Origin of the sequence: Subsaxibacter sp. CAU 1640 (assembly GCF_023156585.1) — a bacterium.
GTDB lineage: Bacteria > Bacteroidota > Bacteroidia > Flavobacteriales > Flavobacteriaceae > JBPOFM01.
This window is the reverse complement of record NZ_JALNMI010000001.1, coordinates 634,388-1,055,622: the sequence shown is the minus strand read 5'-3', so window position 1 is coordinate 1,055,622 and position 421,235 is coordinate 634,388. Positions and strand designations below refer to the sequence as shown.

Here is a 421,235-nt window from a genome sequence, read left to right as displayed (position 1 = left end):
CACTCCGGTCTGGCCAGAAAGAAAACCTGACGTCGCATCCGAAAGCGTGAACTCTCCAATGCCCCCACCAAGGTCGCACGAACGCAAAGGCCCCGAAACACCATACGTGGGCAAAGGGTTGACTTCAAGATTGAAGGAAGTAATACCATAACAATCAGAAGTTATATTTTCAAATATTCTTACATAAATAATTTGTGGGTTTGAAGTATTGGTGTAATTGGCCAGGTTTGTGATTGGGTTATTCCCAGCTTCCGCATCAACCATAGACTCATAATACTCAACAGTATAATCTGTTGAAGGTTGACTTCCCAAGATTACCGACGATTGTTGAGTTAAATCAAACTGGCCAAATCCATCGTTACTGCTATCATCACAAATAAATAAATCATTCGGCTGATTTGCAATAGCTCGGTCATTTACAATTAAATTAAAAACTGGATTTGTAGAAACAGTAATACAATTGGCATTCCCACTGCTTTCCAATCTAACGAAGATGGGTTGAGGGTTAACTGTATTTAAAAATGGACTAGAAATTGGATTGGATCCACTATCTGCGTCAGTAAACGATGTATAGTATGATACACTAAAGTTAGAGGCAGGCTGTCCCCCAAGGATAGCTGCGGTTTGCAAATCCAGATCAAATTCTTCAAAACCGTCGTTGGAAACATCATCACAAGCAGTCATATCAGCAACAGGATTGATAATCGGTTCGGCTATTACATTCAGAGTGAAAGAGGCTGTATCATAACAACCAGAATTTAAATATTCCATTCTGGCGTAAATAGTTTGCCCATCAATTCCTGAATATAAATCGGGAGCTGCTATACTACTAATATCTCCATCCGCATCTGTTTGGGACTCATGGTATGTAATGACATAGTTTGAGGGGTCTGTAATTGAACCCAACATTAGAGGTTCATTTTCAGTTAAATCAAAGTTGTATGGCGGAGAACCTGGATTACACAGATATAAGTCTTGAACGGAATCAATAGTTATGTTTGGATAAAATTCAACTATTATCGAATCGCTAGTTTCACAACCTGCGGCAAAAAACACATCAACACTGTAAGTTCCAGATTCTGTCACATCAAGGGTTGAGCCTGTTTCACCTGCAATGACATTACCATCTTGATACCAAGCATGCGTTCCATTTGGAGCTTGAGTATCTAAAGTAATTGTGCTGCCGTCACATTGAGCTGTACCTCCTGAAATTGTAATATCATCTCCCAATTCACCTCCCAAAACAAAACTCCCAGCTTCCAGAAATATTGCAGAATCCCATATGGAGTCACCTTGATCAGCAACCACCAATTTAATTTCATAAGTAACACCTAAAGTTACGTTGGCAACAGCGGTCAATACTTCTGTCCTGCCTCCGTAATTAGTATCACCAATGTTATAACCATCAAAATATGTTGGATTAGCTGTGCAAACCCCAGAATTGTTGATGTTTGTAACACTTACTGGCGTACCGTTTGGCAAAACTGCTAGGTTGGTATACGTGGTTGTCCCTACTTCACGGAGTAAAAAAGCAAAACTGTCAGCAAAACTGCACTCTGTGCTCCCATCATATTCCTCTGAAGCCATCAAATATCTGAAGCTAATCGTGTTTGTTGTGGGTACAAAGTTAAACTTGATAAAGGTAGCATCATTAGTGTTTGTTTGACTTAAGGCTGCCTCAAGATCTGCATCTCCAGGATCATTATTGTCATTGCTAACTAAAATAGGATTGATTGAATTTCCAGCTTCATAAGCCCTTCCAGTAGTTAAAATAACGCCTTCCTCAAAAGGGAAGTTCATAGCACCCCCCTTATTGAAGTATCCATAACTTTTTGTTTGCAAATCACCTGGATTGCCGTTGACTTGATAAGAAAAATTATCAACAGCCGAACAACCTCCCGACACTAGCACATTTTCAATGAGTTGCTCGGGAGTGTATGATGATTCTGTATAAGCTGAATTATTGATACTGACTATAGCTTGTAAAACTAAGACTGAAATGGTTGCCGTTCCTGAACATCCTTGAGGATTAGTATCAGTCACGGTGAATGTGACACTATAGGTTCCGGGATTATTAAATGTATGTGACACTGACTGTCCTGAAACTGTTGGGCTACCATCTGCAAAATTCCAATTATAAGTTGCTCCTGTTCCATCTCCAGAAAAAGTTGCACTACCATTAAAGTCCACTGAAGATCCTGGAAAAATAGTTATTACTCCAGAGCCGTTAGCAACTGGATTAGTACTATCAATTGTAGGTGTAATTGTTTGACATGGTTCAGCGCATAAAATATTAGCCGCAAAACCCGAACCTGTACCAGAATCGTCACTGACAAATTGCAAAGTGATGCATCCACTCGTATTTGAAGGTGAAGCAGAAACCGTTCCTGGACTATTTGCAGGGCTTCCAGAATAAGTACCAATAATGGGAGATGATGTATCCGGACCATCATAAATGGTTAGGATATCACGATTCAACTGTGTATTAAAAGCAGTGAAGTCAAGAATTATAAAATCTCCAGGATTAATGGCACATAGCGTAGTAACACTATTTTCATTACTACTATAGTTTCCTGCCGAACCTCCAGAATCATATAATCTATCTGGACTGCATCTATTGAATGTACCATTCTGCATAAAAATATCTTGCGAAAAGACATTCAATGATGAGATGAGCAAAAGGGCAAGTAGATAAAAATTCTTCATTTAAAGGCAATAATGGAAATCTTAATTAAATCTTATATCTAATAGAAAAAAATGACAATTATTCTCAATCTTTTGTTTTATTCAAAAAGAATTAAATGATTAATTTATAAAAACCAAAATTCAATTTTTAAGGGATTTTTCAATAAGCGGGAAATTTAAGAAATTTTAACTAATTCCCTCGACCATTTATGGATAAAAATTAGAGTTTAACACATTCATAAAGCTATTTTGAATCCACTTTATCTATTAATCTGTGCTGCTTAAATAAATTATAATTAGCTTTCTTCAGTATTATAATTTGTAAATTTGCAGAAATTTAATTTTCAAATGAAAATCTCAATAAAAGAAACAAACAACCCAACAATCATAAAGTTTGAAGCCGACACTTTTTTGACCAATCACAAGAGTTATGAATTCAACAATATTGATGAAGCAAGTGCTTCTCCTTTGGCACAACAACTGTTTTACCTTCCATTTGTCAAGAAAGTTTATATTTCAGGTAACTTCATTGCCATAGAACGCTATAATATTGTGGAGTGGAAAGATGTCCAAAATGAGGTTTGTGACCAAATTGAAGATTACCTAAATTCTGACGGAGTTGTTATAACCGATAAAACAGCTAGCAAAAAAGTGCCCGTCACTGTATATGCCGAAAGCACTCCAAATCCTTCCGCCATGAAATTTGTGGCCAACAAAAAGCTTGTTGCATCAACTTTTGATTTTACATCCATAGACGAAGCGAAACACTCACCGTTGGCAACAAAATTGTTTCATCTACCTTTTGTGAAAGCGGTTTTTATGGATGAGAATTATATTTCCATTACAAAATATGATGTTGCAGAATGGAGTGACATCACAATGGAACTGCGGGAATTTATCAGAAATTATATTGAAGAAGGTAAGGAGATTGTAGCTGCAAATGCACCCGAAGTGTTCCATAAAACAACTGAACAACTAGATAAAAACTATGATTCACTTAATGACACCTCAAAAGAGATTGTAAATATTTTAGAAGAATATGTGAAACCGGCAGTTGCAAGTGATGGCGGAAATATTCAATTTGAATCGTACAATCCAAATACAAAAACGGTTAAAGTGATTTTACAAGGCGCTTGTAGCGGCTGCCCGTCATCTACATTCACTTTAAAAAGCGGTATTGAAAACATGTTAAGAGAAATGATGAAAGGCAGAGTTGAACTGGTTGAAGCCATTAATGGTTAAAAATTTGTATATTTAAGAGTAAAACATTTTTTAATTAAAAATTCTTAAATATGTCTGTATTAAAAGTTATTGAAATCATGTCCAACTCTAATGAAAGTTGGGAAGATGCAACGAGAAAAGCTGTCAAACATGCTGGTAAAAGTGTGAAAAACATTCGTTCGGTGTATGTTAGAGAGCAAAGTGCAGTTGTCAAAGACAACGATGTCATTGAGTTTAGAGTCAATCTAAAAATTACCTTTGAAGTCAATTAAACTGACTTAATATCTCAAAAGCACTCTAAAAAGAGTGTTTTTTTTGAATCAATCTTAAACATTAGATGAACAAAAAACGTAGCAATAAGCTTATCGAAGAGACAAGTCCATACTTGTTACAGCATGCAGAAAATCCGATTGATTGGCATGCATGGAACGAAAACACTCTAAAACTTGCAAACACATCAGGCAAACTTATTGTTATAAGCATCGGATATTCGGCATGTCATTGGTGCCACGTCATGGAACATGAGAGTTTTGAAGATGATGATGTTGCCGCATTAATGAACCAAAATTACATAAACATTAAGGTAGATAGAGAGGAAAGACCGGATATTGACCAAGTGTATATGAATGCCATTCAATTGATAACAGGTTCAGGTGGTTGGCCGTTAAATATCGTGGCACTTCCTGACGGAAGACCTGTTTGGGGAGGCACCTATTTTAAAAAGGAGATATGGATGAATGCCTTGAATCAAATTTCAAATCTATACAAAACCAAACCCGAAAAGCTTTTCGATTATGCTGACAAGCTGGAGCAGGGCCTTAAAAATATTGATCTAATTACCTTAAATCCTAATACAGATGATTTTTCTACTGAATTTATTCAACAGACCATAGACAATTGGTCGCATCAATTTGATTACCGATTCGGTGGCATGTCAAGAGCTCCAAAATTCATGATGCCAAACAACTATCAATTTTTGTTGAGATATGCATATCAAATGAATGATTTGCCTCTACAAGAATACGTCAATACCACGCTCACTAAAATGGCATTTGGAGGAATTTTTGATCATATTGGAGGAGGGTTTTCACGCTATTCGGTAGACGAAAAATGGCATGTGCCTCATTTTGAAAAAATGCTTTATGATAATGCTCAAATGGTAAGTTTGTACGCCGAGGCTTTTCTAATAACCAAAAACAATCTGTATAAAGATGTTGTCATAGAAACCTTGAATTTTGTGGATAGAGAACTAAAAGGTCCACACGGCAATTTTTATTCGTCATTAGATGCAGACAGTTTAAATCATGAAGGCACTTTAGAAGAAGGTGCTTATTATGTTTGGAATCAAAACGAATTAAAATCTCTCCTGAAAGAGGATTTTGGACTATTCGCTGATTATTATAATGTGAATGCCTATGGTTTTTGGGAAGAAGGCAATTATGTGTTGATTCGCAGTGAAGATGATGATTCTTTTCTTAAAAAACACGAATTGACTTCTGAATCATTATTCAAAAGAAAAGAAAACTGGAAAGATATCTTACTAAAGGCTCGTCAAAAAAGGAAGCCTCCTCGTCTAGATGATAAAACATTGACCTCATGGAATGCTATGATGATTAAGGGATATTTAGATGCTTACAGGGTTTTAAAAGAAGAACCCTATTTACATACGGCAACCACTTGTGGAGAATTTCTACTGAAAAATCAAATAAGGGAAGATGGTGGCCTTAATCACAATTTTAAGAATGGCACAAGCAATATTAATGGTTTTCTTGAAGATTACGCCACGTGCATTGACGCATTCATCTCGTTATACAACCACACTCTAGATTTAAAATGGCTTTTTATATCAAGAGATTTGACCAATTATTGTTTTGATTTTTTCTTTGACGACCAAAGCAAATTATTCTTTTTCACGTCCGAAAAGGATACAGCTTTGGTGAGTAGAAGCGTTGAATACAGGGACAATGTTATACCAGCAAGCAATTCCACCATGGCAAAGAACCTTTTCACATTATCACATTATTTTGACAACGAGCATTATGCCAAGACTGCCGAAACCATGTTGAACAATATAAAACCTGAAATCCAAAATTATGGTTCTGGGTTTTCCAATTGGCTGTACTTAATGATGAACTATACTGAACCTTTCTTTGAGGTTGCCATAATTGGTAATGAATCTCTTGAAAAAATTAAGGAGCTGAATCTCAATTATACTCCCAACAAAATTGTTGCAGCAAGTTTTAAGGAAGAATCTTTACCTTTATTCAAAAACAGAGCTGTGGAAGGTAAAACCCTGATATACGTTTGTGTCAACAAAACCTGCAATATGCCTGTCGATACTGTTGAAAAAGCGATAAACCAACTTAAAAAATACCCATGAAAACACTTCAAATTATTCTAATGCTTCTGGTCGCAGTTGAGCACTTATATTTTTTAGTTTTAGAAATGTTTCTATGGACTACACCTAAAGGCATTAAAACATTCGGCTTAAAATCCAAAGAGTTCGCCGATGAGACGAAAACTTTAGCAGCAAATCAAGGATTATATAATGGATTTTTAGCCGCTGGACTTATTTATTCTATCATATATAAAGATATAAGAACAAGCATTTTCTTTTTATCATGTGTCATTATAGCAGGTATCTATGGGGCATATTCCACTAAAAAAATGAAGTTGTTTTACTTTCAATCGGTTCCTGCAATAATTACATTAATCTTAACATTATAAATTTTAGAAAGTGATTTTTTTTTAGTTTATTCCAAACCAAAAATAACTATATATGAAAAAAACACTTTTAGGAATATTACTGACAATATTTCTTTGCAACACTAATTGGGCTCAAGGTGAAATGGGCGGAAGACAAATTGTTAACGATGGGTTTATTCTTACAACTCCTACTCAAGTAAATGCGAGAGTAGAAGGTTCTCCTTACATTACAGAGGATTACGTCCCAGCAAGAATTTCAGTTTTTGAGAACAAAATTTTTGCGGTCAAATATGACGCCTTATTAGACGAGATTTTGGTAAAAAAAGAGCAAGGAACCGAGTCTGAAGCCTATGCATTACCTAAAAATGGAAGGCAAGACATTTCTATTACTCTTCTATCTGATAATAAAACCTATCAGATTTTTGACTATGTCAACGATACAAGTGAACAATCTACAGGTTTTTTTATACTTCTAAACTCTCCCATAGCATCAATAAAACTGCTTAAAAAAGAAACAGTGCGTTTTTACGAGGAGCGAGTTGCGACTTCTGGATATGATAAAAGTCGCCCTGCAGAATATAGAAGATTAAACGATTCATTTTATATTAAAATAAACGACCAACCAGCTATCGAATTCTCTAATAACAAAAAAGATTTTGCTAAATTGTTTCCAAAGAACGAGAAGGAAATCCTAGATTTTATAAAATCTGAAAAAATAAAACTGAAAGAAGAATCTGATTTAGTTAAACTAGGTCAATATCTCAATCAAATTAAATAACCACGATTAACTAATGATAAATTAATAACGAAATGGACATTCAAAAATGGGTTGATGCTGGATATGATTTATTGATAATTTATGCACCTAAAGTTTTGGCTGCAATTCTTATATGGATTATAGGTTCTTGGGTGATTAAGATGATAACCAAAGGTGTTCGGAAAGCTTTAGATAAAGGAGATTATGACATAAGTCTCAAGAAATTCCTTCTCAATCTCATCGGATGGCTACTAAAAATTGTGTTAATTATCGTAGTTCTAGGAACTGTAGGAGTTGAAACCACCTCCTTTGCTGCAATAATAGCAGCGGCTGGTTTGGCCATTGGTTTAGCACTTCAAGGGTCTTTGGCTAATTTTGCCGGTGGAGTCTTAATAATGATTTTTAAACCAATTAAAGTAGGTGATTTTATAGAAGCACAAGGTGAAGCTGGAACTGTAAAAGAAATTGAGATTTTCACCACAAAACTTACTTCTCCTGACAACAAAGAAATAATCATTCCCAATGGAAAATTATCAAATGATAATATTGTAAATTATTCTGCTTTGGAAATGCGTCGTGTGGATTTGGTTATTGGTGTGGGTTACGAATCTGATCTTAAAGTCACCAAAGATATTTTGATGGCTCAACTCACCAATCATCCTCTTGTTTTAAAAGAACCGGCACCATTGGTAAGATTGGTTGAATTAGCCGACAGTTCTGTGAATTTTAATGTAAGACCTTGGGTTAAAACAACTGACTATTGGGCTGTTTACTATGATATTCTTGAAAGTACCAAAGAAGCACTAGACGAGGCAGGAATAAGCATACCATTTCCACAACGTGATATTCATATTATTAAAGAAGATTAGGATCTTAAACCGATAAACTCCTTCAGATAATAAGGTTCAAAATAAGCGACATCCTCGATGTCGTTTTTTTTGTACTTATCGTAAGCTAACATTCCCATTTCAGAAGCAGAAGGCAATTTATCCCCAATAAATTCAGAATTATAATGAGTGATCATTGTTTTTAATTTGTCGACTCCATTTCCTATGAAGTGAACTTTATGTTTTTCAAGATATTGCTTAAAAGAATCTTCATTCAATATTTGAGCTTCCGTATCACGAATTTTGAAATATTTTGAATCGTAAATAGCCGAATAAACCTCCATACGTCTTGCATCCAACATTGGCACAATAATATCATCACCTTTACATAAGACCTTATGAGCCAAAGAGTGAAGTGTATCTACTGAAATCAATGGAATATTTAAGGCGTAGCACAAACCTTTGGCTGCAGAAACGCCAATTCTTAATCCTGTGTAAGAGCCTGGACCTTTACTTACCGCAATTGCATCTAGTTGTGATGCCTTCAATGAGACTGACTTCAATACCTCATCAATATACACATGAAGTGATTCTGCATGAGAATAATTAAGATTATTATCCTCTTTTAAAACCAAAGTTTCCCCATCTTTCGATAGAGAAACAGAACAATTGGTTGTAGCCGTTTCTATGTTAAGTATGTATGCCAAGTCAAACTACTTGTTTTCCGTGGAACTTTCTTGTTTTTTTACCTCAATTTTATCACCTGGTTTGAGCGTTTTGGAAACCACATTGTAAGGACCAGTAATTATTTGATCGCCTTCTTTCAATCCAGAAATAATCTCAATTTTTGAATCGTCCTGTATACCAGTTTTTACCACTCTTAATTTGGCTTCACCATTATTTGCAACAAATACACATTCAAACTTCTGCTCCTCATTCACTTTTGGTTTGTCAGACGTATCGGTAGATTTGGTGTAAGAAGTTTTAGCAGAAGTTGTATCAGTTTTAATTACAATTGCACTGATGGGCACTGCCACTGCATTCGCTCTTTTATTGGTAAGTATGTCCACGGTAGCAGTCATTCCAGGTCTAAAAGGTGAATAGTTCTCTGGTCTATCTTTCATCAAATCTGCATAGGATTCTTCAAGAATTCTAACTTTTACTTTAAAATTGGTAACTTGATCAGCAGTTAAGGTTTCGCCTGCAGAATTAGCAATTTCAGTAACCACGCCTTTAAATTCTTTTTTGAGATAGGCATCGACTTCCACAATAGTTGAATCGCCAATTCGCACTTTTACAATATCATTTTCGTTGACATCGATCTCAACTTCCATATTGTTTAGGTTGGCTACACGCAAAATCTCGGTTCCTGCCATTTGTTGCGTACCAACTACACGCTCTCCCAATTCGACATCTAGTTTAGAAATGGTGCCACTCATTGGAGCGTAAATTGTGGTTCTGTTGAGATTATCCATTGCTTCATTAACAGAAGCACCAGCACTTTGAACATTGTAATAAGCCGATTGTTTATTGGCTTGCGCTATTTCATAAGATGAAACTGCTTTGTCCCAATCAGCTTTGGAAATAATTCCTTTTTCAAACAGTTGTTTGTTTCTGTCGTAATTTAATTTCGCTTCTCTTAAAGATGCTTCAGCCTGTTCCAATCCAGCTTTTACGTTTTGATAACTTGCCTGTGATCGATTTACGGCAGATTGAATCAAGTCTGGATTCACTCTTACCAATAGGTCTCCTTTTTTAACTTGCTGACCTTCCTTAAAAGGCAATTCAATGATTTCGCCTGAAACTTCACTGGAAATTTTAACCTCGACTTCTGGTTGAATTTTTCCTGTTGCCGACACTTTCTCGACAATGGTTGCCAACTCGACCTTTTCAACTTCAACTTCCTTGAAATCTCCTTTTTTACCGAACCATCCCATACTTGAGCCTGCCAATAACAATACAATTGTTAATACAACGACAATCAATAGGATTTTTACTGTTTTACTCATGATGGTTTATTTAGTTTTAAACGTCTTTGTTTAAGGATATATCTATTTTAAAATTACTAAAATTTGAGTTGATCTACTGGAATTCCAAAATATAATTCCAATACTTTCAGTTTAAAAATATAATCATATTTGGTGCGATTCAATTCTATTTTCGCGTTATCATATCTCACTTTTGATTGGCTAAAATCGAATGCATTAGTTAACCCAACGTCATAACGTTCTTTGGCATAATCATACGCCAATTCTTGTGATTCCAAAGCTGATTGAGCCGCTTCATAAGTTTTCATAGCACCTTTAGCATCTACATATGCCTGATAAACTGTTGATTCCAAATCCAATTTTGCTTGTTCCAATTGATATTCAGAATCCAATAAATTGATTTCGCTTCTCTTAACGCTTGCTTTTGTAGAAAATCCGTTAAGGACAGGAATGTTCAATTGCAATCCATATCCAATACCATCATTTTGGTATAATTGATCAAAAAATGGGTCAGCTCCTACTTGTGTGGTAATTGTATTAGGAAATTCTCCCACAACCGCTTGTCCAGTTTCTTGCACTACACCTATTTGTTGAATACTTGTAGGATTATTTGGATCGACAGATTGTGTGAAAGATGTGGCATCAGTGTACCTAGTATCATATCCAAAAAAAGCCGATAAGGTCGGATAATTTGCACCTTTCGCAATCTGTAGATCTTTTTTGGCTAGTTCTACATTTTGTTCAGCAATTTTTATTTCAGATCTATTTTCTTTTGCTTTCTCAATAATTTCAAAAACACCCTTGTCTGAAACACCTTCATCTACGATATCGTAACCTTCATCTTCAATGTCAAAATTCTGGTAATCTTTAATGAGTAATAATTGCGCTAAACTAATAAGAGATACCTGAATTGTATTTTCTGCAGCAACGATTGATTGCTTTTCACTGGCATCCGTTGCTTTGATTTCTAACAGATCGCCTTGAGGCAAAACACCAGCATCTACTAAATCTTGCGTTCTCTGTAACTGTTCTTGCGTGACTAGATTTTGAGATTTCAAAACCTCCAGATTGGCTTTGTTTAAAATGACCTGAAGATAGTTATTGGCCACAAAAAGAGATATGTCATCTTTCATTTTCGTTAAGCGATACTGCGATGCCAAGTTTGATATTTTAGCACGTTGCACTTGTCTGAAATTTCTTAAACCATCAAACAAAGTATAACCAACATTAATTCGACCTGTTACCGATAAAAATGTAGTAGTTTGTGCGTTGTTGGTGACTGGGTTGAAACTCAAACCAGTGTTTTCTGAAACACCACCACTTAGGTTTAGAGAGGGTACGAAATTACCAACCGCAGTCATCTTCTCGATTTCGGTAAGTTCCACATCCAATTCACTTTGCTTAATAGAGATGTTGTTCTCCATGGCGTGTTGCACACACTCTTTAAGCGTCCATTTTTTCATTTGGGCTTGAGAAGCAACTCCAATTAAAACAAAAACTATAATGATTGATTTTTTCATAATTAAATTATATGTCTATTCAGAAATAAAAGTGTTACAGTTAATCTCGGGAATTTTTAGTTTTCTGCAAATTCTGGTGTTCCCTGAACCTGATTCCAAACTTTAATTTTATCAGATTTTGATACACCTTTTTTAATTTCAACAAAAATTCCATCACTTATACCCAACTCTACATCTCGTCTTTCAAATTGTTGATCACCTGTTTCTACTTCTACGTATGGTTTTTTTGTTTTTTCATCATACTGTACAAGCGCTTCTTTAATTGCCAAAACTTTTTCGGCTTTATCAAGAATAATTGAAGCATTTGCGCTCAATCCTGCTCTAATAAAAGTGGAGTCGATGGATTTTAAACTTCCTTTTATCGGAAATTGAATGGCTCCATTTTCAGCAACACCTTTTGGTGCAATATAATCCAAAACTGCATCAAATTTGGTATCTTCAATCGCTCCAATAGTAATTTCTAAAGGTAGCCCTTCCTTGATTTTACCTATTTCACTTTCATCTACTTTACCTTCAAAGATCATTTTTTTGACATCAGCTAACGAAGCAATAGAAGTTCCTTCATTAAAATTATTTGCTTCAATGACTTGATTTCCCTCTTTTACAGGAACGTCCAAAACCATACCTGAAACTGTGGCACGAATCTGTGTTTGGGCAATGTTACCCATGCCGCTCGTAGTTCCTGTTTTTATGATATCATAGTTTTGACGTGCCGAATTGACATTGATTTGTGCCTGTTCTACACTCTGTTTTGTTTGCAAATAGGTATTTTTAATGCCTTCAAATTCATTAGCAGAAATCACACCTTTTTCGAAAAGTGCCTTCTGGCGATCATATGTAGCTTGTTGAGTTTCAAGATTAATTTTAGCCGTTTGTAAGGCCGTTTGGTTGGTTGCAATATTATTTTTCGCACTGGTCAATGAAGACACATTCGGGATAACTCTAATTTTTGCAATAAGATCACCAGAATTGACGTATTCACCAGCTTCAATATAAATTTCTTCAATAACTCCAGAAATATTTGGCTTAATTAATACTTCCTCTTTAGGAACAATGCTACCTGTTGCTACAGTTTTTACTACAATGGTCTGCTCTGTTGGCGTTTCGGTTGTGTACTTTATTGGATCTTCAGAATTCTTTTTCCAAAGATACACGAGAGCAGTCACGAAGACTGCAACGATGACAACAAGTAAAATAACGGTTTTGGTTCTTTTCATTTTATATAGGTTTATTCTATTCTTAATGCATCGACCGGTTTCATTTTTGTGGCACTATTGGCGGGAATCATGCCTGCCAAAACGCCAGAAACTATCAAAATGATTAACGCGGTAAATACCACTTGCATACTTACACTTGGGTTTGCAAAATTTTCTACAGGACCGCTTTGATCTAACAAATAATTCAATAGCCAAATAATTCCAGCGGCAAACGAAATACCAACCATTCCAGATAGAATGGTCAAAATCAAGCTTTCCTGAAGGATTTGTGATTTTATAGTCCATGGTGAAGCTCCAAGGGCACGTCTTACTCCTATTTCTTTGGTGCGTTCCTTTACCACAATCAACATAATGTTACTGATGCCGATGATTCCAGACATCAAGACCAACGCCCCTACAAAATAACCTACAACAGTTAATATTGAAAACAAACCGTTGACCCTTGCGAATTGTTCAGACAAGTCAAAATGTCCAATGGCTCTATCATCCTTGGGATGGATTTTATGTCGTGCTTTCATCAAGTCAAAAACCTGTTGCTTTACGGTAGTAATTGGCACATCGTCATTTGCGGTAATTGCCATCCACCCTACACTTTCGCCTCTATTAAATGCCTGGCCAAATGTTGTAAACGGAATATAAATGGTATTCGCTTCTTGCTCATTGTTACCTTGACTATTGCTGTTTTTAAACGTGCCAACCACCATAAAATTGACGCCATTGATTTTCACATAAGATCCTAAAACCTCTTCACCATTATCATAAAGACTTTTTATTACATCTGTTCCAATAACGCAAATTTTGCGTTTAGTTTCTATATCAGAATAGCTCAAAAAGCGTCCTTGTAAAATGTCCAAGGGTTGTTGGTTGATGTATTCTGGATAGTCGCCATAAATTTCGAAAGCTCCTGTTTTCGTGCCTCTCATAACATTGTTATTCCCTTGAAAACCACCCAGCTGGTTACGAGGTGATACATATTTTAAGTGCGGAACCGCTTCTTTGATTGCAGCAACGTCATCTATTTTATAATTGAAATAACGTCCTTTAGGCAAACCTTTATAAGGCATGGATGTTCCTTGAGTCCACATGAACATAGAATTTGTGGCAAAGTCACCAAAATCGGACATGACTCCGTTTTTCAAACCATTGGTTAAAGCCAATAGCAAAACAAGAATTGTAATGCCCCAAAAAACGCCAAACGCTGTTAAAAACGTGCGAAATTTATTTGCATTCAATGCCTCCAATATTTCGTTCCAGCGGTCTCTATTGAACATATTACTCGTCTCTTAATGCGATGATGGGTTTAATTTTGGCGGCTCTATAAGCAGGAATAAAACCAGCCAATGCGCCTGCAAACACCAACAAAAACACTGTAGTAAGTGCTATATTGAAATTCACTTGAGGATATTTTATGAAATCGCTTTCGATTTGAGGGCCAACTAGTTCTAGCAATCCTAAACCAAAAATAAGCCCAAACAACCCTGCAAACATCGTAACGAAGACTGCTTCTTGAAGAATCATTCCAACTATAGACATGGGCAAAGCTCCTAAGGCTTTTCTAATACCTATTTCTTTGGTTCGTTCCTTTACAATGATCAGCATGATGTTGCCAACACCAACAATTCCGGCGATGATGGTACCAATGCCCACAAACCAAAAGACAGCTTTAATTTTATCAATTAAAGAATAAATCTTTTTAGCTTCTTCAAGGGTGTTCGTCACTCGAACTGCTCCAGTGTCATCAGGTGCTACGGTATGCCTTTGTTTTACATCACTTTCAATGCTTTTAGCGAGACTATTTGACAATGCGACTGCATCATCGAAGTTATCGGACATTTTGACGGTCCACCACATGCTTCTTAAATTGTCTTGACCATTAAAGGCCAGCTGGCATGTGTTTACTGGCATATACAATCTGGTCTCATCTCTCTCACCTCCAGGATCGGTGAAAACACCTATGACCGTAATATTGATTCCGAAGATGGAAATCTGCTTGCCTATAGGATCTTCTTCTTTGAACAAATCCATCTTCATTCGATTTCCAATGACGCCCACTTTCCGAATTTCTTGAATATCTGCATTGTTTATGAAGCGTCCATTGATGATTTCAGCATTCTCTATAGTTTGATAGTCTGGATAAACACCTTGAATTCTGTAATTCCCAGATTGATTTTTATAAGTTACTTGCGCTCCCCAAAGATGATAAGAAGGGGATTTTTTTTCGGTATAATCAGCATATTGATTAGAAATATCGGTGAAGTCATCATTTTTTAATTGAATAAATCTGCCAGGGTTTAAACCTTTATATTCTTTTGTGGTAACTCCAGTCCAGACACTGATATAATTGGTTGCATCTCTTTGGAATTGAGATGTCACTCCATTTTCAATGCCAGTTCCAAAACCTAAAAGTATCACCAAGATAAAGATTCCGGAAGCCACGGAAAGTCCAGTTAAAAACGTTCGAAGTTTGTTTTTACGTAAAGTTTCAAATATTTCTTGCCAGCGCTCAATGTCAAACATATTTTGAAGCTCTAACCTGTTCTACTTTATTGTCGTCGATGATAACTCCATCCTTTAGGTTGACGATTCGCTTGGTCATTTGGGCAATGTCATGCTCATGTGTTACCACTAAAATTGTTTTTCCTTCGTCATTGATGCCTTGAATCAATTCCATGACTTCATAGGATGTAGATGTATCTAAAGCACCTGTTGGTTCATCCGCCAAAAGTACTTTAGGATCGCTAGCCAATGCTCTTGCAATTGCCACACGTTGTTTTTGACCACCAGACATTTCACTTGGCAAATGATGCGACCAAGGAGATAAGCCTACCTTGTTCAAATAATGTTCCGCTCTTTCCAAGCGTTCTTTACGCTTCATCCCTTGATAATACAAAGGCAATGCAACATTATCTAATGCTGATTTATAATTTATCAGATTAAATGACTGAAATATAAACCCAAGAAATTTGTTTCTGTAGTTTGCGGCTATTTTCTCGTTGAGATTCTTAATAGGAAAATTGTCTAAAGTATAACTTCCAGAATCGGCTTCATCCAGCATACCAAGAATATTCAAAAGCGTCGATTTCCCAGAACCAGATGAACCCATAATTGAAACAAGTTCTCCTTCTTTCACCTCAAAATCAATTCCTTTTAACACATGAAGCGAGTTATTGCCCATGTGATAAGACTTGTGTAAATCTTTAATTTGTATCATGAATTGATGGTTAGAGCTACAATATTACATAAATCAAAATCGGAATTATATTAACGAACTGTTAACTCTTGTAGCTAAAATGTTATAATATAGACTGCTGAAACGAGGAATTGTTACAGCAAATGAAAGGAAACTATACCTTTTTTGTCCTGAAGTATTTCCAATAGATCAAAAAACCTAAACCTCCTACCAAAATATAAGGAAAGGACATCAAATAAATTATTCCATTATTTACACCTTCTGCTGTAGATTTGCCTTCCTCACTTTCCAACACCGCTCGACACATTGCGCACTGTGCTTTGGCTTCAATAAACATCATTAGCCAGAATAGGAATATTAATATTTTAGATTTGTATTTAAGCATAATAAGGTGAAATCATCAAATACACCACAACACCTGTAATGGCAACATATAACCACAATGGGAAGGTAATTCGTGCTATTTTTTTGTGACGTTCAAAGTTGTTTGTAATTGCTCTCACATAAGTAATCAACACAAATGGAATGATGACAATGGACAATAAAATATGAGTAATCAGTACAAAGTAATATACATATCTGATAATTCCTTCACCTCCATAAGGAGTAGAGTCGCTTGTCATATGGTATGCGACATACATTACCAAAAAAACCACTGAACATCCTATTGCTGTTGTCATTAAGTTTTCATGAAGAACTATTTTCTTGTTTTTTATAGCCCAAAATGCAACTATCAGAATAACAGCTGTTAATCCATTAATGGTTGCGTAAATAGGTGGTAAAAAAGTAAGTGGTTCTACATCAAATCCCATCTTCCTCAAATTGACACCAAATAATGCTGCAACAGCCAAAGGAATTGCCACAGACAATATGACGATCCATTTATTATATTTACGTTCAGTTTGTAAATCTGATTTATTCATTATTCTTTCAATAGTTTAGCAATGTCTTCTTTCAAAATGGAAATCTCTTGAGATTGACCGTCTTCGTCCATTTGCTCTCTTTCCGAGATAATTCCGTTATAATAAATCATAGGATTTCCAGACACGTCCTTTCTTGATCGGATGAATCCGTTTTTATCAATCAGTGCAAAATTGCCAGAATGTTCAAAACCACCTTCTACCTCACCATCTTCAGCCGTATAAAGATTGAATCCTTCGTTTGCCAATTTATAAATTTGCTCTTGGTCTCCTGTCATCAAGTGCCAATTGGGATTTGTCATTCCATATTGTTCGGCATAAGCTTTCAAAACTTCAGGAGTATCATGTGCTGGATTGATTGTAAACGATGCTACACCAAAATTTTGTATTCCTTTGAATGAATCTTGTATTTGCACCAAATTGGAACTCATTCTCGGGCAAATGGTCGGGCAAGTTGTAAAAAAGAACTCTACAATATAAACCTTACCTTCATAGTCCTTGTTCGTAATTGTCTGACCATTTTGGTTTGTAAAACTAAACGTAGGTACCTTTTTTGCTTCACCGTTGATTTGGATGAATGCTAAATCTTTATTTGGTTCAGATGTGGTATCATCATTGATATTCAATCTATCATTTTCAACAACAGATTGATTAGACATTCGATCTACGATTTTGGGCACAAAAATAATTCCGAATACCAAGATGATAAACGCTATGCCTATGTAAGAATAATTAGTTTTCTTGTTCTCCATGTGTACTTTTTAAATCTTCGGCTCGCCTTGCAGTGGAGTCAAATTTCCCTTTTCGTTTTTGCCTATATTCAGTGAACAAAATTCGCATGTCTTCACTCATTTTGTTTTTGATTTCTGCAACTTCGATACAATTGTATGAAATCAACGGATAAACTGGTTTATTCTTTGCCAACTCATTATCAGAACGGTCATCTAAACGACCACGCTGATTTAATTCTTTGTCAACAATGAAGATTTGTTGTGTAGCCAATGACTCATCAAGTTTCGTGGTACTTTGAAGACTGTTATACAATGATATTATATCATCTTCTTCTGCAAAAAGAAAATGCCAATAATCCAATTCATCATAAGAAATGATTTCCTTTTTCAATAATTCTGTTTGTTCTTCTGAACCAAACGGAGCCACCATTACAACTTGAAATTTTTTGAAACCTTTAAATTTATCGTATATCAGTTCTTTTATATTCGAAGCGGAAATTACCTGTTCCATTGGTTCTTTACCCAGAAAACCAAGTACTGTAATATGCTCCTCTAAAAGTATTTTTTCACCTGTAGAAGACTGGAAATTATTAAGATCAATGATATTGCTTTTAACAATATCCAAAGCATTATAATGATGTTGGGCCGGGTATAAAAATAATAGAAAAATGACCGGAAGGAAGAACAGAATTCCTAGAATAATATTGTGTTTGCCCTTCCTTTTTTCCATAGTGCAAAAATAAAAAAGACGGTTTAAATAACCGCCTTTTAAAATGTTTTTAACTTACAATGATTTTAGAAATCGCGCTTCACAAAACCATTTTTGTAAACGGATTCTATATATCCTCCTTCTTGCAAAAGAATAAAGACAAGATAACAGATCAAAAACACCGCTGTCCAAACCACAACACGTCTCAAGGCTGGAGTTTCATCCCTCATGTGCATGAAATCCCATGTGATATAGTAGGCTTTAACTATTGTAAGAATAATGAAAATCCAGTTTAGAAGTTTCATCCCAATGAAGTGTGTTTTCAACGCTTCTGGCTTATAAATACCAAGTGCTACCTCGACAGCTGTAATGATACTCAACAAAATTAATACACCCCAAATTTTCTGTGTATTACTTTTAAATTTTACAGTTCCTCTTAATATTGATAGTTTATGTGCGTGTGCCATTTTAATACTTTAATTTTCTAATTAAACCAAATAGAAGAAGGTAAATACAAATACCCAAACCAAATCTACAAAGTGCCAGTATAACCCTACTTTCTCCACCATTTCGTAACTGCCTCTTCTTTCATACGTTCCTAAAATTACATTGAAGAAGATAATGATATTGATAACAACTCCCGAGAATACGTGAAATCCGTGGAATCCTGTAATGAAAAAGAAGAAGTCAGCAAATAGTGGTGAACCGTATTCATTGGAATGCAAGTTTGCTCCTTCCACCACTTTCTTTCCATTGGTTTTTAATTGTTTCAAAGCTTCTTCTCGAGGCAAAATGGTCTTATGTCCATGTTCGTCAAGCAATTGTGTGCGAATTGATAAATTAGGATTTGCTTCAAAACCGGCAATAACTTCATCCATAGTGTAGGTAGGTAAGCTGCCTTCACTTACAAACCACAATCCATTTTTACGTTCTTGCTGCACTCTTTCATGAGTTCCTGCAGTCACAAAATCAGCCAACTTTACTCGATGGCCTTCTGCATCTACAAATTGCAAAATGTTTCCTCCTTTAGTCTGTACAGCTCCATGATCTCCTTTAATAAAAGTCGCCCACTCCCAGGCTTGTGAGCCCACAAAAATTGCACCTCCAATAATCGTCAAGAACATATAAAGAGTGACTTTCGCCTTATTCATATGATGACCTGCATCTACAGCCAATACCATCGTTACAGAGGACATAATAAGGATAAATGTCATAAATGCTACATAAATCATCGGATGTTCTTGCCCATGTAAGAACGGAACGTGTGTAAACACCTCATCGGCAATAGGCCAAGATTCTATAAATTTGAATCTTGAAAATCCGTAGGCTGCTAAAAAGCCAGAAAATGTCAATGCGTCGGAAACGATAAAGAACCACATCATCATTTTACCATAGCTTGCCTTAAGAGGTTGGTTCCCTCCGCCCCAAACTTTTTCTCTCGCATCAGTATTTACAACTGTAGTATCCATATTTAGCGATTAGTGTTAAGAAAGTATTAAAAGTTGCACAAAAATAATCAATTTATTTATCTCACGAAATATAAAAACAAAAAGAGATAAATCCACAGCACATCAATAAAATGCCAAAATGTTGCTGCAAGTTCAAAACCAAGCATATTGGTTGCGTTATACTTCTGTTTAAAATGATTATAAATTACTACCAAAAGACAGATCATACCAGCAATGACGTGTAAAATATGTACCATCGCTATCAAATATATGTACGACATTGTCACATTACTTGTTGGCCCTGTAAAATTATAGCCCAAATCGATGATTTCCTGAAAACCCAAAAATTGATTGTAAATAAATGCTATTCCCAAAATCAAAGTCGCCATCAACCAAATAGTTGTCATTTGCCTGTTATTTGATTTTAAGGCTCTTTTAGCCAAAACAAACGTTATACTACTAATGACAATAAATACTGTACTAATGATAAATGCGTTTGGCAATTGAAAGTCTTTCAACCAATCTTCACGACTGCTGCTTACAATAAACGCACTAGTCCATCCCATAAAAGACATTATCAAAGAGACAATGCCAAACCAGAGCATCATTTTTTTTGCCCTGCTATTTTTCTCTTCTATCGTTCCTTCCGTTAAATCCATAATCTGATAAATTTATCTGCAACATAAACTATTTGCAATAAAGTAATGTACAACACGCTTGCCAACATCAACTGTTTAGCAGCTTTTGCAGTTCTGGTTTTGAACAATCGAATAGCATAATACAACATCACGATTCCAAGCGACAAAACGATAAGAGCACCAACAACTGAAAGCTTTAAATCTCCAGTAAATCCAAAGATTGGTATCAATGAAACTAAAGTTGTCCAAATAGTATAAAGAATGATTTGCACTGCTGTTCCTTTATCACGCTTACCTGTAGGAAGCATAAAAAAACCGCCTTTTTGGTAATCTTCGAACAGAAACCAACCAATGGCCCAAAAATGAGGAAACTGCCAAAAAAACTGAATAGCGAATAACGTGCCTGGCTCGATGCCAAAATCATTTCGTGCGGCAACCCAACCCAGCATAAAAGGAATGGCACCTGGAATGGCACCAGCAAAAACAGCCAAAGGCGTTTTGGTCTTTAAAGGCGTATAAACACAAGTGTATAAAAAAATGGAAATCGCTCCATACATTGCCGTTCTCGGGTTGATGACGTACAGTGTGGCAATTCCTAGTAACGTAAAAGCCACAGCGATGGCGAAGGCAGCATTGACAGACATTCTTCCAGATGGAATAGGTCTGTTTTTGGTTCTATCCATCAACGCATCCAAATCTTTTTCAATAATTTGATTGTATGCATTTGAAGCTCCTACCATAAAATAACCTCCAAAACACAAAAGAAGAAGCGCTCCAAAATCAACGGTCTCTGCTCCCAAAAGATAGCCAGCGATTGCGGAGAATACAACACTCAACGAGAGTCCCATTTTCGTAATCTCCTTAAAATCAGAAACTATAGATGATGTTTTGATAGTAGAATCTGTTGTGCTCAAAAGGCTTTGATTTTACGCTTTACAATGCGAGTGCAAAGATACTTTGAAAATTGCTTTTGAACAATGCTAAAGATGATTAATTATCTATGTACCAATTGAACAAATCGGTTCTCACTCCAAGCGTAAACCAAACCGTATTGCTTTTGAAAGCTGTAGGTGTTTCGGCTTCTGGGTTGAAGTTCCTAAAGCTAACATTTGTAAAAAGTTTTAAGTGACTAACAGGGTTAACAACATAACCTCCTTGAAGCTCTGCATAAAATGTTTTGGTTTTATTACCTTGACCAATTTTAACACCAGTATCAAACGGTCGATTGTTGTAATTTTCATAGATGTCACCACCATAACTGAAAGAATCTTCAGCCGTATTGAAATCAAGACCGCGTGTACCAAAAATGAATTTGGCATCGGCAAACCAACGTCTATAATCATATCTACCTATTAAAATGAGCTCCCTGAAATTTGCACCCCAAAGATGTGCCATCGGCTGATTATTGTGACCATAATTAAGAACAACCGTGTTGTGAGAATACGTATATGGTCGTACTTGATTGTATTCAACCTGAAGCATCAAATTATCAATTTTGAAGGCATCGAAATATTTAACTCCTAGTTGATAACCATATTTATTTTTCCAGCTTTTATTTCCTCCTTTTATGGCATCCAGAGAAAATTCATCCAAAATAAACTGCCCATAAAGATTGATTTTATTGTTCCATTTATATTTGGCTGACGCACCCAAAATAGCGTTTCCTGCATCCTGACCAGTTTCAAACTCAATAGCTCTGTAGAAAATGATAGGATTCAAATAATTCAAATCAAAACCTCTATCGTTGTTGTTAGTCCACATTACAGATTCAAACAATCCTATATTCAAACGTTTGGATACATTCCAACTCAAGTAATGATTAGCGATATATTTGGTTTTGAATGCGCCATCTTCCGTTACTTCTGCTCTTACATCCCTTAAAGAGGTCCAAGTGTTGGTATATTTTATCTTCCAGAATTTGGTGTTGAGCTTAATGAAAGGATACGGGCTGGCAACATCACTTTGCAGTAAGGAACGATAACCATCACCTATGAAGTTCTTGCCGTGGCCAAATTGAATATTCACAAATTTTGCAGGTGCGTAGGACAAGTATCCTTCAGCTACAGGATAATCGAAACCATTGCTTTTAAATGCTTTGGCAACACCTCTACCTGGTACAATTGCGGGATCGCTCTCTGTTCTTAAACTGTAAGCATAGGCATTATAATATTGAGCAAAACGACCTTGACTTTCATAAACGGAAGTCGAGAAATTGAATTTTTTACCAAGACCTCCTTGAACATAAATTCCACGAGTGTTGTTATAGGTAGAACTGAAATCGGCTTCGGTATCCTTTCCTACCTGCAAATCGAAAATGGGGTCGATGGTAAACCAGAAATCCTTGCCTTGCACTTGCACCAAATGTTCATTCCAAAGTTTTCTAGACCACCACTCATCGGTTCCTTTGATTAAGGCCTTTTTTTCGGCTTCAAAATCATAGTAGGGAGCTACCTCATCATATACAAAAGGTTTTGCAGCCGTATGACTGTTGGTTCCCAAACCATTCATATTGCCATCGAATCGCGCATAGTAATGATGCGTAAACGGAATATTTAATTGACTTGAATATTCAAAGCCTTCGTATTTAACTATACTTTTATTGATGCTATCATATTCAGCGGAAACAGTTTCATTCAAGTCAAACTCCTGTTTTTGCAGTTTTTCTGCTTGCATCTCCGCTTCATTCTTGATAATTTCAGGATTGACCAAGGGAATTTTAATACCTATGGAATACTGAACATACGTTGGCTTTCCGTTATATATGGCTGGTTCAACCTTCGGGAGTTCACCAAAAACTTTTCTGGTTTCTTCTTTCAATTCATCATAGACTGCATCAACATAAATGACGGCAATTTTGCCTTCCTTATCAACTTCAAAAAGTACTTTGACATCGCCTTTATAATTATCATCGGAGACGATTTGAGGCACTTCAAAATTCTCAAAAATGAATTGATTTAGTTTATTGTTGAAGCAGGCCTTTAGATTTTCAAAATCTTCAGATTCACATTCAGGAAAAACTGGTGGTTTTTCATAAACTGATATGTTTTGGGAAAACACATTTATTTGAAGACACAAAAAAAAGAATAGGAAGAATTTCTTCATATGACGTTGCAACCTTTTTAGCTGGCGAAAGATACTATTTTTTTCACAACAGAGACTAAAAAAACCGTTATCATAGCCTGATAACGGTTTAGTAGTTTTACTGTATTTAAAAGTTTAATGTACCTGAAATACAATTGGTAAATTGTAGATAACAGAAACTGGTGTGTTACGTTGCATTCCTGGGGTCATCACAGGAATTTTATTCACCACGCGCTCTGCCTCTTTTTCCAATTGAGAGTATGGCGATCTTGTTTTGATATCGGTCACGTTTCCTTTATCGTCAATCTTGAATTGCACATAAATTCTTTGAACTCCAGACAATCCTAATTCAGTGGCCAAATCTGTGTTGAACTTTTTTTGAATAAGTTGGGCCAACTTTTCGGACATACACGCCATACGTTCTGCATTATTTTTAGCCGATTCACATCCAGGGAAAACTGGCACTCGCTCTACATCTTTCATATTGAATGGCGTTGCAGGTAATGGTTCTTCAGTTTTTGATGGAGTAGGATCATTAACTACAGGAACAGGGTCGGGAACAAATGTGTCTGGCACCTCAATTTTTTTTATAGGATCTTTGATTACAAAATCATTATCCTTTATAATTGGTGTCTTTGTAATTAATACAGCCAATGGTTTTTGTTGTTGAACTTCTTGAGGCACAGGTTCTGATTTTACCTCAATATTCGGAAGATAAAACTCTACCTCATCATCAACCAGCTTCTCGGTACCATAATTGAAAATCGTCTTCTTAAACTTCATTTCAAAAAGCCCATAAGTTGCCAGCAAACATAATATCAATCCTATTTGAAAATAGAGTGATGAATTGCTCTTTACATTTGCATCATGTTTTTTGTCAGATTCCCTAACTTTATCCTCAATTGATGCATTGTTCTTTGTTTTGTTTAGATCTTTCATAATAATTGACATTTTAAGCGTTAATGCAATGAAAGAATCTCAATATTCGTACCAAAAACAAAAAATCCCATCTAAAATTTCAGATGGGATATATTTTATAATAAACTATATGAGTTAGTCTTGTACTTGGAATAAGATAGGTAAGGAATAAGGCACCGTTACAGCTTTACCTCTTTGTTTACCAGGTTGCATTTTAGGTAGCAAACCAATAACACGCTTGGCCTCTTTCTCCAATCCTGGATGTGGCGCTCTTGCCATTACATTGATAATGTCTCCGCTTTTGTCAATCTTAAACATCACACTGATACGCTGCTTTCCAGAAAGACCAAGTTCACTAGCCAAATCAACATTGAATTTTTTGTTCACAAAATCACTGATTTTATCAGACATACACTGTCTTTTTGCATCATTTGATTTTTCCTTTTCACATCCTGGAAAAACAGGTACATTCTCAATTACAGAAAATGGAACCTCAATATCTTCTTCAACTTCTACAACCTTTACTTGTTCTACCTTCACAATTTTTTCCTCTTGACTAGTTTCAGTAGACTTGATAACCGTTTCCTCAACTTCTTTCTCATCTTCAACAACCTCAATCACTTCAGGAATTGCTGGTGGTGGAGGTGGTGGAGGTGGAGGCGTTAACAATTGTTCAGTAATTGGAATTTCCTCTTCCATCTCATCTTCCATTTGTACTTTTCCTAAATCAAGATCTGCCTTATCATAGGTTTTGTAATTGATTGCAAGATTGGTAAGCAACAACATCAATGCCAGACCAACAGCAAAATAGATTGAGCTATTTCGGCTGACGTCAGCTTTTGGATTTTTTTTCGGTTCCATTTCTCGTGTGGTTTTAAGGAATGCTAAAATAACCAATAATTAGTTAAAAAAGCAAATGATTAATTTATTTTAACTTTATCTGCCTGTAAGAAATTACAAGCAATATCGCAAATACAACACCGAGGCTATTGGCAAAGACATCCGCAATATCTTCGGTTCTATATGTTGTAAATGTTCCCTGTAATACCTCAACAATTATGCCATATATAAAGGCAATCATCGCTGATAACAAAATTTTCAATCTTATGGAAGTCTTTTCAAAATAATGATACCAGACGAGCACAAATAATGTGTAAGCACCAAAGTGATAAATCTTATCGTCAAACGAAGAACCAAGCTTGGGAATCTTCTGTAAACTTTTAAGACTTAAGTATGTTATGAAAAATGTATAGCAAACTGCAATTAAAAGTGCTACCCTTTTATGCACCTACTAATTCTTTATAGGCTTCTGAAGAAAGCAACTTATCTGCTTGAGATAAATCTGAACATTTAAGTTTAATCATCCAACCATCACCATAAGGATCAGAATTTACTTTTTCGGGTTCGTCTTCCAAAGATGAATTGAACTCTATGATTTCACCAGAAAGCGGTAAAAATAAATCCGAAACAGTCTTAACCGCTTCTACCGTACCGAATACTTCTTCTGCCTCCATAGTCTCGTCTACTGTTTCCACTTCAACATAGACGATATCGCCCAATTCGCTTTGAGCAAAATCTGTAATACCGATGGTCGCAATGTCTCCTTCAATAAGAACCCACTCGTGGTCTTTAGTGTATTTTAAGTTGGATGGTATATTCATTTTCTTTTTTGTTTTTTGATGATGGAACAAATGTACTTTTTAAATACTTTTAATTCAAAATTAATTTCCAAAATTATATCTCAAAGTAATGCCAGATCTGATTGTAGTTTGCGGGAATGCAGTTGAAATAGCATACTCTGAAAACGTATAATCAAAGTAGAAAATACCTGTTAGGTTTTTACTGAAAGCATAATCTGCTTTATACTTGATTCCCCAAATAGTTTGACCAGAAGTAATCTGATTATTATCTAAATCTAAATATCTGATAATGGTTTTATTATCCCTCAATGAAACATCTGCAGACATATTTAAATCGCTTTTGATGATTTGTCCAGGTCCTGCCAGTTTTGATCGGATTCTCACATCTTTAAATCTGTAACCCAGACCAATAATATATTCCTTTCCTTGAATTTCTGTCAAAAGGTTATTATCAAAACTTAAAGAAAGTATTCTATCCTTTTTCACTTCCGCAAGAATCTTTACAGAATTTTTCATTTCAAAATCCAATCTTACCAAAGGACTAAATTGTTCTTCTAGATTGATATTACTGTAAAGATTTTGGCTTTTGAAATTTCCAGCTTGGTCAAGAGCTCGATCATCTTGGCTCTCATAATTTAAAGTTGGATCTGCTGCAAAGTAATCCAGATTAGTTTGAAACTGATTGATGGTATAGCTAGATCTGTACCCATGTGTTACTGAAAAACGCTTGAAGTTTTTCTTGAACCATGCCATTTTCATAAATCCGGTGTATTTCAATTGCCAATTAGGAATTGGAATATCTCTAAACGCACCCAATCCAATTTTATCGGGTTTAGAACCTTCGTAGGCCGACAAAAATGACGGTAACAAAACTCTTTGACTTGTCTTGCCAAATCCGAGAGGATAGCCTTCAGCATCTCTTTGATAATTGCTATTACCATAAAATTCTCTTGCCAATCTATTGGCAACTATCAATCTGTTATCTCTAAAATCTTCGAAAGCAGCTGATTGTGTTTCATCGCTTTTACTAAAGGCTGTTTTAATTAAGGCTGTTGTAATGTTGAAATTACCGAAAGTATTTGTTAATTGATGGTCGAATCCATCACTAATGCCATCATTATTCGCATCTAATCCAGTAAAGTTCTCCGTTAAATTTCTAGAGTATGTTCTACCTGCATTTAAATCGATTTTTAAATCTTTGATTGGCTCCAAATTGGCTGAAATTTCAAGAATTCTTGTTGTGTTCTCTAAATACTGTTCGTTAAAATCGGGATAGACCGTCAACCAACCGTTCCTCGCCACTAAATCCCTGATATCACTTTGACTACCAAAAGTATAACCAAACGTTGGTTTTAATGTTCCAATAAACCCTGGTGTGCGCAGATATCCAGGTAAGAATGTTCCGTTATTTTCAGTGTAGTTGATCTGAATACGTTTTACCATTGTAAGGATATCTACAGCTGTATTGAATGCTTTTGTACCCACCGAAGTAGAGGACTTTCTGGCCTGTGAATTAGCACCCGTTCCATTTTCCGCTCCATTTCGAGAGTTACCAGCTAACCTTCCCGAATTACCACTATCATCCGTCTTACTATCAGACTTACCACCTTTTTTGCCTTCATCTTTGCCACCATCTAATTTTTCATCTTGACCAGCGGTAGGGACAGCAGTTCTTCTTGTAGGAGCTGCTGAACGTGTATTTCTTGCCACTTTTTTGGTTAAACCAATATATTTATATAGAGTCTCCATGTTTAATGAAGAATTGATATTATGAGTATTAGAGTTTTGAATGGAATTACCTAAATTGTAAACATTGGTTTCATTAGTTTCAGGGTCAACTATAGACAAGTTATTATTTAAATCGGAACCTTTTTGCCATTGAAAATCTCCTGTATAGGTATAAGTAGCTCTTAAAAAGTTAAACGTCGGAATTTTGTAAATAGGAATTTCATAATTCAACTGTAATTGCTGATTCTGAATATTAGGATCTCCAAAGTCAAAGAATCCATCCCAAACGTCCAGAGTTGGATCTTGTCTTCCATTAAGCTGATCATTGATAAAATAATTTCTAACGATATTACTGTTCGAGGCAGTAAAACTCAAACTCAAAGCATTTGTTAAGTTATAATTGATTGCATATTGGAAATCAAATCTATAGTTTCTTCTGTAAAGTTCTTCTAAACCGATGTTATCACCGGCAAGATCTACTTCACGAAATTTCTGTTTATTGAACTGTCTCAAAATGTCAGTATTTACAGAGAAACTTGTCGGAATCGGATTGAAATTGAAGTCTTTAAGTATCTTCAAATATCTACTTCTAAAGATAGAATCATTTTTCTTGAAAGGTTCTATAGACATCGGTTTGAAACTGTAATTATAGTTAACCCCAGCTCGAACCTTTTGATCCAGTGAGTTTTCGATTTCAAAATCCCTGTGCTGTACTTTATTATAAGAATAGTTAAATGTTAAGTTCTCAACATCATAAAAACGTGGCGTAGCCTCACCTGTCCTTGTTTTTCTCACACCGATAAAGTTGATACTTTGGCGTTTTGTATAATTCTCATTTACTTTTAAGATGGAGTCTCTATTATTGGTGTTGTCCAATTGTGTCTCCAACTTGATATCTCTATAAAACTCATCATATTCTGGGGTAATGACTTCTTCGCCTTGACCATAATTAAATGGAATTTGAAGTCCCCATTTTTTAGGCAACAACTGACCAAGATTTACATTGGTCACTACATCATACTGTTTTACATCTTCACGACTGCGCTCATTAGGCTTTTGGTCGATGGAACCAAACCCTATAGTACTTCTTCTTCCCGTAGCACTAACGTTTGCAAAATCAGCAAAGTTGGTATCCATACTCATCACAGCTGCCCAACCACCTTCGTTTTCCAGGTCAGCCAATCGCAATTCATTAAACCAAACTTCTCCACAAACATTATTGCCACTGTTATTTCTAACACCAACCATTAGAACTCTAATGTCTCCGAAGTTTGGATTTCCTTTAATGGCGACACGTGTTTGCCCAATCATAAAAGGATCAGAAGCGCCAACTTCTACTGCACTTCCAGTCGTTACGTCATAAACGTGCGGATCTATGTCTGCGAGTGTTCCATTATTGATCCCAATGGATTTAATCTGTTGTAGAATACTCAGTTCTATATCTATCTCATTTTCTTCTGGCCAAACAACCGATGGCGACAAACTTCCAGATGAAACCGAAAGAGGAACTGCAATTTCATAGAAGTTTTGGGTAAAATCGTTACCCATACGAATGAATCCAACCATTTCGCCGTCTTGCAAAACACCATTATCCAAAGGTTCTGCGTGCATAAACATTCGCAACTTGTTGTATTGACGCATATCTACACTGATATTCTTAAATACACCTCGTGAATCGGTAGGCTCTAAATCGCACACCTCAACTACCAAAGATTGCTCATTCTGTCTTACAATATTATTGTTATTGTTCAATTGCTCCAATTCCACACCTGGAGGCAACACGTAATTACCATCATTTTCTTGAAGGCCAATGACACCAACACTAAATTCAGCGTTTGCACTGTTATTTGTTGGATCGTTATCTAAATCGAGTGTGTAACGTCTCCAATCGCTTCTCACCAAATCCAATGTTGCAAAACGAAGAACGGTGGGTTGCGTAAATTCTTTTAAATACATTCTTGCAAAACGGATAGAACGAATGTCTGAAATTCCACCGATAGCTCTTGTTGGTTCCGAAATTGGAATTCTAAACTGATACCACGTCACTTCTTCCGTTTGACCATTCGGCAGCACAACATTTCTTGTTTTGATATCATTGATCAAAGGGTTGTTTTCATTCAAAGTAGCTTGCCTGATATCAATTTCATACTCGTAATAACTATCAATAGTATTCATTGTGTTATCTCTATTGATATCCTCCACATCAGGTTGTGTTGTTGAACCTCTATTGGTTTCGGTAAATACATCAGGGGAATTACCTTCTAAACCATTATATTTTTTGTAACGCTGAAAAATATTCCCGTCGGTATTCAAAAAATAAGTATAGTTGTCATTTGAAGGGTCAGGACCAAAATTTGCTCCATTTGGTATTTGGTTAGCTTCTTCAGCGTCGTCATAACCATCGTAACCAACATCTTGATTGGTACGTTGGTCTCCAGAAGTTGAAAACGCATAAATTAATGATTGATTTCGAGGCACCACACTTCCCCAAGAAGTAGTTGGCAATAATGGAAGAATGTTACCATCTTCTGGCAAGCCATTTTCATATAATTTCTTCCCGTCTTTTAATACATCTTCAGAAATGTTACCCAAATTGAAAACCAGCTTTCCTCCTATAGTTTCATTGGCTGTTGAACCGGGCAGAAACGGATCCTGAACCCAAAAATCGATATATTCAACGTTTGCTTGTTCAAAATCGGTAGATGTGATTTGTCTTGAAATACCCGCCCAACTATTTTCAGGATCAGTAATTGTTCCGCTTGCAGTTGCTGGATCATAATTATAAGGTCCACGCTCGTTAGGATAGTAAGATAAATCGAGTGTGTTAATCACAGTGCTTTGTCCTTGCACAACATCTATTTCAGGAAAGATCTCATCAATGAATACACGTCTTGTGTACAGATTTGAAATATCATCATCAGTAATGCCTCCTGGTCGTTGGTTACTATAAAAAATTGGATCCACAGTATACCAGTTCAACATTGCTCTGTTATAACCGTTTTGAATGCCATTATCATCTTCAGTAGCGCCTCCAATATTGAGCTCTCGCGGTCTACTTGAAAGAAACCAAGCTTGTGGAGACAATAAATCTATAGCACCTTGAGTTCCTTCGAAATCATCAACGTAAGCGGTAGCTTCGCCTTCAAAATCAGTCCCTTTTGGAGCACCGGGTGCCAAGTAGGCAAACTCACCTCTAACCGATAAATTGGATGGAACATCTGTATCAATGTTCGGAAGTTTATTGACCAATCGTGTTAAAAATGGCACTTCTGTTGAATAATTTCCATTGATGCCAAAAATGGTATTGTTGATGGATTCAGAATTATAATTTGCCTTCTGGGTAATTGGTCGTTCATTCAAATTCAAGATAGTTGCACCTAACACAAAATTTTCATTGAATTGATGCTCCACATTGACACCTGTAAAACGACGTGTTTGTTGTCCGAAAACAGCATTATTTTCAACAGATACATTAATAGGTGTATTGGATGCTTTTAAGGCTTCATCCAAAATTTGTACACGACCTAATTGATAGTTTACCGTATAATCGATACCTTCCACGAGGACTCGACCTCCAGCCGTTACAACCACCGAACCTCTTGGAACGTTGAAAGCACCAATGGGAATTCCGTCTCCTCCTGAAGATTTGTAGCGACCTTTAATTTGAAATTTATTCTTTTCACTTTGCTCCAATGCTGCCGTTTTGGTGGTCTTATACAGCGCATCATAAACGTACTTTTGTTGATTCGGATTGAAGATTCCAGCCTCATAATCACTTTCGTTATTTCCCGGAATACCGTCATCATCTAATACATCAAAAAGATATCGTCCGAAAGGCTCAACTTTTGTGAAAATAATTTTCCCATTTTGAACAAGTACTGTTTGTCCTGGTACAAAATCGAAGAAACCATCACCATTGAGTTGAGGGTCATTATTGTAATTCAACCTATCTAAATGAAATAATCGAATTAATGGCGTATCAACTATTTCGCCATCATCAGTGTTATCAAAAGGTGTGTTATTATTGAACGGTGGAAAAGGGCTTCCATCAACAGGCTTGATATAATTTAAAGGAGAAGCCTCCGTGTAAAAGATGTTAAGTTTGAAGTCTTCTTGACTTAATTGAAAAGCACCAGTATCATAAATGTTTTTCATCATCAAATCCCAAACAGGCTGATTGACATTTGTGATAGGGCTTTTAAGCATTTTTACGATAAGATTTTGTGAAGAGCCATCTGCATTCACAAAAGCATCATCTATCCCGTCGGCATTAGAATCTGTTCCTCCTGTTTGATCAACATCGGTTGCATCATTTATGCCATCACCATCTGTATCGGTACCATTATCTGGCACACCGTCGCCATCGATGTCAACGTCAGCAATATTAGGAATACCATCACCATCTGTATCTGGATTATCAGCCGTTGAATTGACACCGCCATTGGCAAATTCACCAACTTGATATACTTGACCACCAACTGTATATTGAAAAGCCACACCTAATACCTCGTCGTTTTGAAGTCTTTGATTTAATGAGATATAACCGAGTTGTGTATGAAGAACGTAATCAGAACCTTGAATCAATTTTTTTGCATTTTCAAGTTTCCCGAAATCAAATCCCTCATTAGCTTGAGGAATAATTCCTTGTTCTACCGTAGTGATATCTCTTACTGCTTGTGTCAATTGAGAGTTTGCACCACCTATGATGGTCGGGTCAAATCCATTATTTCCATTTTTAGGCAAATTCGTTGCTCCAGGTAAAATGAAGTTGCCTGGAGGGTTTGCCAATCCAATAACATTACGCTCACCCAAATCTTGAAATGCGGCGATGTTGCGTATATTTTGTGTTTGATTGGTTCTGTTGGTTACCCAAACTTCTATCCGAGTAATCTGAACGTTGGTTTGCAAATAAGGATATTGCAACATCGCTCGGTCATAGGTTTCCCTAAAATATTGCGCCAAGAAGAAGTGTCTGTTTTCATCATAATCCCTTCCGAAAAACTCAAATTCTTCAAGCGTACCACCTCCTTGAGCTACAACTGAACGTGATTGGGATTTTTGTTCTGAAAACACAGCGGTCACTCTAGTTTTTCCGAATTGCAATTCCGTTTTGACACCAAATAAACTTTGTGCACCAGTAATCAATGAGCTGTTCAAAGGCATACTGACGTTACCAACTTCAATTTTTCTTACAATATCATCTTCCGTTGGGGTATATTCTAATTTAATTAGGTTTTGGAAGTCAAATGTTGATTCGGTATCATAATTGGCGGTGACTTGCAAACGCGTTCCTACCTTACCAAGTAAGCTCATACTGATGCGTTGGTCAAAATCAAACGTAAAATTGCTTTGATTACGAGGCGAGAACGCTGGGTTTTCCTGCTTGGTGTACAATACGCCCAAATCCATTTCCACAGAACCTTGAGGTATTACCTCAATTGTGTTTCCTCCAAAAATGGTTTCAAAAAATCCAGAATTCACATAAAATTCTGGCAATAAGTTCTTTTGCTGTTCTTCAGTTCCCTCCTTTTTACCTTCTGCAGCGTCAACTTTCTGTTTGTAATAGTTACGTTGCTGCTCCAAAAGCACCAAACGCTGATACTCTGCAGGCGTGAGGATTATCGGATAATTAATATTGAAATTTCCAACAGTTTCAGTGTAAATATACCTGTCAGAAATAGGATCATACTTATATTTTGATACTATACTCGCTGGATTAGGCATTGTCATATTGCCTAGAGAATAACCAGTTCTTGTTGAGTCTTGGTCGGTAGGTTCTTGAGAAAAAGCCACACTACAAACAAACATAAATGCTGTGAGTAGTAAGTAGAATGTAGATTTTGGATAAGTATAGTTAGTTGTACTCAAATCGTTATAAGTTTTTTAAAGCTTCTTTAATAATGGTCTCTACACTGGCTTCGGGCTGTTGTGTCACTATTCTATCTACGACTCTCTCGGCTTGCTTTCTTGCAAATCCAAGAACTTCTAATGCAGATAACGCTTCATCTTTACTTGTATTGCTTTTTGTGTTTGAAAGTTCGTCAATGTCAAACACTTTTAAGATTTTGTCTTTCAGGTCTAAAATAACTCGAGCTGCTGTTTTGGCTCCTATTCCTTTAACAGATTGAATTAATCCAACATCTCCATGAGCTATGCCTTCTCTTACTTGCTCGGGCGTCAATGAAGACAACATGGTTCTTGCTGTGCTTGCTCCCACACCATTGACTGAAATCAACATTTTAAAGAGCTCACGCTCTGCAAGCGACGAAAACCCATACAACGTATGTGAATCCTCCTTGACGATAAGGTGCGAATAAAGTTTTAGATTTTCTTGATTGGGTATTTGAGAGTAGGTATGCAATGAGATATTCAATAAATATCCCACACCATTGCAGTCAATTACAACATCAGTCGGATTTTTTTCAACAAGCTTCCCTTGAATATGAGTAATCATGTAATGGCTTTCGTTAAAGTCTCAAATGTAATAAAATTATTTGCATTACAAAGTTGATTCTCTTTCTAAAGAGGCTTTTAATTCTTGTTCTTTTTTCTCTTTTTGTTGTGCATCAATAACGGCTATTGCAGTCATGTTAACAATCTCATCGACACTTGCTTCCAACTGCAGAATATGAACTGGCTTTCTCATACCCATCATAATTGGGCCGATAGATTCAGATTTGTTCAATTCCTTAAGTAATTTATAAGTGATGTTTGCAGCCTCAAGATTAGGGAAAATTAAAGTATTTACCTTTTTACCAACCAATTTTGAGAACGGAAAGACTTCTTTGAGCATATCGCCATTAAGAGCAAAGTCTGTTTGCAGTTCACCATCGATAATCAAATCTGGATGTGACTCGTGCAACATCGCCACGGCCTGTCTGACTTTGCTGGCACGAGGATTTGGCGAGGAACCAAAATTGGCATAAGAAATCATGGCAATGACAGGTTCCATTCCAAACATACGGACAGTTCTAGCGGTCATCAAGGCTATTTTTGCCAATTCTTCAGCAGTCGGATCAATGTTTATGGATGTGTCACTCAAAAACATTGGTCCACGTTGGGTCATCATCAAATTTGTGGCTGCAGCACGAGAGGCGTTTTTTGCCAATCCTATTAATTCTAACATCGGTTTGAAGACGCTCGGATAGCTACGGGAATATCCTGAAATAAGAGCATCAGCATCTCCTTCATTAACCATCATAGCAGCAAAATAATTGCGCTCTCTCAATACTTTTTCAGCTGAATATAAGGTGACACCTTTACGTTTACGTTGTGACCAATAAACTTCTGCATACCTGTTTCGGCGTTCTTCTTCTTCGTCTGATTTTGGATCTATGATTTCAACATCGGCATCGAATTCAATTTCAGCCATCAATTGCTGAATGGTTTCTTTTCTACCAAGTAAAATTGGAGTTGCGATACCTTCATCATAAGCAATTTGAGCTGCCTTTACAACATCAAGTTGATCTGCTTCGGCATAAATCACTCTTTTCGGATCCATCTTCGCACGATTGGTCAGCAATCTCACTATTTTGTTGTCAGAGCCCAAACGTTCCATCAAAGTTTCCTCATACTTTTCCCAATCAAGAATTGGTTCTTTTGCAACACCACTTTCCATAGCAGCTTTTGCCACAGCAGGTGGTACTTCTGCAATCAACCTTGGGTCGAAAGGTTTTGGTATGATATAATCTTTTCCAAACGTCAAACGGGTTTCACCATAGGCAATGTTCACCTGTTCTGGTACTGGTTCTTTAGCCAATTTCGCAAGTGCTTTTACGGCTGCCATTTTCATGGCTTCGTTTATTTTTGTAGCTCTCACATCAAGAGCACCTCTGAATATAAATGGAAAACCAAGGACATTATTCACTTGGTTAGGATGGTCGCTGCGACCAGTTGCCATGATAATATCATCTCTTGTATCGATAGCCAATTGATACTCAATCTCTGGATTTGGATTTGCCATTGCAAACACGATTGGATTAGCAGCCATTGACTTCAACATTTCTGGCGAAACGATATCAGCCGTTGACAAACCAATAAATACATCAGCGTCAATCATAGCCTCATCCAGAGAATCTATTTTGCGATGGGTAGCAAATTCTCCCTTTTCAACCGAAAGATTTTCTCTATCCTGACGAATCACACCTTTACTATCCAGCATAACCATATGTTCTCTCTTGGCACCAAATGATTGGTATAAACGAGAACAAGAAATTGCTGCCGCACCAGCACCACTGATAACGATACGAACTTCTTCTATCTTTTTATCAGCAAGTTCCAAAGCATTCAACAAAGCTGCAGCTGAAATAATGGCTGTTCCATGTTGATCGTCGTGCATTACGGGAATATCAAGTTCTTCTTTTAATCTTCTTTCTATTTCAAACGCTTCTGGAGCTTTAATGTCTTCCAGATTAATTCCTCCAAACGTAGGAGCAATATTCTTTACGGTTTGAATGAATTCCTCAACGTTTTCGGTATCAACTTCTATATCGAACACATCAATGTCAGCAAAGATTTTGAACAACAATCCTTTCCCTTCCATTACAGGTTTTGATGCTTCTGGGCCAATATTCCCCAAACCTAAAACCGCCGTTCCGTTTGAAATTACGGCCACTAGATTTCCCTTTGTAGTGTATTTGTAAACGTTGTTCTTGTCTTTTTCAATTTCGAGACAAGGTTCTGCAACGCCTGGTGAATACGCCAAGGATAAATCTCTTTGTGTTGCGTATTTTTTGGTTGGAACAACTTTTATTTTTCCTGGCGTTGGTTTAGCATGATAGACCAATGCTTCTCTCCGTCTGCTTTGTTTGCTCATTATTGTTGATTGTAGTGAATAACAAATATAAGAAATAGTGAAGCTACAAAGATTCTGCAAACATTGAATTAATCCAATTTTTTAAGACAAAATATTATCGTTGAATTATAGAGCGGAACATCTTTTAAGCTAAAAATTAAATTGAATATATAAATGCCATCATTTAGATTTTAATACATTTGAGTCTTAATCTGGCTCATTTTTAATTTATGACGAAAGGGACTGTACTTTTTCTTATTATCTATTTCAGCCTCTATATCCAGGGTTTTTCTCAAGAAAAACAGACTCAAACTGATTCTACTAACATCTACGAAAAGATTGAAGACTATTCAAAAAGAAGCAAAACCACAAAATTTCTGCATCGATTATTATTCAAATCCACAAAAAAAAGACCCAAAAGGCAGCAAACACAGTCCAAGCAACAAAATTTATCTCGGTTTGAGGGAAAAATCATTAGGAACATTCATATCAACACACACGACCCTTTTGGGTTTTCCTTCACTGATTCAACAGAAACGGCCAACAGTTGGCTTGAAAAGACCGGAAATAATATTCATGTAAAATCCAAAAAGTTCACTATCAGAAACTTTTTGTTGTTCAAGCAAGATATGCCCTTGGATATCGTTGCCGTTGAAGAATCGGAACGTTTGTTACGTGCTCAAAACTTTATACGAAGTGTTGAGTTTGACGTAAAAAATGTTGGAATGACCAGAGATTCTGTAGATGTCTATATTGATGTTTTAGACTCTTGGAGCATCATACCTAAAGTCGATTTATCTACGACGGAATCAAATTTGCGTCTAAGAGAGCGGAATTTTATTGGCTTTGGACATCAGTTTGATACTGGCATCAATACACGTTTGGATGACGGAAAAAACGGTTATAATTTGAGATACACCATTCCAAACTTTAAAAATACGTTTATCAGAACTACCTTTGGATATCGCATAGACCTCAATAATTTTTATGGAAAATTCTTCAGTATTAGCAGACCTTTTTATTCTCCTTTGACAAAATGGGCTGGAGGAATTTATCTAGATGAACAATTTCGAAGAGAGCCACTTCCCAATGATGAACTCATTAGCAATGATCAAAATTTCAAATATCTCTCACAAGATGTTTGGTTAGGAAGATCGTTTAAATTTTTCAGTGGAAATTCAGAAAAAGAACGCACCACCAACTTTGTCAGCGCCATCAGATTATTACATTTAGATTATAAGGAAACACCAAGCGTTGAGTTTGATAGTATCAGTTATTTTTCGAATGAGACCTTTGTTTTGGGCAGTTTTGGTATTTCTTCAAGACAATTTATTCAAGATGCGTTTATTTTTAGGGATGGCATTACTGAAGATGTCCCGATTGGGACAGTTTATGCAGTAACACCAGGTATACAGCGCAAAAACAAAACGAATCGTTTTTACGTAGGCGCAAGAATTTCTCACGGCAACTACTTTAAATGGGGCTATTTAAGTACCAATATGGAATTTGGAACATTTTTGGACAAAGGCCGAATGCGACAAACTGCCTACTCGTTTCAAGCTAATTATTTTACTAATTTGATTGATTTGGGAGACCGCTGGAAGTTACGCCAATTTGTAAAGCCTCAATTTTTGATTGGAACCAATCGTCTTAATTCCGTAGGAGACCGATTGGTTTTAGGCGAAAATAATCGCTTTCAAGGAGTTTATGGTAATGAAGTACAAAGAGAAAACAGTGCAGGCATCCCAGGATTCGACAGTGACATTATGGGAACGAAAAAATATGTTCTGTCGCTACAGACACAATTTTATTCACCTTGGGAAGTTTTGGGTTTCCGTTTGAATCCATTTGTCAATGTTTCTGCTGGATTACTTGGAATGGAAGGCCGTAACATTACTACAAGTAGATTATATTCTGCCTTTGGTCTTGGTTTCATCGTTCGAAACGATTATTTGGTGTTTAGTTCATTTCAATTGTCATTCTCCTATTATCCATCAATTCCTGGTCAAGGTGACCATATTTTTGACACCAATTCATTTGAGACCGAAGATTTTGGGTTTCAAAGTTTTGAACTCGGAAGACCTTCTCCTATTTGGTATAACTAATCTTTAATGAAATTGATGTTTCGCTTTAATCCTTCAAATTTTGTGCGTTTTACAGCCGATTTTTGAAATAATTCCTTGAAAACATCTTCAGTGATTTCTTCCCAATCCTTTTTGGTCATCGACAGCAAATCAGGATGCGGATTGAACAACGGTTCATTATGAGGTTTGGAAAAACGATTCCAAGGACAAACATCTTGACATACGTCACAACCGAACATCCAGTCATCAAATTTGCCTTTGAATTCCGATGGAATATTCTCTTTAAGTTCGATTGTAAAATAGGAAATGCATTTACTACCATCTACCACATATGGCTCGACTATGGCTTGTGTAGGACAAGCGTCGATACATTTGGTACAAGTTCCGCAATGGTCAGTGGTCGGTAAATCATATTCGAGTTCTAAATCGATGATGAGTTCAGCAATGAAATAAAAAGAACCTACTTGTTGCGTCAACAGATTACTATGTTTACCTATCCAACCCAAACCAGATTTGGCTGCCCAAGCCTTGTCCAACACTGGAGCAGAATCCACAAACGCTCGTCCGTGCACTTCGCCTATTTCTTCTTGTATAAAATGCAACAACTGTTTCAACTTATCCTTGATAACAAAATGGTAATCGGTTCCGTAGGCATATTTTGATAGCTTGTAGCTGTTGACCGTTTGCTCTTGGCTCGGATAGTAATTCAACAATAGTGAAATGACACTTTTTGAATCTTCAACCAATTTTGTTGGGTCAAGGCGCTTATCAAAGTGATTTTCCATATAGTGCATCTCACCTTGCATATTCTTATTAAGCCAATTTTCCAAACGTGGTGCTTCTTCCTCTAAAAATTGCGCCTTACTGATACCACAAGAAATAAATCCCAAACGTTTTGCTTCAGATTTAATCAATTGACTATATTTTGATTTGTTTTCAATCATTAATGTCTTTCCTCAAATCTCAAAAATGCATTTTTTGGCTTCAATGTTATCAAAGGGTTGAGTTCGATGGATTCAAATTTTGGAGCAATTTTATAATTCCGAATCAACTCTGTGATGGCTAGAATCATTTCAAACATCGCAAAATTATTGCCAATGCATTTGCGAGGACCAGCCCCAAAAGGATAGTATTGAGAGGAAAATTTGCGTCCGCCTTCTTCAAATCTTTCAGGTTTAAAACTATCCGCATCTTCCCATAATTTTGGATGACGATGGATTTCATAAATCGAAAAGAGCAAATTGGAACCCTTCTTAAAATTCATTCCATTAAAACTGTCATCTTCTACATTTACTCGGTCGATAAAATAAGCTGGTGGATAGAGACGCATCGCCTCTTCAATTACCTGTTGGCATACTTTCGAAGACATTACAAATGCCATTAAATCATCTGTTGCTTCATTGGATTTTAGCTCATCATAAATCTTCTCTTGCCATTCTGGATGCAAGGCCAATAATTGTGCTGTAAATGTCAAGGCATTTGACGTTGTTTCGTGACCAGCTGTAAACAAAATCAATATTTCGTCAATCAATTGTTCTTCGTCCATACTACTGCCATCTTCATACTTGGCATCCAAAAGCATATCCAATAAATCATCAAAGCGATGGTTTGATTCACGTCTTTCATTGACCATCTTTTTTAGAATTTGTCGCGCTTCTTGAGTCAATTCGATATGAGCTTGCAACGTGCCTCCAATTTTAAACCACCAACCCAAATAGGGCTGACGAAGTTCTCTGACCAACATTTTTTGGGCCGCTTCAGTAATAAATTGGAGTCGTTTGATATCTTCATTATTGGCAGCACTGCTGAACAATGATTTCACAACCGTTTGAAATGCCAAATCATTGAACACTGGGAACACGTCCATTGTATTGGCAACTTGTATTTGCTGATATTCCTTTTGAATTGCGGAAAGAATGCTTCCTAATAAATTTGCAAGATGCTTCTTATGGAAGGCTGGCTGAATCAGTTGACGTTGTTTCTTCCAAAGTTCACCTTCAGAAGTCAATAAACCTTTACCAACATATTTAGTTAAATCTTCTGTTTGAATTTTAGATTTGACGTAATTTTTTTGATTTTTTTGAAGAACATATTCGGCCAACCCTGCATCTCGTGAAAAAATAACGTGTTTGTTGAAACCTATGTTCAGAATAAATACATCGCCTTTTTCAGTAAAGTTTTTATGATGAAATGGCAACGGATTTTTAAGAATATTGAGAGCATTTTTCAAAAATCGAAGGGTCGAAACTTTCGGTATGTTGTCGGTTTCACTCAAAATTTGATTCGATATGCATTAAAAAAGTCCTCCCTGTATTCCTCCTTTGATTTTGCCCAGATGTTTGTATGCCAGTTCTGTCACTTCACGACCACGAGGTGTCCTCATTATAAAACCTTGTTGAATCAGAAAAGGCTCGTAAACCTCTTCTAGGGTTTCAGCACTTTCACTGACAGCCGTTGCAAGCGTCGTAATACCTACAGGACCACCCTTAAATTTATCAATAATGGTAGTCAATATTTTATTATCCATCTCATCCAATCCGTGAGCATCGACATTGAGCGCTTTTAAGGCAAACTTCGCAATGGCAATATCAATTTTTCCGTTTCCTTTGATTTGCGCAAAGTCGCGAACACGACGCAGCAATGCATTTGCAATTCGAGGCGTTCCTCGGCTACGACCTGCAATTTCGACGGCAGCTTCCATAGAAATTGGAACGTTTAAAATCGAAGCACTTCTCTGTACGATAGTTGTTAGCAATTCAGTACTATAATATTGTAACCTGCTTTGTATACCGAAACGAGCACGCATTGGCGATGTCAATAAACCAGAGCGCGTGGTGGCACCAATCAGTGTAAATGGATTAAGATTGATTTGAACTGTACGCGCATTAGGTCCGGATTCAATCATAATATCAATCTTATAATCTTCCATTGCTGAATACAAATATTCTTCAACAATTGGGCTCAACCGATGGATTTCATCAATAAACAAGACATCGCGTTCATCAAGATTGGTCAAAAGACCAGCCAAGTCTCCAGGTTTATCTAAAACAGGACCTGAAGTAACTTTGATACCAACATTTAATTCGCTCGCCAGAATATGTGCCAACGTAGTTTTCCCCAAACCTGGTGGTCCGTGAAACAAGGTATGGTCCAAAGCTTCACTCCGAAGATTGGCAGCTTTAACAAACACTTGAAGATTTTCCAAAACCTGATCCTGACCAGTAAAATCATCAAATGATAATGGTCTTAACTTCTTTTCAACGTCTAATTCTTCTGGTGAATAATGCTCGTTAGATGGATTCAGGTTGTCATTCATAGTAAAACAAAGATAAACAAAAAGCCTCTCTAAATTAGAAAGGCTTTATCTATATGTTTTTTTTAATTATTAGTGTTGAAGCTCTTCTTCACCTTCCAATAATGGTACATTCTGCATCACAAAATCATCATCATGACCTGGCTTACTGTAATCATAAGACCAACGATAAACATGAGGGATCTCTCCTGGCCAATTACCATGGATATGCTCTACTGGAGTAGTCCACTCTAGAGTAGTAGATCTCCATGGATTTTGAGGAGCTCTCTTTCCATAGAAAATGCTCACAAAGAAATTATATAAGTATACCAATTGAAATACACCTCCTACAAGTGCAAACACAGTAATGATGACATTCACATTTGCCAAATCATCAAATAATGGGAAGTTAGAGTTGGTATAATAACGTCTTGGAAGACCAGCCATACCTATAAAGTGCATTGGGAAGAATACACCATAAGCACATATTGCCGTTACCCAGAAATGTAAATATCCAAGGTTTTTGTTCATCATACGTCCAAACATCTTTGGATACCAATGGTAAATACCTGCAAACATTCCATAAAGTGCAGATATACCCATCACCAAGTGAAAGTGAGCAACTACGAAATAAGTATCGTGAACGTTGATATCTAACGCACTGTCGCCAAGAATGATTCCTGTTAAACCACCTGTGATAAATGTTGATACAAAACCTATTGAAAATAACATCGCAGGATTCATCTGTAAGTTACCCTTCCATAAGGTTGTAATCCAGTTGAAGGCTTTAACCGCCGACGGAATCGCAATCAGTAAGGTTGTAAAGGTAAATACTGATCCAAGGAATGGATTCATTCCGGAAATAAACATGTGGTGACCCCAAACAATTGTAGACAAAAATGCAATTGCTAAAATTGAAGCAATCATCGCTCTATATCCAAATATTGGTTTTCTTGAGTTGGTGGCCATAATTTCCGATACCAATCCCATCGCTGGAAGGATTACAATGTAAACCTCTGGATGCCCCAAGAACCAAAACAAGTGTTCAAATAATACTGGTGAACCTCCTTGATAGTGTAATACTTCACCTTGTATGAAAATATCCGAAAGGAAAAATGATGTTCCAAAACTTCTGTCCATTATCAACAATAATGCCGCTGATAGTAATACAGGGAATGAAATAACACCAATGATTGCAGTGATAAAGAACGCCCAGATAGTCAAAGGCAAACGAGTCATTGACATTCCTTTGGTGCGAAGGTTAATAACTGTTACAATATAATTCAAAGACCCTAATAACGACTGTGCGATAAATATCGCCATTGACACAAGCCACAGCGTCATACCAAGTCCAGAGCCTGCTTGAGCCATAGGAAGTGCGCTCAACGGAGGATAAATAGTCCATCCCGCAGCCGCTGGTCCAGCCTCAAGAAACAATGAGATTATCATGATCACACAAGAAGCAAAGAATATCCAAAAAGAAAGCATGTTGAGGAAGCCAGATGCCATATCTCGTGCTCCAATTTGCAATGGAATCAAAAGGTTACTAAACGTACCACTCAATCCTGCAGTCAATACAAAGAATACCATGATGGTACCATGAATTGTTACCAATGCCAAATAAATATCAGCGTCCATAACACCTTCCGGAGCCCATTTGCCCAATAAAGCCTCAAACAATACATTTGGCTCTTCAGGCCAAGCAATCTGCATACGGAACATCATTGACATCATTACGCCAATAACACCCATAATTGTACCAGTGATCAAATATTGTTTAGCAATCATTTTATGATCTTGGCTAAATATATACTTGGTTACAAAGGTTTCTTTGTGATGATGTCCGTGATCGTCGTCGTGTGCGTGAGTATCTACTGCGTGTGTTGACATAATCTATCTATACTTTATTAAGACTTTTATTCTGTTACTGTTGTGTTGGTTCTACCTCCACTACTTCTACCGTTGCCTCTTCAGTGCTATCCTTAGGTTCTGGTGTCATTGATGCTTTGAAAGTTTGTTGTTCTTTTAACCAAGCGTCATATTCTTCTTGGGTTTCTACAACAATTTTCATTTGCATATTGTAGTGAGATTTTCCACATATTTTATTACACAAAAGCAAATAATCAAATGTGTAAGGATCTAAAGCTGGTTTACCTTCTTTAGCCAATTCTTTACTTTTTTCTCTTCTGATTTCATTGATATGCTGCACCTTATCAATCATATCAGGATTTTCTCTCATTTCTTTAGTAGTAATGGTTGGTGTAAATGCAAACTGGGTGATCATACCAGGAACACAGTTCATTTGTGCTCTAAAATGTGGCATGTAAGCAGAGTGCAAAACGTCTTGCGAACGCATTTTGAATAAAATTGGGCGTCCAACAGGAAGGTGCAATTCTTTGGTCACAACATCGTCTTGTGCATTAGGATCTGATTCATCAATACCAAGGATATTTGCTTTATCGATATCAATCAATCTCACATTTGCCATACCAAGTACATTGTCTTCACCTGCGTAACGAGCAGTCCAGTTGAACTGTTGTGCATAAAGTTCCACAACCATAGGATCATCATCCTCATTAACGTTCATTATACTCGTCCAAGTGAACAAACCATAAATAATCAATCCTGCCAAAACAATAACCGGTATGATAGTCCAAATAGCTTCAAGGGTATTGTTATCGGCATAGAATAGTGCTTTTTTACCTTTTTCACCTCTGTATTTGTAAGCGAAATAATGTAAAATAAATTGAGTCACTGTTTGCACAAAGAAAATTATGACCATAGAAATGATCATCAAATTGTCTATTCCGGGTCCATGTTCTGAAGCAGCATTTGACATCAATGGCAAATCTCCCCATTTCACAAAGCAAATAATAGTGATGATATAGATAAAAGCCAAGAAGCCCATCATCAAATACCCATTGATTTTATTGTCATAGTCTGTCGCTACACCTGAAGTATCAGATATGGAACTGGTTTGAGCCAAATCAAATATCTTAATCATTTGCCAAATCGCAACCGCTACAAAAAGTACTATTATAATCGTTAAAAAAGCAGTCATTGTCGTTTCTCTTCTTTAAATATTGTTATTAATAATGGAAATGTTCACTTTCGTGAATGAATGGATTTCTTTTCGCAACTAACGGAGCTTTTGTCAAGGCAGTGAATACTACTAGCAAGAATAATCCACCAAATAATAAAATTGAACCAATTTCCGGGATGCCTATAAACCATCTATCCCCAACGGTTGCAGGCATGATCATGTTGAAAATATCAATATAATGTCCAAACAAAATCACAATACCAGCCATAATGACAAACCAATTAATTCGTTTGTAATCGCTATTCATTAACATTAATAATGGAAAAATGAAATTCATAACTAACATTCCGAAAAATGGCAATTTGTAATCATTGATACGTGTGACGAAATATGTTACCTCTTCTGGAATATTTGAATACCAAATCAACATAAATTGAGAGAACCATAAATACGTCCAAAAAATACTGAATCCAAACATGAATTTGGCCAAATCATGTATATGACTGTCGTTAACCTGCGGTAAAACACCTTTACCTTTCAAATACATAGTTGTCATAGCAATCACAGTTACAGCACTTACTACCATACTTGCAAACACATACCAGCCAAACAAGGTACTGAACCAGTGTGGATCTACACTCATGATCCAATCCCAAGCCATCATTGATTCTGTATAGATGTAGAATACTAAAAATCCTGCAGAAATACGAAATGCTTTTTTGAAGTTTCTGTTATCCCCTTCTTCGGCATTGTCTTGTGCAATGGAAAATTTACGAGCAAAATGACGATATAGACACCATCCACCAATAAAGATGATGGCTCTAATTGTAAATCCTGTGATATTTAACCAACCAGACTTTCCTTGAATTAATTTATCATCTTTTACAACATCTTCGTTCATCCAAATGAAAATTTCATTGTGATGACCTATAAAATGAGAACCCAATGCGATAGCCACTACAATAATGGCACCTGGTAATAAATATGCCGTGATTCCTTCCATTATTCTAAATAATAATGGTGACCATCCTGCTTGTGCTGCAATTTGAATTGCATAAAATGCTAATGCACCTAAAGCAATCATCATGAAGAAAAATGCTGCAACATATAGTGCAGACCAAGGCCTTTTTGCCATTTGCTCCTGCACATGCGCCGCATGCTCATCGTGGCCAGCTTCGCTGTGTTCTAGATTGCTATGTTCTTCACCTGAAGCATTATGAGCATCATCATCCGCGTGTTCTTCTGATGTAGAACTCATTGCGTCCGTATGCATAGCACTCTCTTCGGTACCTTCAGTATGTGCGCTTTCTGAATGGTTAGTTTCTTCAGCTTCATGAGTGGTTTCATTATGATCCATTGAAGTAACATCATGAGATTCTGAAGCTACTCCATGACCTCCACCATGTGCTGAATGTTCTTCAGCAAGCATCGTCTTAACTTCATCAAGTGTTTTGTGAGATGTCATAAATCCAACCGCCACACCTAAAGCTCCCAATACAATAAGGATAATCGAAAATATCTTTAATCTATTTGAAATTGTATACATATCTAAATTGAATCTTTAACAGTCTGACTTCCACCTAATTCTGATTTTAACTTCATGACATAGTTCACAACTTGCCATCTTTCTTCTTCGTTCAATTGGTTTGCATAAGAACCCATAGCATTTCTACCGTAATAAATCACATGATAAATGCTACCAGGTGTCAAAGTTCTTCCAGCATCATTATAAGCAGGAACACCCAATATTTTTTCTCTTTTGACCAAATTGCCTTGACCGTCTCCTTTGTTACCATGACAAATACCACAATAGATTCCGTATAATTGACCAGCTCTAACTTCATCAATTTGTGTCGAATCCAAGGGGCTTGTTAGAGTAGCTTTGGCCAATTCATATCCTTCATTAGTGTTGTCTATTTCATATAAATCATGACCTCTTGCAATGGAACCTTCAGCAGGTAATTTAGCTTCCATATTATTAGGAAGAAAATCAACCTCACTGTAAGCTTCATAACCAACAGGCTCATACATGTTCGGCATAAATTGATAATTTGGTCTTGAGTCCTTTTTACATGATGCAAAAGAGATCAATACAACCATCAACAATGTTATTTTAAATAAGCTCTTCATATCTATATTAATGTGCTTTATCAATTAATGTGATTTCAACTGCACCTGTATTTCTCAATATATCAAACTGTTCGTCTACATTGTGTGCTGCAGCAATTTCCATCAAGAAGTGATCGTCAGTAGTTCTGACGTCAGGGTTTTCAGCTTTTTTGAAAGGCCACATTTTACTTCTTAAATAAAAAGTAATCACCATCAAGTGCGCAGCAAAAAATACCGTAAGCTCAAACATGATTGGTACAAACGCAGGCATATTTTCGATGTAACTAAAACTAGGTTTACCACCTATGTTTTGTGGCCAATCTTTAATCATAATGAAATTCATCATAACAATAGCCACAGTCAGACCAACACATCCATATAAGAAGGAGGCGATTGCAATACGTGTAGGTGCCAATCCCATTGCTTTATCTAAACCGTGAACAGGGAAAGGTGTATATATTTCTTCTATATGATAACGCTCTGCCTTCACTTTTTTGACTGCAGCCATTAAAACGTCATCATCTGTATAAATAGCGTGAATAACTTTTGAAGAATCTTCCATACTATTATTTGTTGTTTATTAATAATTTAGCCTGTCCAGCCCAATCATCACGCTCTGCCCTTCCAGGGAAAGATGCCGTGATTTCGTCCAACAAGTCATATTCTCTTTTAGTCATTTTACTTACTTGTAAGTAAGAGTAAATTCCGATACCGTTCAAGACTTCTTCCATTTTAGGTCCAACACCATTGATTTTTTTCAAATCATCTTTGGTTTGTGTTGCAGGATCAAAAGTTCCTAATCCTCCCAATAATTTGTTGATTGCTTCAGGATCATGCGGTTTGGCAGTTGAATCTTCCTTGACTCTTGGAGTTCCAGAATGCGGAACGACTTTATGAGTACGCTCGTCTGAACCAGTTCCAACCAAACTATCGCCTCGCTCTCTAATTTTTTTGTAACGCTCACCTGATGACTTCAGAATAGTTTTCACCTCCGCTTGTGCTATCACAGGGAATGTACGTGAGTACAACAAGAATAATACAAAGAAGAATCCAATGGTTCCTATGAAGATTCCAATATCCACAAATGTTGGCGAGAACATTGTCCAAGAAGATGGTAGATAGTCTCTGTGCAATGAGGTCACGATAATTACAAAACGCTCAAACCACATCCCCACGTTTACGACAATTGAGATAAAGAATGAGAACATGATACTTGTACGCAATTTTTTGAACCACATAAACTGTGGAGAGAATACGTTACAAGACATCATCATCCAATAAGCCCAAGCGTAAGGGCCTGTAGCTCTATTCAAGAAAGCATACTGCTCATACTCCACTCCAGAATACCAAGCGATGAATAGCTCTGTGATGTAAGCTACACCAACAATTGAACCAGTAATCATGATGACGATGTTCATCAATTCGATATGTTGTACAGTAATGTAATCTTCTAGATTGCATACTTTACGCATGATAATTAATAGAGTGTTCACCATAGCGAATCCAGAGAAAATCGCTCCAGCAACGAAGTATGGAGGGAAAATAGTGGTATGCCAACCAGGTATTACCGAAGTGGCAAAGTCAAATGATACAATCGTGTGAACCGAAAGTACAAGTGGTGTAGCCAAACCTGCAAGAACTAATGATACTTCTTCAAAACGTTGCCAATCTTTTGCCCTTCCAGACCATCCAAAACTCAATAGAGAGTATATTTTCTTTTGAAAAGGTTTAACCGCTCTGTCTCGAATCATAGCGAAATCTGGCAACAAACCTGTCCACCAGAATACCAATGATACTGAAAGATATGTTGAAATCGCGAACACGTCCCAAAGTAATGGTGAGTTGAAATTCACCCAAAGAGAACCAAATTGATTAGGAATAGGCAGTACCCAATATCCTAACCAAGGACGACCCATGTGAATGATTGGGAACAATCCAGCTTGAACAACTGAAAAGATAGTCATCGCTTCCGCAGAACGGTTAATTGCCATTCTCCATTTTTGACGGAATAGTAAAAGTACCGCTGAAATCAAGGTTCCCGCATGACCGATACCTACCCACCAAACGAAGTTGGTAATATCCCAAGCCCAACCAACAGTTTTGTTTAGACCCCAAACTCCAATTCCTGTAGAAATGGTATAAATGATACATCCAATTCCCCAAAGGAAGGCAACTAGTGATATAGAAAATACTATCCACCATGCTTTATTGGCTTTTCCTTCTACAGGTCTTGCAACATCCACACTGACATCGTGGTATGATTTTTCACCTGTAACTAAAGGTCTTCTAATAGGTGCTTCGTAATGAGACGCCATAATTCGTTTATAGTTTCTAAATTAATTTAAGCTTCAGTTGTATTTCTCACTTTCACATGATACTGGACGTTTGGTTTTGTACCAACACTTTCCAACAAGTGATACATACGATTATCTTCTTTAAGTTTTGCAACTTTACTTTCTTTATCATTGATATCACCGAAAACCATGGCACCACTTCCACAAGCTGCAGAACATGCGGTTTGAAACTCACCATCTTTGATTTCGCGTCCATCACGCTTTGCATCCAATATCGTCTTTTGAGTTTTTTGGATACACATAGAACATTTCTCCATCACACCACGAGAACGAACTACTACATCAGGATTCAATACCATACGGCCTAAATCATCATTCATGAAGTAATCAAACTCATCATTTTTGTTGTACAAGAACCAGTTGAAACGACGTACTTTGTAAGGACAGTTGTTGGCGCAATAACGGGTACCAACACATCGGTTATAAGCCATATGGTTTTGACCTTGACGACCGTGAGAAGTTGCAGCCACAGGACAAACAGTTTCACAGGGCGCATGATTACAGTGCTGACACATCACAGGTTGAAACGCTACTTGTGGATTATCCATTGCGGCAGATTCCATTTCATTGAATCCTCCAAGTGATCCATTATCACCGAATAGCCCAGAGAAATTATCTTTTTTCTCGTTATCCTGCTCAAAAGTATCTTCAGAAGAATAATATCTGTCAATACGTAACCAATGCATATCTCTACTACGTCTTACCTCTTCTTTACCCACTACAGGAACATTGTTTTCGGAATGACAAGCAATGACACAAGCACCACAACCTGTACAAGCATTTAAATCAATTGAAAGATTAAAATGATGACCGATGGAACGATCGAATTCATCCCATAAATCAACATCTGGTGAGGTTACTGGTGTTTCGATATGATTCAAAGACACCATAGGAACTGCATTCCAATAACTTCTATCTTTTGTGTTGAAAATTTCAAGAGTAGTTTCTCTTATAATATCACCACGACCCATTAAGGTATTGTGTAATTGCACGCAGGCAAATTCATGTTCTCCTGAAACCACTTTCAAAGCCGCTCCAGTTTGCGTTGCATTAAAATCTTTATAAAATTTGTAGCCGCTTTTTCCGGTTTGCATTTCTTCCTTCAAACCTTTTTTACGACCATATCCAAATGACAACCCAATAGATCCAACAGCCTGTCCTGGTTGAATAATTACTGGTAGTGTTTCTTTGACACCGTTGATTGTCAATTCTACTATACTACTGTTTAAGCCACCATCGGCAACATGCCAATTTTTGATACCTAATTTTTCAGCATCCGCTTTGGAAACAGTTAGATAGTTGTCCCAAGACACACGCGTAATTGGATCGGGAAACTCTTGCAACCATGGATTGTTAGCCTGTTGACCATCACCCATTCCTACTTTTGAATACAGTGTTAGTTCCAATCCTTCAGAACTTGTAGAAGCCAATGCTCTTGCAGCACTTCCAACCGAAACCGAAGTTGCTGAAACATTTTCTGAAGCATTTTCTGTAGATTCAGCATTTGTTGAAGACATTTCCTCTCCTAACAATGAAGCTACAGACAGACCTCCTGCTTTAAACACACCATCATGAAGTGCTTGGTTGAATGAACTTCCTCCTAAAACACTTGCGTTCCAAGTTTCCTTAATAAAATCATGATAGGTATTATCGCCATTTCCTGTCCATTTCAACAATGCATCTTGAAACTGTCTTGTATCAAATAAAGGACGAATGGTAGGTTGTGTTAAGGCGAAATGACCTTTTTTAAGCTCAACATCTCCCCAAGATTCTAAATAGTGAGGTGTCGCAGCTATATATTGTACTGCAGAACTTGTTTCATCCTCTTTCATGGAGAATGCGATGGATAATTCTAGCGATGAGTTTTTCAAACCTTCAGCAAAATCTGAAGCGTTTGGCAATGTATATAAAGGGTTAACTCCAAACATGATAATAGCACCAACTTTTCCAGCTTTCATATCTGAAACGAGGGCAGCAACTGCTTTATCATTACCCTGTCTTGTAGTGATTGGTGTTTTAGGATCAAATGCCTTGCTACCCAAAGCGGCATTAATTTCCAACGCAATGGCTTGTGCATTTACATCATTCAGACCCGTCACTAAAACGCCATTACTCCCCGCCTTCTTAAGTTCAGAAGCTGCTTTTTGAACGGCTTCATCTAGCTGTGCAGGCAATTCTGCGGAAACACCTTGACCTGTAATATAACTATATAATTTTGCTAAAGCTTTCTTTTGTTGACTAGGTGTTGCAGGAATTCGTTTATCGGCGTTTGCTCCTGACAAAGACATGTTTGCCTCAATCTGGATGTGGCGAGACATTTTCCCATTTTTTGGAATACGCCCTTGCGCATAGCCTGAATCGAAACCACCACCTTGCCAATCTCCCAAAAAGTCAGCGCCGACAGAGACAATTGTAGCGGCTTTGGAGAAATCGTAATTCGCCAAAGCACGCTCACCATATTTTGCCTGATAAGCATCCAAAGCAGCGGATTCAGAAATCGCATCATAGATCACATGACGTACGTTTCCGTATTTTTCTTTAAATGAGGCAATCAATTTTGCGGTGGATGGACTAGCAAAAGTTTGAGTTAACAAAACAATCTCTTTTCCAGCAACTTTAAGATCAGTTAATTTTTGATTGGTTTCTGCGTCGAAAGTACTCCAAGAAATTCTCTTTCCGTCTTTCATTGGGCCTTTAACCCTTAAACTATCATACAGTCCCAATACAGACGCATGCACTCGAGCATTAGCGCCAGAAGAGACCATATCATTATTTTCAATCTTGATAGGGCGTCCTTCGCGTGTTTTAACAAGAACACTTGCAAAATCAAAACCATCTGCAATAGTTGTTGCATAATAATTTGCCACACCAGGAATGATGCTTTCAGGTTGAACTACATAAGGAATAGATTTTATAACAGGTCCTTCACAAGCAGCAAGAGAGGCGGCAGCTGTACTAAAACCAACATATTTTAAGAAATCACGACGTGTAGTGGAAGACCCCTCCAAAGCAGATTTATTGCCCAAAAACTCATCGGTTGGAATTTCTGAAACAAACTCTTTGTGTTTAAGCGTCTCAACAATAGAGCTGTTTTCGTTTAGCTCTTCAACACTTTTCCAGTATTTCTTGTTTGATGACATATTTTTAATAGTTATTAGTTGTTAGTTATCGACTGAAAGTTTTCATCAAAGCCTTTAACTGTATCTTCAATTTATTAATAATGACATTTACCACATTCCAAACCACCCATTTGAGCAACAGTTAGCTTGTCTACACCATACTTTTTAGATAATTGTTCGTGTATTTTTGTGTAGTACTCATTGTCTTCAACCTTAACATTGGTTTCTCTGTGGCAGTTGATACACCAACCCATTGTCAATGGTGAGAATTGATACATTATTTCCATTTCTTCAACCGGACCATGACAGGTTTGACACTCAATGCCACCTACACTCACGTGTTGTGAATGATTGAAATAAGCAAAATCCGGAAGATTGTGAACTCTTATCCATTTAACAGGCTGTACGTCTCCTGAATATTTTTGCTCTGCAGGATTCCAGCCTACTGCTGTATATAATTTTTGAATTTCGGCATTATAGTCAACCCCATAGTCTTTTCCTTCAGCCAATGTTTCTGGAGCTACTTCTGAAATTGATTTATGACAGTTCATACACACATTTAAGGATGGAATACCAGAGTGTTTGCTAACTCTAGCTGAAGAGTGACAATACTTACAATCGATACCGTTATCGCCAGCATGGATTCTATGTGAATAATGGATTGGTTGAACAGGCTCATAACCCTGATCGACACCCACTTGCATTAAATAACCATATACAAAATATGCACTGGCTAACAATAAAATGATCACAGAAACTAAAACCAAGAATTGATTCTGAACAAATGCTCTCCAAACGGATATACCTTTTTCTTCCTCCGGAACAACCAGTCCTTTGGCATCTGCAAAACGTTTTAAAGTGCGTCTTACTAAAATCAATGCAGCAGCTAAAAGGCCAAACAATAATGCTAAAGCACCAAGAATTAATTTGTTTGAAGTTGCGTCTTCTCCAGAAGTCGATCCTCCTTCAGTTGGTCCATCTGGAGTAGGCGGAGCAGGAGGAGGTTCAGCTGTATAAGCCAAAATATCGGCAATATCTTGATCCGTCAACGTTGGAAAAGGAGTCATAATTGAATTATTATTCTCCTTAAAAATTTTATTAGCGTAAGCGTCTCCTGATTTGATAACTGCCGAACTGTTATGAATCCAGTTGGTAATCCAAGCTCTATCCAAGCCTTGTTCGTCTGCCAAGCGCTGCTCAATATTACGAAGCGCTGGACCAGTCATAGGACCGTCTAATTTGTGACATGCGGCACAGTTGGCATTAAACAACGATTTTCCTTTTGCGGGATCGCCTTCTTGGGCTTTAAGTGAAGTTGAAAACGTGAGTAATATTATAAATCCTAAACGAACTACCGTCGAGGTTAATTTACGGAGTATCACCTGTTGCATATTGTTAGTTGAATTATCTTTCAAACTTTGGTACGATTTTTTCATTAATTTGAAAAAAAAATACAGTTATAAAATCTCTCGCAAAAGTAATACTTAAAGTCCATTTGCGAAATGTTAGCGAACTGTTAATTGTTAATTTATAAAGATTCTAAATAATAATTTCAGTCAAAAATAAGTTTAATAAATTTACTTTTGTAATAAATCATTTTGATTATGAAAAAATCTGTTTTTAAACCACTTTTTATTTGCTTGATTTTCACATCCTTTTCTTTTGTAACCCAAGCACAGACAGGATTAGTGTCTATAGATGCCAATAAGGATATTGATAAATTGCTGGAATATAAAAAAGACATTAAGACAATTGACTTGTATAAAATTCGCGTCTATTCTGGTGATAGAAGCGGTGCCGAAAACACAAAAAGCAAAGCGAGCTCTCTTTATTCTGATTGGCCAATTTTGATGGAATATGAAACGCCAAACTACAAAATTTACGTTGGAAATTTCTTGAGCAGACTAGAGGCAGATAGAGCGCTATTAACAGTGAAAAAAAACTATCCAAGTGCATTGATTCTTTTCTTCAAAAAAGAGAAAAATAAGCTTTAATTTACTTAATATCAATCTATAAAAAAAGCGACCATATATGTGGTCGCTTTTTATTTAATGCATCTCTAAAAAAATTATTTCAGCTTCTTCTTAACCTCTACCTCATGGAATGCTTCGATAACGTCATTCTCTTGAATGTCGTTATAATTTTTGATTTGCATACCACAGTCAAATCCTTTGGCAACTTCTTTAACATCGTCCTTGAATCGTTTTAATGAAGCCAATTCCCCTGTAAAGATAACCACACCATCTCGAATCAATCGGATTTGAGAATTCCTGAAAATCTTACCGCTAGTTACCATACATCCAGCAATCGTTCCAACTTTAGAAACCTTGAATATTTCACGGATTTCAGCAGTTCCAGTAATTTCTTCTTTCAATTCTGGAGACAACATTCCCTCCATTGCATCCTTCAAATCATTAATGGCATCGTATATGATGGAGTACATACGGATATCGATTTCTTCCTTATCAGCAATAGCTCTTGCATTACCCATTGGTCTAACATTAAACCCAATGATAATTGCATCTGACGCCGTTGCTAACAAGACATCACTTTCAGTAATAGCTCCAACACCTTTATGTATAATATTGACTTGAATTTCTTCAGTTGATAATTTCTGGAATGAATCTGTCAAAGCCTCAACAGAACCATCAACATCACCTTTAAGAATGATATTCAACTCTTGGAAATCACCTAACGCAATACGTCTTCCGATTTCATCAAGGGTAATATGTCGCTGTGTTCTAACCGATTGCTCACGTTGCAATTGTGTACGTTTTGCAGCAATTTGCTTTGCTTCACGTTCATCTTCAAAAACACTGAATTTATCTCCCGCTTGCGGCGCACCATCCAAACCTAATATAGAAACAGGTGTTGATGGACCAGCCTCTTTTACGTTATTTCCTCGTTCATCATGCATTGCACGAACCTTACCACTATTTTTTCCGGCAAGAACATAATCTCCTACTCTCAACGTACCTGCTTGAACCAGAATTGTAGATACATATCCACGACCTTTATCAAGGAATGCTTCTACCACAGTACCATTTGCAGGTTTATTAGGATTTGCTTTCAATTCTAAAATTTCGGCTTCAAGCAACACTTTTTCCAATAATTCTTTAACCCCTTGGCCTGTTTTGGCGGAAATGTCATGAGATTGAATCTGCCCGCCCCAATCTTCAACCAATAGATTCATATTAGCAAGACCTTCTTTTACCTTTTCAGGATTGGCTCCTGGTTTATCAATTTTATTGATAGCGAATACAATTGGAACGTTCGCCGCCTGCGCATGGGCAATTGCCTCTTTTGTTTGTGGCATGATTGCGTCATCGGCTGCAATTACAATAATCGCCAAATCCGTTACTTGAGCTCCACGGGCACGCATCGCTGTAAATGCTTCGTGACCAGGTGTATCCAAAAAGGCAATTTTCTGTCCACTATCTAGCGTTACGCCATAGGCACCGATGTGCTGGGTGATACCCCCTGATTCTCCTGCGATAACATTCTCTTGACGAATGTAATCTAGCAATGAAGTTTTACCATGGTCAACATGACCCATGACCGTTACAATTGGAGCACGAGGTTTTAAATCTTCTGGTCTATCTTCAACCTCTTCAATATTTTCTTCTAAATCAGATGTGACAAATTCTACTTCATAGCCAAATTCGTCGGCAACAACCGAAAGCGTTTCGGCATCCAAGCGTTGGTTCATGGTCACCATCATACCAAGCGACATACAAGCCGAAATAATTTGAGTTACAGGAACATCCATCATGGTGGCAACCTCGCTTGCAGTCACAAACTCGGTTACTTTTAGCACTTTACTTTCTGCTTCTTGCTGTTCTAAATCTTTTTCAGATTGTTGGCGATGTTGGTCTCTCTTATCTCTTCGGTATTTTGCACCTTTACCTTTGGACGATTTCCCTTGAAGTTTTTCTAAAGTTTCTCTGATTTGTTTTTGAACTTCAGCTTCGCTTGGTTCTTCTTTAATTGTGCTGCTACGCCCTCCGGGTTTTCCTTTGAAACCACCTTTACCTTGGTTTCTGTCACCAAAGTTAGGTTTTGTATCTCCAGGACCTCCTTTGCTAATGCGACGTCTTTTCTTTTTGCTTGAACTGTCTTTATTATCAGAAGGCTTATCCTCTTTTTTCTTTTTAGGTTTATTAAATTGAGATAAATCTATTTTTTCACCAGCAATTTTAGGTCCGGAAAGTTTTTGATATTGGGTTTTAAGAGTTTCATCTTCGTCTGCATCAGGAGACTTTTTTTCAACCGCTTTTTCAGCTTTAGGAACTTCAACGTTAGATTCCTTACTTTCAATTTCTGAAGACTCTTTTTTCGTGTCAGGTTGCGTTTCTGCTTTTACTTCTTTAGGTTCTTCGGCCTTTGGCTCCTCTTTTTTTGCTTCAGGTTTTGCAGGATTCAAGTCGATTTTTCCAACCTGTTTTGGTCCTGACAGCTCTGCCTTTGCTTTTACAACTTGTTTGCTGGCTTCTTCCTTTCGATGTTTTTCTTCTAATTCACGCTCACGTAGTTCCCGTAGTTCTTCTTTTTCTTTGTGCTTTGCTTCACTAACTTCTTGAGATTCAGCCTTTTTATCTGCATCTGTTTGAAATTCGTTAGAAAGAATACCGTGAACTTCTTCTGATATTTTCGTATTCGGACTTTTTTCAACACTGATGCCTTTCGATTCTAAAAAATCAACTGCACGATCAATGGAAATGTTGAGTTCTCGTAATACTTTATTTAATCTAATTGTATCAGCCATAAATTGCTTCTAAATATACTTTAAAATATGTGTTACTCTTCAAATTCTTCTCTAAGAATTCTCAGTACGTCTATAATTGTTTCTTCTTCGAGATCGGTTCGTTTCACCAAGTCTTCAACATCGAGCTCTAAAATACTTTTCGCTGTGTCTAAACCTGCTTTGTTGAATTCATCAATTACCCAGTCTTCAATTTCATCAGAGAATTCAGTAAGCTCTACGTCTTCTTCAGCTCCTTCTCTAAATACGTCAATCTCATAACCTGTCAATTGACCTGCCAAACGAATGTTATGCCCTCCTCTTCCGATGGCTTTGGAAACCTCTTCTGGTTTCAACAAAACTTCAGCACGTTTTGCCTCTTCATTTAGCTTTACAGATGTCACTCTTGCTGGGCTCAAAGCTCTTGTGATGAATAATTGTAAATTGTTTGTGTAGTTTATAACATCAATGTTTTCATTACCCAACTCTCTTACAATTCCATGAATTCTGGAACCCTTCATCCCAACACAAGCCCCTACAGGATCGATTCTATCATCATAAGAATCAACAGCAACTTTTGCCTTTTCTCCTGGGATTCTCACCACATTCTTGATTGTAATCAATCCATCAAAAACTTCAGGAATTTCTTGTTCAAAAAGTTTCTCCAAGAACACTGGAGCAGTTCTAGACATAATAATTGTAGGCTTGTTTCCTTTAAGCTCTACACTTTCTATAATTCCTCTTACGTTTTCTCCTTTTCTAAAGAAGTCGGACGGAATTTGTTTTTCTTTCGGCAAAATGATTTCGTTTCCTTCATCATCCAACAAAATGATTGCTCTGTGACGAATATGGTGTACTTCGGCCGTATAAATTTCGCCAATTAGATCTTTAAACTGTTTGTAGATGTTGGTATTATCGTGCTCATGGATTTTTGAAATCAAGTTTTGACGCAATGCCAAAATAGAACGTCTTCCCAAATCGATTAATTTGACCGCTTCTGCTACGTCCTCTCCAACTTCAAAATCGGGCTCAATTTTTCTCGCTTCAGATAGTGCAATTTCTTGATTTGGCTCTTCAACTTCGCCATCGGCAACAACTATTCTGTTTCTCCAAATCTCCAAATCTCCTTTATCTGGGTTAATGATAATGTCAAAATTGTCATCATCCCCATATTTCTTTTTTAGAGCATTTCTCAAAACGTCCTCTAAAATCGCCATTAACGTTACACGATCGATTAATTTATCATCTTTAAATTCTGAAAAAGATTCAATCAACGCAATATTTTCCATACTCGCTATAAATTAAAATTTTATAATCACTTTTGCCTCCAAAATATCATCATAAGATATTTTTGCTTGTTTATTAACAGTTACTTTTCCTTTGCCGATAGCTTTAGGCTCTCGTGCTTTCCATTCCAAGGTGATGTAGTCTTCATCCGCCCCTGTAAGATTCGCCTCTATTTTTCCTTGTTCTTTAGATTTAACCTGAAGCAGTCTTCCAACATTCTTTTTGTACTGACGCTTGTTGGTCATTGGTGAAGTCGCTCCAGCCGAAGTTACTTCCAGCGAAAAGTCCTCCTCTTCACGATCCAAATTATGCTCTATGGCTCTACTTATGAAAATGCAATCTTCGACACTCACACCATTATCCCCATCAATAACAACATTAATTCTATTATCTGGAGTAATTTTTAAATCAATTAGAAAAAGGTCATTTCTTTCTTCTAACCCATTATCTATAAGCGTTTGAACCGTTGATTCCTTAAGCATTTTTTTGTTATAAAAAGAGGGGACTCCTTGTCCCCTCGTAATTTTCTTTTGCCATACTGCGGTGCAAATATACAACTTTTAAATTGATTTACACAACAGTCGTCAAGTCGAATTTTATTGTTAAATTTAGAACATACAAAAGCAACCTCAACATTATGAAAAAAATTTTAGTTCCAACCGACTTCTCAAAAGAAGCAGAAAATGCACTCAAAGTGGCTGCACAACTAGCCAAACGTCATAATTCAGAAATATATCTATTGCATATGCTTGAAATTCCATTTCAGGAGGTTGATGCTATGAATGCACATAGCGGAGCATTACCAGAAGCCATGTTTTTTATGAAACTGGCACATCAACGGTTTGAAAATGTCATGGCTAGTGACTATTTGGACGGAATTACAGTACATGAAACGGTTAAAGCTGACAGCAACTTCGGAAACGTCATTGAAACTTGTAAGGAACATAATGTTGATATGATTGTAATGGGTTCTCACGGAGCCAGTGGTTTTAAAGAGATGTTTGTAGGCTCGAATGCAGAAAAAGTAGTCCGTACATCCGACATACCCGTTTTGGTGATTAAAAATGAACATGCAAATTTTAATGTAGATAACTTTGTTTTTGCATCTGATTTTAAAAATGACAATAAAGAAACGTACAAACAAGCTGTTGATTTAGCTAAAGCATTTGACGCAAAAGTTCATTTATTAATGGTAAACACACCTAACAATTTTAGCAATACTGCTGATGCAAAAAAACGCATTCAAGATTTCATTAAAGACTATCCTTTTGCAAATTACACCATGAATATTTATAATGACGAAAGTGTAGAAAAGGGTATTTTAAATTTTTCTCGAGAAATTGATGCCGACCTCATTGGTATCAGTACGCATGGACGCCAAGGAATTGCGCACTTCTTCAATGGTAGTATCAGTGAGGATTTGGTGAATCATGCGAAACGACCAGTCATCACTTTTAAAATTTGATGAATCACTGTTGAAACAAAAAAGTCTTCCCAAAAAAGGAAGACTTTTTTTGTTGGCCTACTAGGGCTCGAACCTAGACTCTTCTGGACCAAAACCAGACGTGTTGCCAGTTACACCATAGGCCAATCTCTAAATGAGGATGCAAATTTAGTACAAAGTTTCATTTGCACAAACATTTTTTAAATAAAATATGAGCATTCCCTTAACGTTTACTTAAAAAACTGATTCCCTTATTTTTTATTACTAAATTCGCCACATCTTTCAAACATCATATTTTATGACAGATTTCAACTTTAAAAAGTGGAATACCATCACAGGATGGATTGTGTTTGCTATCTCTGCCACTGTTTATGGACTAACCATTGAACCGACTGTAAGTTTTTGGGATGCTGGAGAATATATTCTAACTTCTTCAAAATTACAGGTAGGGCACCCACCAGGAGCACCTTTGTTTCAGATGTTTGGAGCATTCTTTTCCATGTTTGCTTTAGAACCCTCACAAATTGGTGCCATGCTGAATATGATGAGTGCAGTTGCAAGCGCTTTTACCATAGCTTTCATGTTCTGGACCATTACACTTTTACTCAAAAAATTGTTAAAATCTGATGAAGGATTAAATACCAACAAAAAGTTGGCCATTTTAGGAAGTGGTTTCGTGGGAAGTTTGGCATTTACCTTTACTGATTCTTTTTGGTTCAATGCTGTAGAAACAGAAGTATATGCCATGGCAACTTTAATCATGGCTGTATTATTTTACTTGTCGCTGCGCTGGGAGCAAGATATGGACAAACCTCGCGGTAATCGTTGGTTGGTTTTAATTGCTTTCGTAATTGGACTATCCTTTGGTGTTCACTTTATGGGGCTTTTAACCATACCTGCCATCGGATTGATTTATTATTTTAAAAATTACAAAACCATCACTTGGCAGAACTTTATCATTGCCAATGTGGTTTCAGCAGCAATCTTGTTGTTCATTTTCAAGCTTTTACTGCCAAACGCCTTAAAGGTTTTTAGTATTTCTGAAATTTTCTTTGTGAATACCTTTGGGCTTCCGTTTAATTCTGGTACCATCATTGCTGGTTTGTTTGTCATTGCATTATTCTATTACGGATTAAAATACACAAGAGACAAAGGACACGTAAATATCAATACTTTGATACTTTGTCTTCTATTTATATTTGTTGGTTTTTCTTCTTGGATTATGCTGCCTATCCGAGCAAATGCCAATGTAGTTATCAATGAAAACAACCCATCTGACGCTAGAGAGCTCTTGGCGTATTACAATTTGGAACAGTATCCAGAAACCCATTTGTTTTATGGACCTTTATTTACTGAAATTTATACAGGTTTAGATGAAAATGAGCCTTATGTAGATGACAAACCTAATTATGAAAAAGATGAAAAGTCAGGTAAATATGTCATTGTCAACGACTACAAAGGTGCCAAGCAAAACTATAATTCAGAGCATGCCCAAATTCTTCCGCGCATGTGGAGTTCAGAAAACGCCGATAATTATATGATGTTCACTGGACTTTTGGACTTCTCTATCAAACCTGAATATCAAATGCAGAATGAATTGCGAGCCATCGTTGGAGAATTCAGGAAAAATGTATCTGAAGGAAAAATAGATTATGAAGACTACAATACGTTTCTGAAACAATTTGGGCAATATTTAGATATTGAAAAACCATCTTTAGTACAAAACATTGGCTATATGTTTGAGTATCAATTCGGATATATGTATTGGCGCTATTTTATGTGGAATTTCACTGGAAGACAAGATGATATCCAGGGAAAGTACGACAATCATGGGAACTGGATAAGCGGCATCGACTTTATTGATGAATGGCATTTAGGAATGTCTCAAGACAATTTACCGAGTGATGTTAAAAACAATAAAGGCAGAAATACTTATTACTTTCTCCCTTTAATTTTAGGGTTGATAGGGTTATTTTTTCTGTTTCATAAAGACAAAAAACGTTTTTGGGTGATGTTGGTTTTTTTCTTAATGACAGGTTTGGCTATTCAGTTTTATACTAATGTAAGACCCTTTGAACCAAGAGAGCGCGACTATTCGGTAGTTGGTTCTTTCTATGTATTTGCCATTTGGATTGGTTTTGGGGTTTATGCTATTTTCGACCTATTACGAAACAGCATCAAATCCAAGTTTTTGGCACCCGTAATTACTATCGTTTGTATGGTATTAGTTCCAGGAATACTGGCTGCCAACAATTGGGATGATCACGACAGGTCTAATAAAGAAACGGCGCATTCCATGGCTGTGGCATATTTGGAGTCATGTGATCCGAACGCTATTTTGTTCACTATTGGGGATAATGACAGTTTCCCTTTATGGTATGCACAAGAGATTGAAGGCATTCGAAGGGATGTAAGAGTGGTGAACACTAGTTTGTTCCAAACCGATTGGTATATCGATCAGATGAAGCGCAAAGCTTATGATAGTGACCCGATTCCTTCGCAAATGACACACGAACAATATAGATACGGAACGCGCGATTACATTCCATATAAAGGAATTTCCCAAGACACGTTGAACATTAAGGATTTTATGGATTTCATATTGAGCGATAATCCTAGAACCAAGCTAAAATTCGTTATGCAGCAAGAAGGTGATGACCCAAGCGTCTATCCTAATCAAATGGTGAATGGCAATTACTTCCCTACCAGGTTTGTAAAAATCCCTGTCAATAAAGAAGAAGTGCTTAAAAATGGTATTGTCAAAGAAAAAGATGCCGATAAAATTGTAGACAACATCGTAATTGAAATCAAAGGAAGCGCTTTGTACAAAAACAGGCTTCTGATGCTTGACATTGTTGCCAACAACGACTGGAAACGACCAATTTATTTTACAGGTGGAAGTTTTGGTGATGACGATTACATCTGGATGAAAAATTATCTGCAATTAGACGGTCTTTGTTACAAATTGGTCCCTATCAAAACACCTGTCGATAGAGCGAATCCATTCGATATGGGACGCGTAGACAGTGATTTGATGTATGAAAAAGTTATGGCTTGGGATTGGGGAAATAGTGGCACTGATATTTATTATGATGTTGAAACCAGAAAGAATGGTATTACTTATAGAGGTAATTTGGCACGATTGATTGAACAATTGATCAATGAGGACAAATTGGACAAAGCTGAAAAGGTTGCTGATCTTGCCATGGAAAAAATGCCTGTTGATGATTATGGATACTATACATTGCTTGAACCTTATATAAGTGCTTATTATGAAATTGGAAACACAGAAAAAGGAAGAAAGCTATACAAGGATGTCACCAAAAAATATCAAGAAAACCTTACTTATTATAGTGGATTGTCGATAGAAAGTCAAACCGAATTGTTAGACGAAATTGTTACGGACATTGAGCGTTATCGCAGTTTGGTAGATATACTTGTAGTTTACCAGGACAAGGATTTTGCGATGAAAGAAACAGAGAAATTCAACAATTACCTAAAGCTGTTTAGTCATTTTATGGGAGAAGAACCTAGGGAAGATATGCAACAGCAAGATAGAGACATCCCTTTAGATACTATTGACAGCATCTTGAGATTAGATTGAGTAATTTGAATTTAATTCCTGCAAAAACGCCTTTTTTGCTGAAGAAGTTGTACCCAAACTGCATTTGGGACATTCCTTCTAAAGAAAAGGTATTATATCTTACTTTTGATGATGGCCCAACGCCTGATATCACAGATTGGACTTTGGATGTGCTTAAGCAATACAATGCGAAGGCTACTTTCTTCTGCATCGGAAACAATATCGAAAAACACCAAGAAATTTTTAATAGAATTGACAAAGAAGGCCATTCCATAGGAAACCACACGTTTAATCATCCGAAAGGATGGAAACTCAAGACAGAGGCTTACCTAAAAGAAGTTGAGCGCACACAACAGCTGATTGATTCAAAAACTACAAATCAAAAATCTCACATCAATAATCTCTTTCGTCCACCTTATGGTCAAATAACATTTAAGCAAGCTCGAGCACTTCGCAAGTTAGATTATCAAATAATTATGTGGGATGTTTTGGCGTTTGATTGGAAAGATACCATCTCTGACGAAAAGTGCTTACAAAATGTGGTTGCAAACGCAAAAAACGGTAGCATCATTGTGTTTCATGACAGTGTCAAAGCGTCAAAGCGATTACAATATGCATTACCAAAAGTACTCGACTATTTTACTGAAAGAGAATATGAATTTAAACGTATTCCTGAATAATGCCAATAAGAGTATTGGCATCTTGTTCACCACTATGACGCCATTTCATTTCGCCACTTTTATAAATGATGAGTGTCGGCAAATTTTTTACGCGAAGTGCTTCAGCCAACTCTTTATTTTTATCAACGTCGATTTTTATCACTTTAGCTTTATCACCAAGTGCTGCAGCTACATCTCTTAATACTGGATGCATTGCTGTAGACTGTTCATTCCATTCTGTAAAAAAATCCAACAAAACTGGAATATCAACATCTATTAATTCGCCAAATTTTGACATACATTTTAATGTTTAAATCAAATGTGCTATTACAAACCTACATATTTTTTTTCATATTCAACTATATGATACGCAAATAGCTTCCCTTTGCTCAATGATAGCTTTAGGAATTCAAGGAATCAGGACCCTTTTTCAGTTCAATGACAGTAACTTCCGGCCAGATACCCACACGTCCAGGATAGCCCAAATAACCAAACCCTCTATTCACATTGATGTATTGTCCAAGTTCCTTATAGATTCCTGCCCAATGCTTGTATCGCCATTTTATCGGACTCCATTTTACCCATCCTGGTATTTCAATACCGAACTGCATACCATGTGTATGCCCACTTAAGGTTAAATGGTAATGATAGTCATCTTTCGTAACGACCTCATCCCAGTGGCTTGGGTCATGGCTTAAAAGAATTTTAAAATCATTGGCATCAATCTTTTCGGAGGCTTTTTTAAGGTCGCCTGCTTTTTTGAAACCGCCTTTACCCCAATTTTCCACACCTACTATAGCAATTCGTTGTCCATTTCGTTCTATAAAACGGCTGTCATTCAATAATAAATCGTAGCCCATTTCTTTTTGGAGAAATTTTAAATCTTCCAGATTTTGAGTTTTTTCTTCTTCAGTTTTCCAATCAATGTAATCGCCATAATCATGATTTCCTAATACTGAATACACCCCATCCTTGGCCTTTAACTCACTGAACAAATCTTTCCACGGCAACATTTCAGACGTTTTATTATTGACCAAATCTCCTGTGAAAAAAATAACATCGCTTTGCTGCTCCTTGATAAGGTTGACACCATACTCTATTTTTTCACGATTGTCAAAACTTCCTGAATGGATATCACTGATTTGGGTAATGCGATAACCATCAAAAGCTTCGGGTAAATCTTCGAAGTGTAATATGTACTTTAAAACTCGGTAATTGTATTTACCGCGATACATTCCATATAACATAGAAGCGAATGGAATGGCAGCAATACCCAGTGCAATGCTACTTATAAATTTTCTACGCGAAGGTGCATGGTATTCTTTTGTCGATCCAAAGAGTTTCTCGTTGATTCCAATTATAAAACGAACTATATCTTCTCCAAATAAAAATATCACCAATACCAGATTGAAAAGAATAAACGATAATAGAAATCCAAAGGCATAACTCTTGGCAGGTGAAAGCACACGTCCTTCTGACGTCATTGTAAATTGAATCACAAAGTTTCCAACTATCAACAGTGCAATTCCTATAAATAAGTAATGTAACCAAGGTAATTTCGACACCGTTTTAATGGCCTGAAATCCGTAAAAATTAAGTAAAATATAGATGATGATAAAGACAATCCAACGCATTCTTTAAGCAGTTTTATTCAAAGATAACTGAAATAGGCTGTTATTAAAATCTTAAGATTAAATTTAACCATCCCTTAAGATTTACTATATTTCGGAAGCTTTTGAATTGCGTTACCGATGAAACCATTTTTCGCCATATGTTTTTCCTTTTTTTTAGTTTTAGGATGCGACAACAAGCCTAAAACTGAACCAGCCAAAAAGGATTCATCCTTGATTTCTTACGTCAATCCTTTTATAGGAACAGGCGGTCACGGACACACCTATCCAGGCGCTACGATGCCTTTTGGAATGATGCAATTAAGTCCTGACACAAGACTTGATGGTTGGGATGGTTGTTCGGGCTATCATTATAGCGACAATCACATTTATGGATTTTCACACACGCACTTGAGCGGCACAGGTGTGAGCGATTATGGAGATATTTTATTGATGCCAACCAACAGTGTTGTTTTTGATAATGGAAGTGATGGTAAACGAGGTTACCGTTCCAAGTTTTCTCACGACAATGAAGTTGCAGAACCTGGCTTTTACAAAGTAAAATTGGATGATACTGGTATTGAGGTTGAATTGACTGTTTCCACAAGAAGTGGCATTCATAAATATCAATATCCAAGAGCTCAAAACCAAATGCTTATTTTGGATTTGTTGCATCGTGATGAATTATTGAGCGGCAGCATCAAGCGTATTTCTGACACAGAATTGTCTGGACATCGCCATTCCAAAGCTTGGGCCAAACAGCAAAAACTATATTACTACATCAAATTTTCCCATCCAATTTCTGTTGACTTGGGTGCTTCTCGTAGTCAATACAAAAACAAAAAAGCAGCCTTTCAATTTGATAATCCGAAGAATGAGCCAGTTTATGTGAAAATTGGTATCAGTCCTGTGGACGAAGAAGGTGCCAAAAAGAATCTTGAAACAGAAATTGGTGACAAAACTTTTGACGACATCAAAAAAGAAGCTCAAAATACTTGGGAAAAGCAATTGGAAAAAATTGTAGTAGAAAGTGATAACAGAGATTACAAAACCAATTTTTATACAGCATTGTATCATACGATGATTGCACCTAACATTTATCAAGATGTCGATGGTCGTTATCGAGGTATGGATTTAAAGGTCCACGAGACCAAAAAGTTTGATTATTACACAGTATTTTCACTTTGGGATACCTATCGTGCCGCACATCCACTTTATACGATTATCGAACAGGATAGAACCAACGATTTCATCAATACCTTTATTTCAAAATACTATGAAGGAGGCATTATGCCCATTTGGGATTTATCCGGAAATTATACAGGTTGTATGATTGGTTACCACGCTGTTCCCGTCATTGCGGATGCTTACTTAAAGGATATACGTGGTTATGATGCTGAAAAAGCGTTTGAGGCGATGAAATTCTCCGCTACTCGAAATTGGCTCGGATTGGAATCTTATAAAAAATACGGTTTTATTCCAGTGGAAGAAGAAAGTGAGTCTGTTTCAAAAACTTTGGAATATGCTTATGACGATTGGACGATTGCTCAAATGGCAAAAGAAATGGGCAAAGATGAGGAGGAGGAGATTTTTTATAAACGCGCTCAGAACTACAAGAACGTGTACGACCCAGAAAGTAAATTTATGCGTGGTCGCTTTAGAAACACGTGGTTTTCGCCATTTGACCCTTACGAAGTCAATTTCAATTATACTGAAGCCAATGCGTGGCAATACAGCTTTTATGTGCCGCAAGACATCACAGGTTTTATGGCATTGCTTGGCGGAAAAGACTCTTTGGAAGTGCAACTGGATACACTTTTCACCGCAAAAACCAAAACCTCCGGTCGCGACCAAGCTGACATTACAGGATTGATTGGACAATACGCTCACGGAAATGAACCGAGCCACCATATGGCTTATCTCTATAATTTTGTCAATAAACCTTATAAAACTCAAGAAAAAGTTCATCAGATTTTAACGCAGTTGTACAAAAATGCGCCTGATGGCATTTCAGGAAACGAAGACTGTGGACAAATGAGCGCTTGGTATGTGTTCAGCGCTATGGGCTTTTATCCTGTAACACCTGGTTCCAATCAATATATCATCGGTACGCCATTGTTCCCGAAAACAACCATCAATCTTGAGAATGGCGAAAAATTCCATATCAAGGCTTACGATTTGAGTGCTGATAATAAATATATATCAAAGGCTAAACTCAATGGTAGAACTCTTGATGAAACCTACATTTCACACGAAGACATTATGGAAGGTGGTACGCTCGAGTTTTGGATGACGAATGAACCTACGGAATGGGGAACTGCAGAAGGAGATGAACCAGTAACACACATCGATGACTATAAAATTGTACCTGTTCCCTTCATCGCTTCAGGGGATGTGGCATTTCAAAATGAAACAGAAGTAGCGTTGCAGTGTGTGGACCAAGAGGCAAACATCTATTACGCCATCGATGATACAGAGTTCGTGCTTTATGAAAAACCATTCAAATTAACCAAAGCCTCATCTCTCAAAATTTACGCTGAAAAGGACGATGAAAAAAGCGCAACACTGACCACAGATTTTTACGTGGTTGACCCAAATAGGTCCATTAGTTTAAAAACATCATACGCCAATCAATACAATGGAGGTGGCAAAAATGCGCTTATTGATGGCATCAAAGGAACTAAAGATTTCCGGACTGGGTCTTGGCAAGGTTATCAGAACACTGATTTAAATGCTACCGTTGATTTAGGAGAAGTAAAACTCATTTACAATATGAAAATCAACTTTTTAAGAGACCAAAAATCTTGGATTTTCCTTCCAAAAGTAGCAGAAATTTATACTTCAAAAGATGGTGAAAGATTTACAAAACAAATGGATTGGAATTTTGAAAAGCCACAGAATACAGATGAAGTAAAAATTGAAACTATTTCCCTTTCAAAACTAGGTGAAGCGCGTTATATAAAAATAATTGCCAAAACTCAAGGTGTGCTACCCAAATGGCATCTCGGATATCCTGACGGACGAAGCTGGATTTTTGTAGATGAAATAAGTGTCGATAGTCAGGAGTCGCAGTCGCAGTCGCAGTCGCAGTCGCAGTCGCAGTCGCAGTCGCAGTCGCAGTCGCAGTAAAAAACCAAATAATTTCAAAAAAGTCATAATATAACCCCTAACATTTTACTAAAAAAATGACCCAACAAACATCCTATCGTTCTTCATTCATTCTATTGACCATATTGTTTTTCCTTTGGGGATTCATCACTGTTTTGGTCGATTCTTTAATCCCAAGACTTCGTGAATTATTTACACTTTCCTATTTTCAAGCAGGTTTGGTACAGTTTGCATTTTTCGGTGCGTATTTTGTGCTTTCGATTCCTGCGAGTTATATTCTGTCAAAAATCGGTTATAAAAAAGGAATCATTTTAGGTTTGCTCACAATGGCTTTGGGTTGTTTGCTATTTTATCCAGCGGCATCCTACCGTGTGTTTGGAATTTTTATGTTGGCGTATTTTATTTTGGCAGGAGGTATGACCATCTTACAAGTGGCCGCAAATCCATTTGTGGCTGTTTTGGGTCCAGAAGAAAGCGCCTCAAGTCGATTAAATCTATCACAAGCCTTCAACTCATTAGGAACTGCCATTGCACCAGCTATTGGAGCGCTTTTCATCTTAAGTGATAAAATCAAAACTAAAGATGAAATAGATATGCTTGTTGGTCCAGCGAAAGAATCGTACCTCATCAGTGAAGCGTCTGCAGTACAAACGCCATTTATAGGGCTGGCTATTTTTACAGCTGTCATTGCAGGTATTTTCTTCTTCGCCAAGCTTCCTAAACTCATCAATGAAAAACGGGTAGGCAGCTACCTGGACGCTTTAAAACATAAAAATCTTTCTTTGGGTGTTTTGGGCATTTTCTTTTATGTGGGTGCCGAAGTCGCCATTGGCAGCTATTTGGTGAATTATTTCTTGGAAATGAATTTGTCGGAAGTGGTTAGGGAAAATGGCTTTATGAAATCTATTGCTGAAACCATTTTGAGTTCGGACCTTTCCGATAAAGATGATAAAGCTGTAGTAGGGGTTTTTGTCACCTTTTATTGGTCTGGTGCGATGATAGGACGTTTCATTGGGTCCTATTTGACCAGAATCATAAAACCAGGACTTGTACTTGGAGTGTTTGCCAGCATTGCTATTCTGCTGATTATTGTGTCAATGAACACAACTGGATTGGTGTCAATGTGGAGTATACTTGCTGTTGGACTGTTCAATTCCATTATGTTTCCAACCATTTTTACTTTGGCATTGGATGGACTTGGTCAACTCAAACCAAAAGCATCTGGATTACTATGTACAGCCATTGTAGGAGGCGCATTAATTCCGCCCATATTTGGATTGCTTACAGATAATGTCGGCTTTAAATTGGCCTTGATTTTTGTGATTTTCTGCTATGGTTATATTCTTTGGTTTGGATTTAGAAACAACAAAAAGCAAGTGGCCATCTGATGATAAAAAATCAAATTTTCATAGTTTTTTTCATATTCTGTTTCAACTTTGGGTTTTCACAGCAAAAGCCGGATAATGTAGAAATTGATTACACTCAATATGTAAATCCGATGATAGGAACGAGCAAAATGGGTCATACGTTTCCAGGCGCCACAGCACCTTTTGGGATGGTACAGTTGAGTCCACAGACCAATTTTGAAACAATGCACAATCCAGATGGTAGTTACAATACCAAAACCTATGAGTATTGTGCAGGTTATCAATATAAAGATTCTACGATTATCGGATTTGCTCACACCAATTTTAGCGGAACAGGTCACTCCGATTTAGGTGACTTTTTGGTGATGCCAACTGTTGGTGAGTTGGTACTCGACCCTTTGAGTACTTCTGACGGGAAAAAAGGCTTTTATTCCCTGTTTTCACATGATAAGGAAGCCGCTTCGCCAGGGTATTACAAGGTAGATTTGGATTCCTACGGAATTAAAGCCGAATTAACCGCTAGTGAGCGCGTCGGATTTCATCAATACACCTTCCCTAAATCTAACAACGCTCATATCATCTTGGATATGGTCTATAATGTGTATCACCACGACAATAAAAATGTCTGGACTTTTATTCGGGTGGAAAACGATTCGACCATTACGGGCTATCGTCACACAAAAGGATGGGCGCGCGACAGAAAAGTGTTTTTTGCCGCCAAGTTTTCTAAACCCTTTAAAAGTTATGGTCACAAAAAATATGATGATATCAAATACGATGGATTCTACCGACGATTTAAACAAGACGAAAATTTTCCAGAAATGGCGGGGCAGGATTTGCGTGCCTATTTCAATTTTGATACGCAAGGAGGTGAACAAATTAAGTTGAAATTTGCCTTGTCTTCGGTAAGTTCGGCTGGTGCGATGAAGAATTTAGAAGCCGAAATTCCTCATTGGGATTTTAATCAAACTAAAGAAGAAACAAAAGCCAAATGGAACCAAGAGCTTTCAAAACTTGAAGTTGAAACGCTTACAGACGCAGATAAGGTTACCTTTTATACCGCATTGTATCATACGAATCTCTCACCTATTATTTATGAAGATGTGGATGGTCAGTACCGTGGTTTGGACCAGAATATTCATACCTCGGAAGAATTTACAAACTATACCATTTTTTCTCTTTGGGATACGTATCGTGCCTTGCATCCTCTTTTCAACATCACTCAACCTGAACGTAACAATGACATGATTCGAAGTATGTTGGCACATCACGACCAAAGCGTGCATCATATGCTACCTATTTGGAGTCATTATGCTAATGAAAACTGGTGTATGATTGGATATCACGCCACTTCAGTCATAGCAGACGCGATGGCAAAACACGTAGGAAATTTTGATATGGACAGAGCGCTTCAAGCATCTATAAACACAGCCAATGTGCGATATTTTGATGGTTTGGGAGACTATATCGATTACCATTATGTGCCTGATGACAAAAGCCATTCTTCCGTTTCAAAAACTTTGGAATATGCTTACAATGATTGGTGCATCGCCCAAATGGCCAAGCAAATTGGGAACACTCAAGTAGAACAAGAATTTATGGAACGTGCCAACTATTATGAAAATGTCTATGACTCTAGCATTGGTTATATGCGTCCAAAACTGTCCGATGGAACCTTCCGAAAAGATTTTGACCCGATGGATACACATGGCCAAGGCTTTATCGAAGGCAACGCATGGAATTACGGTTTGTATGTACCTCAAGACATTGATAAAATGGTTAAAATGATGGGTGGAAAAGAACGTTTTAACCAGCATCTAGATTCGCTTTTCACTATGGAAATTGAAGATAAGTACATTGAAAAGCATGAGGATATTACCAGAGATGGCATTATAGGAAATTATGTTCACGGGAATGAGCCTGGACATCACATTCCTTACCTGTACAACTGGACAGGGCACCCTGAAAAAACGCAGTCTCGTGTCAGAATGATTATGCGCTCTATGTATGGACCAACTGTAGAAGGATTGTGTGGCAATGATGACGCAGGACAAATGAGTGCTTGGTATATTTTTAGTAGTCTTGGATTTTATCCAGTTACACCTGGTTCGCCTAATTATGCTTTAGGAAGTCCGTTAGTTGAGGAAGCAAAAATTCATTTGGATAATGGGAAAGTCCTTACTGTAAAAACCAAAAATCAAAGTGCGAAAAACGTCTATGTCAAACGAGTCTCATTAAATGGCATTTCAATCAAAAACAATCAAATTTCACATAGTGATATTTTGAATGGTGGTGTACTTTTATTTGAAATGTCCAGAAAACCATGAAGAAAACCATTTACATATTTATTTTTCTAGTCGTATTGCTTTCATGCAAAAAAGAGATTGAACATCAATCACATAAAGAATCAAATGCTAACAAAATCAGTTTAGTTGATTATGTAAACCCACTGATGGGAACAGATTCCAAGTACAGCCTATCAAACGGAAATACCTATCCTGCCATTGCCACACCTTGGGGTATGAATTTTTGGACACCCATGACTTCCAAAATGGGCGATGGATGGACCTATAAATACAACGAAAACAAAATAAGAGGCATCAAGCAAACCCATCAACCAAGCCCTTGGATTAACGATTATGCAGCTTTTTCCCTAATGGCCGTGACGGGTGATTTAAAATACAATGAAGAAGACCGCCAATCTTGGTTTTCTCACAAAGCCGAAGTTGCTAAACCCTATTACTACAGTATCTACCTCGCAGATTATGACACCAAGGTTGAAGTTGCTCCCACAGAACGTGCGGCCCAATTCAAATTCACCTTTCCGGAGGCTGATTCTTCCTATATTCTATTGGATGCCTTTTATAAGGGTTCAATGGTTAAAATCATTCCCGAAGAGCGTAAGATTATTGGCTATTGCAGAAACAATCGCGGTGGTGTTCCCGATAATTTTCATAACTATTTTGTAGCCGAATTTGATAAAGATTTTGACATGACCCACACGTGGAAAGATGATTGGAAACTTCAAAAAAACACTATTGAAAGTGAAGGTGAGCATGTAGGAGCCATTATTGGGTTTAAAACCAACAAAGGCGAAGCCGTTCATGTAAAAATAGCATCGTCATTCATCAGTCCAGAACAGGCGCAATTGAATTTGGACAGAGAAATTGGAAATGATTCTTTTGAAACTACCAAGGAAAAAGCCAAACAAGCGTGGGAAACCGAACTGCAAAAAATTCAGGTGGAAGATGACAATATAGATAACATTAAAACCTTTTATTCGTGTTTGTATCGGGTGCTGTTATTCCCAAGAAAATTCTATGAATTTGACACAGAAAACAAAGTGGTTCACTACAGTCCTTACAACGGAAAGGTTGAAGCAGGTTATATGTTTACCGATAATGGGTTTTGGGATACTTTTAGAGCAGTCTATCCGTTTTTTAATATGATGTATCCCGAACTCAACAGCCAGATTATGGAAGGTTTGACAAACACTTATAAAGAATCAGGTTGGTTACCCGAATGGGCAAGTCCTGGACATCGTGATTGTATGATTGGCTCCAACTCTGCTCCCATTATTGCAGACGCTTATTTAAAAGGAAATATGGCCGAAAAGGATATCACAGTTTTATTTGAAGCCATTTTAAAAAACACCACTGTTGAAGAAGGAAGACCAGCCAGTTCGGTAGGACGAGAAGGCTTGAATTACTACAACAGCCTTGGATATGTTCCGTATGATGTGAATGTTAACGAAAATGTAGCCCGAACCCTGGAATATGCCTATGCCGATTTTACGATTGCTGAAATGGCGAGAAAATTAGGCAAAGATTCTATTGCAGATAAATTTTATAAGCAATCTCTCAATTATAAAAATGTCTTTGACCCTTCGACCAATTTGATGCGTGGTAAAAACGAAGATGGTTCTTTTCAATCACCATTCAATCCTTTAAAGTGGGGCGATGCCTTTACCGAAGGCAATAGTTTGCACTACACGTGGTCCGTTTTTCATGATGTTCAAGGCTTAATTGATTTAATGGGAGGAAAAGAAAACTTCGTTAAACAATTGGATACCGTTTTTGAAATGCCACCACTTTTTGATGATTCCTATTATGGTGGTACCATTCACGAAATTCGGGAGATGCAAATCGTCAATATGGGAAATTATGCCCATGGAAACCAACCGATTCAGCATATGATTTATTTATATAATTATGCCAATGCGTCTTACAAAGCTCAAGAAAAGATAAGGGATGTCTTGACCAAATTATATGCTGCTACTCCTGATGGTTACTGTGGCGATGAAGATAACGGACAGACTTCGGCGTGGTATGTATTCAGTGCTCTTGGATTTTATCCGGTTGCACCTGCCACTGACCAATACGTCATCGGAAGTCCATTGTTTGACAAGGCTACTTTGCATTTAGAGAATGGAAAAACTTTCACAATAGAAGCTAAAAACAACTCAAAAACAAACCCATACATTCAAAGCACCACTTTGAACGGCAGTGTAAACAATAACAGCTTTATCACGTATGAAACCATTCAGAATGGTGGCACATTCACTTTTGAAATGGGTCATGAACCAAACAAAGATTGGGCCGTCAAAAAAGAAAATGTGCCATACTCTTTAAGCTTGAATATAAAAGTTGAAAAATAAAAGCCACGAATCCACGAATGTTATTTAAAAATATTAGTGAATTTGTGGCAAACAAAAAGATATGAAATGAAACGTAGAAACTTTATTAAAAATGCGTCGTTAACTGGAGTTGGATTGGCAGTCGGTAATTCTCTTTTAAGTTGTGACGACAAGTACAAAAAGACATCGGAAAAAACTGTGTCTGTAGATGCTCCAAAAGGTTCGTTTCCATTAGTCATAGCTACATGGAATGTAAAAAATGCCACTGCAAAAGCTTGGGAAGTGATACAAAATGGCGGAAGTGCTTTAGATGCGGTGGAACAAGGCTGCATGGTTGAAGAAGCTGATGAGACAGGACAATCTGTAGGTAAAGGTGGTTTGCCAGATAGAGATGGTCACGTAACGTTAGATGCTTGTATTATGGATAAATATGGCAATTGTGGCTCGGTGGTGTTTTTGGAAAATGTGGTGCATGCCGTTTCGGTAGCGCGAAAAGTGATGGAGGAAACACCACATGTGATGTTGGCAGGAAAAGGCGCTGAACAATTTGCCTACGAAAAAGGTTTTCCAAAAGAGAATTTGTTGACCGAAGCTTCCAAAAAAGCTTGGGAAGAATGGAAAAAAACGTCCGAGTATAAACCAATCATAAATATTGAAAACCACGACACCATTGGGATGTTAGCCATCGATAAAAACGGTGATATTTCTGGTGCTTGTACTACCAGCGGATTGGCTTATAAAATGCATGGCCGTGTAGGAGATAGCCCAATCATCGGTTCGGGATTGTTTGTAGATAATGAAATTGGTGCTTGTGTCGCCACAGGTTTAGGCGAAGAAGTCGTGAAAACCGTTGGCAGCTTTTTGGTAGTAGAATTGATGCGCCAGGGTAAATCGCCTCAAGAAGCTTGCGAAGAAGCTATTAGCCGAATTGTGAACAAGCCGAACAGCAACTACAAAGATTTTCAAGTGGGTTATATAGCCGTGAATAAAAAAGGGGAAACCGGAACTTATTCCATTCACCAAGGATTTAGCATGACCAAATTCCAAGAAAACAGCAACGAGAATTTACAATCAACTCATTTTTTGACTGAATAATCGAAAAATCCTATGGTAATTCCTCAAAAAACTTAACTTTCAGTTAAAACTGTTATTTTTATTTTTACCTGAAAACAGCCTTACATGTCTGCCATTAGAGTTTTGATTGTTGAAGATGACCCGATTATTGCCGAAGACATTCGCGATATGCTCACGAATGTGGACTATCAGGTGCTGAATGTATGTTATGACAAGGAAGAGGCTTTAGAACAAATAGATGCCTTAAAACCCGATTTGATTCTATTGGACATCAACCTAGACGGAAGCCATGAAGGTTTTGAAATCGCTGAACACATCAACAAAACCCAAAAAATTCCATTTTTATATCTTACTTCCTATTCAGGCAAAGACATTGTGAATCAAGCCAAACAAACGCTTCCCATGGGTTATATCGTTAAACCCTTTAACGAGCGGGAATTGTTTTCGAGCATTGAAATTGCCTTACACAACTTTTCAAAATTTGTACTACCTATTGAACTGAATAGGGATACACTCAACAATTTGATCGTAAATCCATTAACACAGAAAGAATTTGACGTATTAAAAGGTTTGTATGAAGGCAAGACCAATCAGCAGTTGTCCGAAGAACAGTTTGTGAGTGTGAACACCATCAAAACTCACATCAAGAATATTTACGAAAAGTTAGATACACACACACGTTCTGAAACCATGTCGTTGCTCAACGAACTTTTGCATTAAGCTTTTTTAGGAATATCCAGGTTAACTTGCGTACCGTTGTTATTGGCAATCTCTACTTTGGCCTTGAGTTTTTGTGTTAACGAACGTATCAAACGTTGACCAAATGTTTCCTCTTTTCCTTTTTGGATAATATTGTCTTCAATACCTTTTCCATTATCTTTTACCACCAATTTATAAACTGAATCATTCTCGGTCATTTCAATGGTGATCTCAGGCTTTTTATTGGCATCCTTCGGAAAAGCATGTTTTAAGGAATTGGTCAGCAATTCGTTTACTATCAAACCTATTGGAATAACAGATTCCACATCCATGACAATGCCTTTTGCTTGAACATTCACTTCAACTTCTTTTTCGGATTTATGATAAGAATTCAAAACGCTTTCTGCCAAGCCTTTAAAATAATCATGAATGTTCACTTTCGTTAAATCATCGCCTGCATAGAGGTTTTTATGCAAAATCGCCATGGATTCCACACGATTTCTTCCATTTTGAAGCACTTCCAAAGCCTTTTGGTCTTCCACATATTTTGATTGTAGATTGAGTAAGCTTGAAATCATCTGCAGATTGTTTTTGACACGATGATGCGTTTCATGAAGCAGTAATTCACGATCTTTCAGTGCTTTCGTAATGATTAGGTTTTTTGATTTGATTTTTTTATACAAAGTGAACAATGCAATCACAGCAATTAAGAACAAGATCAATCCGATAATCGTTCCTATTAAAATGGCTTTGGAGCGTGCCAATTGCGCTTCAGACACTTCTTTTTCTTTACTTAAGAGCGTGATTTCAGCATCTTTTTTCTGCTGGTTGTAGCGTGAATCCTTTTCGGCAATAATCTCGATGGATTCTTTGGAATAAATGGAATCACTCAACTTTTTAAAGTCCTTAAAATTGTCCAGGGATGCCTTGTAGTCACCATTTTTCTCATAAGCTTCCGAAAGTAACTGATAAGCTGCCTGTTGCTGATACAGCGATTGATGTTCGTCATACTTGAAGACATCTTTTAAGTGCGAAATGGCTTCTGAATAACGCTTCAATTTTATGAGGACTTCACCCATATTGAGTTTCGATTCACACAAATTATAAGTGCTACTTAAGTTCTCTCGGATTTTCAAGGCCTTCAAATGCTCTTCATAGGCTTCATTTAAACGCCCTTGTTCTTGGCGCAACACGCCCAAAAAATCATGGTGAAAGCCCATCTCACGCAAGGTTGGAAACACTTTGTTGAGTGCTTTTTGCTTCATCAGGTGCATTTCGGCCTTGTCAAAGTCTCCCAAATCGGTATACAGCATTCCCAAATTAGCATTTGCACTTGCCATACCTGCACTGTCATTTAACTTTTCATATTGTTCCAATGCCAAAAGATATTTGTCTTTACCTTTCTCTAGTTGGTCTAGATTCATGTAGAAACCAGCCAATGTCTTATTGATATCCGCTTTTTGTTTCGCTGTGCCCTTTTTGTCATAAATACTCGCCACTTCAATCAAATGACTTTGAGACGTCACATTATTCCCTAGAAACATATTAATAGTTCCTATAAAATGACCACTTTTGGCAATATTTAATGAGTCTTTCTTCTTTTTTGAAGCATCATAAATAGATTGATAATATTCCAGAGCAGTTTTGTAATCGCCTTGCCATCGATGACTGGCTGCAAAAATGTAGTTGTTGCGCCTCACATCATTGCTGTCGGCCGACTTGATGTAATTTTCTTGAAGGTCATTGGCGATGCGCTCAGCATAGTCTGGGTCACGTTGTACCAAATATTCCCCTAAAAGAAATAAAGCTTCCTTTTTTACTTTGACAGGTTTGCTACTATTAATAATTGTTTGCAAACTGTCTTGATAAGCATCGGGTTTTGCATCTTGTGCAAAGAGTATATAACCAAAAAAAAATGATAGAATGGATAATTTCAACGGTTTTGTCATTGACTTTCAGCTTCTAAAAACAAATGTACAAAACACATGTTTGTAAAAATCACCCAAAAGTATGAAATATAACAGCTTGTAAATATTGAATTTTACACCATAGCATTTAAACAATACTTTCAGATCTCCCACAATGCTCTAATTAGTAAAGAAAGTGTTGCTAATATTTCTAGAAAATTGATTAGTAGCAAATAAGTCAGTAATCAAACCCTATTGAGATTATGAAATATATTGCTTTATTGATTGCCTTTTTTATAGGTATCATCACATATGCACAAGTAGGTATAGGCACCTCTACTCCCGATAATTCGTCTGTTTTGGATATATCATCTTCAGATAAGGGTATCCTAATACCTAGACTTAGCGCCATAGAACGTTTGTCCATAACTTCACCGGCCGAAGGATTAATGGTTTATCAGACCGATGATGTGGAAGGTTTCTACTTTTATGATGGAACATCATGGGATAGAGTTCTCAAAGAAAGTAAAGATGCCATACCTGTAGGCGCTATTTTTACCTTTCCGATAGATACAGCTCCAAGTGGTTATCTCATCTGCGATGGTAGTGCGGTAAGCCGTACTACCTATGCTAACCTGTTTGCACTATTAGGGACTACTTATGGTATGGGTGATGGATCCACAACTTTTAATTTACCGGATTATAGAGGAAAATTTATGCGTGGCGTGGATAATGGTTCAGGAAATGATCCTGATGCCACAACAAGACAAGACCGAGGTGATGGGACCATAGGAGATGCTGTAGGGACACAACAAAATGGAGCCATGGCGATTCACAATCATGCAGTGAATGCGCCCCATGCCACCACAGATTCTGCAGGTAGCCATTCTCATTACACTAACACAACCAATTTATCTACACAAAATTCGGGCAATCATAGTCACCTTACCAGTCCATCCAATGCTTATACTTCCCCACCATCAGCACAACATAACCACGCTCTAAGGGGTGAATATAGAAATGTCTCAGGAGCATTTGGCTCTACCAGATTTGTTTTGGACAATGGTGGTCCTCAGACATTTATTACCCTTGCCAGTGGCAACCATACACATACCGTAAACATTCCAAGTGTGAGCACCAATAATTCAGGTAATCACAATCATTCCCTCACTATTCCGGGCTTGTCTACTGATAATACAGGTTCCCATAACCACACTTTAAATCTACCATCATTTAACTCAGATGACACTGGGACTTCCGAGAATAGACCAACGAATATCTCTGTGCTTTGGTGTATTAAATATTAAAAATGATATTCTAAAAGGCAATCATATCTGAAAAATCACCTAAAAGTATGAAATACAATTTATTATTAAACAAGAATTTTACACCATGCTATTAATCAACATTTTATGAACCAAGCAATTTTTTATATCGCTATCGGAGCCATTTTTGACACCTGTGGAGATTTATTGATGAAAAATTGGGTGCTTAATAACAGTAAATATTACTTCTTGTCGGGAATGATATTCTATGTCATTGGATTAAGCTTCCTCGCCTACAGTTTTACTATTAAGAATATTGTAGTTGCCTCCGTCTTGTTCCTGATATTCAATATCATAATGCTTTGTCTCGTCAATTCGATGTTTTTCAGTGAATCGCTCAACAGCAAGGAAACATTAGCCCTTTTTCTCGGGTTAATAGCAGTTATTTTGTTCGAATTCAAATAATCATAAACCCTATTATTATGAGAAATTTTTTACTTCTATTATGTCTTTTTACAGGACTGAATTTGTTTGCACAGGTGGGTGTTGGCACCACTAACCCACAATCAACATTAGACATTACTGCTTCCAGCATCACCTCTCCATCTAATAATGATGGTTTACTCATTCCAAGGTTAGATAGTTTTCCTTCAGTAGATCCTGGAGCCAGCCAAGATGGAATGATGGTGTTTCTAAATAATAATATCACAGGTTACAATCGTGGATTTTATTATTGGGATAATGGAATTAGCGATTGGGTTCAATTCAGTGGTAGTGAAGATCATGACTGGTATGAGGTTCCTGGCAACGCTCCAAATAGTATTAATGATAGAATATATAAACAAGGTCAAGTAGCCATAGGCTCTACTACATGGTCGAACTATGCGTCTGACAATTATAGATTATTTGTAAATACAGGTGCGACGGCGACGTCAGGAATTTGGGTAGAGGACGAACATGGTGAAGGAGCAATAGGTATGAGATCAACTGGAAATTTTTCTAGCCCCGGAGTCCTGGTTGGTTTATCATTAAGATCTGAAACTATAGGGACAAGAAATAAAATAAATATCTATAATACATTGGCTGGAAGTGGTCAGGGAATGACCGGACAAAGAAACTGGTTTATCAATAGCTCGAACTATTCCACTGAAACGGGTATCCGCAATGATTTGGACGGAAGTTCTTCAGGTGCTAAATATGGTATTTATAATGACATTACGGGTGTTGGATCTGGAAATAAATATGGTTCTTATAATTATGTGGCTCCAACCGCTGGAGGAACTCATTATGGGATTTATAGTGATGTACAAGCGTCTTCGGGATATGCAGGATATTTTCTTGGACGCTTGTCTTTAGGTAGCACTACAACCAATAGATACCTTATGCCAGCGAACGACGGAAGCTCCGGACAAGCTATGATTACAGATGGTTCTGGAAATGTCAGCTTTCAAACTATTATAGGAGATGGAACTGGTACCGACGACCAAAATCTCACCTTAACGGGAACCAACTTATCAATAGAAGATGGTAATAGCGTAAATTTGTCGTCGTTGCAAGATGGCACTGGAACCGACGATCAAAATTTATCTCTTACAGGTACGACACTTTCTATTGAGGATGGCAACAGTGTGAATTTGGCATCATTATCTACCTCTGATGCTGATTGGTTAGTTAATCCAACGAACGCCGTATCGACTAACAACAATGAGGATATCTATACACTTGGAAAAGTATCCATAGGAAACACCACCAATAATGGAGATTTGAACATCTATCATTCTACTACTAATGATGGCTCAAGGGACGATTTAATATATAATTACCTTGCCGGCTCTGCATCAGACGATAAAACAATGATGTATAATAATATAACAGCTACCGGAACTGGAAATCGAACTGGCATGTACAATTTAATGATTGGCAATGGAAGCGGTGTTTATAGTGGAATGCATAATTATTCTTATGCCAATGTGACCGGTGACATTTATGGCATGTTTAATTCATTTGCGGCAAATGGGAACGGTAATCATTATGGTTCATATTCAGGTCTTACTGGATCAGGAACTGGAAGCAAATATGGTACATATAATTACATTCCGTCATCAGCTGGTGGTACACATTACGGTATCTATTCTGACGTAACCAAAGCAAATAGTTACGCTGGTTATTTTTTGGGTCGAATTTCTATAGGTACAACAACCGGAAATAATTATATAATGCCTTCTACGCGCGGCACCAATGGCCAAATCATGCAAACTGATGGAACTGGAAACGTCACTTGGCAAAATGCCCCGGCAGGAGAAAACACTACAGCAAGCAACGGGCTTACTGAAGTGGGCAATGATGTTAGATTGGGAGGTACATTGAATCAAGTCACTACTATTGTTCAAGGCAATTATAATTTGAACCTCAATTCCGGAGGAAATGGTAGACTGAATGTTTCAAACACAGGAACTTCCGATAGAGCCGTGGAAATTTCAAAAATTGATAATAGTTCAAATCCGTCTTATGGACTATATGTTGATAATATAGGAAATGGCACTGACAGAAGCCATGGAATCTACACTGATATCACTGGATCAGGAACTGGACAGAAATATGGCATCTTCAATCAAATAGCGAGCACAGCAAGCGGAAGTCAATATGGAACTAGAAATTGGATTTCAGGAGCTACTCCTTCAAATCAGTTTGGAACTTTCAATAATCTCGATAATGGAGGCACAGCAGATGCCTATGGTGTTTATAATGGAATGAGAACAGTTTCTGCCAATAACATCTACGGCGTGTATAATGAGTTTGAAAGAGTCTATACATCTCCAAATCTCATTGCTGGCACAAGAAATAGATTTACTGGCGGCACGCCTGGAGCAGATGGTATGTCAGGAACATTTACAGATTTTAATCTTTCTGCAAATGGCACCTATTATGGTTCCAGAAATGAATTTGCTGCAGGTTCAACAGGTACTGGAAACAAATTTGGCACTTACAACCTAATTGCAGCAGGAGCTGGTGGTACTCACTACGGGACTTATAATAATGTAAACCCAGGTAATGGTTGGGCCGGATATTTTGTCGGAAAATCATATATAAGTAACAAATTAGGAATTGGAACTGGCGCTACCAATCCCGATGGATATTTGGACGTGAGAGCCAACAATAGTGGAACACAGCCTAATGTAAACCTTGTTGATATTGGCGCTACTGGTTCTAGAATCAATTTTACAAATACCAACACTACAAACGGCAATGTATGGACCTTGTACGGCAGCACAGACAATACTTCTAGTAATAGTGTTTTTAATGTTTTTCATACAGGAACTGGTAATATTATTCAAGCTAGAGGTGATGGTAGAGTTGGTATTATGCGAAATCCGAACACCAATGCATTTGAAGTTCAGGGACAGGCCTCAAAATCCACGGCCGGCTCATGGATTGCCAATAGTGACAGAAGGTTAAAAAAGGATATTAAGCCCATATCAGGAGCAGATGCCCTAGACAAAATCAATCAAATGAGTGGCGTCACTTACCTATGGAATGACAATAAAACAGGAACTGAACGCCCTAAAAATATTCAATATGGCTTTATAGCTCAAGAATTGATGGAAGTGTTCCCAGAAAAAGTGTCTATGGACAATATGGGATACTACCAGACAGCCTATGGAGACTATGACCCGATTTTTGTAGAAGCCATCAAAGAACTAAACAGCAAAATTGAAACCCTTGAAACTGAAAACCAAAAATTAAAAGAACAACTTAAAAACTATAGCAATTTGGGAGCTCGATTGACGCAACTGGAGCAATCCACCAATAGTCAAGATTCACAAAACAAAGATATCGCTCAAAATTGATGTCTCTCTGAATTCAATATTTCATAACATAACCCGCGAAAACTCTTGTTTGGTCTCACATCGGGTTGCTTGGCCAAACATTTTGAGAAGAAAGCCGCTATAGGGAGCGGCTTTCTCTTTTTTATTAGAACCATTTTAAGGTCATATTTACCAGTTTTTGCTTAAAATTAGTATAAGGTGGTGTCAATAAATCCGTAGCTCCGATTGTGTGCTGCTCCATCAACGAACGACGGTTAGAAAACGCTTCAAATCCAAAAAATCCATGTGATTTGCCAATACCACTATTGTTACTACCTCCAAAAGGTAAATTATGGTTTAAAAACTGTACCAGGTTATGGTTAATGCACCCAGTGCCAGCTCTTGTATTTTCTAAAATAGAATTAATATTTGTTTTGTTTTTGCTGTAGATATACAATGCCAGCGGTTTTTCCTTTGAATTGATATAGCTTAACGCTTCTTCAATGGTTTGATAGGTTTTTACAGGTAGAATGGGGCCAAAAATTTCTTCCTGCATCAGCTTTGAATCTTCGGGCATGTTCAGAACCAAGCTTGGCTCGATGAAATTTTGATCACTGTCATAATTTCCACCACTTAAAATGCAGCTTTGATTTTGTGAAGCTTCTTCGAGATAAGATACCAAACGCTTAAAATGTCTTTCATTAACTATCCTGCAATACGAAGTTGAACTCTGCGGATCATTTGAATAAAGCTCCGTGATGTTACGTTTAAAAATATCTACCAATTGACCCTCCAGCCCAGATTTCAACAATACATAATCTGGTGCGATACAGGTCTGTCCGGCATTGACAAATTTTCCGAAGATGATTTTTTTGACTGCCTTTTCTAGATTAGCTGATTCATCTATAATGACTGGCGACTTTCCTCCAAGTTCCAATGTCACAGATGCTAAATGTTTACTTGCAGCTTTCATTACAAGTTTCCCAATTTTTGGTGAACCTGTGAAAAAAATATGATTAAAAGGAAGTTTCAATAATTCTTGTGAAACTTCACCATCTCCTTCAATTAATGCAATCTCACCTTGGCTGAATATTTCTTTTATAATTTTTGACATAACCTTTGAGGCATTCGGTGTCATTTCAGAAGGTTTTATAATGACCGTATTCCCGGCAGCAATAGCAGACACTAATGGGCCAAAGGTCAAATTGAAAGGAAAGTTCCAAGGTGAAATAATCAAACACACACCTTTAGGTTCATATTTAATATAGGACGAAGCACCCAGCAACGCTAAAGGTGTATCCACTTTTTGAAGTTTCATCCAAGACTTTAGATTGGCTTTTGCAAATTTGATTTCCTTTATAACAGGATAAATTTCTGTCAAATCGGTTTCTAGAAAAGGTTTTTTGAAATCAGCGTGCATAGCATTTCGGATGTCATCTTTATAAGATACTTCCAAGGCATGTTTCAAAGCATTTAATTTTTCTATACGCTCTTTATATGTTGAACTTCCGATTTTATACTGATTTGCAGTTTGTCGATAAAATAGTTCATAGAACCTATTGTCTATATATTTTGTCATTAGCCGATAACGTATTTATTGGGCTCTAAAGCCAATTTGTGCATTTCATCGATGTTTTTCGTGTTGATTTTCACATTATCCATTTATCGATGTTTTTTATCTAATTTATTACTTCAAGGCAAAATTGTGCCTTTACTTTGTCATGTAATTGAAAGCAAAAATAGTTTTAATCATGAAAAAAGTTTTAATCCTTATCGCACTAATCACTTTACCAATGATAACTTTTGGTCAAAATGGTAACGATACCGCAAAACAAAATGATTCAACTATCATTGAGAACACAACTGTAAAAACAAAGACAGAGAACCAAACTGCTTTAAGTACAGCTGCCAAAGCTCAATTAAATGACTTAAGTTACAAAAAAAGTAATGATTTGATTAGTATCAAAGCTTACAGAAAAAGTCTTCAAATTAAAGTTAAAGAGATTAAAAATTGTTAATCACAGCAATTTTTTAAAAACCCTTCTATTCATATATTTCTAATTCGGGTAGCCCATTAAAGCAAGGCTACTCGAATTTTTTTTAATCATAATCTCTCTAGGAATATGAGTTAGGCAAACCATTTTCTAAACTTGGATTTTGGATTATAGAGATTAATACAATGTATCAGACTTTAAAATTAACCAACCCTTTATTGAGATAGATAGCACAAAATGAAAATCCCCCTAATAGAATGGCCTTTCGTCTATTTTTTTAGGTAAATAACTAATAATAAGCTACTTTCATCATGCTATTGATCAACAAGAAATGAAACTTCGTTTTCTATTTGGAATCCTATTTTTAGGCCTTCAACTAGGCGCCATTGTTTATGCTCGCTTTGTGCCAGAACGTTTTTTTTGTTGGGCTCCTTATGACAGTCATACAAAATTTGAAACTTTTGTAACGATTAATGGTGAAACCCTTTCACAAGAAGAGGCAGAAAATCGATATGGATATAAAATGAAAGGTTGGGAACAGCGCTCAATTAATAATATTTTTTCATTGATCAAGCAATATGAGTTAACATATGGCAAGAATGAAAATGCCGAAGTTATTGTTCTATACTCAACTAATGGAAAACAACAAAAAGGGTGGAGACTACAACGCTAAGTTCCAAAAACCAATGGTGGTTACGACCGTTGCAATTTGAAGGTACAGCCATGCTTCCAAATTTGCTGTTGATGTGCAAGCTTTTAGTTATATTATTGCTTGCCCACCATTTTTTCAATAAAATACAAGATCCTTTTATTCCGTTTATTCCGGCTATGGATTTGTTTCATTCAACTCCAAATTTTTTCAAACTGATATTGCAGACTTTCTTAATTCTATCTACAATTACACTGTTTTTCAATATCTATGTTAGAACATCAGCAATAATTATTGGGAGCATTGTAATTCTGCAAATTCTTTCCTCCAAACCAAGTTTTTATAATCATAATTTCATATGTGGTTGCGCCTTATTTTTATCTGGTTTAAGCAGTAAAAATCAACCTCCTTATTTACTTGTACTTCAATTGGCATTGGTCTATCTCGGAGCGTCTATTAACAAAATGTTTGACGTTGATTGGTGGTCTGGTGCTTTCATGCATACATGGTTAGGCCAAGCAAAAGAAAATCCATTTTATCTATACGTAGCAGACTCACTTCCAAAAATGTGGTTTGCAAAATTTTTGTCATGGACAGCCATCTCTACAGAATTTTTTATTGCTATAATGATTTTGACAAAGAAATATAGATCTTTTGCAATATGGTTTATCATTATTTTCCATACACTTTTGTTTACAATTACTTCTTTTCGATTTGGTCATTTCATAGAATCTTTGGCAATTATTTTATTGGCATTCTTGGTATGGCCAAAACAGATAATGGAGGTATACTATAACCCAAATCATTTAAAAGTTTTTAGACGGATAATCGCCATTATTGATTTAGACAAAAAAATAATATGGAAACAAGCTAATAATTTGAATTTTGATTCAATAACCCTAAAAATTGGTAAAAAAGAGGTCAAAAATGATCAAGCAATCAAAGACATCCTACTCTACACGCCTTTATTTTTTGTCATTATAATGATTGCCGATATGGCACTTTACGTCATACTTTATAATCATAGAATGTTGTTGTTTATAATAAATGTCATTGTTGTTTGGATTCTAATTTTTTACTTTCTTCCTATAGACTGGAGAAAAAAGTTTTATAAAATCAAAGCTTTAGGAAAAAAGAATCGCAAAGATCCAATTGCTGCTAGATAGGATAAAGAAGTTCGTTCTTTTATTATAAATTACATTTCAATTCGACCCATAAGTTTTGTAGTTTTATGGTCTTCAATATAAAATTACAATGTCACAACAAAAACGCCTTTTTTTAGTCGATGCTTATGCCATGATTTTCCGTGGCTACTATGCACTCATCAAAAATCCAAGAGTCAATTCCAAAGGTCAGGATACTTCAGCAATCTTTGGATTTATGAATTCACTTTTGGATGTGATTAAGCGTGAACGTCCAGACCATTTAGCAGTTTGTTTTGATAAAGGTGGTAGTGTAGACCGAGTAGAGATGTTCGAAGCATATAAAGCCAATCGTGACGAAACACCTGAAGGTATCACCACCGCAATTCCTTATATCTGCGACATCTTAAAGGCAATGCATATTCCCATTATGGAAAAAGAAGGTTTTGAAGCAGATGATGTGATAGGCACCCTTTCAAGACAAGCTGAAAAATCAGGCTACCAAGTGTTTATGGTAACACCGGATAAAGATTTTGGTCAGTTGGTGACCGAAAATATTTTTATGTATCGCCCTATGTTTGGTGGTGGCTATGAAACTTGGGGGATTCCGGAAGTGAAGAAGAAATTTGAGGTTGAGAATCCGATGCAAGTGATTGATTTTCTAGGAATGATGGGCGATTCATCAGACAATATTCCAGGTCTTCCAGGTGTCGGTGAAAAAACAGCCAAAAAATTCATCAAGGAATATGGAAGTATGGAAAATCTCCTGGCAAATACACACGAGCTCAAAGGGAAAATGAAAGAGCGGATTGAAGAAAACAAAGAACTGGGTATGCTTTCAAAAACGCTCGCAACTATTATGCTGGATGTGCCAGTAGAATTCTGTGAGAAGGATTTTGAAATGTCTGAACCCAATATTCCCGAAGTTATCAAGATTTTTGAGGAACTTGAGTTTAGACAGTTGATGAATAATTTCCTAAAAACCTTTTCTGCCGAAGCTTCAGAAGTTCAAAATACCACTTCAAATCAAACCATTCAGCCAGCAAAACCCAAAGCAGCCGCTGGTGCTGGGCAATTTTCGCTGTTTGATGCTGACACAAATGAAGGGGCTATCGATGTCAATCAAAACTCAAGAGTTACCGCAAAAACTAACTCGCATTTTTATCAGAGTGTCGCTTCTGGGATGGCCACAAAGCTTTTCATCCAAAATTTGATGAAGCAAAGCAGTGTTTGTTTTGATACCGAAACCACGAGCATCAATCCTATAGAAGCCGAATTGGTCGGAATTGCCTTTTCTTGGGAAGCCGGAAAAGGATTCTACCTGCCATTTCCTGAAAACAGAGATGAAGCACAGGCTTTGATTGAACAGTTGCGACCATTTTTTGAAAATGAAAGTATTCAGAAAATTGGTCAGAATTTGAAGTACGACATCAAAGTATTGAATAAATATAAGGTTGATGTCAAAGGAAAACTTTTTGATACGATGTTGGCTCATTATCTTATCAATCCTGATATGCGTCACAATATGGATGTATTGGCGGAAACCTATTTGAACTATACACCTATTTCCATTGAAGAATTGATTGGTAAAAAAGGGAAAAACCAACTATCGATGCGTGATGTACCGCTGGAGCAACAAACCGAATATGCCGTTGAAGATGCCGATGTAACGCTTCAATTGAAAGAACATTTTGAAACCGAACTTGGCGAAGCCAATATCCAAAAGCTGTTTGATGAAATAGAAGTTCCGTTGTTGCGCGTTTTGGCTGATATGGAATTGGAAGGTATCAATCTGGACGAAGAGTTCCTGAAATCGCTTTCAACAGAATTAGAAAACGACATCAAAAATTTAGAGGCAAATATCTATAAAGAAGCAGGTGAAGAATTCAATATTGCATCGCCAAAACAACTGGGAGATATTTTGTTTGATAAATTAAAATTGGTCGATAAACCAAAAAAAACCAAGACAGGTCAGTATGCTACGTCCGAGGATATTTTGAGCTATTTGGCAAAAGACCACGACATCATTCAGCATATTCTGGATTTCAGAGGTTTGTCAAAACTAAAAAGTACTTATGTAGATGCATTGCCAAATCAGGTTGAGCCATCGACTGGTAGAGTGCATACAGACTATATGCAAACTGTTGCTGCCACAGGTCGATTGAGTAGCAACAATCCTAATCTTCAGAATATTCCAATTCGTACTGAAAGAGGTCGTCAAGTGCGAAAAGCTTTTATCCCAAGAGATGACAACTACGTATTGCTCGCGGCCGATTATTCACAAATAGAATTGCGCATCATTGCGGCGTTGAGCGAGGAAGAAACGATGATAAACGCTTTTAAAAACGGCGAGGACATTCACGCTTCTACCGCTTCAAAAGTATTTAATGTTCCCATTGAGGAAGTGACTCGCGAACAAAGAAGCAATGCCAAGACGGTAAACTTTGGGATTATTTATGGGGTTTCGGCATTTGGTTTAAGTAACCAAACCGACTTGTCACGAGGCGAAGCCAAGGAATTGATTGACACCTATTATTCAACCTATCCAAAACTTCGAAACTTTATAAGTGAACAGGTTGATTTTGCTCGTGAAAACGGTTACGTACAGACTGTTTTAGGCAGAAGGCGCTATCTCAATGACATCAACTCTAGAAATGCAGTAGTACGCGGAGCAGCAGAACGGAATGCCGTAAATGCGCCTATCCAAGGAAGTGCTGCAGATATCATCAAATTGGCAATGATTAATATCCATAACAAATTGGAAGTAGGCAATTTCAAATCAAAAATGTTGCTACAGGTGCACGATGAGTTGGTGTTTGATGTCTTAAAATCAGAATTGGAAGACATCAAAAAACTCGTCAAAACCGAAATGGAAAACGCATTTAAATTATCTGTTCCATTAGATGTGGATTTGGGCGTTGGGAATGATTGGTTGGAGGCGCATTGACCTTCTTTATAAGCGTTTTTCAGCATTTTTAAGAATCTCCTTTATACGGATTTTCAAGCTTTCGGGTTCAATGATGGTTGCATAATCAGCAAACATCAGATACCATCTAGGAAAACCTTGTTCGACATTTGATGTCAAAAAGGTAATTTCAACCTGATTGCCATTCAATCTTTCTTCAATAAATCCATAATGTCTCTTTGTTGCACTAATATATCTTACAATTTCTTTGTCTACAGAGATTTTGATTTTGGTTTTTTGAAAGTTTTCTTCTTTACTTCGATAATCATCCAATGACCCATGTTCTAACGCAAAACTGTTCTGCGTTCTTTTAATCAAAAGCATTCTATCTGTCCTAAACTGTCTATAATCGTTTCTTTCATGGCAATAGGCAACGACATACCAAAATCCGTTTTCATGAAACAGTCCCACAGGTTCTATATGTCTTTCTGACGGGGTTTCACTTTCAAGACTTTGATATTTTAAAAATACTTGGGTTTTTTCAGCAATACTTTCGAATAGAATTTCTAAAGCATTAGGTAAATTTTCATTGAACAATTTTTGAGATGGATCTACTACTATCTGTGATTCCAGTGCAGAAATCCAATCTTTTTCACGACCTCTCAATACCGATTTTATTTTGAACATCGCAGACTCGTGATAACCGCCGAGTGATTTGTCCACAAACTTTTGCATCAATTTTTCTGCTGCGACAAAGCTCCCTGCCTCTTCTCTGGTAAACATCACAGGTGGCAATCGATATCCTTCCATAATAGAATAGCCAATGCCAGCCTCACTTACTATCGGCACACCACATGATTCTAAAGTCCTGACATCTCTATATATAGTTCTTAAGCTCACCTCAAACCTGTCAGCCAGTTCCTGTGCTTTCACAATTTTTTTGGATTGCAACTGTACCAAAATTGCTATGATGCGGTCAAATCTTTTTACAGTATCAACACTCATAATGTAATAACATAGTTTCCAAAGATAGGATTTCAACCGATAAAATAAATTTGAAAAAGCCATTGATTTCCTCGTAATGATTAACGAACATAGAGTATCAATGCAAATTAACCTACATACCATGACAACCATTTGTCAGTACGAAAAAAAAATCGCACTTCATTTTGACTACTGACAAACCCTTGTCACCTACCCATTTTAATTTTGGCTTATTAGAAATCAATTAAAATTTTAATTATGGAAACTACAGTAAGTAAAGAAATTTTTGAAGTCATTACTCCTTCAGAATTATTGCATCATTTTCAAGGACACCGAAACTTAACCCGGAGAGTTATCGAAACTTTTCCTGAAGATGCTTTGTTCAATCATCGCATTGGTGGTATGCGAACATTTGCAGAGATGCTTATGGAACTTTTGGGAATTGCTGCGCCAGGCATCAAGGAAATTGCCACAGGAAAAATAGAACCACTAATTGAACATGTAGAGCATAAAAACAAAAAAGCCAATCTGTTGCAACTATGGGATGAAGCAACGGATAGCATCAATCACTATTGGGCACAAATCAAACCTGAACAATTTAGGAAACAGATTAAAATATTTGGACAATATGAAGGGACAGTTTGGTCTTCCATATTTTATTTTATTGACAATGAAATTCATCATCGAGGTCAAGGTTATGTGTACTTACGCTCTTTGGGGATTGAACCGCCTGCATTTTATGAAAGATAATATAATGAAAGTTTTAGTTTTTAAAACATCTATTTCTAGTAAAAAGGAAGTAGAAAAAATTAGGCCATTATTGAATCGGTTAATGAAACAAAATGATTTTTGGAATTTCGACTTGGAGGATTGTGACAACATCCTTCGAGTCGAAACCCAATCAACAAATGCTAGAATCATTTGCAAAACATTGCGTTACAATGGGTTTATTTGTGAAGAACTATTTTAATAATGCGATACTATTTCCTCTAAAAAACCCTCAATATCTGTGTTAAATTCAAAAGAAACTCATTATCAGTAATTTTCTCTATAAAATTCACATCATACTATTTGGTAATCACATAGATTATCGTAAATTTGCAAACTCTTTTTGAGAGAGGAATGTTTAATTAGTAAAATTAATAAGTGTGGATACATTAAGCTACAAAACGATTTCAGCAAACAAAGCTACTGTAAATAAGGAGTGGGTTTTGGTTGATGCTGAAGGTCAAAGTCTAGGGCGTCTCGCTTCTAAAGTTGCAAAGCTTTTGAGAGGCAAGCACAAGCCTAACTTCACACCACACGTTGATTGCGGAGATAACGTAATTGTTATCAATTCTGAAAAAATCAACTTAACAGGAAACAAGTGGAACGATAAAACGTACATTCGTCACACAGGGTATCCAGGTGGTCAAAGAAGTTTATCTGCTACCGAAATGTTTGGAAAAGATCCAGCTAGGTTAGTAGAAAAATCAGTAAAAGGAATGCTCCCTAAAAACAAATTAGGCGCAGAGTTATTCCGTAACCTAAACGTTGTTGTAGGTGCAGAGCACAAGCATGAGGCTCAAAAACCTAAAACAATTAACTTAAACGAATTCAATTAATGGAAGTAATTCACAAAATCGGCCGTAGAAAGACGGCTGTTGCTCGCGCTTATGTTGCCAAAGGAAAAGGTAACATTACAATCAACAAAAAAGACATGGCGACTTATTTTCCTACTGCAACATTGCAGTATAAAGTAAATCAACCTTTGGTCATGACTAACAATGAAGGCAACTTTGATATTACAGTAAATGTATATGGAGGTGGTATTACTGGTCAAGCAGAGGCTATCCGTTTAGCAATATCTCGCGCTATGTGCGATGTGAGCGATGAAAACAGAGGCATCTTGAAACCAGAAGGATTGTTAACAAGAGACCCTAGAATGGTGGAACGTAAGAAATTTGGACAGAAGAAAGCTCGTAAGAAATTCCAGTTCTCTAAACGTTAATACCTTTACCAACTCGATTGGAAATATCTTCAAAGCATATTTCCAATCAAGTTTTTATTTAAAAACAAATTTTAACCCAGTTTTAGTTTAGCATCTAAATGAAGCCAAAGGCCCAAAAGCCCAGTGGAACATTGCTAATTCAAAAGAACGTAAACTATTAGAAAATGAAAGTAGAAGTAAAAGAATTACTTGACGCAGGTGTACACTTCGGACACTTGACAAGAAAATGGGATCCAAACATGGCTCCTTACATTTATATGGAGCGTAATGGTATCCATATCATCAATCTTTACAAAACAGCTGCAAAAATTGAAGAAACATCTCAAGCACTTCACAAAATTGCAGCATCAGGAAAGAAAATCCTTTTTGTAGCCACAAAAAAACAAGCTAAAGACATCGTTGCTGAAAAAGCTGGTGCTGTGAGCATGCCTTACATCACTGAAAGATGGCCTGGTGGAATGTTGACCAACTTTGTAACAATCAGAAAAGCCGTTAAAAAAATGGCCATGATTGACAAAATGAAGAAAGATGGAACATTCAACACATTGTCTAAAAAAGAACGTCTTCAAGTAGATCGTTTAAGAGCTAAATTGGAGAAAAACCTTGGTTCAATTGCAGATATGACGCGTTTGCCAGGTGCATTGTTCGTGGTTGACATCAAACGTGAGCACATCGCTATCAAAGAAGCACAAAAATTAAACATTCCAATCTTTGCGATGGTTGATACAAACTCTGACCCTCGTGAAGTAGATTACGTAATTCCTGCTAACGATGATGCTTCAAAATCAATTGATAAAGTATTGTCTCTTGTAACTGCAGCAGTTGCTAACGGATTATCAGAACGTAAGTCTGACAAAACAGAAGATGATTCTGACGAAGTAGAAGCAAAAGCAGCAAAAAAATCATCAGCAAAGAAAGCAGTAGCAGTTGCTGACGAAGAAGAATAAATAACAATAACACAACATATATAAGTCGTTTAATTCTTTTCTTCGCAGAAATAAATTGAACGACTTTTTTAAATTTTAAAAATAATATGGAATCTATGGTAAAAATAACAGCCGCAGAAGTAAATAAATTAAGACAAGCTACAGGTGCTGGCATGATGGACTGTAAAAAAGCGTTGGTCGAAGCTGAAGGAGATTTTGATAAAGCAATCGACGTATTGCGTAAAAAAGGTCAAAAAGTTGCAGAAAAAAGAGCTGACAGAGAATCATCTGAAGGTGCTGCAGTAGCAAAAATCAATGCAGATAGTACTGTTGGAATCGCTATCGTATTGGGTTGCGAAACTGATTTTGTTGGTAAAAACGATTCATTTGTAGCATTGGCAAACGATATTGCTGATTTGGCCTTGAACTGCAATTCTAAAGAAGAAGTTTTGGCTGCTGACTTTGGAGGTATGACAGTTGCTGATAAATTGGTAGAACAAACTGGTGTTATCGGTGAGAAAATCGACTTGAATGCTTTCGAAAGATTGGAAGCACCTTATGTTGGTTCTTACGTTCACATCAACAAAATTGCTGCTATCGTTGGTTTCTCTGCAAAAGTTGATAACGTTGAGGAGTTGGCTAAAGATGTTGCTATGCAAATTGCTTCTATGGGAGCTACAACATTGTCTTACAAAGATTTTGATCCAGAATTCATCGCATCAGAAACTGAAGCAAGAATCGCTGTGATTGAAAAAGATAACGAAGAGTTAGCTCGTTTGGGCAAAACCCTTAAAAATGTACCTCAATACATTTCTATGGCTCAATTGACTCCTGAAGTGATGGCTAAAGCTGAAGAAGATGCGAAAGCTGAATTGAAAGCTGAAGGTAAACCAGAACAAATTTGGGATAAAATTTTACCAGGAAAAATGCAACGTTTTGTTTCTGACAACACGACATTAGACCAAGAAAAATGTTTATTGGACCAAACCTTTATCAAAGACGAAAAAATCAATGTTGCAAAATACGTTTCATCATATGGTGACGTTGAAGTAACAGGATTCAAACGTGTTGCTCTAGGATAATCCATCGCATATAAATTACAAGAAGCCTTTCAATAATTTGAGAGGCTTTTTTTATAAACCAAATACAAAAAAAATTGTGTAGTTTTGCGTAACTTATTCAAAAAAGAGCTTTAAAGACAGATGAAATACAAAAGAATCCTCCTCAAACTTTCTGGTGAAGCCTTGATGGGATCACGTCAATATGGCATTGATCCTCAACGTTTGGCAGAATATGCCCAAGACATTAAAACCATTACAGAAAAAGGTGTAGAAGTCGCCATTGTGATAGGTGGCGGAAACATTTTTAGAGGAGTTGCTGGTGCCAGCAATGGTATGGACAGAGTTCAAGGTGACCATATGGGAATGCTAGCAACAGTAATAAACGGATTGGCTTTACAGAGCGCTCTTGAGGATGCTGGTGTGGCAACTCGTTTGCAATCTGCCGTGCATATCAATCAAGTGGCAGAGCCTTTCATCCGTAGAAGAGCGATGCGTCATCTGGAGAAAGGTCGAGTAGTTATATTTGGTGGAGGTACTGGAAATCCATATTTCACAACCGATTCAGCAGCTGTTTTGAGAGCCATCGAAATTGAAGCAGATGTCATTTTGAAAGGCACTCGCGTAGATGGAATCTACAATGCTGATCCGGAAAAAGATACCACTGCCATCAAATTTGACCATATCACTTTTGATGATGTTATTCGTAAAGGTTTGAAAGTGATGGATACCACAGCATTTACTTTGAGTCAGGAAAATGAATTGCCCATCATTGTTTTTGACATGAATAAAAAAGGAAACTTATTGAAAGTAGTTTCTGGAGAAAAAATAGGAACAAAAGTGAATTTATAGCATTTGGCTCATTTTTTGAAAGCCATTGTACATTAAAAAAGTTTACCAATGAATGACGAGATTCAATTTATATTAGATTCAACCAAAGAATCCATGGATGCAGCGATTAAGCATCTAGAAAAACAGTTTGTGAATATTAGAGCCGGAAAAGCTAGTCCTGCCATGTTGGGAAGCGTGATGGTAAACTATTATGGTTCACAAACACCGTTAAACCAGGTAGCAAACGTGAATACACCTGATGGTAGAACTATTACTGTTCAACCTTGGGAAAAAGGAATGCTTCAAGAAATTGAAAAAGGCATTCAGATTGCAAATTTGGGCTTTAACCCAATGAACAATGGAGACACCATCATTATCAACGTTCCGCCTTTGACTGAAGAGCGTCGTCGTGATCTTGCAAAACAAGCCAAAGCTGAAGCAGAAGATGCAAAAATAGGTATCAGAAGTGCGCGTAAAGATGCCAACAATGAAATCAAAAAACTGGATGACGCTTCGGAAGACGTTCAAAAAAATGCAGAAATTGATGTACAACAAATGACGGACAAGTACGTTAGTAAGGTGGACCAAATTTTGGAAGTCAAAGAAAAAGAAATCATGACAGTATAAAAAACAAGCGACGAATTTGTCGCTTTTTTTCTACATTTTATATCCCAGTTACTTTATGAGAAACTACTGTGTATTTCTACTTTTATTCATGTTTTGGTGGTCTGCACAGTCACAAATCCCAAGTAAATCCAACGACACTTTAACGGTTGTTGAGCAAGATTCCATTCGTCAAAGTAAATTTCTGAAACAGATTGGTCAAGGTTTTTTCCCTACAAAATACATTGACATCGACCTTCGTTATCTGATAAAATTCAATCAATACGAAGGAATCCGTACAGGACTTGGTGGTCAGACCAATGAAAAATTATCTGACAAATACCGTATGAACGGCTATCTTGTGTATGGTTTTAAGGATCATAATTTTAAGTATAGTATCGCTGGAGGTGTCAGGGTTTCAAAGGAAAATAGCACATGGATTAATGTGTCTTATACCGATGATTTACAAGAAACAGGTAGCTCTAATTTTTTGACTGACAAACGGTTTTTTTCATTTTTTGAACCTCGATTGTTGAATATTGATTTGTTTCATCATCACATCACAAAATCAATTTCGCTCGAGCACAAAATCACGCCATATTTGCTTTCAGAAACGCAATTATCGAGAAGCAATAATACCACAACCTATGACTATGCTTTTTTAGTGGACGGAAAAGAGTTTCGCGAATTTCGTTTGAGCAATGCAAAAATATCTTTACAGTGGAATCCCTTCAACACCTTTGAAAAAGTAAATGACGTCTCTGTTGAAACCGAAGGTTATCCAAATTTCACACTACAGCTTACAAAAAGTTTCAAGGATGTCTTGAATAGCGATTTCAATTTTTTCAAAACAGATTTCAGGACGATCTATAAAGAGAGTTTTATCGGTGAATCGTCAACCGAGTTCACTTTAACCGGAGGAATTGCCACAGGCAAAACGCCTTTGACACATTTATATCACGCCTATCCAAATAACATTACTAAAGAAACAATTCTACAGCGATTTTCTGTGGCTGGCATTAACAGCTTTGAGACGATGTATTTCAATGAGTTTTTCTCTGATCGATTTGCAACGCTTCAAATAAAACACTTCGTGAAACCTTTTAAATTCAGTAAAAAATATCAACCACAATTGGTGCTGATTTCCCGTATGGCTATCGGTACTATGCACGATATAGACAGACATCAAAATATCGAATTCGAAACTTTAAGAAAAGGCTACTCTGAAGCCGGTTTTGAAATCAATAAATTATTGTTCGGTTTCGGATTGAGTTTCGCCTATCGTTATGGCGCCTATCACATTCCTAATTTGGAAGACAATCTAGCACTGAAGTTCACTTTTAACATCTCGCTTTAGCGTCAAACATTAAATCTTATTTTAGAGGTCATTTCCTTCCCTTTTTTCTACCTTTGTCGCTGCATTTCGGGTTATGTCTAAATTATTTACAAAAAGTTTCTGGGAAGTTGTTGCAAGGCTCATATTGCGCAACCGAATTGGTATTTTAATCGGCATCATTTTGATGACGCTTTTTTTTGCTTATCAGTGGAAAAATATGCGTTTTACTTATACTGAAGCCAACTTATTGCCAGACGACAATGAAGTGAATATAACCTATAATGAATTTCTGAAAATTTTCGGTGAAGAAGGAAATCTCATTGTACTTGGCGTTAAGGATTCTACGCTTTTTACGGTTGAAAAACTGAATGCTTGGAACAAACTGGCGGAAGATTTCAAAAACTATCCAGAGGTTGAGACCGTTTTATCAATCAAAGACCTTCAAAAGCTTGTCAAAAATACCGAAAAGGAACAGTTTGAATTGGAGCCATTCATTAAGGACTCTATTCATTCAAAAATCGAAATAGATACTTTAGAAAAAGAACTGTTTGAACAATACCCTTTTTACGACAATTTTCTTTTCAATAAGAAAACCAAAACCATCAGAACTGCCATTTATCTGAAAAAAGATATCGTCAATACACCGCGGCGAAAAACGTTTGTTCTTGAAGATTTAGAGCCGAAAATTGCTCAATTTGAAGAAGCACAACAAATGGATGTTCGGGTTTCTGGAATGCCCTATATACGTACCTTGAATGCCCAAATAATTGTCGACGAAATAGGATGGTTTATTGGTGCGGCATTATTTGTCACTTCCTTCATCTTTTTTTTGTTCTTCAGATCGTTTAGAGCCACGTTTATTTCACTGGTGGTTGTGTGTTTCGGCGTGATGTGGACCTTTGGAATTCTTGGTCTTTTCAATTATGAAATCACTGTACTGACGGCTTTGATTCCGCCTTTGATTATTGTCATCGGTATTCCAAACTGTATTTTCCTCATCAACAAATATCAACACGAAGTAAAATCTCACGGAAACAAAGCAAAATCGTTGCAACGTGTGATTACCAAAATTGGAAATGCCACATTGATGACCAATCTCACTACGGCTTCTGGTTTCGCCACTTTTATGCTTACTCAAAGTACGCTTTTGAAAGAGTTTGGTATTGTTGCCTCCTTGAGCATTGTTGGAATTTTTATGCTCTGCATTCTCATCATTCCAATCATCTATAGCTTTCTACCTTTTCCAAAAGATCGTCATTTGGAACACCTCAACAGACGTTGGGTTGGCGGTTTTGTCAATTGGATTGAGCGTATGGTAAAAGAGCACAAAATAGCCATTTATATCACCTCGGTAACGGTTTTAGTGGTAAGCATTATTGGTATTTTTCAAATCAGGATTTCTGGTAGTTTGATTGAAGATATGCCTAAAAAGGCTGAATTTTTCCAGGACATACGATTTTTTGAGCAAGAGTTTAGTGGAATTATGCCATTGGAATTTATGATTGACACCAAACGCAAAAAAGGTGTGATGAAATTGAGCACTCTAAAACGTATGCAGGAGCTCGAAGAAGTTATCGAGGAAACCCATGAGCTATCGCGTCCGATTTCTGTGGTCAGCTTGGTTAAATATTCCAAACAGGCCTATTACAATGGCAACCCGAAATATTATCAGTTGCCGACCAGTCAAGAAAACAGTTTCATTTTGTCTTATGCCAAAAACTCATCTTCCGAAGCCAATTTGCTACAAAACTTTGTAGACAGTACAGGACAATATGCACGTATCACGACTTTTATGAAGGATATTGGCACGGATAAGATGGAGCGTATTGAAGAAAATATCCAAAACAAAATAAACAAGGTTTTTCCAGCGGAAAATTACAACGTCATTATGACTGGAAAAGCGTTGGTATTCCAAAAAGGGACCACATATCTCGTCAAAAATCTTGCAATTTCATTGTCTTTGGCAATTTTGCTTATTGCCTTATTTATGGCATATATGTTCCGTTCGTTGCGTATGATTTTGGTGTCTTTGATTCCGAATATCTTGCCGTTGGTCATCACAGCTGGACTGATGGGATACTTGGGCGTTCCCATCAAACCATCGACCATTTTGGTATTCAGTATTGCCTTCGGAATTTCTGTAGATGATACCATTCACTTTTTAGCAAAATACAGACAGGAATTACAAGCCAACAACTGGAAAATCAGAAAATCTGTGTACGCAGCCTTGAAAGAAACAGGCGTGAGTATGTTCTACACGTCAATTGTTCTTTTCTTTGGATTTTCAGTATTTATCATTTCAAGTTTTGGCGGAACGGTTGCGTTAGGTGCTTTGGTATCTGCCACACTCCTGTTTGCAATGCTTTCAAATTTGTTGCTTTTGCCTTCTCTCCTACTTTCTTTGGAACGAAACATTGCCAATAAAGAAGTCCTTAAGGAACCTTCCATCAATATTATTCCTGAAGAAGATGAAGACGAAGAAGAAAATTCCAAATCTTAAAATTTCAATCGGATAACTCTCATTTGAATTTGAATTTTGACGACTGAAACCCTTATCTTTGCACCTTTAAAAAATTCGAAATGACAGCAAAAACCATTGCAGCTTTATTAAAAACTGAAGCAAAATCTCAAGATATAGAAATCAAAGGATGGGTACGTACCTTTAGAGCGAATCGTTTTATCGCTCTAAATGATGGTTCAACCCTTCAAAATATTCAATGTGTTGTCGATTTTGAAACGATGGATGAATCGCTTTTAAAGCGAATCACTACAGGCGCTGCGTTGCACATTAAAGGTCAACTGATCGAAAGTCAAGGTAAAGGTCAGAGCGTGGAAGTCCAAGTAACGGACATCAAGGTTCTTGGTGATTCTGATCCTGAAACCTATCCTATTCAACCTAAAAAACATTCGTTTGAATTTTTACGTGAGAATGCTCATTTGCGTACGCGTACCAACACGTTCAGCGCTGTGATGCGTTTGCGTTCGACATTGTCTTTTGCCATTCATAAATATTTCAACGAAAATGGATTTTACTATATGCACACGCCTATCATTACAGGTAGCGATGCAGAAGGTGCTGGTGAAATGTTCCGCGTGAGCAATCTCGATGCCAAAAATCCGCCATTGAACGAGGATGGAAGCGTGAATTATAAAGAAGATTTCTTCGGAAAAGAAACCAATTTAACCGTATCTGGTCAATTGGAAGCTGAAACCTATGCGATGTCATTGGGTAAAGTTTACACGTTCGGACCTACTTTTAGGGCTGAAAACTCCAACACCTCGCGCCACTTGGCAGAATTCTGGATGATTGAACCAGAGGTTGCATTTATGGATTTGGCTGGCAATATGGATTTGGCTGAAGATTTTATGAAGTATGTTTTAAAATATACTTTGGACACTAATCGTGAAGATTTGGAATTCTTGGAGCAACGTTTGAAGGATGAAGAGAAAACAAAGCCACAAGCCGAACGTTCGGAAATGAGTCTTATCGAAAAAATAAATTTTGTGGTCGATAACAATTTCAAACGTGTCAGTTATACCGAAGCCATCGAGATTTTACGCGATTCAAAACCAAATAAAAAGAAACAATTCAAATATTTGATTGACCAATGGGGTGCCGATTTGCAAAGTGAACACGAACGCTTTTTGGTTGAAAAACACTTTAAATGTCCTGTTATTTTGTTTGATTATCCAGCAAATATCAAGGCGTTTTATATGCGTTTGAATGAAGATGGAAAAACCGTAAGAGCAATGGATATTCTCTTCCCTGGCATCGGAGAGATGGTAGGCGGTTCACAGCGTGAAGAGCGTTTGGACGTTTTGAAAGAAAAAATGAAAGCTTTGGATATCGATGAGAAAGAATTGTGGTGGTACCTCGATTTGCGAAAGTACGGCACTGCCGTTCACTCTGGTTTCGGACTTGGATTTGAGCGTTTGGTGATGTTCACCACTGGTATGGGCAACATTAGAGACGTGATTCCTTATCCAAGAACACCGCAGAATGCGGAATTTTAAACGATTTTTACTCTAAATATTTTCACAAAACAATCTACATATTCAACTTATATAGATTGTTTTTTTTATTTTTAAAGTCACTCAAGTTACCTTATGCTTAAACAATATTTACAGTTCAAATTATCACAAAAGTTGTCACCGCAACAAATTCAATTGATGAAATTGATTCAGTTGCCTACGCAAGCTTTTGAACAACGATTGAAGCAGGAAATGGAAGAAAATCCTGCGCTTGAAGGTGGCAAGGATGAACCCGAAAACTACGATGATACTTACGATGAATTTGATAATTCAGACGATGGTTATGATGATTCTGAAACCATAGGTGAAGACATCAATGTCGATGAATATTTGAGTGATGACGACATTCCTGATTATCGTACACAAACCAACAATTACAGCGCAGACGATGACGACAAGGACATTCCGTTTGCAGCTGGTACATCTTTCACTCAATATTTGACCAATCAGTTAAACACCTTCCGATTGACGGATGATGAACGCGATATTGCCGAGTTTTTGGTGGGAAGTGTGGACGAAAGCGGTTATATACGTCGCTCGCTGACCGATATTGCTGATGATTTGGCATTTACACAGAATGTTTATACGGACGAAAAAAGCATCGAAAAAGTGCTTCACATTGTTCATCAATTAGACCCAGCAGGTGTTGGCGCTCGCAATCTTCAAGAGTGTTTGAGCATTCAATTGCATCGCAAAGAGAAAAATCCAGATGTCGAATTGGCCATCGATATCATCGACAATGCCTTTGAGCAATTCACCAAAAAGCACTATAAAAAACTGCTGCAAAAGTTCGACATAACCGAAATGCAACTTAAGGATGCCATTGATGAAATTGAACATCTAAATCCAAAACCTGGAGGTTCTTACTCTGGAAACAATAAAATCGTGGAACATATTGTTCCTGATTTTGCAATTAAAATTGTAGATGGTGAATTGGAATTGACCTTGAACGGTAGAAATGCACCTGAACTTCACGTATCAAGGGAATATACAGATATGATGAAGGGTTACAAGGAAGCAAAAGATAAATCCAAATCACAAAAAGATGCTGTGTTGTTCATCAAGCAGAAACTCGATGCTGCGAAGTGGTTCATTGAAGCCATCAAGCAACGTCAACAAACACTTTTTGTGACGATGAGTGCCATAATGCATTATCAAAAGGAATATTTTTTGACTGGTGATGAGACCAAGCTTCGACCGATGATTTTAAAGGATATTGCTGACGAAATCGATATGGATGTTTCCACGGTTTCTCGTGTGGCCAATAGCAAATATGTCGATACGCCTTATGGTACAAAACTCATCAAGGATTTCTTTTCAGAATCGATGACCAACGACCAAGGCGAAGAAGTATCTACGCGCGAAATCAAGAAGATTTTGGAAATCACGATTGCTGACGAAAACAAACGCAAGCCACTGACCGATGACAAATTGGCTGCCATTCTATTGGAAAAAGGCTATCCTATCGCACGGAGAACCGTTGCCAAATATCGTGAGCAGTTAGATATTCCTGTGGCGAGATTAAGGAAAAAAATTTAGTTAATCACATAACTGAATCTCTACCTCTTTGTGTAAATTTTGAATTTGAGCAGATATTTCAATTATTTCAGCAAGATTGGGTAAAGATTCAAAATTTGGTTTTAATTCCTTCAATAATGCAATTGTCGAAATATATTTTCCATATTTCAAATCACTCGCATAGCTCAAAAATATAGCCTCATTTTTAGTCAACAATTCTCTCAAAGTTTCTTTAGAAATAAGTTTATTTTGTTTGTCAAATAAGCCATTATTGGTCATTGTTAAACACTCATACGAGATACTTTTAAGTTTGTCATTTAAAAGATCCTTTTGTAAACTATAAACAGCTGTCTCAATTGATGTTTGATGTTTCCATTCAACACTATTCTTATTTGGAACTCGCGGAAAATCACTAATATCCTCATTTAAGTGCTCTTGAGCTTCACTATCATCTTGCACAGGTATATATTCTAAAGGTAAATATGAAAAATAAGAAATAGGTGATTGATGCTTGATACCTTTGATATTTCTTCTATGTTTTGAATCTAGATTCGATCTATATATTATGTATCTAGAGCTATTTGTACTTGCAATTTCAGTTTTTATCGAATCAATTAGTGAATAATTGACTCTTTCGTCAGCGAAAATATGGACATATTTTTTTGCGTGCATCATCGACAAACCATAGTTCTTAATTGGACGATAAAGAACTTGCTTTACCTCATAAATTTTAATCGTATCCTTCTCATAAAGAATACTTCCATTTTTCGTCACATAGAAATCAAAATGAGGTTCTACCAAAGTGCCAATTTTCATATCAACTTTTGGCAGTTGGATGGAATCAATTTGCGAATAACTATGTATGCAGAAAAAATAAAAAGCAATTATGGTTGTATAAAATTTCATCGAAATATTTTAAGTTGATTGGAATAAACTTACTTTTATGATGTTGTAAATATACCAAAACATATAGTTTGAATCATATCCTCAAAAGCATCTCCTTTATCTTTCATCCTGTCATTATGCCTTTGCTGGGTGTGTTGTTTTATTTTTCAAAAACACCTCGCTTTATACCAGAACCGATAATGAAGGCAAAGGTGTTTTCAATCACAATTCTTACAATTATCCTTCCTATTTTGGTTTACTTTCTGCTCAAAACTATTAAAAATGTAAAGTCCGTTTATTTGGAAAGTACAAAAGAACGTATCGTACCATTAACCGTCAACATCGCCATCGTATCACTGATTCTCTATCGCGTATTGCCACCTACAGAAATCGAAGAGCTCTATTATTTCTTTCTGGGAATTCTATGTTCTACGATAGCTTGTCTGCTCTTGGCAATTTTGAAGTTTAAAGCAAGCATCCATATGATAGCTTCTGCCGGATTCTTTATGTTTGCCGTGGCGTTGAGCATCCATTTCAAAATCAACATTAATGGCACCATCGCTTTGATGTGCATCATTTTAGGAGCCATTGCAACTTCGAGATTACACCTAAAAGCACATTCAAATATCGAATTGATAATTGGTTTCTTTATCGGATTGATTCCGCAATTGTTTGTTTTGAATTATTGGCTTTGAAAAGACCGATGATTTCTGACTACAAAATATAAAATATCAATCCCACTTTGATGCTTGTCATGTTCAAAGCCTCACCGTTGATTGTTCCTGGTTTGTCAAATAAGGAATTCAAACCATAATAAATATGCGCATTCCAGGTAGAATAACCAGCGCTGAACGTTAGTCCATACCTAAAACGAACGACATCATCAATGTTGGAGTTTTTAATCTTACCAATGCTACCATCAAATTTTGATGAATTTAAAAGCACATATCCAAACTTCACGCCAGTATATATGCGCCAAAATTGATATTCTGTGGCAGTAGAAGTTCGCCATCTAATTTCCAAAGGTACTTCAACCAAGTAGGTAGTAAATTTATTTTTGTTGAAAGAAATACTGTCTTCGTCAATGATTGAATAGTTGAACTCACCATCTGGCTGCTCGGCAATCAGCATATTTTGGTTGTATGAGTTCGAAGAAAGCCCGACGCCAACACCGATTGCCCGATTGCGTCGTTCATTAATAGGCATATCTCTTATAAATCCAAAATGGAATCCAGCAGAAAAACCTCGTTGTGAAAGTCCGTTTGGTGCTTTATTGAGAAGATTATAGGTTAATGAAAAGTAAAATTGGTCCTCACGATAGTTGTTGTCCACAATGGTAATGGAATCGTTTTGGGTTTGTATCGTATCACGCTCCACTTGAGAAAACCCTTGAAGAAATCCACACAATACACATATAAAGACACAAAGTTGCTTCATATGACAAATATAAATGAATAATGGTTGAATATGTATTCTCAACTTACAATATGTATCCACCAACTAACATTATCCTTCCGACACATAACAATATTGCTCCACTAACTAACATTCTTGCTCCGCTAACTAACATTCTTGCTCCGCCAACTGACAATCTCCTCCCACCAATTGACAATATTACTCCGACAACTGACAATCGCGCTCCACCAAATAACATTCTGCCTCCGACAACCTACAATATGCTTCCGCCAACTCACAATCTCCTTCCTCCATAGTTAAATATCTCAAACCTCATCACTCACATCTCACATCTAACGTCCAAAAACAAAAAACCCTCTCCACGCAATGTGAAAAGGGTTTCTATAGATATTATTTGATTTCCTTGCCATCTTTATCAAAAAAATGGTATTCAAGATATGTGTAAGCATCTCTGGGCTGTATTTTCACCCATTTTTTGTGTTCCAAAAACCATTTGGAACGTACCGATGGAAAGCCTTTCGTCAAAAAGGCTGCTATAAAAGGATGTGTGTTTAAAGTCACCTTCTTATAGTCTTTCTTGAAAATCCTCTCAAGGTCTTGGTTGATGCGGTTCACCACTTTAATTGGTGCTTCAATCTCATCACCACTACCATTTGGGTTTTCTTCTTTGGTTTCAATGTTGCGCTCTGGCCTTACGCGTTGTCTGGTAATCTGTACCAGTCCAAACTTGCTCGGAGGCAATATTTTGTGTTTCGCTTTGTCATCGCTCATTTCATTGCGCAGATGATCGTAAAGCTTCTTGCGGTTCGCAGCGTTAGACATATCTATAAAATCCACTACAATGATGCCTCCCATATCGCGCAAGCGCAACTGTCGGGCAATCTCTGTGGCCGAAATTAGGTTAACCTCTAAAGCTGTGTCCTCTTGGTTTTTTTCTTTGTTGGATCGGTTTCCACTGTTCACATCAATAACGTGCAATGCTTCGGTGTGTTCTATCACAATGTACGCTCCTTTTGCCATAGAGACCGTACGTCCGAAAGACGTCTTTATCTGACGCTCAATGCCGTATTTTTCAAATACTGGCACACCATTGCTATGATGTTTTACAATAGATTCCTTTTTAGGTGCAATCTGGTGCACATAATCTTTTACTTGTCCATAAAGAGCTTCGTCATCCACGACGATGTTGGAAAATGAATCATTAAAAATGTCCCTCAAAATAGAGGAAGCCTTGTTCATTTCGCCCAATACCTTACTAGGATGATGTGCCTTATGGATCTTTTTACACATTGCTGTCCATCTATTCAGCAAATTCTGTAAATCACTGTCCAATTCTGCTACTTTCTTGCCTTCAGCAACTGTGCGTATAATGACGCCAAACCCTTTGGGGGTAATGCTTTTGACCAATCGCTTTAAACGATCTTTTTCTTCTTTAGATTCAATCTTTTGAGAGATAGAAATTCTGTCAGAAAAAGGCACCAAAACAATATACCTTCCTGCAATCGAAAGCTCCGAACTCAATCGAGGCCCTTTTGTACTAATAGGTTCTTTTACAATCTGTACCAAGATGGATTGATTGGCCTTCAGCGCATTGCTGATGCTGCCATTTTTATCAATATCCTTCTCAAACTGAAAGTTTTTCAGTAGGAAATCGGTAGGTTTCCCTGTGCTTACACGTTTAATGAATTTTAAAAGGGAAGGAATTTGAGGCCCTAAATCGTGATAATGCAAAAATGCATCTTTTTCGTAACCCACATTTACAAATGCGGCATTTAGTCCTGGAACCACTTTACGGATCTTGGCGATAAACACATCACCTACCGAAAAGTTGTTATCCTCTTCCTCTTTGTGCAATTCAATAAGTTTTCCATCTTTTAATAAGGCGAAATCAACAACATCGGAACTCGAACGAATAATCAATTCTTTATCCATAATGTTAATTTACTCCACTCCGACTACTCATCGGAATAGATGGTTAATACTTTTTTGACACAGGATTAATTTAATCCGGTAAATCCATGCCAATGCATAGGTAGATGCATTATTGGAATGAATTTTATATCAAAGAACGTTGTTGTGAAAAATTGAAAAAGTAGTTTTTCAACTACTTTTTCTAATCTATTTCTTTTTGTGACGATTAGCGCGTCTACGTTTTTTACGCTTATGCGTCGCTACCTTGTGTCTTTTTCTCTTTTTACCACTTGGCATAGATCAAGTTTTTAAAATTAATGTTTCTTTTAATGTTTATTGAACATCAACATTGGTTTTAACACCTTCTACAAATACTTTTGCAGGTTTAAATGCTGGAATGTTGTGTGCTGGTATTTTGATAGTGGTATTTTTAGAAATGTTTCTACCTGTTTTTTCAGCTCTTGTTTTGATGATGAAACTACCGAAACCTCTCAAGTAAACGTTATCTCCACCTTCTAGAGATGTTTTTACTTCCTCCATGAATGTTTCAACTGTTGCTTGAACATCTCCTTTTTCAATTCCTAATTTGTCAGAAATTTTCGCTACTATATCAGCTTTTGTCATTGTAAATTTTTTTTAGGGTTACTATTAATTATTAGGGATGCAAATATAGGAATTTTAATTTCAATATTTCAAACCTAATTAATTAAAATTTAACCTACTAAACTGCTATTTTTGTGTTTGAATATAGTTTAGAATGAATTTTAGTAAAATTTTAACTTATTGGTATTCAGAATTTAAGAGAGATTTCCCTTGGCGAAACACAAAAGAACCCTATTTCATTTGGCTATCGGAAATAATCATGCAACAAACCCAAACCAAACAAGGGTTACCATATTATGAAGCTTTTGTTACCAAATTTCCTACGGTTTTTGGCCTCGCAAAAGCCCAAGAAAGCGAGGTTTTAAAACTTTGGCAAGGATTAGGCTACTATTCCAGAGCTAGAAATCTACATTTTACAGCAAAATATGTTGTTGATGAACTGAACGGCGTTTTTCCAAATCAATACAAAGATCTTATTAAATTAAAGGGTATCGGAGATTACACTGCGAGTGCCATTGCATCTATATGTTATAATGAGCCCACTGCTGTGGTTGATGGCAATGTGTATCGTGTTCTCTCGCGTTACTTCGGAATATCCACTCCTATAAATTCATCGGAAGGGATAAAAGAATTCAAAGCTTTAGCAACTTCATTGATTGATAAAGACAATCCTGGAGATTACAATCAGGCCATTATGGAGTTTGGAGCCACACAATGTAAACCTCAAAATCCAGATTGCAATGTTTGCCCTTTAATCTCTAATTGTGTTGCATTCAACAAGAACCTTGTGAAGGAGCTTCCTGTGAAATTGAAAAAAACGAAAGTCTCAACAAAATACTTCAACTTTCTTGTTTTCATCTCTGCCGATGGAAAAACTCTCTTTGAGAAAAGAACTTCCAAAGGAATTTGGCAGAATCTATATCAATTTCCATTATTGGAAACCAAAAGTCCATTGACCATTGATACATTCAAAAATCACCCATATATAAAGGAATACTTAAAAGGAAGTTCTTTTAAATATAGTTTGTACAATGACATGGACGTCATTCACAAATTATCGCATCAACATCTTCATACCAAATTTTGGATTGTTGAGATTGAAAAACTCCCGAAAGCTGGAATTCCTTTCGACAATTTAACAGCGCATCCAACTTCCATTTTAATCAGCAATTTCATAGATGAGTTTGATTTTTCAGCATATTAACTCCTCTTTTTTTATTACCTTTAATAAGTCGTTGTAAAAAACTATTTTTGCAAATTAAATTGTCTTAAAGATTATGTCAGGAACGTTGAATAAAGTTATGCTCATTGGGCATTTGGGAGATGAAGTGAAAATGCACTATTTTGAAGGTGGTGATTGTGTAGGCAGATTTCCTCTAGCCACCAACGAGACTTATACTAGCAAAAAAACCAACGAACGTGTCACAAACACTGAATGGCACAACATTGTAGTGCGCAACAAAGGTGCTGAAATATGTGAAAAATATTTGAGTAAAGGCGATATGGTTTATATTGAAGGACGCATCAAAACCCGAAAATGGACGGATGAAAAAGGCATAGAACGTTTTTCAACCGAGATACAGTGTACCGACTTTACTTTTTTGACTACAAAAAAAGAGAAACAAGGAATGCCACAAGCTAATCACAATATAACCTCATCAACCCAAAACACCTCTGTTGAAGAAAAGGATGATGACCTTCCTTTTTGATTTTGTTTAATTAATTGCATGTCTATTGGACCCAGAGCCCACGAGTTTAGTCATTTTATTTTCTTCAGATAATATTTCCATAATTTTGGGAGTTGTTCTACTTTTTATCTTATTGTTTTGTTCTGCAATGATTTCTGGTGCCGAAGTGGCGCTTTTCTCTTTAACCCGAACTGATCTTGAAAAAGGGATTGAAGATGGTTCAAAAAAATTTGAAATCATTTCAAAGTTAATGGAGCGACCAAAAAAATTATTGGCCACCATTTTAGTCGCCAATAATTTTATCAATATCGCTATTGTCATTTTGTTCGCCTATTTGGGTGAATTTATTTTTTACAGTATTGATATTCCGGTAGCGAGATTTCTACTGGAAGTTGTATTGGTTACATTTCTGATTTTACTTTTTGGAGAAATTATCCCCAAAGTGTATGCCAACCGAAATCGAATTCAGTTTTCTACTTTTATGGCTTACCCTATAAAAGTTTTGGACATATTATTTTCCCCAATCAGCCTACCGATGAGGCATTTTACCATTGCAATTCATAACAGATTAGGAAAGCAAAAATCGAATATCAGTGTAGACCAGCTATCTCAAGCTTTAGAGCTTACCAAAGAAAGCGATACCACGCACGAAGAACAAAAAATTCTGCAAGGCATTGTATCTTTTGGTAATACTGATGTGAAACAGGTAATGAGACCACGAATCGATATTTTTGCATTGCAAGCCGCAGAAAAGTTCATTGAGATTATGCCTCAAATAGTTGAAAATGGTTATTCAAGAATTCCTGTTTATGAAGACACAATAGACTCTGTAATAGGCATTTTGTACGTCAAAGATTTGCTGCCATACATAGACCGTAAACAATTTGACTGGACAATCCTCTTGAGAGAACCATTTTTTGTTCCAGAAAACAAAAAACTGGACGATTTAATGGTAGAATTTAGAACCAAAAAAGTACATCTTGCAATCGTGGTTGATGAATATGGTGGTACGTCTGGAGTAGTATCATTAGAGGATGTAATTGAGGAAATTGTAGGCGATATAAGCGATGAGTTTGATGATGATGATTTGACTTACACAAAAATCGACGACAAGAATTATACTTTTGAAGGAAAAACCCCTTTAAAAGATTTTATGAAAATAGTTAATATTGAAGAGGAGTCGGATTTTGAAGATCATAAAGGAGAGGCTGAAACTCTAGCCGGATTTGTTTTGGAAATTTCGGGAATTTTTCCGAGACGTGGCAGTAAAATAAATTTTAAAAATTACGTTTTCACCATAGAAGCCCTTGATAAAAAACGTATCAAGCAACTAAAATTTACAATTTTGGAGTAAGACTTCGAGAATACTACTGCAAATGATTTTAAAACCAAAACATTTACTTTACGCCTTTTCAACCCTATTTTTAGCTTGTGGCAACGATCCTATACCAAAACCGAAAGGATTTTTGCGATTGGAATACCCAACACCTGACTATAAGAATGTGGATGTTTCCCTTCCGTTTACGTTCGATAAAAACTCTATGTCAGAACGAATAAAAAGCATCAAGGCGGACTCTGCAAACAATATTTATGGCGTTGACATTGACTACCCAAAACTGAAAGGAACCATTTATCTCACCTACAAAAACGTTTCGTCAAAGGAGCAATTAATGACTTATATTAAAGATGCCCAAAACCTTACCCAAAAACATGTTATAAAGGCTGATGAGATTGTAGAACAACCTTATATTAACAAAGAGCATAACGTTTACGGAATGTTTTATGAAGTAGGAGGTAATGCAGCCTCACAATCTCAATTTTATGTTACAGATAGCGTCAATCATTTTTTAAATGGCTCTTTATACTTTTATGCCAAACCAAACTATGATTCCATATATCCTGCAGCTGTTTATTTAAAAAATGATATTCAGCACATCATGGAAAGTTTGAGATGGAAAGACTTTAAATAAAAAAATCCCGCTACTATAGCGGGATTTTTATTTATAGGACATTATTTGTCTTAAAAACTATATCTTAAGCCTGCTTGCATTTGCCATCTTGAAGATTGAAGTCCTGAATCGTCAACGATATTTTGGGTTTCGGTAGACCTAGGATCAAACGTGAAAGTAGGAGTCGTGCCGTCAGCCGCAAATCCTTCAAAATTCATCAACTGTACTTGATTAAAGTTTGTAAATGTTCTTACACCCCATTCTTTGTTTAGCAAGTTTGTGAAATTGAAAATATCGAAGGTAAATTCTAACTTGTGTACTTTTTTACCAATATTTACGCCTATTTCTTGTGCAAACTTTAAGTCAATGACATGACTCCAATCTGAACGATCTGCATTTCTTTCTGCAAATTGCCCTCTTCTACTTCTCAAATATTCATCACCTTCAATAAAAGCATCCAATAACTGATATTGCTCTGCAGCAGTTAAACTACCAGAATCGACAAGGTTTGCTTCAGCTTCGTTAGCAGGAACGTAAATCAATGCGGAATCAGAACCTGTATCTGCCAATAATCCACTTCCTCTATAAACGTAACTGAATGGCGCACCTTCTGCTCCTTCATAAAACAAGCCCAAACGTGTTTTAATGTTATCAGTCCACTTAAATTCAAAAGTACTGTTTGCCAAAATTCTATGACCTGGTGAAAAATCTGAAGTTGACAAATCTGGTCGGTTAGAACCATTGACTGTTTCAAGATTTCTCCATTGAGAACTGTTTTGAGAACTTGTTGCATCTAGTAAAACATCCGACTCGCCATAGGAATAAGTTGCCGATGTTCGAACATCAAATCTATCTGTAATAAAATTTTTGGAAAGTGTACCGCTGATGTTATAAGAACTACCCTCACCAGTATTGTATCCTAAATATATATCACTATAAGTGCCATCTACTTTTGCAAAGCCATAATTAGGTCTCGCCCCACCACCTGTTGTTGTGAATTGTGTACCTACTAAATTTATATTCTCATATGCAATAGCTGAAATATTATCATTCCAAATAAAATCAGCAGATAGTACAAAACCGCCAGGCAATTTTTGATCTACTGCGATATTAGTCTTGAAAACTTGAGGAAGTTTAAAATCTTTAGCGAATAAATCTACTTGTCCACCAACTGTTCCACTACCTGGAGCTGGATCGGCTAATTGAGTATTAGGATTTGGGTTGAATTGAGGAGCATTTGCACCCGTGAGTTGAATAAATCCAGCTGATAATCCATTATTGTTATATGCTGCGCCTGGCCAAACCAACGGTACTCTTGAGGTGAATATTCCAAAACCACCTCTAATTTGAGTTTTATTTTTATTATTTACATCCCAATTGAAACCAACTCTTGGGGAAATGTGAATATTTGGGTCGATACCTTGACCAACTTTTGCTCCTCTTAAGTCTTTTCCAGCAGCTTCTAACAATGGAATACTTCTATTGTTGAAATCGTCATTCACTAGACCGTCTTCCCAATAAGGGATATCTATTCTCAAACCTGCGGTAACTTTAAAAGCATCAGAAATATTAACCTCATCCTGTACATAAAGTCCAAGTTGAAAAATATCAAACTCGGCTGCGCCTTCTGAATCATCTCCAGTGCCTCCTAAAAGTGAGTACCCATATCGGTATCTATTAGGAAGTTGATTGGTTAAAAACGCGTCAAGATTGCTAAATCTATAATCCCCAAAATTTTGTCTGAAGAATACATTTTTTGCTGAAGTAAACTCATTATGCGTTCCTAATGTTATTGTATGTCTTCCAGAGTATATTTCAAAATTATCTGTCAATGTCAGCACACTTTGCTCTAATAAATTTGCTGTTGAAAATGGCTCCGAACCAAAGAAAATAGATGTTCCTGCAGCATCTTGAATCTCTACAGATGGAAAAGGACTTCCTTGTGGATCTCTGTCGTCATTAACTGTAGTGTAACCTATTACTAGATTATTCGAAAATTTATCACCAATAGTCGAATTAAATTCTAATGCTGTTGAATTAGTGATTGACTCGAAATTAATAGCTCTATTTGAAAAATTAATAGCTCCTGTGTTAGAAGCAGCTGCATCAAGCTGAACAGCTTTCACATAACTGTGTTTCAATGACAATCTATTATTGGCATTGATATTCCAGTCTATTTTTGCAATAAACTTATCGCTTTCAAGAGATGATGTGTTATTTGAGTAACCACCTGCGTTATAGCCAAAAGAATTCAGTAAATAATCTGAAAGAGTTTGAAGATCTGTGGCAGTTACATCTCCTCTGTAAGTTGAAATATCAAAAGGCTGTGGAGTTTCATTTTCTTGTCTTTCGTAGTTTACGAAGTAGAATAATTTATCCTTAATGATTTTTCCTCCAACACGAACACCATATGTTTTAGATGAGAACTCTGCCAACTTTTTTCTTTCACCATCATCACCCACTAATTTTTGTGGTGTTTTACCAGCCAAATCTTGGTTTCTAACAAACGCATAAGCGGACCCCTCAAGCGTATTTGTTCCAGATTTGGTAATTGCGTTTATACTTCCTCCCGCAAAACCTGACTGTCTAACATCAAAAGGCGCTACGTTGATTTGGAAAGACTCGATAGCATCTAAAGAAATAGGGCTTACGCCGGTTTGTCCTCCATTAGTACCATTTCCTGCCAATCCGAATACATCATTATTAACAGCTCCGTCAATATAGATAGCGTTATACCTATTATTTTGACCGCTTATAGATACTACATCATCACCGCTAACTTTCGCTTGAGGCGTTAATCTGGCAAAATCTGCAATGTTTCTTGAAATTGAAGGCAAAGTATTTACTTGTCTTTGTGAAACTCTCGTTTCAGCTCCTGTTTTACCAGAATCAAATACGCTTCCTCCTTGAGTAGTAATAATCACTTCATCAAGCACATTTGAGTCTTCAGAGAGTGAAACACTTATCTTTTTAGAGTCTCCCAATTGCAAGAATACGTTTTCTTGAACATATTCCACAAAACCTACATATGAAATTGTAATCTTATAAGGACCTCCCGTTCTCATATTCGATATACGATAAAATCCATCAAAATCAGAAGCTGCACCATAAGTAGTCCCTGAAGGTACATGTACTGCAACCACATTGGCACCAAGTAGAGGCTCTCCATTATTATCTGTTACTTGCCCATTTATAGAAGACGTAGTGACGCCTTGAGCAAATGATGCCGATGCAATTAACATTACAACAGCAACAATCAAAAATTTGGTAATTCTTTTCATGTGAGTTTTTAATTTTTAGTATGAAATGTTTTGCAAAATTAAACCTTTATCAAGGTCTATTATTACCTAAATGTTAAAGAACTATTAAAGAAAAGAAATTACAAATAATAATCGATAAGTATTGATAATGAATTGATTAAAAATCAAAAAGTTATTAACTTTCTTTATTACAGGGATTTGTAATATTTTAGAATATTGTTTGTAGAGGCATCATGTTCAGTAGCAACGCCGTCAACATTTAACTCTTTCAATATGGTATTGGCTAATTGTTTGCCAAGCTCTACGCCATATTGGTCGTAACTGAAAATGTTCCAAATGACACCTTCAACAAAGATTTTGTGTTCGTAAAGTGCAATTAGTTTCCCTAAGCTTTCTGGTGTCAACTTTTTGATGAGAATGGTTGTCGTTGGCTTGTTTCCTTCAAATATTTTGTAGGGAGTCAACTGTTTTATTTCTTCCTCGGATAATTTTTGGTCTTGAAGCTCTGAAACAACTTGCTCTTTTGTTTTTCCATTCAAAAGCGCTTCTGTTTGTGCAATGAAATTAGACATCAATTTATCTTGATGATCCTTATCTCCATAAAGTGATTTTGCGAATCCGATAAAATCTGCAGGAATCAATTTTGTGCCTTGATGTATCAGCTGAAAAAATGCGTGCTGCGAATTCGTGCCTGGCTCGCCCCAAATGATAGTTCCTGTTTGATAATTGACTTTGTTTCCACTTCTATCAACGCTTTTACCATTACTTTCCATAATGGCCTGTTGTAAATAGGTCGCAAATTGATTCAAGTATTGAGAATAGGGTAAAATAGCCTGACTTTCTACATTGAAAAAGTTATTGTACCAAACACTCAATAGTGCTAAAATCACAGGAAGATTTTGATCAAACTCCTCATTCTTGAAGTGTTCATCCATTTTATTCGCGCCTGAAAGCAAGCTCTCAAAATTTTCATAACCTACCGAAAGACTGATCGAAAGCCCTACAGCGCTCCATAAAGAAAATCGTCCACCAACCCAATCCCACATTGGGAAAATGTTATGTTCTGCGATTCCAAAATCTTTCACTTTGGCAATATTTGTGGAAACAGCTACGAAATGTTTTGCAATGTCTTCTTGGCTACCGTAATTCAAAAACCAATTTTTGATTGTTGTGGCGTTTGAGAGTGTTTCCTGCGTGGTAAAAGTTTTAGAAACAATTACAAATAGGGTAGTTTCAGGATTGAGTTTTTTCAAGATCTCATTAACGTGATCGCCATCCACATTGCTCACGAAATGGGTAGTCAAATGATTTTTATAATATTGAAGTGAATCAACCACCATAGCAGGTCCCAAATCTGAACCTCCAATACCGATATTCACTATATCTGTGAATGGCTTGTCTGTAAAACCTTTGAATTTTTGCCCAACTACGTTTTCAGTAAATTGTTTGATTTGATCCTTTACACGTTTTACCTCTGGCATTACGTTCTCGCCTTCGACGAAAAAATCAACATAATTAGGATCTCTCAACGCAACGTGAGCTACTGCTCTACCTTCAGTTTGGTTAATGATGTCTCCAGAAAAGTATTTTGAAATAGCATTTTTAAGATCCACTTCTTTTGCCAACTGAAGCAAAAGATCAATAGTTTCATGCGTCCATCGGTTTTTAGAATAATCTACATAAAAATCATCCCATTGAATGGTCATCTTATCAGCTCGCTCTTTATCTTGAGCAAACCAATGAGACATATGTTCATTTTTGATGGTTTCTAAATGTGACTTTAAGGAATTCCAGGCTTTGGTAGTGGTTGGGTTAATTGATTTTAAGGCCATTAATCTACTTGACTTATTAGATTTTCTTCAGATGAAAATGGTTTTTTCTTTTTCTCTTTAAATTGAATGTTATCCAATTTCAACTTTAACGGTTGGATGTAAGTTTGATATTTTTCTTTCAAGGCGTCAGGAATACTTTCAGCTGTTGGCAATTTCTCCTTGAAAGGATCTACTTGTTCGCCATTTTTCCAGAAACGATAGCATACGTGAGGGCCACCTGTATTTCCTGTCATACCAACCCAACCAATGACATCTCCTTGTTTCACATATTGACCCTTTTTGACATTTTGGGCCTTCATATGAAGATATTGTGTACTGTAAGTATCATTGTGCTTTATTTTCACATACTTCCCATTTCCACCTCTTTGGGTAGATTCCAAAACAGTACCATTGGCCGTTGCCAAAATTGGTGTTCCAACAGGAGCGGCAAAATCGGTTCCTTTGTGAGGACGAAGTGCATAGCCATAGTATGCAATACGACGGTTGAGATTATATCTTGAAGAAATTCTGCTGAACTGAACTGGAGCTTTTAGAAAAGCGCGCTTCAAACTTTTTGATTTTTCATCAAAATAGGTTGGTGATTTTTGAAGGCTATCGGTTTTAAATCCGAAGGCATAAAAATCTTCTCCTTTATGTTGAAAATACGCAGCTTCAATACTTTCCAGACCTACGGAAATATTATCTTCAATATAACGCTCTTTATAAACAATTTTGAACTTATCACCAGGTTGTACTTTGAAAAAATTGATGGTCCAAGCATAGATATCAGACATATCATTGATCAATTGATAAGGCAATTCTTGAGCTTCCATTGTTTGAGACAATGAGTTGTGAATGACACCAGAAGCCTCTTTTGTGACAATAGTTACAGGTTTACTTTCCTTATAAGTCATAATGGAATCAGCAAACTTAATAACCACATAATCAATGCTGTTCGGTTGATAAATGAAACACTCTGGCTTTTGAAGTGAATCTTTAGAGCACAGAAGTGTATAAGGTTTTCCTATCTGAAGCTTTCGGATATCGTAAGAATCCTTTGCGCTTTCAGCAATGTTGTGAACCTGCGTATAATCGATATTATTACGTTGTAAAATGGCCCCAAAAGTATCTCCAGATTTAATCGTATCCCGTTTTACGAAATAATCGTTGAGATTAAATCCAAACTCGATGATTTCCTCTGGCTCTACAACAGCTTGAAAATCTTCAGGAATATCTTTTGGTTCATTTTTACAAGAAAAAAAGCTAATTGAAATTAAAAGTGCTATTAATAATTTTCTTTGCTTCATTGTCACTATTTAGTTAGGTTATTTAGTTATTAAATATTTGTTCCCCAATTCTCTAACTCTTCTTGAGTCCAGAGGTCAGGAAAAAATATTCGTCTTTGGTATTTAGGGTGCATATATTTTTTCCATTCACTTCCACCAGTTGCTTCAACGTGTTTGCTGCCACTTTCGATATAATGTTTTGCCGCGTTGTAATGTGCCATAACCCAAGTGATGTTCACTGTATAATCATAATGGCGCATTGCCTTCACCAAATCTTCATCTTTTTGGTCTTCTTTCGGCAATTCTTTAAAACGAGTCCAGAGATTTTTGGTATTGTAACTTTCCATAAATCGGAGAAACTCATCCTTATATCGATTTTCAAAGTTAATCAAAAGTGTGGATTTTTTACCAGTTTCATAATCTTTCCCTGCTGCTTGCCAATATAAATGTTCAAATGCGTGAGTGTAAGGCGTGCTCCTGTCTATTGTAGATCGAAATCTATAATCGATTAAATTGATCAATTCTGTAGATGCAAATTCAATCAATCGATATTGAGCACTTTGAAAGCCACTTGCAGGAGTCAATGTATTTCTAAATTTCATATACTGCTCCACTTCCATTCCTTCTCTCATAATATTGAAAGATGTGGTAAGCATATCAAAATAACGACTGACGCGCATAATTTTGTTCTCGAAAAAGACAACATCCAAATTTTCCTTTTCAGCAACTTGAGAAATTTCCCATAGAATCATCTTAAACAACAACTCATTGATTTGATGATAGGCAATAAACACCATTTCATCTGGAAGCGTAGTGCGTTGAATCTGCAAATTCAGCAAGGCATCCGTTTGAATATAGTCCCAATAAGTGATAGGCTTACTGTAGAGTAAGCCTTCCAAATGAGTATGAGTATCTTGATTAATGGATTTATACTTCTGCTGAAGTTCTTTCAGAACTGGGTCAAAATTGGGTTGGTCAGACATACTATTAGTCAAATTGTACTTGAAATGAGTGCTTCAATCCTTTGAAAGCTTCTAAATTAGCCTGTAAAGAACCTACTCTCAAATCTGCCTTTATCTTTAAAGGTATTTTATTATCATCAGCGCTTACCCAAAGGGTCAAACTTTCTTCCTCTTTAAACACACGACCTGCCATAACATAAGGTCTGAACATTAATGTTTTTACCTTGCCAAAATTGGTTTCGATGGTTTCTTTTCCAAGGTATTTAAGTCTAAAATTATAGTTCTCTTCATCAAAAAACATATTCAAAGAAACAACGTCACCTTCCTTAATAGTATCTGTGTTATAATTGTTTCTCAAATAATAAAATGCAGACACCATATCCTGTACATCTTTCTCAATGGAATGTGTACTTTGGGTTTTGTGTTTCTTATTGTTGACGTAAGCCTTCTTATTAGTATGATCGAATTCGGTTTCCACATCTTTAGTATGGCCACCTTCATCTATTTGACGGATCGACTTGTATGGTAATCCCGTTGTTTTGTCAAAATAGCTTTCATAACGATCTTTAACCTTAAAAAACCATTTAATAGCTCCAGTGGTCCAACCTTTACCTACCACGTGGTAAACAGGTTTTCCGTTATAAGTTGTTTCCTCTACACTTAAAGTGGCGTTTCCAGCCTTAAGCCAATTACTGTAGCTCATTTCAAACTTAAACCATTCTCCTGACTGAAAAGCTTGTTGCTTTTGGGAAAACGAAGCTTGAAAACATAATACAGCAACGAATATAAGTAGGGTCTTTTTCATAATTATTGTTCATTGTAAATGTAACTTGCGGCAATTACATTTTGTTTCTGCAAGATGATTTACAATTACTGTTCCAAAAATATAAAAAAACTTGAGACTACCTATAAAATGGGCGTTTCAACCTTGTTAAATAAATGTTTAATTTTCAGCTTGTTTCTTATAGAGTTCCTCGCTTTTCTTGCTCTCTTTCAATGGATTCGAACAACGCCTTGAAATTTCCTGCTCCAAAACCTCTTGCTCCCATTCTTTGAATAATCTCAAAAAATAACGTTGGCCTATCTTCAACTGGCTTGGTAAAAATCTGAAGTAAATATCCTTCTTCATCAGCATCAATCATAATCCCTAAACTTTTTAAAGTTTCGATATCTTCTCGCAATTGATGATTGTGGTCTTGCAAACGTTTAGGAACCGCTCGGTAATATTCCTCTGGTGGTGTCGATAAAAACTCAACACCTTTTGATTTTAATTTTGCAACTGTGGAAATGATATCATCAGTGGCCACTGCGATGTGCTGAACTCCAGAATCTTCGTAGAAATCTAGATATTCTTCGATTTGCGAGCGCTTTTTACCTTCTGCTGGTTCGTTAATTGGGAATTTGATTCGGCCGTTACCATTACTCATCACCTTACTCATCAAGGCTGAATATTCCGTATGGATTTGCTTATCGTCAAACGATAGGAAGTTTACAAAACCCATCACGTCCTCGTACCATTTTACCCAAGTATTCATTTGCCCCCAACCAACGTTTCCAACCATATGGTCTATAAATTTCAGTCCAACTGGCTCCGGATTGTAGTCACTTTTCCATTCTTTAAAACCAGGCATAAATGTTCCTTTGTAATTTTTCCTTTCGACAAACATATGAACCGTTTCGCCGTAAGTATAAATCCCAGCTCGCACGACTTCGCCAAATTCGTCTGTTTCAACTTTTGGTTCCATAAACGATTTAGCGCCTCGCTTTGTGGTTTCTTCCCAAGATTTTCTTGCATCATCTACCCAAAGTGCCACAACTTTGACACCATCACCGTGTTTTACGATGTGATTATTGATTGGCGACTTACTATTTAAAGGTGTGGTTAAAACTAAACGAATTTTATCTTGCACCACAACATAGCTTACCTCGTCTCTAGAACCGGTTTCCAAACCCTTGTATGCATAAGATTGAAAGCCAAATGCCGATTTATAAAAATGCGCTGCTTGTTTTGCGTTGCCTACATAAAACTCAACATAATCTGTTCCTAAAAGAGGAAGGAAATCTTGAGCGCCTTCGAAAATTTTTTCTAATCCGTATTCTACTGATTTTACGTCTTTACTCATTGTATTTGTTTTTTTAGCCCTGATTATAGCGACATCCTTTTTTCCAAAAAAAAGATATAGCGGAAAGCAGGATTAGCTTCTTATTATTAATGATCTAACCAAGATTTAAAATAATCTTCGTCAGCTATTTTTAATGCTTCTTCTGTGACTTGCAACGGCTTAAAAGTGTCTACCATTACCGCTAACTCATCTGTTTTTATTTTACCAATGCTTCGCTCTACAGATCCTGGATGTGGACCGTGAGGAATACCTGCTGGATGCAGTGAAATATGCCCAGCATCTACATCATTTCTGCTCATAAAATCGCCATCTACGTAATACAGCACCTCATCACTGTCGATATTGCTATGGTTGTAAGGCGCTGGAATGCTCTGTGGGTGATAATCATACAATCGCGGTACAAAACTGCACACCACAAAGGCATCTGTTTCAAAAGTTTGGTGCACTGGAGGTGGTTGGTGGATACGGCCTGTGATTGGTTCAAAATCGTGAATTGAAAAGGCATAAGGATAGTTATAGCCATCGTAACCCACAACGTCGAAAGGATGTGAGGCGTACACCATCTCAAAAATTTCGTCTCTCTTTTTGACTTTTATCAAAAAATCACCTTTTTCGTCATAAGTTTCAAGCTCTTGTGGCTGGCGTAAATCGCGCTCGCAATAGGGTGAATGCTCCAAAAGTTGTCCAAACCAATTGCGGTAGCGTTTTGGCATGTAAATTGGTCTTCTGGATTCTACTATAAAAAGTCGATTGTCTTGCGTGTCGAAATCGATTTTATAGATAATTCCTCTTGGCACCAAAAGATAGTCACCATATTTAAAATCGAGATTTCCCAGATGTGTACGCAATTTTCCTGTTCCTTTATGGATGAAAATCAACTCGTCAGCATCTGTATTTTTATAAAAATAATCTTCTGTCGATTGTTTAGGAGCTGCCAATATAATGCTGCAATCGCTATTGGTCAAGATGGTTTTCCGACTATCCAAATAATCGTTTTCCGGTTTTACTTGAAATCCTCTAAAACGATAAGATTGCATATTGTTTGCCTTCGCAACTTTTGGCGCAACGCTGTATTGCTTTCTAATCTCCTTGACCTGTGTTGGTCGTTGTTCGTGATAGGAGTTTGTGGACATACCATCAAACCCAATAGTTCCAAACAACTGCTCCGAATACAGACTTCCATCTGGCTTTCGGAATTGCGTATGTCTTTTTGAAGGAATGTTCCCTAATTTATGATAAAATGGCATAGTATAAGATTAAAGTTCAAGGTTAAAAGTTCAAAATCTGATGATCCTCTTAACATTTAAAATTTACATAAAGATACGATAATGCACACTTATTCTGGATTTCTTTTGATAAGAAATTGAAGATGGGAAAGTAAATCTGACCAGAATTCTTTTGTCATTTGACAAATATCGTGAAATATTTGAAACTTGAAAAATTATGCTAACAGAGAAGCGTTAGAACCAAAATCCAAGGTTGAAAAACCAATAACTTCTCTTGACTTCTGGTGAATATGTGTATTTTACTTCCATCGGTCCTAAAAAGGTTTCAATAGCATAACCTGCAGCATAACCACTGTAGTCAACTTTTTTGACCCATTCACCTGTATCGAATAAGTTGTCCTCAACATTGGCATAATTGGCAGCTAATGTGATGTGGTTTTTTTTAAAAATTTCATAATCCATCGATATTGTTCCTTTCACAAAACTATTTCCTATCAAAGACAAATAATCATACCCGTAAAAAGAAACAAAATTATTAATGAAATTGTTGCCATAACCTCCTAGAGCAAAGTTTAATGATGTTGGCGAGTTTTCTCCTATCCTAAATCCTCCTTGAGTCAAAACGTTAAAAGACACTTTATTTATTGGCATAATTGCATAGCCAATATCAGCCTTGGCAATAGAAAATGGTGAAAAATTTTTGTTAAAACGTGATGCATAAACATACCAATGAAAATCACCATTGAAGTAGAAGCCATCCTTCGGGAAATATCTATTGCTATAAGTATCCAGTTTTAAGGTTCCGAACCCGCTGATATAATCTGTATTTTCAAATATGATGGCTCCGTTATTTTGCTCCGTATTAAGTGTTTCAGATTTAAGCTTTAATCTTTTATGCTCTGCTCCTATACCAAGAGCAAAGTCCTTTCTAAAAAGTGTCTGCAAATAGAATTGATTAGTCTGGTCTTGAATCTCTATTTCCAATTTATTCAAACCTTGTATCGGTTCTTGACCCGAATCTACATATAGTTGTGAAGACACATTTTTCGAAAATTGATTGAATCTAGATTTTAAACCAATACTCCAGTAAAAGCCCTTATCAATAAAATATTCGAAATTATATCGCACATTGTCTCCAAGAATGACATCCATTGAAATGACATCATTGTCTATCAAAAAACGTTTTTTGGTAAGATTGACCAATGCTGCACTTTTATACAAATCGTCGTAATGTATTCCCAATTTCAAGAAGGTTGTTGTTTCATTTTCAATAACAGTTCCTTTTAAATCATACCCATCTCCTTCTTTTGACTTTCGAAATTCATATTGAAAGGTGTCAAAATTATTTGTTGCCACCAAATTGTTCACTCCTCTGTTAAAATCTATATAACTTACAGTGCTGTTTGGTTTGAATTTCAATTTTCCAAAAATATAAGAACGCGTATAACGATTGTTTCCTCTAAATTGAATATCATTAATTACAATACTATCCCTTACAATATCTTCAAGATTGACGCCGTGTTTTTTTGTCCTTTTTGGAAGTACACTCAAATCATGAAATTTTTTAAGCGCTGCTGTTTGACCTGATTCAATAATCTTATTCCCCTCACTAAAAGAAATCACTGAAAAATTGCTAATATCTGGTTTGATATAAATATCCGTATCTTTTGCTTTCTTCTTCATATCATTAATCGTTCTATAATTATTGATTTGAAGCAAAATGTCTGGAGCTGTTGTCAACTCCGTTCTGTCTGCTAGACCATCCTGAACATCAACGCCTATGATGATATCCATTCCTTGCGCTCTTAACTCTGCAATGGGATAATTATTTGTAACGCCTCCGTCAATCAATATTTTATCATTTATAATCACAGGCTGAAAGAGTGATGGTAGTGCACCACTTGCAGCTACAGCCTGTGCCAAGTTGCCTTTGTCGAGAATTACAGATTCACCTGTTTCAATATTGGTTGCCATGCAGAAAAATGGAATGGGTAATTTCTTGAAATCATCAACTTCAGAAACGTGCAGTGTTAATTTAGACAATAAGTTATACACATTCTGACCCCTTGACAGTGCCGATGGCAAGTTGATTTTGAATTTTTCAAAAGGAAGTGTCACTCCATATTTTTCTGAATTTTCCCTTTCATAAAATGTCTTGGCGGCTCTCGGAATATTGTCATTGATAACATCATCAAAATCCAAGCTTTTAAAAATAGAATCGAGCTGTTTACCTGTGTAACCTGAAGCGTATAACGAACCAATTATTGCTCCCATACTCGTGCCTGCTACATAATCAACTTTTATATCCAAGCTGTCCAGGACCTTCATTACCCCAATGTGCGCAAAACCTTTGGCGCCACCTCCGCTCAAAACCAAACCAATTTTTGGTCGCTTTTGCGGGGTTTGCTCTTGAGCAGTTATTGAAAAACTGACAAGTGTTAATAGGGTTATTATGAAAATGACTCTTTTCAAAAATCGATAGTGTTATCTTTTATAAAATTCAATTATTTTTTTTGATCTTGATTCACCAATTACAGGTTTCAACTCCTCCAAAGAGGCATTGCTGATACGCTTTACAGTTTTGAAATGCTTCATCAACTCAACGATGGTTTGCTCACCAATACCCGAAATTGCTTCCAATTCAGTTTTAAAAGCGCCTTTACTTCGTCGATTTCTATGATGCTCAATCCCAAAACGATGCGCTTCATTGCGCAACTGCTGAATAACTTTTAGAGTTTCGCTTTTCTTGTCTAAATATAGGGGAATTGGATCATCTGGATAAAATAATTCTTCCAAACGTTTCGCTATTCCGATGATTGCAATTTTTCCTCTCAAACCCAACTGTTCCAAACTTTTCAAAGCAGATGATAATTGCCCTTTTCCTCCGTCGATGATAATCAATTGCGGCAAAGATTGTTCTTCGGCCAAAAGCCGCTTGTATCTTCTATAAACCACTTCTTCCATCGAGGCAAAATCATCAGGACCCTCAACTGTTTTGATGTTGAAATGACGATAGTCCTTTTTGCTTGGTTTACCGTTTTTAAATACCACACAAGCTGCAACTGGGTTTGTTCCTTGTATGTTGGAGTTATCAAAACACTCAATGTGGCGAGGTTCGACCTTTAGTCTCAAATCAGATTTCATTTGTGCCATAATTCTCTCGACGTGCCTATCTGGATCTGTAATTTTCACCTGTTTGAACCGTTCCATGCGATAATATTTGGCATTTCGCTCTGAAAGCTCCAAAATTCGCTTTTTGTCTCCCAGTTTTGGGATGGTCACTTTGATGTTTTCACCTAAATCCACCTCAAAAGGCACATAAATTTCCTTTGAATTGGAATGAAATCGTTGTCTTATTTCTGTTATTGCCAGTTGAAGTAACTCTTCATCCGATTCATCCAGTTTTTTCTTGATTTCCAATGTATGCGAACGGATGATAGAACCATAAGATAACTGTAAAAAATTCACGTAGCCATATCCTTCATCTGAAACAATTGAAAAGACATCGACATTGCTGATTTTGGGGTTGACAACTGTCGATTTAGATTGATAATTTTCAAGAATATCAATTTTTTCCTTGATGCGTTGGGCTTGCTCGAACTCCATTTTTTCAGCAAACATTTTCATCTGTTTTTTGAATTGATTTAAGGAATCTTTAAAATTTCCTTTTAAAATTTCGCGAATGGACGAAATATTTTCATGATAATCATCTTCAGCCTGCAAACCTTCGCAAGGTCCTTTGCAATTTCCCAGATGGTATTCCAAACAAACTTTGTACTTGCCAGCTTCAATCTTATCTTGAGACAAATCATAGTTGCAAGTTCGGAGATGATATAATCCTTTTATCAAATCCAATAGGGTATGAACCGTTTTCATGCTGGTGTATGGCCCAAAGTACTCGGAGCCATCCTTAAAAACTCGTCTGGTTGAAAATACTCTCGGGAAACGTTCGTTTTTGACACAAATCCATGGATAAGATTTGTCATCTTTAAGCATCACATTATAGCGAGGCTGATATTTTTTGATGAGATTGTTCTCAAGAAGCAAAGCGTCGGTTTCTGTTTCAACCACAATATGCTTTATGGCCGCAATTTTTTTTACTAGTGCTTTTGTCTTTCCCCAATTATGTTGTTTGCTAAAATAAGAGCTGACACGCTTTTTCAAGTCCTTTGCCTTTCCTACATAAAGCAATTTGTTATTGGCATCATAATATTGGTACACTCCAGGCTGGTTGGGCAATGTTTGTAACTGAATTTCTAAAGTAGGCTGACTCATTTACCAAAGATAGCACTTATACAAAAACATTTCAATGAAATTATAGCTCAAATAACAAACGTTTATAGAGTTGGTTTAGCTAAAAACACTTTCTTGTTACCATTTGTTTTTTCATTACCTTGCACCTTCAACATTTAACTTTTGGAATGCCAAAAAAAGTGATTGGTCGAATCGATAAAGCGGATTTTCCAACGCTTGATTTATTTGATATTGACATAAAAATAGACACTGGTGCTTACACATCATCCATTCATTGCCACAAAGTGATCGTGATAGATGATGAATTGGTCTGCTTATTTTATGATGAAGGTCATCCATATTACAATGGCAAAGAAATACGATTCAAACAATTTTCAACCGCCAAAGTAAAGAGTAGTAATGGTTTGGTTCAAAAAAGATATAAGGTTAAAACATCCATTGTTCTGTTTGAAAAGAAATATAATATCTCTTTAACCTTAAGCACTCGTGATGATATGAGATACCCTATCTTGATTGGCAGAAAATTCTTGTCCAAAAAATTCGTAGTTGACGTAACACAAAAAAATATATCCTACAATAAAAAGAATAAATGAATATAGTCATATTATCCAGAAACCCTCATTTATATTCCACACAACGCTTGGTGGAAGCAGCTCGCCAACGCAAACACACCTGCGAAGTCATTGACCCTTTGAAATGCGAAATCATTATTGAGAAAAAAAATCCAGCCGTTTTGTATCGTGGAAAATCACTTGAAAACGTTGATGCAATTATTCCGAGAATAGGTGCATCTGTTACTTTTTATGGAACAGCTGTGGTAAGACAATTTGAAATGATGAAAGTGTTTTCGGTAGTGGAATCTCAAGCTTTGGTAAGGTCTAGAGACAAACTAAGAAGTCTTCAGGTCTTATCTCGTGCAGGATTGGGAATGCCAAAAACAGTTTTCTCAAATTATACAAAAGACGTAAAGGAAGTTATTGAGTATGTGGGCGGTGCACCGTTAGTCATCAAATTATTGGAAGGAACACAAGGACTTGGTGTAGTATTGGCTGAAACCAACAACGCTGCCGAATCGGTCCTGGAAGCTTTCAACGGTCTGCAAGCTAGAGTAATTGTTCAAGAGTTTATAAAAGAAGCTAAAGGCGCAGATATCAGAGCATTTATTGTAGATGGCAATGTGGTGGGTGCTATGAAACGGCAAGGAAAAGAAGGTGAATTCCGTTCTAATTTACATCGTGGTGGAACAGCACAAATCATTCAATTAACGGATGATGAGGAAAACGCTGCACTTAAAGCTGCCAAAGCTTTGGGATTGGGGGTTTGTGGAGTTGATATGTTGCAATCTGACAGAGGTCCATTGATTTTAGAGGTAAATTCCTCTCCGGGTTTGGAAGGTATTGAAGCCGCTACCAAAAAAGATATTGCCAAAAGTATCATTCGGTTTATCGAAAGAAATGTTTAAAGGTTTTTATGACGACCGAGTATAAGGACATCATCACCATTTTGGGACAGGAAATTCCTCTTGGAACATCCAAAGAAATAAACTTCAATATTGCAAAACTCCATACCGCAACAAAAATTGAAGTTCCTGTCATAGTTGAGCGTTCCAAAAAACCTGGCCCAACAATTTTGTTTTCTGCTGGTATTCACGGTGATGAAATCAATGGCGTCGATATTGTAAGACAGCTTATTGTTAAAAAAATCAATAAGCCAAAAAGAGGAACCATTATATGTATGCCTATCATCAACATCTTCGGTTTTTTAAATAGCTCCAGAGACTTTCCAGACGGTCGAGATTTGAATCGTATGTTCCCTGGCTATCCGAATGGCTCGCTCGCAAGTCGAGTGGCTTTCCGATTGATCAATGAAATTATTCCAGACGTTGATTTTGTGGTCGATTTTCATACAGGAGGTGCCAGTAGGTTTAACGCTGCACAAATAAGGATTATACGTAACGAACCAGAGTTGGAAGAGATGGCCAAAGTTTTCGGTGCGCCATTTGTATTATATTCAAATCACATCTCAAAATCCTTCAGAAGTGCCTGCTATCAGTTGGGAAAACCCATTCTTTTGTTTGAAGGCGGAAAATCATTTTACGTAGATAACAATATATCAAAAGTTGGGGTTGAAGGTGCCAAGCGAATCCTGGCCCATTTTGATATGTTGAACTCCAAAGTTAAGGCCAATTCGCCAAAAATGCTTACGATTTTTGTTGAGGAAAGTCAATGGTTGAGAGCTAAAAAATCAGGAATGTTCAAAGCTCTTATGCCTATTCATTCTCACGTTAAAGTGGATGATGTTTTGGGACAGATCACAGACCCATACGGAAAAGTTTATCACGAAGTTAAATCGACTGTGGATGGTTATATCATTAATGTGAATGAAGCTTCATTGGTATATCAAGGTGATGCCTTGTTCCATCTTACGACTCGCATAAAAAGTTGATGTTAGCAATGAACAAATCCGATTTAAGGCTTTTATACAGAAAGAAACGAGCTGATTTGTCAATAGAAGACATTGAAACTAAAAGTCTTGATATCTCTAACCAGTTGTTGAAATTGGATATTTGGGACCACTCTTTCTATCACATTTTTTTGACCATTTCGGAACAAAAAGAAATCAACACAGATTACATTTTGAATATTTTATCTGGAAAAGATAAGAATATCATCATTTCAAAAAGTAATTTCAAAACTGGAAAGATGACGCACTTTTTATTAACGGACAATACAGTCATCAAAAAAAATGATTACAATATTCCAGAACCGGTTGATGGCATTGAAATTCCTTCAGAGAAAATTGAAGTGGTCTTTGTTCCTTTGTTGGCTTTCGACAAAGTTGGTCATAGAATAGGATATGGTAAAGGTTTTTATGATTTGTTTTTGAGTGAATGTAAACCGGAAACCATCAAAATTGGACTCTCATTTTTTGAAGCCGAAGAAAAAATTGAAGGTGTTTTTGACAGTGATATAGCTTTGGATTACTGCGTAACTCCTGCTAAAATTTATAGATTCTAATAGCTTAAAAAGTAATCATCAGTATAGATAATTTTACTGACTACAATGAACAAATTTTAGTACAAGAATAGTCTAGATATAAATAAGGTTTTTAAATATGAAAACTTACTGAATTCATCACCGAAATTAAATTGATTACCGAAATCTAAAATTCGGTATAATCTTTCGAATTTTACAGTATTTTTTTATTCGTATTTAGGCAAATAATCCAAATCCCATTTTGGATTGACTGCGTAATCGTACCACAACCAAAAAAACAGATAATTCTTTTTAAAATTGCGGTATAATTTATCTGCTTGACTTTTATGATGTTGATTTTTGTAATATTGAAAGCTGCTTTCTACATCTTTAAAATCTACATTTTTTAAAAGTAACTCACAATCTTTAAAAGTATGATTTTCATTACTATAACAATGGTTTAATGTACCAAAGAAATAATTCCCGATACGGCCATTGTAACACACAATGTTCGAAACAATAAGTATTAATAGAATTAAAACAGTTCTTACTGCTATCATTTTAGGTTTTGAAAAATTCTTAATGAGCCTATATCCGAGCAGATATATAAACAGCCCAATAAAAATGAATGTCATTAATATAATTATATAATACATAATCAATTACAATTAGAAGTTGAACTACTATTATTTAAAATATATGTTCCCTTGATTTTGAATGAGGAAAGGCCTTTCTGTTGAATACAATCAACATTCCAATACCTGTACTGATGGCCATATCTGCCACATTGAAAACGGGTTCAAAAAAGGTAAAATAATCACCTCCAACAAAAGGAATCCAATCTGGCAAGAACCCGCTCCACATAGGAAAATGGAGCATATCCACTACCTTGCCGTGGAACAGCGTGTCGTATCCACCATCATCTGGTAAAAAAGTAGCAACTTGTCCAAGACTATCATTAAAAATCACACCATAAAACACCGAATCGATAATGTTTCCCAAGGCTCCTGCAAAAATCAATGAAATGGCTACAATCAGAATAGTTGTACTCTTCTTTTTTATTGAGTTCACCAGCCAATAACTGATGAAACACACGGCGACAATCCTGAAAAGCGTTAAAATCAACTTGGCTGTCCTTTCGGAAATAAAAGTGATGAAATCACTCATCTTTGTTCCCCAAGCCATTCCTTCGTTTTCAACAAATACGATTTGGAACCAATTGAAAACAACAACCTTATCATTCAATGCAAAATGAGTCTTGATATAAAATTTACTTATTTGGTCAATAAATAAAATGATGACAATAAGTAAAGTTGCTTTTTTTAGGGACATTAATGGTGTTTAGATTTTGACAAAAATAAGATTTAAAACACAAAAAACTTCTCGACTGCGCTCGAAGAGACATAAAAATAAAACGTCCTGCAAATGCAAGACGTTTATAGTGTGAGATTTTTGCTTTCGCAGGCAGTTTATTGCTGCATATTTTTAGCCTCAATACTTAATGTAGCGTGAGGTACCAACTTCAGACGCTCTTTACTGATTAATTTACCTGTAACTCGGCAGATACCGTAAGTTTTGTTTTCGATGCGAATCAAGGCATTTTTCAAATCACGAATGAATTTTTCCTGACGAATCGCCAATTGCGAATTCGCTTCCTTACTCATCGTTTCACTGCCTTCTTCAAACGCCTTGAAAGTAGGCGACGTATCGTCTGTTCCGTTATTGAGGTCATTCATATAGGCACTTTTTATCAAGTCCAAATCGTGGATGGCTTTGACTATTTTTTCTTGGATTAGGGCTTTAAACTCTGCCAAGTCTTTATCAGAATATCTGTTATTGGTCTCTACATTCATAATCTTAAATTTTTTGAATAAACAATTTGGTATTTACATCATCAAAGGCAACTTCTATACCATTTTCCAGTTGTTCAAATATTTCCAACTCGTCGGTTAAGGTTTCTGTCTTAATATAGTCTAAATTCTTGTTTATAGCGTTAATAATTTGTTCGTCTTTTTGGAAGTGAACCGCAATCCTATCGGTAAGCTCATATCCCGAATCTTTTCTTAAATTTTGGATTCGGTTTACCAACTCTCTCGCAATCCCTTCGCGCTTTAAGTCGTCTGTTAAGGTCACATCCAAGGCTACTGTCAATCCATCTGAACTTGCTACCAGCCAGCCTTCAATGTCCTGTGAGGTAATCTCTACATCAGACCTGTCCAATGTAATACTTTTTCCATTAACTTCAACGTCTAAATGACCGTTTTGCTCGAAATTGTTGATATCTTGAGCCGTCATTTGGCCAATTACTTGCGCAATGCCTTTCATATCCTGACCAAAACGCGGTCCGAGCACTTTAAAGTTTGGCTTTATTTGTTTCACTAAAATACCTGAAGCATCTTCCAAGACTTCGATTTCCTTGACGTTTACCTCGTGTTTGATTAAGTCTGCTACCGCTAAAATCTCTTGTTTTTGTGATTCACTATCAATTGGAATCATAATTTTTTGCAATGGCTGACGCACTTTCAAACGCTCTTTGGCTCTTAACGATAATACCAAAGATGATATTGTTTGTGCAGCTTCCATCTTACGTTCCAAACTTTTATCTACAAACGATGCATCAAATTTTGGAAATTCTGCCAAATGCACACTTTCAAAATTCTCCTTTTTCGTTACAGAATTCAAGTCGGTGTATAATTTATCCATATAGAATGGTGCAATCGGAGCGCCCAATTTTGCGATGGTCACCATACACGTGTACAACGTTTGATACGCTGAAATTTTATCTTGCTGATAATCGCCTTTCCAAAAACGTCTTCTGCTCAAACGCACATACCAATTACTCAAATGGTCTTGTGTAAAATCTGAAATGGCTCTTGCAGCACGCGTAGGTTCATAATCAGCATAATACTCATCCACTTTTTGAATCAAAGTATGCAATTCCGAAAGAATCCATCGGTCTATTTCTGGTCGTTTTTCCAATGGAATATCTGCTTCGGAATAATCAAACCCATCCAAATTGGTATATAAAACGAAAAACGCATAGGTATTGTAAAGCGTGCCGAAAAATTTACGTTTGACTTCTTCAATACCTTCAATATCAAATTTTAAATTGTCCCAAGGATTGGCATTTGCAATCATATACCAACGCGTGGCATCTGCACCATAAGTAGACAAGGTTGTGAACGGGTCAACGGCATTGCCCAAACGTTTGGACATTTTTTGACCATTTTTATCCAACACCAAACCATTTGAAACCACATTTTTATAAGCCACAGAATCGAAAACCATCGTTCCAATAGCGTGAAGTGTGTAAAACCAACCACGTGTTTGGTCGACGCCTTCAGCAATGAAATCTGCCGGATAGGATTTATGCTCGTCTATCAATTTTTTATTTTCAAATGGATAATGCCATTGTGCATACGGCATTGAACCAGAATCGAACCAAACATCAATCAAGTCACTCTCGCGCTTCATAGGTTTTCCTGACGGAGAAACCAATACAATTTCGTCGACTATATTCTTATGCAAATCGATTTTTGCATAATTTTCTTCTGAATTGTTTCCAACTTCAAATTCCTCAAAAATATCTTTTGCCAAAACTCCTGCTTTCACAGCTTTTGACATTTCATTTTTCAATTCTTCAACCGAACCAATACATATTTCTTCTTTGCCATCTTCAGTTCTCCAGATTGGCAATGGAATTCCCCAATATCTCGAACGCGACAAATTCCAATCATTGGCATTTTGCAACCAATTTCCAAAACGTCCTGTACCAGTGGCCTTCGGTTTCCAATTGATGGTTTCATTGAGTTCGTACATACGATTTTTAACATCGGTCACTTTGATGAACCAAGAATCCAAAGGATAGTACAGAATCGGTTTGTCAGTTCTCCAGCAATTAGGATAACTGTGTTTATATTTTTCGACCTTAAAGGCTTTATTGTCTATTTTCAATTGAATTGCCAAATCAACATCTACAGACACTTCAGGTGCTTCGCCATCAGTGTAATATTCAATCTTTACATATTTGCCAGCGTGTTCTCCCATTTCTGGACGAAACTTGCCTTGCAAATCGACAAGTGGCACAAGATTGCCATTTTCATCTTTCACCAATAGTGGTGGTACTTCAGGCACTGCTTGTTTTGCTACCAAGGCATCATCTGCACCAAAAGTTGGTGCCGTATGAACGATTCCTGTACCATCTTCTGTGGTGACAAAATCACCAGAAATAACTCTGAAGGCATTTTCGGGATGTTCGTAAGGCAAAGCGTAAGGCAACAATTGTTCGTAAGTGATGCCAACTAAATCTTCGCCTTTGAATTCCTTGACTACGTAAAATGGAATTTTCTTTCCGCCAGATTCATACTCCAACAATTCAGGTTTGCTATCAACTTGATAGAATTTTCCAGCAAATTGACTGTTGACCAAACTTTTCGCGAGAATAACATTGATTGGCTCAAACGTATATTGGTTGTAAGTTTCTACTAAAACGTAGTCGATTTTTGGACCAACTGTCAACGCCGTATTGCTCGGAAGCGTCCAAGGCGTGGTTGTCCAAGCAAGAAAATAAATGGTCCCTTCGTTTTGTAAAAATTCTGGCAGCGATTCTTCTTTTGCCTTGAATTGCGCGACAACCGTTGTATCAGTCACATCTTGATACGTACCAGGCTGGTTCAGCTCGTGCGAACTTAAACCGGTTCCGGCTTTAGGTGAATATGGTTGGATGGTGTAGCCTTTGTAGAGCAAGTTTTTATCATAAATCTGCTTCAACAACCACCAAACACTCTCCATATATTTTGGTTCGTAGGTGATGTATGGATGGTCCATATCTACCCAATAACCCATTTTTTCGGTCAGGTCGTTCCAAACATCTGTATAACGCATTACGGCTTTGCGGCAAGCGTCGTTGTACTCTTCAACCGATATTTTTTTGCCGATATCTTCTTTGGTAATACCAAGTTCTTTCTCAACGCCCAATTCAATCGGTAAGCCGTGGGTGTCCCAACCAGCTTTTCGTTTTACTTGAAAGCCCTTTTGAGTTTTATATCTACAAAAGATATCTTTGATGGCACGCGCCATCACGTGATGGATTCCAGGAAGTCCGTTTGCGGAAGGTGGTCCTTCAAAAAACACATACGGCTGCTTGCCTTCTCGTGTTTCAACGGATTTATTAAATATGTTATTTGCCTCCCAAAAATCACCGATTTCTTCAGCAACTTTAGGCAAGTCAAGACCTTTATATTCAGGGAATTTGCTACTCATTTTCTCCTTTATTCTTTTCGAAGTGCGAAATTAAGGATTTTTGAGGAAATGCAGCGTGAAAAGCAAGGAAAATACTGGACTTTACATTCAGTTCACATTGCGAAATTTATAAGTGGATTTTCTGTCTATAATTCAGCACAAAAATCATTGTAATATTGAACCATTTCCAGAACATCTCCTATTTTGAATTTCATTTCATCTATTTTGTTAATGATTCCAGGGCAATTCTTAAAATACTCTTTAGCGATTTTTTTAAAATTAATCGCCTTTCCCAAACTAATAGCCTCTTGCTCATTATCCTTTATCACAAATAATTGATATGAAACTTCACGATGAGATGGAACAAATGCACTCAATCCGTCAATCGATGTACTATTTGAGTTTGAATTATCAACCCAGTTAGAATCAACTTTTGCGTAGACAGAAATTTCTCCGTGTTCTACCAGTTCCACTAACTTTGGGTTACTATAATTCTTCAGCTTAACATAGTGAAAAACTATATCCATAAGTTCGGAATGCATTGTAACGCCTTTCAAATCATTTTCATTCCACGAATCCGGCTTTCCATCCTCTGTTAACTTAAATTTGATTGTGGATGAGCCTAACATATCAATAATTTTGGCATATCCTTGAATTGAAGTACTATCTATAAAATGAATTGTTGCTAAAGTATACCCATCTTTAACTCTAAACAAATCTTTCCTGTCAGGATTACAAAATCCAACTTGAATAAAATAGGCAAATATGATACTTATTGTAATTGTTTTCATTTTACTTTTAATGACTCTTTTTGAACTCCTTCTGAAAACGTTCAGCCTTATTCTGATAGAACTTTAAGCCTTCTGTTTTACCGTCTTTTAAACTTCCATTATAAAGTTTTGTAGAACCATCAATGGCTCTGTTGAATTTTACAAAAACAAACTTGCCATCTTTAAAATAATAAGTCTCATCAATGGTTTCCGAAGTTTTTTCAACATTATTTATCTTGAAGAGTTCATTGGTATTTTCGTCAAAATAAACGGTGTATTTGAATGTTCCAATATCCTTAAAGCCTTCGGCGTCTGTCAATGCACCTTCGGTAACTTCAGTCTTTAAGGTCATCTTATCCACTTTTTGCACATAGTCATTGGTGGCTTTGATAAGTTCTTCTTTACTGACGGCTGATTTTTTAGAACCGCAGGAATAAAAGGCTACTATTATTGAAAAAACTAAAAGAGATTTTATTTTCATTTGAATTTATTTTAAACGATGAATCCAACCAAATCTTCAATTTTTGAAATCAATTGGACCTTAATATTCGACTTTTTTAGGGCGATTTTGTTGTATTTCGAAACGAAAATGGTTGAAAACCCAAGTTTTTCGGCTTCAAGAATTCTCTGTTCCACACGTTGTACAGGTCGAATTTCGCCCGAAAGACCAACTTCTGCTGCAAAACAGAAATCCTTTGGAATCGCCACATCTTCATTGGATGATAAAATAGACGCCACAACGGCCAAATCAATCGATGGGTCATCGACCGTAATGCCTCCTGTAATGTTTAAAAATACATCTTTGGCTCCCAATCTAAAACCAGCGCGCTTTTCTAAAACAGCCAAGAGCATATTCAAGCGTTTGGCATTAAAGCCTGTGGCACTGCGCTGTGGTGTACCATAAACGGCAGTACTTACCAAGGCTTGGACTTCAATAAGCAAAGGCCGTACACCTTCCAACGTTGCAGCAATGGCGTTGCCACTTAACTCTTCGTCCTTTTTTGAAATCAAAATTTCTGACGGGTTGTTGACTTCCCTTAAACCAGAACCTTGCATTTCGTAAATACCCAATTCATTGGTAGAACCGAAGCGGTTTTTATGAGCCCTCAAGATACGGAAGACGTGGTTACGGTCGCCTTCAAACTGTAAAACCGTATCGACCATATGCTCCAAGATTTTTGGCCCGGCAATATTACCATCCTTTGTGATATGACCAATCAAAATTACTGGCGTGGCAGTTTCCTTTGCAAATTTTATCAGTTCGGTCGTACATTCCTTTATTTGAGAAATGCTTCCTGAAGACGATTCAATATAATCGCTGTGAAGTGTTTGAATGGAATCCACAATAACAATATCTGGTTCCAATGCTTCAATCTGTTTGAAGATATTTTGGGTTTTTGTTTCTGTCAGAATATAACAGTTATCGCTGTTCGGTTGAATACGTTCGGCACGCATTTTTATTTGTTTTTGACTTTCTTCGCCAGAAACATATAGCGTTTTGTAAGGCAGTGTCAAAGCAATTTGAAGCAATAAAGTACTTTTGCCGATGCCTGGTTCGCCTCCCAAGAGTATCATAGAACCAGGAACGATGCCTCCTCCAAGCACACGATTAAATTCTTCATCCAAAGAATTCAATCGAATATCTTGAGACGAATCAATTTCATTGATTTTTAATGGTTTTGAAACCTGCTTTACGGTGGAAGTTGGACTTTTCCAATCACTTTTTTCGGGTGTTTGAACGACTTCCTCAACAATAGTGTTCCACTGTTTACAAGAAGTACACTGACCTTGCCATTTAGAATATTGAGTGCCACAATTTTGGCAGAAAAATGCTGTTTTTACTTTAGCCACAGTTAAAACTTTAGGCTAAAATAAATATATTTCTACACTTGAAGATAAAGTTGATTTATTTCTTTAAGAAACTTTAATCCTCAACTTTTTCTTCAGTTTCTTCGGCAACAAATTTTAATTTTTCTACTTGAGCCATAATAAACTCTTTATTGAATTTTGGCGTTTCTTCCAAGGTCAAAGCCTCTTCGTAAAGCTTTGTCGCTTTTTTGGTCTTTCCTATTCTCTCTGCGTGCAACGCCAAATAATAGGTCCCAAGAGAAGATTTTGGCATGTTTTTATTGGCCAATTTTCCGAGTTTTTCAAGAGATTCCAAATCTTCTCGTTCTTCTGCTATCTTTACTACTTTTTCAAACTCTTCTTCAGGAATTGGTTTGTGGATCCCAAAGAGATCCTCGATGCGATTATACCTTTTTTCAATATAATGATCCAAAGTGCCTTCGTATGTCAAAACCTTTTCAGTAAGTTCCTTCTCATCCAAGGGTTTGTAAATGTCAAATATTTGGTCCATTGCTTTTGAAATGGCACCTGTAACCATTGTGTAGTGAGAATCTCCTTCAAGTTTGTCAAAGTAGTAGGTCAAAGCTTTATTTTCTGTACTCTTGAGCATCACATCTGTAGCTTCAACCGTTTTTCTGATATGAGGAATATCGTCATCACTTGTTGCCAAGTAGTAGAATACGTCATCTTTTACCCACTTTACTCTGTTGGCTATATTGTCATTCATATTGCCTTTAAAATCCGGGCTCAAATTGATGTAAGCTTGAAACACAGGTTTATCGCTGAACATGAACGAGTTGATAAAATTTCCCATAATATCATGTCCAATCGCAACTCTAAACTTACTAGTGTTATATTTAGAGTCTATGTACGGAATCAATTCTTCTCCAACAAATTGATAAAATCTTGCACCAGATTCAATCGGTAAACCGGTCACCTCATCAAAATAACTATCATAAAAACGTTCATACCCTTGAACGACACCAACTACAATTGATTCTGGCATTCCATCAAAATAGGTTTGATAACTTACTTGACCCACAACAGGCTCGAAAAGGTAATCTCCATCAAACACAACTATGACTGGATGTTTAATTCCTGATGAAGGATCGTAGTTTTTAGGAAGTTTGATTTTTAATTCTCTTGTGGTATTGAGCGTTCGCGATTCAAATTTCTCATATTTGATCTGAGCAAAAACGGAAGCAGACAGCATAAAGCAGGCGATAAAAGTTAGGGCTTTTTTCATCGTTCAATAGATTTGGGTTTGGGATGGTAAAGATACCCAAATTATTTAAATTTTAGCCAAAGCGCCCAAATATTCGATGAAATGCACAAAAATTATCATTGCTGATCCTTTATCGCATAAATTTTATCCAGTAAAACTTCTTTATCGATAAATTCTGAAGGCTCTAGAAGCAATCCTGAATTGTAATATTGAAGTGCCTTTTTAAGATTATTATCTTTTTCATAATACATGCCCAAATAGTATGCGCTTATCATGGAATCTGGATATTCTTTTTTAGCTAATCTTGACAATTCCTTTAATGATTCAATATCATCCTTTTTGTTTGAAGCTGCTGCTATAGCCTTAAAATCATTTTCAACAACTTTTTTCTCAAAACCGTAGAAAAACTCAATATCCTTATACTTCTTTTCTAGATATTGATAAGGTGAACCTTCATATGTGAGAACCTTTTCATTGTACTCCTTCAGGTTAATTGGTTTGTAAAGATCGAAGATTTGATTTAAAGCTTTTGGAATTCCTAGACCTACCATAGAATAATGATCTGCATCATTAAAATTGTCAAATCGATAGTGCAATTTCGGATTTTCTATAGTTTTTAATAAAGCATCTGTTTCTAGAATACTTTTGTTCAAACTCGATACATCGTTATCAGCTGTTGATAAGTAATAGAATGTATCTACATCCAAAACAGATAGTTTTTGTTGTAGCCTTGTTTTCATTTCTGGTGCTAGATCTGGGCTAAACGACACAAATGCCCTGTACATAGGCTTGTCCTTAAATAGATAATAATTAAGGAAATTGGCACTCATATCGTGACCCATGACAATCCTAAAGTTTGAAACCTTATATTTACCTTCTATATATGGTACAAGTTCCATACCGAGGAACTCAAAGAAATCGGCTCCATCTTGAGATGGAAAAAATTGTTCATCGTCATAATGAAAATCCTTATGTCTCGTGGAACTTTGGTTGATTCCTACCACTATACATTTGGGCATTTCACCCCAATAAGACTGATAATCTACATTTCCAATAACTGGTTCAAATAAATAATCGCCATCTAATACAATGATTAAAGGATATGTTGTTTTCTCTTCTGGATCATAGTTTCTAGGTAACTGAATCTTAATATCTCTCGATTCACCTAGTTTTGAAGACTGAAATGGTTCATATATAACTTGAGAAGAAACCTTGAAAGATAACACCAAGATTATCAGTAGAGTAAAATTTTTGATCATAATCAGCTAATTAAATGACGATGCAATTTAAATAATTATTTGATTCTATTATAAATAGGAAGGAATAGAAACGATAAACTACCTAAAATTAGAATCATGAGGGTTTGAGAAGACCACATTATCCAACCAAAAGCTATACTTGGATTTTCTGGAATATCGAACATTTCAAAGGCAGCTGCAATAGCCAAAGGGTATACAAACACACCTCCATTTGTTGCAGCGATGGTAAAACTTCCAGCAATAAAAGCAATTAAAACAGCACCTATGGAAATGCCGTTTAAGTCTTCAACTGCAAAAGTTGTTAAATAGAACATTAGCAAATACATTGTCCAAATAAACAAGGTATGGAAAATGTAGGCCCATTTATGTCTCATTCTTAAAATACTCGAAACACCTTCCATTAATCCTCTTATAAACACCCTGACTTTTAATGCAATTTTCGATTGACTTCTTTTTAAGAAAACAATTAGAAGTGTCAAGAAAACAAGTCCTGCAATTCCAGCCATCAAAATCTTCACGGGCTGAAAAGATTTTTCCAGGACTGAATAAATAAAGTCAAATTGAAGCACAAGAGTGATACCGACAATCAGCATCAGAATTAAAAAATCAGCAACTCTTTCACCAACGATGGTTCCAAATCCTTTTTCAAACGGAACGTCTTCATAATTGGTCAATACTGCCGCTCTTAACACCTCTCCCGACCTAGGAATACCCAGATTTGCCAGATACGTTATGAAAATCGCCATAACACTATTAGGAAATCTTACACTGTAATTCATCGGCTCCAACTGATATTGCCATCTGTAAGCTCTAGAAAGATGACTCAAAAATCCACAAAAAACCCCAATTCCGATCCACCAATAGTTTGCGGTTTTAAAATAAGGAATGACGTCATTTAAAGGAATGCTGGAAAATGTATACCAACCGAAAAAAACTGCCAATAAAAGCGGGATGGCAATTCTTAAAAGCTTTTTGGACACGATGTTCAAAATCTTATTTCAAAAGATTGGTAGCTTCATCAGGGAAAACCAAAGATGGCTTGAAGGTTTTTGCCTCTTCAATATCCATAAAGGCATAAGTAATCAATATCAGAGTATCCCCAACAGCAACCTTTCGTGCAGCGGCTCCATTTAAAGTGATTTCTCCACTATTTCTAGGTCCAGGTATTACATAGGTTTCCAAGCGTTCACCATTATCGTTATTGACAATTTGAACCTTTTCGCCTTGTATAATGTTGGCTGCCTCCATCAAATCTTCATCGATAGTAATACTACCTATATAATTGAGGTCTGCACCAGTACATTTAACTCTGTGGATTTTCGATTTTACTACTTGAATTTGCATGTGGCAAAGATACTTAATTTAACGCAATATTATCGATGAGCCTGATATCATCAGCATATACAGCTATAAATGCTCTATATGATTTGCTTTTTGATTTGCGATGGATTGTTTTTAGTGATTCTTCATCAGCGATTATAAAATATTCCAATTCCAACAAATCGTGTTCAGCAAATTGACTTTCAACCCAATCGGTCACTTCATTAGCACTTTTTGTGCCAAACTTTTCTTTGGCAGTTTTTAAGACTTTATAGATGAATGGAGAAGCCTTTCTGTGCTCTGGATTGAGACGTTCGTTGCGAGAACTCATGGCCAAGCCATCTTTTTCCCTGTAAATTTCACAACCCACAATAGATACTGGTATATTGTAGTTTTCCACCAATTTTTGAATGATTCTATATTGTTGAAAATCCTTTTTCCCGAAATAAGCTTTTGTAGGCTGAATAATTTCAAACAATCGCTTTACAATCGTACCAACACCGTCAAAATGTCCAGGCCGGAACTTTCCTTCCATTTCAAACTCAAGTCCGTCAAAATCAAAATGGGCAGATTCGATATTCTCCCCATAAATGTCATCAACCGTCGGTGCATAAACAATGATTTTGTCACTTACTGTTTTAAGAAGTTCCAAATCACGATCCATGGTTCTGGGATATTTCTCCAAATCTTGTTGATTGTTGAATTGTGTAGGGTTTACAAAAATACTCATTATGGCAACATCATTTTGCTTTAAGGCCTCTTCAATCAAGGAAAGATGCCCTTTATGCAAAGCACCCATAGTTGGCACAAAACCAATTGATTTTCCCTTCTTCTTAATATCTTCAATGATAGGAGAAATATTTTCTTGTAAGTTGTAAACCTTCACTATATAACAAAACATTAACAGCGTGAAAACATTAACAGCGTGCAAACTTAATATTTTACCAACAATCTGCATAAATTTTTGTAATTTTGCGTGTTTTTTAATTTTAGTTTTTTTTCGGCTAGATTTGTGTGGTCTACAAAATACTCTTGGATTTTTTCAAGAATGTAGGTTTTGATAGACGATTAAAAAACAACAAAATATAGTTATATGAAAGATAAGAGGATATTGTACGTGTCTTCCGAGGTTGTGCCTTATTTACCAGAAACAGAAATCTCATCCATGTCGTTTGAAGCGCCAAGGATGGTAAATAAACAAGGAGGGCAAATACGAATATTCATGCCTAGATATGGAAACATTAATGAACGTAGACACCAATTGCACGAAGTTATTCGTCTTTCTGGCATTAATTTAGTCATTAATGATTTAGATATGCCTCTTATTATTAAAGTGGCATCGATTCCAAAAGAAAGAATACAAGTTTATTTTATTGACAACGAGGATTACTTCAAACGTAAAGCCACACTCACCGACGAAGAAGGAAAATTGTACCCAGACAACGATGAGCGCGCTATATTTTTTGCAAAAGGCGTTATTGAGACTGTCAAGAAGTTAAATTGGTCACCAGATATTATTCATGTTAACGGCTGGCTGGCTTCACTACTCCCCCTTTACTTAAAGGAATATTATAAAAATGAACCTTTATTTAATGATAGTAAGATTGTCACATCCGTATACAATCAAAGCTTCGATGGAACGTTAGACAATAATATGATTAACAAAGTAAAATTTGACAACATAGACGAAAGTCTGGTGAAAGCCCTGGAATCTCCAACTTATTCTAACCTCATGAAAGTAGCCATTGATCATTCTGATGCACTCATTAAAGGGTCATCAGAGATTCCGAAGGAACTTGAAGATTATCTTAAAAATTCAAAAAAACCAGTTCTTGACTACTTTTCCATGGACGAATTTGCCGATCCTTACACCGAATTCTACAATACACAAGTATTAAACTAGAGAAAACATACAATGAATAAAATAAAATTTGCCCTGAAAAATCTTGCTATTGTTGCATTGATTATAAGTTCATTTATTGCTTGCGATAAAGATTTTGCATCCGTTGGGTCAGATGTTATCGGACAAGGAAATTATCTTACCAACAGTACTAAAGAATACCCGGTTATAGCCTATACAAACCCTCTAGAACCTGTTCAGACCAATAATTTACCTCTCAACTATCTGGGAGCGTTCAATGACCTAACCTATGGTTTAACAACAGCAAGCTTTGTTAGTCAACTAGGTACTACCACTTATGACCCTGATTTTGGAGATGGTGTGATTTTAGATTCAGTTATTCTTACTGTTCCTTATTTTAGTAGGGCCGTTGATGTTGATGATGAAGGTGGTAAAATTTATGAATTAGACTCCATATTTGGAAACGGATTTGTTGATTTGGAAATCTATGAAAACAATTATTTTTTAAATTCAATCAATCCAAATGAAGAATTTGACACACCACTGAATTATTTTTCTAATTCAACAACTAGTATTGGAAATATTAACCCAACACTTCTTATGGGAACCGAAATTTTGCCTGCAGTGCCTCAATCATTAAATAGCTTTAGACCTAGCAACAGAGAAATTGTTTTAAAAGATGAAGACGGCGAAATCTCCAGTCGCACTGCACCAGCACTTAGAGTAAAGTTAGACAATGCTTATTGGTTGAATAAAATCATAGAAAAGGAAGGAGATATAGAGTTAAGTAATGCCAATAATTTTAATAATTATTTCAGAGGTATCTTTTTTAAGGTTACTCCCTTAGCCAATAGTGGTAGTTTAGCCCTGTTGAACTTCAATACTTCCAGTGCCAATATCACACTACATTATACCAAAAATCCAACTACCACCGGTGCTGACAGGGCCAAAGCTACTTTTGTTTTAACTTTCACAGGTAATAGAATAAATCTCATTGAAAACCAATTTGACTTTGCAATTCCTCCTGGTAATCCTATGGATGGCGATGAAAAATTATATGTTAAAGGGGCCGAAGGTTCAACAGCAGTAATTGACCTATTTAAAGCTGGAGACCATGAAAATGGATTTTCACCGGAATTTTATTCGTTCAAAAATGATTTTGTTGAAACAGATGTAGACGGGAAATTTGTTAGATCGAAACGACTTATTAATGAAGCAAATTTGGTATTTTATGTTAACCATGATCAACCTTTAGGAACTGAACCTGATCGCATCTATCTTTATGATTTAAAAAATGGAACTCCATTATCAGATTATTTTTTCGATTTCACAAACAATACATCTCCAGTAAACTCCAAAATTAATCACCTCGGTGTCCTGGAAAGGGAAGGAAATAATGCTTCAGGGGAAGGTATTAAGTATAAAATCAAAATAACTGAACACATCAATAATCTTTTGTTAAGAGACTCTACCAATGTTAAGTTGGGATTGTCTGTTTCAGGAAATGTGAATCTTGAAAACTCATCTCCTCAATATAAAGTTTTAACTTCAAATGATGATCCGGTGAATAAGATACCTGTAAGCTCAATTATATCCCCAAGAGGAACTATACTTTATGGTAACAACACGAGCAACGAGCAGAAAAAACTATATTTGGAAATATTTTATACCGAACCAAACAACTAAAAAACTATGTGTGGAATTGTAGGTTATATTGGCCACAGGGAAGCCTATCCTATTATACTTAAAGGGTTAAAGCGATTAGAGTATAGAGGTTACGATAGCGCAGGCATTGCCTTGTATGATGGATGTGATATCAAATTGTCAAAGACTAAAGGAAAAGTTGTTGATCTCGAGGATAAATTGTTAAAAGAAATCCCAACAGTTGGCAGCTTGGGAATAGGACATACAAGATGGGCAACGCATGGTGTACCAAATGACGTCAATTCGCACCCACACTATTCAAATTCAGGAAATCTGGTCATTATACACAATGGAATCATAGAGAATTATGAAAGCTTAAAGACAGAATTAAAAAATAGGGGATATAGTTTCAAATCTGATACTGATACCGAAGTTTTAATTAACCTAATTGAAGATGTTATGAAAAATGATAATCTGAAATTAGGAAAAGCTGTTCAAATCGCTTTAAATCAGGTTGTAGGAGCGTACGCCATTGCGGTATTTGATAAAAACAAGCCTAATGAAATAGTCGTTGCAAAGTTAGGAAGTCCTTTAGCTATAGGTATTGGGGATGACGAATTCTTTATTGCAAGTGATGCGTCTCCATTTATAGAATATACCAAAAACGCCATCTATCTTGAGGATGAGGAAATGGCCATTGTTAGAAGGGGAAAGGATTTAAAAATAAGAAAAATAAAAGACGACTCTTTGGTTGACCCTTACATTCAAGAATTACAAATAAATCTCGAACAAATTGAAAAAGGCGGATATGATCACTTTATGCTCAAAGAGATTTACGAGCAGCCAAGTGCTATAAAAGATACCTATCGAGGGAGAATGTTGGTCAATGAAGCCATTATAAAACTCGCCGGTGTCGAAGATAATATGAAAAAGTTTCTCAACGCAGACCGAATTATCATCGTTGCCTGTGGAACTTCATGGCATGCAGGTTTAGTTGCTGAATATATTTTCGAAGATCTGGCACGTATCCCAGTTGAGGTCGAATACGCATCGGAATTTAGGTACAGAAACCCGGTCATAAATGAAAAAGATTTAGTTATCGCCATATCTCAATCAGGAGAGACTGCCGACACCCTTGCCGCAATCAAATTAGCAAAATCCAAAGGTGCTTTTGTATTCGGAGTTTGTAACGTTGTGGGGTCTTCCATAGCAAGAGAGACAAATGCTGGCGCTTACACTCACGCAGGTCCTGAAATTGGCGTTGCATCCACCAAAGCTTTTACAACACAAATCACAATTTTAACACTGATAGCACTTCGATTGGCAAGAGCTAAAGGTACCATTTCGAGTTCAGACTTCCGTCTATATCTAATGGAACTTGAGATGATTCCAGAAAAAGTCATAAAAGCCCTAGAATCCGAAGAACACATCAAAAAAATAGCTGAAATTTATAAAACAACTCGAAATTTCCTCTATTTGGGAAGAGGTTATAATTTTCCAGTTGCTTTAGAAGGCGCATTGAAACTTAAGGAAATTTCATATATTCACGCAGAAGGTTATCCCGCTGCAGAGATGAAGCATGGTCCAATTGCTCTCATTGATGAAAATATGCCAATAGCTGTAATTGCCACCAAAAAAGGCCATTACGAAAAAGTAGTGAGCAACATTCAAGAAATAAAATCAAGAAAAGGAAAAATCATTGGTATTGTTACAGAGGGCGATGTTAGCGTTAGAGAATTGGCAGATCATGTTATTGAAGTTCCTGAAACCCTAGAGGCATTATCCCCACTTCTCACTACAATTCCGTTACAATTGCTGTCATACCATATTGCGGTAATGCTTGGAAAAAACGTAGATCAGCCTAGAAATTTAGCAAAATCTGTGACTGTAGAATAATAGAAATTCTATTTTACCTAATAGCAAAACCCTTTTACAAGGGTTTTTTTATGACCCAAATTCAGAATATGACAATTTCAGATATACAATTTTACCAATATTTACTATGCACGCATACTTTTTTGCAAAATTTTCAATTTAGTATCAGATAATTATTTATATTGGTCTACTAAATTTAACTAATCCCTAAAATGAAAACACTTTTAAAGATTATGATGCTGTTTTTGAGCACTATAACGTTTGCGCAAACAACAGTTACAGGTACGGTAAAAGACAATAGTGGCCAGCCTCTACCTGGTGCCAATATTATTATTGATGGCACAACCACAGGTACCATCTCGGATTTTGATGGAAATTTTGCCTTAACCTATAATCAACCGCCTCCATTTACCATAACAGTCAGCAGTGTTGGTTTTGAATCTGTCACAAAGGAGGTCACTACTAATCCTCAAACGTTGGATTTTGTACTCGTAGAAGGAACTTCATTAGATGAGGTAGTTATTTCTGCCTCTAGAACACCAGAGCGGGTTTTCGAATCTCCGGTTACAATCGAACGTTTTGGTCTTAAAGAAATAAAAAATACAGCCTCGGCCGATTTCTATGATGGGCTCGAAAATTTAAAGGGTGTTGACATAAACACCAATAGTTTGACTTTTAAATCTGTTAATACTAGAGGGTTTGCCACTTTCGCTAACAATCGCTTTATGCAATTGGTTGATGGAATGGACAATTCTTCCCCTGCCCTGAATTTCCCTATAGGGAATTTAGTTGGTATGAATGAAACAGATGTTTTGAGTGTTGAGTTACTACCTGGTGCCGCATCGGCATTATATGGTGCAAATGCTTTCAACGGTATTTTATTCATGAGAAGTAAAAGTCCTTTCGATTTTCAAGGTATTAGTGGATATCACAAACAAGGAATTACTTCGCAAGATGCTGCGGGAGACAATACCTACCGTGACACAGGGATAAGAATGGCTTATAAATTCAGTGATAAATTTGCTGCAAAAGTAAATTTTGGATGGCTAAAAGGAACTGACTGGATGGCTACTAACTACGATGGTAAGCCAGGGACTGGCGCTACAAGAGCTAGTGTGGGCTATGATGGTTATAATATTTATGGAGATGAAGTTGCCACAAATATCAGGGCTGCTTCGGGAGGTTTAGGAATAATACCTGACGTTGTGGTGAGCAGAACCGGTTATGAGGAAAGAGATTTAACAGATTACAACGCTGAAAGCATCAAAGCTGACTGGGGACTTTACTACCGTCCTTGGGCCAATGATTTTGAAATTCAATATGTTGGGAAAATAGGTAAAGGGAATACAATTTACCAAGGAACTAACCGATATTACATAGACAATTTCACTCAACTTCAAAACAAAATAGAAATCAAGAATAACAACTTCTTTTTGAGAGGTTATTTAGTATCTGATAAAGCTGGTGATTCTTACGATATGGTATTTACAGGTATCAACATTAACCGTTCTTGGAAATCTGATACCGATTGGTTTGGAGATTATATTCAGAGTTATGCAGCTAGAACTTTAGCCGGAGCCACAGATGCCGAAGCTCATCAGTATGCCAGGGATGTAGCTGAAGAAGTTATTGATCCTAACGGAGATGATGGAGTTGAACGCTTGATTCCAGGCACACCTGCTTTTCAACAAGCATTTGACAGAATTACAGCAGATCCGGATTTTGCAACAGGTTCTAAATTTCAAGATGCTTCCAAGTATTATCACGCAGATGGTAACTACAACTTTAGCCACTTATGGGATGCTGTGGACATTCAAGTTGGTGGTTCTTATAGAAAATACGTTTTAAATTCCTTCGGAACAATTTATACTGATTTTGATGGAACCATCCCTTATTCTGAATATGGGGCTTATACACAACTGCAAAAAGATTTGCCACTTGGCAATGATATGCGTTTAAAATTGACTGGTTCAGCACGCTATGATAAATCCGAATTTTTTGACGGATTTGTTTCCCCAAGAGTTTCAGCAGGTTTAACCGTTAATGAGAACCACAACATAAGAGCATCAGTACAAACTGGTTTTAGAAATCCTACTACTCAAGATTTGTTTATCGGTCTAGATGCTGGACGCGCCATTTTAGTTGGAGGTTCACCTGACAACTTGGATAGATATGTAAGATCTTATAACGTAAGTGCGGCAGGACAAGCGCTTGGTCAACCAGCTTCTGTCTCACAGTCCGGTGGAGCTGCATACAATAATTCTTATTTAGCTTCCTCAGTATCCGAATTTGCTGCTTCAGAAAATCCCGCAGATTTAAGAATAGGAAATTCTGCTTTGGTGAAACCTGAAAAAATTAGCACAGCAGAAATTGGTTATCGTGGAAAAGTTAAAAAAGTTGTTATTGATATGAGTGTTTATTACAACAAATACCAAGACTTTATTTCTGGAGAAGTTGTAATTGCTCCTTTATATGGTACAGTAGGAGACAATTCATTATCAGTTGCCGCAATCGCAAATGGTGACTATAAAGTTTATCAAACCTATACAAATTCTAAAGCGGATGTGAATTCTTATGGTGGATCTATCGGACTTTCAACCAAGGTTCTTGGAAACTTTGATCTAGGTGGAAGCTATACATACACCAAGCAAGATTTTGACCAAAATGATTTCCCTGATTTCCGTACCAATTTTAACACCCCTAACCACAAGGCAAAAATCACTTTCGGTAATACAGATTTGTTTAAGAATTTTGGTTTCAATGCAGCTTGGAGATGGAGTGATAACTATTATTGGCAAGCCACATTCGGAGACGGTGAGATCCCTGCTTACCAAGTTTTGGATGCACAACTTAACTTTAGAGTTCCATCGCTAAAATCGTCAATTAAAGTTGGTGCAACCAATTTGTTAGGCGATGAGTATTTCACAGCGATTGGTACTGGTGACATAGGTTCAATGTACTATGTTTCTTTGACGATAAACAATCTTTAATAATATAAAATCATTATAACAATGAAAACTTTAAAATATATATTTCTATCAGCAGTTCTGATTGGATTTACATCTTGTAATGAAGATGAGTTTGACTACACCCCAGATCCAGAACCGCTACCAGAATTAACTGCAGGCTCTGTAGATTTTTCAAAATATATTGCTGTTGGAGCATCCTTTACCGCGGGATATACTGATGGCGCTGTATTCATGGCCAGCCAAACTAACTCCTTCCCCAATATCTTAAACCAACAATTTTCATATGTTGGAGGTGGAAGTTTTACACAGCCTCTAACTAATGACAATATTGGAGGTCTTCTTTTCGCTGGTAATGTGATAGCCAACCCTAGATTATATTTTAATGGTACAGGTCCTGTGGTTTTACCGGCGACTCCTTCCACTGAAGTAACCAATGTTATTTCAGGTCCTTTTAACAATATGGGTGTACCAGGTGCAAAGAGCTTTCATATCGTAGCGCCTGGATATGGTAATTTAGCAGGTGTTCCCATAGGTGCTGCCAATCCTTATTTTGCAAGGATGGCTTCATCATCTAGCACTACTATTTTAGCTGATGCTGTTGCACAAAACCCAACATTTTTCACTTTGTCAGAAATAGGCGGAAACGACGTCTTATCATTTGCTACCTCTGGAGGAACTGGAGTTGATCAAACAGGTAACTTTGACCCATCTACTTATGGTGGAAATGATATTACAGATCCAAATGTATTTGCTCAAGCTTTCACTGCACAAGTAAATGCCTTGACATCAAATGGAGCAAAAGGCGCTGTCGCAAACGTTCCTTACATAACTAGCTTACCTCATTTTACAACGGTACCATACAATCCGTTAGACCCTTCTAATCCAAGTTTTGGCCCGTTAATCCCAACTTTAAACGGAGTTTATGGTCAACTTAATCAAGTTTATGCCTATCTAGAATCAGTTGGTGCAATTGATAATGCTGCAGAACGTTCGGTAGTTTTTTCAAGCTCATCTGCGAGCGCAGTTGTTATAAGTGATGAGACGTTACCCAACATATCTGCTCAAATTGCTGGTGTTTTAAATGCCAGTCCAACATTTCCAGCTTTTGTACAGTCATTTGGTTTACCTGCAGCCGCAGCACCACTTGTAGCTAACTTATTAGGAAACTTTTACGGTCAATCTAGACAAGCTACTGCAGATGATTTATTTGTGCTTCCAAGTAGTTCTATAATTGGACAAGTTAATCAAACAACATATGCATATTTAGTGTCCCAAGGTTTACCGGCAAGTATCGCGGGACAATTTTCGGCAAATGGTGTTACGTATCCTTTAGAAGACAAGTGGGTGCTGATTCCAAGCGAACAAATGGCAATAAAAACAGCCACGGATGCTTATAATAATACTATTTCAAGCGTTGCTTCTTCAAATGGTTTAGCCTTAGTTGATTTTAAAGGCATTTTAGAACAAGCTTCAACAACCGGAATTTCCGATGGAGACTTTGTGCTAAATACAAATTTGGTTACAGGTGGTCTGGTAAGTTTAGATGGTATACATTTAACAGCCAGGGGCTACGCTGTCATGGCTAATGAATTTTTAAAAGCCATTGATGCCACATACGGATCCAACTTTGTAGCTGCTGGTTATAAAGCAAATCCAGGAGATTATCCTACAAATTATCCTCCAACATTACAATAGATTTCATCTTTATAATTAATACGAAACACCTTCGTCAAGAAGGTGTTTTTTTATGACAAAAAACCTAATAAATAGACTTTTATTTTAAATTAAAAGATATATCTTTGCAGCGCGAAAAAAGGATGTTTTTTCGTGATAAATTTAATTCAACATTAAACACATAAGTAATGTCAAAAGTTACAGGTAAAGTTGCACAAATCGTTGGTCCTGTTATCGACGTAGCGTTTGAAGCTGGTTCAGAGCTTCCGAAAATCTATGATTCATTAGAAATTAGAAAAGCAGATGGTTCTGTTTTGGTATTGGAAGTTCAATCACACATTGGTGAAGATACTGTTCGTACTATTGCGATGGATTCATCTGACGGTTTGAGTAGAGGAACTGAAGTGGTTGCAACTGGAGCGCCTATACAAATGCCTATTGGCGAAGATGTATATGGTCGTTTGTTTAATGTGATTGGTGATGCGATTGATGGATTAGGTGACTTGCCTAAAACAGGCGGCAACGGTTTGCCTATCCACAGACAGGCACCTAAATTTGAAGATTTATCAACTTCAACTGAAGTATTGTTTACGGGTATCAAAGTAATTGATTTGATCGAGCCTTATGCAAAAGGTGGTAAAATTGGTTTATTCGGTGGTGCCGGTGTTGGTAAAACAGTATTGATTCAGGAGTTGATTAACAATATTGCAAAAGGTCACGGTGGTCTATCAGTATTTGCTGGTGTAGGAGAAAGAACTCGTGAAGGAAACGACCTTTTAAGAGAGATGTTAGAGTCTGGAATTATCAAATATGGTGGTGACTTTATGCACTCTATGGAAGAAGGTGGATGGGATTTGTCTAAAGTTGACAAAACAGTCATGAAAGATTCTAAAGCAACCTTCGTGTTCGGACAGATGAATGAGCCACCAGGAGCTCGTGCTCGTGTGGCATTGTCAGGATTGACCATTGCTGAATATTTCCGTGATGGTGCTGGTGACGGACAAGGTAAAGACGTACTTTTCTTCGTAGATAACATCTTCCGTTTTACACAAGCTGGTTCTGAAGTATCAGCATTGTTAGGTCGTATGCCTTCTGCGGTAGGTTACCAACCGACTTTGGCAACAGAGATGGGTGCGATGCAAGAGCGTATTACTTCAACCAAAAAAGGATCTATCACCTCTGTGCAAGCTGTTTACGTTCCTGCGGATGACTTGACTGACCCTGCTCCTGCTACGACATTTGCCCACTTGGATGCAACAACGGTATTGTCTCGTAAAATTGCAGAGCTTGGTATTTACCCAGCCGTGGATCCATTGGATTCTACATCTCGAATCTTGACAAAAGAAATTTTGGGTGCTGACCATTATAACTGTGCTCAACGCGTAAAGGAGTTATTGCAACGTTATAAAGAGTTGCAGGACATCATCGCCATTCTTGGTATGGAGGAACTTTCTGAAGATGATAAATTGGCTGTAGGACGTGCACGTCGTGTGCAACGTTTCTTGTCTCAACCATTCCACGTGGCCGAACAATTTACTGGTATCCCAGGTGTATTGGTAGATATCAAAGAAACCATCAAAGGATTTAACATGATCATGGATGGTGAATTGGATCACTTGCCAGAAGCTGCTTTCAACTTGAAAGGAACCATTGAAGAAGCCATGGAAGCTGGTGAGAAAATGTTGGCAGAAGCGTAATTCAGTCAGCAGTGTTCAGTAGCAGTCAAAAGTGACTGTAAACTGTAAACTGCGACTGTAAACTTTAAAGATATGTATTTAGAAATTGTATCACCAGAGGCTACCTTGTTCAGTTCAGAAGTTGATTCTGTAGTTGTGCCTGGCGTAATGGGAGAATTTGAAATGTTGAATAACCATGCTCCTATTATTTCGCTTCTAAAGGAAGGTATTGTTAAAATAAAGACCCATTCAATCAGTCATTTGGTTTTTGATGAATTGCACGCCGATGTTATTCCTCATAAGGATGACAAAAAAGTGTTGACCGTAAAAATCAACTCTGGAACCTTAGAAATGAAGGACAATAAGGTTATCATTTTAGCCGATTGAAAATTGATTCCAGCAAATAAAATAAACGCCATGTCTAAGAGCATGGCGTTTTTATTTTTATAACTTGGAACCTAACCATTCTCTCCTCTTTCTCTTCATATTTTCATCAAACTGTTTGGAATGATTCTCTAGCGGAACAATGTCATAAGATGTCTCTGTCTTTATCATAAGCTGTGTTTCCTTACGAATTCCAAATCTCTCATAAACGACTGGAATTTTTTCTCCAATACTATAATTCTTCAAAATTGAAGCTATATCTGTATTGTCATCTATAAAATTAAGACCGACTCTTATGAGCTTATCTCCGTTTTGCAAACCAGCTTCATAAGCGGAAGAACCAATCTTTGGATTTCTCATAATTTTTTGAAATCTGACAGTTGCTCCAAATGCGATGTCTTCATTTGTTTTTAAAACAACTCCCATTTGATTGAACAAACGCTCAAAATCAGGCATTCCACTCTTATAAATGTAGCTAGTGAAAAAATCGTCAGCAAACTTCTTACCAGCATAGACTTTCAGGGTTTGATGCAAATCGTCAACTGAATAAAACTTTTGAACCTTTCCAAAATCAGTCCACATCAATTTCATAAAATCATCAAGATTTAAATCTTTTTCTCTTAATGACAAATCCAAAGCCAAACCAAGCATTTCCCCATAACTGTAGTAGGAAATAAAGATATTCTCAAAGTTAGTTTCATCAATTGATTTTGCAGCATCATTGAAAGGTGCCAATTGACTCATTCCAATCGGATTGAAATAAGCTCTGCCTGGTGATGTCCAAACGTAATTGAAGCCTCTGATCATATCCTTGAAATAATAATCTTGAGTCCATATCCCTGTTCTGCATTGTGAAAGTGCATCATAATAATTGGTAAATCCTTCGGCAAACCAAAGTGCATCGCTCATATTTGTCTTTTGAAAATCGAACGGCTCCAAATCATCCGGACGGATACGCTCTACATTCCAACAATGGAAAAATTCATGGGCAACCGTTCCAATATTTTGTTCATTGCCTCCAAAAGACAAACTACGCGTACTTGGAATCATGGTAGAATTTCGATGCTCCATCCCGTCACCCGTTGCATTGGGCATATAGCAAGCCAAAAACGTATATTCTCCATAATCGTACCGTGGTAATTCCCCGAAAACTTGTTCTTGCTCCAAAACAAGTTTTTTGACATTTTCAAAATACGTATCAAACTGCTCTTCTGAAGCGGCATGGTCATGTAAAATAACATTGATGGTTTGACCTTTGACCTTAAAAAAGTGCTTTTTAAAATTTGCAATTTCAACTGGGCTATCCATAAAATACTGCAAATTGTCAGCGTGATAGCGATTATCATTCTGAAGTTTTAGTTGTGTGGCAATTTTCCAATCAGAATTTTCAGGTAATATAAAATTTACTTCAATTTGTTGATCGGCCAGCTCTGGAACATATATAAAGGTAGCTGGAATGTTAAGGTGTGCGTGTGTTTCATCTACTTGCGCATAGGTACCATCACCATGATTGGCGAACAAAGTATAGCTAATAGTTACTGTTCCGTTGTGCCCTTCAATCATCCATGAATATGGATCTTTACGACTAATATTCAATTCTTTACCTTTATCATCAGTTGCTTTTACATTGTAAACATTCTTGACAAATTCATGCAACGCATAACGCCCTGGTGACGAACGCGCCATGGTGATTTCTACTGTATCTCTTTTTAGGTTTGAAAATGTGGCTGAAATAGTTGCTTCATGGTGCACGGCCTTTTCAAACGAAATTGAATATGTTGAAGCCACTTGTGCGTGTACATTGTAATAGATGAAACTTATAAGAAGAATGGGCAGGAATCTAATCATTATAATTAATTAATTTATTTAATGCTGAAAGATACAATTAAGGCGATTACTTCCATGTCAAATTTAACAGTTATCTTAACGCTCAATATTTATATTTAACGTACAAATCATTTCAATGAAAACAGTTTCTGAATGTATATTTCTGGTTTTGATATGTTTCAACCTATCGTTGTATGCACAAGTCGATCCAGACATCTACGGTAAATTCGAATCAAAATTCTACAATATAGACGGTTACAACATTAATGTCGAAGTTTTGGGCAGTGGCAAGCCCATTTTCTTTTTACCTGGCGGACCAGGAAATTCACATGATTATATGCAAGGTAATTTTGGTCAATACTACAAAACGAATATCGTTGTGTTTTTCGATTTTTTAGGTCGAGGAAAAAGTGATGACGCGAAAAATCCTTCTGAATATTCAGTTGAACATGATGTAGAACTGATTGAAAAGCTTCGAAAGCTATTGAAGTTTGAAAAGATTTCTCTAGTTGGCCATTCTTATGGAACTGTTCCAGCGCAAGCCTACAGTATCAAATATCCAGAACATGTGGATAAGATGGTTTTAATAAGTGGTTTTCACAGCGGCGCGATGTGGCAAGCCAATTGTGACAGCTATAATCATTACGCCAAAACACATTTTCCCGAAAAATGGAAACAAGTGGACTCACTTCGGGCTTTAGGTTATGTTTCAAGTCAAGAGCCTCTAAAAACTGTATATGGCAACTTTCCAACAAAATACATTTATTATCATAACACAAAACTCAAACAGAATTCGCCAACCTACAAGCATCGCAGTTGGGCAAATGATGTATATGTTGCTATCATCGGTATTGATGGCGACTTTGATGTCTCTGGAAGTATGATCAATCAAGATTACAGACAAAAACTGAAAGATGTCAAGGCTAAAACCTTGATAATTGCCGGAAGATATGATGGGGTCTCTACGCCAGAATTTGCTGTACAATACAAAACCTTTATGCCTCAAGCACAGTTTGAAATGTTTGAAGACAGCGCTCACAATCCTTACCTCGAAGAACCAGAAAAGTTTTATTCGATTTTTGAAAAGTTCATGGAAATTAAGCGATGAATTATCGATAGTTTTGGAAATTTAACGAAGTTGGTCAATACTTGTAAAGCTATTATTAAGTTAACAGGTCCATTAACAAAGTTTTAATTCTAAATTCGTAACCTTTTCTTAACTTTGCGTGTTAAAATTCACAACCCTTGGCATTGAACCTACAAGACATTCCTCGAGTTAAAAACATAAGCAAAGAAGCGTTTTTACGAGATTATTATAAGCCTCAAAAACCAGTGGTGATAGAGCGCTTTATTGAGGACTGGCCTGCCTATAGCAAATGGAATTTGGATTACATGAAGTCTATCGCAGGTGATAAGATTGTACCACTTTATGATGATCGTCCGGTTGATTACAAAGATGGCTTTAATGAGCCTCATGCCAAGATGAAAATGAGTGATTATGTCGATTTGCTCAAAACAGAACCTACTCGTTATAGAATCTTTTTGTGGAATGTATTGAAAGAAGTACCACAACTTCAGAAAGATTACAGTTATCCCGATTTTGGCTTGAAACTGATGAAGGGTCTGCCCATGTTGTTTTTTGGTGGAGAGGATTCTTATACTTTCATGCATTATGATATTGATTTAGCAAATATTTTCCACTTTCATTTTGAAGGAAAAAAAGAAATCATCCTTTTTGACCAAAAACAGAATAAATATCTTTATAAAGTTCCTCATTCCTTAATCACAAGAGAGGATATCGATTTTTCAAATCCAGATTTGGACAAATGGCCAGCCTTAAAGTATGCTAAAGGCTATAAAACTTACCTCAACCATGGTGAAGTGTTGTATATGCCTGAAGGTTACTGGCACTACATGAAATATGTGACTCCTGGTTTTTCCATGAGTCTACGTTCCATTGCGAAGAATCCAAGAAACTTCAGTAAGGCCATTTACAATTTGGTCGTGATGCGACATTTTGATAATTTGATGAGACGTATCAAAGGGCAAAAATGGATTGATTGGAAAAATGGAGAGGCCGTCAAACGTACCAATCTTAACATAAAATAAATCAGGCAAGTATTAAAAAGTTATAATATATTTACCCCGTTTTAATTAAAATAAATCAAACATGAAAAAATTACTAGTATTAGTCACAATGTTATCTGTTTCATTAGCCAATGCGCAAGCTTTTCAAGGTGAAGGTGACAACAAATTTCAGGTTGGAGCTAATTTACAAGATGCTGCAACAGGTATTTTTGTGAGTTATGATTACGGTCTTGGCGAAAACATGTCTGTTGGTTTGGTATCATCGTATGCTTTGAGCGTTCATGATGCAATAAATGCTGATTTTGGAGATAGAATTGATGTAAAAGCTCGTTTTAACGCAAATTTAGGCAGTATCTTGAATGTAGATGAGAATTTTGACCTTTATCCTGGTTTAAACTTGAGTTTTAAAAACTTTGGTGGCCATATTGGTGCGCGTTATTTCTTTTCTCAAGGATTTGGGATATTCACTGAAGCTGCTTTCCCAATTGCGAAATATGATGCCAATGATTTAAGACCTGCAGATTATATCCATAACCAGTTTGTGGTAAATCTAGGAGCTGTTTTCAATCTCTAGTCTTATCTTCATATATAAAAATGCCCTTTGCTAATTAGATTTGCAAAGGGCATTTTTATTTAAGTATTTACGGCTTATGTACGGAGTATCTACGCCTAATCCATGGCGTTCTTATAGAGGTTAAAATACTGTAAAATGAATTTATATTCTTTCAATTGAAAAGTTCATTAACTTTTTCGTATACCAAATGACTTTCCCAACCACGATATAGAAGGAAATCAGCCAATTTCTTTTTCTTCTTTTGATGATTTTTTTCTGTTATAGTCATTGCTTTTTTGACTGCCAATTCATTAAACGTTTGCAAATATTCGGCTTCGGTTATCTCTTTCAAGGCTGAATTAATGAGATTTTTTGTTATGTCCCTTCTCTTAAGTTCTTGAATAATACGATAATTGCCCCATTTTTTAATTCTAAACTTTCCTCTTGTAAAGGCTTTTGCAAAGCGTTCTTCATTCAAAAAATTGTTATCCAATAAATGAACAATGATCATATCAATAACCTGTGGAATCATATTCATATCCCTTAACTTTTGATTGACTTCTTTATGGCATCGCTCTTGGTAGCTACAATAAGCCTCCAATTTTGAAATTGCCTCTTCTACTGTATAAACTTTGCTGTTCATAAGGCCAAAAATAAATTATTGAAAGCACAAAATTTAAATTCTTAACGATAAAGTAAACTAAGGTTTACAAATAAATAACTCATTAATAATTGTTTTTAATTGTCTAAACTTATTGATAGCCTTAACTTTGCAGCAGATTAGCTCGAAATAAAAAAATCCCTATGATTAAGAAATACACCTTTGTCTTATCAGCATTTTTATGCTTTAGTCTTTTTGGCTTTGGACAATGCCTAAATGATGATTTTAATTCTAGTTATGGTAATTGGGGTGACGGTTCTGGCACCTATCAAAATGCCGCTGCAGGACGTACAGGAAATGGTACAGGCTTTAATAGTACAAATGACGACATCATTACAAGTATAGCTGTAACTAATCCCACCAACATTACATTTTGGTTAGCACGTTCGAGCAACACTTCCAATAAAACTTTAAGTGTTCAATATTCTACATCAAATACAGGCCCTTGGACTAATGTAAGAGATATTCTTAATGGTGAAGTAACCGAAACCCATCAATTATTCACTACAAACTTAAATCTTACTGGAAATTATTATTTAAGAATTGTAATGTCACAAAGGTCTGGTGGGTCATATTATTTAGACGATGTGATTGTGAACTGCGGTCCTTCTGGCCCAACAATAACCGTTACCCAAGCTTCCGGAGGTACTATTACCCCGGGAACAACGAGTGTCACATCTGGTTCTAACCAATCGTTCACCGCCGCACCAGACTCATGTCATACGTTCAGCAATTGGATTGTTGATGGTGTCAATGTAGGAAACGCAAATCCATACACTTTTAATAATGTGACAGCTGACCACAATATAACAGCGGTTTACAATACAAACTCTTACGCAATTACAGCCTCTGCCGGAATTGATGGTAGTATTACTCCAAATGGTGTAACAAACGTCTTCTGTGGAAATGACCAGACATATACTTTTACGCCAGACAGCGGGTATGTAGTAGATGATGTATTAGTGGATGGTGTTTCTCAAGGTCCTTTGAGTTCTTATACATTTAATTCAGTATCATCGAATCATACAATCTATGTAACATTCATATTTTATGTGGGACCATGTCTATCTGATGATTTTGACACCGGATATGGTAATTGGTCAGGCGGTACAGGAACTTATCAAAATGCTACAGCTGGAAATACAGGGAACGGCACAGGATTCAATAGTACTAATGACGACATTATAACATCAGGTCTGGTCAGTAGTCCAGATTATATGACTTTCAACGCTCGAACATCTGGAACTGGTGCTAATTTCACAATCAGTTTCCAATACTCTGCAACGGGCGGAGCACCTTGGTCCACTGCAGCAACAATCAATGCCAATGGAAGTAATACAGGCAATGTAACCACTACTGCCAGCAATTTTACAATACCATTAAGTTTAACCGGAGATTATTACTTGCGAATTATTATGAGCGCAAGATCTGGTGGAAGTTTTTATCTTGATGATGTGAACGTTTTTTGTGGAACTTGTGTTCCTACGGTTTCGGTATCGTCTTTTGCTCCCTCTTCAGGCCCTGTAGGAACTTACGTTACAATTACAGGTACAGGATTTACAGGAGCGACAACGGTTGATTTTAATGGAACACCTGTGATAAACTATGTATCTCAAACTGCGACCGAATTGATTGTTGAGGTTCCAGCCGGCACCGTAACTGGACCTATTTCTGTGGACGGAAACAGTTGTCCTGTTCAAACATCTGATTTCAACATTATTGATAATGCAGGCTCTTGTGGTGGCATCAATGATCTCATTATGACCGAAATTTATGACCAAAATGGTGGTAGTTTAGGATATATTGAAGTATTCAATGGCACAAATTCCACTATCAATTTGGCAAATTATTTTATTAGACGATATGGAGATGCTGTTGATTTTGCCATCAATGATTACGTCGACTATTTCTTTGCTCCTGAAATTACAAGCATTGCAAGTGGTCAAGTAATCTACGGGAGGATTAGTACAAGTGCAAATACTGCCTCACCCAACTTTAATTATACAAATACAGGTTTTGCTGGTATTAATGGAGATGACATTTTTCATTTGTATAATGGAAGTACCATCATAGATGTTTATACCATCCCTGATTCTGGAATAGGCTATGTGGCACGAAGAAATACAAATACTGCTGGTCCCAATAACACAGAAAACCCTGGGGATTGGTCTTTTAACACCACAGAAAACACAAGTAATCTAGGTGTTTTCAATTATACAGGAGCTGTCAGCAACTTCCCATCAATCACCACACATCCTAATGACGTTTCTGGTTGTGCTTCAGAAGCCGAATTTACAGCTATTGCTAGCCCTGGAAACGGTGGAACTTTGTCATATCAATGGTACTTTAACGATGGCACTGCGACCGGATGGACATTGGTTACTTCGGCCAACTTGCCTTTAACTACAGTCAGCGGAGAAACAACGAATCAACTGTTGTTGACGGATGGTTTCTATAATTACGATGGTTATCAATTTTATTGTTTAGTGACTGAAGACGGCTCTTGCTCTACCGCAACGGATGCAACCCAATTGTTGGTACCATCAACTATCTGGGATGGAACCATATGGCTTTCGGGTGCTCCTAATATCAGCACTATAGCCATCATCGATGGTGATTATGATACAAGTGTGGGTGGTCAGCAATCTAGTTTTAGTGCTTGCCAACTCTTGGTAAACGGTGGTTATACGCTCTTCATTGAAGATGGAGATTACGTAGAAGTCGAAAATAATTTGACTGCCAACGGCGAAATTATTGTACGTACTTCAGGGTCATTCAAACAAAATAATGATGCAGGTCTTGTAAACGGCGCCGTGCTCTCAACTCCTTCACTTGTCAAAGTGGAAAAAGAAACAGCACCATTGAATGCTTGGTATGAGTATACCTATTGGAGTTCTCCTGTTGCAAACGAAACTGTTGGTGTTGCTCTTGGTGATTCCAATCCAAATAGACGCTTCTGGTACGACGCTCAAAATTATCTGGATGCTACTATGGAAACCAACAATGATAATGGATCAGCCCCAGGACAAGATGATATTGACGACGACGCCAATGATTGGACGTTTGCACCTGCTGGAATGACGATGACTCCTGGAGTTGGTTTTGGGGCCACTCACAGTTCAACTGGTTTTAGTACACCAGGGAATCAGTACAAATATACCTTCCAAGGTCCTTTCAATAATGGAGTTTATAATGTCCCTCTTTATAGAAACGATGCCGAATTGAATGATAACAATTGGAACCTAATCGGAAATCCATATCCATCAGCCATCAGTGCTGATGCGCTCTTGGCAGCAAATACAGTTATTGACATGAATGTACCTGGTGGTGTCATTGATGGTGCCATCTTCCTATGGTCTCAAAATGTAGCTCCAGACGGATCTACAAATGGAAATGAAAACCTCAACTTTGCACAGTCAGACTATGCCATTATCAATGGAACAGGACAAGCTGCAGGTGGTGATGGTGTGACGCCTAACCGTTATATTCCTTCTGGACAGGCATTTTTCGTGTCAATGTCTAATTCGGCTCCATCAACAGTGGTAAGCGGCACTACTCGAACAGCAGATTTTGTGTTCAATAACTCCATGCGTGTTCTTGATAACAATGATCAATTTTTCCGAAATGCACAAGGTGAAGTTCCAAATAAACTTTGGGTTGATTTGACTTCAGACAATGGCGTTTTCAACCAAATACTTGTAGGTTATGTCAATGGTGCTACTGATGCAAATGATGGTATGTACTATGATGCCTTGAAAAATTTATCCATTGACGCAAATGCTATTCTCTATTCTCGTCTGAATAGTGACGATACAGATTTAAAATTTGGAATTCAAGGTAAACATCCCAATAGCTTAAGCATTGATGAATCCATTCCTCTTGGTTTTTCCAATTCAATCACTGAAGCGACGATTTTTAAACTCGCTCTATCCAAATTGGAAGGTGACTTTTTGTTAGACAATAACATCTATTTAATTGACCACTTATTGAATACTATTCATAATCTTAAACAGGAAGATTATTCTTTTGTATCTGAAGTTGGTGAGTTCAACGACCGTTTTGAAATTGTGTTCCAAAATGAAGCCTTATCAGTTGTTGAAAATGAAATTACACCAAACGGCTTAAGCATTGTAGAGCTGAATGACGGAACGGTCCGATTTACGGTCAGCAACAACTTAACCATCGAGTCGGTACAAATTTTTGATTTACTTGGAAGAGCACTTTATGAGCTTAAAGGAAGTGCCCATTCGGAGACTTTCGATCTTTCTAACTTGAGCCAATCTGCTTACATAGCCAAGGTGACCCTTTCCAATGGACAGACCATCTCAAAACGGGCTGTCAAACGAAAATAATGCAGCTGTAAAATCTTCAATACATAAGTCCTAAACAATGGTTGAGGACTTTTTTTATAAAATGGATTTCATAATTATTGATAGCTACAATTGCGAAAATGTTAATAATTTGTTATCAACGCACTGATTCATAAGCCATTTTGATGTAATTTTGTATGCTTGCTTTGTTGCGAGCATTTTAAAAATTTCCCTATGATTAAGAAGTACGCTTTTTTAGTAATAGTGCTCCTGTGCGCTATGGTTTCAGGGTTTGGACAGGTAACCATCTTTTCAGAAAATATGGGAACGGCGACTGGCACTACTACTATAGCCGCCAACACGTTTCAAAATCCGGGATTGACTTTCACTGGTGATGCAGATGTCCGTTCTACAGGAGGTTCATCTGGATATTCTGGTGCTTCAGGAGGAAGAAATGTTTTTTTCACAAGTTCTGTCGGCAGGTATTTTGAAATCTCTGACATCAATACGTTGGGCTATAGCTCTATTAGCTTGTCTTTTGGACATCTCAAATCAACGACCGCAAGTAATAATCAACTATCGGTTGAAGTGAGCAGTGATGGCGTGACTTATACATCTTTAACCTACTCTCGGGCGACTGGAGCTGGGACTGCAAATATTTGGGCATTGATTACACCAACCGGAATCATTCCTTCAACAGCTAATTTAAGAGTACGTTTTACGCAAACTTCAGCAACCCATCAATTTCGGATTGATGATATTCAATTGTCGGGTATTCTTTGTACAGATGCTCCAGATTATGTCAACGTTCAATTTCCTACAGCTTCACCACAAAACATGGTTGACGGCGGAACTTTTGATGTATATGCACAGGCTTATGAACCAGGTGTCACAGAAGCTGCTGGTGTTGGAACTGGCATGGCAGCTTGGATAGGTTACAATACTATTGGAGCTAACCATCAACCATGGAGTCCTACAGGATGGACTTGGGTTGCTGCTCCGTATTTTGGACAAGGTGGAACAGGGAATAATAACGATGAATTTATGGCTGAAATCGGTTCGGCTTTAGCCCCTGGCACTTACTATTATGCCAGTCGTTTTCAGCTCAACAATTGCAATTATGTATATGGAGGTCCCGGCGGAACATGGAACAACGACTCTGTAGAACTTATTGTTACGGCCGACCAAGTTGACTTTTGTAATGTAGATTATCCAAAAATGGGTTCAGCAGTTGTAGGTGGAACTTTTAATGTTTACACGCAAGCATACGAACCTGGAATTACCAATGCTCCTGGGGCTGGTGCCGGTTTACAGGCATGGATTGGTTATAGCGCTACAGATATTCCACCATATACGTCTCCTGCCAGTTGGACTTGGGTCCCTGCAACTTATGATTCAGATTTTGGCAATAATGATCAATATGTCGCTAATATTATCGGTGGTGCAAATGGCATTACCGCCACTGGAACTTACTATTTTGCAAGTCGTTGGCAATTAAACGGCAGTGTTATTAGTTATGGAGGTATTTATGACGACAATATTGGTAATTTTTGGGATGCCACCAATAACAATGGTATTCTAACAGTAACGAATGCTCCTTGTTCTGACTTAATTCTATCTGAATATGTAGAAGGCACTAGCAACAATAAATATTTAGAAATTTTTAATGGTACTGGCTCAACCATCAATTTATCAAATTATCAACTGCAGGTTTATAATAATGGGAGCTCTTCTCCAAATGTGACGGCTCCACTTTCAGGAACAATACCTGCTGGTGGTGTGATTGTTTATCGACATCCATTAGCAACAATTTACACAGGTGCCACTACCGTTTTAACTCCTAACCCAATCACTTTTAATGGAGATGATGCCGTTGCTTTGGTTCATAGTGGAACCATTATAGATGTCATAGGTCAAATAGGTTTTGATCCAGGTACAGAATGGACAGGTGGTAGTGCTAGCACCCTAGATCGAACTTTAATAAGAAAAAGTTCAGTACAGGTGGGAGATTCAGATGGTTCCAACATCTTTAGTCCTAATGTAGAATGGCTCTCCTTTCCGATTAACAGTGTTTCAGAATTGGGATATCATTTTAGTAGTTGTTACCCAGACAGAGAACTCCAAATGGAATTGCCTGTTGGAACAGTAGTATATTGCGGACATGATTATGATTTTGGAAATCAAATTGTGAACACCAATACCGACGTAGTATTACGTTTGAGGAATCTTGGAGATTTACCACTTCAAATCAATTCATTGTCATTTGCAACTGGAGCGCAGTTTAGTCTTGTGACGCCTCCCGCTACCCCTTTTACAATACCAGCAACAAGTTTTCAGGATATAACTATCAGGTTTAATCCAAACGCTTTGGGTCTGTTTTTAGATACTTTAAACATAAGTAGCAATGATGCCAGCGAAAGTTCTTGTTCAATAGATTTATCGGGAATAAGTGTCTCCAATTGCGCAACAACAACAGAGGTAATCGCATCTCAAGATTTTGAATCAAGTCCTTCCGATACTTGGGCTTATACAGCCGTTCATGCTCCAATTGCAGGTTATTGGGACGTGACAACCTCTTTGATCAATATTGCTTTTGCTCAAAGTGGCTCAAATTTTTGGGGAATAACAGATTTGGAACGTTCTGGTCACACCAATCAAACACACGAATTGACCTTTACTCACGATGTTTCTGCATTTAGCAATGTGGAGCTATCCTTTCAATATTACACAACTGAAATAGATGCGAGTGATACGTTTGAATATCAATTATTCTATAATGGAGTTCCACAAGGTATAGTTGATATTGCAGCCGACACCGACGCCTGGACAGAAGTATTGATCAACGTCCCGAATTCAGTAAATTTACTTGCTATAGTATTTTATGCAGATATTGATGCCGTTAACGATAACATTGGTTTAGACAACTTTGTGTTGAGTTCTACTGTTCTCAATACAGCCACATGGGATGGCGCACATTGGAATTGGAATGAAGGAACAGCCATTGACACACCTCCAAATGACTTAACTACGGTGATTATCGATGGAGATTATGATACCACTATCAATGGAAGTTTTGAAGCCTGTCAATTATTTGTAAACCCAATATATTCTTTGAATATTGGCAATAGCACTTATGTTGAGGTTGAAAATTTTGCTACTATCGATGGTTCAATCGTGGTAGAAACTCATGGTGCGTTTGTTCAACGAGCTGATTTCAATAATGGATTTGTTCTTAACCCTGGAGGAAATGCCAGCGTGAACAAGTCAACCTCTGTAATTAATAATTGGTACGATTATACTTATTGGAGTTCTCCTGTGTTTGGAGCCACTGTTGGAGATGCAATAGACGTTGCGCCCGTAAATCGACGTTTTTGGTATAATGCTGCAAACTATCTTGATATAACAATGGAAACCAATAATAATAATGAAACCGTGCCTGGTCATGACGATATTGATGACAATGGTGATGATTGGCAAGTAGCGCCTGCCGGAATGACAATGGCTCCAGGACAAGGCTTTGCCGCAACAGTTTTAAATTCTGGCATGTTTCCTGGCACCAGACAAATTACTTTTGAAGGTCCATACAACACAGGTACAATCACAACTCCAATATTCTACAATGGTGACAATGGTGATAATGACTGGAATTTAATAGGAAATCCTTATCCATCTGCTATATCTTTTAATGATTTATATGATAACAATACCAGTTTAATTGATGGAGCGGCCTACTTATGGTCACATTCCACCATTCCTCCTTCAAATACAAACAATGGCAATCAAGCAATTAACTTTCGTGACGATTATGCCATCATCAACAGATTTATAGGCAATGTCGCTGGAGGAAGCGGTATAGCTCCAGATCCTGGAAATTACATACCATCAGGACAAAGTTTCTTTGTGAAAGGTCTGGCTAATGGTGATGTGACATTCAATAATGCTATGAGGATGGCGAATACCACAAGTAATGATCAATTTTTCAGAACAGCCAATATTATCCCGTTAAATAAACTTTGGATTAATTTAACGTCCGACAATGGTGTTTTCAGTCAAATTTTAATTGGATATGCACAAGGTGCTACCGACGCGGAAGACAGTATGGCGTATGATACCGCTAGAAACCTGTCTTCTGGAGTTAAATCTGCTTTGTACTCCTTAATTGACAATCTTGCAGGTAAAAAATATGCCATTCAAGGAAAGGACATTAACAGTTTAGATTTAGATGAAGTCATTCCGCTAGGTTTTTATACATCAATTGTACAGCCAACAACTTATAAAATTTCAATTGCGGATTTACAGGGAGATTTCTTCAGTAGCAATGCCATTTTATTAAAGGACAACTTGCTGAACACTATCTTTAATCTATCTAACGGCGACTATGTATTCAGCTCTGAAAAAGGCGAATTCAACGATCGTTTTGAAATCGTATTTAGAGATTCCGCATTGTCAGTTATTGAAAATGAAATTTCTCCGAATGATTTGAACATCGTTGAACTTTCAAATGGAAACATTCGATTTTCTGTAAATGCCAACTTGAACATTGAATCTATTGAAATATTTGATATTCTTGGAAGAACGCTTTACAATTTGAAAGGCAAAAGTTCTTCAGAGACGTTTGATCTTTCCAATTTAAGCCAAGCCGCTTACATAGCCAAAGTGAAGCTCTCCAATGGGCAGACCATTACGAAGCGAGCTGTTAAACGAAAATAATCTAACAGCTTTAAGCAAAAAGCCTCAACAAATTGTTGAGGCTTTTTTATGTCTATAAAGTATATTTTAACGATAAAATTAAATTGCGGCCAGGAGCAGAAATTCCCGAAGAATACGGTCGATAGCGTTGGTCGGTAATATTTTCTAAACTTGCCGCCACAGTTGCAGCCGATGAGACTTTGTACTGCGTTCTTAAGTTAAGTGTATACCAAGAAGGCGAATAAGGATTGCCGTTACCATCTAACGCATAAATGTAATCCTTTTCTGTTTCAGAAGGCGCCAATTGATAGAACGACAGCTCATTGTTGTATTCAGCGTAGGCATCTACCTTAAATTTTGAGTTTTGCCAAACAAAATGTGTGTTTCCAAAATTAGGAGCTGCATGACGCAAAGGCGTAATGTCGCCATTGTCATCTTCTTCTGTACCTGCAACTATATTATATTGGGAAGTAAGCTTTAACTGTTTGTTGAAATTAAATTGGATTCCAGCTTCAAAACCATGAATTTTGGATTTGGCAGCATTTTGAATGGCTTGTACATTACTCAACTCACCATCATACAAAATTTCTGATTCGCCATTCAAACTAAAATCTCTTCGTACCAAAGCGTTGTCCAAATACGTATAGTAAGTCGCCATATCAACAATAAACACATTGTCAAAATTGAGTTTTAGTCCCAACTCTCCACCGTAGGCATATTCAGGTCTCAAATTATTGTTTGGCACCACGACAGATCCAGGCTCTGAATCAAAGACCTTACCAACATCATCAATATTGGGCGCACGAAAAGCAGAAGACAGGTTGAATTTCCATTCGATCAATTCACTCGGTGTCCAGCTGATACCTGCTGTTCCTGTCAAGGCACCAGCATCGATTTTTGTGGTTTCAAAAGGTAAATTTAGATATTGATTGTTTTCAGAAAAATCAGCATTGACGAGCACATGATTGTATCGAACACCTGTTTGCAGTACAAATTTGGGGTTTGGTCTATATTTTAAACTGCTGTAAGCTGCTATGGATTGCCAATCGGAACCATCTGGATATCTTGAAACTGTAGGAACAGATGTATTCGTGCTGATGTTTTCTTCATCTCCAGTTGATGTAATTTTATTGTAGATGTATTCCAATCCATAAAACAATTCTGTTTTCGGCCCCAAATATTTCTCCAAATCCAAATTGGCAGAGATGGCGTCAACCGCTTCTTCTCTAATATTTCTTATATCACTACCAAAATCGCGATCCATTCGGCTTTCTTGAAAGTTTTGATAGGCTACAGTTGCTTGAATTTTATCATACAAATTTGAATTGCTGCTTAATTTCGTCACTTGAAAATTTCCCATAAACCAGCGTTGAGGGCCATAATTCCATTCGGCAGAACGTAAATTGTCGCCTCGATATCTGATCAATCTGTCATATCTAGAATAATCTGAAGTGGTAGTGTAATGCAATCCTAAATCAAAAATCAAATTATCAGAAGCTTCGTAACGTGCTTTCTGCATCAAATTGATCTGGTCATATCCTGTAGGCACTTGCACCAAGGGATCATCATTGGCAACCACAGTATCTTCGCCATTGATGGTTTGCACATATTCCGGACGTAGATAATCATCAGGACCATGGCTTCCCATTCTTAAATCGTCAAAATCGGTATAGCTGACACTTGTCAAAAAAGCCCATTTTTTCAATCCGAAATTCAAATCGATATGTCCCGTTTTCTCTTTGTTTGCCGTTGAATAACGCGCCAAAGCATTTGCTTTAAAGTATAAAGAATCTGAATATGAGAGTTGAGGTTTTTGAGTATAAAAACTCATGACACCACCTATGGCGTCGCTACCATACACCACCGAACCAGCACCCAATGTCACCTCTGTATTTTGAATGGTGAAAGGATCTATAGAAATTACATTTTGTAAATTTCCGCCTCTAAAAATCGCATTGTTCATACGAACACCATCTACAGAAATGAGCAATCTATTTGTAGAAAAACCTCGAATCATCGGGCTTCCACCACCCAGCTGACTTTTTTGAATGTAAATATTCCCTGTACTTTCCAATAAATCTGCACTGGTTTGCGGGTTTGAAATCGCAATTTCCTTCGCATCTATATTCATGATTTTTTGGGGAATATCACGTTTGCTTTGTTCAAATTTTGATGCTGAAATCACCACTTCGTTAAGACCTTCAGTTTTTGAAACCAGCTTTACTATCAATCTATTGTTTTTGATCTCCTGCTTTGTCAACATTGTGGCTTCGTGAAAAATATGTTGAAAATTGATGTTTTCATCATCAGAAAACACATCTATATTGGCATAACCATCGATATCACTGATTACAGATTTGTCTTTTTTATCGTTGAAGATGGCTACTCCTGGAATGGGTAAATTGGAATCTTTATCGACCACCTTTACTTTTTGAGCATAAAGATGAAATGAAAATATCAGGCATATGCCCAATAGAGCGTAATGTTTCATGGAAATACTTGTTGGTTTTTAATTAAATACTTGGTTAAGCACTGCAAGAGATTTTGGTTTCTTAAAATCTCCAAGGTGCAATTCAAAATAAAACAAAAGCATAGTTAAGAACGATTGTCTCTGTTTTGAATTCAATTTAACCGAATTCAATGCATCAAAATTTATGCCTAACAACTGTTTGAGCGTTGTTAAATTTTCACCTGATATTGAATACATATTTACAGGATGCAATTCAAATGCGCCAGTATTTAGATTGAAGTATGGGTTTGTAACGGAAGTGGTGTCTGGATAAAAACCAAGGTGTTTGGTAAGATTTAGCAAGAACAGCAAATGAAAATTTGCAAAGTTCTCGTCATGGTCTAACCAATCGAAAGAAGCTCCTAGATACTCATACAACTGGGTGTTTTTCTCCTCTTCCTTTAACACAGAGGAAAGCACTTCTGACAAAAACATCACAATGGAACTTTTGAGAACGTTAGAGTTCAAACTATGATAAACCTTATCTAGTTTGACTTCTTTTATAAACTGAAGTGATTGGTTTGGTTTGTAATTCTCTTCTATTTGTAATTGAGACAATGGTTGGAAATAAGCTGTTTTGGCGATACCCTTTGAACTTTTTAGGACACCACGTAACAAATAGCTGACCACACCTCTATTACTTGTGTAGCATTTGACAATTAGATCATTGTCTCTGTATTTTAATTTTGAAAGTACAATGGCGTTGGTCTTGCTTAACATAAGCGCATCGTTTGCATTTTTTATCTAATGATAAGTAGCTTCAAGATTTTCGTTTCGAATGAATCCAAATCGTTGATTAGTATAAGATACACGCCTGAAGCAACTATATTATTCCCAAGATTTCTACCATTCCAAATAGCTGTACCTCCATCAATTGCAAAGTTATAACCGGCCCTTGAAGAGCGAAGGTTGACACGAGACTGTGCTTCTGCCACAAGGTTTCCTTCGATATCGGTAATTTTGATATTAACGTTTTCTGTCAGTCCTTTTATTTTGACACCATTTGTAATATCATTTAAATCAGACGAACCCAATAAATTATATTCAGGTCTCACCGGATTTGGGTATACAAACGCATTGTTAAGCTCGTCATTCGGTTTTGATCCTCCCGATGAGAAGGCAACCAAACCTTTACTGGTCGCAATAAACACTTTTCCAGTTTGAGCATCTATGGATATATCTCTAATTTGGTTTGAAGGTAATGGTGAATTATCCGTTGTAAAATGATAAATGGTTTCTTGTCCATCAGGTGAAAAATAAAATACACCTGAATCATCTGTACCAATCCATTTGTTGTTTGAACCATCCACTTTTATATCTGTGATAAATTGTAAAGCCAGCAATTCCTTTGGAACTCCTTCTTCAACAATAACTATTTCACTTGCCCGAGGATTAGGGTCGTTCAGAAAATTACTTGTGTTATAAAGAACTCTCAACCCTCTAAACGTGCCTATCCATAATTGGTTACGATTATCAATTGCTAAAGACCGGACTTGAACGTCAGGCATGTTTTGATCTTGCGTGTATAACCTACCAATATTTTGATCTCCATTATTTTCGTTATAGGCTATAACACCATTTCTCATACTCGTGGTCCATTTAGTTCCATTATTATCGATAACTAAATCATTCCCATAACCCGATTCGTCTTGAACAGGGTTTGGTATAAGATCCTCAAAACTGTAAGCTTGCCATTGACCCGTACCGGGATTATATGACTTTAATGGTCTATTTGCAAGACTTGTCATAGACCACAGAAGTCCTGACCTATCGAAGACCAAACCTCCAACCCTGATATCTATATAGGTTGGGTCCCCAACATCCAAGGATTCCAGTCCACTGTTATTTTCATCATACAAGGTAGTTGGTATTCCATTATTTAACTCTAAAATTCCATCAAAGAACGAACTGACAAAAACTTGAGAAGGATTAAAAGGATTAAAAGCTATCTCATTTAAGTTTGTAGCTCCAAAAACGCTGTCATAAGGAATATTTACCCATTCCTCCTCCACCAATCTACTGATACCATAAGTCTGCAGTGGATATGCATTCAAGAAAACATCATAATCGCCATAAGTTGCAAAAACATTTCCGTTGTTGGCACTCACTTTAAATGTGTCATTTCTCAAAGGGCCATTTGGTCGAATCACAATAAACTCTTGTGGATTGGATACTTCAGTTTTTAGTACCCCAAAAGTTCGTGTCCCTATGTAAATTTGATTATTTGATATGGTTGCACAAGTATATTGCGTATTGTATTCGGCATTAGTAGAAACACTCGAAATAACATTAAAGTTTGAACCATATACGAAAACATTGCTTTGTGTGGTTACGATCAAATTGCCATCGTATGAACGCATATCAACAGGCGTCTGCCCATAAGTGGAAACCGTATTGAAATTATCTGAAATGATTTCATAAATGACATTATTTGATTTAATAGCGTAAAGCTTATCATCCACATTTTCAATTGATATAAAACTCCCATTATCAAGAGTCTGCCATTGTTGATAATCTATCAAATTTGGGTCGGACAAATTCGCCTTTTTAACCGCATTATTATCGCCACAAGCTGCATAAATAAAATCTCCAAAAATGGTTGTTTGTTTAACGCTTATTTGACTTCCACCATTTCCTATAAAATAGGAATCTCCAAATTCTAACCTCTGCAGATCATAAACCGAGATTCCATAGTCAGTTGAAATATAAATGAATCCATCTGATTCATTAAAATGATTAATTTTCTTTTTATTTGGTGGAACCGTTTCCTTTTCTAGAATATCGACAACTGATAAGATAGAATTGTCAGATTCGAAATATATTTCAATAAGCCCATTAAGATAACCTATCATCAATAATTGGTAATCTTCACTATAGTGTATAGTTATTATGGTCTCTCCAGACAAACCATCGACGGTTGTTATGGTCTGGATTTCGTTAGTGGTGAGATCGTAACTAAAGATGGCATTTTCGGATGCTGCATAAATTTTTGTAGTACTTTGACTTACGTCTTTGATATCATAATATGAGAAATGTCCTTCCCAAAGTGTTGAAAAATCTTGTGAGTATCCTGTTATGGAAAAAAACAAAAGAAGAAGTAATGTAATATTTCTAATCATGAATGGTTTTAACGTGCTAAAGATATTTATTACTAACGAGAAAATATAGATAATCATATAAATCAATCTATAAAAAAACTCCTGCAATTTACTACTGCAGGAGCCTTTGAAAGAATATTGTGAGTTTTTTTAAACTACTCCTTGTGCGAGCATTGCGTCAGCTACTTTCACAAAGCCTGCAACGTTAGCACCTTTTACATAGTCTATATAGCCATCTTTTTGAGAACCATATTTTACGCATGCATCATGAATATCGTTCATGATAGCATGTAATTTCTCATCAACCTCTTCTCTTGTCCAGTTAAGACGTAAAGAGTTCTGGCTCATTTCTAAACCTGATGTTGCAACACCACCTGCATTAGATGCTTTTCCTGGTGAAAATAGTACTTTTGCTTTTTGCAGAGCCATAATTGCTTCCGGTGTTGTCGGCATATTGGCACCTTCTGCAACTGCAATGACTTTATTTTTGATCAGCGCATTGGCTTCTTTTTCATTCAACTCGTTTTGAGTTGCACATGGTAATGCAATATCACATTTTACAGACCAAGGGCGCTCACCTTTATGATATGTAGCAGATTTGTATGTTTTAACATAGTCACTTATTCTTCCACGTTTCACATTTTTAATGTCCATGATTTTGGCTAGCTTTTTAGCATCAATACCATCTTTGTCGTAGATATAGCCGTCTGAATCTGACATTGTCACAACTTTACCACCAAGTTCAGTTGCTTTCTCACATGCATATTGAGCCACATTTCCAGAACCTGAAATGACCACGGTTTTACCTTTGAAAGAATCTCCTCTAGTTGCCAACATGTTTTTTGCAAAATAAACACATCCATAGCCTGTAGCTTCTGGGCGAATCAACGAACCTCCATAGGTAATTCCTTTTCCTGTAAATACACCAGTGAACTCATTTCTTAATCTTTTATATTGACCAAACATATATCCTATCTCACGACCTCCAACCCCAATATCCCCAGCAGGAACGTCCGTATTTGCTCCAATGTGACGGAATAACTCATTCATAAATGACTGGCAGAAACGCATCACCTCATTATCGCTTTTCCCTTTCGGATCAAAATCCGAACCACCTTTTCCGCCTCCCATTGGAAGTGTTGTCAACGAATTCTTAAATGTTTGCTCAAACCCCAAAAATTTGAGGATACTCAAATTTACTGTTGGATGGAAACGCAACCCACCCTTGTATGGTCCAATGGCAGAATTAAATTCAACCCTGTAACCTCTATTAACTTGTGTATTACCTTTATCATCAACCCATGGCACTCTAAAAATAATGGTGCGTTCAGGTTCCACCATGCGCTCCAATAACATTTTTCCTTTATATTTCGGATTTTCTTCAATAAAAGGAATAACTGTTTCCGCAACCTCATGAACTGCCTGTAAAAATTCTGGTTCATGACCATTAGTTTTTTTGACCAAGTCTAAAAAAGCATCTATTTTATCTTTCATTTATAATTTGTTTTAAGGACGAAAAAATAGTCCGTTTGCGATGCAAAGATACATTATCTTTAAAATTTCTAAATATCTTTTTTCATATTCTCATAATAGATCTTATTGATTGAGAATTTTTTAAAAAAGTTACAATGTAAAGTCAATATACACGTTGTTACTGTTTTATTTGGTAGTTATCCGAGTTTTCATATATTTGTTGATAACTATGCCTCAATTAAACACAACCATATGGCGCTTAATTTTAAACAGTTAACATTTATATCTTTAGTTTTATTAGGTATAAATAGCGGATTTGCACAATTAGGGTTTTCACATGAGATTGGGGTTATAGCTGGTCCTGTAGCCTTCCAGTCTGATTTTGGTGTTAGAAACAATTTAGAAACTAACGCTGGTAACACAGGTATTGGAATTGGAATCATTCACTATATAAATTTTTCTTATAGAGCCGATTGTAATTGTTATTCAACAGACACTTATTTTAATGACCATTTCAAGTTAAGAAGTGAAATTTCTTACAATACTACTAAACTGAATCATTTTGGCGAATGGGTTGATGATCCTCGTCCGCGATACGATCAATTGAGGCATCATTCTGGTAAAGCAAACAATTTAGATATTGGGATGCAATTGGAGTATTTTCCATTAAGCATTAGAGCATTTTCTGCAACGCAATACTCTTTTGCCCCTTTTGTGAGTTTGGGTGTCCATTTTACGTCATTCAACCCAAAAGCATATACAGATTATGTAGACCCTGAAGGCCTTGCAGATTACGGAAACGTATTCGACCCCAGGAATATATTTGGCCCTTGGAGACCAGGCCCTGGAGATGACCCTGGTTATTATCCAGTAAAAATTGATGGTGGAACGACATGGTCAGTAGTGGGCAGTATGGGGACACGTTATAAATTGACAATTCTTTCTGATTTAATGGTTGATTTAAGATGGCAATATTTCTTTAGCAACGAAGTAGATGGTTTAGACCACAAGTTGAAATCAAACAAGGCGAAAGATTGGTTAGTGTGGCTTAACTTTGGATATATATACTATTTGGATTAAAAAATTGAAATAATAATAAACAAAAAAGACCTAAATAACTTTAGGTCTTTTTTGTTTTATCCTACAGCTTGTTTCAAATCGTCTATCAAATCATCCATATCTTCTATCCCTACACTCAATCGAATCAACGAGTCAACAACACCTGTCTTTTCCCTTTCTTCCTTCGGAATACTTGCGTGCGTCATACTTGCTGGATGACCTGCCAAGGATTCAACACCGCCAAGAGATTCAGCCAAGGTGAAAATTTTTAGCTTTTCAACAATTTTTATGGCTTCTTCAAAATTGTTCCCTTTTGTTGTGAAAGATATCATCCCTCCGAAATCTTTCATTTGCGATTTTGCAATATGATGATTTGGGTGATTTTCAAATCCTGGCCAATAAACCTTCTCAATTTTTGGATGCTTGGATAAATATTCCGCCACTGCTTTCCCGTTTTCACAATGACGCTGCATTCTTAAATGCAAGGTTTTTATTCCTCTTAATACCAAAAAGCTATCTTGCGGACCGCAAATGGCACCACTGGCATTTTGGATGAAATACAATTTATCTGCCAATTCTTTTTCTTTCACTATTAAGGCTCCCATCACAACATCACTGTGTCCACCTAAATATTTTGTTGCTGAATGCATTACAATATCAGCACCCAAATCAAGAGGTTGCTGCAAATAAGGTGTTGCGAACGTATTGTCAACAGCCAAGAGTAAGTCGTGCCTTTTTGCAACAGCAGCAGCCGCTTTTATGTCAATGATATTCATCATAGGATTTGTTGGTGTTTCCACCCAAATCAATTTTGTGTTTTTATTGACATAATCTTCAATATTTTCAGCATTTTGCATTCCAATGAAATGGAACTTTACACCAAAATTTTCAAATACTTTTGTAAATAATCTGTAGGTACCTCCATATAAATCATTGGTAGAAATCACTTCATCACCAGGCTTCAATAATTTAATAACAGCATCAATTGCCGCCAAGCCAGAGCCGAAAGCCAATCCGTAGTTCCCATTTTCTATACTGGCAAGAGAATTTTCAAGCGCATTCCGTGTAGGATTATGAGTTCTTGAATATTCATAGCCTTTATGTCCACCAGGTGTAGATTGCGCATAGGTTGAGGTTTGATAAATAGGCGGCATTACAGCTCCGTAAGCCTTATCGTGTTCTTGTCCACCGTGTATCGTCTTTGTATTAAATTTCATCTGTCTATTTTATTTTTTTGATAGTTTTCTGAATTCGCCAATCTAATATTCTTCTCAATTCTTATCAAGATTTGTCATTGGCTCATTTCATTCTAAATATTTTATTTGGATTCATCCTTGAGAAGCAAAAACCAGTTATTTTTGCACTTGAAAAACTCTTCGGATTTTATTGAACCCGACAAATTTAGGCTTTAATTCGAAGGTTACAAAGGGATGCACTATCTTTAATCAATGTTTAACAAAGTTGCTATTATTTTGAATAAAACCTATCTACTTATTATTGTCTTTTTGATCATTTTTTCTTGTAAAAAAGATGCTCCTTTGTCATTTACAGATGAAGCCATAGAGACATCTGATCAAGCACTCATCACTATTAATTATCCAAAAGCTGTAGGAAATGAAGCAGTTGCTGATAGAGTGAATAAAACATTGGAGAATTTTTTGGCCAATGAGATTAATATGAGTGAAAAGCAGGATGCTAATCTTTCGTTATCTGACGCCATCAAAGGTTTTGAAAAAGAATATGAGACCTTTAAGGAAGACTTTAGTGATACTACCCAACAATGGGAAGCCTTGATTGAAAGTGAGGTCAACTATGAAACTGAAAGCATAGTTTGTGTCGTAGTCAATTCCTATATAGATACTGGTGGTGCACACGGAAATAGCCACGTGACGTTTCTCAATTTTGATAAAACTACTGGAAACCTTCTCGAAAACGATGAGATCATAAAAGATGAAGAGCTTTTCAAACAAGTTGCCAAACCTTATTTTGAAAAAGTCACAAAGCCACTGACTGATGAAGAATCTGAACAAGATTTGTTTTTCGGTGAGGACTTTCAGCTTCCAGAAAATATAGGTTTTAATGAAAATGGGGTCATTCTCTTATACAACGTTTATGAAATAGCTTCATACGTTCAAGGCGTTACAGAATTCACTATTCCTTATGATGAAGCAAAACAATTTCTAAAGATTGATTTAGAGTGATTTTGTAAGACGCTTGACAATTGGTTCTACCGTTAGACCCTGTCCTATTATTGAAAATACGACGATAATATAGGTTATTACCAAAAACAACTCTCGATGCATCGCGTTTGTGAGGCTCAATGCCAATGCAATTGAAATGCCACCTCTCAAACCTCCCCAAGTCATAATGAGATTGGTTTTAGGCACAAAATCGAGTTTTTTGGAGAAAAATTTCACTGGCAACCATAGCGATGCATATCTACAGAACAACACCAAAGGCACAGCTATCAATCCTGCCACAATAGAACTGGTATCAAAGGTCAGAACCAACATCTCCATACCTATCAGAACAAACAGAATGGTGTTTAAAAGCACATCTACCAATTCCCAAAAACGGTCGATGTAGGTTTCTGTTTTTTCAGACATTGTAGCACTTCTTACAATATCATTTCCAATAAAAAGACCAGCCGTCACCATAGCCAAAGGAGCCGACAAATGAAATTGGTGGGCCACGAGCGTTCCTCCCATCACAGTCGCGATGGTAATGATAACCTCTACCTCGTAGTCATCTATCGCTTTCAGCAACTTATAGGTTCCGTAACCCAAAATCAAGCCCAGAACAATTCCACCCAATACTTCTTGGGCAAAAAGTTTTGCGATACTCATTATTTCAATCGATTCTCCAGGTGATTTTGCAATTGAAAAAATGGTCAAAAAAACAACCACACCTACACCATCATTGAACAACGATTCACCTACTATTTTGGTCTCTAATTTTTTGGGTGCATTTGCCTTCTTCAGAATACCCAACACAGCAATTGGATCTGTGGGTGAAATCAATGCTCCAAATAATAGGCAATAGATAAATTCTATCTCTAAACCTATCAGCTGAAGCACAAAATACATCCCGATTCCTACTAAAAACGTGGAAATCAAAACTCCGATAGTAGCAAATACGATAACTGGAGCTCGCTGTACCCGAAGTTCCTCAAAATTGGTATGCAGTGCACCTGCAAAAAGGAGAAAACTCAACATAATATCGAGCAATACTTCTTCAAAATTAATGTTATTAATTAGTTCGCGTTCGTGGATAAGAATGGCGTCGTTAAACTGCCCAATGACCACCACTATCAAAGTACACAAAAGCGTGATGACCATTAAACCAATGGTCGTGGGAAGTTTTAAAAAGCGTGCATTTATAAATCCAAAAAGTGCCGCCAATATGACTAGAATAGATATAATCGAATAGTACTCCATAATTTATAGCGCTCTTTTTAATGCCAAAATATATCCTAAATGGATGCCTTCGTGAAAGTTATTGAATTCGATGGCTTCCATCACATTGGTCAAGGTGTTTTTTGTGGTAACCGTATATTCGTGAAAGCTCTGGAAGACTTCATTATCAAAATCTTCCTTGGTTTTTTCAACAGTAGAGAACAACAGTCCTTTTATTTCATCAACTTCAGCTTGGGTCAAATCGCGTTCGGGTTTTGTTCCTTTTTTAAAAGTTGTAATCATATCTTCAGAAATAATAGGTGGTAATCCTGAAAGTTTATAGATGAGCGATTGCTGTACAGCAATGGTATGTGCAATATTCCAAATGATGTTATTATTGAAACCTTCTGGAATTTTATTTAGTTCTTCAAGCGTATAAGTTTCTATGATGGTCTTTAAAACAGCTCTGCTTTTTAAGGTAATATCAAATGCCCAGTTCATAATGACTTTTCTATATTTTTCTTTAAAAATAATTAATTTCTTATGAAATCGCTTTACTTTGCAGTTCAATTCCTTCCTTATGAACAAAGTCTATTTTCTAAAAACGTGTAGCACTTGCATCCGCATCCTCAAATCACTGAATCTTCCAAAGGATTTCATTTTACAGGATATTAAGGAAGAGGAAATTACGGTAAAACAGTTAGAAGAATTACATCAACTATCAGGCAGTTATGAAGCTTTGTTCAGTAAGCGAGCCATACTTTACAAGGAAATGGGTTTAAAGGACCAAAACCTAACCGAAAAAGATTTTAAGCATTATATTTTAAAACATTATACCTTTTTGAGCAGACCAGTGATCGTTTTCGGAAATCAGATTTTTATAGGCAATAGCGCGAAAACGGTCGAAGCTGCTAAAAAAGTCATCAATGGATAAGCGGCTTTTTGCCATACTGGCTGTTTTCACCGTACAGGTTTTGTATGGTTTGAACTTTACGTTTGCAAAAGTTTTGATGAATGACCATTCCGTACCTCCATTTGCATTGGTGATTTTGAGGGTGGTTGGAGCCACAATCTTGTTTTGGGCTGTCAGCGTCTTTCTCCCTCAAGAGAAAATTGAAAAAAAGGATTTTTTAAAGTTTTTTGTAGCTGCCATCTTTGGCGTCGTCATCAATATGCTTTTGTTTTTAAAAGGATTAGAGTTAACCACACCTATTAATGCTTCGGTAATTATTACGACCACTCCAATAATCATATTAATTCTGTCATCGTTCTTTTTGAACGAAAAGATCACGAAACTGAAAATCGTTGGTGTGCTGCTGGGGTTTTCAGGCGGAATTCTTCTGACGCTTTTGGGAACTTCAGATCGTGTTGGTGATAATCTACCATTAGGCAACCTATTGATTTTTATCAATGTAATTGCTTACAGCATTTATATCATCCTCATCAAAAAACTCACAAATAAATACCATCCTTTTACCTTCATAAAGTGGTTATTTCTTTTTGGTTCAATAATGGTTATTCCGTTCGGCTATTCAGATCTTATTTCGATTGAATGGACCGACTTTACTTCAGATGCATGGTTTGCGGTAGTGTTCGTTGTGGTTGGAGCCACTTTTGGAACCTACTTGTTGAATCCTTTGGCTTTGCGTCAACTCAAGGCTTCTACCATTGGCATCTTTATTTATCTCCAGCCTGTAATTGCTGGTATATTTGCCATTATTATGGGAGCTGACACCATAGAATTTGTAAAAATTGCTGCGATGCTCTTGATTTTTGCAGGTGTCTTTTTAGTGTCAAAACGACCTAAAGCTAACTTAAATTAATTGGTTTTTTACCAAATTTTCGAGTGTCTTCTTTGGTCAGTATCTTGAAATCTTTTGACTTCGGAAACTTTTCAAGCTCTGCAATCAAATGTTCAGGAATGGCTGAAAGCGAACGTGATTTTAAATTAATCCAAGCGCCCAATAATTCGCAATTGGCTAAATTTTCCCCTTTATGGTTGTAAAAATTGTGTTCAATTTGAAAGAACATTCCATCTTCACTAAATCCTTTGATTTCCAGGCTTACACGAATGGGTGTTCCTAAAAAAGCTTCCTTGAAATAGTAAATATGCTCATAAAAAATCACTGGACTGATATCAAATTTTGCGAGGTTTGAAAGCGAAAAATTATGCTCTTCGAAGAATGCCACACGCGTATGGCTCATAAAATTCACATAAGCCGAATTAGCCAAATGTCGGTTGGCATCGACATCACTCCATCTTATTTCAAAATCTTTTAAATACATAGCACTTATCTTTAATTTTCAGGAATGGCAAATTTAAGCCTTTTAACAAGCATTCCTTGAATTGTTGCCAATTTATTGTTCCTTCAAAACCTAATGATTTTCATTACCTTTGTGCAACTTTTTTAAAATTCGTCTATGATACAATCTATGACAGGCTATGGGAAATCTGTCTTACAACTTCCCACCAAGAAAATATCCATTGAGGTCAAATCATTGAATAGTAAAAACCTTGATTTGAACACCAGAATGCCTTCTCTTTACAGAGAAAAAGAATTGGATATCAGAAAGTTGATTGCCTCCAAATTAGAACGTGGCAAGGTCGATTTTTCACTTTATATGGAAATCACAGGTGAAGAAACCTCAACGCAAATCAATAAAACGGTTGTAAAACAATACATTAAGCAACTGAAAGAAGTGGTGGATGGTGATGAAACTGAATTGTTGAAAATGGCGATTCGGCTTCCAGATGCTGTCACTACAGAACGTGATGAAATTGACGAAGATGAATGGTCACAGATTCAAACTGAAATCATTTCAGCTTTGGAAAAAATTCATCAGTACCGTTTGGATGAGGGAAAAACGCTAGAGTCTGAATTTATTGATAGAGTTAACAATATTTCTCAATTGCTGGACAAAGTGATTATGATGGACCCAGAACGCATTGAAGGTGTACGTGAACGCTTGACGAAAGGTGTAGCGGAATTGAAGGAAAAAGTGGATGAGAACCGTTTTGAACAAGAGTTGGTGTTTTATATTGAAAAATTTGACATCACCGAAGAAAAAGTACGTCTTCAGAACCATTTGGATTATTTTCTAAAAGCTTTGAAAAGCGATGATTCCAACGGAAAAAAATTAGGCTTCATCAGCCAAGAAATGGGACGTGAAATCAATACCATCGGCTCAAAATCGAATTATGCACCAATGCAAAAGCTGGTTGTGCAAATGAAAGACGAGCTCGAAAAAATAAAGGAACAGTTATTGAACGTCCTCTAACTATCAACCATTTAAACCAATCTCGTGGCAGACGAAATAAAGACCAAAAAAAGAGGAAAGTTAATTGTGTTTTCGGCACCATCTGGTTCTGGAAAGACCACCATCGTTAGGCATTTGCTGCAGCAACCCGAACTTAATCTGGAGTTTTCAATTTCTGCAACTTCCAGGGAAAAACGTGGACAGGAAATCAACGGAAAAGACTATTATTTTCTAGACATCAAGGATTTCAAAAACCGTATCAGGAATGAAGAGTTTCTAGAATGGGAAGAAGTTTACAGGGATAATTTCTATGGAACTTTAAAAACGGAAATTGAGCGCATTTGGGCAAAAGGCAAAAACGTCATCTTCGATATTGATGTGTCCGGAGGACTGCGTATCAAACGGAAATTTCCAGAAGAAACCCTTGCCGTTTTTGTCAAACCACCAGATTTAAACGAACTCATAAAACGGTTGAAACTTCGAGGCGAAGAAAGTCCTGAAAAAATAAGTATGCGTGTCGCAAAAGCGCCCGCAGAATTGGCTACAGCACCTTTGTTTGACGTTATTGTTTTGAACAAAAATTTGGAAGAAGCCTTGGAAAAATCTTACCAATTGGTGTCAGAATTTGTGAAAAAATAATCAGATGAAAATCGGACTCTATTTTGGGACGTTCAACCCAATTCATATTGGTCATTTGACCATTGCCAATCATATTGCGGAATATAGCGATTTAGACCAGGTTTGGTTTGTCGTGACACCCCAAAGTCCGTTTAAGGTGAAAAGCTCTATGCTAGACAATCACCAACGATTGGAAATGGTGTATCGTGCTACAAAAGATTATGACAAACTTCGTCCGAGCGACATCGAATTCAATTTACCGCAGCCCAATTATACCATCAATACCTTGGTATATCTACAGGAAAAATTTACAGAACACGAGTTTGCCCTTATTATGGGCGAAGACAATTTAAAAAGTTTCCACAAGTGGAAAAACTATGAATTGATACTTGAAGGCTATCACATCTATGTCTATCCACGGATTTCGGAAGGCAGTGTGGAAACTCAATTCCAAAAACATAAAAAGGTGCATTTTGTCAATGCACCTATTATGGAATTGTCTTCAACTTTCATTCGAAATTCTATCAAAGAAGGCAAAAATGTGCGCCCTATGCTTCCCGAGCACGTTTGGGAATATCTGGATGAAATGAATTTTTACAAATAATAAAGATTAGGTCGGTTGATTTGGTCCACCACCATCATCTTCTGGGGGAGGACAGTTAGATAAAAAGGATTCAACAAACATTGCCCATCCGTTTCCTGAAAATTGTGTTCCTTGTGCCCAAGCAGTTTCTCCTCCTGTTGGCCCATCAACTTCAGCATGTGCTGCAAAGCAATAATTATCGTCCAAACCTTCTAGAGGAATGACATAGACCACTTCATGTGGTCCTGAAGAAAAAGGCTCCGTATATTCAAACTGTCCCACTTGTGGGTTACCACCACCATTAAGTGGTGCCCAATCTTCGTCACAGTTTCCAATGCTCAAATGTGTTGTTCCCAAGGTCCAATCACCATTAGTTGAATAAGTAATAATTAAATTGTCTCCATCAATGTCAACTGTCACAGAGCCCGCAACATGGTGTTGACCTGCAATAAGATGAGTGTAAAAACAGTGTTCTTCCGATGGAGGCGCTGGATCGACAGTGACTCTAATTTTGCCAGGTTTTCTTCTTTCTTGGAGTTGTTGATCAGAAGAAACATCTTCTTGCGAGCATCCATATAGCACACACAATATTAGTGACGCTACAATAAGGTAGGTTTTTTTCATAATTATAGATTTTGGGTTTAACAATGGAAAGATAGAAGAAATGCCGATAGAATCAATATTTATTCGTTGAATCGCATAAAATCATATTATTTTTTGTGTTTTTTCCTACACAAATCGATGAATGGTAACATCAAAAATGATAAAACGCATTTTCATAATGCGTCAATTGTTCTATTTTTTTGTTCTTTAGAACAGCAATAATGTCAAAACGCGATTCCAAGTCAAAGTCATTTTCCTGAACGAAAGCATCCATCGCTTTGACCAGGTTTTTGATTTTTCCTTTGGTGACAAATTCCTGTGGGTCACCAAAAAATTCTGAATTTCGTGTTTTGACTTCCACACAGACGAGCATGTTGTCGTGTTTGGCGATGATGTCAATTTCCGCTTTCTGAAATAGATAGTTTCTAGCTAAAATGTCATAGCCTTTGGCTTCCAAAAGTTCTACAGCGAGTTGCTCGCCTATTTTACCTAGATCGTTGTGGTAAGCCATTTTGTTAGTTAGCAGTGTTCAGTTGCAGTAAGCAGTATGGTTTTCAGAATTTAATTTCCGTTTTATCTTTCCCTACAATTATTGTCACATTTCCTCCTAAAATCATTGCGCGATTATCCTTTTCGTGTCCTGCTGGCATATTAAAAGCTATTGGAATGTTTCTATCAGCAACAATGTCCAAGAAAATTTCCTCAATGGTTCGTCCAAAATCTTGGTCATTGTAACGCACTCTGCTAATGTTACCCACCAAAATACCAGCACAATCTTCAAAATAACCAGCGCGCTTCATACTTTGCAGCATTCGGTCGATGTGATAGGCGTACTCTCCTACTTCTTCCAAAAAAATGATTTTTCCAGAAGTATCAATACTCGTTTTAGAACCCAACATCGTATGTAAAACGGTCAAATTTCCACCAACCAATGGCGCGGTGACAGTTCCTGTTTTGTTGTATGACGAACCCTTTAGTTGATAAGACAATCGTTTTCCGAAGATGGCGTCTTTAAACGTGTCAATCGCTTCTTTGACTTCGCTTTCATCCTTGGTCAAACTTGTACACATCAGCGCGTGAATGGTTTCGTAACCCAAATTATGAAGTTGGTTGTGAAGCGCCGTAATATCCGAATAGCCAATAATCCATTTAGGGTTCTTTTTGAATTGCGTATAATCCAATTTATCCAAAATTCTAACAGTACCATAACCACCTCTCGCTGCCCAAATGGCCTTGACACTTGGGTCATTCAAAGCTTTTTGGAAATCCTCGCAACGTTCATCATCAGTTCCTGCAAAATGTCCATTTTTGCTGAACACGTGTTTCCCAATTACCACCTTCAATCCCCAACTTTCGAGAATAGCCTTGCTTCGTCCCACCTCATCGGTTCTATTTTTTAAAACGCCTGAAGGTGCCACAATGGCAACCGTGTCGCCAGGTTTCAGAAATGGTGGTTGAATCAAATTGGTCTGCATAGTTTTGGTAGAAGTGTTTTGAGCCGTTATATACTCATCTTTCAAAAGAAAAACAAGACTGAACAGCAGGATAAAAACTGATTTGAAAGACATAAAACACGCTTTTTGTAAATGTACATTTTTTTTCGAATTCGCAGTTGAATTACGTACTTTTGTGGCTTCAAAAACGATACCAAACAATGTCAAAAAGATATACCATTACTGCGGCTTTGCCTTATACCAACGGACCCATTCACATCGGTCATTTGGCAGGCGTATATGTACCAGCAGACATTTATGCACGCTATTTGCGTTTGAAGGGAAATGATGTTGCCTTTATCTGCGGAAGCGATGAACACGGCGTTCCCATTACCATCAAAGCAAAAAATGAAGGTGTATCTCCGCAAGATGTGGTTGATAAATACAATGCAATTATCAAAGATTCTTTTGAGGAATTTGGAATTTCTTTTGACAATTACTCACGTACGTCTGCAAAAATCCATCACGATACGGCACAGGAATTCTTCAAAACACTATATGACAAAGGTGAATTTGTTGAAGAAGTGACCGAACAGTTATATGATGAGGAAGCCAATCAGTTTTTGGCAGATAGATTTGTGACCGGAACGTGTCCAAAATGTGGCAACGAAAATGCGTATGGTGACCAATGTGAAAAATGCGGAACGTCGTTGAATGCTACGGATTTAATCAATCCGAAATCAGCAATTACTGGCAACACGCCTACTTTGAAACAGACAAAGCATTGGTTTTTGCCTTTGGATAAGCACGAAGCATTTTTGAAAGAATGGATTTTGAAAGGCCATAAAAAAGACTGGAAACCGAATGTTTATGGACAGGTCAAATCTTGGATTGACGATGGTTTGCGCCCAAGAGCGGTGACAAGAGATTTGGATTGGGGCATTCCCGTTCCAGTAGAAGGTGCAGATGGAAAAGTATTGTATGTTTGGTTTGATGCACCAATTGGTTACATCTCTTCTACCAAAGAATGGGCTGAACGTGTTGGGAAAGATTGGGAGCCCTATTGGAAAGATAAGGATACGAAGTTGATTCATTTCATCGGGAAAGATAACATCGTGTTTCACTGTATCATTTTCCCTGCGATGTTGAAAGCAGAAGGAAGTTACATTCTTCCAGACAATGTACCAGCAAATGAGTTTTTGAATTTGGAAGGAAACAAATTGTCCACCTCAAAAAATTGGGCAGTTTGGTTACCCGATTATCTGAAGGAATTTCCTAATCAGCAGGATGTGTTGCGCTATGTGCTAACCGCAAATGCTCCAGAAACCAAGGATAATGACTTTACTTGGTCAGACTTTCAGGCGAGAAATAATAATGAATTGGTGGCGATTTTTGGAAATTTCATCAATCGTGTCGTGGTGTTGACCGATAAATATTACAATGGAATTGTCCCAACGCCTTCAGAATTTTCAAAAGTTGATGACGACACCTTTGCAGCGTTGAGAGCCTATCCTGAAGTGATTGCGAGTTCCATTGAACGTTATCGTTTCCGTGAGGCGAGTCAGGAATTGATGAATTTGGCGCGTTTGGGCAACAAATATTTGGCAGATGAAGAGCCATGGAAAACCATTAAAACCGATGAAGAACGCACCAAGACAGTAATGTATGTGGCACTTCAAGTCGCAGCGGCTTTGGCTACGTTGAGTGAGCCATTTTTGCCATTTACTTCGGAAAAATTGAAAGGAATTTTGAATGTCTCGTCGAGCGCAGTCGAGACGTCTTGGAGTGATATCTCATCAAAAAATGATTTACTTCCTGCAGGACACCAAATAGGAAAGGCTGAATTGTTGTTTTCAAAAATCGAAGACGAAACCATCCAAAAACAATTGGAGAAATTGGAAGCCAGTAAAAAAGCGAACGAAGCCGCCAACAAAAAAGTAGAACCTCAAAAAGAGACGATTACTTATGACGATTTTGCAAAATTGGATATGCGTGTAGGCACCATTATTGAAGCCGAAAAAATGCCAAAAGCCAATAAACTTTTAGTGTTGAAAGTGGACACAGGAATCGATGTAAGAACCATTGTATCAGGAATTGCCGAAAGTTTTACCCCAGAAGAAGTTGTCGGGAAACGAGTGACTGTTTTGGTCAATTTAGCTCCAAGAGCCTTACGCGGTGTCGAAAGTCAAGGTATGATTTTAATGACCGCATCAGCTGATGGGAAATTGGTGTTTGTAAATCCTGATGCAGAGCAAAGTGTCAATAACGGATTGCATATCAGCTAAAAAACTCATTCAGTTGTTTCATTTACATACTTGTTTTTAAGGCGTTATTTTCCCAATAACCTTTTGATGAAATTGTGTCGTCTGCATTGTAATAAACACCTAATCCATGTAAGAGGTTATTTGCAAAGTTGCCTTTATAGCATTTACCATCTGTATAATAATATTGACCTTGACCTGTGCGAACACCCATACTCCATACACCAAAATAAGATGCACCACTTGGCCAAAAGTACAGTCCGACGCCATTCATTTTTGAATCTTTGAATAATCCCATATATCTACCTCCATCAGAGAAGGTGTAGATTCCAAAACCATTATCACAATTTCCTTCGCAATTTGCAGATTTAACACCTTTTTTGTAATCTGACGCATAGTCTGTGGTCCACTTTCCATCCTCATAAACACCAGCTTGAGTAACCTTACCATCTGTCATCATCATGCCAAGACCTTGCTGTTTTCCATCTTTCCAATATCCTACATAGTTTGCGCCTGTTGCATCCCATGCGTAAAGTCCAAAGCCATCGCGCGAACCGTCCTTTAGTTCGCCTTCATATCCACCGGTTTCGTAATTTTGGATGCCAAACCCGTTTGGTTTTCCATTTGAAAAGAATCCTTCAACTGTTGACTCGGTATATTTATAGATGCCATAACCATCAGTGCAATTCCCAGAAATGCAACCTGTTTTAAGAGTATTTGTATTATTTGTGGTGGAGGTAGTTGTAGAAACGGCGTTCGAAGGTTGCATTTTTTCCGTATCCTTTTCTGAATTTGTTTTGACTATGTCACCATCCGATGCCTTGTCATAGTATCTACCTTGATACACTTTTTCATTGATAGCATTTGCATAACCATCAAGAACAAATAATTGCTTGTCCGTTTGGCGTTCAACGACCATATCTACATCACCTTTCAAATAACCCATGGCCTTCATTTTATCAGCAATGCTGACTCCATTCACAACGAATTTATATGTTGACACTAAACCATCATATTTTTTAGCGTAAAAAACCGATGTTGAGGAAGGCGGAAGAATTTGACCAGGAAAAAAACTGTTGTCAGTTAATTTAAAATTTTCAAATAAATAATTAAAGTTTATATAAGTACGGTCCGGTAAATGATATACTACCAAAGCATTATAGATAGAAATAGGTTTCAAAATATCTCCTGAACCAAATATATTGCTACCTCTAAAATAGATATCTACTTTATTGTCCAATAAATGAGCCATTGCTTCCTGCCCTTGTGACATTTTTTGTGGGATGATATTTTTCTGTTTATTAGGATTATCTCCATAAATATCATTCACCTTATAATAAGTTTTTGTTAGTGCTTCATATAGTAGAATATCCTTTTTATTTTTTAAAGTCGCACGTTCAATATCATATGCCAATTCTCCATTACGAAAGACTTTCAATTTATTTTCACTATTATCTAAAGTGATTTTTGAATTGTTTGCTTGTGAATGATATAAAAGATTATCATCAAAGCTGTCGTGCACACCATTTGACTGAATGTAATCGACCTTACGGGTGTTTCCTTTCGAGTCAAACTTATATTCTATTTTGGTGACGATGTCGCTATTATTTTCCTTTGCAAGGATTTTTCTACCGTTTTTAAATTCATAATAAGTCTTCCATTTAGAAACAGTTCCTTCAAAGCGCTCTTCCGTAACCTGAAGAATGTCGTCTACCTTTTTATAAACATAGGTGTAATAATAATTTGACTTATCACCAGTGAAATTTTCCTTTTTTATAAGTCGATTATTGGTATCATAACTGTATCGGGTTATGGTTTCCACTTTTTTCCCGGATAAGAGACTTTGATAAATTTCCGCAGTTAAATATCCTTTGGAATCATATTCATAAGTATAGTTTTTTCTATAAGAAATATAACCTTGGTCATTGAAATTATATCTCGAGCCATTAGAATCTTCGGCCAATTTTCCGTTTTCATAAAAATAATCCGCGTAGTCTGCATAATTAGAGAGAGAAACCATCAATCCATTGGTGTCAAAATGACGACCATTATAATAAGCAACATCACCTTTCAACTGAAAATGTTCCAATTTATAAGCAAACGCAATAGGGTTCATTGGCGCATTGACCCAATCAACTTGTTGGGAAAAAGCAGTTAAGTTAATGGCGCATAAAAGTGCTAGGGCTAATTGTTTCATTATTTTTTGGCTTTGATTTTTTGGTAAGTTTCATCAAGGAATTTCATAAAGGCTTTCTGGTCATTTATGATATTATTCTCTTTGCCATCACTGGTTTGAATGGCTCTTACGGTGATCGTAATTTCATTCGAAGTAATGAAATCTGGTATTCTCGCTGCCCAAACTTGTCCTTCCGAATAATTATAATAAGTAATTGTAGTAGGAGTTAACGTTGAAGCTTCTTTAGGAACTTCGGTGGGTTTTCCATCCTTAACATATTGAAAGTTTGATTTCAATTTATCTCTTGTGTGTTTGTAAGTCGTGGTAGATTGTAAATCACCATTCGCGGCGTAAGAAAAGTAAGTTACTGTGTTGAAATAGGGATTCTTTGGTTCAAATACCACTTCGACTATAGGCGCTTCGTTTTTGTCAAGATATTCCGTAATTACTTTACTCAATTCTCTATCTGAACTATAATTTCTGGTGATTTTCAATTCACTATTATATTTCACATTTGTTAAAACATACTTTCCTTGGTAATCATACGTGTCTTCCTCCACCAATTTACCTTCGGAATTGAATGTTTTGGTAGTGTAGGGAAGATTATTTCTGTAGATATTTAAGATGTTATCTTTTTTTGATGTCGTAATTTTATAATCCTCGTGCGATGCTCCTGCATCTTTGTCATTGGTCATCGCTCCACCGGAATCCGTAATTCGTATCAGTTGATTATTGGCGTCATAGGAAAAGTTCTTTACACCAGCCAATTTTAAATCACCTATAACTGTCATTTCTCTTTCAAGAGTAAGAAGACGATCCTTAAAACTATACTGTGTTTGTGAAATAGGCGTCAGTTGTTTTGTTTCTCCATTATATTTTACAGTTCCAGTGGCATACATCACTGTATTTTCAGGCAAGTCAAAATCTGCCGTTGTGTTGTTTTGGCCTGTTATGGTTGCTATAGCACTAAAGAAAATAGTTACGAAAAATATAGTTTGTCTCATTTTAATTCTGTTTTATTAATAATATACAACTCGTCTCTTGACGCCAGTATCATGATAGATCCAATTGCCATTCTTGTCTACAACATATCGGTAGTCCGTAAGCAATCCATATTCGTTATATCTAAAGTCTGATTTAGATGGCTTTTTTCCTCCATAGGAATAGTTTTTCGTCACCAAAAGATAATTTCCAAATTTCTTGTATTCATAAGTTTCTGTTGAATAAGATGTTTTCACCTCAACCAATCTTTGCTTATCATCATATTTATAGGAATTATATGGTGTTTCATTTTTCAACTCTTCTTTTGTTAAGTTGTCTTTCCGTGTACTCCACATTTTAGTAATATTCCCAAAATCGTCATACTCATAATAGTAGAAATTATTCCCATAGACATTACCTGGGTCGCAATGGGAAAATACCTGTCCTTTTTCATTATAAATGACTGGTTTTTTAAAACTTCCGTTTAATGATTTTGATTCTATAAATGCAATGCGTCCATTTTCATAATGGTATTCCCTGAACTCATTTCCTCCATTGATATTCATCTTCGTAAGGTTATTGTCCATATCGAAATAATAAGATATTTGTCTTTTAGATTCTTCAATAGTAATATGAAGTTCCTTTACACCTTTGGTTCGCTCGGCATCACCCACACCATAGTATAGATAATTGGTAACAATGGGCATCGAGAAAGTTTCGAAGTCAATTTTACCCTGTGAAAAGGTAAACACACTTGAAAAAAGAAAATAAATGATTGTAAGTTTCTTCATTGTGATAAATTTTGGCTACCCACAAAACTATACCTCAAGTCTTTATAAAACCATACGACAAATGCCGTATTTTTTATCTTTGCCATTCAACTTAAATAACAACAATGTCATTAGTTTCCTATATAAAATCCCATACGCAACTTACCGAACACGCTATAAAAAATACGATTGAACTTTTAAATGAAGCCTGCACCATTCCATTTATTTCCAGATATCGAAAGGAGCGAACAGGCAATCTTGATGAAGTGCAGATTGGTGATATTGTAAAGTATAAGGAACTGTTTGAAACGCTTGAAAAACGAAAACTCACTATCTTAAAATCGATTGAAGAACAAGGTGTTTTGACCGATGAACTAAAGAAGAAAATTGAAGCCACTGAAGATTTAACAGCGCTTGAAGACTTGTATCTTCCGTTTAAAAAAAGTAGAAAAACGAAGGCCGAAACGGCACGGCAAAACGGACTGGAGCCTCTGGCAAAAATCATTATGTCGCAAAATGCTTCTGATGTTGAGTCGATTGCTCTCAAATACACAAAAGGCGATGTCGCTTCCGCAGATGAAGCTCTGGAAGGTGCAAGGCACATTATCTCCGAATGGATAAACGAACGTACCGATTTCAGAAACCACATCCGACATCAACTGGAACGTTTTGCGATGATTTCAACCAAAGCGGTCAAGTCAAAAGCAGATGAGGAAGACGCACAAAAATTTCGAGACTATTTTGATTGGGAAGAATCATTGGGTCGCATACCTTCCCATAGATTATTGGCAATTTTGAGAGCCGAAAGTGAAGGCTTTATCAAAACGAAAATCTCGATTGATGATGACAGAGCCATTTCAAGAATAGAAGACAAAACTATTCGGTCGAACAACGCGTGTGCAGAACAGATACGATTGGCAATTCAAGATGCTTACAAGCGACTGCTATTGCCCTCGTTGAGCAATGAGGCACTTCAAAACGCCAAGGAAAAAGCTGATGATGCTGCCATTTCGGTGTTTGCCAAAAACCTGAAGCAACTATTGTTAGGTTCGCCATTGGGAGAAAAACGAGTTCTCGCCATCGACCCAGGATTTCGTACAGGCTGTAAAATCGTGTGTCTCGACGCTCAAGGTGGTTTATTGTATAACGAAACCATTTATCCGCATCCGCCCAAAAGTGATAGTATTGGCGCGATGAAAAAGATAAGCACACTCGCCGAAGCTTATCAAATTGATGCCATTGCCATTGGGAATGGCACAGCTTCCAGAGAAACCGAGGCACTCATCAGAAAAATTCGTTTTAAGAATGATATGCAGGTATTTGTGGTGAGCGAAGCTGGTGCGAGTATTTATTCGGCTTCGAAAATTGCAAGAGACGAATTTCCAAACTATGATGTGACAGTTCGTGGTTCGGTGTCGATAGGGAGACGACTACAAGACCCATTAGCAGAGTTGGTGAAAATTGATGCAAAATCTATAGGTATTGGCCAATATCAACACGATGTGGACCAAAGCAAACTCAAAAAAGAGCTGGATGTTGTAGTGGAAAGTTGTGTAAATGCCGTTGGCGTCAACCTCAACACAGCGAGTACAAGTTTGTTGAGTTACGTGTCGGGAATTGGGCCAAAATTGGCGGAAAACATAGTCAACTATCGTGATGAAAATGGTGCATTCTCTTCGCGAAATGACCTTAAAAAAGTATCTCGATTAGGTGATAAAGCCTATGAACAAGGCGCTGGATTTTTAAGAGTGAAATCGGCTGAAAATCCATTGGATGATTCATCAGTACATCCAGAGCGTTATGAATTGGTAGGACGAATGGCCAAAGATTTAGGGAAGAATGTATCTGATTTGATAGGCAACAAATCGCTTCTGCAAAAACTTGAATTGAAAACCTATTGTACCGAATCCATTGGATTGCCAACTCTTGAAGATATCATCAAGGAACTTGAAAAGCCAGGACTCGACATTCGCGAGACTGCAAAAGTGTTTACCTTCAACCAAAACATCAAAACGATTAACGATTTACAAGAAGGCCAATTGCTGCCAGGAATTGTAAACAACATTACCAATTTTGGTGCTTTTGTGGACATTGGCATCAAAGAAAGTGGACTGATTCACGTGTCGAATCTATCGGATTCGTTTGTATCTGATGTTAACGAGCACGTCAGCCTTCATCAACAGGTAATAGTAAAAGTTCTCGATGTGGATATTCCGCGGAAGCGTATTCAGTTGAAACTGCATAAATGATTTTACGACCGATGCATTCGGTCCAAAATTTCCACGACTTCAGATTTTTTCCTGACAGAAACAGGAACGGTTTCTTTGTTTTTCAACAGTAAATAACCACCATCGGTTTTGATAAATGCACTGATGGACTGCATATTTACCAAATGGCTTTGATGAACCCGTAAGAAATTATGATGGTCCAACATATCGGCAAAATACTTGAGTGTTTTGGTTACAAATACTTTCTGATTATCCTTCAGATAAAAAATGGTGTTGTTGCTATCTGCTTCACATCTAATGATATCTTCCAGACTCACGATGATGATTTTGTCCAAGGTGTGCAACGAAATTTTATCGGGTTTTGCTTCAGGAGAAGCCAATGTTTTCTTTAAAATATCAAAACGTTCCTTGTCTGGATGTAGTTGTGATTTCGCACGTTTAATGGCATTATCCAAATCTTCTTCAGAATAAGGTTTCAAAACATAGTCAATTGCGGCGAACTTAAACGCACGAATTGCAAATTCATCACTGGCTGTGACGAATATGATTTTACTGGTCAAATCTGGAAAGATTTCCAAAATATCAAACCCAGTTCCATCACCAAGCATAATATCCAGAAACAAGATGTCAGGTTGGGATTTTCGTAGGATTTTCGCAGCTTCCACTACACTTTGAGCAGTATTGATGACCTCTATTTCGGGATGATGTGTTTCAATATCACGCTTCAAAAGTTGAAGTGCATCAGGATTATCTTCGATGATGATGGCTGTAGGCATAGTTTAAAAATCTGTTTTTAACGGAATTTGAAAGCTGATTTTGGTTCCTAAAATTAGGTCATTTGATTTGATTTCTTCCATCATCAAGGTGTCTTTTCCTGCCAAAGACTCAATGCGTTCTTTGGTAACGGTCAACGCCATAGATTGATGATCTGTGGCGGTTTTAGAATTTTGCGAATAGAAAATGCCAAGTCCATTATCTATAATCGTGCACTTTAACCATTCATTTTCAACCTTGAAAATCACTTTTAATTCACCTTCTCGCGAACCTTTTAAGATTCCGTGGCGAATGGCGTTTTCAACAAAAGGTTGAATCAACATCGGCGGAATTAAGATTTCTTCCTTATCAATATCGGACTCAACTTCTATCTCATATTGAAACGGTTTTGAAGACATCAACTGCTCTACTTCAATATAATGCGTTAGTGTTTTTATTTCTTGCTCTAACGTTATGGTATCCTTTCTGGAATTGTTTAAAATCTCTCGTAACAAGGTTGCAAAAGTGTTGACCGTTGTATTCATCTTCTGCGGATTGCTTTCGCCCATTGCTTTGATTCCATTCAACACATTAAAAATGAAATGAGGATTCATCTGCAATTGCAACGCTTTATGCTCCAGTGACAACAAATGGTTTTGAAGCTCCAAACGCGCTTTTTCTTCGGAATTTTTCCTTTTGATACGTTTCAAATAATTCCAAACAAACCAAAGCACAATCAGCAAGACAGTAGCAATCACAAGCCATTGAAACCATACTTTTTGATATAAAGGTGTTTCTATGAAAAATGAAAATGCAATCGGTTCACTTTGTTCCCAGCGGTAGTTTCTGGATTGAACCATAAACGTGTGAGTTCCATAACCCAAACCAGCCAAATTCTGCTGATTGCTCTCGGACCAAGGACTCCACGGACCATCATTCAACTTAAACCGATACTCGATGTCCTTGGGATGATTGATATCCACAGTACGATACGTAAAAGAGATTTGATTTTGATTTGAATCCAACTGCAATATCCTTTCTGATGATTGCGACGTGTAGTACGACAAAGAATCTATCGGTTTATAAGCCACTTCAATCGATTCAAAATCTATTTTCGGCTTCACAGACGTTTCCTCTTGTTCTTGAGTTGCTTCATATTTGGTCAAACCGTACAAGGCGCCAAACCAAAGATTGCCTTCATTATCAATATCAACAGCATTCAGACAGGTTTCGATTCCTAAAAAACCATCGTTTCTTCCAAAGTGAAACACATCTACAATCTTCTGTTCCTGATTTAAAACAACTTTATCAACGCCTTTTTCTGACCCAACCCATAGATGATTTTCGTTATCAAAAATCAGCTGATATATATTTTTGGAAGTCAAAGATTTATCTCCAGACAATTTCTTCAAGTTCATTTTCTCTTGGATGTCAGTCATCCAAACGCCATTTCCTGCAGTACCCAAGAACAGCAAATTATTTTTGAACACTAATGAATTAATCGCTGTTTTGTCTTCCAAAACTTGGCCTAACTCGTTGACGTTGTTATTCTCTATATATCCCAAATGACCGTTTTGAGTACTGTACCAAATTCGACCTTTTCCATCCACTTTCATATCTTTCAGCAACAAATCTGAAATACCTTCTTTCTGTCCGAATATCTTAAGGATATTGATTTTTGATGATTCTTTATCAAACATCATTTTAACGATTCCATCGCTGTACGTCGCTACCCAAACCGTATCATTTCGAACTAGAATTTGACGAATCCAATCCGAAGGAAAACCATTTGAGGTGTTAAACAAATGATTTTTTACTGTTGGTACTTTGATGGTGTCGATTTGAATATTTTGCAGACTTTGAGCTTTTATCATCAAGCTATCTCGCGTTGTTGTTTGCCTAAAAACCAAGCCTTTGCCATCTGAACCTGACCAGATATTTCCATCGTCATCACTTGCGATGGTTTTGATTTTCACATCATTGAATCCTTGGATTTTTTCAATGGGATGAATTCCAAAACCATCAATTTTAACCAAACCTTCTTCAGAATTTGAAATCCAAAGACCAGATGTTGCATTGTGAACCGCATAAACCCGATTGCCATTGAGCCCTGTGTCTTTATCAAAATGGATAAATTCATTCTGGAAATATTTATACAGTCCGCCACCACTGGTAGCAATCCAAATACTTCCTTGGTTATCAGTCATACATTCGCGAATATGGGAAACTGTAAGACCTGAACGAATCCCTATTTGTTTTTGAATCTGAAAGTTTTCAACATCCAAAACAGTGAAACCATCATTGTCCGACGATACCCAAAGTTGGTTTTTTATTAGTGAAAGTGAATTGATACGCTGCAACTCTTCAATCCAAACTTCCTTCTTTGAATTGAGGTCGAGAACTAAAATGCCATTGATGAATGTTGAAGCGATTAATTTAGAATCTACTTGAACCAAAGAGGTAAAATTGTGAGTGTCATAAACCTCTACAACAGCATTTCCAGCTAGTGTATCACACTTGAAAAGTCCTTTGTTACTGGCTATCCAAAAACTGGAACCATCAAATAATATTGAATTGATTTGAGCCTCATCCACTAACGAATGAAATTTCAGCTTTACAACATCATTGTTTTTGGAAAACCTATAAATGCCTGTTTTGGTGCCGAAATAATTTTGACCATTTTGTCCAAAAATCGTGATGATTTCTGGCAATGAATAGTTATCAAATCTGGCGTGATTTCTTATGGAAAGCCCTCTTCTTGTTGCTATGAACAACGAATCTTTGGCGAAAAATAAATCGTTTACATAATTAGATTCCAATCCATCACTCTCATCAAAAATTTTAAAATTTTCACCATCAAAACGTGCTAAACCTCCACCTTGAGTTCCTAACCATAAATAGCCTATATCATCCTGAACAATGGCGTACACTTGCGATTGAGGCAAACCATCTTCGAGTGTGTAAGAGCGCAATTCATTATTTTGACAAAAAGCCGTAAACGTGATGTTTACGAGAATCAAGAAAAATAAATATGCTCTAAAGGAAATGGTCATCGAATTGAACTGCTTGAAACAAATATAACTAAAGTTAGTGCGTATGCTTTAAAATTTGGTGTATAGTCTAGGATGTTCGATATCAGGAATGGAATATTCTGCCGGAACATACGTATCCATCACAGGATTCAAAACACACAAAACTGTAGTTTTTCCTTTAATGGTCAACACATTTTCAAGGCTTATACTGTCCCAACGAAACTTGTCCATCGGAATTCCCAATTCATACAAAGCCATTGACAAATCTTCATTTTCAAGAATGAAATCCATAATATCATCGGCCGAAGTCAATTCTGGAATGTCGCTGACATCATCAAAAATGATATCCCAATTCACAGGAATATTAAAGCGATATGAATACGGCACGCCAGCTTCTGTCTCTTTTCTTGTTTCCAAAGCTGTCAACCAATCGATGGAAACGCTCGGATATGAATGTGCAATTTCATCTGAAAGCGTTATATTTCCTGGTGAATGTGCAGTTGGATAAAACACGTAAAATGGCTGCGCCAAGTAATGAGAAGCATATTTACCACCAAAAACATTGAAAAATTCGGAAGCGTATAAGTTTGGCTTCACATCAGAAGAAAAGACAATTTTTAAGGCTTTCATCAAATCTTTATTGGCTCCCAAACCACAGGAATGAAAAATGATATTGGTTTCATCTGAAACACCATTTTCAAATTTTGGGAACGACACAGATTTCAGCGACTTAAATGTTATCCGTTCACCATCTTCACAGGTTCTCAATGCTATACCTCGCCACGCATTGCTATGACTCACGATATGGATATTGTCATAATTTTTGCCATCGTAATGGGCGTTGAGCCACAAAATAACATCTTCAATAGAACTGACATCTTCAACAATAGTCAATTGTTGTTGTTTAAAATGGGTTTTGGCATTTTTATAAAATGTATTGTCATCTTCATCTATGCCTGTTATAAAAACTACAGACTGCATCTCGATTTTGTCAATTTGTTGCGTCACGTTTTCTGGTTCATCGTTTTCACAAGAAACGATAAGCGTCAAAAATGCCAACAGTGTTAGTTTTAGATTTTTCATCGTATAAAGCTTTTAAAAATTTGACACAGAACTCCCGAAATCACTATCATTCCAGGCATAATTTTGAAGTACGTTTACTTCATCGACCTTGAACGATTCTTTATAAACAATTTCCAATTTGATGATTTTGTTTACGTTACCAAAAATTTGGTTTGGGAATACGTAAATGGTTTCTGAAGTTGAAGATGCATCTCCAATATTCACAATGGTTGGCAATAAAATGGATTCCACTTCATTGGTTATCAATACATATTGTGAAATAGTATAAAAATAGGGTTCAGAATAGGATAATTCCACCCGAATAATGTCATCTACATCTTTGAGCTCTGGCTGTTTCAGGCTTTGCACTCGGATGTGTTCTATTCTATTGGCAGACTCCACCTGAAATGAAGACAGCACGATTTCCGGATAATCGGTCAACACAACGGAAGCGATAGAATGTGTAGATTCTTTATCAGTTGAATGTTCACTGATGACCACAGAATAGGTGCTATCAGTCATGAATTCTTGTGCATGAATGAATTGAATTCCAAGAATCAGGATAAGTATTTTGACTGTATTTTTCATGATAAACGTTTTTAATTATTTGATTTCTACCTCTAAATTACTGGAGAATGCCATGTTAATTTGGACGCTTCTAGTATTCGTTGAGATTGGTTTAGTAAGCGTAGAATCGAGTACTTCTGAAAATTTATGAAACCAAAAAAAGCGCAGCCACAACTCAATGCGACTGCGCCAAACAACACTAAATCAACTAACTAAAAACTCACCTCAATAAGCGTAGGAATTATGACGTTAGAATGTTTTGTTTCAACATTTTTAAAATCATTTGTAAGCTGTGAATCTTCTTGCCAATTCTCATTTTTCCAGACTTCGACACTTTTGATGCTGCCATTTTCATGGAATTCAATCCTCAATTTAGAATTGGATTTTAAAGCCTTTTTTATCAGCACAGAATAATTCGCCTTGAACCATAATTGAAATTGTCTTTCTTGGGTTTTTGATTTGAAGTTATCGATAATTTCAATCTTGAATGATTTAGCATATTTTGAAACATTTGAAATATCTCCTGCTGCACCTACGGCAGAATTTTCAACATTTGCAGGCATTGGAAGCGGCTGTTTGACCGTTTTTAATTTGCCATCAGCGTTCACAATTTCTTCATCAACCGCAACAAAAGATGTAAAACGTGTTGCAAGATTATACTGCAAACCCAAACTGATGACTTCCTCCTTCACATCGTCATTAAATGAAGTCGCATAATCATCCAGTTGTTCTATTTTTTTGCGTGCCCAGAGATAGCGCAACGCTTTGTTGTTTTTACTCAAATCGCCGTCGGCAACATCATAAACTTGTTTAATTTTTTTACGCCCTTGATAACCAGTTACAATTATTTTGCCTTTGGCTTCACCTTTATATTTTCCGAAAACCATCGTTGGACGAGACGCAAACACATCTGAAATACTTGAAGGTTGTACATCATAAATTTCAAAATCTTTCGCTTCCAGTTTTACCTGTGTCAATAATGGTAATTGAATGTAGGTTTTAAATTCCTCTGCCACTTTTCTGGCATCTTCATAAGTTGTGGCTATGAAAGATTGACTGTTGGAAACCTTCGCCATACCTTCAATGATATAACGATTGACACTTGAACCAATTCCAAACGTAAAAACATTTGATTTATCAAGATTGTTGCCAATGAGCTGAAATGCTTCTTTTTCAACATTCACATAACCATCGGTAATCACAACCATAGAGCGAGCGCTTCCTTGGTCTTTCCTCGGAAGTTGATACGCAGTGTTCAATGCATTGATAAGTTCAGTGCCACCTCCACCTTGACCGTTTGATAAAAATCTTATGGCGTTTTCAACATTTGTATTGGTAGCAAATACTGGCGATTCACTAAATATTGTTGAACTTGAAGCGAACAATTGCACATTAAAAGTGTCCATTGGTTGTAGATTGCAAAGCAAATTACGCATCAACTCTTTTGCAACGTCCAATGGATATCCGTTCATAGAACCAGAAACATCCACAATAAATAAATATTCTCGTGATGGTAATTGCTCCATGGTCACTTTCTGACTAGGTTCAATCACATAGGCAAAAAACTTTTCGTCGTTATGTTCATACAACAACAATCCAGATTGAATTTCTTTTCCCCTTAAACTATAATTCAGGATAAAATCTCGATTGGCAGGATTTGTATTGCTTTTTGACAAATACACAAATGAAGCGTTATCATTCAAATAGTTAACATTGATTTTATGCGATGGACTACTGACATTTTGAATCATCATTCCTGCATTAATACTTACTTGTAGGTCAAACCTGAAGGTGTCTGCAATGCCTTTTTTAGTGTATGGCGTATTAAAAGCTTCTTCATTCGATGAACTTTCACCTGTAAAACGTGGCCCGACAACACCAGGAGCTACGAATTGATATTCGCCATTGACAGGTACTAGCATTTCTGTATAATAAATGTCGATTGCAATCTCATCGCCTGGCATAATATTGCCTACCTTCATCTGAAAAACATTCGGTCGAGCTTCATCCAATTTTGCGGCTCGCTTTCCTTCCTTAACAGCATCGTTATAGACCTTTTCAGCTTGCTGTTTTTCAAATATTTTGGCATTGACAATTCTTTCGCCAATTTTCATTGTCATATTATGAACAGCAGCTTGCGTAGACATAGGAAAAACATATTTTGCCTCAATAGCGGATGCACTTTTGTTTTGATAGATTTGAGTGAGTTTTACGTGAGCAATTGTTCCTGATATTTCGACCTTCGCTTTACTTTCTTTTAATGGAATATTGGCATTTTCTGATAGAACTTCGAGATATGGACTGGCATTAGATTGTTGAGAAAAAACTCCAATTGTAAAGAAAAATGTGAATAGTAATAGTATTGTTTTCATCTTGAACAGTATTAATGATTATTTGATTTTCATCAAATGTACCAGCTACTGTTCGGCCTATTGGAGCGGATTTAGTATTCGTTTGAGATGATTTAGAATTCGTTATTTGTCAAATAAAAAAATCCCAAACACACATCGTTTTGGGATTTTTTTCATTTAAATTCAGTTCTAATTAAGCAGCAGAACTACTGGCTGTCATTTTGGGAATGTTTTTGAAAATAAGTTTTTGCCACAATTCCGCACGTTTCATCTCAAAATCTTCCGAAAGATTATCGTCGATGTCGTATAGATTGACAGTAAGATTAGATTTTCCATAAAGTTCGAGTTCCAAATCGAGCTTTTGCAATTCAGATTCTACCTTCTTTTCTCTTTTGAATTCTCTCACTTCCTTGTGAATTTTACATAATTTGACTTTGTTCAAATCAATGCGAAGCGATTCATTTTCTGTTGATTTCACTTTCGCATAAAATAGCACTTTCTGTTGCTCATCAATCCCAATAAAACTATTGTTCCACTGTTCCTTGACATTGAAGTTCAGATTTTGAGCATTTGTCAATTCATTGATTGCTTTTTTTCCTTTAGACATTCTCTTTTTTCCCAAATATGTGAACCACACAAAAGGGAATAAACTTAACACAGTGATAAGCATTGTTATCACCCATTCTGATATTTCCATTTTTTTGATATTTTAAATTATAATTTGAATATTGAATAGAGCACGTTTCCTACAAAAGACTTGGAAACACTTCTCAAAAACCGTTTATGTACGATTTCAAATTATGTAAAACAGTGGAATGGAAAAATGATAGCTGTTGAAGTAAACTCCACTTCGATAGCGTTACCGATGGAGAAGTACAATAAAGTTGGTTCGTGAGCACTAGCTGATGCTTGTATTTGGGCCTCAAAAAACCTTGCAAAAGGTAGTTTTGAATTTTGTGAGCTATCTAAAATTTGATAAAGATGAGTGCCAGACTCAATTATGGCAGCGCCTTTATAATCGTTTGTGGTGATGCTGGCTTCATTTTCCGACCCTTGTGAATGAGGAATCGTCGCTTGGCCTTGATTCAACATCAACACCAAACCTGCAAAAAGATTAAGAATTAAACTCTTAAAGCCGAACATCTACAATAGATTAGGTGACAAATGTATAAATATCAATGTTAAATTTTTGATAAAGAGTAAAATTAATTTCATCTCGACGTCATCAGCGAACGATGAAATCAGTTACATTTGCCATCATTTTTATTCCATATCTATGGAAACGGCAATAGCTTATCTAGGTTTTATTATCTCGGCTTATGCCGTGATTGCAAACGATGTCATTCAAACCCTTGGCACGTTCATTTCTTCAAATTTTAAGGTAAAATGGTGGTGGCTCTGGCTGTTTGCCATAAGCATTCTCACTGCTACACTATTTTACGGATGGTCCACGAATGGTGGTGATGTGTCTTACGGACGATTGAACACAATTCCATTACCAGAATATATGGAATGGTGGTATCTGCTAGCTCCTGTAATATTGCTTATCATTACCAGAATGGGAATTCCGGTGAGCACTACTTTTATGATTTTGAGTGTTTTTTCTTCTGGAGTTGTAATTGAAAAAATGATTTTGAAATCGGTTTACGGGTATGCATTGTCATTTGTTTTTGCAATCATTGTTTATGTCGTCATCACACGAAAGCTTGAATCACCTTTTGCCATTGAAAAACTCGATAAAAACAAAAAGAAACACTACTGGCTCGTTGCACAATGGTTTTCTACAGGTTTTTTGTGGTCGCAATGGCTCATACAGGATTTTGCAAATATTTTTGTCTTTCTCCCGAGACAATTGGCATTGGAAGAATTATTGATTTCCTTGGCAGTCATCTTGTTGATTATGGCTTATATTTTCAGAAAACGTGGAGGGAAAATTCAAGAAATTGTCAATCAGAAAGCCAATACAAAGAACATTCGCTCTGCAACAATTATTGATTTGATTTATGGTGTTTTCCTTTTTGTTTTTGGTAATCTCAATTCGATTCCGATGAGTACCACTTGGGTTTTTATTGGAATTTTAGCAGGTCGAGAGTTGGCCATCACCTATTTTTTGAACAAGAAAAAGATAAAATACACCTACATCATCATTGCAAAGGACCTCGGGAAAGTGAACATTGGTCTTATGGTCAGTGTTGCCATTGCATTTTTAATTCAATATCTAAAGGAATTGTAACAATTGAAATAAAAAAAAGCAGCCAATAACTCATTGACTGCTTCTTTTTCTTTAGGCATTAACGTGTATGCCTTCTTTTATTTTCACGCTTTTGTCTCCAAGGCGCGTTCTTTTCCCAATCGCCTGCCATGATACAGCCGTAAGGCATCACCTCATCGATGACTGTACCAAGACCGAATTCGTCCATTTGGTTCCTCACCGTTTGGGCATTCTTGTAGGCACTTGGCAACTCGGTGATATCAATTTCATTCGAAAAAAATCGCACATCAAGACCTTGGGTTTCTTCCTTAAAGATTTGCATAGTAGTGCCTGTTTTGGTTCTTCTATGTTGCGTACGGCTCACATTTCTACCTGCGCCGTGTGGTGCAAAACCGAGATTGGTAGCGGTAGTCGCACCTTCTACAATCAAAACCGGTTCAGACATATTTAAAGGAATCAACCTAGGCCCAGTAATATCGGGCATAAATTTAGCATCCAAGGGTGTGGCACCTTTGGCGTGATAGAACAAATCGTCGTCTTTAAACACGAAATTATGCTCGTTCCAAAAACGATTTTCAATCGCAATTCCTAAAGTTTCAGAAACCGAATTGTGAATCACCTCATGATTGGTTTTGGTCCAATCCCTGATAATTTGCAAGGCTTCCCAGTATGCCTGACCCTCTTCGGTATCAAACGGGATCCAAGCATTTTGCTTTAAGGTTTTTGGCGACAAATCTCTTCTGAACTTTTCAGCCACGTGCATCCCTTTTTTATAAAGGGCAGCACCAGCACCACGAGACCCGTGATGTGTGACCAACATAGTGTTTCCTGTTTGTTTGGATTTTCCTACAAAAAGAAAATGATTGCCATCGCCTTGTGTGCCCAAATGGGCGCGAGCCAATTGAATGGTTCTTTTATCGTTCAAAAACCAATTGGATTCAAACGCCTCGAGTAATTCCATTGGAAACCTAAATTGTGCATCTCTTTCACGTCCGCCAGGGCCAAAATGTGTGTTGGCATGGGCTGCATCCAAAATGTCTTTTGGATTTGCTTTCCCAAAATCCGTGAGCATCACAGAGCAGCAAATATCGGCACTATGCATACCAGGATGAATGGCATTTTTAGCCACTGCCACACCACCTACTGGAATTGTTCCATCAGGACCTGCAGGACAGGCATCGGGCATAATAGCACCAGCGACCATTGTGGGCGTTTTCATCAAGGTTTGCATCGAATTGATAACTGCTTTGACATTGTCTGCTTCCAATTCATTTTCTGCCTTGATGTTGATGGCAAACTCAATAGGTTGCGCATGCAACTCTAAAGGTTCTGGCAATTTGAACTGCTCTAAATAAGCAAGCATCTCTTCGTTTTCCAATCTATTTGTATTAATATGGTCAAGAGCTTCCTTGAACCACTTTCCTTGTCTAAAACCCAAATTGATAAGGGTTTGACCGTTAATTTTTGTTGACATTTTAGTTTGTTTCAATTTGAATTTTTTCGCGTAAGCGGTTGAAGCGGCATCCTTTTGCCTTTTGGGCAAAAGATACAGCGAAAGACGCGACCACGCTTTTTTCAGCGTGGTTACGCCCTTAAAATACTCATTTTCCAGAGAAAATCTCCTTTAATTGAGTGACAACTCCACCATTTCCAGAGACGGTAATTTCACCGATTTTTTCGGCAATTTTTTCTACATACTCCATCTCCTTCAACTTGAACAACATCTCATTCTCCTCCATCAACTTCGCAGTGTTCAACAAGCTACGAGTAGAAGCGGTTTCTTCTCGCCTGGTAATGATGTTGGCTTGCGCTTGCTTTTGTGCAATCAAAACACGATTCATGATGTCTTTCATCTCACCTGTCAAAATCACATCACGCATACCACAGCTCAAAACCTTGACACCCAATTCAGATGCTTGTGTGGCAACATCCTTGAAGACTGCCTCGGCAATGTCTTCTTTGCGTTCCAACAACTCATCCAAAGTGTAAGTACCCACATAACCTCGCAATGCCAACTGCATGGCAATGTACAATTGCTTTTCATAGTCTTTGCTTCCCAAAAGCGCTTTCTCGATATCGACCACTTTGTACTGTGTATAAAAGTTGATACGGATAGCCGCCTTATCTTTGGTCAACAATTCTTGACCTGAAATTTCCAATTGCAATTGACGCAAATCGACTTTTGCAATCTTGATGGTTGTGTCGTTCCTCCAAAATCTGTAAGTTCCGGCATCCAAGGTTTTTGTGTACACATCATCTACCAAAAGCACTGCTTTTTCGTAGGCAGCGACTTCAAAAGCTCGGATGTATTGGCTCAACATAGTCTTACCGAAAAGCGCCTTATCTATTTTCTCGGTGATGTAAATCTTGCTTACATCGGCACGGACGAACTCGCGTTCGACCAATCCTTTCCAGTACACATAGCGACCAGATGTCAAAACGGTTTTAAGGTTCTTGTTTTCAAAAACCAAAACCAATTCGGTATCCTTGACCTCAACAACGTCCAACATTGCCTCCAACGTTTTGTCTTTAAGCAAGAGTTCCAACGCTATTGGAGCAATGAAAATACTTGAAAGGTCATACACCAACACTTGAAGGTTGAAACCAAACAACCAGTGTGTACCTTGGGTAATCACTCTTTGGTAGTCTCCATTTTTGAAGACCAATCCCACTTTTCCTGCATTAATTCTTACTCGTTTCATGTTCTTACATTTTTAAATTAAACAAATCTGTTGACAATCCCGTAACGGAGGCGTTGTCCGCTTCAATAAGCGATGACGAGTTCATCGGATTTTGAAGTTTATTATTGACGTAGTTCACACGCGATTTTCATTAAAAAACAGTCGATTGTAAATCATCTTGCCAGTACGGAACTACTCATATTAAAAGCGTCGAAAGCCAGTGTTGGTTATTGGGATTAAAAGCGTAAGTCTATAATGACTTTGATTAATAATCTGAATAACTTACAGTAGCAATGTCTGCAATTAAAAATCAGTATTTCAAGGTACTTTTAAGATTGCTCAATTCCTGTATGAACAGAAATCTCTGCCGATTTACAATCTTCTGTTTTGTCAATTTTTATTGAGCAGTGTGACGGACTGCTTACTATCAGTTTTACAAGATGATAAGCTTTGGTGGGTTTCTTCAACCCTGTTGCTACGTTAACATCGTAGTGCTCTGCCATTGAGCTACAAGGACTTATAGGGCGCCTTGGCAGGAGTCGAACCTGCGCAAAAAAGATTCTATTGTTCTAACCACTGAACTACGGGACCATTTTATCTGTATACATGGTGGTCCCGGTGGGAATCGAACCCACGACCGATAGAGCCGAGACAATTTTTTGGAAAACAGCCGAAACCTCCAAGTCTGGTTGGATATGAAAGCGTGATACGAAACCGCAACCGTTCATACAATAGTGCCATACAGAAACACCCAACAAGACCAGCTTGATATTTTCATTCCTGCGCAGGCAGGAATCTATGTACCTCTTACCAGATTCGAACTGGTACTTTTGCCTTTGCAAACAGATTGGCTCCAAATGCGCTTCCCTACTTATGTTTCGGTGCTTCTGCAAATTCTATTCATTAGCAAGCGCGTCGCTAACAACATCTTCCAATCACTCCATGGTCTCGAATCAAAATCTTTTACCACAGCTCTTCCCTTTAAGCTAAAGAGGCCTAATATTTTAAAAAAGCGTGCTGGGAATACCTTCGCTTTTGGACAAACTTTCCTAGGATTATCGCTTTCGCGTTCTCTAGTTTTCCACGCTCATTCCGTTGCTTTGGAAATCACGTATCTGTCCGATGCCAGAATACACTGCAGCTGTTCGGCAATTTAGACTCGGCCTGCATAGTGGTTCATTGACCACGCTTTGCAATTACGAGGGTTGGCTCCCTCACCGTTCATAGGCGTCCCTTTTCAGGGCGGCCTATTAGAATATTCACCGCACGATAAAGGCTTGCGACCTTTAACGTCCCATATCTTGCAATGGGTTTAGGCAACTACTAGCTGCTGCAATGCCCGAAGTCTTTTGCGATTTTTGCTTAACCAATAAGCTAAAAGAAGGAAATTCTTTTACTAGGAATCGAACCTAGACACAAAAGTGTTGACCTAGGAGAAGAGCTTCGGAAATGGCTTCGTAGATTTTTGCCTACAAAATACCAACCTTCTCCTTGTGTGTTTCCCAACACACGGTGTGTTAAGCTACCGAACAATTTCTTGTCGGGTAACTCTAGTACTGCAAAACGCTCCGCAAGGCTGGATGACCTTTACGTAACCCTTTACTACAACTTTTCCTATTGATGTCTCCATCTCAAGCCTAAATGAGTCGGCTATACATCCTTATGCGCTTCAGCGGTCGCCCCTAGCTTATAGTAATGTATGTTTGTTGCTTGCTTACCTGCACTATTCCCAAAAAGTAAATAGTCTCCGTACGCAGTGCCTGTGTACAGATTTATCCTTGTTACCAAGTTTATCTAAAGACGATAAGCCGCCTCGTCATCCATAAATGATGACGATTTTTTCTATGATGAAGCAATTTCAAATACTTCATCTCATTTCAATGAACTTATTTTGTGGAACAGACAGGACTCGAACCTATATCTTCGGATTTTCAGTCCGACGCAATGACCCACTTTGCTACTGTTCCTTTTTTAAGTGTTCACCAAGGGTCGAACTTGGTCTTGAAAGACGATACTTTCCGTGCGAGCCGTTACACTATGAACACTTTTTCGTAACCTCAATAGTCCCGATGCTTCGGGAGAACCCATACTGCAAGGTCCGTAGCCTTGCGTGCTATCCAATTACACTATAAGGTTAATGGTTGAAGTATTGGGAATTGAACCCAAACCACCCAAGTTAAAAGCTTGGTGCTCTATCTATTAAGCTATACTTCAATTCTGAACTCCGTAAGGGAATCGAACCCTTGTCTTCTCATAGAAAGTGAGATGCACTAACCATTATGCTAACGGAGCATTCGCAGTACCGACGAGATTCGAACTCGCAACTCCTCGGGAGACAACCGAGTACTCTAACCTTTGAGCTACGGTACTATTTGTGGGAATTATAGGATTCGAACCTATTCAGTTTTAAAACAACAGATTTACAGTCTGCTTCAGCTCTCCAACTCTGACGAATTCCCGATAAATCGGCAAACTCTTGTTCGCCGATTTTTTACAACAAATTATTCAAACGGTCTAGAAGCCAGTTTTTATCAGCTCTCACTGCTTCTTCCTTTTGAAGAACCTCCTTCTCACGAGCCTTGTTGTTTTTGGCCTGTCTTTTCTTGACCACTCGTGAAATGACCTCATCTACAAAATGTATGAACTCATTGTTCATTGCAAATTGTTTTGCCTCTGCCAAAGCAGTTTCAGCTTTCTCAAATTCGCCTATGGCTTCAAACAAAGTACCTTGTGCAAGTTCAATACCTGCTTTGTCAATACCTTTGACGGTTCGGGCAAAATCAATCAACTTTTGGGCTTCTTCAAAATCCTCATAGTTAACCAAAAGCCTGATGTAATCTGGATATACATCTGGGATATCCAATCTAACAGCCAAAGCTTTTTCATAATATTCTTTTGCTGCTTCATAATCACCCATTTGCTCTACTTGAACCTTTGCCATCAAACAAAGTGCTTTCACATTTTCTGGTTCGTACGACAAGGCATAGTTCAAAGCTTCCATCGCTTTTTCAAGCTCCCAAGGGTATGTCTCCAAAGCACGGAACAAATACCTGTTGTTTAAATTAGTTTCCATTGTGTTCAATGACTTAATTACTGTTTAAAAGCCACACGACCTTCGTGCGCTCTAAAACTGTTCAGATTGATGTATTCTTGATTTTTTGAAATAAAAAATCCGAAACAGTTGGTTTGCTTCGGATTCTTCTCTGGAAAGTAATTATCTACAGAAAATACCGAAGCCGCGTGAATGACTCTTGGTCATATCCTTTCGTTTTAAATGCTGGACGTATGTTTAGCATGGCTTCTTTTTGTTTGATATTTAATCTTGATGCAGTCTTTGTTTTTTTTGAAAACTGCGATGCAAAGATTAAAACGATTTTTTAATTACGCAAATAAATTTTTGAATTAATTTATTGATTATCAATTATTTATGTAAATTTTAATACATAGATTTCCCTGTCCGCAGCTTGCAGATGCTTGAGTGAAATTGCAACTATTTGTCTCTTAATTGCTTACTCTTCAATCTCTGATATTTTAGTTTTGACTATTTATATTCAAATTTTTTCAAAAAAAAAGCGTCCAATTTCTTGGACGCCTGTTAACTATATAGATTTTTTGGTTTAAATCATCATCTTAAATGCTTAAAAATAGTTACAAAACGTCCTGTGAGGAATGGATTTTCCATCTCAATTCCGCGATAATCACACTGACTAAACAGTGAACCAGGTGCTTTATGTACTATTGATTTTCTCATTTGTGTTGCAAATATGAACTCTTTCTGACCAAAAATCCAAATTTATTTTAAGTTTTAAGCCGAATTACGACTCGCATTGATATTACCGAACAACGAGCGTGTAACCAATTTTTCATAGGTTTCCAAAAGGTCCTTGTCTGAATTTTTTTCCTTTTGAAGTTCTTGAATCTTCTTTAAAGCATATTGTTGAATGGTCAATAAAGGCAAGACAATCGACTCTCGAACATCGATGGAAGCCTTTCCTGCAGGCTCTTCTTCCATCAATACTTTGAATCCTGTCAGTTTCAACAATAAACGTTTCGTGGTTTCATATTCTGTGTGAATGATGTTCCAGAATTCACCGAATTCTGGGTCGTCTGCCATATATTTTGTCAAACCAAAGAAAGATTTTGACAAGGACATCATACTGTTTTCAATCAAGGTTTTGAAAAAGTTTGATTCCTTGTAGAGTTGCTTTACTTTGTCAAATTCGCCTTTGTCCTCATAAACTTTCAGCGCAGTTCCAACGCCAAAAAATCCAGGAACATTCTGTTTTAATTGGCTCCAACTTCCCACAAACGGAATGGCCCGCAAATCTTCAAACACCAAATTATCAGATTTTCCACGTTTTGACGGACGACTACCAATGTTCGTTTTTGCATAATACTTCAAAGTACTCATACGCTCCAAATAAGGTACAAACATTGGGTGGCTCTTGAAATTTACATAAGCCTGGTGGCTTTTGTGCGCCAAATCATCCATCACTTTGGTATTGGCATCGCTCATTTTGAGATTTGTTTCATTCAAACGATTCAAAATTCCGGAGCTTATCAATTGCTCAAGATTGTACTGTGACGAATCCAAAGTTCCAAAATTGGACGAAATGGTTTGCCCTTGAATGGTCAATTGCACTTCTTTGTCTTCAATAGTTGGGCCCAAGGACGCATAGAATTGGTGCGTTTTTCCGCCACCACGAGCTGGTGGCCCACCTCGACCATCAAAAAAGATGACCGTGACACCATATTTTCGCGACATCGTCGTGAGACGTTCCTTGGCTTTGAAAATCCCCCAATTTGCCATCAAATAACCACCATCTTTGGTACCATCACTAAAGCCCAGCATAATCGTTTGGCGATTGCCACGCTTTTTCAAATGCTTACTGTACGTTGGATTTGTATATAAGTCTTCCATCACTTTTGGCGCATTTTCCAAATCGGTAATGGTTTCAAACAAAGGCCCAATATCGACAGTCAATTCTTCTTCAAACGCGACCAATTTCAGCATAGCATATAATTGCATAACATTCAAAGTCGTTTGATTATTGCTGATGATGTACCGATTACAGGCTTGCTCACCATTCGATTCTTGAATGGTTTTGATGACCTTCATCGTTTTGAGCGCCTTCAAAACCTCTTCGTCTTTTATCAAGTTCAAATCGACACTTCCTTTGACATTTGAAAGGACTTTTACCTGTTCTTCTTCAGAAAGTTCAAGATAATTCTTTGGAAAAATTTTGCTACCAGAATCAATCAATGTCTGCACCATAGTAGTGAATACCGCATTGTGGGCGCGGCTGTCTTGACGAACATCAAGCGTTGCAAAATGATACCCAAACAATCGGGTTTTATTGATGAGGCTATTGATGTCGTCAAGATACAACGACTGATGCTGCTCGATGATGATTTTTTTGATGGATTCTAATTCAGACACAAAATCTTCAAATGCGATGGCGTGTTTGGCTTCAGGATGGATGCTGCTTTCATAAAATTTCGTCTCGAGCATTGTCATTTGAGCTTCTACGCCTTTAAAGGTCAGGCGTCGTTTCAGTCGGCGAATGTCTCTATAATAATTTTTGAGAATGGTATGCTTTAGTCGCATTGCTACACGTAAGGTAATTTCAGGTGTCACAAACGGATTCCCATCCCTATCGCCTCCAGGCCAGAAACCAATATTGATGATATCATTTGAAAGCCGCCTATCTTCAAAAATATTTTGCTGAATATAATCGAAAATCATTCCGAAGGATTTATAAAATACATTCTCTAAATACCATATCAAACTGACAGCTTCATCATAAGGTGTAGGTTTTGTATGCTTGAAAAACGGTGTTTTACCTAGTTGCGCCAATAAATCATTGATGGCCAACAAATCATTTTTCTTGATGGCTTCAGTCAAATCTGTAATGATGCCCAACACCGCTCCAGGATAAAATTGAGTAGGATGCGCCGTCAACACAATACGCACCTTAAATTCTTCAAGATATTGTTTTAAAGTCTCGAGTTTCTGCTCGGAGCTTGCCGATTCTTTCAAACTACGCAAGGTTCCTATGCCGTCCATATTGTTCACAATTGGGAACGCAGCATCTTCAATTGCGTCAAACAATACTACTTGTCGCTCAATGTATTGAATAAAACGAAACAGTAGATTGATTTGGCTTTCACTGGAACGTCTTGCTTGGTATTTTTTAAAGAACGTCTCAACTATGGTGGTAGGATTGTCACCTTGGTCAAAACCTTTGGTACATGTTTCATGAAATAGAGGTAGCAGTGCGCCCGTTTTCGTGATCGTGTCAAAAGGTAGCGTCATAAAGATGCTATTATAAATTTGATATTTGGAGAGCACATTTTGCTTAAAACGTGTCAATTTTGGTTGTGTGGACATCGTATGAAAAATTCGTTTCTATAAAAGTACTAAAGCCTAGTTAAAGAGTTACATGTAGAAGAAAGTTTTACGAATTATTTAAGTTTTAAAGTTCATTCATAAAAAAAGGCCCTCAAATGAGAGCCTTTTTTCACTTTTCAATCGAATTATTTCCCCAACATCATCAATTCGCTGCAAACTATTTCGGTTATATAGCGTTTGTCACCATCTTTAGTTTCGTAGCTGCGAGAAGTTAATTTGCCTTCAACCGCGACTTCCTTTCCTTTGGTCAAATAGCTCTCCGCAATTTTAGCGGTAGTTCCCCAAGCGACAACATTGTGCCATTGTGTGTCCGTTACTTTCTCGCCTTTTGCGTTTTTGTAACTCTCATTAGTGGCGATAGAAAATTTTGCCAACTTTTTTCCTGATTCAAGATTGATGATTTCAGGATCGTTTCCTAGATTACCAATCAACTGTACTTTGTTTCTTAATGTGCTCATGATTTTAAATTTTTTACGTTAAACAGTTAATACTATTGAATATCATTCGGTCAATTCAACAAGGCAAAGATGCGACGACTTCCAAAAGATATTCGGTTCTTATACACTTAATATCGTTTGTAAGCGTTTACAAATGGATTATTTCTTGAGTTTAATTTCCTATATTTACCGATTATGTCTCGTCTTTTAAGCTACATCTATCCTATCACCAAAAAAATAAAATCGGATTATAGCGGTTTTCTGGAAATCACTTGGTACAATGGGAAAAAGCACCTCAATAGCAAAAATGCCAACTATTCATACGGTGCCCTCCAAAAAGTGCTCAAATTTGGATTGGAACAGGTGGATTTAAAAAAAGTGAATTCCATACTGCTTCTTGGGCTTGGTGGTGGATGCGTTATTAAAACACTTCGGAAAGACATGGCATACGAAAAACACATTACGGCTGTCGAAATTGACCCTGTAGTCATCAAAATCGCCAAAGGCGAATTCGGGATTGAATGTTCTGGACAATTGGACATCATTTGCAACGATGCTGAAGCCTTCATGTCATTGAACACAAAAAAGTTTGATTTAATCATCATCGATTTGTTCATCGACCTTCAGGTGCCGTCGCAATTTATGAATATAAATTTTTGGCTTCGAGTCATTGAATCGCTGGGGAGTAAGGGAGATATCATCTTTAACATGGCAGTAAAAAATCCAAATATTAAACAAATGAAGTCAATTGTTTCGACTCTCAAATCAAATACGTTTCAGGTAGCTGTCCATGACAACGTGAACCATATGAATACAGTGATTATAGCCCATAAATTGTAAAGACTTAAAATCAAAATATTTGTATCTTGTGATTCTATAACAGTCTGTAGTTTATGAAAAAAGAATGTTTGGAATGCGGCGAAAAAATTGTGGGCCGGGCCGATAAGAAGTTCTGTGATGACGCCTGTCGAAATGCCTATAACAACAATATCAACAAGGACAGCACCAACCTCATCCGCAACACACACAATCGGTTACGTAAAAACTATAGAATCCTTGAATCGCTCAATCCTGGACAAAAAACAACAGTGCCAAAATCAAAATTAATGGAGAAAGGATTTGACTTCAATCAAATAACGAGCATCTACAGAACTAAAGTTGGGACAGTTTACTACTTCGTATATGACCAAGGTTATTTACCTATTGAAGGTGATTACTATACGTTGGTAAAAAAAGAACAGTAAATCTATTGCTGGTTGTTCTGCTCCAAATTATTATTTTTGGTAGTGGAATTCCAATTTTCACCCTTCAGTTTCAAGGCAGCTTTTAAAATATCTTTCTGACTGATTTGGCCAACCAATTTCCCATCTTGGATAATAGGGAAGCGTCTGTGTTTTGACTCCAAGAAAACATTTGCAGCGTCAAAAACGTTCATATTACCATCAATGGTGTCCACATTTCTAATCATTCTGGCTTCGACAGTGTCGTTTTCCATGGGCATATTGTAATAACGGCTTTCACTTATTTGTTTCAAACAATCACCTTCTGAAATGATCCCTACCAATTCGTAATTGTCATTTACCACAGGTCCTCCAGATATTTTATGTCTGATAAGCATTTCTACCACACTGATGACTTTTTGTTCAGGTTTAAACGTGATTAAATCTGTAGTCATAAAATCTTTAACCTTGAAAGGTGACAACTCCACCTCTTTTTGTTGTTGCTTACGCGCGCCTTGAAAACTTTTGATTGCCATAACTGAATAATTTGTGAATTCTAAATTTAGCTAAAATTTGTGATTTAACCTAACGTAAAAAGGCATTGAATAATTTCGTATTTTTATAAAAACCAACTAACACCAACTAAACGATGTTAAAAAAAGCCACCGCACTTCTGCTTATTATCATTGCTGTTTATTGGAGCTTTTATGCTTTGATGCCTCATAGCATTTCTGGCTTGGATACGCCAGATAATCAATTCTCAACTGACAGAGCATTGGTTCATCTCAAGGAAATTTCGAAACAGCCTCATTATGTAGGCGCCGAAAACCATGAAACCGTCAAAAACTATATCGTCTACGAGCTTGAAAAGTTAGGGTTGGAAACCCAAATTCAAGAAGACAATACCTTGACAGATTGGGGAACATTTGTAAAACCAAAAAACATCTTGGCTCGCATTAAAGGATCTGACAATTCCAAGGCATTATTGCTGTTATCTCATTATGACAGTAATCCACATTCTTCTCTAGGTGCTAGTGATGCTGGCTCTGGTGTTGTTACAATCCTTGAAGGCATAAGAGCTTTTTTAAGCGAAAAAAGGGTGCCTAAAAACGATATCATCATACTCATTACCGATTCCGAAGAATTAGGGTTGAATGGTGCTTCTTTGTTTGTAAACAAACATCCATGGGCAAAAGACGTTGGATTGGTACTTAATTTTGAAGCGCGTGGCAGTGGTGGCCCGAGTTATATGTTGGTCGAAACCAATGGTGGAAATCAAAAATTGATCGAAGGATTTAAAGAAGCAAATCCAGATTATCCAGTGGCAAATTCATTGGCTTACAGCATCTATAAAATGTTACCAAATGATACCGATTTGACACGCTTTAGAGAAGATGGTGATATCGATGGCTTTAACTTCGCATTTATAGATGATCATTTTGATTACCACACAGCACTTGATACTTATGAGCGTTTAGACAGAAACACACTTGAACATCAAGGAAGTTATTTGATGCCTTTGCTGCATTATTTTTCAAATGCAAATCTCAACAACCTCAAGAGCGATTCTGATGACATTTATTTTAACGTGCCGTTATTCAAAACGGTTAGTTACCCATTTTCGTGGGTTTTACCTATGCTCATTTTGGCAATTTTGATTTTTGTTGCCTTGGTTTTTTATGGCATCAATAAGCGCACTCTGGACTCCAAAGAAATGGCAAAGGCTTTTTTACCAGGAATTGCTGCTGTGGTAATCAATGGTTTGGTAGGCTATTTTGGATGGAAATTGCTTTGTGTTGTTTATCCTCAATACAACGAAATGCTGCATGGATTCACTTATAATGGCCACGCCTATATTTGGGCCTTTTCTTTGTTTTCAATCGCAGTTTGTATGTGGCTATACAATAAAGTTTATAAACCCGAAAATACAGCCAGTTTAGCTGTTCCTCCTCTCTTTCTATGGTTAGTCATATGTGGAATCATTGCATTTAAACTAAAAGGTGCCAGTTTCTTCATTATTCCATTGTATTTTGGATTGATAAGCCTGTTTGTGCTGGTAAGGCAAAAACATCCAAATATCATTTTGATGACATTACTGCTCTTTCCAGTATTGATGATTATGTCGCCTTTCGTAAAAATGTTTCCCGTAGGTTTAGGGCTGAAAATGCTGGTAGCTTCCACGTTAATGGTGTCTCTGATATTTTCATTGTGCATTTCAGTATTTGGTTTTTCCCGATATAAAGATCGATGGTCATATATTCTATTTGCTGCGTCTTTCGTGTTTTTGATATTGGCTCATTTCAAATCTGATTTCACTGAAGATCGACCAAAACCAAACAGCCTTGTTTATGTTTACGATGCTGATAAAGATGCTGCCGTTTGGGCAACCTATGATCATGTTTTGGACGATTGGACCAAACCATACCTCACCGAAAATCCTGATGAAGCAGACACATTTTTAAACGAAAAATTTAGCAGTAAATACAAAACACCTTTTACTTATAGCAAAAAAGCAAACATAAAGCCGCTAAAGTTACCTTATCTCGATAAGCAAAAAGACACAGTCATTGCCGGTTTGAGACATGTGAAATTATTTATTTCACCTCAAAGACACATCAATCGGATGGAATTTTTTGCAGACTCGACTTATACGTTTCTATCTTTCAATTTGAATGGAATGAAAATTGAAAAACCTAAAAATTCTATTTCAGTTTTTGGCAATCGGAAAAGCAGCAAATTGTTCAGTTATTACGTATCTGATGAAAAATATCTTGAAATGGAATTTATAATTCCAGCAGAACAAAAAACGGAATTTACACTCTATAGTTCTTCCAATGATATGCTGAACAATTCATTATTTTACGTTCCTGAACGACCTGCAACTATGATCCCCAAACCATTTGTTTTGAATGATGCTGTAATCGTTAAAAAGGTGATTACTTTAGAATAATTCTGTTGACTTTCCTTTGTTTTAAGTTGATGATTTTGCATTTGATTTAAGATGCATGTCTAATAATTAGCAATTTGTTGTGATTTTATCACATTAATTTTTTTAGTTTTAGCGCGTCAAAAAATTAAAACAGATGAAAAGACTTATACTTCTTTTGGTTGTTGTGGCATCGATGAGTGTGAATGCCCAAACAAAAAGTGAGCTTCAAAAGCACTTTGAAGCCTATTACAAACAAATGAAAAAACAAGGTGATGTTCAGGGTGTCATCAATGCGATGGTGCATTTAGATATTCTTAAACCTACACAAGCAAGAAAAGATACTATAGCCTATCTTTATGTTTCTGAAGGAAAAAACGTTGAAGCGTTGAATACAATTGGAATAGAAAAGAACGCTACAGATTCTGATTTGAATGTTGAAGTTAAGGCGCTAGCACTAAAATCCTTAAATCAACCAAAACGAGCATTAGAACATTTTGAAGTGTTGTTCGGTCGTAAACCTAATCCTTATTTGGCCTATGAAATTGCCGATTTAAAATTACAAGCCCAAGATATTGCTGGCGCCAAAACAAGTATTGAATATGGCTTGGCGAACGTAAAGGACGATATGAAACAAGCGTTTTACGAGACTCAACAACCTTATGAAACCTCTTTGAAAGCCGCCTTTATGTATTTAAAAGCATTGGTAATTTATAATGAAGACACCACTAACAATACTGAAGCTGCGCTTGCGCAGTTGAATCATGCGTTGGCAATCGATCCAAATTTTAATTTGGCGAAAATCAGTAAGGATGCTTTGTTGAGAAAGACGAAAGAATAAATTTTACTTTTTACAAACAAAAAAAGCAGCCGAAACGGCTGCTTTTTTGCTTTTTAGTATGGAAGAAGTTACCAAATTCTGACACGTTTTTCAGGCGCCACATACATTGGGTCTCCTTCTTTGATATCGAATGCTTCGTAAAAAGCATCCACATTCTTCAACGGTTGTGTAGCTCTATACATTCCAGGCGAGTGAGGGTCGGTTTTAATACGAGTTCTCAATGCTTCGTCGCGCATCAAAGTTCTCCATACCGTTGCCCAACTCATAAAGAAGCGTTGTTCTGGAGTGAAACCATCGATTTTATCAGGACGTCCGTTTTCTTTAAAACTTTGTTGCAAACCATCATAAGCAGCTAATACGCCTCCAAGGTCACCAATGTTTTCACCAAGTGTGAACTCTCCATTGATATATAAACTGTCAGCTACTTCTATTTCGCTGTATTGGTCTGCCAAAGCCTTTCCTCGCTTCGTAAACTCTTCAAGATCTTTATCTGTCCACCAATTTTTAAGGTTTCCATCGGCATCAAAACGAGCACCTGAATCGTCAAAAGCATGTGAAATCTCATGACCAATCACAGCTCCTATTCCACCATAATTCACGGCATCATCTGCTTGATAATTATAGAAAGGTGGCTGTAGAATAGCCGCTGGAAATACAATCTCATTATTCAATGGATTGAAGTAAGCGTTTACCGTTTGAGGTGGCATTCCCCATTCTTTTTTGTCAACAGGCTCGTTAATTTCAGAATAGTTCTTTTTCGTTGCCCAATCAGCCACAGCCAACATGTTTTCAGCATAGCTGTTGCCTGATTTTACTTGCATCTTTGAATAATCTTCCCACTCATCTGGGTAAGCGATTTTCACCGTAAACTTATCAAGTTTTGCGATTGCTTTTTGTTTGGTTTCTTCAGACATCCAATCCAAAGCCTTGATTCGAACTTGGTAAGCTTTTACAATGTTTTTGATCATTTTTTCAGCCTTTGCTTTTGCTTCCGGCGGAAATTTAGCATCCACATAAACTTTCCCGATAGCTTCGCCAACCGTATTACTAACTGTTTCTAATGCACGCTCATCAGCTGGTAACTGCTTTTTAGCACCATTTAGGGTTTTGCTATAAAAATCCCAATTGGCCTTTTCCATTTCAGTCGTTAGCATTCCTGCTGCATTATTCAATGTTGACCAACGCACCAGGGTTTTAAGGTCTTCAACAGATGTGTTTTTTAGCACAGAATTTAAAGCTGTCATATACTTTGGCTGCATAACCATCACAGTGTCCAGCGATTTTGTAACACCTAGATCTTTGATGTACTTTTCCCAATTGACTGAAGGTGTCATTGCCTGAACGTCTTTCAATCTTTTTGGATTGTTAAAGTTTCGAGCATCTCTGCTTTCTACTTTATTTAATCTTGGTTCTGCCAATTTAGTTTCGATAGCCAAGATAGTTTCAGCATCTTTTCGTCCTTTAGCTTCATCAATCCCAATGAACTTAAACATCCTGACCATATGGTCTACGTATTGCTGACGAATTTCTTTTGATTTTTCATCTTGCTCCAAATAGTAATCTCTTTCTGGCAAGCCCAAACCGCCTGGAGTAATATAAGCAGCATTCATGCTACTATCATTCAAATCAGCAAATGCTGCCAAGCCCATAAAAGGTTGAGAAATGGCCACATTTTGTGCTGTAACTGTTTGCAAATCTTCGATAGATTTGATACCATTAATCTTGTCCAAATAAGGTTGCAACGGTTTAATACCAGCTTCGTTACGAGCTACGGTATCTAATTCGGTTTCATAAATAAGAAGTGCTTTTTTCTGGTCAGTGCCTTCAGCATAAGTGTTAAGCTCTCGAGATGTGTTGATGATGTCTAACACATCTTTTCGAGTTGATTTTCTCAAAACACTGAATCCTCCCCAAACAGATTCATCATCTGGAATAGTAGTGGTTCTGTTCCAATTACCATTAACGTAATTATAGAAATCAACTTTGGGACTCACTAAAGTGTCCATGTTTTCTAAAACAATTCCAGGGATTTTTTCTTCTGTCATTGCTGTGTCATTTTTTTTGGAATCGTCTTTACATGCTACCAAAGCAAAAAAAGCCATTCCTGAAGCAGCTAAAAACTGCATAAAATTGGTTTTGTTCATAATTTAAGTTTTTAATTATGTTGGTCATCTCCTATTTCAAGGTCAATAAAACAAAGAGAATTGCATAAAATTAGTTAATTATTAGAAGCTTGAATATTACGATTGTTACATCTTAACAAAAGATTAAGAAATCTGTAATCTAATCCTCAACAGATGGGTCTTCAATAACTTGAGATTCAAACTCAAACTTTTTATTTATTTGTAGATGCAAGTTTGAATTGGCCACCAGTACTTCCTTAATATTCTTTAAAACCTCCTCTTTTTTAGCATTGGGCAACTTAAAAGTGCTGTGGAGTTTAAGTATTTTAGTTTCCAGGGCTATCAATCGTTCATTAATGGCAGGTCCGGAAACATGTTGGGGAATGTCTTTTCTTAAATCTGTGAGGAAATTAACAAGCAACTCATTTTTACCATTAAAAAAAGAAAAGTCTGCCTTTTTCAGAAACTCTATTTGCGCCAATAACTCTTGAAAACGTTGCCAATTGACAACAGCCTCTCTAGATTCTGGGCTCAACACATAATCTGTGTATTTTAAATTTTCGATGTCTTTTGCAGTGACTTGTTGACTGTCTTTTTCTTGTTGGTCTACTTCAACAACGGTTTGCTCCTCTTTGGATTTACATCCAAAAATCATCAAAAAACCAATTATGTATAGAAATGATTTCATCATATCTTTCCGTTAAAATTCACTACTAAAATGAGCTGTAAAGATAACCAAAGTTTCAAGCAATCGATATTCACAAGAGCAATGCTCCTAAAATTTGCATCTTAAAAATCGTTAATTTTTGAAGCCAAGGATTTTCTCTCGCCTTTATTCTTATTACTTTTGTTAAAACAAAAAAAGGTCATCATATAATGTCTTCAAGAATATTAATCATTGGCGCTTGTGGCCAAATAGGATCCGAACTCACATACAAATTAAGAGAAATTCATGGCAGCGAGAACGTCATTGCCAGCGACATTAGCTACAACAACCTTGAAGTGGTGAATTCGGGTATTTTTGAAATTGTAGATGCACAGGATTATTCTTCTATATTAATTTGTGTAGAGAAACATAAAATAGATACCATTTATTTGATGGCAGCCATGTTGAGCGCAACAGGTGAAAAATACCCTATGAAAGCATGGGATTTAAATATGAATTCTTTGTTTCATGTGCTCAATCTTGCAAAGGCGAAGTACATTTCAAAAGTGTTTTGGCCATCGAGCATTGCGGTTTTTGGTCCAACGACACCAAAAGACAACACACCTCAACATACTGTAATGGAACCAACCACCGTTTATGGAATCACCAAACAGGTAGGTGAACGTTGGTGTGAATACTATTATGACAAATATGGTGTTGATGTGAGAAGCATTCGTTATCCAGGAATTATCAGTTGGAAAACAATGCCTGGAGGTGGTACCACAGATTATGCAGTAGAGATATATCATAAAGCCATTACTGATGGTCAATATGAGAGTTTTTTGTCAGAAAACACGGAGTTGCCAATGATGTTTATGGACGATGCCATTGATGCCACCATTAAATTGATGGATGCTCCTGCAAATAGTCTTTCCATTCGTTCTTCATATAATCTTGCGGCCATGAGTTTCACTCCAAAAGAGATTGCCAAGGAAATTCAGAAGCACATTAAAGATTTTATCATCACTTACAACCCAGATTTCAGACAGCAAATAGCTGACAGTTGGCCAAAATCTATCGATGATAGCTACGCAAGAAAAGATTGGGGCTGGGACCATCAATTTGATTTGGAAAAAATGTCTAGCGAAATGTTACTTCAACTAGAGAAAAAATACACTACTTCAAAAAAATAATTTTCCAAAGAATGATGACATTTTAAAGTTTGGGAGATGTACCAATGAACAAGGTATTAATCCTTTAAACATTTTAAAGTGAAATCTAAACTCTTATTAAAGTTGTTAATCGTACAAATAGTCTTTTGACAGAACTGTTATTTGATGTGACTTGAATTAATTGTATATTTCTCATATTTTCCCTTAGATTCATGAGACAACACCATACAATTGACTCACAGACCCAACTTGTTGATGCCATCAAATCCAACGATTCTGAAGCATTAAAGTCACTTTACACAAACAATTATTATAAAATAGAAGCTTTAGTACTCAAAAACAGTGGCACCAAAGAACAAGCAAAAGACATTTATCAAGAAGCATTTATAAGCGTTTGGAACAATATCAAAAACGATACGTTCGTACCACAAAATGAAACGGCCTTGCAAGGCTATTTATACCAAATTGCAAAAAACAAATGGTATGATGTGTTACGTTCATCTCAATTTAAAAAAACAAATTTGATGAATCCAACGATGACATTTGAAGATAAAATCGATGAGGAAGAAAATGAGGAAGAACAAGAGATTTACAAACAGAAACTGAAGCAAGCCATGGAGGCTTTCAAAGTGTTAGGAAGTCCTTGTAAAGAATTATTGACCACATTTTATTTTGAAAAAAAATCGTTGCGAGACATCGCAGAAAAATTGAATATTGAAGAAACCACAGCGCGTAATAAAAAATACAGATGTATGGAAAAACTGCGTGAGATGGTTTTAGCCTCTAAACCTTAAAAAAATTGGAAGATAATAGCAACATATCGCAAGAACTTTTGGAAACCATTGAGCGTTATTATAATGGCTCGATGTCAAAAGATGAACTTGAAAAGTTTGAAAACAAACTAGAGCAAGATAATGTCTTTAAATCTCAAGTAGAAGACATCAAAACATTGCTTTTTGGTATAGAATCTCAATCACTTAAAGAGAAATTGGATGAGTTTCACAAAGAAATACCTCTACAGGAACAAACCGTTGAAACTTCTAGTAAGGTAAGACGATTGGATTTTTGGAAATATGCAACCGCTGCTGTTATCGTTATCGGTCTAGGCTGCTTTTGGTTTTTGAGCGGATCTTCAAACGAACGCTTGTTCAACAATCATTTTACACCAGACCCTGGACTTCCTACCACGATGAGCAGTTCTGATAATTTTGATTTTTTTGATGCAATGGTTAATTATAAAGAAGGTAATTATCAAAAAGCAATAGAGAAATGGGAGAAACTCGAACTTAAACAGCCAGAGAATGATACCATCAGTTATTTTCTGGGAGTAGCATATTTAGCAAAGAAAGAGGAAGCTTCGGCAATTAAATATCTTGAAAAAACGACTCAAACTTCTAACAGTGTATTTATGAATGATGCCAATTACTATTTAGGATTGGCCTATCTAAAAGCTGAAAATACAGAAAAAGCCATCGAGCATCTAGAGATGAGCTCGTCTGATGACAGTAAGGAATTGCTCAAGAAATTAAAATAACCATGTCCATCTTTAGACTTTTAGGTATTTATTTGTGCTTTGGCTTGGGATTTCAAATGTATGCCCAAACTTCTCACACTGAAAATCTAAAACATTTAGACAAGCTTCTTTCAGATAAGAATTTCGTTGAAGCAAATAAAGTCTTAAAAAAAGGCATTTCAGAACTAGAAGCTAAAAATTCCTATTTTTTATTGACGGATTACATTTATTACACAGGAAAAATTCAGCTTCAGCTTCAGAATCCATCCAAAGCAACTTCTGAAGTAACTCAATTCATAAAAACCATTACTTCTTCAACCGATTCATTAAAGGTTTGGCGACAAGCCCAATTGGAATTATCGACGTTTTACGAACTCCTTGGCGACTCGCAAAAAGCTTATGATGCCAATCTCGAAGCGCTAAAACTAACCTCAAAATGGAAAGATGCCACACCTGAAGATTTTGGATTGATTGAAAATAATTTAGGAACCTTGAGTACCCGAAAAGGTGATCTTGCTACAGGTGTTGCTCATCATAGAAAAGCCCTTAAGTATTATAATTCCTATGCCCAAACTGATAAAAAAAACTATTATGTTATTTATAACTCTCTTGGGGGTTCCATGTGGTTTCTCTCTAAAATCGACAGCTCGCTATATTATTTTGAGAAAGCCGAAAAAATGCTGAAGGATTTAGAACCAAATCCCATGAATTCTTTTTATAGGCCAGCAACCATCAACAATAATATTGCTGCCATTTACTCTACGCAAGGAAGCTTGGACAAGGCTTTGGAAGCCATGAGAAAAACAATAACATACCTGAATCAATTTTTAAAGTCTGATGCTGCTGACACAAAAAAAGAAACTGCAAAAGAATTTCTTTACATGTCCATCGAGAATTTGGCAGGTATTTATAAAGACATTGGAGATTTTGAAAAGGCAAAAAATTTAATTGAATATTCATTCAAAGAAAAAAAGAAAAGTTTTGATCCACAAAGTCCTGAACTCTTCAAAGCCAAAGTTCTTTTAGGTCAGATTTATTTGGCTTTGAGAGATTACAGCAAAGCGGAAAAGTATCTTGAAGAAGCCATCACTCAAATTAAGAACACAAACGGAGGTAATGCTTACTGGGAAGCAGACGCTCATTATTACATGGCAACACTTAATGCTGATTTAGGAAAAATCGATATTGCCAAAAAGGAATTCAAGATTTCTGAAGAGTTGTATGAAGTTGCTTTGGAAGGCGCATATGATGAAATTTACCTTGACTATGTTGTGAATGCTTCTCGATTTTATGCCAAAAACGGAGAAAAGCAAAAAGCGTTGGCCATGGCGCAAAAAGCGTATGATTACATCAAGAAAAATCAAGGTTCCACAACTTCCTTTGAGATACAGCAAGCACTTAATTTGGGAGGTCTTTATTATGAATTGGGAGATTATGCATTAGCTTTAGATAAAGTAAACATCACGGAAGAACTTCTTAAAAAAAAGCTTCCTACTCAAAACTCTTCTTTAGATTCAACACAAATTATTTTTTATAAGCCACAAACCTTATTGCTCAAAGCTCAATCTGATTACAGATTAAACCCAAAAGAATCCCATTCAATATTCTTTTTGCAAGATAAGTTTAAAACATTAAAGGAAGCCATAACAATTGTGGAGTCACAGAAAACCCTTATAGGAGATGGAAATAATGTATCCATTTTGATTGAAAATAATTCAATGATTTTTGAGTTTGCAAAGCAATTAGCAATTGAGCTTTATCTGAAAACCAAAGACAAAAACTATCTTAACGAGATTACAAGTCTGCACGAGTCTATTCTATACAATCGTATTCGTTCGCGCCTGAACTCTAAAACTTCCATGTCTTATAATGATGTGCCAAGCGAAATTTTAACCCAAGAGAAAAAAATCAAGAAGAACATCCAAACTGCGCTAAACGAGAGCAATAATATTGAAGCATTTATAAGAGCAAATTCTGAATGGAATGATTATTTAGAGATGCTCAAAAAAAACTATCCAAAATATTATAAATTGCGGTTTGCCGTGATTTCTAAATCATTAAATGATATTGAACAGAAATTGCCTGATAACACTACTGTGATTCGATATGTTTATTCTGATAAGGATTTGTACGCAGTTTTAATTTCCAAAAAAAACACTGAACTCTACAAACTCAATCCATCTAGCATAAGCACCAAAATTGAACAATTGCATAGTAACAATGCCTTGTTCGAAAATAATCTTTCACTTTTGAATGAACTCTACACAGATCTTTGGAAACCATTTGAAAATGCTATTAAAACTGAACATATCGTAATAATTCCTGATAGAGATTTGTTCAACCTCAATTTTGAAATGCTCACTGCAAAACCCACTATAAATTATAAAGAATTGGCTTCAAACAGTTTGCTTTCAAAATACATCATATCATATAATTACAGTCTTTTCCTAATTGATAAGGGTAGCAAAACAGTCAGTTATGAAGATAATTTTGTGGCTTTTGTTCCTGAATTTAATGACAAGATGAAATCAGATTATCAAATTGTCATTCAAGACTCGATCAGTTTAGACAAAACCTATCTGACATTACTTCCCCAGCCATTCACCAAAAGGTTGGCTAATTATTCTACCCGTTTGTTCAAAGGCACATCCTTTTTAAATGAAAATTCAACCGAACATATTTTTAAGAATAACGCCAAGGAACACAAAATCATCCACATCGGCACGCATGCAGAAGCTAACAATATTTCGCCTGAATTATCGCGTTTGGTTTTTGCAAAGTCTCTAGATTCAACTACTACAGATGATAATTATCTCTACACATATGAAATCTACAACACCAACTTATCATCGAATTTGGCCATTTTAACAGCTTGCGAAACCGGAAAGCCAACCTATCAAGCTGGTGAAGGAATGATTTCTTTGGCACACGCATTCAATTATGCCGGAAGTGAAAGTATTCTTACTAGTCTTTGGAAAATAGATGAGCAATCGAGTGCAGCCATCATTGAATCTTTTTACGGATATATTAAGGATGGTTTGCCCAAAGACAAGGCATTGCAGCAAGCCAAACTGGACTATTTGGAAACAGCACAAGGCAGAACAGCACACCCTCAATATTGGGCAGGATTGGTATTAATTGGTGACACCGCTCCTATTGAAATTCAGACTACTACAAATCTAATTTTTTGGATTCTAGGTTCGGTGGTGTTAGTAATTGTTCTAATGGTTATCATCAAAAAATTCAACTAAAGAAAAGAGCCATCCTAAAGACAGCTCTTATGCTACAATAAACCCTAAAAAATAATTTCCCTAGATTAATAGCTTCGGATTTATTATATACTCATCGCCATCATAAAAAAATGTCATCATTGTGACCAAAAATTTTCTACATTGGTCACATAATCATTTAATAATGTTTACTGTCAAAGTCAGTGATGAATTATATGAACATTGCCTTAAAGTGGCAAACAATCATAATTTTGGCAATCGCTACACTGCGAATGGCTCGAAAGAGCAGCAACTCACCGGCATTATTGGACAATCGGTGGTGATGAATGGTTTGGGTCTTGGAATTGTTGACGGAAGCGATGGTTTTGACAATGGCATAGATTTGATAATCAATTCAAAAAAAATCGACGTCAAAACCATGGGAAGAACAACGGATGTGAAACCCAATTTTACCAACAACTTTCTAAAACTTCAGGATTATTTTGAAACGGACATTTACATATTTTGCAGTTATCATAAATTGAAAAAAGAAGTGACGGTTTGCGGCTGGATTGATAAAGCAACATTCTCGAATAAACGCTCACTTTTTCCCAAAGGTTCTGTTCGTCAAAGATCAGACGGAACAACTTTTACAACATTCGCAGATTTATACGAGATAGATATGAAATATTTGAATGACGTAAACAGTTTTGACGAATTAAAAAGTCAACTTTGATTATTTTAAGGCTTTAAAATGTCGAATCTTCAATTTTAGGGTGTCAACTTAACGATTTGTTAATAACATCTTGATAACAACCTGCGCTTGGCGCATTTCTGTACCTTTTTTTTCTAATTTTATCCTGCCAACAACTCCCAAAAGCCTATTGACAAAGAGTATCAAACGACTATGAGGAACGTTTTTTTGTGTTTATCAATGTTTTTTCTGTGTATTTTAGTGGGAAATGCGCAAGAAAACATCATCAAACATACCGTCTCTAAAGGGGAAACGGTTTTTCAATTGTCAAGAAGGTACAACGTTTCTCCCGAAGAAATTTATGCCCTGAATCCTTCTGCTGTTGATGTTATCAAAATCGGTGAAGAATTATCCATTCCTGTAAAAGACAACTTACCAGCGCAGCAATCTTCTTTAAATACAATCAGTTCTTCTTCAAACACCATAACATATGCTGTAGTTTCAGGTGATACAAAATATAGTTTGGCCAGAAGGTTTGGCATTTCCATTGAAGAGTTTGAGCGACAAAATCCGCACACCATTAACGGCCTGCAAGCAGGTCACATTTTGAAGATTCAGAGCAATGAAAAAGCTTCAAGGGTTGCAAATGTTGATATTAAGAAAGCCCATTTGGTACTTAAAGGGCAGACACTTTGGGGAATTTCGAGAGATAATGGACTGACCGTTGAGCAGTTGGTAAATGCAAATTCCGATATTTTGAATGGTATTTTACAAATCGGTCAGGTTTTAAAAATCCCATACCCATACAATATCAACAGTAGTGATAGTGCCACATATGTTGTGCAACGCGGCGATACAAAATTTGGACTTTCAAAAAAATATGGTGTTACGATTGAAGAACTCGAAAGAGTCAATCCTCATATTGTAAGAATGTTGATGGCTGGCCATACCATAGTGATTCCAGGTGACTCAAATGAGGTTGTATCCAATAATATTCCGGAGGAATCTAATCCTGAGGTAGAAACTACTGAAACGATTGCAGATAGCACAGCTCCTGATTCGGTTGAAGAAATCATTCAGGAAGAACCAACAACCGAGCGAGCAACTGAATTCACCACCCAACAACCAAAAGAAAACGTCAATGCGTCCAATCAAACGATAGCATCCACATCTTTTATGGACTATGAAGTGCGACCAAAAGAGACATTATATGGTTTGTCGAAAAAAGCTGGAATGACCATTTCTGATTTTGTGGATTTGAATCCCGAAGTTGCGAATGGTGTTAAAATTGGTATGATTGTCAAAATGCCTTCCAAAGATTTCAACGCTACAACTGAAACTGTTGATCCCGTTTTAGCCACCAAAACTTCAACTTATAAATATGCAGATTTAAGTAAGTCCATTCAGGTTACAAAGAGAAACCAAATAGCATTATTTCTTCCTTTTTCGGAAAATAAATTTACTGACGAGTACAGACAAAATATTAATTTCAAAGAAGTTTCAGACGATTTCATTAGAGAGCATCTCGAATTTTACAGAGGAGCTCAAATTGCTGAAGATTCGGCGAGATCTTTAGGTCTGGACTTTAAAATTAACATTATTGAAACGAGTAATTCTAAAAGGAACACGCGAGCAGGCGTTCTAGCCAAAGAACATGGATTAGAAAATTATGATGCAGTGATTTTACCTTTTTATGATGATATAGAAGAGGTGGCAGCTTTAACTAAAACCAATAACATTCCTGTAATATCCGCGTCTAGTTTAATAACGGAGCATGGCATGAATAACATTTATAATGGTGTCCCAAGTCTTAATTCGAGCAGAAATATCATGTTAGATTATATGACTTCTTTAGGCGGAAACATTATTGTGGTCTGTGATGTCGCTCGTAAAGAAAGTCAATCCTATATTTCCAATTATACGCCTACGGCAAAATTTGTTGAAGTCAATAAAAAAGGAATTTTTAATTCTGACGAGTTGGTTTCAATGTTTGATAAGAATAAGGTCAACTATGTCATTCTCGAAAGTGACAAGAATAGTGTTTTTTTAAGCACCACGAATTTACTTTTAGGTCAACTTTCTGAACACGCCATACAATTGGCACTTTTAGATAAATCTCTGATACCTAATACAGATGAAATTTCTCAAAAGAGATTTATAATTTTACAGATGCTGCACCCATCCTTAACATCATTAAATCAGTCATCTTTGGCTTCAAATTTTATTGAAGCGTATAAAAAAACTTATAGTGTAGAACCAGGAGTTAATGTAAAATACGGTTTTGATCTAACTTTTGACACTTTGTTGAGACTATCTCAAGGTAAAAATTTTGAAGCTTCAGCCAAAAGTGATATCACCGAATATACAAACTTAAAATTCAATTATAAAGTGAATAATGTTGGTAGCTACGAGAACAAAGGAATGTATATAATACAGTATAATACTGATGGTACCTTAAAAGAAGTTAAATAAATATATTTTGGCATTTCGTTTATTCTGCTAAATTTGTACATCCGATTTTTGTGCAGTTCATCGGACGATAGACTAACAAAGCCTACTTATGACTAAACAACCGCGTCAATATAGTCTTAAAATACTGATACTTACATCTCTTATGTGTGTATTAGGGTTTGTAAGTGCTTTTTCACAATGTCCCACCGTCATCAATCCTACTCAATCATTTTGTGATGTTCAAGCACCTACAATATCCAATTTAACGGCAATTGATAATGGTGGTGGAATAAGATGGTATGCAACTGCAACATCTACTTCAGCTCTATCTCCAGCCACCGGGTTAATAAATGGTGAAGATTATTATGCCGATGATAATTCTGGAACATGTGGAGCAAGACAACGTGTAGAAGTCCTAATTTATGGAGCCCCAACAGGTCTCAATTTTCAAGGAGTTTGTGTTGATGATCCAATGGATGCTACCATTTCAGATTTGGTGGCCAATGGTAATGATGTTAGATGGTATAGTGTTTCAAGTGGAGGCACGGCTCTCTCACCTTCCACAGTCTTGATGGATAACACAATTTATTATGCTGATCAATCCAATCCTTTTACTGGCTGTAGAACCTCGAGGCTATCTGTTTTTGTAAATGTTGGAGTGGTTCCTGTACCTACTGGAGATGCCCTCCAAGAATTTTGCTCTGACCAACAACCTGGCCCAACTGTTGCAGATCTTGTGGCAAGTGGAAACAATAATTGGTATTCGACAATTTCATCCGCATTGCCTTTAGATCCTTCAACTCCTTTGGTAGATGGGGCAAGTTATTTTGCAACAACTGTTGATCCCCCTTGCGAGAGTATAGAGCGATTTGAAATTGTTGTGGTGTTCAATATGCCTAATGATCCTGGTGCCAACGGAGCTATTGAGATATGTGAAACAGATGTTGCCTCTATACAACATATAGATCTCTTTGACGGGCTTAACGGTTCACCCATGTCAGGTGGAACTTGGATTGGTCCTTTTCCAACGACAAATGGAAGTATAGGTACAGTAAATATCACCACAATGACTGTCGTAGGAAGTCCTTATGTTTTCACATACACAGTGGATTCGAATGCTGGGTGTTCACAAGCCACATCAACTGTGACTGTCACCATTTTGCCTCCGCCAAATGCGGGCAGCAATGGCGCTTTGACACTGTGCGGGAACGATTCGCCTGTGGACCTGTTTGACAGTCTCGGCGGAACGCCTGATGCCGGTGGAAGCTGGAGCCCTGCACTGACTAGCGGAAATGGAGTCTTTGACCCTGCCGTCGACCCTGCAGGAACATACACATACACCGTTTCTGGAACGCCTCCGTGCAACGATGCCTCCGCAACTGTGACTGTCACCATTCTGCCTCCGCCGAACGCGGGAACAAATGGGTCGCTACAGATTTGTGAAAGTGGTTTGCCTGAAGATTTATTTAATAGTTTAGGAGGAACACCTGTAAGCGGTGGAACTTGGAGCCCTGCACTGGCTAGTGGGACTGGAGTCTTCGACCCTGCCGTCGATGCGCCGGGAACGTACACATACACCATCACTGGAACACCTCCCTGCAACGATGAATCCGCAACGGTGACCGTCACCATTTTGCCTCCGCCAAATGCGGGCAGCAATGGCGCTTTGACACTGTGCGGGAACGATTCGCCAGTGGACCTGTTTGACAGTCTCGGCGGAACGCCTGATGCCGGTGGAAGCTGGAGCCCTGCACTGGCAAGCGGAACTGGCGTCTTCGACCCTGCCGTTGATCCTGCCGGAACATATATTTACACCGTTTCCGGAACGCCTCCTTGTACCGATGCATCCGCAACAGTGACCGTTACGGTTTTGCCTCCGCCGAACGCGGGAACAAATGGATCGGTGACCTTCTGTGAGAGCGGAACGCCTGTTGACCTCTTTGACAGCCTCGGTGGAACACCTGATACAGGCGGGACCTGGAGCCCTGCACTGGCAAGCGGAACTGGTGTCTTCGACCCTGCCGTTGATCCTGCAGGAACATACATATATACCGTCACCGGCACACCTCCCTGCAACGATGAGTCCGCAACGGTGACCGTGACAATCTTGCCTCCGCCAAATGCGGGAACAAATGGATCGTTGACACTGTGCGGAAACAATTCTCCCGTGGACCTTTTTGACAGTCTTGGTGGAACACCTGATGCTGGCGGTACCTGGAGCCCTGCACTGGCAAGCGGAACTGGAGTCTTCGACCCTGCCGTTGATCCTGCCGGAACATATGTTTACACCGTTTCAGGAACGCCTCCTTGCACCGATGCATCCGCAACGGTGACCGTTACGGTTTTGCCTCCACCGAATGCCGGAACAAATGGTTCGGTGACCTTCTGCGGAAACGGAACACCTGTTGACCTCTTTGACAGCCTTGGTGGAACACCTGATACAGGCGGGACCTGGAGCCCTGCACTGGCAAGCGGGACCGGAGTCTTCGACCCTGCGGTCGATGCACCCGGAACATATACATACACTATCACCGGCACACCTCCCTGCAACGATGAATCCGCAACGGTGACCGTGACAATCTTGCCTCCGCCAAATGCGGGAACAAATGGATCTTTGACTCTGTGTGGGAACAATTCGCCCGTGGACCTTTTTAATAGTCTCGGCGGAACGCCTGATGCCGGTGGAAGCTGGAGCCCTGCACTGACTAGCGGAAATGGAGTCTTTGACCCTGCCGTCGACCCTGCAGGAACATACACTTACACCGTTTCCGGAACGCCTCCTTGTACCGATGCATCCTCAACGGTGACCGTTACGGTTTTGCCTCCGCCGAACGCGGGAACAAATGGGTCGGTGACCTTCTGCGAGAGCGGAACACCTGTTGACCTCTTTGACAGTCTCGGTGGAACGCCTGATACAGGAGGGACCTGGAGCCCTGCACTGGCTAGTGGGACTGGAGTCTTCGACCCTGCCGTCGATGCGCCGGGAACGTACACATACACCATCACTGGAACACCTCCCTGCAACGATGAATCCGCAACGGTGACCGTCACCATTTTGCCTCCGCCAAATGCGGGCAGCAATGGCGCTTTGACACTGTGCGGGAACGATTCGCCTGTGGACCTGTTTGACAGTCTCGGCGGAACGCCTGATGCCGGTGGAAGCTGGAGCCCTGCACTGGTAAGCGGGACTGGAGTCTTCAACCCTGCTGTTGATCCTGCCGGAACATATGTTTACACCGTTTCAGGAACGCCTCCGTGTACCGATGCATCCGCAACGGTGACCGTCACGGTTTTGCCTCCGCCAAATGCGGGAACAAATGGATCGGTGACCTTCTGCGAGAGCGGAACGCCTGTTGACCTCTTTGACAGCCTTGGTGGAACGCCTGATACTGGCGGAACCTGGAGCCCTGCACTGGCAAGCGGGACTGGCGTCTTCGACCCTGCGGTCGATGCACCAGGAACATACACATATACCATCGCTGGCACACCTCCCTGCAACGATGAGTCCGCAACGGTGACCGTCACAATCTTGCCTCCACCAAATGCGGGAACAAATGGATCATTGACTCTGTGTGGTAACAATTCGCCCGTGGACCTTTTTAATAGTCTCGGCGGAACGCCTGATACGGGCGGGACCTGGAGCCCTGCACTGGCAAGCGGAACTGGTATCTTCGACCCTGCCGTTGATCCTGCAGGAACATACACTTACACCGTTTCAGGAACGCCTCCTTGTACCGATGCATCCGCAACGGTGACCGTCACGGTTTTGCCTCCGCCGAACGCGGGAACAAATGGGTCGCTACAGATTTGTGAAAGCGGTTTGCCTGAAGATTTATTTAATAGTTTAGGAGGAACACCTGTAAGCGGTGGAACTTGGAGCCCTGCACTGGCGAGTGGAACTGGAGTCTTCGACCCTGCGGTTGATACACCTGGAATCTATACCTACACAGTCAATGGCACCTCTTCTTGCAGCGCTAGCGCAACTGTAACTGTAAGTTTTGTTTTAGACCCTAATGCTGGAACAGATGGAGCCATAACTTTTTGTAATAATGATGCTGCAACGGATCTCTTTAATGCTTTAGGCGGAACTCCAGATGCAGGTGGAACTTGGAGTCCTGCTTTGGCAAGCGGAACAGGCTTATTTGATCCTTTAGTGGATATTGCTGGAACATATACTTACACCGTTGATGCTGTGCTACCTTGTCGAGGAACTTCATCGGCACAAGTTGTTGTAACAATCAATCAACCTCCTGATGCTACAGGGGCAACACTCGAGGCTGAAAATGTATGTCTCGGATTGGACAATGCAGTAACTATTTCAAATGCTACTCAATTACTCGATGGCAATTATGATATTGTTTATGATTTAACTGGTGTAAATACTGCTCAAGGTATGGCAACTGTAAATTTTGTTGGTGGTACAACAAACTTTACAATTCCAACATCCCTTTTGGTTAACCCAGGCAACACAACTGTTACAATTTTTCAACTCATATCTGTTGACACACAATGTGGCGCTGATGTTTCGGTTATTGCTCCTATCTCTTTTGAAGTGTATGATGCTCCAACTCCAACATCAGTCCCTGGTGGCAATTCTTTCTGCGAAGAAGACAATCCAACTATTCAAGAGTTATCAGCAAATATTCTTGAAACAGAAACAATAACCTGGTATGATGCCCCTACAGACGGAAATGCTTATCAACCAGATGAGTTATTGATTGATGGAAATACATACTATGCATCTCTTACTACGAGCAATGGCTGCGAAAGTGTGGTGCGTTTAGAGGTTACAGTTGTAGTAGAAATGTGTGAAGAATTAGACTTTTTCATTCCGGATGGGTTTTCTCCGAATGGAGATGGCACAAATGACGATTTTGACATTCCGAACATCAGGACCTTGTTTCCAAATTTCACATTAGAGATTTTCAACAGATATGGCAATGTGTTGTACAAGGGAAATAAAGACACACCTAACTGGGATGGAAAATCTAAAAAAGGTTCAACTCTGGGCAACTCTGTGCTGCCTGTGGGAGTTTATTTTTACATTTTGGAGTTTAACGATGGTGTAAGAGAGCCTGTACAAGGAAGGGTATATTTAAGCAGATGATGAAAGGGTTTTTATGACAAGAAAATTTATAGCATATAGTTTTAAAGCTTTCATTTGGTTGATGGGGTTTATGGCATTAGCCCAACAAGATCCTCAATACACTCAATATATGTATAATATGAGTGTCATCAATCCTGCTTATGCTACAGATACTCCTGGCGCCATTAATTTGGGAGTTCTGTATCGCACACAATGGGTTGGCTCTGTTGGAGGCCCTCAAACCGGTTCATTTTTTGGACATACATCTATAACCAACCGTTTGGAAGGTGGCCTTTCAATAGTTCACGATGAGATCGGCGACGTTGTCAAAGAAACCAATGTCTATGCAGATGTTGCTTACATAATTCCTGTAAGTGAAAAGAACAAGTTGTCTTTTGGTCTAAAAGCTGGTGCTACCTTTTTCAGCACCAATTTCAATGGCTTTGTGTATTCCGATCCGGAACCCGATCCTGCATTTGCAAATAATTTGAGTAAAACATTTCCAAATGTTGGTGTTGGAGCTTTCTTTTTTGGCGAGCAATATTATGTTGGCCTCTCTGCACCCAATCTTTTAAAATCCAAACACCTCGATAGTGATAGTGGAATCATTGCTGCTGGAGCCGAAGAACTTCATATGTTCTTGACAGGTGGCTATGTTTTCAATCTTAATGAGAATTTAAAACTCAAACCTGCTTTTATGACAAAAGCTGTTGCCGGAGCGCCATTGTCTTTAGATTTGACCGTCAACACCTTAATAAATAATTTTGTGGAAGTGGGTGCAGGCTACCGATTTGATGATGCCGTCAGCGGATTGGTAAATATTAGAATATCGCCATCGCTTCGAGTGGGATACGCCTATGATTATACCATCAGCAATCTCGGAAGATTTAATTCAGGATCTCACGAGATTATGATTTTATTTGATATCAATCGTTTAATTCCTAATAAAGGCTATGATAAATCGCCAAGGTTTTTCTAAAACGCTACCTATGAAGAAAGTATATCTATTTATTTTTTTATTGGTTACGGGCTTTTCAGGATTCGGACAACGTGCTACTCTCAAAAGAGCCAACACATTGTTTGCCAATAAATCGTATGTAGAAGCGGCCGTGATGTATCAGCAGTTAGATCAGACCCAAGAAGTTCTTCAAAATTTGGGTGATTCTTACTATTACAATTCCCAAATGTCATCTGCCAAAACTCCTTATACTAAATTATACTTGACCTATACAGATAGCGTGCCTCCTGAAGTGCTCTTTAGATATGCCAATACGCTAAAAGCATTAAATGATTATGAAGAAGGCGATAAAATAATGGGCAAATATCTTGGCTATGCTGTTGACACTAAAAAATTCAAGGAAAATCTAAAAAAAATAGTACCATACAATTACGAAATCAAACGGATGACTGAAAACACCTCAACAGGTGATTTCGGAATGAATTTTTATGGAGACAAAGTGGTCTTTGCATCCTTTAGAAACAGTGAAAATCCCACCTATCATTGGAACCAAAGACCTTATCTCGACCTTTATGAAGCTCGAGTCAGTCCCGATAAGGAACTTAAGGACATCAAACCATTTTCAGATAGCATTAACACAAAAACGCACGAGAGCAATGCCACGTTTTCTTCTGATGGAAAAACAATGTACTTCTCTAGAACCAATGATAAACGAGTGTTGATAGATGATGTTGAAATTGCCACAGTGAAACTCTACAGAGCGGAGTTGGTAGATGGGAGCTGGACCAATGTGACCGTTTTGCCATTTTGCAGTGACCTTTTCTCTACACAGCATCCTATGTTGAACAAAGATGAAACAAGGCTTTATTTCTCAAGCGATCGACCTGGAACTATGGGTTCTTTTGATATTTATTACGTTAATATTACTGGCGACAGTTTTGGCGAGCCCGTGAATATGGGTCCAACCATCAATACAAAACATCGCGAGCAATTTCCTTATATAGATTCTGACGAAACCTTATATTTTGCTTCAGATGGACATCAAGGTTTGGGAGGATTAGACATTTTTATGAGTAAAATTTTTGATGGTTTTTATTCAAAACCGTTGAATCTTGGCGAAACCATCAATACCGGAATGGACGATTTCTCTTATGTGTTGAATGAAGATGAAGAGACTGGGTATTTGTCATCCAATAGAGATGTTGGTGATAATCTATATTCATTCACTAGAAAGGAAAATCCGCGTCGATTTATTGTTACTGGAGATGTACGCGACAAAAACAGTAAGAATTTATTGCCAGGAACTACAGTGACATTGTTCGATGAGCAAGGTACAGTTGTCGGACAAATGGTGGTTGGCGAAGATGCAGAGTATATTTTCAATACAGAACCAAATACCAAATATAAGATTGAAGCCTACCGAGATTTCTACATTCCAACGGTTGAAGATTTGGTGACCAATGATGATGGTCGCATTGAATTCAATATAGAATTGGAAATAGAATCATATGATGATGCCGAAGAAATTGTAGTCACTAAAGATGATGGTTATATCTATATTGAATTAGAGAATATTTATTTTGATTTCAATAAATGGGACATTAAGCCTCAAGCGGCAAGAACACTGGATGTTTTGGTTAACCTGTTAAAAAAGTATGACCGAATGGAAATACAACTGGGAGCACATACCGACAACAGAGCTTCAGAAGAATATAACTTGCGACTTTCTAGAAACAGAGCAGCTGCCACTTTGGAATATCTTGTGGAAAACGGCATTGACAGACGTCGTTTACGTTCCAAAGGTTATGGTGAGAGTCAACCATTGGTTAAGTGTGGCGACAATTGTACTGAAGAAGAACATTCCATCAACCGTCGTTGTGAGTTCTTGATATTGAAATAATCAATGATTTCTTATATAAAGATTAGTTCATCATCTTGCCTAAATTCATAGGAATTTCAGATTGTTTATTCTGAATGCCAATCGTGTGACATAGTCTTAAAATTTCCATAAGGATTTAACACGAATATAAAATAGGGCTTCACATCACCTGTGAAACATTTTGTATCTTTATACGTCTTTAGTTTAAGACCATCTTGATAGTTTAAAATAAACAACCACCCATATGAAGAATTTTACCCAGAATTTTCTCAAATGCCTTGTCTTCTGGCTATTGGTTCCATTAGATATAGTTGCTCAAGACATACCAAAAACTCCTTCACAAGTAATTCCTATAGAAGGAGAGCAAGTTACTTCGCCAAGAAATACATTTGTTGATTACCACAGTTATATTTTACAGCAGGACAAATTTCGTTTTAGAAGTGAAATCAAAAAAGAGAAGTTGAACAGTGATTTTCTTGAATATGCTTCCGCCAATAACAACATTCGTATTTCCAAACTAGATTATTTGAAATTAGTAAGGCATGCGGTTAATCAAAGTGATAGTAAAGCAGAATTTATAGATAGAATGAGAATTCTTTTTCCAGACGAAGAAGATGCGTTTACAAATGCTTTAAGTTTGGAGTCATTTTATGACAGTACGCGCTCAACTACTTTTTATGGGTATTTTGATGGGATGCCGAGAATCTGGTGACCTCGTTTCACACAAAGCATCCTCAAGACTCTGGTATTTTGTCGAAAATATTTGATTTTATCCAAAGTATTTCAGTAGTTTGAGTATCATTAGATTGTTATCCTATGTCATTTCGATTGCCTTTCATCTCATTTTTTTCTTTGTTATCTTCAAGTGATAGCTTTCTTTCTGATGACAATTATCTTTTATGTGTGTAAGAAAATACCCGTGTTGACTTGGAGTTTACTTGGAGAATGGCTCTAGCTATACTTCCTTACCTATTACTTATATCTGTCCTTAACTTCGGATTTGTATTGATGATATCTTTATCTGATGACGCTGTTTCTAGTAATTCAACTTTGTTTTGCAACTGTTCATATTTTTCAAGGAGTGTCATCATCTGGTTGTTTAAATTCTTCAATTCTTGATTATCTTTTTCCAGTTGTTCTATTTTGGTGTTTAGAGCCTTGATAGCCTGTACATACATGGCGTCGTAAGTGCCATAGGCCGTTTGATAAAATCCTTGGTTATCCAATTCGACATTTTCTGGATAGACCTCCATCAATTCTTGTGCTATGAATCCGTATTGGATACCTTCTGGTCGTGCCGTTCCTGTGTGGGTATCATTCCATTCGTAGGTGACCCCTCTCATTTGTAATAGCTTTTGCAATGCCTGTTCTTCCGAAAAGGTCACAATATTTTTTTTGAGACGGCTGTCGCTATTGGCAAGCCAATCGCCTGCTGTGGATTTGGACGCCGTGCCGTTGACTTCCAATAAGTTCGTTGTAGGAATTCTTGAAAGTCCCATTCGGCCATTTTTTAGCATTGTTAAAGCATTATTAGACGTGTTATTGGCAACTACAAACAGTCGATCTGTACCAACGTTTGCTGTTGTGCTTATTGGTGTATAAGCAGCACTTGCATAGCCCAGTACAGTCTCGTTAAAAGAATATGAAATCACTTGCGTTCCCAATGCTCTAGAATTGACCCCTCTAGCTTCAGTATCTTCTCCTAAAGCAAATGAATTTAGTGCGGTTGCAATGGTCTCGCCTCCCATCATCGCCACCGAACTGTTCCCATTGGCCAAACCGCCGACACTGAAACTGTAGTCCCCAGAGGCAGTGCCCGTATGGAAGGCCGCGGACCTGATGCCCGATGCGTCTCCACCTGTACCCGCAAACGCATAATCTCCAGATGCACTGGAACTGTCTCCAAGTGAAACCGACGACACTCCTGTTGCCGAGGCGTCATATCCCATGGCGATGGCGTAGTCGCCATTGGTGAGGGCTTGAGGGCCGAAGGCCAGGGCGTGGTCGCCAGTAGCAGATGCCGAATCCCCAAAGGCAAAGGCCGCTTCGCTGTTGGTCTCTCCCCCCATCATCGCCACCGAACTGTTCCCATTGGCCAAACCGCCGACACTGAAACTGTAGTCCCCAGAGGCCATGCCCGTATGGAAGGCCGCGGACCTGATGCCCGATGCGTCTCCACCTGTACCCGCAAAGGCATAATCTCCAGATGCACTGGAACTGTCTCCAAGCGAAACCGACGACACTCCTGTTGCCGAGGCGTCATATCCCATGGCAATGGCGTAGTCGCCATTGGTGAGGGCTTGAGGGCCGAAGGCCAGGGCGTGGTCGCCAGTAGCAGATGCCGAATCCCCAAAGGCAAAGGCCGCTTCGCTGTTGGTCTCTCCCCCCATCATCGCCACCGAACTGTCCCCATTGGCCTGACCCAGTATGCTAAAACTATAATTACCAGGAGCTGATCCAGCTCCTATTGTGGTGGATCCTATACCGACATTCACATCATTCCATTCTGATCCGTAAGATTCACCTACCCTAAATGCTCCCTTGCTTTTATCAAAATACATTTTTATTCCGCTTCCAATTAAATCCGTGTCACCCACCACAAAATCGTCATTGGCAACATCTGTCGTATTTTGAATAATACCACCGATGCTTTGAAATTCGCCACCAGCAGCTGTGGAGATGTTTCTCCACACCGTGCCATCGTAAAACCAAAAGCCTACAGTGTTATTGGTTTGATAGACCAAAAGGCCAGTTGCCGGAGTGCCGATGGCCAGTCGTTGTGCCTGTGTCATTCTTGGCACCAATACTCCTGCTGTAGTACTTGATACTTCCAATACAGAAGACGGGTCGGGTGTGGTGGTTCCTATACCTATTTGTGCTGAAGTCATAGCCGACAGTAGCAAGGTAAATGTGAATATGATATGTTTCATGATATGCGGTTTTTTTGAAGTTTTCATTCATTTGACTTTTAGGTAGGTCATTGTGGAGATTACAGGTGTGTTCTTTACATCGAGACGTTTTGAAAATGTCATCAAAAAAAATCCCACCTACTAGATCGTCTTCTTTTCTCTGTTATATGATTGTCAATGCCATTCATTTTTAAAACTATTGCCCACTAATTACCCACGAGGCTTATATAAATTGGACTATCGCTCGAACAAGATGTATAGAAACCTGTTAAGATTCGGAACACTACCTAACTTTTTCTATCTTCGCTAACATGAAACCATTGGACCTTCGTACCGTACAGGTTGTACAGTATATCAAACCCCTTCGAGAAGGTGGTTCCCTTCCTGCCATTGTAAAGGCTGATGACGGCTTTCAGTACGTTTTGAAGTTTAGAGGTGCCGGGCAGGGTACGAAAGCGTTGATAGCCGAATTGATGGGTGGCGAATTGGCCCGTGCCATTGGCCTAAAAGTACCCGAGTTGGTTTTTATGATGCTCGACGATTCTTTTAGCAAGACCGAGCCCGATGAGGAGATCCAGGATTTGCTAAAGTTCAGTGTTGGGCTTAATCTTGGCCTTCATTTTTTGTCGAGTGCCATGACCTATGACCCTTTGGTAACCCCAGTGGATGCCTATACTGCGTCGAAAGTAGTGCTGTTGGACAGTTTGATCAGCAATATTGATCGCACTGCCAAGAACACCAATCTGTTGCATTGGAATCGCGAGTTGTGGGCCATTGACCATGGTGCCAGTTTTTACTTTCACCACCAATGGGCTACGTGGGAGCAACATCTGACGCGGACATTCCCTTTAGTCAAGGATCATGTATTGCTCTCCCAAGCCACGCAGTTACGCGACGTGGCATCGGAGATCAAGGCCACACTCACCGATGCTATTATTGCCTCTATCATTGCCAGCATCCCCGATGAGTGGTTGCGGCATGAGTCCGATAATTTAAGCCCCGACGCCATGCGTGCCAACTATCATCGTTATTTAACGTCGCGATTAGAGCGTATGGATTTATTACTAAAAGAAGCTGAAGATGCACGATAAGCACGTTTTTGAATATGCGTTGATACGGATGGTCCCCAAAGTAGAGCGGGAAGAGTTCTTCAATGTGGGTGTGATCTTGTATTGCAAGCGCCATAAATTTCTGGATGTCCGCTATCATCTGGACCCTCGGAAGTTGGCCCTTTTTTCCAAAGATTTGGACTTTGAGGAATTGAACTCCTATTTACATTCGTGGAAACTCATTTGCGAAGGCGCTCCCGCTGGAGGCGCTATCGGTCGACTGGAGCTCTCCGACCGTTTTCGTTGGCTTACTGCCTGTAGAAGTACCATGCTTCAAAGTTCGGACACCCATTCGGGCCTTTGTGACGATCCGCAGCAGGAACTCGACAGCCTTTTTGAGACCTTTGTTTTGTAAGAGCACCCTTTTTTGCCGACACCATTCGATACTGTCTGTTGCGCACTTACCTAAGCTCTTGTGATAGCACCTCTTGTTTTATTCAAAAAAAATCACGTAGTTTGATATCCTCTCCCTAGAAGCTTGAAATGGTCATTTCGCAGATGGCCCAATCGTTACATTGTATCATTAATACCTTTTTTATATGGCCCGGTATGACAGTTTTATCAAGTTTAGAGGTTCGATGGGTGGACTTACCTTTTATGATACCAAGGATGGGCAACAGATAGCCAAGTCCAAAAATAGAAAGTACCAGCCCACACAGGAAGGCACCTTGCGCAACAATAAAGAGTTTGGCGGTGCTGCAGCACTTTGCACACACTTTCGGTACAGTATTTTGAGTACCAAAGTGCATTTTAGTGGGCAGGATTTGTGTGGCCGTTTGAATGGGAAGTTTCGGCTAGTGATTGGGGAGGGCAAGGGTGTGTTGGGCCAGCGCGATTTTGACCTGAAGACCCATCCAAAGCATTTGTTGGGTTTCTCCTTTAACAAGCAACGATCGATACGTTCAGCCCTTTCGGAGACGCTACTCGATTTAGAGATCAACGAGACCCGAGATTTGGTACGTTGGACGTTGCCCAGTTTTGTACCCCAAGACATGGTGCGTCTGCCAGAAGGCACGACCCATTTTCAATTGCTATTGGTTGCCACGCAGGTGAGTCCGGGGTATTACGACGAGGCGTTGCAAGGCTATAAACAGCAGTATGCGGTAGAACCCCATTCGGGAGGGGTTGTGTATAGTGCGATGTTGGACCTGAAGGCTCCAACGATAGAAGCTTTTACGCTCACCGCAGTGCCAGGACGGCATTTGCCTACACCTGATGCCATGGCTGTGGTGGTGTGTGCTGGTGTGGTATTTTTTAGTGAACTTACTGGTAAGCTTATGCCTATGCAGGACGGAAGGGCTTTGGATGTTTTGGGGGTGGGGTGATTTTTAAAATTAATCTAGGAAATAAGAGTGAAGGATCATTGTTGAAAAATCATTCGTAAAGGCTTGAATCATGATTCAGAAAAAAGGTAATTATTTGTAAATTGCATTAAAACATTGACTTTATATGCAAAACGGCAGTATAATTACACGAGCTGATTTTATGGCCTTTTATCGAAATGATGAACAACTCAATACACTGACTGTGGATGACCGTATTGAAATTTTCCAAACTATATTGGTAGGAAGTTCAGACATTACAACTAGCTTGTTGGAGGATTTATTGAGTGATTATTCGGTTACTAATCTGACGGCAAAAGAAATATAAATACTAACCCATTTTAATATGCGCAATCCAAAATGGCACAGAGACGAAATCATATTGGCTCTTGATTTATATTTTTAAACCCAATGGCTGCATTTTAAAATATCAACAACGATTACCTATTTTTCCCCTCCATCTTATAGTGATGTTTGCTAGCTGCACCAAAGGTATTGGAATACGTTCTTCGGACCTTTGTCGCCAAAGCTTTGATTTTAACACCCCAAAGTTGAACTTAATTAGAATGTTAAAGTAGCCATATCAAATAAATCCTTAAATTAGTCTCGCAATTGAGAGATTTTCCCTCGCTAGTATCTATCATTTGGCAGTTAGAATTGACTTTTACCCAATGGCATGAGTTGTAACTTCAATGTAGACACTCAAGTTTCAAAAGGTCTAACGCTTAAGTTTATCTTGCCGTCATACTTGTGACTATCCCCTCAATCTGTTAGATTTTAAAAACCCTTGATATGCATGGATAAGGTACTCAACCTACTGCTTGCCGATGATGATGTCGATGATTGCGACTTTTTTAAGGACGCGCTCGAAGAAATGGATCTTTCTGTCAATTTCTCCACTGTAAGCAATGGTGTTGAATTGATGGCCTTGCTTCGAACAGCCGATGTGCCCCATCCTAACCTCTTGTTTTTGGACCTCAACATGCCCAAGAAATCGGGTATGGAATGCATAGAAGAGATCAAAACCTCGGATGCTATGCGTGACATTCCCATTGTGGTGTTTTCGACCTCTATGGATGCTGGTGTTGTGGACAAACTATATAACCTTGGTGCTCACTATTATATTCAAAAACCAGGGGAATTCAAACATCTGAAGGCAGTTATCAAAAAGGCGATCACCTCTTTTACACATGAACAAGGTCCCCAACCTTCCAAAGAACAATTTATCATACAACCTTAACTATATCCATGGGTCATCATAACACGCCCCCTTCTTTTTTAAATCATGACAGCGCCATGGGGCACCGCATCCAAGCCAAAGACTGGAGCCAAACTCCGTTAGGAGACCCGAACGGCTGGCCAGCACCTTTAAAGCATATGGTGCAAGTGATGTTGGACAACCCTTTCGGGATGTATATTGCTTGGGGCCCTGATTATATACAGATTTACAATGATGGGTATCGCCCTATGATTGGATCTAAACATCCGGATGCCTTGGGCAACAGTGCAAAAGCCACCTTCCCGGAAATTTGGGATACCATAGGCCCTATGTTTGAGGGTGTCATGCAGGGTACGCCTGTGCGTTTTACGGATTTAAAATTGCAATTGGACAGGAAAGGTTTTTTGGAAGACTGCTATTTTGACTTTGCCTATAGCCCTATAAGGTTAGATACTGGTGAGGTGGGCGGTATCTTGGTTACAGTTATCGAATCTACCGAAAAGAAGACCGCTGAAATCTCCTTGAGGGACAAGCGTGATGAACTGGAATTTGTGATTGAAGCGACGGATATTGGTACGTTTGATTATAACCCTGTCTCCCATACTTTTAAAGCCAACAAACGCCTTAAACAATGGTTTGGATTGCCTCTGGAAGAAGATGTGCTATTGATTGACGCCATGAATGCGATTGTAGAAACGGATCGTGAGCGTGTTTCCGCTGCCATTCAAAAAGCTTTGGATTATGAATCTGGTGGTGATTATGACATTACTTATACCGTCGTGAACTGGCTCACAAAAAAAGAAACCGTTGTACATGCCTTGGGTCGTGTTTGGTTTGATGCTGACCAACGCCCCTATCGTTTCCACGGTGCCCTTGAAAATATTACCGAGCAAACAACCGCCAATTTAAAATCTGAAGAGAAGGAGAATCATATTCGCACTATGATTTTGGAATCGCCTATGGGCATTTGCTTATTGGATGCGAAAACTTTGGTCATTGAAATCGTCAATGACAGTTTTGTGGACATTGTGGATCACCCCAAAGAGGCTATTTTGGGCAAATCTTATTGGGAGATTTTTCCTGACATTCAACATAGCTATTCCGATGCGCTTGACACAGTCATTGCAACAGGAGAGCCTTATTATTCGAGCGAAATGGAAAAGGTTTGGGTTGACGAAGGGAAAGAGGAAACCCTCTATTTCACCTTTGTGTATGCCCCTTTAAAGGATAAGCACGGGAAGGTCGGAAAGGTTGCCGTTTGGGTTCAGGATCACACCTCACAAGTGGAAGCACGGAAAGAGATTGCGTTGAGTGAGAACAACTTGAGAACCATGATTCTTCAGGCTCCCATAGCCATTGCTATTTTCCGGGGCGCCGATTACAAGGTAGATATTGCCAATAAATATGCTTTGGAGTTATGGGGCAGAACGGAAGAAGAGGTTATCAATCTTCCTCTGTTTGAGTGTATGCCCGAATTGGTTTCCCAAGGGTTGAGAGCCGTTGTAGACGATGTTGCACGAACCGGGAAACGCTTTTCGACACCAGAAATGCCCATTCATTTAGTTAGAAATGGCCAATCTGAAATTCTCCATATTGATTTTTCAATTGAGCCACTATATGATACAGAAGGGCATGTCAATGGTCTCATGTCCATAGGTTATGATATCACTCCACAAGTGCTCGCCAGAAAGAAAATCGAGGACAGTGAACAACACATCCGTGCCTTGGTGGAAAGCGCCCCATTCCCCATTGGCGTTTATGAAGGTGAAGAATTGCGGATTACACTTTTAAATAAATCGATTATGGATATCTGGGGAAAAGGTTACGACCTGATAGGTAAAACGTATCCAGAAGTCCTTCCAGAATTAGAAGATCAGCATATCTATGAGCAGTTGAGAGGTGTGATACGTACTGGCAAAGCTTTCCATGCCAAGAATCAGCGCGTTGATCTTTATAAAAATGGTGCTTTAAGACCGTACTATTTTAACTATAGCTTTACTCCTGTTTACAACAGCGATGGAGAGGTTTATGCTGTTATGAATACTGCAGCAGAAGTCACGGAATTACATGAAGCCTACGCCAAATTGGAAAAAAGCGAACAGTATGTTCGTGCATTGATTGAGAGCGCCCCTTTCCCTATAGGGGTCTATGAAGGAGAAGACATGCTGATTACTATTGCCAATGAGACCATTTTGGAAATCTTTGGTAAGGGGCCTGATGTGGTGGGGAAGCGCTATACGGAAATTCTTCCAGAGCTGGAAGGTCAACCTGTTTTTGATCAAATAAGACATGTGTTACGTACTGGCAAAGAGTTTCATGCCAAGAACCAGCGAGTGGACATCAATCGTTATGGTGAGGTGAAGCCCTATTATTTCAATTACAGTTTTACGCCCTTATACAATTCAGAAGGTGATGTCTATGCTGTTATGAACACAGCAGCTGAAGTCACTGAAATCCACGAGGCCTATCAAAAACTAGAGGACAGCGAAAAGCGTTTTCGCGAATCGGTAAAACAAGCGCCATTGGGCATTGCCATTTTTAGAGGCCCTGATTATGTAGCCGAGATGGCCAATGAGAACTATTTGGACTTCGTTAATAAAACTGAAGAAGAATTTTTAGGGAAACCTATATTTGAGTCCTTGCCCGAAGTGGAAGACACTTTAAAGCCTATTATAGCAGAGATTTACAAGACAGGAGAAGATTATCATGGCTATGAGTTACCAGTCGTGTTTGATCGAGAAGGTGATACCACTATACACTATTTTAACTTTGTGTATCATCCTCTTGATGAGAACAATCAAATCGTGGGCTTTATAGTTGCGGTATCTGAAGTTACTGCCACGGTAGAAGCCAGACAGCTTATTGAGGAGAATGAAGAGAAACTGCAATTAATTATTGAAGGCAGTGAACTCGGTATTTTTGATGCCAATTTAAAATCCGGTAAAGTAGAAGCCTCCCAACGCTGTTATGAAATATTGGGCTTTGATGGCGAAAATGAACTGTCTCAACAGGAAATGACCGCCAATATACACCCTGAAGACCTATTGATAAGGCAGCAAGCATTTCAACAGGCATTTAAAACCGGCACTTTATATTATCAGTCACGAATACATATGGGCGAACATTCCGTTCGATGGATGGAAGCCAGAGGAAAGGTTTACTTTGATGAGGATGGTGAGGCAGAACGTGTGATGGGAACCATCAGAGACATTACTGAAGAACGCAACTTTCAGCAACAACTTTTGGAGCGGGAGGAAAAGTTCCGACTGCTAGCCGACTCCATGCCGCAATATATCTGGACTGCTGACCCTGAAGGCAATTTGACCTATTTTAACCAAGCATTATATGATTTTTCAGGATTTAAGCAAGGAGATCTTTTAAATGATGAATGGGTAAAAATGGTACATCCCGATGATCAGGAAAACAATATGAAACGGTGGATGCAGTCTGTAAAGACTGGAGAAAATTATCTGTTTGAACAACGTTTCAGAAAACACAATGGTGAATACCGTTGGCAATTGAGCCGTGCCGTTCCACAAAAAGATGCCGAAGGGGTCATTAAACAGTGGGTAGGTACCAGCACGGATATCCAAGAGCAGAAGATGTTTACCGCAGAATTGGAAAAAATGGTACTGCGACGCACCAAGGAATTACAGCAAAAAAATGTAGACCTTGAAAAAATAAACAAGGAATTACAGGCCTTTGTTTACATTTCTAGTCATGATTTGCAGGAGCCGTTGAGGAAGATTCAAACATTTTCCTCACGTATAATGGACAATGAATATGAGAACCTATCTGATAATGCCAAGAAACACTTTAGCCGAATGCAAAATTCTGCCTATCGTATGCAGAATTTGATACAAGATCTTATTGCCTATTCTAGAACCAATGCCCAAGAAGTAACATTTGAAGTGATGGGTCTTGGTGATATCCTCGAAGATGTCAAGGAAACCTTAAGTGAGGAGTTGGAAAACAATAAGGTGATTTTTCATTTGAACAGTATCTGCGATGTGAGGATTATCCCAGTGCAGTTTAAACAGGTTATTCATAACCTTATTACCAATTCTGTCAAATTTGCCAAGGCAGATACACCTGTCGAAATTTCCATTTCTTGTGATGAAGTTCAGGGGTCTTTAGGCATTGACCATTTATCAAAAAAGAAAATTTATACCCATATTCTTTATTCTGATAATGGCATTGGTTTTGAATCGACCTACAGCGAAAAAATCTTCGAAGTCTTCCAACGCCTTCATAGCAAAGACGAATACAGCGGAACAGGTATTGGGCTTGCCATTGTAAAACGTATTATTGAAAATCATGAAGGCGCCATCGTTGCCAGTGGCGAACTTGGGAAAGGTGCAACATTTGACATCTACATTCCAAAACCTTCATAAAAAAGAGGCTGTTAAAGCCTCTTTTTATAATTTTAAGCTATCTGCTTATTCGGTAAATCGCGCGTTAACCAACCACTTCTGCTTGCAGTGGCGATGGCATATGGTGTAATCCAAAATAAGGCAAATGTGTATAAAATACTATAGGAATAAGCCCAGAAAGATTCGGAAAGTTTATATTTTTTAGCATAGAACAGTACCGAAAAACTGGAATAAATCAAAATACTCACCAAGGTAGAGCTGATGAACAGCACCGGATGCATGATGACAAAGCCTAACATAATCAACAAGAACGGGTAGCTCAATATAATTTCTAATGATTGGCTAAAGAACAGAAGACGCGTTCCTACTTTGCTATCTTTTCTGAAATTCGTAAAGACGTATTTTGCCATGGCAATATTTTCGCGCACATTGCTTCTGCCCCAACGGATGAACATTTTATATAATCCTTTGTATTTTTCTGGTACGTTGGTATAAGCATAAGCGTTGCTTTGAAACAACACATGGTAGCCTTGTTTTAGGATCATGTTTGTCATGGCTCTATCCTCACCTATATCAGATGGACGGCCCATAAAGCTTTGATTGATCCATTGTGGCAGGCAAGCAAAGACTGCTTTTCTGCGGTAGGCAGCCAAAGCGCCTGGTGTACATAATACTGAATTCAATTGACTTTCCGCTGAACGTACAAATTCAAAACTTAATACGAAACTCACGTCGAGCATTTTTGGCAACAAAGCTTGCTTGTTATTCAGAACTCTTATGTTACCAGCTACTGCACCGCAGTTTGGATTTGTGATGAAAGGGCTTACCAAATTACGAAGTGTATCGGCATCCACTACAGAGTCACTATCTACCGTTACAAATATTTCGCCTGTACCTAAATTGAAACCTCTGTAAAGGGCATGACGCTTTCCTTTGTTTTGAGGCTGTTGAAAAATAGACACCTTATCTCCCAAAGCTTTTTTTGCTTCCTGCATCCACTGCCAAGTGTCGTCTTTACTACCGTCATCAATGGCGAGTAGCTGCAATTTGCCCTCTGGATAATCACTACCTGCCAAACTCACTAATGTATCATACACCTGCTTTCCTTCATTGTACGCAGGTACAATCACTGTGCAGGTTGGCAATTCATCATCAGGCACTGATGGAATTGCTTTATAACGTATGTATAGATAGAGTGAATAAATAAACATTCCACCTTTAAAGAGTAATAGTGCTGCACTGACTACCATAAAAGTGATACCCCATGGGTTATTCATTCGTTCCATTCTTAGTTCAGAAAAATCATGCTGCAATGCATACACAAACAGCAAGGCTATCGCCATAATTAGAAACGTTCCGCCCAATACCAAAAAACTCCACATTTCTGTAGTTTCGGATGCTTTATTTTCAATTATTTGCGGATTATATGATGTCTCATTTTGTGAGCCGGTTGGTGATGATGGTATATTGTTTTGCATATCTTCAATGTATGTTTTGTGATGGATAAGTCTTCAAATTAAACATACATACGGCTACTCATTTATTTTGGACTACAGTTTCTAAAACATTGGCAGATTTTTAACATAGCAGGGTATTCTGTGCCTTAACATTCCTTAAGACTTCCTGTTAAACACCTCCCAAATAAGAAAATATTAAGACATATTGTGATTAAGGGTTGGTAAATTAGTGGATGTAATAATCTTAAAAACTTAATATTATGAAAACCACATTTGAAACTAATAGAGAAGAAAAACATAAAGAAACCGTCAATGTTCTACAAGGAATCATAGAGAAAAACTATGATGCCGAAAAAGGCTATAAAAAGGCCATGGAGGATGCCAAAAACCCAGCTTTGAAAGGATTTTTGCAAGATCAAGCCGCACGACGCAGCCGCTTTGCTACGGCTATTGACCAAAAATTACGACAGTTGGGCGAGACACCTAAAGAAAAAGGTAGTACGACTGGTACTTTACATCGTGCCTGGATAGATATTAAAAGTTCTTTAGCCGGTAATGATGATGAAGCCGTATTGGAGGAAGTCATCCGAGGTGAAAAAGCCAGTGTGGATGAGTATCAGGATGTATTGAATAAACATACTTTGTCTCCGGAAATCACCCATGAGTTGCAAACACAACTCGGTGACATCCAAGGCACCTTGAACAAAGTAAAACGATTGGAAGATATTCAGTCTTAAATATAAGTCCTTATCAAAAATTGCACTTTGATTTATAACCCTGCAGTACGACCTGCAGGGTTTTATATATCAAAAAAGCAAATGAGTTAAAAAATATTGAAATCGAGCACATTTATTGCCTATCTTGGTATGCCTTATGGAAGTCGAATCAAGTGATGTTTTCCATAGTCATATCCAACCAATTAACTATTTTTAGAGTAGACCATGAAGATATTTGTAAAATTTGATTTTACACGCATTTGCAATAAAGTTATTGAAGACACCTTGCATTCGCTAGGGATTGGATATACAATTCCAAGTTTTGGGGAAATCGAGATTGATGATAAGGCCTCAAGCGAATCCATCAAACAATTGAACGAACGATTTGCTCATTATGGTATTGACATTATCGAAAACCAAAAAATCATCTTGGTTCAAAGGTTAAAAGATGCCATAGTGGATATGGTTTTTAATGAGGAAAGCCAAGTAAATGTGAAGAGTTCGGTTTATCTTTCAGAAAAACTGGGGCACAGTTACGGCTATCTTTCCAATCTATTTTCTGAAGTTACCTATACCTCCATTGAGAATTTTATCATTCTTCAAAAAATTGAATACACAAAATCCTTAATTGCAAAGACAGACTTGTCGCTGACAGAAATTGCCTTTAAGCTTAATTATAGCAGTGTAGCCCATTTGAGCACGCAATTTAAGAATACCACAGGCATTACACCGACAGCCTTTCAACGTATCATAGCCAAGCGAAGGGAATTGGCTAACAACCCCACTAATTGATATCTATGAATAAAGATGTAACATACGTCGTGTTAGCAGATGACGATGAAGATGACAGGCTATTTTTTACGGAAGCTTTTGATGAACTGAAGATCACAACTCAAGTTGAAACCTATGAGGATGGCGTGGCGCTAATGAAAGCTCTTAATTGTGAAGATGCATCCATACCAAATATCTTATTTTTGGATTTGAACATGCCCAAGAAATCGGGATTGGAATGCCTAAAAGAAATAAAAAAAAGTAAACGCTTTCAGGACATGGCTGTTGCGATTTATTCAACATCAGCTTCAGAAGAGGATATTGAAAACACCTTTGTAAACGGGGCTAATATATACATCAAGAAGCCAAGTGATTTTAATACACTGAAACGAATTCTTTCTGATGTTGTCACTATAAATTGGCAGTATCATACGAGCGGGCTCAATCGCGACAATTTTTTATTACGCTTATGAGAGGACTTAAATCAATTTATAATTCTGAACGTTTTCTTCGTATTCTTTTTGGTTCAGCGTTATTTGTTGTTTTATGTATGGGAGGTCTTGCCTATAAATATATCAGGGATCTTTCCGAATCTTTTATTTTAGTACAGCACACTTATGAGGTGCACATTGAACTTGAAAAACTGACCACTCTTTTAAAAGATGCCGAGAGCGGTAAACGGGGTTTTATCATCTCTAAAGACACAACATTTTTGAGCCCTCTGATAAATAATCGAGAGAAGCTTGCCGAAACTCTTGAAAATGTCAAGAATTTAACTGCTGACAGTCCTGAACAAAATGCCAATATAGCCGTGTTGCAAGAGAAAATAGGACAAAGCATGGCCATTTTTGACCAGACTCTTGCCATGGCAAAGGACAGTCTAACTCACACTCAGGAATTTCGTAATGCATTCACCCGTGGCCGTTTCATCATGAATAGTATCCGAAATAAAGTGAATGAGATGACCATGCATGAGAATGAATTGTTGAAGGAACGTCGTGAGGAAAGTTCAGAGAGCTTATCGAATGCTCCATTGATGGTATATTATACGCTCATAATCTCCTTATGCATCTTGCTCATCACCTATGCTCAATTAAGCAGAAGTTTGAAAGTTCTGCGCACCAAAAATGAGCAGCTTGAAACTTTTAAGGAAGCGACGAATCAATCGGCCATGATCAGTAAATATGGGAACTGGATTTGGCATGTAGATGAAGAAACCTTTGAATTTTCTGATAATCTTTATAGGTTACTTGGTGAAAAACCACAGTCTTTTGCTCCTACCATAGATAACTTTATGGAGTTTGTACACCCTGAAGACCAGGAGCGATTTGTGGACCAGGTGAATCAAATGTATCTCAACAGAGATTTGCCTTACTTGCATTATCGCATCATTCAAAGAGATGGTACTCTCAAACATTTTAAGGCCTATGCAAAATTAGGGAAAGACTCCGAAGGACACCAACGCCTGATAGGTACTACTACTGACATTACAGATGAAAAGGAAAACTACCGTATTCTTGAAGAAAAAAATGCAGAGCTTGAACGAAACAATGAAGAACTGGCTTCTTTCAACTACGTTGCGAGTCATGACCTCCAAGAGCCTTTGCGCAAAATACAAACTTTTATTTCCAGATTAGAAGATAAAGAACTTCACCAACTTTCAGACAGTGGTAAATTGTACATAGAGCGCATAAAGACCTCTGCCTCGCGGATGCGATCTTTAATAGATGACCTTCTCCAATATTCGAGAACCAATCGTTCGGAAACCTCTATGGAGTTTACTAATATCAATGAACTTATAGAAGCTGCCAAACATGATCTCGCCGAGGTCATTGAGGAGAAACACGCCACAGTGAAGGTTGAGAGTATCCCAGAAATGAAAGTTATTCCATTTCAGATTAAACAGCTCTTTCTGAACCTTATCAGTAATTCTATAAAGTATAGCAAAGAGGATGAGGCTCCAATTATTAACATTTGTTATAGCAAGACCAAAAGTAGCCAAATGCCTTGGTTAAAGTCTGTTAAATATAAATCTTACCATACTATAGCTATCTCCGATAATGGCATTGGTTTTGAACCGAGTTATGCCGAAAAAATCTTTGTGCTTTTTAATCGTTTGCATAGCAAGGGCACCTATTCAGGTACTGGTATCGGACTATCGATTTGCAAGAAAATCATGAACAATCACAATGGTTTCATACAGGCCGAAGGCCGTCCAAATAACGGTGCGATATTTACCGTTTATCTTCCTGTACACTAAATACTTTTATCTTTTTCAATCATCCTATTGTATACATGTGGAAATAATATAAGCATTTTAAAAAATGCTGTAAGGCACTTGTATGCACTTTTAGTGACCTTTGTAATATAAAATTTATTCTGAACAAACTGATTGCATTGATTCTCAAGTTTTCATTAAGTTTTCATTTAGAATTGGTAAATTTTATTTAGAAATCTACATAGAGCCTCAGAGAATCAAATAACAAAATTACCATCCAATCGGACAAAAAGGAAGTTCTCATGGACGATAATTTATTACATATGAAAGTTATTTTTTACGTTGTTTCAGTGATCGTGGTGGTCATTTGGGCATTGTGTTATTTTGTTTATTCCTATGAAGGGTATGTTCACATTCTATTGCCAATCGCTGGCTTTATTGGAATGGCGGGCGTTACCCAAAAAGATTAATTAAAAACAAAACATCATGAAAACATATATACTTTTATTCGCAATATTATTTAGTTCAATTTTTACTTATTCTCAAAACATTGAAGGTATCTATGCTAACAAATGGCTCGCCAACAGCGGAGAAGGCATTGACTACACACTGGACCTTAAGGCCGATGGGACATTTGCCTTTATATACAAACGTATTTATATAAATGGGTCCAAAGATCGTGTGGTTGAAGTAGAGGGTACATGGGTACTTGATAATCATTTACTGACACTCTATACGGAAGGACAAACCGATGTTGAGATTGCCAAATGGTTAGATGAAAACAAGGCACGATTTGTGAGCGTATCTCCAAGACATCCACAATTTAACTTGATAAAACCATCTTTAAAATTTTATGAGTCTAATATATTTTATGCAAAAAACATGGAACTTATAAAAACTGAAAGTAGTGTGACAGCATCAGAGTAATTTAACTCTTCTATATATATTGATAAGAGGCTTAACTTGAGAGTGGCCTCTTTTTCTTTTTATGACAAACATCTTATTAATTTAACAATAACTTAACTCAATTTCTCATTATTCCAGTAATTCTGTAACGATTTAAAAAAATTGTATAACGAAATAAGTTGATATGGGTTGTTTCTTTGTAACAGATAAATTAATAACATTAAATAAACCCGATGCAGACCACCACAAATTCATTGAAGCAGTACGCAAGAGTAGCGAGAACGTTCCCAAAAATTATTTTGCAAGGAACTAACTCCAGAGTAAAAGCCCTTTTGATAAAGAAGGCATAAACTAAACAACTTGAGCATTCACTTATTATTAAAACCAAAAAACCAAAAGATATGATCACTATAGCATCTAAAATTCACGACACTCACACATTCTTTAAAACATTAAAGGAGAATATTGGTGGTACATTAGACACATCCGGTAATGAGTACACTTTTGAACTAGATCACCGTTTAGGAAACGGTACCATTCGATCTATTGTGCTAGAGGATGGTATCTCTGTTTTGGAATTGGATTTAGAGACGAACGACGATGTACTATTATCTATCGAAACTTTATTGGGTACTCATGTAAACTTTATTTATTGTTCTAAAGGTGTGTTATCTCACTCATTCGATAATGGCAACACTATTGAAACTATTGAAACTTTCCAAACAAGTATTTTAACAAACATCAATTCTAAAGATAATACTATACTCGTTGAAAAAGACACACATATTGTGGCAACGATTATTTCAGTAAATACAACTCATGAAGTCAGCACTTCATCTCAATGGATGCGAAATATTAAGCAGCTATTTATAGATGAACAAACTGAAGACTATCTGTATACTGGCAGCTATAACTTGAAAATAGCAGAAAGCATTAAACAACTACAATCTATCAAGCAAGAAGGATTGGTTAGATCTCTTTTGACTAAAGGTATCGTAAATGTGATTTTAGCTTTAGAAATAGAAAATCACCAACATGATCTTGCAAATGCTGATATGGCGACCACGAGTTTGACAAAATCAGATATTGCGGCAGTAGAAGAATTAACAGAATATATCAATAACTATCCGGACCTAGAACACCGAATTGATACTTTGATTAAAAAAGTAGGAATGTCTGCAGCGAAGGTGCAAGAAGGATTTAAATTTAAGCATGGGCTTACTGTTTGTGAATACGTTCGTTCTGTACGTTTGACGAAATCAGAGGAGTTGATTTCCAACACCGATTTGAACATTTCTGAAATCGTTTATAGCCTTGGTTTTTCAAGCAGAAGTTATTTCTCCAAAATCTTTAAAGAGCGATATAACTGTTCACCGATGCATTACAAAAAAAATAAGTTAGCTGTATCAGCCTAATATATACTTAAGCATTTCAACTGCTTAACTTAAAAAAGCCTTAATCGAAAAATGATTAAGGCTTTTTTGATGGAACATTTTCAGGTCAAGTAAAAACTCATTAATATTTCAAGACCTAATCAAAAGTAACCTTCCGTTTCTGCAAATTATAGATTGTTAATTTAAATCGTATCAAGATCTGAGCATTACGTAAAATAAAAAAAGCCAAACTTTCGTTTGGCTTTTGAAGCTCCCCCTGCTGGGCTCGAACCAGCGACCCTTTGATTAACAGTCAAATGCTCTAACCAACTGAGCTAAGGAGGAGTGTATGTCTCGTTTTTTGAGGTTGCAAATATATTGTATTTTTTATATTCAACAAATATATTCTTTAAAAAATATCACTATTTAAATACTGCTTTGAAAATATCATTCCCGTTGGCAAATAGCACAAGGGCTATTAAAATGAAAAACCCAACCATTTGTGCTTTTTCCAAAAACTTTTCTGATGGTTTACGACCTGAAATCATTTCGTATAATAGGAACATGACATGACCTCCATCCAATGCAGGAATTGGCAATAAGTTCAATACTCCTAACATAATGGATAGAAAGGCTGTCAGCATCCAGAATGCCTGCCAACTCCATACCGATGGAAAAATGTCGAAGATAGCTTTAAAGCCTCCTACACCTTTATAGGCACCGGTACTAGGCGTGAAAATTGCTTTTAACTGGTCTCCATAGGAGCTTATGGTTTTTGTGAACTTGTCCCAACCAGCACCAAAACTTTCGCCAAAAGTGTATTCTTTTTTGATAACGTCAAAATAGCCCATTTCTGAAAATCTCTTACCATCATATCCTGGACGTATGCCGAATTCTCCTTTATCGCTTAATTTTAATGTTCTTGTCAAGGTTTGGCCATCCCTCAATATCACAACCTGTACATCTTCTCCTTTGGTAATATTTTTCTTTAGGCTTTCTACCTGGTCGTAATACTTTAATTCTTGTCCATTGATTGCGCTAATGATATCACCTTCTTTTAGATCTACGGATTTGTTTACTGAAGAATCTGCAACTTCTGCGACCATGAAAGGAATACGGGGTTCAAACAAGGTTTTTGTTTGTCTTGATGACAGTTGTCCTAAGAAATCTTCAGGCAATGCAATTACTTTTTCCTCATTGTTTCTTTCTACCGTTATGGAATTGGCCTTGATTAAATTGGCAGCGATGTCTGAATCGTTCACAATTTTTTGATCATTGATTTTTAAAACCTTGTCACCTGTTTGTAAGCCAAGATCTTTTAATAGTGGGCTTTCAATCCAATAACCATCTTTTAAACTGCTCACAGGCGTGTCGGTATCGCCATAAGCAAAAGAAGCAAATACGTAAATGACATAGGCCAAAATAAAGTTGACCGTTACACCACCTAACATAATGATCAGTCTTTGCCAAGAAGGTTTGGAACGGAACTCCCAAGGCTGCGGTGGCTGCTCCATTTGTTCTTTGTCCATACTTTCATCGATCATACCGGCTATCTTGACATAACCGCCTAAGGGTAACCAGCCAATTCCGTAGACCGTTTCGCCGATTTTCTTTTTGAACAATGAAAATTTTATATCAAAAAACAAGTAGAATTTTTCTACTCGTGTCTTAAACAATTTTGCTGGGATGAAATGCCCCAACTCGTGTAGGACAATCAACAGCGAAAGACTCAATAAAAATTGAGAGATTTTTATAACAAACTCCATGTATGTCTATTCAAAAAAATTATAAGCTGCAAAAGTAGTGTTTTAGCACCATTTAGAAAACTATTGCCATTGTATTCCCTAATTTTTTAACAATGATTTAGTTATTGTTCCTGTATTGGTTTCAAACTGCAGCATAAGCAAACCTGTAGATAAATGGGAGACGTCCATTACAGGTGTAAATGATGACTGACTCAATAACTGACCCAAAGTGTTATAGATGCGCACTTCGGAAATGACCATGCCTTCTGGTTTTTGAATATAAAGAGTTTGAGATGCCGGGTTTGGAAATATTTTGAATGGTAGTTCTAGGGATTGTTCATTTACGTTTAACTCTACTGAATTGTCTCTAGAAATCAAATCAGATTCTGGATCGAAAATAACATTTGCTACTGTAAAATTAACTGTTCTTGTGAAAAGTTCTTGATTGACCGTATTATCAAACACCATGTCAATCACCTCGCCCTGTGTACCTATTAAACGGAGTGGCACTGGTGCTTCAAAAAAACTGACCGAAGGATGACTTTGGGTTTGAGAGATGCGCACTGCAAACTCTGCAGCAGTAGGTTGGTGCCACTGGATTGAATAGGTCGGATATCCTTGATTATAAATCCAATCGTTAAAAAATTCGGTTAAATCAGTTCCGCTTGTAGCTTGCAAGATATTCATTAAATCGGCAGTTTTTGCATATCCATACGCATGGTCAGGATCATTCAAATAATTTTGCAATCCTTGGTAAAAATCAGTATCTCCCAATTTCTTTCTTAACATGTGCAACACCATTGCCCCTTTATCGTAGGATAATCTTCCACTAAAAATACGACCAACGCTCAAAGTATCCGTATCTGAAAGATATACAGCGCCATCGGGCTGTGAGGTTATATAATTTACAGTTTGCTGCTTCCAACTTCTAAAGTCATCGTTGCCGTCAAGATTTTCTACCGTAAGTCCAGAAAGATAGGTAGCAAAACCTTCATTGAGCCAAATATCTTTCCAGCTACCACAGGTAACTTTATCACCAAACCATTGATGAGCCAATTCATGTGCTATTAAGCCCCTACCAAAACCCCCCATGAATGACACTGTCGTATGCTCCATGCCACCTCCCCATCCGAATTGGGCATGGCCATATTTTTCATCAGAAAATGGATACTCTTGAAACAGATTTGAAAAAAGATTCATGATATCAACGGTTACAGGCGTGCTGTTTTGAGCATTTGCCAAGTTTTCTGGATACACATAGTTTACTATCTCAAAAGGGTTCCCGTTATTTGGAACATTATGCGAATACACTGAATAATTGGTTACCGCAATAGCTATAAGGTATGCCGGAATGGGATACTGATGGTGAAAATGCGTGGTTTTATTTGATCCATTTATTACTTGACCTTGTTCCAAACCATTGGATACAGAAACGTACTCATCACCATCTGGATTAAATTGTGGAGAAGTGATGTATACATCGATTTCCTCAATTTTGTCTATCAAGTCCTGTTTGCATGGCCACCAACCCTTTGCACCGTAAGGCTCAGACAATGTCCAAAGCACGGGTTTTCCAGAATGCGTGTTTACTTCAAACGAGCCAAAACCAGAACTGACTGGGTTGCCTGAATAACTAACAGTTAAAGAATCCAAGACTCCAGCGTTTTGAGTCGCAGGCAAAGTGATCACCAGTTCGTCATTCGCATTTTGCGTGTAGGCCAACGGATTCCCTCTTTGCAAGACCTGCGATACAATCATGTTATTTGCCAGATCAAATGTAATTTCATTCATAGGTGACTTCGCTTCAAAATAGGTTGTTACATCTCCATTTATTTGAGCTTGAGTCGGGTCAACATTAAATTCAAGCCGATGGTATTTGACATCGTAATTCCCAGTATTTGGATTTGCCCGAAACTGCATACGGTTCAAGGCCGCTTTGGCTTCTGCCTCTCTTATGGAATTAAAAGATGGGTCTAGCGTTTGGCCAAATGAACAGTAAGAAACCAAGATGATTAAAGAGCGTAAAAATAGTCGCATAGATTCTTATTAAGGTTGTTAAAAATACCCAATTTATTATATATGTGTCGTATTTTTGCCCCCAAATCTTACACAAACCCTTAATTTCAGCAAATGTTGTCCTTTTTTAAGCAGTTTAAGTTTTTCTGGATTTTCTTTCTTATTCTGTCACTCGTAATAGTTTCCATTTTTTATTCGATTTTGAAGCCGAAGAAAGTGCTACCTATATACCAGCCCTCACGCGTCAATTCGGAAATGGTGGATAGTACCATACAGCATGTCAGCAAATATCACACCATAGCAGATTTTAAACTCATCAACCAGAATGGCGAAACCGTTACACAAAACAACTACAAAAACAAAATTTATGTAGCTGACTTTTTCTTTACCACTTGCCAAACTATATGCCCAATTATGACCGATCACATGGTATTGATTCAAAGTAAAATTGCCAAGGATGATGATGTGATGCTTTTATCGCACTCCGTGACACCAGAAATCGACAGTGTAGCACAATTAAAACGATATGCTTTAGAAAAAGGCGTCAATGATGCTAAATGGAACTTGGTAACAGGTGACAAGAAGCAAATTTATAACCTTGCCAGAAAGAGTTATTTAGCGGTTAAAACAGACGGAACAGGCGATGCCTATGACATGATCCATACTGAAAATTTTATGTTGATTGACAAAAAAAGGCAAATACGAGGTTATTATGACGGTACCAAGCCGGAAGATATAGAGCGCTTACTTGAGGATATCGCTACCCTTAAGAAAGAAGACTGAACAGACTTTTCTCCTTACGATTTTTTTACACTGAATATTTGCATTACTTTTGCTTCTTTAAAATCAATCTAAATAAGCTTGCAGACTACATTAGACCAGATTAAACGTGGGCAAAGAGGCATCATTACTGATGTTTCCTCCATCCATATTCCATTAAAGCTACTGGAAATGGGATGTTTGCCTGGTAATTTTGTAGAACTTGTTCAAGTTGCTCCGTTTGCGGATCCGATGTATCTTAATATCAGTGGAACACATTTGGCGATTAGAAAAGAGACCGCTATTCATATTTTAATTGAGGTTATTTTATGAGCAAGCAAATCAACGTGGCCCTCATCGGGAATCCTAACACGGGAAAAACCTCCGTATTTAACTCTTTAACTGGCTTAAACCAAAAAGTTGGCAATTATCCTGGCATTACCGTAGAGAAAAAAGAAGGTATCTGCAAATTGCCTCGTGGCGTGAAAGCCCATATCATAGATTTACCAGGCACTTATAGCTTAAACGCTTCATCACTGGATGAAAACGTAGTCATTGAATTGCTGTTGAACAAAAACGACAAGGATTTTCCTGATGTGGCTGTAGTCATTAGTGATGTTGAGCATTTAAAGCGGAACCTTTTATTATTTACACAAATCAAGGATCTTGAGATCCCTACTATATTAGTCATCAATATGTCGGACAGGATGACTCGAAAGGGTATTACTCTTGATATTGAATTGCTAGAAGAGCGGCTCAAAACAAAAATAGCCTTGGTCAGTACCCGAAAGAACCTTGGCATTGACGATCTTAAAGAACTCATCGCAAACTTCAAAGAATTATCTGTTGAACCATGCATGAATGCTTCCGAAATTGATAAGGATTATTTTGATGGTCTTCGAAAAGCCTTTCCAAATCAGTTGCTGTACAAGCTTTGGCTGGTTATTACTCAAGATGTGAATTTTGGTAAAACAGACCGTAACGAAATAGACTCTGTGGCTGATTTTAAAACCAAATCAAAAAGTGATCTAAAACGCCTGCAGCAAAGAGAAACCATTAAAAGATATCAGTTTATAAATGATACCTTAAAAATAGGTCAAAAGATTGATTTGAAATCAGCAAAAGACTTACGCATTCGATTCGATCGCATTTTGACTCATAAAGTTTGGGGATACGCCATCTTTTTCGTTATACTTTTGACAATTTTTCAAGCTATTTATGATTGGTCAAGTGTTCCGATGGATTTTATTGACAGTTGCTTTGCCTTTTTGAGCGAATGGACTAAAAACGTGCTTCCCGCAGGTGCTTTTACAAACTTACTTGCAGAAGGTATTATCCCTGGACTTGGCGGTATCGTAATTTTCATCCCGCAAATTGCCTTTTTGTTTTTATTTATTTCAGTTCTTGAAGAAAGTGGCTATATGAGTCGTGTTGTGTTTTTGATGGATCGGATTATGAGACGTTTTGGATTGAGTGGCAAAAGTGTTGTGCCTCTTATTTCTGGAACGGCTTGCGCCATTCCTGCAATCATGGCTACACGGAACATAGAAAGTTGGAAAGAACGTTTAATCACTATTTTAGTTACACCCTTTACCACGTGCTCTGCAAGGCTTCCTGTGTATCTCATCATCATCTCGTTGGTTATTCCCGAAAAACGCTTTTTCGGATTGAATTACCAAGCATTGACATTGATGCTGCTTTACCTCATCGGATTTGCTGCCGCTATTGGTTCTGCATACATTCTCAACAAAATACTAAACATAAAAAGTAGAACATTTTTTGTGATCGAAATGCCCAACTATAAATGGCCGTTATTTAAAAATGTTGCTTTGACAGTCATAGAAAAAACAAAGTCATTTGTTTTGGGTGCGGGAAAAATCATTTTGGCTATTTCCATTATTCTGTGGTTTTTGGCTAGTTATGGGCCAGGTGACAATTTCAACAATGCTGAATCTATTGTTACCGAACAGTATGCGTCTCAAAACCTAAACGAGGATGAGTTGCAGCAACATATTGCTTCTTATAAGCTTGAACATTCGTTTATCGGTATTACAGGACGTGCCATAGAACCAGCGATCAGTCCATTGGGTTATGACTGGAAAATAGGCATTGCCATCGTCAGTTCATTTGCTGCGAGAGAAGTTTTTGTGGGCACTCTTGCTACTATTTACAGCGTGGGAAGTGATGATGAAGATACAATCAAAAATCGGATGGCAGGTGAAGTCAATCCAATCCTAGGCGGACCTTTATTTAATTTTGCATCTGGAATTTCATTGTTGCTTTTTTATGCTTTCGCTATGCAGTGTATGAGCACCTTGGCGATTGTGAAACGTGAAACCAATTCGTGGAAATGGCCAATTTGGCAGCTTGTGATTATGAGTTCTTTTGCTTATCTTATTGCATTGATTGCCTACCAATTTTTGAAATAACGGAGAAATGAACACTATTCTACAAAATATTTTGGTTTTTACTGCGCTTGTCTTGGCCGTGAGTTTTTTAGTAAAAAAATTCTTCTTCAAAAAAGTGAAAGCTGACAAAGGCTGCGGCACTGGCAGCGATTGCGGTTGCCATTAAATCCAAAACTAAGACAATTTATGAATCTGTGCTTGACAACACAGATTTTTTTAGCTACATTTGAAAATATTTTAAGTATACTTAAATTTAATTTAAAGCATAGGTAAATGTCTGTAGCTACTGAAAACTTTATAAAGGCTATTTACAATAATGATCTTCACGACCACAATGACACCAAGCCAGGAAATATTGCTAAAAAATTAGGAATTTCCAATGCTGCAGCCACTGATATGGCCAAGAAACTTGCATCAAAGGATCTGCTTTTTTATGAAAAATATCAAGCCTTACAGTTAACAGAAAAAGGTACAAAAATGGCCATCAATGTCGTGAGGAAACATCGCCTCTGGGAAGCATTTCTATTTAAAACCTTTGACATGAGCCTGCATGAGATTCATCGCGAAGCTGAATTATTGGAACATGAAACCTCTGATTTTTTAGCAAACAAAATCAGCGAGTATTTGGGCAATCCGAAATTTGATCCACATGGTGATCCTATTCCTAATGAGAATGGAATAATCACTACTGAAGACTCGTCCATTTCATTGTCAGAATCTATGGAAGGAAAGACGTATAACATCTCAAGATTGATGAGTGACGACAAGGAGTTTTTTGATTTTTGCGCACAAAATGGATTAAAATATGGTAATGCTGTTATGGTCATTAAACAATTTTCTAAAAATAGAATGACGCAGATCTCCATTAATAACAACACTATACTTCTGAATGAAGACTTTTCAAATATAATTTATGTCAATGAAATTTAACAACGTTATATGCTCTGCTATTTTGGGATTCTTTTCTACGATGATGCTGTCACAAGAAGACAACACTCTTGGTGCATTAATAACAGACCGACCAGATGCCACAGAATCTCCCACGGCGATGCCCAAAGGCTTTTTGCAAGTTGAAACAGGCTCCTTTTACGAGACTTTTGAAGACAATTCAATTAAGACAGAATCCTACACCTACAATACTACCTTGCTTCGCTACGGTTTGCTCAAAAATCTAGAATTACGTGTCGGTTGGGATTTCGTTGAAGGCAAAACCAAGGTGGATGGAACTACTTTAGATGATGTGACCAGTGGCTTCAGTCCTCTTTTATTGGGTTTCAAAACCACTATAGTCGAAGAACAAGGATGTATGCCAGAAATAGGCTTCCTAGGTCATTTATTCCTTCCATTTACCGCTGGAACCGATTACAAACCAGAGACGACAGGCGTCGATTTTCGATTTTCGTTTGCTCATACCTTGTCTGAAAATTCAAGTCTATCCTACAATCTTGGAGCCGCTTGGGGTGACGACTCTTCCGAAGCATCTTATATCTACACACTCGCTTACGGGCACAGCCTTACAGAAAAGTTGGGCATTTACGGAGAATTATATGGCGACTTTCCTGAAAACAGTAAAGCCAACCATCTTTGGGATGCAGGTTTTACCTATTTGGTCAACAATAATTTACAATTGGATGCCACTGTGGGAACCAGTATCACAAAAGGACAAGATTTGCTCTTGAGTGCAGGTTTAAGCTTTAGAATTCCATCAAAAAATAACTAATTATGAAAAACATCCTTTATATACTATTCATCTGTTCCGTTTTTCTTGGCTGTAAAAAAGAGTCCAACAGCAACGGCAAACTGAATATAGTCACAACGACAACGATGATTACCGATTTGGTCAAAAACATTGGTGGCGACCATATCAACGTCAAAGGTTTAATGGGAAGTGGCGTGGACCCTCATCTCTACAAAGCGAGTGAAGGCGATGTGACCAAATTGGTCGAAGCCGATATCATTTTTTATAACGGTTTACATCTCGAAGGGAAGCTTGTTGAAGTCTTTGAAAAAATGGAGCGTAGCGGAAAAACACCTATTGCATTGGCGGAAGAATTGGACAAATCTACCTTAATAGGTTCAGATTATTTTGCTTCCAATTATGACCCTCACGTTTGGTTCAACATCGATTATTTCAAAACGTTCGCAAAAAAAGTGACGGCAGTTCTTTCGGAAAAAGATCCAACAAATGCTACCAATTATGCTGATAACGAAGCTGCCTATTTATCAAAATTAGATGCGCTTCAAACAACCATTAATAGCACCATCCAAACACTCCCAAAAGATAAGCGAATATTGGTAACGGCACACGATGCCTTCAACTATTTTGGGAAAAATTATGGTTTTGAGGTTGTTGGTTTGCAAGGGCTTTCGACTGCGACGGAAGCTGGTGTGCAGGATGTTCAGAAATTAGCCGCTTTTATTATTGAGAAACAAGTCAATGCCATTTTTGTGGAAAGTTCGGTGCCGAAACGCACCATCGAGGCTCTGCAAGCTGCTGTCGAATCCAAAGGTCACGAGGTTGCCATTGGCGGAACCTTATATTCTGATGCCCTTGGAACGGCTGGTACGACAGAAGGCACTTATATTGGGATGTTTGAGTATAATGTCAATACGATTGTAAACGCATTGAAGTAGCTTGAAGGTTGGGGTTTGAAGCACGAAGACCTTCACACTTAAAATATAAAAGATGAAAGAGGTTCAAAATAAAAATTTAGGTGAAAAAAATGGAACACCTGCCTCCGCAGGAGTTTTGGCAGTTAAAGTAGATGATTTGACTGTTGCCTACAACTACAAACCTGTCCTTTGGGATATCGATTTGGAAATTCCGGAAGGTGTTTTGATGGCGATTGTAGGGCCTAATGGTGCAGGAAAATCCACCTTAATCAAAGCCATATTGGGAATTTTAAAACCCATAGCTGGAAGCGTGAGAATTTATGGAAAACCCTATGATTCACAACGCTCGCTTGTTGCCTATGTGCCTCAAAAAGGAAGCGTCGATTGGGATTTTCCCACCACTGCGCTCGATGTTGTGATGATGGGAACTTATGGCAATTTGGGTTGGATTAAACGTCCAGGTCAAAACGAAAAAAAGGCTGCACTGGAAGCATTGGAGAAAGTTGGTATGCTCCCCTTTAAAAATCGTCAAATCAGCCAGCTTTCGGGTGGGCAACAGCAGCGTATTTTTTTGGCGAGGGCATTGGTACAGGATGCATCCATCTATTTTATGGATGAACCTTTTCAAGGTGTTGATGCCACAACAGAAATTGCCATTATCAATATTTTAAAAGAATTGCGAAAGGCTGGCAAAACAGTGATTGTGGTACATCACGATTTACAAACAGTTCCGGAATATTTTGATTGGGTCACTTTTTTAAATGTGAAAAAAATTGCCACTGGTCCCGTAAAGGATATTTTTAATGATGATAATCTGACGAAAACGTATGGAATTAATTATAAGGTGAGTATTCAAGAGTAATTAGTGGTTAGTGGTTAGTGGTTAGTGGTTAGTGGTTAGTGGTTAGTGGTTAGTGGTTAGTGGTTAGTAAAAAAATGAATAATGGAAACGTACAAATTTAAATTTGAAGACCTAAAGGTTTACAACAAAGCGTTGGATTTTGTTGATTTAACCTATAGAGTTTGTGAAAACTTTCCAAACAGTGAACGCTTTACGCTTGCATCTCAATTCATACGAGCATCAATATCTATTGCACTTAATATAGCAGAAGGCTCATCGGATACTGATAAGCAATTCAATCGTTTTCTTCAGATGGCTTTAGATTCTGTAAATGAATGTGTAGTTTGTTCAACAATTTCCTTGAGACAAAACTACATAACTGCTGATAAAAATATTGAAATAAGACAAAAATTGGTCGAACTTTCAAAAATGATTACGAGTCTGCAAAAGCACTTAAAACAGAAATCATCTAACCTCTAACCTCTATTGACTATCGACTTTCTAGACTACATACAACTTGTTTTCAACGACTACACGTTACGCACCATCACTCTTGGGACGGCTATTTTGGGTGCTGTGACAGGTATGTTGGGTAGTTTTGCGGTGTTGAGAAAGCAAAGTCTTTTGGGCGATGCTATTTCTCACGCGGCACTTCCTGGAATTGCCATTGCTTTTCTAATTACGGGAGCCAAAGACACCAACACACTGTTGATAGGTGCCTTGATTAGCGGATTGATTGGAACATTCTGGATTCGAGGTATCATCACCAAAACCCATTTAAAATCTGATACGGCTTTGGGATTGATTTTATCGCTCTTTTTTGGTTTTGGAATGTTATTGCTCACATTCATTCAAAAACAGCCAAATGCCAATCAAGCTGGCTTGGACAAGTATTTATTCGGACAGGCTGCCACTTTGGTTGAAAGTGACGTATGGCTTATGGCCATCGTGACTGGATTGTGTTTAATTGTTTTATTGTTGTTTTGGAAAGAATTCAAGCTATTATTATTTGATAAAGACTATGCCAAAACATTAGGTTTTAACATCAAAACCATTGATGTCTTGATTACCAGTTTTATTGTATTGGCGATTGTTTTGGGACTTCAGACTGTAGGCGTTGTGTTAATGAGTGCAATGCTTTTGGCACCTGCAGCGGCTGCAAGACAATGGACCAACAGTTTGAGCAGAATGGTGTTTTTAGCAGCACTTTTTGGAGCTTTTTCAGGTGTTTTTGGAACTGCTATCAGTGCCAGCCAAAACAATCTTTCAACTGGTCCAGTTATAGTGATCGTGGCGTCAGTTTTCGTTATTGTATCCTTCATTTTTTCACCAAGTAGAGGGTTGTTGTTTCGTCAAATTCGGTTTATTGCAAATCGAAGGGATTTAGAACAGAAGAAAACATTGGCATTTATGTATCATATTGCCAAAACACACGATAGCATTTCGCATCCGCATACCATCAAAATATTGAACAATTTTCAAGGGTTTACTCGCAAGACGCTTCAAAAATTGGTCGATAAGGATTACGTCACAATTGATGGGACAATGTGGAGTTTGACACAAAAGGGTTTTGACACCGCGTCCAATTTATTTAATCAACAAAACAAAGACGATGAGTAGCGCACAAATTGAAATACAGCTCATTGCTTGCTTGGTAGCAGTTGCTTGCGCCATTCCCGGAACATTTTTAGTTCTTCGGAAAATGGCAATGATTAGTGATGCCATCAGCCATTCCATCTTACCGGGAATCGTCATCGGGTTTTTTATCACGCAAGACCTCAACTCACCGTTATTGATTCTGTTGGCTGCCATCACAGGTGTCATTACAGTGACATTAGTGGAGTATGTTCAAAAAACAGGACTGGTTAAGGAAGATACAGCCATCGGATTGGTATTTCCTTTATTGTTCAGTATCGGTGTGATTCTGATTGCCAAGAACGCGAATGATGTGCATTTGGATGTAGATGCCGTGTTGCTCGGCGAACTTGCCTTTGCTCCTTTTGACCGTTTGTTTATTGGCGGGACAGATGTTGGCCCTAAATCACTTTGGATTATCGGAATTATCCTAATCGTTACAATCGCCTTATTGATTGCCTTTTTCAAAGAATTAAAAATAAGCACTTTTGATGCAGGCTTGTCGGCGTCGCTGGGTTTTTCACCTATGCTGATTCATTATGGTTTGATGACCGTATCTTCTGTGACTACAGTGGGTGCCTTTGATGCTGTTGGAGCGATTTTGGTTGTTGCCTTAATGATTGCACCTGCCGCAGCAGCTTATCTGTTGACAACCGATTTAAAGAAACTCTTGGCGCTCGCCATCCTTTTCGGAATCTTTAGTGCCCTATCAGGCTATTGGTTTGCGCATTGGCTCGATGCCTCCATTGCTGGCTCCATTACTACCATGTTGGGTGTTCTGTTCTTGATGGTGTATCTCTTTGCTCCGAGCAAAGGACTCATTGCGGTGATGTATAGAGAAAAACAACAGCGCATTGAGGTTTTGTTATTAACATTCCTCCTGCATTTAAAAAACCACGATGAAGAGCGAGAGCGCCACGTCAATCACCTCAACGAACACATCAATTGGCAGAAAATCCGTAGCAAAACCGTATTGGATTTGGCACTAAAAAATAATATGGTTTCCATAGACAACAACATCGTGTCGCTTACCGAAAAAGGTGATGAGTTTACTTCAAAAGCCATCAATTACATCATTACCAATGAAGATGCACAGATTGAAGATATGAAAGATGATTTCTTTTTGTTTAGGGGATAATTAATCGGTCTTAATAAGCGTCATCCCTTTTATCCAAAAAATTTCAGATGCAAAAAACCTTAAAGACGTTTTAATATCCCTATCAGATTTGTCTCGTGGAGACTTTCTATCAAACCTCGCTTGAGTTCCAGTCAAATCCAATTGATACTTCTCGTCTAAATCAGAACTTTTAGTTTTAAAAATAATCACATTTTTTTCTACTGTCCAAGTGCCTTTACCATAAAAATTCTTCTCTTTTGGCAATCCTTGTTCGTGTTTTTCATAGCTATGAAACACAAATGTTCCATCAGAATTGAGGGTCAGTGTTCTTTGTAAAGTTGCATTTGTTGCGTCAACTTTGAGTTGATAGGTGCCTTCAATTGACAGTTGGCTATAAACTGCAACTTGAACTAGGAAAATAGCTAAAAAGGTAAGTGTGTTTTTCATAATTGATTGGCTTTATTTATTACCATCAATTTTTATGCCTTACTTATAACTTAAAACCCTCTCTCTTTCTGCAACTTTTCATAAGCTTCCTGTACCTGTCGGAATTTTTCCTCGGCACCCTTCCGATGTTCTTCACCTAAATGAATGACTTTGTCTGGGTGATATTTCTTTGCCATTTTGCGATAAGCAGCCTTTATGTCATCGACCGTGGCGTCTTTTGTGATTTCTAAAATCTTATAGGCATTATCTGTACTGTTATAGAACATTGCCTTGATGCTTTCAAAATCGCGCGAACTGATGCCCAAATACCCTGCGATGGTAAAAATTTGGGTGACTTCATTGTCCGTCACCATACCATCTGCTTTGGCTATACCAAAAAGGAAATGCAATAACTGCAAACGGGATGGATGGTCCATCATTTGATGAATTTGAATGCATACCTGCCGAACAGGAATCTCTTGTTGATTGATGCCTTTGAACAATTTAAAAGCGTGGTTGGCACGTTCTTTTCCGTACATACTCACGAAATGCTGTCTCACATAATCCAATTCTCGTTGGTCTTGAATGCCATCAGCTTTAATAACAACTGAAGCCAAAATCAATAGACTCACTTCAAAATCACCAGGTTTTGTTTGTGGTTTTGGCTGTTGCTGTTGCGTGCGTGTCTGGCGTTTATAAGTCGGTTCTCTTTTTCTTTTGGTATCCCAATCTTTGAGCAATGGCGTTCCGTTATCTGAAAAGGAATCTACAATGCTTCCCAATACCAACCCAATAATGGCTCCGATAGGACCTCCAAATGACCAACCAAGCGAAGCTCCAATCCATTTTGAAAAACTCATTTAAGTATAGATTTTAGTTATCGTCAAATATACTATTTGTTAGTAGAATAGTCTGATAGTTTGTTACACAATTGGTATCTTTGCACATAGAATTATTCATCATAAAAATTTAAATATATGTATCCAGCAGAATTAGTAAAACCAATGCGAGAGGATTTGACCAAAGTTGGTTTTGAAGAATTATATACAGCAGCAGATGTTGAATCAGCATTAGCAAAAGATGGTACCACCTTGGTCGTTGTGAACTCTGTTTGCGGTTGTGCCGCAGCCAATGCCAGACCAGGAGCGCGTATGAGTTTGCAAAACGCAAAACGTCCAGACCACATTGTCACTGTTTTTGCAGGCGTGGACAAAGAGGCGGTTGATGCTGCAAGAGCTCATATGGTTCCATTTCCTCCGAGCTCACCAAGTATGGCTTTGTTCAAAGATGGAGAATTGGTGCATATGCTCGAGCGCCATCATATTGAAGGTCGTCCTGCAGAAATGATTGCCGAAAACTTGACGGATGCTTATAACGAATACTGTTAAGCATTTTATCATTTCATAACTGATAGAATATAAAACCACGAAAAATTCGTGGTTTTTTTGTGGTTTTACGCAACCTTTTTTGCAAATTAGCATCTTTAGATAAAAAGGCTATATGAAATGAGCCATCATCCCTCACCTGCGGGAAAACCCATTGAGATGATCCGTGGCGAATTGCATCTGACCATTGAAAAAAAATAAATCTAAACAGATGAAAAGAACGACATTGATTTTAGGCTTTGCTTCATTGTTTATACTACTTACAGCTATGAAGTGTGATAAGGATGATACTGCTGATTATTGTGAGAACACGAAGCTAGAATTATTGGAATTTAAAACCAGCATAGAATCTTTGGCAAACACTTCTGTTTGTGGCGGCGGATTTGAATGTCGTTACATTTCCTTTGGAAGCAAGCCTTGCGGTGGACCTTGGGATTTTTTAATCTATTCAACATCTATTGATACACTGACCTTACAATCGCTTGTGGCTGAATACAATCAGATGGAAGCCAATTACAATCTCAACTGCAATATGGCTTCTGATTGTTCCACTCCTCAACCACCAGTTGGTTTTGAATGTGAAAACAATCAATGTATTCCTGTTTATTAGTGATAATTTAAAAATGCTTTTTGCTAATTTTGCCTTATGCAAAAAGTATTGGCTTACCCATTAACGGTTTTATATTTTATTTTTTTCGGATTGACGCTTGTCATTTTTCATCCGATACAATGGTTTAGCCTGAATGTTTTCGGGTATCAAGCACACAAAATCACAGTCGATTGGTTACAGTTTTGGTTGATGCGTTGCCTGAACGTTTTGGGCACTCGTTTCACTTTTACCAATCCTTATAAAATTGATACCGACCAACCGCTTATCATTGTCGCAAATCATCAAAGTATGTACGACATCTCGCCTATTATGTGGTATATGCGAAAACACCATCCAAAGTTTATTGCAAAAAAAGAGTTGGGCAAAGGCATTCCAAGCGTTTCCTATAATTTGAGGCACGGAGGTTCTGCCTTGATTGATAGAAAAAACCCAAGGCAGTCATTACCTGCCATTATTAAATTTGCAGAATATATAGAAGAGAATAAACGAGCTGCCGTTATTTTTCCTGAAGGCACTCGAAGCAAAACTGGCATTCCTAAACCATTTCAAACCAAAGGTTTGGAATTATTGATTAAAAAAATACCCTCTGCAACGATTGTTCCCATCAGTATCAACAATTCTTGGAAAATGTTGAGATATGGAAAATTTCCTATGGGAATCGGAAATCATCTGACGTTTACCGTGCATCAACCTATCAAAATCGCTACCTTTGCTAATAAGGAAGACTTGATTCCATTGGTTGAAAAGGTCATTTCTTCAAATATTCACCCGTAAAATAGCAACGTATGTCTTTAAAAAATGTGAGATTGGAAGTGATGAGGCACTTGGAAAAAGACGTCGAATCTCTGATAGAAAAATACCTTATTCCAATTGAAAAAATTTGGCAGCCTACAGATTTCTTGCCCAATTCGGAAAGTGACAATTTTTTTGAGGAAGTAAGAGAAATACGTGAACTTGCGAAAGAACTTCCTTATGATTTTTGGGTTGTTTTGGTTGGCGATATGATTACCGAAGAAGCTTTACCTACCTATGAATCCTGGTTGATGGATGTGGAAGGTATAGACCAGGTAGAACGAAATGCTTGGGGAAAATGGGTGAAACATTGGACTGCCGAAGAGAATCGTCATGGCGATGTGTTGAACAAATACCTATATCTTTCTGGCAGAGTGAATATGAAGGAGATCGAAAAAACCACTCAATATTTAATTGCTGATGGTTTTGATATAGGAACCGATAGAGATCCCTATAAAAACTTTGTGTATACGAGTTTTCAGGAGTTAGCGACTTATGTTTCACACAATCGCGTTGCCAAAATGGCCAAAGAAAAGGGTAATAAGCAGTTGTTTAAAATGTGCAATATCATTTCTGGTGATGAAATGCGTCATCATCACGCTTACTCTGAATTTGTGGAGCGAATTTTTGCTGTGGACCCAAATCAAATGATGTTGGCATTTCAAACTATGATGAAGCAAAAAATTACAATGCCTGCTCATTTTTTAAGAGAATCTGGTGATAAAATCAGTACAGCTTTCGAAGAGTTTTCCAACACGGCGCAGCGCATTGGCGTTTATACATCTGCCGATTATGTCGATATTTTAGAGAAACTTATTAAGCGTTGGGAACTTGGTAATATTACAAATCTTTCTGAAGAGGCCGAAAAAGCCAGAGATTATTTGATGAAACTTCCAGGTAGGATGAGACGTTTGGCTGAACGAATGAAAATTCCAGAGAATTCGTACCAATTTAAATGGGTAGAGCCTGCCGTTTTAAGATAAAATCAACTTTTAATCTAAATTCCTTTCAAAACTGAAGGGAATTTTTATTTCAACTTATGAAAGAACAAAATTTACAGATTGAAAAAACAATTGCATTCGTAAAGCAACAATTGGCCGCTGCTGAAGGTGGCCACGATTGGTTTCATATACAGCGTGTTCTCAACAATGCTTTGCTTATTTCAAAAAATGAAAATGTTGATGTTTTTGTGGTACAACTCGGTGCTTTGCTACACGACATTGCGGACAGTAAATTTCACAATGGCGATGAAACTATTGGCCCAAAAGTAGCTCGGGAGTTTCTGTTTGGCATCAACGTTGACAGCAATATTATTGAGCACATCATCAAAATCATTGAAAACATTTCGTTCAAGGGTGGGAATGAGCCTCAAAAATTTAAGTCGGCAGAATTAGATGTTATTCAGGATGCCGATCGATTGGATGCACTTGGGGCGATTGGTATTGCACGAACTTTTAATTATGGTGGATTTAAAAATCGAACCTTATTTGACCCTTCGATTCAGCCTAATTTAAAAATGTCCAAAGAAGAATATAAAGCTTCTACTGCTCCTACAATCAATCATTTTTATGAGAAATTGCTTCTTTTAAAAGACAAAATGAATACCAAAACAGGTAAAAAAATTGCCGATATGCGTCATCAATTTATGGAACTGTATCTTGAGCAGTTTTATGCAGAATGGGATGGCAAAAAGTAAGCTATTGTACCATTTGTTTTATAGTGTTTCTATAGGTTGAAGCGCTTTGGCCCGTAAATTCATTGAACAACTTATTAAAGTGCGAAAAGTTGTTAAAGCCACATTCAAAGCAAATGTCGGTAATGCTCATTTGGCTTTCAGTTAATAATTTGGTAGCGTGAACCACTCTATATTCATTGACCAACTTTGTAAATGTCTTTCCTGTTGCCTTTTTAAAATATCTACAAAATGCAGGCTCGGTCATACTTACTTTATCTGCGATTTCCTCAAGGCTAATGTGACTTTTAAAATTATTGTTGATGTGTTTGTAAACAATGTCAATTTTTTGACTGTCCTGAAGCTTTGTTTCAAAGGCATATCCATCGGCATTTAACAAGGTGTAATCTTTTGATTTTGATAAATCATCGAGAATTTCCAAAAACTTCACGATCCTTTCAAACCCTTCATACGCAATAAGGTTTTCAATTTTCGGCCCAACTCTCTTCTTAGTATCAGGTTTAAAGAGAATTCCTTTTTTTCCTCGTTCAAATAATTGAGCAATTTCATAAGCTTCAGGTGTCTTGAAAAAATTTTCACCCAAAAAATCTGGCTTAAACTGTATCAAGGTTTCTGAACCACTACTTGTGAGTCTATCGGTAAATCCGTTATGCGGTAAGTTTGAGCCTAGCAATATGAGTTGGCTATTGTTAAAATATGACAAATGATTGCCAATATGTCTCTTCCCCTGACCTTTATTGACATAGACAAGTTCTATCTCTGGATGAAAGTGCCAAAAGGCATTTCTCTTTTTTGGAGCTTCGGCATCAGTATGGTGTTTTACCAAGAGTGAACTTCCAAAGCTTGTACTTACTTTTTCAAAAGCCGGTTTTACATTAAGCATTCCTTAAAGTTTTAATCAAAATTACAGTTCTAGCAAAAACTAAACATGTGCAAATTTATCATTTTTATATGCTAAATTAACATAAAACGTTTTAGTTGTGTTTGTGAGGGTTAATTTTGAACATAAATTAGATAACCATGATGTTTTAATGAAGCCTTTCTCATCATACATTTGCCATGTAACCTTTTAAAAAAATCCAAATCATGAAAAAAGAAATTAAAAAAAGCATCCTATTTATCGCTTTGATAGTTAGTATGATAGGTTATGCTTCAAACAACGAACCGATCACATCAAAAAGAGATGTTAAGAAAGCTACCGTGTCATTTGTATCCGTTAAGAAAGGGCAACAATTGACCATTAAAAGTGATACAGGAATTATTTTGTACAAAGAAAAAATCAAACAAACTGGAAGCTATGCCAAAGAGTTTGATTTGACCTCACTACCTGATGGGAATTATGTTTTTGAATTAGAAAAAGAACTGCAGATTGAAATCATCCCTTTTAAAGTATCAATGGATGAAGTAGAATTTATCAAGGACAAGCAAGAAAGTATTTTTAAGCCTTTCGTAAGGTTTAAAGACAATAAAATTCTTTTGTCCAGATTGTCTGTAGATGATAAGCCTCTTGATGTTGAAATCTATTACAGTTCATATAATGGTGCATCTGATAACGAATTGATTTTTTCAGAGACCATTGACAATAAAAAAGTCATCGAACGTGTCTATACGCTTTTAAAAGAGAAAAAAGGCGATTACAAAATCGTGATGCGATTAGATGGAAGAACATTTAACGATACACTTTCTATTTAGGAATCTGTTTTATTTATAGTGTTTAGTTGCTAGGGGAGTTTGAGAAGCTCCCCTTTTTTATTTTTCCTTCAGAACAATTTTAACTGCCCATCTTTAACCTGCTCATGTAATTGAACATTTAATTGTGGCATTGATTTATGTTTGAAATATTTCTTTTTTGCCAATTTCATCAAATCATTTATTTGTTTGGCAATTTCCCCTTCGCCTCTCATCCGTGTTCCAAATTTGGAATCGTTGAGGCTTCCACCATGGCAATTTTCAATTTGGCTCAAGACCTTGTCAGCTCTGTCTGGCATTGTTTTTTTAATCCAATCTGCAAATATTTCACCGATGGCTCCATTAAGCCTGACGACGGTATGACCTATACTTAAGGCTCCTGCATCTGAAACTTTTTTTGCCAGTGGAAGAATTTCATGGCTATTGATGGATGGAATGATGGGAGCGATCATCACATTTACAGGAATCCCGTTTTTGGAAAGTATCTCTACTGTTTCCAATCGTTTTTTGATGGTTGCGGTTCGCGGTTCCAGCACTCTTCTGGTGTCTTCTGAAAGTGATGTAATCGATACATTGACAGCGATTAAGTTGTCTTCTGCCAATTTCTTCAAGATATCCAAATCACGGAGAATAAGGGCGTTTTTGGTGATAATTCCAACAGGATGTTTGTATTTCAAAAATACTTCCAGACATTTTCTCGTAAGCTCAAACTGCTTTTCGGCTGGTTGGTAGCAATCAGTATTTCCGGACATGACTATCGGATAAGCTTGCCATGACTTCTTTTTCAGTTGCCCTTCTAAAAGTTTTGGCGCTTCTTTTTTTACCAGAATACGTCTCTCAAAATCCAAGCCAGCACTATAACCCCAAAATTCATGCGTGTTTCTAGCGTAACAATAAATACAACCATGTTCACAGCCTTGGTACATATTCATGGAATACATCATCCCAACATCTGGACTTTCAACTTTGTTGACTATGGTTTTGGGGAAAACTTCGAGATAAAGTGTTTTGTTGCTATCGGCTTCTTCGCCTTCAATGGCACAATATTCCAAAAAATCATCACGCATTTCGTGACTCAATTCGAAAAATTTATTGGGTGTGTTCAGTTGCGCTCCACGACCTTTTATGGGAGGATTTGGGTTCATTGCATATTGATTTATGAGTGTAACTTTAGATAAGACTACACCATAAATTTACGACCCAATCAAAGGATTGATGGCTACAAATTGTAGAAATAAGAAAAATGATGGTTTATTTGCCTGGAAAGTCTGCTTTACGCTTTTCCAAAAAGGCTGTGGTTCCTTCTGTAAAATCTTCAGTACCGAAACACTTCCCAAACTGTTTGATTTCGACCTCAAAACCGTTTACACCATCTTTGTAATTTGCATTGATGGCTTTTATGGCTCCTTTGATAGCTACAGATGAGTTTCGCATTATCTTGCCAGCAATTTTCTCGCATAACGGCATTAATTCATCTTGAGTGGTCACATGGTTTACCAATCCATAAGTCAAAGCTTGGTTGGCGTCAATCATTCCAGCCGTCATCACCAGTTCCATTGCTCTCCCTTTTCCAACCAATTGTGGCAAGCGTTGTGTACCACCATAACCTGGAATGACTCCCAAGGACACTTCTGGCAAGCCCATTTTGGCATTATCACTCGCCACCCTAAAATGACATGCCATCGCCAATTCCAAACCACCTCCAAGAGCAAATCCATTCACAGCAGCAATGACAGGCGTTGATAAATTCTCAACAAAATCAAACAACAACTCTTGTCCTTTTGCTGCCAATTTCCCTCCATTTTCGACATCAAAATCAGCAAATTCACTGATGTCTGCTCCTGCAACGAATGCTTTATCTCCGCTTCCGGTAACGATAATCACTTTAGTATTTTTGTCTTTATCTGCTACTTTGAATGCTTGGTTCAATTCGTTTATAGTGTCTTTATTGAGCGCATTCAGTTTGTTTGGACGGTTGATAGTAATATACGTAATACCATCATTGAATTCTGATAGGATGTTTTGGTAAGACATGATTGTTATGATTTTTATTCCTTCGGAAGGGTTACCTTAAAAGTAGTGCCTTCTCCTAATTGAGATGTAAAGGTAATACTTCCGTTATAAGTTTCCACGATATTTTTTACCATGGCAAGCCCTAGTCCCATACCACTGCTCTTTGTGGTGAACTTTGGTTCAAAAATCTTCAAATTGTTTTCTTCTGAAATACCAATACCATTGTCAGCGACAAGGATCGTTACATAATTGTCTTCAGATATCACACTTACATCAATTTTTGGAGTTTTATCTTCCGGAATAGCTTGAATGGCATTTTTGACCAAATTGGTCACCACTCGAATTAATTGAGTTCTATCAAATTTTGCTATGATTTCTTCGTCTTCAGCAGTGAACACAATGTAATCTTCACTAAAAATATCCAACGCCAACTTTACCACTTGCACTACATTCAAAGTTTCATTTTGCTGTGCAGGCATCTTCGCAAAGTTTGAAAAGGCTGAAGCTATGGAACTCATCGTATCAATCTGTTGAATCAAGGTCTTGCTATACTCATCTACCTTTTGATGAATGTTTGGATCTTCTGGGTCAAATTTTCTCTGAAAACTTTGAACACTTAGTCGCATAGGTGTCAACGGATTCTTTATTTCATGCGCCACTTGTTTTGCCATTTCGCGCCAAGCCTGTTCGCGCTCTGAAGTAGCTAATTTTACAGCACTTTCTTCCAATTCATCAATCATGCTGTTATAAGAATTGACCAAAGTAGCTATTTCTTCGCTTGAAGAGTCAATCTCAATCTTTTTATTATGCTTTTCAAGTCTTGTCGCGTTGATTTTGTCACTCACCGTTTTAAGGGTTTTTGTAATATATTTTGAAAGCAAAAACGCCAAGATCACTGCAATGATAAGCATGAAAATGTAGGCATAGCTCAAACGGGTTAGGAATTCATTTAACTCTTTATTTAGAAAATCGTCATTTTCGAGATATGGCAAATTAAGAATGGCAAGCGGTTTGAACTTTTTGTCTGTGATATAAGTATACGAGGATTGATATGTTTTTTCGTTTTTTTGAGTTTTATCAACGTAGCGATGTTCCGCCGTATTGGACAATTCATTGAGAATGGTAGCGCTCAAGCATTTTGGCAGCGAATCACCTTCAATACTGGCTTTTGAAGATTTCAGCAAACCTCCTTCAAGGTCATAAAGATTAATTTCCAATTGATGGATATCTGCAATCTTATAAATCTCATCCTTGAAAATTAACGAGATTTTTTCCGTCTCAACAGGGTAAGTTGTTTCCCGAATAACAAAATCGATATTTCTTCGAATGTTCTCTTCCTTACGCTCCAAACGTTCGGTGTGATAATCATGCGCTTCTTCATTATACTGGTAAATGGTAACACCTGCAATTAAAATGGATGCGATGAGCACCAAGAGAATCATGGCAATGAAAATACGAACTCGTAAGGATAGTTTTCTTGATCTCATTCAGAAGGACAATTGGCTAAAGATAACAATAATCGCACCAAAAACCTTTTTGGTGAAATCACAATAACAAAATTCCAAATTCCAACTATCCATTTTTAGTATGTTTTGGAATTTGTGTTTTGGAATTTTTAATCTTCGGGATTTCTATTCCTGATGTTTTTATAAATCTTGAATCCCAAGGTTAACAGAATTCCCAAAACAATGATACCAATAACGCCAAACACCCAATTGATAGCATTTTTGAGAATGACCAAGAACACTACAGAAAACAAAATGAAGGTCGCACCTTCGTTCCAAACTCGCATAAAATTTGATGTCTTTTTGACCTCATCGCGCTGCAATTGCTTATAAAACTGATGTGTCTTTAAGTGATAAATGATAAGCAATACTACGAATGTCAATTTCATGTGCATCCAACCTTGTTGTAACCAAAACGGTTGTAAAATCAATAGCCAAATGGCAAAAATCGTTGCGAGAATTGCAGAAGGCCATGTAATGATGTTCCAAAGACGTTTTGCCATCAACTTTAACTGTTTTCCGAGAATTTCCTTTTCTGGTGATGGTTTATGGAACGCTTCAATTTGATACACAAACAAGCGTGGAATGTAGAACAAGCCTGCAAACCAAGTGATCACAAAAATGAGATGAAACGATTTAATGTAGTTATAGTATTCCATAGTCTCAAATGATATTTGGAACTAAATTCTTCCTGATTTCCTTATTCAAAAAATACGCCGTAACAATGGTTGCCAAAACATCTGAAATTGGGAACGACATCCACACACCTAATTCCCCATAAAACTTTGGTAAAATCAGGATAAGAGGTATAAAGAAAAAACCTTGTCTACAAAGGGTTAACAATAATGCTGGCGTTGCTTTTCCAATGGCCTGAAAATAAGCTGCTCCAATCAATTGCCAAGCGATAATAGGTGTAGCGGCAAAAACCCAACGCATATCGTGAGAAGACTGCGCCAATACTGCGGTATCAGAGGTAAACATTTTGGAAATGCTTTCTGGAAAAACCATCAACAATATAAATACCAAACTAGCCAATGCTGCGGCATATTTGATGGCCGTGTTGATCGTTTCCCTTACGCGATGGTAATTTGCGGCTCCATAATTATAGCCTGCAATGGGCAAAAACCCTTGGGTGACTCCAAGCACAGGAAACATTGCGAACATCAACATTCGACCAGCTATCGCATAAGAAGTTACAGAAACTTCACCTCCCAAATCATAGAGAATGTTGTTCATAAACAGATACGTGATGCTCACAACTGCCTGTCTTGCCAAAGTGACAAACCCCAAAGAACTTATTTCCTTGACGATTGGGAAATTAAATCCGAAGTGCGAAAAACTGATTTTTAGTTCTGAGTTTTTCGATATAAAAAACCAAAGAATAAAAAGAAAACAGATAACATAAGACAAGGTTGTTGCCCAAGCCGCTCCTTCCATTCCGAAATCCAAAAGATTGATGAAGATATAGTCCATCAGCAAATTACTGACAGAAGGAATCATCATGGCGTACATGGCAAACTTTGGTTTGCCTTCGGCCCTAATTACCGTGTTTCCCATCATACAAAGCGCCAACACTGGTACACCATAAAGTACAATTTGATAGTAAATTTTTGCAGGTTCAAAAATATCGCCTTTACCACCAAAGGAATCAATAATAGAATTGGCAAATGTCAATCCTAAAAAAACCATGGACAAGGTCAACACCAGAGTTAAAGTAATCTGGTTTCCAAAGGTTTTGAGTGCCTTTTCATAATTATCTGCGCCTAAAGCTCTTGAAATAATCGAAGAACCGCCAATGCCAATAGACATTCCCAGAGCAGCGATAAAAAAAGAGACTGGCAAGACCACATTGATAGCTGCAATGGCGATGGAGCCAATCCAATTGCCGACAAAAATGGTATCTACCAATATATTTAGCGACATTACCAAAATCCCAATGGATGCTGGTACCGCCTGTTTTACAAGCAATTTACTGATGGGTTGAGACCCTAAATCGACTGAAGACACTTTTGCCATTATGCGGTTGTTGTTTTAGAAGTTGCCCACTCATTAATCCATTGCGACAACAACGTTACCCATTCATCGTCATCATTCAAACACGGAACTGTTGTAAATTCATGTCCACCCATTTCGTGGAAAATTTCTTGGCCTTCTATGGTGATTTCTTCCAAAGTTTCTAAACAATCACTAACGAAAGCAGGAGTTACAATTGCCATATTTTTGATACCTTCTTTCCCCAAACGCTCAATCGTCAAATCCGTATATGGTTGCAACCAAGGGTCGAATCCTAATCTTGATTGAAATGATGTTGAATAGGTTCCTGGCTTTAAACCCAATTTTTGAGCCACTAATCTTGTGACTTCCAAACATTGATGACGGTAGCAAAACTCATGCGCAGGAGAAGGTGTTATGCAACAGCTGCCATCAATTTTGCAATGTGATTTTGTGATGTCGCGTTTTCGAATGTGACGTTCTGGTACACCATGGTATGAAAACAGCAAATGGTCAAATTCTTTATCTGTTAAGTGCTTTTTGATGGAATTTGAAAGCACCTTGATGTAATCTTCACGATTATAAAATGCTTTTAAATCTGATATTTTAAGATTTGGAAAGTCAGTCTTTCTAATTTCTTCTGCCAAAACCAGAATGGTTTCAGTGGTAGCCATAGCAAACTGTGGATATAACGGCATCAAAAACACTTCTTCAACACCTTTATCAACCAATTCCTGAAGACCTTTTTTGATGGTCATACTGCCATAGCGCATCGCCAGGGCCACAGGCAAATCAGTCTTGTTTTGAATTTTATGCTGCAATCTTTCGGAAATAACAATCAATGGCGAGCCTTCTTCCCACCAGATTTTTTTATAAGCAGCCGCAGAAGCCTTTGGACGTGTTTTCAGGATGATGCCTTTTACCAAAGCCGTTCTTGCAATAAGCGGAATGTCTATCACGCGCTCATCCATCAGAAACTCTCCTAAATATTTTTTGACATCTTTTGGTTCGGGACTGTCAGGAGACCCTAAATTGACGAGTAAAACTCCTTTTTTCATATGTTATTCCTTCGAAAGTAGAAATCGTTTCCGTTCTACTTTCTGTTATTATCACTCTAAAGAGTATTTGTCACAAAAATACGACACTATTTTTATAATACTCGCCAAAATAAGCCGTTCACTAATAATGTAGGAGATTTAACTCATTTCTGATTTTAAAATACTTCTGAAATGGATATATTTACTTCGTAACCTAATTATCACATCATGAAAAACCGCTTCTTACTTATTTTTCTATGCTTTTGTGTCAACATGTTTTCCCAACAGAAATATCAAAATCTGTTATGGGAAATCTCTGGTAACGGCTTGGAAAAGTCCTCTTACCTGTATGGAACAATGCATGTAAGCAAGAAGGTTGCATTCAGACTTGATGATGTGTTTTTCGAGGTATTGGATAAAAGCGAATGTGTGGCACTGGAATCTGACCCTACCACATGGCTCGATTTTAATTATGAGAATATGACACTGGGGCAGCAAAACAATTCTCGTTCGTATCGAAGCGATTTTTATACGCAACTATTTGAATTATCCAGTCCTGATGAAATTATGGTGAGAAGCGCCATTAGGTTCGACAACAATATCATCAATGGTTATTTATATAGAAAAGATCCTGGAGCAGATAATTTTGAAGAGGAAACTTATTTAGATATGTTTATTTATCAGGCTGGAAAAAAGAAAAATAAGCCTATTGTGGGACTTGAGGATATTGCTGAATCAAACTATTTGACTTCCAAAGCACGTTCGAATGCCATGAAAAGAAAGCCAGATGCTTGGCTGCAAAAACTATATTCTGAAGAAAATCCTTATCTGTTGCAGGAGAATTTATATAGAGAGCGCAATTTAGATTTGCTCGACTCTATTGGTTCTGCTGTGAATACAGAATATTACCGACGACACATGCTTTACATTCGAAACGAGAATATGGTAAAGGTTCTTGACTCGTTGATGCACGAAAAATCTGTATTTGCTGGTGTTGGAGCCGCGCACCTTCCAGGTGATCAAGGCATGATAAATATGCTTGTAGAAAGAGGTTATACTGTAAAACCATTGAAGTCAAAGCAAACAGATGTTGGAACGACAAAAAAAGAAGCTCTTGAAAGCCTTTTCACTAAACCTAATCTTACTGTTCAGACCACGCCAGATCAATTTATCAGCATTAAATCTTTTGACAAATTGAGGGAATTCACCATTAATGGCCAGAAGTTTTATGTAGCACCAGACATGACCAATGGCGCCTATATTACCTTAACAAGGCTCAACACATATGATTATCTGCCTGAAAAAGATCCGATGACCTTGGATAAAATCAATGACCTACTCTATGAAGATATTCCAGGAGATATTATTAAAAAAGAAGCATTGACCACACCTTTCCCAGGAATCAGCATTCTTAACAAAACCAAAAAAGGTGACTATCAAAAATATCATATTTACCGAACGCCGTTGGAAATTGTCATTGTCAAATTTGGCGGCATCAAGGATTATGTCCTTGTGAATGAACAGGAAATATTTGGCTCCATTCAATTCAAAACACAGAAAGATGGTTTTGAAAATTTCTCGTCACCCTATCAAAAATATCATGTCGATTTTCCAGTGTATCACATCTCTGATAATTTTGAAAATGCAGGAAAAAAAGTTCTACAGGGTATTTATAAAGATGATTATTATTTCTTGGAAGAGTCACCTGTTTTTGACATTTATTATATTGAAGAAGATGGATTTGAGGCCAAGTACACGCACGATGCATTCTATGAAAATTTAGATCTCGAGGAAGCTAGTGGCCAGCATATAGACGGAACTTACAAAGCTTACCAGTCTGAAGCCGTTATTGATTCTACAACGACAAAGCGTTTGCATTTAAAAAGTGTCATTAAAGATGAAAGTTATTACTTGTTGGGATATTATGGTTCTGATATAAATAAGGCAGATACATTTTTTGAATCCTTCAAATTTAAACCTATCGTTTACCCAGATTATGAAAAAGTAATTGACACATCATTATACTTTTCAGCCAATTCCCAGACCAAATCACCACCAAACAATCGGTTTTATTTCGACAGAAATGAAAAGCCTTACGAAATGCAAACTAAACAAGCGGTTTATACCACAAAAGCTAATGAACAGATAACAATCACAAGAACCAAATACCATGATTTGCACATGATGGAATCTGTTGACAGTATTTGGAATAACATTGACAAAAGTCTTAAATTCACAAGCAGATACAAGCAAGAAAAAGATATCGTCATTACCAATCAAAAGAAAAGTGCCAGCGATGACATTTATACGTATTCTTACGCTTTGAAAGATAGTACAAGTGCAAAAGCGATTTTGGTAAAACACATCTTAAAGGAAGGCGTCATGTATGAACTAAAATCCCTTACGGATTCAATCTCTTCTCCTTCCCCCTTTGTTACCGAATTCTATGATTCCTTCACGCCTATGGACACTCTTTTAGGGGAATCTGTTTTTAAGGACAAAACGGCTTGGTTTTTTGAGGCACTTGAAGAAAATGATAGTTTGGTTTTGAATGGTTATTCCAGATTGATCTTTAAAAATCAGCATGTCGACCAACTTATCAATGCTATCGACTCCCACGAATATCAAAAGAATCAAGCGAAAATAAAACTCCATCTCATTAACGAGCTTGGACAACTTTCTGACCCAAAAGCACGTACGTTTTTGGAAGATTTGTATAAGAAGTCATACGCAGAACCCGAAGTTCAATCTACTATTTTGAAATCATACCTAAAGAAAAAAGATAAAGCATCTTATGACAAACTGTTATCCTTAATGGAACAAGATTTGCCTCTTGATTCAAAAAATATCAATTCAATATTTAGATTTCGAAAGGATTCGTTGCAATTGGTAGGCGAATTGTTCCCAAAAATTTTACAATTCAGTGCGATTGAAGAATATAAAAACCCTATTTATGAGCTTTTGGCAAAAGTGGTGGACAGCAATCTTGTGAAGCCAAAAGCCTATAAAAAGTATAAAAACCAAATCATTACCGATGGTAAGATTGAAGTGAAACGGTATTTGGGAAGAAACAATTTTTCTAGCTACAATAACAACAGTAGCGATCTTGAGAGTTATGTAACCATCATTTTCCCTTATCGCGAAGACAAGCAAGCCAAAGACTTTTTTGAAAAATTGATACAAAGTGACGACGACATTGCAATCAACAATTATTTTACACTCCTTACGGAGGCAGATGAGCAAATACCTCTAGCCTTAAGTCAAAAAACAATTCTCAACGAAAAGAACCATTGGGCTCTGGCATCTGCATTGGATGACAAAGGACTATTGACTGAAAAATTTAAAAATAAAATTTCCCAACAAAGTATTGCCAAGTCAAGAGTTTTCACAAGAGCACGATTTTCTGAAGAAAGAGATTCCATTTCATTTTTAACGAAAAAAGAAATTCTGACCGATAACAATGTGGCTGTTGATGTCTATGTTTTTAAACTCAAACGTACAAGTAGTTATGGCGATAACGAATTTCTGCATTATGTCACTTTCCAAAAACCTGAAAAGGAAGCATTGGCTTTAAAAATATATGACGAATCTGGCACCAATGGCACGCGTTTGAATGACTCAAAAACAGAAGAAGAATTTGTCGAGGATATTCAAAAATTAGTTTCGCACAAAACCCGAAAACGCATCAATAGTTCTTACGATTTCGAATTTTAATTGAGTGACATCAGATATTTCTTCGGAGTCGTCCCATATTTCTTTTTAAACGCGGCAATAAAGTGGCTTGAGGTGCTGTAACCCACTTTCAAACCTGCTTCATTGACGTTGTGTTCACCTGATTCTAAAAGTTTTCTTGCCACTTCCATTTTGTAATCAAACAAAAAACTGTAAACCGAATCGCCATAAATCTGTTTAAAACCTTCTTTCAGTTTTTTCAGATTCAAACCAATCTCTTCCGAAAGTTCCTGAAGACTAGGTGGTTCAGCCATTCTAGAAATGACAATATCTTTGGCTTTTCTTATTTTGATGACATTCGTTTCGTCTACCAAAAACGGACATTGTTCAATATCAGCATCTTCGCTTCTATTGAAATAAAGACTCAATAATTCATACGCTTTGCCTTTAAAATACAGATTTTTTATGGATGAATTTAAATTGAAATGAATCAATTGTGTCAATACAATAGCCATAGATGGCGAAATCTTTCCGTCTTTGTAGTACTTTTTGTCCTTGTTGTCATCACTTAAAAATGTGATATAATCTGCTTCTTGAGAAAACAAAGCGTGAAACTTCTTGATGGAAATCAAAACTGTAACCAACCAAGAATTTGGATTCATTTCGAGATGAATTGGCAAGTCGCGCTGCGGATTATAAAGCAACAATGAATTTTCTTCCGAAATATCCAAGGCATAACGTCCTTCGTTAAAAATGAACTTGCTCAAACCCTTCAAACAGAAATGAAACTGGATGAAACTGCTATCGATGTCACGTTCCACTGTTTCAATTAGATTGGTCTCATTTCTATAAGTTAAAACGAAAAAGTCATCATCAATTTTCGTTTCCTCAAAAGAACCTTTAGCGACATTTTTCAAATCCATAAACTATCAAATTAATTTCATCTTATTTAGATTGATTCTAAACAAAAAACTTTCAAAGCATTGTAAACACTGCAAAAATATGACATTTATCATTGTTTTCAGAAATTACGGTCTAAAAAACCAAAAACGATACTTTAAGTTCTTCTAGCGTTGTTTTTATTAAATTGACATTTCTATTTTTGTTTCCGTATTTCCAAAAACCAGTATGGAGCACATTCACGTGACACGAGGAACTTATTTTTATGCCATTGGTTTGAGCTATAAAAAAGCCGATGCTGACGTCAGAGGCCATTTTAGCTTGGATGACGATTCTAAAAATGCTTTGCTCAATCAAGCAAAAAACAACGGCATCGACAGTTTGATTGTTACCTCTACTTGTAATAGAACAGAGCTTTATGGTTTTGCAGAACATCCTTTTCAATTGATTCAATTGTTGTGCGATAACACAAAAGGAACGGTTGAAGAATTCCAGAAGGTAGCTTACGTTTATAAAAATAAAGAGGCCATTTCGCATATGTTTCGTGTAGGTTCTGGGCTTGACAGCCAAATTCTCGGTGATTTTGAAATTATTAGCCAGTTGAAAGCTAGTGCGAGAGTTTCCAAAAACATGGGATTGCTCAATGCTTTTACAGAACGACTAATCAATGCCGTGATTCAAGCCAGCAAACGTATCAAAACCGAAACCGATTTATCTTCTGGCGCCACTTCAGTTTCCTTTGCTTCTGTGCAATATATCTTGAAAACTGTTCAAGATGTTTCAAGCAAGAACATTTTGCTTTTCGGAACTGGTAAGATTGGTAGAAATACCTGCGAAAATTTGGTAAAACATACCAAAAACGAACACATCACCTTAATCAATCGTACTAAAAACAAAGCTGAAGAAGTTGCTGGGAAATTCAACTTATTGGTGAAAGATTACGCCAATTTACAAGAAGAAATCAACACTTCAGATATCTTGATTGTGGCAACAGGTGCTCAAAACCCTACAGTTGACAAGCAGTGTATTCAAACGGAAAAACCTCTGTTGATTTTAGATTTGTCCATTCCTCGAAACGTGCATCAAAATGTGTTAGAGTTGAGTAATGTCCATTTGATTCATTTGGATGATTTATCTCAAATAACAGATGATACTTTGGAGAAAAGAAAAGCCTACATTCCGCTTGCGGAGCAAATTTTGGAAGAAGTAAAACTTGATTTTATCAATTGGCTCGACACTCGAAAGTTTGCGCCTACCATCAATGCTTTGAAGCATAAACTTCTGGATATGAAGAATGCCGAACTGGAAACACAACGCAAAAAATATACTGATTTCAATGAAGCGCAAGCCGAATTAATCAGCAATAACATCATTCAAAAAATAACGAATCACTTTGCTTATCATCTAAAAAATGACGATTTTTCTACTGATGAAAGTCTTGAACTCATCAAAAAAGTGTTTCAGTTAGAATCTTCAACCAATGTCTAAAATCATACGTATTGGTACGCGCGATAGTGAATTGGCACTATGGCAAGCCAAAGCTGTACAACACCAGTTGGAACATCTCGGTCATAAAACCGAATTGGTTCCTGTTAAGTCAGAAGGCGATTTAACACTTGACAGACCTATCAATGAACTCGGCATCACTGGCGTTTTTACCAAAGTTTTGGATATCGCGTTGCTCAATGACGACATTGACATCGCTGTTCATTCCTTAAAAGATGTGCCAACAGTTTTACCAACAGATATTGTTCAAGTAGCTGTTTTAAAGCGTGGCAATGTCAGAGATACACTTGTCTTTAAAAACAATGAAGAGTTTTTGTCTCAAAAAAATGCTATCATCGCCACCGGAAGTTTGCGACGCAAAGCACAATGGTTGAATCGCTATCCAACGCACACTGTGGTTGGGCTTCGTGGCAACGTGAATACACGCTTGCAAAAACTGGAAGAAAACGATGATTGGAATGCGGCTATCTTTGCAGCAGCTGGCATTGGCAGGATTGGTTTACGTCCACAGGAAGCCATCAATCTCGATTGGATGGTTCCCGCTCCTGCACAAGGTGCTATTATGGTTGCAGCAAGAAGTGATGACAATGAAGTCATTGAGATCTGTAAAGCCATCAATCACGAAGAAACCGAGATTTGCACCACGATTGAGCGCAAATTTTTGAACCTTTTGGAAGGTGGATGTTCGGCTCCTATTGGCGCTTTGGCAGTCATCAAAAATGAAGAAGTTTCATTTCAAGGTGTGTTGTTGAGTCTCGATGGGTCTAAAAAGATTGAAGTTACACGAAAAGAATCGCTTGGAAAACATCACAACATTGCTGAATACTGCTCAAATTTTATTTTGGAACGTGGTGGCAATCGGTTGATGGATGATTTGAAATATGTCGATAAGGAAACCCAAGTGTTTTCCACAAAAAGTTTGACTGAAGCACAACGACATCTCTTTAAGAATGTAAAAGTTGATAGTTCTGATTTTTTAAGAATTAATCTGAACAGAATTCCTAAACCTGTTTTAAAATCGAAAATCAACAACGTCATAATCACGAGCCAAAATGCTGTGGAGGCGATTGTGACTGCTGTTCCAAAAGAAGAATTGCAGTTCAAGAACATCTATTGCGTAGGTCGAAGAACCAAACGATTGATTGAATCAAAAATTGGTAAGGTTACGCATTCGGAAAATAATGCAAAAGCATTGGCTGATTATTTGGTTGAATTCATCGATGGCACTGAAGTGACTTATTTCTGTAGTAACCAACGTTTGGATGAATTGCCAACAATTCTTGAAGAAAACCAAATTACAGTGAATGAAGTCGAAGCTTATCAAACGGTTTTGGATTCAGAAAAAATAGATGCGAATGTTGAAGGTGTTATGTTTTACAGTCCGTCAACGGTAGAAAGTTATAGAAAAAACAATCCTTGCGACAAAATAGCCTATTGCATTGGCGAAACTACTGCCGAAGAAGCACGAAAACATTTTGATGATGTACGCGTGGCAAAAATACCAACGGTGGAAAGTGTTATTGAGTTGGTAAACGAAAACTATAATTGAAATTCCTTGTCTGGTCGAGCGGAGTCGAGACCTACGTAATTTTAGTTTAATTTAATAAGATTCCCTCCTTGGAGGGAATGACAAAAATGATGTTAAAGAACGATTTATACTTAAGAGCCCTAAAAGGCGAAACTGTGGAACGTCCTCCTGTATGGATGATGCGTCAAGCCGGTAGATATTTGCCCGAGTTTCAAGAAATAAAAGCCAAATACGACTTTTTTACGCGTTGTAGAACGCCAGAATTGGCTAGTGAAATCACTGTACAACCCATCAGACGTTATGGTATGGACGCTGCTATTTTATTCAGCGATATTTTGGTCATTCCACAAGCGATGAACATTGAAGTGGAAATGAAACCAAACTTTGGTCCTTATTTGCCAAATCCGGTTCGCAACCAAAAAGATGTCGACAATGTCATCATTCCTGATGTGAATGTCGAATTGAATTATGTGATGCAAGCGATTAAGGCCACCAAGGAATTGCTCAATGATGAAGTCCCTTTGATTGGTTTTGCTGGTTCTCCTTGGACAATTTTATGCTATTGTGTGCAAGGTCAAGGCAGTAAAAACTTTGACAAAGCCAAAGAATTTTGTTTTACAAACACTGTAGCGGCACATCAACTATTACAAAAAATTACAGATACCACAATTGCTTATCTAAAAGCAAAAGTAGCTGCTGGTTGCGATGCTGTTCAAATATTCGATTCTTGGGGAGGAATGTTGTCTCCGACGGATTATCAAGAGTTTTCTTGGCAATACATCAACCAGATTATCGAGGCCCTAAAAGATGATGCTCCAGTGATTGCGTTCGGAAAAGGTTGCTGGTTTGCTTTGCACGATATGGCAAAATCCAACGCTTCGGCTTTAGGTATCGATTGGACTTGCTCCGCAAGAAATGCTCGCTATTTGACAGGTGGAAACATCACTCTTCAAGGAAATTTTGACCCTTCGAGATTATTTTCGCCTCCTTCAGAAATCAAAAAGATGGTACATCAGATGATTAATGAATTTGGCAAAGACAAATATATCGTAAATTTAGGTCACGGGATTTTACCAAATATTCCGTTGGACAATGCCAAGGCGTTTATTGATGCTGTGAAAGAGTATCCAGTTCAAAACAAATAAAGACAAATCATCATATCACATCACAAATCAGCATATGATTCGTAACATTTTCAAAGGGATAAAAGCATATGCAGGAAGCATTGGAATGATTTCTAAACTTGGTCTTTGGAAATATTTCGGCATTCCTATTCTTATTAGCATTGTGGTTGCCACTATCGTATTGGTTTCAGCTTATACCTTTGCAGATGATTTTGGCTACTATTTCTCAAAACTTTGGATTTGGGATTGGGGAAAAGAGACGTTCTTTTTCTTAAGTAAAATATTGAGCGGCATCCTGATTCTACTTGTTGGAATTATCATTTACAAACACGTCGTGATGGCGCTGTCGGCTCCTTTTATGAGTCCTGTTTCAGAAAAAATCGAAGCGCATTTATTGGGAGTTAATCATCACGAATTTAGAAAGACAAGTTTTTCGGAACAACTGTGGCGAGGCATTCGCATCAATATGAGAAATTTAGGAATGGAAATATTACTGACGATTCCCATATTGATTATTGGCTTTATTCCGATTTTAGGATTTGTTTCTACCATTTTGTTGATTTTGACTCAAGGTTACTACGCAGGATTTGGAAATATGGACTACACGCTCGAACGTCATTTTAGCTACAGTGAAAGCATCAAATTTGTGAAGCAACACAGAGGTTTGGCCATTGGAAATGGTATTGTTTTTATTCTGTTTTTGTTGATACCTGTGATTGGATTTATTTTGGTGTTGCCACTATCCGTCACAGCCGCATCCACTGAAACGGTTGCGCTTTTGAAGGCCGAGAATAAACTTAAAATCCATGGTGCATAGTTCAAATCAAATATGCATTCAACACCTCAAACCAGATGATGCGCTACAACTGAACAAGTTGCTGGTTTCCAATACCGAACGTTTCATTCGATTTTTGCCAAAAACCCTCGCTGCCAATCGCACTCTAGAGAGTACACGAAGCTATATCAAAGGGAAAATGGCAACTGCAGAAGCTAAATCGGAGTTTGTATTTACAATAAAAGACCGATATGCCATCAACATTATTGGTTTAGTGATTCTTAAAAATATCGATTGGGACGCAAAACAAGGTGAATTTGCTTATTGTATCGGAAAACGTGCCAAAGGAAAGGGGTTGATGAGCGAAGCCATCAAAGCGACGTCTCAATATGCCATTGAAGAATTGGGTTTAAAAACGCTTCAAATCATTTCCCACAAAAGCAATTTAAGCAGTGTGAACGTTGCCTTGAATTCTGGATTTGTCTGGAAAGAAACCTTGCCGAAAGAGTTTACGCCCTTAAATGAATCTCCATTAGATATGGAACTTTACGAATTGACAAATGAAAGATAAATTCTATCAATATATTCAAAATCTGCAGAATCAAATCACTTCAAAATTGGAGGAAATTGATGGTGAAGCAACTTTCAAGGAAGACCTTTGGAAACGTCCTGAAGGCGGTGGCGGACGCACAAGAGTGATAGAAAATGGCGCTGTCTTCGAAAAAGGTGGTGTCAATATTTCTGCAGTTCACGGCGAACTTCCGCAAAGTATGCAACAGTATTTTGGAGTGAAGGATGCTGATTTTTTTGCTTGCGGTTTGAGTTTGGTGCTCCATCCGAAGAACCCGATGGTGCCAACGGTTCACGCTAATTGGCGCTATTTCGAAATGTATGATAAAAATGGAACCATTGTCGATTCCTGGTTCGGTGGCGGACAAGATTTAACGCCTTATTATCTGTTTGAAGAAGATGCCAAACATTTTCACCAAGTTTGTAAAACGGCTTGCGATAAGCATCATCCAGATTTTTATAAAGACTACAAGCAAAAATGCGATGACTACTTTTGGAATGCCCATCGCAACGAAGCTCGCGGTATTGGTGGTTTGTTTTTCGACTATTGTAAAGCAAACGACGAGATGTCGATGGAGCAATGGTATGCTTTTGTAACGGAAGTTGGCAACAGTTTCTTGGAATGTTATGTCCCGATTGTGGAAAAACGAAAAGATGTATCGTATTCAAAAGAACAAAGAGACTGGCAAGAAATCCGTCGTGGACGTTATGTGGAATTCAATTTGGTGCACGATAAAGGCACCTTGTTCGGACTCAAAACCAATGGACGCATCGAAAGCATATTGATGAGTTTGCCTCCTCACGTGCAATGGAGATACGACCATCAACCTGAAAAAGGGAGTGAAGAGGAAAAGTTGATTGAAGTGTTGAGAAAGCCTATAAATTGGTTGGCAGTTAACGGTTAACTGTTTACAGAACAAAAATCTTTAGAAAATGATTGATTACAGGAAATATAAGGTTTGGCAAAAAGCACATCTACTTGTGCTAGAGCTATATTCATTAACTGAAAATTTTCCTAAAAAAGAACAGTTCAATCTGATATCACAAATAAACAGATCTGTGATTTCTATTCCTACTAATATTGCTGAAGGTTGTGGTAGAGAGACTCAAAAAGAATTAATTCGCTTTCTTTACATCGCATCGGGTTCTGCCCACGAAATGGAATATCTCATTTTGGTCTCCAAAGATTTAAAATATATTGATGAATTTAAGTATGAAAAATTATCATCTCAAATTATCGAAATTAAAAAAATGCTAGCATCCTTAATAAAGAAAATCTCTGAAACCTTATAACTGTGAACCGTAAACAGTAAACTAAAATTATGTATCCATACAGAAGAAACCGTCGCCTACGCACCAACGAAAGCATTCGCTCTTTGGTCAGGGAAACTATCATTACGCCAAACGATTTTTTAGTGCCATTGTTTGTGGTGGAAGGCAAAAACGTAAAGGAAGAAATCGCTTCTATGCCCAATTATTTCCGATATAGTCTCGATTTATTGGAAAAGGAAGTCAAGGAACTTTGGAACCTTGGGTTGAAGTCGGTGTTATTGTTCGTAAAAGTACCTGACAATCTCAAAGACAACAAAGGCACCGAAGCTTTAAATCCTAATGGATTGATGCAGCGCGCCATCAAGACCGTGAAAAATGCCTGCCCTGATATGTTGGTGATGACAGATGTGGCTTTAGACCCTTATTCGTCTTACGGACACGATGGCATTATTCAAAACGGATTGATAGTTAATGACGAGACAGCGAATATTTTGGCAGAAATGAGTTTGTCGCACGCAAAAGCTGGTGCCGATTTTGTGGCACCAAGTGATATGATGGATGGCCGAATTCTGACCATTCGAGAAGCTTTGGAAGAGGAAGGGTATATCAATACAGGGATTATGAGCTATTCTGCCAAATATGCTTCGGCATTTTATGGACCTTTTCGTGATGCTTTGGATTCGGCGCCAGTCGATATGAAAGACATTCCCAAAGACAAAAAAACCTATCAAATGGATTATGCGAATCGCATCGAAGCCATTCGAGAAACCGAAATGGACATTGACGAAGGTGCAGATATCGTGATGGTAAAGCCAGGTTTGTGTTATTTGGATATTGTTCGAGAAATCAAAAATGCTGTTGATGTTCCGGTGGCGGTCTATCAAGTTTCTGGTGAGTACGCGATGCTGAAGGCGGCTGCCGAAAAAGGATGGCTCGACCACGATGCCGTGATGATGGAACAGGTAACAGCCATCAAACGTGCAGGCGCAGATATTATCGCGAGTTATTTTGCAAAAGATGTTGTGAAACTTTTATAGAATTTCTGATTTGAATCGGAATTAATTTCTTATTTTTAGTTACATAATTAACTAATATTGAATTTAATAGGTACGATTCAAAATGGACGATATAGATAGAAAAATTATTGAAATGTTGCGTCAGAATGCCCGAGAACCGTTCGCAACCATCGGCAAATCCGTTGAACTTTCTGCGCCTGCGGTTGGCAAAAGAGTAAAGCAATTGGAAGAAAAAGGCATCATTCTTGGCTATTCTCTAAAACTCAATCACGAGAAGCTAGGCACCAATGTCAAGGGCTATATCAACCTAAAAATACATCAATCGAGCACTGTGCGCACCGCCTACAATCAAATCATCCATTTAGATGAAGTGCATCGCTGCGACCGCATCACTGGCGAGGACAGCCTCTGTATCTTGGGTTACTTCAAAAACAATAAAAACCTCGTGACTTTTATTGAGCGTATCTCTCAATATGGAATTCCAAACACAAGCATTATATTAGAAAGTTAGCCTTTATTAATGTCAAAACTTTTAATCCTTCAACAACATTCAATATAATATTCATTAAATTAGCATCAAATTGTAAAAGATGACCCTCCTTATATTTTATGCCCTAATATCTATTTTCTTTTCCTTTTTGTGCTCTATATTGGAAGCGGTTTTATTAAGTGTGACACCAACTTTTATCAATGTAAAAAAGAAAGAAGGCAAACACTATGCTGAAGCATTGGAAGCCTTAAAAAAGGACGTTGACAAACCTCTCATTGCAATTCTAACTCTAAATACCATCGCCCACACCGTTGGAGCCATTTTGGTCGGGGTTCAGGCAGAAAAGGTCTTTGGAAATGGTGATAATGCCATTATGATTGTATCTGCGGTTATGACATTCTTGATTTTGGTCCTATCAGAAATTATTCCGAAAACCATTGGAGCCACTTACTGGAAAAATCTTGCAAATTTTACTTCCAAAGCATTGAATGTTTTGATTTTTCCTTTAAAATATTCTGGCATCCTTTGGGTATTACAATTGACCACCAGACTTATTGGTGGTAAGAACGCACATGTTAGTACGGTCAGTAGGGACAGTTTCTTGGCAATGGCAGATATTGCCCACGAAGAAGGTGTGTTTCAAGAATCTGAAAGTAAAGTCATTAAAAACCTTATCAATTTCAAAAAGATTTTAGCCAAAGACATTATGACTCCCAGGACAATAATGCTCTCTGAAGATGAAAAAAAATCCATCAAGGCTTTTTTTGACGAAAATCAAAACTTAAGGGTGTCACGCATTCCCATTTATTCTGGTAATCCCGATAACATTACAGGTTTGGTTCTGAAGGATGATGTTTACAAAGAAATGGCACTGGACCATGACGATAGAACATTGGCAGACATAAGAAGGGACATCATATTGGTAGAGCGAAAAGTACCTATTCCTACTCTTTTTGAAAAATTGGTTGAGAGCAAAAATCATATGGCAATCGTAGTTGATGAATACGGTACTGTATCAGGGCTGGTAACGATGGAAGATGTTATAGAAACACTTTTGGGCCTCGAAATCATGGATGAGAGTGACAATGTGGAAGACCTGCAGCACCAAGCTCGAAAAAGTTGGGAAAGACGTGCCAAACGTTTAGGAATGATTAAAGACGAATCAGATTTAAAGCCAAATACTCCTGAATCTGACGTAGAGGACTAATGGAAGCGTGCATTATCAAATCACCTCTAGGCTACACCAAGATAAGCGGTGATGAGAACGGCATTTCTGCAATAAGCATACTTAATTCAGAAGAGACAGAAACCGATATCATTCCAGAAGTTTTGCAAGACTGCGTATATCAACTTCAGGAATATTTTGAAGGTTCTCGCAAACATTTCGACCTTCAGCTCAATCCAAATGGCACTTCTTTCCAGAAGAAGGTTTGGGAGCAATTGCAAACCATTCCCTACGGAAAAAGTCTTTCATATCTAGAACTTTCAAAACAACTTGGCGACGAAAAAGCCATACGAGCGGTTGCCAATGCCAATGGTAAAAATCCGCTTTGGATTGTAGTACCTTGCCATCGCGTTATTGGTTCCGACGGAAGTTTAACAGGTTATGCGGGTGGTTTGCATCGCAAACAATGCCTTTTGGAGCACGAGAGTCCTTACAAGCAGCAAACACTTTTTTAATATTATGGTGTTCGGTTTTTATTAAAAAACCGTCGCGCTTTTCGCTATATCTTTTTTTTCAAAAAAGGATGCCGCTTCAATCGCTAACACAATTATTTACTATATTTATTCAACTAAACTCCTATTATGAAGTTCCTGAAAAAGTTCCTTAAATGGCTTCTGATTATTGTTGTACTTCTCGTGGCAACCCTTTACATAACCGACACCGATTATTTAATTAAAGCAGTTCGGACCATCTATATGAAAGGCCATACAACAGCCTATTTAGAAGATTACAAACATTTTGACAATGCAACCATTGCAAATGCCACTCCACAACCTTGGCCAAACCATAAAAATTACAATTCAGTAAAGGCAACCGATGCGCTTCAAAACATCAATAAATCAAACGGAACCATCGCTTACGTCATCATCAAAAACGATAGTATTTGGTTTGAAAACTATTATGATGGCTTTGGCGAGGATTCAAAATCCAACTCCTTTTCAATGGCAAAAAGTTATGTATCCGGATTGATGTTCAAAGCCATCGAGGAAGGATATATCAAAAGCCTAGACCAGCCAGTGGGAGACTTTTTTCCAGAATTCAGCGAAGGCTTGGCTGCTAAAATGACGGTTGGAGATTTATCGTCTATGGCTTCTGGCACCAACTGGGATGAAGCTTATTATTCGCCTTTTTCCATTACCACACGAGCCTATTTTGATGATGACTTGGAAAAAGTCATTTTAGGACTTAAGGTTGTTGAACAACCTGGAACAAAATGGAAATATGCCAGTGGTGACACACAATTATTGGCTATGGTGATAGAAAAAGCAACAGGCAAAAAACTTTACAATTACCTTTCTGAATCTTTTTGGAAACCATTGGGAAGCGAGAATTCCACGCTGTGGCAAGTGGACAGTGATGACCACGATTTAGTGAAAGCTTATTGCTGCATTGCCAGTAACGCAAAAGATTTTGCGCGCTTTGGAAAACTTTTTAAAGACCACGGTAAATGGAATGGTAAACAGATTTTAGACTCCACACACGTCGCTAAAATGGTGACGCCTCGCTTTGCCGAAAGCCCGCAATATGGTTATGGCTGGTGGTTAAAAGACGCTGGTGATAAGCGTTTCTTTATGATGCGTGGTCATTTAGGGCAATACGTCATTGTTGAGCCAGATGATAATGTGATTATCGTTCGTTTAGGACATTCCAAAGGTGCTGGTGATGCTGTTGCTTCCTTCACAAATGATATTTCTGTTTATATTGATGAAGCTTATAAAATGATGGCACAATGATTTCCAAATTAAATCTCGAGGACATTCTGTTTCTAGACATTGAAACCGTTCCTGAAACACAGCGCTTCTCGGAGTTGGATGAAACGAAACAACAACTTTGGGAATTGAAATCTCAATATCAACGTGGCGACGTATCTGCAGAAGTGTTCTATGAGCGCGCTGGTATATGGGCGGAGTTTGGTAAAATTGTTTGTATTTCTGTGGGTTATTTTAATATTCAGGGTGATATCAGAACATTTCGAGTCACGTCGTTTTACGGTGAAGAAATCAAAATATTAAAGGACTTCAAAAATTTGTTGCTGTCACATTTCAGTCAAGCAAAACACTTACTGTGCGCCCATAATGGAAAGGAATTTGATTTTCCATACATTGCCAGACGAATGATTATCCATAATATCGAGCTGCCTTACAAACTCAATTTGTTTGGCAAAAAACCTTGGGAAGTACCTCATCTTGACACTTTGGAACTTTGGAAATTCGGAGATTATAAAACCTATACATCCTTAAAACTTTTGACCAACGTCCTCAACATTCCATCTCCTAAAGATGATATCGACGGTAGTGATGTGGCCAGAGTTTATTATGAGGAACAAGACATTGACCGCATCATCACTTATTGCGAAAAAGACACTATTGCCGTTGCACAAATCTTTTTAAGGCTGCGAGGCGATGACATTTTAGATGAAAGCGACATCAAGCATATTTAAAAAAAGGTCCAGACATTATATCTGGACCTTTTTTAGTGTTTGAAAATTTTTACTTGACTACAATCTTTCGACTAATATTGGTGGTTTTGCCTTGAATCTTCACGATATATACTCCTGAACTCAAGCTATTCACATCAATATTTTGAACCATCACGTTTTCTACTAGAGAAGTCGACAACATCTGTCTTCCTTGAATGTCATAAACAATCGCTTTCGTGCTTTCAGAAAGCATTCCTTTAATAATGATTTGCTTTGGTGAAGAGGTCGCATAAATAAGCAATTCTTCTAAATTATTTTCTGCATTACCAAGTGTGGAAGCTCCAAACCTCAAATAGAATCTTCCTATTCCCAACAGATTGTTATTCGCTGTAAAACTATATTCATTTGTATTCAACAAGGTAAATGTATTGGTCAACTGGTCTTCGAGATACACATCAACATCGCTTGGCAATGTATTCTCTTGTATCCCAATTGAAATTTGCTGTCCTTGGCTAGCATTCACGCCCAAAGGAATAATCAAACTTTCATTCACATCGTTAAAACTTACCGATTGAATGGCAAGGTCGTTACCTACGCTGTCCTCTACCAAGTGAGAATAGATAGCATAATTTGGCGCTACACCATTAAAAACGTTGGCATCATAACCTATATCAAGACTTCTTGAAGCATTGTCTGTAAAGTAAAAATCTGTCTTGGAACTGTTTGAAGCTGTACTCATTGTCAAGCTCAAATAACTAATAGTACCGCTATCAACTTCCCTTCCTTCGATAAAATCATCATCAAGAATGGCATTTCCTGAAGCAATTGTTCTAAAGCTCGGATTGAAAACCATAGTACCACCACCTACTTTTGACGTTACCAAAAAGCCTTGCCCAGGTGTTATGATAGTATTAGGGTTTGCTAATGAATATGCAAGGTTCATAATTTTCCAACCGTCAGCCGCATTACCATCATAGCCATAGATTGCGGCACTTGTTGGTAAAAACTCACTGATATTTGCATTCAAAAAGTCAGAAAGTTTGATATATGAAGGATATGGGTTTCCTATTAAATTCCAAGGAGCAAAAGCTGGTCCGCTATTCGAAATTGCGGAATTGACCACACTTGTACTGACCGTTCCTACAAATTCAAAAGTGCCATCATCTGTAGAGGCTGCGCGATATCCAATTCCTGCACTCAACACCGTAGAAGCTTCAGCAGGAATGGCTGTATCATAAGTAAGGTAAGTTCCTGTTGATTTATCGAAATGACCAAACAACTTTTCGGTTGCGTTATTTGGGTTCGAAACAATATTTGAATTAGCAGCAGCAAAATCTCCAAATGTCTGACCTATTAAAGGTGCAGAGATTAAATCATTCCCTCCAGAAGATTGGTTGATATTAACGTGACGACGATAGGCGACATTTCCCGATACCGTTCCATTCGGAATTAAGCTTGAATATTGAGTCGAACTTGAATTCAGGATAAAATTCCCGTTGCTTGTCAAATTTCCATTCAATTCAACCGATTGTCCTGGCTGAACGTTCATCGTTGCACCATTGTTAATGGTAAGATTATTCAACGCAATAGGGCTATTCAAATTAAAAGTACCATCCAATACCAAGGCATTCAATGCCGAAGTTGAAGCCGACGGAGCATTTGGTGTCCAAGCATTATTTGTAAACAACAAGCCATTATAAGATAGATTGACCGTATAATCTTCAACTTCACCATATGCAAATGATTCACAGGATGAAGGCGTACCATTATATTTAAGAGACACTCGCATTCTTGTTGATCCATAGCTGGTATTAGTAGGTATTACGAAAGTGCCGGAGACTGGAGATGCCGTTGATGCGGACTGTGTCCATACCTGTTCGCCACTATCATTAAAATCTCCGTCTTTATTATAATCAATCCAAACACCATAACCTTCAGGATAAACAGTTCCGGTCCAAACAGGTGTAATTGTTATTGTGTATTGAGTTCCTTGAATCAAATTAGTTGTCAAAGTACCATTTGATGTAAAATTAGAGTATCCTGTACTTGTGGTGCCTGGTCCGGAATTATTGTTGTCAAGAGTATTCAATTGAACCCTTCCAATATACTCATCTGCAGTATTGTTGCCATTAGAATTGCAATAAACAACATTGGCTTGAGTCGAAAGGCCAATATGGTCAATAGCCATATCACTGGTATTACCCGTTCCTCTAACACCTATAAATCTGAATTTGACTGTTTGACCTAAATAACCATTTAAATTGATATTTTCAATATTCCACACATTTCCCTGATTACCAGAACGTGTAAATACATTAGTCCAACTGCCACCGTTGTCCGTAGTGATTTCCAAGTTTAAAGTTCCCATGGAATTCCCATACATATGATAATAAAAAGAGAAGTACGCGGTAGAAAGACTTGATAGATCATAACATGGACTGATGAGAATGGCAGTATTACCCGAAGAAAAACCATTCGCCTCAAAGTAAAGATAATTACCGCCACCCGTAATGTCATTAGAAGGCCCGGTATTTGCTGTTGGTGTTCCGTTTGCATCCAAGGTCCAATTACTGTTATCTCCTGTTCCTTGTGTCCATGCTCCAATTCCAGAATTGAATGTTTCTAAATATGGATAGGTTGCTATTTGTGCACCCGTACATGCAGGTATCGCTAATGTTGTGAAATTCAATGATGCAGAATATGAGGAATTTGAGCCACCGCTGCATTTGCTTCTAACTTGTGCTTCATAATTTGTAGACGGATTAAGCCCTGTCAAATTTGTTGTTAATGCCGACACAGAAAGGGTTATCCATGTTGAGTTTCCTATAATCCTATATCTCAAATCATAAGTGGCTCCCGAAACTTGATTCCAACTTAAAGTTGCTGAATTGATTGCCACATTTGAGGCGGTCAATCCAGTTGGAACGGTGGAGGTACAAGGTGTTGGAGGTCCAATCGTGAAGTTTGAGTTGGATATGTCAAAGAATATATTATTGGAAGCTTTTACCATGATTCTACATTGACTTCCAGGATTATTCGGAATCACTAATTGTTCTGAACCATCATTTGGTGTATTTGTAGCTATTGTTATTGGGTAAGTGAAACCACCGTCAGTAGAAAGATAGATATCAACATTTGTACAACTGATGGGCGCCGCAGTAGTTCCAGCGACATTCCAAGTAATATTTTGAAGAGAGCCAGCATTCCAAGTAACGTTTGTATTAGGAGAAGTCACCACGAATGGTCCAGCAGCGGCCACAGTTGTAACAGTCATTAAATCACTTGCCGTACACCCTGAATTTGTATTATTATCCCTAACGATAAATGAGAAATCCATACTTCTTGATATTGAAGGTAGTACTTCGAAAGTTGGTGTAGTATTGTTAACTATCGCATTAATGTTTGGAATATAGCGATGAGGTACAGCCACAGGCTGCAAAGAGCGAAACATTGGGCCAACAGTCCTTGTAGAAGTAGGAGCTCCAGAAGAACTTGGGTTTTCTGGATCATTCTGTTCCCAACAATAGGTTAAACCTGAATCGTCAGGATCTGATGCTGTTCCTTCTAACCTAAAAGGTGTTGAAATAGGTATTGAATAATCCAACCCAGCATTTGCATTTGGCCCACCATTTCCTGAAGAAATTAGTTGTGCACAACTACTTCCGTTACCAAAGTTAATAGATGTCACTATGTCTCGTATATTCACATAGGCAAAATAGTCATCACTGTTACTTTGGACATTCGGATTGCATATTCCTGCATAACCCATGATGGTACTGCCACTTCCCACCTCAACTTCAGAAGAACCACTTCCGGATCGACAATTCGAACTACTTTGCACATGATAGCCACCAAACTGATGTCCCATTTCATGAGCCACATAATCAATATCAAAGGGATCTCCAATGGGTGCTGAACGACCTGTATATCCTCTCCCTTTATGTGTTCCACTTTGGCTTACTGCTAGACAAACACAGTCAATACACCCAGCATTCCCCCCGCCAGTTGTATTGAAATTGTGCCCAATATCATAGTTTGCAACTCCTATTTGAGAATCAATTGTTTGAGCTGTTCTAGTGTTCCATTCATTTGTCCATGGGTCTGTGGATGCGTTTAGATAAATGATTAAATCATTATTTGGTACAAACTGCATGGTTATGCCCAAATCTCTTTCATAAATACCGTTTACACGGTTCATGGTCACATTCATTGCGGCTTGTACAATGGCCTTATCTCCAACTGTCGTACCAGTTGTTCCACCTGCTTGAGAAATGTGATATTGCGCATATTCTCCAGTACACGATTGTGCCAAACGATAACGTCTTAAGTTACAATCTCCCAACGCTGCAACTCGTTCGCTATTATTATTTGAATCTTCAACACGATTTAAAATGGTGTCTTCGGTTGAGCATTCAAAATCTATCATGGATTGTGGTAAATCATTACGGTAGTAAGACATGTAATAGCGATTGTCAATAGTGATTGGATCTATATAAACCGTACTATGCTTGCCAGATAAAATCATCCCACTCAAGCCGAAATATGGCGAATACGTAAGTCTTAAAATTGCCGTTTTGTCGGTAAGCCCTTTACCTGAATAGGTTTTTAATTGAGGGAATTTTGCTGCTAATTCTGGATGCATTAATTCAGAATCTTCAAGAGTAAATGTTTCGTTTTGACCATTCGGAAGTGGCAAGGTAATGATCAAATTTGATACTGCATTATCACTGAATCTACCATTAGCACCATTAGCATAATCAAGAAAGGTCTCTGTGTCTAAAACAACAGTTCTATACTTGGTTGGTGTTGAAACTCTCTGTTTAAATGTTGTATTAGTAGGCATTGAGCTTGAGTTTTTCCAAAAATTATTTTGAGAAAACAAGCAATTGCCAATCAAAAAAATGGCGAAAAATGTAGTAATGTTCTTCATAACTAGGGGCTTTTAACAAAAATTGCTATTAGTCTATTTACAATAGTAATAAAATTTGAGAAAGTTTGTCATAAAAACTTAAAATTATAGATGAACAACCATGATATTTCAATTTTAAATGAAGATTATGATCGTCAACATATTATTCGATATTTTAAATAAAAAAGTCCAGACATAATATCTGGACTTTTAAAATTAATCTGAAGTAGCCTAACTTATTGCTTTATAAATCGCTTTGTCAATTTTTGATTGTCATCGCTTATTTCAATCACATAGATTCCTCCCTGTAAATTAGAAACGTCTAATGCATTACTGAAAACTTGCTTTGCAACTACTTGTCCTAAAGCGTTAAAGATTGTAACTTGGTTTGGTTCAATTCCTTGAACTTTCAAGTTCAGTTGAGAACCTTTAACAGGGTTCGGATATACTGAAAATTCTGTACTAGCCAAAATAACGCCTTCAACCTCTTCTCTTGCAGAGGACGAAATTACGACAGTGTAATCTTCAACTTCACCATAAGTGAATGTTTCACAAGATGTTGGAGAAGCATTGTACTTCATAGAGACACGCATTCTTGTAGCTCCATTTAATGCCGAAGTTGGCACGGTAAAACTTCCTGAAATCGGAGTGGCAGTGGTTCTTGTTCTGTTATAAACTTGCTCACCTGAATCATTGAAATCACCATCTTGGTTGTAATCAATCCAAACCCGATAAGCTTCATTATAAACTGTGCCAGTCCATCTTGGTGTAATGGTAATGGAGTTGCTTGTTCCTTTTATAAGAGTTGTTGATAGATTTGTAAAATTGCCATAGCCTCCATTATTTCCTGATAAATTATTGATGCTTCCCAGTTGTACTCTATCAATATATTCATCATTTGTATTGTTTCCTTGAGAAGTGCAATAGGTGACCGAATTAGACAATGTGGTAACGTTTACTGTGTTGCTATATCCGGAAATATTGCCTGCTGCATCTTTTGCTCTTACCCTGAATGAATAAGCTGTATTTGGTGACAAACCTGTTACTTGGTAAGTTGTACCAGTCACGGTCGCTATTACAGTAGAAGCCTGATACACGTCGTATCCTGTCACGGCTACGTTATCAGTGGAAGCCGTCCAAGACAAATTTGTGGTGGTCTGGGTTGTTCCACTTGCGGTTAAATTGGTTGGTGTTGACGGCGCTGTAGTGTCAGGCGCTGCTCCTTGGATGTTAACAGTATAATCTTCAACTTCGCCATACTGAAATGTTTCACAAGCTGTTGGAATGGCGTTGTATTTCATTGAAACTCTCATTCGAGTTGCACCTGTTGTAGCACCTGTAGGCACTGTGAAACTTCCACTTACTGGTGTTGTATTGGTTGCAGCTCTTGTCCAAACTTGTTCACCTGAATCATCAAAATCACCATCTCTGTTATAATCAATCCAAACCGAATAACCTTCATTATAAACCGTTCCCGTCCAAGTAGGTGTTAATGTGATGGTGTATTGAGTTCCTTTCGATAAATTAGTCGAAATAGACGTAAAATCTGAATAGAATTGAGCGCCAGAAGGATTGTTGATAGTGTTTAGCTGAACCCTACCAATATACTCGTCATTGGTATTGGTACTTGCAGAGGTACAATAATTCAATTGAACGGCTGTAGTAGTGAAATTTACAGAACTACTGTAAGCCGAATTGCTTCCTCCAGAACATTTGCTTCTTACTTGTGCTTCATATTGTGTTGATGCTGTTAGCCCCGTCAAATTAGTAGAAGTTCCAGTGACAGCAACTGTTGTCCAAGTTGATGTTCCAACAATGCGATACTGTAAATCGTAGGTTGCACCTGTTACCGAATTCCAATTTAAAGTAGCCGTTGATGAGCCAATATTAGAGGCCGACAACCCTGTTGGAACTGTAGCTGTACAAGAGACCGCTCCGCCAATTGTAAAATTGGTATTTGAAATGTCAAAAAAGATGTGGTTAGAGCCTTTAACCATTATGCGGTTTTGACTTCCCGGATTGTTGGGAACTGTAATGGCTTGTGAACCGTCATTTGGAGTATTTGCAAGAATAGTGATTGGATATGTGTTTCCGCCATCTGTCGATAAAAGAATATCTACATTGGCAGCATTCACGCCATTTCCAGTGGTTCCAGCAACACTCCAAGTAACCGTTTGCGTAGTTCCAGCATTCCAAGTCACGTTAGTGTTTGGTGAATTAACTACAAAAGGCCCTGCAGTTCCATTAACAGTGATTACAGTATCATCACTTTTGTTGCTAGCCCCACCGGCTTTGTTATCACGAACAGTCAATCTAAAATTCAACGTCCTTGCAACATTTGGCACGGCTTCCCATTTCCATGAAGTTGCACCTGCCTTTATGGTTGCCAGATTTGGAAAATAACGTTTAGTATCTGTTGAAGGCGAATAAGATCTAAAGGCCACACCAGCAGTGGCAGTGGTGCTTGGCAATTTTGTAACGGCATTATTCTCATCAATTTGTTCCCAACAATAGGTTAGAACGTCACTAGAATTGGCATCAGAACCAGACCCTGTTAGCACAAAAGGTGTTCCTTTAGGTATTGTGTAATTAGAACCAGCATTTGCTGTTGGTGCTGCATTACCTGTGCTAATGTTTGTTTGGCAACTAGTAGTTTTTACATAATCAGTTACTTGCTCTATAGATATTGCATGGAAGTAAGGGTCACTGTGAGCTTGAACATCGTACGTTGCTCCAGTGATACCTGCATAGCCCATAATAGTTGATCCCGAACCAGGCTCCATTTGCACGTCGGTGCCTTCGTTTCCATTGAACGTCCAAGTGTGGTTTGCACCAAACTGATGTCCCATTTCGTGTGCCACAAAATCAATATCGAAATTATCTCCTGTTGGAACAGTACTGGTAGTATAGCCGCTACCTTTTTGATTAGTTACACAAACGCAGCCAATACAACCGGCGTTTCCATTATTACCGGTTGCACCCATCAAATGTCCGATGTCATAGTTGGAATTGCCGATAACGCTATTCAAAGTGCTTTGCAACTGACTGTTCCATTGAGAATCATTTGAACTATATGGATCAGAACTGGCACTTGTATAAATAACTGCATCTGTATTTGAAATAAGCACCATTGTTACATTGAAATCATTTTCAAATACACCGTTAACACGAGTCATAGTGGCATTAATCGCTGAAAGAGCCAAAGCTTTGGTTCCACCGAAATATTGTGTGTATTCTCCAGTAACCGACATTGCCAATCGGTAACGTCTCAACACACCATCATCTGCATTTCGCATAGCTACACCATTAATGTTCTTGTTCATAACATCGGTTACTTTACACTCAAAATCATTATAAGCAGTTCTAATATCGGCTCTTTTATAAACAGAGTAACTTGTCAAATCTTGAGTTATTGGTTCAATGAACGAAGCTGGCTGATTAGCTGACAACCTCATACTTTGAAAACCCAATGGAGAAATGCTAAAGCGAATCACAGCAGTAGGATCGTCGACCCCTTGCCCAGCATATGATCTAATTTCAGGATATCTTGCCTGAAGTTCAGCATCCATTACGGAAGCCTCGATGATTCTGAAGCGTTCCATTTGCCCATCGGGATTTGGAAACGATACAATAACATTTGACGATTTAGAATTTGAGCTCCTTTCAGGAGCTAATTCCAACACTTGTTTTAGACCCTCGATGTTTAAACTATAGGTCTGATTTAGGGGTAGATTTTTTTTGTCAACCTTTACACGGGAACTGTTGACTTGGGACTTTTGCCAAAAATTCGCTTTTTGCGAAAATGACACTGTAACACTCAAAAACATGAGGATACAAAGTAGATTTTTTGTCATGGTTTTTTCGATTTAAATTATTATTAATTTTAAGGGTTAATGGAGTCGAATTTAACAGAATTTTTAGAATTTAAACCATATTGTTAATAAATACGATAACGTTTTCGTGAAAATATTTCAGTTTACGGTTTTTCCTCGTCACTGTTGAAGAAATTGACTACTTTTATACTATGCCAAATGATAAAATTCTAGCTGTTAACGACCTGTCAATTTCATTTTTATCCGAAGGAATTGAGAAAGAGGTAATACATAATATTTCATTTGATTTATATCCAAATGAAATTCTTGGTGTTGTTGGCGAATCAGGATCCGGAAAATCAGTTTCTTCTCTTGCCATTTTAGGCCTTTTGCCAAAAAAAATATCAAAGATCACAAGTGGTTCTGTTGAATTTAAAGGCACAAATTTGGTTACCCTTGAGCAAAAAGAGTTTCAACATATTAGAGGAAACGCGATTTCAATGATCTTTCAAGAACCTATGAGTTCCTTGAATCCATCAATGCGATGTGGAAGACAGGTTGAAGAAATTCTATTGCAACATACATCGCTTTCTAAAAAACAAGCCAAAGAGGAAACGCTTTCACTTTTTGAAAAAGTAAAACTGCCATTACCAGTTCGAGTTTACAATGCCTATCCTCATCAAATCTCTGGTGGTCAAAAGCAACGCGTAATGATTGCAATGGCGATTGCATGCAAACCAAAAATCTTGATTGCAGACGAGCCAACAACTGCTTTAGACGTTACTGTCCAGAAAGACATCTTGACCTTGCTTAAAGACTTGCAGGTAGAAACTGGTATGAGCATCATATTCATTTCGCATGATCTTTCTTTAATCTCTGAAATCGCTGACCGCGTTTTGGTAATGTATAAAGGTTCAATTGTTGAACAAGGTTCTGTAAACAGCATTTTTCACCAGCCTCAACATATATACACCAAAGCCCTTTTAAGTTCAAAACCGTCATTGGACATAAGGCTCAATCGTCTTCCAACCATTAAAGATTTTATGGAAGACAAACCTCGTTCTGAAATCATTTCACACCAGCAGCGCGCTGCAGTTCACCAAAAATTATATTCAAAATCTCCTTTGCTGGAAATCATCAATCTGGAAAAAGAATATCTTTCAAATTATGGTTGGTTCGGAAAATCCACATCCTTTAAAGCTGTTGATGATATAAGTTTCAGACTTTACGAAGGCGAGACCTTGGGATTGGTAGGTGAATCTGGTTGTGGAAAGTCGACACTTTCCAATGCAATTCTTCAACTTGACAAAGCAACGGCTGGCACCATTTTATATCGTGGAATGGACATCACTAATTTAAATTCATCTGAAATTCGGAAGCTTCGGAAAGAAATTCAGATCATTTTTCAGGACCCTTATGCTTCGTTAAATCCGAGAATTTCTGTTGGTAAGGCAATTATGGAGCCTATGGAAGTGCATAACATTGGTGTTTCTAATGATGAAAGAAAGCAGATGGTCTTGGATTTACTTCAAAAAGTTGGTTTGGATGAAAGCGCTTTTAACAGATATCCTCACGAATTTTCTGGCGGGCAGCGTCAACGCATCGGTATTGCCAGAGCGATTGCCCTACAACCAAAATTGATAGTCTGTGACGAATCGGTTTCGGCATTGGATATTTCGGTTCAGGCACAAGTGTTGAATCTTCTGAACGATTTGAAAGAGAATTTTGGTTTTACCTACATATTTATCTCACACGATTTATCAGTCGTTAAATACATGTCAGATCAATTAGTGGTGATGAACAAGGGAAAAATCGAAGAAATGGCTGATGCCGATGAGATTTATAGCAATCCAAAAACCGATTATACCAAAAAATTAATTCATGCTATTCCCAAAGGATTATAGCATGAATATTTTTTTGGTGAGCATTAGAATGCCTTTCATCAATTTTAAAGTATTTTGAAAGGTTGTGAACAATTTGCTTTCAAAAGAAGTAGGTTTTGGTAGATTTGGGGCTGCATTCATAAGTCAAAATTTACGATAGATTTGGGGCAAATCATAAATTAGGTTTTTGGTTGATTCAGTTTTACTTTGATTAAATTTAGGATAGATTTGGGGCTTATCACAAATTTAGGTTATGGTAAATCCGGTTGTTTCGATTTGGTTTTGTAAAGATGAAATTAATTTTGAATAAATCAGTCAAAATACATTATAAATCGATGAAATACATAATAATTTAACATTTAGCAATCATTATGAAGTTTTTTCTTACATAATTTGGTTGCTTCATCCAATGTATTCTTACCAGTTAATTATAATTTGACATAAAAAAATCCTCTCAAACTAGATTTTAGTTTGAGGGGATTGTCAGTACTTTTATTTTATATCTATAGTATCATTTCGGGAACATCTCCTTCAACAACCAATTTACCTTCTGTAGCTTTCTGAATTTCTTCGACAGAAACTCCTGGAGCGCGCTCCAACAGTTTAAATCCATTATCGGTAACTTCCAAAACAGCCAAGTCTGTTACTATTTTTTTCACACAACCTACACCAGTTAATGGCAAGGTACATTTTTTCAAGAGCTTTGAATCGCCTTCTCGATTGGTATGCATCATAGCTACGATGATATTTTCTGCACTGGCAACTAAATCCATAGCGCCACCCATTCCTTTGACCATTTTACCGGGAATTTTCCAGTTGGCAATGTCACCATTTTCTGAAACTTCCATTGCTCCCAATATTGTCAAATGAACGTGTTGCCCTCGAATCATTGAAAAACTCAATGAAGAATCAAAAAAACTAGCACCTGGCAACGTTGTAATCGTCTGTTTTCCCGCGTTGATGATATCTGCATCTTCTTCTCCTTCAAAAGGAAAAGGTCCCATGCCCAAAACACCATTCTCGCTTTGAAACTCCACTTCAATGTCATCTCTTACATAATTGGCTACCAACGTTGGGATTCCAATTCCAAGATTTACATAGTAACCATCTTTGACTTCCTTTGCAATGCGTTTGGCAATTCCTGTTTTATCTAGCATAATTAATTTCTTTTTCTGACTGTTCTTTGCTCTATACGTTTTTCATACTTTTCTCCTTGAAAAATACGCTGGATAAAAATTCCTGGAATGTGAATTTGGTTTGGATCCAGTGTCCCAACAGGCACCAATTCTTCAACTTCAGCAACAGTAATTTTAGCAGCGCCACACATCGCAGGATTAAAATTTCTTGCCGTCCCCTTGAAAATCAAGTTACCTGCCTCATCGCCTTTCCAAGCCTTCACGAACGAAAAATCAGCTTCAAATGCCATTTCCAGCACATACATTTTACCGTTAAATTCTCTGGTCTCCTTCCCTTCCGCTACTTCAGTGCCAAATCCTGCAGGTGTATAAAACGCAGGAAACCCAGACTGGGCAGCTCTACAACGCTCCACCAAAGTTCCTTGTGGCACCAATTCCACGTCCAACTCGCCACTTAACATTTGTCGTTCGAATTCATCGTTCTCCCCTACGTAGGAGGAAATCATTTTCTTTATTTGATGCTTTTGAAGTAACAATCCAAGTCCAAAATCATCTACACCAGCATTATTTGAGATACAGGTAAGACCTTTAACATTCATTTTTACCAATTCATTGATAGCGTTTTCGGGAATTCCACACAGTCCAAAGCCACCCAACATAAGTGTCATCTCATCCTTAACACCCTTCATTGCTTCAGTAACATTGGCTACTTTTTTATTGATCATCTTTCACTTTTTTGATTCCGAAAAATACAAAATAAAAAAGCCAATCTAAAATTCAAACTTAATTTAGATTGGCTCTTTCTGACATTAAAAGAAGTTAAAAATCCAATTCATCAATAAATCCTTCCGTGTCTGACGAAGTATCGCTTCTCGATCTACTGCAGTCGACATTTATTGAAAGTTCTTTTGGACGTTCAAATTCAGCCGTGGAAACATCTAGGCTTTTATCAGCATAACAACTCTTCATATAAATTCCCCAAATTGGCAGTGCCATAGATGCTCCTTGTCCATAAGTAATGGATTTAAAATGTGCAGCTCTATCTTCGGCTCCAACCCAAACGCCTGTAACCAAATTTGGCACCATTCCCATAAACCATCCGTCACTTTGATTTTGCGTTGTCCCAGTTTTACCAGCTATCGGGTTCGTAAAACCATAAGGATAGCCCGTTATGATTTCTTTATAAACTTGGTTGTTGGTCGCCCAGGTGGTTCTTAAACGAGTTCCTGAACCTCCTTCGGTAACCCCTTCCATCAGATTTGTGGTAACGTATGCAACCTCTTCGCTTAACACATCTCTACTTTCGGGAGTAAACTGGAAAAGGGTTGTGCCATTTTTATCTTCGATACGGGTAATCATTACTGGTTTATTATAAACTCCCTTATTTGCAAATGTACCATATGCGGCTACCATTTCATAAACACTCAAATCAGGTGTTCCTAAAGCAATAGCCGGAACGGCCGGAATTTCCGACTCAATACCGAGGTTTTTGGCCATATCGATTACAGGTTCTGGTCCCACTTTGTCCATTAAACGTGCTGTAATGGTATTGATTGAATTTGCCAAAGCATTTTTCAAGGTTCTGAAGCCTCCATATTTACCATCAGAATTTTTAGCTGTCCAAGGTAATGGATTGCCAAACTTCATTGCTTCAATAGTAATAGGTGTATTTGGGAACGTATCACATGGCGATAAATGCAATTGATCTATTGCTGTGGCATACACAAAGGGTTTAAACGTTGAACCAACTTGTCGTTTTCCTTGCTTTACATGATCATATTGAAAATGTTTCATGTTGATGCCTCCTACCCAAGCCTTCACATGACCTGTTTGCGGCTCCATGGACATCATTCCTGTATGCAAGAACGTTTTGTAATAACGCATGGAATCCATAGGTTTCATGATGGTATCTATCTCTCCTTTCCATGAAAAAATAGTCATAGGAGTTGGTTTATCAAAAGAAGCCACAATTTCCTTTTCAGATTTTCCTTGCAATCTTAAAACTCTCCAACGCTCTGATTGACGAATACTTTGGTTGAGTAGCTTGTCAATTTCTTCATTGGTCAATCCCACAAAAGGAGCTGTCTTGTTTCTATCTGGTGTATTCTGATGAAAAAATTCGGCTTGTAACTTTGCCATATGTTTCTCAACAGCATCTTCTGCATACTTTTGCATTCTCGAATCGATAGTGGTGTAGATTTTCAAACCACTATTGTAAAGATTGTATTTTGACCCATCAGATTTTGGATTTTCATTGATCCATTTTTTCATAAAGTCCTGAAGATAGGCCCTAAAATAAGTTGCCGTTCCTTCTTTATGTGATTGAGGTGAGTAGTGTAAACCTAAATCCAATTTCTGAATAGAATCTTTGGTAGCCTCATCAATATAATCATATTTCTCCATTTGGCTCAATACAACGTCCCTCCTGTTTTTTGTACCTTCAGGATTTCGATGTGGTCTTGGATTATATAGTGATGAGTTTTTGAACATTCCGACAAGCATGGCCGACTCTCTCAAATCGAGCTCATGTGGTTCTTTACCAAAATAAATACTAGCGGCACTTCTTATGCCGTCTGCATTGTTTCCAAAATCATAGATATTGAAATACATGGCAATGATTTCTTCTTTTGTATACTGGCGTTCCAAACGGGTTGCAATGATCCATTCCTTGATTTTTTGCAATGCTCTTTCTACGATGTTCTTTGATCCTTCACCATGAAAAAGCTGTTTAGCAAGTTGCTGGGAAATAGTACTAGCTCCTCCACCAGACCCAAGTTTTACAATTGCCCTTAAAGTGCCTCGCCCATCAATTCCGGAGTGTTCGTGAAAACGAGCATCTTCAGTTGCAATCAAAGCATCTACAAGATGTTTTGGAAGTTCACTGTAATCGACAGGTGTCCTATTGTCATTCAAATAAAATTTGCCCAGTGTTTTACCATCAGAAGAAATAATTTCTGTTGCCAAATTCGTGTTTGGATTCTCTAAAACCGTATGATCTGGCATTTCACCAAACGCTCCCCAAGAAGCCAATAAAAACAGAAAAACGATTAGCAAGACCCCTCCACAAAAAGTCATCCAAAACCATTTGATATATTTTGAAAAATCCTGTGAAATTGCTTTCTTTTTAGCCATGACAAAAATTATTTAGTTGATGCTTTCTATACGAAATCCAACATCTGTAATACCTTCTAGATTATCAACGCCATTTACAGCTCCATTATTTCGCATAGCATGTTGAATATTGATATTATACTCTCCTTTTTCCTCAAAAACAAACGGTTTTTCATATCCTTTATACCAAAGTTTGTTCTCCTTGATGTCTGTAAAACCCTCTCCTAACAATTCCCCATTAGGCTTTGCCATTTGATATTCAAGAGTATCAGTGGTTGTCTTTCCATGGGGATAAACCATTTCTACGATCAGAAAGAGATTACTGAACTTATAGGAGTTTGTGTTCCGCACATTTACAAACAAATTATACGGTTTGATGGAATCGGGAGGGTTCACTTTGAATGACATAACAGAGTCTTTATTCCAAGAATTTGGCACAGATCGATATTCGTCAAATACTTGTTTGGAATCGCACGAACTCAAAAAAAATACAAACAATAGGATGACCCAAGGTGTTTTATTTGGCATTGTTGTTCTTTGGTTTTGAAGGTCTATTTTTTGGGCGCTTTTTCGACTTATTTGGTTGTTGTTGAGATGTCTGTTGACCTGCTTGATTGGGATTCCCCTTGCTCTTTTGCCTTCCTCTCTTATTTCTACGTTTATTTTTTCGTTTTGGACTATCAAATCTTGTTAAACTGTCTTGACCGACGACGTTTTCATAATCCGCCTTTACTTCTTCAACAAGGTCTGCAGCATACTCTTCCAGGCTTGCGACTTTTTGCTTGTTCTTGTTGAGTTCAATGATTTCCTTTGCTTGCTCGGTCGTGAGCTTATGCCAATTCATCCATTCTCCTTCATAGGCAAACCACATAAAGCCTTTAAAAATATCCGTCTTTTGACAAATGGCCGTTCCCTTTTCTGTGTAAAGTTTAGTGTCTGTTTTTGGAAAATCTTTTAAGGCATCCAAGTAAGCATCAAGCTCATAATTTAAGCAGCATTTCAATTTGCCACATTGGCCTGCCAATTTTAAAGGATTCAATGACAGTTGTTGATACCTTGCTGCTGATGTGCTCACACTCCTAAAGTCAGTAAGCCAAGTAGAGCAACAAAGCTCTCGTCCACAAGAACCAATACCTCCAAGCCTTGATGCTTCTTGACGAAAACCGACTTGTTTCATTTCTATCCTGGTCCTAAATTCTTTAGCGAATAGTTTGATAAGTTCTCTGAAATCTACGCGCTCTTCTGCTGTATAGTAAAATGTGGCCTTACTGGCATCTCCCTGAAACTCTATATCCGAGATCTTCATTTGAAGTTTAAGATCAATGGCAAATTGACGTGCCTTCACCTTCATAGGTTCTTCTCGATCACGAGCTTCAGACCAAACATCGATATCTCTTTGAGATGCTTTCCGATAGATTTTCATCACCTCTTCTTCATTGTTGATGTCAACCTTTTTACGCTTCATTTGAATTTTAACCAATTCTCCTGTCAACGTTACCATGCCTATGTCATGACCCGATTGTGCTTGTGTAGCTACAACATCGCCTATGCTTAATGTAAGATTTTCTGTATTCTTATAGTATTGCTTCCTTCCATTTTTAAAACGAACTTCAACTCCTTGAAACATTTCTTGTCCTTGAGGAAGCGACATATTGGCCAACCAATCAAAAACTGTCAACTTATTGCAACTATCTGTGCCACAAGTACCGTTGTTTTTGCATCCCCTTGGTTGTCCATCCTTCTCGGTTGAGCAACTTTTGCAACTCATATTGATTATATATAACTCGTTACGCGCGTAACGAACGACGATTAATAATTTGTTTTAAAATGTAAAGATAAGATTATTTATTAAGTTAAAGATTGGAATATTTATATGTATCCACAACAAAAAAAATTCTGCAAACAATTGTTTTTTAGGTGTTTAACTTCTACTTTTATACCCTTATAACCTTCTAGGTTAAAGTTTATCCTTTTCTTCTGCTCACATTTGAATAATTCAACGATGAAACCATATAATCAATAATTCATTTATTATGAAATTAAACTCTACTCCATTTTTTGCGGTTATTTTTTTGTTGACCGCTTATTCGTTTCAAGCTCAAACTCATTTTACTCCTGACGGAGGAGGGCAATTTGTTTTCAATGAAAACAAAATACCTTGCCTAACTGACGAACAGCGCACAGCAGTTCTCAACGAATTGAAAACTAGTATTCAAGAGTTAAAAACTCAAAACAGGTTATCATACAACCAAGCCAATAGAGGCAGCCATCCATTGTTTATCTGGCCTATAAAAAAGAAAGATGGTTTAGAATATAACGATGTTTGGGGTATTTCTAACTATGTTGATCAAAATCCGTCCTATCCAAATCAAGTGCTAGATTACAATTGTGGTTCGCGTACTTATGACACCACAGGAGGTTATAATCATGCTGGGATGGATATCTTCAATTGGCCTTTTTCATGGAAGATGATGGATTATGATGAGGTGGAAATCATTGCTGCCGCTCCAGGCCAAATTCTTTACAAGGCAAGCTCCAACTTTGACAGAAGCTGCTCGTTAAGTGGCGGGAATTGGAACGCAGTGTACGTACAACATGCTGATGGTAGTGTTGCTTTGTACGGACATATGAAACAGAATTCCCTTACCACGAAAAATGTTGGAGAAATGGTTGCCGCAGGCGAATTTTTGGGGATTGTAGGGAGTTCAGGCAATTCAACGGGTCCACACCTTCATTTTGAAGCTTACTCTGAAGTTGAGTTAAATGGTGTGGGGCAAGATGTATTAATTGACCCATATTCCGGAACATGCAATTCAATGAATGTGGATACATGGTGGCAAAACCAAAAACCTTACAATAATCCTAACATCAATGCAGTTTTAACCCATTCTTCTCCTCCGGTATTTCCAACTTGTCCAACGCAAGAAACTACAAACGAAAGCACTAACTTTGATGCTTCTGCGACCGTTTACTTTGGACTTTATATGAGAGACCAAGCTAGTGGCACATCAATAAATTTAAAAATTATTAAACCTGACAATTCAGTTCTTTATAATTGGGATTTTAATTTTACTGATAATTATTACGCATCATGGTGGTATTGGTATTTTTCTGGAATTTATGATATGAATGGTGAGTGGAAATGGCAAGCTACCTATCAAGGCCAAACGGTTACTCATTCTTTTAATATAACTGGAGCTTTGGGAATAGGAGAGGAAGAGTTCAACAATACATCAATCTATCCAAACCCTTTTAATAACGTCGTTTCAATATCATCACCCTTAAAGATTGAAAAGGCAATTGTGGTCGATATGTTAGGTAAGCAGATAAAAGTTATCTCGAATAATTCAGAAGGTATTAAAGAAATTAATCTAGAAACCCTTTCAAATGGCATCTACTTTTTGAATTTAGAAAGCGATTCTGGTCAAAGGAAAACCATTAAAATTATTAAAGAATAACAATTACAAAAAAGGCTTCCAAATGGAAGCCTTTTCTATTTTTTTAGAACTTCAAAAATGTTCCTTAAGTCTTTTTTAAAAGGCAGATGGTCTGCTCTACCTTTTTTGAAAATGTCGTTGCTATTACCTTGTCCTTTTCGCAATGCCTTTTGTTCTTCATAAGGCATACGATTTATTTCCATGCAGTTGGTTGAACAACAATTTTCCATTTTTTCCTTACACTCCTCACATTGTATGAACAACAAATGACATGCCTCATTCGCACAATTAGTATGTAAGTCTGCAGGTTTACCACACTGATGGCAATGCGCAATGACATCATCAGAGATTCTCTCGGAACGCCGCTCGTCAAACACAAAGTTCTTTCCTATGAACTTATTGTCTAAACCTTTTTCGTTAATTTGGCGCACATAGTTTATGATTCCACCTTCGAGTTGGTAAACGTTTTTAAACCCTTTATGTTTGTAGTAAGCACTTGCTTTTTCACAACGTATACCTCCGGTACAATACATAACAAGATTTTTATCTTCCTTGTGGTCTTTTAAATCTTCTTCAATAATATCCAAGGATTCCCTAAAGGTATCTACATCAGGTGTAATGGCATTTTTGAAATGGCCTATTTCACTCTCATAATGGTTGCGCATATCTACCAGAATGGTGTTCTCATCTTCAATCAGTTCATTGAATTTTTGAGCATCTACATGAATTCCTTTGTTGGTCACATCAAAGGTATCGTCATTCAATCCGTCAGCTACAATTTTGTCACGAACTTTTACTTTCAATTTTAAAAAAGCAAAATTATTTTGTTCAACGGCAATGTTCAATCGGACATCTTCTAGAAAACTAATAGTATCCAAATGTTCTTTGAACTTGTTAAAATTATCCGCAGGTATGGATAGTTGCGCATTGATACCTTCATGAGCCACATAAATACGACCCAGAACATCTAATTCGTTCCAGACTAAAAACAAGTGATTTCTTAAAATTTCAGGATTGCCAATCTTGGCATAGGCATAGAAAGAGATCGTCAAGCGGTCTTTGCCTGCTTGTTCAATAAGTTCGGCTCTTTCTTTAGCGCTTAAAGTATTGTACAGTTGCATGCTATACTAATTTTTTAAGGTTAAAGTTGGGCAAAGATATTAAAAAGTGTTCAGTTTGCAGTAGCAATAAGCAGTATTCACAAAAAAAGCACTTTAGGTTTTCTAAAGTGCTTTAATTAGGCTAACTCGTTATTTATATTTTTTCAATTTTAAATATTCAAAAAATATTTTACGAGCTAACCACCATCGGCTCTACAATTGCCATTTAAAGTGATAGCAATTGAAACACCTAATGCGTTGTTGAAAACAATTTTTTTAAAAAATTTCATCTGTCAAAAAGGTTAATATTAATGATTCAGATAAAACGCGTCGCTTCTCAAACGACAGATTTCATAGCAAGATTTCCCAATCTCATTAGGTAGATGCAAAAAGTGTAAAAAGGTTGCGTCATCGCATTGAAAAAATTAAAAGTTGTCGTACTTTAGCCTGAATTAATTAAGAAAATTTACGATAAAAATGAGTAGTGAAAAAGACGCAAAATTAAAGGCATTGCAGTTAACTCTAGATAAGCTGGACAAGGCTTATGGTAAAGGAACTGTGATGAAAATGAGCGATCAAGCGGTAGTAGATGTAGATGCCATTTCATCAGGTTCCTTGGGATTGGACATTGCACTAGGAGTGGGCGGATACCCAAGAGGAAGAATAATTGAAATATATGGCCCAGAGTCTTCTGGTAAAACCACCCTTACTCTGCATGCCATTGCAGAAGCTCAAAAGGCTGGAGGAATTGCTGCTTTTATCGATGCGGAACATGCATTTGATAGGACTTATGCGGAAAAGCTAAACGTAGATATAGAAAACCTTATAATTTCTCAACCCGACAATGGTGAGCAAGCTTTAGAGATTGCAGATAATTTAATTCGTTCGGGTGCTATTGATATTGTAGTGATTGATTCCGTTGCAGCTTTGACTCCTAAAAGCGAAATCGAAGGAGAAATGGGTGACTCAAAAATGGGATTACATGCACGTTTAATGTCACAAGCCTTGAGAAAATTGACAGGCTCTATCAGTAAAACCAATTGTACGGTTATTTTCATTAACCAATTAAGAGAAAAAATCGGTGTGATGTTTGGAAACCCTGAAACTACAACCGGTGGAAATGCACTTAAATTTTATGCTTCAGTACGATTGGATATTAGACGTTCAACACAAATTAAAGAAACTGATGGCAGTGTTGCTGGCAACAAAACGCGTGTAAAAGTTGTGAAGAACAAAGTGGCTCCACCATTTAAAACTGCAGAATTTGACATTATGTATGGCGAAGGGGTTTCAAAAGTTGGAGAGATTTTAGACATCGCCGTTGAAAATGAAATCATTAAGAAAAGTGGTTCTTGGTTTAGTTATGAAGACACGAAACTAGGTCAAGGTCGAGATGCAGTTAAAGCTTTGATAAAAGATAATCCCGAACTGATGGAAGAGCTTGAACAAAAGGTTAGAAAAATTGCCAAAGCAGCTTCATCAGACGATTAAATTTAGAAATCCCGAAAAAATCGGGATTTTTTTTATTTTTCTACGCAACCTTTTCACTCTTTATGTATCTACAGATTGAAAATGGAAGGTTCCTAAATCGAATTATTTAATATGAAACAATTTTTGTTATTATGCGTTCTTGCGTTATCATTGGCCTCTTGCAGTCTTGGCGATGATGGCGATGGTGAATTTTATTATGAAATTTTGCCAATTGAAACTGTAGATATTCCTGATGAATTTACTCTGGGTGAAACTTATGAGATTACTGTATCCTATTTGCGCCCTTCAGGCTGCCACGTGTTCAACAACTTTTATTACACCAGCGAACTTAATCAAAGAACAGTTGCTGTCATTAACACTGTTTATCCAAATCAAGATTGCCAAACATTTGAAAACGAGCTCGAAGAAGTGTCCTTTAATTTTAAAGTCACTAGCAATGGCACGTATGTTTTTAGGTTTTGGCAAGGCGAAGATGACAATGGTGACGACACCTACTATATAGTGGAAGTGCCGGTGGTGGAATAAGAAAGTAGAAAAATTAAAACAGAAAACACATTTGAGTTTAGAACAACTCATAGAACAATGTAAAAAAAACGATGCTAAAGCTCAAAGCCAAATATATAAACTCTACGCAAGTAAGTTGTTTTCGCTCAGCCTAAAGTACTCGAGAAACTATGCAGAAGCTCAAGATAATCTGCAAGATGCGTTTGTGACTATTTTTAAGAAAATAGAACAGTATAAAAGTAAAGGTTCATTGGAGGGATGGATGAAACGAATTACCATCAACACGGCTTTACAACAATATAGAAGTGTTGGTGTTTTTGACATCATTGGTGAAGAGCAGATAGAAGACGTCAGTGTTGAAATTGATAATGATAATATTGGCGTGGATTATTTGCTTAAAATCATTCAAGAATTACCAGATCGATACCGTTTGGTCTTCAATCTCTATGCATTGGATGACTATTCACATCAAGAAATTGCAGATATGCTGGAAATTTCAATTGGAACCTCAAAATCAAACCTGGCTCGAGCTCGTTTGATTTTAAAAGAAAAAATAGAACATTACAAAGCGAGTTCAAACTCGCAATCATTATAATGAGTGATAAAAAACATATAGACCGACTGTTTCAGGAGAAACTCAAAGATTTTGAAGTTTCACCGGATGATTCTGTTTGGGATAACATACACGATCGTTTGCATAATGACAAGCGTAATCGAAAAGTTATACCGTTATGGTGGAAATTGGCCGGTGTTGCTGCGCTTATAGCTTTGTTATTGACCGTTGGAATTAACTTTTTCTCTAACGATTCAGCGATTGATAATAAAAATATCATTGTAGACACAGAGAATCCATCATCTGAAAACTCCAAAACGACTATAGAGGACAACGCGACCGAATTAGAAACTAATCCTCAAGACAAAAACAATTCATCCAAAATAGCGAATGAAGAAATTGATTTCAATAGTGAATCAAATACTGGCGAAGACGGATTGAATTCCAATGATTTTAATAGAAATACGAAGTATTCAAATCATAAAAATACTTCTAAATCGAGTTACACTAACGTTGCTGATAATTCAGTCAAGAATTCAAATTTGAAGAAAAATTCTGAAACGTCTGATAGATTGAATGTTTCATCTCAAAATGACAGATTCAATTCTACAGCAGACGCTGTAACGTTTAGTACAAAGGATGATCAAAAACTCAACAACTCTGAAAACCAGAAAATAGACAAGGACGAGGCCGATAAGCTGATAAAAGATTTAAAAAACAACTCTGATTCAGCAGTTACCAATAACTCTTCTGAAATAAGTGTTGAATCTTCATCAAAAGAAGGCAAAAAGGAAAATAAAACTACGCAAAGCATTGAAGATGCTATTGCTGAAGCCAATAATGAAGATGAAAAAGAAAAGAAACTAAACAGGTGGAACATTTCTCCGAATGTGGCGCCTGTTTATTTCAATTCTCTTGGAAAAGGTTCTACTATCGACGAGCAATTTGTAGACAATACCAAAACATCTGAAATTAGCATGAGCTATGGTTTGGGGGGAAGTTATGCCATTAACGATCGCCTTAAGGTTAGAGCGGGAATTAATAAAGTTGGCATGGGTTACAAAACCAATAATGTGATTGCTTTCAGAAGCATAGATTCAACTAGCAGGGCTCGTACAAGAATTGCGAATGTAAATATGGACCCCAATGCGAGTGATATGACGTATATGAGCACAGAGACTTTGGACAGTAACATTACTCCCGAAGTCGTCAATTCAAAGTCTAAAGGTTCCATTGATCAACAATTTGGTTTTATCGAAGTGCCATTGGAAGTTGAATATGCATTGGTCAATAAAAGGTTTGGGATAAACGTGATAGGCGGTTTTAGTACTTTGTTTGTTGATGAAAACGAAATTTATTCTGTCGTAGACGGTGCCAGAACCCGAATTGGAGAGGCAAACAACATCAATTCGATGAGCTATAGTGCCAATTTTGGGTTGGGGATCAATTATAATGTTTCAGAAAAAATTAAGGTGAATGTTGAACCAACATTTAAATATCAAATAAATACCTTCAATAATAGTTCGGGTGATTTTCAACCATACTTTATAGGTATTTATACAGGATTAAGTTATAAGTTTTAGGTTTTTTAGTTGGTTAGATAATTATTGCAAACTCGCAATGATGACGAAAAGTCGCTCCGTGCCAAGAGCGACTTTTTAATTTTTATTGAATACGATCAATTGATTTAAAATAATCTGTCTTGCCTTTTCATTTAAAGTTTTGGTGTCAGTTATTTTCAAATCTTTTGTCAAAAGAAACTTGTGGATTTTAGCGCGCATTCTGCCAGGACCACCACTAAAAAAAATATAAGAAAAACGCTTCTTGTTATCTGCAAAGGTCATCGGAACTACTGGAATTTGATGATTGATGGCTAATCGGAAGGCTCCATCTTTAAATTCATCGAGCATAATATCTTCATCTGGCACGCCTCCTTCAGGAAAAATGCAAATGCTCACACCCTGTCTTAGTCTTTTTTGCGCTCGTAAAAAAACGGCCTTTCTGCTTTTTTCAGAGCTTCTATCTACCAAAATACACGTGCGCTTATAAAAAAAACCAAAAAGTGGAATTTTGGCCAATTCTTTTTTTCCAACAAACACAAACGGATTTTTCACGCAAACAAGCATCAACATAATATCAGTCATAGATGTGTGATTGGCTATAAACATATAGCTCTTGCTTTTTTCAGGAGTTTCCTCTCGTTCAATCTTCCATCGAAAACCCATCCCCACCAAAATAAAAGCTGCCCAAAAGCGTGCTAATCTAAAAAAATAGGGATACCAAGATTCTTTCAAAATAGATATTACCAGTAATGGGAACAATACGATGATTGGCACTGTTACCAAAATATAGAACCAAAGGCGGTATAGAATCCAAAATGGATATTTGATTAGTTTCATAAAAGTCAAAACTACTAAATAAATTGAGCTATTGTACTAAAAAAATTACCTTTGTAATTCGTTTAACAATTAAAAAGATTCCTGCCTTCGCAGGAATGATTATGGCAAGAATTCTCACAGGCATACAAAGTACAGGAACTCCACATTTGGGGAATATTTTAGGAGCTATCATACCTGCAATTAATATGGCAAATGACGACTGCAACGAGTCGTATCTGTTCATTGCTGATATGCACTCCCTAACGCAGATAAAAGACGCCGATACTTTACGGCAGAATACTTACTCAACAGCTGCAGTATGGCTTGCCTTTGGATTGGATGTTGACCAAACTGTATTTTACAGGCAAAGTGATATCCCTCAAGTAACCGAACTATCGTGGTATTTAAGTTGTTTCTTCCCCTATCAACGTTTAACTCTTGCTCATAGTTTTAAGGACAAGGCTGATCGTTTAGAGGACGTCAATTCAGGATTGTTTACCTATCCTATGTTGATGGCTGCTGATATTTTATTGTATGATGCAGAAATAATTCCTGTTGGGAAAGATCAGTTGCAACACATTGAGATGACCAGAGACGTTGCTACTCGCTTTCACGCAAAAATGGGTGAAACCTTCGTGATTCCTGAAGCTAAAGTTCAGGAGGAAACCAAACTGATACCTGGAACCGATGGTGAAAAAATGAGCAAGAGTAAGGGTAATATTATTGATATTTTTCTTCCGGACAAGCAACTCCGAAAGCAAATTATGTCTATCCAGACGGATAGCACTCCACTAGAAGATCCAAAAGACTGGAAAACGTGCAACTGTTTTGCTATATACAGTTTACTGGCTTCTAAAGAAGCTGTTGAAACGATGAAAGCCAACTACGAAAAAGGAGGTTATGGCTACGGTACTGCAAAACAAGCTTTATTTGAGTTGATTGTTGAAAAATTCGCCACACAGCGTGAACGTTACCATCATTATATGAATAACCTCAACGAAATTGATGCCGCTTTGTTTATCGGTGTTGAAAAGGCAAGGATGGTTGCAGATGACGTTTTGTCCAGAGTTAGAGCGAAAGTCGGTTATTAAACCAGTTCAAACATTTTTCCGGGCAAAGGTCTCATTACTCCTTTTAGTTCCATATTTAATAGAATTCCTGCTACTTTGAAGATTGGAATTTGACATTCAATGGCAATAATATCAAGTGATTCTTTTTCTTTGTTTTTCAGATAGTTGTAAATCACCTTCTCTTGTTCATCCAATTCAACAAATAGCTGTTTTTGGATAGCAGGCTTTTTCTTCTCTTCGAGTTCCCAATTCAAGACATATGGCACATCCATTGGGTTAGATAGCAAATGTGCTTTTTGATATTTGATAAGGTTGTTGCACCCAATGCTTTGCAAATCATTTATCCTTCCGGGCACAGCAAAAACATCTCTATCGTAAGATCTAGCAATATCTGCCGTTACAAGGCTACCACCTCTTTCCGCAGATTCTATAACAATGGTTGCTTCACTCAAACCTGCAATAACTCTATTGCGCTTTAGGAAATTTTCCCTGTCAGGATTGGAACTACTCCAAAACTCTGTCAAAAAGCCACCATTCTTTTCGACATCAACCATATATTTTTTATGTGTGGCTGGATAAATTTGATTCAAACCGTGCGCCAAACAACCAACTGTCTGTAAATTATGTTTTATCGCAGCTTTTTGGGCTGTAATGTCTGCTCCATAGGCAAAACCAGACACAATCACTGGATTGAAAACGGCCAATTGCTCAACCAACTGTTCGCAAAAAGCTATTCCGTAAGTCGTGATTTTTCGAGTGCCTACAATACTTATAATGCGCTTCTTATATAAATCTACATTACCAGCTTGAAATAAAAGAATCGGACCATCAATACAATGCTTCAATTTGTCCGGATACTTTGCATCCATAAAATACAAGCATTCGATGTCATTCTCTTTTATGAATTTTAATTCCTTTTCAGCAGCTTTGAAATGCGACACCTCAAACAAGTCCTTAATCGTTAAATCACCAATGCCATCAATTCTGGTAAGGTTTTTCCTTTTCTCTTTAAAGATTGCTTCTGCAGAACCACAATGACCAATGAGTTTTTTTGCTGTAATATCACCTATTTTGGCAACATTCTGAAGGGCTAAAAGATGCAGTAAATCGGTTTCTGTCATTGTATGGCGCTGATTATGAATATCAACAGTAAATCAAATGCAATGTTAATAAATTGTAAGTCTCAAATTTCATTCAGCATCAAAAATTTTTAACTTTGTTTCGATGCATTTAGAAAACTACATAAGCGATTTATTATACCGCTACGACTGCGTAACAATTCCAGAATTTGGAGCATTTTTAACCAATCGAGTGCCTGCCAAAGTACACGAATCTACCAATGCTTTTTATCCTCCGAAGAAAGTTTTATCTTTTAACGAGCAGTTGCAGCACAATGATGGTTTGCTGGCAAGCTATATCACAGAAATTGAAAAGATTCCTTATGAAGCTGCCATCCAAAAAATTGGAAAACACGTTAAATCCATCAAGTCTTATTTGGTTGAAGGTGAAACATTGAATTTTCAAAATATTGGAGATTTAATGCTCAATTCTGAAGGAAAAATTGTTTTTGAACCTTCATATCACGTGAATTACCTGACTGATTCTTTTGGATTGTCGCAGTTCACATCCTCTAGCATCACTCGTGAAGTTTATAAAGAAGAGGTTGAAACGATTGAGAAAGTTGTTCCTATTTCAATCACTCCTGAAAAACGCAACACGGCTCGACCTTTACTTAAATATGCTGCAGTGGCATTGATTGCTTTAACAGCTGGAGGTTTTGTGGCATCCAATTACTACATTAATAAAATTGAAGAGCACAATCAAATTGCACAAGAAGAAGCAAATGAGCAACTAGACGCCAAAGTCCAGGAAGCGACTTTTGTGATTGAAAACCCTCTACCAGCTGCCACACTTACTGTTGAAAAACAATCTGGCAATTACCATATTGTTGCTGGGGCTTATCGTATTGAGGAAAACTCACACACCAAGGTCGAACAATTACAAGCGCTTGGTTACAAAGCTCGTATGATCGGTGTCAACAAATATGGTCTTCACGAGGTGGTTTATGATAGTTATCAAACTTCTGAAGAAGCTGTTGCCGCTTTACGCGAGATTCGTCGCAACCATAATCCTCAAGCTTGGTTGATGGTAAAAGAGATTCAATAACTTTCAAGTTTTCGTCCACAATCTTTTCAATCGTAACTCGTAAATCATAAATCCCGAGTATCTTTGCATTGCAAAAAAATAAACTATGCAAGCAAAAACGCCTGAACAATCGAAAACCATCATGACCGACTTGGTATTGCCAAGTGAAACCAATCCTATCAACAATCTTTTTGGAGGTGAATTATTGGCTCGAATGGACAGAGCTGCCAGTATAGCTGCCCGACGTCATTCCCGTAGAATTGTGGTCACTGCTTCTGTAAACCATGTGGCTTTTAATCGTTCTGTGCCTTTAGGAAGTGTAGTGACCATTGAAGCAAAGGTTTCAAGGTCTTTTAAATCTTCGATGGAAGTGTTTATGGATGTTTGGATTGAAGACCGTGAATCTGGGTTAAGAACTAAAGCGAATGAAGCCATTTACACGTTTGTCGCGGTTGATGAGACTGGACGACCTGTGGAAGTGCCAGAATTAGTTCCAGAAACCGACTTGGAAAAAGCGCGTTTTGAAGCTGCTTTGCGCCGTAAGCAATTGAGTTTGGTGCTTGCGGGAAAAATGAAGCCAAATGAAGCCACTGAATTGAAGGCTCTTTTTGAATAACTACATTCTATAAATCCAGCCAGAAGGATCCTGCGTTTTGGATTCGCCTGAAACAACCTTGAAAATGCTGAAACTCAAGATAGTTTCGTGGTCTCCTGTCGTTGTGAAAACTTCTCCAATAAACTGTTTGGTATCTACCTTATCACCTTTTTTGACGTAGACTTTTGATAAGTTTTTGTAGGCTGTAAAGTAATTTCCGTGTTGAATCAAAACGGTAGGATTTCCAGTTTTGCTGGCAATTACAGCAGTCACAGTTCCTTGAAAAACCGCTCTCACTTTTGAACCTTCTTCCGTGGCAATTCTAACACCATTGCTTTGAATGCTGATGGAAGGATCTATAGGAGACGGTTGTGTACCATAACGCGTTTTGACAACGCCTTTTTCGACTGGCCACGACAGTTTTCCTTTGTTGGCTTCAAAATTGGCTCCTGTGGCCTTGGCTTCTGGTGTTAGGGCAAAACCAGACGAAGATTTGGTTTCGCTTGCTTTGTTAGATTTGTTTGCTTTTCTATTGGCTTCAGCTATCGCTTCCTTAATCAAACGTTCAATTTCACGATCGATTCTATCGGCTTCCTGCTGTTTTGATTTAATTTGAGAAGAATATTTGGTTAAATCCTTACGGATCAAAGCAACCATCTCTTGCTGTTCTTTGATGTCTTCCTCCAATTGTTTTTTGGCAATTCTATTCTCCTCAATTAGCTTTTCCTTATCTTTTTTCTGTTGCAATAATGATGTATTTAAGTCTTGAAGCTTCTGTGTTTTAGACTTGATTTCTTCACCTTGCTGCTCTTGGTATCTTGTGTATTGTTTAATGTATTGCAAACGTTTGTAGGCTTGCTTGAAATTATCCGAGGACAATAAAAACATCACTCTGCTTTGTTCTGATTTGCTTTTGTAAGACTTCACCACCATAGCGGCGTAATCTTCCTTTAATTCCTTTAATTGGTCTCTTAAACTTGTGATTTCCTTTTGATTGTTGTTGATTTCTCTCGTGAGCAAGTTTGCCTGATCATTTGTAACCTTAATCAAGTTTTGACGTACACGAACTTTATTATTCAAGTCTTCAACAATGGTAACCATAGATTTTTCCTTTTTCCTATTGGTAAAAAGTAAGCTGTTAATCTGCTCAATCTCCTTTTGTAATTGCTGACGTCTCGCCTCGAGTTCCTGTTGCTTTTTGCTTTGTGCAGTCATATTGCCCACACAAAAAAGCATCAATAGACTAAACACTAAATATGTTGGTCGGTTTAGTTTCATTTCAATTGAATTTCTTTATATCCTTCTGGAATTTCAAACGGAAAACGCAGATCTTCATTGATGCTTATCGATTTAAATTCTAAATCAATCTTCACTTGATCATTGTTTTCCAAGGCTAATATATTCACATTTTCCGGAAAAATTTGCTTGTCCACCAATTGATAGCTTTTATAATCAATTTCTAAAAATCGCTTTGTGAGTGGTTGAGACAATTGTTGTGAATCCAATTTGAAATGACCAGGATTGAAAAGATAAAATATCTCGAAGATAGATTTTTGACTTTCAGGTTGTAAGATGTACGAGTTCTCATTTGAAGAAGCCACATAAGTTTCATCTTTCAAATTGTAAAGTGTTTCTCCCATCAATAGATTTTGAACCTTTTGAAAATCCAAGTCCACACCTAATAATTCTGATAACAACGAATAATCACCATCAAAATATTCGTTTTCCCATTTGTTGTAATAGCTCACTTTATCTGGTGTAATCATTGCTCTTGCAACTCCCAATGGCGCACTCAACCAAATGGTTTTGTCCTTTTCCATTCTCAAGTTTACAGTGACACCATTTGATGATTTTCCGTCAGAATAATCAATTTTTACTTTCGCCTGAAACGTCTTGAAATCAGCTGTTTGCTTTTGATTTTCTCTAATGATTTGTTTGGCAGTCATATTTTCCTTGATGACGCCTTCCGAAGTGAGATTTTTTGTGGATTTACAACCAATGAAGATTCCAAAAATTAGAATCAAAAACGCATATTTGATATTACTCATTGCTGTTGTTTGGTTAAAGTTTCTGCCTTTTTAGCAAACGCTTGAGATTTGGGAATATTATTGTCCAGCTTATACGCCAAGCTCAACTGTGTGTAGAAATCGCTTTCCATTTTAGCGTCATCAATGATATAATCCAATCCTGCTTCCAGTTTTTGAATGGCTTTTTTAGGCTGATTCAATTTATTATTGGCAACGCCATTGATAAGATACAAAACTGGTTGTGCTGGGAACAAATCGAGTGCTTCCTGACTTTTCTTCGCAGCTTTTTCATCCATATTCAAATCGAGTTGAAGCAGTAAAACGTCTTTAATTATCATAAAATTGTTTGGGTCTTGCTGCAACGCTTCTTCAAAATATTGGAGTGCTTTTGGTTTATCATCCAATTTTAGATGATATTGTCCCAATTCAGTAAGTGTTTTGGTGCTTTTTTCTGTACCTACCATCGCCGTCAACTCGACAAGGTCTTTTTCATACTCTGGATGTTTAGACACGTAATTGACAAAATCATTGAATACTTTGGCTTTTGCTTCTGGAGTGATTTCAGGCGTGGAAAGCACTGTTTTCATAGATTGAATAGCCTTTTCAGTTTCATTTGCATCCAAATAAAACTTATAAAGTGCCAAATGAACCAATTTCGATTCTGGTTTTGCCTTTAACAAGTCTTTTGAAGCTTCGAACGCCTTTTTGGTATTTCCCGTTTCACTATAGCGATAAATCAATCTCAAATAAGCATCTTCGTTTTGTGGGTCAGCTTTGACGCGCTGTTCAAGATTTTCAATTCGGTCATCATCCTTTCCTGTTATGTTATAGATTTCATTCCGAAGCGCATCTCGGTCTGGATTGATTCCAAATTCTTTGTCCAACTGGTCCAAAAGCTTTAGCGCGTCTTTATATTCCTTGGATTTGATGTACAATTCAGCTAAATCCTGACGATAATCAGGATGGTACTTTACCAATTGTTTGACAGTTTTGATGGCTTTGTCTGTATCTCCCTGAAGATTGTAGACTTCGTAAAGCTGGTCTAGATACCACTCATTTTCCGGTTCTTTTGAAACAGCCTTTTTAAGAGCATCTTCGGCGGCGCCATAATTTTTTAAGGCTATGTAATTTTTGCCCAATTCATAATAGATGACCGTTTTTGAGTTGTCAAGTTTTTCGCATTTTAACAAAGCATCGACAGCTCTTTGGTAGTTTTCAATCCCGTTTTGTTTCAATGCCTCGAAAAAACTTTCCTGAAACATATCTTCGACATCACCAAGGTCATCAGTTGGTCTTTTGTTGAAATCTACTTGTGCATAGCTCATCTGTGGAATGAAAACTATTCCAATCAAAATCAATACTATGTAGTGTTTCAACTTCATTTAGTTATGTGCTGCGATGGTTAAATTCAAAAACTATTCCAAGACTGAATAATCACCAATACTAATGCTTTTAAAATGGCCATCGTATTTTACGTGATTGCCAATCATAGCTCCATCCAAATTAGCATTTTTAATGACATTATGGCTCTGAATTAGGCTATTTTTAACGGTCACGTTATCTAATAAACAATCATTGCCGATGGAAACATTTGGACCTACGGTTGTGTTGTTCAAAATGACATTTTCACCTATATGGCAAGGTTCTACGATTTTGGAATTATTCAAAGTAACTGTTGCAGCAATCATTTGTTCCTCACCATCTTGTTGTAGAAAGCCGAGCATACGTGTATTTGTTTCTACCGTCACAGTTTTATTACCACAGTCCATCCATTCATCTACTTCTCCTGCCTTAAAGACCTTTCCGCTTTGCATCATTCGTTTGATACCATCATTTATTTGATATTCTCCACCGTTCACAATATTGTTGTCCAACACGTGTTGCAATTCATTCTTTAGGACCGCCACATCCTTAAAATAGTAGATACCAATAACTGCCAAATCGCTTACAAACTCTTTTGGTTTTTCTACCAGCTCAATAATTTCGTCACACTCATTCAACTTTACGACTCCATAGGCTTCGGGCTGCTCTACTTTCTTAACCCAAATTACAGAATCTGCTTCAGGATCCAACTTAAAATCTGCCCTGATAAGTGTATCTGCATAGGCAATGACCGCTGGGCCAGAAAGTGAGTCCTTTGCACACATAATGGCATGTCCCGTGCCCAAAGGCTGGTCTTGGCGATAGATGGAGGCATTTGCTCCCAATCCAATTGCCAATTCTTCCAAACTCTTAACTACATCGTCTCCAAAAAAAGCTGGGTCGCCTAAAATAAAGGCAATCTCATCAATCGGCTGATTCAATACCTTTACGATATCTTTAACCAAACGATGCACTATCGGTTGGCCAGCAACTGGAATTAATGGTTTTGGAACTGTGAGTGTATGAGGACGAAGTCTTGAACCTCGACCTGCCATTGGAACTATTATTTTCATTTAAAATTTTATTTCATTCCCTCGAAGGAAGGAATCTTGTTAAATAATACTATAATTTCATAAAGATATCGACTTTGCTCGACCAGACAGAATTTGCTATTTCGTACCTGTACTACCAAAACCTCCTTCTCCTCTGGATGTTTCGGTCAATTCTTCTACCTTAATCCATTCGGCACGCTCGTGTTTAGCAATCACCAATTGTGCGATGCGCTCACCATTGCTTATCGTAAACTCTTCATTTGATAAATTGACTAAAATGACTCCAATTTCACCTCTATAATCTGCATCAATCGTTCCTGGCGCATTCAATACGGTTATTCCCTTTTTTGCAGCCAATCCACTTCTTGGGCGCACTTGTGCCTCATAACCGACTGGAAGCTCCAGAAAAAGGCCTGTGCCCACAATACTGCGTTCCAAAGGTTTTAAAACTCTTGCTTCTGATAAATTTGCGCGCAAATCCATTCCTGCGGAAGCTTCTGTTTCATAAGATGGTAATTCGTGATTTGATTTATTGATGATTTTGATGTTCATATCTTGTGTTTCAAATAATGAAGTTTGATTGTATTATTTTCTTTTCAGAATTTGTTTAATTTCCTTTTGTTCCAATAGATAAATAATTCCCAAAAATACTAAAACTAAAATGGTACTGACGTAGTAATTATCATTAAATCTGTAATAAGAAATCCCAGAAATCAGGATTGCGAAAAGCATATAACTCAAAATCCTAGTGAGGTCATAAGGTACCGGATAATGCTTTTTGCCCATTTGATATGAAATGAGCATCATACTACCATAGGCAATCAAGGTCGTGTATGCAGAAGCCATAAACCCGATTTTCGGAATCCACCAATAATTAAGCGCAATGGTAATGATGGCGCCAATTATGGAAATATACATTCCAAAGCGTGTTTTGTCCGTTAATTTATACCAAATTGCTAAATTGAAATAGATTCCCAAACATAAATTTGCCAGCAACACAATCGGAACAATATCTATGGCTTTCCAATAAGATTCATTTGGAACAATCAATTGTTTGAAAATATTCAAAAATGCCACCGTAAACACAAACATCAAGCTTCCGAGTATGACGAAGTATTTCATAATTCTGGCGTATGTTTCCTTTGCGTTCAATTCTTTTGCGTGGCTGAAAAAGAAAGGTTCAGCACCAAGACGAAATGCTTGGATGAAAATGGTCATAAAAACTGCAATCTTGTAACAACCACTATAAGCTCCATTGATGTCCTTTCCTTCCATAACAGGCAAGAGCCATTTGTCAAAATTCTCATTGATGACATAAGCGAGACCTGCAATCATTATTGGCCAACCATAGTTGAGCAATTGTTTAAAAATTGCTGTGCTAAATTCAAATTTTGATTTGAAAAAATAAGGCGACAACAACAATAAGGTTGAAATACTGGCAGCAAGGTTGGCAATGAAGATATACTGTACCAAATCGTCGGCATTATAACCTGGAAACTCAATGTTGAAATAAGGAATTGCCCAAAGGAAAAAGAAGTTTAAAATGACATAAATGGCGATATTTGAAAGCTTTATAGCAGTAAATTTTATTGGTCTTCCTGTTGCTCTTAAATAGGCAAAAGGTGCGACTACAAGGGCATCCAAAGCCAAAACACCAATAAGTAAATTGAAATAGGTAATGTTCAGGTTGACGAAACTTGCAAGTTGCTCGTTGAATAAAAAAACAAGTACAAAAAAGATCAGCGTCGAACCCGTTAAGCTAATTAGAACAGTTGAAAATACTTTTTCCTTTTCTTTTTCTTTGTTCAAATTGAAAAACCTGAAAAAAGCAGTTTCCATTCCGTAAGTTAGTAACACATTGAAAAACGCCGCATAGATATAAAATGTGGTATTGTCAGAATAATTGGATGTTGCCAATTTGTCGACGTGAAGTGGCACAAGAATAAAATTCATAAGCCTGGGAAGAACGGTCGCCAGACCATAAATGATAGTGTCCTTGAAAAAGGTTTTTAATGTGCCCAAGAATGCGAATTTGAGCTGCTAAAATACAGTTTTATGCAGCCAATTGCAAGGTGTCTCTTAATCCTTCTTAACTGGAGCGCTCGGATAATTTTGTGACGGTTTTTCAGTAATGTTCTCCAATTTGAAATACCTTATGTCACCATTTTGTTTGTAGCTAATGACACACTCTGAATCCTTAAGTTCGAAGGGAATTTTTTTTGGAATATTTGGAACAGAATTTCCATATTCTTCGTTAGGGTCGCTGCTCATCACAATATCTTGTTTTTTATTGAATTCAGTTTTAAAACGTCCAACGTAAATTAGGTTTTCATCTTTAATGGTTTCTAGTTTTACGGCCTTGCCTCTAAAATAGACTGAATCTAATTCTATAGCGGTAGCTTTATTCTTTGAATGAATAAACAGATCAATTCCGGAACCGCCTCCTTTGACGCCAGCTACCCATTTTTGAAAATAAACTTCCTCCACGTCAATGGGAGATGAGGACTGCAACTTTTGAGCAGACGAACATCCAACCACCACAATCATTATTGCAAAAATTGATGCGGCTTTTATCGAAATCATAATGCGTACATTTTCATTAAAGATACTAAATCAAACATCATTCCATAAAAAAAGCCCTGCGTTAGTGCAAGGCTTTATAATTTTATGGTATCGAATGTTATCAATCTTGATCGACAGTAGCGACAGCGCTATTGGAAGTGTTCTCGTAAATAGACGGAGGACCATTTTCATAATATGTCCCAGCCTTTTCACTCAAGCTTGCAATTTTGATATATTTCGTAACGCCATTTTCTTTGTAGCTAATTACACATTCGTCTGCTCCTAAATCAAAAGGGTAGTCAGCAGGCTTCTCTGGATATTTCCAAGTGTAATCAGTTGATTTGTTTTTCAAGGTGGCAGAATACATCCCTTTACCTTTAACTAATTTGCCTGTAAGATTTCTGAAATAAACATTTTCTAGAACAACATTTTCGTCATTTGTAATATTTGGAAGAAAAACATTAAATCCTGTTCCTCCAACATTGATGCCTGCATACCATTCTTGGAAATTGACTTCATTCAACTTAAAAGTTGGGTGTTCCTGAAAAGAAGTAACAGTGTTGGAAATGGCTTTGGATTGGGCGTTTGAAGTGAAACAACCCAACAACATTAAAAACATAGCGGTGGCTCTAAAAGCCGTTTTAAGTAGGTTCATAGGATATTTAATTAAGATTTGGACTGCTAATATAGATAATAAAACAACCTGACAATGGAAAAAAACAGTTTTTTCGACAAAATACACGTATTTTATCCGACTTATATGACGTTTCATCCGAAATTTAAGCCATTTTGGAGCTAGTTTTTAAGGGGAAAAGTCATAATCTGAAAAGAAAAAAACCTCACTAATAATTAGTGAGGTTTTAGTTGATAAGTCACAAAGCAAAGTTGCTTCTTATATATAAGTCTATCAATTGTTCAATGCTTCTGCACCACCAACAATTTCAAGGATTTCATTGGTAATTGCCGCTTGACGGGCTTTGTTATAAGTCAATTTCAACTGATCGCGCAATTCTGTCGCATTATCTGTCGCTTTGTGCATTGCAGTCATACGCGCTCCGTGTTCACTAGCGAAAGAATCTCTAATCGCTTTATACAATTGTGTTTTTAAAGATTTTGGAATCAACTGCTCAACAATTTCAGCTTTAGAAGGCTCGAAAATGTAATCTAAATTCACGTTTGCATCCTTTTCAATCGGAACAATTGGCAAGAATTGTTCGTTCATAATTTCTTGCGTCGCAGCATTCTTAAACTTATTGTAAACAAGCACAATTTTATCCGCTTTATGTGTCAAGAATTGTTCCATCAACATTTCGGCAATATCAGCGACATTCTCAAAAGTTAAATCGTCATAAACAGCACTTTTGTTCGAAAGCACTTTGTTACTTTTCTTAAAAGCGTCATTTGCCTTCTTTCCTATAGCTAAATAAGATACTTCCTGATTAGCATAAGTATTATTGACCAAAAAGTTAACCTGCTTGATGATGTTTGAATTGAATGCTCCTGCCAAACCTCTGTTTGATGTAATGGCAACAATAAGCACTTTGTTAACAATGCGCTGGTCTGCAAATTTACTACCAGAATCAGCATCTAATGTTGCGCTCAACCCTTGTAAAAGTTCAGTCAACTTATCAGAATAAGGTCTCATTGCAGTGATGGCGTCTTGTGCCTTCTTCAATTTTGCAGCAGACACCATTTTCATAGCGCTAGTAATCTGCATCGTTGAAGATACTGATGATATTCTGTTACGTATTTCTTTTAAGTTCGCCATTCTTTAATTAGAATTAAGTATGAAGACATTAGAAGTTAGACCAACATCCCACAACTTTACACTTATTTTCTATATTTTGCTGATAGTTCTTTAGCTACAGTCATTAAAGTGTCTGTAACTTCGTCTGTCAATTTACCAGCTTTCAAGGTCGCCAAAGTATCGCTATGTTTAGCTTTCAAGAACTCTAAATAATCTCTTTCGAATTCCTTTACTTTTTCAACAGGAACATCTCTTAATAGATTTTTCGAACCTGCATAGATGATCGCGATTTGATCTTCAACAGTGTAAGGGTCATTTTGAGCTTGTTTCAAAATTTCCACGTTACGTTTACCTTTTTCAATGACATTCAAAGTTGAAGCATCAAGGTCAGAACCAAATTTAGCAAAAGCTTCTAACTCACGATATTGTGCCTGGTCTAATTTCAAAGTACCAGCAACCTTTTTCATTGATTTAATCTGTGCATTACCGCCCACACGAGATACCGAGATACCAACGTTAATTGCAGGACGAACACCAGAGTTGAACAAGTCACCATCCAAGAAAATCTGTCCGTCAGTAATGGAAATTACGTTAGTTGGAATATATGCAGATACGTCACCAGCTTGTGTTTCAATAATTGGAAGTGCTGTCAATGAACCTCCTCCTTTTACCATAGGTTTCAATACTTCTGGCAAATCGTTCATTTCTTTTGCAATGTCATCATTCGCAATGATTTTTGCAGAACGCTCTAACAAACGAGAGTGAAGGTAGAAAACGTCTCCAGGATACGCCTCACGTCCTGGTGGACGACGTAACAACAAAGACACCTCACGGTAAGCAACAGCCTGCTTTGACAAATCGTCAAAAATAATCAAGGCAGGACGACCAGTATCTCTAAAATACTCACCAATTGCAGCGCCAGCAAATGGAGCATAAACCTGCATAGGAGCTGGGTCAGATGCATTTGCAGCTACAATGACAGTGTAAGCCATTGCACCTTTGTCTTCCAACGTTTGTGCGATGTTTGCCACTGTAGAAGCTTTTTGTCCTACAGCTACATATATACAGAATACAGGTTCACCTGCATCATAAAATTCTTTTTGATTTAAAATGGTATCAATACAAACAGTTGTTTTACCAGTTTGACGGTCACCAATAACCAACTCACGCTGACCACGACCAACTGGAATCATCGCATCAATCGATTTGATACCTGTTTGTAACGGCTCTGTAACCGGCTGACGATATATAACACCTGGCGCTTTACGCTCCAATGGCATTTCATAAAGTTTTCCACCTATTGGACCTTTACCATCGATTGGGTTCCCTAATGTATCAACCACACGTCCAACAATCTCTTCACCTACTTTTAAGGAAGCAATACGGTTAGTTCTTTTTACGGTAGAGCCTTCTTTGATTTCTTTCGAAGGCCCCAATAATACAGCTCCAACGTTATCTTCTTCAAGATTCAAGACAATTCCTTCGAGACCGCCTTCAAATTCAACTAACTCACCATATTGTACGTTAGATAAACCGTAAACACGTGCAATACCATCTCCAACAGTTAGCACTGTTCCTACTTCGTCCAAAGAAGCACTTGCTTCAAATCCTGACAATTGTTGTTTTAAGATTGCTGAAATTTCAGCTGGTTTTACTTCTGCCATTATTATTAATTTTGAATTCAGAATTCAGAATTCCGAATTGTTTTAGTTTAATGTAAATTCTCTTTTTAGTTTACTTAATTTGTTTGCGATACTTGCATCATACTGAAGATCTCCAACTCGCAGAATAAATCCTCCCAAAATGCTTTCATCAATCACATTTTTTATTTCAGCATCTTTGCCTGTCAATTCTCTAACTTTATCAAGCGCCATTTTTTTCAAGTCATCGGTTAAGGGGACAGCAGAGGTTACTTTTGCTACTTGAGTTCCTTGATTTTCATCAAAAAGTTGGTTGTACTTTTGAGCAACATCACCTAAAATATCAATCCTTTTATTTGAAATAAGCACATCAATTAAATTAGTGCTCAATTTGTTCAAGTTACTGAATACAGCCAATAAAGCTGATTTTTTTGTTGCAGATGGAACAACAGGGCTTTGAAGCATTTCGTTCAACTCCTTGGTTTCAGCAATTGCAGTTGCAATTGATTTCATATCATCATTGACAACAGAAACCACATTTTGGTCCTTTGCCAAATCTAAAACCGCTTTTGCGTAACGTATTGCTGCTCTTGTTTGTGCCATTACTTATTAGTTTAATTTAGCATCACTCAACATAGACTCTACCAATTTCAATTGTTTGTCTTTGTTGGATAATTCTTCACGCACCACTTTTTCAGCAATATCAACAGAAAGTGTCGCAACCTGATTTCTCAATTCAGCCATAGCTGCTTTTTTCTCACTCTCGATAGCCGTTTGGGCTTGCTCAATCATTTTGTTTGCTTGAGATTGTGCCTCATTTTTGGCGTCGGCAATCATTTTATTTTTGATTTCGCGAGCTTCTTTCAACATAGCTTCACGTTCAGCACGAGCCTCATTAAGAATACGCTCGTTATCTGCCTTAAGGTTTTCCATTTCCTTACGAGCATTCTCTGCAGAGGCCAAAGCGTCTTTGATACCAGTCTCACGATCTTCAACTGCTCCAAGAATAGGCTTCCAAGCAAATTTTCTCAAAATGAACAACAAACATAAAAATGTAATGATTGTCCAAATGACGAGTCCAAATCCAGGGGTTACTAAATCCATTTCTTATTGTGTTTTCTAATTAATTCTAAATTTTATATACAGAAGCAACCAACCGTTACTTCTGTATATAATTTACTTTGTTTTTGGATTATCCTTGCAAAAGAGCAACAACAACACCAAAAAGCGCTACCGCCTCAACGAAGGCTGCTAAAATCAATGCAGAAGTTTGAATTTTCCCGTGCATTTCAGGTTGACGTGCCATAGCTTCCATAGCAGATCCACCGATTTTACCAATACCTACACCAGCCCCGATAGCTGCTAAACCAGCTCCAATAGCTGCAATTCCAGTAATAGTCATAATATAAAATTTAAATTAATTAATGATGCGCTTCTTCTGTTGCCATTCCAAAATAAAGGGCTGACAATATTGTAAATATGTATGCTTGAATTGCGGTAACCACAATTTCTATAACCGTAATAAATAATGAGAATGCCACCGAAACAGGTGCAATTAACACTGTTTCAAAAATGAAAATCAATGACATCAATGCCAAGATGATGATATGTCCCGCGGTAATGTTTGCAAACAATCGAATCATCAAAGAAATTGGTTTAGTAAAAATTCCAATCAACTCAATAGGCATCAAGAACAATTTCATAGGCACAGGAACACCTGGCATCCAGAAGATATGCTTCCAATAATTTGCATTTCCGCTCACAGTTGTAATGATAAATGTGAAAAGCGCCAACACCATTGTAAAGGCAATATTCCCACTTAAATTAGCTCCATTCAAAATTGGAATCAACCCGAAAATGTTGTTGATCCAAATAAAGAAAAATATTGTCAATAGATATGGCATATACTTTTTGTATTTATGCTCACCAATCATTGGTCTAGCGATATCGTCTCTAACAAACACAATCAACGGCTCAACAAATCCTGCTATACCGGTTGGCACATTCCCTTCTGATTTTTTATAAGTTCTAGCTGCTGCAACAAATATTAATATGAGTACAATAGCGGAAACCCACATCATAAAAACGTTTCTAGTAATAGATAAGTTCCAAGGTGTAGTAGCATTTACTGGGTGATGCTCATCATCAAACTCAACGGAATTTGCATTACCATCTAATTGGTATATTTTTTCGTGAAGTTTTACGAATTTCATGCCGTTTTTCTCAACCACATGATGCCCCGAGTCATCATGATGAAACTCACTCGACATAAAAGTCACCAATCCATTGTCAGAATATAATATAATTGGAAGCGGAATCGAGACAGGCTCGCCATTAATGTCAATGACGTGAAATTCGTGAGCATCCTTAACGTGATGCATAATCATTTCCTTTGCGTCAAACTTTTCTTTTTCAGGGTTTTCTTTTTCTTCTTTAGCAAATCCGACTATCGAAATTGATAAAAAAAGAACTGAAAATAATACGTTTTTAAAGGTGTTTACTGTCATTCCTTATGGCTTAAAAATACCTTGCTTTAAATTCCGTGCAAATGTACGCACAATAAGTTAATTGGCAAACACTTTTTTTATCAATATTAAAAGAATGATTTCTAGGGCTTTTTTTGAAGGAATTGTGTGACTGAATAGACCTCAAAAAACAGATAAAGAAAGTAAGGAATGAAAAAATTGAACACATCGGGTTGCTTCTTCTCAAAATCTGATAATAACAAAGGCAACAAAAACAAAATAGAAAGTATCATTTTAAGAAACGTCACCACCATAAATATGTTGAAGATTTCAGTCTTACCTATAGAATATTGATAATTTATTACTGAATAAAGAATGGTCGTCACCCCGAAATGGAACATATAAATTTGCCATAATGGGAAAAAGAACAATATATCAGTCGCAAAATAGGACAGCAGGTACCAATGGATTCCAAATAACAGCAGTGAAAAAGCCGTAATTTGAAGTAAGAAAGAAATCTGTCGTTTTCTAAATTGTTCGTTCATCTTATTGATCCTCTTTTGAGTTGGCTATGATTTGTCTTATCACTAAGACAATGGAGCCTATTACAGAGGTCAAAGATAATATTAATGTGAAAAGATTGTTTTTATTTGGATATCTTTCATCAAGTTTTACGCCCACAAATGTTCCTATGCCGATTACGGCAAACATTTGTAAAGCAATACTTGAATATCTGGCGTAAGAATTAAGCTGTTTGACCTTCTTTTCGCTCTTGCTGTTGCGGTCTTTGTCCTCCATTGCCCATTTCTTTAACAGTGCCTTTCATTACACAAGTGGCATTAAAGGTGGCTCCTGGCTCTACGGCAAGCTTTCCAACCTCAACCTCCCCTTCAACATAAGCTGTTGATTTCAATGATAAGGTATCAGAAAGAATCAATTTTCCAGAAAATTTCCCTTCGATGTCTGCATTGGCACTTGTAAGCGTGCCTTTAATAATGCCTGTTCTTCCCAAGACTACTTTGCCTGGCGTTTTTACGTTCCCTTGTATGGTTCCTTCAATTCTAAAATCGCCATCGCTTACAATATCTCCCGTTATGGTTGAACCTTTAGCGATTGTGTTTTGCTGTGTTCCTGTTTCTGTAGCCATATGTTCTTTTTTTATTCCTGAAAACATGGTTTCTGTTAGTTTACTGAATTGCTAAATAATCATTTAAATTTTTGTGCATTTGAACAATTCCATAGTTCTCGGATGAAATTGCAATATAAGGTCTGGTAATTTTTGACTTTCTCTCTTGCAGCAAATCGGCAAAGCCTCGTGCTCCTTGAATGCTTTTCAAGCCGTGAACGACAACAAAAGTTGTGTTTTTATCATATATGTCTTTAGAAACAGACATATCATAATACCTGATTTGCTTTATTTCTTCATCAAGCTTTTTGATGAATTCATCAATGTTTTCGTTGGAAGCGTTATCAAACTGATAAATCACGTTGAAATTTTTAGAAACCTCTTCTCCTACAAAATCCTTTTTCTCCAGAGTTGGAATCACAGTCTGCATAATTTCTTGTGCTTGTTTTCCTTCTGGCGAATTTGGATAAGTCAAAGAAATGAAATTGACACTTTCCTTGTACGCTTCAAAACCATAAAGTCTTGCCCTTGCGGAAGCTTTTAAGATTTCAAATTTTGGAACAATTGGATCGCCTTCAAACTGGGTGACATAGTCTGAAGCCTTGTCGATGACTTCCTGATATTTTTGGTTAGTATAATCTTCAAACAAATTCTCATAAAGACTTTCCGGACTGTTTTCATCCTTTGCCAAACCTGAATTAGGGTTTCTTAATATTTCAGCATAACGCGATTCAGGATAATTCGAAATAATATCGGTTTTGACCAACTCTGCTTTTGAATCGAGATTCAGCTCCTGATAAATTTTATACAAATTGTACTTTGATGGCAGAATCAATCGTTCTTCTGGCTCGTTGTCCAAAAGTTTTTCCAATTTATCTTTCGCCAAATTATATTCTTTAAATTTTTCCTTATAAATCGAACCCAATTGATAATAAGCGAAATTTCGCTCTTTAGCCAAACTGTCCAATACTTTTTGGTCCGTCGGAATCTTTGCTACATAAAATTCAGGGTCGAACATTTCTTCTTCAGAGGCATCAGCAGTTAAAGCATTCTCTTGCAAACCTAAACCTCCTGAATTACTTCTGGAATCTGAAAGTCTCCAATTGTCTTTTAAAGATCGATCTCCCCAGATTTTAATGAATTCATTTTTACCAAAAGCGACTGTCGTTTGATTGTAAAAGTAAAACTGTTGCCTTCCTCCTCCTGCTTTATTATTGGCAGCATCACTACGTTGAATTCCTTTGTTCACATCATTTGCTGATACCAAGCCTGTAGTATTGAGTCGTTTTGCGGCTTCTTCCTTTTCTTTGGCAGCTTCTGCTTTTGCCTTCAAATCATTTGTAAATTCAGTAAACAAAGCCAATTGATCTTCTTTTGAAAGACTTGCAAGATTCAAAATACTATCGTTCACTCGCGCAATGTCTTCATAATAAATAACATCATCCAAATTCTCCCGTTTACGCTTGATGGTTCTGTATGGCTTGCTGTTCAAAACCATATTGTTCATCGTGCTGTCATAATAAGCGCCTGCGATTTTATATTCTGCTTTGTCAAAATTCATATCTCCAAGCGTCACATAATCTTCTGCTCTCAAAGGCTTGTCCGTACTTTGTGACCGTAATGATTTGTTGTAGTAAGCAACGGCAAGTGAATCTGATTTGTTTTGTTTGTGAAATTCTGCAATTCGGTAATAGATTTTTCCTAAAAAAGGTCTGTTTTCTCTATCTTCTTCTAAATCTGTCAAATATTCCAAGAAGGCCACTTGATCACCTGTTTCATAATCAAAATTGGCCGCTTTTGCCAAATGCGCATTGATGTAATAAGCTCTCGGCACTTTGCGATGCAAATCAATGACTTTGTCAAAAGCCAGGTTGGCGCTGTCTTTATAACCGAACTCATTGTACAGTTGGCCTCTTATAAAATTGTAACGAGCTTTTTCCTTGTTCTTTTTAGTGACTTCGGCCGCAATTGCCAATTGCGTCAACGCGCTATCTTTAGCTTTTAGATTGATATACGCTTGCGCCATACTCGAAGTGGCATCGGCCAAGTCTTGGTCGTCCAAAACTTCCTGATCAATCAGTCTTTTTAGATTTTTGATGGCCAATTCGTTGTTTTCCAAACGAATATTTGTTTTTTCGCGCCAAACTTTAGACGTATTTATTTTATCACTTGCAGGATATTTGTAAAGAATGTAGTTGAAAGCTTCCAAAGCCGGAACAAAACGTTGATCAAAATAACGTGCCTTTCCCAAAAGAAGATATGCCTCGTCAATTTGCGGATTATGTTCCTTTCCGTTGATGTTCATTCCGTGTTTTTGAACCGCCTTGATGGCTTTCTCTTCGGCACGCTCAAAATCGGCATTTTTAGATTGCCCAGGAAGCAAAACGTCTTCTTCAACCTGCATACGTTCTACTGGAAGCAATTCCCAATAATTGTCGGTGAACGCATTATCGATGGCATCTCTACCATTTTCAAGCGCCAAATTGCCATTATAAAGAATATTATATTTCGTTCCTAAAGCGTGGAAATTTCTGTTGATGAATGTATCATTTTTTCTGGAACAGCTCGTGATAATCAAAACCGTTACAATTAGAAGAAATATGGCTTTTAAAGATGTATTCAACGTGTGATGTTTGGTTTATAGATAACTAAAAACGCTTGCAAATAGTATGCAATGCCGTAAAAATAAGCATCTTTTTGAATAATCGAGGAAAAATGAGGTACTTTTCGCTGAATAGTGAGAACAAAAGAAGACCCTCAAAAACTCAAGGATTTAGAGGGTTTTCTTATATAACTTAATAGCCTTTATCCTGCAAAATGTGCTTCAAGCTCGCGCAAAGTGGCTTCGCTTGTTGCCAAATCCTTGACAACCTGACCTTTTTCGAGGACAACGATGCGCTCGCAAACGTCTGTAACGTGCATCAAATCGTGACTCGATATTAAAACTGTAACACCTCTTTTTTCAGCTAAATCTTTGATTATATTTTTGAGCCTAATTTGCGTAGTCGGGTCAAGGTTTGCAAAGGGTTCATCCAGTATGATTACTTCCGGATTTCCTATCAAAGCAGCAACGATGCCTGCCTTTTTTTGATTTCCTTTACTCAAATCGCGCAGATATTTCTTCTGATTTAAAATTTCTCCGTGGAAAAAATCAGAAAATTGTGAAACCAGCTTATCAACATCTGCTCTGTTTTGACCTCTTAATTCGCCGATGAAGTAAAAGTATTCTTCAGCTGTTAAATAGCCTATCAAAAAACTTTCATCGATAAAGGAGGATGTAAAAGGCTTCCAGTCTTCACTTTCGTGAACCAAAATATTATTGTTCTTAATGTGGCCTGATGTCGGTTGAATCAAATCCAAAAGCAAACTGAAAAAAGTGGTTTTTCCAGCGCCATTATTACCAACAAGTCCAAAACTTTGCCCTTTTGGAATATCAAGTTTTTCGATATTAAGAACTGTGGTGTCGTTATATTTTTTTGAAAGGTTTGAAGTAACTATCATAATTTTTGGATTTATTCGTCTTGACTAAAAGCGTTGATCATTTGATATTTTGAATCTAAATATTTCTTTGTGATGAATGCCATTATTTTCTGATGGAACACAATTCCCAACAATCCCAAAACTATCAAAACAGCCACTCCCACTTCAAAATTAAAAATGTAATAAGCCGCAGCAAAAAGTGCCATCGGCAACAGCATTAAAGGCAAGCCTATCAACCATTGAACAGCTCCTGTACCTTGAAAATTGAAAGCAGCTCTTTGATTCAAATCGATTTTCTTTCGATTGAAAGAACCTCCCAAAAGAATGACATAGGTGTTGACACCAATATTGTAAATCGCTGCCGCAAAATGTGCCACGAGAATTTTCCATCCGAAGTACACATAAGGAATACTCAACACAAACAAAATAATCACACTCAAGGTCATCAACGTATATTTTGATTTGAGATATTGTTCATACTTAATGTTTTGGCTCATCAATAACTTGTAATAGCCACTATCCCAAGCTGGAATAAATTGCCCAAAGTTGATGAGAAAAATTCCCGTTACGAATATTCCGATGAAGGCATAAAACCAAACCATATTTTGATACATCGGCTGCGGATAGAAAAACAAACCGTACATTAAACCCAGGCCAAGCATCCACACAGTAGATTTCGGGCGTTTGTTACGCCAAAGCAATTTTAAATCGAGTTGCATAAATGGCGCAATGTCACCAAATTTTTGGGTCCACTCAAGATTTGAAGCTTTAACCTCCTGAACTTTTGTTTTTAGCGAACTGTCGAGAAACAGTTTCTTTCTCAATATTTTGAAATTGATGAAGTAAAGACCCGCCAACAATCCTATAGGAACTAACAATAAAAGAGGATTATTCGCTATGGCGATAATTCCATCGGATAAGAGTGAAGAAATATTGATGATGTTGAAATGATTCAAACCATATAAAGCCGAAATTAAAACAATGACAGGAAGAAATGATAATTCCGTTTCCGAAGAAAGGCTTTCAATGATAAAATTCAGAAAGTTATTGATAAGTGCAATGATCAATATCAAAAACATCCAAGTGACGACAGCCATTGGATCATAGCTTTTGTAAATCAACGTAACTCCAAAAGGAATGACCGCAAACAAGGGTAGAAAATTAAAAAACGACAGCATCGATTTGCCCAAAACGAAGTTGACCACACTACTTCGCTTAATAGGCAAGGTCAACAATGGTTTGACGCTCATTACGGGCAATTTCTGAAAGAAAAAACGAATCATTAAATCGCCCAGAATCCAGAAAAACACAAATCCGTTGACAATGATAAAAGGATCCTTTTCCGGAAAGGCCTTTTTTAAACCTGGGTAAAGTGCCACGCCCAAAATCAAAAAGCTAGCCATAAAGTAAATTGCAAAGAAGCCCATCAGGATTTTTAGAGCAAGGCTTTTGCCCATTGTGGCCGACCTAAAAAACTGTTTCCATTCGAGATTTAGAAAATGTTTTATCATTTCAATTTTTGGTTGTGTTCAATTCATTAGTAATATTATAACACTTTTTGTTACAATCAAAACGCAATTCCTCTATATGTTTCTTACTTTTGCAAAAAAAATAAATGTCTCAATTTCATAAACTCACCATTAACGACATCACCAAAGAAACCGATGCTTGTGTTACCATAAGTTTTCAGGTGCCGTCTGATTTGAAGACTACTTTTGAATTTAAAGCAGGTCAATACATCACTCTTAAATCCACTGTAAATGGCAAGGAATTGCGACGCGATTATTCGATTTGTTCCTCACCGAAAAGTGGTATTCTGAAAGTGGCTGTGAAAGCTGTGGTGGATGGTACTTTTTCGCAATTTGCCAATAGTCAATTGCAAATTGGTGATGTTATGGAGGTCTCTGCTCCAAATGGTCGTTTCGTGTTTGAACCAAATAGCACAATCTCAAGAACTGTTGCGGCTTTTGCGGCAGGAAGCGGTATTACGCCTGTGATGAGCATTCTAAAAACCGTTTTGGAACAAGAGCCGAATAGCAATTTTGTATTGGTGTATGGCAATAAATCTCCAAAAGACACGATTTTTTTGAGTGAATTGTTACAACTGCAATCACAATATCAAGGGCGATTAAAAATTCATTTTGTGTACAGTCAGTCGCAGGAAGACAAGGCATTGTTTGGTCGAATTGAGAAAAGTACTGTCAATTTCATTTTGAAAAACGATTACAGAGACACAAAATTTGATAGATTTTATCTCTGCGGACCAGAACCTATGATTCATTTGGTTAAAGATGTGTTATTGGACTATGGCATCGAAGAATCTCAAATTTTATTTGAATTGTTTACAGTTGCTACTCCAACTGCGCCCATTGATAACGATTTGATTGATGGAAAAACCAAGGTCACCATACTTCTCGATGATGAAGAAACTACCTTTGTGATGGATCAAAAGAAATCGGTTTTGGATGCGGCGTTGGCCGAGAATTTGGATGCTCCTTATTCTTGCCAAGGTGGAATTTGCAGTAGTTGTTTAGCACGATTGACGGAAGGCGAAGTGACAATGCGCCAGAATAATATTCTTACGGATGGCGAACTTGAAGAAGGATTGATTTTAACCTGCCAAGCGCATCCTACCACACCAACAATCCGTGTGGATTATGACGACATCTAATTACAGCATCGATTCCACCTTGTTGACGACGTTCTGTGGCGCAATAGACTTCATACAATCTGTGTAGCTTTCTGGACATTTATTGCCATAAATTGACGTCGGAATCAACGGATAAATGTTTCTGTTTGCCAAAAGTGAATTGTCTTTTGATTGGTTGAATGGATAAAACCCAGCGTAAGGATGTGTGACTCCCCAAAGTGTGAAGACTTTTATGCCAAGCATTGCAGCAATATGCGCATTTGAAGAGTCCATAGACACCATCACATCTAGATTTGAGATTAAATCCAACTCTTCGTCAAGGCTCAACATTCCTGCTACATTAATAACGTTTTCAAACTCGGATTCCAAAAGGTTCAATTGCCTGATTTCTTCTTCGCCTCCTCCAAACAGAATGACCTTATTTGTTTGTGAAAGTGCTTCAATAACGTTTTTCATTAATTCCAAAGGATACATTTTCCCTTCGTGAGCTGCAAAAGGTGCTATTCCAATCCATTTATAAGCTCTGTTTTCACCAACAACTGCTTCGATTTTTGAATTGAGAGTGGCTCGATTTGGAAAATCAGGATTGGTCAAATCCAAAGGATATCCAAGCGCGGCAAAAACATCTGCATAACGTTGATGGGTTGATTTGAGTTGTTGGAAGATTTTGCCATTAACCAAATCTTTTTTCTCTTGTCGTCCTTTATCAATTTGAACAACATTCAATCCGAAGAAAAAGGATTTTAAAATTTTGGTTCGAAGTACATTGTGTAAATCAGCAACAGCATCAATTTCGAGTTTTTTTAATTCTCTAGACAATTTGAAGAGTCCGATAATGCCTTTGTGCTTTCCTTTTAAATCAGCAGAAAAAAAAGAAACATTTTTAAGGTTGCGAAAAAAAGGCTTGAAAGCTTCTCTAGACAAAACTGTAACCTTCACATCTGGATATTGCTTTGAAAAGGACCTTAAAACAGGCTCTGCCATTGCAACGTCTCCCATTGCCGAAAGTCTAATGACAAGGATGTGCTTTGGTCTTGGCATTTAAAGTAGAAAACCCTCTTTTAAGGAAGTTTATTTTTGACTCCGAAGAACAGGATTCAACTCATCGTCATTGTACATCTTCATCTGCTTATAGACTTTCATATACTTGTCTCCGTTTTCAATGTCATTCAACAAATCATCAATTGCTTTGCTTAAATCTTTTCGTTGTTCAAGAAGGACGTTAAGCTTTGTTTGGCAATTGTGTTTGTGAGCGTCAGAAGCATCTGGTCTTTCCACCTCTTCATTCATATGATAAATCTTCAGCGCCAAAATAGACAACCTATCGATTGCCCAAGCTGGACTTTCAGAATTTATCTTTGCATCACTCTTTGGCTGAACATCGCTGTATTTTTGAAGAAAATAGCTGTCGATATACTCAACCATATCAGTTCTATCTTGGTTGGAAGCATCAATTTGACGTTTCAATTTTAATGCTGCAACAGGATCGATATTTGGGTCGCGGATGATGTCTTCATAATGCCATTGAACGGTGTCAATCCAACATTTTCGATATAACAGGTGCTCTAAAAGGTTTGTTTTTTCATCATAAATATTTGCGAATGGCTGCTCTACAGTATTCACTATATGGTACGTTTTTATCACGTCCTGAAAAATATCATTGGCTTTTTTAGAAAACATATGCTATAACTTTAAGACTGCAAATATACGCCTATTTTAATTAACTTTACCACCCGAAACCTCAACGAGAACCTTATGCAAGTCCATAATTTATCTGAAGAAAACTCCATTTTAAACACGTTTATTTCTGAAATGCGCGATGTCAAAATCCAAAAAGACCGAATGCGTTTTAGACGGAATATCGAACGTATTGGAGAACTCTTGGGATATGAGTTGAGCAAGACCTTGAGTTATCAATCAACCACTATTACCACACCTTTGGGGAGTTGTGATATTAACTTGCCTAAAAACGATATCGTATTGTGTTCCATTTTGAGAGCTGGCGTACCATTGCATCACGGCTTGCTCAATTATTTTGATGATGCACAAAATGCTTTCATTTCCGCTTACAGACAACATCAAAAAAATCCAGAGAGTTTTGAAATCATTGTTGAGTATTTGGCCTGTCCGTCTCTTGAAGGGAAAACACTTATTCTAGCCGACCCAATGTTGGCAACTGGTCAATCGATGGTTGCTACATTTGAAGCTTTAAAACCTTTCGGCACACCGAAGGAAGTGCATTTGGTGAGTGTCATTGGCGCTAAAGCCGGAGTGGATTATGTGCAAAAACATTTTGATGTAGAAACCCATTTATGGATTGCGACTATTGATGACAAATTGAATGACAAAGGCTATATCATTCCTGGTCTTGGAGATGCTGGCGATTTAGCGTTTGGCGAAAAGCTACAAAATTAAAAACACAGCTGGAATCAATACCAATACCCAAACAAGAACTTCCTGAAACCATTTTTCCTTGGTGACTTCAAGATAATTGGTCATAATAATTGCCAATGGCGCGAATAAAAAGATGAACTCACTACCATCTTTGTAAGGAGAAATGAGAATGATTAGCAATGAAATGATTGAAGAAATCACAATCAGCATAAACGATGGACGAAGGTTTTTTGATTTGTCCTTAAGATGTTTGATAAAGTAAAAGGAGCCCCAAGTTCCGTAGGAAATAAGGATTGTGGTTGATATGATAATTCTCGCAGAATTCAGACCCGTAAAATCAAAGTTATAGACAAAGAGCTGATCGAAAAAATCCGTAAAATCATTATTGGTCAATAGCATCCAAGAGACCCAAATGATAATCACAGCCAAAACGCCTGTTAACGGAATAATCCAATTTTTTACATTGACAATCGAGTATAATATCATCGCAGCAAAAATCAGTACAAAAAACAAAATGGCCCAAAAATAAAGAAGCGTAGCGATGCTAATCCAGAATGCGGCGTCAAACAATTTTTTTTGAGTGTCCTTTTGAGTCCTTAAGCTGATGATACGACGAAGCGCCAAAAGAATGAAAAAATTGGCCAAAAGTGTATTTGAGTTCAATAAAGTTTCGGGCAGCATTGCCATAAAAAGGCCAAACATCAACAGCTTATAACTGTTTTTCTTTGTAAGACTGTTTCTGCTTGCGAAAAAATCGAGTAAAAACAATGAAGACAATACAATTCCGAAGTAGAATCCTTGTTTCAACACCAATGTGAACGTCAGTGGTTCGTTTATGACGTACATTTTCGAAGCGATAAACACCATTAGCAAGAACGTGCCAATCAGCACAAAGTGTATGGGTTTTGCTTGCTTAAAGAAACTTGTAATCATTTATTTTGATTAGCTAATTGTAAAAAATCAGAATAAAGCTTAATTTTGCTGTGTAAATATAATATTTATTGTAATGAGTGACTTGTTTTACGGTATCGAAGATTTATTTGTGAACTATTTGTTCTTACCTTTTGATGCATTGAGAGAAATGCAGTTGGAAAATTGGTGGACAGCAAACTTTATGTCTTGGGTTTTTATCATTATTGGAATGGTAGCATTTGTTTATTGGATGCTAGAATTGAAAAAATACAATGATAACAATGAAGAGGATAAAAGTATTACTTCTCACTCTTACCTATAAATCAAAACCAATATCCTTACGATAATTCATCTTATCAAAATGTAGTTTTTCTATGTTTTCATAAGATTTTTTTATGGCTTCTTGGTATGTGTCGCCATAAGATGTGATGGCCATTACACGACCGCCTGAAGTTACAACCTGTCCATCTTTCACAATTGCCCCTGCGTGAAAGGGAATGGAACCTTCAATAGTTTCCAATCCTGAAATCACTTTTCCTTTTTCATATGCTCCAGGATAACCTCCAGACACCAACATTACTGTCGTCGCTGCTCGCTCATCAATACTGATTTCTTTTTCGTTCAAGCTTTGTTTTTCCAAAGCAATAAACAATTCTACCAAATCATTTTTTAATCTTGGCAGCACCACTTCCGTTTCGGGATCACCCATTCTCACGTTATACTCGATGACTTTTGGGTCATTGCCAACCTTGATCAATCCGATAAAAATAAAGCCTTTGTAAGGCAAGCTATCTTTTTGAAGACCTAGAACCGTAGGTTTTACGATGCGTTCTTCAATTTTTTGCATAAAATCATCATCTGCAAACGGCACAGGAGAAACGGCTCCCATTCCACCAGTATTTAAACCAGTATCTCCTTCTCCAATGCGTTTGTAATCTTTTGCCGTTGGAAGGATTTTATAATGTTTACCATCTGTCAAAACAAAACAACTTAATTCAATCCCATTCAAAAATTCCTCAATGACAACTTTTGTGCTCGCCTTTCCGAATTTAGCATCCACCAACATTCGTTTCAACTCGGCTTTTGCTTCGTTCAAATCATTCAAAATCACAACACCTTTACCTGCCGCAAGTCCATCTGCCTTCAATACATAAGGAGCATTCAAGGTTTCCAAAAAATGATAGCCTTCTTCAACATTTTGTGCATTGAAACTTTGATAGGCTGCAGTTGGAATATTATGTCGAAACAAAAATTCTTTTGCAAATTCTTTACTGCCTTCCAATTGTGCAGCCGCTTTTTGAGGCCCGATGACAGGTACCTTTTTCAATACTTCGTCATCAAGGAAAAAATCGTGAATACCTTCCACGAGAGGGTCTTCTGGACCCACGACAACCATATCAATCGCTTTTGAAACCACCAATTCTTTTACAGCTTCAAAATCGGTAACACTGATATTTACATTTTGGGCAATTTCAGCTGTGCCAGAGTTTCCTGGTGCTACAAAAAGCTTTTTACATAATGGACTTTGGCTAATTTTCCAAGCGAATGTGTGTTCTCTTCCGCCAGAACCCAAAATAAGAATATTCATAGTTGTGATATTTCTTGCAAAAATAGACTTTAACCAACTAAAAGCCGAATGTTTTTTAGAAATGTTCAGCCACAAATAACCTTCAGAGTTTAATAAATTTCTTTACTTTACATCTTCAAAATCTTTATGTTTTAGAGTTGGAGCTATTTGATTTGTCACTAAAATTCAATGGGTTTCCTATCAAGGAGGCGAAGTCCACTTTGCGACAAATTCAAAAGAAAAATGAATCGGATTTTGAAGATTACGTAGAGAAGCAAAAAAAAGCGATTGTAGATTATCATTTAAAGCACAACGCTTTTTATAAATCACTCGTCAAATCCAATGATGTGGTCGATTGGTGTCAAATTCCTGTAATGACCAAACGCAATTTGCAACAACCACTTGTTGAGCGTTTGTCAGATGGTTTTTCTGAAAAAAATGTTTACATCAATAAGACTTCTGGCTCATCTGGCGACCCATTTATTTTTGCAAAAGATAAATTCTGCCACGCATTGACTTGGGCTGTCATTCAGGATCGATTTGGTTGGTTTGGGTTGGATTTCAACAGCTCAAAACAGGCTCGTTTTTATGGTATTCCATTAGATTTGAAAGGATATTATAAAGAACGATTCAAGGATGTCTTGAGCAAACGTTATCGGTTTTCGGTTTTTGATATGAGCGATGCCACATTGGAACGTCATTTAGAAAAATTCAAAAAAACCGATTTTGACTATTTGAATGGTTATACGAGTTCGATCGTTCAGTTTGCAAAATTTCTTGACAGAAAAAGTATCGTTCTTAACACTATTTGTCCCAGTCTCAAAGCTTGTGTTGTCACTTCCGAAATGTTATTTGAAAACGATAAACAGTTGATGGAAAAGCAGTTTGGTTTGCCAGTGATTAATGAATATGGTGCATCGGAATTGGATTTGATTGCATTCCAGGATACAAATGATGATTGGATTGTCAATAGTGAAACACTTTTTGTAGAGATTTTGGATGATGATAATCAACCTTTACCAAATGGCGAAGAAGGCCGAGTGGTTATCACCTCACTTTACAATAAAGCGCATCCCTTTATTCGATATGATATTGGAGATATTGGAGTTCTATCGGAAAAAAGTACTGTTCGGAAGCCAATTCTCAAAAATCTCATTGGTAGAACCAACGATTTTGCTATTTTGCCAAGCGGAAAAAAAGCAGCTGGCTTGACGTTTTACTACATTACTAAAAGTATTGTGGAAGATGATGGCAACGTGAAGGAATTTGTTATTGAACAAACTAAAACAGACACATTCAAAATTAAATACGTAAGCAGCGAGCCGCTTAATGAGTCCAAAATAAAAATTATCACTGACGAAATGGAACGCTATCTTGAAAAAGGATTGACTATTGATTTTGAGCGACAAGATCAATTGAAACGTTCGAAAAGTGGTAAGCTAAAACAGTTTTCATCTTTATTAAACCAAAACACATGATTATAACCATTGTAGCTGGAGCACGACCCAACTTTATGAAAATAGCACCAATCATTGATGCTATAAAAGAACAACAGTCTAAAGGAATTGACATCAATTTTAGGTTGGTACATACAGGTCAGCACTATGATAAAAACTTGAGCGATACTTTTTTTGAAGAGCTGAATATCCCGTTTCCAGATGTGAATCTTGAGGTGAAAAGTGGCACACAAGCCGAGCAAACAGCTGCCATAATGCTTGGTTTTGAAAAAGATTTAAAGCAAAACCCTACTGATTTAGTGATGGTAGTAGGCGACGTTACCTCAACGATGGCCTGTACCATCGTGGCAAAAAAGGAAGGAGTCAAAGTTGCGCACGTAGAAGCTGGTATTCGCTCTGGAGATTTAAGAATGCCAGAAGAAATCAATCGAATGGTAACCGATAGTTTGACCGATTATTTTTTCACTACTTCCAAATATGCCAATTCAAACTTAAAAAAACTTGGATTTGACGATGACCAAATCTTCTTTGTTGGAAATGTAATGATCGATACCCTTCGGAAAAACGAAGAACGTCTGACAGAACCTCAACTTTGGAAAGAATTGGGTTTAAAATCAAAAGCTTATATGGTAATGACGCTTCACAGACCAAGTAATGTCGATGAGGAGAACCAGCTTAAAGCCTTGATATCGCAAATAGTTGAACTTGCTAAGGACTATCCAATAATTTTTCCCGTACATCCCAGAACAAAAAAACTCCTGCAAGATTTGGATTTAAATTTTGAAAACCTTCACTACGTGGAGCCTTTAGGATATCTTGAGTTTAATTATCTCGTAAAGAATGCATTTGGGATGCTAACTGATTCTGGTGGAATTACTGAAGAAACGTCTGTGATGAACGTTCCTTGCATCACTTTGAGAGAAAATACAGAACGTCCTGAAACTTGTGAAATTGGCACGAATGTTTTGGTTGGTAATGACAAGAATAAAATTGAGCAAGCTTTTGCCCAATTGCTTTCTGGCAATTGGAAGAAAGGTCAAATTCCCGAACTTTGGGATGGTAATGCAGCAAAGCGCATTGTTGAACATTTGATTAAAATTTACAAGTTGAATTGAAAGATGTCTTAATCATAACCAGCTATTTTCCACCGGAAACTGGAGCAGCTTCCAATCGTATATATCATTTGGCAAACGGTTTAAAACAAAGGCAATTTAACCTCACTGTTGTCACGCCGCTCCCCAACTATCCTTCTGGGAAAATTTTCGATGGTTATAAAGGAAAATTCAAATCTAAATCAACAGAAAACGGTATTAACATCCAAAGATTATGGATCTATGCCAGTAACTCAAAGAACAAGCTGTTGAGGCTTATTGCAATGCTGTCTTACAGTTTTAGTTTGATTTGGTTTTTTCTTTGGAATAAGATTCCCAAATTGGTTATTGTTCAGTCACCTCCTTTATTGGTAGCTTTTACTTGTATGTTTTTCTTAAATTCAAAAAACAGAAAACTGGTTCTGAACGTTAGTGATTTATGGCCAATTGCAGGGTTGGAACTTGGAGCCTTCAAAAAAAATTTCAGCTATCGAATGCTCGAAAGAATTGAACACTATAATTACAAAAATGCTGATTTGGTGCTTGGCCAAAGCAATGAAATTTTAGAGCACGTTAAAGGTTTATTCCCTGAAAAAAGAGTGTTTTTGTATCGAAATTATCCTGATTTTGAGATTCCAACAGTTAATGGTATTCAAAAGAATGATTCGAATAAAATCAAAATCGTATATGCTGGATTATTGGGAATTGCCCAAGGTATCTTGAAACTTTGTCAATCTTTGGACTACAGTAACATTGAATTTCATGTTTATGGTAAAGGAGCAGAGCAGCAGAAAATAGAGGAATTTATAGCCTCAAATCCAAATTTGCCCATTTGTTATTATGGAGAGATGTCTAGAGAAGAGCTGCATAAAGTGCTTTTAAACTACGATTTGACCATCATTCCGCTGCTTAATCGCATTTATGGCTCGGTACCTTCAAAAATATTTGAATATGCCAGATTGGGTCTTCCGATGATTTATTTTGGTGGTGGTGAAGGCGAGGACGTCATCAGAAAATATCAATTGGGATGGATTGCAAATTCTGGAGATTACAATCATCTCAATGCGATTATAAATGGCATAAATAAATCTGATATTACTTTAATGAACAGAAAAGTCATTCAAAAAACGGCAGAAGCACATTTCGATTTTGGAAATCAGTTTGATCAACTGGTCAGTGAACTTTAATAGGCTTTGTCTTCGCCTTTAACAGCGTTTATGAAAGTTCGAATGATTATTTTCAAATCTAATAAAAGCGACCAGTTTTCGATGTAAAAAATATCATACTTTACTCTCCCAATAATATCCTTATCAGATTCAATCTCACCTCTAAAACCGCTAATTTGAGCAAGCCCTGTTATTCCTGGCTTTACAAAATGACGAACCATGAATTTATCTATTCGTTTAGCATAAACACTAGTATGGCTAACCATATGAGGCCTAGGGCCTACGACAGACATATCTCCAAAAAGTACATTAAAAAATTGCGGTAATTCGTCTATACTGGTTTTTCTTATGAACCTTCCTATTTTAGTAACACGTTGATCTCCTCTTGTTGCTTGATAAAGGTGTGCGTCTTTATTGGGCATCATTGACCTAAATTTATAACAATCGAACTCCTTGTAATTAAAACCGTTTCTGGATTGTTTGAAAAAAACCGGTCCTTTAGATTCCAATTTGATCAAAATTGCAATTATTGGTGTTAGCCAAGACAATATAAATATGATAATCATACTTGAGAAAATAATGTCAAATGATCTTTTAATCACGGTATTTATTGAATCCTCTAAAGGGATATTTCTCAAAGAGAGAATAGGAATGTAGTCATAATACTCATATTTGAGCTTTCTTGAATAAATTTCTTTATTATCTGGCAAAAACTTAAGAATTTTCAAATTATTATCAGCAAAGTCAGCAATATCATTTATTTGATTGTTGGTTAATTCGGATATAGAACAGTAAATCTCATCAACATTTTCTTTGAGAATATATTCGAAACATTCGGCTAGGCTCATTTCTCTTTTCTCTCTAAAATTGAATGTTTTTTTATGAATATAACCATATTCGGGATTTTTATTGAAAAAATCCTGTAGGGCAAAGGTTTTTTTATTAGCACCGAAAATCACTGTTTTTCTATAATTCCCTCCAAACGAAGTTCTATACTTTTGAAGTAAATAATACAATGCAAATTTGAATATTGCAATCCCTATAAAAGAAAGAAGAACATACTTTAAAATAGTTTTTGGATAAATATTGAAATTATAATTGTATCCTGAAAAGGCGAACATTACCAGAATAAACAAGGCCATTTGCCTGAATATCAATGCGAAAATAGTCACCTCTCTGGTAAACCTATAAACCTCATAAAATTTCGAGAAAATTGATAAAATTATCCACGCTAGCGAAACTAGGAAAATAAAAACAATAGGGTCAATGTTTTTAAAGAAGTATAGAACGGCTAGACCATTTACAATACTTAAATCGATTAAGTATGATATTGGCCTTAAATATCCTGAATATCGACCCTGTTTGAATAAACTCAATTTATCTTTTTATATGTTTTTCAAAATCTTTATGTTCGCTTTTGAAAAGTTCATCCTGGGAAAGACTTTTAAAATAGTCAAATGTAATTTTCATTCCTTCAGCCCTATCTACTTTTGGTTCCCATCCAAGCAACTTCTTTGCTAAATCAATGTTTGGTTGTCTTTGCATAGGGTCGTCAACAGGCAAGGGTTTATAAATGATTTTTTGAGATGTCCCTGTTAACTTTATGATTTCTTCTGCAAAATCTTTTATAGATATTTCATGTGGGTTACCAATGTTCACAGGATAGGCATAATCACTCATCAACAATCTGTAAATCCCATCCACTTGGTCATCAACATAACAAAAAGAACGGGTTTGCGAACCATCACCAAAAACAGTTATATCTTCACCTCTCAAAGCTTGCCCCATAAACGCAGGAATAACGCGTCCATCATTGAGCCTCATTCTCGGTCCATAGGTATTAAAAATACGCACAATTCTAGTATCTAAACCGTGAAAACGATGGTATGCCATAGTTATGGACTCTTGAAAACGTTTTGCCTCATCATAAACGCCTCTGGGACCTATTGCATTGACATTCCCGTAATAGTCTTCTGATTGGGGATGGACCAATGGGTCTCCATAAACTTCAGATGTTGAGGCTATGAGAAGTCTAGCATTTTTTGCTTTTGCAAGACCTAACAAGTTATGTGTTCCCAATGACCCCACTTTTAAGGTTTGAATGGGGATCTTTAAATAATCTATAGGACTTGCTGGTGAGGCAAAGTGCAAAATATAATCGAGATTGCCATCGATTTTGACAAATTCAGTGACATCATGCTCTATAAACTGAAAATTAGGATTGGAAGCCAAATGACTGATGTTTTTTTCGTCACCAGTAATAAAATTGTCCATTCCTATTACTTCAAAACCTTCTTTTATAAAACGATCACTCAAATGCGAGCCCAAAAAACCGGCCGCCCCTGTAATTAGTACTCTTTTAGTCATTATTTACCGTTTTTCTTCCAATGGAACTGTAATAAAAATCTTCATTCTTCATATCTTCAATATCATAAAGGTTTCTTCCGTCAAAAATAACTTTGGACTTCATCAAACCTTTTAATTTTGAAAAATTTGGTGTCCTAAATATACTCCATTCAGTACATATGATCAACGCATCTACCGAATCAGTCACCTCATACATACTGGAAGCAAAATGAAGTTTATTTCCATACTTTCGCTCTACATTTGGCATTGCTTCAGGATCGAAAACTTTTAAGGAAGCGCCTTGAGATAAAAGTTCATCTATCATATATAATGCTGGTGCCTCTCTGATATCATCTGTTTCAGGCTTGAAAGCCAAACCCCAAATTGCAAATGTTTTACCGTTTAAATTATTGTTGAAGTAAGACTTTATTCGAGGCATCAAAATGGTTTTTTGAACATCATTTATTTTAATGACAGAGTCTAAAATTCCAAAATTATAACCATTGTCTTTGCCTGACTTATGCAATGCTTTGACATCTTTAGGGAAACAGGAGCCACCATAACCGATTCCTGGGAACAAAAATCGCTTACCTATTCTTGAATCTGTTCCCATTCCTACTCTCACTTTATCAACATCAGCACCTACCAACTCACAAAAATTTGCAATTTCATTCATGAAAGTAATCTTTGCAGCCAAGAAAGAGTTTGCCGCATATTTGGTCAACTCGGCAGATTTTTCATCCATAAATAGAATTGGATTCCCAGATCTTACAAAAGGCTTGTATAGCTTCTCCATAAGTTGCAAAGCCCTGTCTGAACTTGCCCCAATTACGATACGCTCTGGTTTTAGGAAATCATCCACAGCAAAGCCTTCTCTCAAAAATTCTGGGTTTGAAACGACATCAAATTCAACATTGGTTTCTTTAGAAATAGTTTCAGCCACACGTTCTGCAGTCCCTACAGGTACGGTACTTTTATCGACAATGACTTTGTATTCTTTCATCAATTTACCTATATCTTTGGCTGCACCTAAAACATAGGATAAATCAGCAGAACCATCCTCGTCTTCGGGAGTTGGCAATGCAAGGAAAATAATTTGGCCATGTTCCAAACCTTCTTCTAGAGACGTTGAAAATCGCAATCTGTTGGCTTTAATATTTCTTTCAAAAAGAACATCAAGATGTGGTTCATAAATTGGCACTTCTCCACCTTGCATTTTTTTCACCTTCTTCTCGTCAATGTCTATGCAAAGTACATCGTTTCCTGTTTCTGCCAAACAAGTTCCTGTAACCAACCCTACATAACCTGTTCCTATTACTGATATTTTCATTATATTATTTAATTAAATTTCCATTTTCTTATTGTCTTATCTATACCACTGGAGTAAAACTCTCCATCTACATTTTTAAGAGAAAGTACGCTTCGCTTATGAATCTTAAGCTCCTTTTCAATTTTTAAAGTTTCTAAATTCAACACTAATATTGAACCATCAAATGTGCCGAGTATTAACTTGCTTTCAATAAAAAGACCGTTCAAAACAAAATTATCTGTAAGTTTAATTCTCTCTTGCTTTTCTGTTGTTAAACTTTGTTTCACGATATTTCCATCTGTTGTAGAGTAAATCAAAAATTTTTCAAAAATATGAAAATCAGAAACGGTACTTTTAGTATTGAACAATATTTTTCCATGCTTTGACTTTAAATCATGTTTGTATATTTCTCCAGAGTCAACAGCATAATACAAAAAGTCACCTCGGTATGCGATACGTCTTGCAATTCTTTTAAGCTCGACATCTAAAACAACATCAAATATGGGTTTGTTTTTATAGTCTATAGCAATTATTTTTTTATCGGATAAGCTTAATACTATTAGTCCCAATTGCTCTATGTGCAAGGCATCAACAGCTCTTCCTTCAGTATAGTAGAAAACTTCTTGCTCCTTATTTGATGACTTGTTAAAAAACCTAACAGAACATACTGTGTTTATCAGTTCATTTGAAACAGTAATCACCTCGTTCTTTTTTGGGTTATCAAAAATCTTGAGGCCGTACCCCCCCATAAAATAGCCATACTTACCACTTTCAGGGCTTATTCGCACGTGCCTTTTCTCAATATAATAAGTAGTATCCTTGTTTATGAAGAAATCTCTGATTGTGAAATTACCGTGGAGATGAACTTCTTGCGAAAAAATTGAACAAGAAAACAAAATTACAAGATAGGCACTAAATTTTTTCATTTTCTACTTTTATCAAATAATAATTAAAAAAAACTGTGCAAAAAACAATACCGTGATGTCTATCAAATAAATTTTCTATATAAAGTGCTATTGAGATAATAATAGCAAAACCCAAAAACTCTTTAAGGGCGGCTTTGGTTGTCAACTTACTTATGCAATTAAAAAACAAAATCCCGTACATGGATAAAATGAACGCACCAAAAACACCGTATTTAATAAAAATTGATAAATATTGGTTGTGGCTATTTAAATCACTATCCATAAAGTAGTATTTACCCTTTAAATAATGCTTGTAGTTGAGTAAGTCCTTTTCGGCATATTTCATAGACCCGAAAATGGGATTTTCTTTTATTAACTCAAAGGACTCTTCCCAAATAGCTAACCGAAAATCCATTGCGTGTTCATAACTTACCTTGATTCTTTTGTTGAAGATTAAAATACAAAGAATCAGCACTGCGAATAAACTTATATATCCTAAATAAAGTTTTTTAGAAAAGGAAGATACCAAATGATATATTAAGAGCAGACAGAATATAATTATTGACACTTTGCTCTCCAAAAAAAAGAATACAAAAAATGACAGTATGATTAATGTACCATACAATGTCACTGTCATCTGATTTTTACGCTTGGGATATTCTGTCATTAAATAATTGACAAAAAACATCAGGAAAATTGACAAATAAGTATGGTGAATATCAAGAATCTTTAATAAGCTATCTTGACTAAAACTCATTTGATAAATTAATACAATAATGATAACGTATACTATTGCACAAACTATTCCTAAAAAGAAAAAATATAATAAGAGTAGATTTTCTTTTGCTCCTTTCAGCAAAATAGGCACCAGAAACAATAGTTCCCAGCGAAAAAATTGCTTCTCAAATGAACCTAGGGTGTATGCGAAACCCTTCTGGATTAAACAGCTTAAGATAATATATATAAAAAAGCATAAGCCAATTAGGCTGGAATATTTTGCGGCTTTAGTATGAAAAAGATTATGCTTTAGAATAAATACTTGCAAAAGCTTTAAGGCTATTGAAAAGATGAGAGCAAAAGAACTTAAATTAACCGATAATGGCAACAGGAATAGACATAAACAAAAAACCAAAAAAGATATATCCTTTTTTTTAAATGTGGATTTTATCAGTTCAAAACAAAGGTCCAGCCGATTCATCTTTTGTTTTTGTAGTATTTTATCCTGTATATTTCAAATAAAAAGAGAGGCGTAGAGTATATATACCTTTTTGTTAACCTCCACGAAGTCAGGCTTCTATAAAACCACTCCATTTTTAAATTGATAATCCATTGCGGCGCTCTTTTTTTTGTTTCAGCAATAAAGTCAAAAACCGCCCCAATTGAACATATAGTGCTGACCTTTAACTTGTGTTGATTCTCATAAACCCATTTCTCCTGCTTTGGCGCTGTCATCCCAACAAATAAAATATCCGGAGCGAACGAGTTTACTGTTTCTATCATAATCTCATTATCTTCAGAGGAAAAAGATTTTTTAAATGGAGGTGAATAGAATCCAAACTTAATGTTCTCATAAACATCTGTTAGCTTTTTCTCGATAAGTTTTAAGGTAGTTGGTCCTGATCCCAGATAAAAGCACTTCAATTTTTCGTCATTTGCAACTTGAAGTAGTTTTTTGTGCAAGTCTGCACCTGCAATCTTTTTAATTTTTTCGCCGTTTATTTTCTTTGCCATTAAAACTATACCTTCTCCATCAGGCAAAAGTATATCACTACTCTGAAGAGCGCGTTTAAAATCTGCATCTTGTTCAGCCACAATGTAGGAATGTGCATTGATTGTATTTATAACTCTTTTATTCGAATCAAAAACAATGTCGCTAACACTACCTGTGAACACTTTATATTCTTGAAGGTCTATGGTTTTCAAAAAATGTGCTATTTGGGATCTTACTTAAATTTAATAATCAAAAATCACATAATACCGTAATTTCGCCTTCAAAAATACAATCATTATTTAATCTAATAAGTAATTTATTATTCTAATTATTTGATTTTAGCATTTTTGAAATAGTTTCAAAATAATCAAATTGGGCTGATGGAGAATATTTGGCTTCATATTCTTTTAAAGATGCAACCCTTATTTGCTCTTTTTTCCCTTCGGTGAGGTCGTTAAATTTTTGAATTGCCCCTTTTAAAGCGTTTACGCTATTTGGCTCAAATAAAAAACCATTGACACCATTAGCAATCATCGTAGATGGCCCTCCTAGATTACTTGCAAGCACTATGGTTTTTGCCGAAAATGCTTCAATTATTGTTAACCCAAATGTTTCTAACCAAATTGAAGGGAAAATAAGTGCCGTAGATTGAGCAATTTGATCTCTGACATCATCTTTCGGTAGAATTCCCAAATAACGAATATTCGGGTGTTGTTTTGATACCAGCTCAACCTCTCCTTTTAATGGTCCATCTCCAGCGATGTGAAGCTGCTCATCTAAAGCTTTAAAAGTTTCAAGTAATATTCGAATACCTTTTTCTTCGCTTAACCTTCCAATGTAAATAAAATGACCTTGTCGATCTTGATGTCTCGAATTCTTGTAGGGGTTTGTAAAATTTGGCTTTATAAAAAACTTTCTGTTAGATATCCCCAATTTTGATCCTACAAATTTTGAAGCCACTGTTGTTGTTAAACAAATATATAGATCAACCTTATTCCATGTAGCTATTTTTGAATGAAACCATATCACCATTGCGAGAACGAAAGTTTGCAATTTAGAGTCTCTGTAAACTCCGTCTCTAACGGCTTTCCAGGGAAAGTCTTGCGACAAACTCTTTAAGTATAATTTGTTTTTGAATAACAGTGTCGCTGATGGACAAAGTAACCTATAATTGTGTAAAGTTGAAACTAATGGTATTTTATTTTTTTTTACCGCTCTAATAATCAAAGGACCTGACCCATAGTGCCAATTGTGCAGGTGCACGAAGTCTGGTTTAAATGATTTTATTTTTTTATCTACAATCCTATATGCTTTAAGATTCCAAATAGAACATATAAACTGTGATAATCCATCTACTCCCTTTTGATTTTCAAAAATCAATGTTTCGATGTGATATTTTTGCTTTAATAATTCACTTTCCTGCTGAACTACCGCATCTTCTCCTCCGAAATTTCTATAGCTAGAGTGAATTATAAGAATTTTTAGCATATCAAGCCGTCATTAACTACGATGTGTTTTTTTAATTAATTTTGCTGGATTACCTGCAACAATGGTACTTGGCTCTACATTTTTGACCACTACAGAGCCCGCTCCAATAATTGCATTATCACCAATACAAATTGGCCCTATAATAATACTATGAGGGCCGATGATAACATTGTCACCAATTACAGGCGAGCCTAGATCAGCACCTTCAAAATCTTCCTTATTTCCAATTGTGGTGTTGTGCTTAATGGTGACATTATTTCCCAAAACAGTATTTTTATTAAGCACTATTGCTCTTCCGTGATGTATTATTAATCCACTCCCTATTTTAGTTGAGGCTGGTATTTCACACCCCAGAACTAGGTCTGTGATAACTTTATAAAGAATGATTAATGGAGCACACAGAACCAGAGTAAATTTATTTTTTACTTTTTTCCTAAAATAACTGACCGTGGTAAAACAAACAACGATGATCCTTCCTTTAAAATTCGGATTGTTTCTTATATCTTGTCTTATTCTAGAAAATAAACTCATCCGGACTAGATTTTCAAATTTTTAACGACTATTCTTTTTAACCAAACTACAGGCTGCAGTGCAAGCTTCAAGCATAACGAAAATAGATTCTCAATAGTGTTCATTCCTGCTAATTTTCTTGCTTGATATCCTTCTTTAAGAACTTCAAAAAAAGATAAACTTCCACTCACACCCCCTAATCTGAAATTTACCAAGGGTTTTGGTATGTAGGTAAAATTTTTCGGGTGCCTTAAGAACACTTCCAATATTAGTTGATAATCAGAAAAAGACTTCATGTTAGTGTTATATTGATGTTCCCTGTATATTTTTTTAGAAATAAACATAGATGGATGCGAATAGGTCATGCTAAAATATTTGAATTTGAAATCAGATGGATTAAATTTGAAAACTGATTTCTCTCCGGTTGGTAGTACATCATATCTGTCGGAATGTACTATACTGGTTTTGGGATTTTCCAAATATGCATTTACACTCAACTGCACGGCATCAGGTTCATACCAATCATCACTATTTATTGTGCCAATTAACTCGCCTGTGGACATTTTAATTCCTTTATTCATTGCATCATAAAGACCATTGTCTGGTTCACTTATCCACTTCGAAATTTTATCTTTATTCTCCTTAATAATGGATACCGTATTATCCGTAGATCCACCATCAATTATTATATACTCAATATTTTTATAAGTCTGATTGAAGACACTATCAATTGTTTGCTGAAGGTACTTTTCTCCATTAAAAACTACTGTAATTATGCTTACTAAAAATCCCTGGTTCATCTAATTCGAATTAGCTCTTCTATTTGCGCATCATCCATTTCTCTGTAAGACTTTTTAGCCACAGTACCAATTGCCATCCAAAGGAAAAAAAATGTTGGTGTAAAATTTTGCCTGAATTCAACCAGACACATGAAAGTTAAAATCAAAATAAAATAACCGAGACCTTTTGTGAATTTATTATTAGAGTTGAAGATTGCCAAATAACTTGAATAAATAAATATTATAACATTTAGTATGAACATAATAAACCCTCCTTTTAAGATCATTTGAAGATATCCTACTTCAATAGTTATCCTAATTGATGAATCACCCCACCAATTTTCTTTTAAAACTTCTTCTGTATACCATTTGGTGTGCTCCATAAACTCACTATAATAAGTTCCTAGTGAACCTTTACCTATTATCTTTTCCTTGTAACTTAAATCTTCCATAAGTTCTTTAAACAAAAAAGTTCTAGAATCTTGAAATTCCACGAGGGAGGATACTAAATTTGATACACTTTCATAACCTAATGTAAATATAACGATCAAAACAAGCACAAAGACTAAAATGATATATTGTATTAGTGCTTTTCTTAACCCAATGGCTGATAATTTATCAATAAACAAAATTCCAAAAGTCAGTGCCAAATATAAAAATTCAGCTCTTCTTTCTCCTAAAATTGAAATGATAATATAGACAGCAATTATTGCATATATTTTCAGCCTATTAACCGGTGAATATCTATAAACCCCAACTAATAGTACAAAGTTAATGGGTCTTAATAACCAAATCCATTCATCATTTAGCTCAAAAACAGGCAATAAAGCAAAGGCCAGAATCATTAAACCAAACATGAATGCGATTGCTCTAAATACTATTTTCCAATTTTCAATTTTCAAGCCAAGTATCATCATTGTCGGCATCATCCACGCCATTGCCATATATACATTCCCAAAATTGGTCACCCAGTCTTGAATTGAAAAAGTGAAACTTCGTGCAACCACAAAGGCTCCCCATAACACGATTAAGACAAATAAGAACCTAATGTTTTTTGAGATTCCAGAAAGTAATGACAGATTCCTAATGCACAAATAAGCAATGCCAATCTCTGATAAAAACAGAAAGGAAGAAATAATTAGCTTCTCAAAACCTATTCCATCTGGTTTAAATAAGAAGTATAAAAAAATAAAAATGACGTTAGAGTATAAAGCCCATTTAAACAGCCTACGTTCACTTAAATACATTTATAGTAGTTAATTTTTCTAAATTACATTTTTAATGTCCAATGCTCAAAATAAACTTCCTAATTGTGAGAAATTTTATGATATAATTCTTCGTACTTTTTTGCAATTAATTTAGGTTCCATCTTTTGCAAAATCGTGTCTCTTGATTTTCTTGACAATTTTTCGGCATCTTTATGTGCTAAAACCCAATCAATACCATTTTTAAGGTCTTCCACATCATTTCTTTGGGCTAAATAGCCATTGTGCATGTGCTCAACCAAATCTCCATTTCCTCCTATGTCAAAACATACTACAGGTGTTCCACAAGCTAGGCTTTCAGCGATTGCATTCGACAAATTTTCTTCTAGACTGGGCACCACCATTAAATCTGCAGCATTATATAAAAACATCAGTTTCGAGTCATCCTCAATAGTGCCGACGGAATGTGTTTTAAATCCGAAAACGTCTTGGTTCAAATTAGTGTTGTTACCAAATACGACCAATTCTACATTTGGATTCTTTAACTTTTCGAGCGCTTGTTTTAATTCCAAATATCCTTTGCGGACATCCGTTGTTGATGACATTGCTCCAAACAAAACTAATTTTCTGTTTACAGGGAACCGCCAAAACTCTCTTGCTTCTAGCATCGGAGACGGTTTGAATTTGTTTGTGTCTATAGGATTTGGAATTCTAACTATTGATTTGTCTTTTAAAAGAAAACTAGATGTGGCACAATTTTTAATCCATTCACTCAAACCTACAATCGTTATATTGTTTGTTTCCTTAAGTATCTCTTTTTTTCTTGAAAAAATTGAATTACTTAAATCATTTTTTTTGGATGATGTTAAGGCTGGACATTTTCCACAATGAGTCAAATAAAATTTACATTCGCCTGCATAATGACATCCTCCTGTAAATAACCACATGTCGTGCAATGTCCACACCAAAGGGGCTTTTATTCTTGAAATGTCTTCAAATTTGAGCATCCCCGCATGTATCCAGTGGATGTGGACAATGTCTGGCTTAAGCTTGTTTATCTTTTCCACAACTCCTAGGCTTGGAGAGAAGGAGGGTGAAAATGGAACCTTAACGACATATTTTCTTAATGGAAATTTATTCAAATGTGACTTAAATTTGTAAATCGCCTTCTGAAAAATTGAACTTGGCCCCATGACTGATGGGTCATGTTTTCTTTTTGAAGCCACTAGCATAATAGAATCCAACCCTTGAGACAATAACGATTCATGAAGTCTATATGCGGCTCTTGCCGCACCGCCCTCTGAATCACTGAAGTTTACAATTACAATTCTCATTACGCACTTCTAAAAGCATAGATGTTTATTAAGTTGTCAAATCCGTCTATTTCTTCCCTTTTCAGAAATGGGTGCTGTGAAGGGATATAACCCGACTCCAAATAACATCTAAATCCAGAGTCTTTTAATATTGCTAAAATCTGTTCTAAATGTTGTTCTTCTCCAATTTTGGAATGATATTCAACAAATATATTTCTTACCCATTTCAGATTGGTACTAATGCTTTCTAACACTTCATATTCGGCTCCTTCAATATCTATTTTAAGAAAGTCGACTTCACGATTTATTAATTTCTTCAAATCACATGTTTGAACTTCGACCGTTTTTTTTCCTGTCTCGGTTATGATTCGCCCTCCGGCTGAACCCTCCTGAAAAAAAAGCAAAGTTGTTTCTTCTGTCCAAACAGCTTTTTGAATAAGCTCAACATTTTCATATCCTGCTGTTAGAATATTATTTTTAGCAATACGATAAATATCGGGGTCAGGTTCAAAACCAATTATTTCTGCATTTGGAAAATTACGTTTAAAGTTTATTATGCTTAACCCAATATTTATCCCGCAATCAATAATAAAAGGTGAAGGGGAGTTAGTTTTGAATAGATAACTATTCCTCATTATTAAATCTTTGTATTGAGCAATAAAAGATGGTGGGTCAACAGCATAAAAATCAAAACCCAAAATATTTGTTTTAAAAGTCTTATATCTAGGGTTTTTACTGATTTTAAATAACTCCCTGCGTTCCTTGCTTAACAAAGTTTCAACCGCTTTTCTAATATTGTTCATACTTAAAAAAATAATCCTAACAGTTCCATATACCTACTGCCCTTCTATTTATGATTTTATAATATTGTAATGGCATAATGACGATTCCGGGGATGTAGCAAACTATAGTTGCCAAAATAACTCCTTTAACACCAAAATTTAGATTTTCCGAAAAAATTACAGAAAGAGGAATGTTTAAAATGGCCATACCGATGCTTAAAAATAGTTGTACTTTAATCTTCCCCGTTCCATTGATAAAATAAACAAATATAACATTGAATGTAAATATCATAACAAAAAATGCCATTGAAATAGTAAGAGTCATTGGAATACTAACTTTATCACCTATCCAAAGCTCATAAAATTTTCCGGAAACTAAAACCATAATAAAAATCGCAATTGGAACAGCCAACCAGATTTTCATTACATTTCTGATAGACTTCCTAATCCACTCATATTCTTTGCCTACATATGCTTCGGTAAAGGATGACCAATATGGTGCAACCACTAAAGAATAAATCATCGTAACTATAGAAAAATACTTGAATGAAATGTTGTACGGAACAACTTCTTGAGGAGAAAACAGCTTACTAATAATGAAGTTGTCTGTTGAGAACAGTATTACTCCTGCAATTTGTATTATGAAAAAGTTAAGTCCAATTCCCATAATGTCTTTTAAATGTTCCTTACTCCAATGGGCTATTGAAGGCTTTAAATCTTTATACTCTTTTGTAAAAGAAAAAATGTTCAACATTAACAAAATCAATACTGGAAGTCCAGAAAATATTATTCCAAACAACAGCAGTGAGCCTTCCGATGTCTTTGTCATTGCCCAAATAAGTATCAGAGATGATAACTGTGTGAGAAAATGAATTTTTACCTGAATTGAATGATTTTGATGAGCAAGGTAAACACTGGTAATCAAACTTACTACTAATTGAAGGCTAAAGAAAGCTACAATAATAGGCATCAGTAAATTGAGATCTGATCTCAATTCTGACTTAGTGTTAAAAACGACAGTCCAATCCAAAAATTGATTTAATATTATAAACAATAGCACCAAAGCTGTGCTCACCATCAAGACGGTATAGTAAGCTGTACTTACATATGTTTTTGCTAAATCGATATTAGAGTTTGCCTGGGCTTCTGTCAGTTTATTCCTTAAACCGTTTCCAAGTCCAATATCAAAAAATGAGAACCAAGCGATAAATGAACTCAATGTAAGCCATACCCCATAGTTGTCGGTGTCTAAATAGTCAATGGTTAATGGAACAAGTAAAAAGTTGCATAAAACTGCACCCGCTTTATAAAAAAAAGAAATCGTGATGTGCTTCACGATATTCTTTGTTCTGAAACTCTTTACACCAAACAAAGCATATATCTTAAAAATTATATCTTTTAGGTTCATAGACAATGATTGGGAGTTTAATACAAGCTTGATGGATGCCTCAAAATACTACATTTGATTAAATATTATGGTGGTCGTTATCGGAATTCGTTATATTGAAAAATATTTCATATCCTTTTTTAGACTATACAATCATCCCGGCCGCCACAGTTTCATTAGTTGAATCATTGACTAGAATGATGCTGCCTGTAGTTCTGTTTTCTCTATAAGAATCGATCATCAGCGGTTTAGTAGTTCTAATTCTCACTTTTGCGATGTCGTTCATATTCAACACCTCATCGTTGGTGTTTCGGTCCAAAGTCTTCATGTCAATTTTGTAAACCAACTCTTTAATCATTGCTGTTTCACTATTTGAAGTATGATAAATGGAGTATTTTTCCCTTGGTTTTGAAGAGGTTTTGTTCAACCAGCACAACATCACTTCAATATCTTGCGATGTTTCTGGTTTGTTGTTTGAGCGAACAATCATGTTTCCTCGGCTCACATCCACGTCGTCTTCCAAACATATGGATACTGACATTGGCGCAAACGCTTCTTCCAGCTGCTTATCGAAAGTGTCAATACTCTTGATTTTTGATGTAAATCCAGACGGAAGTACAGTTACGTCATCTCCTACCCTTAAAACACCACTCGCCATTCGTCCTGCATAACCTCTGTAATCTCTATGAGATTCGCTCTGCGGCCTTAAAACTGTCTGAACAGGAAAACGGGCATCAATTTTATTGACATCACTACTGATGTGAACTGTCTCTAAAGTATGTAACAAAGGGGCTCCTTGGTACCAGTCCATATTCGTAGAGCGATTTACAACATTATCACCTTCTAGAGCACTGATAGGGATAAAGCGTACATCTTTTACCAATAATTTCGAAGAGAATTCTTCAAACTGATCGATCACTCTATTATAGGCATCTTCGGAATAATCAACCAAATCCATTTTGTTGATGCAAACCAAAATATGCGGAATCTGCAACAACGATGCAATGAAAGCATGTCGACGTGTTTGCTCAATTACGCCGTGGCGAGCATCCACTAAAATTATGGCTGCATTTGCGGTAGAGGCTCCAGTAACCATGTTTCTAGTGTATTCAACATGTCCCGGTGTGTCTGCAATAATGAATTTTCTCTTTGGAGTTGTGAAATATCGATAAGCGACGTCAATGGTAATACCTTGCTCTCGTTCATCTCTTAAACCATCGGTGAATAAAGCTAAATCTACGCCTTCATGGCCTTTCTTTTTACTGGTTTTTTCAATAGCTTGAAGTTGGTCTTCAAATATAGATTTTGAATCGTATAAAAGTCTTCCTATCAATGTACTTTTACCATCATCAACACTTCCAGCAGTTGTAAAACGTAATAATTGATTATTATCTATCATCTCTCTCTTTGATTTAAATGGTTTAAAAGTATCCTTGACGTTTGCGGTCTTCCATTGCTGTCTCCGAACGTTTGTCATCGCTTCTATTGCCACGTTCTGTTTGACGCATTGTGGAAACTTCTTCTACAATCTTTTTAAGTGTGTCTGCATCCGATTCGATACCTCCTGTAATTGTGATGTCTCCCAATGTTCTAAACCTGATCTTCTTGGTCTCGGTTTTTTCGTTGGCTTCAAGTGTCAAGAATTCGGAGCATGGTATCCAAGAATCATTTCTCCAAACCACTTCTCTCTCATGCGCAAAATACAACGAAGGAATTCTTAAATTTTCTTTTTCTATATAGTTCCAGACATCCATTTCTGTCCAATTACTAATTGGAAACACTCTAAAATGCTCACCTTCGAAATGTTTACCATTAAAAAGGTTCCAAAGCTCTGGACGCTGGTTTTTAGGATCCCACTGTCCAAAATCATCACGATGAGAAAAGAAACGTTCTTTGGCTCTCGCTTTTTCTTCATCACGTCTTCCTCCACCAATTGCACAATCTACTTTATGATTTTCAATTGCATCTAAAAGAGTCGTGGTCTGTAAAGCATTTCGGGTGGCACTTTTACCTTTTTCTTCAGCTACGCGTCCATTATCAATTGATTCCTGTACGGAACCTACAATAAGATTTAAGCCCAAATCACTGATTAAATCGTCCCTAAATTTTATAGTTTCGGGGAAATTGTGACCAGTGTCTACATGCATTAGCGAAAACGGAATTTTTGCAGGATGAAATGCCTTTCTGGCTAAATGCGTCACAACAATTGAATCCTTTCCTCCAGAAAAAAGTATTACTGGGTTTTGAAACTGCGCACACACTTCTCTCAAAACAAAAATTGCTTCGCTCTCTAATTCATCTAAATAATTAAGATAATATTTACTCATTTTTCAGTTTTAATTTGGGTTGTATAAAATCCACTATTTTCATCACAGCCTCATCGACTGATTCTTGTTCTGTTAAAATTTCGATATCAGGATTATCTGGTGCTTCATAAGGCGCTGAAATTCCTGTCATATTTTTTATCTCTCCTGCTCTAGCCTTTTTGTAGAGCCCTTTGACATCTCTTCTCTCACATTCTTCCACACTCGTATTTACGTAAATCTCAACAAAATTAACATCTTTGACGATATTCTTAATGTTCTCTCTATCTTTTTTGTAAGGTGAAACAAAAGCCGCAAGAACCACCAATCCACCGTCAATCATTAAGCTGGCTGTTTCTGCAATTCGTCTAATGTTTTCGGCCCTATCTTCAGGCGAAAAGCTCAAATCATTGTTTAGCCCTTTCCTGATATTGTCTCCATCCAAAGTATAGGTTTTTATACCTTGATTAAAAAGTTTTTGTTCAACCTTATTTGCAATAGTAGATTTTCCTGAACCAGAAAGGCCTGTGAACCAAAGCAAAAAGGAGTTGTGCCCGTTGGATTTTTGCCTTTTTTCTTTGGTTATTTGATATTCTTGATCAAAAATATTCTTCATTTTTCTAATTGAGTATCATGTTTTTCCAATCCATAGCTTGATTTGTGCCAAACTTTTTCATGCAAGAAATATAAAAGCATTTTCGTAAAGACTTCAGCCGCTCCTATTTTAAATCCGGTTAATGGATTTCCTGTTATAACCCAAGCTAAAACCATAGTATCAATAGTACCAACAAAACGCCAAGTAAAGGTTTTAAGTAGGTGTCTTTTGTTGCTGTTCTGAAAATAAATTCGAAACCAAACCCTCTCATGAAAATAATATAACAACATTTTAGTTGTGACTTCAGCCAAGCCTATCTTCAATCCAGTAAATGGATTTCCTGAAATTACCCAAGACAACACAATGGTATCAATTGTACCAACCAATCGCCATGTAATGGCTTTTGCTATATGTCGCTTTCTGGAATTGTCTTGCATTATTTTGATACTAAAAACCAGGGGTTTAACAGATTTTCCTTATTATATAACAATGGTTTGTCAGTTTCTTTTGAAATAACCTCGATACCTATGGCGTTGCAGATAGCCTGCCCAGCCGCTGTATCCCACTCCATAGTTGGAGCAAAACGTGGATAAACATCCGCTTTTCCTTCGGCTACCAAACAAAATTTTAAAGAGCTTCCTTTTGAAACGATTTCAACCTCACTTCCTCCATTTTTAAGACCTTCCATAAAATCCAAAGTTTCCTGACTCATATGAGAACGGCTCCCAACAACACGAATCAGCTTTTGGTTAACAGGTTCGTTGGTTAATTGTTGTGCTTTTTCAATTATTATGTCATAATCAGTATCGTGAGATGTCAGCTCTACCTTATAAGCTTGTTGTAAGCTTACATCTGCCAAATAAAGAACTTTTGTGGCTGGAACATAAATGACTCCCAAAATTGGTTTTTGGTTTGACACTAAGGCTATATTAACTGTAAACTCACCATTCCGCTTGATGAATTCTTTGGTACCATCAACAGGGTCTACCACCCAGCAAGTATCCCAATTTTTTCTTACGGAATAATAAGTCTGTTTGTTCTCTTCACTAATAATGGGAATATTCGTAGGCTTTAGGTGAGAATTGATGATGTCATTAGCACGTTTATCAGCTTCAGTCAAAGGCGATTTGTCATCTTTAATTTCTACATCAAAAGCAGTGTCATAAACTTTCATTATTGCTTCTCCTGCTTCTAAAGATGCTTTTATCGCTATTTTTAAATTTTCATTCATCATTATTAGTCGTGTACCATTTATATATTTTTTCTATACCTTCATCCAACGAAACCGAATGTTTCCAACCAAGGTTGTTCAGTTTTGAAACATCTGTGAGTTTTCTTAAAGTGCCATCTGGTTTATCAGTATTGAAAACCAATTCTCCCTTAAACCCAATTAAGTCTTTAATTTTATTGGCTAAATCTTTGATAGACACCTCTTGACCTGTACCAATGTTGATGTGAGTGTTTCTAACTTCATTGGAGTTGTCAGAAATAGTGTCTTGAAAGTCTCTGTTCTCCATAATGAACACACATGCATCTGCCATGTCTTTGGACCAAAGAAACTCTCGACGAGGATTTCCGGTTCCCCAAATCTCAACACTGTTTTCAGAAACTCCGAATTTTGACAAGTATGTTCTGGCATCGTCAATGGTTTCAAAACCTGTATTCTTTAACACCTCATCATATCTGGACTCATTTAATAGTTTCGCAAGATGAATTTTACGTATCAATGCAGGAAGCACATGTGATTTTTCCAAATCGAAGTTATCATTTGGACCATACAGATTCGTAGGCATTACCGAAATAAAGTTAGTGCCATACTGCAAGTTGTAGCTTTCACACGTTTTGATTCCAGCTATTTTAGCAATGGCATAAGGTTCATTCGTGTATTCTAAAGTATCCGTAAGTAGATACTCCTCTTTCATAGGCTGCGGCGCATTCTTTGGATAAATGCAGGTGCTCCCTAAAAAAAGTAATTTTTTGACCCCATTTAAATAGCTTTGATGAATGACGTTGTTTTGTATCATTAGGTTTTCATAAATGAAATCTGCTCTATAGGTGTTGTTGGCAACAATTCCACCAACCTTTGCCGCCGCGAGAAATACATATTCAGGCTTTTCGGTTACGAAAAACTTTGCAACCTCAACAGTATTAGCAAGATCAAGCTCCTTGTGAGTACGAGTAACTATGTTTTTGTACCCTTTCTCTTGAAGGTTTTCAATCAAAGCACTACCAACTAACCCTCGATGACCAGCAACATAAATTTTTGAGTGTTTGTCCATCAATTATTCAAAGTAGTTTTTAATAGTATATCCATTCTCCTTGAGAAACTGTTGCTTTTTCATCAGTTTCAGGTCGCTTGCCATCATATCATCAACCAAGGCATCCAAATCATATTCAGGAATCCAACCCAATTTTTCTTTCGCCTTCGTAGCATCACCAATCAACAAATCGACTTCTGTCGGTCTATGGTATGCCTTGTCTACGGCAACCACTTCTTTTCCAATTGGTAATTGATATTCTGGATTGTTACAGGACTTCACATATGCTTTTTCATCAACACCAGAGCCTTTAAACTCCAGTTCAATCCCGACGTGGGCAAAAGACATTCTTACAAAATCCCTTACTCGTGTTGTTTTTCCCGTAGCAATCACCCAATCTTCAGGTTGTTCTGCCTGAAGAATCATCCACATCATTCTCACATAATCTTTGGCGTGCCCCCAATCACGCTGTGCATCTAAATTGCCAAGGTATACTTTATCCTGAAGGCCGAGTGCGATTTTTGAGGTTGCCCTTGTGATCTTTCTAGTTACGAAAGTTTCTCCTCTGATAGGTGATTCGTGATTAAACAGAATTCCGTTGCAGGCGTAAATGTTATAAGCCTCACGGTAATTTACTGTTATCCAAAAGGCGTACATTTTTGCCACAGCATAAGGGCTTCTTGGATAAAAAGGCGTTTTTTCCGTTTGGGGCACTTCTTGCACTTTTCCATAAAGTTCAGAAGTCGATGCTTGGTAAATTCTTGTTTTCTTCTCTAATCCCAGCATTCTGATAGCCTCGAGAAGGCGCAAGGTGCCTATTCCATCTACATTGGCCGTATATTCAGGTATTTCAAATGATACGTGCACGTGGCTCATGGCCGCTAGATTATAAATCTCATCAGGTTGTATCTCTTGGATGATTCTAATAAGATTGGTACTGTCAGTCAAATCGCCATAATGAAGTACGAAATTCCTATTCTCTTCATGGGGGTCTTGATATAGATGATCAATTCTGTCGGTATTAAATAAGGAAGATCTCCTTTTAACCCCGTGAACTATGTAACCTTTTTTTAGTAAAAACTCGCTTAAATAAGCTCCGTCCTGTCCTGTTATTCCAGTTATTAACGCTACTTTTTGCATATAATGATTAATATATTGTCTTATAAAGGCTAAAAATAAAAAACTCTGTAAATTTCAGAATGGCAAATGTAGTGTTTTGAGAGGGGAATTAAAATGATATGCAGTGATAAATCAGTTGTTTGATAAAATAGTCTTAACAACTTCAGCTACATCGGCTTTCCAATCATTTTGATGATGGTAAATCTTTTGAGTTTTATTATTGTTCATGACACTATACTCTGGCCGTTCTGCTTTAGATTTGAATGAGTCAACAGGTTTAACTTTGCTTCTGTCGTAAGCTTGAAAGTTTTCAGTAATGACCAAAGCAAAATCAAACCAAGATGCTTGACCTTTGGCGCTAAAATGGTAAATCCCGAATTGCTTGTTTTGACTGACAATTAAGTGATGAATGAATTTTGCCAACTCAACACAGCTAGTAGGAGTTCCTTCTTGAGAAGTGGTTATAGTTAAATCTCTATTTTCTTTAATTTTCGAAACGATGGTTGTAACGAAATTCTTCGGGTGTTTGGAATAAAGCCAAGATGTTCTGATTATAAAATACTCGGAAAAATGTTTCGCAATCAACTTTTCACCTTCCAGTTTGGAGTGACCATATTGATTTATAGGGCTTGTCTCGTCCGTTTCTGAATATGGTGTTCGCTTCTTTCCGTCAAAAACATAATCGGTAGAAATATGAATAAGTATTGTATTTGAATTGCTGCAGCTTTCGGCTAAATGTCCAACGGCTTCGGCATTAACTTTAAAAGCATCCTCAATAGATTCTTCGGCTTGCTCCACGTTGGTGTAGGCTGCGCAATTGATGCAATAATCAAAAGAATTCTTCTCAAAATAAGTAGTTAACTTGGCTTTATCAGAAATGTCTAATTCCTTCTTCGAGACAAAAACAAACTCCAAATCATCCTCGTTATGTAGATATAAATCGCTTATGGTCTTACCCAGTTGACCATTTGCACCAGTAACCAATATTTTGGTTTTCATATTATTAAATTTTCAAATGGTGGTAGTTCCAAATCTTTCGAAGAAATGATATAGCTTTCTTCTGGAAGCTGCCAGTCAATATTTAACGTTTTATCATTGTAAATAATGCCTCCTTCAGATTCTTTGTTGTAATAATTATCGCACTTATATGAAAAAATTGCTGAATCGCTTAATACTATGAAACCGTGGGCAAATCCTTTTGGTACAAATAACTGCTTTTTATTAGCTTCGGAAAGCTCTAAAGAGAATTGCTGTCCATAAGTTTTCGAATCTTTTCTTAAATCAACAACAACATCCAATACTTTTCCTTTTATAACTCGAACTAATTTAGCTTGGGCATGCTCTCCCTTTTGAAAATGCAACCCGCGTAAGACTCCTTTGGTTGAAGAGGACTCGTTGTCTTGTACAAAAGATATGTTTTGTCCGATTAACTCATTAAATGTTTTTTGATTGAAGCTTTCAAAAAAATAGCCTCTTTGGTCATCAAAAACCCTTGGTTCTAAAACAAAACAGCCTTGTAGATTTGTTTCGGTAGCAATCATTCCTTATTATTCAATAAACCCAATAGGTTCTTTCCGTAACCGCTTTTCATCAGTGACGCGGCAAGTGCCTTGAATTGTTCTTCTGTAATGTATCCCATCTCATAAGCCGCACCTTCAATAGAGCCTATTTTTAGTCCTTGGCGTTCTTCAATCACCTCCACAAATTGTGAAGCCTGCATTAAAGATTGAAACGTTCCGGTGTCAAGCCAAGCTGTACCCCTGTCTAAAATGCTGACATTTAATTTTCCTTGCTTTAGGTATTCTTTGTTGACATCCGTTATTTCGAGCTCACCTCTATGGCTTGGCTTGATGCTTTTGGCGATCTCAACAACGCTATTGTCATAGAAATAAATCCCTGGAACCGCAAAATTAGATTTTGGATCACTGGGTTTTTCTTCAATTGAAACTGCCTGTCCGTTTTTATCAAACTCAACAACACCATAACGTTCTGGATCATGAACGCGATAAGCGTAGATAATACCTCCTTCTGGATCATTGTTGTCCTGCAAGAGTTTCGACAAACCCGATCCATAGAAAATATTGTCGCCTAATATTAGAGCCACTTTATCATTGTCAATAAATTCAGCTCCAATTATGAAGGCTTCAGCTAAACCATTCGGTTCTTCTTGAATCGCATATTCGAATTTACAACCGTATTTTTCTCCATCACCCAAAAGATCCTTAAATAACGGTAAGTCCTTTGGGGTTGAAATAATCAAGACCTCTCTAATACCAGAATACATCAAAGTTGAAAGTGGATAGTAAATCATCGGCTTGTCGTAAATAGGCATCAATTGTTTACTTACAGATAGCGTTAATGGGTGTAGTCTAGTGCCAGAACCTCCAGCTAGTATAATTCCTTTCATTCTTTAATTATATTGCTTTTGGTAATAGTTTTGATATTCTCCGCTAGTAACATTATTAAGCCATTCTTCATTATTCAGATACCAGTGTATTGTTTTTTTCAGGCCTTCTTCAAAGATGAGCGAGGGCTCCCATCCCAGTTCATTCTTAATTTTTGAAGCATCAATAGCGTATCTCAAATCGTGTCCGGGTCTATCTTTTACAAAAGTAATTAGGTTTTCAGACGTGCCTTCAGGTCTTCCCAATTCAATATCCATTTGTGCACACAACAATTTGACCAAATCTATGTTTTTCCATTCGTTGAAACCTCCAATGTTATAGGTTTCTCCATTTACACCATCATGAAACGCCACATCAATGGCTCTAGCATGATCCACCACATAAAGCCAATCTCTAGTGTAGTTTCCGTCTCCATATACGGGAAGTGGTTTGTTATTGATAATGTTATTTATAAAAAGCGGTATCAGTTTTTCAGGAAACTGATTTGGACCATAATTGTTTGAGCAGTTTGTGATAATGTATGGCAGGCCATACGTTTCTCCATAAGCTCTGACAAAGTGATCAGAGCTTGCTTTAGATGCAGAATAGGGTGAGTTTGGGTCGTAAGATGTGGATTCTGTAAAAAGACCCGTTTCGCCTAAAGTGCCATATACCTCATCTGTGCTTATATGGTAAAATCTCTTGTTGTTGAAATTGTTTTTCCAAAGATTTTTAAAAGCATTTAGCAAAACCATGGTGCCTATAACATTCGTTTTCACAAATGCCAACGGGTCTTCAATAGATCGATCTACATGAGACTCAGCCGCTAAATGGATAACATTATCAAACTTGTAATCTTCAAAAAGCTTGTTTACAAAAGCCTCATCTATAATATCGCCTTTAATAAAGGTATAGTTTGAATTGCTTTCTACATCTACAAGGTTCTCTAGGTTCCCCGCATAGGTCAGTGCGTCAAGATTGTAAATATGATAATCTGGATATTTCTCAACAAATAGTCTTACCACATGTGAGCCTATAAATCCGCAGCCACCAGTAATTAATAATTTAAGCATCGTTTTTAATCTTCCTTTCCTGAATCGTCAAAAACTTATTTAACTCTATTAAAATAAGAACCAAAAATGCAATAGATACTGTTACAAGAATAATAATGTATTTTCTTTTATCTTTAGTTTTAATGCCAACCTGCTCGAAACCAGCCACTACATTCAGAACATTATCCTTTATAGCTTTTTCTAATCGAATTGTTTCCAAACCATCAATATATCTCTTTTCTAGATCAAATAATTGAAGTTCATTAGTTGGGTGCACCTTTTCCGTTCCAAGATAAATGTTAGTGGCATTCGCCCCTTTTCTTTCGTCTTTATCAATATTGGTAATCATCACCTTTCTATAATCATTGCGTAAAGAATCTATTTTTTGCAAAGCGATGTTCATTGATCTTTCTTCAACATCTAAACTTGTTAAATCTGCTTTTTGAAGTTCTTTGAGATATCTAGGTATGGATAAATCCAAAATTTTATCTTCAGCATTATTAAAAATGATTTTGTCTCTAACCTCAAGCGTAATAAAGTATCTAGTATAGTCATAAATAGACAGGTTGTCTTTAAATTTGTCAAATGTGACATTCTTGAGCATCATCGTGTCAGCGTCTTCGACAAAGCGATTGAATAATTTTAGTTGCTCATTTTCATTTTTTTCAGGCTCTATTTTAAAATCAATAATTTTAGCAGCATCCGACACAGATATCCCCAATGCAGATGATAAGGATATTGAATCTTTAGATTGAGCCAACTCCGAATACAATTCAATTTTATTAACTAAAGGAAATGCGACGCCGAAATTTGGTTCAACAATCATCACAGAGGTGTAGCTGTTGTTCTTCAGGATATAATCCGAGACTACCCCAATAATTAAGCCTAAAATAGCTGCTCCAACAAGTATTTTAATATTTGATCTTATAAATAATGCTAGAAGAATTAAGAATTTGAACACTAAATTGAATATTCTTAAAAGAAAGTCAAAAAAAGACTTAATAGCTCTTCCTATAAGATTGAAAATTTCCAAAATATCAACCTCCTCTGATCTTGTCTGTCTTTGTAAATCTTTACTCATTTCAATCTTTTAATTAAAAATTTGTTGTAATATTTTTCTAGTAATCAAATATGTAGGTTTTACACCTGAAGTTCCCAGCCCGCCTGAAGCTAAAGTGCTTCCGGTTTCCAATGGATTATCACTGGCATAATAGGCGTATCTTACTTTCACATTCGGGTTAATGCTGCCTCTTACTTTTGAAGCTGCCTGAATGGCCTTTTGGTAGTGGGCTCCTTCCATTTCCAATCCAATCACATTCCATGTTGAGTTGAAAAAGAATTTCAAAATCTCTTTGTTTTGAAGCGAGGTACCCAATACTGTAATCATAGAGCCCTCACAAACATGTATGCCTTCATTGTCTAAATCTGCCTTTGAAAGTTCATTTTCAAATGGATAATTGTCTGCTGTACCCTCAAAAATATGTGCAGATGGAATCATAATATCTCCTTTGCCGCCTTCGAGAATACCTGCTTTCCCCATTATGGAAACTGATTCTACATTCAGGTGTAATTTTTTGCCATTCACCTTGATTGGTTTTAACAATTCGTCCATGGTTTCATAAGCCTGCTCTCCAAAAGCATAGTCCATCACAAAAATCACGGGCTTATCATAGTCTTTGGCTTTTTTTGACACTTCAATATCTGTTTTCGAGAAATCAATCTTTGCTGTATCAAAAATTTGAACGTCAATATATGTTCCTGATGCATCAGGAATATATATCATTCCTCTTTGCAACGCTTCTTTCGTCACTTTATTGCGCAAGTCTTGATTGCCTTTTTGACTAAGCGCTTCATAAACCTCAAAAATTGATTTTTTTGCAGCAAACGTCTTCAGGGCGTGTGGCGCAAAAAATGAATTCATAACACTATGCATATTAGCGCTTATGATATGAATCGGACGCTCTATTAAACCATTTTTTAATAGTGTTTCTTTAATAGTGTCTGCCCATATTTCACCATGAATATGATGCCCCAAACGCTCCCTCAAAACAGGGCTAAAGGTCACGGTTCTTTTATTGTTGTTGACAACTTCTTCAATGGCCAATTTACCTAACCAATATACTAAATGCAGAAAGCGGTCTGGTTTATTAGGCAGAGAGAAAGACTCGTAAACTTGAGTGAGTTCATTGAATGTTCTGCCCAAAATATTGGCAGTATGGGTAATCGCTACTTCTCTTTCGGTCTGCGATAATTCTTTCTTCGACATCACTGCTCTCTCAAGCTTTATCCAATCTCTCGTAGTTGTACCTTGCTCGTCGATCAAAACCCGTTTACTAATTTTATGGGATTCAACAAACATGAAAGTCAAATGCGTAAGAATATCATAAATTTCTGAACGGCCTCGTGTAATTTCAATATTCATCTGTTCTTCGTCAATACGAAAACAGTTTCGTCGTCTTTTTGGGGGAATGATAGCTTTAAAATGTGAATTGCTGTAGCCTTCATCACTCGTGAGATTGATAAACGTACATTCTTCGATACCATATGGTAATCTGTCGATTACGTAGAGCAAACCATCTAATTCGGCTTTTTCCTCTCCTATGGAACCATAGATTTCTGGGCGCAATAGCAACAAAGCCTCTCGAAGTGTTTCGCCAGAAATTCCCATAGGTTTGTAGAAACCCCTATTGAACAAATGACGCATGGTAATGTACATTCTTTCAATAGCATTTGAGCTTTCTTGAGCTCTCGTTCTGGCATGGTTTTTTTTACTGCTCATAGTGTTCTTTAGCCTGCAAATATAGTATTATTTAGTTAAATTTAGTTCCGTCAATGCCTCGGCTATTTTTCTATCATTTGACAATCTTGGTATTTTGTTCTGACCTCCTAATTTCCCAATTGATTTCATATAGTCTTGAAAACCATTCTTCTTAATTTGGGTTATTTTCAAAGGTCGCAAGACATTACCTTCAATCAAATCAAAGTAATAAGAGTTTTGCTTCTGAAGAGAGTCTTCAATCTTATATATGATTTCTTGAAGGTTTTTCGGTTCATTTTCGAATTCAATCAGCCATTCGTGGTATGGCAAGCCCTCTGAAGGATTGATTTGTGGTGCTACCGTAAATTCTGAAACCTGTATAGAGGTGCCCTCAAGAGCATCCTTTAACGCTTGCTCAACCTCCTTGCCAATCACATGCTCTCCAAATGCCGAAATAAAATGCTTTATTCGTCCTGAAACAATTAATCTAAAAGGTTTTGTTGATGTAAACTGAACCGTGTCGCCAATATTATATGCCCAAAGACCAGCATTAGATGAAATAATCATGACATAGTTGACGCCTGTTTCTACATCTTTTATAGTGATACGTTTTGGATTTTCGTCAAAAAACTCATCTGCTCTGACAAATTCGTAAAAGATTCCGGAGTTTAGCTGTAACAGCATTCCTCTTTCTCCTTGCTTGTCTTGAAATGCAAAGAAACCTTCACTGGCAGGATATAATTCGATGCTATCTACCTTTCTGCCGATTAGGTTTTCAAATTTCGCTCGGTATGGTTCATAGTTGACACCTCCAAAAATGAACAGGTTGAAGTTCTTGAAAACTTCTCCAACCTTCTTGCCTGTTACTTTGTTTATTTTCTCAAAATACATTTGAACCCAAGATGGAATTCCAGAAATCACTGTCATATTTTCTGGCAAAGTTTCTTTGACAATGGCATCTATCTTTGTTTCCCAATCTTCGATACAGTTAGTTTCCCAAGAGGGCATTCTATTTTTTTGAAGATATTTTGGGACATAATGCGCAACAATTCCTGAAAGCCTCCCTAATTGAATATCATTTTTCTCCTCTAAAATTGGACTGCCTTGCAAAAAAATCATCTTACCATCTACAAATTTACTGTTTCCAGTTTCTGCTATGTACATCAATATGGCATTACGGGCTGCCTCAACGTGCGTTGGCATACTTTCTTTGGTAATGGGAATGTATTTTGACCCTGAAGTTGTTCCTGATGTTTTTGCGAAATAAATTGGCTTGCCTTTCCATAAAACATTCTCTTCTCCTGCCACAACTCTTTCGACATAAGGCTTTAGATCTTCATAATCGCGAATAGGTACTCTTTTAACAAAATCTGAATGCGTTTTGATATTTATAAAATCGTGGTCGTTGCCGAATTGTGTGCTTGCAGCAGTAGCAATGAGATTTTGAAAAACTTTTTCCTGTGTCTCGACTGGTGCATTAGCCCATTTTAAAATCGACTTTTTTACTCTTGAAGCAAAAGGTTTGGCTAAAGCAGATTTTAATGAAATCATTATTTAAAGTCGATAAAATTGGTTGGATTGATTGGATAACCTTTGCTCCACAATTCAAAATGCAAATGCGGTCCAGTGGAATATTCGCCAGAGTTTCCGGCCATGGCTATGACCTCTCCAGCTTTGACCAAATCACCTTGCTGTTTTGTCAACGATGCGTTGTGTTTATAAGCGGAAATCAGCTCTTGGCTATGCTCTATAATCACCACATAACCGGTTTCTGCTGTCCATTCAGCAAAAATAACGGTTCCATCAGCGGTAGCTTTTACAGGAGTATCTTTGGCCACCACAATATCGACTGCATAATGCTTTGTTTTTAAATCATATCCTTCGGAAATGGTTCCGTTTACAGGTGGGAAGAGTACAAAATTAGAACCAGAGACACTGCTTTCGAAAAGGTTGTATTTGTCTTCTTTATCCACCTTTTCACGTAGCAAGGAATCTTCTTTGGATGCAGCAACTTTAAGCGCAGCCATATCTTTCCCTGCAGCATCAATGATCGAGTCTCTGTTAAATTCTACTGTTTTAACGTCACCCGTCAAAACTCTTCTTATAGATGCGTAATATTTTTCATTTAACGCGATGACTTGCTGTAGCGAATCAGTTTTATAGTTGAGTTCTGTGGCCTGTTTTTTCAATTTGGCAGAAGAATATCCTGGGATGAATTCTCTTAAGGATGTAAATGCTATCAAAAATGTTGTGCCTGCAATCAGAATAATGGCTGACAGCATCACTATGACGAAAACGTTTAGCCTCGTGAGTTTAATTGCAAAACGCTCTTCAAAGGTGTCTTCATTCAAAACTACCAAGCGGTATTTATGAAGTAGCTTTTTTGCGAATTTTTTTTCTTTCTTTTTTTGTGCCATTTGATAACAAAATTAGTCAAAAATCGTTCAGGATGTTTTGAGTAATGTTCTAAAGTTTGTTTTTAACGCATAAATTGAAGTTTAATTACTAACTTTGTTCTTCAAAATAAAATGTTATGATATCAGCAAGTATATTTTTAGCGATCGGCCCTTGGCAAGTAGTTATTGTGGTGGTTTTGGTTCTATTACTTTTCGGCGGAAAGAAAATTCCTGAATTGATGAGAGGACTTGGAAGCGGCATCAAAGAGTTTAAAGATGCCAGCAAAGATGATACAGAGAAAAAAACAACTTCGGATAAAAAAGAATAAGGTGTTATAAACCTTCTCAAAAATAAAAGCCAACTTTAACAGTTGGCTTTTTTATTATTTGAATTTTACCGACCTCAATATCGCCTCGAGTTCAAAAACATGATCCCTTTTTTCAACTGATGGTGCAAAAACATAGCCTTCAACCACCAAATATCGATTGTTTGCTTTATCCTCGATGGCATAATTGATAAAAGGTCCTGACATAAATGCATTTTTCATATCCCAAATGCCTTTGGTTTCAATAGTTGGCCTTCCATCAATTGTAGTGTCAAAAACATAAGGTGCATAAGCTTCTTCAGTGATCATATAAGCACCTTCTGTAGAGTTCTGAATATGTGCTTTTCCTATAGAATCTCTCATTCTGATAATGTCTCCTACAGTTGTACTATCACTTTTACGGATTCTATCAAGAGGCACCTCATATATCATAAAATCCATGTTTCCTGTATTGATATCCTTTCTTATCCAGAAAAAATCGCCATCATGTGTCGCAATTCTGTATGCTGTTGGGAACTTAATATCAATTCCCAATTGCTCTTGAATGGGTTTGGTGTCAAACAATGATAGTTTGATGCGTCGTTGATTTTCTTTGATTTCTTCGTCTTTGAAAGCTTGGATTATTCTATCAGAATTTGCCTTTAATTGATCAATGATTTCTTGATTCGTTTTTCCCCTGACAATTATCAAAGTCTGCGGTCTAGCATAAGCATCTTCAGCTATTGAGGTGCCAGCGGTTTTTCCTTTTTCAATTTTTAAAACGATGCGGTTTTTTGTGGCAAAACCGGAAAATACCTGCGTAGGCATTTGGCTTATGGAAAATAATGGCTCTTCTTGATTAAGTGCTGGAACAGGTGCGGCAAAAATTTCCCTAACAGTTTCGCCTATATTTTCTTCCCAAAGTAAATTATCAACTACAACTAACAGATTATTGATTCTCCCTGAAGATGAAGGAACTAATCGTTGGTTTGAAGACTTATCGTTGCAACTGAAGCTTAAAAGTATAACGAGGATTGCAGCGATTTTCAATAAAGGTTTCATTTAGATATTTTTAAAGTGGTTCCTACTTTTAGGTTAGTACCACTAATATCGTTCCATTTTTTGATATCATCAACAGAAACTCCTGAAAATTTTTGTGAAATGCTCCAAAGAGAGTCGCCTTGTCTTACTTTATATGTTTTTACATTTGTTGATGCGACTGCGGTTGGCACGGTTGAGCTCGCTTCTTTTTGGGTGCTATTGCTTGCGGATGTGTTGCTCTTGGAATAAATCTTTAATCTTTGACCAACGTTTAAATTATTAATTCGCAAACCATTCCATTTCTTTATATCACTAACCCTCACTCCATATTTTCTGGCAATTTTGCCTAAATAATCACCCGATCTTACTTTATAAGTTGTTCTGGTTTCCTCCTCAAAAAGCTGTGGCATTGGTTTTTCTCGTTTGTCCAATTCTGCCTGAACATGAGCATAAATTTCGTTTTCATTAGCCACAAATTTGCCGATGGCATGTCTAGGAAGCCTTAATGTGTGCTCCTCTCCCTCCACAAATGGTATGATATCCAGCTTATAGGATGGGTTTAAAAACTGTAGTTCTTCGATAGGTAAATCCATCAATTCTGCGACTTGGTCTAAACTTATGGTTTGCTTGACATGAATCGTATCAGTTTCCATATAACGATAGCCAGATGAGGCTTTTTTGAAACCGTGTTGCTCTGCATACTCAAAAATGTACATCGTGGCCAAAAATGCTGGTAAATAACCTGCCGTTTCACGTGGCAAATGCGGTCGTAAATTCCAATAATTTTGATAACCACCAGAACGACGTATTGCTTTGCTTACATTTCCTGGCCCGGAATTATAGGCTGCTAATGCCAAATCCCAATCACCAAAAATTTCATATAATTTTGCTAAATATTTACTGGCCGCAATGGTAGATTTTATAGGGTCGCTTCGTTCGTCAACATAACTAGTGACGTTGAGTCCGTACATTTTACCTGTTGGATACATAAATTGCCATAAACCTGTCGCTCCAACGCGAGATTTTGCCCTTGGCTTCAAAGCAGATTCTACAATGGCTAAATACTTTACTTCCAAAGGAACATCCATGTTGTCCAATTCCTTTTCAAATAGAGGAAAGTAGTACTCGCTCAGTGCCATAAGGCGTTGCAATGTAGATTTTCTGTTTTTCAAATACGATTTGATTACGCTTTCCAGACCAGGATTGTACTCAATATTGAAAGGTGTTTTGGCACTCAACTTATGAAGCCTAGCCTTTAACGTATCCGTTGACAGCTCCGGAAGGTCGATTTCCTCAAATTTGATATCAGTAATCGACTCATAGATGGTATCGAACAAGGTATTGCTGTATAGTTCTTCTAACCATTTTTCATCATAAGCAGAAGCTACTTGATGGTCTTCTAGCTTCTTTAAAGACAAAGAATCCGCATTCGGCTCAATGGCTTTAACAGCTATGCTGCCATCAATGATTGAATCAATTTTGGTCTGATTTGTTTTACTTTTAACCTGTTTTTCAGGCTGCACTGTTTGGGAAAAGCAGGGACCAATGCAAAATAGTAAAGCAAAAGATATTATCAAATGTCTTGGGTTCATCAGCTAGGTTTATAAAAATATCTTAACGATACGATTGGTTAAATCGTACAATGATATTCAAAATGTCAATATAAAACAACATTTTAACAATATTTTTTGCGTTTTAACGATATTTTATTGCGTTTCGTCGATTTTCTTATTTCTCTAAAATCGCTGCAATCCCTGGCAATACCTGCCCTTCAAGACTTTCAAGCATTGCACCACCACCTGTACTCACATAACTCACTTTATCTTCAAACCCAAATTGCTTCACCGCAGCAACAGAATCGCCACCTCCAACTAATGAAAAAGCCCCATTTTTAGTGGCTTCGGCAATCGAATTGCCCAACTCAATGGTTCCTTTGGCAAAATTCTCCATTTCGAAAACGCCAAGTGGTCCGTTCCATAAAATCGTTTTACTTTTTAATACCACGCCGTGGAACAATTTTAAAGATTTTGGACCAGCATCAAGTCCTTGCCAACCATCAGGAATATGATACACATCGACTATTTGCGTATTGGCATTGTTATCAAATGCATCTGCCGCAACAACATCGACTGGTAAATGTACTTGGACATTTTTCTCTTTTGCCTGTTTCAAAATATCCAATGCCAAATCCAATTTATCATCTTCGCAGATAGAATCGCCAACAGTTCCTCCTTGCGCTTTTACAAACGTAAAAGTCATTCCTCCGCCAATAATCAAATGGTCAACCTTATCCAAAATGTTTTCAATAATGGTTATTTTAGAAGATACTTTTGCGCCACCCAGAACCGCTAATACCGGTTTTTCGCCAGTTTTCATAACCTTATCAATACTTTCTATTTCTTGTGCCAACAATGCTCCAAAACATTTTTTGTCTGGGAAAAATTGCGCTACAATAGTTGTTGAAGCGTGTGCACGATGTGCTGTCCCGAAGGCATCATTTACATAAATATCTCCCAACTTTGAAAGCTCTTTTGCAAATTCGGTGTCGCCTACTTCTTCCTCTTTATGAAAACGCAGATTTTCCAACAATAAAATTTCTCCAGGTTTCAAATTTTCTGCTGCTTCGGTTGCTTCTTTTCCAATGCAATCTGACACAAAATTGACTTCAGCTCCCATAACATCCTTCACCTTATCAACAATATGGCGAAGCGAAAACTCATCTTGAACGCCTTTCGGTCTTCCAAGGTGCGACATCAAAATACAGCTTCCTCCATCTTCCAATATCTTAATAATGGTAGGTTTTGCGGCCTGAATTCTTGTGTCGTCGGTAACGTTGAAATTATCATCCAGAGGCACATTGAAATCTACCCTTATAAGTGCTTTTTTGTCTTTAAAATTGAAGTCGTTTATGGTTTTCATTGTCAATTGTTTTATATGTTGAAGCACAAATGTAACCATTTATAAAGAGCTACGAAATGGCTTTAGAACGAAAAGATAATCTTAAATAAAGATTTATATTTGCCTATGTTATTTTCAGAAGTTTTAGGTCAGGAACACCTCAAAAGTCATTTGACACAAAGTGTGGACAATGGTAGAATTCCTCACGCTCAATTGTTTGTAGGACCCGAAGGTTGTGGCACTCTACCTATGGCCATCGCTTATGCTCAATATATCTTGTGTAAAAACGCGGCGTCTGAAAATACGGGAGGCAACGAATCGTGTAACTTGAAGTTCAAAAATTATTCACATCCTGATTTGCATTTTGCATTTCCTGTAGCTACTACGGATAAAATCAAAAGCCATCCTGTCTCAAACCATTTTATGGAAGAATGGCGACAACTCCTTACAGATCAGCCTTATGGCAATCTTTTTGATTGGTACAAAGTTTTAGGTGTCGATAATAAACAAGGTCAGATAGGTGTTGATGAGGCACAGGACATTGTAAAATCATTATCGTTAAAATCCTATGAAGGAGGTTATAAAGTGATGCTGATTTGGATGGCTGAAAAAATGAATTCGTCTGCCGCCAACAAATTGCTAAAACTGATAGAAGAACCTCCTAGTAATACAATTTTTCTGTTGATTGCTGAAGATGAAGAGCAGATCATCAATACGATACGCTCTCGCTGTCAGCTTTTGCACTTTCCGCCATTAGCTGAATCCGTTATAAAAGAAGCGCTTATCAAAAATTACCAATTGGAGGAATCTGTTGCGATAAAAATCGCTCATCAATCCAACGGAAATTACAATAAAGCCTGCGATTTGGTTTATCAGGATTCTGAAGATATTCAGTTTGAAGAGTGGTTTGTATTCTGGATACGTTCGGCTTTTAAGGCCAAAGGAAACAAAAGTGCCATCCACGATTTGATTTCTTGGAGTGAAAACATTGCCAAGTCAGGACGTGAAACACAAAAGCAGTTTTTACTGTTTTGTGTTGATTTTTTTAGGCAAGCATTGCTGCTTAATTATAATGCATCAGAATTGGTATATGTCGAGCCAAAAACCAAAAATTTTAAGCTAGAAAACTTTGCTCCATTTGTGAACGAAGCCAATATTATGGAGATTAGCGACGAGCTTCAAGATGCTATTTACCATATAGAACGGAATGGTAATTCAAAAATCATTCTTACGGACTTGTCAATAAAACTCACGCGTTTATTGCATAAAAAAGCCAGTTAAATTAACTGGCTTTTCTTCGTTTCTTTGATTTGTAACTTAATCTTTCTTGTAAGTTTTGTTCAACTCTTCCAAAATTTCCTTTGTAATATCTTTGCTTTCTTCTCCATAAAGAACACTTCCTGCTTCATTGCTTCCCAAAATATACGTGTAACCGTTCTTTTTTCCGTATTCTTTTACAAAAGCTCTCACTTCTTTGATTAAAGTATCGATTTCCGTTTGGCTTTCCTTTTGAATACTTTGTTCTTGCATTTGAGTTTGCTGCTGAAACATTTGGTACTGTTGTGTCAATGCCTGATATTGCTCTTGGCTTTCCTTTCTCACCATTTTTGGATCGTTTTGTTGTAAAGCTGCAGCTTTGGTTTGGAAAGATTTGCTGATACTATCAACTCTCTTGTCGAAATTTTCAATCTTTGTGTTGATGGAAGTTTCGATATCCTTTTTCTTTTGATAATCGTTGATCAATTTGCCATTGTCAATGAATCCTGTTTTCATTTCTTTCTGACACGAAGCCATTAACGCCATTGCGAAAACTAACAATACTACTTTTTTCATTCTTTGAGTGATTTTAAAATTTTTGCAAATGTAGCAAAGTATGGCGGAATTCTTCTAAAATTATTTCAATAAGCAAAATCGATTGAATTAAAAGACATTATAGTTATTGATTATAAAAACCGGCTCAATTAGAGAGAATACGCCGTGTTTTTGGAAATTAGCCAACAGGATTTGCTTCTGAAGCGACAAAAGCCTCTTAAATGGTCTTAAATTAAGTTTTGGTCATATTTATAATGTAAATGTGCGAAGAATATTCTTTGGAACGACTTGCTGCAATATTTGAACGGCATCCAACCCAAAATGCTTTTATGGGATTCATTGTGCCGTTTTTATATTTTTCGGAAAGTAAGCTCACATAAAAGGCATCAAACTTCATAGGCAAAACTTTGGTAACAGTCATTCGATGTTTAGCAACAAGTTTTGAAATGGACGTTTTAGAAAAATGCCAAAGATGTCGCGGCACATCATAAGCCGCCCAAAACTCTTTATAATGATTGGCATCAAAACTTTTGTAATTAGGAACTGCGATGATCAAAGTGCCGTTGTCTTTTAGCAGATTTTCCAAAATAGCTAAATACTCGTTTAAATTGGGAAGATGTTCAAGCACGTGCCAAAGTGTAATGACATCAAAACTGTGAGCTTTTAAATTTAATAGGTAATCACTTTCAAAAACAGAATTGTCCGTTTTTTGATTCGCATAACTCCTAGCCTTTTCGTTGGGTTCAATTCCCACAACTTCCCACGAATTCTTTGATGCAAGTTGAAGAAAATCTCCTGTTCCGCAGCCAACATCTAACAACCTTTTACCATCATTTGTAACTGAATTAATCAATTTTAATTTTCGCTTCAGAGAGATTGATTTTACAAAATGGTAGGCTTTTTCAAACAAATTTCTTTTAGAATCGGTATGCGAAATGTAATCCTCACTTTGATAATAATTAGGCAGTTTTTCTGGTGAAGGCTGTGGATATGTTTCGAGCATATCGAACTCTTGATTGTAAACCAAATCAAATTTCTCTCCGGAAACGGAATGATCTTTTACTTTTAAGTATGTGCTTTTATCTTGCATAAAATGAAGATTCCTGCGTTTGCAGGAATCACAAATCCATAAAATTTAACAAACGTTCCACGTGGAACGTTCAAAATTGGAAATCAAATTTATCTTCCCATATACACCAAAAGCACAGAAACATCGCTCGGCGATACGCCACTGATTCTTGACGCTTGGGAAATTGTTACTGGTCTAATTTTCTCAAGTTTTTGTCTCGCCTCTATGCTCATTGATTTCAATTGTGAATAATCAAAATTTGCAGGGATTTTGACATTTTCCAGGCGATTCAACTTATCAGCATTATTCTTTTCTTTGTCGATATAACCGGAATATTTAACCTGAATTTCTGTCTGCTCAATAATCTCTTTATCTAAATTATGCTCCTCTATATAGGTTTCAACAGCATTTATACGACGCACATCATCCATCGAAATATTCGGTCTCGCAAATATTTTAAATAACTTTCCAGATTGGTTAACTTCCGCAGAATTGTTTTCTTGAAGAATAGGATTTATCTCCTCGGGCGTCACGCTGGTTTCTTTAAAAAACTCAACAAATGATTCCGCCTTGGAGTGTTTTTCTTCCATTCTTCGCAATCTCTTTTCTCCAGCCAACCCTAAATCAAAACCTTTCGGAGTCAATCTTAAATCAGCATTGTCTTGTCTTAACAAGGTACGATATTCAGCTCTTGAAGTAAACATACGATATGGCTCTTCTGTGCCTTTTGTAATCAAATCATCAATTAGAACACCAATGTATGCTTCGTCCCTTTTCAAGATAAATTCTTCTCGCTCCTGAACTTTTAGAGCCGCATTAATGCCAGCCATCAAACCCTGTGAAGCAGCTTCTTCGTAACCAGTGGTTCCATTGATTTGACCTGCGAAATACAGATTCTCCACCAATTTAGTTTCTAGCGTATGCTTCAATTGTGTCGGCGGGAAATAATCATATTCAATAGCGTATCCAGGTCTAAAAAACTTGACATTTTCAAAGCCTGCCACCGAACTTAAAGCCTTAAACTGTACGTCTTCTGGTAAAGATGTTGAAAAACCATTCACATAAACCTCAACCGTATTCCACCCTTCTGGTTCGACAAAAAGTTGATGCCTGTCCTTATCCGCGAAGCGATTAATCTTATCTTCAATTGATGGGCAATATCTAGGTCCTGTACTTTGAATTCTACCATTAAACATTGGTGAGCGATCAAAACCTTCGCGCAACAAATCGTGCACTTCAGGACTTGTATAACTCATATGACAATCCCGCTGCTTCGTCAATGGTTTAGTAACGTCAGAATATGAGAACTTTTCTGGAATATCGTCACCTGGCTGCACAGTCATTTTGGAATAGTCAAGAGAACGACCATCAACTCTAGGTGGTGTACCAGTTTTCATTCGTCCTGAATCAAAACCAAGACCAACCAACTGCTCGGTTATTCCAAACGCAGCCCTTTCGCCAGCGCGTCCTCCACCAAAATTTTTATCGCCTATATGAATCAACCCGTTTAAAAATGTACCATTGGTGAGCACAACCGACTTGCCTCTTATTTCAATTCCCAACGAGGTTTTAACCCCAACCACTTTATGGTTCTCGACCAATAATCCAGAAACCATTTCCTGATAAAAATCAAGATTAGGCGTTTGCTCCAACATCATTCGCCATTCTTCTGCAAACCTCATACGGTCACTTTGAACCCTTGGACTCCACATCGCTGGACCTTTTGACTTATTGAGCATCTTGAATTGAATAGCCGAATTGTCACTCACAATTCCACTATATCCTCCCAAAGCATCAATTTCGCGAACAATCTGTCCTTTAGCAATTCCTCCCATCGCGGGATTACAAGACATTTGAGCAATGTTTTGCAAATTCATTGTAATCAACAAGGTCTTGCTTCCCATATTTGCAGCAGCAGCAGCAGCCTCGCTTCCTGCGTGGCCGGCACCAACAACTATAACATCATATATCTCGTTGAACATATTATTATGATTGTTCCACGTGGAACATTTGTTTTAAATTTGAAAAAATGACTGCAAATATACGTTGATTCTCTGAATATTAAGCAATCTTTGAAATGTAGTAATTTTCTTTCAAGCGCATCAACTGTTCGTCCTCTTTGCTTTTATCTTTGAATCCACAATAATGCAGCACGCCGTGCACCATCACTCTAGACAATTCATTCAAAAAAGGCTCGTTAAATTCTTCTGCATTCTCCTTCACTCTTTCTACAGAAATATAAATATCTCCGTTAATTTGTTTTCCTAGAGTATAATCAAAACTAATGATGTCAGTAAGCGTTTCGTGCTGCAAGAACTCTTTGTTCAACTTTAACAGATACTCATCATCACAAAAAATATAATTGATTTCGCCTTCGTTGAACCCTTCTTCTTTAATCACAGAAGAAAGCCAAAGTGAATACTTTTCATCATTCTTCAACTCAAAATCACATTCGTAATTATAACTAATCATCAGCTTTCTTAAAATACTCCTGAACCTTTTTCTTATAAACTTGCTGCAAAGGTAACGCTTGTCTGTTTAATATTTCAGTAGTGTTGAAGTATTCTTTAGCGGTAGGAATTTGGTTGCTGCTATTATTGTCATACTGTTTAAAGTTGCTTTCTGCTTTACGCTTGTTGTCCTCATCTTGCAGAAACGATGCATTTTCGAGTTTCAATAAACGGTGTTGCAAATCCATCATTTTTTGAAGCGTCTGGTTAGTGAATCCCTTGTTGATTAAATCCATTTCGACTTCTTCCATTTTCTCCAAAAGCATCTTGCCCTCTCCTTTGGTTCCTGCTTCGCCAAGTTTATTTTCCAATGCCTGACGCAATTGCTGCTGTTGCTGATAAATTCTATACAATTCTCCGCTTAATTCTTCATCCGAGTTTTCACCTTCTCCCTGTTCCTTACCGTCTTTACCGTTCTTGCCGCTCTTATTATTTTTACCATTTTCACCTTCGCTGCCTTCTCCTTCACCGCCCGAACTTTGACCTTGCTTTTTCCCTTGACCATCCTTCGGTTTTCCTTCTTGCCCTTTTTCCATACCTTCTTGCATTTGCTTGTTAAGCTCTTCTTGGCTCATAATGATGTCTGGGAGCTGCATTCCTCCTTGACCTTGACCCTGACCTTTTCCTTGGCCTTGTCCCTGACCTTGACCTGGATTCATTTGAGCTTCCATATTATCAAGTACGTCACTTAAAAAACTTGCCAAATCATTCGTGGCCGTAATGGTATATTGTTGCGTTGAAACACCTTGATACAACTGATTTTCAGACAACTGTCCCAAAGATTTATCAATATTGAAAAACACATCGGTTATTTTGGCATTGACGGTTTCAGATATCATAGGTTGACGCAAAGAAAGTGCAAACAGACTGTCATCGATATGTTCAAAATGTTCGCGCAGACTGCTCTGCTTTCTCAAGTATTTTCCATAGGAATTATTATTGATTTGAATACTCCTAAACTGATTCATCAAAGCTTCTTGATCGAAGGAAAACAGCACCAAGTTGTCCAAAATCTGTCGCAACATCGCCGCGTCTTCAGACATCTGTTCGCCACCACCAGACATCATCGATTGTTGCATTTTGGCACTCATTTGTTTCATTTTCTTGCCAGCTTCCTTTTGCTTTTTTTGAGCATTCTGCTGACTTTGTTGTGCGCCTTTTTGGTCATTATTTTCTTCGTTCTGTTCTTTGTTCTCTAAATCGTCTGTGGCCTCCTGCTGGTCTTTCTGAATGTCCTTTTCGCCTTCTTTGTCTTGGGGAACATCAAACGGCTCTTTAAGAGCTTCATTTTCCTTTTGAAGGGCATCCATTTCCTTTTGGAACTCTTCAAACTTTTCATTTAGCTCTTCCTGCTTATCTTTTGTGTTGTTTTCTTCGGTTTCTTTAGACAACTTTTCCTGCTCATCTCCCAACTTATCCAATTCATCTGCCAATTTCTCCGCTTTCTTTGCCACATAGTAGCGCTTGGTCAACTCCAAAAGTTGCTCCAGGCTCTTTTGCTTGTTTTTGTTTTGCTTCGCCAATTGTTCCAACTTCTCACTCAACTCTTCCTTTTCAATCTTCTCTTGAAGTTTCTCCAATTCCTCTAACAATTTCTCGTCCTTTTTTAGCTGTTCTTCGTTGTCTTTCAAACGCTCCTTTAAAGCTTCTTTGAACTCGTCATTCTCCTTATTTTCCGGTTGGAACTTTTCAAGATTTTGCTGAAGTTTCTTATTGAAGTTCTGCATCATCTCCTCCTGCTGCTTCTGGCGTTGCAAAAAGTTTTCAAACTTCTTTTTATCATTAAAATTAAGCTCATTCTTTTCTTTTTGCGTTTTTGACAATTCTTTCAGCTGCTGCTCTTGCTGCTTCAATTTATCAACCGATTTGCCAATATCTTTTATCGCTTCGTTCTGTTCTTTCAACTGCTTGTTCTCCTCTTCATCTCTAGTTAGTTTTCGATAGGAAAAAACAGTACTTTTTGTGCTTTTATAGTTGTGGATGGCATCATTATCAAAAACCTGAAAATACAATTCGTAATCGACGCCTTCATCCAATTGGAGATTATTCGGAAAAGCGGTTACGAACTCATCAAAGTTTCCAGCGGCAATAGGCATTCGCTGCAATGACTTTTTCTCTTCATCATTCGATGGATAATACACCAACTGCAATTTGCTCAAGCCATAATCATCGCTAATTTGACCATAAAAATAGAGCGTTTGATTGTCGAGCGAATCGCGTTCCATCTTGACATTAATTTCTGGATAATCATCACGAATGACATTGATGGAAAAAGCCAAATTCTCATAATCTTTTAGCTTATCGTTACTGGTAGAAATGTTGTAATCATAATTTTGATAGATACGTTTTGACGCTTCAAATTTACCTTCAGAAGTATTTTCGAAACGTACTGTATCTTTTGAATACAAAGACACTTCGTTTGTTGAACGCGTGTTTATTCTCCAAGTTACCTTTGTCCCTTCAGGAATTGTGGTGCTTCCTGTGCTTTTTAGAGTTTCATTTTGCTTATTGATATAGGACGGATAATCCAATTCCATCTCAAAATTCACCAAGGTTGGCACTTTTACGACATCTAGTTCATAATTTTTAGATGTGACATCGTTGGCAGACAAATTGAATTCAACCGCTCCTTTTGGTTGCGAAAAGACATATTCAAATTGCCCTGGAGCCGTTTGCTGCAAGAAGTAGGTTTCGCCATTGTAGTGAATTTGCGCATTCTCTGGAATGACCGAACCAGCAGTTTTGACCAACAACTTATAATCTTTGTTTTCTATCGCCTGTAAACCATCATTCAACACATAAAATTGGAATGGTGCTGGTGGTTCATAAGCCGTTTTATAATTGATGACACGCTCGTAACTGTCACTAAATAGATTGAAATGACCAGTGACATAAGTCAAGAGGATCACCAACAAAGGAATCGCTGCATATTTCAAATATTTGACATTCTGCCTAAAATTGACCGCCAACTTAAATGGAACAGGTTTTAGCTCTGCAGACTTTTGTTCGATACTCGCCAATAACAATTCCGATTCTTGCGAATCTTTTTTTAGCTGAAGCACATTTAACAGTTTATCATTCACTTCTGGAAAATGTCTGCCGATAATTTTGGAAGCGTCTTCGTAATCAATTCCTTTCTGAAGTTTAAATAATTTTGCCAAAGGAATAGCAATGAACTTATAAAACAATGCCAACTCGACAAGCACAAATGACCAAAACAAAACTGTTCTTGCCGTAGGATTCAACCATAAAAAATATTCAATGAATAGCGTCAACAAAAAGTACAGCAGCCCAATGGCGAAAAACAAGATGGTTCCTTTCAGCAGTTCATTAGTGTAAAAACGCTTGATGAATTGCTCGAGTTTGGTTTGTATGTGTGTGAAATTGTTCAAAATAAATCTGGTGGTGCTATTTAAGGTTGATGCTTATACCTAATCAACTTACTAAACTACAATTTTATTTTATTCCATAATCGTCTAAATTTGATAAGGTTGTGTTAATTTCAAAGGAAAACGTGTTAAAAACCCACTTTCTTCCTCTAACGAGCCTTCTTTAAATCATTTTCTTTGTTGAATGTTGCACTCGCCCTATCTTTGCACTTCAATTCATAAAAAATGACAAAAAACGTTCGAGTGCGATTTGCACCAAGCCCAACGGGTCCATTGCACATAGGTGGTGTGCGTACAGCTCTTTTCAATTATTTATTTGCGAAAAAACACAACGGAACTTTTGTGCTTCGGATTGAAGATACTGATCAAACCCGATATGTCCAAGGTGCCGAACAGTATATTATTGACTCCTTGAATTGGTGCGGAATTCCTTTTGATGAAGGTCCAGGAAAGAATGAAAAATTTGGACCCTATAGACAAAGTGAACGAAAAAATCTTTACAAGCAATATGCTGACCAGTTGATAGCATCGGGAAATGCTTACTATGCATTCGATCCTGCCGAAACACTGGATTTTCATCGAAAAGATCACGAAGCAAAAGGGAAAACCTTTATTTATAATTGGCATAATCGTTTGAAATTAAGTAATTCATTGTCAATGTCTTCAGAAGAAACCCAAGCAAAACTAGATGCTGGAGAAGATTATGTCATTCGCTTTAAATCGCCTCAAGACGAAACATTGCAGTTGAATGATATTATCAGAGGTGAAATGAGTATTGACACCAATATTTTGGATGATAAAGTATTGTTCAAGAGCGATGGAATGCCTACCTATCACTTGGCAAATATTGTTGATGACCATTTGATGGAAATCACGCACGTCATCAGAGGTGAAGAATGGTTACCTTCATTAGCGCTTCATTATCAGCTTTATGAAGCTTTTGGTTGGGAAAAACCACAATTTGCGCACCTTCCATTGATATTAAAACCAACAGGAAAAGGAAAATTGAGTAAGCGCGATGGCGACAAACTAGGGTTTCCAGTATTTCCTTTGGAATGGAAAGATCCTCAAACCAACGACATTTCAAGAGGCTATAGAGAAGATGGTTATTTTCCGGATGCGATGGTAAATTTTCTGGCATTTTTGGGCTGGAATCCCGGAACCGAACAAGAAGTGTTTTCATTGGATGATTTAATTGAAGCATTTGAACTGGAAAGAGTTCATAAATCTGGAGCGCGTTTCGATCCTGATAAAATCAAATGGTTCAACCATCAATATATGCAATTTCAGCATAATGATGCGCTTGCAGAACAATTCAAAAACAGTCAACCACAGTTGAAAGACATCGATGTCAACTATATTTCTTTGGTAGTTGGTTTAATCAAGGAACGAGCAACATTTATCAGTGATTTATGGGATTGGAGCGCTTACTTCTTTGAGGCGCCAAGGTCTTATGATGAAAAGACTTTTGCTAAAATAATGAACAATGATACTCGTGAATTGATGAGTGAATTGGCACAGGTTATCAGTCACGTATCTGACTTTACAGTTGAAAATATTCAGAATGATGTCAAAACTTGGATTGGCACTAAAGGAGTTGGTTTTGGTAAAGTAATGCAACCATTACGATTGTCATTGGTAGGTTCGATGCAAGGTCCTGATGTTTTTGAGATTATTTTTATGATTGGAAAGGCTGAAACTGTTCGGAGGATTGAGAATTTGGTACAGACTCTTTAATCAAAAATCAAATACAGTAAATATTCAATAGATTCCCGCAAATGCGGGAATTTTTGTTAGAAATAGATAAAAGCCATAAACGCCAGCATCGATTGATTGCCTTTAAATGTATCATTCGAAGGGCTTGCATCTAGGTTTTGATCGTTCAGCTTGTTGAACATATTCGTTAAACCATAGATATATTGAACCCTCAATTTAAAATGATTGAAACCAGCAGTCGCGCCAATGGACGCATTGACATTGAATTTTGAAATATCACTGATGTCCTGTGCTGTCAAAGCTGAATAACCATCGAGAATATAATTATTTTTACTGCTGTCTTTCAATTCCAATTCGCCATTGTATTGCAGCATTGGTCCTGCATCAATCATCAAATAATCCTTGGCAAGTTTTGCGTGAAACAGAAATTGCATCTGTACCATCATTAATTTGTAGTCCATAGCTTCTGTCGAGGCTGTAGGTAAACTTCTTCCCATAATCTCAATATTGCTTTCCGACACTTGCATGCCATAACTAACCGTATACCATCTATGGGGTAAATCGAGTGTTGCAGCCAATCCTGCTATCCACCCTTGACCTGCTTTGGTTTCAAAATTATCAGTTTTAATGTCGAACTGCGTCAATCCACCCCCAATTCCAAAACCATTTTTGATGTTTACAACTCCGTGTGGACGTCTTTGAGAAAAAACAGTTGTAACAAAACCTATGCTTATCGCTACTAATAAGATGTGCTTTCTAATTTGCATGTTATTTCGAGTATTTATGACAAATATAACTTAAATTAGATGTGTATATTTTCTAACCATTAAAAAAACTGTTATGGACTTTCTAATGATCCCATTTATCTTTGTTGGAATTATCATTCTGATTTCATCATTCTTTACCGTCAAACAACAATCTGCAGCCATTATTGAGCGCTTTGGAAAGTTTCAAAGTATTCGCCATTCCGGTCTTCAAATGAAAATACCATTAATTGACCGCGTTGCAGGACGTTTAAGTCTAAAAATTCAGCAGTTGGATGTTATAGTAGAGACTAAAACGCTTGATGACGTGTTTGTAAGACTTAAAGTTTCGGTACAATTTGTTGTCATCAAAAACAAAGTATATGATGCTTTTTATAAACTGGACTATCCACACGACCAAATCACAAGTTATGTTTTCGATGTGGTTCGTGCTGAAGTTCCAAAAATGAAATTGGATGATGTTTTTGTTAAAAAAGATGATATCGCCATTGCCGTCAAAACAGAGTTGAATGATGCGATGTTGGATTATGGATTTGACATTATCAAAACTTTGGTAACTGATATTGATCCTGATGCACAGGTAAAAGCAGCGATGAACCGAATCAATGCTTCTGAACGTGAAAAAATTGCAGCTCAATATGAAGGTGATGCTGCTCGTATCTTGATCGTAGAAAAAGCAAAAGCGGAGGCAGAAAGCAAGCGCCTGCAAGGACAAGGTATCGCTGACCAAAGACGTGAGATTGCTCGTGGTCTGGAAGAATCTGTTGAAGTATTGAACCGTGTAGGCATCAACAGTCAAGAAGCTTCAGCGCTGATTGTTGTAACACAACATTACGATACTTTACAATCACTTGGCGAAGAAACCAATAGCAATTTGATATTATTGCCAAATTCGCCACAAGCCGGAAGTCAAATGTTAAATGACATGGTCGCTAGTTTTACAGCGAGTAATCAAATTGGTGAAGCCATGAAAGAGGCAAAAAACCGTAAAAACCCAAACGACAAACAATAAGTTGATCAAAAGTAAAAGCCCTCGAAAACGAGGGCTTTTTTAATGTTCTTCTTTATATTTTCTTACCAATTCCTTCAAACTTTCCAAATATTCTTTAAGGTCTTCATTGTTCATAGAAGTTTCTGAATTATTGTGATCATCAGAGAGAGTCAATGGATTTTCATCCAAATACTTCTGTAGTTCGGGATAATTATCTTCAATATCTCTGGTTATTTGAGATATTTCTGCAAGTATTTTTTGTGATAATTCCATAATGTCAATGTTTTTGAGAAAAAAAAGTTACTGAAATTAAAGCTCTTCGCAAAAGAATTAACGCACTTTTAAGCTTCTGTTTTTACTTAAAAGGATGTCGTTCTTCCCAATCTTGAGTAGGATTCATCAGTTTAAAAATCTTTTGAAGTGAATAGTTCATAAAGGCATTTGTATGCTTTAGATACACATTCATCTTCTTCGGCTTTGCACCGACCGAACTTTTGATTTCCATTGCTGTTCTTGCATATACAATTGAGGAAAATTTATGTTCGATTGCAAAATCAGCCATATCATATAGCATATTCAAATACAATTGGTTTTGGTACTGATATGTTTCATCATAACCCAAAAAATAGGTTTCCAATACATCATCATTCAAAATCAATGTGTAAAAACCAATCAACTCACCATCGAGATAATACCCAAACACCTTAAATCTCTCATTTAAACATCTTTTTAAAGCTGTAAAATGTCCTTTTGGCAGAATGAAAGTGTTGATTTTAGCATTATCCGAAACCGTCTTATAAAGCTCGTAAAGTCGTTCTGAAGATGCTTCAACTTTGTTTAAATCCAATTCAACTTTTAGAATTGATGCAGCTTTCTTTCGTGCCGCCTTGAAACGTTGTCGATACTTGGTGTTCAAATCCAAAAGATAACTGTTGAAATGGTCCCAATCTGGTCGAACATCCATAATCATATTGGGTTGAACAGATACCATGTGGAGTTCGTGCGCAGCGAAAAATTGTGTTTCAGAATGAATGTTATCATCCACAAAATAATCCTTAAACATCACAATTCGAATTCGCTTGTTGTACTTTTCACGAATTAAATTCTTTAATTCTTTCAAACCCAAATAAACCTGCTCCAAAAATTCAGATTGGGTAATAACTTCTGGATTAAAAAAGATGCCGTGTTGTCCAGTGTGCATAAGATTACCCACCACAAGCATATTTCCTTTTAAAAATTTCGATACAAAATGTTTGACTTTCTGCCTAAAACACGAGTCTTTGTAGTTTCTAAAAATATCTTCGAGATAAAGTTCCACTCGCTGTACGATTGCTACTCCTACCAAACTTTCATCATTGAAAATTCCCAAGTAAAACCAAGAGATATTTTTTGGTGAAGACAGTTCCAGGGCCTTTAGATAGGACGATTGAAGAAAAATATCGTGATTGACCAAGCCGTTCCATTCTGATGGAAGATCGTTTAAATTATCAAAAATCCTGAAGTATATCACGCTAAAAAAGAAAAGACTGAATTTATGTATTCAGTCTTCAATGTAAAAGTAGTTATTTTTTTAAACCCAACCACAAATGATGCCACCCATCAACATCAATGATACAATCCAATATCCTGCGTTGATAAAGATATATTTGGCACTTCTATGTTCGAATAAACCATTAATGGCAACAATTGGAAGTACAAAAAACAGTCCTGCAAGAAAACCGTGAAAGGTTCCGTGTTTAAATGTTCTATAATTCGTTCCATAGTCATCCATAAAAACCTGAAATGACGGCAATGTTTCATCAGTGGGCATTCCTCCTATCATCCCATAAGCTCCAACCTGATGAACGGTGAGCATCATAACCACGATAGTCATCACAAAAGATAATACAATGGTCAACCCAAAAATCTTGAGCATATTTCCATTTTTCAGTTCTTCTTCGGTGAGTCCTGCGGCGTGCATCCAAGCGGTTCCAAATACTTTAGGATGATACCAAATAAATCCAACCACGAGGGTTGTGAGAGCGGCTACAGCCATAGCCAAATAGTTCATTTCCATAATTTACAATGTATTAGTTAGTTGATTAAATGTACAAAAAAACCTCAATGCTTTCACATTGAGGTTTTAATAAATTATGTTGGAAAAAAGTTTAGATTGAATTCGCTTCCTTTTGCAAAAGTTCATTGCTATCTTCCTGTCCACTTTTGATAAAAGCTTCTACTTCTTCATTTTTTTCCAAACCTTTATTCAATAACACATTCAATGTTATCATCGTGGCAATACGTGTTCCAACTTTCTTTGCTGCAGTATTGAACCAAGGTTGAAGCTCATCGTAACTGACATTTTTTGCCAATTCCATAATTTCAGCTTTTGTTTTCAATTGCTTTTCTTCTGGTAAATTGGTGTATTTTTTACCCAATTGCTGAATGATGTCGATTGCCTTGCGTTGCGGCTGATTGTTTTGAGGTTTGGGTTGATTCAGGTTTTGTTTTTCTACAGGCTTTTGTTTTTCCCAAGAGTCGCGCAACCCAACGGTTTTATTGAACACCAAGGCATCAGAGGTTGAATCTTTATCCACGTTAAAATAACCTATTCTTTGAAATTGAAATCTATCACCAACAGAAGCATCTTTTAAACTTGGCTCTACATAGGCAGTCACAACCTTCAATGATTCTGGATTCAAAAATTCCATAAAATCTTTATCTGGATGCGCGTCAGGTGCTTCGTCCATAAACAATCTGTCGTACTCTCTTACTTCAGCTTTTAAAGCGTGTTTGATGGAAACCCAATGCAAGGTGCCTTTGACCTTCTTTGACGTATCTTCTGAATATGTACAATGAATTTCAGTAATGTTTCCATCAGCATCTTTCACAACATTTTCTGCTTTGATGATATAGGCATTTTTCAACCTTACTTCACCACCAAGTTTCAGCCTAAAGAATTTACTTCCTGCTTCTTCCTTAAAGTCTTCCTTTTCAATATACAATTCCCTTGAAAATGGCACTTTTCTAAAACCAGCACTTTCATCTTCTTGATTGTTTTCCGCTTCAAGCCACTCCTCTTTTCCTTCTGGATAATTTGTAATGACCAGTTTTACAGGATCCAATACAGCCATAACTCGAGGTGCAGTTTTGTTCAGATCTTCTCGGATACAAAACTCCAACAAAGCCACATCAATTACATTATCGCGTTTTGCAACACCTATGGTTTCAACGAATTTTCTAATGGCATTGGGAGTGTAACCTCGACGACGCAAGCCAGAAATAGTAGGCATTCTTGGGTCATCCCAACCAGTCACAATTTTATCTTCAACCAATTTCAACAACTTACGTTTGCTCATAATGGTATAACTTAAATTGAGACGTGCAAATTCGCGTTGTTTTGGACGTAATTTATCTGCGTCGACTACTTGGTCCAAAAACCAATCATAAAGCTCTCTGTGAGGCTTAAATTCAAGCGAACACAAACTATGTGAAATTTGTTCGATATAATCACTCTCACCGTGAGCCCAATCATACATAGGATAGATGCACCAATTATTACCTGTTCTATGGTGATGTTTTCTCAATACACGATACATAATCGGGTCTCGCATCAACATATTGGTGTGCTGCATATCAATTTTTGCCCTTAAAACGTGTTCGCCTTCTGCAAACTCACCATTCTTCATTTTTTCAAAGAGCTCCAAGTTTTCTTCAACAGACCTATTTCTGTAAGGACCATCCACACCAGGCTGTGTAGGTGTTCCCTTTTGATCTGCCATCGCTTCACTCGACTGTGAATCTACATAGGCTTTACCATTTTTTATAAATTGAACAGCCCAATCATATAATTGCTGAAAATAATCTGATGAATAGAGTTCATTTGCCCATTGATACCCAAGCCAAGAGATATCTTCCTTAATGGCATCTACATATTCTTGTTCTTCTTTAGCTGGATTGGTATCGTCAAATCGAAGGTTGACTGGAGCATTGTACTTTTCTCCCAAACCAAAACTAATGCCAATGGCTTTGGTGTGTCCAATATGCAAATAGCCATTTGGTTCAGGTGGAAAACGGAAACGCAAGTCGTTTTTCGACATTCCATTTGATAAATCTTCCTCTACGATATGCTCAATAAAATTGAGTGATTTTGATTCTTCAGACATTTTAAAAAATAAAATGCAAAGTTATTAAAATATAGTGTACTATTTTTGTGGAAAATCAATTGTTTTGGGAATCATTAAAGTCGAAAATATCCGTGTATTTGCGCATCACGGCTGTCTTACAGAAGAAACAAAAATTGGAAGCGATTATCGTGTGGATTTGAAGGTAAATGCAGATTTTCAAGCCTCTGCAATTTCAGATCTATTGAGTGATACTGTTGACTATGTTTTTTTAAACAGAATAGTGCGAGAAGAAATGGTAAAACCCACACATCTATTGGAAACCGTCGCCAAACGTATTGTCACACGAATTCTCAATGAAGAAAAAAAGGTTCAAAAGGTGACCGTGAAGATCAGTAAACTAAACCCACCAATAGGAGGCGATGTGGAGATGGTAACGATAAAAATGACCGAAAAGCGAAAAAAACACTTGTAAATACTGAATTTTTCATACATTTGCCTCTCAATTATGGTGTCGTGGCCGAGTGGCTAGGCTCAGCTCTGCAAAAGCTGCTACAGCGGTTCGAATCCGCTCGACACCTCTTCTAACCTTCAACTCCTGTTGAGGGTTTTTTTATTGTAAATTTTTAGGAGATAATAGTTATATACTAATGCATCGGAGTTATTCTTTCTATACGATCCTTAAGCATTTGTTTTTCATTTGGAAATAAAGCCTGAATCAACAACAACACCCCAAAACCTAAAATTACCAAAGCGATAATTTTTTTTGTTTTGTAGATTCTGCGTGGTGTAAGCTTGTTTTTTAATTTTTTTGCGACAGCTATCTTGAATAAATCCACCAAAAAATAGGTCAACAAGATGGTAGATAAGAATACTAACAAACCTTCTTTTGTTTCCGTGAGTGAATTTCCAATCACAATAAAACCAAGCCAACCAGCAAGAACACCAATGTTTATGAAATTCAATAAAAAACCCTTCAAGAAAAGCTTGCCATAGTTCTTTTGTATTTCGATTTTATGATATTCACGTACAATTGAACGAAATGATTTTGAGGTTTTAGTGAATGTAATAAATCCATAAGCGATCAACAAAACACCTCCAAATACCAAGAAATTAGGATCATCCTTGATCTTTTCAAGAAGCCTATTAGTACTCAAAAAAGCAACTGCTATGAAAAAGATATCAGCCAACATAACGCCCAAATCGAAGATGATGGCGCTTTTAAACCCTTTAGTGGCACTTGTTTCTAGCAATACAAAAAAAACGGGTCCAATTGTAAACGCTAAAATAACACCAAAGGGAATGGCTGATAGAATGTCATCAAACATAAACATTGTGTTTCCACAAATTTAAATAAACTTTATGGATAACGTAGGAAATAGTCACTTCATCAACCTTGAGCCACTACTACAGCTGTTCCTGTTACAGAAACGAAAACATAAGCACCAGCTTCAGTTTCAATATCTAAACTTATCCCAACAACCGCATTGGCATTTAAATTTTGAGCATTTGCCTTCATATTCTGAAGGGCTTGCTCTTTAGCTTCATTCATAATATCTTCAATCATCTTCATATTTTTTTCAGTCTTGAATGAAAATTTTGTTTTCATTTCAGCAGAAGTCCCCGAGACCAATCCCTTATATTCGATGATTTTAAAACCTTCAATTGAGTTAGTTGTTGTTAATACCATAATGTTGTTTTTATGTGATTAGTGCTTGATACGTCAAAATGTTACACTTCTAATTCTGGTTTTCCTACCAGATAAAAATCGAGATGTTTTTTTACCAAATCAGTATTCTTCACTTTTACGATGACTTCATCTCCCAATTGATAAATCATTCCAGATTTTTTGCCAACCATTGCATATTGCGATTCATCAAACTGGTAATGGTCATCAGTCATATCACGTACACTCACCATTCCTTCACATTTATTTGAAATGATCTCCACATAAATTCCCCAATCGGTTACACCTGAAATCACTCCTAAAAACTCCTCATTTTTATGGTCTTCCATAAAACGGATTTGCATATACTTGATGGAATCTCTTTCGGCCTTGGTAGCCAAATTTTCCATATTGCTGGAATGCGCACATTTTTCTTCGTAAATAGTTTCATTGGCAGATTTGCCACCATCGAGATAATGCTGCAATAGGCGATGTGCCATCACATCTGGATAACGCCTAATAGGCGAGGTAAAGTGGCTATAATAATCGAATGACAATCCGTAGTGACCAATATTTTGCGTCGTATATTCTGCCTTGCTCATACTGCGTATGGTCAAGGTATCTACCAAGTTTTGCTCCTTCTTGCCTACGACGTCCTCAAGCAAACCATTCAAGGATTTTGAAATACTGTTTCGGTCTCTAAAATTCAATTTGTAACCAAATTTTGATACCACGCCTTGCAGAGCAGCCAACTTACTCTCATCTGGTTCATCGTGCACACGATAGACAAAAGTTTTCTTTGGTGACTGTTTGCCAATGAATTCCGCAACTTTCCTATTGGCAAGCAGCATAAATTCCTCAATCAACTTATTGGCATCTTTACTGGTCTTGAAAAAGACTCCAATTGGATTTGCTTGTTCATCCAAATCGAACTTTACCTCTACTTTATCAAATGAAATTGCACCTTCTTTCATACGTCTACTACGCATAATCTTTGCTAATTCATCCATCTTTAAAATTGCATCTGCAACATTTTGATCAGCCAAATAAGGTTTACCTGTGAGTGAAATTTCGGCTGGAATTTGATTCGCTTTTGTTTCAATGATTACTTGTGCCTCTTCATAGGCAAAACGGGCATCACTATACGTAACAGTTCTACCAAACCATTGATTTTTGACTTCCGCTTTATCATTCATTTGAAAAACTGCGGAAAACGTATATTTCTCTTCGTGAGGTCTTAAAGAACAGGCATTGTTTGATAGAATTTCAGGCAGCATTGGCACTACTCTATCCACCAAATACACAGAAGTTGCTCGCGAATAGGCTTCCTCATCCAGAATGGTTCCTTCTTGCAGATAATGCGAGACATCTGCAATATGGATGCCTATTTCGTACAATCCATTATCCAAAACTTCAAACGATAATGCATCATCAAAGTCCTTGGCATCTTTTGGGTCAATGGTAAAGGTCAAAATATGTCGCATATCACGACGCTTGGCTATTTCTTCTTTGGTTATCGAGGTATCCAACTCATTGGCATACTCTTCAACCTGATAAGGAAATTCATAAGGCAAACCATAATCTGCCAGGATGGCGTGGATTTCTGTATTGTGTTCACCAGGTTTACCAAGGACTTTTATCACTTTTCCTGTTGGAGAATCTTCATTTTCTTCCCAAGATTCCAAGGACACCAACACTTTATCTCCATCTTCTGCCTTGTTGATTTTATTGTTTGGAACAAAAATGTCCTTATACATCTTTCCACCATCAACAACCACAAAAGCGTAGTTTTTATGTACTTGAATTACCCCTACATACTCGTTTTTGGCACGCTTTACAACATTCGTTATTTCACCTTCAATTTTTCCTTTTTTACGTCGTTTGTAAACATAAAATTCCACTTCATCACCATCCAAAGCTCTATTGATATTGTTGGACGCGATGAATACATCTTCATCAAAATCATCACAAATGATGTAACCAGAACCTCTAGCTGCCATATCCAGAATTCCGATATGGTATTCGGTATTGACCACAGCCTTGTACTTTCCACGGTTTACTTCAATGATTTCCTTTTTAGCAAGTAATTCGTTGAGTTTTTTGATGATTTGGTTTCTACTGCTAGCATCGTTGAGCTGAAGTTTTGCAGCAATTTGTTTATAGTTGAAGGATTGATTTCTATCTTTTTTTAAAATACTTAAAATCGTATTTGTTAGGTTTGAAATCCTATTGTTGGATTTCTTTTTTTTCTTTCTTGTCATTTATAATCGTCATCTTAATTGAATTTCTAAAGTTAAGTGAAATTCGTCTATTAGTTACTTAATTGAAAGAGAAGATTGGCAATTAAGTTGTTGCAAAGCTACAGTTTATATGTTAAACGCAGGTATTGTTTGTATTAAATAATTGAAAAGGCTATAAATTCATGTTATAGCCTTTTGTATTATCTATTTAAGACGGGATTATTCAATTATTAATTTTTTGGTTGCTTTTCCTTTATTTGTCAACACTTCAACATAATACAACCCAGAAGATAGACTCGAAGTATTAATAGTTGTATTATTTGTCGAATCTATAAATTGGCCCAAGCTATTATAAATGTTTGTTTTTTCTAATTGCAGCCCTTCATTTAGTTGAATAGTGAATTGATTTCTAGCTGGATTTGGAAATAAACTGAATTGCGATAATACAAATTCATCAGAGGATAAGATGACAGTTAAATCATAAATTTTAGTACTTCCTGAATTTTCTCCATTTCCATCAGCAGCGATAGAACCAATCGCAAGCGTGTTTCCATCTGCCGATAAACTTACTGACGAACCAAATTGATCTCCATAATTATCTGAAACCAAATGTGCCCATAAATCAACCCAAGTGCCTGATTGATATTTATAAATATGTACATAGCCTCCAGCACTTATATTGAAAGGCGCACTAATAGCCACGACTGTACCATCTCCTGATAACGATACACCTCTTCCAAAATTATCCTGTGCGAATAAGCCATCTATACTGTTGCCTAACTGCGTCCAGATACCTGACTGATTCTGGTAAACTCTTACTTGTCCTGAATTATTTCCATTGACATTATTTATTGGATTACCAATTGCAACTACAGTACCATCTGCAGATAAGCTAACGGCATAACCTAACTGACCAGCAATTTCATCCCCTATTTGAATCCAAGTGCCAGACTGGTTCTGGTACACTCGTACATTCCCATTATTCCAACTATCTCCTATTGCCACTATAGTACCATCTGCCGATAAGCTTATTGCACGTCCTGAAAGCCCACCAGGATATTGACCATCTATATCGTTACCTATCTGTGTCCAGCTACCCGACTGGTTTTGATAAACTCTTACATGTCCTGAATCATCTCCACCATTAGAATTATCATTATACGGAGCACCAATAGCCACCACCGTACCATCTTCTGATAAACTTACTGCTAAACCTGAACGATCTATTAAACCTTCACCATCAATATCATTCCCTACCTGAATCCAAGTGCCTGACTGATTCTGGTAAACTCTCACTTGACCTGAATCATTGCCAACCGTACCATTGTTAGAGCTAGCGCCAATTGCCACCACACTGCCATCTGCAGATAAGCTTACTGCATCTCCTGAATAATCTCCCGGGGTTTCACCATCTATATCATTCCCTACCTGAACCCAAGTTCCTGACTGATTCTGGTAAATACGAACATGACCTCTATCTACACTATTTCCATCATTATATCGTGCACTAATAGCTATTACTGTACCGTCTGCAGATAAACTTACCGCTCCTCCTGAATAATCTTGAGGGGCTTCTCCATATATATCTTGACCTATTTGTTGTTGCGAAAAAGTTAAAATAGGTATCAGTAATAAAAAAAGCAGTGATTTCTTCATAACTATATCTTTAAGGGATAAATATAATTATTTTACTTAAAACATGTTGTAAACATTTAATACTATTAAAATCATCTTTTAATTTAAATTTTAAAAAAAATATGATGATGATAATGGTGTGTTGATAACAGTGATAACTTTTAAAGGAAATATTTTGATGATGTGAAATTTACATCTTGTTAATATAGAGTTAACATTAAAACTCATTTTAAATGCTTGAAAAAGAACTCTATTTTAAAGGTTATTAACAACTGTTTATTTCCTGTGTTGAAACTGAAAATCGAATAACTTTTTTGAAAATTGTTGTCAATTGCTGTGAATTTTGGTCTGATAAATTGGCGAAATTTTGACGTTAACTTTTTTGGTGAATAGATTTCCGTTTTGGTTTGGAAAAATAATAGACATTTTCAAATTTATCTTTCAGATTTTGATAGCAAGTTATGAACACGTCTTCAATACTAAAATACGGATGATTGTTATTAACCTTTTTTAATAACTATAAAGGTATTTATTCCGTGTCATTTAGTAACTTTATATGCTCAAATAAATACCATCATACAATGACTATTTCAATAGGAAACGACCACGCAGGAACTGACTATAAAAAGGCTGTGGTAAAGCATTTAGAGGCAAAAGGCCACACTGTTAACAACTACGGAACTAACTCTAATGATAGCGTCGACTATCCAGATTTTGTACATCCTGTGGCGAAAGATGTTGAGAACAAGACAGTGGATTTCGGAATCATCATCTGCGGAAGCGGTAATGGTGCCAATATGACTGCCAATAAGCATCAAGGTGTACGTTCAGCTTTATGTTGGACCAAAGAAATTGTGTCTTTGGCAAGACAACACAACAATGCCAATATTTTAAGTATTCCAGCAAGATTTACGGCAGAGCAACAAGCCATTGAAATGGTGGATACCTTTTTAAATACGTCGTTTGAAGGTGGAAGACACGAAAAGCGTGTTGAAAAGATTCCTGTAACACAATCATAAATGGCGCACGACCATTCACACCATCACCATAAAGATATGAAGGATAGAAATTTATTGATTTCTATCCTTTTAAATATTGTCATTACAGCTGCTCAAGTGGTTGGTGGACTTATTTCAGGTAGTTTATCCTTATTGAGTGATGCGCTTCACAACTTTAGTGATGTTTTGTCATTGATTGTGAGTTTTGTGGCTTCAAAATTATCCAAACAAAAAGCATCCATTCATAGAACATTTGGTTACAAACGTGCAGAAATTTTGGCCGCATTCATCAATGCATCAACCTTGGTAATTGTTGCCGTCTTGTTGATCATTGAAGCTTACAAACGCTTTAGAAATCCGCAGGAAATTGAATCTGGTTTGGTCATTTGGTTGGCTGTTTTGGCAATTGCTGCCAACGGTTTCAGCGTATTGTTGCTTAAAAAAGATTCCGAGAACAATATGAATATGCGCTCGGCATATTTACACTTATTGACAGATATGTTGGCCAGTGTAGCCGTGTTAGTCGGAGGTTTATTGATGAAATATTTCGAGTGGTTTTGGGTCGATAGTTTGTTAACATTTTTGATAGCTATCTATTTGATTTGGGTTGGATACGATTTATTGGTGAAATCTTCTAAAATGCTAATGTTGTTTACTCCAGAACATATCAACATAAAAGATGTTGTAAGAGTTGTGCATCAGATTCCAAAGGTTAATAGACTTCATCATATTCATATTTGGGGATTGAATGATGATGAATTACATCTGGAGGCACATCTCGATTTTAAGGAAGACATTACCATCAGTGAATTTGACGTCATTCTTCATCAAATTGAAAAGTTATTGCACGATGAGTTTGCAATTAATCACGTGAATATACAACCGGAATTCAACAAAGAAGATCCGAAAGAAATAATAGTACAGGACTGATGCTTTCCATAGAAATAAAAACCTTCAAACAGTTATCTACAGAAGAGTTATACGCTATTTTACAGTTGCGAAGCGAAGTGTTTGTGGTTGAACAAAATTGTGTTTATCAAGACATTGATTACAAGGATCAGAAGGCACTTCACGTATTGGGTTTTAAAAAGAAAAAGCTTGTGGCTTACACTCGAATTTTTAAACCTGGAGACTATTTTGAAAATGCAAGTATCGGCAGAGTTGTGGTGAATGAAAATGAAAGACGCTTCAAGTATGGTTACGATATTATGAATGCATCGGTTGATGCCATAGATTATTATTTTAGAGTTACCGCAATTAAAATTTCGGCACAGGAATATTTAAGGAATTTCTATAATAATTTAGGATTTAAACAAGTTGGAGAACCTTATTTAGAAGATGGCATTCCACATATAGCAATGATAAGAGACTAATTGGTTTCTCCTACATAGGTGACCAAAATTTCGACACGACGATCGTATTTGGGTTCACCACCAAGAGGAAATTTTCTGCGCATTCCCACGTACTTCATTCGTTTTTTGTCTACACCCTTTTTGGCCATATAGTCATAGATATATTTCGCACGTGCTACCGATAAATTACGTTGTTTAGTCTTTCTATCAATGGCATCTCGACTATTTTGTGTGCAACAAACGTGTCCTTGAATAGTGAAATAAATATCTTTACGTTCTACCATCACTTTGGTAATGTTTTCAAGGGTTTTAACCGATTCGGGCATTAAGTAACTGTAACCAGTTTTAAATAAAATATTGTCCAGAACGATATTGTCTCCTGCTTTAATTTCGCCCTTTAGCACTTCTGCAGCATCCTTCTTTTTAACTTCCTCAACAGGTTTTGGTGGAAAAACCGGTTTTACAATAATTTGAACTTTTCGATTGAGTCCGCGAATCTTTTCCACATTTTCTTCCTTCACAACTTTCAAAAGAATTTCACCTTTACCATCAACATTGGTAATCACAGATTCATCAAATTCATTATTGGAAAAAATGGTTTTAATGCTGTTAGCTCTGTCTTGAGATAACTTGAGATTGTAATTGTCGCTACCTCTATCATCACAAAAACCATATATGGAAATTTTTTCAATGTCCATAGATTCTATTTCAGAAAGAAAAAGTAATAATCTGCTGTGTTCAGTTTCTGGAACTTCAGACTTATCTGTATCAAAATAGACCTCGTGTGTCAGCTCTTTTTGAGCTAACATCAACTGGGAAAATAAAAAGACAACTAGAACTAAAGTCTTCATTGCATATTAGATAGGGGTTATAAATATAAACAATTTTGAGATTTGATGATTTACAAAAATAATTAGCTATTGATTGAGATAACTTCCGAATTTAACAGGATTTTTTAGCAATTGCGTACTTTTTTGAATTTCAGGATTATGTGTTAAATAATACGTGTATAATCCTTCTCTGTAAAAATAGCGTTTCACGATTTCATCTGTCAAAAGCGACATCAATTGAGTCTTGTTGTCATCGATTGCCTTGCTTTTATAATTGTTCAACGCCACAACCAAATCTTTGTAATCACTGTCGATGGCGTTGACAAGTTGTTCTTCTTTTGCAACCATAAGCGCTTTGTCAAAAGCCTTTTCGGTTTTGGTTTCAAAGTTGAAATTATTTGATTTCAAATAGGTTTTAAATGCGTTGAAATCAGTATCAGTCAATTTAAACGAAGACAAATCTTTCACAGAATGATTGTAGAAATAATTGGTAGCAAAATTAAACACCAAGTTTTCTTCCAAAATTGCCGACGTTACAGGGCTAATTTTTGATTCATCCATCGCTACATCTGGTTGAATGCCTCCTCCGTCATATACCGTTCTACCACGTCTTGTTTTAAAGGCATTGAAATTTTCCTGATTGACCCTTGTAGCGTTTCCTTTTTCGTCTCTATTCCAATAATCCAAGGCTTGAATACAGCGTCCTGAAGGCGTGTAATAGCGCGAAATGGTGATTTTCATTTGCGTACCATAAGCCAATGGTTTAGGGCGTTGTACGAGACCTTTTCCAAAGCTTCTCGCGCCAATAATTACTGCTCTATCCAAATCTTGCAATGCGCCTGAAACAATTTCGCTTGCCGAAGCACTATGACCATCAATTAAAACTACTAAAGGTATTTCGGTGTCGAGAGGATCCTTTTGGGTAAAGTAGGTTTTGTTATATTTTTCCACCTTCGACTTTGTCGTAACAACCAATTGATTTTTCGGCACAAAAATGTTCACAATATTGACAGCTTCGTTCAGAAGTCCGCCTCCATTGCCTCTTAAATCCAAAATCAACTTTTTGGCACCTTGGTTTTTCAAGGCTCTTACAGCTGTCAAGGTTTCTTGCGATGCTTTATCACCAAATTTACGAAGCACCAAATAACCTATTTCATCATCAATCATCGAATAATGAGGAACATCGTGTATTTCTACCGATTCACGTTTGATGGTTGCCGTTTCGGTTTTGCCTTGTCTCACATAAGTCAAATTAACGGTTGTCCCAGCGGCACCTTGAAGTAAATTTCCAGCATCATCCTTAAAATCAGCCACGACAATATTGTCCACTTTGATGATTTCATCACCAGCTTTCAAGCCTGCCTTGTCGGCTGCATAGTCCTTGTATGGTTCCACGATGACCAATTTATCTTTTAAAGTCAGAACACTGGCACCAATACCTGTGTAATCGCCTGTATTGTTGATGCGCGCATCTTCCACATCCTGCTCGTTATAAAAATTGGTATAAGGGTCTAAATCTTGAAGCATACTTTTAATGGCAGTATCCATCAATTCTCCAGGATTTGTCTCATCAACATAGTTCATATTGAGTTCCTTGTAAAGCGTGGTGAAAATTTCAATTTGTTTTGCAATCTCAAAGAAATCTCCCTTGTAAAAAGCACTTCCAGAAATGAAAATAGTCAGTGCCAATACAGGTATAACTACACGTTTTTGTAATATTTTTTTCATAACAGTTTGAATCAATCAGAGGTTATTTTATGAAGAAATTTATCCAGAAGGCTTTTCATTTTGTGATTTACAGTCTCAAAATCCGTTCCATCCTTGCCAATATACAAAATCATTAACGCATAGCTTTCTGATAAATTGTTAAAATAGGACGCTTTTTGCAGTCGATAAGCCTCTCTCATTAACCGTTTAATCCTGTTGCGATCCACAGCTTTTTTAAAATTGCGTTTGCTCACAGACACACCAGCTTTCACTTTGATATCATCGTCAAATGATGTTTGTAGATAAACCATTCTCAAAGGATAAGCCGCAACACTTTGTCCTTCCTCAAAGAGTTGAGTGATTAGTTTTTCGCTTTTAAGCTTTTCCTTTTTATTGAATGTAAATTTCATCTGTGGTAAATATACAGAGGTTTTATCAAAAAAAAACCGCTATTTAAAGCGGTTTTTAAGGTTTTCGAAATGGAAATTATTTACTGTTGTTATCTCTGTTGACATCCGCCATTAATCCTTTTGGGTCAATAGTAACGGACTTGATAAATGGTTTGGCCTTCTCTATGATGAATTCGTAAGTAGGATATGCCCAAGCCCAATCGTCAAGTTTTGTTGCTGTTGTGGACTTTGCCCCAAACATATAACGCATTGGAATGTAAAACGCTTGTTTAATGCCATCGGTGTATTCCACTTCAAGATCCAAAGGCATAGGCATCAAACCTATTCGTTCTAATACAACTTTGGTTGTGGCACCCTCACTTTCAATACTCTTAATGCCATAATCAATCGTGTTGGTGGTTTGTGTCCAGTCCATAAGGTACCAATCCAATTCCATACCCGAAACCTTTTCAGCAATTCTGATAAAATCAATAGGTTTTGGATGTTTGAATGACCATTCCTCGAAATAGCGCTTTAACGTGGTCTCAAGATGATCTTCACCAATAATATATCCTAATTGCGATAAAAACACAGACCCTTTGTTATAAGCCGCATTCGAATAGGCTGTATTATAAACATATCGGTCGGAATGTGTCGTTTGGGGTTGTTCTTTTCCTGATGCGACCAAATAATTATAACTTTTGTAAGCTTTCTCAAAAGGATTCGGTTTGTTTAGATTATTGATATCATGAAGCGCCTTGTCTTCAATATAGCTTGTAAACCCCTCATCCATCCACGAATGTTTGGCCTCATTAGTTGCCAACAAAAATTGAAACCAGCTATGAGCCATTTCATGCGCGGTAACGCCTATCAATCCATCTAATTTACCCTCACCAAGTATTAGTGTGCACATACCATATTCCATTCCTCCATCACCACCTTGTATTACAGAATATTGCTCATAAGGATAAGCACCAATATGCTCGCTATAGTATTCCATCAATTTGACGGCAACAGGTTGCATTGCTTTCCAGTTTTGAATTTTTTCTTTAGGCATTGTGTTTTTGTAGAAAAAATGCATCATCGGACCATTATCAACCTGAAGTTTATCATGTATATAATCAGGATCTGCAGCCCAAGTAAAGTCATGAACATTTGGAGCTTTAAAGTGCCAAGTCAATGTTTTTCCTTTGGATGATTTTAGAGGTTTAGTTTCATAACCGTGGCCAATTTCATCTGGATTTTGAAGATACCCAGTGCCGCCTATTGTGTAATTTTTATCGATGGTAATTTTTACGTCAAAATCGCCCCAAACACCATGAAATTCTCTTGCGATGTACGGGTCAGCATGCCAACCTTCGGTATCATATTCGGCTAATTTTGGATACCATTGCGCCATTGATAATGCGACACCTTCTTTGTTGTTTCTGCCAGATCTTCTGATTTGAACAGGAACTTGAGCATCAAATTTCATATCAAATTGAGTTTTTGAGCCTGGCTGAATAGGCTCGTTAAGTGTCACCACCAAAATAGTTCCTACGACTTCAAAACTCACTGTTTTACCATTTTGTGTGAGTGAATTGACTTTGATATAGCCTATTTCATTAGGTTTTAACTTTGCAATTCGGCTTTCATAGATAGGATCTTCTTTTGTTCCAACGTTGGGAGCCATTCTTCTGTCTGGATCTGCAATGCTTTGAACGCGCGCATCCATTTCGCTTCCTGGTTGAAATGCATTGGGATAGAGATGATAAAACACACGATTCAAAACATCTGGAGAGTTATTGGTGTATACCAACTTTTGAGTTCCAGAATATTTATAAGTTTCAACATCCATGACAATGTCCATGGTGTAATCAACATGTTGCTGCCAATATCCTGTATTTGATGATTGCGCAACACAGATGACGTTGCCAAGGATAAAAAAACCAATGGACAACAATGATTTAAAATCTAACTTCATAAGCAGGTTTATTGATTGCTCGCTGATTTTGAAGCCAATATCAATGCGTTGTATGCATTCGCTATTTTACCTGATTTTGATAATGATGCAAAAGGCTTGACATTGTTTGCATCGCCAGCCACAATAACTTTTGTAGTTAGAGGCAAACCAGAATTTACAATGATACTCTTCACTTCTGAAGCTTTCAAATTTGGATATTGAGAGCGAATAAGAGCTGCAATTCCTGCCACGCCAGGAGAGGCCATGGAGGTTCCTCCCATTGTTTTGTATTTACTCAATGGCATCGTAGAATATACCTCTCCACCTGGAGCAAAAATATCAACATTTATTTTCCCGAAGTTCGAGAAGGAAGACACCATTTTTGAACCGTAAACAGCATCCAGCGACCCAACGTTGATAAAGTTGTTGGAAATTTCCGCCCCATTGGAAACTTGATCATTAGGGTAATTGTAATTAGAATCTAAATCTTCTCCATCGTTACCAGCAGCATGTACAATCAATACATCATTTTCTGCCGCATATTTGATAGCATCTCTTACCCAATCACTGTGAGGAGAAAACGATTTTCCAAAACTTCCGTTAATGATTTTCGCACCGTTATCAACAGCATAACGAATTGCTAACGCAATATCTTTGTCGTATTCATCACCATTTGGAACCGCTCTGATAGCCATAATTTTAACATTGTTGGCAACACCATTGACACCTTTTCCATTGTTCCGCTCTGCAGCGATGATTCCTGCTACGTGCGTGCCATGACTTTCAGATTCTAGAGTAGGCTTTACATTTCCGTTTCCATAACCTGGCTTATCATTTAAAACATCTGGGTTGTCTCCAGTTGTTCTTCCCTTAAATTCTTTGTTGAGGTTGTAATTCAATCGATCGTTGATATCCACCAAGCCATCTTGGATTTCTTTTTTAAAGTCTGAAACCGAACCGACATCCAAACTGTAAACATATTTGATAACAGCAATAGATTGCAACAAGGCTTCATCGGTTGTTTTGATGGCATTGACCTCTTCTTGAGTATACGTATCCTTTTTGAGATATTTAGAGACAGCAGCATCTGCGTTTGCTACTTGTTGCGAAATCTGCTCATATTGTACTTTATAATCAGTATATTTTTTTATTTCCGAATTATAAAGTGTCTGTGCTTCAGAGTATCTAGGGTTGCTAGTGTCTCCGCTTGCTAAAAGACGAACGTATTCCAGCTGCTCGTTGTATGCTTCGCCAAGAAAATTCCAACCATGGATATCGTCTATGTAGCCGTTTCCATCATCATCTTTTCCGTTATTCGGAATTTCCTTTGTGTTGGTCCAAATGACATCATCAAGATCTTCATGGTCAATATCAATTCCTGAATCGATGACCGCCACAATGGTAGTCTTTCCTTTTTTAGCTTTGACGATTTCGCCGTAAGCTTTGTCAACACTCATCCCGGGAATAGTATCTTTTACAAGGTCCAAATGTCCCCAAGTTTGCTTTTGAGTTTCTGTTAGCTCGGATACCTTTAAAGGCATCGTGTCAATGTTTTCAATGGGTGTTGATAGCACACCTGTTGAGGATCCACCACAAGCAAACAATAAAGTTGCGAATACGGTAGAATAGATAAAGGGTTTTAAATAAAATTTCATTGCTATTAATTTATAGTGAGAATAATTCGTTTGTAGTAATTACGTCCTTTACGCGAACGCCTTTTTCAGTATGTTGAACCGTTATGATTTCATTGTGGGCATCATGCTCCAAAAACAAATAGAAATTGTTATCTGCAGCCATATTGAGAAACTTATCTTTTTCATCAAGTGTTAATAAAGGCCTTGTGTCGTAACCCATGACAAAAGGAAGTGGCAAATGCCCAACAGTTGGCAACAAATCAGCCATAAATGCGATGGTTTTTCCTTTATAATGAATCAAAGGAATCATTTGTTTATCTGTATGACCGTCAGCAAAAAAAATATCAAAATCCAATTCAGAGTTTTTCAATAAATCTGTTTCAGGAAGTGATGTAAACTTCAACTGACCGCACTCTTCCATCGGCAAAATATTTTCCTTTAAAAATGATGCTTTCTCACGATTATTTGGCTGTGTCGCCCATTTCCAATGGTCTTGATTGCTCCAAAAATTTGCATTTTTAAATGCTGGCTCATAACCTGTTTTTTCTTTGTTCCATTGAATGCTTCCGCCACAATGATCAAAATGTAAATGCGTCATGAAAACATCGGTAATGTCATCTCTATGGAAGCCATACTTTTTGAGCGATTTATCAATAGAATCATTTCCCCATAGATAATAATACCCGAAAAATTTGTCGCTTTGCTTGTCTCCCATTCCTGTATCAATCAAAATCAGTCGATTTCCGTCTTCAATAAGCAAACAACGTGCCGCGATGTCTATCATGTTATTTGAGTCAGCGGGATTGGTCCGATTCCAAAGAGATTTCGGAACTACTCCAAACATTGCGCCGCCATCAAGTTTAAAATTTCCAGATTCTATAGGATACAGTTGCATTGAAAAAATTTAATT

346 protein-coding genes and 9 tRNA genes are annotated in these 421,235 nt (G+C 37.1%); 148 read left to right on the top strand and 207 right to left on the bottom strand.

Translation table 11 applies throughout. The annotated features are described in order from the left end of the window. Positions 1–2,706 (bottom strand): choice-of-anchor L domain-containing protein (locus M0G43_RS04490; protein WP_248023770.1); only part of this gene is annotated, 2,706 nt, incomplete at its 3' end. A 327-nt stretch (positions 2,707–3,033) separates the two neighbouring features. On the opposite strand from M0G43_RS04490, the gene M0G43_RS04485 reads away from it, so the two are divergent. The 6 genes from M0G43_RS04485 to M0G43_RS04460 all read left to right on the top strand — a co-directional run bounded on the left by M0G43_RS04485 (position 3,034) and on the right by M0G43_RS04460 (position 8,238). Next, the gene (locus M0G43_RS04485; RefSeq protein ID WP_248023769.1) at positions 3,034–3,927 is read left to right on the top strand and encodes a NifU family protein; all 894 of its coding nucleotides are present in this window, start codon (positions 3,034–3,036) and stop codon (positions 3,925–3,927) included. Positions 3,928–3,977: 50 nt separating this feature from the next. Next, a complete protein-coding gene (locus tag M0G43_RS04480; protein WP_248023768.1) occupies positions 3,978–4,178 on the top strand; it encodes a dodecin family protein in 201 nt (66 codons plus the stop codon). A gap of 65 nt (positions 4,179–4,243) precedes the next feature. Beyond that, the gene (locus M0G43_RS04475; protein WP_248023767.1) at positions 4,244–6,286 is read left to right on the top strand and encodes a thioredoxin domain-containing protein; all 2,043 of its coding nucleotides are present in this window, start codon (positions 4,244–4,246) and stop codon (positions 6,284–6,286) included. Further along, complete coding sequence (locus tag M0G43_RS04470; protein WP_248023766.1) at positions 6,283–6,633, top strand: DUF1304 domain-containing protein; 351 nt, start codon at positions 6,283–6,285, stop codon at positions 6,631–6,633. Before M0G43_RS04475 ends, M0G43_RS04470 begins: the two co-directional genes overlap by 4 nt. Before the next feature lie 52 nt (positions 6,634–6,685). Then, on the top strand, positions 6,686–7,390 hold the full coding sequence (locus M0G43_RS04465; RefSeq protein ID WP_248023765.1) for a hypothetical protein: 705 nt from the start codon (positions 6,686–6,688) through the stop codon (positions 7,388–7,390). Positions 7,391–7,422: 32 nt separating this feature from the next. Next, positions 7,423–8,238 carry a mechanosensitive ion channel family protein gene (locus tag M0G43_RS04460; protein ID WP_248023764.1) on the top strand — a complete coding sequence of 272 codons (816 nt, stop codon included), beginning with the start codon at positions 7,423–7,425 and terminating at the stop codon, positions 8,236–8,238. On the opposite strand, the gene tsaB is transcribed toward M0G43_RS04460, so the two are convergent. The 23 genes from tsaB to M0G43_RS04345 all read right to left on the bottom strand — a co-directional run bounded on the left by tsaB (position 8,235) and on the right by M0G43_RS04345 (position 36,739). Beyond that, positions 8,235–8,903, bottom strand: coding sequence for a tRNA (adenosine(37)-N6)-threonylcarbamoyltransferase complex dimerization subunit type 1 TsaB (gene tsaB / locus M0G43_RS04455; RefSeq protein WP_248023762.1), 669 nt, complete (start codon positions 8,901–8,903; stop codon positions 8,235–8,237). The genes M0G43_RS04460 and tsaB overlap by 4 nt on opposite strands. A gap of 6 nt (positions 8,904–8,909) precedes the next feature. Beyond that, complete coding sequence (locus tag M0G43_RS04450) at positions 8,910–10,208, bottom strand: efflux RND transporter periplasmic adaptor subunit (RefSeq protein ID WP_248023809.1); 1,299 nt, start codon at positions 10,206–10,208, stop codon at positions 8,910–8,912. Between the two features lie 53 nt (positions 10,209–10,261). Further along, positions 10,262–11,704, bottom strand: coding sequence for a TolC family protein (locus M0G43_RS04445; RefSeq protein WP_248023761.1), 1,443 nt, complete (start codon positions 11,702–11,704; stop codon positions 10,262–10,264). A 56-nt stretch (positions 11,705–11,760) separates the two neighbouring features. After that, positions 11,761–12,921: an efflux RND transporter periplasmic adaptor subunit gene (locus M0G43_RS04440; RefSeq protein WP_248023759.1), complete on the bottom strand. Its 1,161-nt coding sequence runs from the start codon at positions 12,919–12,921 to the stop codon at positions 11,761–11,763. 11 nt (positions 12,922–12,932) lie between these two features. Next, a complete protein-coding gene (locus tag M0G43_RS04435; protein WP_248023758.1) occupies positions 12,933–14,192 on the bottom strand; it encodes an ABC transporter permease in 1,260 nt (419 codons plus the stop codon). Between the two features lies 1 nt (position 14,193). After that, positions 14,194–15,438, bottom strand: coding sequence for an ABC transporter permease (locus M0G43_RS04430; RefSeq protein ID WP_248023757.1), 1,245 nt, complete (start codon positions 15,436–15,438; stop codon positions 14,194–14,196). Continuing rightward, positions 15,431–16,132 (bottom strand): ABC transporter ATP-binding protein, encoded by a 702-nt coding sequence (locus M0G43_RS04425; RefSeq protein ID WP_248023756.1) that lies wholly within the window; start codon positions 16,130–16,132, stop codon positions 15,431–15,433. Before M0G43_RS04425 ends, M0G43_RS04430 begins: the two co-directional genes overlap by 8 nt. Positions 16,133–16,265: 133 nt before the next feature. Beyond that, positions 16,266–16,451 (bottom strand): hypothetical protein, encoded by a 186-nt coding sequence (locus tag M0G43_RS04420; RefSeq protein ID WP_248023755.1) that lies wholly within the window; start codon positions 16,449–16,451, stop codon positions 16,266–16,268. Between the two features lie 37 nt (positions 16,452–16,488). Further along, on the bottom strand, positions 16,489–17,034 hold the full coding sequence (locus tag M0G43_RS04415) for a DUF420 domain-containing protein (protein WP_248023754.1): 546 nt from the start codon (positions 17,032–17,034) through the stop codon (positions 16,489–16,491). Continuing rightward, positions 17,034–17,783 (bottom strand): SCO family protein, encoded by a 750-nt coding sequence (locus M0G43_RS04410; protein ID WP_248023752.1) that lies wholly within the window; start codon positions 17,781–17,783, stop codon positions 17,034–17,036. Before M0G43_RS04410 ends, M0G43_RS04415 begins: the two co-directional genes overlap by 1 nt. Next, a complete protein-coding gene (locus tag M0G43_RS04405; protein ID WP_248023751.1) occupies positions 17,764–18,492 on the bottom strand; it encodes a hypothetical protein in 729 nt (242 codons plus the stop codon). Before M0G43_RS04405 ends, M0G43_RS04410 begins: the two co-directional genes overlap by 20 nt. Before the next feature lie 65 nt (positions 18,493–18,557). Continuing rightward, positions 18,558–18,938, bottom strand: coding sequence for a cytochrome C oxidase subunit IV family protein (locus M0G43_RS04400; RefSeq protein ID WP_248023750.1), 381 nt, complete (start codon positions 18,936–18,938; stop codon positions 18,558–18,560). Positions 18,939–18,959: 21 nt separating this feature from the next. Next, the gene (locus M0G43_RS04395; protein WP_248023749.1) at positions 18,960–19,940 is read right to left on the bottom strand and encodes a cytochrome c oxidase subunit 3; all 981 of its coding nucleotides are present in this window, start codon (positions 19,938–19,940) and stop codon (positions 18,960–18,962) included. Between the two features lie 56 nt (positions 19,941–19,996). Then, positions 19,997–20,578: a heme-copper oxidase subunit III gene (locus tag M0G43_RS04390; protein ID WP_248023748.1), complete on the bottom strand. Its 582-nt coding sequence runs from the start codon at positions 20,576–20,578 to the stop codon at positions 19,997–19,999. Continuing rightward, entirely contained in the window at positions 20,569–21,471 is a 903-nt protein-coding gene (cyoE, locus tag M0G43_RS04385) for a heme o synthase (protein ID WP_262917134.1), read from the bottom strand. Before cyoE ends, M0G43_RS04390 begins: the two co-directional genes overlap by 10 nt. A 76-nt stretch (positions 21,472–21,547) precedes the next feature. Beyond that, positions 21,548–23,659 (bottom strand): energy transducer TonB, encoded by a 2,112-nt coding sequence (locus tag M0G43_RS04380; protein ID WP_248023747.1) that lies wholly within the window; start codon positions 23,657–23,659, stop codon positions 21,548–21,550. 114 nt (positions 23,660–23,773) lie between these two features. After that, on the bottom strand, positions 23,774–24,577 hold the full coding sequence (locus M0G43_RS04375; RefSeq protein WP_248023746.1) for an energy transducer TonB: 804 nt from the start codon (positions 24,575–24,577) through the stop codon (positions 23,774–23,776). A 114-nt stretch (positions 24,578–24,691) separates the two neighbouring features. Beyond that, complete coding sequence (locus M0G43_RS04370) at positions 24,692–25,417, bottom strand: energy transducer TonB (RefSeq protein WP_248023744.1); 726 nt, start codon at positions 25,415–25,417, stop codon at positions 24,692–24,694. 64 nt (positions 25,418–25,481) lie between these two features. Next, on the bottom strand, positions 25,482–25,844 hold the full coding sequence (locus tag M0G43_RS04365) for a VanZ family protein (RefSeq protein WP_248023743.1): 363 nt from the start codon (positions 25,842–25,844) through the stop codon (positions 25,482–25,484). Then, on the bottom strand, positions 25,837–26,217 hold the full coding sequence (gene gcvH / locus M0G43_RS04360) for a glycine cleavage system protein GcvH (RefSeq protein WP_248023741.1): 381 nt from the start codon (positions 26,215–26,217) through the stop codon (positions 25,837–25,839). Before gcvH ends, M0G43_RS04365 begins: the two co-directional genes overlap by 8 nt. A 60-nt stretch (positions 26,218–26,277) precedes the next feature. Further along, on the bottom strand, positions 26,278–33,792 hold the full coding sequence (gene sprA / locus M0G43_RS04355) for a cell surface protein SprA (RefSeq protein ID WP_248023740.1): 7,515 nt from the start codon (positions 33,790–33,792) through the stop codon (positions 26,278–26,280). A gap of 4 nt (positions 33,793–33,796) precedes the next feature. Continuing rightward, positions 33,797–34,378 (bottom strand): Holliday junction branch migration protein RuvA, encoded by a 582-nt coding sequence (gene ruvA, locus M0G43_RS04350; protein ID WP_248023739.1) that lies wholly within the window; start codon positions 34,376–34,378, stop codon positions 33,797–33,799. 45 nt (positions 34,379–34,423) lie between these two features. Further along, positions 34,424–36,739, bottom strand: coding sequence for an NADP-dependent malic enzyme (locus tag M0G43_RS04345; RefSeq protein WP_248023738.1), 2,316 nt, complete (start codon positions 36,737–36,739; stop codon positions 34,424–34,426). A 209-nt stretch (positions 36,740–36,948) separates the two neighbouring features. Between M0G43_RS04345 and M0G43_RS04340 the strand changes: the two genes are divergently transcribed. Then, positions 36,949–38,823, top strand: a complete 1,875-nt coding sequence (locus tag M0G43_RS04340; protein ID WP_248023737.1) for a hypothetical protein — start codon at positions 36,949–36,951, stop codon at positions 38,821–38,823. Here M0G43_RS04340 and queG read toward each other — a convergent pair. From queG to M0G43_RS04285, 11 genes are all read right to left on the bottom strand, one after another. Next, entirely contained in the window at positions 38,820–39,746 is a 927-nt protein-coding gene (gene queG, locus M0G43_RS04335; RefSeq protein ID WP_248023736.1) for a tRNA epoxyqueuosine(34) reductase QueG, read from the bottom strand. The genes M0G43_RS04340 and queG overlap by 4 nt on opposite strands. Further along, a complete protein-coding gene (locus M0G43_RS04330) occupies positions 39,746–41,077 on the bottom strand; it encodes a cytochrome P450 (RefSeq protein ID WP_248023735.1) in 1,332 nt (443 codons plus the stop codon). Before M0G43_RS04330 ends, queG begins: the two co-directional genes overlap by 1 nt. 18 nt (positions 41,078–41,095) lie before the next feature. After that, a complete protein-coding gene (gene ruvB / locus M0G43_RS04325) occupies positions 41,096–42,118 on the bottom strand; it encodes a Holliday junction branch migration DNA helicase RuvB (RefSeq protein ID WP_248023734.1) in 1,023 nt (340 codons plus the stop codon). A gap of 69 nt (positions 42,119–42,187) precedes the next feature. Next, entirely contained in the window at positions 42,188–43,984 is a 1,797-nt protein-coding gene (locus M0G43_RS04320; RefSeq protein ID WP_248023732.1) for a cbb3-type cytochrome c oxidase subunit I, read from the bottom strand. 34 nt (positions 43,985–44,018) lie between these two features. After that, complete coding sequence (locus M0G43_RS04315) at positions 44,019–45,155, bottom strand: cytochrome c oxidase subunit II (RefSeq protein ID WP_248023730.1); 1,137 nt, start codon at positions 45,153–45,155, stop codon at positions 44,019–44,021. 28 nt (positions 45,156–45,183) lie between these two features. Beyond that, positions 45,184–46,683, bottom strand: a complete 1,500-nt coding sequence (locus M0G43_RS04310; protein WP_248023729.1) for a quinol:cytochrome C oxidoreductase — start codon at positions 46,681–46,683, stop codon at positions 45,184–45,186. 2 nt (positions 46,684–46,685) lie between these two features. Further along, complete coding sequence (locus tag M0G43_RS04305) at positions 46,686–47,267, bottom strand: c-type cytochrome (RefSeq protein ID WP_248023728.1); 582 nt, start codon at positions 47,265–47,267, stop codon at positions 46,686–46,688. Positions 47,268–47,274: 7 nt separating this feature from the next. Next, positions 47,275–47,808, bottom strand: coding sequence for a DUF3341 domain-containing protein (locus tag M0G43_RS04300; protein ID WP_248023727.1), 534 nt, complete (start codon positions 47,806–47,808; stop codon positions 47,275–47,277). 4 nt (positions 47,809–47,812) lie between these two features. Next, on the bottom strand, positions 47,813–49,561 hold the full coding sequence (gene nrfD, locus M0G43_RS04295; RefSeq protein WP_248023726.1) for an NrfD/PsrC family molybdoenzyme membrane anchor subunit: 1,749 nt from the start codon (positions 49,559–49,561) through the stop codon (positions 47,813–47,815). Between the two features lie 26 nt (positions 49,562–49,587). Next, positions 49,588–52,740: a TAT-variant-translocated molybdopterin oxidoreductase gene (locus M0G43_RS04290; protein ID WP_248023725.1), complete on the bottom strand. Its 3,153-nt coding sequence runs from the start codon at positions 52,738–52,740 to the stop codon at positions 49,588–49,590. Positions 52,741–52,814: 74 nt separating this feature from the next. Next, positions 52,815–54,110, bottom strand: a complete 1,296-nt coding sequence (locus M0G43_RS04285) for a c-type cytochrome (RefSeq protein ID WP_248023805.1) — start codon at positions 54,108–54,110, stop codon at positions 52,815–52,817. A gap of 213 nt (positions 54,111–54,323) precedes the next feature. Between M0G43_RS04285 and M0G43_RS04280 the strand changes: the two genes are divergently transcribed. Further along, on the top strand, positions 54,324–54,713 hold the full coding sequence (locus tag M0G43_RS04280; RefSeq protein ID WP_248023724.1) for an SPOR domain-containing protein: 390 nt from the start codon (positions 54,324–54,326) through the stop codon (positions 54,711–54,713). A gap of 74 nt (positions 54,714–54,787) precedes the next feature. On the opposite strand, the gene infB is transcribed toward M0G43_RS04280, so the two are convergent. The 3 genes from infB to rimP are packed head-to-tail and all read right to left on the bottom strand — an operon-like array spanning position 54,788 to position 59,229. Next, positions 54,788–57,484 (bottom strand): translation initiation factor IF-2, encoded by a 2,697-nt coding sequence (gene infB, locus M0G43_RS04275; protein ID WP_248023723.1) that lies wholly within the window; start codon positions 57,482–57,484, stop codon positions 54,788–54,790. A 32-nt stretch (positions 57,485–57,516) separates the two neighbouring features. Continuing rightward, positions 57,517–58,749: a transcription termination factor NusA gene (nusA, locus tag M0G43_RS04270; RefSeq protein ID WP_248023721.1), complete on the bottom strand. Its 1,233-nt coding sequence runs from the start codon at positions 58,747–58,749 to the stop codon at positions 57,517–57,519. A 12-nt stretch (positions 58,750–58,761) separates the two neighbouring features. Further along, positions 58,762–59,229 carry a ribosome assembly cofactor RimP gene (gene rimP / locus M0G43_RS04265; protein ID WP_248023720.1) on the bottom strand — a complete coding sequence of 156 codons (468 nt, stop codon included), beginning with the start codon at positions 59,227–59,229 and terminating at the stop codon, positions 58,762–58,764. A 155-nt stretch (positions 59,230–59,384) separates the two neighbouring features. On the opposite strand from rimP, the gene M0G43_RS04260 reads away from it, so the two are divergent. Beyond that, positions 59,385–60,212, top strand: a complete 828-nt coding sequence (locus M0G43_RS04260) for a universal stress protein (RefSeq protein WP_248023719.1) — start codon at positions 59,385–59,387, stop codon at positions 60,210–60,212. Between the two features lie 52 nt (positions 60,213–60,264). Here M0G43_RS04260 and M0G43_RS04255 read toward each other — a convergent pair. Further along, a tRNA-Gln gene (locus tag M0G43_RS04255) sits at positions 60,265–60,337 on the bottom strand. A 152-nt stretch (positions 60,338–60,489) separates the two neighbouring features. On the opposite strand from M0G43_RS04255, the gene M0G43_RS04250 reads away from it, so the two are divergent. Both M0G43_RS04250 and M0G43_RS04245 read left to right on the top strand, forming a co-directional pair. Continuing rightward, a complete protein-coding gene (locus tag M0G43_RS04250; protein ID WP_248023718.1) occupies positions 60,490–63,795 on the top strand; it encodes a DUF2723 domain-containing protein in 3,306 nt (1,101 codons plus the stop codon). 5 nt (positions 63,796–63,800) lie between these two features. Continuing rightward, complete coding sequence (locus M0G43_RS04245) at positions 63,801–64,454, top strand: polysaccharide deacetylase family protein (protein WP_248023717.1); 654 nt, start codon at positions 63,801–63,803, stop codon at positions 64,452–64,454. Here M0G43_RS04245 and M0G43_RS04240 read toward each other — a convergent pair. Both M0G43_RS04240 and M0G43_RS04235 read right to left on the bottom strand, forming a co-directional pair. Then, the gene (locus tag M0G43_RS04240) at positions 64,435–64,731 is read right to left on the bottom strand and encodes a thioredoxin family protein (protein ID WP_248023716.1); all 297 of its coding nucleotides are present in this window, start codon (positions 64,729–64,731) and stop codon (positions 64,435–64,437) included. The two genes, M0G43_RS04245 and M0G43_RS04240, sit on opposite strands and share 20 nt — an antisense overlap. A gap of 103 nt (positions 64,732–64,834) precedes the next feature. Beyond that, positions 64,835–66,067 (bottom strand): metallophosphoesterase, encoded by a 1,233-nt coding sequence (locus M0G43_RS04235; RefSeq protein ID WP_248023715.1) that lies wholly within the window; start codon positions 66,065–66,067, stop codon positions 64,835–64,837. Positions 66,068–66,184: 117 nt separating this feature from the next. Here M0G43_RS04235 and M0G43_RS04230 point away from each other — a divergent pair, with 117 nt between their 5' ends. From M0G43_RS04230 to M0G43_RS04205, 6 genes are all read left to right on the top strand, one after another. Then, the gene (locus M0G43_RS04230; protein WP_248023714.1) at positions 66,185–69,172 is read left to right on the top strand and encodes a GH92 family glycosyl hydrolase; all 2,988 of its coding nucleotides are present in this window, start codon (positions 66,185–66,187) and stop codon (positions 69,170–69,172) included. Between the two features lie 56 nt (positions 69,173–69,228). Then, a complete protein-coding gene (locus M0G43_RS04225; RefSeq protein ID WP_248023713.1) occupies positions 69,229–70,539 on the top strand; it encodes a sugar MFS transporter in 1,311 nt (436 codons plus the stop codon). Beyond that, positions 70,539–72,845 (top strand): GH92 family glycosyl hydrolase, encoded by a 2,307-nt coding sequence (locus M0G43_RS04220; protein WP_248023711.1) that lies wholly within the window; start codon positions 70,539–70,541, stop codon positions 72,843–72,845. The genes M0G43_RS04225 and M0G43_RS04220 overlap by 1 nt, the downstream gene beginning before the upstream one ends. Then, a complete protein-coding gene (locus tag M0G43_RS04215) occupies positions 72,842–75,175 on the top strand; it encodes a GH92 family glycosyl hydrolase (protein WP_248023709.1) in 2,334 nt (777 codons plus the stop codon). The genes M0G43_RS04220 and M0G43_RS04215 overlap by 4 nt, the downstream gene beginning before the upstream one ends. Positions 75,176–75,241: 66 nt before the next feature. Beyond that, a complete protein-coding gene (locus M0G43_RS04210) occupies positions 75,242–76,249 on the top strand; it encodes an isoaspartyl peptidase/L-asparaginase family protein (RefSeq protein ID WP_248023708.1) in 1,008 nt (335 codons plus the stop codon). An 84-nt stretch (positions 76,250–76,333) separates the two neighbouring features. Then, positions 76,334–76,948 (top strand): response regulator transcription factor, encoded by a 615-nt coding sequence (locus M0G43_RS04205; protein ID WP_248023707.1) that lies wholly within the window; start codon positions 76,334–76,336, stop codon positions 76,946–76,948. Here M0G43_RS04205 and M0G43_RS04200 read toward each other — a convergent pair. Beyond that, a complete protein-coding gene (locus M0G43_RS04200) occupies positions 76,945–78,876 on the bottom strand; it encodes a histidine kinase dimerization/phosphoacceptor domain -containing protein (RefSeq protein WP_248023706.1) in 1,932 nt (643 codons plus the stop codon). The genes M0G43_RS04205 and M0G43_RS04200 overlap by 4 nt on opposite strands. A 221-nt stretch (positions 78,877–79,097) precedes the next feature. Here M0G43_RS04200 and M0G43_RS04195 point away from each other — a divergent pair, with 221 nt between their 5' ends. From M0G43_RS04195 to M0G43_RS04185, 3 genes are all read left to right on the top strand, one after another. Then, a complete protein-coding gene (locus tag M0G43_RS04195; protein ID WP_248023705.1) occupies positions 79,098–80,141 on the top strand; it encodes a tail fiber protein in 1,044 nt (347 codons plus the stop codon). A 105-nt stretch (positions 80,142–80,246) separates the two neighbouring features. Then, on the top strand, positions 80,247–80,564 hold the full coding sequence (locus M0G43_RS04190; protein WP_248023704.1) for a hypothetical protein: 318 nt from the start codon (positions 80,247–80,249) through the stop codon (positions 80,562–80,564). A gap of 17 nt (positions 80,565–80,581) precedes the next feature. Beyond that, complete coding sequence (locus tag M0G43_RS04185) at positions 80,582–83,947, top strand: tail fiber domain-containing protein (protein WP_248023703.1); 3,366 nt, start codon at positions 80,582–80,584, stop codon at positions 83,945–83,947. 124 nt (positions 83,948–84,071) lie between these two features. Here the strand turns inward: M0G43_RS04185 and M0G43_RS04180 are convergent, their stop codons facing one another. Continuing rightward, positions 84,072–85,484 (bottom strand): aldehyde dehydrogenase family protein, encoded by a 1,413-nt coding sequence (locus M0G43_RS04180; protein WP_248023702.1) that lies wholly within the window; start codon positions 85,482–85,484, stop codon positions 84,072–84,074. A gap of 172 nt (positions 85,485–85,656) precedes the next feature. Between M0G43_RS04180 and M0G43_RS04175 the strand changes: the two genes are divergently transcribed. From M0G43_RS04175 to polA, 4 genes are all read left to right on the top strand, one after another. Next, positions 85,657–85,923: a hypothetical protein gene (locus tag M0G43_RS04175; RefSeq protein WP_248023700.1), complete on the top strand. Its 267-nt coding sequence runs from the start codon at positions 85,657–85,659 to the stop codon at positions 85,921–85,923. A gap of 307 nt (positions 85,924–86,230) precedes the next feature. Then, on the top strand, positions 86,231–86,572 hold the full coding sequence (locus M0G43_RS04170) for a hypothetical protein (protein WP_248023699.1): 342 nt from the start codon (positions 86,231–86,233) through the stop codon (positions 86,570–86,572). A 71-nt stretch (positions 86,573–86,643) separates the two neighbouring features. Beyond that, complete coding sequence (locus M0G43_RS04165) at positions 86,644–87,714, top strand: HTTM domain-containing protein (RefSeq protein WP_248023698.1); 1,071 nt, start codon at positions 86,644–86,646, stop codon at positions 87,712–87,714. A gap of 88 nt (positions 87,715–87,802) precedes the next feature. Then, complete coding sequence (gene polA / locus M0G43_RS04160) at positions 87,803–90,637, top strand: DNA polymerase I (protein ID WP_248023697.1); 2,835 nt, start codon at positions 87,803–87,805, stop codon at positions 90,635–90,637. Positions 90,638–90,643: 6 nt separating this feature from the next. Here polA and M0G43_RS04155 read toward each other — a convergent pair whose 3' ends face one another. Continuing rightward, positions 90,644–91,600, bottom strand: coding sequence for a helix-turn-helix transcriptional regulator (locus tag M0G43_RS04155; RefSeq protein ID WP_248023696.1), 957 nt, complete (start codon positions 91,598–91,600; stop codon positions 90,644–90,646). Between the two features lie 237 nt (positions 91,601–91,837). Between M0G43_RS04155 and M0G43_RS04150 the strand changes: the two genes are divergently transcribed. The 11 genes from M0G43_RS04150 (at position 91,838) to rpoN (ending at position 103,894) form a co-directional block, all read left to right on the top strand. Next, positions 91,838–92,329 (top strand): DinB family protein, encoded by a 492-nt coding sequence (locus M0G43_RS04150; protein WP_248023695.1) that lies wholly within the window; start codon positions 91,838–91,840, stop codon positions 92,327–92,329. Positions 92,330–92,727: 398 nt separating this feature from the next. Continuing rightward, positions 92,728–93,183: a 50S ribosomal protein L13 gene (rplM, locus tag M0G43_RS04140; RefSeq protein ID WP_248023694.1), complete on the top strand. Its 456-nt coding sequence runs from the start codon at positions 92,728–92,730 to the stop codon at positions 93,181–93,183. Continuing rightward, on the top strand, positions 93,183–93,569 hold the full coding sequence (gene rpsI / locus M0G43_RS04135; protein ID WP_248023692.1) for a 30S ribosomal protein S9: 387 nt from the start codon (positions 93,183–93,185) through the stop codon (positions 93,567–93,569). Before rplM ends, rpsI begins: the two co-directional genes overlap by 1 nt. A 164-nt stretch (positions 93,570–93,733) precedes the next feature. Beyond that, positions 93,734–94,516: a 30S ribosomal protein S2 gene (gene rpsB, locus M0G43_RS04130; protein WP_248023690.1), complete on the top strand. Its 783-nt coding sequence runs from the start codon at positions 93,734–93,736 to the stop codon at positions 94,514–94,516. Positions 94,517–94,611: 95 nt separating this feature from the next. Then, the gene (gene tsf / locus M0G43_RS04125) at positions 94,612–95,577 is read left to right on the top strand and encodes a translation elongation factor Ts (RefSeq protein WP_248023688.1); all 966 of its coding nucleotides are present in this window, start codon (positions 94,612–94,614) and stop codon (positions 95,575–95,577) included. 120 nt (positions 95,578–95,697) lie between these two features. Continuing rightward, on the top strand, positions 95,698–96,405 hold the full coding sequence (gene pyrH, locus M0G43_RS04120) for a UMP kinase (protein WP_248023687.1): 708 nt from the start codon (positions 95,698–95,700) through the stop codon (positions 96,403–96,405). 48 nt (positions 96,406–96,453) lie between these two features. Next, on the top strand, positions 96,454–97,011 hold the full coding sequence (frr, locus tag M0G43_RS04115) for a ribosome recycling factor (protein ID WP_248023686.1): 558 nt from the start codon (positions 96,454–96,456) through the stop codon (positions 97,009–97,011). 88 nt (positions 97,012–97,099) lie between these two features. After that, positions 97,100–98,344, top strand: coding sequence for a hypothetical protein (locus tag M0G43_RS04110; protein ID WP_248023685.1), 1,245 nt, complete (start codon positions 97,100–97,102; stop codon positions 98,342–98,344). Positions 98,345–98,417: 73 nt separating this feature from the next. Next, entirely contained in the window at positions 98,418–100,823 is a 2,406-nt protein-coding gene (locus M0G43_RS04105) for an efflux RND transporter permease subunit (RefSeq protein WP_248023684.1), read from the top strand. An 80-nt stretch (positions 100,824–100,903) separates the two neighbouring features. Beyond that, positions 100,904–102,337: an asparagine--tRNA ligase gene (asnS, locus tag M0G43_RS04100; RefSeq protein WP_248023683.1), complete on the top strand. Its 1,434-nt coding sequence runs from the start codon at positions 100,904–100,906 to the stop codon at positions 102,335–102,337. A gap of 93 nt (positions 102,338–102,430) precedes the next feature. Continuing rightward, positions 102,431–103,894, top strand: a complete 1,464-nt coding sequence (rpoN, locus tag M0G43_RS04095; RefSeq protein WP_248023682.1) for an RNA polymerase factor sigma-54 — start codon at positions 102,431–102,433, stop codon at positions 103,892–103,894. Here the strand turns inward: rpoN and M0G43_RS04090 are convergent, their stop codons facing one another. Beyond that, positions 103,895–104,779 (bottom strand): hypothetical protein, encoded by an 885-nt coding sequence (locus M0G43_RS04090; protein ID WP_248023679.1) that lies wholly within the window; start codon positions 104,777–104,779, stop codon positions 103,895–103,897. A gap of 68 nt (positions 104,780–104,847) precedes the next feature. Here M0G43_RS04090 and M0G43_RS04085 point away from each other — a divergent pair, with 68 nt between their 5' ends. Then, positions 104,848–105,453 carry a hypothetical protein gene (locus tag M0G43_RS04085; protein ID WP_248023677.1) on the top strand — a complete coding sequence of 202 codons (606 nt, stop codon included), beginning with the start codon at positions 104,848–104,850 and terminating at the stop codon, positions 105,451–105,453. Between the two features lie 19 nt (positions 105,454–105,472). On the opposite strand, the gene M0G43_RS04080 is transcribed toward M0G43_RS04085, so the two are convergent. The 3 genes from M0G43_RS04080 to M0G43_RS04070 form a co-directional block, all read right to left on the bottom strand. Next, positions 105,473–106,195 (bottom strand): porin family protein, encoded by a 723-nt coding sequence (locus tag M0G43_RS04080; protein ID WP_248023675.1) that lies wholly within the window; start codon positions 106,193–106,195, stop codon positions 105,473–105,475. A gap of 369 nt (positions 106,196–106,564) precedes the next feature. Next, complete coding sequence (locus M0G43_RS04075; protein ID WP_248023674.1) at positions 106,565–108,106, bottom strand: ribonuclease E/G; 1,542 nt, start codon at positions 108,104–108,106, stop codon at positions 106,565–106,567. A gap of 312 nt (positions 108,107–108,418) precedes the next feature. Then, positions 108,419–108,709: an HU family DNA-binding protein gene (locus M0G43_RS04070; RefSeq protein WP_248023673.1), complete on the bottom strand. Its 291-nt coding sequence runs from the start codon at positions 108,707–108,709 to the stop codon at positions 108,419–108,421. 133 nt (positions 108,710–108,842) lie between these two features. Here M0G43_RS04070 and mutY point away from each other — a divergent pair, with 133 nt between their 5' ends. The 4 genes from mutY to gldD all read left to right on the top strand — a co-directional run bounded on the left by mutY (position 108,843) and on the right by gldD (position 112,346). After that, on the top strand, positions 108,843–109,892 hold the full coding sequence (mutY, locus tag M0G43_RS04065) for an A/G-specific adenine glycosylase (protein ID WP_248023672.1): 1,050 nt from the start codon (positions 108,843–108,845) through the stop codon (positions 109,890–109,892). Positions 109,893–109,965: 73 nt separating this feature from the next. Continuing rightward, complete coding sequence (locus M0G43_RS04060; RefSeq protein ID WP_248023671.1) at positions 109,966–110,397, top strand: single-stranded DNA-binding protein; 432 nt, start codon at positions 109,966–109,968, stop codon at positions 110,395–110,397. 25 nt (positions 110,398–110,422) lie between these two features. Beyond that, on the top strand, positions 110,423–111,730 hold the full coding sequence (locus M0G43_RS04055; protein ID WP_248023670.1) for a gliding motility-associated protein GldE: 1,308 nt from the start codon (positions 110,423–110,425) through the stop codon (positions 111,728–111,730). Positions 111,731–111,752: 22 nt separating this feature from the next. Next, positions 111,753–112,346, top strand: a complete 594-nt coding sequence (gene gldD, locus M0G43_RS04050) for a gliding motility lipoprotein GldD (RefSeq protein WP_248023669.1) — start codon at positions 111,753–111,755, stop codon at positions 112,344–112,346. Positions 112,347–112,396: 50 nt separating this feature from the next. On the opposite strand, the gene M0G43_RS04045 is transcribed toward gldD, so the two are convergent. From M0G43_RS04045 to uvrC, 9 genes are all read right to left on the bottom strand, one after another. Further along, positions 112,397–115,606 carry a carboxypeptidase regulatory-like domain-containing protein gene (locus M0G43_RS04045; RefSeq protein ID WP_248023668.1) on the bottom strand — a complete coding sequence of 1,070 codons (3,210 nt, stop codon included), beginning with the start codon at positions 115,604–115,606 and terminating at the stop codon, positions 112,397–112,399. A 167-nt stretch (positions 115,607–115,773) separates the two neighbouring features. Beyond that, positions 115,774–117,417: a glucose-6-phosphate isomerase gene (gene pgi, locus M0G43_RS04040; protein WP_248023666.1), complete on the bottom strand. Its 1,644-nt coding sequence runs from the start codon at positions 117,415–117,417 to the stop codon at positions 115,774–115,776. Further along, on the bottom strand, positions 117,417–118,703 hold the full coding sequence (locus tag M0G43_RS04035) for a M23 family metallopeptidase (protein WP_248023664.1): 1,287 nt from the start codon (positions 118,701–118,703) through the stop codon (positions 117,417–117,419). Before M0G43_RS04035 ends, pgi begins: the two co-directional genes overlap by 1 nt. Positions 118,704–118,732: 29 nt before the next feature. Continuing rightward, entirely contained in the window at positions 118,733–119,665 is a 933-nt protein-coding gene (locus M0G43_RS04030) for a tryptophan 2,3-dioxygenase family protein (RefSeq protein WP_248023663.1), read from the bottom strand. 4 nt (positions 119,666–119,669) lie between these two features. Further along, a complete protein-coding gene (locus M0G43_RS04025) occupies positions 119,670–120,449 on the bottom strand; it encodes a DUF3108 domain-containing protein (RefSeq protein ID WP_248023662.1) in 780 nt (259 codons plus the stop codon). Between the two features lie 157 nt (positions 120,450–120,606). Further along, positions 120,607–121,767: a 4-hydroxyphenylpyruvate dioxygenase gene (gene hppD, locus M0G43_RS04020; RefSeq protein ID WP_248023661.1), complete on the bottom strand. Its 1,161-nt coding sequence runs from the start codon at positions 121,765–121,767 to the stop codon at positions 120,607–120,609. Positions 121,768–121,853: 86 nt separating this feature from the next. Continuing rightward, on the bottom strand, positions 121,854–123,014 hold the full coding sequence (locus M0G43_RS04015; protein ID WP_248023660.1) for a homogentisate 1,2-dioxygenase: 1,161 nt from the start codon (positions 123,012–123,014) through the stop codon (positions 121,854–121,856). Between the two features lie 213 nt (positions 123,015–123,227). Next, entirely contained in the window at positions 123,228–125,465 is a 2,238-nt protein-coding gene (locus M0G43_RS04010) for a patatin-like phospholipase family protein (protein ID WP_248023659.1), read from the bottom strand. Between the two features lie 12 nt (positions 125,466–125,477). Then, complete coding sequence (uvrC, locus tag M0G43_RS04005; RefSeq protein WP_248023658.1) at positions 125,478–127,268, bottom strand: excinuclease ABC subunit UvrC; 1,791 nt, start codon at positions 127,266–127,268, stop codon at positions 125,478–125,480. Positions 127,269–127,414: 146 nt separating this feature from the next. On the opposite strand from uvrC, the gene M0G43_RS04000 reads away from it, so the two are divergent. The 4 genes from M0G43_RS04000 to M0G43_RS03985 are packed head-to-tail and all read left to right on the top strand — an operon-like array spanning position 127,415 to position 130,264. Further along, positions 127,415–127,840: an ATP-dependent zinc protease gene (locus M0G43_RS04000; protein ID WP_248023657.1), complete on the top strand. Its 426-nt coding sequence runs from the start codon at positions 127,415–127,417 to the stop codon at positions 127,838–127,840. Next, positions 127,837–128,709, top strand: a complete 873-nt coding sequence (gene rimK / locus M0G43_RS03995) for a 30S ribosomal protein S6--L-glutamate ligase (protein ID WP_248023656.1) — start codon at positions 127,837–127,839, stop codon at positions 128,707–128,709. The genes M0G43_RS04000 and rimK overlap by 4 nt, the downstream gene beginning before the upstream one ends. Positions 128,710–128,717: 8 nt before the next feature. Continuing rightward, complete coding sequence (locus M0G43_RS03990) at positions 128,718–129,692, top strand: succinylglutamate desuccinylase/aspartoacylase family protein (protein ID WP_248023655.1); 975 nt, start codon at positions 128,718–128,720, stop codon at positions 129,690–129,692. Positions 129,693–129,700: 8 nt separating this feature from the next. After that, positions 129,701–130,264 (top strand): 5-formyltetrahydrofolate cyclo-ligase, encoded by a 564-nt coding sequence (locus M0G43_RS03985; protein ID WP_248023653.1) that lies wholly within the window; start codon positions 129,701–129,703, stop codon positions 130,262–130,264. A 185-nt stretch (positions 130,265–130,449) separates the two neighbouring features. Here M0G43_RS03985 and M0G43_RS03980 read toward each other — a convergent pair whose 3' ends face one another. The 12 genes from M0G43_RS03980 to panC form a co-directional block, all read right to left on the bottom strand. Then, positions 130,450–130,782 carry a hypothetical protein gene (locus tag M0G43_RS03980; protein ID WP_248023652.1) on the bottom strand — a complete coding sequence of 111 codons (333 nt, stop codon included), beginning with the start codon at positions 130,780–130,782 and terminating at the stop codon, positions 130,450–130,452. A 130-nt stretch (positions 130,783–130,912) separates the two neighbouring features. Then, on the bottom strand, positions 130,913–131,554 hold the full coding sequence (locus M0G43_RS03975; RefSeq protein ID WP_248023651.1) for a lipoprotein signal peptidase: 642 nt from the start codon (positions 131,552–131,554) through the stop codon (positions 130,913–130,915). Between the two features lie 137 nt (positions 131,555–131,691). Further along, positions 131,692–132,075 (bottom strand): TraR/DksA family transcriptional regulator, encoded by a 384-nt coding sequence (locus M0G43_RS03970; RefSeq protein WP_248023650.1) that lies wholly within the window; start codon positions 132,073–132,075, stop codon positions 131,692–131,694. A gap of 4 nt (positions 132,076–132,079) precedes the next feature. Continuing rightward, complete coding sequence (ileS, locus tag M0G43_RS03965) at positions 132,080–135,484, bottom strand: isoleucine--tRNA ligase (protein WP_248023649.1); 3,405 nt, start codon at positions 135,482–135,484, stop codon at positions 132,080–132,082. Positions 135,485–135,609: 125 nt separating this feature from the next. Next, positions 135,610–136,254 (bottom strand): hypothetical protein, encoded by a 645-nt coding sequence (locus tag M0G43_RS03960; RefSeq protein WP_248023648.1) that lies wholly within the window; start codon positions 136,252–136,254, stop codon positions 135,610–135,612. Between the two features lie 7 nt (positions 136,255–136,261). Continuing rightward, positions 136,262–136,714 (bottom strand): hypothetical protein, encoded by a 453-nt coding sequence (locus tag M0G43_RS03955; protein WP_248023647.1) that lies wholly within the window; start codon positions 136,712–136,714, stop codon positions 136,262–136,264. An 11-nt stretch (positions 136,715–136,725) separates the two neighbouring features. Further along, positions 136,726–138,084: a DNA repair protein RadA gene (gene radA, locus M0G43_RS03950; protein ID WP_248023646.1), complete on the bottom strand. Its 1,359-nt coding sequence runs from the start codon at positions 138,082–138,084 to the stop codon at positions 136,726–136,728. 73 nt (positions 138,085–138,157) lie between these two features. After that, positions 138,158–139,327: an alpha/beta hydrolase gene (locus tag M0G43_RS03945; RefSeq protein WP_248023644.1), complete on the bottom strand. Its 1,170-nt coding sequence runs from the start codon at positions 139,325–139,327 to the stop codon at positions 138,158–138,160. A gap of 95 nt (positions 139,328–139,422) precedes the next feature. Further along, a complete protein-coding gene (locus tag M0G43_RS03940) occupies positions 139,423–140,565 on the bottom strand; it encodes an alpha/beta hydrolase (protein ID WP_248023643.1) in 1,143 nt (380 codons plus the stop codon). A 35-nt stretch (positions 140,566–140,600) separates the two neighbouring features. Continuing rightward, the gene (locus tag M0G43_RS03935; RefSeq protein ID WP_248023642.1) at positions 140,601–141,545 is read right to left on the bottom strand and encodes a YbhN family protein; all 945 of its coding nucleotides are present in this window, start codon (positions 141,543–141,545) and stop codon (positions 140,601–140,603) included. Positions 141,546–141,558: 13 nt separating this feature from the next. Continuing rightward, entirely contained in the window at positions 141,559–141,909 is a 351-nt protein-coding gene (gene panD, locus M0G43_RS03930; RefSeq protein WP_248023641.1) for an aspartate 1-decarboxylase, read from the bottom strand. A gap of 13 nt (positions 141,910–141,922) precedes the next feature. After that, on the bottom strand, positions 141,923–142,771 hold the full coding sequence (panC, locus tag M0G43_RS03925) for a pantoate--beta-alanine ligase (protein ID WP_411039846.1): 849 nt from the start codon (positions 142,769–142,771) through the stop codon (positions 141,923–141,925). Positions 142,772–142,978: 207 nt separating this feature from the next. Between panC and M0G43_RS03920 the strand changes: the two genes are divergently transcribed. The 7 genes from M0G43_RS03920 (at position 142,979) to M0G43_RS03890 (ending at position 153,971) form a co-directional block, all read left to right on the top strand. Beyond that, a complete protein-coding gene (locus tag M0G43_RS03920) occupies positions 142,979–143,788 on the top strand; it encodes a glycogen/starch synthase (RefSeq protein WP_248023639.1) in 810 nt (269 codons plus the stop codon). Positions 143,789–143,800: 12 nt separating this feature from the next. Further along, positions 143,801–145,432: a DUF4270 domain-containing protein gene (locus tag M0G43_RS03915; RefSeq protein ID WP_248023638.1), complete on the top strand. Its 1,632-nt coding sequence runs from the start codon at positions 143,801–143,803 to the stop codon at positions 145,430–145,432. A gap of 6 nt (positions 145,433–145,438) precedes the next feature. Then, positions 145,439–147,286 carry a glutamine--fructose-6-phosphate transaminase (isomerizing) gene (gene glmS / locus M0G43_RS03910; RefSeq protein ID WP_248023636.1) on the top strand — a complete coding sequence of 616 codons (1,848 nt, stop codon included), beginning with the start codon at positions 145,439–145,441 and terminating at the stop codon, positions 147,284–147,286. A 191-nt stretch (positions 147,287–147,477) separates the two neighbouring features. After that, complete coding sequence (locus tag M0G43_RS03905; RefSeq protein WP_248023634.1) at positions 147,478–150,255, top strand: TonB-dependent receptor; 2,778 nt, start codon at positions 147,478–147,480, stop codon at positions 150,253–150,255. Between the two features lie 21 nt (positions 150,256–150,276). Next, positions 150,277–151,929, top strand: coding sequence for a G-D-S-L family lipolytic protein (locus M0G43_RS03900; RefSeq protein WP_248023632.1), 1,653 nt, complete (start codon positions 150,277–150,279; stop codon positions 151,927–151,929). Between the two features lie 167 nt (positions 151,930–152,096). Next, the gene (gene atpD, locus M0G43_RS03895) at positions 152,097–153,605 is read left to right on the top strand and encodes a F0F1 ATP synthase subunit beta (RefSeq protein WP_248023630.1); all 1,509 of its coding nucleotides are present in this window, start codon (positions 152,097–152,099) and stop codon (positions 153,603–153,605) included. A 72-nt stretch (positions 153,606–153,677) separates the two neighbouring features. Beyond that, the gene (locus tag M0G43_RS03890) at positions 153,678–153,971 is read left to right on the top strand and encodes a F0F1 ATP synthase subunit epsilon (protein ID WP_248023629.1); all 294 of its coding nucleotides are present in this window, start codon (positions 153,678–153,680) and stop codon (positions 153,969–153,971) included. Positions 153,972–154,028: 57 nt separating this feature from the next. Here M0G43_RS03890 and M0G43_RS03885 read toward each other — a convergent pair whose 3' ends face one another. After that, positions 154,029–155,816, bottom strand: coding sequence for a M61 family metallopeptidase (locus M0G43_RS03885; protein WP_248023628.1), 1,788 nt, complete (start codon positions 155,814–155,816; stop codon positions 154,029–154,031). A gap of 115 nt (positions 155,817–155,931) precedes the next feature. Here M0G43_RS03885 and M0G43_RS03880 point away from each other — a divergent pair, with 115 nt between their 5' ends. The 3 genes from M0G43_RS03880 (at position 155,932) to M0G43_RS03870 (ending at position 158,457) form a co-directional block, all read left to right on the top strand. After that, positions 155,932–156,903: an alpha/beta fold hydrolase gene (locus M0G43_RS03880; RefSeq protein ID WP_248023627.1), complete on the top strand. Its 972-nt coding sequence runs from the start codon at positions 155,932–155,934 to the stop codon at positions 156,901–156,903. Between the two features lie 137 nt (positions 156,904–157,040). Next, complete coding sequence (locus M0G43_RS03875; RefSeq protein WP_248023626.1) at positions 157,041–157,904, top strand: cupin-like domain-containing protein; 864 nt, start codon at positions 157,041–157,043, stop codon at positions 157,902–157,904. A gap of 61 nt (positions 157,905–157,965) precedes the next feature. Further along, positions 157,966–158,457: a porin family protein gene (locus tag M0G43_RS03870; protein ID WP_248023625.1), complete on the top strand. Its 492-nt coding sequence runs from the start codon at positions 157,966–157,968 to the stop codon at positions 158,455–158,457. A gap of 151 nt (positions 158,458–158,608) precedes the next feature. Here the strand turns inward: M0G43_RS03870 and M0G43_RS03865 are convergent, their stop codons facing one another. Further along, a complete protein-coding gene (locus tag M0G43_RS03865) occupies positions 158,609–159,079 on the bottom strand; it encodes a regulatory protein RecX (RefSeq protein WP_248023624.1) in 471 nt (156 codons plus the stop codon). Positions 159,080–159,240: 161 nt separating this feature from the next. Between M0G43_RS03865 and M0G43_RS03860 the strand changes: the two genes are divergently transcribed. Both M0G43_RS03860 and M0G43_RS03855 read left to right on the top strand, forming a co-directional pair. Further along, positions 159,241–163,449 carry a T9SS type A sorting domain-containing protein gene (locus tag M0G43_RS03860; protein WP_248023623.1) on the top strand — a complete coding sequence of 1,403 codons (4,209 nt, stop codon included), beginning with the start codon at positions 159,241–159,243 and terminating at the stop codon, positions 163,447–163,449. Between the two features lie 192 nt (positions 163,450–163,641). After that, positions 163,642–168,117, top strand: coding sequence for a lamin tail domain-containing protein (locus M0G43_RS03855; protein ID WP_248023622.1), 4,476 nt, complete (start codon positions 163,642–163,644; stop codon positions 168,115–168,117). Positions 168,118–168,169: 52 nt separating this feature from the next. On the opposite strand, the gene M0G43_RS03850 is transcribed toward M0G43_RS03855, so the two are convergent. From M0G43_RS03850 to gdhA, 4 genes are all read right to left on the bottom strand, one after another. Continuing rightward, on the bottom strand, positions 168,170–170,587 hold the full coding sequence (locus tag M0G43_RS03850; RefSeq protein WP_248023620.1) for a TonB-dependent receptor: 2,418 nt from the start codon (positions 170,585–170,587) through the stop codon (positions 168,170–168,172). An 18-nt stretch (positions 170,588–170,605) separates the two neighbouring features. Then, positions 170,606–171,325 carry a DNA repair protein RecO gene (gene recO / locus M0G43_RS03845; RefSeq protein WP_248023619.1) on the bottom strand — a complete coding sequence of 240 codons (720 nt, stop codon included), beginning with the start codon at positions 171,323–171,325 and terminating at the stop codon, positions 170,606–170,608. A gap of 20 nt (positions 171,326–171,345) precedes the next feature. After that, a complete protein-coding gene (locus M0G43_RS03840; protein WP_248023618.1) occupies positions 171,346–173,724 on the bottom strand; it encodes a two-component regulator propeller domain-containing protein in 2,379 nt (792 codons plus the stop codon). Positions 173,725–173,853: 129 nt separating this feature from the next. Continuing rightward, positions 173,854–175,197 carry an NADP-specific glutamate dehydrogenase gene (gene gdhA / locus M0G43_RS03835; RefSeq protein ID WP_248023617.1) on the bottom strand — a complete coding sequence of 448 codons (1,344 nt, stop codon included), beginning with the start codon at positions 175,195–175,197 and terminating at the stop codon, positions 173,854–173,856. Positions 175,198–175,428: 231 nt separating this feature from the next. On the opposite strand from gdhA, the gene M0G43_RS03830 reads away from it, so the two are divergent. Continuing rightward, positions 175,429–176,256, top strand: coding sequence for a THC0290_0291 family protein (locus M0G43_RS03830; protein ID WP_248023616.1), 828 nt, complete (start codon positions 175,429–175,431; stop codon positions 176,254–176,256). A gap of 56 nt (positions 176,257–176,312) precedes the next feature. Here M0G43_RS03830 and M0G43_RS03825 read toward each other — a convergent pair whose 3' ends face one another. Then, on the bottom strand, positions 176,313–177,452 hold the full coding sequence (locus tag M0G43_RS03825) for a cystathionine gamma-synthase (RefSeq protein WP_248023615.1): 1,140 nt from the start codon (positions 177,450–177,452) through the stop codon (positions 176,313–176,315). 231 nt (positions 177,453–177,683) lie between these two features. On the opposite strand from M0G43_RS03825, the gene M0G43_RS03820 reads away from it, so the two are divergent. Continuing rightward, positions 177,684–178,436, top strand: a complete 753-nt coding sequence (locus M0G43_RS03820; RefSeq protein WP_248023614.1) for a DUF3298 and DUF4163 domain-containing protein — start codon at positions 177,684–177,686, stop codon at positions 178,434–178,436. Here the strand turns inward: M0G43_RS03820 and M0G43_RS03815 are convergent. Both M0G43_RS03815 and M0G43_RS03810 read right to left on the bottom strand, forming a co-directional pair. Then, the gene (locus M0G43_RS03815) at positions 178,428–179,672 is read right to left on the bottom strand and encodes a cation:proton antiporter (protein WP_248023612.1); all 1,245 of its coding nucleotides are present in this window, start codon (positions 179,670–179,672) and stop codon (positions 178,428–178,430) included. The genes M0G43_RS03820 and M0G43_RS03815 overlap by 9 nt on opposite strands. 3 nt (positions 179,673–179,675) lie before the next feature. Next, entirely contained in the window at positions 179,676–180,131 is a 456-nt protein-coding gene (locus M0G43_RS03810; RefSeq protein ID WP_248023611.1) for a DinB family protein, read from the bottom strand. 79 nt (positions 180,132–180,210) lie between these two features. On the opposite strand from M0G43_RS03810, the gene M0G43_RS03805 reads away from it, so the two are divergent. Both M0G43_RS03805 and M0G43_RS03800 read left to right on the top strand, forming a co-directional pair. Continuing rightward, complete coding sequence (locus tag M0G43_RS03805) at positions 180,211–180,564, top strand: arsenate reductase family protein (RefSeq protein ID WP_248023610.1); 354 nt, start codon at positions 180,211–180,213, stop codon at positions 180,562–180,564. Further along, positions 180,557–181,453 carry a DMT family transporter gene (locus M0G43_RS03800; protein ID WP_248023609.1) on the top strand — a complete coding sequence of 299 codons (897 nt, stop codon included), beginning with the start codon at positions 180,557–180,559 and terminating at the stop codon, positions 181,451–181,453. The genes M0G43_RS03805 and M0G43_RS03800 overlap by 8 nt, the downstream gene beginning before the upstream one ends. Here the strand turns inward: M0G43_RS03800 and M0G43_RS03795 are convergent. Further along, positions 181,440–181,916: an acyl-CoA thioesterase gene (locus tag M0G43_RS03795; RefSeq protein WP_248023608.1), complete on the bottom strand. Its 477-nt coding sequence runs from the start codon at positions 181,914–181,916 to the stop codon at positions 181,440–181,442. The genes M0G43_RS03800 and M0G43_RS03795 overlap by 14 nt on opposite strands. 135 nt (positions 181,917–182,051) lie before the next feature. Here M0G43_RS03795 and M0G43_RS03790 point away from each other — a divergent pair, with 135 nt between their 5' ends. The 3 genes from M0G43_RS03790 to nadD are packed head-to-tail and all read left to right on the top strand — an operon-like array spanning position 182,052 to position 184,110. Further along, positions 182,052–182,909, top strand: coding sequence for a YicC/YloC family endoribonuclease (locus M0G43_RS03790; protein ID WP_248023607.1), 858 nt, complete (start codon positions 182,052–182,054; stop codon positions 182,907–182,909). Positions 182,910–182,933: 24 nt separating this feature from the next. Then, positions 182,934–183,527 carry a guanylate kinase gene (gene gmk / locus M0G43_RS03785; protein ID WP_248023606.1) on the top strand — a complete coding sequence of 198 codons (594 nt, stop codon included), beginning with the start codon at positions 182,934–182,936 and terminating at the stop codon, positions 183,525–183,527. 4 nt (positions 183,528–183,531) lie between these two features. Beyond that, the gene (gene nadD / locus M0G43_RS03780) at positions 183,532–184,110 is read left to right on the top strand and encodes a nicotinate (nicotinamide) nucleotide adenylyltransferase (protein WP_248023605.1); all 579 of its coding nucleotides are present in this window, start codon (positions 183,532–183,534) and stop codon (positions 184,108–184,110) included. Between the two features lie 6 nt (positions 184,111–184,116). Here nadD and M0G43_RS03775 read toward each other — a convergent pair whose 3' ends face one another. From M0G43_RS03775 to M0G43_RS03765, 3 genes are all read right to left on the bottom strand, one after another. Next, the gene (locus M0G43_RS03775; protein ID WP_248023604.1) at positions 184,117–184,713 is read right to left on the bottom strand and encodes a hypothetical protein; all 597 of its coding nucleotides are present in this window, start codon (positions 184,711–184,713) and stop codon (positions 184,117–184,119) included. A 130-nt stretch (positions 184,714–184,843) separates the two neighbouring features. Then, on the bottom strand, positions 184,844–185,203 hold the full coding sequence (locus tag M0G43_RS03770) for a YraN family protein (protein ID WP_248023603.1): 360 nt from the start codon (positions 185,201–185,203) through the stop codon (positions 184,844–184,846). A gap of 43 nt (positions 185,204–185,246) precedes the next feature. Then, positions 185,247–186,260: an LD-carboxypeptidase gene (locus tag M0G43_RS03765; RefSeq protein WP_248023601.1), complete on the bottom strand. Its 1,014-nt coding sequence runs from the start codon at positions 186,258–186,260 to the stop codon at positions 185,247–185,249. 86 nt (positions 186,261–186,346) lie between these two features. On the opposite strand from M0G43_RS03765, the gene metG reads away from it, so the two are divergent. After that, entirely contained in the window at positions 186,347–188,410 is a 2,064-nt protein-coding gene (metG, locus tag M0G43_RS03760; RefSeq protein WP_248023599.1) for a methionine--tRNA ligase, read from the top strand. Positions 188,411–188,432: 22 nt separating this feature from the next. On the opposite strand, the gene M0G43_RS03755 is transcribed toward metG, so the two are convergent. The 3 genes from M0G43_RS03755 to M0G43_RS03745 are packed head-to-tail and all read right to left on the bottom strand — an operon-like array spanning position 188,433 to position 192,334. Next, positions 188,433–190,583, bottom strand: a complete 2,151-nt coding sequence (locus M0G43_RS03755) for an MORN repeat-containing protein (RefSeq protein ID WP_248023598.1) — start codon at positions 190,581–190,583, stop codon at positions 188,433–188,435. Continuing rightward, positions 190,583–191,566 (bottom strand): hypothetical protein, encoded by a 984-nt coding sequence (locus M0G43_RS03750; RefSeq protein WP_248023596.1) that lies wholly within the window; start codon positions 191,564–191,566, stop codon positions 190,583–190,585. The genes M0G43_RS03755 and M0G43_RS03750 overlap by 1 nt, the downstream gene beginning before the upstream one ends. A 15-nt stretch (positions 191,567–191,581) precedes the next feature. Beyond that, complete coding sequence (locus M0G43_RS03745) at positions 191,582–192,334, bottom strand: hypothetical protein (protein ID WP_248023595.1); 753 nt, start codon at positions 192,332–192,334, stop codon at positions 191,582–191,584. 104 nt (positions 192,335–192,438) lie between these two features. Between M0G43_RS03745 and M0G43_RS03740 the strand changes: the two genes are divergently transcribed. Then, the gene (locus M0G43_RS03740; protein ID WP_248023594.1) at positions 192,439–194,562 is read left to right on the top strand and encodes a Tex family protein; all 2,124 of its coding nucleotides are present in this window, start codon (positions 192,439–192,441) and stop codon (positions 194,560–194,562) included. Between the two features lie 2 nt (positions 194,563–194,564). Here the strand turns inward: M0G43_RS03740 and M0G43_RS03735 are convergent, their stop codons facing one another. The 7 genes from M0G43_RS03735 to M0G43_RS03705 form a co-directional block, all read right to left on the bottom strand. Continuing rightward, positions 194,565–195,317 carry a LytR/AlgR family response regulator transcription factor gene (locus tag M0G43_RS03735; protein ID WP_248023593.1) on the bottom strand — a complete coding sequence of 251 codons (753 nt, stop codon included), beginning with the start codon at positions 195,315–195,317 and terminating at the stop codon, positions 194,565–194,567. A gap of 3 nt (positions 195,318–195,320) precedes the next feature. Next, entirely contained in the window at positions 195,321–198,347 is a 3,027-nt protein-coding gene (locus M0G43_RS03730) for a two-component regulator propeller domain-containing protein (RefSeq protein WP_248023592.1), read from the bottom strand. Positions 198,348–198,395: 48 nt separating this feature from the next. Then, the gene (locus M0G43_RS03725; RefSeq protein WP_248023591.1) at positions 198,396–199,409 is read right to left on the bottom strand and encodes a hypothetical protein; all 1,014 of its coding nucleotides are present in this window, start codon (positions 199,407–199,409) and stop codon (positions 198,396–198,398) included. Positions 199,410–199,421: 12 nt separating this feature from the next. After that, a complete protein-coding gene (locus M0G43_RS03720) occupies positions 199,422–199,976 on the bottom strand; it encodes a hypothetical protein (protein ID WP_248023590.1) in 555 nt (184 codons plus the stop codon). 191 nt (positions 199,977–200,167) lie between these two features. Further along, complete coding sequence (locus M0G43_RS03715; RefSeq protein WP_248023589.1) at positions 200,168–202,327, bottom strand: VIT and vWA domain-containing protein; 2,160 nt, start codon at positions 202,325–202,327, stop codon at positions 200,168–200,170. Between the two features lie 172 nt (positions 202,328–202,499). Then, on the bottom strand, positions 202,500–203,003 hold the full coding sequence (locus tag M0G43_RS03710) for a hypothetical protein (RefSeq protein ID WP_248023588.1): 504 nt from the start codon (positions 203,001–203,003) through the stop codon (positions 202,500–202,502). A 101-nt stretch (positions 203,004–203,104) separates the two neighbouring features. Continuing rightward, complete coding sequence (locus tag M0G43_RS03705) at positions 203,105–203,449, bottom strand: hypothetical protein (RefSeq protein ID WP_248023587.1); 345 nt, start codon at positions 203,447–203,449, stop codon at positions 203,105–203,107. Between the two features lie 133 nt (positions 203,450–203,582). Here M0G43_RS03705 and M0G43_RS03700 point away from each other — a divergent pair, with 133 nt between their 5' ends. Next, complete coding sequence (locus M0G43_RS03700) at positions 203,583–204,539, top strand: hypothetical protein (RefSeq protein WP_248023585.1); 957 nt, start codon at positions 203,583–203,585, stop codon at positions 204,537–204,539. A gap of 58 nt (positions 204,540–204,597) precedes the next feature. Here M0G43_RS03700 and M0G43_RS03695 read toward each other — a convergent pair whose 3' ends face one another. From M0G43_RS03695 to M0G43_RS03640, 12 genes are all read right to left on the bottom strand, one after another. After that, a complete protein-coding gene (locus tag M0G43_RS03695; protein ID WP_248023584.1) occupies positions 204,598–205,992 on the bottom strand; it encodes an RtcB family protein in 1,395 nt (464 codons plus the stop codon). 127 nt (positions 205,993–206,119) lie between these two features. Further along, the gene (locus tag M0G43_RS03690) at positions 206,120–207,220 is read right to left on the bottom strand and encodes a slipin family protein (protein WP_248023583.1); all 1,101 of its coding nucleotides are present in this window, start codon (positions 207,218–207,220) and stop codon (positions 206,120–206,122) included. A gap of 308 nt (positions 207,221–207,528) precedes the next feature. After that, on the bottom strand, positions 207,529–207,702 hold the full coding sequence (locus tag M0G43_RS03685; protein ID WP_248023582.1) for a hypothetical protein: 174 nt from the start codon (positions 207,700–207,702) through the stop codon (positions 207,529–207,531). A gap of 23 nt (positions 207,703–207,725) precedes the next feature. Beyond that, positions 207,726–207,785: transfer RNA gene (locus tag M0G43_RS03680), tRNA-OTHER, on the bottom strand. A 1,308-nt stretch (positions 207,786–209,093) separates the two neighbouring features. Continuing rightward, a tRNA-Phe gene (locus M0G43_RS03675) sits at positions 209,094–209,166 on the bottom strand. A 171-nt stretch (positions 209,167–209,337) separates the two neighbouring features. Next, positions 209,338–209,413: transfer RNA gene (locus M0G43_RS03670), tRNA-Lys, on the bottom strand. Positions 209,414–209,419: 6 nt separating this feature from the next. Continuing rightward, positions 209,420–209,491, bottom strand: a tRNA-Glu gene (locus M0G43_RS03665). Between the two features lie 5 nt (positions 209,492–209,496). Beyond that, positions 209,497–209,569 (bottom strand) — tRNA-Asp (locus M0G43_RS03660). Between the two features lie 5 nt (positions 209,570–209,574). Then, positions 209,575–209,658: transfer RNA gene (locus M0G43_RS03655), tRNA-Tyr, on the bottom strand. A gap of 32 nt (positions 209,659–209,690) precedes the next feature. Next, positions 209,691–210,272: a hypothetical protein gene (locus tag M0G43_RS03650; protein WP_248023581.1), complete on the bottom strand. Its 582-nt coding sequence runs from the start codon at positions 210,270–210,272 to the stop codon at positions 209,691–209,693. A gap of 732 nt (positions 210,273–211,004) precedes the next feature. Further along, positions 211,005–213,590: a phosphoenolpyruvate carboxylase gene (locus M0G43_RS03645; RefSeq protein WP_248023580.1), complete on the bottom strand. Its 2,586-nt coding sequence runs from the start codon at positions 213,588–213,590 to the stop codon at positions 211,005–211,007. A 146-nt stretch (positions 213,591–213,736) separates the two neighbouring features. Continuing rightward, a complete protein-coding gene (locus M0G43_RS03640) occupies positions 213,737–214,069 on the bottom strand; it encodes a single-stranded DNA-binding protein (protein ID WP_248023579.1) in 333 nt (110 codons plus the stop codon). A 174-nt stretch (positions 214,070–214,243) separates the two neighbouring features. Here M0G43_RS03640 and M0G43_RS03635 point away from each other — a divergent pair, with 174 nt between their 5' ends. Next, positions 214,244–214,888 (top strand): spermidine synthase, encoded by a 645-nt coding sequence (locus M0G43_RS03635; protein ID WP_248023578.1) that lies wholly within the window; start codon positions 214,244–214,246, stop codon positions 214,886–214,888. Between the two features lie 53 nt (positions 214,889–214,941). Further along, positions 214,942–215,292: a hypothetical protein gene (locus M0G43_RS03630; RefSeq protein ID WP_248023577.1), complete on the top strand. Its 351-nt coding sequence runs from the start codon at positions 214,942–214,944 to the stop codon at positions 215,290–215,292. Positions 215,293–215,294: 2 nt separating this feature from the next. Here M0G43_RS03630 and M0G43_RS03625 read toward each other — a convergent pair whose 3' ends face one another. After that, complete coding sequence (locus tag M0G43_RS03625) at positions 215,295–215,804, bottom strand: CBS domain-containing protein (RefSeq protein WP_248023576.1); 510 nt, start codon at positions 215,802–215,804, stop codon at positions 215,295–215,297. Between the two features lie 113 nt (positions 215,805–215,917). Here M0G43_RS03625 and M0G43_RS03620 point away from each other — a divergent pair, with 113 nt between their 5' ends. Both M0G43_RS03620 and M0G43_RS03615 read left to right on the top strand, forming a co-directional pair. After that, positions 215,918–218,218 carry a M28 family peptidase gene (locus M0G43_RS03620; RefSeq protein WP_248023574.1) on the top strand — a complete coding sequence of 767 codons (2,301 nt, stop codon included), beginning with the start codon at positions 215,918–215,920 and terminating at the stop codon, positions 218,216–218,218. A gap of 133 nt (positions 218,219–218,351) precedes the next feature. Then, a complete protein-coding gene (locus M0G43_RS03615) occupies positions 218,352–219,035 on the top strand; it encodes a hypothetical protein (protein ID WP_248023572.1) in 684 nt (227 codons plus the stop codon). A gap of 68 nt (positions 219,036–219,103) precedes the next feature. On the opposite strand, the gene M0G43_RS03610 is transcribed toward M0G43_RS03615, so the two are convergent. Further along, positions 219,104–221,179, bottom strand: a complete 2,076-nt coding sequence (locus tag M0G43_RS03610; protein WP_248023570.1) for a M13 family metallopeptidase — start codon at positions 221,177–221,179, stop codon at positions 219,104–219,106. Between the two features lie 139 nt (positions 221,180–221,318). Next, a complete protein-coding gene (locus M0G43_RS03605; protein ID WP_248023569.1) occupies positions 221,319–221,849 on the bottom strand; it encodes a hypothetical protein in 531 nt (176 codons plus the stop codon). 185 nt (positions 221,850–222,034) lie between these two features. On the opposite strand from M0G43_RS03605, the gene M0G43_RS03600 reads away from it, so the two are divergent. From M0G43_RS03600 to M0G43_RS03555, 10 genes are all read left to right on the top strand, one after another. Beyond that, positions 222,035–222,997: an NAD-dependent epimerase/dehydratase family protein gene (locus M0G43_RS03600; RefSeq protein ID WP_248023568.1), complete on the top strand. Its 963-nt coding sequence runs from the start codon at positions 222,035–222,037 to the stop codon at positions 222,995–222,997. A 191-nt stretch (positions 222,998–223,188) separates the two neighbouring features. Next, the gene (locus M0G43_RS03595; RefSeq protein ID WP_248023567.1) at positions 223,189–223,770 is read left to right on the top strand and encodes an RNA polymerase sigma factor; all 582 of its coding nucleotides are present in this window, start codon (positions 223,189–223,191) and stop codon (positions 223,768–223,770) included. A 5-nt stretch (positions 223,771–223,775) separates the two neighbouring features. After that, entirely contained in the window at positions 223,776–224,510 is a 735-nt protein-coding gene (locus tag M0G43_RS03590) for a tetratricopeptide repeat protein (RefSeq protein ID WP_248023566.1), read from the top strand. 2 nt (positions 224,511–224,512) lie between these two features. Next, positions 224,513–227,740, top strand: coding sequence for a CHAT domain-containing protein (locus tag M0G43_RS03585; RefSeq protein ID WP_248023565.1), 3,228 nt, complete (start codon positions 224,513–224,515; stop codon positions 227,738–227,740). A gap of 163 nt (positions 227,741–227,903) precedes the next feature. Next, the gene (locus tag M0G43_RS03580; protein ID WP_248023564.1) at positions 227,904–228,434 is read left to right on the top strand and encodes a hypothetical protein; all 531 of its coding nucleotides are present in this window, start codon (positions 227,904–227,906) and stop codon (positions 228,432–228,434) included. A gap of 171 nt (positions 228,435–228,605) precedes the next feature. After that, positions 228,606–230,864, top strand: coding sequence for a LysM peptidoglycan-binding domain-containing protein (locus M0G43_RS03575; protein ID WP_248023563.1), 2,259 nt, complete (start codon positions 228,606–228,608; stop codon positions 230,862–230,864). A gap of 88 nt (positions 230,865–230,952) precedes the next feature. After that, entirely contained in the window at positions 230,953–235,950 is a 4,998-nt protein-coding gene (locus M0G43_RS03570; RefSeq protein WP_248023561.1) for a gliding motility-associated C-terminal domain-containing protein, read from the top strand. Positions 235,951–235,963: 13 nt separating this feature from the next. Continuing rightward, positions 235,964–236,908 (top strand): type IX secretion system membrane protein PorP/SprF, encoded by a 945-nt coding sequence (locus M0G43_RS03565; RefSeq protein ID WP_248023559.1) that lies wholly within the window; start codon positions 235,964–235,966, stop codon positions 236,906–236,908. A 10-nt stretch (positions 236,909–236,918) separates the two neighbouring features. After that, entirely contained in the window at positions 236,919–238,787 is a 1,869-nt protein-coding gene (locus M0G43_RS03560; protein WP_248023557.1) for an OmpA family protein, read from the top strand. Between the two features lie 223 nt (positions 238,788–239,010). After that, the gene (locus M0G43_RS03555) at positions 239,011–239,478 is read left to right on the top strand and encodes a hypothetical protein (protein ID WP_248023554.1); all 468 of its coding nucleotides are present in this window, start codon (positions 239,011–239,013) and stop codon (positions 239,476–239,478) included. 253 nt (positions 239,479–239,731) lie between these two features. On the opposite strand, the gene M0G43_RS03550 is transcribed toward M0G43_RS03555, so the two are convergent. After that, positions 239,732–241,696, bottom strand: a complete 1,965-nt coding sequence (locus M0G43_RS03550; RefSeq protein WP_248023552.1) for a tail fiber domain-containing protein — start codon at positions 241,694–241,696, stop codon at positions 239,732–239,734. A gap of 290 nt (positions 241,697–241,986) precedes the next feature. On the opposite strand from M0G43_RS03550, the gene M0G43_RS03545 reads away from it, so the two are divergent. The 6 genes from M0G43_RS03545 (at position 241,987) to M0G43_RS03520 (ending at position 249,719) form a co-directional block, all read left to right on the top strand. Further along, positions 241,987–242,766 (top strand): HipA family kinase, encoded by a 780-nt coding sequence (locus M0G43_RS03545; protein WP_248023550.1) that lies wholly within the window; start codon positions 241,987–241,989, stop codon positions 242,764–242,766. Continuing rightward, positions 242,756–243,139: a DUF3037 domain-containing protein gene (locus M0G43_RS03540; RefSeq protein ID WP_248023548.1), complete on the top strand. Its 384-nt coding sequence runs from the start codon at positions 242,756–242,758 to the stop codon at positions 243,137–243,139. Before M0G43_RS03545 ends, M0G43_RS03540 begins: the two co-directional genes overlap by 11 nt. 223 nt (positions 243,140–243,362) lie before the next feature. Further along, entirely contained in the window at positions 243,363–244,109 is a 747-nt protein-coding gene (locus M0G43_RS03535; protein ID WP_248023547.1) for a hypothetical protein, read from the top strand. A 124-nt stretch (positions 244,110–244,233) separates the two neighbouring features. Continuing rightward, a complete protein-coding gene (locus M0G43_RS03530) occupies positions 244,234–244,434 on the top strand; it encodes a hypothetical protein (protein ID WP_248023546.1) in 201 nt (66 codons plus the stop codon). A 468-nt stretch (positions 244,435–244,902) separates the two neighbouring features. Beyond that, complete coding sequence (locus M0G43_RS03525) at positions 244,903–245,346, top strand: response regulator (RefSeq protein ID WP_248023545.1); 444 nt, start codon at positions 244,903–244,905, stop codon at positions 245,344–245,346. A gap of 56 nt (positions 245,347–245,402) precedes the next feature. Further along, entirely contained in the window at positions 245,403–249,719 is a 4,317-nt protein-coding gene (locus tag M0G43_RS03520; RefSeq protein WP_248023544.1) for a PAS domain-containing protein, read from the top strand. Between the two features lie 32 nt (positions 249,720–249,751). On the opposite strand, the gene M0G43_RS03515 is transcribed toward M0G43_RS03520, so the two are convergent. Further along, positions 249,752–251,176: a glycosyltransferase gene (locus M0G43_RS03515; protein WP_248023543.1), complete on the bottom strand. Its 1,425-nt coding sequence runs from the start codon at positions 251,174–251,176 to the stop codon at positions 249,752–249,754. A gap of 239 nt (positions 251,177–251,415) precedes the next feature. On the opposite strand from M0G43_RS03515, the gene M0G43_RS03510 reads away from it, so the two are divergent. The 7 genes from M0G43_RS03510 (at position 251,416) to M0G43_RS03480 (ending at position 257,181) form a co-directional block, all read left to right on the top strand. Continuing rightward, on the top strand, positions 251,416–251,892 hold the full coding sequence (locus M0G43_RS03510; protein ID WP_248023541.1) for a ferritin-like domain-containing protein: 477 nt from the start codon (positions 251,416–251,418) through the stop codon (positions 251,890–251,892). 204 nt (positions 251,893–252,096) lie between these two features. Beyond that, entirely contained in the window at positions 252,097–252,663 is a 567-nt protein-coding gene (locus M0G43_RS03505) for a helix-turn-helix domain-containing protein (RefSeq protein ID WP_248023539.1), read from the top strand. A gap of 5 nt (positions 252,664–252,668) precedes the next feature. After that, the gene (locus tag M0G43_RS03500; RefSeq protein WP_248023537.1) at positions 252,669–253,115 is read left to right on the top strand and encodes a response regulator; all 447 of its coding nucleotides are present in this window, start codon (positions 252,669–252,671) and stop codon (positions 253,113–253,115) included. Then, positions 253,112–254,902: a CHASE3 domain-containing protein gene (locus M0G43_RS03495; RefSeq protein ID WP_248023535.1), complete on the top strand. Its 1,791-nt coding sequence runs from the start codon at positions 253,112–253,114 to the stop codon at positions 254,900–254,902. The genes M0G43_RS03500 and M0G43_RS03495 overlap by 4 nt, the downstream gene beginning before the upstream one ends. A 260-nt stretch (positions 254,903–255,162) precedes the next feature. Next, a complete protein-coding gene (locus M0G43_RS03490; RefSeq protein ID WP_248023533.1) occupies positions 255,163–255,330 on the top strand; it encodes a DUF5670 family protein in 168 nt (55 codons plus the stop codon). A gap of 16 nt (positions 255,331–255,346) precedes the next feature. Beyond that, complete coding sequence (locus M0G43_RS03485) at positions 255,347–255,787, top strand: copper resistance protein NlpE N-terminal domain-containing protein (protein WP_248023531.1); 441 nt, start codon at positions 255,347–255,349, stop codon at positions 255,785–255,787. Positions 255,788–256,167: 380 nt separating this feature from the next. Continuing rightward, a complete protein-coding gene (locus M0G43_RS03480) occupies positions 256,168–257,181 on the top strand; it encodes a helix-turn-helix domain-containing protein (RefSeq protein ID WP_248023529.1) in 1,014 nt (337 codons plus the stop codon). 229 nt (positions 257,182–257,410) lie between these two features. On the opposite strand, the gene M0G43_RS03475 is transcribed toward M0G43_RS03480, so the two are convergent. The 3 genes from M0G43_RS03475 to M0G43_RS03465 all read right to left on the bottom strand — a co-directional run bounded on the left by M0G43_RS03475 (position 257,411) and on the right by M0G43_RS03465 (position 260,921). After that, positions 257,411–257,484: transfer RNA gene (locus tag M0G43_RS03475), tRNA-Asn, on the bottom strand. A 77-nt stretch (positions 257,485–257,561) separates the two neighbouring features. Continuing rightward, positions 257,562–258,905 carry an RIP metalloprotease RseP gene (rseP, locus tag M0G43_RS03470; RefSeq protein WP_248023528.1) on the bottom strand — a complete coding sequence of 448 codons (1,344 nt, stop codon included), beginning with the start codon at positions 258,903–258,905 and terminating at the stop codon, positions 257,562–257,564. A 78-nt stretch (positions 258,906–258,983) separates the two neighbouring features. Then, positions 258,984–260,921 (bottom strand): M1 family aminopeptidase, encoded by a 1,938-nt coding sequence (locus M0G43_RS03465; protein WP_248023526.1) that lies wholly within the window; start codon positions 260,919–260,921, stop codon positions 258,984–258,986. A 93-nt stretch (positions 260,922–261,014) separates the two neighbouring features. Here M0G43_RS03465 and M0G43_RS03460 point away from each other — a divergent pair, with 93 nt between their 5' ends. The 11 genes from M0G43_RS03460 to M0G43_RS03410 all read left to right on the top strand — a co-directional run bounded on the left by M0G43_RS03460 (position 261,015) and on the right by M0G43_RS03410 (position 270,294). Next, on the top strand, positions 261,015–261,683 hold the full coding sequence (locus M0G43_RS03460; protein ID WP_248023525.1) for an SCO family protein: 669 nt from the start codon (positions 261,015–261,017) through the stop codon (positions 261,681–261,683). Positions 261,684–261,761: 78 nt separating this feature from the next. Further along, complete coding sequence (locus M0G43_RS03455) at positions 261,762–261,992, top strand: ferrous iron transport protein A (protein WP_248023524.1); 231 nt, start codon at positions 261,762–261,764, stop codon at positions 261,990–261,992. Continuing rightward, a complete protein-coding gene (feoB, locus tag M0G43_RS03450; RefSeq protein WP_248023523.1) occupies positions 261,989–264,088 on the top strand; it encodes a ferrous iron transport protein B in 2,100 nt (699 codons plus the stop codon). Before M0G43_RS03455 ends, feoB begins: the two co-directional genes overlap by 4 nt. Before the next feature lie 7 nt (positions 264,089–264,095). Continuing rightward, entirely contained in the window at positions 264,096–264,233 is a 138-nt protein-coding gene (locus M0G43_RS03445; protein WP_248023522.1) for a FeoB-associated Cys-rich membrane protein, read from the top strand. 107 nt (positions 264,234–264,340) lie between these two features. After that, positions 264,341–264,997 carry a metal-dependent transcriptional regulator gene (locus M0G43_RS03440; RefSeq protein WP_248023521.1) on the top strand — a complete coding sequence of 219 codons (657 nt, stop codon included), beginning with the start codon at positions 264,341–264,343 and terminating at the stop codon, positions 264,995–264,997. After that, a complete protein-coding gene (locus tag M0G43_RS03435; RefSeq protein ID WP_248023520.1) occupies positions 264,987–265,787 on the top strand; it encodes a transporter in 801 nt (266 codons plus the stop codon). The genes M0G43_RS03440 and M0G43_RS03435 overlap by 11 nt, the downstream gene beginning before the upstream one ends. Before the next feature lie 2 nt (positions 265,788–265,789). Continuing rightward, complete coding sequence (locus M0G43_RS03430; RefSeq protein ID WP_248023519.1) at positions 265,790–266,701, top strand: metal ABC transporter solute-binding protein, Zn/Mn family; 912 nt, start codon at positions 265,790–265,792, stop codon at positions 266,699–266,701. A gap of 52 nt (positions 266,702–266,753) precedes the next feature. Continuing rightward, positions 266,754–267,542, top strand: coding sequence for a metal ABC transporter ATP-binding protein (locus tag M0G43_RS03425; protein WP_248023518.1), 789 nt, complete (start codon positions 266,754–266,756; stop codon positions 267,540–267,542). 81 nt (positions 267,543–267,623) lie between these two features. Beyond that, the gene (locus M0G43_RS03420) at positions 267,624–268,001 is read left to right on the top strand and encodes a four helix bundle protein (RefSeq protein ID WP_248023517.1); all 378 of its coding nucleotides are present in this window, start codon (positions 267,624–267,626) and stop codon (positions 267,999–268,001) included. A 12-nt stretch (positions 268,002–268,013) separates the two neighbouring features. Further along, a complete protein-coding gene (locus M0G43_RS03415; protein ID WP_248023802.1) occupies positions 268,014–269,141 on the top strand; it encodes a metal ABC transporter permease in 1,128 nt (375 codons plus the stop codon). Next, positions 269,134–270,294, top strand: a complete 1,161-nt coding sequence (locus tag M0G43_RS03410; protein ID WP_248023516.1) for a metal ABC transporter permease — start codon at positions 269,134–269,136, stop codon at positions 270,292–270,294. The genes M0G43_RS03415 and M0G43_RS03410 overlap by 8 nt, the downstream gene beginning before the upstream one ends. On the opposite strand, the gene M0G43_RS03405 is transcribed toward M0G43_RS03410, so the two are convergent. Continuing rightward, positions 270,295–270,720 (bottom strand): copper resistance protein NlpE N-terminal domain-containing protein, encoded by a 426-nt coding sequence (locus M0G43_RS03405; RefSeq protein ID WP_248023515.1) that lies wholly within the window; start codon positions 270,718–270,720, stop codon positions 270,295–270,297. Between the two features lie 50 nt (positions 270,721–270,770). After that, positions 270,771–271,559 carry a TerB family tellurite resistance protein gene (locus M0G43_RS03400; RefSeq protein ID WP_248023514.1) on the bottom strand — a complete coding sequence of 263 codons (789 nt, stop codon included), beginning with the start codon at positions 271,557–271,559 and terminating at the stop codon, positions 270,771–270,773. A gap of 117 nt (positions 271,560–271,676) precedes the next feature. Here M0G43_RS03400 and M0G43_RS03395 point away from each other — a divergent pair, with 117 nt between their 5' ends. The 5 genes from M0G43_RS03395 (at position 271,677) to M0G43_RS03375 (ending at position 275,182) form a co-directional block, all read left to right on the top strand. Then, positions 271,677–272,087, top strand: a complete 411-nt coding sequence (locus M0G43_RS03395) for a BrxA/BrxB family bacilliredoxin (protein ID WP_248023513.1) — start codon at positions 271,677–271,679, stop codon at positions 272,085–272,087. Between the two features lie 208 nt (positions 272,088–272,295). Beyond that, positions 272,296–272,694: a hypothetical protein gene (locus tag M0G43_RS03390; protein WP_248023512.1), complete on the top strand. Its 399-nt coding sequence runs from the start codon at positions 272,296–272,298 to the stop codon at positions 272,692–272,694. 36 nt (positions 272,695–272,730) lie between these two features. Continuing rightward, positions 272,731–273,468: a lysophospholipid acyltransferase family protein gene (locus M0G43_RS03385; RefSeq protein WP_248023511.1), complete on the top strand. Its 738-nt coding sequence runs from the start codon at positions 272,731–272,733 to the stop codon at positions 273,466–273,468. A gap of 11 nt (positions 273,469–273,479) precedes the next feature. Then, complete coding sequence (locus M0G43_RS03380; RefSeq protein ID WP_248023509.1) at positions 273,480–274,469, top strand: acyl-ACP desaturase; 990 nt, start codon at positions 273,480–273,482, stop codon at positions 274,467–274,469. A 56-nt stretch (positions 274,470–274,525) separates the two neighbouring features. Further along, complete coding sequence (locus M0G43_RS03375; protein ID WP_248023507.1) at positions 274,526–275,182, top strand: HD domain-containing protein; 657 nt, start codon at positions 274,526–274,528, stop codon at positions 275,180–275,182. Position 275,183: 1 nt separating this feature from the next. On the opposite strand, the gene M0G43_RS03370 is transcribed toward M0G43_RS03375, so the two are convergent. After that, positions 275,184–276,062: an AraC family transcriptional regulator gene (locus tag M0G43_RS03370; RefSeq protein ID WP_248023506.1), complete on the bottom strand. Its 879-nt coding sequence runs from the start codon at positions 276,060–276,062 to the stop codon at positions 275,184–275,186. 203 nt (positions 276,063–276,265) lie between these two features. Between M0G43_RS03370 and M0G43_RS03365 the strand changes: the two genes are divergently transcribed. Beyond that, positions 276,266–276,871: a hypothetical protein gene (locus tag M0G43_RS03365; RefSeq protein ID WP_248023505.1), complete on the top strand. Its 606-nt coding sequence runs from the start codon at positions 276,266–276,268 to the stop codon at positions 276,869–276,871. Between the two features lie 68 nt (positions 276,872–276,939). Here the strand turns inward: M0G43_RS03365 and M0G43_RS03360 are convergent, their stop codons facing one another. The 6 genes from M0G43_RS03360 to hemH form a co-directional block, all read right to left on the bottom strand. Further along, positions 276,940–278,013: a PA0069 family radical SAM protein gene (locus M0G43_RS03360; RefSeq protein WP_248023504.1), complete on the bottom strand. Its 1,074-nt coding sequence runs from the start codon at positions 278,011–278,013 to the stop codon at positions 276,940–276,942. A 106-nt stretch (positions 278,014–278,119) separates the two neighbouring features. Further along, positions 278,120–278,902: an enoyl-CoA hydratase/isomerase family protein gene (locus tag M0G43_RS03355; RefSeq protein ID WP_248023503.1), complete on the bottom strand. Its 783-nt coding sequence runs from the start codon at positions 278,900–278,902 to the stop codon at positions 278,120–278,122. A gap of 14 nt (positions 278,903–278,916) precedes the next feature. Then, complete coding sequence (locus M0G43_RS03350) at positions 278,917–280,368, bottom strand: sensor histidine kinase (RefSeq protein ID WP_248023502.1); 1,452 nt, start codon at positions 280,366–280,368, stop codon at positions 278,917–278,919. Between the two features lie 128 nt (positions 280,369–280,496). Further along, the gene (locus tag M0G43_RS03345; protein ID WP_248023501.1) at positions 280,497–281,045 is read right to left on the bottom strand and encodes a CopD family protein; all 549 of its coding nucleotides are present in this window, start codon (positions 281,043–281,045) and stop codon (positions 280,497–280,499) included. Between the two features lie 4 nt (positions 281,046–281,049). Continuing rightward, entirely contained in the window at positions 281,050–282,402 is a 1,353-nt protein-coding gene (locus M0G43_RS03340; RefSeq protein WP_248023500.1) for an MATE family efflux transporter, read from the bottom strand. Beyond that, positions 282,402–283,436: a ferrochelatase gene (gene hemH, locus M0G43_RS03335; RefSeq protein WP_248023498.1), complete on the bottom strand. Its 1,035-nt coding sequence runs from the start codon at positions 283,434–283,436 to the stop codon at positions 282,402–282,404. The genes M0G43_RS03340 and hemH overlap by 1 nt, the downstream gene beginning before the upstream one ends. A 207-nt stretch (positions 283,437–283,643) precedes the next feature. Here hemH and M0G43_RS03330 point away from each other — a divergent pair, with 207 nt between their 5' ends. After that, entirely contained in the window at positions 283,644–287,129 is a 3,486-nt protein-coding gene (locus tag M0G43_RS03330; protein ID WP_248023497.1) for a TraB/GumN family protein, read from the top strand. Here the strand turns inward: M0G43_RS03330 and M0G43_RS03325 are convergent. Beyond that, complete coding sequence (locus tag M0G43_RS03325; protein ID WP_248023496.1) at positions 287,126–288,010, bottom strand: helix-turn-helix transcriptional regulator; 885 nt, start codon at positions 288,008–288,010, stop codon at positions 287,126–287,128. The genes M0G43_RS03330 and M0G43_RS03325 overlap by 4 nt on opposite strands. Positions 288,011–288,215: 205 nt before the next feature. Here M0G43_RS03325 and hemA point away from each other — a divergent pair, with 205 nt between their 5' ends. From hemA to M0G43_RS03260, 13 genes are all read left to right on the top strand, one after another. Further along, complete coding sequence (hemA, locus tag M0G43_RS03320; protein WP_248023495.1) at positions 288,216–289,475, top strand: glutamyl-tRNA reductase; 1,260 nt, start codon at positions 288,216–288,218, stop codon at positions 289,473–289,475. Further along, complete coding sequence (gene hemC / locus M0G43_RS03315; RefSeq protein WP_248023494.1) at positions 289,468–291,042, top strand: hydroxymethylbilane synthase; 1,575 nt, start codon at positions 289,468–289,470, stop codon at positions 291,040–291,042. The genes hemA and hemC overlap by 8 nt, the downstream gene beginning before the upstream one ends. A gap of 89 nt (positions 291,043–291,131) precedes the next feature. Then, positions 291,132–292,166, top strand: a complete 1,035-nt coding sequence (gene hemE, locus M0G43_RS03310; RefSeq protein WP_248023800.1) for a uroporphyrinogen decarboxylase — start codon at positions 291,132–291,134, stop codon at positions 292,164–292,166. 34 nt (positions 292,167–292,200) lie between these two features. After that, a complete protein-coding gene (locus tag M0G43_RS03305; protein ID WP_248023493.1) occupies positions 292,201–292,962 on the top strand; it encodes an EI24 domain-containing protein in 762 nt (253 codons plus the stop codon). Then, positions 292,952–293,491, top strand: a complete 540-nt coding sequence (locus M0G43_RS03300; RefSeq protein ID WP_248023492.1) for a GNAT family N-acetyltransferase — start codon at positions 292,952–292,954, stop codon at positions 293,489–293,491. Before M0G43_RS03305 ends, M0G43_RS03300 begins: the two co-directional genes overlap by 11 nt. After that, entirely contained in the window at positions 293,481–294,395 is a 915-nt protein-coding gene (gene hemF / locus M0G43_RS03295; RefSeq protein ID WP_248023491.1) for an oxygen-dependent coproporphyrinogen oxidase, read from the top strand. The genes M0G43_RS03300 and hemF overlap by 11 nt, the downstream gene beginning before the upstream one ends. Before the next feature lie 28 nt (positions 294,396–294,423). After that, complete coding sequence (locus tag M0G43_RS03290) at positions 294,424–294,783, top strand: four helix bundle protein (protein WP_248023489.1); 360 nt, start codon at positions 294,424–294,426, stop codon at positions 294,781–294,783. A 29-nt stretch (positions 294,784–294,812) separates the two neighbouring features. Further along, positions 294,813–295,799 (top strand): porphobilinogen synthase, encoded by a 987-nt coding sequence (hemB, locus tag M0G43_RS03285; RefSeq protein ID WP_248023487.1) that lies wholly within the window; start codon positions 294,813–294,815, stop codon positions 295,797–295,799. A gap of 82 nt (positions 295,800–295,881) precedes the next feature. Next, positions 295,882–296,289, top strand: a complete 408-nt coding sequence (locus tag M0G43_RS03280) for an Lrp/AsnC family transcriptional regulator (protein WP_248023486.1) — start codon at positions 295,882–295,884, stop codon at positions 296,287–296,289. Positions 296,290–296,368: 79 nt separating this feature from the next. Further along, positions 296,369–297,475, top strand: a complete 1,107-nt coding sequence (locus M0G43_RS03275; protein WP_248023485.1) for a CNNM domain-containing protein — start codon at positions 296,369–296,371, stop codon at positions 297,473–297,475. After that, complete coding sequence (locus M0G43_RS03270) at positions 297,475–297,948, top strand: methylated-DNA--[protein]-cysteine S-methyltransferase (protein ID WP_248023484.1); 474 nt, start codon at positions 297,475–297,477, stop codon at positions 297,946–297,948. Before M0G43_RS03275 ends, M0G43_RS03270 begins: the two co-directional genes overlap by 1 nt. A gap of 126 nt (positions 297,949–298,074) precedes the next feature. Next, positions 298,075–299,226 carry a serine hydrolase domain-containing protein gene (locus M0G43_RS03265; protein WP_248023483.1) on the top strand — a complete coding sequence of 384 codons (1,152 nt, stop codon included), beginning with the start codon at positions 298,075–298,077 and terminating at the stop codon, positions 299,224–299,226. Beyond that, the gene (locus M0G43_RS03260; RefSeq protein WP_248023482.1) at positions 299,223–299,933 is read left to right on the top strand and encodes a 3'-5' exonuclease; all 711 of its coding nucleotides are present in this window, start codon (positions 299,223–299,225) and stop codon (positions 299,931–299,933) included. The genes M0G43_RS03265 and M0G43_RS03260 overlap by 4 nt, the downstream gene beginning before the upstream one ends. Positions 299,934–299,982: 49 nt before the next feature. Here the strand turns inward: M0G43_RS03260 and M0G43_RS03255 are convergent, their stop codons facing one another. Both M0G43_RS03255 and M0G43_RS03250 read right to left on the bottom strand, forming a co-directional pair. Next, positions 299,983–304,755 (bottom strand): reprolysin-like metallopeptidase, encoded by a 4,773-nt coding sequence (locus tag M0G43_RS03255; protein WP_248023481.1) that lies wholly within the window; start codon positions 304,753–304,755, stop codon positions 299,983–299,985. Between the two features lie 302 nt (positions 304,756–305,057). After that, positions 305,058–308,423: a GEVED domain-containing protein gene (locus M0G43_RS03250; protein ID WP_248023480.1), complete on the bottom strand. Its 3,366-nt coding sequence runs from the start codon at positions 308,421–308,423 to the stop codon at positions 305,058–305,060. Between the two features lie 422 nt (positions 308,424–308,845). Here M0G43_RS03250 and M0G43_RS03245 point away from each other — a divergent pair, with 422 nt between their 5' ends. Further along, on the top strand, positions 308,846–310,537 hold the full coding sequence (locus M0G43_RS03245) for an ABC transporter ATP-binding protein (protein ID WP_248023479.1): 1,692 nt from the start codon (positions 308,846–308,848) through the stop codon (positions 310,535–310,537). A 482-nt stretch (positions 310,538–311,019) separates the two neighbouring features. Here the strand turns inward: M0G43_RS03245 and M0G43_RS03240 are convergent, their stop codons facing one another. The 5 genes from M0G43_RS03240 to M0G43_RS03220 form a co-directional block, all read right to left on the bottom strand. Beyond that, complete coding sequence (locus M0G43_RS03240) at positions 311,020–311,673, bottom strand: 3-oxoacid CoA-transferase subunit B (RefSeq protein WP_248023478.1); 654 nt, start codon at positions 311,671–311,673, stop codon at positions 311,020–311,022. 2 nt (positions 311,674–311,675) lie between these two features. Next, complete coding sequence (locus M0G43_RS03235; protein WP_248023477.1) at positions 311,676–312,377, bottom strand: CoA transferase subunit A; 702 nt, start codon at positions 312,375–312,377, stop codon at positions 311,676–311,678. Between the two features lie 94 nt (positions 312,378–312,471). Continuing rightward, positions 312,472–314,784 carry a penicillin-binding protein 1A gene (locus tag M0G43_RS03230; protein ID WP_248023476.1) on the bottom strand — a complete coding sequence of 771 codons (2,313 nt, stop codon included), beginning with the start codon at positions 314,782–314,784 and terminating at the stop codon, positions 312,472–312,474. 12 nt (positions 314,785–314,796) lie between these two features. Beyond that, a complete protein-coding gene (locus M0G43_RS03225; protein ID WP_248023475.1) occupies positions 314,797–315,291 on the bottom strand; it encodes a gliding motility lipoprotein GldH in 495 nt (164 codons plus the stop codon). Then, entirely contained in the window at positions 315,281–316,531 is a 1,251-nt protein-coding gene (locus tag M0G43_RS03220; RefSeq protein ID WP_248023474.1) for a stage 0 sporulation family protein, read from the bottom strand. The genes M0G43_RS03225 and M0G43_RS03220 overlap by 11 nt, the downstream gene beginning before the upstream one ends. A 265-nt stretch (positions 316,532–316,796) precedes the next feature. On the opposite strand from M0G43_RS03220, the gene M0G43_RS03215 reads away from it, so the two are divergent. Further along, complete coding sequence (locus M0G43_RS03215; protein WP_248023473.1) at positions 316,797–318,221, top strand: peptidoglycan DD-metalloendopeptidase family protein; 1,425 nt, start codon at positions 316,797–316,799, stop codon at positions 318,219–318,221. A gap of 35 nt (positions 318,222–318,256) precedes the next feature. Here M0G43_RS03215 and M0G43_RS03210 read toward each other — a convergent pair whose 3' ends face one another. Further along, positions 318,257–319,321, bottom strand: a complete 1,065-nt coding sequence (locus M0G43_RS03210; RefSeq protein ID WP_248023472.1) for a rhodanese-related sulfurtransferase — start codon at positions 319,319–319,321, stop codon at positions 318,257–318,259. A 456-nt stretch (positions 319,322–319,777) separates the two neighbouring features. On the opposite strand from M0G43_RS03210, the gene recA reads away from it, so the two are divergent. The 4 genes from recA (at position 319,778) to M0G43_RS03190 (ending at position 323,431) form a co-directional block, all read left to right on the top strand. Then, positions 319,778–320,791 (top strand): recombinase RecA, encoded by a 1,014-nt coding sequence (gene recA / locus M0G43_RS03205; RefSeq protein WP_248023471.1) that lies wholly within the window; start codon positions 319,778–319,780, stop codon positions 320,789–320,791. Positions 320,792–320,902: 111 nt separating this feature from the next. After that, complete coding sequence (locus M0G43_RS03200) at positions 320,903–321,316, top strand: hypothetical protein (RefSeq protein ID WP_248023470.1); 414 nt, start codon at positions 320,903–320,905, stop codon at positions 321,314–321,316. A 31-nt stretch (positions 321,317–321,347) separates the two neighbouring features. After that, complete coding sequence (locus tag M0G43_RS03195) at positions 321,348–321,890, top strand: RNA polymerase sigma factor (RefSeq protein ID WP_248023469.1); 543 nt, start codon at positions 321,348–321,350, stop codon at positions 321,888–321,890. After that, on the top strand, positions 321,890–323,431 hold the full coding sequence (locus tag M0G43_RS03190) for a hypothetical protein (RefSeq protein ID WP_248023468.1): 1,542 nt from the start codon (positions 321,890–321,892) through the stop codon (positions 323,429–323,431). The genes M0G43_RS03195 and M0G43_RS03190 overlap by 1 nt, the downstream gene beginning before the upstream one ends. 75 nt (positions 323,432–323,506) lie before the next feature. Here the strand turns inward: M0G43_RS03190 and M0G43_RS03185 are convergent, their stop codons facing one another. Further along, positions 323,507–324,247: a lysophospholipid acyltransferase family protein gene (locus tag M0G43_RS03185; protein ID WP_248023467.1), complete on the bottom strand. Its 741-nt coding sequence runs from the start codon at positions 324,245–324,247 to the stop codon at positions 323,507–323,509. A gap of 101 nt (positions 324,248–324,348) precedes the next feature. Between M0G43_RS03185 and trpS the strand changes: the two genes are divergently transcribed. Then, the gene (gene trpS / locus M0G43_RS03180; RefSeq protein WP_248023465.1) at positions 324,349–325,317 is read left to right on the top strand and encodes a tryptophan--tRNA ligase; all 969 of its coding nucleotides are present in this window, start codon (positions 324,349–324,351) and stop codon (positions 325,315–325,317) included. Here the strand turns inward: trpS and dprA are convergent. Continuing rightward, positions 325,314–326,417: a DNA-processing protein DprA gene (dprA, locus tag M0G43_RS03175; protein WP_248023464.1), complete on the bottom strand. Its 1,104-nt coding sequence runs from the start codon at positions 326,415–326,417 to the stop codon at positions 325,314–325,316. The two genes, trpS and dprA, sit on opposite strands and share 4 nt — an antisense overlap. A 103-nt stretch (positions 326,418–326,520) precedes the next feature. On the opposite strand from dprA, the gene M0G43_RS03170 reads away from it, so the two are divergent. Further along, a complete protein-coding gene (locus M0G43_RS03170) occupies positions 326,521–327,462 on the top strand; it encodes an SPOR domain-containing protein (protein WP_248023463.1) in 942 nt (313 codons plus the stop codon). A gap of 85 nt (positions 327,463–327,547) precedes the next feature. Next, the gene (locus M0G43_RS03165) at positions 327,548–328,057 is read left to right on the top strand and encodes an acyl-CoA thioesterase (RefSeq protein WP_248023462.1); all 510 of its coding nucleotides are present in this window, start codon (positions 327,548–327,550) and stop codon (positions 328,055–328,057) included. On the opposite strand, the gene M0G43_RS03160 is transcribed toward M0G43_RS03165, so the two are convergent. From M0G43_RS03160 to M0G43_RS03070, 20 genes are all read right to left on the bottom strand, one after another. Beyond that, on the bottom strand, positions 328,058–329,314 hold the full coding sequence (locus M0G43_RS03160) for a murein hydrolase activator EnvC family protein (protein WP_248023461.1): 1,257 nt from the start codon (positions 329,312–329,314) through the stop codon (positions 328,058–328,060). After that, a complete protein-coding gene (locus M0G43_RS03155; RefSeq protein ID WP_248023460.1) occupies positions 329,311–330,084 on the bottom strand; it encodes a DUF4292 domain-containing protein in 774 nt (257 codons plus the stop codon). Before M0G43_RS03155 ends, M0G43_RS03160 begins: the two co-directional genes overlap by 4 nt. After that, complete coding sequence (locus M0G43_RS03150; RefSeq protein ID WP_248023458.1) at positions 330,081–331,445, bottom strand: tetratricopeptide repeat protein; 1,365 nt, start codon at positions 331,443–331,445, stop codon at positions 330,081–330,083. Before M0G43_RS03150 ends, M0G43_RS03155 begins: the two co-directional genes overlap by 4 nt. A gap of 33 nt (positions 331,446–331,478) precedes the next feature. Next, entirely contained in the window at positions 331,479–332,498 is a 1,020-nt protein-coding gene (locus M0G43_RS03145; protein ID WP_248023456.1) for a nucleotidyltransferase family protein, read from the bottom strand. 96 nt (positions 332,499–332,594) lie between these two features. Next, a complete protein-coding gene (gene dut, locus M0G43_RS03140; RefSeq protein ID WP_248023454.1) occupies positions 332,595–333,029 on the bottom strand; it encodes a dUTP diphosphatase in 435 nt (144 codons plus the stop codon). Positions 333,030–333,062: 33 nt separating this feature from the next. Continuing rightward, positions 333,063–334,499 carry an oligosaccharide flippase family protein gene (locus tag M0G43_RS03135; protein WP_248023453.1) on the bottom strand — a complete coding sequence of 479 codons (1,437 nt, stop codon included), beginning with the start codon at positions 334,497–334,499 and terminating at the stop codon, positions 333,063–333,065. A 57-nt stretch (positions 334,500–334,556) separates the two neighbouring features. Beyond that, the gene (locus M0G43_RS03130; RefSeq protein ID WP_248023452.1) at positions 334,557–335,060 is read right to left on the bottom strand and encodes a hypothetical protein; all 504 of its coding nucleotides are present in this window, start codon (positions 335,058–335,060) and stop codon (positions 334,557–334,559) included. A gap of 100 nt (positions 335,061–335,160) precedes the next feature. Then, the gene (locus tag M0G43_RS03125; protein WP_248023451.1) at positions 335,161–335,694 is read right to left on the bottom strand and encodes a hypothetical protein; all 534 of its coding nucleotides are present in this window, start codon (positions 335,692–335,694) and stop codon (positions 335,161–335,163) included. Between the two features lie 252 nt (positions 335,695–335,946). Further along, on the bottom strand, positions 335,947–336,807 hold the full coding sequence (gene atpG / locus M0G43_RS03120; RefSeq protein ID WP_248023450.1) for an ATP synthase F1 subunit gamma: 861 nt from the start codon (positions 336,805–336,807) through the stop codon (positions 335,947–335,949). 62 nt (positions 336,808–336,869) lie between these two features. Beyond that, on the bottom strand, positions 336,870–338,450 hold the full coding sequence (gene atpA / locus M0G43_RS03115) for a F0F1 ATP synthase subunit alpha (protein WP_248023449.1): 1,581 nt from the start codon (positions 338,448–338,450) through the stop codon (positions 336,870–336,872). Positions 338,451–338,492: 42 nt separating this feature from the next. After that, positions 338,493–339,029, bottom strand: coding sequence for an ATP synthase F1 subunit delta (atpH, locus tag M0G43_RS03110; RefSeq protein WP_248023448.1), 537 nt, complete (start codon positions 339,027–339,029; stop codon positions 338,493–338,495). 6 nt (positions 339,030–339,035) lie between these two features. Beyond that, positions 339,036–339,530 carry a F0F1 ATP synthase subunit B gene (locus M0G43_RS03105; protein ID WP_248023447.1) on the bottom strand — a complete coding sequence of 165 codons (495 nt, stop codon included), beginning with the start codon at positions 339,528–339,530 and terminating at the stop codon, positions 339,036–339,038. Positions 339,531–339,618: 88 nt separating this feature from the next. Further along, positions 339,619–339,828 carry an ATP synthase F0 subunit C gene (gene atpE, locus M0G43_RS03100; protein WP_248023445.1) on the bottom strand — a complete coding sequence of 70 codons (210 nt, stop codon included), beginning with the start codon at positions 339,826–339,828 and terminating at the stop codon, positions 339,619–339,621. A gap of 19 nt (positions 339,829–339,847) precedes the next feature. Then, a complete protein-coding gene (gene atpB, locus M0G43_RS03095; protein ID WP_248023443.1) occupies positions 339,848–340,933 on the bottom strand; it encodes a F0F1 ATP synthase subunit A in 1,086 nt (361 codons plus the stop codon). 101 nt (positions 340,934–341,034) lie between these two features. Further along, positions 341,035–341,436, bottom strand: coding sequence for a hypothetical protein (locus tag M0G43_RS03090; RefSeq protein ID WP_248023442.1), 402 nt, complete (start codon positions 341,434–341,436; stop codon positions 341,035–341,037). Position 341,437: 1 nt separating this feature from the next. Next, positions 341,438–341,689: an AtpZ/AtpI family protein gene (locus M0G43_RS15840; protein ID WP_411039835.1), complete on the bottom strand. Its 252-nt coding sequence runs from the start codon at positions 341,687–341,689 to the stop codon at positions 341,438–341,440. Next, entirely contained in the window at positions 341,637–342,065 is a 429-nt protein-coding gene (locus tag M0G43_RS03085) for a polymer-forming cytoskeletal protein (RefSeq protein WP_248023441.1), read from the bottom strand. Before M0G43_RS03085 ends, M0G43_RS15840 begins: the two co-directional genes overlap by 53 nt. Before the next feature lie 13 nt (positions 342,066–342,078). Beyond that, entirely contained in the window at positions 342,079–344,640 is a 2,562-nt protein-coding gene (locus M0G43_RS03080) for a tetratricopeptide repeat protein (protein WP_248023440.1), read from the bottom strand. A 182-nt stretch (positions 344,641–344,822) separates the two neighbouring features. Next, entirely contained in the window at positions 344,823–345,518 is a 696-nt protein-coding gene (locus M0G43_RS03075) for an ABC transporter ATP-binding protein (RefSeq protein ID WP_248023439.1), read from the bottom strand. 11 nt (positions 345,519–345,529) lie between these two features. Further along, positions 345,530–347,008: a DUF5687 family protein gene (locus M0G43_RS03070; protein ID WP_248023438.1), complete on the bottom strand. Its 1,479-nt coding sequence runs from the start codon at positions 347,006–347,008 to the stop codon at positions 345,530–345,532. Positions 347,009–347,112: 104 nt separating this feature from the next. Between M0G43_RS03070 and M0G43_RS03065 the strand changes: the two genes are divergently transcribed. Next, positions 347,113–348,168, top strand: coding sequence for a ferredoxin--NADP reductase (locus tag M0G43_RS03065; RefSeq protein ID WP_248023436.1), 1,056 nt, complete (start codon positions 347,113–347,115; stop codon positions 348,166–348,168). Here M0G43_RS03065 and M0G43_RS03060 read toward each other — a convergent pair whose 3' ends face one another. Together M0G43_RS03060 and M0G43_RS03055 are read right to left on the bottom strand one after the other, a co-directional pair. Next, a complete protein-coding gene (locus M0G43_RS03060; protein WP_248023433.1) occupies positions 348,169–349,188 on the bottom strand; it encodes a glycosyltransferase family 9 protein in 1,020 nt (339 codons plus the stop codon). 30 nt (positions 349,189–349,218) lie between these two features. Then, positions 349,219–349,827, bottom strand: a complete 609-nt coding sequence (locus tag M0G43_RS03055) for a DUF4254 domain-containing protein (RefSeq protein WP_248023430.1) — start codon at positions 349,825–349,827, stop codon at positions 349,219–349,221. 75 nt (positions 349,828–349,902) lie between these two features. Here M0G43_RS03055 and upp point away from each other — a divergent pair, with 75 nt between their 5' ends. Beyond that, positions 349,903–350,562: a uracil phosphoribosyltransferase gene (gene upp / locus M0G43_RS03050; RefSeq protein WP_248023428.1), complete on the top strand. Its 660-nt coding sequence runs from the start codon at positions 349,903–349,905 to the stop codon at positions 350,560–350,562. Here upp and M0G43_RS03045 read toward each other — a convergent pair. Then, positions 350,551–351,474: a DUF6427 family protein gene (locus M0G43_RS03045; protein ID WP_248023425.1), complete on the bottom strand. Its 924-nt coding sequence runs from the start codon at positions 351,472–351,474 to the stop codon at positions 350,551–350,553. The genes upp and M0G43_RS03045 overlap by 12 nt on opposite strands. Before the next feature lie 73 nt (positions 351,475–351,547). Here M0G43_RS03045 and M0G43_RS03040 point away from each other — a divergent pair, with 73 nt between their 5' ends. Further along, a complete protein-coding gene (locus M0G43_RS03040) occupies positions 351,548–351,775 on the top strand; it encodes a DUF6341 family protein (protein ID WP_248023423.1) in 228 nt (75 codons plus the stop codon). Here M0G43_RS03040 and purD read toward each other — a convergent pair. After that, entirely contained in the window at positions 351,770–353,041 is a 1,272-nt protein-coding gene (gene purD / locus M0G43_RS03035; protein ID WP_248023422.1) for a phosphoribosylamine--glycine ligase, read from the bottom strand. The two genes, M0G43_RS03040 and purD, sit on opposite strands and share 6 nt — an antisense overlap. Positions 353,042–353,178: 137 nt before the next feature. Here purD and M0G43_RS03030 point away from each other — a divergent pair, with 137 nt between their 5' ends. From M0G43_RS03030 to M0G43_RS03020, 3 genes are read left to right on the top strand one after another with little or no spacing between them, the layout of a single operon-like run. After that, on the top strand, positions 353,179–354,498 hold the full coding sequence (locus M0G43_RS03030) for a phenylacetate--CoA ligase family protein (RefSeq protein WP_248023420.1): 1,320 nt from the start codon (positions 353,179–353,181) through the stop codon (positions 354,496–354,498). Further along, complete coding sequence (gene wecB, locus M0G43_RS03025) at positions 354,495–355,592, top strand: non-hydrolyzing UDP-N-acetylglucosamine 2-epimerase (RefSeq protein ID WP_248023418.1); 1,098 nt, start codon at positions 354,495–354,497, stop codon at positions 355,590–355,592. The genes M0G43_RS03030 and wecB overlap by 4 nt, the downstream gene beginning before the upstream one ends. After that, positions 355,589–356,755 (top strand): glycosyltransferase family 4 protein, encoded by a 1,167-nt coding sequence (locus M0G43_RS03020; protein WP_248023417.1) that lies wholly within the window; start codon positions 355,589–355,591, stop codon positions 356,753–356,755. The genes wecB and M0G43_RS03020 overlap by 4 nt, the downstream gene beginning before the upstream one ends. Here M0G43_RS03020 and M0G43_RS03015 read toward each other — a convergent pair. From M0G43_RS03015 to M0G43_RS02880, 28 genes are all read right to left on the bottom strand, one after another. Then, the gene (locus tag M0G43_RS03015; RefSeq protein WP_248023415.1) at positions 356,752–358,110 is read right to left on the bottom strand and encodes an undecaprenyl-phosphate glucose phosphotransferase; all 1,359 of its coding nucleotides are present in this window, start codon (positions 358,108–358,110) and stop codon (positions 356,752–356,754) included. The two genes, M0G43_RS03020 and M0G43_RS03015, sit on opposite strands and share 4 nt — an antisense overlap. A gap of 1 nt (position 358,111) precedes the next feature. Continuing rightward, positions 358,112–359,101 carry a UDP-glucuronic acid decarboxylase family protein gene (locus tag M0G43_RS03010; RefSeq protein ID WP_248023414.1) on the bottom strand — a complete coding sequence of 330 codons (990 nt, stop codon included), beginning with the start codon at positions 359,099–359,101 and terminating at the stop codon, positions 358,112–358,114. Continuing rightward, the gene (locus tag M0G43_RS03005; protein ID WP_248023413.1) at positions 359,094–360,410 is read right to left on the bottom strand and encodes a UDP-glucose dehydrogenase family protein; all 1,317 of its coding nucleotides are present in this window, start codon (positions 360,408–360,410) and stop codon (positions 359,094–359,096) included. The genes M0G43_RS03010 and M0G43_RS03005 overlap by 8 nt, the downstream gene beginning before the upstream one ends. An 8-nt stretch (positions 360,411–360,418) precedes the next feature. Then, positions 360,419–361,315, bottom strand: a complete 897-nt coding sequence (locus M0G43_RS03000; protein WP_248023411.1) for a WD40 repeat domain-containing protein — start codon at positions 361,313–361,315, stop codon at positions 360,419–360,421. Then, positions 361,302–362,399 (bottom strand): O-antigen ligase family protein, encoded by a 1,098-nt coding sequence (locus tag M0G43_RS02995; RefSeq protein WP_248023409.1) that lies wholly within the window; start codon positions 362,397–362,399, stop codon positions 361,302–361,304. The genes M0G43_RS03000 and M0G43_RS02995 overlap by 14 nt, the downstream gene beginning before the upstream one ends. A gap of 89 nt (positions 362,400–362,488) precedes the next feature. Next, positions 362,489–363,106 carry a WecB/TagA/CpsF family glycosyltransferase gene (locus tag M0G43_RS02990; RefSeq protein WP_248023408.1) on the bottom strand — a complete coding sequence of 206 codons (618 nt, stop codon included), beginning with the start codon at positions 363,104–363,106 and terminating at the stop codon, positions 362,489–362,491. Between the two features lie 223 nt (positions 363,107–363,329). Beyond that, positions 363,330–364,493 carry a glycosyltransferase gene (locus M0G43_RS02985; protein WP_248023407.1) on the bottom strand — a complete coding sequence of 388 codons (1,164 nt, stop codon included), beginning with the start codon at positions 364,491–364,493 and terminating at the stop codon, positions 363,330–363,332. A gap of 12 nt (positions 364,494–364,505) precedes the next feature. After that, on the bottom strand, positions 364,506–365,024 hold the full coding sequence (locus M0G43_RS02980; protein WP_248023405.1) for a serine acetyltransferase: 519 nt from the start codon (positions 365,022–365,024) through the stop codon (positions 364,506–364,508). Between the two features lie 5 nt (positions 365,025–365,029). Further along, positions 365,030–365,803 carry a glycosyltransferase family 2 protein gene (locus tag M0G43_RS02975; RefSeq protein WP_248023402.1) on the bottom strand — a complete coding sequence of 258 codons (774 nt, stop codon included), beginning with the start codon at positions 365,801–365,803 and terminating at the stop codon, positions 365,030–365,032. After that, complete coding sequence (locus M0G43_RS02970; protein WP_248023400.1) at positions 365,800–367,029, bottom strand: hypothetical protein; 1,230 nt, start codon at positions 367,027–367,029, stop codon at positions 365,800–365,802. The genes M0G43_RS02975 and M0G43_RS02970 overlap by 4 nt, the downstream gene beginning before the upstream one ends. A 59-nt stretch (positions 367,030–367,088) precedes the next feature. After that, complete coding sequence (locus tag M0G43_RS02965; RefSeq protein WP_248023399.1) at positions 367,089–368,321, bottom strand: glycosyltransferase family 4 protein; 1,233 nt, start codon at positions 368,319–368,321, stop codon at positions 367,089–367,091. Further along, entirely contained in the window at positions 368,321–369,103 is a 783-nt protein-coding gene (locus M0G43_RS02960) for an FkbM family methyltransferase (RefSeq protein WP_248023397.1), read from the bottom strand. The genes M0G43_RS02965 and M0G43_RS02960 overlap by 1 nt, the downstream gene beginning before the upstream one ends. A gap of 16 nt (positions 369,104–369,119) precedes the next feature. Then, the gene (locus tag M0G43_RS02955) at positions 369,120–370,490 is read right to left on the bottom strand and encodes a lipopolysaccharide biosynthesis protein (RefSeq protein ID WP_248023396.1); all 1,371 of its coding nucleotides are present in this window, start codon (positions 370,488–370,490) and stop codon (positions 369,120–369,122) included. Positions 370,491–370,614: 124 nt separating this feature from the next. After that, positions 370,615–371,868, bottom strand: coding sequence for a sulfate adenylyltransferase subunit 1 (locus tag M0G43_RS02950; protein ID WP_248023395.1), 1,254 nt, complete (start codon positions 371,866–371,868; stop codon positions 370,615–370,617). Between the two features lie 22 nt (positions 371,869–371,890). Further along, entirely contained in the window at positions 371,891–372,796 is a 906-nt protein-coding gene (cysD, locus tag M0G43_RS02945; RefSeq protein WP_248023394.1) for a sulfate adenylyltransferase subunit CysD, read from the bottom strand. Continuing rightward, positions 372,789–373,388 (bottom strand): adenylyl-sulfate kinase, encoded by a 600-nt coding sequence (gene cysC / locus M0G43_RS02940; RefSeq protein WP_248023392.1) that lies wholly within the window; start codon positions 373,386–373,388, stop codon positions 372,789–372,791. The genes cysD and cysC overlap by 8 nt, the downstream gene beginning before the upstream one ends. Then, positions 373,385–373,804, bottom strand: coding sequence for a DUF2061 domain-containing protein (locus M0G43_RS02935; protein WP_248023390.1), 420 nt, complete (start codon positions 373,802–373,804; stop codon positions 373,385–373,387). The genes cysC and M0G43_RS02935 overlap by 4 nt, the downstream gene beginning before the upstream one ends. Further along, entirely contained in the window at positions 373,804–374,598 is a 795-nt protein-coding gene (gene cysQ, locus M0G43_RS02930; protein WP_248023798.1) for a 3'(2'),5'-bisphosphate nucleotidase CysQ, read from the bottom strand. Before cysQ ends, M0G43_RS02935 begins: the two co-directional genes overlap by 1 nt. Beyond that, positions 374,591–375,646 (bottom strand): GDP-L-fucose synthase family protein, encoded by a 1,056-nt coding sequence (locus M0G43_RS02925; protein WP_248023389.1) that lies wholly within the window; start codon positions 375,644–375,646, stop codon positions 374,591–374,593. Before M0G43_RS02925 ends, cysQ begins: the two co-directional genes overlap by 8 nt. Positions 375,647–375,649: 3 nt before the next feature. Beyond that, entirely contained in the window at positions 375,650–376,765 is a 1,116-nt protein-coding gene (gene gmd, locus M0G43_RS02920) for a GDP-mannose 4,6-dehydratase (RefSeq protein WP_248023386.1), read from the bottom strand. Positions 376,766–376,876: 111 nt separating this feature from the next. Next, positions 376,877–377,743, bottom strand: a complete 867-nt coding sequence (gene rfbD / locus M0G43_RS02915; protein WP_248023384.1) for a dTDP-4-dehydrorhamnose reductase — start codon at positions 377,741–377,743, stop codon at positions 376,877–376,879. After that, positions 377,740–378,285, bottom strand: a complete 546-nt coding sequence (gene rfbC / locus M0G43_RS02910) for a dTDP-4-dehydrorhamnose 3,5-epimerase (protein ID WP_248023382.1) — start codon at positions 378,283–378,285, stop codon at positions 377,740–377,742. Before rfbC ends, rfbD begins: the two co-directional genes overlap by 4 nt. Next, the gene (gene rfbA / locus M0G43_RS02905) at positions 378,282–379,151 is read right to left on the bottom strand and encodes a glucose-1-phosphate thymidylyltransferase RfbA (protein ID WP_248023381.1); all 870 of its coding nucleotides are present in this window, start codon (positions 379,149–379,151) and stop codon (positions 378,282–378,284) included. The genes rfbC and rfbA overlap by 4 nt, the downstream gene beginning before the upstream one ends. 3 nt (positions 379,152–379,154) lie before the next feature. Beyond that, positions 379,155–380,201, bottom strand: a complete 1,047-nt coding sequence (gene rfbB / locus M0G43_RS02900; protein ID WP_248023379.1) for a dTDP-glucose 4,6-dehydratase — start codon at positions 380,199–380,201, stop codon at positions 379,155–379,157. Beyond that, a complete protein-coding gene (locus tag M0G43_RS02895; protein ID WP_248023378.1) occupies positions 380,194–381,261 on the bottom strand; it encodes a hypothetical protein in 1,068 nt (355 codons plus the stop codon). Before M0G43_RS02895 ends, rfbB begins: the two co-directional genes overlap by 8 nt. A gap of 9 nt (positions 381,262–381,270) precedes the next feature. Further along, a complete protein-coding gene (locus M0G43_RS02890) occupies positions 381,271–382,959 on the bottom strand; it encodes a DUF6909 family protein (RefSeq protein WP_248023377.1) in 1,689 nt (562 codons plus the stop codon). A 27-nt stretch (positions 382,960–382,986) separates the two neighbouring features. Further along, a complete protein-coding gene (locus tag M0G43_RS02885; RefSeq protein ID WP_248023374.1) occupies positions 382,987–384,489 on the bottom strand; it encodes a GH3 auxin-responsive promoter family protein in 1,503 nt (500 codons plus the stop codon). Beyond that, positions 384,489–385,355 carry a M23 family metallopeptidase gene (locus tag M0G43_RS02880; RefSeq protein WP_248023372.1) on the bottom strand — a complete coding sequence of 289 codons (867 nt, stop codon included), beginning with the start codon at positions 385,353–385,355 and terminating at the stop codon, positions 384,489–384,491. Before M0G43_RS02880 ends, M0G43_RS02885 begins: the two co-directional genes overlap by 1 nt. A gap of 116 nt (positions 385,356–385,471) precedes the next feature. Here M0G43_RS02880 and tatA point away from each other — a divergent pair, with 116 nt between their 5' ends. After that, positions 385,472–385,663 carry a twin-arginine translocase TatA/TatE family subunit gene (gene tatA / locus M0G43_RS02875; protein ID WP_248023370.1) on the top strand — a complete coding sequence of 64 codons (192 nt, stop codon included), beginning with the start codon at positions 385,472–385,474 and terminating at the stop codon, positions 385,661–385,663. Positions 385,664–385,717: 54 nt separating this feature from the next. Here the strand turns inward: tatA and M0G43_RS02870 are convergent, their stop codons facing one another. From M0G43_RS02870 to M0G43_RS02860, 3 genes are all read right to left on the bottom strand, one after another. Further along, positions 385,718–386,701 carry a DUF4837 family protein gene (locus M0G43_RS02870; protein ID WP_248023368.1) on the bottom strand — a complete coding sequence of 328 codons (984 nt, stop codon included), beginning with the start codon at positions 386,699–386,701 and terminating at the stop codon, positions 385,718–385,720. Then, entirely contained in the window at positions 386,698–388,272 is a 1,575-nt protein-coding gene (locus M0G43_RS02865; RefSeq protein ID WP_248023367.1) for a LysM peptidoglycan-binding domain-containing protein, read from the bottom strand. The genes M0G43_RS02870 and M0G43_RS02865 overlap by 4 nt, the downstream gene beginning before the upstream one ends. 136 nt (positions 388,273–388,408) lie before the next feature. Beyond that, on the bottom strand, positions 388,409–389,599 hold the full coding sequence (locus M0G43_RS02860; RefSeq protein ID WP_248023365.1) for a phosphoglycerate kinase: 1,191 nt from the start codon (positions 389,597–389,599) through the stop codon (positions 388,409–388,411). Between the two features lie 105 nt (positions 389,600–389,704). Between M0G43_RS02860 and M0G43_RS02855 the strand changes: the two genes are divergently transcribed. Continuing rightward, on the top strand, positions 389,705–390,859 hold the full coding sequence (locus M0G43_RS02855; RefSeq protein ID WP_248023363.1) for an ATP-binding protein: 1,155 nt from the start codon (positions 389,705–389,707) through the stop codon (positions 390,857–390,859). A gap of 36 nt (positions 390,860–390,895) precedes the next feature. Here the strand turns inward: M0G43_RS02855 and M0G43_RS02850 are convergent, their stop codons facing one another. The 5 genes from M0G43_RS02850 to M0G43_RS02830 all read right to left on the bottom strand — a co-directional run bounded on the left by M0G43_RS02850 (position 390,896) and on the right by M0G43_RS02830 (position 398,361). After that, positions 390,896–391,411 (bottom strand): OmpH family outer membrane protein, encoded by a 516-nt coding sequence (locus tag M0G43_RS02850; RefSeq protein WP_248023361.1) that lies wholly within the window; start codon positions 391,409–391,411, stop codon positions 390,896–390,898. Positions 391,412–391,622: 211 nt separating this feature from the next. Next, positions 391,623–392,480 (bottom strand): class I SAM-dependent methyltransferase, encoded by an 858-nt coding sequence (locus M0G43_RS02845; protein WP_248023358.1) that lies wholly within the window; start codon positions 392,478–392,480, stop codon positions 391,623–391,625. An 89-nt stretch (positions 392,481–392,569) separates the two neighbouring features. Continuing rightward, entirely contained in the window at positions 392,570–394,441 is a 1,872-nt protein-coding gene (mnmG, locus tag M0G43_RS02840; RefSeq protein WP_248023356.1) for a tRNA uridine-5-carboxymethylaminomethyl(34) synthesis enzyme MnmG, read from the bottom strand. 79 nt (positions 394,442–394,520) lie between these two features. Then, positions 394,521–394,931, bottom strand: a complete 411-nt coding sequence (gene ybeY, locus M0G43_RS02835) for an rRNA maturation RNase YbeY (protein WP_248023355.1) — start codon at positions 394,929–394,931, stop codon at positions 394,521–394,523. Further along, positions 394,924–398,361, bottom strand: coding sequence for a DUF4175 family protein (locus tag M0G43_RS02830; protein ID WP_248023353.1), 3,438 nt, complete (start codon positions 398,359–398,361; stop codon positions 394,924–394,926). The genes ybeY and M0G43_RS02830 overlap by 8 nt, the downstream gene beginning before the upstream one ends. A gap of 222 nt (positions 398,362–398,583) precedes the next feature. Between M0G43_RS02830 and gltX the strand changes: the two genes are divergently transcribed. Beyond that, positions 398,584–400,095 carry a glutamate--tRNA ligase gene (gene gltX / locus M0G43_RS02825; protein ID WP_248023351.1) on the top strand — a complete coding sequence of 504 codons (1,512 nt, stop codon included), beginning with the start codon at positions 398,584–398,586 and terminating at the stop codon, positions 400,093–400,095. Positions 400,096–400,151: 56 nt separating this feature from the next. Here the strand turns inward: gltX and M0G43_RS02820 are convergent, their stop codons facing one another. Then, positions 400,152–400,841, bottom strand: coding sequence for an outer membrane beta-barrel protein (locus M0G43_RS02820; protein ID WP_248023349.1), 690 nt, complete (start codon positions 400,839–400,841; stop codon positions 400,152–400,154). A 73-nt stretch (positions 400,842–400,914) separates the two neighbouring features. Here M0G43_RS02820 and M0G43_RS02815 point away from each other — a divergent pair, with 73 nt between their 5' ends. Continuing rightward, positions 400,915–401,850, top strand: a complete 936-nt coding sequence (locus tag M0G43_RS02815) for an SPFH domain-containing protein (RefSeq protein ID WP_248023348.1) — start codon at positions 400,915–400,917, stop codon at positions 401,848–401,850. A gap of 39 nt (positions 401,851–401,889) precedes the next feature. On the opposite strand, the gene M0G43_RS02810 is transcribed toward M0G43_RS02815, so the two are convergent. From M0G43_RS02810 to M0G43_RS02795, 4 genes are all read right to left on the bottom strand, one after another. After that, positions 401,890–402,102 (bottom strand): hypothetical protein, encoded by a 213-nt coding sequence (locus M0G43_RS02810; protein WP_248023347.1) that lies wholly within the window; start codon positions 402,100–402,102, stop codon positions 401,890–401,892. A gap of 82 nt (positions 402,103–402,184) precedes the next feature. After that, entirely contained in the window at positions 402,185–403,339 is a 1,155-nt protein-coding gene (locus M0G43_RS02805; RefSeq protein ID WP_248023346.1) for a GNAT family N-acetyltransferase, read from the bottom strand. Between the two features lie 60 nt (positions 403,340–403,399). Next, positions 403,400–403,879 (bottom strand): DUF1761 domain-containing protein, encoded by a 480-nt coding sequence (locus M0G43_RS02800; RefSeq protein ID WP_317231410.1) that lies wholly within the window; start codon positions 403,877–403,879, stop codon positions 403,400–403,402. A gap of 97 nt (positions 403,880–403,976) precedes the next feature. Beyond that, entirely contained in the window at positions 403,977–405,974 is a 1,998-nt protein-coding gene (locus M0G43_RS02795) for a glutamine--tRNA ligase/YqeY domain fusion protein (protein ID WP_248023343.1), read from the bottom strand. A gap of 64 nt (positions 405,975–406,038) precedes the next feature. On the opposite strand from M0G43_RS02795, the gene folB reads away from it, so the two are divergent. Both folB and M0G43_RS02785 read left to right on the top strand, forming a co-directional pair. Beyond that, entirely contained in the window at positions 406,039–406,407 is a 369-nt protein-coding gene (gene folB / locus M0G43_RS02790) for a dihydroneopterin aldolase (protein ID WP_248023341.1), read from the top strand. A gap of 35 nt (positions 406,408–406,442) precedes the next feature. Then, positions 406,443–406,513, top strand: a tRNA-Cys gene (locus M0G43_RS02785). A 66-nt stretch (positions 406,514–406,579) separates the two neighbouring features. Here M0G43_RS02785 and M0G43_RS02780 read toward each other — a convergent pair. The 4 genes from M0G43_RS02780 to M0G43_RS02765 form a co-directional block, all read right to left on the bottom strand. After that, positions 406,580–407,260 (bottom strand): LysE family translocator, encoded by a 681-nt coding sequence (locus tag M0G43_RS02780; protein WP_248023339.1) that lies wholly within the window; start codon positions 407,258–407,260, stop codon positions 406,580–406,582. A gap of 62 nt (positions 407,261–407,322) precedes the next feature. Further along, positions 407,323–407,622: a heavy metal-binding domain-containing protein gene (locus M0G43_RS02775; RefSeq protein ID WP_248023338.1), complete on the bottom strand. Its 300-nt coding sequence runs from the start codon at positions 407,620–407,622 to the stop codon at positions 407,323–407,325. Between the two features lie 41 nt (positions 407,623–407,663). Continuing rightward, positions 407,664–409,859 (bottom strand): ribonuclease R, encoded by a 2,196-nt coding sequence (gene rnr / locus M0G43_RS02770; protein ID WP_248023336.1) that lies wholly within the window; start codon positions 409,857–409,859, stop codon positions 407,664–407,666. Between the two features lie 198 nt (positions 409,860–410,057). Beyond that, complete coding sequence (locus tag M0G43_RS02765) at positions 410,058–411,494, bottom strand: T9SS type A sorting domain-containing protein (protein ID WP_248023335.1); 1,437 nt, start codon at positions 411,492–411,494, stop codon at positions 410,058–410,060. A 560-nt stretch (positions 411,495–412,054) separates the two neighbouring features. On the opposite strand from M0G43_RS02765, the gene rpiB reads away from it, so the two are divergent. From rpiB to M0G43_RS02750, 3 genes are read left to right on the top strand one after another with little or no spacing between them, the layout of a single operon-like run. Next, entirely contained in the window at positions 412,055–412,492 is a 438-nt protein-coding gene (gene rpiB / locus M0G43_RS02760; protein ID WP_248023333.1) for a ribose 5-phosphate isomerase B, read from the top strand. Further along, positions 412,493–413,401: a cation diffusion facilitator family transporter gene (locus M0G43_RS02755; RefSeq protein ID WP_248023331.1), complete on the top strand. Its 909-nt coding sequence runs from the start codon at positions 412,493–412,495 to the stop codon at positions 413,399–413,401. Then, positions 413,401–413,844 (top strand): GNAT family N-acetyltransferase, encoded by a 444-nt coding sequence (locus M0G43_RS02750; protein WP_248023329.1) that lies wholly within the window; start codon positions 413,401–413,403, stop codon positions 413,842–413,844. Before M0G43_RS02755 ends, M0G43_RS02750 begins: the two co-directional genes overlap by 1 nt. Here the strand turns inward: M0G43_RS02750 and M0G43_RS02745 are convergent. The 6 genes from M0G43_RS02745 to M0G43_RS02720 form a co-directional block, all read right to left on the bottom strand. After that, positions 413,841–414,674, bottom strand: a complete 834-nt coding sequence (locus tag M0G43_RS02745) for an OmpA family protein (protein WP_248023327.1) — start codon at positions 414,672–414,674, stop codon at positions 413,841–413,843. The genes M0G43_RS02750 and M0G43_RS02745 overlap by 4 nt on opposite strands. A gap of 66 nt (positions 414,675–414,740) precedes the next feature. Then, positions 414,741–416,381, bottom strand: a complete 1,641-nt coding sequence (locus M0G43_RS02740; RefSeq protein WP_248023326.1) for a S41 family peptidase — start codon at positions 416,379–416,381, stop codon at positions 414,741–414,743. 11 nt (positions 416,382–416,392) lie between these two features. Next, entirely contained in the window at positions 416,393–416,770 is a 378-nt protein-coding gene (gene rnpA, locus M0G43_RS02735; RefSeq protein WP_248023324.1) for a ribonuclease P protein component, read from the bottom strand. A 76-nt stretch (positions 416,771–416,846) separates the two neighbouring features. Beyond that, positions 416,847–418,712 carry a M1 family metallopeptidase gene (locus tag M0G43_RS02730; protein WP_248023323.1) on the bottom strand — a complete coding sequence of 622 codons (1,866 nt, stop codon included), beginning with the start codon at positions 418,710–418,712 and terminating at the stop codon, positions 416,847–416,849. Positions 418,713–418,720: 8 nt separating this feature from the next. Next, the gene (locus M0G43_RS02725; RefSeq protein WP_248023321.1) at positions 418,721–420,346 is read right to left on the bottom strand and encodes a S8 family serine peptidase; all 1,626 of its coding nucleotides are present in this window, start codon (positions 420,344–420,346) and stop codon (positions 418,721–418,723) included. A gap of 10 nt (positions 420,347–420,356) precedes the next feature. After that, complete coding sequence (locus tag M0G43_RS02720; RefSeq protein ID WP_248023319.1) at positions 420,357–421,220, bottom strand: MBL fold metallo-hydrolase; 864 nt, start codon at positions 421,218–421,220, stop codon at positions 420,357–420,359. Positions 421,221–421,235 lie beyond the last annotated feature (15 nt).

Bases quoted from the DNA above. Each gene is read 5' to 3' on its own strand.
- M0G43_RS04485 (WP_248023769.1), top strand. From the start codon at position 3,034: ATGAAAATCTCAATAAAAGAAACAAACAACCCAACAATCATAAAGTTT.
- M0G43_RS04480 (WP_248023768.1), top strand. From the start codon at position 3,978: ATGTCTGTATTAAAAGTTATTGAAATCATGTCCAACTCTAATGAAAGT.
- M0G43_RS04475 (WP_248023767.1), top strand. From the start codon at position 4,244: ATGAACAAAAAACGTAGCAATAAGCTTATCGAAGAGACAAGTCCATAC.
- M0G43_RS04470 (WP_248023766.1), top strand. From the start codon at position 6,283: ATGAAAACACTTCAAATTATTCTAATGCTTCTGGTCGCAGTTGAGCAC.
- M0G43_RS04465 (WP_248023765.1), top strand. From the start codon at position 6,686: ATGAAAAAAACACTTTTAGGAATATTACTGACAATATTTCTTTGCAAC.
- M0G43_RS04460 (WP_248023764.1), top strand. From the start codon at position 7,423: ATGGACATTCAAAAATGGGTTGATGCTGGATATGATTTATTGATAATT.
- M0G43_RS04445 (WP_248023761.1), bottom strand. From the start codon at position 11,704: ATGAAAAAATCAATCATTATAGTTTTTGTTTTAATTGGAGTTGCTTCT.
- M0G43_RS04440 (WP_248023759.1), bottom strand. From the start codon at position 12,921: ATGAAAAGAACCAAAACCGTTATTTTACTTGTTGTCATCGTTGCAGTC.
- M0G43_RS04435 (WP_248023758.1), bottom strand. From the start codon at position 14,192: ATGTTCAATAGAGACCGCTGGAACGAAATATTGGAGGCATTGAATGCA.
- M0G43_RS04430 (WP_248023757.1), bottom strand. From the start codon at position 15,438: ATGTTTGACATTGAGCGCTGGCAAGAAATATTTGAAACTTTACGTAAA.
- M0G43_RS04425 (WP_248023756.1), bottom strand. From the start codon at position 16,132: ATGATACAAATTAAAGATTTACACAAGTCTTATCACATGGGCAATAAC.
- M0G43_RS04420 (WP_248023755.1), bottom strand. From the start codon at position 16,451: ATGATGTTTATTGAAGCCAAAGCACAGTGCGCAATGTGTCGAGCGGTG.
- M0G43_RS04415 (WP_248023754.1), bottom strand. From the start codon at position 17,034: ATGAATAAATCAGATTTACAAACTGAACGTAAATATAATAAATGGATC.
- M0G43_RS04410 (WP_248023752.1), bottom strand. From the start codon at position 17,783: ATGGAGAACAAGAAAACTAATTATTCTTACATAGGCATAGCGTTTATC.
- M0G43_RS04405 (WP_248023751.1), bottom strand. From the start codon at position 18,492: ATGGAAAAAAGGAAGGGCAAACACAATATTATTCTAGGAATTCTGTTC.
- M0G43_RS04400 (WP_248023750.1), bottom strand. From the start codon at position 18,938: ATGGCACACGCACATAAACTATCAATATTAAGAGGAACTGTAAAATTT.
- M0G43_RS04395 (WP_248023749.1), bottom strand. From the start codon at position 19,940: ATGGATACTACAGTTGTAAATACTGATGCGAGAGAAAAAGTTTGGGGC.
- M0G43_RS04390 (WP_248023748.1), bottom strand. From the start codon at position 20,578: ATGGATTTAACGGAAGGAACGATAGAAGAGAAAAATAGCAGGGCAAAA.
- M0G43_RS04380 (WP_248023747.1), bottom strand. From the start codon at position 23,659: ATGAAGAAATTCTTCCTATTCTTTTTTTTGTGTCTTCAAATAAATGTG.
- M0G43_RS04375 (WP_248023746.1), bottom strand. From the start codon at position 24,577: ATGAAAGATCTAAACAAAACAAAGAACAATGCATCAATTGAGGATAAA.
- M0G43_RS04370 (WP_248023744.1), bottom strand. From the start codon at position 25,417: ATGGAACCGAAAAAAAATCCAAAAGCTGACGTCAGCCGAAATAGCTCA.
- gcvH (WP_248023741.1), bottom strand. From the start codon at position 26,217: ATGAATATACCATCCAACTTAAAATACACTAAAGACCACGAGTGGGTT.
- ruvA (WP_248023739.1), bottom strand. From the start codon at position 34,378: ATGATTACTCATATTCAAGGGAAGCTTGTTGAAAAAAATCCGACTGAT.
- M0G43_RS04345 (WP_248023738.1), bottom strand. From the start codon at position 36,739: ATGAGCAAACAAAGCAGACGGAGAGAAGCATTGGTCTATCATGCTAAA.
- M0G43_RS04340 (WP_248023737.1), top strand. From the start codon at position 36,949: ATGACGAAAGGGACTGTACTTTTTCTTATTATCTATTTCAGCCTCTAT.
- queG (WP_248023736.1), bottom strand. From the start codon at position 39,746: ATGATTGAAAACAAATCAAAATATAGTCAATTGATTAAATCTGAAGCA.
- ruvB (WP_248023734.1), bottom strand. From the start codon at position 42,118: ATGAATGACAACCTGAATCCATCTAACGAGCATTATTCACCAGAAGAA.
- M0G43_RS04320 (WP_248023732.1), bottom strand. From the start codon at position 43,984: ATGTCAACACACGCAGTAGATACTCACGCACACGACGACGATCACGGA.
- M0G43_RS04315 (WP_248023730.1), bottom strand. From the start codon at position 45,155: ATGACTGCTTTTTTAACGATTATAATAGTACTTTTTGTAGCGGTTGCG.
- M0G43_RS04310 (WP_248023729.1), bottom strand. From the start codon at position 46,683: ATGTATACAATTTCAAATAGATTAAAGATATTTTCGATTATCCTTATT.
- M0G43_RS04305 (WP_248023728.1), bottom strand. From the start codon at position 47,267: ATGAAGAGCTTATTTAAAATAACATTGTTGATGGTTGTATTGATCTCT.
- M0G43_RS04300 (WP_248023727.1), bottom strand. From the start codon at position 47,808: ATGGAAGATTCTTCAAAAGTTATTCACGCTATTTATACAGATGATGAC.
- nrfD (WP_248023726.1), bottom strand. From the start codon at position 49,561: ATGGCGTCTCATTACGAAGCACCTATTAGAAGACCTTTAGTTACAGGT.
- M0G43_RS04290 (WP_248023725.1), bottom strand. From the start codon at position 52,740: ATGTCATCAAACAAGAAATACTGGAAAAGTGTTGAAGAGCTAAACGAA.
- M0G43_RS04285 (WP_248023805.1), bottom strand. From the start codon at position 54,110: ATGCAACAGGTGATACTCCGTAAATTAACCTCGACGGTAGTTCGTTTA.
- M0G43_RS04280 (WP_248023724.1), top strand. From the start codon at position 54,324: ATGAAAAAATCTGTTTTTAAACCACTTTTTATTTGCTTGATTTTCACA.
- infB (WP_248023723.1), bottom strand. From the start codon at position 57,484: ATGGCTGATACAATTAGATTAAATAAAGTATTACGAGAACTCAACATT.
- nusA (WP_248023721.1), bottom strand. From the start codon at position 58,749: ATGGAAAATATTGCGTTGATTGAATCTTTTTCAGAATTTAAAGATGAT.
- rimP (WP_248023720.1), bottom strand. From the start codon at position 59,229: ATGCTTAAGGAATCAACGGTTCAAACGCTTATAGATAATGGGTTAGAA.
- M0G43_RS04260 (WP_248023719.1), top strand. From the start codon at position 59,385: ATGAAAAAAATTTTAGTTCCAACCGACTTCTCAAAAGAAGCAGAAAAT.
- M0G43_RS04250 (WP_248023718.1), top strand. From the start codon at position 60,490: ATGACAGATTTCAACTTTAAAAAGTGGAATACCATCACAGGATGGATT.
- M0G43_RS04240 (WP_248023716.1), bottom strand. From the start codon at position 64,731: ATGTCAAAATTTGGCGAATTAATAGATGTTGATATTCCAGTTTTGTTG.
- M0G43_RS04235 (WP_248023715.1), bottom strand. From the start codon at position 66,067: ATGCGTTGGATTGTCTTTATCATCATCTATATTTTACTTAATTTTTAC.
- M0G43_RS04230 (WP_248023714.1), top strand. From the start codon at position 66,185: ATGAAACCATTTTTCGCCATATGTTTTTCCTTTTTTTTAGTTTTAGGA.
- M0G43_RS04225 (WP_248023713.1), top strand. From the start codon at position 69,229: ATGACCCAACAAACATCCTATCGTTCTTCATTCATTCTATTGACCATA.
- M0G43_RS04220 (WP_248023711.1), top strand. From the start codon at position 70,539: ATGATAAAAAATCAAATTTTCATAGTTTTTTTCATATTCTGTTTCAAC.
- M0G43_RS04215 (WP_248023709.1), top strand. From the start codon at position 72,842: ATGAAGAAAACCATTTACATATTTATTTTTCTAGTCGTATTGCTTTCA.
- M0G43_RS04210 (WP_248023708.1), top strand. From the start codon at position 75,242: ATGAAACGTAGAAACTTTATTAAAAATGCGTCGTTAACTGGAGTTGGA.
- M0G43_RS04205 (WP_248023707.1), top strand. From the start codon at position 76,334: ATGTCTGCCATTAGAGTTTTGATTGTTGAAGATGACCCGATTATTGCC.
- M0G43_RS04200 (WP_248023706.1), bottom strand. From the start codon at position 78,876: ATGACAAAACCGTTGAAATTATCCATTCTATCATTTTTTTTTGGTTAT.
- M0G43_RS04195 (WP_248023705.1), top strand. From the start codon at position 79,098: ATGAAATATATTGCTTTATTGATTGCCTTTTTTATAGGTATCATCACA.
- M0G43_RS04190 (WP_248023704.1), top strand. From the start codon at position 80,247: ATGAACCAAGCAATTTTTTATATCGCTATCGGAGCCATTTTTGACACC.
- M0G43_RS04185 (WP_248023703.1), top strand. From the start codon at position 80,582: ATGAGAAATTTTTTACTTCTATTATGTCTTTTTACAGGACTGAATTTG.
- M0G43_RS04180 (WP_248023702.1), bottom strand. From the start codon at position 85,484: ATGACAAAATATATAGACAATAGGTTCTATGAACTATTTTATCGACAA.
- M0G43_RS04175 (WP_248023700.1), top strand. From the start codon at position 85,657: ATGAAAAAAGTTTTAATCCTTATCGCACTAATCACTTTACCAATGATA.
- M0G43_RS04170 (WP_248023699.1), top strand. From the start codon at position 86,231: ATGAAACTTCGTTTTCTATTTGGAATCCTATTTTTAGGCCTTCAACTA.
- M0G43_RS04165 (WP_248023698.1), top strand. From the start codon at position 86,644: ATGTGCAAGCTTTTAGTTATATTATTGCTTGCCCACCATTTTTTCAAT.
- polA (WP_248023697.1), top strand. From the start codon at position 87,803: ATGTCACAACAAAAACGCCTTTTTTTAGTCGATGCTTATGCCATGATT.
- M0G43_RS04155 (WP_248023696.1), bottom strand. From the start codon at position 91,600: ATGAGTGTTGATACTGTAAAAAGATTTGACCGCATCATAGCAATTTTG.
- M0G43_RS04150 (WP_248023695.1), top strand. From the start codon at position 91,838: ATGGAAACTACAGTAAGTAAAGAAATTTTTGAAGTCATTACTCCTTCA.
- rpsI (WP_248023692.1), top strand. From the start codon at position 93,183: ATGGAAGTAATTCACAAAATCGGCCGTAGAAAGACGGCTGTTGCTCGC.
- rpsB (WP_248023690.1), top strand. From the start codon at position 93,734: ATGAAAGTAGAAGTAAAAGAATTACTTGACGCAGGTGTACACTTCGGA.
- tsf (WP_248023688.1), top strand. From the start codon at position 94,612: ATGGTAAAAATAACAGCCGCAGAAGTAAATAAATTAAGACAAGCTACA.
- pyrH (WP_248023687.1), top strand. From the start codon at position 95,698: ATGAAATACAAAAGAATCCTCCTCAAACTTTCTGGTGAAGCCTTGATG.
- frr (WP_248023686.1), top strand. From the start codon at position 96,454: ATGAATGACGAGATTCAATTTATATTAGATTCAACCAAAGAATCCATG.
- M0G43_RS04110 (WP_248023685.1), top strand. From the start codon at position 97,100: ATGTTTTGGTGGTCTGCACAGTCACAAATCCCAAGTAAATCCAACGAC.
- M0G43_RS04105 (WP_248023684.1), top strand. From the start codon at position 98,418: ATGTCTAAATTATTTACAAAAAGTTTCTGGGAAGTTGTTGCAAGGCTC.
- asnS (WP_248023683.1), top strand. From the start codon at position 100,904: ATGACAGCAAAAACCATTGCAGCTTTATTAAAAACTGAAGCAAAATCT.
- rpoN (WP_248023682.1), top strand. From the start codon at position 102,431: ATGCTTAAACAATATTTACAGTTCAAATTATCACAAAAGTTGTCACCG.
- M0G43_RS04090 (WP_248023679.1), bottom strand. From the start codon at position 104,779: ATGAAATTTTATACAACCATAATTGCTTTTTATTTTTTCTGCATACAT.
- M0G43_RS04080 (WP_248023675.1), bottom strand. From the start codon at position 106,195: ATGAAGCAACTTTGTGTCTTTATATGTGTATTGTGTGGATTTCTTCAA.
- M0G43_RS04075 (WP_248023674.1), bottom strand. From the start codon at position 108,106: ATGGATAAAGAATTGATTATTCGTTCGAGTTCCGATGTTGTTGATTTC.
- M0G43_RS04070 (WP_248023673.1), bottom strand. From the start codon at position 108,709: ATGACAAAAGCTGATATAGTAGCGAAAATTTCTGACAAATTAGGAATT.
- mutY (WP_248023672.1), top strand. From the start codon at position 108,843: ATGAATTTTAGTAAAATTTTAACTTATTGGTATTCAGAATTTAAGAGA.
- M0G43_RS04060 (WP_248023671.1), top strand. From the start codon at position 109,966: ATGTCAGGAACGTTGAATAAAGTTATGCTCATTGGGCATTTGGGAGAT.
- gldD (WP_248023669.1), top strand. From the start codon at position 111,753: ATGATTTTAAAACCAAAACATTTACTTTACGCCTTTTCAACCCTATTT.
- M0G43_RS04045 (WP_248023668.1), bottom strand. From the start codon at position 115,606: ATGAAAAGAATTACCAAATTTTTGATTGTTGCTGTTGTAATGTTAATT.
- pgi (WP_248023666.1), bottom strand. From the start codon at position 117,417: ATGGCCTTAAAATCAATTAACCCAACCACTACCAAAGCCTGGAATTCC.
- M0G43_RS04035 (WP_248023664.1), bottom strand. From the start codon at position 118,703: ATGAAGCAAAGAAAATTATTAATAGCACTTTTAATTTCAATTAGCTTT.
- M0G43_RS04030 (WP_248023663.1), bottom strand. From the start codon at position 119,665: ATGTCTGACCAACCCAATTTTGACCCAGTTCTGAAAGAACTTCAGCAG.
- M0G43_RS04025 (WP_248023662.1), bottom strand. From the start codon at position 120,449: ATGAAAAAGACCCTACTTATATTCGTTGCTGTATTATGTTTTCAAGCT.
- hppD (WP_248023661.1), bottom strand. From the start codon at position 121,767: ATGAGTAAAGACGTAAAATCAGTAGAATACGGATTAGAAAAAATTTTC.
- M0G43_RS04015 (WP_248023660.1), bottom strand. From the start codon at position 123,014: ATGCCATTTTATCATAAATTAGGGAACATTCCTTCAAAAAGACATACG.
- uvrC (WP_248023658.1), bottom strand. From the start codon at position 127,268: ATGAGTCAGCCTACTTTAGAAATTCAGTTACAAACATTGCCCAACCAG.
- M0G43_RS04000 (WP_248023657.1), top strand. From the start codon at position 127,415: ATGCCAAAAAAAGTGATTGGTCGAATCGATAAAGCGGATTTTCCAACG.
- rimK (WP_248023656.1), top strand. From the start codon at position 127,837: ATGAATATAGTCATATTATCCAGAAACCCTCATTTATATTCCACACAA.
- M0G43_RS03990 (WP_248023655.1), top strand. From the start codon at position 128,718: ATGACGACCGAGTATAAGGACATCATCACCATTTTGGGACAGGAAATT.
- M0G43_RS03985 (WP_248023653.1), top strand. From the start codon at position 129,701: ATGAACAAATCCGATTTAAGGCTTTTATACAGAAAGAAACGAGCTGAT.
- M0G43_RS03980 (WP_248023652.1), bottom strand. From the start codon at position 130,782: ATGATAGCAGTAAGAACTGTTTTAATTCTATTAATACTTATTGTTTCG.
- M0G43_RS03975 (WP_248023651.1), bottom strand. From the start codon at position 131,554: ATGTCCCTAAAAAAAGCAACTTTACTTATTGTCATCATTTTATTTATT.
- M0G43_RS03970 (WP_248023650.1), bottom strand. From the start codon at position 132,075: ATGAATGTAGAGACCAATAACAGATATTCTGATAAAGACTTGGCAGAG.
- ileS (WP_248023649.1), bottom strand. From the start codon at position 135,484: ATGAGTAGCAAATTCCCTGAATATAAAGGTCTTGACTTGCCTAAAGTT.
- M0G43_RS03960 (WP_248023648.1), bottom strand. From the start codon at position 136,254: ATGAAAACAATTACAATAAGTATCATATTTGCCTATTTTATTCAAGTT.
- M0G43_RS03955 (WP_248023647.1), bottom strand. From the start codon at position 136,714: ATGAAAATAAAATCTCTTTTAGTTTTTTCAATAATAGTAGCCTTTTAT.
- M0G43_RS03945 (WP_248023644.1), bottom strand. From the start codon at position 139,327: ATGAAAAAAGCCCTAACTTTTATCGCCTGCTTTATGCTGTCTGCTTCC.
- M0G43_RS03940 (WP_248023643.1), bottom strand. From the start codon at position 140,565: ATGATCAAAAATTTTACTCTACTGATAATCTTGGTGTTATCTTTCAAG.
- panD (WP_248023641.1), bottom strand. From the start codon at position 141,909: ATGCAAATTCAAGTAGTAAAATCGAAAATCCACAGAGTTAAATGTACT.
- M0G43_RS03920 (WP_248023639.1), top strand. From the start codon at position 142,979: ATGAAAGATAAGAGGATATTGTACGTGTCTTCCGAGGTTGTGCCTTAT.
- M0G43_RS03915 (WP_248023638.1), top strand. From the start codon at position 143,801: ATGAATAAAATAAAATTTGCCCTGAAAAATCTTGCTATTGTTGCATTG.
- glmS (WP_248023636.1), top strand. From the start codon at position 145,439: ATGTGTGGAATTGTAGGTTATATTGGCCACAGGGAAGCCTATCCTATT.
- M0G43_RS03905 (WP_248023634.1), top strand. From the start codon at position 147,478: ATGAAAACACTTTTAAAGATTATGATGCTGTTTTTGAGCACTATAACG.
- M0G43_RS03900 (WP_248023632.1), top strand. From the start codon at position 150,277: ATGAAAACTTTAAAATATATATTTCTATCAGCAGTTCTGATTGGATTT.
- atpD (WP_248023630.1), top strand. From the start codon at position 152,097: ATGTCAAAAGTTACAGGTAAAGTTGCACAAATCGTTGGTCCTGTTATC.
- M0G43_RS03890 (WP_248023629.1), top strand. From the start codon at position 153,678: ATGTATTTAGAAATTGTATCACCAGAGGCTACCTTGTTCAGTTCAGAA.
- M0G43_RS03885 (WP_248023628.1), bottom strand. From the start codon at position 155,816: ATGATTAGATTCCTGCCCATTCTTCTTATAAGTTTCATCTATTACAAT.
- M0G43_RS03880 (WP_248023627.1), top strand. From the start codon at position 155,932: ATGAAAACAGTTTCTGAATGTATATTTCTGGTTTTGATATGTTTCAAC.
- M0G43_RS03870 (WP_248023625.1), top strand. From the start codon at position 157,966: ATGAAAAAATTACTAGTATTAGTCACAATGTTATCTGTTTCATTAGCC.
- M0G43_RS03865 (WP_248023624.1), bottom strand. From the start codon at position 159,079: ATGAACAGCAAAGTTTATACAGTAGAAGAGGCAATTTCAAAATTGGAG.
- M0G43_RS03860 (WP_248023623.1), top strand. From the start codon at position 159,241: ATGATTAAGAAATACACCTTTGTCTTATCAGCATTTTTATGCTTTAGT.
- M0G43_RS03855 (WP_248023622.1), top strand. From the start codon at position 163,642: ATGATTAAGAAGTACGCTTTTTTAGTAATAGTGCTCCTGTGCGCTATG.
- M0G43_RS03850 (WP_248023620.1), bottom strand. From the start codon at position 170,587: ATGAAACATTACGCTCTATTGGGCATATGCCTGATATTTTCATTTCAT.
- recO (WP_248023619.1), bottom strand. From the start codon at position 171,325: ATGTTAAGCAAGACCAACGCCATTGTACTTTCAAAATTAAAATACAGA.
- M0G43_RS03840 (WP_248023618.1), bottom strand. From the start codon at position 173,724: ATGATTAGAAATATTACATTACTTCTTCTTTTGTTTTTTTCCATAACA.
- gdhA (WP_248023617.1), bottom strand. From the start codon at position 175,197: ATGAAAGATAAAATAGATGCTTTTTTAGACTTGGTCAAAAAAACTAAT.
- M0G43_RS03830 (WP_248023616.1), top strand. From the start codon at position 175,429: ATGGCGCTTAATTTTAAACAGTTAACATTTATATCTTTAGTTTTATTA.
- M0G43_RS03825 (WP_248023615.1), bottom strand. From the start codon at position 177,452: ATGAAATTTAATACAAAGACGATACACGGTGGACAAGAACACGATAAG.
- M0G43_RS03820 (WP_248023614.1), top strand. From the start codon at position 177,684: ATGTTTAACAAAGTTGCTATTATTTTGAATAAAACCTATCTACTTATT.
- M0G43_RS03815 (WP_248023612.1), bottom strand. From the start codon at position 179,672: ATGGAGTACTATTCGATTATATCTATTCTAGTCATATTGGCGGCACTT.
- M0G43_RS03810 (WP_248023611.1), bottom strand. From the start codon at position 180,131: ATGAACTGGGCATTTGATATTACCTTAAAAAGCAGAGCTGTTTTAAAG.
- M0G43_RS03805 (WP_248023610.1), top strand. From the start codon at position 180,211: ATGAACAAAGTCTATTTTCTAAAAACGTGTAGCACTTGCATCCGCATC.
- M0G43_RS03800 (WP_248023609.1), top strand. From the start codon at position 180,557: ATGGATAAGCGGCTTTTTGCCATACTGGCTGTTTTCACCGTACAGGTT.
- M0G43_RS03795 (WP_248023608.1), bottom strand. From the start codon at position 181,916: ATGTATTTAAAAGATTTTGAAATAAGATGGAGTGATGTCGATGCCAAC.
- M0G43_RS03790 (WP_248023607.1), top strand. From the start codon at position 182,052: ATGATACAATCTATGACAGGCTATGGGAAATCTGTCTTACAACTTCCC.
- nadD (WP_248023605.1), top strand. From the start codon at position 183,532: ATGAAAATCGGACTCTATTTTGGGACGTTCAACCCAATTCATATTGGT.
- M0G43_RS03775 (WP_248023604.1), bottom strand. From the start codon at position 184,713: ATGAAAAAAACCTACCTTATTGTAGCGTCACTAATATTGTGTGTGCTA.
- M0G43_RS03770 (WP_248023603.1), bottom strand. From the start codon at position 185,203: ATGGCTTACCACAACGATCTAGGTAAAATAGGCGAGCAACTCGCTGTA.
- M0G43_RS03765 (WP_248023601.1), bottom strand. From the start codon at position 186,260: ATGTCTTTCAAATCAGTTTTTATCCTGCTGTTCAGTCTTGTTTTTCTT.
- metG (WP_248023599.1), top strand. From the start codon at position 186,347: ATGTCAAAAAGATATACCATTACTGCGGCTTTGCCTTATACCAACGGA.
- M0G43_RS03755 (WP_248023598.1), bottom strand. From the start codon at position 190,583: ATGAAACAATTAGCCCTAGCACTTTTATGCGCCATTAACTTAACTGCT.
- M0G43_RS03750 (WP_248023596.1), bottom strand. From the start codon at position 191,566: ATGAGACAAACTATATTTTTCGTAACTATTTTCTTTAGTGCTATAGCA.
- M0G43_RS03745 (WP_248023595.1), bottom strand. From the start codon at position 192,334: ATGAAGAAACTTACAATCATTTATTTTCTTTTTTCAAGTGTGTTTACC.
- M0G43_RS03740 (WP_248023594.1), top strand. From the start codon at position 192,439: ATGTCATTAGTTTCCTATATAAAATCCCATACGCAACTTACCGAACAC.
- M0G43_RS03735 (WP_248023593.1), bottom strand. From the start codon at position 195,317: ATGCCTACAGCCATCATCATCGAAGATAATCCTGATGCACTTCAACTT.
- M0G43_RS03730 (WP_248023592.1), bottom strand. From the start codon at position 198,347: ATGACCATTTCCTTTAGAGCATATTTATTTTTCTTGATTCTCGTAAAC.
- M0G43_RS03725 (WP_248023591.1), bottom strand. From the start codon at position 199,409: ATGAAAAATCTAAAACTAACACTGTTGGCATTTTTGACGCTTATCGTT.
- M0G43_RS03720 (WP_248023590.1), bottom strand. From the start codon at position 199,976: ATGAAAAATACAGTCAAAATACTTATCCTGATTCTTGGAATTCAATTC.
- M0G43_RS03715 (WP_248023589.1), bottom strand. From the start codon at position 202,327: ATGAAAACAATACTATTACTATTCACATTTTTCTTTACAATTGGAGTT.
- M0G43_RS03710 (WP_248023588.1), bottom strand. From the start codon at position 203,003: ATGGAAATATCAGAATGGGTGATAACAATGCTTATCACTGTGTTAAGT.
- M0G43_RS03705 (WP_248023587.1), bottom strand. From the start codon at position 203,449: ATGTTCGGCTTTAAGAGTTTAATTCTTAATCTTTTTGCAGGTTTGGTG.
- M0G43_RS03700 (WP_248023585.1), top strand. From the start codon at position 203,583: ATGGAAACGGCAATAGCTTATCTAGGTTTTATTATCTCGGCTTATGCC.
- M0G43_RS03695 (WP_248023584.1), bottom strand. From the start codon at position 205,992: ATGTCAACAAAAATTAACGGTCAAACCCTTATCAATTTGGGTTTTAGA.
- M0G43_RS03690 (WP_248023583.1), bottom strand. From the start codon at position 207,220: ATGAAACGAGTAAGAATTAATGCAGGAAAAGTGGGATTGGTCTTCAAA.
- M0G43_RS03685 (WP_248023582.1), bottom strand. From the start codon at position 207,702: ATGGCAGAGCACTACGATGTTAACGTAGCAACAGGGTTGAAGAAACCC.
- M0G43_RS03650 (WP_248023581.1), bottom strand. From the start codon at position 210,272: ATGGAAACTAATTTAAACAACAGGTATTTGTTCCGTGCTTTGGAGACA.
- M0G43_RS03645 (WP_248023580.1), bottom strand. From the start codon at position 213,590: ATGTCCACACAACCAAAATTGACACGTTTTAAGCAAAATGTGCTCTCC.
- M0G43_RS03640 (WP_248023579.1), bottom strand. From the start codon at position 214,069: ATGAGCACATTAAGAAACAAAGTACAGTTGATTGGTAATCTAGGAAAC.
- M0G43_RS03635 (WP_248023578.1), top strand. From the start codon at position 214,244: ATGTCTCGTCTTTTAAGCTACATCTATCCTATCACCAAAAAAATAAAA.
- M0G43_RS03630 (WP_248023577.1), top strand. From the start codon at position 214,942: ATGAAAAAAGAATGTTTGGAATGCGGCGAAAAAATTGTGGGCCGGGCC.
- M0G43_RS03625 (WP_248023576.1), bottom strand. From the start codon at position 215,804: ATGGCAATCAAAAGTTTTCAAGGCGCGCGTAAGCAACAACAAAAAGAG.
- M0G43_RS03620 (WP_248023574.1), top strand. From the start codon at position 215,918: ATGTTAAAAAAAGCCACCGCACTTCTGCTTATTATCATTGCTGTTTAT.
- M0G43_RS03615 (WP_248023572.1), top strand. From the start codon at position 218,352: ATGAAAAGACTTATACTTCTTTTGGTTGTTGTGGCATCGATGAGTGTG.
- M0G43_RS03610 (WP_248023570.1), bottom strand. From the start codon at position 221,179: ATGAACAAAACCAATTTTATGCAGTTTTTAGCTGCTTCAGGAATGGCT.
- M0G43_RS03605 (WP_248023569.1), bottom strand. From the start codon at position 221,849: ATGATGAAATCATTTCTATACATAATTGGTTTTTTGATGATTTTTGGA.
- M0G43_RS03600 (WP_248023568.1), top strand. From the start codon at position 222,035: ATGTCTTCAAGAATATTAATCATTGGCGCTTGTGGCCAAATAGGATCC.
- M0G43_RS03595 (WP_248023567.1), top strand. From the start codon at position 223,189: ATGAGACAACACCATACAATTGACTCACAGACCCAACTTGTTGATGCC.
- M0G43_RS03585 (WP_248023565.1), top strand. From the start codon at position 224,513: ATGTCCATCTTTAGACTTTTAGGTATTTATTTGTGCTTTGGCTTGGGA.
- M0G43_RS03580 (WP_248023564.1), top strand. From the start codon at position 227,904: ATGTTTACTGTCAAAGTCAGTGATGAATTATATGAACATTGCCTTAAA.
- M0G43_RS03575 (WP_248023563.1), top strand. From the start codon at position 228,606: ATGAGGAACGTTTTTTTGTGTTTATCAATGTTTTTTCTGTGTATTTTA.
- M0G43_RS03570 (WP_248023561.1), top strand. From the start codon at position 230,953: ATGACTAAACAACCGCGTCAATATAGTCTTAAAATACTGATACTTACA.
- M0G43_RS03565 (WP_248023559.1), top strand. From the start codon at position 235,964: ATGACAAGAAAATTTATAGCATATAGTTTTAAAGCTTTCATTTGGTTG.
- M0G43_RS03560 (WP_248023557.1), top strand. From the start codon at position 236,919: ATGAAGAAAGTATATCTATTTATTTTTTTATTGGTTACGGGCTTTTCA.
- M0G43_RS03555 (WP_248023554.1), top strand. From the start codon at position 239,011: ATGAAGAATTTTACCCAGAATTTTCTCAAATGCCTTGTCTTCTGGCTA.
- M0G43_RS03550 (WP_248023552.1), bottom strand. From the start codon at position 241,696: ATGAAACATATCATATTCACATTTACCTTGCTACTGTCGGCTATGACT.
- M0G43_RS03545 (WP_248023550.1), top strand. From the start codon at position 241,987: ATGAAACCATTGGACCTTCGTACCGTACAGGTTGTACAGTATATCAAA.
- M0G43_RS03540 (WP_248023548.1), top strand. From the start codon at position 242,756: ATGCACGATAAGCACGTTTTTGAATATGCGTTGATACGGATGGTCCCC.
- M0G43_RS03535 (WP_248023547.1), top strand. From the start codon at position 243,363: ATGGGTGGACTTACCTTTTATGATACCAAGGATGGGCAACAGATAGCC.
- M0G43_RS03530 (WP_248023546.1), top strand. From the start codon at position 244,234: ATGCAAAACGGCAGTATAATTACACGAGCTGATTTTATGGCCTTTTAT.
- M0G43_RS03525 (WP_248023545.1), top strand. From the start codon at position 244,903: ATGGATAAGGTACTCAACCTACTGCTTGCCGATGATGATGTCGATGAT.
- M0G43_RS03520 (WP_248023544.1), top strand. From the start codon at position 245,403: ATGGGGCACCGCATCCAAGCCAAAGACTGGAGCCAAACTCCGTTAGGA.
- M0G43_RS03515 (WP_248023543.1), bottom strand. From the start codon at position 251,176: ATGCAAAACAATATACCATCATCACCAACCGGCTCACAAAATGAGACA.
- M0G43_RS03510 (WP_248023541.1), top strand. From the start codon at position 251,416: ATGAAAACCACATTTGAAACTAATAGAGAAGAAAAACATAAAGAAACC.
- M0G43_RS03505 (WP_248023539.1), top strand. From the start codon at position 252,097: ATGAAGATATTTGTAAAATTTGATTTTACACGCATTTGCAATAAAGTT.
- M0G43_RS03500 (WP_248023537.1), top strand. From the start codon at position 252,669: ATGAATAAAGATGTAACATACGTCGTGTTAGCAGATGACGATGAAGAT.
- M0G43_RS03495 (WP_248023535.1), top strand. From the start codon at position 253,112: ATGAGAGGACTTAAATCAATTTATAATTCTGAACGTTTTCTTCGTATT.
- M0G43_RS03490 (WP_248023533.1), top strand. From the start codon at position 255,163: ATGGACGATAATTTATTACATATGAAAGTTATTTTTTACGTTGTTTCA.
- M0G43_RS03485 (WP_248023531.1), top strand. From the start codon at position 255,347: ATGAAAACATATATACTTTTATTCGCAATATTATTTAGTTCAATTTTT.
- M0G43_RS03480 (WP_248023529.1), top strand. From the start codon at position 256,168: ATGATCACTATAGCATCTAAAATTCACGACACTCACACATTCTTTAAA.
- rseP (WP_248023528.1), bottom strand. From the start codon at position 258,905: ATGGAGTTTGTTATAAAAATCTCTCAATTTTTATTGAGTCTTTCGCTG.
- M0G43_RS03465 (WP_248023526.1), bottom strand. From the start codon at position 260,921: ATGCGACTATTTTTACGCTCTTTAATCATCTTGGTTTCTTACTGTTCA.
- M0G43_RS03460 (WP_248023525.1), top strand. From the start codon at position 261,015: ATGTTGTCCTTTTTTAAGCAGTTTAAGTTTTTCTGGATTTTCTTTCTT.
- feoB (WP_248023523.1), top strand. From the start codon at position 261,989: ATGAGCAAGCAAATCAACGTGGCCCTCATCGGGAATCCTAACACGGGA.
- M0G43_RS03445 (WP_248023522.1), top strand. From the start codon at position 264,096: ATGAACACTATTCTACAAAATATTTTGGTTTTTACTGCGCTTGTCTTG.
- M0G43_RS03440 (WP_248023521.1), top strand. From the start codon at position 264,341: ATGTCTGTAGCTACTGAAAACTTTATAAAGGCTATTTACAATAATGAT.
- M0G43_RS03435 (WP_248023520.1), top strand. From the start codon at position 264,987: ATGAAATTTAACAACGTTATATGCTCTGCTATTTTGGGATTCTTTTCT.
- M0G43_RS03430 (WP_248023519.1), top strand. From the start codon at position 265,790: ATGAAAAACATCCTTTATATACTATTCATCTGTTCCGTTTTTCTTGGC.
- M0G43_RS03425 (WP_248023518.1), top strand. From the start codon at position 266,754: ATGAAAGAGGTTCAAAATAAAAATTTAGGTGAAAAAAATGGAACACCT.
- M0G43_RS03420 (WP_248023517.1), top strand. From the start codon at position 267,624: ATGGAAACGTACAAATTTAAATTTGAAGACCTAAAGGTTTACAACAAA.
- M0G43_RS03410 (WP_248023516.1), top strand. From the start codon at position 269,134: ATGAGTAGCGCACAAATTGAAATACAGCTCATTGCTTGCTTGGTAGCA.
- M0G43_RS03405 (WP_248023515.1), bottom strand. From the start codon at position 270,720: ATGAAAAACACACTTACCTTTTTAGCTATTTTCCTAGTTCAAGTTGCA.
- M0G43_RS03400 (WP_248023514.1), bottom strand. From the start codon at position 271,559: ATGAGTTTTTCAAAATGGATTGGAGCTTCGCTTGGTTGGTCATTTGGA.
- M0G43_RS03395 (WP_248023513.1), top strand. From the start codon at position 271,677: ATGTATCCAGCAGAATTAGTAAAACCAATGCGAGAGGATTTGACCAAA.
- M0G43_RS03390 (WP_248023512.1), top strand. From the start codon at position 272,296: ATGAAAAGAACGACATTGATTTTAGGCTTTGCTTCATTGTTTATACTA.
- M0G43_RS03385 (WP_248023511.1), top strand. From the start codon at position 272,731: ATGCAAAAAGTATTGGCTTACCCATTAACGGTTTTATATTTTATTTTT.
- M0G43_RS03380 (WP_248023509.1), top strand. From the start codon at position 273,480: ATGTCTTTAAAAAATGTGAGATTGGAAGTGATGAGGCACTTGGAAAAA.
- M0G43_RS03375 (WP_248023507.1), top strand. From the start codon at position 274,526: ATGAAAGAACAAAATTTACAGATTGAAAAAACAATTGCATTCGTAAAG.
- M0G43_RS03370 (WP_248023506.1), bottom strand. From the start codon at position 276,062: ATGCTTAATGTAAAACCGGCTTTTGAAAAAGTAAGTACAAGCTTTGGA.
- M0G43_RS03365 (WP_248023505.1), top strand. From the start codon at position 276,266: ATGAAAAAAGAAATTAAAAAAAGCATCCTATTTATCGCTTTGATAGTT.
- M0G43_RS03360 (WP_248023504.1), bottom strand. From the start codon at position 278,013: ATGAACCCAAATCCTCCCATAAAAGGTCGTGGAGCGCAACTGAACACA.
- M0G43_RS03355 (WP_248023503.1), bottom strand. From the start codon at position 278,902: ATGTCTTACCAAAACATCCTATCAGAATTCAATGATGGTATTACGTAT.
- M0G43_RS03350 (WP_248023502.1), bottom strand. From the start codon at position 280,368: ATGAGATCAAGAAAACTATCCTTACGAGTTCGTATTTTCATTGCCATG.
- M0G43_RS03345 (WP_248023501.1), bottom strand. From the start codon at position 281,045: ATGGAATACTATAACTACATTAAATCGTTTCATCTCATTTTTGTGATC.
- M0G43_RS03340 (WP_248023500.1), bottom strand. From the start codon at position 282,402: ATGGCAAAAGTGTCTTCAGTCGATTTAGGGTCTCAACCCATCAGTAAA.
- hemH (WP_248023498.1), bottom strand. From the start codon at position 283,436: ATGAAAAAAGGAGTTTTACTCGTCAATTTAGGGTCTCCTGACAGTCCC.
- M0G43_RS03330 (WP_248023497.1), top strand. From the start codon at position 283,644: ATGAAAAACCGCTTCTTACTTATTTTTCTATGCTTTTGTGTCAACATG.
- M0G43_RS03325 (WP_248023496.1), bottom strand. From the start codon at position 288,010: ATGGATTTGAAAAATGTCGCTAAAGGTTCTTTTGAGGAAACGAAAATT.
- hemA (WP_248023495.1), top strand. From the start codon at position 288,216: ATGGAGCACATTCACGTGACACGAGGAACTTATTTTTATGCCATTGGT.
- hemC (WP_248023494.1), top strand. From the start codon at position 289,468: ATGTCTAAAATCATACGTATTGGTACGCGCGATAGTGAATTGGCACTA.
- hemE (WP_248023800.1), top strand. From the start codon at position 291,132: ATGTTAAAGAACGATTTATACTTAAGAGCCCTAAAAGGCGAAACTGTG.
- M0G43_RS03305 (WP_248023493.1), top strand. From the start codon at position 292,201: ATGATTCGTAACATTTTCAAAGGGATAAAAGCATATGCAGGAAGCATT.
- M0G43_RS03300 (WP_248023492.1), top strand. From the start codon at position 292,952: ATGGTGCATAGTTCAAATCAAATATGCATTCAACACCTCAAACCAGAT.
- hemF (WP_248023491.1), top strand. From the start codon at position 293,481: ATGAAAGATAAATTCTATCAATATATTCAAAATCTGCAGAATCAAATC.
- M0G43_RS03290 (WP_248023489.1), top strand. From the start codon at position 294,424: ATGATTGATTACAGGAAATATAAGGTTTGGCAAAAAGCACATCTACTT.
- hemB (WP_248023487.1), top strand. From the start codon at position 294,813: ATGTATCCATACAGAAGAAACCGTCGCCTACGCACCAACGAAAGCATT.
- M0G43_RS03280 (WP_248023486.1), top strand. From the start codon at position 295,882: ATGGACGATATAGATAGAAAAATTATTGAAATGTTGCGTCAGAATGCC.
- M0G43_RS03275 (WP_248023485.1), top strand. From the start codon at position 296,369: ATGACCCTCCTTATATTTTATGCCCTAATATCTATTTTCTTTTCCTTT.
- M0G43_RS03270 (WP_248023484.1), top strand. From the start codon at position 297,475: ATGGAAGCGTGCATTATCAAATCACCTCTAGGCTACACCAAGATAAGC.
- M0G43_RS03265 (WP_248023483.1), top strand. From the start codon at position 298,075: ATGAAGTTCCTGAAAAAGTTCCTTAAATGGCTTCTGATTATTGTTGTA.
- M0G43_RS03260 (WP_248023482.1), top strand. From the start codon at position 299,223: ATGATTTCCAAATTAAATCTCGAGGACATTCTGTTTCTAGACATTGAA.
- M0G43_RS03255 (WP_248023481.1), bottom strand. From the start codon at position 304,755: ATGCCTACTAATACAACATTTAAACAGAGAGTTTCAACACCAACCAAG.
- M0G43_RS03250 (WP_248023480.1), bottom strand. From the start codon at position 308,423: ATGGAACGCTTCAGAATCATCGAGGCTTCCGTAATGGATGCTGAACTT.
- M0G43_RS03245 (WP_248023479.1), top strand. From the start codon at position 308,846: ATGCCAAATGATAAAATTCTAGCTGTTAACGACCTGTCAATTTCATTT.
- M0G43_RS03240 (WP_248023478.1), bottom strand. From the start codon at position 311,673: ATGCTAGATAAAACAGGAATTGCCAAACGCATTGCAAAGGAAGTCAAA.
- M0G43_RS03235 (WP_248023477.1), bottom strand. From the start codon at position 312,377: ATGATCAATAAAAAAGTAGCCAATGTTACTGAAGCAATGAAGGGTGTT.
- M0G43_RS03230 (WP_248023476.1), bottom strand. From the start codon at position 314,784: ATGGCTAAAAAGAAAGCAATTTCACAGGATTTTTCAAAATATATCAAA.
- M0G43_RS03225 (WP_248023475.1), bottom strand. From the start codon at position 315,291: ATGCCAAATAAAACACCTTGGGTCATCCTATTGTTTGTATTTTTTTTG.
- M0G43_RS03220 (WP_248023474.1), bottom strand. From the start codon at position 316,531: ATGAGTTGCAAAAGTTGCTCAACCGAGAAGGATGGACAACCAAGGGGA.
- M0G43_RS03215 (WP_248023473.1), top strand. From the start codon at position 316,797: ATGAAATTAAACTCTACTCCATTTTTTGCGGTTATTTTTTTGTTGACC.
- M0G43_RS03210 (WP_248023472.1), bottom strand. From the start codon at position 319,321: ATGCAACTGTACAATACTTTAAGCGCTAAAGAAAGAGCCGAACTTATT.
- recA (WP_248023471.1), top strand. From the start codon at position 319,778: ATGAGTAGTGAAAAAGACGCAAAATTAAAGGCATTGCAGTTAACTCTA.
- M0G43_RS03200 (WP_248023470.1), top strand. From the start codon at position 320,903: ATGAAACAATTTTTGTTATTATGCGTTCTTGCGTTATCATTGGCCTCT.
- M0G43_RS03190 (WP_248023468.1), top strand. From the start codon at position 321,890: ATGAGTGATAAAAAACATATAGACCGACTGTTTCAGGAGAAACTCAAA.
- M0G43_RS03185 (WP_248023467.1), bottom strand. From the start codon at position 324,247: ATGAAACTAATCAAATATCCATTTTGGATTCTATACCGCCTTTGGTTC.
- trpS (WP_248023465.1), top strand. From the start codon at position 324,349: ATGGCAAGAATTCTCACAGGCATACAAAGTACAGGAACTCCACATTTG.
- dprA (WP_248023464.1), bottom strand. From the start codon at position 326,417: ATGACAGAAACCGATTTACTGCATCTTTTAGCCCTTCAGAATGTTGCC.
- M0G43_RS03170 (WP_248023463.1), top strand. From the start codon at position 326,521: ATGCATTTAGAAAACTACATAAGCGATTTATTATACCGCTACGACTGC.
- M0G43_RS03165 (WP_248023462.1), top strand. From the start codon at position 327,548: ATGCAAGCAAAAACGCCTGAACAATCGAAAACCATCATGACCGACTTG.
- M0G43_RS03160 (WP_248023461.1), bottom strand. From the start codon at position 329,314: ATGAAACTAAACCGACCAACATATTTAGTGTTTAGTCTATTGATGCTT.
- M0G43_RS03155 (WP_248023460.1), bottom strand. From the start codon at position 330,084: ATGAGTAATATCAAATATGCGTTTTTGATTCTAATTTTTGGAATCTTC.
- M0G43_RS03150 (WP_248023458.1), bottom strand. From the start codon at position 331,445: ATGAAGTTGAAACACTACATAGTATTGATTTTGATTGGAATAGTTTTC.
- M0G43_RS03145 (WP_248023456.1), bottom strand. From the start codon at position 332,498: ATGAAAATAATAGTTCCAATGGCAGGTCGAGGTTCAAGACTTCGTCCT.
- dut (WP_248023454.1), bottom strand. From the start codon at position 333,029: ATGAACATCAAAATCATCAATAAATCAAATCACGAATTACCATCTTAT.
- M0G43_RS03130 (WP_248023452.1), bottom strand. From the start codon at position 335,060: ATGATTTCGATAAAAGCCGCATCAATTTTTGCAATAATGATTGTGGTG.
- M0G43_RS03125 (WP_248023451.1), bottom strand. From the start codon at position 335,694: ATGAACCTACTTAAAACGGCTTTTAGAGCCACCGCTATGTTTTTAATG.
- atpG (WP_248023450.1), bottom strand. From the start codon at position 336,807: ATGGCGAACTTAAAAGAAATACGTAACAGAATATCATCAGTATCTTCA.
- atpA (WP_248023449.1), bottom strand. From the start codon at position 338,450: ATGGCAGAAGTAAAACCAGCTGAAATTTCAGCAATCTTAAAACAACAA.
- atpH (WP_248023448.1), bottom strand. From the start codon at position 339,029: ATGGCACAAACAAGAGCAGCAATACGTTACGCAAAAGCGGTTTTAGAT.
- M0G43_RS03105 (WP_248023447.1), bottom strand. From the start codon at position 339,530: ATGGATTTAGTAACCCCTGGATTTGGACTCGTCATTTGGACAATCATT.
- atpE (WP_248023445.1), bottom strand. From the start codon at position 339,828: ATGACTATTACTGGAATTGCAGCTATTGGAGCTGGTTTAGCAGCTATC.
- atpB (WP_248023443.1), bottom strand. From the start codon at position 340,933: ATGACAGTAAACACCTTTAAAAACGTATTATTTTCAGTTCTTTTTTTA.
- M0G43_RS03090 (WP_248023442.1), bottom strand. From the start codon at position 341,436: ATGAACGAACAATTTAGAAAACGACAGATTTCTTTCTTACTTCAAATT.
- M0G43_RS15840 (WP_411039835.1), bottom strand. From the start codon at position 341,689: ATGGAGGACAAAGACCGCAACAGCAAGAGCGAAAAGAAGGTCAAACAG.
- M0G43_RS03085 (WP_248023441.1), bottom strand. From the start codon at position 342,065: ATGTTTTCAGGAATAAAAAAAGAACATATGGCTACAGAAACAGGAACA.
- M0G43_RS03075 (WP_248023439.1), bottom strand. From the start codon at position 345,518: ATGATAGTTACTTCAAACCTTTCAAAAAAATATAACGACACCACAGTT.
- M0G43_RS03070 (WP_248023438.1), bottom strand. From the start codon at position 347,008: ATGATAAAACATTTTCTAAATCTCGAATGGAAACAGTTTTTTAGGTCG.
- M0G43_RS03065 (WP_248023436.1), top strand. From the start codon at position 347,113: ATGTCTCAATTTCATAAACTCACCATTAACGACATCACCAAAGAAACC.
- M0G43_RS03060 (WP_248023433.1), bottom strand. From the start codon at position 349,188: ATGCCAAGACCAAAGCACATCCTTGTCATTAGACTTTCGGCAATGGGA.
- M0G43_RS03055 (WP_248023430.1), bottom strand. From the start codon at position 349,827: ATGTTTTCTAAAAAAGCCAATGATATTTTTCAGGACGTGATAAAAACG.
- upp (WP_248023428.1), top strand. From the start codon at position 349,903: ATGCAAGTCCATAATTTATCTGAAGAAAACTCCATTTTAAACACGTTT.
- M0G43_RS03045 (WP_248023425.1), bottom strand. From the start codon at position 351,474: ATGATTACAAGTTTCTTTAAGCAAGCAAAACCCATACACTTTGTGCTG.
- M0G43_RS03040 (WP_248023423.1), top strand. From the start codon at position 351,548: ATGAGTGACTTGTTTTACGGTATCGAAGATTTATTTGTGAACTATTTG.
- purD (WP_248023422.1), bottom strand. From the start codon at position 353,041: ATGAATATTCTTATTTTGGGTTCTGGCGGAAGAGAACACACATTCGCT.
- wecB (WP_248023418.1), top strand. From the start codon at position 354,495: ATGATTATAACCATTGTAGCTGGAGCACGACCCAACTTTATGAAAATA.
- M0G43_RS03010 (WP_248023414.1), bottom strand. From the start codon at position 359,101: ATGACTAAAAGAGTACTAATTACAGGGGCGGCCGGTTTTTTGGGCTCG.
- M0G43_RS03005 (WP_248023413.1), bottom strand. From the start codon at position 360,410: ATGAAAATATCAGTAATAGGAACAGGTTATGTAGGGTTGGTTACAGGA.
- M0G43_RS03000 (WP_248023411.1), bottom strand. From the start codon at position 361,315: ATGAAAAAATTTAGTGCCTATCTTGTAATTTTGTTTTCTTGTTCAATT.
- M0G43_RS02985 (WP_248023407.1), bottom strand. From the start codon at position 364,493: ATGCTAAAAATTCTTATAATTCACTCTAGCTATAGAAATTTCGGAGGA.
- M0G43_RS02980 (WP_248023405.1), bottom strand. From the start codon at position 365,024: ATGAGTTTATTTTCTAGAATAAGACAAGATATAAGAAACAATCCGAAT.
- M0G43_RS02975 (WP_248023402.1), bottom strand. From the start codon at position 365,803: ATGAACCAGGGATTTTTAGTAAGCATAATTACAGTAGTTTTTAATGGA.
- M0G43_RS02970 (WP_248023400.1), bottom strand. From the start codon at position 367,029: ATGTATTTAAGTGAACGTAGGCTGTTTAAATGGGCTTTATACTCTAAC.
- M0G43_RS02965 (WP_248023399.1), bottom strand. From the start codon at position 368,321: ATGAGAATTGTAATTGTAAACTTCAGTGATTCAGAGGGCGGTGCGGCA.
- M0G43_RS02960 (WP_248023397.1), bottom strand. From the start codon at position 369,103: ATGAACAATATTAGAAAAGCGGTTGAAACTTTGTTAAGCAAGGAACGC.
- M0G43_RS02955 (WP_248023396.1), bottom strand. From the start codon at position 370,490: ATGAACCTAAAAGATATAATTTTTAAGATATATGCTTTGTTTGGTGTA.
- M0G43_RS02950 (WP_248023395.1), bottom strand. From the start codon at position 371,868: ATGATAGATAATAATCAATTATTACGTTTTACAACTGCTGGAAGTGTT.
- cysD (WP_248023394.1), bottom strand. From the start codon at position 372,796: ATGAGTAAATATTATCTTAATTATTTAGATGAATTAGAGAGCGAAGCA.
- cysC (WP_248023392.1), bottom strand. From the start codon at position 373,388: ATGAAGAATATTTTTGATCAAGAATATCAAATAACCAAAGAAAAAAGG.
- M0G43_RS02935 (WP_248023390.1), bottom strand. From the start codon at position 373,804: ATGCAAGACAATTCCAGAAAGCGACATATAGCAAAAGCCATTACATGG.
- cysQ (WP_248023798.1), bottom strand. From the start codon at position 374,598: ATGAATGAAAATTTAAAAATAGCGATAAAAGCATCTTTAGAAGCAGGA.
- M0G43_RS02925 (WP_248023389.1), bottom strand. From the start codon at position 375,646: ATGGACAAACACTCAAAAATTTATGTTGCTGGTCATCGAGGGTTAGTT.
- gmd (WP_248023386.1), bottom strand. From the start codon at position 376,765: ATGCAAAAAGTAGCGTTAATAACTGGAATAACAGGACAGGACGGAGCT.
- rfbD (WP_248023384.1), bottom strand. From the start codon at position 377,743: ATGAAAACCAAAATATTGGTTACTGGTGCAAATGGTCAACTGGGTAAG.
- rfbC (WP_248023382.1), bottom strand. From the start codon at position 378,285: ATGATTGCTACCGAAACAAATCTACAAGGCTGTTTTGTTTTAGAACCA.
- rfbA (WP_248023381.1), bottom strand. From the start codon at position 379,151: ATGAAAGGAATTATACTAGCTGGAGGTTCTGGCACTAGACTACACCCA.
- rfbB (WP_248023379.1), bottom strand. From the start codon at position 380,201: ATGCTTAAATTATTAATTACTGGTGGCTGCGGATTTATAGGCTCACAT.
- M0G43_RS02895 (WP_248023378.1), bottom strand. From the start codon at position 381,261: ATGAGTAAAGATTTACAAAGACAGACAAGATCAGAGGAGGTTGATATT.
- M0G43_RS02890 (WP_248023377.1), bottom strand. From the start codon at position 382,959: ATGAGCAGTAAAAAAAACCATGCCAGAACGAGAGCTCAAGAAAGCTCA.
- M0G43_RS02885 (WP_248023374.1), bottom strand. From the start codon at position 384,489: ATGATTTCATTAAAATCTGCTTTAGCCAAACCTTTTGCTTCAAGAGTA.
- M0G43_RS02880 (WP_248023372.1), bottom strand. From the start codon at position 385,355: ATGGCACAAAAAAAGAAAGAAAAAAAATTCGCAAAAAAGCTACTTCAT.
- tatA (WP_248023370.1), top strand. From the start codon at position 385,472: ATGATATCAGCAAGTATATTTTTAGCGATCGGCCCTTGGCAAGTAGTT.
- M0G43_RS02870 (WP_248023368.1), bottom strand. From the start codon at position 386,701: ATGAAACCTTTATTGAAAATCGCTGCAATCCTCGTTATACTTTTAAGC.
- M0G43_RS02865 (WP_248023367.1), bottom strand. From the start codon at position 388,272: ATGAACCCAAGACATTTGATAATATCTTTTGCTTTACTATTTTGCATT.
- M0G43_RS02860 (WP_248023365.1), bottom strand. From the start codon at position 389,599: ATGAAAACCATAAACGACTTCAATTTTAAAGACAAAAAAGCACTTATA.
- M0G43_RS02855 (WP_248023363.1), top strand. From the start codon at position 389,705: ATGTTATTTTCAGAAGTTTTAGGTCAGGAACACCTCAAAAGTCATTTG.
- M0G43_RS02850 (WP_248023361.1), bottom strand. From the start codon at position 391,411: ATGAAAAAAGTAGTATTGTTAGTTTTCGCAATGGCGTTAATGGCTTCG.
- M0G43_RS02845 (WP_248023358.1), bottom strand. From the start codon at position 392,480: ATGCAAGATAAAAGCACATACTTAAAAGTAAAAGATCATTCCGTTTCC.
- mnmG (WP_248023356.1), bottom strand. From the start codon at position 394,441: ATGTTCAACGAGATATATGATGTTATAGTTGTTGGTGCCGGCCACGCA.
- ybeY (WP_248023355.1), bottom strand. From the start codon at position 394,931: ATGATTAGTTATAATTACGAATGTGATTTTGAGTTGAAGAATGATGAA.
- gltX (WP_248023351.1), top strand. From the start codon at position 398,584: ATGACAAAAAACGTTCGAGTGCGATTTGCACCAAGCCCAACGGGTCCA.
- M0G43_RS02820 (WP_248023349.1), bottom strand. From the start codon at position 400,841: ATGCAAATTAGAAAGCACATCTTATTAGTAGCGATAAGCATAGGTTTT.
- M0G43_RS02815 (WP_248023348.1), top strand. From the start codon at position 400,915: ATGGACTTTCTAATGATCCCATTTATCTTTGTTGGAATTATCATTCTG.
- M0G43_RS02810 (WP_248023347.1), bottom strand. From the start codon at position 402,102: ATGGAATTATCACAAAAAATACTTGCAGAAATATCTCAAATAACCAGA.
- M0G43_RS02800 (WP_317231410.1), bottom strand. From the start codon at position 403,879: ATGAACTATTTGGCTATGGCTGTAGCCGCTCTCACAACCCTCGTGGTT.
- M0G43_RS02795 (WP_248023343.1), bottom strand. From the start codon at position 405,974: ATGTCTGAAGAATCAAAATCACTCAATTTTATTGAGCATATCGTAGAG.
- M0G43_RS02780 (WP_248023339.1), bottom strand. From the start codon at position 407,260: ATGTTTGATGACATTCTATCAGCCATTCCCTTTGGTGTTATTTTAGCG.
- M0G43_RS02775 (WP_248023338.1), bottom strand. From the start codon at position 407,622: ATGGTATTAACAACAACTAACTCAATTGAAGGTTTTAAAATCATCGAA.
- rnr (WP_248023336.1), bottom strand. From the start codon at position 409,859: ATGACAAGAAAGAAAAAAAAGAAATCCAACAATAGGATTTCAAACCTA.
- M0G43_RS02765 (WP_248023335.1), bottom strand. From the start codon at position 411,494: ATGAAGAAATCACTGCTTTTTTTATTACTGATACCTATTTTAACTTTT.
- rpiB (WP_248023333.1), top strand. From the start codon at position 412,055: ATGACTATTTCAATAGGAAACGACCACGCAGGAACTGACTATAAAAAG.
- M0G43_RS02755 (WP_248023331.1), top strand. From the start codon at position 412,493: ATGGCGCACGACCATTCACACCATCACCATAAAGATATGAAGGATAGA.
- M0G43_RS02750 (WP_248023329.1), top strand. From the start codon at position 413,401: ATGCTTTCCATAGAAATAAAAACCTTCAAACAGTTATCTACAGAAGAG.
- M0G43_RS02745 (WP_248023327.1), bottom strand. From the start codon at position 414,674: ATGAAGACTTTAGTTCTAGTTGTCTTTTTATTTTCCCAGTTGATGTTA.
- M0G43_RS02740 (WP_248023326.1), bottom strand. From the start codon at position 416,381: ATGAAAAAAATATTACAAAAACGTGTAGTTATACCTGTATTGGCACTG.
- rnpA (WP_248023324.1), bottom strand. From the start codon at position 416,770: ATGAAATTTACATTCAATAAAAAGGAAAAGCTTAAAAGCGAAAAACTA.
- M0G43_RS02730 (WP_248023323.1), bottom strand. From the start codon at position 418,712: ATGAAGTTAGATTTTAAATCATTGTTGTCCATTGGTTTTTTTATCCTT.
- M0G43_RS02725 (WP_248023321.1), bottom strand. From the start codon at position 420,346: ATGAAATTTTATTTAAAACCCTTTATCTATTCTACCGTATTCGCAACT.
- M0G43_RS02720 (WP_248023319.1), bottom strand. From the start codon at position 421,220: ATGCAACTGTATCCTATAGAATCTGGAAATTTTAAACTTGATGGCGGC.